This is a genomic window from Geomonas limicola, from assembly GCF_014193675.1.
Taxonomy (GTDB): Bacteria; Desulfobacterota; Desulfuromonadia; order Geobacterales; family Geobacteraceae; genus Geomonas; species Geomonas limicola.
The window spans coordinates 171,162-632,534 of record NZ_BLXZ01000002.1; the positions used below are offsets into that span (position 1 = coordinate 171,162).

386 protein-coding genes, 5 tRNA genes, 1 other RNA gene and 1 pseudogene (1 of these 393 cut by a window edge) are annotated in these 461,373 nt (G+C 62.0%); 192 read left to right on the forward strand and 201 right to left on the reverse strand.

Features of this window, described 5'->3' with window-relative positions; genetic code table 11:
- Window positions 1-106: 106 nt before the first annotated feature.
- The gene (locus H7688_RS04580; RefSeq protein ID WP_183359889.1) at window positions 107-604 is read right to left on the reverse strand and encodes a chemotaxis protein CheX; all 498 of its coding nucleotides are present in this window, start codon (window positions 602-604) and stop codon (window positions 107-109) included.
- A 14-nt stretch (window positions 605-618) separates the two neighbouring features.
- Window positions 619-1,317: a PilZ domain-containing protein gene (locus tag H7688_RS04585; protein ID WP_246329735.1), complete on the reverse strand. Its 699-nt coding sequence runs from the start codon at window positions 1,315-1,317 to the stop codon at window positions 619-621.
- 158 nt (window positions 1,318-1,475) lie between these two features.
- On the opposite strand from H7688_RS04585, the gene H7688_RS04590 reads away from it, so the two are divergent.
- Both H7688_RS04590 and H7688_RS04595 read left to right on the forward strand, forming a co-directional pair.
- On the forward strand, window positions 1,476-1,661 hold the full coding sequence (locus H7688_RS04590) for a hypothetical protein (protein ID WP_183359891.1): 186 nt from the start codon (window positions 1,476-1,478) through the stop codon (window positions 1,659-1,661).
- A 5-nt stretch (window positions 1,662-1,666) separates the two neighbouring features.
- The gene (locus tag H7688_RS04595; protein ID WP_183359892.1) at window positions 1,667-2,416 is read left to right on the forward strand and encodes a DUF3108 domain-containing protein; all 750 of its coding nucleotides are present in this window, start codon (window positions 1,667-1,669) and stop codon (window positions 2,414-2,416) included.
- Between the two features lie 167 nt (window positions 2,417-2,583).
- On the opposite strand, the gene H7688_RS04600 is transcribed toward H7688_RS04595, so the two are convergent.
- From H7688_RS04600 to H7688_RS04615, 4 genes are all read right to left on the reverse strand, one after another.
- Window positions 2,584-3,174: a beta-class carbonic anhydrase gene (locus H7688_RS04600; RefSeq protein ID WP_183359893.1), complete on the reverse strand. Its 591-nt coding sequence runs from the start codon at window positions 3,172-3,174 to the stop codon at window positions 2,584-2,586.
- 56 nt (window positions 3,175-3,230) lie between these two features.
- Window positions 3,231-3,857, reverse strand: a complete 627-nt coding sequence (locus H7688_RS04605; protein WP_183359894.1) for a LysE family translocator — start codon at window positions 3,855-3,857, stop codon at window positions 3,231-3,233.
- Between the two features lie 157 nt (window positions 3,858-4,014).
- A complete protein-coding gene (locus H7688_RS04610) occupies window positions 4,015-4,572 on the reverse strand; it encodes a DUF1003 domain-containing protein (protein ID WP_183359895.1) in 558 nt (185 codons plus the stop codon).
- Between the two features lie 23 nt (window positions 4,573-4,595).
- Window positions 4,596-5,765, reverse strand: a complete 1,170-nt coding sequence (locus H7688_RS04615; protein WP_183359896.1) for a hypothetical protein — start codon at window positions 5,763-5,765, stop codon at window positions 4,596-4,598.
- A gap of 303 nt (window positions 5,766-6,068) precedes the next feature.
- Here H7688_RS04615 and H7688_RS04620 point away from each other — a divergent pair, with 303 nt between their 5' ends.
- Window positions 6,069-7,091 carry a DUF3187 family protein gene (locus tag H7688_RS04620; RefSeq protein ID WP_183359897.1) on the forward strand — a complete coding sequence of 341 codons (1,023 nt, stop codon included), beginning with the start codon at window positions 6,069-6,071 and terminating at the stop codon, window positions 7,089-7,091.
- A gap of 178 nt (window positions 7,092-7,269) precedes the next feature.
- On the forward strand, window positions 7,270-7,674 hold the full coding sequence (locus H7688_RS04625; protein ID WP_183359898.1) for a bacteriohemerythrin: 405 nt from the start codon (window positions 7,270-7,272) through the stop codon (window positions 7,672-7,674).
- Between the two features lie 75 nt (window positions 7,675-7,749).
- Here H7688_RS04625 and H7688_RS04630 read toward each other — a convergent pair whose 3' ends face one another.
- The 5 genes from H7688_RS04630 to H7688_RS04650 form a co-directional block, all read right to left on the reverse strand.
- The gene (locus H7688_RS04630) at window positions 7,750-9,648 is read right to left on the reverse strand and encodes a methyl-accepting chemotaxis protein (protein WP_183359899.1); all 1,899 of its coding nucleotides are present in this window, start codon (window positions 9,646-9,648) and stop codon (window positions 7,750-7,752) included.
- A 320-nt stretch (window positions 9,649-9,968) separates the two neighbouring features.
- The gene (locus H7688_RS04635) at window positions 9,969-10,544 is read right to left on the reverse strand and encodes an SH3 domain-containing protein (RefSeq protein WP_183359900.1); all 576 of its coding nucleotides are present in this window, start codon (window positions 10,542-10,544) and stop codon (window positions 9,969-9,971) included.
- A 108-nt stretch (window positions 10,545-10,652) separates the two neighbouring features.
- Window positions 10,653-10,955 (reverse strand): hypothetical protein, encoded by a 303-nt coding sequence (locus H7688_RS04640; protein WP_183359901.1) that lies wholly within the window; start codon window positions 10,953-10,955, stop codon window positions 10,653-10,655.
- Window positions 10,956-11,344: 389 nt separating this feature from the next.
- On the reverse strand, window positions 11,345-12,004 hold the full coding sequence (locus tag H7688_RS04645) for a hypothetical protein (RefSeq protein WP_183359902.1): 660 nt from the start codon (window positions 12,002-12,004) through the stop codon (window positions 11,345-11,347).
- 321 nt (window positions 12,005-12,325) lie between these two features.
- Window positions 12,326-12,586, reverse strand: coding sequence for a hypothetical protein (locus H7688_RS04650; protein ID WP_183359903.1), 261 nt, complete (start codon window positions 12,584-12,586; stop codon window positions 12,326-12,328).
- A 325-nt stretch (window positions 12,587-12,911) separates the two neighbouring features.
- Here H7688_RS04650 and H7688_RS04655 point away from each other — a divergent pair, with 325 nt between their 5' ends.
- The 4 genes from H7688_RS04655 to H7688_RS04670 all read left to right on the forward strand — a co-directional run bounded on the left by H7688_RS04655 (window position 12,912) and on the right by H7688_RS04670 (window position 17,774).
- A complete protein-coding gene (locus H7688_RS04655) occupies window positions 12,912-15,179 on the forward strand; it encodes a protease pro-enzyme activation domain-containing protein (protein ID WP_183359904.1) in 2,268 nt (755 codons plus the stop codon).
- 261 nt (window positions 15,180-15,440) lie between these two features.
- Entirely contained in the window at window positions 15,441-16,541 is a 1,101-nt protein-coding gene (locus tag H7688_RS04660; protein WP_183359905.1) for an AAA family ATPase, read from the forward strand.
- A gap of 34 nt (window positions 16,542-16,575) precedes the next feature.
- Window positions 16,576-17,040, forward strand: a complete 465-nt coding sequence (locus H7688_RS04665; protein ID WP_183359906.1) for an NUDIX hydrolase — start codon at window positions 16,576-16,578, stop codon at window positions 17,038-17,040.
- A gap of 200 nt (window positions 17,041-17,240) precedes the next feature.
- A complete protein-coding gene (locus H7688_RS04670; RefSeq protein WP_183359907.1) occupies window positions 17,241-17,774 on the forward strand; it encodes a superoxide dismutase family protein in 534 nt (177 codons plus the stop codon).
- Window positions 17,775-17,853: 79 nt separating this feature from the next.
- Here H7688_RS04670 and H7688_RS04675 read toward each other — a convergent pair whose 3' ends face one another.
- Window positions 17,854-18,258, reverse strand: a complete 405-nt coding sequence (locus tag H7688_RS04675) for a DUF3135 domain-containing protein (RefSeq protein WP_246329709.1) — start codon at window positions 18,256-18,258, stop codon at window positions 17,854-17,856.
- Window positions 18,259-18,746: 488 nt separating this feature from the next.
- On the opposite strand from H7688_RS04675, the gene H7688_RS04680 reads away from it, so the two are divergent.
- Entirely contained in the window at window positions 18,747-19,157 is a 411-nt protein-coding gene (locus H7688_RS04680; protein WP_183359908.1) for a hypothetical protein, read from the forward strand.
- A gap of 81 nt (window positions 19,158-19,238) precedes the next feature.
- Here H7688_RS04680 and H7688_RS04685 read toward each other — a convergent pair whose 3' ends face one another.
- Window positions 19,239-20,246 (reverse strand): queuosine salvage family protein, encoded by a 1,008-nt coding sequence (locus H7688_RS04685; RefSeq protein WP_183359909.1) that lies wholly within the window; start codon window positions 20,244-20,246, stop codon window positions 19,239-19,241.
- Window positions 20,247-20,535: 289 nt separating this feature from the next.
- Here H7688_RS04685 and H7688_RS04690 point away from each other — a divergent pair, with 289 nt between their 5' ends.
- From H7688_RS04690 to H7688_RS04700, 3 genes are read left to right on the forward strand one after another with little or no spacing between them, the layout of a single operon-like run.
- Window positions 20,536-21,225, forward strand: a complete 690-nt coding sequence (locus tag H7688_RS04690) for a hypothetical protein (protein ID WP_183359910.1) — start codon at window positions 20,536-20,538, stop codon at window positions 21,223-21,225.
- Between the two features lie 34 nt (window positions 21,226-21,259).
- Window positions 21,260-22,102, forward strand: coding sequence for a L,D-transpeptidase (locus tag H7688_RS04695; protein ID WP_183359911.1), 843 nt, complete (start codon window positions 21,260-21,262; stop codon window positions 22,100-22,102).
- A gap of 32 nt (window positions 22,103-22,134) precedes the next feature.
- Window positions 22,135-22,695, forward strand: a complete 561-nt coding sequence (locus H7688_RS04700) for a YcbK family protein (protein ID WP_183359912.1) — start codon at window positions 22,135-22,137, stop codon at window positions 22,693-22,695.
- Between the two features lie 89 nt (window positions 22,696-22,784).
- Here H7688_RS04700 and H7688_RS04705 read toward each other — a convergent pair whose 3' ends face one another.
- The 4 genes from H7688_RS04705 to H7688_RS04720 all read right to left on the reverse strand — a co-directional run bounded on the left by H7688_RS04705 (window position 22,785) and on the right by H7688_RS04720 (window position 25,236).
- A complete protein-coding gene (locus H7688_RS04705) occupies window positions 22,785-23,117 on the reverse strand; it encodes a TfoX/Sxy family protein (protein WP_183359913.1) in 333 nt (110 codons plus the stop codon).
- A 97-nt stretch (window positions 23,118-23,214) separates the two neighbouring features.
- On the reverse strand, window positions 23,215-23,769 hold the full coding sequence (locus H7688_RS04710; protein WP_183359914.1) for an NADPH-dependent FMN reductase: 555 nt from the start codon (window positions 23,767-23,769) through the stop codon (window positions 23,215-23,217).
- Window positions 23,770-23,902: 133 nt separating this feature from the next.
- Window positions 23,903-24,772: a hypothetical protein gene (locus H7688_RS04715; RefSeq protein WP_183359915.1), complete on the reverse strand. Its 870-nt coding sequence runs from the start codon at window positions 24,770-24,772 to the stop codon at window positions 23,903-23,905.
- Window positions 24,773-24,864: 92 nt separating this feature from the next.
- Window positions 24,865-25,236, reverse strand: a complete 372-nt coding sequence (locus H7688_RS04720; RefSeq protein ID WP_183359916.1) for a glutaredoxin family protein — start codon at window positions 25,234-25,236, stop codon at window positions 24,865-24,867.
- A gap of 487 nt (window positions 25,237-25,723) precedes the next feature.
- Between H7688_RS04720 and H7688_RS04725 the strand changes: the two genes are divergently transcribed.
- The 4 genes from H7688_RS04725 (at window position 25,724) to H7688_RS04740 (ending at window position 28,743) form a co-directional block, all read left to right on the forward strand.
- On the forward strand, window positions 25,724-25,900 hold the full coding sequence (locus H7688_RS04725) for a hypothetical protein (RefSeq protein WP_183359917.1): 177 nt from the start codon (window positions 25,724-25,726) through the stop codon (window positions 25,898-25,900).
- A 217-nt stretch (window positions 25,901-26,117) separates the two neighbouring features.
- Window positions 26,118-26,321, forward strand: coding sequence for a hypothetical protein (locus H7688_RS04730; RefSeq protein WP_183359918.1), 204 nt, complete (start codon window positions 26,118-26,120; stop codon window positions 26,319-26,321).
- Window positions 26,322-26,575: 254 nt separating this feature from the next.
- Window positions 26,576-27,523: a GGDEF domain-containing response regulator gene (locus tag H7688_RS04735; RefSeq protein WP_183359919.1), complete on the forward strand. Its 948-nt coding sequence runs from the start codon at window positions 26,576-26,578 to the stop codon at window positions 27,521-27,523.
- Window positions 27,524-27,663: 140 nt separating this feature from the next.
- Window positions 27,664-28,743: a sensor histidine kinase gene (locus H7688_RS04740; protein WP_183359920.1), complete on the forward strand. Its 1,080-nt coding sequence runs from the start codon at window positions 27,664-27,666 to the stop codon at window positions 28,741-28,743.
- A gap of 18 nt (window positions 28,744-28,761) precedes the next feature.
- On the opposite strand, the gene H7688_RS04745 is transcribed toward H7688_RS04740, so the two are convergent.
- Window positions 28,762-30,879 carry a methyl-accepting chemotaxis protein gene (locus H7688_RS04745; RefSeq protein ID WP_183359921.1) on the reverse strand — a complete coding sequence of 706 codons (2,118 nt, stop codon included), beginning with the start codon at window positions 30,877-30,879 and terminating at the stop codon, window positions 28,762-28,764.
- Between the two features lie 501 nt (window positions 30,880-31,380).
- On the opposite strand from H7688_RS04745, the gene H7688_RS04750 reads away from it, so the two are divergent.
- Window positions 31,381-31,743, forward strand: coding sequence for a response regulator (locus H7688_RS04750; protein WP_183359922.1), 363 nt, complete (start codon window positions 31,381-31,383; stop codon window positions 31,741-31,743).
- Between the two features lie 27 nt (window positions 31,744-31,770).
- Here H7688_RS04750 and H7688_RS04755 read toward each other — a convergent pair whose 3' ends face one another.
- Together H7688_RS04755 and H7688_RS04760 are read right to left on the reverse strand one after the other, a co-directional pair.
- Complete coding sequence (locus H7688_RS04755) at window positions 31,771-33,498, reverse strand: MASE3 domain-containing protein (RefSeq protein ID WP_183359923.1); 1,728 nt, start codon at window positions 33,496-33,498, stop codon at window positions 31,771-31,773.
- A gap of 332 nt (window positions 33,499-33,830) precedes the next feature.
- Window positions 33,831-35,480: a methyl-accepting chemotaxis protein gene (locus H7688_RS04760; RefSeq protein WP_246329710.1), complete on the reverse strand. Its 1,650-nt coding sequence runs from the start codon at window positions 35,478-35,480 to the stop codon at window positions 33,831-33,833.
- Window positions 35,481-35,829: 349 nt separating this feature from the next.
- On the opposite strand from H7688_RS04760, the gene H7688_RS04765 reads away from it, so the two are divergent.
- The 3 genes from H7688_RS04765 (at window position 35,830) to H7688_RS04775 (ending at window position 41,360) form a co-directional block, all read left to right on the forward strand.
- Window positions 35,830-36,258, forward strand: a complete 429-nt coding sequence (locus tag H7688_RS04765) for a DUF3015 family protein (protein ID WP_183359924.1) — start codon at window positions 35,830-35,832, stop codon at window positions 36,256-36,258.
- A 54-nt stretch (window positions 36,259-36,312) separates the two neighbouring features.
- The gene (locus H7688_RS04770; RefSeq protein ID WP_183359925.1) at window positions 36,313-38,301 is read left to right on the forward strand and encodes an Lnb N-terminal periplasmic domain-containing protein; all 1,989 of its coding nucleotides are present in this window, start codon (window positions 36,313-36,315) and stop codon (window positions 38,299-38,301) included.
- Between the two features lie 317 nt (window positions 38,302-38,618).
- A complete protein-coding gene (locus H7688_RS04775) occupies window positions 38,619-41,360 on the forward strand; it encodes a methyl-accepting chemotaxis protein (protein WP_183359926.1) in 2,742 nt (913 codons plus the stop codon).
- A 188-nt stretch (window positions 41,361-41,548) separates the two neighbouring features.
- Here H7688_RS04775 and H7688_RS04780 read toward each other — a convergent pair whose 3' ends face one another.
- Window positions 41,549-41,911, reverse strand: coding sequence for a bacteriohemerythrin (locus tag H7688_RS04780; RefSeq protein WP_183359927.1), 363 nt, complete (start codon window positions 41,909-41,911; stop codon window positions 41,549-41,551).
- Between the two features lie 237 nt (window positions 41,912-42,148).
- Between H7688_RS04780 and H7688_RS04785 the strand changes: the two genes are divergently transcribed.
- The gene (locus H7688_RS04785; protein ID WP_183359928.1) at window positions 42,149-44,134 is read left to right on the forward strand and encodes a PAS domain S-box protein; all 1,986 of its coding nucleotides are present in this window, start codon (window positions 42,149-42,151) and stop codon (window positions 44,132-44,134) included.
- Window positions 44,135-44,229: 95 nt separating this feature from the next.
- On the opposite strand, the gene H7688_RS04790 is transcribed toward H7688_RS04785, so the two are convergent.
- Window positions 44,230-46,278 (reverse strand): methyl-accepting chemotaxis protein, encoded by a 2,049-nt coding sequence (locus tag H7688_RS04790; protein ID WP_183359929.1) that lies wholly within the window; start codon window positions 46,276-46,278, stop codon window positions 44,230-44,232.
- A 519-nt stretch (window positions 46,279-46,797) separates the two neighbouring features.
- On the opposite strand from H7688_RS04790, the gene H7688_RS04795 reads away from it, so the two are divergent.
- Entirely contained in the window at window positions 46,798-48,423 is a 1,626-nt protein-coding gene (locus H7688_RS04795; protein WP_246329711.1) for a HAMP domain-containing methyl-accepting chemotaxis protein, read from the forward strand.
- Between the two features lie 195 nt (window positions 48,424-48,618).
- Here H7688_RS04795 and H7688_RS04800 read toward each other — a convergent pair whose 3' ends face one another.
- Window positions 48,619-50,616: a TIGR03118 family protein gene (locus tag H7688_RS04800; protein ID WP_198424454.1), complete on the reverse strand. Its 1,998-nt coding sequence runs from the start codon at window positions 50,614-50,616 to the stop codon at window positions 48,619-48,621.
- A 556-nt stretch (window positions 50,617-51,172) separates the two neighbouring features.
- Between H7688_RS04800 and H7688_RS04805 the strand changes: the two genes are divergently transcribed.
- The 7 genes from H7688_RS04805 (at window position 51,173) to H7688_RS04835 (ending at window position 60,288) form a co-directional block, all read left to right on the forward strand.
- On the forward strand, window positions 51,173-52,216 hold the full coding sequence (locus tag H7688_RS04805; RefSeq protein WP_183359930.1) for an SGNH/GDSL hydrolase family protein: 1,044 nt from the start codon (window positions 51,173-51,175) through the stop codon (window positions 52,214-52,216).
- A 30-nt stretch (window positions 52,217-52,246) separates the two neighbouring features.
- Window positions 52,247-53,875 carry an AMP-binding protein gene (locus H7688_RS04810; protein WP_246329712.1) on the forward strand — a complete coding sequence of 543 codons (1,629 nt, stop codon included), beginning with the start codon at window positions 52,247-52,249 and terminating at the stop codon, window positions 53,873-53,875.
- Between the two features lie 2 nt (window positions 53,876-53,877).
- On the forward strand, window positions 53,878-54,117 hold the full coding sequence (locus H7688_RS04815) for an acyl carrier protein (protein WP_198424455.1): 240 nt from the start codon (window positions 53,878-53,880) through the stop codon (window positions 54,115-54,117).
- A gap of 49 nt (window positions 54,118-54,166) precedes the next feature.
- Entirely contained in the window at window positions 54,167-55,636 is a 1,470-nt protein-coding gene (locus H7688_RS04820; RefSeq protein WP_183359932.1) for an MBOAT family O-acyltransferase, read from the forward strand.
- A gap of 372 nt (window positions 55,637-56,008) precedes the next feature.
- Entirely contained in the window at window positions 56,009-58,759 is a 2,751-nt protein-coding gene (locus H7688_RS04825) for an ATP-binding protein (protein ID WP_183359933.1), read from the forward strand.
- Window positions 58,746-59,159 (forward strand): response regulator transcription factor, encoded by a 414-nt coding sequence (locus H7688_RS04830; protein WP_183359934.1) that lies wholly within the window; start codon window positions 58,746-58,748, stop codon window positions 59,157-59,159. Before H7688_RS04825 ends, H7688_RS04830 begins: the two co-directional genes overlap by 14 nt.
- Window positions 59,160-59,418: 259 nt before the next feature.
- Complete coding sequence (locus tag H7688_RS04835) at window positions 59,419-60,288, forward strand: hypothetical protein (protein ID WP_183359935.1); 870 nt, start codon at window positions 59,419-59,421, stop codon at window positions 60,286-60,288.
- A gap of 226 nt (window positions 60,289-60,514) precedes the next feature.
- Here the strand turns inward: H7688_RS04835 and H7688_RS04840 are convergent, their stop codons facing one another.
- The 22 genes from H7688_RS04840 to H7688_RS04945 form a co-directional block, all read right to left on the reverse strand.
- A complete protein-coding gene (locus H7688_RS04840; RefSeq protein WP_183359936.1) occupies window positions 60,515-60,739 on the reverse strand; it encodes a sulfurtransferase TusA family protein in 225 nt (74 codons plus the stop codon).
- 21 nt (window positions 60,740-60,760) lie between these two features.
- The gene (locus H7688_RS04845; RefSeq protein ID WP_183359937.1) at window positions 60,761-61,198 is read right to left on the reverse strand and encodes a hydrogenase iron-sulfur subunit; all 438 of its coding nucleotides are present in this window, start codon (window positions 61,196-61,198) and stop codon (window positions 60,761-60,763) included.
- Window positions 61,195-63,132 (reverse strand): 4Fe-4S dicluster domain-containing protein, encoded by a 1,938-nt coding sequence (locus H7688_RS04850; protein ID WP_183359938.1) that lies wholly within the window; start codon window positions 63,130-63,132, stop codon window positions 61,195-61,197. Before H7688_RS04850 ends, H7688_RS04845 begins: the two co-directional genes overlap by 4 nt.
- Window positions 63,129-63,605 carry a hydrogenase maturation protease gene (locus H7688_RS04855; RefSeq protein WP_183359939.1) on the reverse strand — a complete coding sequence of 159 codons (477 nt, stop codon included), beginning with the start codon at window positions 63,603-63,605 and terminating at the stop codon, window positions 63,129-63,131. Before H7688_RS04855 ends, H7688_RS04850 begins: the two co-directional genes overlap by 4 nt.
- Before the next feature lies 1 nt (window position 63,606).
- A complete protein-coding gene (locus H7688_RS04860; protein WP_183359940.1) occupies window positions 63,607-65,094 on the reverse strand; it encodes a Ni/Fe hydrogenase subunit alpha in 1,488 nt (495 codons plus the stop codon).
- A complete protein-coding gene (locus tag H7688_RS04865; RefSeq protein ID WP_183359941.1) occupies window positions 65,091-66,098 on the reverse strand; it encodes an NADH-quinone oxidoreductase subunit B family protein in 1,008 nt (335 codons plus the stop codon). The genes H7688_RS04860 and H7688_RS04865 overlap by 4 nt, the downstream gene beginning before the upstream one ends.
- An 11-nt stretch (window positions 66,099-66,109) precedes the next feature.
- Window positions 66,110-67,306 (reverse strand): methyl-accepting chemotaxis protein, encoded by a 1,197-nt coding sequence (locus H7688_RS04870; protein ID WP_183359942.1) that lies wholly within the window; start codon window positions 67,304-67,306, stop codon window positions 66,110-66,112.
- Between the two features lie 551 nt (window positions 67,307-67,857).
- Entirely contained in the window at window positions 67,858-68,124 is a 267-nt protein-coding gene (locus H7688_RS04875) for a hypothetical protein (protein ID WP_183359943.1), read from the reverse strand.
- Between the two features lie 224 nt (window positions 68,125-68,348).
- On the reverse strand, window positions 68,349-69,803 hold the full coding sequence (locus tag H7688_RS04880; protein WP_183359944.1) for an NADH-quinone oxidoreductase subunit N: 1,455 nt from the start codon (window positions 69,801-69,803) through the stop codon (window positions 68,349-68,351).
- A gap of 44 nt (window positions 69,804-69,847) precedes the next feature.
- Window positions 69,848-71,506 (reverse strand): NADH-quinone oxidoreductase subunit M, encoded by a 1,659-nt coding sequence (locus tag H7688_RS04885; protein WP_183359945.1) that lies wholly within the window; start codon window positions 71,504-71,506, stop codon window positions 69,848-69,850.
- A 221-nt stretch (window positions 71,507-71,727) separates the two neighbouring features.
- Window positions 71,728-73,734 (reverse strand): NADH-quinone oxidoreductase subunit L, encoded by a 2,007-nt coding sequence (gene nuoL, locus H7688_RS04890; protein ID WP_183359946.1) that lies wholly within the window; start codon window positions 73,732-73,734, stop codon window positions 71,728-71,730.
- A gap of 57 nt (window positions 73,735-73,791) precedes the next feature.
- The gene (gene nuoK / locus H7688_RS04895) at window positions 73,792-74,094 is read right to left on the reverse strand and encodes an NADH-quinone oxidoreductase subunit NuoK (RefSeq protein ID WP_183359947.1); all 303 of its coding nucleotides are present in this window, start codon (window positions 74,092-74,094) and stop codon (window positions 73,792-73,794) included.
- 25 nt (window positions 74,095-74,119) lie between these two features.
- Window positions 74,120-74,623 (reverse strand): NADH-quinone oxidoreductase subunit J family protein, encoded by a 504-nt coding sequence (locus H7688_RS04900; protein ID WP_183353527.1) that lies wholly within the window; start codon window positions 74,621-74,623, stop codon window positions 74,120-74,122.
- 10 nt (window positions 74,624-74,633) lie between these two features.
- The gene (nuoI, locus tag H7688_RS04905) at window positions 74,634-75,032 is read right to left on the reverse strand and encodes an NADH-quinone oxidoreductase subunit NuoI (RefSeq protein ID WP_183359948.1); all 399 of its coding nucleotides are present in this window, start codon (window positions 75,030-75,032) and stop codon (window positions 74,634-74,636) included.
- Window positions 75,033-75,080: 48 nt separating this feature from the next.
- Complete coding sequence (gene nuoH / locus H7688_RS04910; protein WP_183353529.1) at window positions 75,081-76,130, reverse strand: NADH-quinone oxidoreductase subunit NuoH; 1,050 nt, start codon at window positions 76,128-76,130, stop codon at window positions 75,081-75,083.
- An 89-nt stretch (window positions 76,131-76,219) separates the two neighbouring features.
- On the reverse strand, window positions 76,220-78,694 hold the full coding sequence (locus tag H7688_RS04915; protein ID WP_183359949.1) for a molybdopterin-dependent oxidoreductase: 2,475 nt from the start codon (window positions 78,692-78,694) through the stop codon (window positions 76,220-76,222).
- A gap of 59 nt (window positions 78,695-78,753) precedes the next feature.
- Complete coding sequence (gene nuoF / locus H7688_RS04920) at window positions 78,754-80,538, reverse strand: NADH-quinone oxidoreductase subunit NuoF (RefSeq protein ID WP_183359950.1); 1,785 nt, start codon at window positions 80,536-80,538, stop codon at window positions 78,754-78,756.
- Window positions 80,539-80,569: 31 nt separating this feature from the next.
- Window positions 80,570-81,082: an NADH-quinone oxidoreductase subunit NuoE family protein gene (locus H7688_RS04925; RefSeq protein WP_183353532.1), complete on the reverse strand. Its 513-nt coding sequence runs from the start codon at window positions 81,080-81,082 to the stop codon at window positions 80,570-80,572.
- A gap of 31 nt (window positions 81,083-81,113) precedes the next feature.
- Window positions 81,114-82,286: an NADH dehydrogenase (quinone) subunit D gene (gene nuoD / locus H7688_RS04930; protein WP_183359951.1), complete on the reverse strand. Its 1,173-nt coding sequence runs from the start codon at window positions 82,284-82,286 to the stop codon at window positions 81,114-81,116.
- A gap of 46 nt (window positions 82,287-82,332) precedes the next feature.
- A complete protein-coding gene (locus H7688_RS04935) occupies window positions 82,333-82,818 on the reverse strand; it encodes an NADH-quinone oxidoreductase subunit C (RefSeq protein ID WP_183353534.1) in 486 nt (161 codons plus the stop codon).
- A gap of 33 nt (window positions 82,819-82,851) precedes the next feature.
- Entirely contained in the window at window positions 82,852-83,364 is a 513-nt protein-coding gene (locus tag H7688_RS04940) for an NADH-quinone oxidoreductase subunit B (RefSeq protein ID WP_183353535.1), read from the reverse strand.
- Complete coding sequence (locus H7688_RS04945; RefSeq protein WP_183353536.1) at window positions 83,355-83,711, reverse strand: NADH-quinone oxidoreductase subunit A; 357 nt, start codon at window positions 83,709-83,711, stop codon at window positions 83,355-83,357. The genes H7688_RS04940 and H7688_RS04945 overlap by 10 nt, the downstream gene beginning before the upstream one ends.
- A 545-nt stretch (window positions 83,712-84,256) precedes the next feature.
- On the opposite strand from H7688_RS04945, the gene hemL reads away from it, so the two are divergent.
- Window positions 84,257-85,540: a glutamate-1-semialdehyde 2,1-aminomutase gene (gene hemL, locus H7688_RS04950; RefSeq protein WP_183359952.1), complete on the forward strand. Its 1,284-nt coding sequence runs from the start codon at window positions 84,257-84,259 to the stop codon at window positions 85,538-85,540.
- A 324-nt stretch (window positions 85,541-85,864) separates the two neighbouring features.
- Here the strand turns inward: hemL and H7688_RS04955 are convergent, their stop codons facing one another.
- The gene (locus tag H7688_RS04955) at window positions 85,865-87,040 is read right to left on the reverse strand and encodes a GspE/PulE/PilB domain-containing protein (RefSeq protein ID WP_183359953.1); all 1,176 of its coding nucleotides are present in this window, start codon (window positions 87,038-87,040) and stop codon (window positions 85,865-85,867) included.
- 408 nt (window positions 87,041-87,448) lie between these two features.
- Here H7688_RS04955 and H7688_RS04960 point away from each other — a divergent pair, with 408 nt between their 5' ends.
- The 4 genes from H7688_RS04960 (at window position 87,449) to atpE (ending at window position 89,137) form a co-directional block, all read left to right on the forward strand.
- The gene (locus H7688_RS04960) at window positions 87,449-87,727 is read left to right on the forward strand and encodes an AtpZ/AtpI family protein (protein ID WP_183359954.1); all 279 of its coding nucleotides are present in this window, start codon (window positions 87,449-87,451) and stop codon (window positions 87,725-87,727) included.
- Window positions 87,696-88,085 (forward strand): ATP synthase subunit I, encoded by a 390-nt coding sequence (locus H7688_RS04965; RefSeq protein WP_183359955.1) that lies wholly within the window; start codon window positions 87,696-87,698, stop codon window positions 88,083-88,085. Before H7688_RS04960 ends, H7688_RS04965 begins: the two co-directional genes overlap by 32 nt.
- Window positions 88,086-88,090: 5 nt before the next feature.
- Window positions 88,091-88,780 (forward strand): F0F1 ATP synthase subunit A, encoded by a 690-nt coding sequence (gene atpB, locus H7688_RS04970; protein WP_183359956.1) that lies wholly within the window; start codon window positions 88,091-88,093, stop codon window positions 88,778-88,780.
- A gap of 81 nt (window positions 88,781-88,861) precedes the next feature.
- On the forward strand, window positions 88,862-89,137 hold the full coding sequence (atpE, locus tag H7688_RS04975; RefSeq protein ID WP_183353542.1) for an ATP synthase F0 subunit C: 276 nt from the start codon (window positions 88,862-88,864) through the stop codon (window positions 89,135-89,137).
- A 113-nt stretch (window positions 89,138-89,250) separates the two neighbouring features.
- Here atpE and H7688_RS04980 read toward each other — a convergent pair whose 3' ends face one another.
- Window positions 89,251-89,994 carry a substrate-binding periplasmic protein gene (locus H7688_RS04980; RefSeq protein WP_183359957.1) on the reverse strand — a complete coding sequence of 248 codons (744 nt, stop codon included), beginning with the start codon at window positions 89,992-89,994 and terminating at the stop codon, window positions 89,251-89,253.
- A gap of 261 nt (window positions 89,995-90,255) precedes the next feature.
- On the opposite strand from H7688_RS04980, the gene H7688_RS04985 reads away from it, so the two are divergent.
- Window positions 90,256-90,972 carry a PHP domain-containing protein gene (locus H7688_RS04985; RefSeq protein WP_183359958.1) on the forward strand — a complete coding sequence of 239 codons (717 nt, stop codon included), beginning with the start codon at window positions 90,256-90,258 and terminating at the stop codon, window positions 90,970-90,972.
- A 116-nt stretch (window positions 90,973-91,088) separates the two neighbouring features.
- Here H7688_RS04985 and H7688_RS04990 read toward each other — a convergent pair whose 3' ends face one another.
- Both H7688_RS04990 and H7688_RS04995 read right to left on the reverse strand, forming a co-directional pair.
- The gene (locus H7688_RS04990; RefSeq protein WP_246329714.1) at window positions 91,089-92,000 is read right to left on the reverse strand and encodes a DMT family transporter; all 912 of its coding nucleotides are present in this window, start codon (window positions 91,998-92,000) and stop codon (window positions 91,089-91,091) included.
- Entirely contained in the window at window positions 91,987-93,567 is a 1,581-nt protein-coding gene (locus H7688_RS04995; RefSeq protein WP_183359959.1) for a peptide chain release factor 3, read from the reverse strand. Before H7688_RS04995 ends, H7688_RS04990 begins: the two co-directional genes overlap by 14 nt.
- Window positions 93,568-93,697: 130 nt before the next feature.
- Between H7688_RS04995 and H7688_RS05000 the strand changes: the two genes are divergently transcribed.
- From H7688_RS05000 to H7688_RS05010, 3 genes are all read left to right on the forward strand, one after another.
- On the forward strand, window positions 93,698-94,405 hold the full coding sequence (locus H7688_RS05000) for a PilZ domain-containing protein (protein ID WP_183359960.1): 708 nt from the start codon (window positions 93,698-93,700) through the stop codon (window positions 94,403-94,405).
- Between the two features lie 4 nt (window positions 94,406-94,409).
- On the forward strand, window positions 94,410-95,183 hold the full coding sequence (locus H7688_RS05005) for a TatD family hydrolase (RefSeq protein WP_183359961.1): 774 nt from the start codon (window positions 94,410-94,412) through the stop codon (window positions 95,181-95,183).
- Between the two features lie 371 nt (window positions 95,184-95,554).
- Entirely contained in the window at window positions 95,555-96,052 is a 498-nt protein-coding gene (locus tag H7688_RS05010) for a ferritin-like domain-containing protein (RefSeq protein WP_183359962.1), read from the forward strand.
- Window positions 96,053-96,277: 225 nt separating this feature from the next.
- Here H7688_RS05010 and H7688_RS22580 read toward each other — a convergent pair whose 3' ends face one another.
- Both H7688_RS22580 and H7688_RS05020 read right to left on the reverse strand, forming a co-directional pair.
- On the reverse strand, window positions 96,278-97,060 hold the full coding sequence (locus H7688_RS22580) for a lytic transglycosylase domain-containing protein (RefSeq protein WP_246329715.1): 783 nt from the start codon (window positions 97,058-97,060) through the stop codon (window positions 96,278-96,280).
- A gap of 14 nt (window positions 97,061-97,074) precedes the next feature.
- Window positions 97,075-98,472 carry a sigma-54-dependent transcriptional regulator gene (locus H7688_RS05020; protein WP_183359963.1) on the reverse strand — a complete coding sequence of 466 codons (1,398 nt, stop codon included), beginning with the start codon at window positions 98,470-98,472 and terminating at the stop codon, window positions 97,075-97,077.
- 325 nt (window positions 98,473-98,797) lie between these two features.
- Here H7688_RS05020 and H7688_RS05025 point away from each other — a divergent pair, with 325 nt between their 5' ends.
- The 5 genes from H7688_RS05025 to H7688_RS05045 are packed head-to-tail and all read left to right on the forward strand — an operon-like array spanning window position 98,798 to window position 104,017.
- Window positions 98,798-99,295: a chemotaxis protein CheW gene (locus tag H7688_RS05025; protein ID WP_183359964.1), complete on the forward strand. Its 498-nt coding sequence runs from the start codon at window positions 98,798-98,800 to the stop codon at window positions 99,293-99,295.
- A 52-nt stretch (window positions 99,296-99,347) separates the two neighbouring features.
- Window positions 99,348-101,144 carry a chemotaxis protein CheA gene (locus H7688_RS05030; protein ID WP_183359965.1) on the forward strand — a complete coding sequence of 599 codons (1,797 nt, stop codon included), beginning with the start codon at window positions 99,348-99,350 and terminating at the stop codon, window positions 101,142-101,144.
- Window positions 101,145-101,154: 10 nt separating this feature from the next.
- Window positions 101,155-102,030: a CheR family methyltransferase gene (locus tag H7688_RS05035; protein WP_183359966.1), complete on the forward strand. Its 876-nt coding sequence runs from the start codon at window positions 101,155-101,157 to the stop codon at window positions 102,028-102,030.
- An 8-nt stretch (window positions 102,031-102,038) separates the two neighbouring features.
- Window positions 102,039-102,938, forward strand: coding sequence for an HDOD domain-containing protein (locus tag H7688_RS05040; protein ID WP_183359967.1), 900 nt, complete (start codon window positions 102,039-102,041; stop codon window positions 102,936-102,938).
- Window positions 102,939-102,946: 8 nt separating this feature from the next.
- Window positions 102,947-104,017 (forward strand): protein-glutamate methylesterase/protein-glutamine glutaminase, encoded by a 1,071-nt coding sequence (locus tag H7688_RS05045; protein WP_183359968.1) that lies wholly within the window; start codon window positions 102,947-102,949, stop codon window positions 104,015-104,017.
- 3 nt (window positions 104,018-104,020) lie between these two features.
- Here H7688_RS05045 and H7688_RS05050 read toward each other — a convergent pair whose 3' ends face one another.
- The 16 genes from H7688_RS05050 to H7688_RS05125 all read right to left on the reverse strand — a co-directional run bounded on the left by H7688_RS05050 (window position 104,021) and on the right by H7688_RS05125 (window position 118,569).
- A complete protein-coding gene (locus tag H7688_RS05050; protein WP_183359969.1) occupies window positions 104,021-104,338 on the reverse strand; it encodes a hypothetical protein in 318 nt (105 codons plus the stop codon).
- A 9-nt stretch (window positions 104,339-104,347) separates the two neighbouring features.
- The gene (locus tag H7688_RS05055) at window positions 104,348-105,295 is read right to left on the reverse strand and encodes a DMT family transporter (RefSeq protein ID WP_183359970.1); all 948 of its coding nucleotides are present in this window, start codon (window positions 105,293-105,295) and stop codon (window positions 104,348-104,350) included.
- 92 nt (window positions 105,296-105,387) lie between these two features.
- On the reverse strand, window positions 105,388-106,419 hold the full coding sequence (locus H7688_RS05060) for a retropepsin-like aspartic protease (protein ID WP_246329716.1): 1,032 nt from the start codon (window positions 106,417-106,419) through the stop codon (window positions 105,388-105,390).
- A gap of 59 nt (window positions 106,420-106,478) precedes the next feature.
- Window positions 106,479-107,870 (reverse strand): MATE family efflux transporter, encoded by a 1,392-nt coding sequence (locus H7688_RS05065; RefSeq protein WP_183359971.1) that lies wholly within the window; start codon window positions 107,868-107,870, stop codon window positions 106,479-106,481.
- A 94-nt stretch (window positions 107,871-107,964) separates the two neighbouring features.
- On the reverse strand, window positions 107,965-108,693 hold the full coding sequence (locus tag H7688_RS05070; RefSeq protein ID WP_183359972.1) for an amino acid ABC transporter ATP-binding protein: 729 nt from the start codon (window positions 108,691-108,693) through the stop codon (window positions 107,965-107,967).
- Window positions 108,683-109,483 carry an amino acid ABC transporter permease gene (locus H7688_RS05075; protein ID WP_183359973.1) on the reverse strand — a complete coding sequence of 267 codons (801 nt, stop codon included), beginning with the start codon at window positions 109,481-109,483 and terminating at the stop codon, window positions 108,683-108,685. Before H7688_RS05075 ends, H7688_RS05070 begins: the two co-directional genes overlap by 11 nt.
- A 98-nt stretch (window positions 109,484-109,581) precedes the next feature.
- Window positions 109,582-110,379: a transporter substrate-binding domain-containing protein gene (locus tag H7688_RS05080; protein WP_198424456.1), complete on the reverse strand. Its 798-nt coding sequence runs from the start codon at window positions 110,377-110,379 to the stop codon at window positions 109,582-109,584.
- Window positions 110,380-110,687: 308 nt separating this feature from the next.
- Entirely contained in the window at window positions 110,688-111,101 is a 414-nt protein-coding gene (locus H7688_RS05085; RefSeq protein ID WP_183353562.1) for a F0F1 ATP synthase subunit epsilon, read from the reverse strand.
- Between the two features lie 117 nt (window positions 111,102-111,218).
- Window positions 111,219-112,631 carry a F0F1 ATP synthase subunit beta gene (gene atpD, locus H7688_RS05090; RefSeq protein WP_183359974.1) on the reverse strand — a complete coding sequence of 471 codons (1,413 nt, stop codon included), beginning with the start codon at window positions 112,629-112,631 and terminating at the stop codon, window positions 111,219-111,221.
- A gap of 49 nt (window positions 112,632-112,680) precedes the next feature.
- Window positions 112,681-113,544: an ATP synthase F1 subunit gamma gene (gene atpG, locus H7688_RS05095; RefSeq protein WP_183359975.1), complete on the reverse strand. Its 864-nt coding sequence runs from the start codon at window positions 113,542-113,544 to the stop codon at window positions 112,681-112,683.
- Window positions 113,545-113,563: 19 nt separating this feature from the next.
- Window positions 113,564-115,072 (reverse strand): F0F1 ATP synthase subunit alpha, encoded by a 1,509-nt coding sequence (atpA, locus tag H7688_RS05100; protein WP_183359976.1) that lies wholly within the window; start codon window positions 115,070-115,072, stop codon window positions 113,564-113,566.
- Between the two features lie 9 nt (window positions 115,073-115,081).
- On the reverse strand, window positions 115,082-115,624 hold the full coding sequence (atpH, locus tag H7688_RS05105) for an ATP synthase F1 subunit delta (protein ID WP_183359977.1): 543 nt from the start codon (window positions 115,622-115,624) through the stop codon (window positions 115,082-115,084).
- Entirely contained in the window at window positions 115,621-116,238 is a 618-nt protein-coding gene (locus H7688_RS05110) for a F0F1 ATP synthase subunit B (RefSeq protein WP_183359978.1), read from the reverse strand. The genes atpH and H7688_RS05110 overlap by 4 nt, the downstream gene beginning before the upstream one ends.
- A 2-nt stretch (window positions 116,239-116,240) precedes the next feature.
- Window positions 116,241-116,666, reverse strand: a complete 426-nt coding sequence (locus H7688_RS05115; RefSeq protein ID WP_183353568.1) for a F0F1 ATP synthase subunit B family protein — start codon at window positions 116,664-116,666, stop codon at window positions 116,241-116,243.
- A 285-nt stretch (window positions 116,667-116,951) separates the two neighbouring features.
- Window positions 116,952-117,803, reverse strand: coding sequence for a ParB/RepB/Spo0J family partition protein (locus H7688_RS05120; protein WP_183353569.1), 852 nt, complete (start codon window positions 117,801-117,803; stop codon window positions 116,952-116,954).
- On the reverse strand, window positions 117,796-118,569 hold the full coding sequence (locus H7688_RS05125) for a ParA family protein (RefSeq protein ID WP_183359979.1): 774 nt from the start codon (window positions 118,567-118,569) through the stop codon (window positions 117,796-117,798). Before H7688_RS05125 ends, H7688_RS05120 begins: the two co-directional genes overlap by 8 nt.
- 246 nt (window positions 118,570-118,815) lie before the next feature.
- Between H7688_RS05125 and H7688_RS05130 the strand changes: the two genes are divergently transcribed.
- The 5 genes from H7688_RS05130 to uvrC all read left to right on the forward strand — a co-directional run bounded on the left by H7688_RS05130 (window position 118,816) and on the right by uvrC (window position 124,363).
- Window positions 118,816-119,064, forward strand: a complete 249-nt coding sequence (locus tag H7688_RS05130) for a cytochrome c3 family protein (RefSeq protein WP_183359980.1) — start codon at window positions 118,816-118,818, stop codon at window positions 119,062-119,064.
- 363 nt (window positions 119,065-119,427) lie between these two features.
- Entirely contained in the window at window positions 119,428-120,633 is a 1,206-nt protein-coding gene (locus tag H7688_RS05135; RefSeq protein WP_183359981.1) for a c-type heme family protein, read from the forward strand.
- A gap of 31 nt (window positions 120,634-120,664) precedes the next feature.
- Entirely contained in the window at window positions 120,665-121,624 is a 960-nt protein-coding gene (locus tag H7688_RS05140) for a hypothetical protein (protein WP_183359982.1), read from the forward strand.
- A 73-nt stretch (window positions 121,625-121,697) separates the two neighbouring features.
- Entirely contained in the window at window positions 121,698-122,216 is a 519-nt protein-coding gene (locus H7688_RS22780; protein WP_183359983.1) for an RNA recognition motif domain-containing protein, read from the forward strand.
- Between the two features lie 320 nt (window positions 122,217-122,536).
- Entirely contained in the window at window positions 122,537-124,363 is a 1,827-nt protein-coding gene (uvrC, locus tag H7688_RS05150; RefSeq protein WP_183359984.1) for an excinuclease ABC subunit UvrC, read from the forward strand.
- A gap of 169 nt (window positions 124,364-124,532) precedes the next feature.
- On the opposite strand, the gene H7688_RS05155 is transcribed toward uvrC, so the two are convergent.
- The 3 genes from H7688_RS05155 to H7688_RS05165 all read right to left on the reverse strand — a co-directional run bounded on the left by H7688_RS05155 (window position 124,533) and on the right by H7688_RS05165 (window position 127,257).
- Window positions 124,533-125,120 carry a GTP-binding protein gene (locus H7688_RS05155; protein ID WP_183359985.1) on the reverse strand — a complete coding sequence of 196 codons (588 nt, stop codon included), beginning with the start codon at window positions 125,118-125,120 and terminating at the stop codon, window positions 124,533-124,535.
- Between the two features lie 20 nt (window positions 125,121-125,140).
- Window positions 125,141-125,632 carry a roadblock/LC7 domain-containing protein gene (locus H7688_RS05160; RefSeq protein WP_183359986.1) on the reverse strand — a complete coding sequence of 164 codons (492 nt, stop codon included), beginning with the start codon at window positions 125,630-125,632 and terminating at the stop codon, window positions 125,141-125,143.
- Between the two features lie 215 nt (window positions 125,633-125,847).
- Window positions 125,848-127,257, reverse strand: coding sequence for a phosphoglucomutase/phosphomannomutase family protein (locus tag H7688_RS05165; RefSeq protein ID WP_183359987.1), 1,410 nt, complete (start codon window positions 127,255-127,257; stop codon window positions 125,848-125,850).
- A 163-nt stretch (window positions 127,258-127,420) separates the two neighbouring features.
- On the opposite strand from H7688_RS05165, the gene H7688_RS05170 reads away from it, so the two are divergent.
- Entirely contained in the window at window positions 127,421-127,990 is a 570-nt protein-coding gene (locus H7688_RS05170; protein ID WP_183359988.1) for a peptidylprolyl isomerase, read from the forward strand.
- Between the two features lie 60 nt (window positions 127,991-128,050).
- Here the strand turns inward: H7688_RS05170 and H7688_RS05175 are convergent, their stop codons facing one another.
- The 10 genes from H7688_RS05175 to H7688_RS05220 all read right to left on the reverse strand — a co-directional run bounded on the left by H7688_RS05175 (window position 128,051) and on the right by H7688_RS05220 (window position 136,932).
- The gene (locus H7688_RS05175) at window positions 128,051-128,734 is read right to left on the reverse strand and encodes a cytochrome C biogenesis protein ResB (protein ID WP_183359989.1); all 684 of its coding nucleotides are present in this window, start codon (window positions 128,732-128,734) and stop codon (window positions 128,051-128,053) included.
- Between the two features lie 68 nt (window positions 128,735-128,802).
- The gene (locus H7688_RS05180) at window positions 128,803-129,195 is read right to left on the reverse strand and encodes a GxxExxY protein (protein ID WP_183359990.1); all 393 of its coding nucleotides are present in this window, start codon (window positions 129,193-129,195) and stop codon (window positions 128,803-128,805) included.
- 122 nt (window positions 129,196-129,317) lie between these two features.
- Complete coding sequence (locus tag H7688_RS05185; RefSeq protein ID WP_183359991.1) at window positions 129,318-130,037, reverse strand: cytochrome c biogenesis protein; 720 nt, start codon at window positions 130,035-130,037, stop codon at window positions 129,318-129,320.
- A 149-nt stretch (window positions 130,038-130,186) separates the two neighbouring features.
- Entirely contained in the window at window positions 130,187-130,693 is a 507-nt protein-coding gene (def, locus tag H7688_RS05190; protein ID WP_183359992.1) for a peptide deformylase, read from the reverse strand.
- Between the two features lie 3 nt (window positions 130,694-130,696).
- Window positions 130,697-131,263 (reverse strand): glycine cleavage system transcriptional repressor, encoded by a 567-nt coding sequence (locus tag H7688_RS05195; RefSeq protein ID WP_183359993.1) that lies wholly within the window; start codon window positions 131,261-131,263, stop codon window positions 130,697-130,699.
- 154 nt (window positions 131,264-131,417) lie between these two features.
- Window positions 131,418-133,751, reverse strand: coding sequence for a DNA translocase FtsK (locus H7688_RS05200; protein ID WP_183359994.1), 2,334 nt, complete (start codon window positions 133,749-133,751; stop codon window positions 131,418-131,420).
- 52 nt (window positions 133,752-133,803) lie between these two features.
- Window positions 133,804-135,480 (reverse strand): ribonuclease J, encoded by a 1,677-nt coding sequence (locus tag H7688_RS05205; RefSeq protein ID WP_183359996.1) that lies wholly within the window; start codon window positions 135,478-135,480, stop codon window positions 133,804-133,806.
- A 132-nt stretch (window positions 135,481-135,612) separates the two neighbouring features.
- The gene (locus H7688_RS05210; RefSeq protein WP_183359998.1) at window positions 135,613-136,020 is read right to left on the reverse strand and encodes a tetratricopeptide repeat protein; all 408 of its coding nucleotides are present in this window, start codon (window positions 136,018-136,020) and stop codon (window positions 135,613-135,615) included.
- Window positions 136,021-136,053: 33 nt separating this feature from the next.
- Complete coding sequence (locus tag H7688_RS05215) at window positions 136,054-136,236, reverse strand: hypothetical protein (RefSeq protein WP_183360000.1); 183 nt, start codon at window positions 136,234-136,236, stop codon at window positions 136,054-136,056.
- Complete coding sequence (locus H7688_RS05220) at window positions 136,237-136,932, reverse strand: lysophospholipid acyltransferase family protein (RefSeq protein WP_183360002.1); 696 nt, start codon at window positions 136,930-136,932, stop codon at window positions 136,237-136,239. It abuts the gene before it with no gap.
- Window positions 136,933-137,347: 415 nt separating this feature from the next.
- Between H7688_RS05220 and H7688_RS05225 the strand changes: the two genes are divergently transcribed.
- The gene (locus tag H7688_RS05225; RefSeq protein ID WP_281379400.1) at window positions 137,348-137,704 is read left to right on the forward strand and encodes a relaxase domain-containing protein; all 357 of its coding nucleotides are present in this window, start codon (window positions 137,348-137,350) and stop codon (window positions 137,702-137,704) included.
- Here the strand turns inward: H7688_RS05225 and H7688_RS22595 are convergent.
- The 5 genes and pseudogenes from H7688_RS22595 to H7688_RS05245 all read right to left on the reverse strand — a co-directional run bounded on the left by H7688_RS22595 (window position 137,701) and on the right by H7688_RS05245 (window position 144,130).
- Entirely contained in the window at window positions 137,701-138,720 is a 1,020-nt protein-coding gene (locus tag H7688_RS22595) for a TnsD family Tn7-like transposition protein (RefSeq protein WP_246329717.1), read from the reverse strand. The genes H7688_RS05225 and H7688_RS22595 overlap by 4 nt on opposite strands.
- 420 nt (window positions 138,721-139,140) lie before the next feature.
- Window positions 139,141-139,677: pseudogene (locus tag H7688_RS22875) on the reverse strand (TniQ family protein); the annotation flags it as partial.
- Window positions 139,638-141,098, reverse strand: a complete 1,461-nt coding sequence (locus H7688_RS05235) for an AAA family ATPase (protein ID WP_183360007.1) — start codon at window positions 141,096-141,098, stop codon at window positions 139,638-139,640. The gene H7688_RS05235 and the pseudogene H7688_RS22875, both read right to left, overlap by 40 nt.
- Window positions 141,095-143,314 (reverse strand): TnsB C-terminal domain-containing protein, encoded by a 2,220-nt coding sequence (locus tag H7688_RS05240; RefSeq protein ID WP_183360008.1) that lies wholly within the window; start codon window positions 143,312-143,314, stop codon window positions 141,095-141,097. Before H7688_RS05240 ends, H7688_RS05235 begins: the two co-directional genes overlap by 4 nt.
- 9 nt (window positions 143,315-143,323) lie before the next feature.
- The gene (locus H7688_RS05245) at window positions 143,324-144,130 is read right to left on the reverse strand and encodes a TnsA endonuclease N-terminal domain-containing protein (protein WP_183360009.1); all 807 of its coding nucleotides are present in this window, start codon (window positions 144,128-144,130) and stop codon (window positions 143,324-143,326) included.
- Window positions 144,131-144,967: 837 nt separating this feature from the next.
- Here H7688_RS05245 and H7688_RS05250 point away from each other — a divergent pair.
- The 3 genes from H7688_RS05250 to H7688_RS05260 all read left to right on the forward strand — a co-directional run bounded on the left by H7688_RS05250 (window position 144,968) and on the right by H7688_RS05260 (window position 147,757).
- Window positions 144,968-145,585: a helix-turn-helix transcriptional regulator gene (locus H7688_RS05250; RefSeq protein ID WP_183360010.1), complete on the forward strand. Its 618-nt coding sequence runs from the start codon at window positions 144,968-144,970 to the stop codon at window positions 145,583-145,585.
- A 106-nt stretch (window positions 145,586-145,691) separates the two neighbouring features.
- Window positions 145,692-146,411, forward strand: a complete 720-nt coding sequence (locus tag H7688_RS05255; protein WP_183360011.1) for a metallophosphoesterase family protein — start codon at window positions 145,692-145,694, stop codon at window positions 146,409-146,411.
- 719 nt (window positions 146,412-147,130) lie between these two features.
- Window positions 147,131-147,757 (forward strand): HEAT repeat domain-containing protein, encoded by a 627-nt coding sequence (locus tag H7688_RS05260; protein WP_183360012.1) that lies wholly within the window; start codon window positions 147,131-147,133, stop codon window positions 147,755-147,757.
- A gap of 23 nt (window positions 147,758-147,780) precedes the next feature.
- On the opposite strand, the gene H7688_RS05265 is transcribed toward H7688_RS05260, so the two are convergent.
- The 8 genes from H7688_RS05265 to H7688_RS05300 form a co-directional block, all read right to left on the reverse strand.
- Window positions 147,781-149,091 (reverse strand): hypothetical protein, encoded by a 1,311-nt coding sequence (locus H7688_RS05265; RefSeq protein ID WP_183360013.1) that lies wholly within the window; start codon window positions 149,089-149,091, stop codon window positions 147,781-147,783.
- Entirely contained in the window at window positions 149,088-150,647 is a 1,560-nt protein-coding gene (locus H7688_RS05270) for a hypothetical protein (protein ID WP_183360014.1), read from the reverse strand. The genes H7688_RS05265 and H7688_RS05270 overlap by 4 nt, the downstream gene beginning before the upstream one ends.
- A gap of 151 nt (window positions 150,648-150,798) precedes the next feature.
- The gene (locus H7688_RS22880) at window positions 150,799-151,032 is read right to left on the reverse strand and encodes a DUF4236 domain-containing protein (protein ID WP_183360015.1); all 234 of its coding nucleotides are present in this window, start codon (window positions 151,030-151,032) and stop codon (window positions 150,799-150,801) included.
- Window positions 151,004-152,050: an ATP-binding protein gene (locus H7688_RS05280; protein ID WP_183360016.1), complete on the reverse strand. Its 1,047-nt coding sequence runs from the start codon at window positions 152,048-152,050 to the stop codon at window positions 151,004-151,006. Before H7688_RS05280 ends, H7688_RS22880 begins: the two co-directional genes overlap by 29 nt.
- A gap of 16 nt (window positions 152,051-152,066) precedes the next feature.
- Window positions 152,067-152,384 (reverse strand): hypothetical protein, encoded by a 318-nt coding sequence (locus tag H7688_RS05285; RefSeq protein ID WP_183360017.1) that lies wholly within the window; start codon window positions 152,382-152,384, stop codon window positions 152,067-152,069.
- A gap of 26 nt (window positions 152,385-152,410) precedes the next feature.
- Complete coding sequence (locus H7688_RS05290; RefSeq protein WP_183360018.1) at window positions 152,411-152,740, reverse strand: hypothetical protein; 330 nt, start codon at window positions 152,738-152,740, stop codon at window positions 152,411-152,413.
- A 13-nt stretch (window positions 152,741-152,753) separates the two neighbouring features.
- On the reverse strand, window positions 152,754-153,128 hold the full coding sequence (locus tag H7688_RS05295) for a hypothetical protein (protein ID WP_183360019.1): 375 nt from the start codon (window positions 153,126-153,128) through the stop codon (window positions 152,754-152,756).
- Between the two features lie 47 nt (window positions 153,129-153,175).
- The gene (locus H7688_RS05300) at window positions 153,176-153,544 is read right to left on the reverse strand and encodes a DUF4258 domain-containing protein (protein WP_183360020.1); all 369 of its coding nucleotides are present in this window, start codon (window positions 153,542-153,544) and stop codon (window positions 153,176-153,178) included.
- 394 nt (window positions 153,545-153,938) lie between these two features.
- Between H7688_RS05300 and H7688_RS05305 the strand changes: the two genes are divergently transcribed.
- From H7688_RS05305 to H7688_RS05375, 15 genes are all read left to right on the forward strand, one after another.
- Window positions 153,939-154,367 (forward strand): hypothetical protein, encoded by a 429-nt coding sequence (locus H7688_RS05305; protein WP_183360021.1) that lies wholly within the window; start codon window positions 153,939-153,941, stop codon window positions 154,365-154,367.
- Window positions 154,364-155,434, forward strand: a complete 1,071-nt coding sequence (locus tag H7688_RS05310) for a sigma-70 family RNA polymerase sigma factor (protein WP_183360022.1) — start codon at window positions 154,364-154,366, stop codon at window positions 155,432-155,434. The genes H7688_RS05305 and H7688_RS05310 overlap by 4 nt, the downstream gene beginning before the upstream one ends.
- On the forward strand, window positions 155,431-156,633 hold the full coding sequence (locus tag H7688_RS05315) for a hypothetical protein (RefSeq protein WP_183360023.1): 1,203 nt from the start codon (window positions 155,431-155,433) through the stop codon (window positions 156,631-156,633). The genes H7688_RS05310 and H7688_RS05315 overlap by 4 nt, the downstream gene beginning before the upstream one ends.
- Entirely contained in the window at window positions 156,626-158,785 is a 2,160-nt protein-coding gene (locus tag H7688_RS05320; protein WP_183360024.1) for a hypothetical protein, read from the forward strand. Before H7688_RS05315 ends, H7688_RS05320 begins: the two co-directional genes overlap by 8 nt.
- Before the next feature lie 35 nt (window positions 158,786-158,820).
- Window positions 158,821-160,131 carry a hypothetical protein gene (locus H7688_RS05325; RefSeq protein ID WP_183360025.1) on the forward strand — a complete coding sequence of 437 codons (1,311 nt, stop codon included), beginning with the start codon at window positions 158,821-158,823 and terminating at the stop codon, window positions 160,129-160,131.
- A 303-nt stretch (window positions 160,132-160,434) separates the two neighbouring features.
- Entirely contained in the window at window positions 160,435-166,842 is a 6,408-nt protein-coding gene (locus H7688_RS05330; protein WP_183360026.1) for a hypothetical protein, read from the forward strand.
- Between the two features lie 32 nt (window positions 166,843-166,874).
- Window positions 166,875-172,124 carry a DEAD/DEAH box helicase family protein gene (locus H7688_RS05335; RefSeq protein WP_183360027.1) on the forward strand — a complete coding sequence of 1,750 codons (5,250 nt, stop codon included), beginning with the start codon at window positions 166,875-166,877 and terminating at the stop codon, window positions 172,122-172,124.
- A gap of 130 nt (window positions 172,125-172,254) precedes the next feature.
- Window positions 172,255-172,953, forward strand: coding sequence for a hypothetical protein (locus H7688_RS05340; RefSeq protein WP_183360028.1), 699 nt, complete (start codon window positions 172,255-172,257; stop codon window positions 172,951-172,953).
- Between the two features lie 142 nt (window positions 172,954-173,095).
- On the forward strand, window positions 173,096-175,426 hold the full coding sequence (locus H7688_RS05345; RefSeq protein WP_183360029.1) for an AAA family ATPase: 2,331 nt from the start codon (window positions 173,096-173,098) through the stop codon (window positions 175,424-175,426).
- 80 nt (window positions 175,427-175,506) lie between these two features.
- On the forward strand, window positions 175,507-176,724 hold the full coding sequence (locus H7688_RS05350) for an McrC family protein (protein ID WP_183360030.1): 1,218 nt from the start codon (window positions 175,507-175,509) through the stop codon (window positions 176,722-176,724).
- A gap of 414 nt (window positions 176,725-177,138) precedes the next feature.
- Window positions 177,139-179,118: a Qat anti-phage system ATPase QatA gene (qatA, locus tag H7688_RS05355; RefSeq protein ID WP_183360031.1), complete on the forward strand. Its 1,980-nt coding sequence runs from the start codon at window positions 177,139-177,141 to the stop codon at window positions 179,116-179,118.
- A gap of 290 nt (window positions 179,119-179,408) precedes the next feature.
- Window positions 179,409-180,017, forward strand: a complete 609-nt coding sequence (gene qatB / locus H7688_RS22470; protein WP_308470301.1) for a Qat anti-phage system associated protein QatB — start codon at window positions 179,409-179,411, stop codon at window positions 180,015-180,017.
- Window positions 180,014-181,384, forward strand: a complete 1,371-nt coding sequence (gene qatC, locus H7688_RS05365) for a Qat anti-phage system QueC-like protein QatC (RefSeq protein ID WP_183360033.1) — start codon at window positions 180,014-180,016, stop codon at window positions 181,382-181,384. Before qatB ends, qatC begins: the two co-directional genes overlap by 4 nt.
- Window positions 181,381-182,136 carry a Qat anti-phage system TatD family nuclease QatD gene (qatD, locus tag H7688_RS05370; RefSeq protein WP_183360034.1) on the forward strand — a complete coding sequence of 252 codons (756 nt, stop codon included), beginning with the start codon at window positions 181,381-181,383 and terminating at the stop codon, window positions 182,134-182,136. Before qatC ends, qatD begins: the two co-directional genes overlap by 4 nt.
- Before the next feature lie 155 nt (window positions 182,137-182,291).
- On the forward strand, window positions 182,292-183,206 hold the full coding sequence (locus H7688_RS05375) for a PGN_0703 family putative restriction endonuclease (RefSeq protein ID WP_183360035.1): 915 nt from the start codon (window positions 182,292-182,294) through the stop codon (window positions 183,204-183,206).
- Between the two features lie 488 nt (window positions 183,207-183,694).
- Here H7688_RS05375 and H7688_RS05380 read toward each other — a convergent pair whose 3' ends face one another.
- Window positions 183,695-183,940, reverse strand: coding sequence for an HU family DNA-binding protein (locus H7688_RS05380; RefSeq protein WP_183360355.1), 246 nt, complete (start codon window positions 183,938-183,940; stop codon window positions 183,695-183,697).
- 556 nt (window positions 183,941-184,496) lie between these two features.
- Here H7688_RS05380 and H7688_RS05385 point away from each other — a divergent pair.
- The 9 genes from H7688_RS05385 (at window position 184,497) to H7688_RS05425 (ending at window position 195,129) form a co-directional block, all read left to right on the forward strand.
- On the forward strand, window positions 184,497-184,946 hold the full coding sequence (locus tag H7688_RS05385) for a single-stranded DNA-binding protein (RefSeq protein ID WP_183360036.1): 450 nt from the start codon (window positions 184,497-184,499) through the stop codon (window positions 184,944-184,946).
- Between the two features lie 156 nt (window positions 184,947-185,102).
- Complete coding sequence (locus H7688_RS05390; protein ID WP_183360037.1) at window positions 185,103-186,434, forward strand: site-specific integrase; 1,332 nt, start codon at window positions 185,103-185,105, stop codon at window positions 186,432-186,434.
- On the forward strand, window positions 186,431-188,029 hold the full coding sequence (locus H7688_RS05395; protein ID WP_183360038.1) for a site-specific integrase: 1,599 nt from the start codon (window positions 186,431-186,433) through the stop codon (window positions 188,027-188,029). Before H7688_RS05390 ends, H7688_RS05395 begins: the two co-directional genes overlap by 4 nt.
- The gene (locus H7688_RS05400) at window positions 188,022-190,130 is read left to right on the forward strand and encodes a hypothetical protein (RefSeq protein WP_183360039.1); all 2,109 of its coding nucleotides are present in this window, start codon (window positions 188,022-188,024) and stop codon (window positions 190,128-190,130) included. The genes H7688_RS05395 and H7688_RS05400 overlap by 8 nt, the downstream gene beginning before the upstream one ends.
- Window positions 190,123-190,572: a hypothetical protein gene (locus H7688_RS05405; protein WP_183360040.1), complete on the forward strand. Its 450-nt coding sequence runs from the start codon at window positions 190,123-190,125 to the stop codon at window positions 190,570-190,572. Before H7688_RS05400 ends, H7688_RS05405 begins: the two co-directional genes overlap by 8 nt.
- On the forward strand, window positions 190,553-190,975 hold the full coding sequence (locus H7688_RS05410; protein ID WP_183360041.1) for a VPA1267 family protein: 423 nt from the start codon (window positions 190,553-190,555) through the stop codon (window positions 190,973-190,975). Before H7688_RS05405 ends, H7688_RS05410 begins: the two co-directional genes overlap by 20 nt.
- Entirely contained in the window at window positions 190,972-193,221 is a 2,250-nt protein-coding gene (locus tag H7688_RS05415) for an AAA family ATPase (RefSeq protein ID WP_183360042.1), read from the forward strand. The genes H7688_RS05410 and H7688_RS05415 overlap by 4 nt, the downstream gene beginning before the upstream one ends.
- Window positions 193,222-193,650: 429 nt before the next feature.
- A complete protein-coding gene (locus tag H7688_RS05420; protein ID WP_183360043.1) occupies window positions 193,651-194,298 on the forward strand; it encodes a hypothetical protein in 648 nt (215 codons plus the stop codon).
- 15 nt (window positions 194,299-194,313) lie between these two features.
- Window positions 194,314-195,129 carry a tetratricopeptide repeat protein gene (locus tag H7688_RS05425; RefSeq protein WP_183360044.1) on the forward strand — a complete coding sequence of 272 codons (816 nt, stop codon included), beginning with the start codon at window positions 194,314-194,316 and terminating at the stop codon, window positions 195,127-195,129.
- 804 nt (window positions 195,130-195,933) lie between these two features.
- Here the strand turns inward: H7688_RS05425 and H7688_RS05430 are convergent.
- A complete protein-coding gene (locus H7688_RS05430; RefSeq protein ID WP_183360045.1) occupies window positions 195,934-199,113 on the reverse strand; it encodes a PAS domain S-box protein in 3,180 nt (1,059 codons plus the stop codon).
- 383 nt (window positions 199,114-199,496) lie between these two features.
- Here H7688_RS05430 and H7688_RS05435 point away from each other — a divergent pair, with 383 nt between their 5' ends.
- The 4 genes from H7688_RS05435 to H7688_RS05445 all read left to right on the forward strand — a co-directional run bounded on the left by H7688_RS05435 (window position 199,497) and on the right by H7688_RS05445 (window position 202,757).
- Complete coding sequence (locus H7688_RS05435) at window positions 199,497-199,850, forward strand: hypothetical protein (protein WP_183360046.1); 354 nt, start codon at window positions 199,497-199,499, stop codon at window positions 199,848-199,850.
- Window positions 199,851-200,021: 171 nt separating this feature from the next.
- Window positions 200,022-200,273, forward strand: coding sequence for a GSU3128 family (seleno)protein (locus H7688_RS22785; RefSeq protein ID WP_281379401.1), 252 nt, complete (start codon window positions 200,022-200,024; stop codon window positions 200,271-200,273).
- A 96-nt stretch (window positions 200,274-200,369) separates the two neighbouring features.
- Complete coding sequence (locus H7688_RS05440; protein ID WP_183360047.1) at window positions 200,370-201,707, forward strand: MATE family efflux transporter; 1,338 nt, start codon at window positions 200,370-200,372, stop codon at window positions 201,705-201,707.
- A gap of 3 nt (window positions 201,708-201,710) precedes the next feature.
- Window positions 201,711-202,757 (forward strand): class I SAM-dependent methyltransferase, encoded by a 1,047-nt coding sequence (locus tag H7688_RS05445; protein WP_183360048.1) that lies wholly within the window; start codon window positions 201,711-201,713, stop codon window positions 202,755-202,757.
- A gap of 4 nt (window positions 202,758-202,761) precedes the next feature.
- Here H7688_RS05445 and H7688_RS05450 read toward each other — a convergent pair whose 3' ends face one another.
- On the reverse strand, window positions 202,762-203,070 hold the full coding sequence (locus H7688_RS05450; protein ID WP_183360049.1) for a hypothetical protein: 309 nt from the start codon (window positions 203,068-203,070) through the stop codon (window positions 202,762-202,764).
- 82 nt (window positions 203,071-203,152) lie between these two features.
- On the opposite strand from H7688_RS05450, the gene H7688_RS05455 reads away from it, so the two are divergent.
- Window positions 203,153-203,728, forward strand: coding sequence for a HEAT repeat domain-containing protein (locus H7688_RS05455; RefSeq protein ID WP_183360050.1), 576 nt, complete (start codon window positions 203,153-203,155; stop codon window positions 203,726-203,728).
- Between the two features lies 1 nt (window position 203,729).
- Here H7688_RS05455 and H7688_RS05460 read toward each other — a convergent pair whose 3' ends face one another.
- Window positions 203,730-204,659, reverse strand: a complete 930-nt coding sequence (locus tag H7688_RS05460; protein ID WP_183360051.1) for an HD-GYP domain-containing protein — start codon at window positions 204,657-204,659, stop codon at window positions 203,730-203,732.
- A 217-nt stretch (window positions 204,660-204,876) separates the two neighbouring features.
- Between H7688_RS05460 and radA the strand changes: the two genes are divergently transcribed.
- The 3 genes from radA to H7688_RS05475 all read left to right on the forward strand — a co-directional run bounded on the left by radA (window position 204,877) and on the right by H7688_RS05475 (window position 209,101).
- Window positions 204,877-206,229 carry a DNA repair protein RadA gene (gene radA / locus H7688_RS05465; RefSeq protein ID WP_183360052.1) on the forward strand — a complete coding sequence of 451 codons (1,353 nt, stop codon included), beginning with the start codon at window positions 204,877-204,879 and terminating at the stop codon, window positions 206,227-206,229.
- Window positions 206,230-206,379: 150 nt separating this feature from the next.
- Complete coding sequence (gene dksA, locus H7688_RS05470) at window positions 206,380-206,736, forward strand: RNA polymerase-binding protein DksA (RefSeq protein WP_183360053.1); 357 nt, start codon at window positions 206,380-206,382, stop codon at window positions 206,734-206,736.
- Between the two features lie 43 nt (window positions 206,737-206,779).
- A complete protein-coding gene (locus H7688_RS05475) occupies window positions 206,780-209,101 on the forward strand; it encodes an ATP-binding protein (RefSeq protein WP_183360054.1) in 2,322 nt (773 codons plus the stop codon).
- 184 nt (window positions 209,102-209,285) lie between these two features.
- On the opposite strand, the gene H7688_RS05480 is transcribed toward H7688_RS05475, so the two are convergent.
- Window positions 209,286-209,924 carry a hypothetical protein gene (locus tag H7688_RS05480; RefSeq protein ID WP_183360055.1) on the reverse strand — a complete coding sequence of 213 codons (639 nt, stop codon included), beginning with the start codon at window positions 209,922-209,924 and terminating at the stop codon, window positions 209,286-209,288.
- A gap of 703 nt (window positions 209,925-210,627) precedes the next feature.
- On the opposite strand from H7688_RS05480, the gene H7688_RS05485 reads away from it, so the two are divergent.
- From H7688_RS05485 to H7688_RS05500, 4 genes are all read left to right on the forward strand, one after another.
- Window positions 210,628-211,773, forward strand: a complete 1,146-nt coding sequence (locus tag H7688_RS05485) for a hypothetical protein (protein ID WP_183360056.1) — start codon at window positions 210,628-210,630, stop codon at window positions 211,771-211,773.
- Window positions 211,774-211,872: 99 nt separating this feature from the next.
- On the forward strand, window positions 211,873-213,174 hold the full coding sequence (locus H7688_RS05490; RefSeq protein ID WP_183360057.1) for a cytochrome ubiquinol oxidase subunit I: 1,302 nt from the start codon (window positions 211,873-211,875) through the stop codon (window positions 213,172-213,174).
- Window positions 213,167-214,189: a cytochrome d ubiquinol oxidase subunit II gene (locus H7688_RS05495; RefSeq protein ID WP_183360058.1), complete on the forward strand. Its 1,023-nt coding sequence runs from the start codon at window positions 213,167-213,169 to the stop codon at window positions 214,187-214,189. The genes H7688_RS05490 and H7688_RS05495 overlap by 8 nt, the downstream gene beginning before the upstream one ends.
- Before the next feature lie 211 nt (window positions 214,190-214,400).
- Window positions 214,401-216,359 carry a response regulator gene (locus H7688_RS05500; RefSeq protein WP_183360059.1) on the forward strand — a complete coding sequence of 653 codons (1,959 nt, stop codon included), beginning with the start codon at window positions 214,401-214,403 and terminating at the stop codon, window positions 216,357-216,359.
- A gap of 157 nt (window positions 216,360-216,516) precedes the next feature.
- On the opposite strand, the gene H7688_RS05505 is transcribed toward H7688_RS05500, so the two are convergent.
- The 14 genes from H7688_RS05505 to H7688_RS05570 form a co-directional block, all read right to left on the reverse strand.
- Entirely contained in the window at window positions 216,517-217,182 is a 666-nt protein-coding gene (locus H7688_RS05505; protein WP_183360060.1) for a Crp/Fnr family transcriptional regulator, read from the reverse strand.
- 142 nt (window positions 217,183-217,324) lie between these two features.
- Entirely contained in the window at window positions 217,325-218,194 is an 870-nt protein-coding gene (locus H7688_RS05510; RefSeq protein ID WP_246329718.1) for an ATP-binding protein, read from the reverse strand.
- A 52-nt stretch (window positions 218,195-218,246) separates the two neighbouring features.
- The gene (cooS, locus tag H7688_RS05515) at window positions 218,247-220,154 is read right to left on the reverse strand and encodes an anaerobic carbon-monoxide dehydrogenase catalytic subunit (protein ID WP_183360061.1); all 1,908 of its coding nucleotides are present in this window, start codon (window positions 220,152-220,154) and stop codon (window positions 218,247-218,249) included.
- On the reverse strand, window positions 220,151-220,720 hold the full coding sequence (locus H7688_RS05520; protein WP_183360062.1) for a 4Fe-4S dicluster domain-containing protein: 570 nt from the start codon (window positions 220,718-220,720) through the stop codon (window positions 220,151-220,153). Before H7688_RS05520 ends, cooS begins: the two co-directional genes overlap by 4 nt.
- A 335-nt stretch (window positions 220,721-221,055) precedes the next feature.
- The gene (locus H7688_RS05525) at window positions 221,056-222,138 is read right to left on the reverse strand and encodes a hydrogenase large subunit (RefSeq protein ID WP_183360063.1); all 1,083 of its coding nucleotides are present in this window, start codon (window positions 222,136-222,138) and stop codon (window positions 221,056-221,058) included.
- On the reverse strand, window positions 222,135-222,668 hold the full coding sequence (locus H7688_RS05530) for an NADH-quinone oxidoreductase subunit C (RefSeq protein ID WP_183360064.1): 534 nt from the start codon (window positions 222,666-222,668) through the stop codon (window positions 222,135-222,137). Before H7688_RS05530 ends, H7688_RS05525 begins: the two co-directional genes overlap by 4 nt.
- On the reverse strand, window positions 222,656-223,543 hold the full coding sequence (locus H7688_RS22975) for an NADH-quinone oxidoreductase subunit B family protein (RefSeq protein WP_183360065.1): 888 nt from the start codon (window positions 223,541-223,543) through the stop codon (window positions 222,656-222,658). Before H7688_RS22975 ends, H7688_RS05530 begins: the two co-directional genes overlap by 13 nt.
- Before the next feature lie 489 nt (window positions 223,544-224,032).
- Window positions 224,033-225,469, reverse strand: coding sequence for an AdeC/AdeK/OprM family multidrug efflux complex outer membrane factor (adeC, locus tag H7688_RS05540; protein WP_308470302.1), 1,437 nt, complete (start codon window positions 225,467-225,469; stop codon window positions 224,033-224,035).
- On the reverse strand, window positions 225,466-228,627 hold the full coding sequence (locus H7688_RS05545) for an efflux RND transporter permease subunit (RefSeq protein ID WP_183360066.1): 3,162 nt from the start codon (window positions 228,625-228,627) through the stop codon (window positions 225,466-225,468). The genes adeC and H7688_RS05545 overlap by 4 nt, the downstream gene beginning before the upstream one ends.
- Window positions 228,628-228,639: 12 nt before the next feature.
- On the reverse strand, window positions 228,640-229,875 hold the full coding sequence (locus H7688_RS05550) for an efflux RND transporter periplasmic adaptor subunit (RefSeq protein WP_183360067.1): 1,236 nt from the start codon (window positions 229,873-229,875) through the stop codon (window positions 228,640-228,642).
- 69 nt (window positions 229,876-229,944) lie between these two features.
- Window positions 229,945-230,523 (reverse strand): TetR/AcrR family transcriptional regulator, encoded by a 579-nt coding sequence (locus H7688_RS05555; protein ID WP_183360068.1) that lies wholly within the window; start codon window positions 230,521-230,523, stop codon window positions 229,945-229,947.
- 406 nt (window positions 230,524-230,929) lie between these two features.
- Entirely contained in the window at window positions 230,930-232,840 is a 1,911-nt protein-coding gene (gene selB / locus H7688_RS05560) for a selenocysteine-specific translation elongation factor (RefSeq protein WP_183360069.1), read from the reverse strand.
- 170 nt (window positions 232,841-233,010) lie between these two features.
- Entirely contained in the window at window positions 233,011-234,816 is a 1,806-nt protein-coding gene (locus tag H7688_RS05565) for an ABC transporter ATP-binding protein (protein WP_183360070.1), read from the reverse strand.
- A 46-nt stretch (window positions 234,817-234,862) separates the two neighbouring features.
- Complete coding sequence (locus H7688_RS05570) at window positions 234,863-236,572, reverse strand: ABC transporter ATP-binding protein (protein ID WP_183360071.1); 1,710 nt, start codon at window positions 236,570-236,572, stop codon at window positions 234,863-234,865.
- Window positions 236,573-237,237: 665 nt separating this feature from the next.
- On the opposite strand from H7688_RS05570, the gene H7688_RS05575 reads away from it, so the two are divergent.
- From H7688_RS05575 to gltA, 10 genes are all read left to right on the forward strand, one after another.
- On the forward strand, window positions 237,238-237,822 hold the full coding sequence (locus H7688_RS05575) for a 4Fe-4S dicluster domain-containing protein (RefSeq protein ID WP_183360072.1): 585 nt from the start codon (window positions 237,238-237,240) through the stop codon (window positions 237,820-237,822).
- Entirely contained in the window at window positions 237,819-238,775 is a 957-nt protein-coding gene (locus H7688_RS05580; protein ID WP_183360073.1) for a CoB--CoM heterodisulfide reductase iron-sulfur subunit B family protein, read from the forward strand. The genes H7688_RS05575 and H7688_RS05580 overlap by 4 nt, the downstream gene beginning before the upstream one ends.
- 134 nt (window positions 238,776-238,909) lie before the next feature.
- Window positions 238,910-240,907: a CoB--CoM heterodisulfide reductase iron-sulfur subunit A family protein gene (locus tag H7688_RS05585; protein ID WP_183360074.1), complete on the forward strand. Its 1,998-nt coding sequence runs from the start codon at window positions 238,910-238,912 to the stop codon at window positions 240,905-240,907.
- A gap of 84 nt (window positions 240,908-240,991) precedes the next feature.
- On the forward strand, window positions 240,992-241,495 hold the full coding sequence (locus H7688_RS05590) for a hydrogenase iron-sulfur subunit (RefSeq protein WP_183360075.1): 504 nt from the start codon (window positions 240,992-240,994) through the stop codon (window positions 241,493-241,495).
- Window positions 241,496-241,561: 66 nt separating this feature from the next.
- Window positions 241,562-242,506 (forward strand): 4Fe-4S dicluster domain-containing protein, encoded by a 945-nt coding sequence (locus H7688_RS05595; protein WP_183360076.1) that lies wholly within the window; start codon window positions 241,562-241,564, stop codon window positions 242,504-242,506.
- Between the two features lie 17 nt (window positions 242,507-242,523).
- Window positions 242,524-243,540 carry a 4Fe-4S dicluster domain-containing protein gene (locus tag H7688_RS05600; protein WP_183360077.1) on the forward strand — a complete coding sequence of 339 codons (1,017 nt, stop codon included), beginning with the start codon at window positions 242,524-242,526 and terminating at the stop codon, window positions 243,538-243,540.
- 144 nt (window positions 243,541-243,684) lie between these two features.
- Window positions 243,685-244,527, forward strand: a complete 843-nt coding sequence (locus H7688_RS05605) for an FAD/NAD(P)-binding protein (RefSeq protein WP_183360078.1) — start codon at window positions 243,685-243,687, stop codon at window positions 244,525-244,527.
- A gap of 202 nt (window positions 244,528-244,729) precedes the next feature.
- A complete protein-coding gene (locus H7688_RS05610; protein WP_183360079.1) occupies window positions 244,730-245,611 on the forward strand; it encodes a DMT family transporter in 882 nt (293 codons plus the stop codon).
- 313 nt (window positions 245,612-245,924) lie between these two features.
- Window positions 245,925-246,767 carry a sulfide/dihydroorotate dehydrogenase-like FAD/NAD-binding protein gene (locus tag H7688_RS05615; protein WP_183360080.1) on the forward strand — a complete coding sequence of 281 codons (843 nt, stop codon included), beginning with the start codon at window positions 245,925-245,927 and terminating at the stop codon, window positions 246,765-246,767.
- Window positions 246,767-248,179 carry an NADPH-dependent glutamate synthase gene (gene gltA / locus H7688_RS05620; RefSeq protein WP_183360081.1) on the forward strand — a complete coding sequence of 471 codons (1,413 nt, stop codon included), beginning with the start codon at window positions 246,767-246,769 and terminating at the stop codon, window positions 248,177-248,179. Before H7688_RS05615 ends, gltA begins: the two co-directional genes overlap by 1 nt.
- A gap of 185 nt (window positions 248,180-248,364) precedes the next feature.
- Here the strand turns inward: gltA and H7688_RS05625 are convergent, their stop codons facing one another.
- Window positions 248,365-249,267, reverse strand: a complete 903-nt coding sequence (locus H7688_RS05625) for a LysR substrate-binding domain-containing protein (RefSeq protein WP_183360082.1) — start codon at window positions 249,265-249,267, stop codon at window positions 248,365-248,367.
- A 108-nt stretch (window positions 249,268-249,375) separates the two neighbouring features.
- Here H7688_RS05625 and H7688_RS05630 point away from each other — a divergent pair, with 108 nt between their 5' ends.
- The gene (locus tag H7688_RS05630; protein ID WP_183360083.1) at window positions 249,376-250,305 is read left to right on the forward strand and encodes a YeiH family protein; all 930 of its coding nucleotides are present in this window, start codon (window positions 249,376-249,378) and stop codon (window positions 250,303-250,305) included.
- Here the strand turns inward: H7688_RS05630 and H7688_RS05635 are convergent.
- The 16 genes from H7688_RS05635 to dnaA form a co-directional block, all read right to left on the reverse strand.
- Window positions 250,274-250,612, reverse strand: a complete 339-nt coding sequence (locus H7688_RS05635) for a GIY-YIG nuclease family protein (RefSeq protein ID WP_183360084.1) — start codon at window positions 250,610-250,612, stop codon at window positions 250,274-250,276. The genes H7688_RS05630 and H7688_RS05635 overlap by 32 nt on opposite strands.
- A gap of 166 nt (window positions 250,613-250,778) precedes the next feature.
- On the reverse strand, window positions 250,779-251,798 hold the full coding sequence (hemE, locus tag H7688_RS05640) for a uroporphyrinogen decarboxylase (protein WP_183360085.1): 1,020 nt from the start codon (window positions 251,796-251,798) through the stop codon (window positions 250,779-250,781).
- A gap of 136 nt (window positions 251,799-251,934) precedes the next feature.
- Window positions 251,935-253,014, reverse strand: a complete 1,080-nt coding sequence (locus tag H7688_RS05645) for a radical SAM/SPASM domain-containing protein (RefSeq protein WP_183360086.1) — start codon at window positions 253,012-253,014, stop codon at window positions 251,935-251,937.
- Between the two features lie 224 nt (window positions 253,015-253,238).
- Window positions 253,239-253,994, reverse strand: coding sequence for an ABC transporter permease (locus tag H7688_RS05650; protein ID WP_183360087.1), 756 nt, complete (start codon window positions 253,992-253,994; stop codon window positions 253,239-253,241).
- A 76-nt stretch (window positions 253,995-254,070) separates the two neighbouring features.
- Window positions 254,071-254,997: an ABC transporter ATP-binding protein gene (locus tag H7688_RS05655; protein ID WP_183360088.1), complete on the reverse strand. Its 927-nt coding sequence runs from the start codon at window positions 254,995-254,997 to the stop codon at window positions 254,071-254,073.
- Window positions 254,998-255,199: 202 nt separating this feature from the next.
- Window positions 255,200-257,359 (reverse strand): ATP-binding protein, encoded by a 2,160-nt coding sequence (locus H7688_RS05660; RefSeq protein WP_183360089.1) that lies wholly within the window; start codon window positions 257,357-257,359, stop codon window positions 255,200-255,202.
- A gap of 27 nt (window positions 257,360-257,386) precedes the next feature.
- Window positions 257,387-258,439 carry a sensor histidine kinase gene (locus H7688_RS05665; RefSeq protein WP_183360090.1) on the reverse strand — a complete coding sequence of 351 codons (1,053 nt, stop codon included), beginning with the start codon at window positions 258,437-258,439 and terminating at the stop codon, window positions 257,387-257,389.
- A 336-nt stretch (window positions 258,440-258,775) separates the two neighbouring features.
- Window positions 258,776-260,299 (reverse strand): ATP-binding response regulator, encoded by a 1,524-nt coding sequence (locus tag H7688_RS05670; RefSeq protein ID WP_183360091.1) that lies wholly within the window; start codon window positions 260,297-260,299, stop codon window positions 258,776-258,778.
- On the reverse strand, window positions 260,286-262,553 hold the full coding sequence (locus H7688_RS05675; RefSeq protein ID WP_183360092.1) for an ATP-binding protein: 2,268 nt from the start codon (window positions 262,551-262,553) through the stop codon (window positions 260,286-260,288). The genes H7688_RS05670 and H7688_RS05675 overlap by 14 nt, the downstream gene beginning before the upstream one ends.
- A 121-nt stretch (window positions 262,554-262,674) precedes the next feature.
- Window positions 262,675-263,682 carry an NAD(P)H-dependent glycerol-3-phosphate dehydrogenase gene (locus tag H7688_RS05680; protein WP_183360093.1) on the reverse strand — a complete coding sequence of 336 codons (1,008 nt, stop codon included), beginning with the start codon at window positions 263,680-263,682 and terminating at the stop codon, window positions 262,675-262,677.
- Window positions 263,683-263,733: 51 nt separating this feature from the next.
- Window positions 263,734-265,248, reverse strand: coding sequence for a HEAT repeat domain-containing protein (locus tag H7688_RS05685; RefSeq protein ID WP_183360094.1), 1,515 nt, complete (start codon window positions 265,246-265,248; stop codon window positions 263,734-263,736).
- 275 nt (window positions 265,249-265,523) lie between these two features.
- Entirely contained in the window at window positions 265,524-268,055 is a 2,532-nt protein-coding gene (gene gyrA, locus H7688_RS05690; RefSeq protein ID WP_183360095.1) for a DNA gyrase subunit A, read from the reverse strand.
- 73 nt (window positions 268,056-268,128) lie between these two features.
- Window positions 268,129-270,516: a DNA topoisomerase (ATP-hydrolyzing) subunit B gene (gene gyrB / locus H7688_RS05695; RefSeq protein WP_183360096.1), complete on the reverse strand. Its 2,388-nt coding sequence runs from the start codon at window positions 270,514-270,516 to the stop codon at window positions 268,129-268,131.
- Between the two features lie 8 nt (window positions 270,517-270,524).
- A complete protein-coding gene (gene recF, locus H7688_RS05700) occupies window positions 270,525-271,619 on the reverse strand; it encodes a DNA replication/repair protein RecF (RefSeq protein ID WP_183360097.1) in 1,095 nt (364 codons plus the stop codon).
- Between the two features lie 239 nt (window positions 271,620-271,858).
- Window positions 271,859-272,977 carry a DNA polymerase III subunit beta gene (gene dnaN / locus H7688_RS05705; RefSeq protein WP_183360098.1) on the reverse strand — a complete coding sequence of 373 codons (1,119 nt, stop codon included), beginning with the start codon at window positions 272,975-272,977 and terminating at the stop codon, window positions 271,859-271,861.
- Between the two features lie 222 nt (window positions 272,978-273,199).
- Complete coding sequence (dnaA, locus tag H7688_RS05710) at window positions 273,200-274,543, reverse strand: chromosomal replication initiator protein DnaA (protein ID WP_183360099.1); 1,344 nt, start codon at window positions 274,541-274,543, stop codon at window positions 273,200-273,202.
- A 273-nt stretch (window positions 274,544-274,816) separates the two neighbouring features.
- Between dnaA and rpmH the strand changes: the two genes are divergently transcribed.
- The 11 genes from rpmH to H7688_RS05765 all read left to right on the forward strand — a co-directional run bounded on the left by rpmH (window position 274,817) and on the right by H7688_RS05765 (window position 286,295).
- Entirely contained in the window at window positions 274,817-274,966 is a 150-nt protein-coding gene (rpmH, locus tag H7688_RS05715; protein WP_183360100.1) for a 50S ribosomal protein L34, read from the forward strand.
- Window positions 274,967-274,974: 8 nt separating this feature from the next.
- Window positions 274,975-275,328 (forward strand): ribonuclease P protein component, encoded by a 354-nt coding sequence (gene rnpA, locus H7688_RS05720; protein ID WP_183360101.1) that lies wholly within the window; start codon window positions 274,975-274,977, stop codon window positions 275,326-275,328.
- Window positions 275,318-275,530: a membrane protein insertion efficiency factor YidD gene (gene yidD / locus H7688_RS05725; RefSeq protein ID WP_183360102.1), complete on the forward strand. Its 213-nt coding sequence runs from the start codon at window positions 275,318-275,320 to the stop codon at window positions 275,528-275,530. Before rnpA ends, yidD begins: the two co-directional genes overlap by 11 nt.
- A gap of 17 nt (window positions 275,531-275,547) precedes the next feature.
- Window positions 275,548-277,167 (forward strand): membrane protein insertase YidC, encoded by a 1,620-nt coding sequence (yidC, locus tag H7688_RS05730; protein WP_183360104.1) that lies wholly within the window; start codon window positions 275,548-275,550, stop codon window positions 277,165-277,167.
- Between the two features lie 18 nt (window positions 277,168-277,185).
- Entirely contained in the window at window positions 277,186-278,553 is a 1,368-nt protein-coding gene (gene mnmE, locus H7688_RS05735; RefSeq protein WP_183360105.1) for a tRNA uridine-5-carboxymethylaminomethyl(34) synthesis GTPase MnmE, read from the forward strand.
- A gap of 308 nt (window positions 278,554-278,861) precedes the next feature.
- Window positions 278,862-280,748 carry a tRNA uridine-5-carboxymethylaminomethyl(34) synthesis enzyme MnmG gene (mnmG, locus tag H7688_RS05740; protein WP_183360106.1) on the forward strand — a complete coding sequence of 629 codons (1,887 nt, stop codon included), beginning with the start codon at window positions 278,862-278,864 and terminating at the stop codon, window positions 280,746-280,748.
- Window positions 280,745-281,401: a 16S rRNA (guanine(527)-N(7))-methyltransferase RsmG gene (rsmG, locus tag H7688_RS05745; RefSeq protein WP_183360107.1), complete on the forward strand. Its 657-nt coding sequence runs from the start codon at window positions 280,745-280,747 to the stop codon at window positions 281,399-281,401. The genes mnmG and rsmG overlap by 4 nt, the downstream gene beginning before the upstream one ends.
- A gap of 543 nt (window positions 281,402-281,944) precedes the next feature.
- Window positions 281,945-283,198: a diaminopimelate decarboxylase gene (gene lysA, locus H7688_RS05750; RefSeq protein ID WP_183360108.1), complete on the forward strand. Its 1,254-nt coding sequence runs from the start codon at window positions 281,945-281,947 to the stop codon at window positions 283,196-283,198.
- Between the two features lie 80 nt (window positions 283,199-283,278).
- Window positions 283,279-284,151 carry a 4-hydroxy-tetrahydrodipicolinate synthase gene (dapA, locus tag H7688_RS05755; RefSeq protein ID WP_183360109.1) on the forward strand — a complete coding sequence of 291 codons (873 nt, stop codon included), beginning with the start codon at window positions 283,279-283,281 and terminating at the stop codon, window positions 284,149-284,151.
- A 9-nt stretch (window positions 284,152-284,160) separates the two neighbouring features.
- On the forward strand, window positions 284,161-284,964 hold the full coding sequence (gene dapB / locus H7688_RS05760) for a 4-hydroxy-tetrahydrodipicolinate reductase (RefSeq protein WP_183360110.1): 804 nt from the start codon (window positions 284,161-284,163) through the stop codon (window positions 284,962-284,964).
- Between the two features lie 98 nt (window positions 284,965-285,062).
- The gene (locus H7688_RS05765; RefSeq protein WP_183360111.1) at window positions 285,063-286,295 is read left to right on the forward strand and encodes an LL-diaminopimelate aminotransferase; all 1,233 of its coding nucleotides are present in this window, start codon (window positions 285,063-285,065) and stop codon (window positions 286,293-286,295) included.
- 106 nt (window positions 286,296-286,401) lie between these two features.
- Here H7688_RS05765 and H7688_RS05770 read toward each other — a convergent pair whose 3' ends face one another.
- Together H7688_RS05770 and H7688_RS05775 are read right to left on the reverse strand one after the other, a co-directional pair.
- Window positions 286,402-286,905, reverse strand: a complete 504-nt coding sequence (locus H7688_RS05770; RefSeq protein ID WP_183360112.1) for a type 1 glutamine amidotransferase domain-containing protein — start codon at window positions 286,903-286,905, stop codon at window positions 286,402-286,404.
- A 287-nt stretch (window positions 286,906-287,192) separates the two neighbouring features.
- Window positions 287,193-288,110 carry a helix-turn-helix domain-containing protein gene (locus H7688_RS05775; RefSeq protein ID WP_183360113.1) on the reverse strand — a complete coding sequence of 306 codons (918 nt, stop codon included), beginning with the start codon at window positions 288,108-288,110 and terminating at the stop codon, window positions 287,193-287,195.
- A 179-nt stretch (window positions 288,111-288,289) separates the two neighbouring features.
- On the opposite strand from H7688_RS05775, the gene H7688_RS05780 reads away from it, so the two are divergent.
- Window positions 288,290-288,562, forward strand: coding sequence for a cytochrome c7 (locus H7688_RS05780; RefSeq protein WP_183360114.1), 273 nt, complete (start codon window positions 288,290-288,292; stop codon window positions 288,560-288,562).
- A 131-nt stretch (window positions 288,563-288,693) separates the two neighbouring features.
- Here H7688_RS05780 and H7688_RS05785 read toward each other — a convergent pair whose 3' ends face one another.
- Window positions 288,694-289,788, reverse strand: coding sequence for a phosphotransacetylase family protein (locus tag H7688_RS05785; RefSeq protein ID WP_183360115.1), 1,095 nt, complete (start codon window positions 289,786-289,788; stop codon window positions 288,694-288,696).
- A gap of 183 nt (window positions 289,789-289,971) precedes the next feature.
- On the opposite strand from H7688_RS05785, the gene trhA reads away from it, so the two are divergent.
- Entirely contained in the window at window positions 289,972-290,637 is a 666-nt protein-coding gene (trhA, locus tag H7688_RS05790; protein WP_183360116.1) for a PAQR family membrane homeostasis protein TrhA, read from the forward strand.
- A gap of 366 nt (window positions 290,638-291,003) precedes the next feature.
- Window positions 291,004-292,950, forward strand: a complete 1,947-nt coding sequence (locus H7688_RS05795; RefSeq protein ID WP_183360117.1) for a sensor histidine kinase — start codon at window positions 291,004-291,006, stop codon at window positions 292,948-292,950.
- Between the two features lie 145 nt (window positions 292,951-293,095).
- Here the strand turns inward: H7688_RS05795 and H7688_RS05800 are convergent, their stop codons facing one another.
- Window positions 293,096-293,377 (reverse strand): cytochrome c7, encoded by a 282-nt coding sequence (locus tag H7688_RS05800; protein ID WP_183360118.1) that lies wholly within the window; start codon window positions 293,375-293,377, stop codon window positions 293,096-293,098.
- A 246-nt stretch (window positions 293,378-293,623) separates the two neighbouring features.
- Here H7688_RS05800 and H7688_RS05805 point away from each other — a divergent pair, with 246 nt between their 5' ends.
- The 3 genes from H7688_RS05805 (at window position 293,624) to H7688_RS05815 (ending at window position 299,055) form a co-directional block, all read left to right on the forward strand.
- Window positions 293,624-296,089 carry an ATP-dependent DNA helicase gene (locus tag H7688_RS05805; RefSeq protein WP_246329719.1) on the forward strand — a complete coding sequence of 822 codons (2,466 nt, stop codon included), beginning with the start codon at window positions 293,624-293,626 and terminating at the stop codon, window positions 296,087-296,089.
- Window positions 296,090-296,285: 196 nt separating this feature from the next.
- Window positions 296,286-298,175 (forward strand): GspE/PulE family protein, encoded by a 1,890-nt coding sequence (locus H7688_RS05810; RefSeq protein WP_183360119.1) that lies wholly within the window; start codon window positions 296,286-296,288, stop codon window positions 298,173-298,175.
- Window positions 298,176-298,212: 37 nt separating this feature from the next.
- On the forward strand, window positions 298,213-299,055 hold the full coding sequence (locus H7688_RS05815; protein WP_183360120.1) for an HDOD domain-containing protein: 843 nt from the start codon (window positions 298,213-298,215) through the stop codon (window positions 299,053-299,055).
- A gap of 75 nt (window positions 299,056-299,130) precedes the next feature.
- Here H7688_RS05815 and H7688_RS05820 read toward each other — a convergent pair whose 3' ends face one another.
- Window positions 299,131-299,595, reverse strand: a complete 465-nt coding sequence (locus H7688_RS05820) for a CYTH domain-containing protein (protein WP_183360121.1) — start codon at window positions 299,593-299,595, stop codon at window positions 299,131-299,133.
- A 393-nt stretch (window positions 299,596-299,988) separates the two neighbouring features.
- On the opposite strand from H7688_RS05820, the gene H7688_RS05825 reads away from it, so the two are divergent.
- A complete protein-coding gene (locus tag H7688_RS05825; RefSeq protein ID WP_183360122.1) occupies window positions 299,989-300,741 on the forward strand; it encodes an SDR family NAD(P)-dependent oxidoreductase in 753 nt (250 codons plus the stop codon).
- A 108-nt stretch (window positions 300,742-300,849) separates the two neighbouring features.
- Here H7688_RS05825 and H7688_RS05830 read toward each other — a convergent pair whose 3' ends face one another.
- Genes H7688_RS05830 through hemH form a run of 5 tightly spaced genes read right to left on the reverse strand, consistent with a single transcriptional unit; the run spans window position 300,850 to window position 305,728 of the window.
- Window positions 300,850-301,755, reverse strand: a complete 906-nt coding sequence (locus tag H7688_RS05830) for a M28 family peptidase (RefSeq protein ID WP_183360123.1) — start codon at window positions 301,753-301,755, stop codon at window positions 300,850-300,852.
- Between the two features lie 39 nt (window positions 301,756-301,794).
- Window positions 301,795-303,747: a TraB/GumN family protein gene (locus H7688_RS05835; protein ID WP_183360124.1), complete on the reverse strand. Its 1,953-nt coding sequence runs from the start codon at window positions 303,745-303,747 to the stop codon at window positions 301,795-301,797.
- Between the two features lie 13 nt (window positions 303,748-303,760).
- Complete coding sequence (locus tag H7688_RS05840; protein ID WP_183360125.1) at window positions 303,761-304,579, reverse strand: AAA family ATPase; 819 nt, start codon at window positions 304,577-304,579, stop codon at window positions 303,761-303,763.
- 13 nt (window positions 304,580-304,592) lie between these two features.
- On the reverse strand, window positions 304,593-304,772 hold the full coding sequence (locus tag H7688_RS05845; RefSeq protein WP_183360126.1) for a hypothetical protein: 180 nt from the start codon (window positions 304,770-304,772) through the stop codon (window positions 304,593-304,595).
- A complete protein-coding gene (gene hemH, locus H7688_RS05850) occupies window positions 304,769-305,728 on the reverse strand; it encodes a ferrochelatase (protein WP_183360127.1) in 960 nt (319 codons plus the stop codon). The genes H7688_RS05845 and hemH overlap by 4 nt, the downstream gene beginning before the upstream one ends.
- A gap of 198 nt (window positions 305,729-305,926) precedes the next feature.
- Between hemH and H7688_RS05855 the strand changes: the two genes are divergently transcribed.
- On the forward strand, window positions 305,927-306,730 hold the full coding sequence (locus H7688_RS05855) for a C1 family peptidase (protein WP_183360128.1): 804 nt from the start codon (window positions 305,927-305,929) through the stop codon (window positions 306,728-306,730).
- A gap of 207 nt (window positions 306,731-306,937) precedes the next feature.
- Here the strand turns inward: H7688_RS05855 and H7688_RS05860 are convergent, their stop codons facing one another.
- From H7688_RS05860 to H7688_RS05870, 3 genes are all read right to left on the reverse strand, one after another.
- Complete coding sequence (locus H7688_RS05860) at window positions 306,938-307,153, reverse strand: hypothetical protein (RefSeq protein WP_183360129.1); 216 nt, start codon at window positions 307,151-307,153, stop codon at window positions 306,938-306,940.
- Between the two features lie 203 nt (window positions 307,154-307,356).
- Window positions 307,357-309,819 (reverse strand): methyl-accepting chemotaxis protein, encoded by a 2,463-nt coding sequence (locus H7688_RS05865; protein ID WP_183360130.1) that lies wholly within the window; start codon window positions 309,817-309,819, stop codon window positions 307,357-307,359.
- A gap of 104 nt (window positions 309,820-309,923) precedes the next feature.
- Window positions 309,924-310,370 (reverse strand): cache domain-containing protein, encoded by a 447-nt coding sequence (locus tag H7688_RS05870; RefSeq protein ID WP_183360131.1) that lies wholly within the window; start codon window positions 310,368-310,370, stop codon window positions 309,924-309,926.
- 491 nt (window positions 310,371-310,861) lie between these two features.
- Here H7688_RS05870 and H7688_RS05875 point away from each other — a divergent pair, with 491 nt between their 5' ends.
- The 7 genes from H7688_RS05875 to H7688_RS05905 all read left to right on the forward strand — a co-directional run bounded on the left by H7688_RS05875 (window position 310,862) and on the right by H7688_RS05905 (window position 316,642).
- Window positions 310,862-311,716, forward strand: a complete 855-nt coding sequence (locus H7688_RS05875) for an SCO family protein (RefSeq protein ID WP_246329720.1) — start codon at window positions 310,862-310,864, stop codon at window positions 311,714-311,716.
- Complete coding sequence (ctaD, locus tag H7688_RS05880; protein ID WP_183360132.1) at window positions 311,713-313,338, forward strand: cytochrome c oxidase subunit I; 1,626 nt, start codon at window positions 311,713-311,715, stop codon at window positions 313,336-313,338. The genes H7688_RS05875 and ctaD overlap by 4 nt, the downstream gene beginning before the upstream one ends.
- A complete protein-coding gene (locus tag H7688_RS05885) occupies window positions 313,335-313,934 on the forward strand; it encodes a cytochrome c oxidase subunit 3 family protein (protein ID WP_183360133.1) in 600 nt (199 codons plus the stop codon). Before ctaD ends, H7688_RS05885 begins: the two co-directional genes overlap by 4 nt.
- Window positions 313,935-314,030: 96 nt before the next feature.
- The gene (locus tag H7688_RS05890; protein WP_183360134.1) at window positions 314,031-314,327 is read left to right on the forward strand and encodes a cytochrome C oxidase subunit IV family protein; all 297 of its coding nucleotides are present in this window, start codon (window positions 314,031-314,033) and stop codon (window positions 314,325-314,327) included.
- 25 nt (window positions 314,328-314,352) lie between these two features.
- Window positions 314,353-315,552, forward strand: coding sequence for a cytochrome c oxidase subunit II (gene coxB / locus H7688_RS05895; RefSeq protein ID WP_183360135.1), 1,200 nt, complete (start codon window positions 314,353-314,355; stop codon window positions 315,550-315,552).
- Entirely contained in the window at window positions 315,549-316,370 is an 822-nt protein-coding gene (locus H7688_RS05900) for a protoheme IX farnesyltransferase (RefSeq protein WP_183360136.1), read from the forward strand. The genes coxB and H7688_RS05900 overlap by 4 nt, the downstream gene beginning before the upstream one ends.
- 92 nt (window positions 316,371-316,462) lie before the next feature.
- Entirely contained in the window at window positions 316,463-316,642 is a 180-nt protein-coding gene (locus tag H7688_RS05905) for a hypothetical protein (protein WP_183360137.1), read from the forward strand.
- Window positions 316,643-316,931: 289 nt separating this feature from the next.
- Here the strand turns inward: H7688_RS05905 and H7688_RS05910 are convergent, their stop codons facing one another.
- Together H7688_RS05910 and tdh are read right to left on the reverse strand one after the other, a co-directional pair.
- A complete protein-coding gene (locus H7688_RS05910; protein ID WP_183360138.1) occupies window positions 316,932-318,122 on the reverse strand; it encodes a glycine C-acetyltransferase in 1,191 nt (396 codons plus the stop codon).
- 252 nt (window positions 318,123-318,374) lie between these two features.
- A complete protein-coding gene (tdh, locus tag H7688_RS05915) occupies window positions 318,375-319,412 on the reverse strand; it encodes an L-threonine 3-dehydrogenase (RefSeq protein WP_183360139.1) in 1,038 nt (345 codons plus the stop codon).
- A 465-nt stretch (window positions 319,413-319,877) separates the two neighbouring features.
- On the opposite strand from tdh, the gene H7688_RS05920 reads away from it, so the two are divergent.
- The 3 genes from H7688_RS05920 (at window position 319,878) to H7688_RS05930 (ending at window position 323,557) form a co-directional block, all read left to right on the forward strand.
- Window positions 319,878-320,057: a hypothetical protein gene (locus tag H7688_RS05920; protein WP_183360140.1), complete on the forward strand. Its 180-nt coding sequence runs from the start codon at window positions 319,878-319,880 to the stop codon at window positions 320,055-320,057.
- Between the two features lie 243 nt (window positions 320,058-320,300).
- Entirely contained in the window at window positions 320,301-322,406 is a 2,106-nt protein-coding gene (gene ovoA / locus H7688_RS05925) for a 5-histidylcysteine sulfoxide synthase (protein ID WP_183360141.1), read from the forward strand.
- A complete protein-coding gene (locus H7688_RS05930; RefSeq protein WP_246329721.1) occupies window positions 322,391-323,557 on the forward strand; it encodes a MalY/PatB family protein in 1,167 nt (388 codons plus the stop codon). Before ovoA ends, H7688_RS05930 begins: the two co-directional genes overlap by 16 nt.
- Here the strand turns inward: H7688_RS05930 and H7688_RS05935 are convergent.
- Window positions 323,554-323,763, reverse strand: coding sequence for a hypothetical protein (locus H7688_RS05935; protein WP_183360142.1), 210 nt, complete (start codon window positions 323,761-323,763; stop codon window positions 323,554-323,556). The genes H7688_RS05930 and H7688_RS05935 overlap by 4 nt on opposite strands.
- Window positions 323,764-323,944: 181 nt before the next feature.
- On the opposite strand from H7688_RS05935, the gene H7688_RS05940 reads away from it, so the two are divergent.
- From H7688_RS05940 to H7688_RS05960, 5 genes are all read left to right on the forward strand, one after another.
- Window positions 323,945-325,261 (forward strand): putative sensor domain DACNV-containing protein, encoded by a 1,317-nt coding sequence (locus H7688_RS05940; protein ID WP_183360143.1) that lies wholly within the window; start codon window positions 323,945-323,947, stop codon window positions 325,259-325,261.
- A gap of 38 nt (window positions 325,262-325,299) precedes the next feature.
- Entirely contained in the window at window positions 325,300-325,509 is a 210-nt protein-coding gene (locus H7688_RS05945) for a hypothetical protein (protein WP_183360144.1), read from the forward strand.
- 183 nt (window positions 325,510-325,692) lie between these two features.
- The gene (locus H7688_RS05950) at window positions 325,693-326,226 is read left to right on the forward strand and encodes a PaaI family thioesterase (protein WP_183360145.1); all 534 of its coding nucleotides are present in this window, start codon (window positions 325,693-325,695) and stop codon (window positions 326,224-326,226) included.
- 37 nt (window positions 326,227-326,263) lie between these two features.
- A complete protein-coding gene (locus H7688_RS05955; RefSeq protein WP_183360146.1) occupies window positions 326,264-327,913 on the forward strand; it encodes a fatty acid--CoA ligase in 1,650 nt (549 codons plus the stop codon).
- 203 nt (window positions 327,914-328,116) lie between these two features.
- Window positions 328,117-329,088 carry a GDP-L-fucose synthase family protein gene (locus tag H7688_RS05960; RefSeq protein ID WP_183360147.1) on the forward strand — a complete coding sequence of 324 codons (972 nt, stop codon included), beginning with the start codon at window positions 328,117-328,119 and terminating at the stop codon, window positions 329,086-329,088.
- Between the two features lie 104 nt (window positions 329,089-329,192).
- Here the strand turns inward: H7688_RS05960 and H7688_RS05965 are convergent, their stop codons facing one another.
- Entirely contained in the window at window positions 329,193-330,230 is a 1,038-nt protein-coding gene (locus H7688_RS05965; protein ID WP_183360148.1) for a GMP reductase, read from the reverse strand.
- A 161-nt stretch (window positions 330,231-330,391) separates the two neighbouring features.
- Here H7688_RS05965 and H7688_RS05970 point away from each other — a divergent pair, with 161 nt between their 5' ends.
- Window positions 330,392-331,636, forward strand: coding sequence for an MFS transporter (locus H7688_RS05970; protein ID WP_183360149.1), 1,245 nt, complete (start codon window positions 330,392-330,394; stop codon window positions 331,634-331,636).
- Window positions 331,637-331,660: 24 nt separating this feature from the next.
- On the opposite strand, the gene H7688_RS05975 is transcribed toward H7688_RS05970, so the two are convergent.
- Window positions 331,661-332,671: a tRNA dihydrouridine synthase gene (locus H7688_RS05975; RefSeq protein WP_183360150.1), complete on the reverse strand. Its 1,011-nt coding sequence runs from the start codon at window positions 332,669-332,671 to the stop codon at window positions 331,661-331,663.
- 91 nt (window positions 332,672-332,762) lie between these two features.
- Window positions 332,763-333,266 (reverse strand): FKBP-type peptidyl-prolyl cis-trans isomerase, encoded by a 504-nt coding sequence (locus H7688_RS05980; protein ID WP_183360151.1) that lies wholly within the window; start codon window positions 333,264-333,266, stop codon window positions 332,763-332,765.
- Window positions 333,267-333,494: 228 nt separating this feature from the next.
- On the opposite strand from H7688_RS05980, the gene H7688_RS05985 reads away from it, so the two are divergent.
- On the forward strand, window positions 333,495-333,686 hold the full coding sequence (locus H7688_RS05985; protein WP_183360152.1) for a MerR family transcriptional regulator: 192 nt from the start codon (window positions 333,495-333,497) through the stop codon (window positions 333,684-333,686).
- 75 nt (window positions 333,687-333,761) lie between these two features.
- Here H7688_RS05985 and H7688_RS05990 read toward each other — a convergent pair whose 3' ends face one another.
- Window positions 333,762-334,223 (reverse strand): hypothetical protein, encoded by a 462-nt coding sequence (locus H7688_RS05990; RefSeq protein ID WP_183360153.1) that lies wholly within the window; start codon window positions 334,221-334,223, stop codon window positions 333,762-333,764.
- Between the two features lie 287 nt (window positions 334,224-334,510).
- Between H7688_RS05990 and H7688_RS05995 the strand changes: the two genes are divergently transcribed.
- The 7 genes from H7688_RS05995 (at window position 334,511) to H7688_RS06025 (ending at window position 339,645) form a co-directional block, all read left to right on the forward strand.
- On the forward strand, window positions 334,511-335,368 hold the full coding sequence (locus H7688_RS05995) for a DMT family transporter (RefSeq protein ID WP_183360154.1): 858 nt from the start codon (window positions 334,511-334,513) through the stop codon (window positions 335,366-335,368).
- 126 nt (window positions 335,369-335,494) lie between these two features.
- The gene (locus H7688_RS06000) at window positions 335,495-336,121 is read left to right on the forward strand and encodes a LysE family translocator (RefSeq protein ID WP_183360155.1); all 627 of its coding nucleotides are present in this window, start codon (window positions 335,495-335,497) and stop codon (window positions 336,119-336,121) included.
- 88 nt (window positions 336,122-336,209) lie between these two features.
- The gene (locus H7688_RS06005; RefSeq protein WP_183360156.1) at window positions 336,210-336,863 is read left to right on the forward strand and encodes a YceH family protein; all 654 of its coding nucleotides are present in this window, start codon (window positions 336,210-336,212) and stop codon (window positions 336,861-336,863) included.
- A 21-nt stretch (window positions 336,864-336,884) separates the two neighbouring features.
- Complete coding sequence (locus tag H7688_RS06010) at window positions 336,885-337,196, forward strand: DUF2288 domain-containing protein (protein WP_183360157.1); 312 nt, start codon at window positions 336,885-336,887, stop codon at window positions 337,194-337,196.
- A 13-nt stretch (window positions 337,197-337,209) separates the two neighbouring features.
- Window positions 337,210-337,929, forward strand: a complete 720-nt coding sequence (locus H7688_RS06015) for a DUF1847 domain-containing protein (protein WP_183360158.1) — start codon at window positions 337,210-337,212, stop codon at window positions 337,927-337,929.
- A 232-nt stretch (window positions 337,930-338,161) separates the two neighbouring features.
- Complete coding sequence (locus tag H7688_RS06020) at window positions 338,162-338,335, forward strand: hypothetical protein (protein WP_183360159.1); 174 nt, start codon at window positions 338,162-338,164, stop codon at window positions 338,333-338,335.
- 491 nt (window positions 338,336-338,826) lie between these two features.
- Window positions 338,827-339,645, forward strand: a complete 819-nt coding sequence (locus H7688_RS06025) for a flagellin N-terminal helical domain-containing protein (protein WP_183360160.1) — start codon at window positions 338,827-338,829, stop codon at window positions 339,643-339,645.
- A gap of 132 nt (window positions 339,646-339,777) precedes the next feature.
- Here the strand turns inward: H7688_RS06025 and thpR are convergent, their stop codons facing one another.
- Window positions 339,778-340,323 (reverse strand): RNA 2',3'-cyclic phosphodiesterase, encoded by a 546-nt coding sequence (gene thpR, locus H7688_RS06030; RefSeq protein WP_183360161.1) that lies wholly within the window; start codon window positions 340,321-340,323, stop codon window positions 339,778-339,780.
- A 127-nt stretch (window positions 340,324-340,450) separates the two neighbouring features.
- Here thpR and serS point away from each other — a divergent pair, with 127 nt between their 5' ends.
- The 8 genes from serS to H7688_RS22895 all read left to right on the forward strand — a co-directional run bounded on the left by serS (window position 340,451) and on the right by H7688_RS22895 (window position 344,532).
- Window positions 340,451-341,719, forward strand: coding sequence for a serine--tRNA ligase (serS, locus tag H7688_RS06035; protein WP_183360162.1), 1,269 nt, complete (start codon window positions 340,451-340,453; stop codon window positions 341,717-341,719).
- A gap of 5 nt (window positions 341,720-341,724) precedes the next feature.
- A tRNA-Ser gene (locus H7688_RS06040) sits at window positions 341,725-341,810 on the forward strand.
- Window positions 341,811-341,857: 47 nt separating this feature from the next.
- Window positions 341,858-341,952: transfer RNA gene (locus tag H7688_RS06045), tRNA-Ser, on the forward strand.
- A gap of 179 nt (window positions 341,953-342,131) precedes the next feature.
- Window positions 342,132-342,482: a DUF2155 domain-containing protein gene (locus H7688_RS06050; protein ID WP_246329722.1), complete on the forward strand. Its 351-nt coding sequence runs from the start codon at window positions 342,132-342,134 to the stop codon at window positions 342,480-342,482.
- Window positions 342,483-342,490: 8 nt separating this feature from the next.
- A tRNA-Arg gene (locus H7688_RS06055) sits at window positions 342,491-342,567 on the forward strand.
- 58 nt (window positions 342,568-342,625) lie between these two features.
- Window positions 342,626-342,702: transfer RNA gene (locus H7688_RS06060), tRNA-Arg, on the forward strand.
- A 754-nt stretch (window positions 342,703-343,456) separates the two neighbouring features.
- Window positions 343,457-344,338: a replication initiation factor domain-containing protein gene (locus H7688_RS06065; RefSeq protein WP_183360164.1), complete on the forward strand. Its 882-nt coding sequence runs from the start codon at window positions 343,457-343,459 to the stop codon at window positions 344,336-344,338.
- Window positions 344,339-344,352: 14 nt separating this feature from the next.
- Window positions 344,353-344,532, forward strand: coding sequence for a helix-turn-helix transcriptional regulator (locus H7688_RS22895; protein WP_371873162.1), 180 nt, complete (start codon window positions 344,353-344,355; stop codon window positions 344,530-344,532).
- A gap of 65 nt (window positions 344,533-344,597) precedes the next feature.
- Here H7688_RS22895 and H7688_RS06075 read toward each other — a convergent pair whose 3' ends face one another.
- The 4 genes from H7688_RS06075 to H7688_RS22610 all read right to left on the reverse strand — a co-directional run bounded on the left by H7688_RS06075 (window position 344,598) and on the right by H7688_RS22610 (window position 348,952).
- On the reverse strand, window positions 344,598-345,254 hold the full coding sequence (locus tag H7688_RS06075) for a DUF4276 family protein (RefSeq protein WP_183360165.1): 657 nt from the start codon (window positions 345,252-345,254) through the stop codon (window positions 344,598-344,600).
- On the reverse strand, window positions 345,254-346,345 hold the full coding sequence (locus H7688_RS06080) for an AAA family ATPase (protein WP_183360166.1): 1,092 nt from the start codon (window positions 346,343-346,345) through the stop codon (window positions 345,254-345,256). Before H7688_RS06080 ends, H7688_RS06075 begins: the two co-directional genes overlap by 1 nt.
- A gap of 159 nt (window positions 346,346-346,504) precedes the next feature.
- Window positions 346,505-347,683 (reverse strand): tyrosine-type recombinase/integrase, encoded by a 1,179-nt coding sequence (locus H7688_RS06085; protein ID WP_183360167.1) that lies wholly within the window; start codon window positions 347,681-347,683, stop codon window positions 346,505-346,507.
- Between the two features lie 414 nt (window positions 347,684-348,097).
- Window positions 348,098-348,952, reverse strand: coding sequence for a PEP-CTERM sorting domain-containing protein (locus H7688_RS22610; RefSeq protein ID WP_246329723.1), 855 nt, complete (start codon window positions 348,950-348,952; stop codon window positions 348,098-348,100).
- A 588-nt stretch (window positions 348,953-349,540) separates the two neighbouring features.
- Between H7688_RS22610 and H7688_RS06095 the strand changes: the two genes are divergently transcribed.
- Entirely contained in the window at window positions 349,541-350,038 is a 498-nt protein-coding gene (locus tag H7688_RS06095) for a DsrE family protein (protein ID WP_183360168.1), read from the forward strand.
- Window positions 350,039-350,392: 354 nt separating this feature from the next.
- A complete protein-coding gene (locus H7688_RS06100; protein WP_183360169.1) occupies window positions 350,393-350,842 on the forward strand; it encodes a heme-binding domain-containing protein in 450 nt (149 codons plus the stop codon).
- Window positions 350,843-350,868: 26 nt separating this feature from the next.
- Here the strand turns inward: H7688_RS06100 and H7688_RS06105 are convergent, their stop codons facing one another.
- From H7688_RS06105 to H7688_RS06170, 14 genes are all read right to left on the reverse strand, one after another.
- Window positions 350,869-351,393, reverse strand: coding sequence for a DUF3750 domain-containing protein (locus tag H7688_RS06105; protein WP_246329724.1), 525 nt, complete (start codon window positions 351,391-351,393; stop codon window positions 350,869-350,871).
- A gap of 63 nt (window positions 351,394-351,456) precedes the next feature.
- Window positions 351,457-353,589, reverse strand: coding sequence for a heavy metal translocating P-type ATPase (locus H7688_RS06110; RefSeq protein WP_183360170.1), 2,133 nt, complete (start codon window positions 353,587-353,589; stop codon window positions 351,457-351,459).
- Window positions 353,573-354,328: a sulfite exporter TauE/SafE family protein gene (locus tag H7688_RS06115; protein ID WP_183360171.1), complete on the reverse strand. Its 756-nt coding sequence runs from the start codon at window positions 354,326-354,328 to the stop codon at window positions 353,573-353,575. The genes H7688_RS06110 and H7688_RS06115 overlap by 17 nt, the downstream gene beginning before the upstream one ends.
- The gene (locus H7688_RS06120) at window positions 354,325-354,816 is read right to left on the reverse strand and encodes a c-type cytochrome (protein ID WP_183360172.1); all 492 of its coding nucleotides are present in this window, start codon (window positions 354,814-354,816) and stop codon (window positions 354,325-354,327) included. The genes H7688_RS06115 and H7688_RS06120 overlap by 4 nt, the downstream gene beginning before the upstream one ends.
- Entirely contained in the window at window positions 354,813-355,109 is a 297-nt protein-coding gene (locus tag H7688_RS06125) for a hypothetical protein (RefSeq protein ID WP_183360173.1), read from the reverse strand. Before H7688_RS06125 ends, H7688_RS06120 begins: the two co-directional genes overlap by 4 nt.
- A 9-nt stretch (window positions 355,110-355,118) precedes the next feature.
- Complete coding sequence (locus H7688_RS06130) at window positions 355,119-355,397, reverse strand: hypothetical protein (protein WP_183360174.1); 279 nt, start codon at window positions 355,395-355,397, stop codon at window positions 355,119-355,121.
- Window positions 355,394-355,606, reverse strand: a complete 213-nt coding sequence (gene ccoS, locus H7688_RS06135) for a cbb3-type cytochrome oxidase assembly protein CcoS (RefSeq protein ID WP_183360175.1) — start codon at window positions 355,604-355,606, stop codon at window positions 355,394-355,396. Before ccoS ends, H7688_RS06130 begins: the two co-directional genes overlap by 4 nt.
- 229 nt (window positions 355,607-355,835) lie before the next feature.
- A complete protein-coding gene (locus H7688_RS06140) occupies window positions 355,836-356,834 on the reverse strand; it encodes a cbb3-type cytochrome c oxidase subunit II (protein ID WP_183360176.1) in 999 nt (332 codons plus the stop codon).
- Window positions 356,831-358,222 (reverse strand): cbb3-type cytochrome c oxidase subunit I, encoded by a 1,392-nt coding sequence (locus H7688_RS06145; protein WP_183360177.1) that lies wholly within the window; start codon window positions 358,220-358,222, stop codon window positions 356,831-356,833. Before H7688_RS06145 ends, H7688_RS06140 begins: the two co-directional genes overlap by 4 nt.
- 60 nt (window positions 358,223-358,282) lie before the next feature.
- Entirely contained in the window at window positions 358,283-358,531 is a 249-nt protein-coding gene (locus H7688_RS06150) for a hypothetical protein (RefSeq protein WP_183360178.1), read from the reverse strand.
- 133 nt (window positions 358,532-358,664) lie between these two features.
- The gene (locus tag H7688_RS06155; RefSeq protein ID WP_183360179.1) at window positions 358,665-359,222 is read right to left on the reverse strand and encodes a cytochrome c3 family protein; all 558 of its coding nucleotides are present in this window, start codon (window positions 359,220-359,222) and stop codon (window positions 358,665-358,667) included.
- Window positions 359,219-360,292 (reverse strand): hypothetical protein, encoded by a 1,074-nt coding sequence (locus H7688_RS06160; protein ID WP_183360180.1) that lies wholly within the window; start codon window positions 360,290-360,292, stop codon window positions 359,219-359,221. The genes H7688_RS06155 and H7688_RS06160 overlap by 4 nt, the downstream gene beginning before the upstream one ends.
- Window positions 360,279-362,153: a quinol:electron acceptor oxidoreductase subunit ActD gene (locus H7688_RS06165; RefSeq protein ID WP_183360181.1), complete on the reverse strand. Its 1,875-nt coding sequence runs from the start codon at window positions 362,151-362,153 to the stop codon at window positions 360,279-360,281. Before H7688_RS06165 ends, H7688_RS06160 begins: the two co-directional genes overlap by 14 nt.
- 163 nt (window positions 362,154-362,316) lie before the next feature.
- Window positions 362,317-365,223 carry a molybdopterin dinucleotide binding domain-containing protein gene (locus H7688_RS06170; RefSeq protein WP_183360182.1) on the reverse strand — a complete coding sequence of 969 codons (2,907 nt, stop codon included), beginning with the start codon at window positions 365,221-365,223 and terminating at the stop codon, window positions 362,317-362,319.
- Between the two features lie 361 nt (window positions 365,224-365,584).
- On the opposite strand from H7688_RS06170, the gene H7688_RS06175 reads away from it, so the two are divergent.
- Window positions 365,585-366,463, forward strand: coding sequence for an ADP-polyphosphate phosphotransferase (locus H7688_RS06175; protein ID WP_183360183.1), 879 nt, complete (start codon window positions 365,585-365,587; stop codon window positions 366,461-366,463).
- A gap of 90 nt (window positions 366,464-366,553) precedes the next feature.
- Here H7688_RS06175 and H7688_RS06180 read toward each other — a convergent pair whose 3' ends face one another.
- The 3 genes from H7688_RS06180 to ligD all read right to left on the reverse strand — a co-directional run bounded on the left by H7688_RS06180 (window position 366,554) and on the right by ligD (window position 369,678).
- On the reverse strand, window positions 366,554-366,730 hold the full coding sequence (locus H7688_RS06180; protein ID WP_183360184.1) for a DUF1328 domain-containing protein: 177 nt from the start codon (window positions 366,728-366,730) through the stop codon (window positions 366,554-366,556).
- Between the two features lie 87 nt (window positions 366,731-366,817).
- The gene (locus H7688_RS06185) at window positions 366,818-366,979 is read right to left on the reverse strand and encodes a hypothetical protein (protein ID WP_183360185.1); all 162 of its coding nucleotides are present in this window, start codon (window positions 366,977-366,979) and stop codon (window positions 366,818-366,820) included.
- Window positions 366,980-367,101: 122 nt separating this feature from the next.
- Window positions 367,102-369,678: a DNA ligase D gene (gene ligD, locus H7688_RS06190; RefSeq protein ID WP_183360186.1), complete on the reverse strand. Its 2,577-nt coding sequence runs from the start codon at window positions 369,676-369,678 to the stop codon at window positions 367,102-367,104.
- Window positions 369,679-369,905: 227 nt separating this feature from the next.
- Here ligD and H7688_RS06195 point away from each other — a divergent pair, with 227 nt between their 5' ends.
- A complete protein-coding gene (locus H7688_RS06195; RefSeq protein WP_183360187.1) occupies window positions 369,906-370,085 on the forward strand; it encodes an SAP domain-containing protein in 180 nt (59 codons plus the stop codon).
- A 27-nt stretch (window positions 370,086-370,112) separates the two neighbouring features.
- Here the strand turns inward: H7688_RS06195 and H7688_RS06200 are convergent, their stop codons facing one another.
- Window positions 370,113-371,051, reverse strand: coding sequence for a cation diffusion facilitator family transporter (locus tag H7688_RS06200; RefSeq protein ID WP_183360189.1), 939 nt, complete (start codon window positions 371,049-371,051; stop codon window positions 370,113-370,115).
- Window positions 371,052-371,336: 285 nt separating this feature from the next.
- On the opposite strand from H7688_RS06200, the gene treZ reads away from it, so the two are divergent.
- The 6 genes from treZ to H7688_RS06230 all read left to right on the forward strand — a co-directional run bounded on the left by treZ (window position 371,337) and on the right by H7688_RS06230 (window position 384,572).
- Window positions 371,337-373,205: a malto-oligosyltrehalose trehalohydrolase gene (gene treZ / locus H7688_RS06205; protein ID WP_246329725.1), complete on the forward strand. Its 1,869-nt coding sequence runs from the start codon at window positions 371,337-371,339 to the stop codon at window positions 373,203-373,205.
- Between the two features lie 11 nt (window positions 373,206-373,216).
- Window positions 373,217-375,661, forward strand: coding sequence for a DUF3536 domain-containing protein (locus tag H7688_RS06210; RefSeq protein WP_183360190.1), 2,445 nt, complete (start codon window positions 373,217-373,219; stop codon window positions 375,659-375,661).
- 10 nt (window positions 375,662-375,671) lie between these two features.
- Window positions 375,672-378,596 (forward strand): malto-oligosyltrehalose synthase, encoded by a 2,925-nt coding sequence (gene treY / locus H7688_RS06215; RefSeq protein WP_183360191.1) that lies wholly within the window; start codon window positions 375,672-375,674, stop codon window positions 378,594-378,596.
- A gap of 109 nt (window positions 378,597-378,705) precedes the next feature.
- Window positions 378,706-380,682, forward strand: a complete 1,977-nt coding sequence (locus tag H7688_RS06220; protein ID WP_183360192.1) for a maltotransferase domain-containing protein — start codon at window positions 378,706-378,708, stop codon at window positions 380,680-380,682.
- 14 nt (window positions 380,683-380,696) lie between these two features.
- A complete protein-coding gene (gene treS, locus H7688_RS06225) occupies window positions 380,697-384,080 on the forward strand; it encodes a maltose alpha-D-glucosyltransferase (RefSeq protein ID WP_183360193.1) in 3,384 nt (1,127 codons plus the stop codon).
- 27 nt (window positions 384,081-384,107) lie between these two features.
- Entirely contained in the window at window positions 384,108-384,572 is a 465-nt protein-coding gene (locus tag H7688_RS06230) for a CHRD domain-containing protein (RefSeq protein ID WP_183360194.1), read from the forward strand.
- A gap of 164 nt (window positions 384,573-384,736) precedes the next feature.
- On the opposite strand, the gene H7688_RS06235 is transcribed toward H7688_RS06230, so the two are convergent.
- Together H7688_RS06235 and ku are read right to left on the reverse strand one after the other, a co-directional pair.
- Window positions 384,737-385,702, reverse strand: a complete 966-nt coding sequence (locus H7688_RS06235; protein WP_183360195.1) for a YihY/virulence factor BrkB family protein — start codon at window positions 385,700-385,702, stop codon at window positions 384,737-384,739.
- 64 nt (window positions 385,703-385,766) lie between these two features.
- Window positions 385,767-386,546 (reverse strand): non-homologous end joining protein Ku, encoded by a 780-nt coding sequence (gene ku, locus H7688_RS06240; RefSeq protein WP_183360196.1) that lies wholly within the window; start codon window positions 386,544-386,546, stop codon window positions 385,767-385,769.
- Between the two features lie 262 nt (window positions 386,547-386,808).
- On the opposite strand from ku, the gene H7688_RS06245 reads away from it, so the two are divergent.
- The 6 genes from H7688_RS06245 (at window position 386,809) to H7688_RS06270 (ending at window position 390,470) form a co-directional block, all read left to right on the forward strand.
- Window positions 386,809-388,470 (forward strand): DUF748 domain-containing protein, encoded by a 1,662-nt coding sequence (locus tag H7688_RS06245; protein WP_183360197.1) that lies wholly within the window; start codon window positions 386,809-386,811, stop codon window positions 388,468-388,470.
- Between the two features lie 151 nt (window positions 388,471-388,621).
- Window positions 388,622-388,774, forward strand: a complete 153-nt coding sequence (locus tag H7688_RS06250; protein ID WP_183360198.1) for a DUF3309 family protein — start codon at window positions 388,622-388,624, stop codon at window positions 388,772-388,774.
- A 35-nt stretch (window positions 388,775-388,809) separates the two neighbouring features.
- Window positions 388,810-388,992 (forward strand): DUF6496 domain-containing protein, encoded by a 183-nt coding sequence (locus H7688_RS06255; RefSeq protein ID WP_183360199.1) that lies wholly within the window; start codon window positions 388,810-388,812, stop codon window positions 388,990-388,992.
- 33 nt (window positions 388,993-389,025) lie between these two features.
- Window positions 389,026-389,589, forward strand: a complete 564-nt coding sequence (locus tag H7688_RS06260) for a quinol:electron acceptor oxidoreductase subunit ActD (RefSeq protein WP_183360200.1) — start codon at window positions 389,026-389,028, stop codon at window positions 389,587-389,589.
- 97 nt (window positions 389,590-389,686) lie between these two features.
- The gene (locus tag H7688_RS06265; protein WP_183360201.1) at window positions 389,687-390,202 is read left to right on the forward strand and encodes a hemerythrin domain-containing protein; all 516 of its coding nucleotides are present in this window, start codon (window positions 389,687-389,689) and stop codon (window positions 390,200-390,202) included.
- Between the two features lie 85 nt (window positions 390,203-390,287).
- Complete coding sequence (locus tag H7688_RS06270; protein WP_183360202.1) at window positions 390,288-390,470, forward strand: hypothetical protein; 183 nt, start codon at window positions 390,288-390,290, stop codon at window positions 390,468-390,470.
- A gap of 224 nt (window positions 390,471-390,694) precedes the next feature.
- On the opposite strand, the gene H7688_RS06275 is transcribed toward H7688_RS06270, so the two are convergent.
- From H7688_RS06275 to H7688_RS06290, 4 genes are all read right to left on the reverse strand, one after another.
- The gene (locus H7688_RS06275) at window positions 390,695-392,611 is read right to left on the reverse strand and encodes an Lnb N-terminal periplasmic domain-containing protein (protein ID WP_183360203.1); all 1,917 of its coding nucleotides are present in this window, start codon (window positions 392,609-392,611) and stop codon (window positions 390,695-390,697) included.
- 80 nt (window positions 392,612-392,691) lie between these two features.
- A complete protein-coding gene (locus H7688_RS06280; protein WP_183360204.1) occupies window positions 392,692-393,162 on the reverse strand; it encodes a DUF3015 family protein in 471 nt (156 codons plus the stop codon).
- A gap of 46 nt (window positions 393,163-393,208) precedes the next feature.
- Complete coding sequence (locus tag H7688_RS06285) at window positions 393,209-393,739, reverse strand: DUF3332 family protein (protein ID WP_183360205.1); 531 nt, start codon at window positions 393,737-393,739, stop codon at window positions 393,209-393,211.
- Between the two features lie 268 nt (window positions 393,740-394,007).
- Entirely contained in the window at window positions 394,008-394,199 is a 192-nt protein-coding gene (locus H7688_RS06290; RefSeq protein WP_183360206.1) for a twin-arginine translocase TatA/TatE family subunit, read from the reverse strand.
- A gap of 179 nt (window positions 394,200-394,378) precedes the next feature.
- Between H7688_RS06290 and H7688_RS06295 the strand changes: the two genes are divergently transcribed.
- Together H7688_RS06295 and uvrB are read left to right on the forward strand one after the other, a co-directional pair.
- Window positions 394,379-394,828 carry a response regulator gene (locus H7688_RS06295; protein WP_183360207.1) on the forward strand — a complete coding sequence of 150 codons (450 nt, stop codon included), beginning with the start codon at window positions 394,379-394,381 and terminating at the stop codon, window positions 394,826-394,828.
- Between the two features lie 45 nt (window positions 394,829-394,873).
- Window positions 394,874-396,862, forward strand: a complete 1,989-nt coding sequence (gene uvrB, locus H7688_RS06300) for an excinuclease ABC subunit UvrB (protein WP_183360208.1) — start codon at window positions 394,874-394,876, stop codon at window positions 396,860-396,862.
- A 142-nt stretch (window positions 396,863-397,004) separates the two neighbouring features.
- Here the strand turns inward: uvrB and H7688_RS06305 are convergent, their stop codons facing one another.
- Entirely contained in the window at window positions 397,005-398,471 is a 1,467-nt protein-coding gene (locus H7688_RS06305) for a tRNA nucleotidyltransferase/poly(A) polymerase-related protein (RefSeq protein WP_183360209.1), read from the reverse strand.
- 212 nt (window positions 398,472-398,683) lie between these two features.
- Between H7688_RS06305 and H7688_RS06310 the strand changes: the two genes are divergently transcribed.
- The 7 genes from H7688_RS06310 (at window position 398,684) to H7688_RS06340 (ending at window position 404,440) form a co-directional block, all read left to right on the forward strand.
- Window positions 398,684-399,973: a magnesium and cobalt transport protein CorA gene (locus H7688_RS06310; RefSeq protein WP_183360210.1), complete on the forward strand. Its 1,290-nt coding sequence runs from the start codon at window positions 398,684-398,686 to the stop codon at window positions 399,971-399,973.
- 237 nt (window positions 399,974-400,210) lie between these two features.
- Complete coding sequence (locus tag H7688_RS06315) at window positions 400,211-401,389, forward strand: methyl-accepting chemotaxis protein (protein WP_183360211.1); 1,179 nt, start codon at window positions 400,211-400,213, stop codon at window positions 401,387-401,389.
- 111 nt (window positions 401,390-401,500) lie between these two features.
- Window positions 401,501-401,824, forward strand: coding sequence for a nitrous oxide-stimulated promoter family protein (locus H7688_RS06320; RefSeq protein ID WP_183360212.1), 324 nt, complete (start codon window positions 401,501-401,503; stop codon window positions 401,822-401,824).
- 84 nt (window positions 401,825-401,908) lie between these two features.
- Complete coding sequence (locus H7688_RS06325) at window positions 401,909-402,667, forward strand: ATP-binding protein (RefSeq protein ID WP_183360364.1); 759 nt, start codon at window positions 401,909-401,911, stop codon at window positions 402,665-402,667.
- A gap of 117 nt (window positions 402,668-402,784) precedes the next feature.
- Window positions 402,785-403,384: a peroxiredoxin gene (locus H7688_RS06330; protein ID WP_183360213.1), complete on the forward strand. Its 600-nt coding sequence runs from the start codon at window positions 402,785-402,787 to the stop codon at window positions 403,382-403,384.
- A gap of 263 nt (window positions 403,385-403,647) precedes the next feature.
- Window positions 403,648-404,058, forward strand: coding sequence for an exosortase system-associated protein, TIGR04073 family (locus tag H7688_RS06335; protein ID WP_183360214.1), 411 nt, complete (start codon window positions 403,648-403,650; stop codon window positions 404,056-404,058).
- Window position 404,059: 1 nt separating this feature from the next.
- Complete coding sequence (locus tag H7688_RS06340; RefSeq protein ID WP_183360215.1) at window positions 404,060-404,440, forward strand: exosortase system-associated protein, TIGR04073 family; 381 nt, start codon at window positions 404,060-404,062, stop codon at window positions 404,438-404,440.
- A gap of 129 nt (window positions 404,441-404,569) precedes the next feature.
- On the opposite strand, the gene H7688_RS06345 is transcribed toward H7688_RS06340, so the two are convergent.
- Window positions 404,570-404,803, reverse strand: a complete 234-nt coding sequence (locus H7688_RS06345) for a hypothetical protein (protein ID WP_183360216.1) — start codon at window positions 404,801-404,803, stop codon at window positions 404,570-404,572.
- A 284-nt stretch (window positions 404,804-405,087) separates the two neighbouring features.
- Between H7688_RS06345 and H7688_RS06350 the strand changes: the two genes are divergently transcribed.
- The 7 genes from H7688_RS06350 (at window position 405,088) to obgE (ending at window position 412,682) form a co-directional block, all read left to right on the forward strand.
- Window positions 405,088-407,595, forward strand: a complete 2,508-nt coding sequence (locus H7688_RS06350; RefSeq protein ID WP_183360217.1) for a TIGR03960 family B12-binding radical SAM protein — start codon at window positions 405,088-405,090, stop codon at window positions 407,593-407,595.
- A 77-nt stretch (window positions 407,596-407,672) separates the two neighbouring features.
- Window positions 407,673-409,163, forward strand: coding sequence for a ribonuclease G (gene rng / locus H7688_RS06355; protein ID WP_183360218.1), 1,491 nt, complete (start codon window positions 407,673-407,675; stop codon window positions 409,161-409,163).
- A gap of 65 nt (window positions 409,164-409,228) precedes the next feature.
- Window positions 409,229-410,410: a formate-dependent phosphoribosylglycinamide formyltransferase gene (gene purT, locus H7688_RS06360; protein WP_183360219.1), complete on the forward strand. Its 1,182-nt coding sequence runs from the start codon at window positions 409,229-409,231 to the stop codon at window positions 410,408-410,410.
- 105 nt (window positions 410,411-410,515) lie between these two features.
- Window positions 410,516-410,818 (forward strand): Rieske (2Fe-2S) protein, encoded by a 303-nt coding sequence (locus tag H7688_RS06365; RefSeq protein ID WP_183360220.1) that lies wholly within the window; start codon window positions 410,516-410,518, stop codon window positions 410,816-410,818.
- A 125-nt stretch (window positions 410,819-410,943) separates the two neighbouring features.
- Window positions 410,944-411,252, forward strand: coding sequence for a 50S ribosomal protein L21 (rplU, locus tag H7688_RS06370; RefSeq protein WP_183353799.1), 309 nt, complete (start codon window positions 410,944-410,946; stop codon window positions 411,250-411,252).
- 76 nt (window positions 411,253-411,328) lie between these two features.
- Entirely contained in the window at window positions 411,329-411,586 is a 258-nt protein-coding gene (rpmA, locus tag H7688_RS06375; RefSeq protein WP_183360221.1) for a 50S ribosomal protein L27, read from the forward strand.
- A 79-nt stretch (window positions 411,587-411,665) separates the two neighbouring features.
- Window positions 411,666-412,682 carry a GTPase ObgE gene (gene obgE / locus H7688_RS06380; protein ID WP_183360222.1) on the forward strand — a complete coding sequence of 339 codons (1,017 nt, stop codon included), beginning with the start codon at window positions 411,666-411,668 and terminating at the stop codon, window positions 412,680-412,682.
- Window positions 412,683-412,755: 73 nt separating this feature from the next.
- On the opposite strand, the gene H7688_RS06385 is transcribed toward obgE, so the two are convergent.
- The 15 genes from H7688_RS06385 to H7688_RS06455 form a co-directional block, all read right to left on the reverse strand.
- A complete protein-coding gene (locus H7688_RS06385) occupies window positions 412,756-414,156 on the reverse strand; it encodes an NADH-quinone oxidoreductase subunit N (RefSeq protein WP_183360223.1) in 1,401 nt (466 codons plus the stop codon).
- A gap of 39 nt (window positions 414,157-414,195) precedes the next feature.
- On the reverse strand, window positions 414,196-415,668 hold the full coding sequence (locus tag H7688_RS06390; protein WP_183360224.1) for a complex I subunit 4 family protein: 1,473 nt from the start codon (window positions 415,666-415,668) through the stop codon (window positions 414,196-414,198).
- Window positions 415,669-415,709: 41 nt separating this feature from the next.
- Window positions 415,710-417,596, reverse strand: a complete 1,887-nt coding sequence (nuoL, locus tag H7688_RS06395) for an NADH-quinone oxidoreductase subunit L (protein WP_183360225.1) — start codon at window positions 417,594-417,596, stop codon at window positions 415,710-415,712.
- A gap of 60 nt (window positions 417,597-417,656) precedes the next feature.
- Window positions 417,657-417,965 carry an NADH-quinone oxidoreductase subunit NuoK gene (nuoK, locus tag H7688_RS06400; RefSeq protein ID WP_183360226.1) on the reverse strand — a complete coding sequence of 103 codons (309 nt, stop codon included), beginning with the start codon at window positions 417,963-417,965 and terminating at the stop codon, window positions 417,657-417,659.
- The gene (locus H7688_RS06405; protein WP_183360227.1) at window positions 417,962-418,447 is read right to left on the reverse strand and encodes an NADH-quinone oxidoreductase subunit J family protein; all 486 of its coding nucleotides are present in this window, start codon (window positions 418,445-418,447) and stop codon (window positions 417,962-417,964) included. Before H7688_RS06405 ends, nuoK (H7688_RS06400) begins: the two co-directional genes overlap by 4 nt.
- A 20-nt stretch (window positions 418,448-418,467) precedes the next feature.
- Entirely contained in the window at window positions 418,468-419,019 is a 552-nt protein-coding gene (gene nuoI / locus H7688_RS06410) for an NADH-quinone oxidoreductase subunit NuoI (protein ID WP_183360228.1), read from the reverse strand.
- Between the two features lie 142 nt (window positions 419,020-419,161).
- On the reverse strand, window positions 419,162-419,611 hold the full coding sequence (locus H7688_RS06415) for an ankyrin repeat domain-containing protein (RefSeq protein ID WP_183360229.1): 450 nt from the start codon (window positions 419,609-419,611) through the stop codon (window positions 419,162-419,164).
- Between the two features lie 43 nt (window positions 419,612-419,654).
- Window positions 419,655-420,644 carry an NADH-quinone oxidoreductase subunit NuoH gene (gene nuoH, locus H7688_RS06420; RefSeq protein WP_183360230.1) on the reverse strand — a complete coding sequence of 330 codons (990 nt, stop codon included), beginning with the start codon at window positions 420,642-420,644 and terminating at the stop codon, window positions 419,655-419,657.
- The gene (locus H7688_RS06425) at window positions 420,641-422,623 is read right to left on the reverse strand and encodes a 2Fe-2S iron-sulfur cluster-binding protein (RefSeq protein ID WP_183360231.1); all 1,983 of its coding nucleotides are present in this window, start codon (window positions 422,621-422,623) and stop codon (window positions 420,641-420,643) included. The genes nuoH (H7688_RS06420) and H7688_RS06425 overlap by 4 nt, the downstream gene beginning before the upstream one ends.
- Before the next feature lie 16 nt (window positions 422,624-422,639).
- A complete protein-coding gene (gene nuoF, locus H7688_RS06430; RefSeq protein WP_183360232.1) occupies window positions 422,640-423,902 on the reverse strand; it encodes an NADH-quinone oxidoreductase subunit NuoF in 1,263 nt (420 codons plus the stop codon).
- A 9-nt stretch (window positions 423,903-423,911) separates the two neighbouring features.
- Complete coding sequence (gene nuoE, locus H7688_RS06435; RefSeq protein ID WP_183360233.1) at window positions 423,912-424,415, reverse strand: NADH-quinone oxidoreductase subunit NuoE; 504 nt, start codon at window positions 424,413-424,415, stop codon at window positions 423,912-423,914.
- A 29-nt stretch (window positions 424,416-424,444) separates the two neighbouring features.
- Complete coding sequence (locus tag H7688_RS06440) at window positions 424,445-426,829, reverse strand: NADH-quinone oxidoreductase subunit B/C/D (RefSeq protein WP_183360234.1); 2,385 nt, start codon at window positions 426,827-426,829, stop codon at window positions 424,445-424,447.
- A 90-nt stretch (window positions 426,830-426,919) separates the two neighbouring features.
- Window positions 426,920-427,336, reverse strand: a complete 417-nt coding sequence (locus tag H7688_RS06445; protein ID WP_183360235.1) for an NADH-quinone oxidoreductase subunit A — start codon at window positions 427,334-427,336, stop codon at window positions 426,920-426,922.
- Window positions 427,337-427,475: 139 nt separating this feature from the next.
- Window positions 427,476-428,666 (reverse strand): GspE/PulE/PilB domain-containing protein, encoded by a 1,191-nt coding sequence (locus H7688_RS06450; RefSeq protein ID WP_183360236.1) that lies wholly within the window; start codon window positions 428,664-428,666, stop codon window positions 427,476-427,478.
- A gap of 199 nt (window positions 428,667-428,865) precedes the next feature.
- Complete coding sequence (locus tag H7688_RS06455; RefSeq protein ID WP_183360237.1) at window positions 428,866-429,438, reverse strand: GreA/GreB family elongation factor; 573 nt, start codon at window positions 429,436-429,438, stop codon at window positions 428,866-428,868.
- A gap of 171 nt (window positions 429,439-429,609) precedes the next feature.
- Between H7688_RS06455 and H7688_RS06460 the strand changes: the two genes are divergently transcribed.
- Complete coding sequence (locus H7688_RS06460) at window positions 429,610-429,981, forward strand: hypothetical protein (protein ID WP_183360238.1); 372 nt, start codon at window positions 429,610-429,612, stop codon at window positions 429,979-429,981.
- A gap of 173 nt (window positions 429,982-430,154) precedes the next feature.
- On the opposite strand, the gene H7688_RS06465 is transcribed toward H7688_RS06460, so the two are convergent.
- Complete coding sequence (locus H7688_RS06465) at window positions 430,155-430,634, reverse strand: peroxiredoxin (RefSeq protein ID WP_183360239.1); 480 nt, start codon at window positions 430,632-430,634, stop codon at window positions 430,155-430,157.
- A gap of 529 nt (window positions 430,635-431,163) precedes the next feature.
- On the opposite strand from H7688_RS06465, the gene H7688_RS06470 reads away from it, so the two are divergent.
- The 3 genes from H7688_RS06470 (at window position 431,164) to H7688_RS06480 (ending at window position 450,022) form a co-directional block, all read left to right on the forward strand.
- Window positions 431,164-431,700: a hypothetical protein gene (locus H7688_RS06470; RefSeq protein WP_246329726.1), complete on the forward strand. Its 537-nt coding sequence runs from the start codon at window positions 431,164-431,166 to the stop codon at window positions 431,698-431,700.
- A gap of 386 nt (window positions 431,701-432,086) precedes the next feature.
- Window positions 432,087-449,477, forward strand: a complete 17,391-nt coding sequence (locus H7688_RS06475) for a fibronectin type III domain-containing protein (protein ID WP_183360240.1) — start codon at window positions 432,087-432,089, stop codon at window positions 449,475-449,477.
- Window positions 449,478-449,500: 23 nt separating this feature from the next.
- The gene (locus H7688_RS06480; RefSeq protein WP_183360241.1) at window positions 449,501-450,022 is read left to right on the forward strand and encodes a hypothetical protein; all 522 of its coding nucleotides are present in this window, start codon (window positions 449,501-449,503) and stop codon (window positions 450,020-450,022) included.
- A 168-nt stretch (window positions 450,023-450,190) separates the two neighbouring features.
- Here H7688_RS06480 and H7688_RS06485 read toward each other — a convergent pair whose 3' ends face one another.
- Together H7688_RS06485 and H7688_RS06490 are read right to left on the reverse strand one after the other, a co-directional pair.
- Window positions 450,191-451,810, reverse strand: coding sequence for a methyl-accepting chemotaxis protein (locus H7688_RS06485; RefSeq protein ID WP_183360242.1), 1,620 nt, complete (start codon window positions 451,808-451,810; stop codon window positions 450,191-450,193).
- 404 nt (window positions 451,811-452,214) lie between these two features.
- Window positions 452,215-453,414 (reverse strand): protoporphyrinogen/coproporphyrinogen oxidase, encoded by a 1,200-nt coding sequence (locus H7688_RS06490; RefSeq protein WP_183360243.1) that lies wholly within the window; start codon window positions 453,412-453,414, stop codon window positions 452,215-452,217.
- A 153-nt stretch (window positions 453,415-453,567) separates the two neighbouring features.
- On the opposite strand from H7688_RS06490, the gene H7688_RS06495 reads away from it, so the two are divergent.
- Window positions 453,568-454,497, forward strand: a complete 930-nt coding sequence (locus tag H7688_RS06495) for a DnaJ C-terminal domain-containing protein (protein WP_183360244.1) — start codon at window positions 453,568-453,570, stop codon at window positions 454,495-454,497.
- A gap of 172 nt (window positions 454,498-454,669) precedes the next feature.
- Here the strand turns inward: H7688_RS06495 and H7688_RS06500 are convergent, their stop codons facing one another.
- From H7688_RS06500 to mfd, 3 genes are all read right to left on the reverse strand, one after another.
- On the reverse strand, window positions 454,670-455,623 hold the full coding sequence (locus H7688_RS06500) for a peptidylprolyl isomerase (protein WP_183360245.1): 954 nt from the start codon (window positions 455,621-455,623) through the stop codon (window positions 454,670-454,672).
- Window positions 455,624-455,707: 84 nt separating this feature from the next.
- Window positions 455,708-456,658 carry a peptidylprolyl isomerase gene (locus H7688_RS06505; RefSeq protein ID WP_183360246.1) on the reverse strand — a complete coding sequence of 317 codons (951 nt, stop codon included), beginning with the start codon at window positions 456,656-456,658 and terminating at the stop codon, window positions 455,708-455,710.
- 54 nt (window positions 456,659-456,712) lie between these two features.
- Window positions 456,713-460,180, reverse strand: a complete 3,468-nt coding sequence (gene mfd / locus H7688_RS06510) for a transcription-repair coupling factor (RefSeq protein WP_183360247.1) — start codon at window positions 460,178-460,180, stop codon at window positions 456,713-456,715.
- Between the two features lie 222 nt (window positions 460,181-460,402).
- On the opposite strand from mfd, the gene H7688_RS06515 reads away from it, so the two are divergent.
- The 4 genes from H7688_RS06515 to dnaX form a co-directional block, all read left to right on the forward strand.
- On the forward strand, window positions 460,403-460,744 hold the full coding sequence (locus tag H7688_RS06515) for a hypothetical protein (RefSeq protein WP_183360248.1): 342 nt from the start codon (window positions 460,403-460,405) through the stop codon (window positions 460,742-460,744).
- 120 nt (window positions 460,745-460,864) lie between these two features.
- A tRNA-Ser gene (locus H7688_RS06520) sits at window positions 460,865-460,955 on the forward strand.
- Window positions 460,956-460,988: 33 nt separating this feature from the next.
- Window positions 460,989-461,087: signal recognition particle sRNA small type (gene ffs, locus H7688_RS06525), an RNA gene on the forward strand.
- Between the two features lie 79 nt (window positions 461,088-461,166).
- Window positions 461,167-461,373, forward strand: partial view of a DNA polymerase III subunit gamma/tau gene (dnaX, locus tag H7688_RS06530; protein ID WP_183360249.1) — the start only. The gene runs 1,524 nt beyond the window's last position; only the first 207 of its 1,731 coding nucleotides appear in the window; the start codon lies at window positions 461,167-461,169; its stop codon lies beyond the right edge, outside the window.

Below are 461,373 nucleotides of genomic sequence, written 5' to 3' on the forward strand. Positions count from 1 at the left end.
AAAAAAATAAAAGCCCGCACCTCGAAGCGTTGCTCGGAATGCGGGCCTTAAGGCGTCTGACGCCTTTTCACTCTGTGTAGACCGGCCACAGAAGCCGGGGGAGCAATTAATCGGTTTCCAGGTAGAGGCTCACCGTGAAGGACTCTTCTTCGGTCTCGAACTGCAGGGTCAGGGTGTCCGGCAGCGAGCAGACCGTCATCTCGTACTCGCCGCCGCTGATCACCGACGGGGTCGAGAGTTTCACCTCGTGGCCGTCCTTCACGAAGTGGTGCTTGAACGAACCGCCGATCATGTTGGCGATCTCGCCCAGCGCGTCGGCCATCTCCTCTTCGCACTCGTCCACTTCCATCCCCAGCATCTGGGCTGCGAAACGGAGGGCCTGCTTGCGCGAAGCGTTGATGGCGATCATGCCGTTATACCCGCCGGCGAAGCCGACCATGGCACTGACGCTGTCGTTGAAGTGGGTCTCGGTCTCCGCCTTTTTCGAGGAGAGCACCCCTCCGCCAACCATGGTGCTGAAGATCTCCAGCACATCGTTGTTGAGGTGACCGATGAGATCCTCTTCCGTGGTGTTCAGCTGTTTGAGTATTTTTTCACCGAGCATAATCTTGTTCTCCCCTATGTGATCTGCCTGTCGTGATCCGATTCTCTGCTAATGTTCAACAGTTCACGCAGGTTCATCTCCAGCTCCTGTGTTACTGTCACAAACTCAACCCCGACTCCCGGGGGCCGGTGCTCGCCCCAGCACTGGATGCGCCGCACCACGACGTCTACCTGCATCCCGAAATCCGGCAGGGTCACCTTGAGAAGGTCCCCCACCTGGTAGCGCTCCGGGTTCATGTCCGCTATGAAGGCGCCACCCCAGGAGATGTTGAGGGTGAAGCCCCGACGCTCGCCGATCGAGGTCGGCACACAGATGGGGCGACGCTTGTAGCGGCGCAGCCTGCGGGCCGGGGCACGGTCGCAGACATTGGTGACAAATGCCTTGAGGCTCTTTTCCTGCTGTGCCTCGCCGGGCATCGACATGGGGACCAGCAGCGGTCCCATGGCCCGCACCCTCAGTGCCGGAAAAAAGGCGGCCAGGGTGTAGGCGACGATCTTCTCTTCGGATTTCGCCTTGATCATCGCGGTGAGGTCCACCACCACCCCACGGCAGGGTTCCTCGAGGGCGATGGCCTCGGCCTGGCAGAAGCTGGCACACGGTTCGACGCGCGCCACGATTGCCGCCAGATTTTTTACCAGGACCGCACGGACATTGTCGTCGTACGAGATTGCCAGCAGCGGATGGTCCTGTACCGTGTCGTTCAGCGAATGCATCAGTCTCACGCTCATCCTTCAGCGGGTTCCGCCTGGCAGCGCCGCACTGCACGGCATGACCCAGGATAAGATCCCACAACTGAAGCATTCCTCGCTCGTTTTGCGAAACACCACCCTCGAAGCGGACCCCGCTCAGGTGAGGCAGTGCGAACTATCCCATGGATAACGGTATCGGCAGCTGTTTTGAAATCTTGACTTTTTTCACAAAAACATCGTCCCTGCCGCCACCGACCGCCGCACCACACCGGGAAACGGTGTCACCCGACGCCAGGAACCTGCTGAAATTTAATATTTTCACTCTGAAAAAATTGCCTCGCGAAAAAAAGGAGGGACGGGCACACTAGGGGGTATGAAAACGATAACGCTCGTATCCCTGTCCCTTTTTTGGTCGTTGGTTCTCGGCATCCCCGCCTGGGCCGCCCTGCCCCTCCCGGTTCCGGAGAAGCTCGTCTACGAGGTGCACTGGAGCGGCATCAAGGCCGGCTCAGCAGTCCAGGAGGTCACCCCGCACGACGGTGAACTGCACCTGGTCTACACGGTGCGCTCCTCGGGAATGGTCAACACCTTCTTCCCCATCGACGACCGCTCCGAATCCATCCTCACCCGCGGCAGCGGCGACGAGCAGTTTGGCATGCCGCGCCTTTTCAAGGAACGCATCAACGAGGGGAAGACCCACACCAACAAGGAGGCGCTCTTCGACGCCCAGCAGCTCAAGGTGGAGACCAAGGACTTCCTGAAGCACACCGAGAAGACCGACAGCATCACCCCCAAGACCTTCGACACCCTCTCCTGCATCTACTTCATCCGAAGCGCCGAGTTGGTGCCGGGCAAGCCCGTGCATATGGAGGTCTACGACCTGAAGCGGCTCTGGAACGCGGAGGTGCGCGTAATCAGGCATGAGGAACTGCGCACCCCGGTGGGAAAATTCAAGACCATCATGGTGCGCCCCATCCTCACTGCGGAAGGGCAGCAGCCGCGCACCGACTACATGACCGTCTGGCTCAGCGACGACAGCCGCCGCATCCCGGTGAAGCTCGTGGTGAAACTGAAGGTCGGCGAGTTCCGGGCCACCCTGACCGGCGGTAGTTACTGGCCCTGAAGGACTCCCCCTGAAACGACACAAGCGACCAGGAGCGCCCGCAGAAACCTGCATGATGAGCGCACCCGGCCGCCTGTAAAGCGCACCGCTGCCCGGCGGGACTCAGCGTCCACCAGGCTTTTTCCTGTCTTTGGGGTTATCGTCCTCCCCCCTCGGAAGGTTCCCGGTTATTCCCGGATGCTCCCCTCCTTTTCCCCGGTGTACCCTTCGGCCTGGTAGCCGTTCACCATGACGTCCAGGTGCCCGTCGTTGGGGCAGAAGATCAGGCCGTGGATCGGCACGTCGGGGGGGATCAGCGGGTTCGCGCGGATCTTGTTCACCACCTCGGTCACGTTTTCGGCGGGGCAGGCGAAGGCTCCGAGCCACTGGGCCAGGTCCGGCACCAGGGTCTCGATCGCGTCACGGGAGACGCCGCGGGCGATCATGTCACGCTTCAGCTGGTCCGGGTCGACGCCCGCCATGCCGCAGTCCTCGTGGCCGATCACGAAGATCTCTTCGACACCCAGCATGAAGATGGCGGCGACCAGGCTGCGGATCACCCCGCCGTGCAGCGGATCGATCAGGATGTTGCCGGCATTCTTGATCACCTTGGCGTCGCCGCGCTTGATCCCCATGGAGCGTTCCAGGAAGTCGACCAACCGGGTGTCCATGCAGGTGAAGATGGCGAGCTGTTTCTTGGGGTTCTTGGGGAGCGGCGGAAAGGCGCCGGGGTGGACGAAGGCGCGGTTTGCGGAAAGTACCGATTCGAGCAGACTCATGACGATTCCTTATGTCAGGTGGTGACCGGTGCCCCACAAGGCGGCACCGGAAAATTTCAGGCGCGGTGCTTGGCCCACAGGGCCCACACCCCGGCAGCCGAGAGCAGCGAGCCGCCGGTAAGGTTGAAAACGCGCTGCGAACCCTGGGAGGCGAGCAGGCGGCGCGCGGAGACGGCAAAGACGGTGTAGCAGGTCGCGTTCACGATGGCCAGGCCGACGAAGGTGAGCGCCAGGATCCAGAGCTGCTCCCCCGCCGCGGCGCCCGGATCGACGAACTGCGGCAGGAAGGCCACGAAGAACACGATCCCCTTGGGGTTGAGGGCCGTCACCAGGTAGGTGTTCAGGAACATCCGCCAGCGGGACTCGGAGGGGCGGGCAGCGCCGATCTCGGAGGCGCTGCAGCCGGCACGCAGCAGCTTGAATCCCAGGAAGAGCAGGTAGAGGCTACCCACTGTCTTGAGCACCGTGAACCAGAAGGCGGAGGTCGCCAGGAGTGCGCCCAGCCCGAGGATCGAGACGCACAGCGAGGTGGCGTCGCCAAGCGCAACCGCTGCGGTGAGCGGGAGCCGGGCGCTGCGCCCGTGGGCCAGTGCATAGCTCACCAGGGTGAGCACGGTAGGCCCCGGGATCACCAGCAAAATGGCGCTGGTGGCGACAAAGGCGAGCCAGACCTGGAAAGACATGGTGGCCTCCAGACGGTGGAGTAACCCTGCCGCGCAAACGGCCGGGGGTTCCACCTGATAGCACAGATTGTCTTTGTTGGGAACAGTTTTGGGGCGGATGGGGGGAACGGCTGGTGCTGCGGGCACGGGCGAGGCCGGCGTCCCGGGGTGCGGAACGCTACTTGGGGAGAACCGTTTTTTCTTCCACTTCGCTCATCCTGTCCAGCACCTTCTCGGGCTTCACGTCCTTGACGAGTTCCTGCAATTCCGGGTTGCGGGACTGCTCCAGGTTCATCCGCTCGGCGATGGCGGTCACCAGTTCGATCAGGCGGGTCACCTCGTGTTCGGCCAAGAGGCTCACGTGCAGGCCCAGTTCCGCCCGCCGGTCCGCGATCGCCTGCATCCGGTTCTGGCTGATGAGGATGAAGGTGGAGAGGAAGATCGCCTCGACCGAGGCCGCCATGGCCAGCACCACGAAACTCGGATCGAAACGCGGCACCCCGGGAAGCCACCCCAGGTTGATCACGATCCAGAGGCCGAACAACACGGCGTGTAGGTAGACGAAGGTCATGCTGCCGGTGAAGCCGGTGATGGCATCGGCGAGCCGCTCCTGCCACCCCTTGGCCCGTTCTTCCGCCTTCTTGCGGGCGAGCAGTGCCGCGATGTTGCGGTCCACCACGCTCGCCATCTCGGATTCACCTGCCGTTTTTGCCGTGCGGCTCTCCTCGGCGTCCATGGCTCTCTCCTGCTCAAGCGGTGCTAATGCGGCATGCCGACGCTGTGGATTTCCAGCACCAGGTCCTCGATGTGGCTGAAGGTTTCGGAGGTCGCACCCATCGGCTTGAAGATCTCCAGGGACCAGAGACCTCCCTGGGTGGAGCGGCCGATGGGGCTCGCGCCGAGCAACAGCGAGCTGCCGCAGAGGTCCGGGGTGCGCCCGGTGCGCCGGTTCTCCAGCCGCCCGACGAGGCAGGCGGGGCGCCCGGACTGGTCCGCCTCGATGCTGTGACCGCCGCGCTCGTAGACCGCCTCCTCGGGGACCCTGACCGTGAGCGACCAGGGGACGGTGCCCGCCTCGCCGACCAGGTAGGCGGAGATGCCGCTGATCCGGCAGTTGTCGTGCTCCCGGAACAGGTCGACCGGTACCTGCAGCTTGATGGCGTAGCTGTCCCGGGCGTGGCGCAACAGGGCCCAGGCGTTGCGGTTCAAAAGCGAGCGCACCGAAACCACCCGGACGAAACTCTCCTCGCGCAGCCGGCACATGGCCAGAACGTGCCGGGCCTCGCGGATCCAGAGCGCCAGGCTGGTCATGGAGGTCCCCAGGGACTCTGCTTCGGTGGGCAGGGGGCGGGACTTGGGCTCGTGGCCGTAGAAGAGCTTCAGCCCCAATTCGGCCACCACGCAGCGGTCGACCGCGGCCTCGTAGTCGTGGCAAAGGCGCCTGAGCACCAGGTCGCGCTGTTCGTTGAGCGCGAAGGGGCCGCCGGGTTCCGCGAGCTTCTTCTTGCGCTGCACCGCCTCGACCCGTACGTCGAGGCTGCTCTGGGGTGCCTGCTCGGCAGCGGGTTCTTCGAAATGCGCCGCCACCTCGCCCCCTTCCGCAGGCGGGGCGGCCTCGGGCTCTTCCGCGTCACCCGACGCCGCCTCGGCATGGGCCGCCTCGCGAGGTTCGACCGGCTCCCGCTCGAGGACCTCCTCGGCCGCACTGCGCTGGTACATGCCGAGTTTTTTCTCCTGGACCTCGAGATCGCTTTCCAGCTCGTGCCAGGCGTAGTCCAGCCTCGAGAAACGGGCCAGGTCGGCGAGCCCGCGCTCGATCAGCTGGTCTGCCTGTTCGAGCAGGGCCTCAACCTGCCAGGTGGGGAAGGTCCGGGCGAGCTTCTCCGCGTCGGGCCGGTAAAGGACGATGTTGCATGCCAGTTCGCTCACGGTGCCACCTCCTGTCGACGTCGGCTGGGCTGAATCAGCGGTTGCCCTTTTCCAGCGGCAGCCCGGCTCTTCGAGCCCCGGTTTCGAGCCACTGATAAGGGTAGCAAGCTCTGGGCAATCAACAAGAAACCGGGGGCAACAAATAACCTGAAGCTGGGGATATTCATTCGGTGTATTCCTTACCAGTCCCCAATCCCCAGCCTCTCATCCCCGCCTTTTCCTTTGACATTGGCGGCCGTCATGCTAGAAGAGGAAGGCCTGATTGTTCCATGTTAATCACTGTTCCCGGGGGACCTGAGACACATGCACCGACTGAGCACCTTGTTGATCCTCGCGCTTCTCTACCTGGTCAGCACCGGCGCGCCGTACTGCCTTGCGGCAAGCCCTGCAGCCACACCCTTTTACACCTTCAACCAGAGCCCGCTGGTGCAGATCTTCGGGCTCCCCGCCGCTGAGAGTGCCACCATCCAGAAACCGGGCAAGTTCTGGGGCCTTCTCAGCAGCGACGTCGCCAACAACTACACCTTTGCCGACGACGGTCGCGAGCGGATCCTGCTCGACGGCGAGAGCTACCGGACCACCTTTGCCGTGCGCTACGGTATCGCCGACCGGTTCGAGGTGGGCGCCGACCTCCCCCTGGTGGGCTACAGCGGCGGGGTCCTCGATGGCCTGATCGAAGGGTGGCACGACGTCTTCGGGCTGCCGCAGGGTGGCAGGAAGCAGGCCCCGCGCGACCGGCTCCTCTTCGACTACCAGCGCGACGGCCGGGACCGGCTGCACCTGGCGACGAGCAACTTCGGCCTGGGCGACCTGCGCTTAAGCGGTGCCTGGCAGCTCTACCAGGATACCGGTGCCACCTCCGGCCGCGCCGTCGCGCTCAGGACGAGCCTCAAGCTCCCCACCGGGAGCAGCGAGCGGCTGCGCGGCAGCGGCAGCACCGACCTCGCCCTCTGGCTCACCGGCTGCGACGATTACCTGGTCGGCCAGGGGCGCATGCACCTCGCGCTTTTCGGTGCCGCGGGGCTGCTCGCCCTCACTGACGCTGATGTGCTCCCCGACCGGCAGAACCACCTGGTCGGCTTCGGGTCCTTCGGCGCCGGCTGGTCGCCGCGGGACTGGATCGCCTTCAAGCTCCAGCTCTCCAGCCATTCTCCCTTCTACCGCAGCGAGCTGCGCGAGATGGGGTGGACCGCGCTGCAGTTCCTCTTCGGCGGGACACTCTCCTTCACCCCCCAGACCGCGCTCGACATCGGCTTCTCCGAGGACGTGCGGGTGAGCACCTCCCCGGACCTCGGGCTGCACCTGGGGCTGAGCCACCAGTTCTAGCGCCTGTCTCGCGGCTCCTGTGGGTCTTCTCAGGGGGAACTGCGATAAAACGACCTCAAGCTTTCGCGAGCGGCGCCGATGGGAAAATCGGGAGCGGCACGGCATGGTGCCGTTGCCGCGAACTACCCCATCAACCGGAGCCCCCCGAGCTCCGAGAGCGTCGAGGTGAAAGCAGGACATGGCCATTCTTTTGTGGGAGAAACGGTTTGAGCAAGGTATCCCGGAGTTCGACGGACACCACCGGCACCTGGTGGAGCTCCTGAACGAGGTGTACCGCAGTGCGATCGAGGCAGCCGGCCCGGAGACCCTGAAACGGGTGACCCAGGAACTCAGGGAGTACACCGAGTACCATTTTTCGGCCGAGGAGCGGGCCATGGTAGCCAGCGGCTATCCGGGGCTCGCGGAGCATCGCGAGGAACACCGCAAGTTCGAGGAGATGGCCACGGCCTTCTGGCACGAACTTGCCGCAGGCGGCGACATCTCGGTCGACCTGTTGTCCTTTCTCGGCAACTGGCTCTTCGACCACATCCTGATGGTCGATGCCGAGTTCTGCAGCACACTCCCCAAGGGGGAACAGAGCTGACAGCTGCGCGTAGTTGAGACAAAAAAAGGGGCTCCCGGTGGGGAGCCCCTTTTGCGTTTGCGCTGGCAGCTAGCGCTACAGCTTGAACTTGCCCACGATCTGGTGCAAGCCCCCCGCCAGCGTGGAGAGCCGGATCGCCGCCTGGGCGGATTCCTGCGCCCCCGCCGCCGTTTCCTGCACCACGGAAGTCACCTGCTGGATGTTTGCCGTGATCTCGCCGGTAGTCGCAGTCTGTTCCTCGGCTGCGGTGGCGATCTGGTTCACCTGCATGGTCACCTGGTTCACCTGTTCGAGTACGCTCGCCAGGGCCCCCTCCAGTTCGGCCGCCTCCTCGACGCCCCGCTCGGTGCCGCGCACCCCCTCCTCCATCGAGGTGATGGCGGACTGGGTCTCCTGCTGGATGGCCCGGATCATGTCGCCGATCTCGCGGGTCGCCTTGGTGGTGCGCTCGGCCAGGGCCCGTACCTCGTCGGCAACTACCGCGAAGCCGCGCCCCTGCTCGCCGGCCCGCGCCGCCTCGATGGCCGCGTTGAGTGCCAGGAGGTTCGTCTGGTCGGCGATGTCCTCGATGGTGGCGACGATGGCGCCGATCTGCTCGGAGCGCTCGCCCAGGGACGAGATGCCGCGGGCGTTGTTCTTGGTCAGTTCACCGCGTTCGCGAATGCCGTTCACGGTGCGTGTTACCACGCTGAAGCACTGCTGGGTGGTATCGGCGGCCACCTGGGCGCTGTCGGCCGCGTGGTGACAGCTGCGGGCGATGTCCGAGGCGGTGGCGGCCATCTCCTCGCTGGCGGTCGCGACGTTGGCGGTCTGTCCGGCCACCGCTTCGGCGCCCACCGAGATCCCGGTGGAGGTGGCGGTAAGCTGGCTCGCCTCGCCGGTCAAGGTGCGGGAGGCGCCGACGATCTGGGAGACGATCCCCTGCATGCTGCCGATGAACTTGTTGAGCTCGCGGGCCAGCTGGCCGATCTCGTCATTCCGCTCGCCTACCTCGATGCGCCGGGTCAGATCCCCCTCCCCTTCGGCAAGGTCGGTGATCCGCTCGCTTAAAAGCCCCAGCGGCTGGAGCAGGGTCCTGACGAAGAGGACCAGGATCACCACGCCGATCACCAGGGCGACGACGCCCAGGGTGGCCAGGGTCGCGGTCTGGGTGGCGACCGGGGCGAAGATCTCGGCCTTGGGAACGGCGACGCAGAGGTACCAGCCGGTCGCGGGAATCAGCGCGTAGGAGGTCACCTTCTTGTCGTTACCGACCTGGTACTCGAAGCTCCCCGAGGGGGCCGAGGCGAGCTTGCCGGGGAGGTCGGTCACACCGGTTGCCAGGTCCTGGAACTTCTTCTTGAGCACCAGGTTCTTGTCCGGGTGGATCAGGATCTTGCCGTCCTTGTCGATGATGTAGGCGTATCCCGATTCCCCCACCTTGACGTCGAGCACCTTCTTCACCACCTCGTCGAGCATGATGTCCGAACTCAAGACGCCGGCGAACTTACCCTGGTCGGTAATGGGAGCTATGAAGGAGATGATCGGCTTGCCGGTCTGGGCGTCGATGTACGGCTCGGTCTGGGAGACCTTCTGCTCCGCCTTGGCCTTCTCGTACCAGGGGCGCTTGCGGTGGTCCCAGTCCGCTGCCGGCACCCAGCCGTCCGACGAGATGAACAGGCCGTTCTCGTAGCCGGGGTACACCGTGGCGAAGCCGCCGGCCTCAGCCAGGATCTTTATCTCGTTGGTGATGTAGTCCCGGGGCTGGTCGGGGTACTTCGAGAGGTCCTTGGCACCTGCCTGGATGAGCCCCTGCTTGGCCAGCATCCAGGCGTTGACGCCGGCGGCGTTGTCCTTGGCCAGGGCGATCTGGGTGTCGTTCAGGATTTTCCCCATGATTTTGCGGGAGCTGGTGGCGGCGGTGACGATGAGGGCGGCGATAACCACCGCGAATACCAGGACAACTGTCAGATTTACCTTGGTTCTCAGTTTCATACGGCTCCTCGGGCTGTAGTAGATTGTTGCGGCACGGGCACATGACCGCGTCCAGGGACGGTTCAAAGATGCTATTTCGGCAAGGACACGAGAAACTTAAGAGCATACCTCGTCTCCTCAGGCGACGCTGTCACACCGCGTGCTCCGGTATGCCTCAGGAGCGCTTGGCCAGCTTCAGAGAGCGGGCGCCCGACGCGGAAGGATCGTCGTGCCGGCACCCACATCGTGAGTCCGGAAACGACAAAAGGCCCCCACGAACAGAGGGGACCTTTTGAGATCGGTGCGGCACGCGCAACGGGCGTCGCGCCTTAAGAATCGGCCTAGCGCTTGGCCATGAGCTTGCGCGCCTTCTTGGAGTGGGCGACCTTCTTGCTGCCGCCGCTTTTGCGCAGCGAGGTTTTGATCTTCTGGATGTCCTTGTTCATCTTGTCCATGTCACGCTCGATGCCCAGGACGTTCAGGCGCAACTCGGTGATCTGGATGGCCAGTTTCTCGTTGGTCGGCACCTCCTTGACCACCGGTGTCGGTTTGACCGGCTCGGGCTTAACGGGAGCCGGAGCGGCGACCGGAGGCGGAGCCGGGGTAGCCGCCACGACTACCGGAGCCGCAGCCCCGGTGACCTTGGGGGCCTCGGCGCTCAGCGCCCACCCACCGACGTAGCCGGCCAGATGGCCGTCGGGGGAAGAGACCTTGACCCAGCCACCGCCACAGGTTTCCGCGTTGACCCGGGCGTCCTTCTTGAGCACCGCGATGACCCGGGCCTTTTTGCTGGGGCTCTTGCGCAAACGGATCTCCGGCGCTTTCACCACGCACAGGGAGGTGTCGGCCAGAACGGGTACGGCAAGCGCGATCAGGGAAATTGCGGCCAGTAGTGTTGCGATGCTCCTTTTGCTCATGACATCTCCTTGTGCTTGAAGGTAAGAGACCTGGGGGTCCCAGTTGAAGGCAGCTCGAAGCCCCGGCAAGGGGCAGTTTCTCTACGTCGTCAGGCTCTCCGTTGCCAGCTAGTGCAAACGCCGGTAGGCCGACGCGGACATCCGGGCCGCCACCTTCAGCACCCGCTGTTGCTGCCTGAGTTCCTGGCGGTAGCGCTCCGCCTCGAAGCGCTGCATGATCTTGTTGTATTCCCCGAGGGTGAGCCGTTCGTGCTTGAGGTCTTCCGCCATCCCGTCGGCGACCTCCGAATACCGGCTGGCAACCGTGTGGAGCTTGGCGTACTCGACTCCTGAGATCTCGCGCAGCTCACCCGCATCTCCGTGCCTGGTACCCAGGTTGAAAACGATCAGGCTGATTGCAGCGACGACCATGGCAATAAGGCACGATTTCCTGTCCATCCCGAAAAACCCGTTGTTCCTGGTAAATGCGGACCCGCCTGCCGCGCGTCCGGTTCACGCCAATGTTTTGACAAACCAACGTCAAAAAAATCCTTGCATTTCCTGTCACTCGCAACCTTGGGCAGTCTGTTGTTACCGCACTGCCAAGTCACACAGTCAGCAAAATCCTTACACAAACTCAGGCGTTCAACCGAATAGTGCCTATGTCAGGAGCAATTCGGGGTCTGTGACAGTAAAGGGCAAAACTTCCTGGCCCTTTGCCAGAAAGACCGGACGCTGTGAGGTAAAGGCAATATGCATGCCACTAATTAAGGGCCGGCACATAGAGTGCTGCGTTCCCGCCTCAGTGCTGCCAGCCGCAGCTACTTCGCCTCCTTGGGCTGCACCTCGTTGAGCCACTTGCGCATGACGCTTTCCGGAGTCGCCGTTTTGCCACGGAACTCGTTGCGGGTATGCTCCATGATCACCCCGACCCGGTCCTCGAAGCGGGCCCAGTGCTGACGGATCTCCTCATTGTCCTGCTTGCGCTCGTCGGTGTCCCGGCCGTTGGCTTTCCAGCGGGTCTCGAAGACCTTGATCAGGCTCTCCTGTTCAGCCAGGAAGCCGTCCATGAGCGCCTTGTAGTCGTCCGAGAAGTGCAGGGATTGCTTGCGCAGGTGCTCCCCGAAAGAGCGCGAGGCCTCCTCGAAGGTGCGCAGGGCCTTCTCGGTGCGAAACGGTTCACCCTTGCCGGTGCTCTTCACGAACTCCTTGCCGTCGCGCACCAGGTCGATCAGCATCGCGTAGAGCTTTGCGAGTGTGTCGGACTTGCGCTCCTGCACCGCCATCTGCTCGCAGATACTCGCCCGGAAGCCGGCCAGCGCCTTGGCGGTCTCCTGGGCAAGCCGCTCCTGGAAACGCACCAGGGCCCGCTCGGTCAGCTGCCTGATGATGGTGTTGACCGAGTAGTTCACCACCACCGCCAGGAACAGCACGATGACGCAGCCGGCGATGCCGTAGTAGATGAGATCGGTTCCGTTCATTGCTTAGCTCCCTGAGCCCTTCCATTTCATTAAAAGACGACCTGCTAGTGATCGCCTATCGGAACCAAGCGGTGCTAACTTTAGTTTTCCTGCGAAAAACCGGGGTTTGTGCGAGTTGCTCTGTCAGGGGAATTCGCGAAGGGGGTGAGGTAGCGGAGTGTTACGTCGGGGTCATCATGGGAGGCAACGGAAAGCAGCGACAAAGCTCGGTCGGGACTCCGGGGACAACTCTCCCTCCCTTGACGGGAGGGGGCCGGGGGGTGGGTGAGGCTGCCATCGGCGATTACCTGGCAGCTCCCCCTTTCTGTGGTCCGTGCGCCCCTACTTGCTGGCCGGAGCGGGAGCGGTCGAGCTGCTCCCCTGGTCCGAGGGCGTCGGTTGCGCAGGCTTCTTCATCGACTTCTTGGACTTCTTGTGGTGTTTCGGCTTCTTGGCAGGAGCCTGGACCGGCTTGCTCGGGTCGTGCCCGGTCTCCATCTCGGAAACGGCTGCCGGCATGTCGCCGGCCGGCACGGCACCAGCGGTTGCCGCGAAGTTCAGTCCCACCAGAAGCGTCGCCATGCTCAAAAGTAATCGTTTCATATCCTCTTCCTCGTCAGGTGCCTGGTGCACTCTTGTCCAGCATAGCCCCGGAGCTTTTACCAAGTCCAGAAGATCACGACGAAATTCCCCCCATGAGAGCACGCCCCGCCCGATCCTGATGGGACGCTTTTCACCTGGCGGCCTGTGCAGATTTTGATCAGCTTGGTGCCTACGCTGCACAGACCTTCCGGCAGCCTGCCTCGACCTGCCAACGATTCGGCCAAGTTACCTTGGCACACCAATCGCACTTCAGCGCAGGCGCCCATCCGGGCAGCTGTTGCGCAACCGTCGGGAGTCTCCCGACCTTCCCCCCTTGGAGGAGATCATGAAGTTTATCCCCCACCTTAGGCGCCTGGCCGGTGCACTGCTCGTGGCCACCCTTGCCGCTACTCCCGTCCTGGCCAGCCAGGGATCGATGCACCGCCTGCATGATCACGTGCCGAGCAACGCACTCGCAAAGGCCAGGTGGCTCTCGAGGATGCCTGCTGCGAGCGAGGTTTCGCTGGTTTTCTCGCTCCCCTTGCGCAACCAGCAGGAGCTGGACCAGCTCCTCAAACATCTCTACGACCCCAACGACCCGCAGCACGGCAAGTACCTGACGCCCCAGGAGTTCACCGAGCGGTTTGCCCCCACCCAGGCCGACTACGACGCGGTCGCCGAGTATGCCCGCAGCATCGGGCTGCGCGTTACCGCCAGCCATGCGAACCGGCTCCTCCTGGATGTGGCAGGGCCTGCGGAAAAGGTGGAGGGGGGCTTCGGGCTGCAGCTGCACCACTACCAGGGTGCCGACGGCCGGAAGTTCTACGCCCCCGACCAGGACCCGGCGGTTCCCGAGGGGATTGCCGCGCGGGTGAACGGGGTGGTCGGGCTGGACAGCGCCACCTCCTGGCACGCCCACAGCAACTACCACGCGGCCGGCACCACCGCCATGGCCACCCCCTACCAGATCGGTAGCGGCCCGGGCGGCGGTCTCACCCCGAGCAACATCCGCAGCGCCTACAACCTCGCCAACGTCGCCGCCACCGGGAGCGGGCAGGTACTGGCCCTGTTCGAGCTGGACGGCTACAACCCCAGCGACGTCGCCTACTACGCGAAGTACTTCGGCCTCCCTGCAGTCCCGCTGCAAAACGTGCTGGTGGACGGTTTCTCCGGCGCACCAGGGACCGGGGCGTCTGAGGTTACGCTCGATATCGAGCTGCAGCTGGCCCTGGCTCCCGGGGTCAGCAAGATCCTGGTCTACGAGGGGCCCAACTCCAACAAGGGGGTGCTCGACACCTACAACCGGATCGCCACCGACAACCTCGCCAAGCAGATCAGCACCTCATGGGGTCTCAGCGAAGGGCAGAGCAGCCAGAGCGTGATCGCCAGCGAAAACGCCATTTTCCAGCAGATGGCAGCCCAGGGGCAGACCCTCTACGCCGCGGCCGGCGACAGCGGCGCCTACGACAACGGCAGCACCCTGAGTGTCGACGATCCCGCCTCGCAACCGTACGTGGTGGGGGTGGGGGGAACCCGGCTCGCCGTGGCCAGCGGCCAGAGCTACCTGCGCGAATCGGCCTGGAACACCAACAACACCGTGGCGGGCGGCGCGGGGGGCGGCGGCGTGAGCGCGCTCTGGAGCATCCCCTCCTGGCAGCAGGGGGTCCGCAACCTGGCCTCCTCGGTGATGCGCAACGTTCCGGATGTCGCGCTCAACGCGGACCAGGGGACCGGGTACTCCATCTACTTCCAGGGTGGCTGGTACATCTTCGGCGGCACGAGCTGCGCCTCGCCCTTGTGGGCCGCCTTCACGGCGCGGGTGAACCAGTTGCGCAGCGCCGCCGGTCAGGGCCCCCTGGGGTTCGCGAACCCGGTGCTCTACCAGTTGGCGGCCGGTTCGGGGTACCAGGGAAGCTTCCACGACGTCGCCGACAGCACCACCAACCTCTACTACCCCGCCATCACCGGCTACGACAACGCGACTGGCTGGGGCTCCTTCAACGGCGCTAACCTGTTGGCGGCGCTCGCCCCCACCACGACCGTCCCCAGCGCCCCGGCCCCCCCCGCCGCCCCGAGCGGCCTGAGCGCCGTCGCTGGCAATGCCACGGTCACCCTCGCCTGGGGCGCGGTCTCGGGAGCGACCAGCTACAGTGTCTACCGCGGCAGCGCGCCTGGCGCCGAGGGTACCACCCCGATCGCGACAGGACTGGGCATCACCGGCTACAGCGATACCAGGGTGAGCAACGGGACCAGGTACTACTACAAGGTCTCCGCCACTAACGGCGGCGGGACGTCCCCGCTCTCCAGCGAGGTTTCGGCAACGCCGAGCACCCCGGTTGTCCCTGCCCTTTCCATCACCTCGGGACCGACGGCAAGCACCGCCCCCAACACCGTGCTGATCCAGTGGAGCACCAACCTCGCCTCGAACGCGGTGCTGCGCATCGGCACCTCGGCGACCAACCTCAGCAACACCTTCTCGGCGAGTACCCTCAGCACGACCCACGCCTTCAAGCTCTCCGGGGTCGCCCGGCGCACCACCTACTACTACCAGGTCTCCTCGACCGCCGCGGGAGCTACGGTGAGCTCGCAGGTGAAATCGTTCGTCGGACAGTAAGGGCGCGACCGAGGGGCAAGCGGCCCGAGAAGCTTCTGCACCGTGAAGCAGAGAAGAACACAAAGGGGGGACCGGTCTCGGTCCCCCCTTTGCGCGTCGTCATTCCGAGGCCGGCCCGGAACTCCCACCTGACGCCCTGCACCAAACCCCTCCACCTGAGCACTACGGGAGAGCGCCCGCCCCCCTTTACAAACGAAGCCACTTCGGCCCACCATGAAGAAAAAACCAGCACTGTTCCGGTTAGCAGACGGGGGAAAGGAGATGGCAAGAAGACTATTTATCGCAGCCATAGAGAAGAACTCGGGCAAGACCACCACGAGCATCGGGCTCATGCACCTTGCCCTGAAGAAATACCGGCGCGTCGGCTACCTGAAGCCGTTCGGCGGGCAGACCGTCGAGTTTCACGGGCGGACCATCGACAAGGACGTGGCACTCATGGCCCAGGAGTTCGACCTGAGCTTCGACCTGAAGACCATGTCGCCGGTGGTGCTCAGTCACGAGATCACCCACCAGGTGGTGGACGGGGTAGTCGATCCCGAGGCATTAACGGAGCGCATCGTGAAGGCCCTGGCGCAGCTGGAGGAGCGCTGCGAGCTGGTGTTCATCGAGGGGTCCGGGCACCCGGGCGTCGGCTCCATCCTCAAGATCTCCAACGCGCGCATCGCGCACCTGCTCGAGGCGCCGGTGCTCCTGGTGACCGGTGGGGGCCTGGGCGACGTGGTGGACCGGCTCGCCCTGATCCAGGCCTTCTTCGACAAGGAAGCGGTCGACCTCAAGGCCATCCTGGTCAACAAGCTCTTTGCCGACAAGCGGGAGCGGACCCTGGACTACCTGCGCCGCGCGCTCGCGGGAGAGAGCTACCGGGTTCTGGGTGGCTTCGACTACCAGCGGATCCTGGCCAACCCGACCCTGCGCCGCATCTCCACCCTGCTCAACCTGCCGGTTCAGGGGAATTCCAACGAGCTGGACCGGATCATCTACCGCGTCCTGGTGGGTGCCGCCTCGACCCAGCGCTTCCTGGAACTCCTCACCGAGCCCTCGCTCATCATCGTCAACAGTAGCCGCAACGAACTCCTGGTCACCCTGGCGCACCTCTACCAGATCCCGGAGTACCACCGGCTCATCGTGGGGCTGGTGATCTCCGGCAGTGCCGAGGTGAACAGCATCAGCCGGCAGATCCTGGAACAGAGCCGGATCCCCTTCCTGCGCGCCCGTGGGGGCGTCTCGGCCGACCTGTACCAGACCATCAACAAGGACGTCAGCAAGACGGTTGCCGAGGACCGGGAAAAAATCGATCTGATCCGCTCCCTTGCCGATAAGACGCTGGATTTCGCTGCCATCGAGCAGCTCTTTTCGGTATAATGCCGGCGCCGAAACCTCGGCAGAAAGGAACCACATGTCAGAGCACAGTCCGCGCCACACGGCGGTGGTAGGGTGCCTGGTGCGCAACGCGGCGAACCAGGTGCTGTTGATCAAGCACTGCAAGAGAGGCTGGGAGATCCCGCAGGGGCGCGTGGAGGAAGGCGAGAACCTCATCGAGGCCTTGCGCCGCGAGGTGCTGGAGGAGGCCGGGGTGGAGATCGAGCCCGGAGCACTGGCCGCCGTCTGGTCCATGCTCTCCCCCCCCGCCGCGCTCATCTTCACCTTCCTGGGGCGCCACCTGTCGGGAGAGCTGAGCTGCAGCGACGACAGCGTGGATGCTGGGTGGTTTTCCGAGGAGCAGGCGCTCGACCAGGTGACCGGCGAGGTCATGCACGACCGGCTCAGGGTGCTCCTCGACTACCGCGACACCACGGTCTACCGGGCCTACACCACCCGCCCCTACCAGGTCCAGCTGGAAACCTCCCTGGCCCCCCGCTGACCCCTTGGTATGCCCCGGCCGGGCGGGTCTGTCACCCTGCCCGGCCGGCTGCCCCACTCATTGAGGCACCCGCCACTGAAAGCAGCGTCCCCCCGCGTTGACTTGCCCGAATCAGCATCTATAGTTTTGACCGAGTGCCGCAGACTGTGTGATCTCTCAGCGCCAGCCTGCCGGACCAGATCAATCAAGCGGAGGTCGCAATGACAATGAAAAATATCCTGATAGGGTGCTCGCTCGTCGCTCTGAGTAGCGCCAGCGCCTGGGCCGAGGGTTCCAGCCAGCGGGCCTGGGCCGAGATAAAGGATGCCTCGGGAAAAACCGTCGGCGCCGCGGTGCTGACCGAACAGCACGACGGCGTGCTGATCAACCTGAAGGTCTCCGGACTCAAACCCGGCGCGCACGCCTTCCACGTGCATGAAACCGGCGAGTGCACTGGTCCCGACTTCAAGTCGGCCGGGGGGCACTTCAACCCCTTCCACAAGCACCACGGCACGAAGAACCCGGAAGGGAAACACGCCGGCGACATGCCCAACCTCGAGGTGCAGCCCGACGGCAGCGCCAAGGCGTCCGTAGTGGCCGAGGGGACCACGCTGGCTCCGGGAGCAGCCTCGCTGCTCAAGCCGGGTGGCACCGCCCTGATCATCCACGCAAGCCCCGACGACAACGTAAGCGACCCGGCCGGCAACGCCGGCGCCCGGGTGGCCTGCGGTGTCATCCGCGCCAAGGCCGAATAGTCTGAAAAGACACCCCTGCCTCAAAAGAAAAGGGCCCGGAAATTCCGGGCCCTTTTCTCGTCTGTCATAACACTCGCTCTTATCTTTTCACCAGCTGCAAGACCGGCCGTTTTACCACAACCGGCTCTCTGCGCGTTACCGGCTCAGCGGTAGGCGGACCGTCCGTGCCAGTGGCCACCCGCACCAGTTCAGTGCACTCCTGCATCAGGTGGGCAAGTTCTCCGTTCTCGCCGAAGACCCTGGTGTAAAAGATGTTCTCCATGACATGCATCCTGCCCAGCGGTGTCTTGGCCCTGCGCAGTTGTGCATCGATATTCCACTGCATCTGCTGGAACTTGAGTGTCTGCTCCGGATTTCTGCCAATACAGGCATCTTGCAAAGCTTGCTCTGCCAGTTCCTCGAATCGCTGCGGATCTTTCTTGTACAGTTCACTCATCTCTTCGGGCGTATATGAACTCAATCCCGACTTGGAATCTGCTTTCACGGGGCACCTCCCGACCGTGATTCGCACCTATCTGGCGAATCGGTACAGCTTGTTATGAGGGGAGTATAACATTCGCCACATTTAAATAACAACCATTGTTTTGTTAGAGAGCTTCTCGTGAGCTTTTGTAAGTTGACTCACTCAGAAAATCCTGTTCGGCCTCGGTCCAATGAGAGAAACCGGTTTTGACTGCAGATCATCAGGCGGCACTCCGTGGCCAACCGCTGCACGATCTGCCGGTGCAGGGATCAAACAACCCGCGGGAGTGATTCCATCCGCCTTTTCCACTCTAGTTGGATCTATGAGTTTCCTGATCATATTAGTTTAATGACATTATTGGCGACGGATCCACTGTTATAATGAGCATTCCCCATCGTTGGTACTGGATATACTGCATAATTGTCTACCTGGAATAGATTGCTTGTTACGATACAAACTCCTATACTATGTGGGTAGCCAAGCTGTTATGGCGATTGGAGGTATCAACCATGAGGAACATCAAGAGGATGTTGTTAAGAACTCTTGCAATAGCTGCGTTTTCCGGTCTGACCATGGGTGGCAGCACTGCGCTGGCAACCATGGACACCGGGGCGGGCGGCCACGGCCACCCCGGTGTGACCGATGATTCGCGCGGTTCCGGAGGTGGGAGCATCAACCCCGGATCCGACAGCAACAACGACAACCCGAGCTCTCCGAGCTCGGACTACTACCAGGGAAACACCGCCCAGCCGGATTATTACCAGGGAAGCACCGACCAGTCCGGCTCCGGCTCGGCCACGGGCGGTTCCGTCGAAGACCAGGTGATCACCCACGACCGTGGCACCACGGTGAACGGGACCTTCTGGCCCGACTATTCCCACGAGGTTGGCCCGGGAGGTGCCGGCTACTGGTCGAAATAGCCCCGGCAGACTCGTCGAAACAAGTTGGGCGCCCGGTGGGCGCCCTTTCTTTTTGTCCGCTTTTGGGATTCCCCACCCTGGCTAGAAGAACCAGGTATCCGGAACAACCGGTACCGGGTAGAGCCTCGCCGACTCCGGCGCCTCTGGGTCGAGCCCGTTCAAGACCAGGAGAAAAGCGTCACGTGCCGAACTGCCTGCCAGCCGCCGGTCCAAGTCGATGGCAATCCCGCACAGCAGTTCCGGGTCGAGCGGCGCCGGGTAGCGCAGGCATTCCCGGCCGTAGGCCCACAAGAGGTCGTCGAACTGGTCCACCGGCAGCCCGGAGAGCTGCGCCACCAAGTCGTAGCCCGCGAGCGCGGCGGAGCGCAACTCCAAGAGGGCGGCCTCGGACAACAGGGCACCCGAGAGGATCGCGCCTTGGGTTGCAGCATCGGCGCCAACCAGGCCGCTACGCAGCGCCATGGTGTAGAGGACGTGGTCCAGCGGCACCTTCATCTGCTCCGGGTCGCGCACGGTGAGGAGCCCCCTTCTCCTCAGCAACTTCACCAGGAGAAAACTCTTCTTCTCCAGCGGGTCGGCATAGGCCTTAATCTCCGCGAGCCTGGCCAGGATCCCGCCCCCTGCGCTGCGCCTGAGACACCCCCCGGCCTCGCGGAACAGGTTGTCCAGGTCTCCCCCGTAGCGCTCGAGCAGCAGACCCGCGGCATCGCGCACCAGGTCCGCGCGCCGCGCCATCCCCACCGGCAACCATCCCTCAGCATTCCTGAAGATCGAGGCGAGTTCCTGCTCCGCTACCCCCACCAGGTACTGCGGGGTGAAGAGATCCGGAGCGCGCTTGGCAGCCTCTTTGGCCAGCGCGTACATGAGATCCGAGCCGTGCAGGAAGGTCCCGTGCAGTTCGGCCTGGTACCTCTCGGCACCATGGGTGTTGTGGTCGATGGCGGCCAGGAAGAAGATGAAGTGCCGCTCGCGGAAGGGGTCCTCCGGAAACGGGGTGAGCCCTGCGAAGTCGTCCGGCCGGTAGGTAAGCCTCGCGAGGGACGCGGCGACCGACCGGGCCCGACGCTCGTTTACCGTGAACTGTGCCATGTGATGCCCCCGTACTGGAGCGTGCTTCGGCGTTTCCGGCGCGACGCTCCATCGCCGCCAAGCTTGCCACACCACGACGCCTTGGCAACAGTTCGTGGTGCGGGTGCCTCAGTTTCAGCAGCGGCAGCCAGCTGAAAATGAGTTTCCCAGGCATTGTCCTACTCATGCTATCATTGTTTCAGCGGAGCGCTGCACAGTCACTGCTCCGATTGCTCATACTTGTCACGACAGCTGCCGCAGCACTCCGTTACTCAACGCTGCCGGGTCGATACAGGAACGAGGGTCAGCCATGCCAACCGGAAGGCCCCGACAAAGCTTCACGCAGCGCAGCATTGCTGCCCAATGGCACGAACTCCACCATCACTATCCCCGTAGCGCCAGCCTGCTTACTGTAGCCATCGTCCTGGCCCTCCTCGCCGACCTGTGCATCATCTTCCAGCAGTACCGGCTCAGTCACCAAGAAGCACAGCTCACCGTGGCCGCCGCCCGCGCCGAAGAGCAGCGCAGTGCCCTCGATGGGCAACGCGACACCGACCTGGCACAGGCCCGAGCTTTATTGCCGCGCCGGGACGCCATCGTGGCCAAGGAGCTGCACCTGAGCGTTGATCGTCGGCAGGGGGTCATGTACCTGATGCGCGACCGGGCCATCTTGCGCGAGATGCCGGTGTACCTTGGCCCGGAGCTGGCCGCGCGCCCCGACGACCCGGCTCCTGCGCTGAAGACCCGGCGGGTACAGCGCCTGATCGATACTTCCGGGCCGGTCGGCGTCGACTCCGCGCCACCGGCAACCGGCGCACCTGACGCGACCGGCGTCGAGCCGCTGGCCTTCCAGCTGAGTGGAGGGGTACTGCTGTACAGCCTGCCGGATACCGGCTTTTCCCAGGACACCCTCCCGCCCAGGGGGGTGCGCCTCGACCCCGGCGACCTGGCGTCAATGAAGGAGGCGTTACACCCCGGCCTGCGGGTGTACTTCTACTGACATGGAAGGATACGCACTGCGACAGCACCAGGTATTGACTTCACGCCCTGCGAGCTTTTGGCGTCTGGGGGGCGGCTGGTACCTCGCGCTCTTGCTGATCCTCGCCTGCTTCGGGGCCGCACTGTTCCTGGACACTGCCACCCTGGAGATCCGTCGCGACCTGGCACGCCTCGCACTCGGTGACCGGCTTGCCGAACTGGACGGAGCCCGGCGCGAGGCGGTGGTCGCGCGGCAGCTGCTGCGCGACGCGAACGTGCAACCCAACCAGGGTGCCTACCTGGTAGTCAGCATCACCGACCGGCGCATTTGGTACAAGGAGAGGGGGAGCGTCCTTTTCACGACCGGCATCGCCACCGGTTCCGGCAAGACCCTGGTCAAGGAGGAGGGTGACCGCTTCTGGAAGTTCGACACGCCGCGCGGCCGGCTCAGCGTCACCAGCAAGGAGCTGGATCCCTGGTGGGTCCCGCCCGACTGGTTCTACCTGGAGCATGCCCGCACGAAGCGCCTGGCGCTTTTGCACCTGTCACGCAGGAAACCCCTGGCGTTGGCTGATGGGTCGCTGTTGAAGGTGGAGGGTGCGGACGTGGTCCGCCGGTATCCGGATGGGGAGCGGGTGGTACTTCAGGCCTCGGAGGAGAAGGACATCGTGGTGAACGGCAAGCTGCTGGTTCCGCCCCTGGGCACCAACCAGCGGCGCTTCGACAAGGTACTGGGGAGCCATCGGCTGAACCTGGAGAGCGGCTACGCGCTGCACGGCACCAACCGCCCCGAGACGATCGGGCAGGCGGTGAGCCACGGCTGCGTGCGGCTCACCAACGAGGACATCGCCAAACTGTACCAGATGGTCCCGGTCGGCACGCCGGTTTTTCTCTACTAGAGCAGCCAACCGAGCCCGGGGAGGAACCAGTCATGTTCCGACTGACCTGCCGCAGGGGATTTCTGAAATCGTCGTTGTACTTCGCTTCCACGCTGTTCTGCGTCAAGCCGGCGCTCGCCAGGGTGTTCGACGGGCGCCCCAAGGCCCCGGAGGGGAAGCTGTCGCTGCACAACCTGCACAGCGACGAGCGGCTCACGGTCACCTTCCGCAACGAGCAGGGGATCTACGACTCGGAGGCGCTCAAGGCCCTGAACTGGGCGCTGCGCTGCCCGATCAGCAACGAGACCACCGAGATGGACCTCAGGGTCATCGAGTACCTGCACCGGCTGGACCTGGCCCTGGGGGGCGGCCGCGAGATCCAGATCATCTCCGGGTACCGCTCCCCCAGCTACAACCGCCAGCTGCGCAGCGCCTCGCACGGCGTGGCCCGCCACAGCTTCCATATGAAAGGTAAGGCGATCGATTTCGCGGTCGCCGGCATCGGACTGGACCTGCTCAAGCGCACCGCCCGCGCCAACGCCCCGGGTGGCGTCGGCTACTACCCCAAGGCCGGATTCGTGCACATCGATTCGGGTCCCTTCCGCAGCTGGTGAGCGCCCACCGTTACAGCTGCTTGCCTGCCGCGCCGCGTCCCTCGGAGGGGGCCTGCCGGTTGCAGAGCGCAGCGCGGTTCGGAAAAGCCTCACCCCTTGTCGGGGAGGCTATCGGCGAACGACCTGCCAACCGCCAGCCAATCGCCCAGGTTCGTTTCCACCTCCAGCGCCTCGCGTCCCACCATCACCCACCCCTTCATCTGCTTCCCGGTCACCTCGAAGGGACGGACCTCCCCCTGGACCAACTTTTGGTTGGCCAGCTCCGGTCCGGTACGCACGATCAGGTACTCCTGCCAGATGCCGAAGCACATCGTGCCGCGGGTCAGGTAGCAGAGCGCGCCGAACATCTCCCTTTTCTCTATGTCCGTCCAGGACTGGATCAGTCCGTCGATGCTGGTTTCCACCTCTTTGCTGTAGGTCATCGCCAACCTCCTTGTGCAGCTGCGCCGTCGGAACACAAAGGGCCGCCCATCAGCCTAAGATGGGCGGCCCGGGAAGGTCTGCTGCGTCTGGCGGGGCTCACCCCGCGATCTTCTTGACCCAGGCCGTATAACGGTCCATCCAGTCCTGGAGGAACTTCCGGGTCCCGTCGCTGGCGATGTTGCCCGAGGCGTCAAAGAACCCTTCTTTCACGAACAGGTACACCTCGGGCTGCCCCAGGGTCGGGACGTCGAGGTAGGCAAGGATGCTGCGCAGGTGCGTCTGGGCGACCGCGGTACCGATGGTGCCGATGGAGGCGCCGACGATGCCGGCGGGCTTGCCAGCCCAGGCGTTTTGTCCGTAGGGGCGCGAGGCGTTGTCCAGGGCGTTCTTCAGTACCCCCGGGATCGAGCGGTTGTACTCCGGGGTCGCGAAGAGCAGGGACTGCGCGGCCGCGAGCTCCGCCTTGAACCTCGTTACCTGCTCCGGCGGGTTGGGGTCGTTGTCCTGGTTGTAGAGGGGAAGATCACCGATCTCCAGGTACCTGAAGGTGAACTCCTTGGGGGCGAGTTGCTCGAGAGCACGGGCCAGCTTGCGGTTGATCGAGTCCTGGCGCAAGCTCCCCACTACTACGGCGACGGTATATTGAGTCATGGCAGATTCCTTTCTGGAAGTAATGGCTTAAATGATCTTTAAGCTGTACAACTTTACCCCCCCGGTCAAGTCCGGTCAAATGTCATAAGGGAAGTTTTTCCACCAGAAGAGGACTGCGCTCTACAAGTCGAGATCACTTTCTCAGTGCGGTGCGCCAGTGGTACAGTTTGCCTCGCAGCTCAGCCGCCAGATCCACCCAATGGCACGGTAACAGCTCGGTCAGGTGCTTGTGCATCCTCAGGCGCACGGCAAGTTTCCCCTTCAGATTCAAGGGGACGTAGTAGCGCGGCAGGGTCACCGGGACGAAGGCGTGGTTTCTCTTGAATTCGCCCAGTCCCCGGCGCCCCCAGGTACTGTAGGTCAGGTAGGGGACCTGTCGCTCCGAGCAGAGCTCCACCACCTTGGCGAGGAGCGCGTTGGAGGGGGCCTTATCCTTGTGACCCAGCCGGGCGATCAGCTTGACGATGTGGGACACCCCCTGGTCGTGCACCACCTTGGCAAAGCCGATCAGCTCCTCGCGGTGGAAGGCGCCGATAAAGTCGCTACGTTCCAGGAACCGGGCATGCTCCTGCCAGAGCGTATCCAGGCTCTGCCCGTGGTAGCTGAGCGGCTGCCCCTGGCGCAGGGGGTGCTCGTCGTAGAGCTCCTTGATCTGCCCCATGAGCGTACGGTCGAAGGGAACCAGGCGGAGTTCGACCTCGCACTTTTGGGCCTTGCGGATCCGGTTGCGCTCCTGGGTCTTGATCCGGTTCTCCCACCAGTCCCGGTAGCTGGTGAGCTGCAAAAGCGCCAGGGCCTCAGGCTCGTAGGGAAAGTCGAACCTGGGGGCGGTGTCGGTCACCCCCTTCTGGAGAAAACTGAAGAGATCCGCCACGATCCCCTGCAGCCTGAACTCCTCGAGAACCGGGTAGGGGTCTTCCACCCATTCGGGAAATTCCAGCCGGGCGATCCGGGGGAAGTGTCCGGTCACCCAAAGATGCCAATCGCTCAGGTGTGCGGTCATCGCGACTCCTCTTTCCGCGCTTACCGGGAGTGCCAGGCTCTTCCGGGAAACCATCCCGCCGGGGGCGGCGCCGGTCTCCCTCCCGGCCGGGGTCACTTGACGCGGAAGCCCTGCTCCTTCAGCAAGACAGCCAGGCGGTTCTCGTCGTAGCCGTCCATCCGCTTGTCGCCGACGATGAAGATCGGCACCCCTACCCCCTTGAGCGTCTGGAAATCCCGTTTCCCCTTCTCCGTCTTGAAGATGTCGTACTCCACGAAGGGTACCTGGTGCGCGGTCAGGTACTTTCTGGCCTGCGCACAGTAAGGACAGCCGGTCCTGGTATAGACCACGACCCTGCCGGGGCCCTCGTCTCGCTTGACCTGCGCCCCTCCCGAACAGCCATAGATGAAAAGTGCCGTCACCAGGATCAAGAACAGCCTGACATAGCCACGGCCATACCATCTTGCAGGGTTGCGATCTGCCATGAGTTCCCTCCCGTTACTGCTGTCCACGCTGCCCCAGTAGTGCCGCTCCTCCAACCACTGCCTGTCGCCGGCGCCCGGCTGAGCAAAGCCCCCCCATTTATGAGCCAGGCATAATGTTGCCACAGCAATCGAAGATGGCAAATGGCTCTATTCTCGGCGTGGCGAGGGGCTCCGGCAGGTGCTCGCCGGCAGGGGGCAACGACCTCCCACCTTCTCGCTCGGGACAGCCAGTGTCCGGGTAGCCAAGGCCAATGGCACGGTACGGCTTCTTGCCGGAAACGATATCTACCCGTAGTTGTTACCTTTTGAGACGCAGTCGTTGTTTCACAAGGACACAGCACGGGACAAAATGACCCATTGCAGAACGGGTCGTTTCCGGGCGCCCCTTGAAACCATTGGAGAAAATGAGCGGGGGATCATTGGCACCGATTATGCTGCCACAGCTGCACCGGCAGGTATCGGCAATCGTACACAGGAGGTGACCGCGATGATCAATTGTCAGGTGTTTCATCCCGAAACGGCACGTGGCGAAGAGCAGGTTTCCCTTAACTTCTGGGGCAACAAGCCCGCGGTACCACCGCTTACTACCGAAGCGGTAGTGTCGGTGGTCTACCTGGTGGACGACGAGGCGGTCTACCTGGGCGGCGCGAAGCTACCCAATTAACCGACTCCTCTCTCTGCTTGCTCGAGGCCAGCCCTGACGTCCGCAACGTCTTGGCTGGCCTTTTTTCGTCCTCAAGGTGGCAAAGTTGTCAAGCTGGCAATTGCGGCAAAGCTGACCCTATAATAAAGAAGCGCAAGCACGCTAACGGGAATCGGCGGGAGGGCTGAGCCGTCCGCCCGGCGGTTGTTCGACGGCCGCCACCCGGGGGAGGCAGAGTATGGCAAGAGAAGTCCTGAAAAACAAAGAGTTCGACCTGGTCAGCGTGATCTACAACGCATCGCAGGCCGTAGAAACCTGCAGCCAATACCTGCAGGACACCGAGGGCGACCAGGAGCTGGAACGCTTCTTCAACCAGGTCATCAACATCAACTCGGAACTGGTGCAGCAGGGCAGGCAACTTTTGAAAAAATGCATCGAGTGACCGAGCGGTCGCCGTGAGGACAACCTGAGACTGGCCATGAAAGGGCAGGCTGCTAACCCGGAAAGCAGACTGCCTTTTTTGCGTCCCGGGCGACGCGGTTGCCGCAGGGACCCGGCGGAAAAACCCGCGTCACTTTGAGATTTTTCTATCAAGAGGTGCCCGAGCTGCCGATAAGAGGACAAGGGAACCCGGTTCCCTGCGGCGTTCATCCCGTCCGGTGCGCCGCCACGACCTCATCAACCAGGAGAACATCCTTGGAAACGACGCAAACCTATTCAGTGCTGGTGGCCGACGACAACGTCCTCATCCGCAACATCGTCACCGACATGCTGCGCGGCATGGGGTTCGAGGTGCACGAGGCCGAAGACGGCCAGCAGGCCTTCGATCTCTACCGCTGCAACCACTTCCACATCGTGGTCACCGACTGGGTGATGCCCAACATGACCGGCCTGGAGCTGTGCAAGGCGATCCGCGGTGACAGCAGCAGCCGCGCCCACGCAGGCTATACCTATATCCTCATGCTCACCTCGCAGGACAGCAAGAACGACACCATCGCCGCCCTCGATGCGGGTGCCGACGAGTACCTGATCAAACCGGTGCACAAGCCGGAACTGCAGGCGCGCATCCGCACCGCCATGCGCATCATCCAGCTGGAGGCGATCCGGCAGTCCCACTTCGAGCAGGTCCAGAAGGCCTCGCTGGTGGACGTCTTGACCGGCGTGCACAACCGCAAATTCATGGAGGAGCGCCTCCCCCTCGAGGTCAAGCGGACCAACCGCTACCAGCGTCCCCTCTCCATCATGCTGATCGCCTTCAGGGACATCGACCGCTTCAGGAAGGAGAGCGGGATCTTCGTTACCGAGAAGATGCTGCAGGCGGTGGCGGCCATGCTGAGGGAATCGATCCGCGAGGAGGTCGACTGGGTGGCGCGTTGGAACGAGTACCAGTTCCTGGTGCTTTTGCCGGAGACCGACGTGAACAGCGCCGCCACCGTCGCCAAGCGGCTCAAGATCCGGATGAACCAGCTCACCGTTGAGGTCAACGAGGCGAGCTACAAGACGACCGCACTCTACGGGATCGTCGGTTTCACCGGCGACCAGGGGAAAAAGGAGCTCACCGTCGACCGGCTCATCGAGTTCGCCCAGCAGGCCCTCGAGAAGGCCGACCCGGAGACCCTGATCGGCGGGCTCAAGCTCGGCTGACCCCGCATCCACTCGAAATTCATAACTTTCCTGACGTTTACCCCTGTCGGTACGCTGCCCTATCGCGCTATAATAGATGCTGGCAGCAGGCTTGAGCCCTGCCAGCGTCACGGCTGCTCCGATCCAGGCACGAAAGACCGATGGAACGTAATCGCCCCACCTTAAAGACACTGCTCCTGTTTCTCGTTACCGGCTCCATCTGCGGTATTGCCTACCTCGACTACACCCTCGGCTTCGGCTTCAACCTGTTCCCGCTCTACCTGGTGCCCCTGGCGCTCATCGCCTGGTACCGGGGCCTGACCACGACACTCGTCACGGCAGCCTTGGCGGGATCGTTCATCATCTTCAAGTTCTTCTTCACCAAGGAACTCTACGCCCACCGTTTCTTCTGGTTCTGGGACGCCCTGGTTAAGTTCTCCCTGCTGTTCCTCTTCAGCTACGGTTTGTGGCGCCTGCGGCAGCTACTTATCCTGCAGCGTGAACAAAACGCCCAGCAGGTCACAGAGCTGAACCGCTCGCTTCAGCACCAGGTCGAGCAACTCACCGCAGCGAACCGCGAACTTGCCGAGGTGAGCTACACCATATCCCACGACCTGCGGGCTCCGCTGCGCCACATCGCCGGATTCGTCGAGCTGCTCAAGACGCACCACCCGGAGAACCTGGACCGGCAGGCGCAGCACTACCTGGAGGTGATCGGCGACGCCGCCCGGACCATGGGGAACCTGGTCGACGACCTCTTGGCCTTCACCCGCCTGGGAAGCAGCGAACTGGCCCGCAAAAACGTCGACCTGGCCCACCTGCTCCGCTCGGTGCTGCGCGAACTCGCGGAAACGACCCGGGAGCGGGAGATCGAATGGCAGATCGCTCACCTGCCGGTGGTGGTGGGGGATCCTGGGATGCTGCACCAGGTGCTCTACAACCTGGTCCACAACGCCCTCAAGTTCACCAGGCCGCGCAGGCCGGCACGGATCGAGATAGGGTGCCAGGAGCTTCCGGGGGAAAAGGTGATCTTCGTGCGGGACAACGGGGTGGGGTTCGACATGAGGTACCGGAACAAGCTGTTCGGCAGGTTCCAGCGACTGCACCCGGGGAGCGCGTTCGAAGGGACCGGGATGGGGCTCGCCAACGTGCAGCGCATCGTCGCCCGCCACGGCGGGCGGGTCTGGGCGGAAGGGGAACCGGACCAGGGCGCCACCTTCTGGTTCACGCTCCCCGGGTGACGGCGCCCGTTGGCTCCTTTAGGTGGGGGTCTGCTGCAGGCGGAAGGCGCCGGTTCCCTGCTGCAGGCGCTCCACCTGTTCGCTCAGCTCGTGGGCGCCGTTTTCCAGGAGGGTCGCGGCCTTCAGGCTGCGCTCGGCATCGCTGCTGATCTCGGCAACCGCCGCGGCGATGTAGCGGCTCCCCAGCGCCTGCTCCGCGCAGGCCCGCTCGATGCGCTGGGACATCGCGGTCACGTCGGTCATGGCCTGGGTGATGCAGTTTTCCACCTTGCTCTGCTCGCTGGTCGCCGACTGGAAGTGCGAGGCCAGGTCCTTCATGTCTTGGGCCGCCGCCATGATCGCCTCTTCGGCTGCCGCCTGCTCGCGAATGGATACCTCGATCCGCTCGGTCATCTCGGTGACCTGTTCCATGGCCTCCCTGATCTGCCCGGTCCCCTTGGCCTGTTCCTCGGTGGCGCTGGCGATCCCCCTCACGTGGCTGCGCGCGGTCACCACCCCCGCAACGATCTTCTCCAGCGCGGCGCTGGAACGCTGGGCCAAATCCTCCCCCGTCGCGATCTTGCCGTCAGCCTCCCGGATCGCCAGCACCGCACGCTCGGTCTCCTTCTGCACGTTCTTGATGAGCTCCGCGATCTCGTTGGTCGAGCTTGCCGTCTTGGCGGCCAGGGTCTTGATCTCTCCGGCAACCACCGCGAAGCCGCGACCGTGCACGCCGGCCTGCGAGGCTATGATGGCGGCGTTCAGGGCCAAGAGCGCGGTGCGCGAGGCGATGTCGTCGATGACCGAGGAGATCGCCCCGATCTCCCGGGTCCGGGCGGTGAGCGTCCCCACCACCTCGTTGGTGACCTGGGAGGACTCCTTGATCTCGTGCATCCCCTGGCGCATGGCGGACATCGCCTCGACCCCCTTCTGGGCGTCCTCCTCGACCTGGCCCGAGATCACCGCCGTCTGCAGTGCGTTCTCCTTCACGTTGCGGATGCTCGCCTCCATCTCCATGACCGACGAGGCGGTCGACAGGGAGGTGGTCACCAGGGCGCGGGTGTGATCGCCGATCTCGCGTGCGGCGGACGCGGTCTGCATGATGGAAGCGGTCACCTCCCCGATGAGCCCGGTGAGCCGCTCCGCGTTGGCCGCGATCTCCTCGCTGCTCGCCGTCATCTCGAGGAGCGCGGAGGAAGACTCCGAGGCCGAACGGGCCAGGTTTTCCGTTTCCGAGCCGACCTCCTTCGCCTTGGCGGCGATCTGCTCCACGTACGCCGAGGTCTCCTCCACCTTCCCCTGCTGGTGCTTGGCCACCGCCACCACGTGGACCGCTTCTTCGGACAGGCGCAGCGACATCCGCTGCAACTCCCCGGCGGTCCGGGTGACCCGGCTCACCATGCCGCACAGCCCGTCCACCATGACCTGGAGTGAGTTGAGGAGTTTCCCCGCCTCGTTCGACGCCCCGCTGGGGATCGCGACGCTCAGGTCGCCGCGGGCCACCGCCTGTGTCACGGAGACCGCGCTGCCGATAGGGGCCAACAGGCGCCGGGTCACCAGCACGGCACAGGCACAGGCAACCAGGGTGAGGGCGATGGCCAGCCCGATCGCCACCAGGCGGGTCCGCTCGAAGGAGCGCAGGAACTCCTCGGTCTTCACCCCGACGTAGATCGCGCCGATCACCTTGCCGCTGGCATCGCGCAGCGGATCGTAGGCGGTGAAGTAGGGAACGTTGAGAATGGGGGCGATACCGCGGTAGGAAGTCCCCTTGCCGAACACGGCGTCGTAGGCCGGGCCCTGCAGCCTGGTCCCCAGCGCCCGGCTGCCGTCGGCCTTGACCACGTTGGTGGCGACGCGCACGTCGTGCAGGAAGATGGTGGCGGTGCCGCCGCAGAGCTCGGCGACCTTGTCGGGGAGCTCGTTGTTGTCGTTGAGCGGGTAGTTGCCGGCTATCAGCCGGTTATCCACGATCCTGAGCTCCCCCTTTTGCTGCAGCAGTTCCCGGAACATGTTGATCCGGCTCTCCTGGGAGAGGGTCGCCACCCGCACCATCTCCTGGCGCATCTTCGCCATGCAGATGTAGGTGGTGACCGAGACGGCCGCCACGACGACGCCCACGGTAAGGAATGCTATTTTCTTGACGATGCTGGTTCCCACGGTTAATCCTCTTCTGAACTACGATAACTACCACATGGTGATCTTTAAGAAATCGTCGTGACTTTACTGAATAACATTAGATATTCTTTTGCAGTAACCCGGAAAAAGGCGTAAACATACAGTATATCAGGCGGTTATTATCATAATGCTTCAGAAAGAACAAGAAAAACATATATTGCGTATACGCAATAAAGAGAACCGGCAACCTGACGATACATGAAGAAACGCCAGACTCCCCCCGTTACCACGCTCGGCACGCTCGGCACGCGAGGAACAGCAGACCGGCCCCGCTGTTTTTCCCGGCGCTGCCGCCCCGAAGACCCGGCCGTACCGCACACCGCGAACCGGGCTTGCCGCCTCCTCCAAGGTGCTGATTGTTAATTAAAAACATGAAGCATAGAATCAATGGATACGGGGAGTTGGGGTGATCAAGCGGCAGTTCGGCCTCCCCTAACCCGCGCACCGGTACCGACCCAGGGCCGCTGCGGCAGGAGTGAACCGATGAAAACGATCCTTGCGGTAGAAGATTCGGACCTGGTCCTCAAGATGCTTTCTTCGCTGTTGAAGGCCAAGGGGTTCCAGGTGATCGAGGCGCACAACGCCCTCGAGGCCCTGAAGTCGCTGGATACCGGGCCGGTCGACCTGGTGATCACCGACCTGATCATGCCGGGGATGAGCGGCCTTGAGTTGACCAAGGAAATCAGGAAGCGCACGCCGCACGATATCCCGGTGCTGGTGCAGACGACGCTGTCCGACGCCAGGGTGAAACGGGCGGGACTCGAGGCGGGGGTTTCGGGGTGGATCCAGAAGCCGTTTCAGGCCGAGGAACTGGCGGCAGAGATCAGGCGCTTGATCGAGCCCTGAAGGGGGGCCGACCGGTGCGGCGTGTCGTCACAGCTCGATACGGAATTCGGCCCCCTCGCCCCGGTTGGCGACGCTGAGCCTCCCTCCCATGTTCTTTTCGATGATGGTCTTGCACATGAAGAGCCCGACGCCGGTACCCTTCTCCCCCTTGGTGGTGAAGTAGGGGGTGAAGATCTTGTCCAGGGCCTCTGCGGGGATTCCCCCCGCGTTATCGGTGACCGTGACCAGCGCCCGCCCGTCCTGCTCTGCCACGCGGACCACGATGCGCGGATCGGGCACCTGACGCTCGACCAGGACGTCGCGGGCGTTCGTCAGGATGTTGATCATCGCCTGGCAGAACTCGTTGGGGTAGCCCAAGACCTGCGGGGCTCCCTCCTCGACCACCTCGATGTGCACCGCCTTACCCTGCAGACTCCCCTCCATGAGCGACAGCGTCTTGCCGACCTCCTCGCGCACCTGGAAGAAGACCTTCTCCTTGTTGGGCCTGAAGAAGTTCCGGAAATCCTCGATGGTCTGCGACATGTGGCGGATCAGCGCCATCGCCTTGTCACTGTTCTGCCGCAGCTCGGCGGCCGCTTCGCCCTCGGCGGCGGCGATAAAGGGGACCGTCTGCACCAGTAACCCCAGGGCGTTCAGGGGCTGGCGCCACTGGTGCGCGATGTTGTTGATCATCTCCCCCATGGCGGCGAGCCGGCTCTGCTGGATCAGCAGGTGGTCTTTTTCCCTCAGCTCCCGGGTCCTCTCGGTCACCCTCCGGTCCAGTTCGACGTTTAGCTTCTGCAGCGCCTCCTGCGAGCGCCGCGACTCCTCCCAGGCGCGCGCCAGTTCCTCGTTTTGCGCCGCCAGCTCCTCGCGCTGGTCGCTCACCTCCCGGTAGGAAGCCTGCAGCTTCTCCTCGTTCTGCTTCAGCGCGAGCTCGGTCCGCCTGCGCAGTTCGACCTCCTCCTCGAGATTCCGGTTCGCCTGGCGCAGCTCCTTGAAAATGAGCAGGTAGGGGTCTTCGATCCCGTCGCGGATGATCGCACGGTAGATCATGAGGAACGAGAAGAGCTTGAAGTAGTGTCCGACCAGGTTCGAAATCCCGTAGTTGTCGATGTAGAAGGTGAAGGCGAGTTCGGAGACGATGGTACAGATGATGGATAAGCGCAAGAGCCGGTACACGGAGGTCGTGAAGCGCTGCCGGTTCTTGATCAACAGGACGAGGCTCGCCGCGAGCACCAGGCAGATGAGGTACTCGCTGTAGATCTTGAAGGGGGTGAGACCGACCCCCTCGACGAAGCAGACCGGGAAGATCTTCCAGTAGAAGATCGTGGCCAGCAGCAACGAGGTGACTACGGCATTGCCCAGGAAAAGGGTAGCCGTGGAGACCCGGCGCCCCTTGAGCAAGAGGGTGAAGCCGGCCAGCAGGGTGACGCTCTCCAGCAAGCGGGCGGCAATCCAGAGTTGGTTTGCGTAGTAGTCGTAATCGGTGAAGACCGGCATCCCCTTGTAGCTGATGGTGTGCATCAGGTCGAGGATACCGATGAACAGGTAGGAGATGCCGACCACCAGCAGGTAGGGGTTACTGATGTACCGCGCCGAGTTCCAGGTGAGGGTGAACACGCAGGCGGCGATCACCACGCTGAAAAGTTCGATGAGGGTATGGAAGAGGAGGTAGTTGACCTGGGAGGTGGCATACAGTCCCGCCACGATGAGCACCAGGATGGGCCAGTTAACGAAGCTGCCTGCAGTGTGACGATACGCGTCCTGGCTCACCTGGGGTGTGGTCTCCGGATAGATGCTGCGGCACGGATGCCGGTAGAGCGCTCACGGTGAGCAGACGCCGCAGCCTCGGGTTCCCCCGGCGCCGCTTGCCATACGGGTCCATCGAGTGCCGTGGTCTTGGACAGTATCTTCTTTTGAAGGGGCGATTACAACAATATTTTTAACAGGTTAAGGTCTACAGGCGGACGTGTACGAGCTTTTCCGACAGGGGACGCGTGCCCCCTGAGCGGGGCACGGCACCTCGAGGTGTGGGGAGGGGTACGCCCCGCCGGCTTTGGCGGCAAAGCGAGGCGGGTCTCTTTCCGGGTCGGCAGCGAGGCGGCCTACACCCTGAACTGGGCTACCAGTTGCTGCAGATGCTGGGCTTCCTGGGCCAGGGTCGAGGAAGCGGCGGCCGTCTCGGCGGCCCCCTGGGCCGTGGCAGCCACCACGTCGGTGATCTGGGACATGTTGGTACTGATCTCGCTGGTGGTCGCCGACTGTTCCTCGGCCGCGGTGGCGATCTGGTGAATCTGCTGGGTCACATCCGCTATCTGATCCAACATATTTACGAGCGCCTCTCCGGAACGCGACGAGGAGAGGGTCCCCTGCTCGACCTGGGCCACCCCCTGCGCCATGGCGGCCACCGCCCCGCGGGTCTCCAGCTGGATCGCCTTGATCATCTCGCCGATCTCGCGGGTCGCCTTGGTGGTCCGCTCGGCAAGTGCGCGCACCTCGTCGGCCACCACCGCGAAGCCCCGTCCCTGCTCTCCGGCCCGGGCCGCTTCGATGGCCGCGTTCAAGGCCAAGAGGTTGGTCTGGTCGGCGATGTCCTCGATGGTCCCCACGATGTTGCCGATCTGGTCCGAACGGGTTCCCAACTCCTCCACGGTCCGGGCCGCCGACTTCACCTGCTCGGAGATCGCCTGCATCCCGTAGATGGTTTCCTGGACCACCTCGGCCCCGGCCTGGGCCGACTCCTTGGCCCGGCCGGCCCTCTCGGCCGCGGTTTGGCAGCTGTTGGCGATGTCGCTGGAGGTCGCGAACATCTCCTCACCGGCGGTCGCCACGGTGCCGGTCTGCGAGGCAACCTCTTCCGCGCCGGTCGCGATCTGCACCGCGGTGGACTGCAACTGGTTCGACGAGGCGGCCACCTGCAGTGCGGTGTTGGTCACCTCGCTCATGATGCCGCGCAGCTTCACCATGGTGGCCTTGAGAGCGGTCATCAGCTGGCCCAACTCGTCGCTGGTGGTCACTTCCACCTCGGCCGTCAGGTCCCCCGAGGCGAAAGAGTTCACCGTGGCAACCAGCCTGCGCAGGGGGTTGGTGATGGAGCGCACGATGGTGAAGGCCATCAGGTAGGTGAGGCCGAGCGCGAAGACCGCGAGCAACATGTCGTAGAAGAGCACGTTGTTGCTCCCCGTCACCGAATCGCGCACCATCCCCTCCATCTCGTGGTTCATCTTGGCGGAGAACTCGGTAACCAGGGTTTCGGACTTGTGTGTCGCCTCCTTGTACTCGCCGATGGCCCGGTTGGCGTCCTGGGGGGTCGTGATCCGCCCTGCCTGGATCTCCTGGTAGACCTTGCCGAACCCCGCGGCATAGCCGTCGATCTGCCCGCTCACCGTCTTGAGCATTTCGAGGTGGCTGCGCGCGGCGGGATCGCTTGATGCGGAGAGGAGCTTGAGCGACCCTTCGTTGACCCGGCGCAGCTGCTCCAGGGATTCCTCCCATTTCTTCTTGTAGGACTCCACCTTCGCGGCGTCGCCGATGTTCAGGTAGAGGTCCTTTTCGTAGCGGCGCATCATGTTGATGCTGGCCCGTGCCACCTGCCCGTTCTCCGCGAGCGTCCCGTGGTTGTAGGCCAGGTCCTGGATGTAGAAGCGCAGCCTCGTGAACCCGTAGTAGTTCGCGCTGCAGATGGTGACGATGAAGAGCAACACCACGCTGAAGCCGATGGTGAGGCGCGTGCTGATTTTGATCTTGGAAAGCATGGATCCCCCTGGAGCTGCTGCCGCAGTAGTGGGCCGGAAAACATCCCGGACTTAGATACTTATCGGTTCCTCCCGCCGGGAGCTTGAGAGGCAAACGGGCACGGCATCAAAAAACCGGTCCCGCCTCGAACGCGGGTCGCAGCACCGGGGAAACGGGCGCCGGTCCGCTCCTGCCGCCCGTTTCCTGGCGGCCCGCATCCCGGCCACCTCGAGATTCGCCCGGGCGCAGATGCTCCCTGTTCCCCCCTCTTTTGTTTTGAATTTTCAAACCCTGTATAATAGGCACAGCGTGAGACCGCTACCCGCAGCTCTTCGGTTCCCGCAGACGGGAGCGGCAAGGAGGAAAACCATGTTGCACGTAAATCCCGCGGCAATCAGACTGTTACTCATCGGCAGCTTCATCGGTGTCGTCTCGGGGTGCGCCGTTACCACGAGGTCCACGGACGGGACCTCCGAGACGCTCCAGAACACCACCGACGCCTCGTCGGATTTCACCTCGAGCACCAGCCCGCGCGACGAGGCGCGTCACTCGGACCAGAAGGCGAAACAGTTCGCGAGCGCCAACCTGGACCGGATCAGGGAGGACGCAGCTCGGGGCGGTGGCGAGCACCTCGCGGCGTTCGCCTACCTTTTAGGGGTCAAGGAGGAGCGGCAGCCGGAATTCTTCCAGACCACCCGCCAGAACTTCTCTACCCTGTTCGCCTCGGAAAGGACGACGGATGACCTGGTGGCACAGCTCTCGGAGGAGGTTGCCAACCACCCGACCTGGCGCAGGTAACCGCGCTCACAGAGAAACCTGACCAATAACCCACACCGCGGCCGGTTGCTCACTATGTCCTCTCTCTTCTCGATCCTCATGCACGTTCCGGTCGCCTTCCCGGGCTGTCGACCGGCAGCCCGGCTGGCCCGCCGGCTCACCCGCTTTCTTTTCCCCCTGCTGCTGGCAGCCGGACTTGCCGCGCCCCCACCCTCTCAAGCCGCTGCCGACTACCTCGATCACCTGCTGGACGTGGCGGGAAAGCGCCGGCTGGCCGAGAGCCCCGAGTGGTGGGCCCTTCTGCACTACCAGCCGCGCCGGCTCGCCGGCGGGCTGCACAGCGAGATCGACGACCCCGCCTTCTTTCTCTCGGCCGACGGCAAGTTCGACCCGCGGGCCGAACTCGCCGCCACCCTCCGGGCCTTGTTCCAGGCCGACCCGCAGCACCCCGGGCTCGAGGCAGCCTGCCGCTACCCGGCGCGCTACCACTGGCTCAGCCGCGAACTCCAGTTCGACGCCGAAAAGCTCCCGCCGGCGGACTGCCGCCAGCTTAAGAACTGGCTTGGCGAACTCAACCCCGGAGGGCTCACCCTGGTCTTTCCCGCCGCCTACCTCAACAACCCGGCCTCCATGTTCGGCCACACCCTCTTGCGTATCGATCCCCCCGCCCGGATACTGAACGAGCCGCCGCTCCTTGCCTACACCATCAACTACGCCGCGGAGACCCGGGAGCAGCACGGCTTTGCCTACGCCGCCAAGGGGCTCTTCGGCGGGTACCGGGGGCGCTTCTCCATCGCCCCCTACTATGCCGTGGTGAAGGCGTATGGCGACATCGAGAACCGGGACATCTGGGAGTACCGACTCACCCTCAGCCCCGAGGAGCTCGCCCAGCTGCTCAGGCACGTCTGGGAGCTGCGCACAGCCTGGTTCGACTACTACTTCCTCGACGAGAACTGCTCGTACCAGCTCCTCTCGCTCATCGAGGTGGCCCGCCCCACGCTGCGGCTTACCGGGCGCTTCCACGGCTATACCATCCCTTCCGAGACGGTCCGGGTCCTCGCGCAGGAGGGGCTTGTCGGGGACATCCGCTTCCGGCCGGCGCGCAGCACGCAGCTTGCCGAGCGGCTGCACCTCCTCGCACCAGCCGACCAGGAACTCGCCCGCCGCCTGTCGCTGGGAGAGCTCCCCCCCGAGACGCCGGAGCTGGCAAAACTTCCCCCGCAGCAGCGGGCCCGGGTCGAGGAACTCGCCCTCGATTACGCCGCCTACCGCCAGTCGCACCGTTTCGGGGGGCGCGAGCCGGCAGCCGGCAACACCTCGCAGCTACTCCTGGCGCGCAGCCGCCTCGAGGTGCCCGACCAGACCCCCGTGGTCCGGCAACCGGAGATCTGGCCGGGGAGCGGCCATCCGCCGGCGCGGGTCCGGGTCGGCTACGGCAGCGAGGCCGGCGAGCGGTTCCTGGAGCTCGCCGGCGCTCCCGCCTATCACGACATCCTCGATCCGGAAGGTGGCTACACCCGCGGTGCCGCGGTGAACCTGCTTCAGGGGGCGCTGCGCTACTATCCGGAAAGAAGCGCCCTGGAGCTGGAGCGGTTCACGCTCATCGAGGTGAGATCGCTGTGCTCCTGGAACCGCTTTGTGCACCCGATCTCCTGGAACGCGGCACTGGGGGTCGAGCGCAGGCTGACGGCGTCCCGGCAGGGCGAACTCGTAGGGAACTTCCAGGCCGGCGTCGGCCTGAGCCACGAATTCGTTACCGGGACCACGCTCTACGGCTTTGCCGAGGCGAGCCTCGAGGCTGCCGACCGCTTTCGCGCCTGGCTCGCCCCCGGCATCGGGCCGCGCCTGGGCCTTTTGCAGGATGTCTCGGAACGCTGGCGCGCGGGGCTCTCTTTCAAGGAGAGCTTCTTTGCGCTGAACCAGGCGCGCAACGACTACCGGCTGGCCCTGGAAAACCGCCTCGCCCTGGGCCTCCAGGACGTACTCGCCCTGGAGCTTGCCGTGAAGCGCGAGTTCGGCTACCGCTTCGAGCTGCTGCAGCTCTCCTGGCAACACTACTTCTAGCCTGCTCCAGGCTGCACGTTCAGCCCCTGCCGCTTCCCGCCCCGCGCCCCTCCCGAAGGGGAGATCTCCCCTTAACCCTCGACGACCGCTCGGTCAGTCCCGCACCGATTCCCCTACGCCACCAGGGATCAGGTTCCTGACATTTCCTCACCAATGCTCTTACTTTTTTATTAACGTTCGGCCAGTATCCATCCGAAGAGGTAGCTGGTTGTAACAGATCTGTAACAAAAGGCGCTGCCCTTGGGAACTTCGCTGGGTCCACCGCCTTGTCTACCCGGATTGTCATGCGGATACCATCACAGCAAAGGGAGGGAGCAATGTTTGGGAACATGAAGATCGCGACGCGGGTGAGCCTGGCGTTCGGCGTACTGCTGGTGCTCTTGGCCGCGGTTGCAGCGACCGGATTCTTCGGGATGAGGAGCATCAACCAGGAGATCAGCCACGACCTGGACAGCGACGGGGTGATCGCCCAGCACGCCGGCCGGGCCCGCGCCAACATCCTGGGGCTCAGGCGCTACGAGAAGGACATCATCCTCAACATCGGCGCGCCGGACAAGCAAAAGGAGTACTTCGAGAAGTGGCAACAGGAGGAGCAGCACATCCAGGAACGCCTGAAGACCCTTGAAAAGGTCGCCGTCGATGCCAAGGACCGGGACCGGGTCAAGGCGCTCAAGGCCGAACTCGACATCTACCGCGCCGGCTTCCCCAAGGTGTACCAGGCGACCGTCGAGGGGAAGCTTAAATCTCCGGCCGATGCCAACAAGGCGATGGGGCAGTACAAGGAAGCGACCCACAAGATGGAAGCCCAGGCGGCGGACTTCGCGACCGACGGCTATGCCCGGCTCGACGCGGTGAAAGGGGTCGTCGACCATACCTTCAAGCGCGCCTCCTGGTTCATGGCGGGGCTGGTCGCCCTCATCCTGTGCATCGCCATCGGCACCGCCGTCTACCTCTCCCGCAAGATCGCCGGGATCCTCAGGTCGCTCATCCAGGAGGTCGAGCGGCTCACCGAGGCCGCAGTGGCCGGCCGGCTCGCCACCCGCGGCGCCGTCGACCAGATCGATCCCGAGTTCCGGGGGATCATCGTGGGGATGAACAGCACCTTGGACGCCATCATCGGCCCGCTCAACATGGCCGCCGAGTACGTGGACCGGATCTCCAAGGGCGACATCCCGCAGAAGATCACCGACAGCTACCAGGGGGACTTCAACGAGATGAAGACCAACCTGAACAGCGCCATCGACAACATAAACGCGCTCATCGAAGATGCCGACCTGCTGGTCGCCGCAGCCCTGGCAGGGAAGCTCGCCACCCGCGCCGACACCGGCCGGCACCAGGGGGACTACCGCAAGATCATCGCCGGGGTGAACGCCACGCTGGACGCGGTGATCGGCCCCCTGAACGTCGCCGCCGAGTACGTGGACCGCATCGCCAAGGGGGACGTCCCGCCCAAGATCACCGACAGCTACCAGGGTGACTTCAACGAGATCAAGCTGAACCTCAACAACGCCATCGACAACATAAACGCCCTCGTCGAGGACGCAAACCAGCTGGTGGACGCCGCACTCGCCGGGCGCCTCGCCACCCGCGCCGACGAAAACCGGCACCAGGGTGACTTCCGCAAGATCATCTCCGGGGTGAACCGGACCCTCGACGCGGTGACCGGCCCCCTGAACGTCGCCGCCGGCTACGTGGACCGCATCGCCAAGGGGGACATCCCCCCCAAGATCACCGAGGACTACCAGGGTGACTTCAACGAGATCAAGCTGAACCTCAACAACGCCATCGACAACATAAACGCCCTCATCGAGGACGCGAACCTCCTGGCCCAAGCCGCCCAGGAAGGGAGGCTCGAGGCCCGTGCCGACGCCCAGCGCCACCAGGGGGACTACCGCAGGATCGTCAGCGGGGTGAACCAGACGCTCGACGCGGTGATCGGCCCCTTGAACGTGGCGGCCGACTACGTGGCGCGCATCTCCAAGGGGGACCTGCCGGAGCCGATCCGCGAGGAGTACCGCGGCGACTTCAACGCCATCAAGAACAACCTGAACCTCCTGATCGAGTCGACCAACGCCATCGCCGATGCCGCCTGCCTGGTTGCCGAGGGTAACCTCTCGGTGAAGCTCGAGGCGCGCTCTTCGGGCGACCGGCTCATGCAGTCCCTCTCCGCCATGGTGCTCAAGCTGGGCGAGGTGGTAAACCAGGTGAAACTGGCGGCGGACAACGTGGCGGCGGGGAGCGAGCAGATGTCGGCAAGCGCCGGCGCCATGTCGCAGGGGGCCACCGAGCAGGCCGCCGCGGCCGAGGAGGCCTCCTCGTCCATGGAAGAGATGGCGGCCAACATCCGGCAGAGCGCCGACAACGCGCTGCAGACCGAGAAGATCGCCGTAAAGTCCGCCTCGGACGCCCAGGCCGGCGGCAAGGCGGTGGCCCAGACGGTCGGAGCCATGAAGGAGATCGCCGGCAAGATCTCGATCATCGAGGAGATCGCCCGGCAGACCAACCTCCTGGCGCTCAACGCGGCCATCGAGGCGGCCCGCGCCGGCGAGCACGGCAAGGGGTTCGCGGTGGTGGCAAGCGAGGTGAGAAAGCTCGCCGAGCGCTCCCAGAAGGCGGCCGCGGAGATCTCCCAGCTCTCCTCCTCGAGCGTCGAGGTGGCCGAGAAGGCAGGAGAGATGCTCTGCGCCATGCTCCCCGACATCCAGCGCACCGCCGAACTGGTGCAGGAGATCTCGGCGGCGACCAGGGAGCAGGACTGCGGTTCGGACCAGATCAACAAGGCGATCCAGCAGCTCGACCAGGTGATCCAGCAAAACGCCTCGGCAGCCGAACAGATGTCGGCGACCGCGGAGGAGCTCGCCTCGCAGTCCGAGCAGCTCCAGGCGACCATCAGCTTCTTCAACCTGAACGAGTCGGCGGCGCCCCCGGTTAAGCGCCACGCCCCTCCGACGACTCCCCGCGCAGCGAAGCCTGTGCCGCGCAGCGCGGCGAAGCTGACCAAGAACCACGGGGCGCGGCTGGAACTCAACGACTCCGACGAGGCATTCGAGAAGTTCTAGCCGGAAGCGGCCGGCCTCGTGCCGGCCGCCACCGGGTATCCCGCATAGCGCTACGAACGCACAAGGGCCAGCTCTTCCCCCCTGATCACCTGATCTGGAGGCAAGGGCTGGCCCTTTTAGTTCCTCTGTCGTTACCGTGCGCGGTACGCGCGCCACCATGCGCGCCGGCGGTTCACCGGCAATCCTTCCTACCCCTTCAGGTGGTTGGCCAGCCAGCGGGTCATGAAGGAGAGGATCTTTTCGGTACGGTCCTGGCCCCCTTTGAAGTAGTGATTCTGGATGCGCAGGATCTGCCGCTTCAGGTGTTCCGCCCCCCTGCGCTGGGCGGCCGGGACCTCGTAGCCGTTGCGGTCGAGCCAGCTCGCCTCGTAGCCGAGGTGAAAAGCGGCGAAGTCGATGAGCTCCAGAAGACTCAGGTTACTCTCGGGAGCCGCCGCATCTTCCTCATTTAGCCGATACGCCTCCTGTAACAGCTCGACCAGGCGCCGGTGCTGATTGTCGAGCTGGCTCATCGCCAGCAGGTACTCCTCTTTCCACTCAACGTGCTGCATGTTCCCTCCCCGCCTGGCCAGGTCCGGAGCCTGTCCCGCCAGTCGTTACCGCGGTTGACAATGCTGACGCTTACCTCATCGGCTGGAAGAAGCCGCTCATGCAGTTCTTTTTTTCCGGGTGCGGAGATCGCTCTGGCAGAGAGCCTCGATCCGTGGCACATCTCTCTCACAGCGTATTTCTCTTACAGAGTTTTGCTTGCCTTGCGTAAAATGCTACAATGTCGCGCAGGAGCCGCCATGAGCCTTAGATTGAGAACGTCCTTGTACTATGCCATCACCGTTGCCCTGGTTGCGTTCAGCTATTCTGCCTACCGATACCTGAGCTGGGTCTCTCATAGCGAACTCCCCACCTTCATCACCTTCTACCCCTGCGTGACCCTCGTTGCGGTCTTTTTCGGCATGGGGCCCGGCATCCTCGCTACCTGCCTCTCGGTAGCCATCACCGCCTTTTCCATCTACGCCCCCCCCGACTCCTTTGCAGTGAGCTCGCTACGCGAGGTGCTGTCCCTGGCGCTTTTTTCGGTGATCGGCCTGTGCATCAGCGGGCTCGCCGAGAGCCGCAGGCGCTTTGAAACGAGGCTTTTGAAACAGCAGGAGGAACTCGAGTCCCTGGTGGCGAGCCGTACCGGCGAACTGGCCCATAAAAATACCGAGCTGGAAGACGAAATCGCCCGGCATCGCAGCACCGAGGAGGAGCTCGTCCGCCTGAACGAGCATCTCGAGCAGCGGGTCCTGGAGCGGACAACGGAACTCGCCAGACACGTGGCGCGTCTCAGGGAGGAGGCCGAGGAGCGCCGGCTCGCCGAACTGGCGCTGCTTGCGAGCGAGGAGCGTTACCGGACCGTCGTGGAGGACCAGACCGAGCTGATCGCCCGCGCCTGTCCCGATGGCCGCCTCACCTTCGTCAACGAGGTGTACTGCCGTTTCTTCGGTTTGAGCGAGGCGGAAGTCCTCGGGACGCCGTGGCAGCCCCAGGTGTTCCCGGAAGACCTCCCCCAGCTCGAAGAGCGCCTGAAGCTCCTGTCAGCCGACAACCCGGTGGTCGTGGTGGAGAACCGGGTGTTCTCCGGTCGCGGAGAACTGCACTGGCTGCAGGCAGTGAACCGCGGGACCTTCGACACCCAGGGAAACCTGGTGGAGATCCAGGTGGTGGCACGCGACATCTGCGACCGAAAACAGGCCGAGGAGTCCCTGAGAAAGAGCGAGGAGCAGTTCCGGCAGATGGCGGAGACGGTCGAAGAGGTGTTCTGGCTCACCTCCCCCCGGGGCGAGCTCATCTACGTGAGCCCGGCCTTCGAGCGTATCTGGGGGCGCAGCAGCGTGGAGGTCTTCCAGGATCCCTTCCTGTGCCTGACCGCAACCCATGCCGATGACGTCCGCCAGCTCACCCGCTACCATGACGCGTTGCGCGCCGGGAAAGCCGCCACCCTCAAGTACCGCATCCTGCGCCCGGACGGCACGCTGCGCTGGATCAGCGACCGGGGTTACCCCAGAAAAGACCGGCGCGGGGAGGTCCAGTACATAGCCGGCGTCGCCTTCGACATCACCGCGCAAAAGGAATCCGAGGACCGGCTCAAGCGCTACGCACAGCGCCTGATCACCCTGGAAGAGCAGCTGCGCAAGGAGATCGCCGCCGAACTGCACGACGACGTGGGGCAGGAACTGACGGTGTTGAGCCTCAACCTGGGGCACATCGGCAAGCACCTCGCCGGGAGCACCGGGAAACGGCTGCAGCCGACGGTCGAAGAGTCCCGCAAACTGGTGCGCGCCATCCACGGCACGGTGCGCAATCTGATGGTCAACCTGCGCCCGGTACGGCTCGACGAGGACGGCCTGGTGCCGGTGCTCGGTGCCTATACCGAGCAGTACCGCAAGCGCACCGGCATCGAGGTCTCCTTCCAGGCAACCCCGGACTTCCCGCGCCTGGGGGCGGCGCGGGAGATCTCCCTGTTCCGGATCGCCCAGGAGGCGCTGCACAACGTGCTGAAACACGCCGGCGCCTCCCGGGTCAGCGTCCTCCTGGAATGCACGGATGGCACCGCCCGCCTCAGCATCAGCGACGACGGCAGGGGGATGGTGCTGTCAGGTACAGCTCCAGAAACCGCCGATTCCGGCTGGGGCCTCACCATCATGAGGGAGCGAGCCGAGCTGATCGGCGGCAGTTTCCGGATCCATTCCGAGCCCGGCGCCACCTCCCTCAGCGTGGAATTGGGCGGACTCTGAAGGATCCCTCCCCAGGCCCCGCAGTCGGCACCAACGACAACGGCCACCGGTTTCCCGGTGGCCGTTTTTCGTTCGGCTCAGCGTGCTGCGTCCAGCTAGCTCGCCAGCCGGAACTGCCCTACCAGCCGTTGCAGCTCCTCCGAGAGCCCGGCCAGGTGAGAGGCGGAGGTCACCGACTCCTGGGCCCCTTGGGAGGTCGTGCGGATCACTTCGGTGATCTGCTGCATGTTGCCGCTGATCTCGTTGGTGGTGGCCGTCTGTTCCTCGGCGGCGGTGGCGATCTGGCTGATCTGCAGCGTCACCGCGTTGATCTGGTCCAGGATGCTTTCCAGTGCCTCTCCGGAACGGGTGGCTTCGCCGGTACCGGACTCCACCTCGGCCACCCCTTCCTCCATGGCGGCAACCGCCTGCCGGGTATCGCTCTGGATCCCCTTGATCATGGTGTCGATCTCGCGGGTGGCCTTGGTGGTGCGTTCGGCCAGGGCCCGCACCTCGTCGGCGACGACCGCGAAGCCGCGCCCCTGTTCGCCGGCCCGGGCCGCCTCGATGGCCGCATTCAGGGCAAGCAGGTTGGTCTGGTCCGCGATCTCCTCGATGGTGCTGATGATGGTCCCGATCTGCTCGGACCGGGTCCCCAGGCTCGCCACCGTGTCGGAGGAGGCCCTCACGCGTTCCGCGATCCGCCCCATCACCTCCACGGTACTCTGCACCACCCGCGCCCCCTCCTGGGCCTTCAGGGAAGTCTCCCGGGCCCCCTCTGCCGCTCGCATGCAGCTGTGCGCGATGTCGCCCGAGGTCGCCGCCATCTCCTCGCCGGCGGTCGCCACGGTCATGGTCTGGGCCGCCGCTTCTTCCGCGCCGGTTGCCATCTGTTCCGCGGTGACCCGCATCTGGCGCGCCGCTGCCGCTACCTGCCCCGCGTTGTCCGCCGTAGAGCGCAGCGTCTCGTTGAGCCGGTTCACCATGTTCTGGCAGGCCCGCTGCATGACCCCGATCTCGTCCTCGCCGGTCACCGTCGGCCGCACGGTCAGGTCACCGCCGGCGATGGACTCGAGGATCTGTGCCGTCTCCCGAAGGGGTGCCAGGAACTTGCGGATCGCGGTTACGATGATCACCCCCAGCAGCACCGCGAAGATGAGCGAAGCTACCAGGATGAAGCGCTGGATGGTGTCGGCCGTGGCGTAGAGTTCGTCGTTGTAACCGCTGCAGGCAATCAGCCAGTCCCAGACGGGAATGGTCATGTAGATGGCGAACTTCTCCCGTTCCTTGTTGTCGCCGCTGTTTTTCCACCAGTAGGTGATGTAACCGTTCTTGGTGCGGGCCATCTCCTTGAAGAATTCCCGCCCTCGGGAGTCCTTGTAGTCGATCACGTTCTTGCCGACGTTGGACTTGTCGGGGTGCATCACGAACTCACCGTGTGCCTTCTGGTTGCCGACGTCCAGGACATAGGCGTAACCGGACTTGCCGACCTTGATGGAGGAGACCGTGCTTCTCAGCCTGTCGATGATGTCGTCGATGCTGGTGCCGATGAAGAGCACCCCGATCACGCTCCCACTCTGGTCGCGGACTGGCTGGTACTTGGTCATGTAGTAGCGCCCGAACAGCTTCGCCTTCCCGGTGAAGACCTCGCCCGCCCTGAGCTTCTCGTAGGCAGGATGTGCCTTGCCGAGGGCCGTCCCGATCGCGCGGCTGCCATCCTCCTTCTTGAGCGAGGTGGCGATCCGGATGAAGTCGTCACCCTGGCGCACGAAGACGGTGGCCACCGAGTTTTCGTTCTGCTCGCTGAACTGGTCCACCCGGGCGTTGTCCAGGTTCACCTGCACGCCGTTGAAACTCAAAAGCGGGGCGTCCAGGCTGCCGACCCGCACGCTGTGCCCCGGATCGACGGTAAAGGTACCCCGGTAATGCTGCAGCAGGTTGTTCATCTTGGCGTCGGCATCTCGCACGATCGACTTGTTGGCGATGGTCACCATCTCGGACAGCGAAGTCACCGTCCCGCTCAGTTGCCGAATGGTCTCCTCTTTCACATTGGCCCGGACCTTGTGGTTGGTGATCTGCCCCAGGAGCAGGAAACTGAACACCAGTATGGGCAGGATGATGATCAAAAGCTTGTTGCTGATGGAAAGAGAATGGAAAAACCGCATGCTGTGCCCCCCGAAGATTGTATACACTCAGGTTCCTGAGTATCTCATCGGCAGCTTCAGTGAGAACTTAACCCGGTGGTAGGACAAAATGCCATCTTCTTGCGTGACAACGGTTTTTTTCTAATAGTGTCCGTTCCTTGAAGCTGGCTCCAGCCTCGGAGCGCGTCCCTGCCGCGGCACCGCCAATCCCACCCTTGCCGCCGCGAAGATGAACGGCGGCACATACTACCGTCGAGCAGGCTGGTGGTTGTAGAGTAGGGGAGGAGGCACCCCTTTTCGTTAGCGCAGGTGATTCTGGGGCCTTTTGTCAGGTCAAACAGAGACTGGAGGCGGCGCTGCACGATCTCGGATTCAACTTCTGATTCTGCCGCTGCAGGACAGGGGATTGGAGCGTCGCCCGATCAGTCTCACGCGGCCGTCGGACTTCCTTACAAGTATTTGTTCTTCAGTCAAAGAGAGCCTTGACCGATATCAGAGAAAGCACCTCACGTCACTGTGGGATAACCAGGAGGGCTTTCCATGAAAATTACGACCAAGATGTTGCTGAGTCTGGCAGTCACCATCACGGGGCTGCTCGTCCTCTTCGCACTGTCAATGGCGACCATCGACAAGGTCAAGGTCAACGGTGCACTCTACCGGAACATCGCCAACGGCAAGGATCTGGCCGCCGATATCCTGCCGCCGCCCGAATATATCCTCGAGTCTTACCTCACCCTGCACCTCGTTTTCGACAGCAGCGACCCGGCGGAGCGGCAGAAGTTCCTCGACGACTTCAAGAAGCTCAAGAAGGATTTCGACGACTCGCACGAGCACTGGAAAAAGGACCTTGCCGAAGGGGAGATCAAGAAGGTCCTGATGCAGGACGTCTATACCCCCGCGGTCACCTTCTACGACATCGCGCTCAACCAGTACTTCCCGGCCCTGCTGGCCGGCGACAAGGCCAAGGCCGAGGGCCTCCTGGGCGGCCCCCTCAAAGAACACTATCTGAAGCACCGCCAGCAGGTCGACCGGCTGGTCCAGCTGGTGGACGCTTCCGGCAAGAAATCAGAGGCCGAGGCAGCCGCCACCCTGCACACGGCCAATGTCCTCATGTACCTGGTCACCTTCGCGATCCTCGTCATCGCCACGCTCTTGAGCCTCGCCATCTCCCGCGGCGTCACCCGTCCGCTGGCGCGCTGCGTGGGAATCGCCGACCGGCTCGCTACCGGCGACCTGACCGAAGAGATTACCGTGACCGGCAAGGACGAGACCGGACAGCTCTTGGGCGCCATGAAGAACATGATCGAGAACCTGCGTCACCTGGTGCACGGAACGGTCAATATCTCAACCGGCATCGCATCCGCCTCGGTCCAGCTCAACGCCACCGCCGAGCAGATCGCCACGGCCGCGGTCCAGGTGGCTGCCCAGACCGGCAACGTGGCGACTGCCAGTGAAGAGATGGCCGCAACGAGCGAGGACATCGCCCGCAACTGCGTCCGGGCTGCAGAGGCCTCCCGAACCGCGAGCACCATGGCGAGTGAGGGGGCCGAGGTCGTGCAGCAGACGGCTACCGGCATGACACTCATCTCCGAGCGGGTCAAGCGTACCGCCGAAGTGGTCGGCACCCTCGGGAGCCGCTCCGACCAGATCGGTGCCATCATCGGCACCATCGAGGACATCGCGGACCAGACCAACCTGCTCGCGCTCAACGCGGCAATCGAGGCCGCGCGCGCCGGCGAGCAGGGGCGCGGTTTTGCCGTGGTGGCCGACGAAGTACGGGCGCTCGCCGAGCGGACCACCCGGGCGACCCGGGAGATCGGGGAGATGATCCAGGCCATCCAGCGCGAAACGAAGGACGCGGTGCGTGCCATGGAGGAGGGGGTTCTGGAAGCCGAACGGGGCGCCGAAACCTCCCTGCGCTCCGGGGAAGCACTGGAGAAGATCCTCGCCCAGATCAACAACGTGACCGAGCAGATCAACCAGATCGCCACGGCCGCCGAAGAGCAGACCGCCACTACCGGCGAGATCACCTCGAACGTCCAGCAGGTTTCCGAGGTGGTGCAGGGGACCGCACGGGGCGCCCAGGAGACCTCGGTCGCGGCGCGCCAGCTCTCCCGGGAATCGAGCGAGCTCCAGGAACTGGTGGCCTCCTTCCGGCTCAGCTAGACGGCGACAGGTGGAGAGGCCGCCTCCGGCAGGCACCCTCTCCCCGCACCTTCCTTAGTACTTTTCCTTCGCTTCCGGCTTTGCGGCCGCAGCTCAAAAAAAGGAGTTACGACATCTGCCGTAACTCCTTTTTTCTGCTTTTTTGCCGGATCTGGAACGGTGCACCGATACCAGCCAGCTGCCCTTTTTCCTCGCCTACCTCAGCGAGAGACTCGTCGGGACGAGCGCCCCGAAGAGGCCGTCCTGTTCCGCGCCGGGGCCTGCCGCGAAGTAGAGGGTGTTGCTGGGGCCCGCGCTACCACCGTTGCCGAAACCGATCCCCCACAGGCCGTCGATGACGATCGGTTCGTCGTACTGGTCCCTCAAGAAGCCCCTGAACGTACCGGTCAGCGGATCGAACGCGGCAATCTTCCCGCTGCCGAAGTTCCCGACCAGCACGAGCCCACTGAAAGTGCCGAAATCGGCCGGAGCCTGGGCCACGCCCCAGGGGGAGTCGAGCCAGGTACCGTTTTGCAGGCTCATCACGAAGCTGCCGTCCGGATTGAAGACCTCGACAAACCCGTGCCCCTGTCCGGGGACGTCGTCCAGCCTGGTGGTCTGGTTCCTCAATGCGTAGCATACGTACAGCTTCCCGGCGACGTTGGTCACGTTGAACGGAGCGTAACCGGTCGGCGGTACGTTCTGGGTGGTGGGCACCGTAAAGGGGGCTCCGGTCGAGGTGGCGGGGAGCGTCACCGGTGCGAAGTTCGAATCGAAGACGTCGATCTTGCCGCCGCGGAAATCCGCCGCATAGAGCAGGTTGCGACCGGCAGTGCTCGCCAGGGCAAGCCCCTTGTAGACGGCACCGGCTCCGCTTACGAAGTTGTTCACCTTGAGGGTCGCGCTGGTCCCGGTGTCCCAGGCCGCGATGGTGCCATCCTCGGTCGCGAAGAGGAACTTGGCCGAGGTGGTGCTCACCCCCTGGGTGACGTTGAATCCCGAATAGTTGTTGAAGACGATCCCGGTAACCGGCGCCGGCGTGGTGCCGCCGCTCGCCGCGGGGACCGTCACTACGGTCTGGGCACCGCTGGGGAACTTCTTCCCGGCACCGTCGTACACCGTGGAGAGACCGGTGCCGTTGTCGTTCACCCACCACGGTCCGGTCGGCGAATGGGCGATCCCCCAGGCGTTCACCAGGTTGGTGTCGGTGTTCGGCGCCAGCCCCGGGATGTTGCTCGCCAGGTTGACCTGCTGGAAGAGCGCGTTACTCGCCTTGACGCTGCTGGCCAGCAGGACCCCGTTCCCCGAGGTGCCGATTACCGTCACCTTGGTACCGTTGGCTATGCCGGTGAGCGGCAGGAGCCCTGCATCGACCGGGGTCCCCTCGACCGTGAAGGTCCGCCCGGAGAGCCCCGTCACGTACCCTTCCAGCTGGAAGTTGTCGCCGGTCGGCGCCAGGTTCAAAAGCGCGGGGACCGATTGCACCAGCGTCGCCGAGAGGGTCGTGCTGGTCAGGGTCGGGATGGTGCCGGTCACCTTGACCACGCTGCCGGTCGTGGTACCCGGGGGGAGTGTCGCACCCGCGTAGTTCACCGTCAGGGCACCGATGGTGAAGGTGTTCGAGGCCGGGGCGCTGGTCAGGGTGCCGACGATGATAACCGGAGTCGTCGGTGTCCAGTTGGACTGCATGCGCTCCAGGTAGCTTGCGTGGACAGCTCCCCTGTTGTCGGTAAGCCCGCTGACCCGGACCATCTGGCCCGTCGCAAGATGGCCCGTGGTGCTGGTGGTGCCACCCGAGAAGTTGTTGAACACGGAGCTTGCCGGGTCGAGACGCACCTTCTGCCCCAGGATGGTGATGGAACTGGAGAGGTTGTTGAAGGCGCTGATGGGCCCCTTCAGATTGTTGGTCATGCGGATCTGGGTGGCCCTGCCGCGGATCGGGTCGCTGAGGGTCCCGACCACGGTCACCACCATGCCGGGCCTCAGTGTTGCGGGATCCGAGCTATCCTCCATGGTCACCGTCGCGCCGGTTGTGGAGAACTCGACGCCGTTTACGGTAATGGTGTTGCTGCTGACGCTGGTGATGACCCCCTTGCTGACGGGGTCCACCGTCGAGGCAGCGGCGGGGGGATTCGAGCTGCTGCTGCCACCACACCCTGCCAGCGAAAAAGTCAGCCCACATGCTGCGATCAACCAATAGAGTTTCAAGCGCATACCACACCTCCTTACTGTCAAGTTGCTTGTTAGTTGCCGAAGGCCAAACTGCCGCCGATCCTTTCACCTCCTCCCCGTTGCCGGCCTTTTTTCTCACTCCGCATGACGAGCCCTCCGCCTTCAAACTATTAAAAATTTCCAACCAAAACTCTACCATCAGGCGTCCGGGTGTCCACAACCGGGGTACGTCTTTCGTCGACCGGCTTGTCCCTTCAGGCGGGAACTCGTCCGGTGACCGGACGTGCTGCAGCGACACGCAGCTCGACGCGGAGGGGGGAAATAGGGAACGTTTGGAATTGAGGAGGGTGCTCCAGGAAGAGCAGAAGGGAGGGCATTGTTCGAAAGGATTGCCCCGAGTCTCAGGCCGCCTGCCGGACAACTCGCGTCCTCTTATTCGGGCAGCCGACAATGTCTGAGACCCCGTAACAATTACAGGGACCTTATTTACAATTGTATGGACCTTTTAGGAGCATTATGGCAAAGTTCACCACTTAGAATATTTAAACGATGTTACAAGGCTCTCGCCTGAACCCGCAGACATCGTGCGGAGTCTCTTATGTCTTCCCGTCGCGCCTATAAACGGTTTTTCCTGTCGGCTCTTGCCATTCTCTCCCTGCTGGCACTCGTCGTTGGCTCCTTCAACTATTTCATCGATCCCATGTGGTGCTTTAAACATGCGCATCGTCTCAACAGCGTCCAGATCGAGATCAACGATCGCCAGCAGAAGAGTAACTACTTCAAATTCAGGGGTGGGACCTACGACACCTTGATGATCGGCAACAGCAGGGTGCGGATGATCGGCCACCAGGAATTCGGTCCCCGCACCTTCAACTACGCCCTCTCCGGCATGATCGCCAAGGAGTACCTCCCCTACATCCGATACGCCAAAAAACTGAACGGCCAGGATTTTCGTCAGCTGGTCCTGGGACTCAGCTTCGAGGCGGCCAACGCCAAAATTCCCTACTACAGCGGCGAGCCCCCCTCCTACTACATCGAGTCCGTCGAAGACCCCTACTATCTCCCCAGCATGCTGTTCAACGGCGGCGTCTTCAAACGGGCGGTGGGAAACGTGAGGCACTCGCTGCGGCATGACCTGACCATGTACTTCGACCGGGACAACGTGCAGCGGGTGAACCGCAACCGCGTGCACTTCGACGAGCAGCTCAAGGTCGACCTGAACAACAAGTTCATGCACGAGGGGTTCCAGTATCTCGGGGAGTACCGCTCCATCCTCGAGTCTATCCGCAAGGAGAACCCCGCGACGAAGATCCTCGTGTTCACCCCGCCGGTCAGCAAGCAGCTCTTCTGCTCCATGGTGCAGCGCGGGCAACTTCCCGATTACGAGAAGTGGCTGAGGGACGTCGTCGAGGTCTTCGGAGAGGTGCAGCACTTCGACTACCTGAACAGCGTCACCCTCGACCCGCGCCGCTACTTCCTCGACGGGCAGCACATGTATCCGGAGACCGGAACCCTGGTTGCCCACAAGATCCTGGGCATCCCCGACCCTGCGCTCCCTCAGGACTTCGGGATACTGGTCACCAAGTCGAACCTGGACGCCACGCTGAAAACGATCGAAGCCACGGCTCAACTGTGCCGCTAGAGAGCTCGAGCTCGTGAACCAGCAAGGAGCATGATGGAAAACCTCATCGTCGACAATCAGTACAACATCGGTTTTCTCTGTACCGGGCGGCAGTGCCAGCTGGGACGGGGAGACCGGGTGGCTATGCGCTGGCTCTCGCCGTCTCTGGAGCGGCGCGATTACAGCTTTGCGGAGCTCGACCGGCTCACCTCCCGTTTCGCCAACGTGCTCCAGGGGCTGGGGGTCTCGGCGCAGGACGTCTTTTTCACCTACCTGCCCAAGATGCCGGAGCAGTTCGTCGCCTTCCTAGGCGCCCTGAAAGTGCAGGCGATCGCGGGAACCCTCTTCTCCAATTTCGGGGACGACGCTCTCCTGGACCGCCTGGGGGATTCCTGCGCGAAGGGGATCATCACCAAGAAAAGCTCCCTGAAGAAGCTCGCACGGATCAGGGACCGCCTGCCTCACCTGCGCTTCATCATCCTCGTCGACGTCGAGGAACACCTGAGCGCGGACACCCTGAGCTATTCCCGTCTCATGGCGGAGGGCTCGGAGCTCTTCACGGTGCCTGCGACCCCTCCGGAGACGCCATCGGTGCTGCACTACACCTCGGGCTCGACCGGAAAACCGAAGGGGGTCCTGCACGCGCACCGAAGCGTAGCCCTGCAGTCGCTCACCACCCAGAACGTGCTCGGGGTCACCCGCGACGACATCTTCTGGTGCACCGCCGACCAGGGGTGGGTTACCGGCACCTCCTACGGGATTATCGGGCCGTGGTGTCTGGGAATAACCCAGGTGCATTTCGGGGGAGGTTACGATCCCGGGACCTGGTTCGGCATCCTGCAGGAGCAGGGGGTCACCGTGTGGTACACCGCTCCCACCGCGCTGCGCATGCTGATGCGGGAGACCGACGATTTTTACGCGGGGTTCGATCTAGGGCGCCTGCGCCACATCTGCTCCGTTGGAGAGCCGCTCAATCCGGAGGCGATCCAGTGGGCGCGTCGAGCCCTGGGCAAGGAGGTCTACGACACCTGGTTCCAGACCGAAACCGGCGCCATCATGATCGCCAACCGGCCCGGCCTTGAGGTACGCCCCGGCTCCATGGGTGTTCCGGTTTCCGGCATCGGGGTCGCCATCCTCGCCGAGGACGGCAGTCCGCTTCCCGACGGTGCGGCGGGTAACCTCTGCCTCAGGGAGGGGTGGCCCTCCATGTTCAGCACCTACTTGAACAACAACGCCGCCTACGCCAGCAGGTTCCGCAACGGTTTCTACTATACCGGCGACACCGCCTACCGGGACCCCGACGGCTACTACTGGTTCTGCGGTCGCAACGACGACATCATCAACACCTCGGGGCACCTGATCAGCCCCTTCGAGATCGAGAGCTCGCTCCTCGAGGTCGCGGAGGTGGCCGAAGCCGGGGTGATCGGGGTGCCGGACGAGCTGGCCTACGAAAAGATCGTGGCGTTCGTCTCGTTGCACCGCCAGGCAAGCTATGACCCCCAACTGGAGCTGAAGATCCGGCTGTACGTAAGCAACCGGCTCTCGACCGTGGCCACCCCCGCAGAGATCATCTGCATCGACGCGATTCCCAAGAACAAGAGCGGCAAGATCATGCGGCGGGTCCTGAAGGCCCGCTACCTCGGCCTCGACGCCGGCGACCTTTCTACCGTGGAGGAATGACTATGGAAATACTTGCAGAACTCACCGAAATTTTTCGCGAGGTTTTCGACGACGACAGCATCGAACTTACCCGGCAAACCACCGCCAACGACATCGACGCCTGGGACTCGCTTTCCCACATGAACATGGTCATGGCGGTCGAGTTGCGCTTCAAGGTCCGCTTCGCCCTGGGAGAGCTCCCCGCGCTGCGTAACGTCGGCGACCTTGCCGACCTGGTAGCCAAGAAGCTGGCGCGCAAGTAAAGCCGACAGCACCCACGCTTTCACACAACCCGTAGGAGATGCCGCGGAGATGCTCTTCAATTCGTATCAGTTCTTGTTGCTGTTTTTACCGGTTACCCTGGTCGTCTATTTCTTTCTGAACCACAAGCGCCTGACCGCCGCGTCCAACGCCTGGCTGCTCTTTGCCTCGCTGGTTTTCTACAGCTGGTGGAACCCCGCCTACCTCTCCATCATCCTGGTCTCCATCCTGTTCAACTACACCATCGGGTACCTGCTCGCGGAACACGACTCGTTGAAGAAGCACCCCGTCTCGAAGAAGAGCATCTTTCTCTGCGGCCTCGCCGGCAATCTCGCCTTTCTCTGCTACTTCAAGTACATGGACTTTTTCCTGGGGAGCCTGAACGGCTTCTTCGGTACCGATCTGCCGCTTATGCATGTCGTGCTTCCCCTGGGAATCAGCTTTTTCACCATTACCCAGATCGCGTTCCTGGTCGACTGCTACGAGGGGCTGGTCGAAGACCGGAAGCTTTTGAGTTACTCCCTGTTCGTCACCTTTTTCCCCCACCTGCTCGCCGGCCCGATCCTGCACCACAAGGAGATGATGCCCCAGTTCGAGGCGACCCGGAACAAGGTGGTCAACTACCGGAACCTTTCGCATGGGCTCTTCCTGTTCCTCGTCGGCCTGTTCAAGAAGGTCATCATCGCCGATTCGCTGGTGAAGACGGTGAGCGCCGGCTTCGATGCGAGTAGCAGTCTCACCATGGTGGAAGCCTGGGTGGTAAGCCTCTCCTACATGCTGCAGCTCTATTTCGACTTCTCCGGGTATTCCGACATGGCACTGGGGGTCGGGCTCATGTTCAACATCGTGCTCCCGGTGAACTTCAACAGCCCCTACAAGGCCTGCAACATCATCGATTTCTGGCAGCGCTGGCACATGTCTCTCACCAGTTTCATCACCACCTACCTCTACGCCCCGATACTGCGCTCCTCTCGCAAGATCACCTTCGGGAAGTCGATGCTGGCGACCTTCGTCGCCATGTTCATTGCGGGGATCTGGCACGGTGCCGGCTGGACCTTCGTCATCTGGGGGGCCTGCCACGGCGCCGCGCTGGTCGTCAACCACCTCTTCAAACGCAAGAAGGTGAAACTCCCCAACCTGCTCGGCTGGTTTTTCACCTTCTGCTTTCTCAACGTAACCTTCGTGCTATTCAGGGCGAAAAACCTGGGGGATGCCTGGAAGGTGCTGAAGGGGATGGCAGGGTTAAACGGAGCCGTCCCCGCCGCCTTGACCAGCTTTTCCTTCTCGGATCTCGGCAGGGGGGCTTTCTGGAAGGCGCTTCTCTCGGGAGTTAACGGCAACGATGCCACCTTGTATATGCCACTCCTTTTCCTGGTGCTGGTCCTTGGCGCCAGGAACTCCGTGCAACTGGAGCGCGAGTTGAAGCCGACCGGCACGGCCCTGGCGTTCCTGACCGCCGTCGGCTTTTACGCCCTTATCAATCAGAACAAGGTGAGCGAGTTCCTGTATTTCCAGTTCTAGCCCCCGCACTGACCGTGGATCTCCCTGAGCGCAGCCCGGTTACCCGGTGCGTTCAAGGACTCACCGGGTCATTGATCTCGAGAACTAGCTCGCCATCACCCAGCTGGGTACGTCTCGCGTCACGCTGCCTAAATTCTTACAACAACTCATATTCCCAGCACTTGACTATGAGAGATGACCACGGTAATTTCTGCGTGGACACGCTTCACGTCAGGCAGCAGGCGCCCTCGGTAGTCCAGTGACTTCAGGCCCCGCGCGTGCGCCAGGTGTCGATGAACTGCGGCCTCACAAAACGAATCCTACCTGACGAGTTGTCGGTCGCATCGCGTTCTGCTGGACGTCGCTGCCAAGCCCACCACCGCGAGGGAATCTATGGCTTCAGACGACCGATTTGCTCCGCCGGACTTCCGGCTGCTTTTCGAAGGCTCCCCGCACCCTTATATGGTGCTCCTCCCCGACTCCCTTTTTACCATCGCCGCTGTCAACGACCGCTATCTCGAGGTGACCGGTACCCGGCGCGCTGCCATGGTTGGCCGCGGCCTGTTCCAGGTATTTCCGGATAACCCCGACGATCCCTCGGCCAATGGAGTCAGCGACCTGCGCAGCTCACTGGAGCGGGTGCTGCGCGACGGCGTGCAGGACACCATGGGGATCCAGAGGTACGATGTCCCTTGCGCCGAGGCCGAGGGGGGCTTCCGGGTGAAATACTGGAGCCCGGTCAACACGCCGATCCCCGGTCCGGACGGGACCACCGCCTATGTCCTGCACTACGCCGAGGACGTGACCGAGTTCATTCTGTCCCAGCAGCAAAAGTCCGGCGAGGCTCACCGACAACCGGGACAACCCGTGGTCGCCGAGGCCCCCACCGCCCGGATCGAGGCCGATATCCTGCTGCGCGCCAGCGAGGTCAAGGAGTCCAATCGGCGGCTCAAACTGGCGCTGGAGGAACTGGAACAGAAAAAGGCCGAACTCACTCGTTTGAACCAGAAACTCTACGAACTCGACCACAACAAAACCGTCTTCTTCGGCAACGTAAGCCACGAACTGCGCACCCCGCTCACCCTCACCCTGGGCCCCCTGGAAGAGACCCTTTCCCGCTGCCAAGACCGGCTCCCCCCGTCCGATTACCAGAACCTGACCATCGCCCACCGTAACGCCCTGCGGCTTCTCAAGCTGGTCAACACGCTGCTTGATTTTTCCCGCATCGAGGCCGGGCGCTTCGAGGCGACCTACCGCCCCTGCGATCTGGCCACCCTGACCCTTGAGCTGACCGGCGTCTTCCGTTCCGCCATCGAAAAGGGAGGACTCGAGCTGATCGTGGACTGTCAACCGCTCCCCGAGCCGGTCTATGTAGACCTGGGGATGTGGGAAAAGATCGTCTTGAACCTCTTGTCCAATGCCTTCAAGTTCACCCTGAAAGGGCAGATCTCGGTAACGCTCGTTTCTCGGGGCGCTGGTGCCGAGCTCACCGTCGCCGATACCGGGTGCGGCATTCCTCAAAAAGAGCTCGGCAATATCTTCAAACGCTTTCACCGCGTCGAGCAGACTAGTGGGCGTGCCCACGAGGGTACCGGCATCGGACTCGCGCTCGTCGACGAACTGGTGCGCCTGCAGGGCGGCGACATATCGGTTCAGAGCGAGGTCGGCCAGGGAACCAGCTTCACCGTCTCGCTTCCCTTTGGCACCCAGCACCTCCCCGCTGACCGCCTCGGGGCCGCGGCTGCCGGTCTCTCCAGTTCCCAGAGCGCCGATCCCTTTCTGGAAGAGGCTCTGCGCTGGTTACCGGAGCCAGAACAGGGGCTTGCGGAAGTCACCTCGGCACCCGCTGCCGGCCCCAAGCCGCACCTGCTGCTGGCCGACGACAACGCCGACATGCGCGATTATATTCGCAGGCTCTTGGGCACCTGGTGCGAGATACGCGCAGTGGCCGACGGCGAGGCCGCCTGGGAGGCGATCTGCCAGCAGCGCCCCGACCTCCTGCTGACCGACGTGATGATGCCCCGCCTGGACGGCTTCGGGCTCCTGGCCCGGCTACGCAGCGACCCGGCCACCAGCTTCATACCGGTCATCATGCTCTCGGCCCGTGCCGGCGAGGAATCCTGTGCCGAGGGGATAGAGGCTGGTGCGGACGACTACCTGGTCAAGCCATTCAGCGCCCGCGAGTTGGTCGCCCGGGTACGCACCAATCTTGAGATGGCCCGTTTGCGCGAGGTGTCGGCACGTGCGGCCGAGCACCTTCAGGCCAAGGAGCAGGCCAACGCCCGACTGGAGCAGTTGGTAGCCGAGCGGACCGACGAGTTGGAGGAACACCGGGCTGAACTGGAAATGCAGAACGAGGAGTTGCTCCAGACCTACTACGACCTGGAGTTGGAGACAGCCCAGCGGATTCAGGCTGTGGAACTGCTGCGGGAAAAGGAGAGGCTTTTATTGCAGCAAAGCAGGATGGCAGCCATGGGGGACATGCTTTTCAACATCGCCCACCAGTGGCGCCAGCCCCTCAACGTCCTGGGCCTGAACGTCCAGCAACTCGGCCTGCTCTACGAGGTCGGCGACCTGAACGAGGAGACGCTCCACCAGACCATCAAAAGGTGCCTGGAAATCCTCGGGCACCTCTCCCAAACGATTACCGACTTCACCTGTTTCTCCAAACCGGACAAGGACAAGAGCGTCTTCACCGTTGCCGATGCCGTCGCCAAGACGTTGTCCCTGGTCCGGGACAGCTTCGAAGAGCAGCGCATCGCCTTAACGGTCGAGATTTCCGGCGAGCCCACGATCCACGGCTACCCCAACGAGTTCTCCCAGGTGCTCTTGAACATCCTGATGAACGCCCTGGATGCCCTGCTGGATCGTGGCATCCGGGACGGCCGGGTACGTCTGCAGGCATCAAGCGCAGGCGGCAAAACCGTGTTGACCATCTCCGATAACGCCGGGTGGATCGAGCCCGAGATCCTGCCCAGGGTTTTCGATCCCTTTTTTACCACCAAGGCACAGGGCAAAGGGACCGGTATCGGCCTGTTCCTGGCCAAATCGGTCGTCGAGAAGAGCATGGGCGGCTGGCTTAGCGTGCGCAACACAGCAGAGGGTGCCGAATTTACCATCGAGGTGAGCAATGGAAACGAGTAACCGTGAATCAGGCTCCTTGAGCCTTCTCCTGGTAGAAGACGACGCCGAGGCGTGCACCCTGGTGGCAAGGGCGCTCTCCATGAAGTTCAGGCAGATCAGGCTCCTTACCGCAGAAAACGGCGCCCTTGGGCTCGAGCTGTACCAGGAGCATCGTCCCGACATCGTGCTGACCGACATCAAGATGCCCGTGATGGACGGCATCACTATGGCCGGCAAGATTCGGGAGTTGCACGACCATGCGGTAATCTGCGTGCTGTCGGCCTATTGCGACGCGCAGGAGTACCGTAAGCAGGCCGAGGGGCTCGACGTCTGCCATTTCCTGCCGAAACCTGTCGATTACTCAACCCTCTTCGCAGCCATCGATGACTGCATTGCAACGGTTGCCAAAAGGTGGTCCTAGCCGGCCCGGGCTAGCTTTTGATCACCTCCCGTTTCCGCTCCCACCCCTCCTCCTTTTGCAGGACCACGTTCCTGACGTCTCCCCGTCCCGGCTGATCGATCATTTCCCAAAGAAGACCTTCGTTTCCAGTTGCGCAGCACCTTTGGCCGCCTAAAATTAGTATCGGCCAATCCGGAGGCGCCTTTTGGTCAGCGGTCTGTCCCTTACCAGGGATGGTACCTCGAAGCTACCGGTGGCAACTCATCACGTGGAGGTCGCTATGGATCAGGAAGATAAAGAGGTCTGCGTCCTTAAGGAGTTGGAGATCTGCATGGAAGAACTTATGCGGGCACACCTACGCCACGAGAAGGAAGGCAACGAAGAGCGCTCCAGGATGGCCCTGGCCCAGATTTTTCTCTGCAACGAGATTCTCCAGCTCTACCAGCAAAACACGGACTGGGAGGACTTCACCGAACGCCTCGAAGACTATGCCTACACCGAAATGGACCGCTACCAGACAGCCCGCAGCAACGGCCAGAGGGGTTCAGCCCGGGTGATGCTGGCCCGGGTACGTTGCACCCGGCGACTTTTGACCCGGCTCAACAACCCTTCCCGGCAGGAAATCCACGCCAAAATGGGGTTCTTTCCATCCCGGTCTCTCTGCGAGACGGTGCTGAGCCAGGCGGATCTTCCCGACAAGTTCAAGGAAGCACATCAAAAGACGCAGCTTTACGAACATGTCGAAAAATTCCAGCAGGGTGAGGATATTCGCAGCATCAACCGTGAGCAAAAGCGCCTGGAGTACGAAGCGAGGCGGCTGCAACAGGAGGTTACCGAGAAGTCCCGCAACCTCCCTCCGGGAAACCAGGCCTACGAGCGCTTCGTCGAGGCTCAAGGCCACCTTTTCCCGGCCATCGAGCAGAACATCGCCGAACCGAAGTTGTGGCACAAATTTCGGGAATTTCTCTGTGAACTCATCGAGCGGAGCGAACTGCGCTACCGTGTGGCTCGAGAGCTCGACGACTACGAGGAGGCACTACAGGAGCTTGGTCGGATGCGCAGCGCGGGGTGGCTCTTGAGGCGGATCCGCGAACCTCTCCACCGGCGGGAGATCAACCGGCAGATAGGCCTGGCGCTGACAATTCATTGAGAAGCGTGGGAATCACTCGCTGACGCGATATGACACAAGGAAGGCCCTAAACCACGGGGATCTTTGGCTCTCCGGTGGCAACTTCCGAAAATCAAAGGCCCCAGGTGTTGCACCAGGGGCCTTTGTATTTTGCCAATGCCGTCGGGTACCAGTTCAGCGACGAAGCCGCGAACCAGGCCAGGGCCAGGCTCCAGTCTCGTCGACCAAAGCACATTCGGGCAGCTGACTAGAACTTTATCTGCACCCTTTTCTTCCCTCCCCCCTCGTCCTTGCACCAGAGCAGGGTCTTCTTGGCGCGCTGGCACCAGGCCTTCACGTCGTCTTCGAAGGTGGAGCAATCGGCCACCACCTCCAGGATGTCGCCGGGTTTCATCTTGCTGCTCATAACGGTGACCTTGAGCGTGGGTTGTGGGCATTTCATCCCGACACAGTCGAGTACTTGGGTTGCCATGGGCATCCTCCTTGTTCGGTCTTAGCCGATCGGTGGTAGTTGGCGCAGTCGCGCCGCAAATTCGCAGGTGATCCGGGAGAACTTCTCCCCCTCGGCTGCGGAGACGTAATCGAAGCAGAAGCGCACCGGATCGACGCCAAGCTGTACGACCAGCCGCTCCAGCAGCTCGGCACGGCACAGGGCCCGGAAGTTCCCCTCCTTGTAGTGGCAGTCGCCGGGATGGCAGGCCAGCACCATGACACCGTCGGCTCCCTGGCGCAGGGTCTCCAGCACCAGGGTCGGCTCGACCCGGCCGGAGCACATGACCCGCACCACCGAGAGCTCCGGCGGCACGGGGAGCGCGCTCCCTCCCGCTTTGTCGGCCCCGGCGTAGGAGCACCAGTTGCACAAAAACGCCACGATCTTCAGCTCGGCAGGTTCCCGGCAGCAGGAATCCCGCTGGACGGCGCATTCGCTCATGACAACACCCCCTTTATTTCGGCCCGCAGCATGTCACGGGTGAAGCCCAGACCGTCGATCGCCGCGCTGGGACAGCCGGCCACGCAGGTGCCGCAGCCCCGGCAGAGCAGGTCGTTCACGCGAGCCATGCGCGCCGCATCGTCCCACTCGATGGCGCGGTACGGGCAGAGTTTCAGACAGGTGCGGCAGCCGGCGCACGCCTCGGGCCGCACCGTGGCGACCTCGGGCTCGATGACCAGGTCGCGCCCGGGTACCAGTGCCGACAGGGCGAGACCGGCTGCAGCGGTGCCGGTGGCGAAGGCCTCGCGGACGTCACCTGGTCCCCGGCAGCTGCCGGCCAGGTAGACCCCGCGCAGCGGCGCTGCGCAGGATTCCGCAAGGGTGTGCAACTGCCCCAGGAAACCCGCACCGTCCCTGGGAAGCTCCAGTAGCTCCGCCACCTGCGCGGTCCCCGCGCCCGGAAGCACCGGGTTCAGGAAGACCACCATGTCGGCCGGCACCTCCGTCCCCTCCCCTGTCTTCAAGACCCGCCCCGCGGGACCCTCCTCCAGGCTCAGCGCGTCGAAGCGGCCGTAACGCACCACGGCGGCGTGATCGTTGTGGAGCTGGCGACCGGCCTCCAGTCCGGGGACCGACTGTTCCTTGATCAGGCGGGTCACCGTAAGCCCCTCGACCTTGGCGGCCGCCAGGTGGGCGAGCTTCAGAGCCTCGCGGCAGCAGACCCCGCTGCAGTACGGGGTGTGGCCTGCATCCAGCGAACCCGCGCACTGCACCAGGACCAGGGACACCGGGGCGCTGCCGTCCGCCTTGACCAGGTCCCCTCCGGTGGCCCCGTTAGTGGCGATGAGCCGCTCGAAGCTGTAGGCGCTCATAAGATCGCGCCCGGCAAACCCCGCGGGGAGCGTCGGGCGCTCCTCGGCACCGGTCGCGAGCACGATGGCCCCCACCTCGAGCTCCAGCTCGCGCTCCTGCGCCTCGAAATCGAGCGCACCTTCGACCGGGCATTCGGCGCTGCAGATCTCGCACGGCTCGCCCCGGAACTTGCGGCAGCTCGCGGTGTCCAGATGGGGCAGGTTGGGGAGCGCACCGGCAAAGGGGACCCCGATGGCGGCCAACTCTCCGGCCCGGTTCCAGCCGTTTTGCCGTCGCTCCGGACAGACCTCCTGGCAGATCATGCAGCCGATGCAGGCCTCGACATCGACGAAGCGTGGCTTTTGGCGCACCGAGAGGATCCAGTTGCCAAAGCTCCCCTTCACCGCGGTCACCTCGGAGAGGGTGAGCAGCGTCACCTGTTCGCTCTCCGGCCCGTGCAAAAGCTCGCCCATCACCGGCTCGAGCAGGCAGGGACCGCACTCGAGGTTCGGGAAGAGTTCGTCATAGCGCACCGGCAGCCCGCCGATCATCGGTTCCTTCTCGATGAGCACCACCTCGCGGCCGGCGCGGGCCAGGGTGAGCGCCGCCTGCATGCCGGCCGGTCCCGCTCCCACCACGGCGACCCTGGTGTGCACCGGAATGCTGCGCGCCGCCAGGGGACGGTGCCGGTTCACGCGCTCCAGGGCCCCCCGGATCAGGCGGGTCGCCTTCAGGGTCGCGGCTGCCGCGTCCTCGGTGACCCAGGCCCCCTGCTCGCGCACGTTCACCAGCTGCAAAAACCATGGGTTGATGCCGGCCCGCGACAGCAGTCCCCGGAAGGTGGCCTGGTGCTCGCGCGGCGAGCAGGCCGCCACCACCACGCGTTCCGCCTTAACTTCCTGAAGCCACCGGCATAGCCCGTCGAGCTCGTCGGAGCCGCAGGCCAGCTGGTCCTGGCGGAACAGGGGCCGACTGGGGTGGTCTGCCAAAAGGGTCTCAACCCGCGTCCAGTCGATCTTTTCGGAGATGATGCCGCTGCAGGCGCAGAGGATCACCGCGGTTCTCGGGTATCGCATCGTCATGCTCCCTCCAGAGTCCCCAGGGTCAGCCCCGGGTCAAGACAGTTCTCCACCAGTGCGCAGGCAGCCGGCAGCGCCGCGGCAACCTCGGGCGTCAGCTCTTCCCCGAAGCTCGCCACGTCGGCCGCCACCACCCCGAGCACCCGGATGGCGTCGTCCCCGGGAAGCTCCAGCCCCAGGGCTCTCCCCAGGGCGAGCGCTTCGGCCAGGGTGCAGTCGTGACTGCATGCCGCGTTGTGCGTCGCCTCCGCGATCCCGGAGAAGACCAGCTCGCCGGGGCGCCTGGCCCGGTCGATGAGCGCGTCCACGATCACCGCCTGCCGCTCGCCGGTCAGTTCCTCGAGGAGCAAAAGCCCTCCGGCGTGGGACTCGACGAGGCGCGCCCCGGTCCTGCCGCGCCGGGCCAGCTCGCGCACCACCCGCGGCCCCACCGCGTCGTCTTTCAAAAACGGCGATCCCAGTCCGATGACCACCATGTCAGTCCCTCACCAAATGGTCCAGCACCGCACCGTCGTCCAGTCGGCGCACCAGCAGCTCGAGCGGCGCCTTGCCGAGGGCATGGGTGGAGCAGGAGCAGCACGGGTCGTAGAGCCTAAAGGCCATCTCAACCCGGTTCAGGATCCCCTCGCTTACCTTCCCGCCGTGGATCAGTCCGCGGGCTGCCTTCATGATGGAAAGCGACATCGCGGCGTTGTTGTTGGTGGTCCCCACGATCATGTTCACCTTGGTAAGCAGGCCGCGCTCGTCGATATGGTAGTGGTGGGTGAGCGTGCCGCGCGGAGCCTCCACCGACCCGACCCCCGAGCCGGCCCGCGGCTCGACCGCCTGGCGTACCGCGGTGTCCAGGATGTCGGGGTGATCGAGGAGCTCCACCATCCGCTCCGAGGCGTACAGGAGCTCGATGAGGCGGGCCCAGTGCGTGGCCAGACGCTGGTGCACCGGCCGGTTGCGTCCGGCGGTACCGGCGCCCCGGGCGCCGAAGGCGTCGTAAAACCGCTCGAACTCGGCCTGTGCCAATGGGGTCGCGATGCGGTCGCAGGCGTTCAAGCGCGACAGCGGCGAGGAAAGGTAGACTCCCGAATCCTGGCCGTCGCGGAAGCCCTGCCACCCCGGGCGTTTCAGGTAGGGGAACTTGAGGTAGCTCCAGGGCTCGACCCGCTCCTCGAGGTGCTCCAGGTAATCCCCGGGTTGGTAGCGCACCAGCTCGGCACCCGTTGTGTCGACCACCCGGATTTCGCCGTCGTAGAGCTCGAGGGCGTTGCCCGGTCCGACGGTGCCCATGCTGTGGGTGGTGTGCAGGTAGAGGTCTCCCAGCACCAGGTCGCGGTAGGCGGGGTCGTTCATGACGAGCGTGTCGAAGAGCCCCAACGAAAGCTTCGCGAAGGCGACGTTGGCCCGGGCCCAGGTGCGGTAATCGGCCAGGCGCTCCGGGGGAACCGGCATGGCCCACCCTCCCGGCAGTCCGCCGCACAGGTGCACCCCTCTCCCCCCCAGCTCCTTGATGAGTTCGTGGTTGCGCTTGCGCGCGCCGATCACCTGGGCGCCCACATCGGTCCCGAACTTCCTGAGCACGCCGAGGATGTTGCGCTCGGCGGCCGGGGCGTCCGGGCCGATCAGGAAGTCGGGTCCCCCCAGGCAGTAGAAGTGGGTGGTGTGGTCCGCCACGAAGAAGGCGTGGTAGACCAGCTCGCGGATGCGCCGTGCCGCGGGGAGGCAGCTGACCCCGTAGGCGGCCTCGACTGCCTTGACCGCCGCCATGTGGTGCGCCTCGGGGCAGACCCCGCAGATGCGGTTGGTTATGTTGGGCATCTCCTCGGCCTGGCGGCCGACGCAGAAGGACTCGAAGCCGCGCAACTCGGGCACCTGGAAATAGGCGTTGGCTACCTCGCCGGCCTCGTCGAGGAAGATCTCGATCTTGCCGTGCCCTTCCAGGCGGGTGATGGGGTCGATACTGATCCTGGTCACTTGACCACCTCCTGGTCTCTTTCCCCGATCAGGCAATCCGACAGGGTGTAGCGGTAGAAGGTCCCGAGCGGGTCGGCAACCGCGGCTACCGTGGCCCGGCTGCGGGCCACCAGTTGGGCCTCTCCGGCGCCGTGGTCCACCGGAGCTGCGACCGCTCCCGAGAGGGCCGCAATTCCCGCGCCTCCCGCGTCGCCGTCCGGGTCCAGGGGACCGTAGCATCCCGAGCAGGGCATCTGTACTGCCGGGCAGAGCGCCCCGCATCCCCCCTTGGTCGCCATGCCGAGGCAGGGCACCCCCTGCTCGACCAGGCACCAGCCAGGTTCGGGGAGCGCCTCCGAGCTACGCACCAGGGCGGGGGCTGCCTGGTCGCGCTTTTCCCTCGTGCACTCGTCGCAGACCGCCCGGGTGGCCGAGCAACCCAGGACGGTGCCAGGGTCAGGCAGTGCCTCGCCCGAAGCCACCAGCCTCAAGACGGCCAGGATCCGTTCCGGTTCCGGCGGGCAGCCGGGCATCAGGTACTCCACCGGAACCGCGTCTTTCAGGGAAGGGATGCGGTCCAGGAATTCCGGGAGGGTAAGCTCCCCCTCAGGCACCTGGGAGAGGACCCGGGGGAACAGCCGGTCCGGGTTAACGGTACCGGGAGCTTCGAGGTACACGCGGGAAAGCAGCTCATCCCGGCTGCGCTGGTTGGCCAGTGCCGGTACCCCTCCGCTCACCGCGCAGGAGCCGAAGGCAACAAGGAGCTGGGACTTTTTGCGCAGCAGTCGCGCCATCTCCAGGTTCTCCTCGGTACGCAGGGAGCCGTTGAACAGCGTGAGCCGGATGGAGCCGTCCGGCATGGCCTCCAGGTCCTTTTTCTTGGTATCGAGGAAGCAGGGGCAGAAGACGAAGTCGAAATCGCGGTCCAGCTCGAGAATCGCTTCGTGCATGTTGGCCAGACTGATCTCACAGCCGCCACAGGCAGCGGCCCAGTACATGGCCAGTTTGGGTTTGTCGGTTGCCATGGTGGTGTCCCTCACTGGTGGAAGCGGGCCGCGAACTCGCGCAGCTCCTGGGCGGTGCGCAGCAACTCTTGCGCGGCGTCGGTTGTTTCGGTCGCTCCCCGCACCGTCTGCTGCACCATCTCGGTAATTCGGTGGATGCTGCCGTTGATCTCGCAGGTGGTGGCGCTCTGTTCTCCGGCCATGGTAGCGATCTGGTCCACCTGCCCTCCCAGCTCGCTTACCTTCATGAGTACCTCTTCGAGCGCCTTGCCAGACTGCAGCGAGAGCTCGGATCCGTGCTCGATCTCTTGAACCCCCTTTTCCATGACCGTCATCGCCTGGCGGGTACCGTTCTGGATCGCGGCGATCATGCCGCCGATCTCCCTGGTGGCCTGGGTGGTGCGGTCCGCCAGGGCGCGTACCTCGTCAGCGACCACCGCGAAGCCTCGCCCCTGGTCACCCGCCCGAGCCGCTTCGATTGCGGCGTTGAGCGCCAGCAGGTTCGTCTGGTCGGCGATATCCTCGATGGTCCCGAGGATGGCACCGATCTGTTCCGAGTTGTTCCCGAGCTGGTCCAGGGTGGCCGCGGCCCCCCGCACGCTCTCCCCGACCTGGTCCATCCCCGCGAGGCTCTGCAGCACCAGCTCGGTCCCTTCACAGGCGGTGAGGTTGGCATCTTCCGAGTTCGCCGCGGCTTGCTGGCAGTTCTCGGCTATGCTCTGCGAGGTGGCGGACATTTCCTCGCTGGCCGTCGCCACCGTGGCCACTTGCAAGGCGCAGCTCTCCGCGCATCCCGCGATCCGGATGGCCGTGGAGTGTAGTTGTTCTGCGGCTGCCGAAACAGCGTGGGCCGAGCCGCCTACCCTTTCCAGGAGCGTTCCCAGCGTTTGTGCCATCCTTCCCAGGCTCCGGGTAAGTGCGGCTAGTTCCCCCCCTGACCCCTCCGGGCTCGAGGGCAGTTCTAGACCGGCAAATTCGCCGTTGGCGAGTCCGTCGGCAAACTCCTGGATCAGCCGCAGGGGCTTATTGATCCAGATGTCCAGGAGCGAAGCCTGCACGCCCAGGATTACCAGCACCCCGAGAACGCTGGCACCCCAGAGCAATTTGCTCAACAGGGGGTAACCCTGGCAGATAATCGCCAGCGAAAATCCGACCGTCAACAACATGAGGAATACTGCCTGCACCAGAAGGATTCTTCCTCCTAAGGAAATGGTCCGAGAATGTGCCATGCAACCCTCCGAAAATGCATACTGTATACAATTATCCTTGGAGCGCTAAACGCCCTAGGAGTGCGATTTATAACGGAAACCTTGGCAGTCCTACACGCGGGGGGGGCCAAATTCCAGTGTAATGTCGCTACTTTGGAGAATCATCGTCCCGGAAAGGAGAAACTTTAGCAGGAATTTTTCATGGAACCCTGCGGAGTGCCACGGGAGGAATGTTGCGTAGAATTAAGCGCCAGGTGCAGAGAAGGTGGAGGGGAAAGAGCACCCATTTTATGGCGAGGGGATTACTTTTTCCGGAGCCGGCCAGGCTCTTGGTCCGCGCCAGCTAACACGGACTGGGAAAACTTAACCGAACGTCTCGAACTATGTTTATGCGGAATTGGACCGTTACCAGGAAGCCAGTAGCAACGGCGGAAAGGGGACAGCGCCTGGCAATGAGTCCTTCCCAGGGCCGTTGGGGCGAAATAATAGTCCGAACTGAGGGTGAGAGGGGGGAAACAAAAAGGCCCGCCGGCAACAGCCGGTGGGCCTTTTCTGATCCAACTTGGGCGCGCTTATTTGCCAGACGGCTTGTAGGTCTGGGCGAGGTAATCGACCAGGGATTTCTTTTCTTCCGGGTTCAGCTTGGCGCCGCGCTTCATCATGTTGGTAACGATGGCGTCCCACTGGGCCGGGGTACGCTTCAGGACTTTCACCTTGGAGGAAGGGTGGCAGACGGCGCACTTCGCCTCCAGGAGGGTGGGGCCGTTGCTGAACATGCCGGCAGAGGCGGTGGCTGCGCTGAGGGTTACGGCAAGAATGGTGACGGTGGTTTTAATCATGGTTGTTCCTCTTGGATGATGCGAGTAGTCGTAAGGTTGCACAAAGCGAATCCCCCCTGCCCCCCCTTTTCCAAAAGGGGGAACCTGAGCTCATCTGCAGCGGTTATCTGAATTTATGTTCGTTTTCCCGACGTCTACGTGCTCCGTGTCTGTGTGCGAATAGCAAAAGGCCCCTGTGCTTGCGCCAGGGGCCTTTCCTTGTCTCTATGCGCTCAGCTAAAGGCTTAGAACTGAACTGCCTTCTGTGCCAGTTCGAGGATGGTGCCCGGGACCACACCCATGACCAGGGTGGCGACCACGGTCACCAGCAGGCAGAGGGCGATCGGGGCGGTGACACCGGCCCACTCGAAGTCCTCCTGGGCGTCTTTCATGTACATGAAGACCATGACGCGCAGGTAGTAGTACACGGAGGCGGCAGAGTTCAGGACGCCGATGATGGCGAGCCCGGTGTAGCCACTCTTGATTGCTGCGGAGAAGAGGTAGAACTTCCCGATGAATCCCGCGGTCGGCGGCATGCCGGCCAGGGAGAACAGGAAGACGCTGAAGAGGACCGCAAGGACCGGCTTCTTGTAGCCCAGGCCGGCGAAGTCCTGCACGGTGCCGTTCTTCTCACCCTTCTTGCCGACCAGGACGATCACGGCGAAGGCGCCGATGTTCATGAAGGCGTAGGAAAGCATGTAGAAGAGGATGCCGGCGATGCCTTCGCGGTTGAGAGCGGTGAAACCTACCAGGGCGTAACCCGCATGGGCGATGGAGGAGTACGCCAGCATGCGCTTGATGTTGTCCTGGGAGAGGGCGATGATGTTGCCCACGGTCATGGTCAGCACCGCGAGGATCCAGAGGAGCTCGGTCAGGTTGTGACCCAGCATCGGGAAGGCGAAGATCATAACCCTGAGGAAGGCGGCGAAGCCTGCCGCTTTCGGACCGGCCGACATGAAGGCGGTCATCGGGGTCGGGGCGCCTTCGTAGACGTCCGGGGTCCACATGTGGAAGGGAGCCGCCGCGATCTTGAAGGAGAAACCGACAGCGATCAGGAGCATGCCGACCACGAAGATCGGGTTGGCGGCGATGGCGGGGGTCGCCATCACGTGGTTCTGGATCCCGGCCAGCTTGGTGGTGCCGGTGGCGCCGTAGGTGAGCGCCATGCCGTAGAGCAGGAAGCCGGTCGAGAAGGCGCCGAGCAGGAAGTACTTGAGACCCGCCTCGTTGCTCTTGATGTTTTCCCGGTTCCAGCCGGCCAGCACGTAGAGGCTGACCGAGAGGACCTCGAGGCCGAGGAAGATGACCATCAGGTCGGTGCCCGAGGCCATGAGCATCATCCCCACGGTGGAGAAGAGGATCAGGGGGTAGAGTTCACCCTGGTTGCAGTCCTCCTGGACCATGTAGCGGTCCGAGATCAGGATGGCGAGGCCAGCCGAGATCAGGAAGATCACCTTGAAGAAGATAGCGAAGTTGTCCTGCATCACCGCGCCGCCGAAACCCATCTGCGGAGCGCCCCAGCCACTGACCACGCTGGCGGCGGTCACGGCGAGACCGACGATGCTCAGCCACCCAAGGTAACCCTTGTCCTTGCCGGGGACAAATACGTTTACCAGCAGGAGCACCATGGCGACCACCGAGAGTATGCACTCGGGCATGATCGACGCTATGTTTACGGCCGGCATTGCAATTGTTTCCATCTATAATCCTCCGATCAGGCTAGTTCTAAACGGTTCGCTTTTGGCTACTTTGCTTCGGTTGCCGGTGCTGCGGGAATGGGCGGATGACCTGCCGGCAGACCCTGTGCCGGAGCGGCTTCAGCCGGTGCTGCAGGAGCGGCCTCCGGTGCTGCCGGGGCGGCAACCGGGGCTGCAGCCGGGGCGGCCACGGTGTTCTGGGCCACCATTTTCTTGCCGCTTGCCAGGACGATCATCTTGTCAAGCGAAGGAGCCATGGTGTCGATGAAGGGGCGCGGGTAGACACCCATGAAGAAGATCAGGAAGACCAGCGGCAGCATGATGGCGATCTCGCGGGCATTCAGGTCTTTCAGGTTCTGGTTCTTCGGGTTCTTCAATTCGCCGAACATCACCCTCTGGAACATCCAGAGCATGTAGACCGCGGAGAGGATGACGCCCGAGGTGGCGATGATGGCATAGACTTTCAGCGGGCCGTTGAAGGCGCCCAAGAGGACCAGGAACTCACCCACGAAGCCGTTGGTACCCGGCAGACCGATGGAGGAGAAGGTCACAATCATGAAGATGGTGGCGAAGATCGGCATCTGCTTCGCGAGACCGCCGAAGTCGGAGATCTGGCGGGTGTGACGCCGCTCGTAGATGAAGCCAACGATAAGGAACAATGCGCCGGTGGAAACGCCGTGGTTCAGCATCTGCAGCATGCCACCGGAGAGTCCCTGCTGGTTCAGGGCGAAGACGCCCAGCATGACGAAGCCCAGGTGGGCTACCGAGGAGTAGGCGACCAGTTTCTTGACGTCCTGCTGCACCATGGCGACCAGCGAGGCGTAGATGATGCCGATCACGGACAGGGTCGCGATGAGCGGGGTGAACTGGGCGGTGGCATCCGGGAAGAGCGGCATCGCGAAGCGGACGAAACCGTAGGTACCCATTTTCAGCAGGACGGCTGCCAGGATGACGGAGCCGGCGGTCGGTGCCTCGGTGTGGGCATCCGGCAACCAGGTGTGCAACGGGAACATCGGGACCTTGATGGCGAAGGCCAGTGCGAAGGCCAGGAACATCCAGGTCTGGGTTGCCGGGTCGAGGTGCAGATCCCAGAAGCGCAGGATCGAGAAGTCGCCCTGGCCCCCCTTGAAGTAGAGGGCGATGAGCGCGATCAGCATGAGCAGCGAGCCGACCATGGTGTAGATGAAGAACTTGACCGCCGCGTAGATGCGGTTCTTGCCGCCGAAGATACCGATCATGAAGTACATCGGGATCAGCATCACTTCCCAGTAGATGTAGAAGAGGAAGAGGTCGAGGGCCACGAAGGCGCCGATCATACCGACTTCGAGGAGCAGGAGCAGGATCATGTACTCCTTCACCTTCTCTTCAACCGCAGTCCAGGTGGAGAGGATGGCGATCGGCATGATGAAGGTGGTCAGGATCACGAGCCAGAGGCTGATACCGTCGATCCCCACGTGGTAGCTCATCTGGAACGGACCAGCGGCGATCCAGGGCACCTTCTCGAGGAACTGGAACCCGCCCACGTCAGTGCCTGCGGCGTTGTAGCCGGAGATCAGGGGCAGCGAGGCGAGGAAGTTCACCACCGACACCGCCAAGGCAACGGTACGGAGCACGCCGTGGCTGTTCTTGTTCACAAAGAGGAGGACGAGCGCCCCAATCAGCGGTGTGAAGGTTAATATGCTCAGTAACGGTAGCGTCTGGCTCATTTACTCTGCTCCTTTTACTTCAGGTCAAAATTGACTTTTATCTCTTTACCGTGCCGCTTCGGATGGTATCCCTGCCTGTACCCACTTCTTCAGCGCTGCCAGCCGGGGCTGAATCCCCCCCCCTGCCCCCCCTTTTCCAAAGTGGGGGAGCCGGCAGGAGTTTTTCGTTGTTGGGTTTAGGTTTTCCCTAGCCCCTCGTCCCCAGTCCCTAACCCCTGCTTTTAGCTGAACAGGTAGGCGGCCACGATCACCACCACGCCGAGGGTCATGGAGAAGGCGTAGTTGTGAACGAAGCCGGTCTGCACGTAGCGCAAGACGCCGGAGAAGCCCTTCACGACTGCGGCCACACCGTTCACGCACCCGTCGACCACGACCACGTCGAACCCTTTCCAGAGGAAGTTGCCCAGGGCCTTGCAGGGATTCACGAAGGCGAAGTCGTAGATCTCGTCCATGTACCACTTGTTGTAGACCGCGCGGTGCAGTGCCGGGAAGGCGTTGGTGAAGGCGGCCGGAATGGTCGGCTTCACGATGTAGAGTGCGGCAGCCAGGCCGATGCCTGCGAAGGCGATGACCACGGAGACGCCCATGAGGCCCCACTCCATGGCGACGCTGTGTGCTTCGCCGTGGCCACCGGCGTGCTTCATGTACTCGGTGGAGTAGGCAAAGACCGGCTCAAGGTAGTGCTCCCACATGTTGGGGATGCCGCCCAGGGTTTCGCCGATGACTTTGGGGATCCCGACATAGCCACCCACGATGGAGAGGCAGGCGAGGACGACCAGCGGCAGGGTGATGACCCAGGGAGACTCGTGCAGGTGGTGGAAGGCTTTCTCGGAGAGCCTGGTCTCGCCGAAGAAGGTCATGAAGACCAGGCGGAACATGTAGAAGGCGGTCAGGAACGCGGCGCAGGCGCCGAAGCCCCACAGGATGATGTTCATTTCACCGTGGTGCGGGTTAGAGAAGGCCTGCCAGAGGATCTCGTCCTTGGAGAAGAAGCCGGCCAGACCGGGGACACCGGCGATGGCCAGGGTCGCGATCAGGAAGGTCGCGAAGGTGATGGGCATCTTGGCCTTGAGGCCCCCCATGTTGCGCATGTCCTGCGGGTCCGCGTCGGAGTGCTCGTGGTGCAGGGCGTGGTGCATGGCGTGGATGACCGAGCCGGAACCAAGGAACAGGCAGGCCTTGAAGAAGGCGTGGGTCATCAGGTGGAAGATACCGGCGCCGAAGGCCCCGACACCCATGGCCAGGAACATGTACCCCAGCTGGGAGACCGTCGAGTACGCGAGGACGCGCTTGATGTCGTTCTGGGCGGTACCGATGGTCGCGGCGAAGAGCGCGGTGGCGGCGCCGACGCAGGCGACGACCAGGAGCGCGGTCGGCGATTTGATGAACATGAAGTTCATGCGGCCGATCATGTAGACACCGGCGGTGACCATGGTGGCCGCGTGGATGAGGGCGGAAACCGGGGTCGGACCTTCCATCGCGTCCGGGAGCCAGGTGTACAGCGGGATCTGGGCAGATTTACCGGTAGCGCCCAGGAAGAAGCAGAGGCAGATGACGGTGGTCACCCCGCCAACCGGCATCAGCTCGGCGTGGGAGGCGAGTTCCCGGAAGTTGATGGTCCAGATGTTGTGGGTGCCGCCCAGGTACCAGAACATGGTGAAGAGCCCCAGGAGGAAGCCGAAGTCCCCCACCCTGTTCATCACGAACGCCTTCTTGCCGGCATCGCCCGCGCTCTTCTTGTGGAAGTAGTAGCCGATCAGCAGGTAGGAGCAGAGGCCCACGCCTTCCCAGCCGACGAACATGAGGAGCAGGTTGTTGCCCGACACCAGGCAGAGCATCGAGAAGGTAAAGAGGTTCAGGTAGCAGAAGTAGCGGTAGAACCCTTCCTCACCGTGCATGTAGCCGATGGAGTAGAGATGGATGAGGAAACCAACCCCGGTGACCACCATGAGCATCACGCAGGAGAGCGGATCGATCAAGAAGCCGATGTCGGCCTTGAACTGTCCGGACTGGATCCAGGTGAAGATGGTCTTCTCGAAGTGCCGCTCTTCGCCCGGCAGGCTCAGCAGCTGCATCAGGATGCCACAGGCCACGAAGAACGAGCAGAGAACCGAGCCGGCTGCGATACCACCGATGACCGTTTCGTTCTTGATCTTCTTCCCGAACAGGCCGTTGATGACTGAACCGATGAGAGGGCACAGTGGGATCAACCATACTAAATCAAACATCCCTGACTCCTTTATTCTGAAGTTCTGATCTGAAAATGCGTAGGGTTCGAGCGACTCTTACAGCTTCATCATGTTGATGTCTTCGACGTCGATGGACTCGCGGTTCTTGTAGAAGGCGATCATCAGCGCAAGACCCACGGCCGCCTCGGCAGCCGCCACCGTCATGATGAAGAAGACGAAGACCTGGCCGTCGATGTTGCCCAGGTAGCGCGAGAAGGCCACCAGGGTCAGGTTGACCGCGTTCAGCATCATCTCGACGCACATGAAGATGACGATGGCGTTTCTCCGGGTCAGCACGCCGATGGTGCCGATGGAGAAGAGAATTGCCGAAAGTACCAGGTAGTTTTCTAAGGCTAGCATGTCAACACCCCTTCAAATGCGGTAGTTAGATTCTCTTTTTGGCCAGGATGACGGCACCGATGATCGCCACCAACAGCAGGATCGAGGTCACCTCGAAGGGCAAGAGGAAGTCGGTGAAGAGCGCCTTGCCGATGATCTCGATGTGCCCGGTCTTGGCGATCGACTGCGGGCTCATGCTCCCGGTGGCACCGGTCAGCGAACCCTTCAGGAGGAACCAGACGGTCAGGAACATGGAGAAGATCCCGATTGCCGAACCGGCCAGCACCGCGTGGGTGTTGGGCTTCACCGTCTCCGCCTTCACGTTCAAGAGCATGATGACGAAGATGATGAGGACCATGATGGCGCCGGCGTAGACGATCACCTGGGTCACCGCCATGAAGGGGGCATCCAGCATGACGTAGAAGGTCGCCAGGCAGAAGAAGGTCATCACCAGCGACAGGGCGCTGTTGATCGGGTTCTTGCAGGTGATCACCAGGAGACTGCAAATTACGGCTACCGCAGCCACGACGAAGAAGAAGATCGATTCCATTGCTGCTCCTTTATTTCTTTTCTAAGAGTCGCTCTTTGGTAAAGGTGAAGTCGCCCCTGGTGTAGTTGGCCAGTTCGAAGGTCTCGCTCATGCGGATTGCATCGACCGGGCAGGCCTCGACGCAGTAGCCGCAGAAGATGCAGCGCAGCATGTCGATCTCGTACTTGGCCGCGAACTTGTCGTGCTTGGCGTCCTCGCCCGCCTCGACCGTGATGCACTTGGCAGGGCAGACGGTGGGGCAGAGGTAGCAGGCCACGCACTTGGCGCGGTCGTGCGACACGTTCAGGACGTGCAGGCCGCGGAAGTTGGGCTTGATGGCCGGCCGCTCGGTCGGGTACTGCAGCGTGACCGGCTTTTTGAACATGTGGCTGAAAGTTATCTGAAGACCTTTTAAGAGCGGCATTATCATTGTGCGGTACCTCGCCTTAAAGTAAGTAGTGCGCTTATGAAGCTTCTTCTAGAACTGCGTGACTGCGATCCAGATGCCGGTTCCCACGATGTTCAGGAGGGTGATCGGCAGGAACACCTTCCAGCCCAGGTGCATGAGCTGGTCGTAGCGGTAACGCGGGTAGGTGGCGCGGATCCACATGCAGACGAAGATCAGGAAGTAGACCTTGGCCACGAACCAGAACCAGCCGGGGAGGAATGCCGGGCCGTGCCAGCCACCCAGGAACAGGGTGGTGGTGACCGCGCAGACCGTTACCATGTTGGCGTATTCAGCCATGAAGAACATCGCGTACTTCATGGAGGAGTACTCGGTGATGAAGCCGGAAACCAGCTCCGTCTCGGCCTCAGGAAGGTCGAACGGGGTACGGTTGATCTCGGCCAGGGAGCAGATGAAGAAGATCACGAAGGCGATCGGCTGCTTGAAGACGTACCAGGCGCCGTCGGCCTGGGCCGCCACGATCTGGTGCAGCGAGAGGGAACCTGAGAGCATGAAGACCGCGATGATCGCGAGGCCCGCGGAGAGCTCGTAGGAGATCATCTGTGCCGCGGAGCGCAAACCGCCCAAGAGCGAGTACTTGGAGTTGGAAGACCACCCCGCCAGGACCACCCCGTAGACACCCAGGGATGCCATGGCCAGGATGTAGAGGACGCCGACGTTGATGTCGAAGACCTGGGCGCCGGCCTGGTCGTAGTAGGCCGCGATCTGCAGCGGCACCTTGTAGCCGAACACCTCGATCGTGCCGCCGAAGGGGATGACGGCGAAGGAGATGAAGGCCGGGATGAGCGCCACCAGGGGGGCTAACAGGAAGGCGAACTTGCTCGCCTGGTCCGGAATGATCTCTTCCTTAAAGAAGAGCTTCACCCCGTCGGCGATCGGCTGCAGCAGGCCATGCCAGCCCGTCCGCATGGGTCCCAGGCGTACCTGCATGTGACCGATGATCTTCCTCTCCGCGTAAGTGGCGTAGGCCACGGTCAGCAGGACAAAGACAAAGGCTACGAGCACCTTGGCAACCATGGCTATATAGTACGCGACCGGCAGTCCTAAGATTAGCGTATCCATCTGATAGTCTTCCCCTCTAGTGTGAAATTAACGAACCAGGTTAAGGGTGGGGTTGAGGCCTGTCGAGCTCCTCAACCCTCCCGTTATTTCTATTTCCCCACGGTAACCCAGGTTACCGGCTTGCCGTCGGTGACCGCGTTGATGCTCCCCTCGCCGAAGTGGTAGGGGGCGAACACCACCCCCTGCGGCATCCGGTAGCCGACCTTGGCGGTGACACTCACCGACCCGGTCTCGCTCTTCACGGTGATGGCGTCGCCGTCCTCGATCTTCAGGACCTTGGCGTCGGCCGCGGAGAGCTCGGCGTAGGCGTTGGGGCAGACCAGCATCGGGCCCTCGCCGAAGCGGGACATGGTACCGGAGTGGTAGAGAGCGCTGCCGGTGACCAGTGCCAGCTTGCCGGCAACCGGTGCGCTGGCCGGTGCGGCGACCGGGACCAGTTTGGCGGAGGGAGCCACCGGGAGGAGTTTCCCTTCGTCGCCGAGCGCTGTCTGGGAAAGCCCTGCGTAGGCCGGGACGCTCGCCGCGATCTCGGCGAAGAGTTCGTTCTGGTTGGCGTACGTCTGGCCGCCCAGCGAGGCGTTCAGGGTGTTCAGGATGTCGAAGTCGCTCTTGGCGAGACCGACCGGCTTCACGGCCTGCTTCACCTGCTGGACTTTTCTCCCCACGCTGGTGAAGGTACCGGACTTCTCGGCGAAGGAGACCGCCGGGAGTACCACGTCGGCAAGCTGCGCCGTCTCGGTGAGGAAGAGGTCGGCCACTACCAGGAACTCCACCGCGTCGAGCGCCTTTTCGACCTTGGCGCGGTTCGGGTAGGAGACCACCGGGTTCTCGCCGGCCACGAACAGGGTCTTTACCTGGCCGCTCACGCAGGCGTCGATGATGGCGCTGCCGTTGAGGCCGCTCCCCTTCGGGTGGATCCCGAGGTCGGCAGCCCCTTGGCTGTTGTTCTTCTCACCCATGACCAGGAGGCCGGAGCCTTCCTTGCCGTACTTGCCGGTCAGGATGGCGAGGTTCGCGCAGGCTTGGGCAAGTGCCGCGTTGTGGCCGGGGTAACCCAGACCGATCGGGAGCAGGATGAGCGCCTTCTCGGCGGCAGCGTAATCCTTGGCGAGCTTGGTGATCTCGTCGGCGGAGACGCCGGTTGCTGCGGCCGCCTTCTCGACGCTCACCTCGGCGAGTGCCGCCTTCAGTTCAGCAAGCCCCGGAGCTGCGGCATCGGCCAGACCCGCGTCGACAATCACCTTGGCGAGCGCGTTCAGCAGCAGGATCTCGCTCCCCGGGGTGTGCACGGTAGTCTGGGCGCCCGGCAGTTTGCCGAGCTTGCCGCGCTTGTCGGAGACGATCCGGAGATCCACCCCTTTGCGCTTCACGCCCAGGTTGATCTCGAAGCCGATGACCGGGTGGGTCTCGTAGGCGTCGGTCTTGATCACCAGGAGGAGGTTGGTCTTCTGGACGTCCAGGATCTCGGAGGGGGAGGCCACGGTGCCGAAGGAGGCCTTGAGCCCTTCGGTAAGCGCCGCGTGGGCGAAGCCGGCCGAGTGGTCGATGTTGTCGCTTCCCAGGGTGCCGCGGAAGAGTTTCTCGAACAGGAAGAGCTCTTCGTTGGTCAGGTGGGCGGTGGAGAGCGCGGCGAGGGAAGCCGGGGCGGCCTTGGCGGCGGCGAGCCGCTCGGTCACCAGGGCAAGTGCCTCGTCCCAGCTCGACTCGACCAGCTTCCCGTTTTTACGGATGAGCGGGGTGGTGAGCCGCTTGTCAGAGTTGACGAACTGGTAGGCGAAGCGGCCGCGGTGGCAGAGCTGGCCGTTGTGGAACCCCTGGTCCTCGTCGTAGACGGTGGTTAAGACCTTGTTGTCCTTGCACCCCAGGGTGAGCTGGCAGCCGGTCCCGCAGTAGGAGCAGACCGTCTTCACCTTGGAGAGTGCCCACCAGCGCGCCTGGAACTTGAAGGGGCGCGAGATGAGTGCGCCGACCGGGCAGACCGAGACGCAGGAGCCGCAGAACTCGCAGTTCAGGGGGCCGTCGAACTCGGTGCCGATCTTCGCCTCGAGGCCGCGGTTGATGACCGAGTAGGCGCCGTAGCTTACGATTTCGTCGCAGATGCGCGCACACTTGCCGCAGAGGATGCAGCGGTTCATGTCGCGCTCGATGATCGGGTTGACGTAGTCGATCTCGTGGTTGAACTTCTCGTCCACGAACTGGTTGCAGTTGACCTTGTACTCGTAGGTGAGGTTCTGCAGGTCGCAGTCGCCCGCCGCATCGCACACCGGGCAGTCGATCGGGTGCTTGAGGAGCAGAAGTTCCAGCACCAGCTTCCTCGCCTTGATGATCTCGTCGTTGGAGGTCCGGACGATCATCCCCTCGGTGACCGGGGTGGTGCAGGCCGGGATCAGCCTCCCCTTCATCTGCTCCACCTCGACCAGGCACATGCGGCAGCCGCCGAACGGGTGCAGTTTCTTGTCATGGCACAGGATGGGGATCTTGATCCCCGCCGACTTGGCGGCGTCGTAAATGGTCGCGTCCTTGGGTACCGTTACCTGCTTGTTGTCTACTGTAAGATTTACCATCTCGACCTCAGTCTCCGTGGGAATCAGGAACCAGTTTTAACTTCTAAGTTCTCCGGCTGTTATTCAATGGCCATGAAGCGGCAGGCGTCGTAGCAGGACTTGCACTTGGTGCACTTCTCCTGCACCAGGGTCGCCACTTGCCCCTTCTCCCAGACGATGGCGTCGGACGGGCAGGCCTTGAGGCAGGCTCCGCACTTGACGCACTTCTCGGGGACCACTCTCCAGAGCAGGAGTTCCTTGCAGGAGTTGGAGGGGCAGCGCTTGTCGGTGATGTGCGCCTCATACTCGTGACGGAAGTACTTGACGGTGGAGAGAATCGGGTTGGGAGCCGTCTGTCCGAGGCCGCACAAGGAGGCCTTCTTGATGGTGGCACCCATGTCGAGCAGGGTGTCGATGTCCTTCATCTCGCCTCTCCCCTCGGTGATGCGCTCGAGGATGTCCAGCATGGCCTTCAGGCCCACACGGCAGGGGACGCACTTGCCGCAGGATTCCATACGGGTGAAGGTGAGGAAGAAGCGGGCCACGTCGACCATGCAGGTGGTCTCGTCCATGACGACCAGACCGCCCGACCCCATCATGGCGCCTGCCTTGATGAGCGAGTCGTAGTCGACCGGGGTGTCGAGCACCTCGGCCGGGATGCAGCCGCCGGAAGGACCACCGGCCTGGACCGCCTTGAACTTGCGGTTGTTGGCGATGCCGCCGCAGACCTGGTAGATAACGTCACGCACCGTCATACCGGCCGGAACCTCGACGAGACCGGTGTGCTTCACCTTGCCGGTGACCGCGAAGATCTTGGTCCCCTTGGTCGTCTCGGTGCCCAGCGATGCGTACCACTCGGACCCCTTGTTGATGATGTGGCGGACGTTTGCGAAGGTCTCAACGTTGTTGATGTTGGTCGGATGACCCCAGAGGCCCTTGACCGCCGGGAACGGCGGACGGGGACGCGGCATGCCGCGCTCGCCCTCGATGGAGGCCATGAGTGCCGTTTCCTCGCCGCAGACGAAGGCGCCGGCGCCCTTCTTGATCCTCATGTCGAAGTCGAAACCCCAACCCCTGATGTTCTTCCCCAGGTACCCCTTCTCGTAGCAGGTGTCGAGCGCCCTCTGGAGACGCTCGATGGCCAGCGGGTACTCGGCGCGTACGTAAACGTAACCGTGGGTGCAGCCGATGGCGTAGGCCGCGATCATCATCCCCTCGATGACGCAGTACGGGTCGCCTTCCAGGATGGAGCGGTCCATGAACGCGCCCGGGTCGCCCTCGTCGGCGTTGCAGATCAGGTACTTGTGGTGACCGGGAGAGGCCGCGCAGAAGCTCCACTTCATGCCGGTCGGGAAGCCCCCGCCCCCACGGCCACGCAGACCCGATTTCTTCACCTCGTCGATGACCTGCGCCGGGTTCATCTCCTTGACGCACTTCTCGATGGCCTTGAAGCCGTCCTCTTCGAGGAAGGCGTCAATCTTTTCGGGGTCGATCTGGCCACAACCGGTCATGACCACGCGCATCTGCTGATCGACGAAGGTGTTGTAGTAGGCCTTGGCCTTCTTCTTCTCGATCGGGGCCTGGGCGACGATGTGCTCCTTGAGGATGTTCTCCACATCCTCGGGCTGCACGAAGTCGTAGGTGATCCGGCCGAGTTCCGGGGTGATGATGTCGACCAGAACATCGTTGGCGCACAGGCCGCGGCAGCCGGTCTTGATCACGTCGCAGCGCTTGCCCACCTGGGCGTTGATGCCCAGCTCGGCGATCAGCTTGGTGAACTGGTTTTCCACCTGCTTCGCGCCGGCCGAGATGCCGCCGGTCCCCTGACAGATAAGAATCTTGATTTGGTCGCTTGCTTCACTCATGAAAGGTTCCCCTGCTGGTGAATTATCCGGTCTACTTCATCGGCCGCGCGTTGTAGGTGTTGATGATCTCATCGACCTTCTGTACGGTCATCTTCCCGAAGGTGTCGTCGTTGACCATGGCGAGCGGCGCCATGCCGCAGGCGCCCAGGCAGGCAACCTTCTCGAAGGTGTAGCGCAGGTCGGCAGTGGTCTCGGCGTGGCCGATCTTCAGCCTGTCGAAGAAGGTTTCCGTGATGCGCTCGGCACCCTGGACGTGGCAGGCGGTACCCACGCAGACCCTGATGATGAACCGGCCGCGCGGCTTCAGGTGGAACTGCGCGTAGAAGGTCAACACGCCATAGATCTGGGCCGGATAGGCGTTCAGCCTCTCGGCGACCAGGGCGATGGCCGGTTTGGGGACGTAGCCGTAGGCCTCCTGGATCCCCTGGAGGACCGGCATCAGGTTGCCGGGCAGCGTCAGGTATTTATCGATGACCTCGTTGGCTTCGGTGAGGTCGATTTCTTCTTCGGTCTGAAGCTCTTCTGCGGCTGGAGCGTTGGACATGTACCCCATCTCCTTTGATTCTTAGTGTCAGTTACCGGTCGATTTCACCAAGCACGATGTCGAGGGTTCCGATGATGGCCACCAGGTCCGGCAGCATGCTCCCCTTGGCCATCTTCTCGATGGCGCCCAGGTTCACGAATGAGGGGGGACGGATCCTCATGCGGCGCGGCTTGGTGCCGCCGTCGGAGACGATGTAGAAGCCGAGTTCGCCCTTGGGGGCCTCGACACCCTGGTACACCTCGCCCTCGGGGACGGGGAAGCCTTCCGAGGCGATCTTGAAGTGGTGGATCAGCCCTTCGATGGAGTTGTAGACGCTCTCCTTGGGCGGGTAGCAGACCTGCGGCGCGTCGGCCAGGATCGGGCCGGGCTTCAGCTTCTTCAGGGCCTGGGCGATGATCTTCACCGATTCGCGCATCTCGATAAGGCGCACCTTGTAGCGGTCGAAGGTGTCGCAGTTCTCGCCGACCGGCACCTTGAAGTCGTAGTTCTCGTAGCCGCAGTAGGGCTGGTCGCGACGCAGGTCGATGTCGACGCCGGAGCCCCTGAGGGCCGGGCCGGAGATGCCGTAGTCGATGGCGTCCTCGGCGGAGATCACGCCGTTACCCACGGTACGCTGCACCCAGATGGTGTTCTTGGTCAAAAGCCCTTCGTAGGTGTCGAAGTGACCCGGGAAGGTGTCCACGATCTCCTGGCACTTCGCCTCGAAGTCCTCGGGGAGGTCGCGGGACAGGCCGCCCACCCGGAAGAAGTTGGAGGTCATGCGGGCGCCCGAGATGTTCTCGTAGAGCTCCATGACCTTCTCTCGCTCGCGGAAGGCGTAGATGAAGACGGTCATGGCACCGATGTCCAGCGCGTGGCAGGCGATCCAGACCAGGTGGCTTTTGAGACGGGTCATCTCGTTCATGATGACGCGGGCGACCTGGGCGCGCTCCGGAACCTCGAGGGCCAGGAGCTTCTCGACGGCCAGGATGTAGCCCAGGTTGTTGCTCATCGGGGCCAGGTAGTCCAGGCGGTCGGTGAGCGGGATGGTCTGGTGGTAGGTCCTGTGCTCGGAGAGCTTCTCCACACCGCGGTGCAGGTAGCCGATGTGCGGGGTAATCTTCTGGATCACCTCGCCGTCCAGCTCGACGATGAGCCGCAAAACGCCGTGGGTACTGGGGTGCTGGGGCCCCATGTTCAGTGTCATTATCTCGGTGCTAGCCATTGATCGCCTCTATAAGTTCGGAGTTTGAAATCCTTGGGTTCACGAGTTAGGACAGGCGGCCCTTGTAGGGCTCGCGGTCCGGTCCCTGGAGGGGGTAGTCCTTCCTGAGCGGGTGCCCGACCCAGTCGTCGGTCATCAGGATGCGCACCATGTTGGGGTGGTTGTTGAACCGGATCCCCATCAGGTCGTAGACCTCGCGCTCGAGCCAGTCTGCGGTTTTCCAGAGTGCGCAGGCGCTGTCGATGGTGCAGTCGGACTCAGTGACCGGTGCCTTGATCCTGATCCGCTCCTTGTTGGGGATGGAGTAGAGGTGGTAGACCACCATGAAGCGGGGTTCCTGGCCCAGGTAGTCGACCGCGGTCACGTCGGTGAGGAAGTTGTAGCCCAGGTCCTGTTTCAGGCACTTGAGGACTTCCAGGATCTTTTCCTTTTTCACGACCACCGTCGTCTCGCCACGGAATTCCTTCGACTCGAGGACGGAGTCCGCGAAACGCTCTTGGAGCTTCACTACAGCGCGATTGTTTTCTGCCATATCAGCCATACCTTTCCCTTTGGTCGTAGTGGATTACGCAGCCGGCTCGAGTCTTTCACCCATACCGATGGAGGAACCGAAGGAGTTCTTCTCCTTCATGATCTTGTCCTGCAGCTTCATCAGGCCGTAGAGCAGCGCCTCGGGGCGCGGCGGGCAGCCCGGGATGTAGACGTCGACCGGGAGGGCCTCGTCGATCCCCTGTACTACCGAGTAGGTATCGAAGATGCCGCCGGAGCAGGCGCAGGCGCCCATGGCGACCACCCACTTCGGTTCGGGCATCTGCTCGTACACGGTCTGGATCACCGGAAGCATCTTCTTGGTGACCGTGCCGGCGATGATGATGCAGTCGGCCTGGCGCGGGGAGGCGCGGAAGATGATGCCGAAGCGGTCCAGGTCGTGCTTGGCGGCACCGGTCGCCATCATCTCGATGGCGCAGCAGGCCAGACCGAAGGTCATGGGCCAGATGGAGGACTTCCGGGCCCAGTTAACCAGACTGTCCAGGGAAGTCGTGATGATGTTATCGCCGAGCGGATTATCTACTCCCATTCCAGTGCTCCTTTTTTCCAAACGTATACGTAGCCTACGAAGAGGATGACGATGAAGATGCCCATCTCGATGAGGCCGAAGACGCCGAGCTTCTTGAAGAGCACGGCCCACGGATACATGAAGACGGCCTCGATGTCGAACAGGATGAAGAGCATCGCAATCAGGTAGAACTTCACGGAGAAGCGCTCGCGGGCGCTGCCCACCGGATCGCAGCCGCACTCGTACGGTTGGAGTTTGACCTTAGACGGTTTTTTCTGCCCGATGAGCGATGAGAAGATCACCGACCCCAGGCCGAACAAGACCGCTATGACTACCAGCACCAAGATTGGCAGATACGCACCAAGCATCCCTATCCTCCCGTACTCCTGCAGTGTTTTTTATTGCAACCGTTTCTAAATAGCGTATACTGCGTCGATTCTTGCCCTGCGTTTCCTCATTTTCCCGCCGATTTATCACCGACGAAAGCCCGACGCAAGTATACTGTATACAAAAAGCGCTTAAAAATTATTTCATTCCTCCCTCTTTGTCAAGCAGAAAATATTTCAGTTCTTTTGCGAACTTCTGCCGCTGTTGACCCCCAAAAATCGCAAAACGGCGTTACCATTTGCGCCAACTGTATACAGCTTTCCAAGCCGTTGTTTTTCGGTTCTGTTTTCAAGATCGTCGTTATCTCCGCCAGTTGTATCATGAATCGGACCTAATCGGCCTTATTGCGGCTTACACCGAGGTAGCGTGCATGAGGCGCTCGGAACGGCACGATCGGGACCGGTGCGGAGCGGTTCTCGACGGGTTTTCAGCACCGGCGCGCATATTCCTTGACATAAAGTGCGCTGCTATGCTACCAAAGCTACTGATAAACCAAACATAATTAGCGAGTTAGGAGTGTTCCCCCATGAAAAACAGCCGCTCGACCCAGCTTTTCCAGGAAGCCCTGAAGACTATCCCCGGTGGCGTGAACAGCCCGGTACGCGCCTTCAGATCCGTTGGTTCCGATCCGCTCTTCATCAAGAAGGCCGCGGGTTGCAAGATTTACGACGAGGACGGCAACGAGTTCATCGACTATGTAGGCTCCTGGGGTCCGGCGATCCTGGGGCACTGCCACCCGACCGTGGTGGCCGCGGTGAAGGCCGCCGTAGATAACGGCTGCAGCTTCGGCGCCCCGACCGAACTGGAGATCACCCTGGCCGAGATGGTCACCAAGGCGTACCCCTCCATCGAGATGGTGCGCATGGTGAGCTCCGGCACCGAGGCGACCATGAGCGCCATCCGGCTGGCCCGCGGCTACACCGGCCGCGACAAGATCCTCAAGTTCTCCGGCTGCTACCACGGTCACTCCGACTCCTTGCTGGTCAAGGCAGGCTCCGGCCTCGCCACCTTCGGCGTACCCGACTCCCCGGGCGTCCCCGCCGACTTCGCCAAGCACACCCTGACCGCCGTATATAACAGTGTGGAATCGGTACGTGAGCTGGTGACCGCCAACAAGGACCAGGTTGCCTGCGTCATCGTCGAGCCGATCGCCGGCAACATGGGAACCGTCCCCCCCAACCCCGGCTTCCTCGAGGGACTGCGCGAGCTGTGCACCCAGGAAGGGATCGTGCTGATCTTCGACGAGGTGATGTGCGGTTTCCGCGTGGCTTACGGCGGGGCGCAGGAGGTCTACGGCGTGAAGGCGGACCTGACCACCCTGGGCAAGATCATCGGCGGCGGCCTGCCGGTAGGGGCCTTCGGCGGCAAGAAGGAAATTATGAAGCACCTCTCCCCGGCAGGCGGCGTGTACCAGGCCGGCACCCTGTCCGGCAACCCCCTGGCCATGACCGCCGGCATCGAGACCCTGAAACTTCTGCAGGCTCCCGGCTTCTACCAGGATCTCGAAGAGAAGGCCAAGTTCGTGGCCGAAGGGATCGCCAAGGCCGCCAAGGACGCCGGTTACCCGATCTACTCCACCCGGGTGGGCTCCATGTTCTGCGCCTTCTTCTCGAAAGAGCCCGTCTACGACTGGGACAGCGCAGCGAAGTGCGACACCAAGGCCTTTGCCACCTACTTCCGCGGCATGCTCGAGGAAGGGATCTACCTCGCCTGCTCGCAGTTCGAAACTGCCTTCGTGGGCGCGGCCCACAGCCAGGCCGACCTGGAGAAGACCATCGCCGCAGCGGCAAAGTGCTTCAAGGCGCTGTAGGGGAACGGCAGGAACTAGGGATCAGGGACTAGGGATCAGGGACTAGGGATCAGGGGCTAAATTCCGGATACCATAAAGAACTGATCTGGTGACCTGACTAGGTATTGCGAAACAAAAGAAGGCGGAACTTCCTCGTGGAAGTTCCGCCTTCTTTGTAATACGTCCGTTAACTCCGGAAAGACTCCAATAGGGTCTCTCCCCTTGCGGGAGAGGGCTGGGGTGGGGGGGGGGGAAGGCGCCACCTCATCGCCGAGGGCAGCTTCACCCACCCCCGGGAATCCGCCTGACCGTCACTTCGCGCCCAGCACCGACGCGCGAGACCATCTAGACAATACAGATCCTCTTTTTGAGCCCAAGCATCTCGAAGGCAAGCTCCGCCTTGGCGACCACCCGCCGCAGGTCGAAAAGACCCGGCGCCAGGCGCCCCTTTTCGTCCTCCACCATCAAAAACGCGATACTGGTACCCTCCACCACCAAGGGCAGCAGCAATACCGGGCAGCCGGGCCGACCACCGATCTTCGCCTGGATCCGCTCTTCGGGGGCACGCTCGGACAGCATCCCCAGGTAGGGTTCCTTTTCGAACAGCACCTGCTTGATCAGGTCGGCCCGGTCGAGGTTCGCAAGCCACCCGCCGAACTGGCTTACGTTGGCCCCTTCCGCTACGGCCTGCACCCATTGCGCCGCGCCGCACTTGAGGCTGAAAAACCCGGCACGATCGAACTCTTCAGCGAGGTAGGACATGAGCACGGTGACCACCTCGACCTCGCCGGTTGCCGCGACGAACCTTCGGGAAAGCGCTTCCATTACCGCCTCGATCCCGTGCCGGCGCGCGCTCGCGGTTCCCCCGTCGATGACGGTCGGCCGCACAGAAAATCCCGCTCCCGCGCCGGAGCGCTCATCGTCACCCTCGACTTCAGCGGCATGAGCCCCCGTCCCACCGGCAAGCGATGCTGAGTTCCCACCCGCGGCGGTTGCCGAAGGCGAACCGGCGCAACCGGCCAGTGACGCGAGGGCTTTTCGGGCGGCCACCGTCCTGGCCCCCTCCGGCATGGGGATATAGCGCAGCGCACGTTTGATACCGTAGTAGTGTTCGAGGGCGACCGACAGGCGCAACTCCGGACAAACGCGGGGAACGATGACCAAACCGGTGGCAAAGCCCAGTTCTTCCACGGCGTGAAAATCAGCGGGGTCCGCCATGGCCACCATGAGTCTTCTCCCCTCCAGGGCCACCGGTACCACGCGAAAACGTTGCGCGAGTTCCGGAGAGAGGGCCTCAATTACCGCAGGGGGCACCGACTCGAGGCTCGACGCAGTGACGCACGGCACCCCGAGCTTCTGGTTCAAAAGGCGCCCCAGGTCCTCCTCGCTCACCAGCCCCATCTCCACCAGATTGGTACCGATCCGGCCGCCGTAGATCGACTGGGCGCTCAACGCCTCCTCGAGCTGAGTCGTGGTCAGGGCACCTTCCTGGAGCAACATTTCACCCAACCTTTCTGCCATGGGAACCTCCCCTTGCCGTTGCTGCGGCCCCTCATGTGAATCCCCGTTACCTGTTCCTCCCTCCTGCCGCTCCAGTACCGGATGTTCAGGCTTCGCCCCAAAAGCTGATGCCGATACACCGACCATTTAATTATCACCGCCTCATATTGTACTGGCCGTTGCGGGAGCCGCAATGAAACTTTGCAAAGAATTGCAACCATTGCCGTCAAGCTGCAGCAAGGCGCACAATGGTGGAGGGAACCCGCTCCATAACAGACTCACAGGGAGGCGGCAGAACCCGAGCCTTCGCCCCAGCGGTATACACTTTTTGCTCTAATGGTCGGAAATTGATTGACATTCGCACTGTTACCGTGCTATTTAGCCTAAGTTTCTGCCGTTGGGCGTATACAAGAAGAGCGAGGAGGTCTGATGGACGAGGAGAAGAAGAGCCTCCTGAAGACCCTCGGCATGGTCTCGACCATGGGGATCTCGTTCGCGGTGGCCATCGCGATCGGGGTCTGGATCGGGACCGAGTTGGACGCCTGGTTTTTGGGGAAACAGTGGCCGGGAGTGACCTGGCTGGCGAGTAAGCACGGGTTTTTCTTCATCTTTCTCTTTTTCGGCATTGCGGCCGGCTTCCGCAACATCTTCATCCTTGCGGGAAAAGAATTGCGCGATGACGGATCGGACCAAGATAAACGAGACTAACCTCTTCCCGAAGCTGGTCACGGGAAGTCTGCTCATGAGCGCTGTGTTAGCTGTACTCACGGCACTCTTGGTCTCGCTGAAGTTCGGCCTGTCGCTTCTGGCGGGCGGTCTCCTGGCAACGGCGAACTTCATCTGGCTGAGACGGGGATTGGAATCGGTCCTGGCGCTGACGCCGAGCCTGGCACCCAAGCTTGCCACGCTGCGCTTCATTTTGAGACTCGCCATCATGGCGGGCTTTTTGTACCTTTTGATCGTGGTCCTGGGCGCCGATATCTTCGGCATCCTCATCGGGCTCTCGATCCTGGTGATCAACATAATCCTATTTTCGATATACCTGTCGACCCGTAAAGGAGGCTAGCTGCAATGGTTCATCCCTATCTGTTCCTTCAGTTTTTCCGCGAGATTCTTCACCCGCTCGGTATTTCCGAAGGTGGTGCGGATGCCATCGTCTACACCTGGCTGATCATGCTCGGCCTGGTGCTGCTCTCCATCGTGGCCACCAAGCGCCTGCAGGCTGTTCCGACCGGCACCCAGAACTTCATGGAAGTCGTGGTGGGCGGCATCGAGAACATGCTGGTCGAGACCATGGGCGAGCACGGCAAACCGTTCTTCCCGCTGATCGCGACCCTGGCGCTGTTCATCCTGGTGTCCAACCTGATCGGTCTGGTCCCGGGCTTCTTCCCGCCGACCGCCAACATCAACACCACCGCGGCCTGCGCGGTCGTGGTCTTCGTGGCCACCCACGTCGTGGGTGTCAAGGAGCACGGCGCCGGTTACATCAAGCACTTCCTGGGACCCATCGCCTGGCTGGCTCCGATGATGTTCTTCATCGAGGTGATCGGCCACTTCAGCCGCGTCATTTCGCTCACCCTGCGTCTCTTCGGTAACATGAACGGCCACGAGCTGGTTCTGATCATCTTCTTCGGCCTGGCCCCGTTCCTGGTACCGCTGCCGATGATGCTGATGGGCGTCCTGGTCTCCTTCATCCAGGCCTTCGTCTTCATGCTGCTCGCGATGATCTACATCCAGGGCTCGCTGGAGCACGCGCACTAAGAGACCAGACTTAAAACTGTTTCCATTTTTTCATTCCTATACTATTTAGGAAATAAACCCCGCAGAAAAGGAGAAGTAAAGATGAGCTTTTTCACTATGTGCGTACTCGCAGCAGGCATCGGCATGGCACTCGGCACCGTGGGTACTGGCATCGGCCAGGGTCTGGCAGTTAAGAGCGCCGTTGAAGGCGTTTCCCGTAACCCGGGCGCTTCCGGCAAAATCCTGACCACCATGATGATCGGTCTGGCCATGATCGAGTCCCTCGCGATCTACGCCCTGGTTATCTGCCTGATCATCCTCTTCGCCAACCCCTACAAGGATCTGGCAGTGGAACTGGCAAAAACCGTTGCAAAGTAATTAGCAGCGCCTGTCGTCGAAAAAGGGGTGTGCCGCAAGGCACACCCCTTTTTTTGTTGCAGACGATCACCACGTTTTGCCACCCCCCTGCCGGGTGACCTTGCCGATACGAATCACTCTTGCAGATGATAGCGCCTGATGATCCTTTTCCGTTCAGTATTAATTGCGGTAAGCGCACCCTGAAATTCCGCCACGATTTCGTCATCGGTCCCTTTGTTGAAGGCGTAGTAAACGTTGGTCTCGCCTACGAAGGCAACAGGTGTGTATTTACCGACGAGAGAACCATCTCGCGCAATCTTGCTTTTAATCGAGGTCTCGGTGGTACACATCATGTCGATATGGTCCGCCTTGAGCATCCGCAGCAACTGCTCTAACGTGTTGACCTTGAAAACCGTGCGTTCAGTGAACCCCGCTTCCTTCAGCATCGTCTCGCAGATGTCCTTTCTCAGCACGCCGACTCTGAAATGCCTGGCTTCCTCGAGACTTTCTACCTTGAGACGCTTCTCGCTCAGAGAGAATAGATTGATCTTCGCGTAGTAGATCGGCCCGACCCATTTGAATAGCCCGAGACGCTCGGGTGTCTTCGCCATGGCGAACAACATATGGTTTGGTCGCTCCTGCACCATCAAGTATCCCCGCGCCCAGGGGAGCACCTGTATCGGTTGTTCGGAATACCCCATCTCCTTCCAGACCGCCCGCAGGATATCGACGGCGTACCCCTTCAACCGGCCGTTCTCAAGGTAATTTTCTGGCGGATAATCCTCGGTCATGTACACAATGTCCGTCGGCTGGACCGCATGGACTTGTAGTGGCACTAACGGGACTGCCAACGCGAGTATCAGGAACAGATAACGCATACTGCCTCCCTCCCCGTCAGTTTGTCAGTCGACGGATACAAAGAACTGGACCAGTACGTTCCCAAGGAGCGTTACGACAGCTCCCACGGTGGACCGGGATTGCTTCGGCCACATCACCGTGACACGCTCTGGCTCGTGTTTTGTATGCTATCCAGAAGCCTTACTAGGTCAATGTAAGTCTTTTCCCGTCAACATGATTATCGTACGTCAACGCAGCCCCCTTCCTTGACATTTACCAGGTGCTATGAAATAGTCCGGAATATGAACCTCTACGCAGATCTCCATACTCATACCATCGCCTCCGGCCACGCCTATTCGACCATCAACGAACTGGCCGCCGCAGCCGCTAAAAAAGGGCTCAAGGCGATCGCACTCACCGACCACGGCCCGGCACTCCCCGGGGGACCGCACGAGTACCATTTCCGGGCCATGCGTTTCGTGCCCCGGCACATAGACGGGGTGCGCATCCTGCGCGGGGTCGAGGCGAACATTCTCAACGAACGAGGGGACCTGGACCTGGCGGAAGAGGTGCTCGCCGAACTCGACTTCGTCATGGCCGGAATCCACGATGCCGTCGGCTTCTGCGGCCGCAGCCCGAAAGTCTACACCCGAGCTCTCCTTGCAGTCATGGAAAACCCGCTGGTTAAGTGCATCTCGCACCCCGGCAACCCTGAGTTCCCTTCACAGTATGAAGAAGTGGTACAGGCCGCGGTACGCACCGGCACCGCTCTGGAGATCAACAACTCGTCGGTGGGAGGGGTGAGCCGCAAGGGGAGCTGCCGGAACTGCCTGGAAGTGGCGAGACTCTGCGCCAGGTACGGCGCGCGGGTGCTGATCGGCTCGGACGCCCACATCGCCCAGGGGGTCGGCGTCTTCGACGATGCGATCAAGCTGGTGACGGAGGCGGGAATCCCGGAGGAACAGGTGCTGAACGCTTCGTGGGAGAGGTTGCTGGCGTTTTTGGGGGACGAGGGGTAAAAATCTAAAAGCCTCACCACAGCGGTGCCCAGAGTCACCCAGAGGAGAATCGAAACCATATCGGGTTTGGCTTTTCCTCTGTATGACTCTGCGTCCTCTGTGGTGAGGCTTTTTTGTCAGTTCTTCTTGCCGCCCAATGACCCCGCCAGCACGGCCAAGCCGGCAAACAGTAGCGGGATGCCACACAGGGCCAGCGGGCTCAGCCGCTCACCCAGGACGACGATACCCAGGAGGGCTGCGGTGAGCGGTTCGGCAAGGGAGAGGGTCACTGCGGTTGCGACGGGGACGCTGCGCAGGCCGCGGGCGAAGAGCCAATAGGAGAGCGCGGTAACGATCACGCCGAGGTAGAGCACCATGGCGATGCCACGCGGTGCCGCCATCCAGGCAAGGTCCGCGGTGAAAAGCAGCGGCGAGAGGATCAGCGCCCCGATGCAGAAGACCACCGCCATGACGGCGTCGGGTGTGCGTCCGGGCAGGAGCCCCTTGATCGCCATGGTGTAGCTCGCGTAACTCGTCCCGGCGCCGAGCGCCAGCAGCACACCGACCGGATCGATCGACAGTTTGCCACCACCACCCACCAGCAGTCCACACCCCGCCAGGGCGAAACAGGTCGCGACTACCCAACGACGCCCGGGGCGCTCACCCCGGAAGACAAATCCAAGCACCCCGGCGATCACCGGCGAACTGCCGATCCCCACCAGGGTCCCTACCGCGACACCGGTCCGCTGCACGGCCCAGAAGAAGCAGAGCTGGTAGGAGGCGACGCAGGCTCCGGCGAGCAGGGTGCCGAATACCGGCCAGCGCCCGGTGCCGAAACCGCCGCGCAGAAGAGTCAGGAGCAACAGCGCGCCGCCGCCCACCACCAGCCGCAGCGTACCGATGCTGGTCGGCGTGACACCGGCGGGCGCGAGCGCCTGGGTGGTCCCGGTCGTCCCCCAGAGGACCCCGGCGGCAACCACCAAGAGCGCACCCGCCGTCATGCTCGGTTCGGCAGGTTCCTTGGCTCTGTCGTTCTCAGCTGTGCTCACGGGTCGCGTGGAAGACCAGGTCCTTCCAATTCTCCATGGTATTGTCCAGACGCCACTGGCTCCCGGCCAGGTAGGCAAGGTTCCCTTCGCCGTCGGTGTAGAGGCTCATCGCCTCTTTCCTCTGGAACTCCTCCAACCGCTTCTTGTCGCCGGTTACCCAGCGGGCGGTGACGTAGGAGACCGGCTCGTACACCGACTGCACGCCGTACTCGTGCTCGAGGCGGTGCATGACCACGTCGAACTGCAGCATCCCGACGGCACCCACGATCCAGTCGGCTCCCATGAGCGGCCGGAAGACCTGGGTGGTCCCCTCCTCGGCGAGCTGCACCAGCCCTTTCTCCAGCGCCTTCGACTTCATCGGGTTCAGGATGCGTACCTTGCGGAAGTGCTCCGGCGCGAAATTCGGAATGCCGGTGTACTTCAGATCCTCACCCTGGGTGAAGGTATCGCCGATCTTGATGGTGCCGTGGTTGTGGATGCCGATGATGTCGCCGGCGTAGGCCTCGTCCACGTTGGTGCGGTCCTGAGCCATGAAAATGGTGGCGTTGGCTATCTGCACTTCGCGCCCCAGCCTCAGGTGCCTCACCTTCATACCGCGCACGAACTTGCCGGAGCAGATCCGGAAGAAGGCGATGCGGTCGCGGTGCGCCGGGTCCATGTTCGCCTGGATCTTGAAGGCGAAGCCGGTAAAGGCCTCCTCGTAGGGAGAAACGGTACGGGAGACCGTTTCCCGCGGCATGGGACCCGGGGCGTGCTGAACGAAGGAGTCCAGAAGCTGCTGCACACCGAAGGTGTTGATGGCGGAGCCGAAGAAGACCGGGGTCTGGCGCCCGGCCAGGTACTCCTCGAGATCGAAGGGATGGGCGGCACCCTCCAGAAGTTCCACGTCGTTGCGCAGCTCGCCAACCTGGCTCCCCAAGAGCTCGTCCAGGCGCGGGTCGTCGAGCCCCTTTACGGTGACCACCTCACCTACCCCGTGATCCGCTTCCGGATCGTAGAAGGTGATCTCCTTGGTGTAGAGGTGGTAGGTGCCACGGAAGCGTTTGCCCATGCCGATCGGCCAGGTCATGGGGGCGCACTGGATTTTCAGCGTGCTTTCGATATCATCCAACAGGTCGAGCGGCTCGCGCCCTTCCCGGTCCAGCTTGTTGATGAAGGTCATGATCGGCGTGTGGCGCAGCCGGCAGACTTCGAGGAGCTTCTTGGTCTGGCTTTCGACACCCTTTACCGAGTCGATCACCATGAGCACGGAGTCGACGGCGGTGAGGGTTCGGTAGGTGTCTTCGGAGAAGTCGTTATGGCCCGGGGTGTCGAGCAGGTTGACCTCGTAATCCCGGTAAGAGAACTTCATCACCGAGGAGGTTACCGAGATGCCACGCTGCTTTTCCATCTCCATCCAGTCACTGGTGGCATGACGGGCCGACTTGCGGGCCCGGACCTCGCCGGCCTGCTGGATCGCCCCACCGAAGAGGAGCAGTTTCTCGGTTATAGTGGTTTTACCGGCGTCCGGGTGGCTGATGATGGCAAAGGTGCGCCGCTTGGCGATTTCCTGCTCGTTGTACAACATGGACTGAAAACTCCTTAACAAAACGCTGGACAAAATAAAGGCGAAGAGGGTATCTTCGCCGGGTTGGCAAGTAAGTTGCTATATTTGCATGGATAAGTGTAAAAGGGCAATAAGTTTTTTTGGGTGACCAATGAATGATACCTACCAGAAAATCGAGTTAGCCAGCCCCGAGGCGGACGAGCAAGAGATCCTCTCCTGCCTGGCGGAAATTCGATCGGGGCGGCTGGCCAACGACCTGAAACTGGTCAACTACTACCGGGAAATCCCGGTCAGTTATTCCGCCGACGTGCTGACCGTGGAGGAGACCTCGGTAGAGTTCCTGGTGCACCAGATCCAGGCGGTAGTGATCTCGCTGGAGAAAGTGACTGTCCTGAAAAGCGACCACTTCAAGCGCCCGGTGATCGCGACGGTCAACTACGTCAATGTCGAGAAGTCGCGCATCGTGCTCTCCGGCTTCTCCTACGCCATGGTGCGGGCCGATCGCAGGATGTCGGTCCGGGTGGCGCTTACCGAGCTGATCCGGGTTACCTTCCGAACCGAGGAGAGCAGCGCCAGTGGCCGGCTGCTGGATATGTCGTTGACCGGCGTCTCCATCGGAGTTGACGGCGACCCCGGCCTCGAGCTCAGCGAACGCGGCGAGATCACCGTAGGCCTCCCCTCCGGAAGCATCTCCTTCCCCGCATCCCTGCTCAAGGTCGTCCCGATGACCAGCGGCACCCGGCTGGTGTTCGAGGTCGAACTCGATCGCGCCAGCGAGGTCGGCATCTCGCAGTTCATCTTCAAGCGCCAGGTCGAAATCATCAAGGAGCTCAAGGAGCACCCCGGGCTCAACCTCTAGCACCATGTTTTTCGACACCCACTGCCATCTCGATGACCCGAGCCTCTCCGCCGACCTTTCCGGCATCCTTGCCGGTGCCCGCGCAGCAGGCGTCACGGGTTTCCTGGTTCCGGGCGTACATCCTGCCAACTGGGCCAGGATCGCCGAACTCTCGAAACTCTCCTCCGCTATCCATCCCGCATTTGGCGTACATCCGATGCATGCCGACCTGGTGACCAGCGAAACCCTCGACGCCCTCGCTGCCTTTACCCCTCACGCCCGCGCCATCGGCGAAATCGGGCTCGATTACCAGCTTTCCTCTCCCTCCCGCGACTGTCAGCGTGAGGCATTCCGCGCCCAGGTGCGAGTTGCCGTTCAGGCAAAACTCCCGTTGCTGCTGCACTGCCGCAAGGCCTTCGGAGATCTGCTGGAGATTGCCCGGGAGGAGGGGATTGCCGAGGTTGGGGGCGTGATGCACGCCTTTTCCGGCAGCCCTGAGCTGGTTCGCGATTGTCTGCGGCTCAACCTGTACATCTCCCTCGCCGGCACGGTGACCTACCAGAACGCCGTGCGCCCGCCCGCGGTTGCACTGGCGGTACCGCTGGAGCACCTGCTCCTGGAAACGGACGCCCCGGACTTGGCGCCGGAACCGCACCGCGGTACGGTGAACCGGCCGGAATACCTCCTGGAGACCGCCCGGCGCGTGGCGGAACTGCGGGAAGTGTCTCTGGAAGAGCTGGCAGTGGCGACCAGCAACAATGCCCGGAAGCTCCTCCGGCTTTCCCACCCGTCCCCGTAGACCGCCCTGCCCCCCTCGTTCCTGAGTCATCCCCATCCAACTCCACCGTGCGGTGGTCCGCCTCCGGCTCCCCTGTTCCCTCTTCCCCTGTTCCCCGGTTCTGACCGCCATCCCAGCCCAGTCGGAGGCACCTTTTTTTACCTTCATGAGCTAAGTACTGCACCGGAGGCCAGCAGGTCAGGGGCCCTCTTCTCCACTAGCCGTACAGAATTACGGGCTTTTTCTCATAAACTGTTGACGTTTCAGCACCGCGAATTTTCCGTTAATACCCAGCCTTACCTATCTTAATTATTTGTGGTCGATTGACCGACGGGGGGCATTAGGTATAATTCACGCGAATGTCAGTTCAGCCAGCCGACGGAGGTGCAATCATGGTAAAGGAATACACCCTGCAGGAGGCGTTGAAGCTCGCGATCAAGACGGAAAAGGAGAGTATGGATTTCTACCGCAGGGCCGGCTCGATAACCAAGGACGAACGGTCCAAGAAGGTCTTCGATCTGCTGGCCAATGAGGAGGTCGCCCATCTCAAGGCCTTCTTCGAGCACTACCGGGGCAAGGATCTGGGTGACCTACCCACCCTGCTCAGCGGACCGATGGACAAGCTGTCGGCGACACATCAGGCGCTTGAGAAGGCGATCGCGGAGGACACCCACGAACAGAAGGCCTTGGAAATCGCCCTGCAGGAGGAGAAGGCCTGCGTGGAGCTCTACACTCTCATGCTGAAGGACATTGTGGATCCGCTGGTGCGTCGGGTCTTTGAAGCGGTTATCAAGGAGACCCAGGGGCACTACGACATGATCGAGGACGAGTACATGCGGGTTATGACCATGGTGGACCGCTCGGATCAGGACATCTACGTCAGGGAATAACGGCGGAGATGGTTTGTAAAATGAATATGGCCGGGGGCATAAGCGCCTCCGGCCATGTGTGTTTTTGGGTCTGCTGTCAGCTGGTCTATGTCCTACGTTGAAATCTAACCGGTGCCGTGGTCCCGGCCCTAACCTGAACCGCTGCTGTTTAATCCCTAGTCCCTGATCCCTAGCCCCTGATCCCTACTAGCCCCTTGTCCCTAGCCCCTGCCTCTCGCCCTGCCTCTACCCGACGTACTGAGAGTAGTACCCCTTCACCTTGGCAAGGTAGTCCCGCGTTTCGCGGGGGAGCGAGCTGAGGCCGCGCCGGTCCACGTTGCCCGGGCCCCAGTTGTAGGCGGCGAGTGCCTCGTCGACGTTGCCGTAGCGTTGCAGCATGTCCTTCAAGAACCTGGTGCCGGCCATCACGTTCTGCTCGGGATCGAAGGAATCGGTGACGCCGAGGCCCCGGGCGGTGGAGGGCATGAGCTGCATGAGCCCCTGGGCACCCGCGGAGGAGACGGCGCGCGGGTTGAAGTTGCTCTCCTGCTTGATGACGGCGCGGATCAACCCCGCATCGACGCCGTAGCGGCGCGAGGCCTTGTCGATGATCGCGGCAATGGAGGGGTTCGGACCGAGATCGGCGCTTTGCTGCGTCGATTCGCTGGAAAGCGGAGCGATGGCGTCGCCGTAGTCGCCGAAAACGTTGCCGGTGGCGCTGGCGCTACTGCCGGTGCCGTTCTCGCCTTTGGGAAGTTGTTCGAGGAATTTGTTGAGGAGCCCCTGGACTGCCTGGGACTGGGTGCTGGGAGGAGCGGCCTGTTCGCCGCCCAGGTTGAGCGCGGCGCTCAGCATCTTGAGGCGGAGGACTTCGGCCGCGGTGTTCGGAGTTACGGTTTCCTCTCCGGAGGGATTGCTCCGACCGGAGAGGATTTCTGCAAAGTTGGTTTGGGCGTTCGTGCTACCCGGCTCGCTCGTTTTCTTGGGAACTTCTGACCACTGCCCTGTCGCAACCGGATTAACCGACATAGCGCCCTACCTCGTCACGGGGAAAATTGTTCTCCATACACCAGCTTTTTCTTCTTCAACTTCTCGATCAGGGTGGTCCGCTTCAGGTTCAGGAGTTCTGCGGCCTCCTTCTTGTTGCCGCCGCTCTTCTCCAGAGCCTGTAGGATCAGCCTGTTCTCAAACTCTTCAACCGCACTGTTGAGGCAGAAGCCGTCCTCGGGGAGGGTCACCTGCTCGGTGCGAACCGGGCTCGACTTGCCGCCACGGTACTTCTCGGGAAGATCCGAGAGGGTCAGGGTCCCGGAACCCTTGATGATCACCAGGCGCTCGACCAGGTTCTCCAGCTCGCGGACGTTACCCGGCCACTCGTAGTTGGTCAGGATGTCCATCACCTGCTTGTCGAACCCCTGAACCTTGCGCTGCTTGGAGCGGTTGAACTTCTCCAGGAAACTGTTCAGCAAAAGGGCGATGTCGGCCTCGCGCTCGCGCAAGGGGGGAAGCACGATCGGGATTACCGAAAGCCGGTAGTAGAGGTCCTCGCGGAACTGCTTGGAGACCACCATCTGGTCCAGGTTCTGGTTGGTCGCCGCGATGATGCGCACGTCGACTTTTTTGCTGCGGGTAGCACCCACCGGCTCCAGCTCGCGGTTTTGCAGTACGCGCAAGAGCTTCACCTGCAGGTTCGCCTTCATGTCCCCGATCTCGTCCAGGAACAGGGTCCCCTTGTCTGCCATCTCGAAACGGCCGATACGGGTCGCCACGGCGCCGGTGAAGGAGCCCTTCACGTGACCGAAGAGCTCGCTCTCCAAGAGCTCGTCCGGGATGGCGGCACAGTTCACCGCCACGAAGTTCTTGCTGTTACGGTTGGAAAGGTCGTGGATGGCGCGGGCCACCAGTTCCTTGCCGGTCCCCGATTCCCCCTGGATCAGCACGGTGGAGTCGGAACTGGCCACTTTCTCGATCAACTCGAAGAGCGAGAGCATCTTTTCGCTCTCCCCGATGATGTTGTTCAAGAGGGCACGGTTCTTTATGCACGGTTTAGACCGAAAACTCTTGCTCTGCAGAACCTGGTGTTCGAGCCCGCGCTTTACGTGGGTTTCCAGTTCCTCGAGGTTGAAGGGTTTTTCCAGATAAAAAAACGCCCCTGCCTTCAGGAGATTGGCTGTCATCTCGTGGTTGGCAAAGGCGCTGTAGGCTATGGTCACGATCTCAGGACGGATCGACTTCAGCTGTTTGATGAACTCAAGGCCGTTGACCCGGGGCATCATGATGTCGGTGATCACCATCTGCACGTCGCTCAACTCGACCTTCTGCAGGGCATCCTGGCCGTCGAAGGCCTGGAAGACCTGGTACCCCTTGTAACTCAAAAAAGCCGCCACGAAGTCGCGGGTCTTTTTGTCGTCATCTGCAATAAGAATTCTCGGTGTTTCCATTGTTTCCCCGATTTCCGTTAAAGTTGCCCGGCATGAAACCGATACAAAACTGCAGCGCCCGCAAACTATAGCGGCTTCTTTCGGCAATGTCAATAAAATGACTTGCCCTCGGCACGGTTTATGTCAATTTTTTGCACTGCCGCGTGAATCACTCCCGTGAGGGTCGCCACCCGGCACCCGGAGGGGCTAACCCGGCGTTCCTGCGCGCGAAGCCTCCGCTAAAAAATTTTCTTCATATTTGCCAGTGGCATCCGAATAGGTAAGAACAGAGGGGACGCGGACGGCGATTCGCCCGACCCCCAGATCAGGAGCATACGGAGGGTCCATGCAAACGACCGCACTGAAGGTGAAAAGCGAAGAGTACGCAGGGGAACTGATCCAGCTGGTCAGCTTCAACCTGGAAAACGAGGAGTACGGGATCAACGTACTGATGGTGCGTGAGATCATCCGGATGCTCAACATAACCCGCGTACCCAATACCCCGCACTACGTGGAAGGGGTCATCAACCTGCGCGGCAAGGTGATCCCGATCATCTCGCTGCGGCGCAAGTTCGACCTCCCCGAGGCCGACTACGACAAGCGCACCCGCATCATGGTCATGGAGGTGGTCGGCGAGATGATGGGCTTCATCGTCGACGAGGTCTCCGAGGTGATCAGGATCTCGGAGAAGGAGATCCAGCCTCCCCCGCCGGTGGTCTCCAGCGGCATCGATCAGGAATGCATGGCCGGGGTGATCAACCAGGCCGAGCGCCTGTTGGTGCTTTTGGACCTGGAGCGCATGTTCACCGCAGACGAAAGAAGGATGTTCAGCAGCGTAGCGTAATTAGAGTTAGAGCCCACAACGGGGCCGCGACTTCCCCGACTTGGAGCAGACCATGCCGATAGATTGCGAAGATCAGGAACTTTTGGAAGGTTTTCTCGCCGAGACGACCGAGCTTCTCGAAAAACTTGACGACGACCTGGTGAGCCTGGAGAAGAGCCCGGAAGATGCCGAGCTCATGAACCGGATCTTCCGTTCCATCCACACCGTGAAGGGTGCCTCGAGCTTCCTCGGGTTCGACCTGTTGGTCAAGGTGACCCACAAGACCGAGGACGTCCTGAACCGCCTGAGAAAGGGCGAACTGGTGGTGACCCCGGAGATCATGGACGTGATCCTCGAGGCGGTCGACCTGGTAAAGACGCTGGTCGCCGACATCAAGGCCGGGGAGATCGTGGAGCGCGACATCGAGTCGACCATCGCGAAGCTGGTCCCGTTCCTGTCCATGAATGCGACGGAAGCCACCGTGCTCTCGGCCGCCCCGAAGGCCGAGGAGTCGGCTCCTGCCGCGTCTGCCCAGCCCGCAGCGGCGGCCCCGGCAGCCGCCCAGTCGGCGGTGCCCCAGGTTGCCCCCGCGGCCGCGAAGCTCAAGGAGCCCGTACCCCAGAAGGCGGCCCCGGCGGCCAAGGGGGAAGAGCTCGCCGACAACTCGACGGTGCGCGTCGACGTGAAGCGCCTGGACGACCTGATGAACCAGGTGGGCGAGCTGGTCCTGGAGCGCAACCGGATGATCCAGCTGCACTCCGACTACCAGAGCGGCCTCGACCCCAACGGTTTCTCCGACGACTTCGGCAAGCTCTCCAAGCGCCTCAACTTCGTCACCTCCGAATTGCAGATGCAGGTCCTCAAGATGAGGATGCTGCCGGTGGAGAAGGTCTTCAAGAAGTTCCCGCGCATCGTCCGGAACCTGGCGCGCGACCTCGGCAAGGAAGTCGACCTGCAGATCTTCGGCGAGGAGACCGAACTGGACCGCTCGGTCGTCGACGAGATCGGCGATCCGCTCATCCACCTGATCCGTAACGCCCTGGACCACGGGCTGGAGACCCCCGACGAGCGCGTCGCCGCCGGCAAACCGCGCATGGGTACCGTCATGCTCTCCGCGGCGCACGAGGGGAACCAGATCGTCATCAGCATCAAGGACAACGGCCGCGGCATCAACCCCGACAAGATCGCCCAAAAGGCGATGGACAAGGGGCTCATTACCGAGGAGCAGTTGGCCACCATGGGGAGCCGGGAGATCCTGGAGCTGATCTTCCTCCCCGGTTTCTCCACCAAGGAGCAGACCACCGACCTCTCCGGCCGCGGCGTCGGGATGGACGTGGTGCGCACCAACATCAGGAAACTAAACGGCATCATCGAGATCAAAAACGAACTGGGACACGGCAGCGAGTTCATCCTGAAGCTGCCGCTCACCCTTGCCATCATACAGTCGCTTCTGGTCGAGGTGGAGCGCGAGGTCTACTCCATCCCGCTCGCCTCGGTCATCGAGACCATGCGGGTCGACCAGAAGGAATTCCACATGATCGGCGGGCAGGAAGTGCTCAAGCTGCGCGACTCCGTGCTGCCGCTTTTGCGCCTGGGCCGGGTTTTCTCCTGTGCCGATGCCGGTAACGACCGTAGCACCTGCTACGTCGTCATCGTGGGCGTGGCCGAAAAGCGGGTGGGCCTCGTGGTCACCCGCCTCTTAGGACAGCAGGAAGTCGCTATCAAGTCGCTGGGCAAATTCCTCGCCAACCTCCCGGGTATCGGTGGTTCGACCATCATGGGTGACGGCAGGGTGGCACTCATCGTCGACCCGATGGGTCTCATCGGTGGAGGCGAAGGGACAGGAGTCAGGAAATCCGCAGCTGCCTGAGGGGACGATAATGGCATTTGAGAGCAAACCACTGGAAATAAAACCTGGATCTCAAAAGATTTCCGACAAGGACTTCGAGCAGCTCCGGGATTACATCTACAACGTCTGCGGCATCTATTTCCACAGCTCTAAAAAGTACTTCCTGGAAAGCCGTCTGGCGCGCCGGATGGAAGCGACCGGCAGCAAGACGCACATGGATTACTACCAGTACGTCCGCGGCGCGGCAACCGGCAGCGCCGAACTGAAGAAACTTTTGGACGAAATCACCACCAACGAAACCTGCTTCTTCCGTAACCTCCCCCAGCTCACCGCGCTGGAGAACAAGTTCCTCCCCGAGATCGTCGCGGTCAAGTCCAAGATCGGCTTCAAGAAGCTGCGCATCTGGAGCGCCGGTTCCTCCTCGGGGGAAGAGGCCTACACCATGGCCATGATCCTCCTGGAGAAGCGGGCCACGCTGTTAAAGGACTGGATCATCGAGATCGTGGGGACCGACATCAACGAGACGGTGATCGGCCAGGCCAAGGAAGGGATCTACAACAGCTACTCGGTGCGCAACACCCCGGACTTCTACCTGAAGAAGTACTTCAAGGAGGAGTCGCCCGGCCGCTTCGTGCTCTCCCCGGAGGTGAAGAAGCTGGCCAGCTTCAACCATTTGAACCTCTACGACGACAACAAGATGTTGTTCATGAAGAGCTTCGACTTCATCTTTTGCGCCAACGTGCTCATCTACTTCGACGCGGCCTCCAAGAGCAAGGTGGTGCAGCACTTCTACAACAATCTGCAGCCCTACGGCTACTTCTTCGTGGGCCAGTCCGAATCGCTGCACGGCGTCAACGACAAGTTCAAGACCGTACACTTTCCGGGCGGATTTTCTTACAACAAGTGAGGATGGGTATGGAAAAACAAGCCATGATGCAAGCGGCTCAGGAGATGGTGGAGAGCTTCGTCGATCTCCCCACCATACCGCAGGTGGCTACCAGGGTGATCGAGCTGTTGGACAAGCCGGGCGTCGAGCTGGACGAGGTCGCCGACATGATCCTGGCCGACCAGGTACTGGCGGCCCGCGTCATCAAAATGGTGAACTCCCCGCTTTACAAGCCCGCGCACGAAATCAAGTCGGTGAAACGCGCCCTGATCTACCTGGGCTTCCGCCACATCCGCGAACTCGCCTTCACCTGTTCCTTCGTGGACGTCTTCGAGGGACGCGACGGCATCCTCGACATCAAGAGCTTCTGGGAGCACTCCTTCGGCGTGGGTGTGGTGTCCAAGATCATCGCCCAGAGGGTGCGCTATCCGGACACCGAGAAGGCCTACCTGGTCGGGATCGTGCACGACATCGGCGAGGTGTTCCTGAGCTTCTACCGCCAGGAGACGTTCCGGCAGCTGCTCGATTCGGTGCAGGGCAAACCGTTCCGCCTGGTTCAAAAAGAGATCGAATTCCTGGGGACCTCGCACAACGAGGTGGGGCTCTGCATCGCCCGCAAGTGGAACTTCCCGGCCGACTACTGCGAGGTGATCGCGCTGCACCACGCCCCCGAGGAAGCTACGCTGGACCCGACGCTGTGCGCCATCGTCAACATCGCGGACCTGTTCTGCTCGGTCTGCCAGTTGGATTACGGCGGGCAGGCCTGGGTCTCCTTCAACCTGGCCGAGGAAAAGGCATGGTCCATCCTCAAGGCCTACGCACCCAACCTGGTCGACCTGGACGTGGAGCGCTTCTGCTATGAACTCGAGGACCGGGTCCCCGAGATCCAGGACATGGTCAAGTCGATCTTCCAGGGCATAGGAGGCTGACCGGTACCATGTTTACCAGCTCGCAGGGATCAAAACTGAGGGTACTCATCGTCGACGACTCCTCTTTCATGCGCATGGCGATCCGCGGGATCCTTTCCCGGGCGCCCGGCATCGAGGTAGTGGGGATCGCTTCGGACGGCATGGAGGGGGTGGAAAAGGCGCTCGCCCTGAAGCCCGACCTGATCACCATGGACGTCGAGATGCCGCGCATGGACGGCATCGCGGCCTTGAAGCAGATCATGGCCAAGCAGCCGACCCGGGTACTCATGGTCTCCACGCTGACCTGCGAGGGGGCCAGGGCAACCTTCGAGGCCCTCGATGCCGGCGCGATCGACTACGTCCCCAAGAACGTCACCGACTCGAAAGACGCCCAGCGCGCCTTCCAGGAGGCGCTGCTTTCCAAGGTGACCGAGGCCTCCAACTCGCGGGTGAAGCGGGTGCTGGGCATGCCGCGCCCCCCCATGGCACGCCCCCCCGAGGTGCGCCCCTCGCGCTTTTCCCGCAAGGTGAGCTGCGTCGGGATCGGCGCATCCACCGGCGGTCCGGTGGCGCTCCAGGAGGTGCTCTCCAGGGTGCCGGTCAACTTCCCGCACGGCATCGTGGTGGCGATCCACATGCCCAAGGCCTTCACCGGCCCGTATGCCGAGAGGCTCAACGCCAAGTGCTCGCTTTCCATCAAGGAAGGGGTCAACGGGGATATCGTGAAACCGGGACAGGTGCTGATCGCACCGGGGGGGCAGCACACCTCGCTGGTGAAGCAGGGGGCGAACATCGTGATGCGCGTCTCGCCCACCACCGATTACCCGCAGTACATCTACATCCCTTCGGTGGACCTGATGCTCACCTCGCTGGCCGATGCCTGCGGCGGTTCGATGCTGGGGGTTATCCTGACCGGGATGGGAAACGATGGTTTCAAGGGGATGCAGCACCTGAAGTCGAAGGGTGGGGTGACCCTGGTGCAGGACCAGGAGACCTCGACGATCTACGGGATGCCGCGGGCCTGCATCGATGGGAGGGTCGCCGATGTGGTGCTCCCCCTGGACCAGATCGGCTACGAGATCGGCAAGATCGGACACTAGCCGCTAGCGCCGCCCCTGGACCAGGAGCCCGCCGTCGCGGATGGTGACGGTGCAGGCGGAAAAACCTTCGCGTTTCAGTCGGAACAGTACGGCCGTAGCGGCCAGTGCATAGCAGCCGGGGATGAAGAGCTTGAGCTCTCCCCGGCTGTTTGTCATTGGGCCGATGCCGCCCCCCAGGGCCCTCGGCTCGACCTCGAGCAGCCCCTGGGCGTCGTAGCTTTCCCGCGCCGCCGCTTCCGCCCCGTAAGGTGGCTGGGCCCCAAGCTTCCTGGGGCGCAGCGCGAAGTAGATGAGCTCGACGGTACGCAACACGCGGTTCATAGCACCTCCTCAGTTCGTCCCGGCACCGCTCGCCTCGTGCGAGGGGCGCGGCTGACGGCTCCCCCAGTATACCCCGATCACCACCAGGCAGCCCCCCCAGATCTGGGCGGCTATGAGCCGCTCGTTCAATAACAGCGCCGCCAGCAGGGTCCCGAAGACCGGCACCAGGTTCACGAAGGCGGCGGCACGTGCCGTCCCGATCAGTTGCACCCCCTGGTACCACCAGACAAAGCCGACCACCGTCCCCAGAAGCGCCAGTTGCAGGATGGCGACCCACCCCATCAAGCTGAACTGGGGCAGCGGTCCACCAAGGGTCGCGTGCTCCACGAAGGCCGCAGGCACCAGGAGGACCGCGCCGAAAAAGGCCGCGTACGCGGTGGCCGCAAGCGGCGTGAATTTGGCGAGTACCATTTTGCCAAGTATCGAGTAGAGCGCCCAGCAAAGCGGTGCCCCCAGCATGATCAGGTCGCCGCGGTTGAAGGAGTGCTGCAGGATGACGTCCAGCGAGCCCCGGGCGATGACCAGGGTAACCCCGACCAGCGAGAGTAACAGCCCGGCCGCCTGGGTAGGGCGCACCTTCTCGCGCAGCCACAGGGCCGAGAGGACCGCGGTCAAGAGAGGGTTGATCGCCACGATGAGCGCGCCGTTACTGGCGGTGGTGAGCTTGAGGCCGGTGAAGAACACCGCGTTGTAGAGAAAAACGCCGGTAAGCCCCAGGCTGAAAAGCCCCAGGAATTGGCGCAGCGAGCGCGGCAGGGGGAAGCTCGTCCCGGCGCTGCGGGCCTGCCAGGCAGCCATCGGCACGAGCAGCAGGGCCGCGATAAGGAAACGTGAGCTGGCGGCAAAAAAAGGTGGCGCCTCCTTGACCGCAAAGCGTGCGGCGACGAAGGTGCCACCCCAGAAAAACGTGGTGAGCCAGAGCTTGAGATAGACGCGGTTGATACGAACCTCCTTCAATGCAGCTGTTTCAGTACTCAGTCAACGGTGAGCGACCTACCGCTTCCCGTTGTCAGTTGTCCATCGTCAATCGTCAATTAAATTACCTGCCTTCAGTTCCACCGAATCAGCTCCCGCTCCATATCCACCTGGTAGGGGTGTTTCGCCAGGAAGTCCATGCCGAGCAGGCCGTCGTGCAGCCCCTGGCTGCCACGGTAGGGAAGGACGTCCAGTTCGGGACCCGTCATGGTGAAAGGCCCCACGCTCAGTGAGTCGACGGGTGCCGCCCAGGCATGGACGAGCCTGCCGTCGGCGACCTCCGCCTGCGTCGCGCGCGCCGACTTCAGGTCGATCTTCAGTTTCCCCGCCACCCCTTCGTGGATCGAGCTGCGGGTCGCACCGGTATCGAGAACCAGTTCCACCCGGATGCTCTCGGCCCCGTGGCGAATGAGAACCGGCACCAGGATCTGGTTGTTGATGACCTGCACCCTGGTGAACTGGGCGTCTCCCCGCACCTGGCCGTGTTCTCCAAGCGAACCGGGTGCGGCTTCAGCCGGCGGTTTGGTCAATTTCAGGGTGATCGAAGGTGCCCCCCCTGTGCTAGTCGGCGGGAGCGGCGCCTGCGCCTGCGCCGGTGCAGGCAGGGCAGCGGGTCGAGGTACCGCGAGGGCCTCACGCCGCTCCGGCACATTCGGCAGCTCACCGGAACGGATCACCAAGCCCGCCAGCAGGGCCACCAGAAGAAAGCTCCCCACGGCAGCAACGCGACCCACCCGGAAGCTGCTCCGCTCGCTGGGGCGGCTGCACGCTGCCAGGAGCTGCTGGGCATAGACCTTCAGCTTCTTCTTGAGCAGCGGGTCTGGGCACCCTTCGGCTATCTCGGTCAGTACCGCCACGCCGCGGGTGTCCCTGGAGGCGCTTCTGATCATGGGGATGGCGATGAAACTCACCAGTTCCAGGACCGCAGCCTGCTTTTCTGCATACTCCGTGGTGTGCAGCGGCGGGCCGAGCTCGGTAAGGACCGTCCGGCTCATCTCGTAAAGCCCCGCCAGCAGGAGCTCCCCGCGCTCCTGCTCTCGGGGTACCTCGGACAGCTCGGCGGCCAGCTTCGCCTTCAGTACAGCACAACGTGCTTTCAGTTCCATCCCCACCTCCTCGCCCGGCTGCCGCGAAAGCAGCGGGCCCCGGAAAAGATGGGGAAAGTTTAACGCACAATGTTTCCGGCGTCGGGTTCCCTCACCAGCTTCTTCTCCTCATGTGTCATCCGCGATACCGTGCGCAGGACGTAGAGCATCGCTACCAGCGCGGCACCCCAGGTAACCACCAGGATCCCGCACCAGATGCCGTAGAGCCCCCAGCCGAGGAGGACGGCCAAGAGGTAGAAAACCGGCACCGGCAGGACAATCTGTCTCATGAGCCCGAGGATCAGCGGGAAAACCGGGCGTTTCAGCCCCTGGAGCACCGAGACGCTGGTGTAGAGGATCACGTAGGCAATGAAGACGAACACCTCGATGTGCAGGTAGTTGACGCCGATCTGCACCACCGCCGGATCCTTGGTGAAGAGTCGCATCAGGGGCCCGGCCCAGAGGAACACGCCTGCGGTCCCGAACGCCATCAGCACCACACCGGCTTTCAGTGCGGTCTGCACCGTTTCCAGCACCCGCTCCAGCCGGCGGGCGCCGAAGTTCTGCGCGACCAGGGCGAGGGTGGCGACGTTCATCCCCATGATCGGCATCAGGGCGATCTGCTCGATGCGGGTAGCGATGCCGTAGGCTGCCACCGCGTCGCGGCCGTAGCGCCCCACGAACCAGGTGATCACGAAGATCCCCAGTCCCACGGTGAGCATGTTGAGGCTGGAGGGGAAGCCCTGCTTGAAGAGCTCTAGGTAGGCGCGCCGCTCCGGCAGCAGCCCGTGCAGCGATCCCGTTAACAGGCCGGTACGCTTGGTGCGGCCGATGAGGTAGACATTGCCGAGGGCCTGGATCACCACGGTCGCCCAGGCGACCCCCGCCACGCCGAGTGCCGGCATGCCGAAGCCGCCGTAGAGAAACCACGGGTCGAGGACCAGGTTCAACAGGCACCCGGCCACCAGGAAATTGCGGAAACTCTTGGTATCTCCCGTTGCGTTGAGGATCGAGTTCAACACGAAGTTGACCAGGAAGAAAAGGCTCCCCATGAAGATGGCGTTGATGTAGCTCAGCGCCAGGTCGTGCACCTTCCCGGTGGCTCCCAACAGGGTGAAGAGCCAGGGGGCGAGCAAGAGCCCGGCCGCGGTCACCAGGGCGCCGTTGGCCAGTCCGAAGGAGATGGTCTGCACGGCGAGGTGGCCCGCCTCTTTCCGGTTATCGGCTCCCAGGGCATGGCCGATCAGGGCGGTGGCCCCGGTGGAGATCCCGGCACCCACGGCGATGATCAGGAAGAAGACCGGAAAGGACATGGAAAGCGCGGCGAGCGCCTCGGTCGAGACCTTCCCCCCATAGTAGGTATCCACCACGTTGAACATGGTGTTGAAGAAGTAGCCGATGCTGGTGGGAACCGCTATCTTGCGGATCAGCTTCGGAATGGGCTGGTTCAGGAGGTCGAACTGTTGGCTCATAGGTCGTGTGATTCTCGAGAGTGCTGGATGGACACCGGATTGGCGAAGGGAGGATGTTACCCCGGTTTGTCGGGCGGGGCAAGCCGGATTTGCCTCAGTACTTAAGGACCCTGCTCAGGAAGCTGGTCAACTCCGCGGTCTTTGGCTGGTTGAAGAGTTCGTCCGCGTGGCCGGTTTCCAGGATCCTGCCGCCGGAGAGGAACAGGCAGTGATCCGCCACCCGGCGCGCGAACCCCATGTTGTGGGTCACCAGGATGAGCTCGCGCCCCTCCGCTTTCAGCTCGGCGATCAGGTCGAGGACCTCGGCAGTCATTTCCGGATCGAGGGCCGAGGTGGGTTCGTCCAGCAGCAGGAAGCGCGGCTTGATGGCGATGGCACGCACGATGGCCACCCGCTGCTGCTGACCACCGGAGAGTTCCATGGGCATCTTGTGGGCATGCGCCTCCAGGTGGAAGCGCCGCAAAAGCTCGAGCGCATACGCGGTCGCCTCTGCCCGCGGCTGGCCGTGCGCCTGCACGAGCGGCAGGGTCACGTTCTCCAGCGCCGTCAGGTGGGGGAAGAGGTTGTAGGCCTGGAACACGGTCCCTATGCGGCGCCGGTAGCGGATCAGGTGCTCCTCGTGGCTGGGGAGCGGGTCGCCGTCGATGAGGACGCTCCCCTGGTCCAGGAGCTCAAGCCCGGCGAGCACGCGCAAGAGAGTCGACTTCCCCCCTCCGGAGGGGCCGATCAGCACCAGGGAGCGCGCCTCGGCCTCGAGCGTTATGCCATCCAGCGCCGTCTGGCCCTGGAAGCGCTTTACCAGGTTGGTCAGCTTAAGTTGCATAGCGGAACCTTCCCTCCAGGTAGCGGCTCAACAGCGATATCGGCAAGGTCAGTATCAGGTAACCGACGGCAAGCGGCAGGTAGCTCTCCATGGTGGAATAGGTGAAGGCGTTCACCTCCTGGGCGTTCAGAGTGAGTTCGCTCACCGCGATGATGGAAAGCAGCGAGGAGTCCTTGATGAGCGAGGCGAACTGGCCGGCCAAGGGGGGCAGGATCCGGCGCATCACCTGGGGGAAGATCACGAAGCGGTAGGTCTGGCCGCGGGTCAGGCCGATGGCGCGGGCCGATTCGAGCTGGGTATCGCCGACGCTTTCGATCCCCGCCCTGATGATCTCGCTGATGTAGGCGCCGGCGAAGAGCGCCAGGGTCAGCACCCCGACTGCATAGCGGTTACCGATACCGAAGGCGTCAGCAACTACGTAGAAAAAGACCAGGATCTGAACCAGGAGCGGCGTGCCGCGGATCAGCTCGACGTAGATCTTGCCGAGGTAGCGCACGACGAGCAAGGAGGAACGCTGGGCGAGCGCCGTGCAGAGACCGAAGAAGATGCTGGTGATGAGCGAGGCCGCGGAAATGGCCAGGGTCACCAGCCAACCGGTGAGGAATTTCTGCCGGTAACCATAGATGGCGCCCCAGTTCCAGCCGTACTGGAGGCGGTAGAAGGCGTAGCTGAAGATGGCGGCGAGGATGAGGACTGCCAGCAGCACGCCGATGATTCTTCCGTGCAGGGTAATCTCTTCCTTGTTGCCCCTGCGGCGTACGAAGAAGGCGGCTGTCCAGCGTGATTTCATGAAACCTCGGGTGGTCGCTTAGAACAGGGAGTGGAGCCGGTAGTGGCCTCGGCGACCTCCCCTTCCCCCGCAGGGTCAGGGGAGCAACAGCCTTGCACCTATAAGAAGAACGGGAACCCCAGCTGCTGGAAGGCGTCCTTCTCCTCCTTCAGGTAGCGGTCGCCGAGCTTGCCGAAACCGCCGCTCTTCCTGAACTCGAAAAGAAACCGGTTGACCTTTGCCTTAAGCTCGTCGTTCCCTTTACGGATGCCGACGGCCCAGGATTCGGTCTGGAAGGGCTTGAGTATCGGGCGGGTGGTATCCCGGTTTCTCTGAAAATTCTGGTAGGTCGACATCTGGTCGTAGATGAAGGCATCGGCCTTCCCTTGCACCACCTCGAGCACCGCGGCCGCTTCCTTGTCCAGTACCAGGACCTTTGCTTTCTTCAGGTTGTTACTTGCGTAGAGGTGACCGGTGGTCCCTTTCTTGACGGCGATGGTACGCCCCGGCTGATCGAAGTCGACGATGGTGCTGCCCCGGACATTTTTGCCGGCCAACAGACAGAGGCCCGTGGTGAGGTAGGGATCCGAGAAGTCGATGGATTTGGCGCGCTCAGGCGTCGCCGTCATCGAAGAGATGATCAGGTCGATCTTCCCCGTCTTCAGTGCAGGGATCAGCCCATCGAAGGCCATGTTCCTGATTTCCACCGGCCGCCCCAGCGCCTTGCCCAGCTCGTAGGCCAACTGTACGCTGACCCCGTCGGGCTTCCCCTTGGCATCGGTCATCTCGAATGGCGGGTACGCCAACTCCATACCCACCACCAGCGGTTTTCCAGCGGCGTGCACCGGTATCGAAACGGCTAACTGCAGGACCAGGACTAGAGTTAACAGGCCAATACACTTGATCCCTTTGAACAAGGTGCACCTCCACTGATAAAAGTTGCTGATACCTAATACACCCTGGGTCGGTTACTGTCAATGAAGGGACGCTTACTTGTGCTTGCGTGGTGCCACTGAGTCTGGAGCAGGCGGGAACAGTGTGGACAAGTAATCTTCTCGTACTGGATGAGTTCCATCGTGTGAGTGAATTTCCCCTCGCCCTCCGGGAGAGGGATGCGCACCCGCGCAATAGTATTCGGAGGGGCCACTGCCGGTTCGGCCACCCACAAACAAAAAAAGAGCGGCCTCAAGCCGCTCTTTTTCGTTCTTTATGCAAAATGTATCGGTTACAGCTTCGCCTTGCCGGCAACCTGAACCCTGATCAGGGCGCGCTCGAGAGCGGCCTCGTAGATGCGGAAGTTCTTGTCCTCCGGGGTGAGCCCTTTAAGCTCGGCCTCGGCGCGGCCCAGAGCGGCCTTGGCGCGCTCCAGATCGATTTCGTCCGCCTTCTCGGCGGTCTCGACCAGGACGGTAACCGTGTCGTTCTCTACTTCGAAGTAGCCCCAGTTGACCGCCATGTGGTACAGCGCACCGTCCTTTTTATAGGTCAGCTCGCCGATCTTCAGGGAGGTAAGGAAGGGAGCATGGCCCGGAAGCACGCCGAACTCGCCGAGTGCACCGTTTGCGGTGATCTCGTCGACTTCTTCCGAGAGGACCTTCTTGTAGGGAGTTACCAGTTCTACTTTCAGTTTTTCAGCCATATATAACCCTTCTTAGAGTCCTGCGCCGTCCCATGCGGGCCGGTCTTTACCGCAGAACCAATGGGATTGTGAAGGTCGAGGCAGGGCGAGCTGTCACTCGCCCCACCTATCGTTTGATTAGACAGCCAGCTTCTTGGCTTTATCGATGGCTTCCTCGATGGTGCCGACCATGTAGAAGGCCTGCTCGGGGAGGTCGTCGTGCTTGCCGGCGATGATTTCCTGGAAGCCCTTGATGGTGTCTTTCAGCTCGACGTACTTGCCCGGGGAGCCGGTGAAGGCCTCTGCCACGTGGAACGGCTGGGAGAGGAACTTCTGGATCTTACGGGCGCGGGCCACGACCAGCTTGTCTTCCTCGGAGAGCTCGTCCATACCGAGGATGGCGATGATGTCCTGGAGATCCTTGTACTTCTGGAGAACGTACTGGACCTGACGGGCCACACCGTAGTGCTCGTCGCCGATAACCTGCGGGTCGAGAATACGGGAGGTGGAGTCCAAGGGGTCCACTGCCGGGTAGATGCCGAGCTCGGCGATCTGACGGGAGAGAACGGTGGTGGCGTCCAAGTGGGCGAAGGCGGTAGCCGGAGCCGGGTCGGTCAAGTCGTCGGCCGGTACGTAGATCGCCTGGACCGAGGTGATGGAACCTTTCTTGGTCGAGGTGATGCGCTCCTGCAGCTCGCCCATCTCGGTTGCCAGGGTCGGCTGGTAACCTACCGCGGAAGGGATACGGCCCAGAAGTGCGGACACCTCGGAACCTGCCTGGGTGAAGCGGAAGATGTTGTCAACGAAGAGGAGCACGTCCTGGCCTTCCTCGTCACGGAAGTACTCGGCGATGGAGAGCGCGGAGAGTGCGACGCGGGCACGTGCCCCCGGCGGCTCGTTCATCTGGCCGTACACGAGAGCGGCCTTGTCGAGAACGCCCGACTCTTTCATCTCCATCCAGAGGTCGTTCCCTTCGCGGGTACGCTCACCCACGCCGGCGAAGACCGAGAAACCGCCGTGCTGCTTGGCGATGTTGTTGATGAGTTCCATGATGAGAACGGTCTTGCCTACGCCGGCGCCGCCGAACAGGCCGATCTTGCCGCCCCTGGCGTACGGTGCCAAGAGGTCGACGACCTTGATGCCGGTGGTGAACGCCTCGACCTTGGTGGACTGGTCCACGAAGAGCGGTGCGTCGCGGTGGATGCCGTACTCTTTCTCGGCGCCAACCGGACCCATCTCGTCAACCGGCTCGCCGATGACGTTCAGGATGCGGCCCAGGGTCTTCTTGCCGACCGGGACGGAGATCTGCTTGCCGGTATCGACGGCTTCCTGGCCGCGAACCAGACCATCGGTGGAGTCCATTGCGATGGTACGGACAGCGTTCTCGCCCAGGTGCTGGGCAACTTCCAGAACCAGGTTCAGCGGCTGATCGTCAATGGCCGGGTTGGTAACCCGGAGTGCCTGGTAGATCGGCGGGAGCTTGCCCGGCTCGAATTCGACGTCGATAACCGCGCCGATGACCTGCGAAATTTTTCCGATGTTCTGGCTCATGTAACCTCTTCCTCCTGCGGCCCTCGCGGACCACTATTTGTTATAAGTTTTAACCTTTAATGGATTCCGCACCGGAGATGATTTCCATCAGCTCCGTGGTGATGGCCGCCTGACGTGCCCGGTTGTAGATCAGGGTAAGTTTCCCGATCATCTCGGTCGCGTTCTTGGAGGCGGCGTCCATCGCCGTCATACGTGCGCCGTGCTCGGAGGCAACCGACTCGAGGAGCGCCTTGAACACCTGGACTTCGATGTGCTTGGGCAACAACTCGTCCAGAAGGGCCGCCTTGGAAGGCTCGTAGATGTACTCGACCCCCTGCTCCTCGTCGTCCTGGTTCTTCGGGGCGATGGGGAGGAGCTGCTCCAGGGTGATGTCCTGGGTCATGACGCTCTTGAAGGCGTTGTAGATGACGTAGACTTCGTCGTACTCCTCGGCCAGGTACCCCTCGATCAGTTCCTGGGCCACCAGGGCCGCGGTCTGGTAGGAGAGGGTCGAGAAGATGTTGCCGTGGTGCTTCCTGACCGTGTGACGGCTTCTCAGGAACTCGTACCCTTTGCGGCCGATGGTCATCAGCGAAAGCTCGCTGAACTCGCCCTTGCGCTCACGGATGAAGCGCTCGGCTGCCTTGGAGAGGTTGGCGTTGAAGCCGCCACAGAGACCGCGGTCCGAGGTGACCACCACCAGGAGGGCCCGCCGGCTCTCGCGCTGCACCATGAGGGGATTGGCATCCGCCTCCTGGCTTGCTGCCAGGCGCTCCAGCACCTCGGCCAGCTTCCCGGCGTACGGCCGCGCCGCTACTACGTTCTCCTGGGCGCGCCGCAGCTTGGCCGCCGAGACCATCTTCATGGCCTTGGTGATCTGGCGGGTATTTTTTACGGATACGATCCGTTTTTTAATGCTCTTAAGGTTCGCCATTTAGCTGTCCGTCCTTGGATTAGGCAGTAAATTCCTTCTTGAACTCCTCGAGGCCGGCGACGATCTGGGCTTTCAGGTCGTCGTCGATGGCCTTCTTGTCGCGCAGGGTGGCCAGAACGTCAGCCTTGCGGGAGTCGAAGAACGCGTAGAGTTCGGTCTCGTAACGGCCCAGGGACGCGACCGGGTAGTCGTCAACGTAGCCGTTGTTGGCTGCGAAGATGACCAGAACCTGCTTCTCGTTGGAGAGCGGACGGTACTGCGGCTGCTTCAGGATCTCAACCAGGCGTGCACCGCGGGCGAGCTGCATCTGGGTCGCCTTGTCCAGGTCGGAACCGAACTGGGCGAAGGCTGCCATCTCGCGGTACTGGGCGAGGGCCAGACGCAGGGTACCGGCAACCTGCTTCATCGACTTCATCTGGGCCGAGCCGCCGACGCGGGAAACCGAGAGGCCGACGTTGATGGCCGGGCGTACGCCGGAGTAGAACAGGTCGCTCTCCAGGTAGATCTGGCCGTCGGTGATGGAGATAACGTTGGTCGGGATGTAGGCCGACACGTCGCCCGCCTGGGTCTCAATGACCGGCAGAGCGGTGAGCGAACCGGCGCCGCACTCGTCGGACACCTTGCAGGCACGCTCCAGGAGACGGCTGTGCAGGTAGAAGACGTCGCCCGGGTAAGCTTCGCGCCCCGGCGGACGGCGGAGCAGCAGGGAGAGCTGGCGGTATGCGACGGCCTGCTTGGAGAGGTCATCGTAGATGATCAGGGCGTGCTGGCCCTTGTCGCGGAAGTACTCGCCCATGGTGACGCCGGTGTAGGGGGCGATGAACTGCAGCGGAGCCGGCTCGGAAGCCGTAGCCGCGACGACGATGGTGTAATCCATGGCGCCGTGCTCTTTCAGCTTGGAGACGACCTGGGCAACCGTGGAGCGCTTCTGGCCGATTGCGACGTAGATGCAGATCACGTCGCCGCCCTTCTGGTTGATGATGGTGTCGATGGCGACGGCGGTCTTGCCGGTCTGACGGTCGCCGATGATCAGCTCGCGCTGACCGCGCCCGATCGGAACCATGGAGTCGATCGCCTTCAGGCCGGTCTGCATCGGCTGGTGCACCGACTTACGCTTGACGATGCCGGGGGCCTTCACTTCGACCTTGCCGAAGGTGGAGGTATTGATGGCGCCCAGGCCGTCGATCGGCTCGCCGATCGCGTTGACCACGCGGCCCACCAGGGCGTCACCTACCGGGACCTCGACGATCCTGCCGGTCAGCTTGACCTGGTCGCCTTCCTTGATCTCGGAGAAGTCACCGAGGATCGCGGCACCGACGTTGTCTTCTTCCAGGTTGAGGACCATGCCGGTGATACCGCCCGGGAACTCGAGCAGCTCGCCTGCCATCGCCTTGTCAAGACCATGGATACGGGCAATACCGTCACCGATGGAGATAATGGTGCCGGTTTCGGCTACCTCTACCTCTTTGCCGTACCCCTTGATCTGCTTCTTGATAATCTCGCTGATTTCTTCCGCTTTGATTTCCATAGAACCGTCTCACCCCTTCTGTAATGTATCTTGAATTCTTGCTAACTGTGTCCTTACGCTTCCGTCAAAGACTTTGCCGCCGATCTTGGTGATAACACCGCCGATGAGCGAGGGATCCACTTCAACCTTGAGTTCCACCTTCTTGCCGGTCGACTTCGCGAGCGTCGCCTTGATCTCCTCGATCTGGGCGGCGTCCAGCGGCAGGCCGGAGGTGAGCGTCGGGCGGATCACGCCGGACAGCTCGTCGGCCATGGCGCCGTAGCTCTCTGCGATGAGCGGCAGCGCAACGAGGCGGCCGCGCTCCAAAAGGAGCATCAGCAGGTTGGATACGATCGGGGAGACCTGGGAGCGGCTAACCAGCTCCTTCATGATCTCGGTCTTGGACTCGATGCCGTAGGCGGGGTTGCTGAACACTTGGGCGAGTTCGCGGTTCTCGGTAAGAAGCGCGCTGAACCGGCCCAGGTCGGCGTTGTACTGGTCGACGGCCCCGGACTCGGAACCTATCTGCACCAGCGCCTTGGCGTAACGTTTGGCAATCGCGTTAATGCTCAATGTAGAGTCACCACCTTGGAGATATATTCGCCCACCAGCTTGTCCTGGTCGCCTTTTGCAATGTTCTTCACGATCTTCTGCTCGGCCAGCTCGACGGCCAGCTTGGCGGCCTCGGCGCGGAGCTCGTTTTTCGCCTTGAGCACTTCCTGCTCGGCGGCCACTTCGGCCTGGGCCACGATGCGGGCAGCTGCTGCGTTCGCCTCGGCGACGATGCGCTCCTTCTCCAGCTCACCCTCGCGCTTCATGTTGGCCGAGATCTGCTCGATCTCCTGGTTGGCGGCCTCGAGGCGGCCGTTGTACTCCTGGAACTTCTTTTCGGCGGCTTCCTTGGCGGCGACCGCTTCTTCCAGGGTGCGCTTGATGCCGGCGGAACGGGCGGCCAGGGTCCCTTTCAGGTCGGCCTTCTTGATGGCCCAGACAGCGAGGACCACCAGGGCGCCGAAGTCGACACAGCGCCAGATGAAGTCCTTCATCTGAGCGGCGCCATGCCCGCCTTCGTGTCCGCCAGCGGCGTGCTGGGCCTCTTCGGCGAAACCGAAGGCGGCCAGGCCGAGGACGATGCCGCAGACGCAGAGAGCGGTCAGGGCGGTGCGGGAGATACGAGTAATATGCATGCTTACAGACTCCTTCCGAGTACTTTTTCGCAGATATCGGCGGACAGGGCCTCGGCGCTCGCCTTCAGGGCAGCGCGGGCTTCCTCGGCTTCCTTGGCGACCTTGGCCTTGATGGAAGCGAGCTTCTCGGTCGACTCCTGACGGGCCTTCTCGAGGATGGCGGCCTCCTGAGCCTGCGCTTCCTTCTTAAGGACAGCGCGCTCGTCGGCGGCACCGGAGCGGATCTCGCGCAGGCGGGCCTCGTAGCTGGCCATTTTCTCCTGCACCTCGCGATCAACGGCAGCGCTCTTCTCTTTGGCGCCGGCGATCAGCGCGGCCCGGTCGGCAAGATGCTTCCTGATCGGCTTGTACAGGAAGACGTTCAGCAGCAGCACCAGGACCAGGAAGTTCACCAGCTGGAATACAAATGCGATGTCTAAATTGATCACCAATCCACCTCTTGTTGAACATTTTTAAAGCGCTTGCTTACCCGCACCAAATCTGCGGTGCGCAAAACAGGTGGTAACTACCACATAAATCCCTCAACTGTCAAGCGATTTATCCCTTTTGAAAGTAAAATTGTATACACGTATACCTTTCACGTGGTTAGCGGGCACTGATTAGCGGAAAGCAGATCAGCTGATTTCCTTGCCGGAAAGAGGGGAGGAAGGGGAAGGAAAAAGGGGCGCCGGAGCCCGTCGCTGCAGGCTCCGGCCTTGGGTGTGGCAAACCGTTTAGAGGTCGAGGATTTCGATGATGCGGGCCAGGTCCTTCTGGTCCGAGAAGCTGATCTCCAGCTTGCCGCCGCGTCCGGAGCGGCGCAGGGCGACCTTGGCGGCGAAGTGGCGCTGGATGCGGTCCAGAAGGTCGCGGTGGTCGGCGTCCTCGGCCTTGCGCGCCTTGGGGACGATCTTCGCCTTCTTCTTCTTGACCAGCGCCTCCGCCTCGCGCACCGAGAGGTGTTTCGAGACGATCTCGTCGCGGGCCGCCTTCTGCTCCTCGTGGTCCTCGAGGGTCAAGAGCGCCCGGGCATGTCCCATGGAGAGCCGGTCCTCGGCGATGTCCCGCTTTATCTCGGGGGGGAGCTTCAAAAGCCTCAAGGCGTTGGCGATGGTGGAGCGTTCCTTGCCAACCCTCTTGGCGAGCTCCTCCTGGGAGAGGTCGAAGCGCTCCAGAAGCGCGTGGTAGGCCTCGGCCTCCTCGACCGCGTTCAGGTCCTCGCGCTGGATGTTCTCGATGAGCGCCATCTCGAGCGCGGTGTCCTCGGAGACGTCCTGGATCACCACCGGGACCTCTCTCAGCCCCGCCTTTTGCGCTGCACGCCAGCGGCGCTCGCCGGCGATGATCTCGTAGTGGTCCTCGCGCCTTAACACGACGATCGGCTGGATGATCCCCTTCTCGCGGATCGAGGCGGCGAGTTCCTCCAGCTTCTCGTTCACGAAGGTCTTGCGCGGCTGCTCCTTGTTGGGCTTGATCTCCTCGATCGGGCAGGAGAAAAACTTCTTGCCAGCCTTGTCCTCCACCACCGGAAGCGGTGGCGGGATCAGTGCACCGATCCCCTTGCCCAGTCCCATCTTCTTAACCATGTGCCGCCTCCCGCGTAATCAGTTCCTTGGCCAGGTCCAGGTAGCTCGTGGCCCCCTTCGAGGTGATGTCGTAGAGGATGATCGGCTTGCCGTGCGAAGGCGCCTCGGAGAGCCGGACGTTCCTCGGGATCACCGTCTCGAAGGTCTCTTTCGGGAAGTGGGTGCGGATCTCCTCGCTCACCTGGTGCGAGAGGTTATTGCGGGCGTCGAACATGGTGAGCAGGATCCCCTCGATCTTCAGCGCGCTGTTGAGCCCCTGCTGGATGAGGCCGATGGTCTTGAGGATCTGGGAGAGCCCTTCCATGGCGTAGAACTCGCACTGCATCGGGATGAGGACCGAGTTGGCCGCAGTCATGGCGTTGATGGTCAAAAGGCTCAGAGAGGGCGGACAGTCGATGAAGATGTAATCGTAGGAGCCGTTCAACTTGCCCAGGATCTGCTTGAGCCGTTGCTCGCGCCCCTGCACGTCGGCCAGTTCCAGCTCGGCGCCCGCCAGGTCCGAGGTGGCCGGCAACAGGTGCAGGAACGGGATCTCCGTCTGCAACACGATCTTGTCAGGTGCCGTGTCCTCGATCAGCGCGTCGTAGATGCTCTCGGTTAGTGCCGACTTGTCGGTGCCGACGCCGGACCCCGCGTTCCCCTGCGGGTCCATGTCCACCAAGAGTACCCGGCGTTCCGCGACCGCCAGCGAAGCGGCGAGGTTCACCGCCGTCGTGGTCTTGCCGACGCCGCCTTTCTGGTTCGCCACACAGATGATTTTTGCCATATCTCTTCCCGCCCGAAATGGTTGGTGTCTTGGTTCAGATAAAAAAGGTTCCTGAAAAAGACATGAAAATTACCACAGCGACGCCGCTATGCAAAGCGTTTTTCTCGCCGCGAGCTGTAAGCTCCTTGACTTAGGTCAAGGCTTCCCGGCGCCGGCCGCGTTAGGGTGTAAGCTGTCCTGCGCTCGTCACCTGCCGATGCAGCACCAGAGCGCCGCAGACCAGAACCCGCAGTCCAAGGAGTCCGCATGAAAATCGTCGTAGCCAGCCTCGTTTTGCTCCTCGCCGCCCAGAGCGCCTTCGCCTTCCAGTGCAACGAATGCCACAGCAAGAACCCCGCAATGGTCAATATGCACCAGGCGCTACAGGGGCGCGACTGTTTTGCCTGCCATCGCATCGGTGAAAAGCTGATGGGGAAAGCCGTCCCCAAGGACAAGGCCGCCCAGATGCAGCGCCGGGTGACCGAAGCCATCTGCCTGGAGTGCCACAAGAAATAGAATTTCGCTGAAAGGCGATCTTTTGCTGGCACACGACCTCTCAACGCTCCCCCCTTTGGAATAGGGGGGCAAGAGGGGATTCGCTTTGCCGCCCGCGGCGTTCCGCATCTCTGCACGTTCGCTGCCCTTCCCGCCCCCCCTCCCCTTGCGGGAGGGGGCACGGGGGTGGGGGTGGCTGCCACAACGAGAAGCCGTCAGTACTGCCGAGCGCCGACCTCCCCCATTAAGAGCATCACCCTCCCCTTCCAACCAACCAAGCGCCTCCCGCCGCGCCCCCCTATCCCCTTAACTTCCCGTACTCCTTGCGCATCCCGACGCCTCCGGTATACTTGCCCTGGCTAATTAACCGCTGTTGGAGGGCGCATGACCAGCTTTGCCGATCTGCCGATTCGTCGGAAATTCAACATCCTGCTCTCCCTGTTGCTGCTGGTCCTCTTTCTCGCCTCCGCCCTCTTCACCTACCAGCGCCAAAAGAGCTTCGTGCTCCGTTTTGCCGTCGACAACGCCCGCAATTTCGCCCGCCAGCTCATCGAAACCCGCGATTACATGTCCTCGGTGGTCCGGGGCGAGCCGGAGCAGAACTACAACCTGGTGCCGCAGGTGGTGGCTACGCAGGTCGCCAAGCGGGTGACCCAGAACACCAAGTACTACCTGCGCCAGGTGTCGCTGCGCTACCGCAACCCGCTGAACAGGCCCGACGCCTACGAAGCGGAGCAGCTGAAAAATTTCTCAGGGCAGGCACGCCCTCGCGAGGTGTACGGGGTGCTCGACTCCGGCGGCAAAGAGGTCTTCCGCTACCTGCAGCCGATGATCGCGACCCAGTCCTGCCTGGAGTGCCACGGCACCTACGAGTCGGCGCCTCGTTTCGTGCAGCAACGCTTCCCGCCGGGGCACTACTCCTACAACTACAAGGTGGGCGAGCTGATCGGCGCCGTTTCGGTCACCATCCCCATGCAGGACCTCTACGCCGGACTCGGCGTCAATTTCCAGCTCGACCTGGCCACTCGCGGGGCGGTCTTCTTCCTGATCATCCTGATTACCGGGATGGTGCTGCGCCGCCAGATCGTCGACCCGGTCAAACAGCTCTCCGAGGAGATCACCACGGTCACCAGGACCGGCGACTTCCAGCACAAGCTCCCCCGACACGCCAACGACGAGATCGGCCAGACCTTCAGCGCCTACAATGACCTGATGGACGAGTTGGCACGCCGCACCCTGCAGTCCCGCGAGGCGGACGAGCGCTACCGGCTCTTCATCGAACTCTCCAACTCGGCGGTGGTCACCTTCATGCCAGACGGCAAGATCGTCATCGCCAACCAGAAGGCTGAAGCCCTCTTCGAGCGCTCGCGCCAGTCTCTTCTGGGTGAGCCCCTGTTCGCCTTTCTGGAAGACGACGCACAGTTCCGCAGGCTCCTGATGCCCGGGATGAAGGAGAAGGAGGAGGATGTGCCGGTCACCGTGCGCGGCAGCAAGGGTAAGCTCACCGAGGTGCTGGTTTCCGTGACCGCCTCGCGCACCGACCGGGAGCCCCTGTTCACCGCCATTTTGCGCGAGAAGGAGACCACGTGATCCCCGCTCCACTAGCACCGTCGAGGCTGTGATGCCGGCCGTACTGGTTCTCTCCAGCGGCGAGCGCCTGCTGCGCCTGGTTCGCCCCCTGGCGCAGCACAACCAACTGCGGCTCCATACTGCCGCGACCTTGGCCGAGGCACGCGAGGTAGTGGCGGATCAGCACCCGGAGTGGGTTGTAGCCGAAGTTACCAACCTGCCCGGCTACGGTGCTGCCGAGATCAGTGCCGCACTGTCCAGTCCGGCGAGTACCGTTGTCCTGTTTGTTTCAGGCCAGGAACTCGGCACGACGCCCCCCCCCCGCCACGGAGAGCTGCTGCTCGACCTCGCACGTTCCGATGCGGAACTGGTCAACGCCCTCACCTCGCTCATCTGTTCCGGATCGCCCCCCGAGCAACCGCAGACCACACCACCTCCCCCCTTGGCCCAGGCGCGGGCGCTCCTGTTCACGACCTCTGACCAGAAGGAGGAGCGCCCTCGACTCTGGGCGGCCCTTGCCATCGGAGGGGTCGTCGGGGTCGCCCTGCTGACGTGGACGCTCACGGGGAGGCGGGTACCTGAAGCCGTCCCACCTCGTCCCGTTCCCGTAGCGCAACCGGCTGCACCTCCCACTCCTTCTCCCGCGCCGACCCCGGCACCGCCTCCCGCACCACGACGCACACCGACTCCGGCACGGGCGCCGCGCCCAGCAGCATCCCACCCGCAGGTGAGCACTACCGAGCCGCGCGCCTCCTCAGCACCTGATGGTGCTGCTCCCCGGGTCATTGTCGTGAGGCCTCACGAAACGGTGCTGAGGATTCTCAAGCGGGATTTCGGGCTCGGCTACCACGAGGCCCTGGCGGTTTTGCCCGCGCTGCGGCGCCTCAACAAGGGGAAGGACCTGGACCGCCTGCAGCCCGGGCAGCGGCTGGAACTGCCGCTGGAACTGCCGCCGGGACTGCTTTCCGGAACAGCCCCCGAGGCACCTGCCCCGGCCGGCGGATCAGAATGACTTTGCTGCGGAAGATCCGGTGTGCTAGAGTGGTCCCCGAGAAACCAGAGATTGATCTAAGGGAGAAGAAGTAATGAGTAAAGAGCTGTACGTGGGACATCTGTCCTATGACGCGACAGAATGGGAGCTGGAGAGGCTGTTCTCCGTGTCGGGGCGGGTTACCTCGATTCACCTGATCACCGATCCGGTCACCGGCCAGTTTAAGGGGTGCGGCTACGTGAGGATGTCCACCGAGGCCGAGGCCAAAGACGCCATCCTCTCGTTGGACGGTGCGCGCTTTTTGGATAGTACCATCACCGTTTCCGAGGCTCGTCCCCAGAAGCAGGTGAACGCGGGTGGCTACAAAGGGAAATCACCCCGTCCGCCCCAGGCCGCCGGCGGCAGAGGCGGCGCGCCCAAGAGCAGTGCAGCGAAGCCCGGCGGTTTCAAGTCGGCCGGTGCCAAACCCGCAGTGAGCAAGCCGGCAGGTAGCAAGCCCGCAGGTGCCAAACCGGCAGGTGCCAAGCCCGCAGGAGCAAAGCCTGCAGGAAGTAAGACCGGCGGGTTCAAGACTCCCTCCACCACCGGCAATCCGCGCAGCGGGAAACGCTAAGAAGTCAAACTGCACACCGGCACATTTTGCCGTGTCGCAGCCAGCAGACCCCACACCCCTTCCCCTCTCCCAGAGGGCGAGGGGTTTTTTGTGCCCGTACCCCTCTTATCCTCCTAATGCCAGCTCTCCCTCGCCCCCCGGGAGAGGGCCGGGGTGAGGGGGCCGCCATCTCCGCCGCAGCCCCCCTCCACGCGTTGCCTGCACAATGCCGCGCCAGTCCCCAGTCCCCAGTCCCCAGTCCCTGCCTCACCCCCTCCTGCCTCACCCCCTCCTGCCTTTCCCCCTTCCCCCTTTCTAAGAACGCCGCTATACTACCCCTCATGATAACGCCCGAGATGATTGCCAATTTCCCCAAGACCCCCGGGGTCTACCTGATGCGCTCCGCGGACCAGACCGTGCTCTACGTCGGCAAGGCGCGCAACCTGAGGAGCCGCGTGCGCGCCTATGTGGGCCCCGACGACTCCCGGATCCACATCCGCTTCATGGTGCAGCAGGTGGTCTCGATCGAGTTCATCGTCACCGACACCGAGAAAGAGGCGCTGATCCTCGAGAACACGCTGATCAAGCAGCACCGCCCGAAGTACAACATCAACCTGCGTGACGACAAGACCTACTTCTCCCTGCGCATGGACATGAAGGAGTCCTTCCCCAAGCTCTCCATCGTGCGCAAGGTCCCCGCCGACGGCGCCCGCTACTTCGGCCCCTACGCCTCGGCAACCTCGGCGCGAGAAGTCCTGAAGCAGCTCTACAAGCTCTTCCCGCTTAGGCACTACCCGCTGGCGACCTGCATGGCCCGCAAACGCCCCTGCCTCTACTACCAGATCAAGCAGTGCTCCGCGCCGTGCTGCGGCAAGATCAGCGTCGAGGATTACGCGGCGCTCGCCGAAGGGGCGGCCCTCTTCCTGGAAGGGAAGAACAACGAGGTTGCCAGGATCTACAAGGCGCGCATGAACCAGGCCTCCGAGGAGATGCGCTACGAGGATGCGGCGCGCTACCGCGACCTCGTGAAGGCAATCGAGGTGACGGTCGAGCGTCAGAAGGTGGTGGCACGGGGCGCGGACAGCGACGTCTTCGGCATCCACCGGACCGGGGACGAACTGCAGGTCGTGCTCTTGCACATCCGCGGCGGCGCGCTCACCGGCAGCCGCAGCTTCTGCTTCGAGTGGGAACTGGAGACCGAGGAGGGACTCGCCTCCTTCCTCAACGAGTACTACGGGCAGGAGAATCCGATTCCGCCCCAGATCCTGCTCCCCCTCCCCATCCCCGAGCCGCAGGCCCTCGAAGAACTGCTCTCCGAGAAACTGGGCAAGAAGGTTGCCATTACCGCCCCGCAGCGCGGCGCCAAGCTCGAGATCGTCATGCTGGCCCAGAAAAACGCCCTGACCGCTGCACAGGAGCGGATCAAGAAGGCGGAGTCCGCCGAGGACCTCCTGGACGAACTCGCCGAGAGGTTGCACCTGGGGTGCCCGCCCAAGCGCATCGAGTGCTACGACATCTCCAACATCCAGGGGGAGATGGCGGTGGGGAGCCGGGTGGTCTTTGTGGATGGCAAGGCCGACAAGTCGCTGTACCGACGCTACCGGATCCGAGGCGTGTTGCAGTCCGACGACTTCGCCATGATGCGCGAGATGCTGTCGCGGCGCTTCAAGGCGGAAAGCACCGAGGACCGCCCCGACCTCATCGTGGTGGACGGCGGCATCGGCCAGTTGAACGTGTTGAGCGCGGTGCTGGAGGAGTTGGGGGTCGAGGGGGTCGAGGCGGCGGGTCTTGCCAAGAGCCGGGTGGAGCGGAGCATGGAGAGTGCTGAACTGCGGCGCAGCGACGAGCGCGTGTTCAGGCCCGGACGCAAAAACCCGATTGTCCTGAGGCAGAACTCCGCGCCGCTTCTGCTCTTGGCGCGCATCCGTGACGAGGCGCACCGTTTCGCGGTCACCTACCACAAGACCGTGCGCAGCAAGGTGTTCACCAGCTCCGAACTGGACCAGGCGCCCGGCATCGGGGCCAAGCGCAAGAAGGCGCTCTTAAGCCACTTCGGGAGCCTGAAGAAGGTGAAGGAAGCTTCGGTCGCTCAGCTTGCCGCCGTGCAGGGGATGACCGAGACGGCAGCACAGAAAGTCTGGGAGCATCTGCATCAAGCAAAGACCTGAACCCTGGCACGCGGAAGAGGCCGGAAACCAGACAAAAAAACCGGATAAACTACGGCACACAAAGCTCTAGGAAAGGAAAAGGCGATAAAACTCACCCGACATTCGGGTTGGTTTATCGCCTTATCTGCTTTTTTGCCTGGGTTTCCGGCAGTTTCCGCGTCCCGATTTGCTACTTCCCCTTCTTCAGGTCGAACAGGATCTGCTTGGCAATCGCCTTCAGGGTCTCGAAGACCCCCTCGCCGGTGGTGGCGCAGGCCTCGAAGTCGGGGACGTTGGTGGGGTTCAACTCGCGCCGCAACTCCTCGACGCTCACCACGTTGGGGAGGTCGCGCTTGTTGTACTGCACCACGTAGGGGATCTTGTCCAGATCGTACCCCTGCTCGGCCAGGTTGATGCGCAGGTTCTCGACGCTCTCGATGTTGGCGTCCATGCGCTCTTCCTGGGAATCGGCCACGAACACCACGCCGTCCACACCCTTCAGGATCAGCTTCCGGGAGGCATCGTAGAAGACCTGGCCCGGCACGGTGTAGAGATGGAAGCGGGTCTTGAAGCCGCGGATCTCGCCCAGGGCCAGCGGCAGGAAGTCGAAGAACAGGGTGCGCTCGGTTTCGGTCGCCAGGCTGATCATCTTCCCCTTCGCCTCGGGGGCAGTCTTCTGGTACACGAACTGCAGGTTGGTCGTCTTGCCGCACAGCCCCGGACCGTAGTAGACGATCTTGCAGTTGATCTCGCGGGAGGCGTAGTTGATGAAAGACATGCGACAGTACCTCTTAAAAGTTAGCTGAACAGGTTATCAATATCGTCGTCGGTGATCTCGGCAAACGGGAACTCGCTGTCGCCGCTCTTCTCCTTCTCCTCGCTCTTCTGCAGCAGCCTGCCGAAGATGGCGCTCAACTCCTCGGAGGCCTTCTTGACCCGCAGGCGCACCAGGCCCAACGAGGAACGGGTATCGAAGAGCACCACCAGGATCACCCTTCCGGCGACGATCGAGATGTGCAGATTGTCCTTCTCCCCCTCGTGGAACAGGATCGAGAACTCCTTCTCCCCGATCAACTTTGCCAGGCCGCCGGTCGCCGCGATGTTGCCAGCGGTGAGCGAGGCGAGCGAGGTGGTGTCGAAGCGCTCGGTTTCACCGCAACCGGTGATCAACTGACCGTTCTTGTCCACCAGGAAGATAACCTTCGCGTTTGCTTCCCTAAGGAGCTTCTCGATTACCGCATTTATCTGCTTGAATTCCTCGTCATACATAATCAACTGAGGATTCGACATGGATAACTCCTTAAGAGCGATGCTGAAATTTGACGCGAGCCCTATTCTATAACAGAACCACTACGGCTTTTCAACAACAGGTTTAAAGGGGCTGGTTAAGGTTCCGGCTGAGGTTGAGGAATCCCGAACCCTGCCCCAAGGGCGCCTGCCCCTGAAAACAAGATTGAGGTTAGGAAGCTGCTTCCTAACCTCAACCGGGACCTCAACCTGGTTTTCTAGACCCCCGCAATCCCCCGCGCCGCCTCGAGGAGCGCAGTCACCTTGGCCGGGTCGTTGGCCTCGGAGTAGAGCCTCAATACCGGTTCGGTGCCGGAGGGGCGGATTAGCAGCCAGGAACCGTCACCGAAGATGAACTTGAAACCGTCGCTGAAGTTGGTACTGGTGACCTGGTGGCCGGCGATGCTCTCGATGCCGCCGGCCGCCAGCGATTGCACCAGCTGCTGCTTGGCCTGGTTCTCGATAGGGAGGTCGATGCGCGAATAGTGGAAGTGGCCGATCTCGTCCATGGTCTCCTCCAACAGCGCCCGCAGCCCCTTGCCGCTCATCGCCATCGCCTCGAGGAGCAAAAGCCCCATGAGGATACCGTCGCGCTCCGGGATGTGCCCCTTCACCCCCAGGCCGCCGGACTCCTCGCCCCCCATCAGGATGTCGTGCTCGAGCATGAGCTCGCAGATGTGCTTGAAGCCGATCGGTGTCTCGAAGATCGGCAGGTCGAACTTGGTCGCCAGAAGGTCGATCATCCGGGTGGTGGAGACGGTCTTCACCACGCCGCCGCGCACCCCCTTGCGCTCATAGAGGTGCCTCAAGAGGACGGTGAAGATCCGGTGCGAGGAGAAGAACTCGCCGGTCTCGTCGACAGCGCCGATGCGGTCGGCGTCCCCGTCCAGCGCGAGCCCCACCTGGAACTTTCCGCCGGCCAGCAGGTCGCACAGCTCTCCCAGGTGCTCGGCGATCGGCTCGGGCGGGTGGCCGCCGAACGAAGGATTCTCGTGCCCGTGAATCTCGGCAATACCCGGAATCAGCAGGGGAAGAAACCCGCATCCCGCGCCGTACATGGGATCCACCACCGCCTTGATCCCCGCGTTACGGATCAGTTCCAGGTCGACGTAGCGGCCCAACTGGTCCAGGTAGGGCCTGGCCATGTCGAGGTACTGCACCATCCCGGACTGCACCCCTTCGGCGAGGCTGACCGCCTGCACCGGGCGCCCGGCGCCCTGGTTCTTGGCAACCAGCGCCTCCAGAGTCTTGGTGGTCACCGGGCGCGCCGAGCCGCCGAAGGACTCCTTCACCTTGAAGCCGTTGTAGCGCGGAGGATTGTGGCTTGCGGTGATCATGACACCCAGGCCCGCGCCACGCTCGAACACCGCCCAGGAAACGGCCGGGGTAGGTGCGTACCCATCGGAAAGCCAGACCCGGATGCCGTTGCCGGCGGCGATGCCGGCGACCTGCTCGGCAAACTCGCGGGAGAGGAAGCGACGGTCGTAGCCGATCACCAGCCCCAGATCGGCCAACTCTTCCTGGTGCATATAGTCCATGGTGGCCTGTGCCACCAACGAGAGGTTTTCAAAGGTAAAGGCATCGGCGATCACGCCGCGCCAGCCATCGGTACCGAATTGGATCTGCAACGCAAGCCTCCTGTGAGTTCGTTAATGGTGCGCCATTTTCCATGGCGTCGCTTGTTCTGTCAAATCTTTTGTTGGTCTCTCACTGTCCCGAGGGTTGACCGGGAATCTTACTTGGCATATACAATGAGAGTGTGCAAAACCACTTAGACAGGAGGATTTTAACATGCTGAAACGAGTTGTCTGCCTGCTGGTTCTGGGGCTCTGCCTGGCGGGAACTGCCTTTGCCGGTGAGAAGAATCCCGTACTGGTAATAGAGACCAGCCTGGGCAACATGAAGATCGAACTGTTCCAGAAGGAGGCCCCGATCTCGACGCAGAACTTCCTGGACTATGCAACGAGCGGTTTCTACAACGGCACGGTCTTCCACCGTGTCATCCCCGGCTTCATGATCCAGGGTGGCGGCCTGACGGCCAACATGATGCCCAAGGGCGCCAACAAGCCGCCGATCAAGAACGAGGCCGGTAACGGGCTGAAAAACGACCGGGGTACCCTTGCCATGGCACGCACCGGCGCTCCGGATTCCGCCACCTCGCAGTTCTTCATCAACGTGGTGAACAACAACGGCTTGAACCGCCCCAGCCCGGACGGCTTCGGCTACGCGGTCTTTGGCAAGGTGCTCGAGGGGATGGACGTGGCGGACAAGATCGTCAACACCCCGTCCGGCGTGAAGAACGGCTTCCCGAACGCGCCGCTCACCCCGGTAGTTATCAAGTCGGTCAAGCTGCTGAAGTAGCCGCTGTCAGGCCGGTACGGCAGGAAAACAGGGGGCGCTCCGCACGGGGCGCCTTTTTTATTACTGGGGCTTGCCGCGACGCTGCATCAGCAGCATCAGGTTCCCCAGGGTGAAGAAGAGCGCCCCCGCGAGTGCGGCCCAGGCGCCCGGTTCACGGTGCACCTCGATGAGCGCCACCGGCACCGGAACCAGTTCCACCTGCTTTAAGTAGATGCCGTACCCCTTGTGGAACAGGGGATGGTTCGGTTCCACGCCACTGGCGGCGCCGTTGCCGATGCGCATCCGGGCCTGGTAGGAGCTCAGCATCCCCATGGGACCGGCAACTCCGGAGATGTTCTCAACCAGGAGCCGCTCGCCGTCCGGAAAGCCGAGGGAGCCCCCTTCCGGGAGCTGGAACTGTTGCTTGAATCCACCGTAGGCCGAGAGGAGGTGCGCCAGGACGATGAACAGAAAGCCCAGGTGCATGAGCTGCGGGGCGAGGCTGCGCCCCTTGCGCAAGGCCTCGATGCTGCAGAGGATGGCGTTCAGGGTCAAGGGCGCCAGGAGCGCAAGGGCGATCCAGAGCCACCAGGAGAAGCCGACCGGGGCGCCCAGGAGCCAGGCGAAGAGCGGCATCTCGTTGAGCCCGCCCCCCTCGGCCGCCCCCTGCGAGAAAGAGCCCGCCGCAAGCGCAAGCATCACTCCGGTAATGAGCCAGAGTCCCAGGTTAAGGGAAATCAGCCGGAGATACAGTGTCTTTAGCACATACACCTCAAGTCAAAAGCGGGCACGCGGATGACGCGGAAACCACGGCAAAAAATCAGGATACGACATTAAACCCTGGATAGGGACGATTTGACTTCGTTGGTAAAAATCATCCTCTTGAATTCTGGTTTCTTGCCAAAGTTCAAGACGAAACCAAGCTCTTTTTCTGTCGCCTTCAGATAGTTGGTCAGCTGGGCAAGATGCTCGTTGCGAATACCCTCAGCTGCCTTGAGCTCCAGTATTATCGAATTTTCTACCAGTATGTCTGCTACGTAGTCGCCTACGATAATGCCCTCGTAGTACACAGGAATGCCGGTCTGCTGGTTCACTCGGAGCCCTTGCTTAGCCAGTTCATGACAGAGGGCATTCTCGTAGACTTTCTCCAGAAAACCGAATCCCAGGTTGTTGTACACACGGTAGAAGCACTTGAGGATTTGCTCGGTGACTTTTTCGTGTAGCATGGCAACCTCCCCCGACAGGAACGTTGCAACGATTCTACCCCGACTTTACCCGAAGATTTAGTCTTGGCCCGATCTGGCTTTTTTGCTTGGGTTTCCGTGTGATCCGCGTGCCCAGGTTCTAGCTAGAAACTATGCGAACTCCGCATGAAGATGCTTACCCCCAAATAGGTGAACAGCGTCACCACAAACCCGACGATCCCCAGCCAGGCGAAGCCCTTGTCCCAGCTGCTCCCCTTGGCCCGCAGGTGCAGAAAGAGCGAGTAGAAGAGCCAGAGGATCGAGGTCCAGAGTTCCTTGGGGGTCCAAAGCCAGTAGGTGCCCCAGGCGTAGTAGCCCCAGATGCCGCCGGAGACCATGGAGAGCGAGAAGAAACTGTACCCGGTGAGTGCGGCGCGGTACTGGAGGTCGAGCAGGCTGCGGCGCCCCTTCAGGAGGAAGGCTCCCCCCAAAAGCGCACCGACGCCGAAGAGTGCGTAGGCGAAAAAGGCGAGCGCCACGTGCAGCTCGAACCAGTAGGTGTCGAGCACCGGCGGCAAAGGCATGTTGAGGGTGGGAAAGGGGAGCGCCAATCCGGCGAAGAACGCGGCCAATGCGCCGCAGCTCCAGCGCAGGCCTTCCTCTTCGGCAAGTTCCCTGGTGAAGAGGAAGGGGAGAGCCATGAGCCCGATCGAGCAGGAAAAGAAGGCGAGGGTGTCCTGCGGCCCGATGAGAGGCAGGCGTCCCAGGCCGATGCCGCGGCTGGCCAGGTAGACCAGTTCAACCAGCACGGCAAGGGCGAAGATCGGTCGTTTGAAGGAACCGAACAGGTAGACCGGGATGGAGGCGATCAGGAGCCACTTCATGAACTGCCCTCAAAAACGAAAAGGCGGGCACACGGATATAACGGAAACCAGGGCAACGTACCAGGATAACAAACTGCTTTTTCTTTACGCCCTACCTGCCGTTCTGCCCGTGTTTCCGCCCTATTCCGTGTGCCGCTGTTGATGTCGCACTACTTGTAGCTCTTGCGCCGGAACAGGCCGGTTTTCAGCGAGCTGATCCGGTCCAGGAAGAGCAGGCCGTCCAGATGATCCATCTCGTGCTGGATGGCAACCGCCTCGAAGCCGCTGGCCAAGAACTCGCGCTGCGTCCCGTCGGGCTCGCTGAAGCGCACGGTGATCTCGGTGGCGCGTTCCACGTCGCCGGTGTAGTCCGGGACGCTCATGCACCCCTCGCGCATCACCGCGAGCCCGCTACGCTCCACGATCTCCGGGTTGATCATCAACAGGCGGCCGTGGTTGTTGTCCTTGCCGTGGCGGTTGTTGGAGACATCCACCACGCAGACCCGAAGGCAGACGCCGACCTGCGGCGCGGCAACGCCGACCGAGCCGGGCCCCGCCTCCATGGTGTCCACCAGGTCTTCCACCAGTTGCAGGATCTCGGCGTCGATCCGCTCCACGGTACGGCTCATCCGTTTCAGGATGGGATTGGGATAGAGAAGTATGCGTTGTACGGCCATAACTTAAAGCGAGACCGGTGTGATGAGGCGCACCGAGATCTCTACGCTCAGCTCCTTCTTCAGATTTTCCAGCAGCTGCGAGGCCTGCTCGACGCTCAGGTCCTGCGGCAGCGCCGCTTCCAGCATCAGCACGTAGACCGGCTCGGCGGGGCTGCCGATCAGCTTGGTGTTCAGGTCGGTGATGTTGACGCCGCGATCGGCAAGCTCGCGGGTGATGCGGTAGACGATGCCCGGCTTGTCGCTGCCGTACACCGAGACCAGGCAGAGCTCGCCGGTCGGTTCCTGGTAGCAGACCTCGTCGTCCTTCAGAGAGCGGACGAAGGCGGAGAGTCCCCCGCCGGCGGTCTTGGCCGCGAACTCCGCCTCCAGCTGCTTCTTGGAGAACGGCTTCTCGTGCGAGATGATGAGGATCATGGCGAACTCGCCCCCCAGCATGGTGCAGCTGGAATCCTCCACGTTGCAGCCGAGTTTGAAGAGCACCTCGGCGGTGTCGGCCACGATACCCGGGCGGTCCTTGCCAATGATGGTCACCGCGAAATGCGCAAGACCGGCTTTGCGACAAGCGTTCATGTTACCCCCTAAAAAAGAAAAACGTGTGGACGCGGATGACGCGGGAACCAGGGCAAAAAGACCGGATACGGCAAAAGCTTGTAGGGGTTACCCCCAGCCTGATTCCGGTCGTTTTGCCTGGGTTTCCGGCTTTTTCCGCGTGCCCGGTTTTGATCTAGATCTTGTTGATAAAGACTTCCCGCGGCTTGCTGGTGCCATCCGAGGGACCCACCACCCCTTCCTGCTCCATCTTCTCGATGATGCGGGCGGCGCGGTTGTAGCCGATTCTCAGCCGGCGCTGGATCATGGAAATCGAGGCCTGCTTGGTCTCGGCCACCAGGGCCAGCGCGTCGTCGTAGCGCTCGTCGACCTCTTCGTCGACCTCGCCCCCCTTCTCGTCGTTCGCCTTCATCTCCAGGATCGACTTCTCGTAGACCGGTTTCCCCTGCTTCTTCAGGAATTCGACCACGCGCCCCACCTCGGTATCCGAGACGAAGGCGCCGTGGGAGCGCAGCATCTTCGAGGTCCCCGGCGGCAGGAAGAGCATGTCGCCGGCACCCAACAGCGACTCGGCGCCGTTGCCGTCCAAAATGGTACGGGAGTCGATCTTCGAGGAGACCTGGAAGGAGATCCTGGCCGGGAAGTTCGCCTTGATGAGACCGGTGATGACGTCGACCGAGGGGCGCTGGGTGGCCAGGATCAGGTGGATCCCCGCGGCACGCGCCATCTGGGCCAGACGGGCGATCGATTCCTCGATCTCGCGACCGGCTACCATCATGAGGTCGGCCAGCTCGTCCACGATGACCACGATGTAGGGGAGATGGCCGTGCTCCAGTTCTTCTTCCTTGGCGAGGTAGGCCTGGATGGCCGCCTCGCGTGCCTCCATATCGTCCTCGGCCTCGCCGGCCTCCTCCACATCCTCGAGCTCGACGATCTCCTCGACCACCGCGACGCCGCGCGCCTTGTTCTCGGCAGCTTCCTTCTCGCGGCGCTCCAGCTCACGGTTGTAGGAGTCGATGTTCCTGACCCCCAGGTCGCTCATCATCCGGTAGCGGCGCCCCATCTCCTCGACGGCCCACTTAAGCGCAAGCGACGCCTTCTTGGGATCGGTCACCACGGGGAGCAGGAGGTGCGGGATCCCCTCGTACACCGAAAGCTCCAGCATCTTCGGGTCCACCATGATGATGCGCACGTCGGTGGGGGTCGAGGTGTACAAGAGCGACAGGATCATGGTGTTGATGGCGACCGACTTGCCCGAACCGGTGGCGCCGGCGACCAGGAGGTGCGGCATGCGCGCCAGGTCGGTGACCAGCGGGTTCCCGGCGATGTCCTTGCCAAGCGCCATGGGGAGCTTCATCTTCCCCTTGTGGAACTCCTCGGAGTTGAAGATCTCCTTCAGGGAGACCATCTCGCGCTCGCGGTTGGGAAGCTCGATACCCACCACCCCCTTGCCGGGGATCGGCGCCACGATGCGGATCGAGTGGGCCTGCAGCGCCATGGAGAGGTCGTCGGAGAGGTTCGCGATGCGGCTTACCTTGATGCCGGGGCCCGGCGAGAACTCGTACATGGTGATGACCGGCCCGGGGCAGATCTCCACCACCTCACCCTCGACCCCGAAGTCCTTGAGCTTCTTCTCCATGAGCCGCGCGTTCATGGTCAGGACCTCGCGGTCCTGCTTCTTGGCCTGCTCGGGAACCGGGTCCAGGAGTGACAAGGGAGGAGTGCGGTAGTTGCCGTCGGCCTTCAGGAACTCGAAGGCCTCCTGTACCGGAGCCGCCTTCTTCTCGTCCTTCTTCTTCTCTTTCTTGGCGACCGGTGCGGCCACCGGCGGCGGCACCGCGGCCGGGCGGATGATCGGGGGGGCCGAAGCCGGCTTCGGTTTCTCGACCGTGGGGTCCTTCTTCTCCAAAAGCTCGCGGTTCAATTCACGACGCTGCAGGTAGAGGCTCACCCGCTCCTTCACCGTGGTGATCCACCAGTTGGCGAACAGGATGAAGGAGAACCGGGAGAGCAGCATGGCGCTTGCCGCCAGCATGGGGAGCAGGATGAGCAGCGCGCCCACCTTGCCGAAGGCCCGCTGGAGCAACTCGGCGCTCTGGCGGCCCACAAAGCCGCCAGTCGGCACCTTCTGGCTCGCCAACTCGGTGAACTCGATGTTGAAGGCGAAAAGGCCGGCGAGGGACAGGAGCAGGAGTCCGAAACCTACCAGCTTGTAGGGGCGCCAGCGTACCGCGTCCTGGCTGATGGCCCGGTAGGCGAGGTAGATCAGGGTAGACGGCACCAGGTACGAGGCGAGGCCGAAGAGCTGCAGGAAGAAGTCGGCCAGCTGCGCCCCGAAGCGCCCCCCCAGGTTGTGGGTAGCCGCGGCAGTCGAGAAGCTGTTGAAGGAGAGGTCCTCGCCGTTGTACGAGATGAGGGCGACCGCGAGGAAGATGCCGGCAGCAGCCAGCGCCATCCCCTTCATCTCCTTGGTTACCTTCTCTTTTTTTTCTAGTTTCTCGTCTGTCATGGGTTCACGCTGTTGATCCGACCGGTCTGTCGGATCGGACTGATCGGTCCGATCACATCTCCAAAATAAGCGGCAGTATCACCGGCCGCCGTTCTATGGTCTTGTTGAAAAAGCGCCTGAGCACCCGGCGTACCTCGAGCTTCACCTCGTTCCAGTCGGCGAGCACCTCGGTGTTCACCAGCGCCAGGGTGTCCAGCACCACCTTTTTCGCCTCTTCCAGGTACTGCTGGCTCTCGTCTTCGAAGACGAAGCCGCGCGAGACGATGTCCGGGCCGTAGATGATGGCCCCGGTCACCTGGTTGATGCCGATGATGACCACCACCATGCCGTCTTCGGAGAGGTGCTTTCTGTCCTTCAACACCACGTTGCCGACGTCACCCACACCCTTGCCGTCCACGAAGACCCGGCCGGTCTCGACCTGGTCCACGATGGCCGCCTCGCCGTCCGAAAAGAGCACCACGTCGCCGTTTACCGCCAAAAGACAGCGCTCCTTGGGAAGCCCCACCTTCTGGGCCAGCTGGCTGTGCTTCACCAGGTGGCGGTACTCGCCGTGCACCGGCACGAAGTACCTGGGCCTGACCAGGTTGTGCAAAAGCTTCAGCTCTTCCTGGCTTGCGTGCCCGGAGACGTGCACCTCGGAGACCTTCTCGTGGATCACCTCGGCGCCACGCCGGTACAGGTGGTTCATCAGGTCCGAGATGGTCTTCTCGTTCCCCGGAATGAAGCGCGAGGAGAGGATCACGGTGTCCCCCTCCTCGAGCTTGATCTGCTTGTGGTCGTCCATCGCGATCCGGGTCAGCGAGCTCATCGGCTCCCCCTGGCTCCCGGTGGTGATCATGCAGACCTCTTCCTTGGGAAGCCGGGGGAGCTCCTTAAGATCGATCAGCAGATCCTCGGGGATGGTCAGGTAGCCGAGCTCCCGGGCGATCTGCACGTTGCCGATCATGGAGCGACCGTTTAAAAGCACCTTGCGGCCGCTCTTCTTGGCCGCCTCGACCACCTGCTGCACCCTTTGGATGTTGCTGGAGAAGGCCGCCACGATGATGCGCCCCGCGCAGCGCGGGAAGATCTCGTCGAAGGCGTCCCCCACGAGGCGCTCGGAGAGGGTGTACCCCTCGCGCTCCACGTTGGTGGAGTCGGCCATGAGCGCCAGGACCCCCTGTTCGCCGTAGCGCGAGAAGGTGGCCAGGTCGGTGAGTTCGCCGTCGACCGGGGTCTGGTCCAGCTTGAAGTCGCCGGTGTGGATCACCACCCCCTCGGGGGTGGTAAGCGCCAGCGCGCAGCCGTCCACGATGGAGTGCGAAACCCGGATGAACTCGACCTCGAAGGCGCCGATCTCGACCTTCTGGCGCGGCTTCACCACGCGCAGCTCGACCTTCTGGTCCAGTTCGTACTCCTTGAGCTTTTCCTTCAGGAAACCGAGGGTGAGCGCGGTACCGTAGATGGGGGGGGAGAGCTCGCGGAGCACGTAGGGAAGCGCTCCGATGTGGTCCTCGTGGCCGTGGGTCAAGAGGATGGCGCGCACCTTGTCGGCGCGCTCGGTGAGGTAGCTTATGTCCGGGATCACCACGTCGATGCCGAGCATGTACGGCTCGGGGAACATCAGGCCGCAGTCGACGATGACGATATCCTCGCCGTACTCGAAGACCGCCATGTTGAGCCCGATCTCGCCCAAGCCCCCCAGCGCTATGAACTTAAGGCCGGTGCTCTCGCTACTGACTGGTTCCACAGGGTATCCTTGTCGCTGTCATAACATTCCCTCAAAGGGAGGGGAAACCTGCGCCGATCCGGCCACCGAGCTGCTGCGGGCGCGAAAACGAGGCGAGTGCGGTGCTGCGGTGGTTCTTGCCGGGGCCGGCCGCTAGCGGGCGCCCGTCGGCTGCCCCTGCTTGACGAGCTGGGCGATCCGGGCGTCGCACTTCTTGATCCACTCCTCGCCCGGCTGGTAGAACCCGGAGAGCGCATAAAAGGAGCTCCGCAGCGAGCGGTAGGCGAGCAGTGCCCGGGTGGTGTCCCCGCGCCGCACGCAGGACTCGCCAAGATCCCAAAGCCGCTGCGCCGACTGGTCCACCGTCGGGCTGAACGGGGTGTACATGTGGATCGCCGACTCCCAGCCTGCCAGGGCGCCCACGAAATCGCCGGCGGCCATCGCCCGTTCTCCCTTGGAGAACTGGACATGCTGCCGGTAGAGCGTGTTCCCCCAGATGAGGACGATCGAGACCAGCGCGATGAACGCGGCATTGACCGCTATACTCTTGATCTTTTCCATGTATCCGTTTGCCTCGGCGTGCGGGAAAGCCCTCTAGCCTTTGAAAAAGTTCGGGACGCAGATGAGGAGCGCACCCACCAGGGCCGAAATAACGCCTGCCAGGACCGCGAGCGACGCCACGCTGTCCCAGGGGCTCTTCAGCCGATGTGCCGCCGGCAGTCCCCAGACGACCAGGACAAGTCCCGCCAGCACCATAGCTCCATACGCCACAACCATCTAGTGAACCTCCAGCTTGGCCGCAATCGCCTCGCGCACCCGCTCCATCAGCTCGCTCTCGGGAACCCCCTTGCTCTCGAGCGGCGCCGAGAAGCTCACGCTGATGGTACCCGGGTAGAGCTCCAGGCGGTTACGGGGGTTGCGCTCCCTGCTGCCGTTAATGGTAAAGGGGACGATGGGAACCCCGGCCTTGGCGGCCAGGAGGAAGGCGCCGCGCTTGAACGGCAGCAGCGAGCCGTCCATGGTGCGGGTCCCTTCCGGGAAGATCACCACGCTGGTACCCGAGGCGATGCGCTGGGCGGCCTGCGCCATGCTCTTCAGTGCCTTCCTGCCGTCGCTTCTGTCCAGCGCTATGTAACCGGCCCGACGCATGGCGGCTCCGAAGAGCGGCACCCTGAAGAGCTCTTCCTTGGCGATCCAGGAGAACATGCGCGGGATCGCCACGGTGAGCGAGTTGATATCGAAATTCCCCTGGTGATTCCCCATGTAGATCACCGGTCCGTCGGTCGGCACCAGTTCCTGTCCCGAGACCGCCACCTTGATCCCGGCGACCTTGAGGCTCCAGACCGACCAGAATTTGGCGCAGGCGTGGCCCGCCTTGCCGGTGGCGTCGAAGAGTCCTCCGATCACGGCAGCCAGAGAGCAGGAGAGCGTGAGGGGAATCCAGAAAAGGAGGTAGATCCGTGCACGCAACATCAGGCACTCCTTGCAGATAATCCCCGGTACGTTACTTTTTTTTACCGATGGAGTCAAACCAATTATCGCTTGCCAGGTTCCCGCGAATTCTATACACTTCGACAACCTCAACGAGCAAAAAATGTGAAATGCCAATTAAGTTTGTCACTGCCTGCTACGCAATTTCAGGCATTTACTGAGCCCCCGTTTGCCAAATAAGTTTGTCACTCTGCGCTACCCAGCAGGAGAGTGACAAACTTATTTGGCAACGACGTGCGGTGACAGACTTATTTGGCAAAACCTAACAATGATGGCAGAAGAAAGCCCCTCTGAGGTCTCGGTATCTCAGAGGGGCTTTTTATTATTTTTCACTACCACGTGATCAGGCGGCCCACTAATTCGAAACCCAGTGAAGTGGCTGTGATTTCATTCGCATGTGTTCGTGCTGAACGTGGTAAGGACGGAGGACGGCGACTGGAAGGCGAACGACCCCCTGACCATATATCAATACCAGAAGTCGCTGGGGCTTCTGTACCGTCAGGAGCTGGCGTACGAGCTCGGCCGGCGCAGCTTCGAGGTGAAAATACTTGACCGGTCCCTGATGTTTATCGAGTTAAAGGGGGTGTCGGCGGAGCTCCTCGAGTACTTCAGCCCCCGCCGGGCGGCTATCGAGGCACAGGTGGCAATCTGGAAGGAGGAGGGGAAGTTTGTCCTCGGTGCCCCACGCCCGGCTATATCCTGCTTTGCGGCCTCTATTTGGCGCTCTCTCATGGCTGCGCGTCCGGTTGTTTAGGCAAAAAAGGATCTCCCGTTGATGGCGGCGTTCATTTCACGAGAGACTTTAATCACCATATCCTTGCGATCTCTTAAGAGCTGTGCAGGTACTCCCGCAACCCGACGAAGCTTGTTGATGGAAATGGGCTCGCCTGCAGAGGCCATCTGCTTTACCGCCCAGGCGACCTGTCGCTGTAGAAATTGCTCGTACAATTCAGAACGCTTCTTCAAGACCTTATTCACTAGCGGGAACTTTTTCGGATTATTCCTGTACCTTGTCCACAAACCCGCCTTCTTAAGAACTGCGGTTTCCGTCGCCTGGACTGGTTTCACCCCCGGAGCCAACATGCGATCAAAGATACTTGAAACCTCTGCTGCTTTTTGTCGGTCAGTCCCCGCCCAGTCGACTCTCTCTTTGCGGGTCTTAATAGCAGCCACCCTCTTATCGGGAATTTGCCTGTAAAACCATTCCTTGTCTTTGGTGATTAAGGCATCATATACACCGGGAAGGGCTTTCATAACGTCGGACCGTGTCGCAGTTGGGCGAATAGCGAGATACTGCTCCAGCCGAGTACGGTTTCCCTGTTGCGTGCTCTGCTTACCGGCCTTTCGATAGCAGGCGTTAAGCCCCGGCTCATCTAGTTCGATCAGAGTCAGCGCCCATTCACTACAGCAGTATCTCTGCATGATGGCAGTCTTTTTAACCCCGCTCCGCAAGTCCTCCTTGATAGCGGCAATTTTTTCATCCCCAATCTTCTTCCTCGTCTGTGGGGAAAGCAAAACGCGCCAGTGATGGCGTCGGACTTCGTCAATTACCTTGTATACGGGAACGCCGATGCGTTTTGCTATTCCAGGTAGACCGCAGGTTCCTGCTTCCAATAACCGGAAAAGCTCTTCACTCCACGGTGGTCGTGGCAACTCCTCTGAAGTCGAGGGTAGCCGTAGCCCGACAGGAATATTAGCTGAGTTTTCCGTGGCCTCTTCAAATTCCTCCAGCGAGTCGTAGAGTGCTCCCAACACCAACAGGAACAGCACCGGCGAACTGCGTCGGTGGGCTTCAGATCCTTTCCGTAAGAGTCGGCGGACCCACGCCGCCGGTCGCCCCTCTGTCCAAACCGGTGCTCCCAGCCACTCAAGCACCTCACGTCCAAACCTATTTTCCATACCATTTGCGAGGCGGGTGGGATCAACTAAAGAACCCCGTCCCCAGCTCCGCTCCAGTGCAGCCTCCCTTAGAGCTTTCCTGATGTTATCGCAGGAGGTGCCAGAAGAGTTAACCATGAAGGCGGCCTGGCGTGCGAGCCATACGAGAGGCTCAGTCCTGACAGGCTGGTTCGTGGTACATGGAAGCGGGGAGGCCCCTTGAGAGCAGCAACACTTGCCGGGCATTCCCAACGCCATACCTTTTATGGGGTAGGAGCCACACTGGCTGCAGCCCAGTGCAAGGGTCGTTTCGTGTATCCAGCAGGCCGTTACGCCAGGTAACTGATGTTCCCGCTTAAACCACGCGAATCCCTCCATCTCCCTGTCTTCCTTTATACATGTAGGGCAGTACCGAGGATGAGGTGTCGATGCCTGGCAAGGACTCCGAGAAAGCCCCAACGACAACGAGAAGGGATGGGAGGTCATGGCATCCGCCAGTTTCCTCACCCATGCTTCACGCTCGCTCTGACGGTCAAAATAAGTGAAATACGGCAAGGGGGTATGGTCCCGCACTATGATTGTCGTGTCGCGCCAGGGGTGCCCCTGCGGTACCCTTGCTGCGATTTTTGGTAGATATCCTGGAAGCGCCGCCAGCAAAGGTGCGCAGCGACGCTGGCCTGTCAGTTCCTCCAATAAATGGCTCTCGTGGAGGGCTGTTCGTGCGCTACAGCGGCAAAGGACGGAGTAAACCGTCTCCCCCTTTGCTGGTTGCGGGAAAAATGGAAAGGGAACGCCATTGCCATCGCCTCTCATGCCTCTTGGCCTCCAAAAAATGGGGCAGGATTGCATGCATTTTGCAGCACGTCATGCAGTGTTTCGTCCGAAAGCTTCTTACCTTTACGAGACCTCCCCGTTTTCGAAACGCTCTTGCCAGGCCCCGGAAGACTCCCTGATAATTCCTCCTGCTTGCGGCATAGCTCAGCCTTAACACGGGCCAACGGGGTTAGCATCGGATCCTTCTTGAACTTAGCCATCGCGTCAAAATAAAGATCGTCATATAGCGAAAGCTCTTCCTCGTCTTTCCTACTGAGTATGTCAATGATCGGGTGCAACGGGCGGAAGCGGCTCTGATAAACCTCTTCAATCATGGCAGGGGTGATCGTCTCTTTCCCCTCCTCGAGGGCGGACGTCTGGGCAGTGACAAAGAGGTTCAACATTATGCCCGTTATCCCCTGGCTGCACTTGTACAGGACCTCTATTACATCGGAGGTCAGTTCCTGCGGTTTTCGCACCCACTGATGCCACCAGATGATCTCACAGAGGGACTGCCAGTCCTTATCTTCCGGACCTCCCGGCCGCTTCAACTCATGGAAGCCACCCTCTACAAGCCGGCGGGCAATGCTAGCTTCCTCCTTCAAGACAGCTGCCGCACGATAGGTCCCGACAAGAACTATCGGAATCCCGAGTTCTTCACGTAGGTTGAGAATGAGTGCCAGAAACTCATTTTTCCCGCCGGACAGCGCCAGTGAGATGTTCTGGAATTCATCGATGACGAGAGCGCCGACATGATGGTTGGCGACGATCTTCCTCAGCGCAGAGACGTAGTGGGTTCTGGTCATCGACTTGTCTTCGAACAGCCTCGCATACAACCTCATACCAAGCAACTCGTCGGTGCGATCACCGAAGCTCTTGCATACCGCCTTAGCACTGCATTGGTCCGGGACGTTTCTCATCATGTATAGGATCTGCGTTTCGTTGAAAGGAGTTCCGTTATAACATGAGTGCCTGATCACCGGACTTCCCATGGAACGCATGATCGCCCGGATCAGCGTGGACTTACCCATGCCGGAAAGTCCTGTCAAGAAGGAAATAGTCGCAGGCACCTGCGCAAGCTGCGTCTGGTGGCGGGGACTGACAATGTCAACTTCGTCTTGGGATGGCCTCTCACCGTGAAGAAGTTGCTGACCGTGAACGGTCGCTGGGTTGCGCCACCGATACCCGCTCAACACCTGCCCATAGATCCGGCGCTGTAGCTGAGTATGCTGATCGGTTGGGAACATAAAGTTCAATAAACGCGCTGGTAGCAGAGCCCTGTAATACGAGGGAAGATCGCGCTCGCTCTCATCGAATTCGGGTATCCGACCGAGGCTATGGATTGCTTCTACCACGGACGCGGCGGGAGGCGACAACGCCTCTACCAGCGGATTGCCCTGAAAATCCGTGATAGGAATCTCGTGATATACCGGATTGTTGTTGACTAGGCATGTCATTTTCCCCTCCTCCACATCTGTAGCGCAAGCTGACCTGTAGTTAGTTGCGACTTCCTTTCCTCTTCGGAGGTTTGAATCTGCTGGCCCAAGGCCGGCACCGTTGGTTGGGCCGGCACTTTCGCGCCAGGGGCCACAGTATGATCCCCTTTAGCGTCTGTTTCCTCAGGCCCTTTAACTGTCTTTTCGGGAACAGCCGTCGTGGCCCCAGCAGCAATCATCTTCCCCGCTTCAATTTCGAGCTGAGTGTTGCTCCTCATGTTGTTCTTGCGGCTTGCCCTCGAATGTCCTTTCCGATCCTCCTTTGCCTCCTCTTCGGCCTGCTTCACTATTGCCCTGATTTTGTGGTCTCTTTCACTGTTACGGTGCAGGCTTTCATCCTTCGCCTCCCGGCGAAGTCGTTTCACCTCATCTCGTAAGACTTCCAGTTCGTAGAAGCCAGTTTTTTTTCGTCTGACGGCCTCATTGTTATTGACCGCCTGAACCCATTCTTTTGACTTGGTATCAAAGAACCAGATGCAGTCAGCGGCGTGCTCGTCAAAGCGAACGTCAACGAGCAACCGCTTTTTTCCTGACTTAGGTTTGTATTTCCTCGCGTTCACCAATAGGGGAGAAAGGTACGTCTGCGTCTTGAAAAATAGTCCTTTGGGCGTCAGGGTCGCCACTCCCTTCGTCATCAGGTTTGCGTATACATCCTTCTCCTGAATCTTGCGGGTGAACCCGCAGTAATGTTCGAGCCCCCAGCGGTACAGACCGATATGAGTGATATCTGTCTCCCCCTCTTCGATCATCTCAGGCGGAACGTGGTCGACAGGGACAGGCTCGTGGTTCAGCCCCATGATGATGTCTACAATAATCCGCTCGAGCTCATCGATGGTTAAGGCGGCAGAATCCGTACCATCGCTCTCGCGCCGCTCGCGCACCTTTGGATGTCGTCCAGGGAGGCGGTGCAAATGGCCATGCTTAACATTTTTGATGGTGGACTCCACCTTCCCCTTTCTTTCGGGACACATCGGGGGCATGATTTCCACTACGATACCGATGTCCGGAACAAGCCCAGCTTTGTCACTAACGAATTCACCGCGGTCGGCTCCGAGGCGGCAACAAAGGTGGTGGCAGGGCCAGTCGGAGCTGGTATAATCCAGCCCCAACCGATCAAATACCTCCTGTTTGTCGGTAAAGCAGTTTTTGAGCGACTTGGCGGCAAGTGCCCAACTTGCATTCTGGAGAGAAAGGGCGTATCCAACGATTGCCCCCGACCAGATGTCGACGATGACATACAGGGTGGCGTTCTTTAGCACCTTGGAACGATTGTATCGAGAGACCAACCTGACCTGAAGCTTCGTCGCGTCAATCTCAAAGCGATGCCCAGGTCCCAAGACTTCATCGCGGCTCGATCCTCGAAACTCCCAGTCAGGACGCTTTTGCCGGATTCTGCGCGGGATTTTCGCCACGATCCCAAGTTTCGTTTTAACTTCTTCACATATAGTACGAAATTGGCGAAGAGTCGGTAACTTTTCAGGTGGAAGGAGGTTCTCCTTGATGGTCTTGCCTCGTTCGATGGTTGCTCCTCTCTTAAAAAATGCCTTCTTGGTTTCCATAAAGGCTTCTTCAAGCGTGCGGCTTCCCGGGATGAAGAACATCTTGGCGCCTTTTTCAAGCTGTTCCCGTACCTCCGGCAAAGAAACATGGCTGGCAGCCGTTGGGTTTCTCGGTACCCGCCCCCTCCTCTTTGAACCTGCCGTCTGCTTTTGTTTTCCGCAATTGGCATACTGCGGTGCGAGAGCAAGATCACTTTTGCCTCCCCAGAGATACTGGTAGAAGAGCCGACGTATCATCCGCGGCGAGACGCCACACTCCGTCGCTCGTTCCTTGAACATCCGCCCCCTACATTCCGAGTCGAAGAGGGCGTCGTCGGTCTCGAACAATGGCGCGATCATGTTCACAGCTTTTTCCTTGCTGTCTTTATCATCGTCGCTCAGCTCATCGGACGTTTGTGCTATTTTTAGCTCAAACTCCAGACCGCGAATGATTTCACCGGCTTCGATCGCGGCTGTTAGTTCAGAGAATGAGACAGAGAAAGGCGCGGTCAGCGGGTGATTGTCCAGTCGCATCAGATATGCATTTCCGTACGGATCGGCTCCAAGATACCGAACGATCCCCTGTATAGACGTGGATACGCCTGGTGCTGCTGCTAAAATCTCGTTTATGTCGAGCATCTCGCCTCTCTATACATTTCCTCGTTGAACCGGCAAATCGTGGTGCAGGACGTGAGAATTCAAGTTCACGTTCAACAGGCGCAACCATACAGCCCTTCCAAAAAGACAAAAGCAGTCATCTGTAGAGAGTCTGGTTCTTTTAGAGACACCCCTCAGTACACACAGGAGAGAGAGGTCACCTCGCCAAATGAGGTTGAATTCCATGAGGAAATTCTCCATCTTTGCATTCAAATGATCTTTTTCTGCAGCGGCTATGTGCATGCGAAGGTTGTTCAGGTTCTTGGCTCGCACTAAAGGGATTTCCCGCTCGGTGACGAGGCTCCATTGAATGTTCCGACGTTGCCAGTACACCTTTTCAATAAAGAGTTTTTCGTTCGTCCGTCGATTTTTCGGATTGGCCTGGTCGACTTTTGAAAAGGGCTTCACGCTAATCACTGACAAGCCCTCCTTTTTTTGCGTCACCACCAGATCGGATGTCATGACAATTGGTGTTTTGGTTCCTGGATACCTTGGGTGGCGAAGGCCAAAAGCCTCTGCTATTTCCTGCGTTTCCTCCCAGGGAAGCAAGGCGAATTGCTCACGGATGTCCTTAACGCCCCGCTCGTATTCCACCAAGACATGACAAGCGGACTCAAGATCTGAGAGATAATGGTGGGTTCTTCCGGTTATTAGCCCATTAAACATTGAAGAGCGGCCACGTGAGGGTACGTCCCTGACATAGAAAAACGGACGATAGAGCCTACCCGCACCCTGGCCGTATCCCTGACGCAACCAACGCAGAACGTCCTTTTCGGTCACATCCCTTCGCTTTTTCATGCTTTATCCCTTCCACTTGGTAAACCTACTGTTGACCTCTTGCTGAGCCAGCGGGCAGGTGGAGTTGCTTTACGCTCGCCCAAGGCCTGTCACTGACTCAGGGCCTGTCTTTAGACCTTCTGCTGTTCTTGGGACTTCGTACTCCGTCACGAGCAGCAAACGTAGCCATACCGCTTGAGCACAAGTTTCCCCCCGAGGGTGCTTGTTTGACCAGGGCTGAAATTGCATCTGTCGCGAGATTCGCCAATTGATGGAGCGCGCCGCTATTTCTCGTGCCAAAGTTCCAGAGGCGTGCGCGACCTGAGCCCCCTCGGGATCTGATGATATCTGTCGCAGATCCAGGTGTGGAGCAACTCACCTAGGAATCCATCGTTATCCCTGAGGCTGGGCCGACGTCTCCGCCACCTGTATTTCCCGTCAGAGACGCGCGGCGACCGATGATATTCCTGATGGTGTTGAAGGCCCGCTCTAAACCAGCCGCCTGCCACGGCGGCCCTACGGGGTGGTGACGCACGCCAATCTGTAACGTACGGGCAAATGTCACGAGGTTTTTGCTTCCGAGTCGTCTGTCAATGATGATCTCTTGCGGGATGCCGCTAGACGCTGGGTTTGAACAATGTGAGTTGGTCACTTGTGGAATCCGGCACACACCGTAGCCTGTACCGCTCATGATTAATAGGCTCAAAAAATTTGCAATCCAATCCGCAGAAATATTATCTTTCAATCAGATTGATTGTCAAATAATATTTTTGAACGGCTTTATTATTTTCCAATGGCGTTGCGTAATTAATAGTGGTACATTTGCAATGACTATCTGTCTAGGGGGGGGAGGGGAATATGTCTGCAGAAATAGGTTTAAGAATCAAGGTGCTTAGGGAGGCTTTGGGGATTAGTCAGCGTGGCCTAGCTGGAAAACTCGGAATTGCTCAGCCTACGCTCTCTCTTATGGAAGCGGGGAAGGGTTCTGTTGCTTTCTATATTCTGGCTGCTATTTCTTGCATTTTTGAGGTCAGGCTTGAGTGGCTTCAATTTGGTGATGGGGAAATCTTCAAATCTAAACAAACTATTGGAGTACCATTTTTTCCCACTATTCATTCTGCGGTACCACAATGTTATATAATGGTACCAGATTTTACCGAAATAAAACTGGATAATCTTAAAGCTTTTAAGTATGAAGTTGCTCCTATCAGCAGTATTGATACAATAGTGACCCCTATGTTTCCAGGAGATTACTTTTGTATCAGGCCATTTAACCATAATGAACCTAAGCAAGGGTTGCTTATGTGTGGACATTTTTGTGATTCTGACACATTACACCTTGGCACCTTTTTGAAGTCAGATGAAATAAGTCTCTATAATATTGAAGAAACTAGTCCTTTAGCTCCTCCTTATGACGGATTTGAGGTCCTTGGAAAGGTTATTTACATAATAAAGTGTGTGAGAAATTTTGGATAGCAGTCCATTGAAGCTGCACCATTTGGGGCATAACCTCCCTTAACGAAGGCCCGGGAGGACCAATCATAGGCACTTCTTAATTTAGGTTCAGATCGAGAGGAGAACAGTGGCAATAATAGTAGGTGATATACACGGAAATGTTGAGAAGGCGCAGGCGTTCCTTGATTATCGTCCTGAAGAGGAGCATATCGCCTTGGGCGATTATCTTGACTCCCCGCTGGAGCCGCTGGAACGTCAAGTGCAGGCCCTGCGACTCCTTATGGAAAGCCGTGCGGTGCTTTTGTGGGGGAACCACGATCTCCATTATTTGGTACCCCCACCGTTTCGCTGCAGTGGGTTTCAGTATAGGGAAACGGTGCTACAGGAGATTATTGATGCAAACTACAAGCGGTTCATAGCGGCCTACCCGGTTGATGGTTGGCTCTGTACCCATGCCGGATGCAGTGTAAAGCTGGCGAAAGGGCAATCGGTGACAACTATTGCGGCAAGGATTAATGACGAAATGGCCGCCTGGCTCCAACGTGGAGAGAGAAGCAACATATTCGACATCGGGATTGCCAGAGAGGGGGCGGCATCTCTTGGTGGGTGCTTTTGGTTCGATCTGAGAGAGGAACGGCTCTGGTTGGACTCTGGGACCAAGCAGATTTTCGGTCACACATCGCTTGATGCACCAGAAATGACGGAAACCCACGTCGCCCTGAACACCGAATGCAATCAGGAATCTGTTTTTTTATTCGACACTCAGGCGTGTGAAATCATCACTTTGCCGCTACCTGAGGGCCGTCGCAAATCACTGGAAGATGGCTGGAAGGTAAGGAGGGAATAATGTGCTGAAATTCCACAAAAAGTTTAATTTTCTGGACACTGTCAATCAAATTTGCCTGACAAAAGGCAAAAGGCCGCTCCCAGATCTGGGAGCGGCCTTTTGGTTTCAGCCGTGATTCAGCACGGAAGCCAAGTGTGAGGCACGACAAGTTGAACGTCCCGGCCCTCCCGAACACGCTTGAAGAATTGGACCGCGAGAAATCAGTGCTGCATGGTCAGGGACCGAAAGCAAGTAATCGCGTGAACACCCTAGGCGCTACCCCCTCACCCAGACAAGAAGTCCCTCAGAACTCAATCCTCAGGAGGTCGGGGCGGGGTTAAATTGAGATCGTAATGGGAAATAAGAGTCCCGTCCGTTGACACGCGAAAAGGATTGGCAGCACCTAAATAAGATTTATTGCTTCCGTCTTTTTTCGGTTTCTTTGCTTCTCTTCTCAATCTGTTCCCGCCAACCGTCCAACATCATAATGTCGGCCCACAACTCATCTGGCTCGGGTACGGCCACGCCTCCCGATTACCGCTGGGAGCGCGACATCCCGATCGACACCCGAGCCCTTGCTCCGGAGTGGAGAAAGGCGGTCTGCGCCGCCGAGGCACTTTCCGTGGTGACCAGCCAGCTGCCTCAGGTTGTATCCTACGTACTCCTCCATCACCAATCCCAACAAAAGGTTGGTATCCTCCGGGAAACTGTCGTAAAGACTGCTCGAATACGTCTTCCGGTTGCCGGAATCTGCCAGCTACATCCTGGCAGCGCTTCAGGACGACTCCGACATGGTTTTCTTCTCAGGTGCCCAAGCGGCTGCAGCCATGAATCTGACGGAGGTTCTTGATATCTACTTGAAGATGTTCCAAGGGGATTTGCCGGATGACTACAACAGTCGGTTATCAGCCGCCATAAACTGTCTGGGGAAGCTTGGTGATAAAAGGGCGGTTACCTTTTTGCAGCGATGTGCGGATTCTGCTTACTGGGGAACGAAAGTTGAGGCAGCCCAAGCGCTTCTTGCTCTTGGTGATGCCAGCGGGTGGGATCTCCTGGAGCAGGCGCTGGGTGACAGAGACCGCGATTGGGTCTATTACTGCAGGGCTGGCATCGCAAGGGCCGTCGCCGAGTCAGGGGATCCCAGGGCGGTAGACCTTTTGCTTAAAGTATTGGAAACTATAGATGTAGATTACGAATGTGATGCGCAACTTCTTGAGGCGTTGATCGAATGCCTAGCCGAGATCGGTGACCCTCGTTCCGAAGAGCCGATCAGGAAATGGCAGCACTACGAGTTTGAGGATCGCGATGGCCTGGTAGAAGAGGCGCTCACGAAGCTGGAAGGTAGAGATGTAGTACCGTCCCGGTGAGGCTAGTTCTGGCAACCATCGCATCAGATTCTGTATTTACGTCGGTTCTGCTGCAACTCCCGCAGCAGAATTTCTAAGCGTTTGAAACTATCCTGTAGGAAATGGGGGTGTATTCCGCTTCGTCTTGCCAGAACTACCAGCTTTTCCCAGAGCTTTTGGGCATCACCGGAAACGTTACCGTTGGCGATGGCCTCCAATTCAGTCATCTTGTTCTCGAGGTAGGAGATGTCCTGAATCATCTTCCGGTCAAGGAACGTACCTGTTGCCACGCTGACTGGATAGCGTGTCGAGAAAGCTTCCTGCAAATGTGCCTGCTTCTCGCGCCAGGCGAAAACCTTGCGCCTCATGGCGTCCACTGAGGTAGCAGCGCAGTCTCTCGCTGCGTTGCGTACCTGTATCGCGAGATCTCCGACCAGCAGTGAGCGCACAGAACCTGCCGCCTTGCGGCCCCAGTAAGCACCTACCACAGCTCCTGCACCTGAGAACACCACGCTGCCTGCCGGTCCGAACAGCAGAAGTCCTAACATGCCGCTCGTTACACTACCAACCTTTCCGACTGCAATACGTCCAGCAGTGTTTGAGAGAGCGTTGATAACTGCGCCGTTCAGGTCCGTGTGGTGGTTGACCAAGTCGCGCAACGAGGCAGCCGATGAGACTGCGAGCGAAATCCACGGGATTTCAAAATCTGCCAGTTCCCGAGCAGAGTGAAGCGACTGCTCTGTCAAATCCAGCACCTGGTCATGCTGGAGCATGGGGTCGACATAAACGTTGTTGAGGTGTCCTACCTGACCCGCCAGATCGGCATTTACTATAACCGGAATGTCATGGAATCGTTGCAGGTGTTCGTGGACACCGGCGGCAGTAGCTAGGTTCTTGATTTGGAAAGGAGCCCCGTCGACCAGTACATCCCACCCCTCTTGATTGGAGACCGAAGGGAAAACTACGTCATGCCCCTGCGCCTCCAGGTGGTGGGCAACTAGCCGCTCGGCCACGTAGCCCTGCATCTGGCTCACACTGCCGACTAACCGCTCGCTGGACAGATCGTCCAGGCGTTTTGCGAACAGGCTGAAATTAAATATGGAGTGTAGATCTTCAGATCGTGAAAAATCAACTCCTTCGACGACCGTGGGGTCAATCCTGACATAGTCGTATAGGAAGTCTCCGAAAGTGAGGCCTCCATACAAAACACCTTCCAGGCGCTCACCCTCATCACGTGCGAAATATGATCTCAAAGAGCCGCCTGAAGGTACCCTCAGACTGGCCCTCATGGCCTCATCAACATTCCCGGCAGTGAGGTACCCAGTGACTGCGGGGTTGGAGACGATATGTTTCATTGCAAGGCACCCATTCCCCATTGCAGCCGCTCCGCTTCGAAACATTTACCTGACGCTACTTCGAGTTCTTTCGTGCACTGCTTCAGCACGGCTCTTTGTTGTGAGGCAATCTCTTCCTGTGTCTTGGCCTCGTTTTTTAGCTGAACCAAGTCTTCGGTCGCTTCTTGTAGCTGACAGGCAATGTAATGAACGTCGGGATCGGCGGGCATGAATCCCTCTTCCCACAGGCTAGCTGCTTTCAATGCGATCTGCTTGCTGCTGTCCTTAATGCCGAGGGACGTTTCAAAACCATCCCATTTGTTGTTGATGGCACCGGCGATCTTTCCGAAAAAGGAGCTGCTTTGAGGCCTCGACTTGATCTCGACCTGTTCCTTAAGCAGAGTTAGAAGCTTTTCTCCCTGTGCCGAAAGCTCCATTCCCCATTTGCCGTCTCGAATTTTGTCCACTACCTCGGGAACCATTGCTCTGATTTTTTTAACCGTCTTCTCCCGATCGGTTGCCAGAGTGCTTTGCTTTTTCAAATTCTCATTGATGAGTGCCACGGTTGAGTCATAGGCTGACTGGGCGTTATCTACAGCCACCCTGGCGGCATTGCGAACCGCACGTTGTTCAAGCACTGTACTCCAGTCCCTAGCCCACGCCGCAACGGCCTTCTCTGTGCAGTCGTTATGCTTGTCTATCTCAGAGGTATGGAGCGAGGAGACTACCGATTGGGTGAGGACGAGGGGGACCAATCGCTCACGCATTTTCCTGTTCTCTTTGGAGATAAGCCAGAATGCGCCTCCCCCGATAAAAGCGATGAGAAAAAGAGGGTTAGACAGTACGGCAATTAAGGAACTCATCGAGGTATATGCCGCGAAAGGCAGAGAAAAACCGAGCAGATGCGTGATGCCCGCAAGTAGGGACGATGCTCCCATGTAGAAGGAAAATCCGCCGATGCCCACGGTGGCGGCGAAGGCGGTACCGAGGGCACCGCTTGTCAGGAGAGTTCGGAGTTTTTCGTCGCTCACCTCATGCAGGTTGAGTTCCTTCTGTAACGCCGCGCGCTGTCCGGCCGGAAGCTCGCTGATGAAGTCCCGGATCTTGGCCAGGAATTCCTCTTGTTTGTCGTGTGGCAGATCCGGGAACTTCTCCTGCATGATACCGAACATTTTCCCGGTTTGGAACACGACCAAATCGTGCAGGGAAGTGCCCTGGAAAGAAAGGTCGTGTTTCCGCATCAGAGCTAGGCCTGCTGTTATGATATCCTCGCAGTTGTCGCAGAAATCCCTCGGCGCCGTGTAATGGCGAGGGGGAATTTCACAAATCTGGTTGATTTGCGCGTACAGATTGAGACACAGTTGGTGTTGCTGCAGGGTTTCAAGCTGGGCTACCCGGCTTTCGAGCTTTCTCGCAAACTCACTGCCGGCTGCCTTTTTGTCCAGCCAGTCCGACATTCGCCCTTCCATTACAGCACCGACGGTAGCCTCTTCCAAAAGGGCAAGGATCGAGGACAGCGCTTGCGGTGTCATGGTCGCGAAGGCCTGGGCGAGATCTCCAGGTTCAGAAGACGACATAGGTCCTCACTTTCGATTTGATCTCTAAAATTAGGGGGCATTTAATACCTAAACAATAAGCAAAGCAACCGTTAATTGGCGGCAACGGGTGATAAACAGACAGGATCACAGATCATGATGATATGGCTGCTTTCACTTAGGGCTTCTTCGATTATCTGACCTTTCTGAAATAGTGCCGATAGTAGATTCCTGTGCCAGGAATCCCAAAGGCCAGGTAGTGCTTGCCGTTGGAGGAGATACCATACCGACAGCCAGGTATGCCGATGCTCCACCCCATGCCACTTCCGGTCCAGGTGGTACGCATCGGTCCGGTGCTAAAGATTTTCCGGAACAGTAATCCCTTCACATTCCCTCCTCTACGGCTGGTGCCGGTGTGTCGGCGCATCGGCCGGTGCAATTTCCGTTGCGGTGACCTGCGCGGAACGAAGGCGCCTGACTGCCGCGGTAAAGTCCTCCTGACTAAAACGCGTCCTCCCGCTCTTTCCAACGGCGAAGGCCGCATCGATGACGGCGTTTTTTATCTCGCGTCCGCAGAAGCCGGTGCATTCCTGTGACAAAGCGGCCAAGTCCACGTCGTCTGCGAGGGGTAACCTTGACGGCAGGTGCCGGCGCCAGATTTCCTGGCGGGCGTCCGCATCGGGGAGCCGGAAGCGAATGTGCCGCACACGGGTCTCAAAAGCAGGGTCGTAGTTTTCCACCAGGTTAGTGGCGAAGATCACTACCCCGCGGAATCGTTCCAGGCAGATCAGGATCTGGCTCCGCATGGAGTTGATCGCCTGTTCCGATCCTTGGGTGACGTTGGTGAGCCGGCGGGAAAGGAGGGAGTCGGCCTCGTCGATAAAGAGGACTGAGCCATCGCGCTGGGCTGCGTGAAAAAGCGCCTCCACGTTCTTCGGTCCGTCGCCGTGGTATTTGCTTTCGATCTGGGCATAACTTGCCACGATGATTCCCTTGCCCAGCGCAGCCGCGACGGCGTGGGCCGAAAGGGTTTTTCCGGTGCCGGGAGGGCCGTGAAAGTTTAGGGCGGAGCGCGGAAACGGTTCGATCTCCCTGAGCCCCCATGCGTCGAAAATGAGCGGCTCCAGCTCGATCAGGCGCACCGCGTTCTCAAGTTCTTCAAGTAACGGCTGGGGTGCAACCAACTGGTCCATACGCCATAGGGGAGCCACGCTCAGGTATCGCGCGGCTTTCTCCTCCAGGCTATCCTCATCGACGCCCTCATCTTGGGGCTCGGGATTTTCCCCCTCGGGAGAGTGGGGCCGTGAGCTGATCCTGAGGGATAGCTCCCGGTCGCCACTCGCCTGTCTCAGGTCGTTGCAGGCCCTTATGATGCGGCTGTTGAAGATCGCCGTTTCGGCGCGGTCCACCGACTCCGGAACTCCGTACACGAACAGATCGTTCATTTTCCCTCCTTTCGAATTAAAATTGCACCCTGATCCGGTCTTTGCCGGAGAAACGTCGCGTCAGTTCGCTGTCCAAGGTGCCGCACTCCCAGGCGGTTTTCTCGCGCAATTCCCCGCTTTGGCTGAATAGTCCCGTTACGACCCGGTAGTTGCCGTTTGCCAAGCGGGTCTGTACCAGGCTCCCAACATCCACTGAATCTACGCGCTTGGCAGCCAGCCAGTCCCTGACCGTTTCCCAGGCAAGCCGGGAAGTCGTGACGACGGTGTCGACCACCGAGTCCCAGTTTTCGCAGATCTTTCCCAATAGCCTGACTCCAAAGTAAATCGCTGCCATGGTAAATGGCTCCATGCTCCCCCCTGTCAGTTTGGAAACAACACCAGGTTCGTCCCCCTGTGGACCTCGGCCACCGTATCATCGATCCGGCCGGACGAAACGGTCTCGGTGTCGAGCACCTGGTGCGTCTTTTTGTTGAAGATTCCATAGACCGTTCTGTAGTCGCCGCTGGCGAGCCGCTCCTGAAGACTAAAGCCGACATTGTCGATGTCTCGCGCCTTGAGGCTGATCCGCGCCTGGAACCACCGACAGATCCGGTCCCAGTTGAGGCATACCAGCGAGATCACGCTTCCCGCAACGGCTCCGGTAAGCGCAGCCTTCAGCAGGCCAAATAGAAAATATTCGAAACCAGTCATAGCCGCACCTCCATCACGCAAAGTGGATCATGTCGTTATCGCCGAACAGCTCGTCCAGTTCCTCATCGAGACGGGAGATGAGCAGCTTCTTGCCGACCAATTGACCATCGGCTCCAAGAACGGGTTTACAGTCGGCGTCCAGGTAGAGCCAGATGAACAGGAAGCCGGTCGGGTCGGGTCTCTTTACCAGAACCCCCCGGGCATTTTCCACCGCCTGCGGCAAGTGGTGGAGGGCAATGCGTACAGCCTCCGGATAGGTCAACAGATCTATCCGGGGCACGTGCAGTTGTGTGTCAAGCTTTCTCAGAATCCTTCCGATGAGCGCCGGTTTTGCCGCAGCGAGGCAATGCCTGCCGGCACCCACCAAAAATGCCCGTAACAGTCTCATTCCCATGCTCCTTTCAATCTCTTAGTCATTTGTCAACGGTCACGTTTCTAGACTCGGGCCCGGATAAGCCAGCGCGATCCGGAGTCGGCGTAAAGATCCTCCTTCCGGTACACGGTCATCACCCGGCCATCCAGGGCGCAAACGACGTGTACTCCAGTGCATTCTGAGAGATCAACACCCCTTGACCGGTAGAAGGCGACTTCTCTTTGCCATACCACACGGGTCCTGGCATCGGGGGATTTCAGTATCCGTCCGTATTTCAGGACCAGCTCCGCCTGTTCCGGGCTGATACCGCGTGTTTTGAGACGCGCCCACGCGTGCCAGCTGAATCGGTGTTTCCCCCCATCGTTTTGAATATCTGCGGTCTGGGTGCTTGCGTAGGCGTTTGCGTAGGCGTTTGCGTAGGCGTTTGCCATGTTCCTTCCCCCTATTACTGTCGTGAGCTGCAGGCTCATTCATTGGCCAGATATAGAAGAAGACGGCGCCCCTCCGGATATTTTCAAAGCCAGCCCCAAAATTTTTTTACCGCTACCGCTTGGGGGTGGGCTTAAGTACCGAAAGCCAGGCTGTGGGGACGATGCAGCCGCAAGCGGACTCGCTGTAATCAACCACGGCACCCAACAGAGATTTTTCAGAAAATACGCATTTGGAGATGCAAATCCTTTGGGCCAGGTTGGTAATCGTGGTATAAACCCTGACGGTTTCCTATGGCAGAGGTGGATGATCCGGTGATCCGAGGCGGGTACGTCTTCAGCCATGTTCGTCTGCTCTATGCGTTGTGACGTATCTGTGATGTGGGGGGGGACTGGTATGAGCAGAAGCATCCGCAGGCTGCGCCTGGAGGAGATTGACCATTTCGACCCCTGCCAGTGGGGGGAGAGGTATCTGTTCCATGGCATGAAAAACGGGCAGATCCGCATCTTGACGGGCGGACAGTTTGCCGGAGGCGATCCTGAGGGCACCCATCCGGTTTTCATCCTGCACAAGATCGAGCACGACTGTTTCAAATTCTGTCCTTGCTCCAGCAAAAACTACAATTCCGGCATCGCAAGCTATATCCGCAGGAATTCGGTGACCCCTCCCTGTAAGCCTCCTACCGACCGGGACAGCTACCTCCTTCATTTCTACTCATTCAACATCTACCTATCCGACCGTGTCGTCGACCGCCTGCAACTGCGCGGGGTTGTTTCCGAAGAGGACATCGTCGGTACCCATCACAAGCGAGGAGGCTCCCTTTGAACTCCGGATTTGAAACGTGGGTTTCCAGCGCCGCGTGCCGGGAGCCACTGCGCCAGTGTGCGAAACAGGTGATTCGGCGAGCCAACGACCTTGCCCTTCAGCTCGACGATTCCAGCGACAACTCTGACGACTACCTGGAGAGCGTAACCGCGCTCCTTTGGCAGTTCGTCAAGGAGCACGCGGATTCGGTTGCTGAAAAGGCGGCAGCATTGCTCGCGGGGGGCGACGAGTCGTCCTTCATGGCCTACCTGACCCGGGCCTTTCTTTCAGATTGCGTGGACAAACGGCGCACCGACAGCCCCTTCCATGCCTATTACCGGCACATGCGGGCCGTCATCTCGCGGGAGGAACGTTTCCGTTACCTGCCGTGCGGTTTTGAGGGGTCGTACTACGCCTGCTCGACTGAGGAGAGCCTAGACCGCCTTCCTGAGCGTTGGTGCCAGGGCGATTTCTCCGGTTGGTCCAGGTCCTCCGTACCTTACCGCGACATCCACGGCAACTCGGGCATGCTCGCCTTGGCCCGGCACTTCTGGGACGAATCGCTGCGGCAGATCCTTGCCGAGTACCTGCTCCCGATCCGGGAACTGGTGCGGTTTGTCACCTTTTCCTACCCGATGCTGGTGACGGCCGTCGTCGATCACGGTGCCGATACTGAACGCAGCGAGGGAGCAACCTACGGAGTGGCGGATCACCTGCTGCCCCCGGAGCTGGTTGCCGAGGCGTGGAGTCGTCAATCTCGTGCCTTGGAGTTCGATGTGGTGGACACCCAGCTTGAATCCCTGGCTCGGGAGTGCGTCGCGGCATTGACCGGACGGCAGAAACTGGTTCTCGATCTGTATGACCAGGAGTTGACCCTCGAGGAGATCGCTCGCCGGCTGGACGAAAAGGGACCCAGCAATATTCACTATCACCTGAAGGCGGCCCGATCTGTGCTGAAACAGCGGTGGGGGCTTTGGGGACCGCCGGTCCTAAGGGAGTTCGCGGAGGTGGATGAGGAGGAGTTCTTCCTTTTTTACGAAACGGTAATTTCTTTTTGTAAAAGGGAATCGGAGGGCCGTAGCAAGTGAAAAGGACACTGACCATGAACCTCGACGATCTGAAGCTAAAACTTGCCTGGCAGGCAGCCTTCGAGCTCCGTACCTGCCCGGATCTGGCCCTGCTCCGCGTAGCGCAGGCGGACCGGCATCTGGAGCGGCATCTCGCCGTCTGTCCCTCCTGCAGGGAGACACGGGCCCTCCCCGAAGCTGAACTCGCGGCGTGGGGGGTGGTGCGGGAGCAGTTTCTTTCCCTTGCCGGAAAGGGTGCGGTCCCGGAAAAAACCGCCGGCCAGGTGTGGCTGCTCGACTCCTCCCTTGCGGGATGGACCGAGGATCATAGCTTCCTCAGGCCTCCCGCTGTGCTGCTGCTAGAGCGGACCCCGGTCGGCTCCGGCTGGCGGGTGGCGCAGATCTACTCCGACAGAGCCTTGATGTGGCACGGGGACGTGGCACTTTCCGAGCGCTTCGGCTTCGCACAAGCCTGGAACTGCTACACCATCAAGGAGAGCTTGCTGTCGAATTGCCTCGGAGTGGCCACGGAAGGGGAGTTGCGGGCGGTAGAAGCGGCGGCCGCGGTGGATCATGAACCTGCGCAACGGGATTCACCGATCGCCTTTTTCCGGCAGCTTGAGGTACAGGTCGGGGCGCAGATTTCCCTGCCAGCGGTTCTGGACTTGGCGGCGGAGTATGAAAGGCTTGCCCCACCGTCCCATTCCGAAATCTGCCAACGCATCTTCGGTTCGGTAGGTTTGGCTGTGCAGGCGCTCAAAGGGTGGGGGTGGAGCGTCCCGGAGGTGAGCCGACTCAAGGGCTTTGCCCCTTTCCACACACCAGAAGAGTCACTGGTCGAATCTCTTTTCGGTTTACTCGCTGCCGCCTCCCCACCCTCAGGGCAGGCTCCCATGTCCGCCGCGGGCACGGCGCACACTCTCCCCGTCAACCATGTGCGCAGCGCCCGGGAGCGGGCACTCGGCGTCGAGCCGCTCCTGGCCCGGATCAACCTGGAGCAGTGGCAGGGGGACGGCTACCTCGTCTCGGGCGACCTGGCCTCTCCTTTCGACCACGCCGTCCAGGTTCTCGCCTCGCTCCGGCGGGAGGACGGCACGCAGTTGGAGACCCGCTACCTGCTCAAGCCGGGAGCAGCGAACTTCCTGCTTTTCTTTGAGGGTGCTGAGGAGGGGGAAAGCTCCCTGGAGCGGGTGCAGATGCTACTGGTGAGCCATGAATAACTGGTCCCTTGCCGCGGTGGCCGAGTTCGTAACCGACGCCAACCTGGACCGGTACACCAGCGCCTGCCTTCCTGTTCCACACCCTGGCATCTGGCCAGAGGAGGGGCGATTTCCACAACTGGCGGAGTCCATCGAGCGGGCCCTTCCCGACCCCCGCAAGCGGACCTTCTACCAGACCCTTCTGGCCAGCTTCCTGATGGCTCCCGGCTCCTCGCCTGGGTGCCTGCTGGAATGGCTGAGTCAACGGATATCGATCGGCGAGCTGGCGGGGATTCCCTGTGGCGCACGGGAACTGGTCTCCTGGACGTGGCGCCGGGTCCCCATCGTGCTGGCAGGCTCCGTCCAAAATGATGTCGACCGCGTGAAGTATCTGCTGGTCGGCTGCTACGGTGGCGCAGCCCATCAGCTCTGTCCCGGATGGGCAGAGCGCATGCTCGACACGGACGCCCGCAAAGCACTTCAGGCAGCGGGGGCTCTGGCACGGAGCAGGAATCCGGGAAAGAACTTTTTTTTCTGGCCGCTGATCGATCCAATGAGTACGGCAACCATTCAAGGGCCGTCGCTGGGTTTGGCTGCCTATCTCGGAGCATTTTCGGCAGCCTGCGACCTCGAGGTTCCCAGCCTCCTGGTGACCGGCGCGCTGCATGAGGATGGCAGCATCGCCGAGGTAGATTCCCTGCAGCAAAAGTATGCCGCGGCCAAGAACTACCGCGGTTTTATCTACCCGGCCCTCACCGCCCTCGATGCTCTGGCTGCTTCCGGATGCGATGTGGTGGAAACGCTGCCGGTGAGCCGCCTGGTGGAAGCGGAGAGCCTCTGGGTATCTTATTCGCCAGGAAGTGGTAGAAAGATTGCCGATTTCGCGCTGCTCAGGGAGGATCCGATCAAGCTCTTGGCTGCCCTGCCCCATATCGATCCGGAACTGGTCTACAGCATCCAACGGGACGCCGAGGCACTCTCCCGCACCTTGGGCCGGAGTGCTGGGTCGGCCACTCAGGAGGAACTCGAGGCGCTGCTGCGCTTCCTGCGCGACATGGAATGCATCCTGGACCGGCCCAACTATGACAGGAGAAGAGCCGCTGCGGTCCTTGGTCTTTTCGACGTGGACATGGTGGAGCAGATGATCCCACATGCGCCGGGCGCAGCGTTCGAAATTGCGCTGCTCAAGACCAGACTCGCCAACCACCTGGGGGAGACAGGCACGCAAAGGCAGTGGCAGGATATCGCCGAGAGGTGCAGCCAGAGGATGCCTCTGCGCCACCGGCGCGAACGAAAGCTCCTTTATTTGGTAAACAGGCTCAACGGCGCGATGCACAACACCTTTTCCTTTGCAGACCCTATTCCCGCAGCGACCGCGGCGGAATTTGACGGGATCGTGGGGTTCTTTGAAACCCAGTTTCGAGATGAGCTGGCCCTTGAGGGGAAGGCTTTTGACTTCAACCTGGGGTGCTACTACGGGACGATGATGCAGCATTGGGCGTTTCGCGGCCCAGAAAACCTGCCGACGGTGGAGTCCTTCTCGACGAAAGCACGTGAAGCGTTCGGGAACGGATTCTTCCCGGAATACAGGGATCACTACCTGCGGCAGTACTGTTATCTGGCATACGCCTACCTCGATGCAGGGAAAGTGACAGAGGCGGAGGGTGCCCTTAATCGTTATCTTGAAACCGAAGACCTTTCCGACTTCCGGTTTGAAGAGGAAGGGAATCCCTACAAGCACGCCGTGCTGGGTCGCTTTCTAGCAGAGACTGGCCGAAATCTGCCGGCATATGTTGCGTGGGCACTGGAGAACCCGCACCTGAAGAGTCAGCACCCCTGGCAACTGTGGCTCTACAACATGGGGCATGTTGCGGATGATCCGCTGCACAAGGAGCATTATTGGAGGCGGTCGCTGGAAACCTGTCTCGAGCCGGCTGCGGGGGAAGTCATCAGGGCCATGGGCCTACTGCCGCTTGCGGCTCTGTGCGGCAACCGTTGCAGGGACAGGCGTTTCGTCGAGAGCGCTTCAGGAGCAGTACTGCAGGCGGTTGAGGGATTTCCCGCGCTGCGGAACCAATTGCGCAAGGTGTCGCACGATTGCCCGAGCCTTTTTGAGATGCTGGCACAGCTAAGCGGGAACCTGCCGGTCATGTTCCCCTTTTCGTACCGATAGTCCAGTCAGGACTTTTTATTATTATAGGAGGGACTATGGCAGGATACCAAGGCTTTGTCGCCACGACGTACCAACTGATCCGCAGCAAGTGGAGGGTTTTTCTTACCTCGTTTGTCTTATCCGCACTTCTTTCGACCGTCATTTTCATAAAAGTGAACTACGAGCCCTATTACCTGACCAAGGGGATTGAGTACGAACATGAAGCGAAGCAGCTCTGTAAGGTGGTACAAATCCTCTCGAAGTCTCTTGCCGGCCCAGGAGACCATGTTGCGGTCCTTAATGGGATAAATGGTGTTATCTCGCTCACCCATTCCTACGTCCAGATAGCCTTTGGGGATGACCTCAGCTTCGACAACGGAAAAAAACGCTCCGTGGATGCCGAGAGATCCATCGTCGCTTACAACCACTCTTTCAAGAGTGGTTTCGGAACGGTCAAGATCTCGACCCTCAGAAGCAACAAGCCCAAGCTCAAAGACCACCTCTACAGAGCATGGACTTGGTCGGCCGTGGAATTCGTGAAAGACCGGCAAGGGTACCTGCAGCACAAGTCCTATTTGAGGTCCACTTTCCTGTACATAACTCTGGCCGTCGTATGGACATTTGCGATCTTCATGCTCTCGCTCCTTAGATCGAAGTACGAGGAGAACATCTTTCTCAATTCACAGCTCGTCAAGGAAGGGTACTACCTGCGCAAGGAATACGACACCCTCAGCGAAGAGATCGAAGAACTCGTGGCGGGAGGGGTCGCAGGCGACAGCGACCTGATAGCGGACAAGCGGCAAAAACTGAAGGACCTCGAGGCGGAGCTCGGCAACATCCACGCCAAGACAAACATAAACATGATGAACGCCAAGATGGAGTATTTCGAGCCCAATTACGCCTACACCATCGAGGAAATCAGGGAAAAGCTCTGTATAAGCACCATCACGAATAACAGCGACATCAGTGTCATAAGCTACTCGGACCGGTATTTCCAGAGAGAGAGCCATGTGCGCTTCTTCATTGAGCTGCTGGGGCTGAAAAGGCTGAGGGCCGATCTCCTGAAATCCGTGAACATCTCCGTGCCGATCCTGAAGGGCCAGGACCGTGAGAAGAAGGAGGAGGAGATCAGAAGCAGGTTCGCGAAATACCTGCCGACCGTGTTGTTCGAAAAGCTTAAGATCGACGTCCATAACATCCACGATAAGGAATACCTCCATATGAGGGTCATGGACATCATCGGTGGCAGCGAGAAGTTGACCCTGACGCTCGACAAAGGGATGGATTCCCTTGAGCCGCACAAGGCTGACAATGACAAGTATGCAACGGCTACCAGAACCTACGCGGTGGTAGCGTACGGTAGTTAGAATCGATTTTATCCCGCAAACGGAGAAGAGACTTGCTTCAACACTGCATCGTCAAAACTAGCATCGCTTGTTATCTGGCCTTTGCCCTCATTTGTGCCGCTACTCTAGGGATAGCGGGGAATGGAAAGCTGATTGATGTTTACAGGAAGAAGTTTGAGGAGCAGAGAACGATTTCGGAGAGCTACTAATAAGGGTCTACGAGGAGCAGGTCGGCTGGAAATCTCCTGGGCACGAAGGACCCGGCAGGGGAGCGAAGTAGTGAGATGGAGCAAGGTGAAATCGGTTTTACGCTTGGAGATTTAGATGCATAGGCCCACCCACAGCACGAGCAGCCAGATACTGGCTGCCATAGGAAAGGGGAAGGAAAAGCTCCCTCTTGAATCTCCTGCTGCCAGGCGGCTTTTGAGTGACTGCAATGTGGCGCCCGGCCAGGTGCAGCGCATGAAAGACGGCACTCCGCTCATCAACTCATGGGTGACTGTTGTCGAGGGGAAGGCGGTCGCGTATTGCCATTCGGTGAAAACAAACGATGACAAGACTTATGTTCGTGACTTCCGAGGGGAAATCACAACTCTAAGCGGTGGAAGGGATGAGTTCATCGGTAATCTCCTGCAGCTATTTCTAGCGCAGGAGAGACGGCTGGGAGAGGACGCAGCTTTTTCCGGAACGGCATCGGTGCCTTCACCTTTTCAATCTTCGACTAGTGTATCTTCTGGCGCCGAGATGAGCCTCTTGGACAGGGTCATACAGATCCTCGCCGAACTCCCCAACACAAGGGCCGTCGACATTGCTAGCGAGCTGAGCCGGCGCAGCAACCATCATTACGACAAGACGACTGTCAACAAGCTTCTGTACGGTTCGTTAGGCCCCAAAGTCATTAAAGACAGCGACTTTCGCTGGAGACTGAGGGACGGTGTGACGGCCCCATCTGTCATGGCCAGGAAGGTCTCGATTTCACCACTTGGGGGCGCGGCGGCCAATGAAGTGGGAGACATAAGCTTTGATCAGCTGATGCGCTCCGATACGCCCTATAAGTTGGTGACCGATGAACTGTGGGATCGTTGGGTGGCCCTGCTCAAGTCGAGCGAGGTGAGGCTAAACGGAATGAGAGCGACAGCCGACAGGCTCGACCTGTACTGGCCCTCGTTCTTGGGCAAAAAGACCATTGCTGACTATCTCGATTTTACCCTTTATGACATTTGCGAAACCAAGGACCCGCGCCTCGGCAAGGTCATCTTCCTCTGCATCGCTGGCAAGGCCCTCGATCTCATTCTTAACTCAAGTTCGCGTTCACGGACGGATTCCCTGCCCATGAAACCCGGGTATATTTCGGACCTTTCCGAAAAAATTGCAGCAAGAAACTCCCAGCTTTCTGCTGACCGCACCTTTGGCGACCCAATAGACCGAACGACTGGTGCGGAAAATCCTGATGTGAGCTTCTACCGCTTGATGGAAGCGGAAACGCCGCATTGCATGGTGAGCGACGAGCAGTGGAATGCCTGGGTCGCCACTTTGGAAAAGAGCCCCGCTCGGCTGCAAAGGGTGAGGGTCGTCGCCGACAAACTCGATCTCTATTGGCCTCCCTTCTTTGCCACAAAGGTCATCTCGGATTATCTTCATTTCAAACTTGCGGATATCGCAGATATTAAAGAGCCACGCATCCAGAGGGTAGTGTTTCTGTGCCTCTGCAGGGAAGCGCTGGACCTTAACGGGCAGCAAGGCGCAAATGACATACAGGTAGAGGTAGGCTTAGAGGGCACTACAGCCGGAGATGAGGGCTGTGACACTGTGGCAGAATGTGAGCCGCTGGTGGAGGATCTTTCCCTTAATGCATTTCAGCCGAAATCGGCTCCTGCAGAGTTACTACCCCCGTCGACAGCACATGCGGCCAGCACTACTTCGGAAGCTTCAGAAGGACCAAGTGCTGCTGCGGTCGGTTGCGAAATAGAGGGACATCAGCCTTCCGTTTCTTTCGAAGACTGCGCCGTGGTGAACGATACCGGCAAATGTGCCACTCCTGTAGAGGGAGAGTCTCCAGTCGGGCTAGATCTAGCTGTCGTGGATCTTTTCGACGGGAACGAAAAACTCAGCACCCAAGAGAGCGCAAAATTGTTCGGCGATGGCGAAGAGGTGACTTCTAGCGACGCGACTTGGATACCGGCTAGTGGGAACGAACCGTCCGGCAAAAGCACTCCACCGGTGGCCCCCTCTGACATCAGGTCTTGGGAAGCGACGCCGTTGACGGAAGTTGAGGGCGGTGCTGCCGTGGTCATCGGCGAGGGAGCCGAGGACGGTGACGAAGATGTATCAGATGGCGCTGCCGGGGCCGTTGCCGCCCTCACTGTTCAAGGGTTCGATGAAGAGAGTGGAACCGGAAAAGATACTCCTTTCGACCAGATAAAGGCTGGCAGAGCGGGGGAGGAATCGGAGCGTGGTGAAACTTCAGCAGCCTCTGAGGAGAGTGTCGCCCTCGGCGTACCAGAAAGCGGTAAAGAAGGTACCCGGGAGGAGCCTGCTGACGTCAGCGATCTTGTAGCATCGAAACCATTCGACGGGCGTCAGTTCGCAGAGGCAGGGCTTCTCTTTCTGGAGCCAGATCCCCATCCAGGTGTTGCTGGCATCTCATGGCACCTGATTCCCTACCACAGCATATTGGAGCGCACCCCTCTAGAGTTGTTCAAAATTTCGGGGGAGAAAGAGCTGCAAGTGACTGCTTGGTTGGAAAAGTTACCGGCAGAAATGATCCCTAACATGTCTGGGCCAGCGCGGCTTCTGCTGGCGGGGCTCGATCTCCTTACGGTTGCATCATGCACCATCTCCTGGCTGCTGGCGCATTGCGGAGCCACGACCACCGAGGCCGCATTACAGGAGATATCACGCATAGTCGTAGAATGCGCCGGAGTGGAGGGACCTGGCGACGCCTTCTGGTCCGGCCCTTTTATCGATGAACAAGCACTTTTTTACCTCCTGGAAACTATGCCTGAGGGAGTGGTTGCCCTCTTCGATGAATTGAAATCACAATCACAAGTAACTGAAAACGCCATTATAACCATCTCCGAAAGTGCCATTCTTGACGGCGATTTCTCGGCAGGCTCACTTACAAGAGTTGCACGTTTTTATTCCTTGTCCTCGAAGTATCTTCTGGAGGCGCCCTCCTTTTTACGACATTCCCTGCACCCGGGGAATTTTCTTTCCTTGTCGGATCTTCTTCGGGCTTGGTCGGAAACGGTCCTCACCGAGGGGGAGGCGCTGGCAGAGACGCTGCGGTCAGGATGGGCCGATGCCGTTGCACCGATGAGGGGCGCCGATATTGCGCGCACTCTTGGGCTTAGCACACAAGGGGTTTCTCTCCGTTTGCAAAGATCAGTGGAGAAACTGTCCCGAAAAAGCTCTCTCGCGTTATTGCAGGAACTCTTCTTCGGGATGTTCAGTGAAACATGCAGACATGATGGAATCTGCACCGCCAATGAGTTGTTGCAAGGCCTTTCCTCTCGTTTTGGATGGACCGACCCTCCCCAAGAAAAGATCCTCTGTGATCTTTATAAACGTTTTGGAGGTAAAACCATTATTTTCGAAAATGGCTGGTCAGCGTTGCGGGATCGGTCGTTCTCTACGGGAAACCCTTGCATTGCTGAGCGGTGGCGGCAATTTGATGCGGACATACCATCCAATTCGAACGGGAAATTGCAACCTGAAGTAGAAGGTCCCGCCGAACTTCACGCCGAGGTCTTAGCATCACCTTCAGGTTCTAATGTCCCAGAGGATGCTCAATTTGCCCACGAGACTGAGACTGGAGTGCTGGAACCAGAGCGGGAGCTTGAGGAGCACACGGACGGTCTTTGTATCCACCCTAGTCATGCATTGTCTGCCTGGCATCTCGCGGAAGCGTTGCTCGCGCGTTGCGCTGAGCTTGGGTTGCGCGCCTCGAAGCATTCCTGGTCGATTGCGGAGCTCTGCCTTAACGATGCAGATTATCGGAGGCTTCGGGAATGGGGAGATTCAGCGGTTTTTTCGACCAGGCTCCTCCAGGAGCGGAAAAGGGTAGGGCTACTGACCTGCTCGGGACGAGAAGCAATCGCTCTCGTGTTCATCGCTTTCGCTGCGGAGGTCGCCAGAAGGGAAGCCTCGGAGGGGGAGATCTGGCCCGCCATATACAGGAGCCTTGGGGGCGGGGCCAGGGATTTTCTGATGATTCTTCAAGGCCTCAACAACCCATCTCCCCGGCCCTGGCTGAAAACGGAGCTGGAGCGAGTATTCCGCAGTTACGACCTGCGTCACGGCTTCGATAGTGCCGGGACCCATGCCTATGTGCGCAGCATCGCCCTGCAGTACGGCTTCACCCAAAAGAATCTGATGCGGATACCTTGGTGGCTTTGCGGACAACAGGTGCCAGTCGCGGTGGAGGAACTGACCGGTAAAGGACCGAACCGGTGCACCTCATTTGTCGAGCTGTGGAACGCCTTCAAGGAACTCCGTTGGAAGGGGATTTCCCGGCAAGAGTTTGCCTCTGCCGTGACAGGAAATCCCTGGTTGCCACCTGTCGGTCTTGAGACGGTGATACGGGCGGTGACTTCTCGGGCCCATTTGCTACGGCAGGGGGAAGACATGCTCCCCGGCGCTGCGCTGTCTGCGTCGTTGCTGGCTCCTCCCCGGCTTGCCATCGTGGACGGTCGGCCCTCTTACGAGGTGCACCTGGAAGAGGTGTGGCCTGAATCGTACCTGGAGCCCTCCTTTGTCCTAGCTTTCGGTTCGGACTACCGGATTGCCGCAACTCGACAACCGGACGGAGGCTATGCCCTTGCCGGCGGCCCCCTCCTCATCGATCCGGTTCGCCCAACCATCGATGTATCGGTCCTTTCAGGCGGAAATCCGGTGCTGGAGGAGCCCATACGGTATCCGCTGTGGAACGAAGAGGAGGAGTTCACCTTCTACGGCGCGAACGGCTATGCCATAGCCGAGGGGAAGATACAGGCGGAGAGGGGAGCACTGTTCCTGCTTTGTGCCGCAGACATAGAGCTCTCTGCACCGGCCGACCGACTGTATGCCCTTTTTGGCGGCAAGGCACACCTCCATCAGTTCCGAAAAGGGCTTCCCGCCGGCTTCTCCCTGAGCCTCGGCGGAGAACCATTCTGGTCGGTCCCGGAGGGTCAGGAAAACAAGCGGCGCGGTGGTGGGGCAGTCGTTGATAAGGTCCAGGGGGTTTCTCTCCCGGTCAATGCCGCCTGGGGTACCAAGGCGCGCATCCGTCTCAACAGGGTTCCCCAGGGGATGGAACCGAGACGCCTGCTCATTGGGGAGATGAGGCTCTTGGTGAGAGGTTCCGGAACGAGCATCGAGACGGAGCCCTTCCCGGTGCCTCCTGGTATCAAGGCTCTCCCTGCCCGCGGCGTACTGTTCGCCTTGGAGGGTGGCGAATTGCGGCGTATCACAGTCGAGATCGTCAGCACGTTTTCGGGAGTTGCACTGGAAACGGCGGGGGGGTGGATCACTCCGGATCCGCGCAGGATCCTCGACAAGGCAGATCTTCAGGCTCGACGCTTGCTCGCGATACCACACGAGTCGGAGGTCAAAGAGTGGGCCTATACGGAGGGGGAGCGTTTTCTCGGGCGTCCTTCCTCGGTGGGGGACCAGATCGGGCAAGAACTGGTGGGGCTCGGCGCTCCGCTTTGCCTCCGCAAGGGCCCCTATAATGCGACGGAGAAGCCGATCGAGATCTCGCGGGCAGTCATTGACAGCGGTGTGCTCGGCCCTGCCAGACGAATCGAGAGAGGGTGGTCGATAGCGCTACGTCAGGATTTGGATCTGTCGGATGATTTCCAGCTCCATGCCTGGTATCCGGAAGATTCACTGCCGGTTGTGATTGGGAGGCAGCACTGGACGCACGACCCGGAGACCAGATCTCTGCTGCTAAGAGCGACAGAAACGGTGAGCCCTGACGATCCGTGCTCCATTTCCCTTTCCTTCTTGGGAACCAGTGTCGGACGAACCTGGTGCGGCCACTTGGCCTTTCACGACTTGGCGAGGATCGTTTCCACGACTTCGAACTGGAGGGAAACGGCAGCCTGGCTTGCTTGGTGGCAGGCGCCGGTCCTGGCAGACGAGATCCGGGAGGCGGTGGGTGGCCGCGTCCGGACCAGGACGGCGGACACTCTGGCCGCCTGGGTGGGGCTCGTACCCAACCCGGAGATGCCTCATTGGATGAAGGACGTGACGCTCAAGATGAAGGTGGCCATTCGCCACTTCCTGCACGACGATCTCCCGGAGACGCACACCTGCGCCGAGACTCTGCTCGCCTTGGGGCTTCTCTCCGGTGATTGGTATGAGGACGACGACGAGGCCTGGGAGCGTCACGAGAACCTTCTTGAGATAAGCCCGGTACTCATGGCCCACTTGGTTAAAGTTGGCACGCACGACCTGTACGGCGCACGACCGGAGCGGGTAGCTGCTCTGCTGCAGAGGCTGCGCTGCAGGATCGCCGGCATCCCGGAGACCGACTCTGCGACAGCGACTGCTGACCTTGCCGAGGTCGAGAGGGGGCTTCTGCAAACTGGGGCGCGTGTGATGGGGGTTGACGATCAGTTCCTGACCCGTGCCGTCCTGGAGGAGTCCCGCAGAATACTAAGGGCGCAGGAGTGCCCGGTGCGCAACCTCAACTATTGTCTCGATATTCAACCGGTACGTGACTGGATCGCCCTGAGACTGCTGGCGTAATCGATGCGATCGCAGCATAAAGGACAAGGTAAATGACGACGGAATCGTTTCAGCTTGATGCACTGCAGACTGAAAGGGAACTCAGGAGAAGGCTGGTGGACCTCACCGAATCCAGCTGCTTTTTAAGGGACGAGCAGCTCATGGCGGCCTGCCGGAGACTCTGGTCTGGCGCCGAGAACGACGGTGGCTTGGTGGGGCAACTGTGGATCGAGGGGATCTTCCCGGCAAGCTCCTCCGGAAAGGCGGTCGGTGACCTAGCCGCCGAGGGGATCGTTTCCGGGGAACTGGTGCAGCAGCTGGCAGACTCCGGCGCCTTCCCGGTTGAGCGCCCGTTATATGCGCACCAATCCGAAAGTATCATGGCGGCAGCACCGGCGGCCGGGGCACGTCCAGGGGTGGTTGTGACCGCGGGTACAGGGGCTGGCAAGACGGAGGCCTTCCTGCTGCCGCTGCTCAATGACTTGTACCGCAATCCCGATCCCCGTAAAAGAGGGACCAAGGCGATCATCCTGTACCCGATGAACGCGCTGGTGAACGATCAGGTTGAGAGGTTGTACAGCTGGATGAAAGGGCAGAAGAAGATCACCCTCTTCCATCTTACCAGCGAGACACCGGAGAACCCCCGCCACGCGGACGAGATGGGGTACCCAAAGTACGAGGCCTGTCGCATCCGCACCCGCGAGGAGGCGAGAGCGAACCCGCCGGACATCCTGGTCACGAACTACTCGATGCTGGAGTACATGCTATGTCGCCCCCAGGACGCCCCCTTCTTCTCCCGGGAGCTCAGGACCTTCGTGCTAGATGAGGCACACCTCTACTCCGGCACGCTGGCCGCGGACATTGCGCTATTGCTGAGGAGGGTCTTTCTGCGCTGCGGGAAAAAAGCGGAGGAGGTGCTGACCCTGGCGACCTCGGCGACCCTGGGGGAGGGGGTGAAGCAGTTCGCAGCCGCCATCTTCTCCAAGGATCCGGAAACCATCGTACATATTGATGGCGCCGTCGATCGTCGCGATTTCCCCGAACTCGCGCCGGCTTCGGTTGGTGCACCGGTGACCGCCGCGGCCCTCGCTCCCTTGGCCGGCCGAAGTTTCACCGCCCAGACCGGGCTCGTCAAGGAGCCGGAGCTGGTGGATGAACTGTCCCGGGTGCTCGAAGGACTGGTATCCGGAGCCATCCTGAAAAGCTATGCCACGATTCCGGAGCCGGCGGTCTTTCTGTTCAAGGCTCTTGCCCATGCTCCCCTGGTCCAGAAATTGGAAGAACTGCTCTTCGCCAGCCGTAGCCATGGTGTTATCTCTCTGGCTGACTTGGCATCGAAGCTTTTCGGCGACCCGAGCGCATCCTCCCGGTCATCCCTCATCGCGCTGCTGCAACTATGCGCTAGGGCGCGGGAGGACATCCACTCCTTGCCGCTGATACCCCACAAAGTGCATCTCCTGTCCAGGGCCTCCGGGACTTTGAGCGCCTGCCTGAACAGCTCCTGTCCCTGTGGCGACGACTTGCGCCTTCCGGGCGGGGGAAGACTCGTTGCGGAGGTTGCCACCGTCTGTCCCGATTGCGGGTCAAGGATGCTTACCCTGGTCCGCTGCGACAACTGCGGCGAGTGGCACTTCGCGGGCATCTACAGCAGCAAAGACAATAGCTTCACTCCTCGATCGAGCTGGCGTCTTGCTGCGATGCCGGCAAACCTGTCGTACCGCTTTGCCGTACCCGCCCGGCGCTCAGAAACCGGTGCAGAGTTCCACTTCGACATCGTAACGGGGCGCTGCGAGGAGACCCCGGGTGCGGTCCGGCTGCGCACGGTCGATTCCTGCATCACATGCCGCGAACCGGCAAGCAGCCTACAGCCGATGGGCACGGGGGATGGCCTCGCCTTGCCGGTCTCGGTGGAGGCCGTGTTCGCGGAAATGCCGGTGTATCCCGAGGACAAGAGACACTGGCTTCCGGCACGGGGGCGCCGTCTCCTTATCTTCAGCGACAGCAGGAAAGAGGCTGCCCGCCTGGGTCCCCTTTTGACCGACCAGCACGAGCTGCAGATGATGCGCGCCGTCATCATGGAGACCTTGCAGTCGAGCGTGTCGGACGAGAGGTCGCGGCAGAGGCTCGATCGCGACATCGGAAGGCTTCTGGAGGATCTCAGTGACCCGGCCCTGAGCGATCTGGAGCGAGGGGACGTGCACCGGGAACTGGAAGAGAAGATCCGTCGGCGTGAGGCGCTTTTTTCCGGCGGTTCGCTCACGGACTGGATCCATCAGGTGAAGAGACATCAGGTCCTTATGGAGTACTTCTGCCGCCCCGGTGGTGTGAAACATCGCGCCGACACCTGGAGCCAGAAGGAGTGGGAGGCGAACCATGCCGAGGCGCTCAAGAGTGTGGACCGGACCCTGGTGCGGGAATTCGTCTCTCCGGGGTGGAATGGGATGACTCTGGAGGCGCTTGGCCTCGCGGAGGTGGTCTATCCCAACCTCGGTGGTATAAAGCCCCCCCCGGAATTGCTGGCACTCCTCCCCAGCTTCGCGCGTGAGCCTCTCGCCGCAGCCTGGCCCGATCTTCTTGCCACCCTGTGCGATACCATCCGCGCCGACGGCGCCATCACGGTTGACGACGGCGAAAAGGACTGGGAATGGCCCTACTTCCCTATTGGCCGGTGGATGAGCCAGTCCCAGCGCTTCGGGCGGGGCTATCTCCTTTCCTTTCGGGGGGTAGAGCGGGAGATCCGGGAAGCAAGGCGCAACCGGTACTGTCGGAACGTCCTGCGCGCAGCCGGGTGCTCGGCTGAGCAGGCCGCCGCGCTGCTGGATCTCTTTCTGGATGCACTCTTCCGCCAGTTGATGGAGCTGGCCGCAGACGAACGGGTCGAATGGCTCGAAAAGGCCCCCCGGCAGCAAAAGGACGGCGTGGTGGTGGATGCGGTACGGGTAAAATTTTTCCCCCTTGCGCTGCGCATTCCCCTGCAGCTTTATCGCTGCGCCTTGACCGGTGCGGTCTTCCCGAGGGCTGTTCTGGGATGTTGCATCCTCGCCGACACCCCCGGAACCCTTGTCGCCATCTCGCAGGAGGAATTGAAAAGCGATCCCTACTATGGCAGGGCATGGCGCATGTACTTGCAGGAAAAGGCCTTCCGGATGGGGCTGTGGGCTGAGGAGCACTCGGCCCAGCTAGACCATGCGGAGACAAGGCGACTTCAGGACCTTTTCAGCACAGGAGCACGCAATGTGCTGAGCGCCACGACGACCTTGGAGGTCGGCATCGATATCGGTGGGCTTTCCGGGGTGGTGCTTGCCAATGTTCCGCCCGGCAGGGCGAACTATCAGCAGCGCGGGGGGCGTGCCGGGAGGCGTTCCGACGGATCTTCCCTGGTCATGACCTACTGCAGGTCGACTGCCTATGACCAAAGCGTCTTCCACGATTTTTCCCACTTCTTCACTAAGACGCTCAGAAGGCCTACGGTACTCCTCCAGAGGGATCGTTTTGCCAAGCGACACCTGCACGCCTATCTTTTGGGCGAGTTTTACCGGCGCATCCAGCCGAAAGGACTTCAGGTGGGGGCGATGCAGGCGTTCGGAAAGATAGGGGAATTTTGTTCTGCTGCGATCATTCCCTACATCGAGCAAAAGGGGGTCCGGCGTAGCTATGAAATCGTAAAGGCCCTCCCTTACGCAGACAAGTTGATATGTGTCCATCCCTGGTGGCGCGAAGATGCCCGGCACCTCGCCGACCAGTTCGTCGCCTTCCTCAGGTACCTTGCCAAGGAGCCTGCGGAGGTCTATACGGAGGTGGCGACCCTTCTCGAAGCGACGCCGGGGCACAGGTGGCTGCAGTCGTGGCAGGAGACCATAGAGTCGGTTGTAAAGGATTTCCGCAGTGCCGTCGATCCTTGGATTGAAGATTATGAGAGTCTCCTTGCTGCTTGGAAGGAGGAGTCGGTACGTGATAACGGAGAGGTCCGTGCGCTTAACGCCATGTTCTTCCAGGCTAAGGCGCTACGCAACTCCACCGTCATCGAGGAGTTGGGCGGCCACCGCTTTCTGCCGAGGTACGGTTTCCCCATCGGGTTACAGTCTCTCACTCTTCCTGCAGGTAGAGGTCAGAAGGAGGCTATCTCGCTCCAGCGAGACGGGATCGTGGCGATAAGCGAATACGTCCCGGGATCCTCCCTGCTGGTCGGGGGACGAACCTACACCTCGCGCGGGATTCAGAAGTCATGGGCGCATCAGGAGTCGACGGTGGGCCGCCGGGGGTGGATGTATCAGTGCACCAGCGGACACGTGTTTCATCGCCCCTTGCTCGACCTCAAGATCTCCGGCTGTGCGGTCCCTGGATGTGCGGCGCCGCTTAACGGCCCGCCCCTGGAATTGCTGATTCCTCGTTTTGGCTATTCAACCGCATTATGGGACCCGCCGAGATGGAAATCCGATCCGGAGCGGATCGGAGCTACCGCTTTTTCGACGACGTCGTTCGCCCACTCCACGTCTGAAAACAAAAGCGACCCTGGATTTGGTGGGATTCCGGGAGCCTTCGCCGAGTTGTGCGAGGGAGGGGAGTTACTGGCCTACAACAGCGGGGAATACGGGCATGGCTTCGCCATTTGCACGCGTTGCGGGTACAGCGAGAGTGAGCGCAACGGTTCCGGGGAGGGAAGGGACAAGCTACCCAAACATTTCGCTACTCATTCTCCTTTGAGCGCCCAGAACCCTTCAGTTCAATGTTGGCGCGGAGTTGACGGTGCGCCGATCCTTAGGCACCAGCATCTTGCCGCCACGCACGGGACCGACCTTGTGCAGATCGATTTCGCACAGGTACCTCACGAGCGGTTGCGCAACACAAAAGCTGTTGTCAACACCATCGGTCATGCCCTGCGCCTGGCCGGAGCCGACTTGTTGGAGTCAGATCATCGGGAACTTGGGATGATCTGTGTTCCTGTTGGCCCCTCTGCCTACAGCGGGCTACAGATTTTTGACAATGCCGCCGGCGGGGCTGGGCATGTCGTTGAATTGATGAACGACTCCAAGGCATGGGTGGCTCGCGCGATGGAGGTGCTTTACCGCGACGAGGCGCACCATAAAAGTTGCGAAAAAGGGTGCTTGCGCTGCATCCTTACCGCATCGAGTCAATACGACTGGGAAACGGGGAATCTGGTCCGCCGTGAAGCATATGAGGTGCTCGAACAGTTGCTGAGCGGGAAGGTGATGGTCTCCTCCCCAGTTGTAGAAGTAGCCCCACTGGCAGGGGTCCCGCCACTCGAGTCGCGGCTGGCTCGGCTCCGGAAGAAAGGCACGTGAGGGCGGTGGCGGATTTTTAAGGCCAGAAGTTAGAATATCGAGGCGGTACTAACGATCGGTCAGATCATTGCAGGATGATTGATAATAAGGCCCCGTTTTTTGTCCTTGAAATACCTTTGAAGGGTCGTTTATGGCAAAATTGCAAACCGAAGTATCAAACGCTGAGCTTTTCATCGAGTTGGTCCGAAGGGCCTTGCCCAATGAATCCGCTCATGCGGCGCTCTGCAAAGTATGGGAGCAAACCTCCAGGGAGATGCTCAACGAGCTGACACTTGAATTATACGCCCGCCTAGTTTCCTCGTTCCACGTCAGCTACCGCCCTTCTTCCGCAGCCACTGTGACGCCCCTTAGGTCTGCCGATCCGGATACCTCGCCTCGAGCCGAGGCAATTCTCGAATGGATGCGGCTGGACAGCGAGCGCCAAAAAGCACACCACGATCTGCATGGGAGCAAGTACAGCTGGTTTCAATCATCCTGGCTTCTGGCCGACTTCCTGGAAGTGGCCTTCCCGCATGACCTTAACCCCGGAAAGGTGATCGCTGACTATCTCGATGACATTTTCCCCGATGCCCCTCTGGAGGAGCACCAGCATCTGGTGGGGGCAAATAAGCCGGGTGCCACCATCTATCACGGATCGCAGGTTCATGACCTGATCAGGGAGATAGGCAGAGCCGCACTCGGAAATGCCGCCCTTGAGTCCCGGCAGAAACAATGCCTCGCGGCAGTTATTGAGGGATTCCTCGACCCTCGCAGCCAGCTACTGCTGGAGGAGGGAATCTTTCTGGAGGAGGTTGTCGTTGCTGGCGTGCAGGCACCGGCAGGTGAATGACGTGGCAGCTTCCTGATAACGAAATTGTTGTGTTTTGACACTGCTATAGCAGAAGGGAAGAAGGTTCTCTGTTGTGCTATAGCAGTGTTGCTGCGACGTGTACTTTCGCGTTGGCTGAGGGGTATGAAGGGGGAGGAAGTAGATGAGCAGTCTCGATCCGCGTATTGAACAGGAAATGCGGCAGACACATGACAGACTTGTGAACGAGGGCGAGATGCTCTCAAAGGATATCCGGCAGGCGAGCTTTAATGCGTTCCGATCGAAGTTTGGTCCCGACCGTCTTCGTTCCCTGGATGGCAGGGAGCTTCTTCAGACCATGCACACCCATGGCAACAAAGACAGCTTGGTCTACTGGCTGGAATACAAAGATGATGAGGAGTTCGCTGGCCTGCATTTCGGAGGGATTTCCGGCGGTAGTGCTCATGCCTACGGTATCTTCCGTCGCCGTGGCACCGATCAATGGGTTAAGGGAAGTCCACGGAGCGAAGAGAATATATCTGAGGAAGATGCCATAGCAATCGCAAGAAAGCACCGTGATCAACTTGTGGCTGGATCGGAGTTGCTTTTGGCGCTGCCACATCTAGCGGGCGATGCGGAATACGTGGCACTTCAGAAGGCGATGGAGGAAAGGGCTCCGGACCTTGCGCGGCGGGCATGGGTCCACAAGTATTTCTTCGTGTTGTTCCCCGACAAGCTCGATGATTTCCATAACGAGGACTGGCAACGCTACTATTTGATGAAACTGCTGCAGGAACCACCACAGCAAGAAGGGCTTTATGTCACAGGGGGCCGATACGCGCGCCTCGCTGCAGAGCTAGGGTGGCCTGTCGATGAATTTTCCACCACTCTTAAGGGTGTCCACGGCAAACCAAAGCAGTGCTGGCGTGTCGGTACTCGTGTAGACGGAGAGTCTGCTTGGGAGGATATGAAAGCTGGCAATTACGTGGCAGTAGGCTGGAGCATGCTCGGCGATCTCTCCGAGTTCGCAAACAACGGGGACAAAAAGGAAAAGAAAAGCTCCCTAATCGGTATGTTGGAGTCGAACTATCCAGCTGATCCACGCAGGGTTTCGCGGGACGCGGGAGAACTCCTCAACTTCGTATCGGCGATATCGGAAGGTGACCTTGTGGTGGCTGGAGAAGGGGAAACGGTCCTTGCCATAGGTCGGATTGCCGGTGCGTACATATATGACAATAGTCCGCCAGTTAGGGCGCCTCATCGCCGTCCAGTGGAGTGGTTCTCTTTCGACCATTGGAAGTTGTTGGAAAAGGACGGGCCTCGAACTACCGTCTGGCTCTTAAGAAAGGCGCCAAACCTATTCGAGATTGAAAAAAAGAGCCAAGGACTACAGGTAACCATGCCTTCGTCCAAAGAGGCCGGTGTATCACTGGCGAAACTCCCGGGGGGATTCAAACACCGCTTAGATGAAATTTCGGGCCGTGTTCAAGGGATTCTTGAGCGGAAAGGGCAAGTCATACTTTACGGTCCACCCGGTACTGGCAAGACATATTGGGCACGACGGACCGCCCTGGATCTTGCCGCCATCGAATCCTTTGGTCAACTTTTCCAGAATCTTTCGGCTAAGGAAAAGGTGGTGGTGGCAGGGGACGAGACGGGACTTGGCTTGGTGAGATGTTGTACCTTCCATCCCGCCTACGGATACGAGGACTTTCTGGAGGGATATCGTCCGCAGTTGGGGGCATCCGGGCAGTTGGCGTTCCAGTTGCGGGATGGCATCTTCAAAAGAATTTGCGACGATGCGCGTAAGTCTCCAGAGAGAAAGTTTATTCTTCTCATCGACGAGATCAACCGTGGTGACATCCCGCGCATTTTCGGGGAACTGCTGACGCTTCTGGAATTGGACAAAAGGGGGATGTCGGTGATTCTGCCATCATCGGGAACTAGCTTCCACGTCCCGAAGAACGTCTACGTCCTTGGCACCATGAATACTGCTGACCGTTCGATCGCATTGTTGGATACTGCCCTTCGCCGCCGCTTCGGCTTCGTCGAACTGATGCCGGATTACAAGGTTTTGGACGGCGCCGTGGTGGGGGGCGCCACCCCGCTCCCAATCGGTCTCTGGCTAAGCGCTCTGAATGAGCGGATCCGGAACCATCTGGGACGTGATGCACGAAACCTCCAGGTAGGCCATGCCTATTTTCTCAGCAGTGACGGCAAACCTGTTACCGAATTATCCAAATTGGTTCGGATACTAGCTGACGATATCGTTCCTCTGTTGGAAGAGTATTGCTATGAGGATTATTCTGCATTAACGCAAATTCTTGGTGACAAGCTTGTGGATCCACAGCGTCAGCGTATCCGAGAGGAACTGTTTAAGCCGGAGCGGCTGGACGAGCTGGTAAAAGTGCTACTTGGCGAAGCTCCCGATATTGCCACTGCACCCGAAGCCACCTTGCCAGGGGAAACGTCGGAAGAGGTCGAAGATGAAGAAAGTGAGGATGGTGTATCTTGACTCGACCGTCTGTCACTCTTAGGGAATGGCAGACCCTGGGACCGGAGCAGGAAAGGGTTTTGGCTGGGCCCGTTTTCGGGGTGGAGGACAAGGACCGTGCGGTTGCCAGGCGACTGACGGAGTCCGGCAAGTTAGAAGTCCTCGAACTGGCACGAGGACTGGAACTGCGGGCGACGTCCTTCGTCGGCCGTTTCCGCCTGGGTACTATCGATGTCACCATTAACCCCAAATTGACCGGGGCTCCGCTTCTTCGTCTGCTGCGCTACGCCTACGGGCTGCGCCATCTTGATCTTTACGAGCCGGTGGGCTACACAGCAGAACAGTGGAATTTCCAGGATCTTATCATTCGCCAGTTGGCGACCGAGGTTGCCGAGATATTGGCCCGTGGTATTCATCGTGATTATATACCAGTGGCGGGTCATCTCGTTAGCCCACGCGGCCAAATAGACTTCAATCGTCACGTTCGCGATTTTCCGTGGACCACGGCAACACTGCCGTGCCGTTATCACCCCCGGATCGAAGACTGCGTGCTAAACCAGGCATTACTTGCTGGTCTTCAATACGCGGCCTCGCTTACCGCAGATACTGAATTACGTGGACAATTGAACCGTCTGAGGAAGGCGATCAGCTCCGATGTAACCGAGAAGCGTCTGGATCGCCAGCTCCTGGCCGGAGGAATGCGAGCCCTTGATCGGCGGACAACAGCGTATAAGTCGATCCTTCGTATCCTGAAGTTGCTGCTGGACTCTAATGGCATTGCCCTGGATGACGAAGAGGAACCGCTCACTCTGCCGGGATTCCTGTTCGACATGAACCGCTTCTTTCAGGCGCTACTGTCCCGTTTCCTTAGGGAGCATCTCCTGGATGGAGTGCTGCATGACGAGTATGCCCTCAGGACACTTTACAGCTATGCCCCCGAGAGTCCGCGTGGGAGAGGAGTACCCACGCCGCGGCCGGATTTTGTGGTCATGCGGGGGGGCATGATGACGGCGGTACTGGATGCCAAGTACCGGGACATTTGGCACCAAGGGCTGCCGCGCGAGATGCTATACCAGCTTTCCATTTATGCGCTCGGACGTACCGGTACTGATCGCACGTCTGTTATCCTGTATCCCTCTTTGGATGCTTGCCCGAAGGAGCAAGTTTTGTGCATCAATGACCTCATGCGAGGGGCCGTCCAGGGAAAGGTAGTGCTTCGCCCGGTGAATCTCCTGATGATGGAAAACTTAATCAGGCAGGGTAGGAGTGGGATGAAAGACCGGCTGGCTGTGGCCGAGTGGCTCGTTTATGGAGCCTAATCTCACTGTCATAACAGAAAGCACGAATAGGACAGTGCCTCTGTTTCGTTATGCTATAGAAGTGTAGATCTGACGAATCGGAAAGGAGAGCCGCACCAGTTTGGCGATCTGCCTCAACCGCCATTGGGGAACACCTTTTGCGGTTTTACTCCAGCTTACTCCTGGAGCGGCAGCCATCCGGCATCTGTGACCTTAGCTTTTTCTGACCTGCCGTTATCTCACCATTTCGCCCCTTCCCTACCTACTCACCTGCAAAATAGAAGGCTGCAACGCCTTTGGCATATGTCTCCGATCGAAAATTAACTTGAACAGAAAATGCTTTTAATTTAGGCTGCCCTAACTGAATTTTTCTTATTTCATTTCGCGCCTTGATCCACCCACATCGCAGGCTTACCCAAACGTGTGAGGCGACTGATGATCCTGACTGATAACGAGACAAAAGTCGATCTTCTCAACAATGAAGCTATAGCTGCGACGATCGTTAAACTCCTGCGAGATCGGCCGGATCAGCCAGTGACTGTCGGTGTCCATGGAGATTGGGGCGCTGGCAAATCGAGTGTCCTGGAGATGATCGAGGCCGGCTTCGAACCAGAAGAGAAGGTCCTGTGCCTAAAATTCAATGGCTGGCGCTTCCAGGGATTTGAAGACGCCAAGATCGCGCTCATCGAGGGTATCGTTACCGGCCTTATCGAAAAGCGTCCGATACTCACTAAAGCCGGTGAAGCTGTCAAGGATGTGTTTAGCAGGATCGACTGGCTCAAAGTGGCCAAGAAGGCTGGCGGACTTGCCTTCGCTGCCTTCACCGGGATCCCGACGCCAGGGCAGATTGAGACAGTCCTAGGTGCCTTAGATGGGTTTCTGGCGAATCCGGATAAGTTGGCCACCAAGGACAATGTCGAAGCAGCCATCAAAGGTGTCAAAGACCTGTTGAAGCCGAAGGGCGAAGGTGACTCAGTCAACGTCCCGGAAGAAATCAACGCCTTCCGAAAGGCGTTCGATGACCTCTTGGAAAAGGCTGGCATCGAGCAGCTTGTCGTTCTCATCGATGACCTTGATCGCTGCCTCCCTGACACCGCCATAGAGACTCTCGAAGCCGTGCGTCTTTTCGTTTTTACTTCCCGGACTGCTTTTGTTGTAGCTGCCGACGAGGCCATGATTGAATACGCAGTTCGCAAGCACTTCCCCGATCTGCCAGACACCACAGGGCCACAAACGTACGCGCGAAATTATCTCGAAAAGCTCATCCAGGTGCCCTTCCGCATCCCTGCTCTGGGGGATACCGAAACACGTATCTATGTCACTCTCCTTCTAGTGGGGGCCGAACTCGGCGAAAGAGATGAGGCCTTTAATGCCTTGATCGGTGTCGCCCGCGAACGCTTGAAACGACCCTGGACATCCGGTGCTCTTGATGCTGCGACCGTTAAAACTGCACTTCGTGGCAAGGCTCAGTACGCTAACAATGCTTTAACGCTTAGTGACCAGATTGGACCGATCTTAGCTAGCGGCACTAAAGGGAACCCCCGTCAGATCAAGCGCTTTCTCAACACCCTGGTCTTGCGGCAGGAAATGGCGGTCGCGCGCGGGTTCGGAGACGATGTCAAACTGCCGGTTCTCGCTAAGCTCATGCTAGCTGAGCGGTTCCTACCTCGCCTCTTCGACCAAATCGCCGCAGCTGCCGCCGTCGCACCGGATGGGAAATGTCCGGATGTGGCCGCACTCGAAGCGGCAGTTACCACAAAAGAAGAGGTGAAAGGCGAGGCCAATCCGGAAAAAGTCACTGACAAGGGCGCGGACACGGCAAAGAACAGGCCAAAAGCGGAGGCTGTTAAAACGGCTGATAGCATGCTTCTCACCGAGTGGCTTTCTTCGCCCACCATTAAGGCCTGGGCCGCCGTACCGACTGTGCTTGGCAATGCAGACCTTCGCCCATATCTCTTTGTTGCCAAGGATCGGAAAGATTACTTCGGTGCTGCCTCGGTGCTGGGACACTTGGCTGCCGTCGTCGAACAGCTATTCGGCGGTAAATTTGCGGTACAGGGGCTTGACGCCGATCTCAAACGCCTGGCTCCGCCGGAAGCTGCACAAGTCTTCGAAGCCGTGCGCGGCCGCATTGTTGGCGGGGGGAGCTTCGATACTGAGCCGTCTGGTGTGGCTGGTTTGGTGGTTCTGGTCAAAGCTCATCCGACATTGCAAGGCGATCTCGTCGACTTTCTTGAAACTCTACCATGCGATCGACTAGGCCCGTGGGCCTGCAAAGGATGGGAAGGTGTTCTTAAGGATGTCGATGCGTCTCAACGATTCGACCACCTTCTCGAGGTTTGGGGTAAGGAAGGCGGCACAATGCTGAAGACTGCGGCCGTAGGTGCACTTCACACGCGCCGGGGTGGCCGCTGATGGGTACCTCCAGCGCGTTCGGTGGTCAGGGCGGCAGAACCCCTCTCATTCCTAGTTGGCTTGGTGATGCTGGTGCGCCCCCGGTGGCACCGGATGGGGCACCCAATGGTGGTGACGAAATACCAAACGGCCCAGCGCAGGAACCTCCCGCGCCCGTCACACCTCCTGTACCGCCGACGCGACCGCCTATACCTCTCCTCGCCGATCCCGCCCGTTTCTCCGCGGCTCGCAACAATTTCTCGCGTTTTGCTGCTTCTGGCGGCAGGGACCGCAGAAACCTTGGTCGGGCAATGTCGCATTACGTCGGCTCCTCTTCGGGCGGAGCACGTGCGGCAGCTGTGCGGATGGGCTCGGCGCGTGGCGCAGGTAGCCGCCTCCTCGGTTTTCTGTCAGACGCGGTTGCACGTGGCGCCACCGAAGCCCTACGCTCACTCAATCTTGGGGCTCTTGCCGGCCGGCCTATCGAAGAGATCTTTCTTGGTATGTCGGACTATGTCTGCCCTGATGGCGGTTCTATAGATGAAGGGATCGCGCGTGAAGCGTTCATCGAAACGATCGCCGACCTTGCGGCCGCTGGCATAACAGAACTCGACGGGCTCTCTGCAGATCAAGTGCAAACCGTTTTTGAACTTTATGCGACCAATGCCATTGAGGCACGACTCTGTAATGACATTGGTATGAAGATAATTATCCTGCCGGCAGACAGCCGCGAAGCCGCAGGTGTGCAGGCGCAACTGAAAGATTTCATACTACGCGCAGTCTCTGATGCGCTTACCACTACCAGCACTGCAGTAGCCGCGCTCACACCCGATCGGGTGCTCCAATTCGTTGGAGGTGTCTATGAGCAGGCATTTGAAATATTGCGCACTATGGGAGAGGGAGAGGCGGAGGGCGAATGAGGCGACACGTCATCATAGGTCGATACGGTCCTGGCGACCGTAGCCGATTTCCACTTGGAGAGGGTGAGGCTGAAACCGGACTTGATCTTGTCGGCGGTGAGCGGTCCCTTGCTCATGGGGTAGGCCGTGCGCTGGATGATTTGGCGCGGTCTGGCGTCCATCCCTCTGAGGTTGGCGTCGATATCCTTGTCTTGGCCGCACATGTACACGCAGCCGACACCCGTATTTCGAGGGCCAGCGAATCCCAAGACGGGTGGACACGCGAAATCCGACTGATCGTCCCTGTTTCCGATCCAGAACGCTGGACAGCGGTCTCGCCGACCTTTGTTAGGATGCTAGATTTCCTCACTGGTGACCGCTGGACGCTCGCGTTTCGTGCTCGACCACGTCGCTTCGCCAGGATCACGCCGGCACGTCCAGCACGGCTCTTTGGTCCTCGTTTTGATTACCTCTCGCTTTTCTCCGGAGGCCTGGATAGTCTCGTTGGAATAATCGACGCCCTTGAAGGGGGCCGCACGCCTCTTCTAATCAGCCACGCTGGCGAAGGCGCAACTAGCGAGGCGCAATCCGCAATCTTTGACGCGTTGCGGACGCATTATCGGCGCCGTAGCTTCGAGCGCTTGCGCCTCTGGATGGCATTTCCGGATGGCTTTGTCCGAGGTTCGGCCGGAGAGAATACCACGCGTGGCAGATCTTTTCTTTTTTTCGCTTTAGGGGTTTTCGCCGGGAGTGGTCTCGGCACGCCGTTCACTCTGAACGTGCCTGAGAATGGTTTGATCGCCGTCAATGTTCCGCTTGATCCACTGCGCCTCGGCGCGCTGAGCACGCGTACGACCCACCCCTTCTACATCGCCCGCTGGAATGACGCGCTCGAAGGACTGGGCCTGAATGGCCACATCGAGAATCCCTATTGGGACAAGACCAAGGGCGAAATGGTGGCAGCATGCATCAACGGTACGCTGCTCCGCCGGCTCATTCCTTCCTCGCTTTCCTGCGCCTCTCCGACCAAAGGACGCTGGCAAGGCCTTGGCACTCAGCATTGTGGCTATTGCTTGCCGTGTATCATCAGGCGAGCGGCGATCCTTAACGGGCTTCGCCCCGACCCAGACCCTACCGTCTACACAGTAGATGATTTGACCGCACGTGTTCTAGACACGCGCCAAGCGGAGGGTGTTCAGATTCGGTCATTCCAGCTTGCGATTGATCGGCTGCACAGAAGACCAGGATTGGCGCCAATCCTCATCCACAAGCCGGGTCCTCTCTTTGATGAATCACCGGCTCGCCAGGCGGCGATTGCCGGCGTCTATCAACGTGGCCTTGAAGAGGTCGGCATGTTGTTGGCTGGCGTGAGGACGAGGCCAACGTGACTGACAGCGTTAAACCGATTGGAGTGGATTTTCACTGTCATCTTGATCTCTATCCCGATCATGAGGCTGCGGTCGCAAGGGCTGAAGCTGCGCGCGTTTACACGCTTTCCGTCACCACGACGCCGAAAGCATGGCCTCGCAATCATGAACTCACGCGCGGCACCCGTTATGTTCGCGCCGCGCTTGGGATGCATCCGCAGCTCGTCGCCGAGCGCATCGACGAGCTGCCGCTATGGGAACGTCATCTGCCTGAGACCCGCTATGTCGGTGAGGTTGGCCTTGATGCAGGTCCACGCTTTTATGAATCGATCGAGCTTCAGAAGCATGTCTTTCGTACGATTCTTGAAAGATGTAGCGAGGCTGGCGGGAAAATTCTCTCCATCCACAGCCTAAGGAGTGTTCCCGTAGTGCTCGATATGATTGAGCGGTATCTCCCGCGGAACCGTGGTGCCGTAGTGCTTCACTGGTTCACTGGAAGCAAAAGTGAAGCACGGCGAGCTGCCGCGCTGGGTTGTTATTTTTCACTCAATGCCGAAATGATTCGTTCAGACCGCGGCCGTGCTCTTATCGAGAGCCTGCCATTGGACCATATCCTCACTGAAACGGATGGCCCCTTTACTCATATCGACGAGCGACCTGCTGAACCACTTGACATACGGGTGACAACTGAAACACTCGCAAAAGTTCGGAATGTAACCGTTGATGAAATCGCTAAAGCTATTCTTGCCAACCTTCAAGCCCTGCTGCGCTGATGCTGGCGTCTGGATCGGGTCGATTCTCGGCTCTTGCCTGTAAAAACAGGTAACCCATCCGGAAATTTTGCAGCAAAGCTGAGCGTAGACAAGAAGCCTCGATACTCGCGCCAAGTGGTGTCAGACCAAGTGTCTGCAGTGATTGGAGAAAGAGTATGTCTCTTACCGAGCAGGAAAGGCTTGCGATAAAGGAAAATCTGTTTCCCGTGGCAGCGCTGTCGGTGCTCGACGATCCGCGATTCCCATGGCACCGGATCCACGGGGAAGCCACCGCCAAGGTACCACACTCCTCACAAGCACTCGCGGTCGATTTTTTCGGCACCGTCAAACAGCTCACAGAACCAGACAGGATATGGGACGCTATGGCCTCGCGCTGGGGGCTACCGTCAAAGGGGGGCTGGCAATTGTCTCTCGAGCGGTGCGTGCCCTTGGCAGCGCTAGGCGAGCCAACTCCTACCCAGGTTGACGCCACCGTAGAGAGCGAGACCGCCTTTATCGCGTTCGAGTGTAAATTTACTGAGCCAGATGGTGGTGGCTGCTCGCAAATCAAGCCGCTCAGTTCCCGATCCCCCAACCGGGGTAAGGTCCAGTGCTCCGGAAATTACAGCCTCCAAGAAAACCCTGTCAACGGCATCTGCTCACCCTGTGCGCTCACTGGCAAAGGGATCCGATATTGGGAAGTTGTTCCCCGCATCTTATCCATAGGTAGCGACGTGGATCACAGCCCCTGCCCCTTCAAGGGAGGATGGTTTCAATGGATGCGCAACCTGGCTGCTTGCAGCGCCATGACGGAATCCTCAAAGAAGCGCGGAGCCTTTGTGGTTCTTTATATGGATGGGCCGTTTCCTATGGCAAAGAGGATTAGGTCCTCAGAATGGCAAAAACTGATTTCGTTGACCGAAGGGCGGACTGTTCCTCTTATTACAGTCTCTTACCAGGAGATGCTCGTCATCGCCATGGAGGCAGCTGCGCCGTACGACACTCCTGTCCTTAAGCGCTTGGAGGACTGGATGCAACAGAAGGCGTTGAAAGTAAGCGCACAGAAGGGTGCGTCCTCTGCAACATGTTAGAGTAATGGCGGGAACGCTCCGACCTGTGTGAAGCGATCCGTCTACCTTGATTCTCCTTTTCTACTCGGCTTGGTGCCGTTGGTTGAGGGCGGAGTGGGGTGGCATGGTGTGGAGCGATGGTACTCTGCGGCGGCTAGCGCCTCCCGAAGATATTCCTTCACCCCAGTCTCGAAATCGCCGATAAACCCCGCCTATTGCAATGCGTCCACGGACCTGCTGTTCAATGGTCACTTGGCGGCCGTCGATCTCGGACAACCTCTCACATATCCGACGGCACTCAGCCTCGATATTCTCGTCACCCACTTTCGTCCCCTTCGGTAAGATGTATTCAAAGACTGCGATGGTAAAATACTTCATGACGCAACTTTGAAGAACCTCAGCCCTACCCTTGGGGGGCTCACCTATCACTGGGGCCCGGCACAAAATGGAAATGGAAAAGCGGTACCGACTTAACAGTCAGCACCGCTTTTATGTTTGACTAGCTGATGTTACGCCACGGCGTCTTTCAATGCCTTGCCAGCCTTGAATTTCGGGGCTTTGCTCGCTTTGAGTTGCATCGTCTCCCCAGTCTGGGGATTGCGACCTTGTCGCGCAGCGCGTTCAGTGACCTCAAAAGTGCCGAAGCCGGCAAAGGAGACCCTGTCGCCTGATTTCAGTGCTTCCGTAACCACTTCGAGAAAAGCATTAACCCCCTTTTCCGCATCGGTTTTCGTGCCCCCCGTCTGCTCTGCAATTCGTGCAACAAATTAGTTTTCGTCATCCTCTTCCTCCAGTTGATTGTTGATTGCCAGCGACAATTTAAAAGGCAAGTATGGTGCCAAGTTGACACTATCATAGCAAAAAGGAAGACAAGATTTTTTATGCTATAGCAGTGTCTACCTCAGGACGAGTGCCTCGTTTGTCTAATAGCTTGTGCTATGGGTCAAAGTTCGACGCCGATTCACAACTCTGTGGTGAGCGTAAAGGGAGGTGGCCTCCGAATTGCTTGAAGGAAGGCTCCTTGAATGATCGCTGGACGAAAGAGTAGGTGGCCTAAGAAATCGAGCAGGCAGAATACGTAGCACGACGAAATCGTTCACATTAACCCCATTTGTATTGCGTGGTGTGGTTCTTCATGTTATTTTCGCACGGCATTTCTACCCTTTTAGGCTTTGAGGCATGGTGGGCCCGCCAACTTTTTGCAGCGGTGACAAACTCTTTTGGGTAGTGACAAACTCTTTTGTCAAGTGACAAACTTAATTTGCTAGTGACAAACATATTTGACAATTCATAAAAAGGAGAACAACCAAGATGGCCAGTCTCAACAAGGTGATGCTGATCGGAAACCTGGGCAAAGACCCGGAGGTGCGCTACACCGCGGGAGGCACCGCCGTCGCCTCCTTCTCCCTCGCCACCTCCGAGAGAATGAAGAACAAAAACGGCGAGTGGGAAGAGAAGACCGAATGGCACAACATCACCCTCTGGTCGCGGCTTGCTGAAATAGCCGGCGAGTACCTCTCCAAGGGGAAAACCGTGTACATCGAGGGTCGCCTGCAGACCCGCAAGTGGCAGGACAAGGACGGCAAGGACCGCTACACCACCGAGATCGTCGGCGAGAAGATGCAGATGCTCTCCGGCCGCGGCGAGGGTGGTGCACCGGCGGGTGGCGGTCGTCCCCAGCGCCCCGCGTCCAACCAGTACGACCAGGGGTCGAGCTACGAAGAGCCGGTCTTCAACCCGGACGACGAGATCCCGTTCTAGCTACCCCCTTTTGGTTTTCGTCTATAAAAAACTCAAAACGGCCCTTTAAGCCCCGGTTTCCGGGGCTTTTTTTGTTTTTTACGACAGTATATTTAAGACTTGATAAACCTTTCAATTTATGGTACCCAGAAAAACGTATATTTAGGGGGGCCTTTTGTGAAGATCACGCATATCATAATGGAAACCGGTGAACGCCTGCCGATGCTGCTCCTTGACGATGGGGTGCCTGACTTTTGGGCGACTTTATTCGTTGGCAAGCGGCTCAGGAACCAAGCGCAAAACTCAATTGAGCGTGGCCTTAATGCTGTGAGGCACCTTCGAGGATGGGAGGAGTACCACGAACGTGATTTGTCTCAAGAGTTCAGAGACGGAAATTTTCTGTCGGAAATTGACGTCCTGTCTATAACCGAACATTGCGCGTACGAGGCTGAGGACTTTCAAAAATGGGCAGCCAAAAAGAAACAAGAGAGTAATAGGCCGCGTACCGCGTCAGTGGCCGGCTTATTGGCACTGAAAATCGAAAAGCCACTCAAAACCGTCCAATTTGACACGCAGTACAATCGGATCTCGACCATTGCTAAGTACCTAAAGTTTTTGGCGGAAACCGCTTCTCGCGTTCGACCTGACAAACGCGAGTCGAAAAATGAGATCGAGCGTATGTACAAGGATCTCTTGAGCAAACGTCCCAAGCCTAACAGTAGTAGAAATAGCCGTGGGAGGTATGCCCACATCCCTGCTACCGCGTACCGCCGTTTCAAAGAATTAGCGAGCCCTGATCACGTAGACAATCCGTTTCGCAAAGGAAAATCCGCAGAAAGAGGAGAGGCCAGAACAGCAGGAGAAGTAAGGAAACGGAACCATTTGCTGGTCGAGATTGCCTACGAACTGGGCCTGCGTGGAGGTGAAATCTTGGGGCTATGGGTGGAAGATATCCAATTCGGCCCTAAGCCTACCCTCTCTGTCGTGCGTCGTCATAACCATCCCTTGGACCCGCGTAAGAAACAGGCTGTGGCCAAGACTCAGGAGCGGACCTTACGCCTATCGCGGGAATTAGCATCAGCGCTTAATCACTACATCCTTAACGAGCGTGCCAAGCATCCTTTTGCCAATCGACATCCAATTTTGTTTGTGGTGGCACAGGCGCCGTGGAACGGGCGCCCCTTATCCGTTAAGAGCTTCGGTGAAGTTTTCGAATCGATAGCTCAGGTTGACCCCGATAACCTTGGAGATATTTCCCCTCATGGCCTTCGTCATGACCGTGCTTGCCGATTTGTGGATGACCTGCGTCTATTCAACCAAACTGCTAAGAAAAAGGATCGGATACCCGAAGAGGAGTTTGGGCAACTTCTTAAGGATTACTTCGGTTGGAAAGACCTGAAGTCTGCGGCTGTTTATCTTAAACGGCGAACCAAGGAGCGGCTCGATGAAGGGTTCAGGCAGTTTCAACGTGGCGCATTTGATCAGGGCGATCAAGGGGATGAGGAATGATTCAAACAGGTGAAATTCTGAATAATTTGAAGGGTAAAGCAAGTCCCAAACGCGAGATCCGTACTTCTAAATTAGGTTATCAGTTCCTGTTAGAAGATCCTAAATGGCAGTTGAACAACGGGACTGTAATCACTTGGTCGAACGTCCCTCAGATCCCAGGAAGCGAGAAACTCATTGCCGGTTATAGGAATACCCTCGCAAACTACGGTGAGCAGGTTTCCCCCAATCACACAAAAAATATGTTCGAAATGATGAACCGATTGATGCCTTTCTGCAACGCGGGAGCAGTTACGGTAAAAGCACTCAACGAGTGGCGCGATTCATTAGGGCATGAACGGTTATGGTACCTTGGGAACCTTCGCGGTTTTTTACTCCAATGGGCGGACTGGGGCTTTATCGGCATTGACCCCAAGGTTCCTGATTTTTTGGACTCACTGACTCTTCCCGGCAACGAAAAAGGGCGTGCCGTCAGAATCAGTTGCCCTCACACCGGCCCCTTTGTCCGGCAGGAATACCAGGCTCTCGGTCGGTGGCTTCAGTCTGCCTGGCGAAATGGAGAAATCTCCCTTCAGGACTGCTCACTTCTCCGCCTATTTATGGAAACCGGCCGTCGTCCAGCTGAGGTGGCGGCATTGCGAATTGGAGACTTGAGGGTAAAGAGCTTGGCATCTGGTGAATACGTCCCCTCAAAAGATAGTCATAGACTGGTTGTTACTCGTGCTAAAAGACGCGGCTATCACGCCTGGCGTGACTTGAGTACCGCGGATGAACTCCCCATTTCTGATGACCTCTTTGACCTCCTGCATAATTTAGGACAGGAGGTCATCCGAGCTGTTGAAGCCTGGTGGGGAGTGACGCTCCCGCCCGCCACGGCAAAAGAATTGCCGTTGTTTTGCGTAACAGTGAATCGGCTCAAAGAAATCGGCGGTCCAGAGGAGTTCCATGCTCTGGAGGCTCGAACACCCGATTGGTTCCACGAGCCAACCGGGAACCTGTATAGCCGAGTACACGCGATTGGCAAAGCCTGTAAAGCGGTCTCGGAGCGTACAAACGATTACATGCTCTTGTCCGCTTATCGCTTCCGTCGAACCCTTGGAACGGTCTTGGCCAAGCATGGTTATAACGCCTACGAGATCGCAGCCGCTCTGGGGCATGATGACACTCAGAACGTGCAGGTCTATACCGAAAATTCAGCGGAGGCCTTTGATCGCTATGAAGAGATTATGGAACCCGCATTCGAGCCACTCCTGAAGGCCTTCACCGGTGAAATCATTAGACCGAACCAGCCGGGTTCCGAACGCCAGCCGTTTGTGCATGTTTTGCCTGGTTACGATGCGAGGATCGAGTCAGGCAAGTGCGGGTCTCTCGCTCACTGCCATCGCAATTGGTACACCTGTTATACCTGCGTCAAGTTCAGGGCCTTCGTTGATGCTGACCATGGGCGTGCCTTGAAAGAGGTTGAGGCGGAGTATGAGCGTACAAAGGTTCAAGGATACGAGGACAGCATGCTTACGGGCCTGGAAGCCACTATGGAGGCAATCAAAGAAGTGATCAGGCTGTGCAAGAAGATGCGTCAGGAAGGTGCCCATGCCTAACGTAATCAACTTCACTGCCAAGGGGCACGAAAACCCGGACAAGAACCTTGCAGACTTTATCCACCACGCGATAACGGAACTCACCCTTTACGACTGGCACAAGGATAAGTGGACTACAACGAAAGGTGCGAAAGATGGCACTTTGGTCTTCGCAAAACTTGGTGCCACGGCCTACAAATGGGAACGATTCGACCAGCCGTTCATGGACTTCGCAAAGGCTTATATTCGTGAAGTTGAGACCTTAAACCAGGTTACGTCACGCGCACTTGACGTGATGGCTCTTCGGTATCTCTTTTACTCTCTTGAACAGGTAACTGGGACCTGCGATGTCACTCGTGTATCCGGTGAGGTGATCATCGAAGCGGCAAACCATATCGACATCCGCGAAGACAATAAAACCCGGCAATACCAAATCGGCGGTAAACTCGAAAAGATCTTTGACTTCCTGCGATCCACGGCCTTTATTTGTCCTGATCTCCCAGGCTTCGTCGCGAAGGAGCGCTGGAAAAAACAGGCTGACAAGGCCCAACGCACCGATGAAGAGGGCAAAAAGCACCGTGAGGAACGCCTGCCTTCTGATCACGTAATGAAGCAGTTCATCTATGCCTTCCGCCTTGCTGAAACTCCCATGGACCGGTACTGGGCAAGTGTCGGCATGCTACTCCTGTTCGCACCTAACCGCGGAGGGGAGTTCCATTTCCTCTCAATTAACTCCCTTGGCTGGGAGGAATATCAGGACGAAGACGGCGTAATAAAGAAGAAAATGTATCTTCGTTGGTTCAGCGAAAAGGGAGCTGACCACAACAAGAAATGGGTGTTCAGTTGGTTTGAAGAAGCTGTTCAACAGGCATTTGACATTTTGGTAGAGATCTCGGCACCAGCCCGTGACGCTGCCAGGTTTGCGTTCAACTACCCTGGCAAATACATGATCCACGAAGGTTGTGTCACCCCTGTTAATCACCCTCAGAATGTACCTCTTACAGATGTGGAATTAGCTAATGCAATCCACGCGACTTCACTCCTTAACCGTCGTGGATATACGATCAATGCGAGCGACCGAAAAACCTTCCCAGCCTATCTAAAGCCCTTTTTGGATTCAAACCCAAGCTACTCTCAATTGGCTGAGGCAACTCTTCCCCAGTACAAGTCTCGGGACTGGCCGAAGTTCCGCCATCAATGCAGTTTCCCGGTATGGGAAAATCTCCTACTTATGCGCGAAAATGAATTTCATGCTAATTTCCCGCCTAAACCGTTTAGTTGGAGGCTGCCTGATACTAACGAGATAAACCGACAGCTTGGCGGAAAGCAGTACGATACCAGAACCTACGCCCCAACTTTGTTTGAGCGCCTCAATCTCACTGACGAACACGGCGGGAAAATCGAGATTGAATCCCACGACCTGCGCCGTTGGCATAACACCCGGGCTATGCAAGAAGGAGCGACAGAACTACAGATCGCTTGGCACTCCGGGCGTAAAGATATGTCCCAAAACAGGGCATATGATTTGCGCACCCCAGAACAGATCGCGGAACGGTTATACGAAGTTACTGTCAGGCCCAAGCTCCAGATGGTAACCCGCGATGACATCCCGCTGCATGAACGGATCCAGATGAACCTCCCTGTTCACCGCAGTGACTTAATCAAAGAGGAGGTCGGGCACCAGACAGTCCACATCGGTGCGATGGGCGGGTGCGTTAAACACGTAACCGAACCGGATTGCCTAAAGGGTCGGCAGTGCCACGGTTGTAGTAAGCACATCATTGTCAAGGGAGTTCCTGGATGCCTCGACTACTTCATCGAGGAGGAGCGGCGTTTGCAGTTCCAGTGGGACGCGCTCCAGGACCACCGTGACGATCCGTACATGCAGCGTACAGTGATGAATGTCGGTATGGACCTTGGCTTTGTCCGCGGCAGACGTAGGATCCTCGAGAGCTCAAATGTGCCAGACGGAACTCCTATCCAAATTCCACGAGACTTTGATCCGAGTGAAATTCGCCTCGGACTCATGGAGCAGGGACTACAGCAGGCCTCCAAGCCTGAACCCGACGTAATGACCCTAGATATCGCTCTTTTGCTGCCAGGAGTGTTCAAAGATGCCTAAAAAAGTCATAACTACAGACACGCTGCCGGTGCTCCTGCATGCCCTCGATACCTGGATTGGCAAACTCACGTGGGAACTGTATACCAAGCGGATGATCACGCGGCTTGACGAGGAGTCTATTTCGGTTGTGACACTGAAAAGCCACCGACAGATAAGCGAAGCTTTTCGTCAGGCCAAAGAACGCCTGAAGGTTGAAAAGCACCAGGATATCAAACAGCACGGTGCCACCGCAGAAGTCCTCAAAAAGGAGAATGCAGCGCTCACGGCCAAGCTGGAACGCCTCGAAAAAATAAATGAACGGCTACAGCTTACCTTCAATAACCTGGTCAACAACCTCTACATGATCGGTAACCTGGATATGGAAGCGGTTGAGAAGGCTATGAGAACGCCTTTGGTTGACAGGTCAAACAAGGGGACGATCCATGGCAAAAAAAGGCAGTAATGGCATCCAAGAAGCTGAGGCTAATTATGAGTTAGTGAAAGGTTGGGTCAGCGAGCGCAATGCCCGCCGTGATTGGGACGAGTACGCTTACGCCGGCCGCATCAACAGAAGTGCTTTAGCTTCTGAGCTGGACATCGCAAAAAGCGTTATGACTCAGAATCCTAAGGTGAGAACACTCTTGGAAGGCCAGGACAAACTTTGGTTCGGATCAGATGCGTTGAGCCGTGACGCCGCTCAGGAGAGGGCCGAAAAGCGCTCTCAGGAGGTTTTTACCAATAACAACCAACTGATCAAGCGGATCGCCGAACTGGAGGTGGAGGTACGTGAGCTTCGCAAGGAAGTGGCGAAGCACCAGAGCCTTGAAGCTCTTGTCCTGGGTGGATTCCCGGGGCACCGTTTATGAACCAGGTCGCTCACCTCTTTACCATTGTCCAGATCGATTCCGTGAGGCGCTTTGGCTATGCCTTGGTCAGTGTCCTGAAACGAGACGGCAGCAGAGCCAAACGCGCAGCCCCCCTGGTCGTACGGTTCCCAGAAGAGGTGCGTGAACTGGCCGTGAAAGGATCTGTTTGGAGGGTGGCAGGTGATGAGCGCGTGGCCTCATTTACCATTGGAACCTACACCCGCTACGAAACTGTTATAGATGCGAAAGTGGCAGAGTTTGTGCGACCCTCAGGCCTTCTCTTGGCTCGATGGATCAATGCCAACGTACAGGGTATTGGCCCAGTTATCGCTAACCGCCTACTGCGCCAACGCAAGCTCGAAAAATGGGTTACTGAAGGAGACGTAAAATCTCTGTTGACGGTTGCCGGCATGACAGAGGAACGAGTTGATCGCCTCATCGAGTGTTGGCCGCAGCCCGGACTTTTTGAAACGATCGAATGGCTTCAAAAACTGAATCTTCCCGCGGGCCTAGCTGAGAAGTTAATCCGCATTTTCGGCGAGAAGACCATCCAGACCCTCGAAGATAACCCTTTTCTCCTCTTGTCTGTCGGAATTGGCTTCGAGCGAGTCATGAAACTGGCTGAACACCTTGGGATCCTTCGCAATGACGAGCGTGTACTCGGCGGGGCGGCAGTTCATGTCGGAGTGAGCTACTCGAATAGGACCGGTTCAACGGTGATCGAACCTGATCGCCTCAAAACCGAGGTGGAAAAGCTGGTTGGCTTTACCACCAAGATCCACCCTGGCGATCTGGCCATCCAGCAGGGATTTATGGCTAAGACACCAGATGGCTATCAGGTGTGGGGAACAGGCTTGATGGAAGCTTCAGTGGCTAAATTCATAGCAGATGCCCTCCATCGAGGGCCCGGGCAAGGTTCATTTCAGGCTGCCTGGGAGCGAACTGTCACACTTGAAGCCGCCTCGAAAGCCCTCTGTGAATATGAGGGCACGCTGCCATTCAAGCTGACGGAAGAGCAGAAACGGGCAGTTATCGGCGCTGTATGCGCCCCTGTTGCCGGCATATCTGGTGGGGCAGGTACTGGCAAGACCACCATCCTAAGGGCTATCATAGGGGTCTACAAGCGTCTTTCTTCCGGGTTGGCGTATTACCCCATCGCTCTCTCCGGCCGTGCAGCCCAGAGGATGACCAAAAGCATCAAGACGCCGGCCCAGACCATTGCGAAGCTGACTTATGACCATCTGGGCCCGGGGCGCCCTGATTTGCCCAACCATGTGCTCATCATCATAGACGAAGCCTCCATGGTGGACCTGCTCTCGTTCTATCGTTTGATTGGGCTACTGCCTGTAGCGACTCGAATTCTTTTCGTGGGCGATACCGGGCAATTGCCACCTGTCGGCCCGGGGTTGATCTTCCATTCTCTCGTTTCCTCAGGTGTCCCGTTCTTCGAATTGTCGCAGGTGAAGCGTCAATCGGAGGATAGCGGAATACACGCGTTTGCCTCGGCGGCAAGGGAATTTCGATGTAAGATGCCTGCCACCGCTAAACCAACGCTGGCTGCCTCGGCGGATTGCTGTTTCATGAATACCCCTCCGCTTGCCCAGCTTACCGAGTTTTGGAAGCAGGCAGGAGGAATCAGTTCCAGCATTATCCTGACCCCGGTTCGAAAGGGTGCCTGGGGGGTGGACGTCCTCAACCAGCACTTCCAAACGGTGTCTGGCAACGGCCGACTGGCGGTTCACTATGCAGATGCTGAGCGTGGTTGGATACCTTGGATAACCGCGTCGCAAAACAAGCTTCGAGTCGGTGATCCAGTCCTTGTCACCCGGAATCTCTATGATGAGCGAACAGACGTTCGTAACGGGGATCTGGGTGTAATCACGAAAGTTTATGACGCGCTCGGCTCTGACGATTCATTGGGAGTGGTTTTAGTTAACGACGTAGAGCTACCCCTTACCTTTGAGTTACTGTGCTGCCTGGAACTTGGTTACGCCATCACCATTCACAAGGCCCAAGGGTCTCAATGGCCGACCGTGTTTGCGGTGGTGCCAGAATATGCCGATCAAATGCTGGATGCCACTCTCATTTACACTGCGGCCACCCGTCCTACTGAGCGTTTGATCCTTGTGGGTAACCCTGTCACCCTGGCTAAAGGCATAAGGCGTGGAAACTCAGCTACGAAACGACTGGTTGGCGTTGAGCATCGCATTAGGTATGCGACGCAACTTGCTCAAAGGTCAATCTAAGAAAATCCGGTGATTGGAAGAAAGCTGTTGGAGGCCGTAGGGTTTGCACAGGGCGCAAACCGAGCGCGCCAAACTGGAGCGCACGGCGAGGCGAACCGCCCTGTGTAAAGCCTGGTTCCGGGCCATTGTGGAAGCTATCTTGACCTGGTGGGCTATTAGCCGCCTCCACAATCTCAACGATAAGATCTCTGATCTGCAAAAAACCGCCTTCATTGTCTTCCCGAGGATTTTACCGTTGTCCGGCCCTCCACTTTTGTGATAAATTACGGTCTGCATTGTTTTTAATTAAAAAACAGACAAAGGAAATAAACTGTGGCCCGACGTAACTGTTGGAGGGAGCTTGTGAAGTCGAGCACAGCAATAACCTTTTTAATCGTGTGCAATGTCACGTTGGGTTGCGCTGGATTTCCTACTAAGCAATTTGTACCTATGCCGGATGCTGATAATGACCCAAACAAAGCAGTTATTATAATAAACAGACCATATGCCGTTATGGCCGCATGGAGCAATCCAACTGTATTTGACAACGACAAGCCTATCGGCGAAATTAGCAATGGCGGTATGTTGAAGTGGAGCAGGTCGGAAGGTACTGTTAAGTTAGATATATGGCACGAGACAAGAGGCTCACACACATTTCCTAACTCTGAAATTCATGCAAAATTTGATGTTAAAAATAATTCTGTTTACAAGTTTAGTTATGGGTTTGGTGGGATTTTACAGCCATCGTCGTTGAAGCTCGAAGGGGACCAATCGAGCAAGCTTTATCTCACGTCAGTCCCTCCCGGAGCGGCAGTGTATGCGGGAACTGATTTAAACAATTTGAAGCTTACGGAAATAATTACACCCCACACTATTGAGTTTCAAGACCGGGTCACTATGTGGGCTCCTGAATGCTATAAGATGACTCTTCAAGGTTATAACGATTCACCAGTTGTTTGTAAGAGCAACTCGTTTGGAAATAGAGTAGTTTATCATAATTTTACTTGCCCAACCTGCCCTGAACCTCCTTTGTCAGAGCTACCGATTAGACAAAAAAATTCACCCAACGTACTAATTCCTCCAGCAATTCCCGAATAAGTATTAGAGGAAAGCATGTACAGATTGGCCAAAATAAATCTTTTTATATTAAGCGCTCTAGTTTTATTCATTGGCGGTTGTACAAATTATAGCATAAAACAAGGTGCAGCAGCGTATGCCCGCGGCGACTACGATGAAGCACGAAGCCAATGGATACCTCATGCAAAAGCGGGAAATCCCTATGCCCAATTCAACATTGGGATCATGTGGGAACAAGGCTTGGGAACAACACCACTAAATACAGAGCAGGCCATGCAATGGTATTTGTTGTCAGCCCGCCAAGGATATGCACCCGCAATGGTACGACTTGCTAATCTTCAACATGCACGTGGATACAATGATGCTGCATTATCTTGGTATGCTCTGGCAGCAAGATGGGGTAACCCTGATGCCTCTGCCAGCCTTAAATCCCTAGGGAAAGAAGTCCCCCCAGCAGATCTACTAGCCCAAAAACAATACCAAAAGGCAATTTCCGATCAAAACATTATTGATGCTGTAATTTTATCACTTGCCTATATAGTTGATACTTCACTCTACTATCAATATGCTCACGACTATCACCAACCCATTGCTATAAGCTACAAACCTACTGCTAAGGTTGACATTGGGTGTTCGTCTGATTTTGCTTGTGGAACTGGATACTCTTGCGTTAAGGAACCATTTAAAAGTTCTGGTGTTTGTATGAAATCAGTTAGCCCCCAGGGCCTACCCGCCTATAACACCCCCAGACCAGAGAGTATTTTTATCCCAACTCAAGGTCAATGCCGCTTCAATACGGATTGTCCAATTGGCTTCAGGTGTGATGATAAATACAAAACCTGTGTTAAATAAATCAAAGCACACCTATAACAATCCACCTTGGAGTTAATGTGAGACCCAATAAAGATGAAGAAACCAAACTTTCAGAGCGTCTGGCTCGGGAACTGCCACATGGCGTTAAATTTTTATGGGATTCACACACAGGAAGTCTGACCTTCAAAACATTCTGTGATGACAAACTCATTTTAACCATAGGATATGGGTATCCGGCATATCCTTTGAGCGAAGACGCAGAATTCCTCGTAAGGCGAGTGAAAACAATTCTCAAGGTTTAGAGGGTTAGAATATCTTCCAGATCAGGAACTAAACAAGATGCTGAAGGACAGTCGGCGGCAAAGGAATGCGGAGGCACCCAAAACCGACAGACAGGTGCAAAACAGCATTTCCATTTAGCATCCTCTCCCTCCGAAATTGACTTAAGCTTCTTTACCTTATGCAAGGTATTCGCTAAAATGCCGATTCTGGTATAAATGTAATTAGCCTTCTGGGAGCTGTTCAATCTGGGGTGCTGAAGGGACTTCAGTAGGATGGTTTCAGGCTCAAAAGTATATTTAAAACGCCAATTATGGCCCTGATCAATGTCTTTCCATATCTTTTTATGGCAAACGAATATAAAAATAATCCAAATAGCTTTCAAACTGCTTATTTTACTGCCAATTTAATTCATTCATTCACCCACCTTGAGCGATACTGGATAACAACCCTTCTAGTCCCCCCCCCTTACACGACCACGAAAACGGCGCAAACCTTTTAACAGGTCTGCGCCGTTTTATTTTACGCTCCACGCTCTCGGACCGGCGCCTGCAGGCACCCCCCTCAGCTCTCCGCCTCCAGGGCCCTTTTGAGCGCCGCCCGCAGCTGGTCGGTGTTGTAGGGCTTGCTGATCATCCCGGCGATATCCCCCGGGCCGAGGCGGGTTGCCACCTCGGCGTCCCCGAAGCCGCTGGCTATCAATACCGGCACCCTCGACCCGGCCCGCTTGAGCTCGAAGACCAGGTCCTCGCCGTCCATCTCGGGCATCCCCAGGTCGGAGAGCACCAGCCGGACCTCCCCGGCATGCTCCTGGTACAGCTCGAGCGCCGCCTTGCCGTGTTCCGCCTCCAGCACCCTGAACCCGATCTTCTCCAGAAGCGCCCTGGCGACATGCCGCACCTGGGACTCGTCCTCCACGAGGAGCACGGTGCCGCTCCCCTGCCAGTGGGGTTCCAGGCCTCCCTGGGCCGCCGGCCGCCCGCAGGCCTCGTCCGCCACCGGCAAAAAGATCCGGAAACTGGTGCCCCCCCCCATGGCGCTCTCCAGCTGCAGGGCCCCCTGGTGCGAGGTGATGATCCCGAGAACCGCGGACATCCCCAGGCCGCGCCCGGTGAACTTGGTGGTGTAGAAGGGCTCGAAGAGGCGGATCATGGTTTCCTCGTCCATCCCGCAGCCGGTGTCGGCGACCTCCAGGCGCAGGTACGCGCCGGGTGGAATGGCGCGCCCCAGGTGATCCTGCTCGCTCAGTCCCTCCCCGAATGCCACCCGGTCCAGCCGCACCCTGATCTCCCCCTGCTCGCCGCCGATCGCCTCGGAGGCGTTGATCAAGAGGTTCATGGCGATCTGGCGCAACTGGCTCGGGTCCCCCTGCACGATGGGGAGCTCGGGCGCCAGCTCCTGGCGGATCAGGATCTTGCGGCTGATGGTCTGGGTCAGCATCTGCACCATGTCGCGAACGAGCGCCGCGAAGTCGACCTCCTCGCAGACGAACTGGGACTTCCCGGCGTAGGCCAGCATCTGGCGGCAGAGCTCCGCCGCTCGCTCCGCGGCCCGCTCGATCTCGGCGATGCTCCGCTCGGTGCTGTGCGAACCAAGCCTGGCCAAGGAACAGTGCCCGATGATGATGGCGAGGATGTTGTTGAAGTCGTGGGCGATGCCGCCGGTCAGGACCCCCAGGCTCTCAAGGCGCTGCACGTGCTGCATCTGCTGCTCCCGGGTGCGCGTCTCCTCCTCGGCCCTCTTGCGCTCGGTGATGTCGGTGTGGGTGCCGCTCATGCGCAGCGGGGCGCCGTCTGCAGCGCGCTTCACGATGCGCGCCCGGTCCAGGATCCACTTGTAGCTGCCGTCCTTGGCAAGCATCCGGTACTCCACCTCGTAGCGCGGGATCCTGCCGGTCAGATGCGCGTCGATGGTGGTCCAGGCGCGCCCCTCGTCATCGGGGTGGATCAGGGTGGTCCACTGGTCCACGGTGAACTGAACCTCCTCGAGCGTGTAGCCGAGCATCTCGGCCCAGCGCTCGTTGCGCGCCACCTCCCCGGTCTCCATGTTCCAGTCCCAGAATCCCAGCTGGCTGCCGTCCAGGACGAAGCGCAGCTGCTCGTTGCTCTGGCGCAGCTGTTCCTCCATCTGCTTGCGCTCGGTGATGTCCTGGGTCGACCCGAAGAGCTTGACGACCCTGCCGTCGGCCCACTCGGCCTCCCCCTGCACCCGACCCCAGATACGCCTCCCCCTTGCCGTGACGATGGGGATCTCCAGGTCGAAGGGGGTTCCGCTGCCTATCAGTTCGAACGCCGCCGCTTCCACGACAGGCCGTGCTTCCGGGGCACAGAAGTTGAGGGAACTTTCCGGAGTCACCGGGGCGTCGGGAGCCAGGTCGTGGATCTGGCGCAGCATCTCGGACCAGTACAGGGCCCCCGTTGTCAGGTCCAGCTCCCAGCCGCCTACCAGGGCCATTTCCCCGGTGCGCTTCAAGAGCTGGCTGTAGCGGTGCACCTCCAGCTCCGCCTGTTTCAGATCGGTGATGTCGCGGGAGATCCCGAAGATGCCGGAAACCTTACCGTCCTTGTCGTAGATCGGCCCCTTGGTCGCCAGGTAGACCCGAGAGCGCCCCAGGGTGGTGATCTGCTCCACGGTGGTGGCCACCCGGTGCCCCTGCATGAACTCGATGTCGTTGGCCCGTAAGAGCTGCGCCTCCTCGGGGGGGAAGAAGCTGGCGTCGTCGTGCCCCAGTATCTCTCCGCGCTGCAGGTTGAAAAGCCGCACCACCTCGTCGTTGACCACGATGTAGCGTCCCTCGACGTCCTTGATGAACACCGCATCGGTCGTCCCGTTGATGATGGAGCGCATCAGGCTCCCCTGCTCGTCCAGTTCCCGGGTCTTGGCCCGGACCTGCCTGCGAAGCACGACGATGAAGACGATGCAGACCACCAGGCCGCCCGAGATACCGGAAAGGATCCAGATCGCCTCCCGGGAGAGCCCCCCCTCGGGCTTTCCGAACAGGTGCCCCAGTTCGTGGTTGTAGAGCGAGCCGGGATCGTTTTTCATGAGCTCGATGTCCCGGTTCAGGGCCTCGATGAGATCCGCGTTCTCCCCTTTGCCGACTGCAAATCCCAGCTTCACCGGGGAGAAGATGATCGGCGTCCGCTCCACCAGGTGGGCGTCCTCGTTGAGGATACCGGGGATGTTTGAGGTGACTCCGGCGTCGGCCCGTCCCGACTCCACCGCCTTGAACACCTCGCTCACCTGGTTCACTTCCAAAAGCTTCACCTTCAGCTGGAACTGGCGTGCCAGGTCGAGGAACCCTGCGGTATAGACGCTCCCCTTCAGGCCGCACACCGTCTTGCCTTCCAGATCCATGATGGTGTTGATGCGCGAGGCCTTGGACCGGTAGACGGCACCCCAGTCCAGGATCAGGAACTCCTTCGGGAAGTCGAGGAAGGAGGCGCGCTCCGGGGTGTAGCCGACGCAGATCAAGAGGTCGATCTCCTGGTGCCGCAGGCGGTCCAGCCCCTCCTGCCAGGTCCCCGGCAGGTACTGCATCTGCCACCCCTCCTGCTCGGCGATGCGGTCGAGCATCTTGACGAAGAAGCCCTGCGCTGAGCCGTCGGGCGCCGAGTAGATGAGCGGTTTGTAGTTGTAGACTGCAGCACGCACCAGCCGTTTGGCCTCGGCGTGCTGCGGGACGAACAGGGCCAGGCTCAGGACCAGCAGCACCAGGTAGCGCACGATTCGTTGTGAGATCAAAGCGATTCTCCTTACATCTTCTTGCAACAGCACACTGTACGGTAACACCACCCCGTTGCACAGCAAAATCTGCACAACATCGGCACCTTGTCTACTTTCCTGAGGGATCTGCCAGCCTGAGGTTATTAAGATTCGGCAACACCCCTTCCGCCTGAGGGCTTCCGGGGGAGCTCTCCCTTCCGGGGTTATCGGCAAAACCATCCGATTTCTGTAGCTTTTCCTGCTCGCCGAAGGCTGTTCCGGTGATAGAACGCCACTATCGGTTTGGCGATTTACAATCCCGGGGGAAATCTCCTAAGATAATAATGAATTACCGTGTTTCTGGCGCCCGGCAGGTGCGTCCTGCGGGGACGCGCAGCGGTGGCGCAAACGAGGATCAGCAGATGGCAAAAATACTCGAGTTCAAGAAGATAACCGCTCACCTGAAGGCCGAACTCCAGCATTTCCGGGAGAGCCGCCCGGAAACCGACGACGAGATCAGCCGCATCGTCAACGACCCCTCCTTGACTCCGGCACAGCGCCGCTGGTTGCTGGAAAACCTCCTGATGGACCTCGACGAAAAGCTCGAGGCGTACAAGCACGAGCTGGAACTTGCGGAAAAGCGGCTGGAGCGTGTCGTGAAGGCTTCAGAACGGCAGATCGAGGCGGCCTACGCCGAATACCTGGGCCGGATCGCCCGGCTTACCGAACAGGTGCACGACCTCACCAGGGAAAAGGGGCACAAGCGCGGGCGCTGAGGCGGGAGAGTGGGGGCGGCGTCCTCTCCATTTCCCGCGTGACCGAACCTGCCCCGCTGTGCTTTTTTTAAGTTTCACGCGCACTTCCTGTTTGCAGCACCGGACAATTGTGCTAGTAAAAGCCTGGGACTCTTCCCTTTGTGCCTGTCATGCTGTACCTAGGAGGCAGAGATGAAGACGCGCAAGAAGATCCTCGACTACGAGTACGAGGAAGTACTGGAGACCAAGTACCGCGAGCTGATCCGCGTCGGGTGTGCCGTGGCGGTCGGGTGCCCCACCTGACTCAAGAAGCACTTCGCGGTCGCGAAGGAAGCTGGAGCCAGCGAGGCGGAACTCAGGGAGGCGATCGCCTACGGCATCATCGCCCCCTCCGGCAGGGCCAAGAACTTCGCCCTGGGGATGCAGGAAGAGCTGGGTTGGTAAGGCAGGATTATCATACTTAGAGGATCTCGGGCTGCGCGGCGGGGTGAAGCTCGTCGGGACGCACCTCGTTTTTGAGAAAGGTTCTGTCACGTGAGAATGGGAATTCGGCCTGCGCGGATCAAGCGGGTCTCGATCCGGCGCAACGTCGCCGCCTTGTCGCTCCCCGTCCTGCTCTCCTCGCTGTTTCAGCGGCTGGTCTCCATTGTGGACATCTTCATGGTGGGGGGGCTCGGAGCCGCGGCGATCGCCGCTACCGGGCTGGGACAACTTCTCATCTTCGTGGTGATGACGGTGTTCTGGGGGCTCGCCACCGGAGCCACGGTGGTCATCGCCCACCTCTGGGGTGCCGGCCGGCGCAGCGAGGCGCGCCGCGCCGCCTTCGCATCGTGTCTTTTATGCGCCCTCCTCGCGGTGGCGGCGAGCCTCGCCGGGTACCACTACGGTGCCGACCTCGCGCGCTTTCTCGGGGCAAGTGACGAGGTGCGCGCCCACGCCAGCCGCTACATCGAGCTGGTCTTTCTCTACTTCGGCTGCACCGCAGGCCTCAACATCCTCTCGGCGATCATGCAGGGTACCGGCAACACCAGGACACCGATGCAGGGTGTCATCCTGGTCAACGTGCTGCACGTGGTGATCGCCTGGCCGCTCATCTACGGCCACCTGGGGCTCCCCAGGCTCGGCGTGGTGGGTGCCGCCTACGCCATCAACCTCTCCGAGGCCGCCGGCTTTCTCTACCTGCTCTTCGAGGCACTGCGCCGCAACTACCTGAGAATCGGCCCTCCCGACCTCGCCTTGTTGCGCAAGGTCTGGGACATCGGCTACCCGGTGGCGCTGGAGCGCATCGCCCAGCAGTCCGGCCAGCTCTTCTACTCCAAGTTCATCATCGGCTTCGGCACTACCGCCTACGCCGCGCACCAGATCGGACTCTCCATCGAGTCGCTCTCCTTCATGCCGGGGGCGGGGATGGGGATCGCCGCGGCTACCCTCATGGGGCAGGCCTTAGGGGCCCGCAAGATCCGGCGCGCCCGGATCAGCCACGTCGAGGCGCTGCGCCTGGCCCTCATGGTCATGGCCAGCATGGCGCTCGTCTTTCTCTTTTTCCCCCACCAGTTGATCGCACTCTTCACCAGCGACCCCGAGGTAATCGAGAAGGGGAGCGTGTTTCTGCGCCTGGTTGCCTTCGCCCAGGTGCCGCTCGCACTCTCCTTCGTCTACGCCGGCAGCCTGCGCGGCACCGGGGATACCCACTTCGTCTTCCTGGTGACCCTCTGTTCCATGTGGGGGATCCGGGTGCTCTTCTCCTGGATCGCCGCCTACCCCCTGAAACTCTCCCTCTACCTGGTCTGGAGCGTCTTCGTCCTGGACTGGTTCGTGCGGGCCGCCGCCTTCGCCTGGCGCTACCACCGGCGCGACCTGCACGGCGTGGTGCTCTGAAACATGGACCTGGTCTTTACCCCCAGCCTCGATTGCCGCGAGACCCGGCGCCGCCTGGAGCGTCTCCTGGTGCCGGGGCCACTCACCGACCCCGCGCTCCTGCGGCGCGTCGAGCGGTTGGCGGAACGCTTCGCGAGCTTTGCCGCCAGCTATCCGCTCCCCCTGTGGGCCCCCGGCCTGCAGATTACCGAGGAGATGCGCAGCTTGAGCGAGGCGCTCTTCCCGCTGGGCGAGGTGCGCCCGGTCACAGCCGCACTCTGCCGGGCCGGCTGCCGGTTCCCCCCGCTGTTCGAGGCAAGCTACCTGTACAGCTCGGCGAGCTGGTGCGATTTCCTGCACCGGTTCCAGCCCGGATGTACCTGCGCCGATCCCTCGCTCCTCCTGAGCCGGCTGGCCCGCGACGACCAGGCGAGGCTCGAGTTTCTCTTCGCCCTGTTCCTGCCGCGGCACTTCGGCGCGACCTTCGACCGCTATCCCGGCCAGGCCCGCTTCCTGACGCGCTGGCTTCGTGCCCAGCGTACCCGGCTTAGCGGACGCATCAGGGCCCTGGACAGCGCCTGCGGCAGCGGCGAGGGGACCTACGACCTGGCGCACTGCATCGTGGAGGCGGGCTACCCGAAGGCCCTCGTGCACGGCTCGACCCTCGAGCACCTGGAGCTCTTCGCCGCGGCACACGCCTGGTTCCCGCACGACGCCGAGCGCGGCGCCGCCTACCGGGAGCGGATCGCCCCCCTGGTCGCACCGACCAGTCCGGTTCGTTTCAGCTTTTACCGGGAGGAGGTGGGCTCTGCGGGGCGCGAGCGTTTCGATGTCGTCCTGTGCAACGGTCTTCTGGGGGGACCGCTCCTGCACGACGCCGGCGGGCTCGCCGCGGCCGTGGCCGCGCTTGCCGCACGCCTTACCCCGGGAGGGATCCTGCTGGCGGCGGACCGCTTCCATGCCGGCTGGCGGCTTCGGGTGCCGCCGGCAAGGCTTGAGGACCTTCTACGGGATCAGGGTCTTAAGGTACGGGAGATCGAGGAGGGGGTGGCGGGGGAGAAACCGCTTTGATGGGTCAGGGCTCTTTGTCCAGCACCGCGTCGACGACGGCATAACACCAGAGCACCATGAACCCCATGAGGACCCAGCGGGCGTAGGGGGCATCGACCTGGATCGCCGCGATCACCTTCTCCGCGTCGAGGCCGGTCCTCCCTGCCAGGAGGAATTTTCCGGCACTGCGCAGGGCGATGAAGAGCCCAGCCAGGATGAAGAGGTTGTCCAGCAACAGGAGCACCCCTCCCTTGACGCGGCGCCCGCGGTAGAGCTGTCCCAACCCGGGAAGTACCAGGGCCGACAGCGCGATACTCTTGATTCTCTGGTTCATCTGATACGCTCCTTCGGGCGGGAGAGGGAAATCTTGCCGTTTTGCTTGCCCAAGCCCCCGATTTTTGTTAGGTTATCACTCCATGGAACCGACATCTCGCATCAAGCGCCGCGAGGCGATCATCCCGCTGTTGAAGGACGCCAGCGTCGAGGTGCGCCAGACGGCCGCGCAGGCGCTGGAAACCCTGGAAGCGGCCCAGAGCCTCGACGAGCTCTTGACCCGCCTGAAGCAGGGGGACCGCGGCACCAAGATCGGCGCGATTTACGCCCTGGGACGCCTCGGGGGAGAGAAGGTGCTCCCCATCCTGCTCTACTGCGCCGCGCGCCCCGAGCAGGACATCACCTGTGCCGCCGTCAAGGTGCTCGGCGAGCTCGCCTACCCGCAGGCCCTGCCCCAGCTCGTGGAAAAGCTCCAGGACCCGGTGGTTGCGGTACGCGCGGCGGCCATCGAGGCGCTTTCGCACTACCGCGAGCCTGCGCTGGTCCCCAAGCTGCTCCCCTTCCTGGAGGAGCGCGACGGCCTTTTGGACGCCGAGGCGGCCCTCGCCCTCGGGCGCCTGGGTGACGCGCGCCTCGAGGAGCCGCTCTTGAAACTCCTCGCCTCCCCGCACGAGCGGACCCGCTGTGCCGCGGCCACCGCCCTCTCCCTGCTCCCCTGACCTAGAAACAGTCCGAGACGTCGATACCCTGCTGCAGGGGGTCGACCAGGTCCACGATCCGCGTGCCGCTATCCACGAGGCTCACCAGCTGCGGCTCGGCAAGCGGAGTCCCCGCACCGTCCCTGACCACCTTCACCACGGCCGCGCCCGCTGGATGGCTGCTCGGCGTGAAAACCACCGCGATCTCGTTTCCCTCCAGGCGTACCAGGCTCCCGACCGGGTAGCGGCCGACCAGGGCCAGGAAACGCTCCACGATCTCCCGGTCCAGGGCGCTCCCCGCCTGGCGCCGGATCTCCTGGACCGCCTGCATCGGCTGCAGCTGTTCCTGGTAGAGCCGCATGGTCGTGGCGGCATCGTAGCAGTCGGCGACCGCGACGATGCTGCTGATGAGACCGTACTCGCGCCCGCGCACCCAGTCGGGGTAGCCCGTGCGGTCGAACCGGACGTGGTGCGCGAGGACCGCCTCGGCTACCCGTTCAGGCACCCCCGGAAGCTCGGCGCTGATCATCGCGCCGTACTCCGGGTGACGCTGCATCTCCCGGTACTCCTCCCGGGTCAGCTTCCCCGGTTTCACCACGATATTGCGGTCGATGCGGGTTTTACCGATGTCGTGCAGGAAACCCGCGAGACCGATCTCCTCCACCTCGTCCTGGGGGAGCCCCATGCTCGCGGCGAGCGCCATGGCGAGCACGGCGACGTTCACGCTGTGGTGAAAGCTGTAGCTGTCGTAATCCTTGCTGAGCGAAAGCCCCAAGAGGGCGACCGGGTCGCGCCGGGCCGCAGCCGCCAGGTCGCGCGCGGACTCGAGCATCGCCCCGGTCTCCGGGATGCGCCCCGCCTCGGTCTCCAGGAAGATGACGCGGATTGCCGCGATCGCCTGGCTGTAGCGCTGGGCGAGACGATACCCCGTTGGCAATCCGATCTTATCCATCCCGATAGTCCCCCTCCGCAGCACAAAGCAGCGGCGCCCGCTCGCGCCGCACAGCCCCCGCGGCTAAGCCCACGTACCATGCAGAATTTTTCGCGCTGGCAAGTTTAGCGTAGGTCAGGAAAGCTTGTCAAACCCCAACTGCCGGGAGTTGACAGCACCTGGCAAAGAGCATACTATTCCGGTTTGCATAAACCGCTATTTGGCGGATCGGGGGCGCATGGCGAAGACAAAGGTGAAAACGGGCTACGTATGTGCCGACTGCGGCGCCAACTACCCGAAATGGCAGGGACACTGCACCGCCTGCGGCGCCTGGAACACGGTGAAGGAGGTCCGGCTGGGAGCCCCGACCCGGCGCGAGGGGTTTGCCGGCGCGAGCTCCACGGTGACGCTCCTGGCCGAGGTGGAACTCACCGAGCAGGCGCGTTTTACCAGCGGCTCTGAGGAGTTCGACCGCGTCCTTGGGGGCGGCTTCGTCCCGGGCTCGGTAATCCTGATCGGCGGCGACCCCGGTGCCGGCAAGAGCACCATCCTGCTGCAGACCATGTGTCACGCCGCCCGCTCCCGCGAGGTGCTCTACGTCTCGGGCGAGGAGTCGCTGCAGCAGATCGCGAGCCGCGCCCGGCGCCTCATGCTCCCCACCGACCGGGTGAAGATGCTCGCGGAAAGCTCGGTGGAGCGGGTGCTGGAGGCGGCCCAGGCCGAGCGCCCCGAGGTGGTGGTCATCGACTCGATCCAGGTGATGCAGTCGGCGGGGCTCGACGCCGCCCCGGGAGGGGTCTCCCAGGTGCGCGAGAGCGCAGCCACCCTCACCTGCTTTGCCAAGACCTCCGGGGTGGTGCTCATCATGGTGGGGCACGTCACCAAGGACCAGGCGCTTGCCGGCCCGATGACGCTGTCGCACATGGTGGACACCCAGATCATGCTCTCCTCCACCGAGGATGCCCGCTACCGGTTGATGCGCACCACCAAGAACCGCTTCGGCCCGGTGAACGAACTCGGGGTCTTCGCCATGACCGAGCGGGGACTCAAAGAGGTCAAGAACCCCTCGGCCATCTTCCTGTCGCGCACCGACACGGCCGCCCCGGGGAGCCTCATAAGCGTCCTGTGGGAAGGGACCCGGCCGCTGTTGGTGGAGATCCAGTCCCTGGTGGTCTCGGCGCAGTACGGCAGCCCGCGCCGTCTCGGGATCGGCCTTGACCAAAACCGCATCGCCATGATCCTCGCGGTCCTCACCAAGCACGGCGGGCTGGTGCTCGCCGACCAGGACGTCTTCGTGAACGTGGTGGGAGGGATTCGGGTGCTGGAGACCAGCGCCGACCTGGCAGTGGCGCTCGCGGTGGTCTCCAGCCTGCGCAACCAGGTGCTGCCGCAGGACCTCCTGGTCTTCGGCGAGATCGGGCTCTCCGGCGAGATCAGGCCGGTGTCCAACGGCGAGGCGCGGCTCAAGGAAGGGGTGAAGCACGGTTTCACCCGGGCCATCGTCCCCAAGGGTAACGCCCCCCGGCAGGGGGTGGCCGGGCTGGAGGTCGTCGGAGTCGCCGACCTCAACGAGGCCCTGGACGCCATCTAACGCAGGATACCTATCGACCGCCTTTTTGAGCAAACCGGGTCGACGTCAGACGATTTCCGTCAATCACCCTGAGGAAACCGCATATTTTACTTTACTAATGCGGAAAAATCCTCTTTAATAGCGAATTGATTCGAAAAAGGGACAGGTGTCATGACTCCGGAAAAACTCGAATATTTCAGAGGTATCCTGCAGGAAGAAAAACGGGCGCTTCTCGAAGAGGCCGGCAGAACCGTCTCCGAGATGACGTCCGACACCACCAACTTCCCCGATCCGACCGACCGGGCCACCCAGGAATCGGACCGCACCTTCGAACTGCGGATCCGGGATCGCGAGCGCAAGCTGATCAACAAGATCCAGGAGGCCCTGGGGCGCATCGAGTCCGGGACCTTCGGCGTCTGCGACGTATGCGAGGAAGACATAAGCGAGGCGCGCCTGAAGGCCCGCCCGGTCACCACCCTCTGCATCAACTGCAAGATGGAGCAGGAAAAAAGAGAGCGGATGCGTTAAGCACCCCCTCCCCTCGTTCCAACCATCTCCCCCTGGAGTAGGTATGGCCGTGCGACACGGACAAAACCTCCTGGAGGAAGCGTTGCGCGTTGCCCTGGCGACCAAGCGCTCCCATCCCGCACGGCTCACCTGCCTGCTCCGCCTGGTTGCCCAAACCTGCGGCCTCACCTCGGCCAGCCTTTTTCTCCCCGACTCCCAAAAAACTAACCTCACCCGGCGCTTTAGTTCCGACCTCGGACTCGACGGCACCTCGTGTCTGATCCCCTTTGGTTCCGGCCTGGCCGGTGCTGCCGCGCTCGGGCCCAGCCAGCAAAGCGCGTCGTACCAGGAGCTGCATCCCGAGGAGCGCGCCCTGGAGGGTGCCGAACTCCACCTGGCGCTTCCCGTAGTAAACGGCAGACAGCTGGCCGCGGTACTCACCCTCTCCGGTACGGCTCAGGCCCTCTCCCCCGAGCTTCCCGGCCGGCTGCGCCCCCTGTTGCCGCTTTTTTGCGGGGTGGTCGGCTCGCTCGAGGAGGCGGCGGCTGCCGAACGCGACCGGCGCAACCTGGCCCTGGTAAGCACGGTCGGCAAGTTGCACGGCTCTCCGCACTCCCCCGGCCAACTGCTCACCCGCTTCCTGCGACTGGTGACCGCGGCGGATCTCGCGGTCTGTGCGGTGGCCCGCCTGAACGCCGACGACCGGGGCAAGCCGCGCCTGTTCCGGGTCTGCCGCAGCGAGGCGCGCCTGTCGGTAGATGTGCTCCTGAACTGGGAACAGTCGCTCGCGCTACGGGTCCTCTCCAGCGAGGCCTCCTGCTCGGAAGAGCCCTCGCCGGGCGATGCGTTTGAACTCCACGCCTTCGCCACCCCGCTGGGCTCCAACGGCAAGACACTCGGGACCCTGTCCCTGTTCGGCCCGCGCGAGCTTTTGGCACCGGAGCAGACCGAGTTCCTGGAGACCCTGGCGCGCCTGGTGGCGAGCGCGCTGGCCGAGGCGGTCAGTTCCGAGCGGATCACGAGTTTCCTCAGGGAGAACGAGAAGAAGCTCAAGGAGCTCGCGCTGCTCTACCGGATGAGCAACACCATGCTCTCCACCATAAAGCTCAACAAGCTGATCCACCTGACCCTTACCGCGCTCACCGCCGCCCCCACCTCCCTTTTCGATCGGGCCATGCTCTTTTTGACCAACGAGCGCTCCGGGGTCCTGCAGGGGATGCTCGGGGTAACCAGCGAGTCCGCTCCGGCTCTCGCCTCGCCCCGCAACGGCGGCAACGACCTGATCTCCAGCCGTTGGGACATCTCCGAGGAAGCCATGGCCGCCCAGCGGGACTCGGAATTCAACCGCCAGGTCATGGGGAAGAGGCTCGAACTCGACGCCACCCGCAACATCGCCTCCCAGGCGGTGCTGGAGAGGCGTCTCATCTACGTACCCGGCGAGATCGACGGGGAGAACGACGAGCTGCACCCGGGCCACGGCACCGCCTACGCCGCCTCGCCGCTCATCGCCCACGGACAGGCCGTCGGTGCCGTCCTGGTGGACAACGCGCTGACCCGGGCCCCGATCACCCAGGAAGACCTCCGTTTTCTGCAGCTCTTCGCCAACCAGGCCGGCATGGCCATCGAGAATTCCATCCTCTACAACAAGGTCGAGGACGCCAACCGGCAGATCAGCGAGGCCCAGGAGAGCCTTCTGCAGAAGGAGCGCCTGGCTGCCATCGGCGAGATGGCCGCCGGCATCGCCCACGAACTCAAGGGGCCGCTGGTTTCCATCGGCGGGTTCGCCGCGCGCCTTACCCGCAAACTCGCACCCGAATCGAGCGAGTGGAGCTGCGCCGACCTCATCGTGCGCGAGGTGCTCCGGCTCGAGTCGGTGCTCTCCGAGATCCTGCACTACTCCAAGCGCCCCACCATCTGCTACACCTGCTGCAGCCTGGCCGATATCGTCAGGGAGTCCCTTGCCGTGGTGGCCCCCCAGATGGAGGAGAAGCAGATCGAGGTGACCACCCGTTTCTCGCGCAAAAAGCTCGCTTTGCAGGGGGACTGCCAGCAGCTGAAGCAGGTCTTCATAAACCTCTTGATCAACTCCCTCGACGCCATGGGGACCGGCGGCAAACTGGCCGTCGCGGTGGCCCCCGACCAGTTCGAGGGGAGAGAGGCCGTCGCGATACGCATCGCCGATACCGGCGGCGGCATCCCCGTCGAGGCCTTGGGAAACATCTTCACCCCCTTTTACACCACGAAGGAGAACGGGACCGGGTTGGGGCTTCCCATCGCGAACCGGATCATCACCAACCACGGCGGCAAGATCCAGCTCTTCAACAAGCCAGGTGTCGGCGCCGAGTTCAAGATCGTGATCCCGCTGGACGGGCATGCCTCGCCTTGAACCTCCCACAGCCTGCGGCAGGCACACTTCGGGTTGTGTCATTGCCGATGAGGTAGCTCCGTTACGAAGCGATCGCGACGTACCGGTCGACGGCTCGATCCTGATCTTCTCCACCCACACAAAAAGGGGTTAGCCTTTCGGGCTACCCCCTTTTCAAGTCCAGAATGAAACCTTACCGTTCAGGCTAGATGGCGATGACGAAGACGTAGGCGGACCAGGGGCCCGGGCCGTTGGGGCCGATGCAGCGGGCCCGCACCCCGTACCTGGTTCCCGGGGTTTTGCCGGTGAGCTCGAACTGGACACTGAGATGGATGCCGTCGCGCTGCCAGTTCTCCTCGACGCTGGGATCGCCGCTGGTGGTCTCCACCTCGGTCGCCCCGTTTCGGCACGGCTTGACCACCTTGCACACCAACCGCCCCCCGGTGAGTTGGGTAACGCTAAGGGCGGTCTCCCCGGTCGGGACACGTACTGCACTTTTCTTCTTGGGGACCCGAATCCGCAGACCCAGGCGCTGCAGGGCCTCCAGGTTACCCTTGGCAGCGAGCTCGCAGTGCCCGAGGACCGAGGCCAGGTCGTTTTTCACCACCCCGTGCAGCTGGTTTTTCTTCGCGATCATCAGGATGTCCCGATTCTGCGCCGCATGCGTGGTGGTCTCCAGCTCACTGGTGTTCTCCTCCAGTTGAGCCAGTGCTGTCACGTAGGACGGGAACGGCTCGGGGAAGTCCGGGTTTCCCTTCAATTTCGCGCATATCATCCGCGAGAGGTCAATGGTTTCAACTGCAGACAGGCGCCCCAGATTGATTTGAAGTTTCGATTGTACCATGCGCACCTCCTCGTAGTTGATTTCGGCTTACCAGCCTAGCATTCCCAACATGGCTGTCGAGGCGCCCAGATTGGTTTTTCTTTATCATTAAAGCTAATGGTCTCCAGATCCACCTCAGGCGGGAGCTTTGCTGACATTATTTTCCCTCTAGATCTTGTTTCATGTGCCCCAACATCTGCGAAAGCCACGCAGACCCCAGCAAGACGGCACCTGCTACCATGACCGCAAGAGCCTTGAAACGACGCACCTGGCTTGCGCCTCTTCGTGGTGTCTCTGCAGTGTTGCGAACGACCTCGCCGGGTTCTCCTCGTCGATTACCCGGCGTCCGGGGAGACCTGCTGCCGATCCGGCGGCGCCTGATTGCAGTCGCACGCCCGCATTGACGACGCTCCCCTGTTGCCAGGTCGCTGATTTCGTAGACATCCAGGCCGATACCCTTTTTGTTGCAGATCCTGCGGGCACTGCTTGCGATCAGAAGTGGTGCGATGCGCGAGCGGGGAGCCTTCTGCCGGAGAACCAGCAAAATTAGCATTTCGCCATCCCTTTGGTACGTGGTATACACGGGAAAACTCAAATCCGGGGTCCCCGGAAACTCGTCACGCCGTCTATAGCGGGTGATTTTGTACGCTCAACTGCACGACGACCAGGGATGAAGCGCACCACGGCCGGATCACTGCGGCACAAATTCAGGCATCGAGGTTTTATGACGCGAGATCAGGTTGCCACTCCCGCTACTGCGGAAACCCCGGCCCTGAGGGCCAGGAAGATAGCGCTGTCGGTTTTTGCCGCGACCTTCGTGGTGCAGAGCGTCAAGTTTCTCTTGTACCTAGCCGACGGTGAAATCTGGGGCCACCAGCTCCTTAACCTGCTGGGCTGGAAGCCCGGACTCCTCGACTTCGATGGCGCCTACGGACACCCCGGCACGACGCTGCTCGAGCTGGCCGCGCTGTTCCACTTTTTGGGTCTGCCCGACTACCCTTCCTTCGCCCTGGGCACCGCCCTCCTGGTCGCCGCTCTCACTGCAGCCTGTTCCGCCCTCTGTTTCCTGCTGCAGCCCAGGTCCTGGTGGTGGCTTGCCACCGCCTTCCTGCTCACCTTCAGCAGGTTCTACATCGATGCCACCCCGCCGGTAGCGGTTGTCATGCCCGGCGTAACACTCATGGCGCTGCTCTCCTGCTGGCTGTGGCTGCAGGAGAAAGCAGTTGCCCGATCGTTCGCGGCGCTACTCGGGACCCTGATCGGCATCCTTGCGGCAACCCGGCTCGATGTCTCGCTCTTCGTGGGAGGCCCGCTCTTCGTCCTCTTCTGCTACCGAGCCGGGAGAGGTGCCCTGCTTCCCGGACTGGCGGGGGGAGTGGCGGCCTTTTTTGCCGGCAACCCCTTCCTCTGGTTCATGCCGGTTCAACACCTCAAGGATCTCTACTGGAAATTCTCCTACCACTACGCCCACTACAAGGGAAGCGTCAGCCTGAGCGCCTTGGAGTGGAGCTTCGTCATGCCCCTTGCCGCCCTCGGGATGCTCTGGTTCCTCGTGCAGCTGCGCTCTCCCCGCAAGGAGGAGCCCCTGCCCCGCCCGGTCCTCCTCGGCTATCTCGCCCTGACGCTCCTCGCCGTAAGCCTCTTGGTCTCCTCCAAGTACCAGGCAGTGCGCTACCTCTACCCTTTCGTCACCTTTTGGGAGGTGCTGCTCGCCCGATTTGTCCTGGAGCTCACCCCCGATACCTGCACCTTCCCTCTTTCCGCAGCGCGCTTCGACAAGAAAACCGCATTGGCCCTGCTCGGCTTCATCATTCCCACCCAGGTGCTGGGCTATCTCTGGGTGTTCAAGTGGTTTGGCCCACGCCCCTGATACCCGCAGCATGACGATTACCACCCTACCGTAACGGTCCGCTTGACAATCCGGCGCGCCTCCCCACAATGAGTAGGTTCGCACCGCACCGGAGCGCCCATGGACCAGTTGCTGGCGGCCCGCGCCCTGATGGGCGTGTCGCTTGCCTTTCACATCGTCTACGCCACCATCGGTATCGGCCTGCCGCTTTTGCTCATGCTCGCCGAGGGGCTCGCACTCAGGACCCGTGACGACTCCTGGCACGACCTGGCCAGGCGCTGGATCCGCCCCGCCGGGGTACTCTTCGCCATCGGCGCGGTCTCCGGGACCATCCTCTCCTTCGAGCTGGGGCTTTTGTGGCCGCAGTTCATGGCCTTTTCCGGCCCGCTCATCGGCATCGCCTTTTCCATGGAAGGGTTCGCCTTCTTCACCGAGGCGATCTTCCTGGCGCTCTACATCTACGGCGAGCGCCGGCTCTCGCGCCGCGCCCTTTTCCTCTGCACCATACCCCTCACCCTGGCCTCGGCCATCTCGGCCGCCTTCGTCATCAGTGCGAACAGCTGGATGAACACGCCGACCGGCTTCACCTTGGTCGGCGGGGTGGTGCGGGACATCTCGCCGCTCGACGCCTTTTTCAACCCGGCCTGGCGCCACGAGGCGGTGCACGGCACGCTGGCCGCCTACGTCGCCACCGGTTTTGCGGTCGCCGGCCTCTACGCCGCGGCCCGACTCAGGGGCCCGGGGTTTGCCCACAGCGGGAAGGCGCTGCGCCTCTCCCTGGGGCTCAGCGCCTGCGTGCTGCCGCTCATGCTGCTCTCCGGGGACTGGGCGGCGAGCGCCGTAGCACAGCACCAGGAACCGAAATTGGCCGCGATGGAAGCCCACTTCCGGACCCAGGCCGCGGCACCGCTCGTGGTCGGGGGCTGGCCCGATCCGGCAACCGGCACGGTCTCCTGGGGCATCGCCATCCCGAACCTTTTGAGCATCCTGGCAAAAGACGACCCCAACGCGGTGGTAAAGGGGCTGGATGCCTTCCCTGCCGACCAGGTGCCCGACCCGCGCCTGGTGCACCCCTTCTTCGACCTGATGGTCGGCTCGTTCTTCATCCTGGCGCTCGCCCTGGCGCGGTTTTGGTGGCTTCACTGGCGCCGCCGGGGCGAGCCGCCAGGGCGTGGCACCCTCCTTTTCATCTCCCTCGCCGCCCCTTTTGGTCTCATCGCCCTGGAGAGCGGTTGGATGGTGACCGAGTTCGGGCGCCAGCCCTGGGTGGTCCAGGGGTACCTGCGCACCTCGCAGGGGATCACCCCGAACACCGGGCTCTTCCTGGTGTTTGTCACCTTTCTCCTGGTCTACCTAGCCCTCACCCTGGGGATTCTGCGGCTCCTGGTTCAGCCGCAGGGGAAGGAGAAGCGCCATGACTGAGCCCAGGCTTTGGTGCGAACTGGTGCTGGCCCTCGGTTTCGTCCTGTATGCCCTGTTCGGCGGGGCCGACTTCGGCGGCGGTATCTGGACCCTCTTCGCCTTCGGTCCGCGGGCCGAGGAACAGCGGGACGCCCTTTTCGACGCCATCGGGCCGGTCTGGGAGACCAACCATGTCTGGCTCATCTTCGTGGTGGTCACCCTGTTCACCGCCTTTCCGGGCGGCTTCGCGGAGATCTTCACGGCCCTCATGCCCCCGCTGGTGCTCGCCCTCATCGGTATCAACTTCCGCGGGGCGGCCTTCGCCTTCCGCCACTTCGGGCGCCAGACCCGGCGCGAACTGCCTCTGAGCGCCCAAGTCTTCGAGGTCGCCAGCGTCCTCACCCCCTTCACACTGGGGACGGCGGTCGCCGCGCTTGCCTCGGGGAGGATCACCCTGGTTAAGGGGAAGCCGGTGGTCGATCTCGCCGCCTGGCTCAACCCTTTCACCGTCGCTGGGGGGCTCACCGGGCTCGCCATCTGCGCCTACCTGGCCCCGGTTTACCTCGCCGTGCGGGTGTCCGGCCCCCTCAGGGAAGACTTCCGGAAGGCCGCTCTGTGGGCCGGCCTCGCCCTGGGAGCGCTCACCACCCTGGGCATTCCGGTCGCCTGGTACCAGGCACCGCTCTTCGCGCACCGGCTCCTTACCTCCTGGCCGATGGCCCTGGTGGCGCTTGCCGTGGCAAGCGGCGTCGGCACCCAGGTGCTGGTCTGGTACCGTCGTTACGGACCGGCCCAGGTTACCGCCGGCCTCACCGTGGCGGGCACCCTGGGTGGCTTCGCCGCGGCGCTCAGCCCGGATCTGCTCATCGGGCAGTTGAGCTTAACGGCGGCCGCCGCCCCCCGTGCCACGCTGGTCGCCTTCCTCGCCGTGCTCCCGGTTGGCGCACTCATCCTGGTCCCCTCGCTGGGCTACCTGTACTGGACCTTCCGGGGCGAGCCAAACCCTGAGATCCCGCCTGCCGGTAGCGAACCGTGATCTCCGCCTCGTCCTGTCAGACACATTATCGCTTTCTATTTTCCCTTGTACTCACAGGATTAAAATGGTAAATCTCTGTCTAAACCTTGCACACCATCTAGAACCTGCATTTCGGCCGCTGTCTCAGGGCCTCTCCCTGTGTCAATGCCAAGCCTCAGCACTCTCTTAACTTCTCTGCTCTGACGAAAGCTCCTTGAGGCTGGAGGGATTTATGGCATCGACTGTCCCGGAAACCACTCCCCATTCCCTGTTGCTTGTCGAAGACGACCCGGGAGAACAGCGCCTGCTTGCCACGGCACTCGCCTCCCGGTTTCCCGAGCTGAACCTGCACCTCGCCTCCGACGGGGCGGCAGCGCTGGAACTGTTCCGCAGTTTCCGGCCGGAGCTCGCCGTCATCGACATCAGCATGCCGCTTATGGACGGCATCGCCCTGTCCAAGGCGATCCTCTCCGACCGTCCCGGCACCAGCATCGTCATCGTGACCGGCAACAGCGCACCCGGCTATCTGCAGGAGTCGATCAGGCTCGGCATCAGACAGTACCTGCTGAAACCGCTCGTGCTGGACGCCCTGTTCGAGGCGGTAGCGGAGTGCCTGAAAAGGATCGAACTGGAGCGACAGGTCGAGAAGCAGCGGGAGTACCTGCGCAAGTTTTCCCGTGCCATCGACCAGGGACCCGCCATCGTGCTCTTCACCGACCTGGACGGCACCATCGAGTGCATCAACTCCCGCTACATGGAGCTCACCGGTTTTTCCGAGGAGGAGATCCTGGGGAAGCCGCTTGCGGTGATCGGCCTCGAGCACCCGGAGGAGCTGGCCGCGCTCTGGAAGGAGCTGGTCGGCGCGGGTGCCGACCTAGCCGCCGCCGGACCCGCATGCTGTACCGACCTCGAATGCCGCCTCCTGTGCAAGGACGGCCGCAGCATCCCCTGCCTGGTCTCGGCAGCCCCGGTGCGCGACGGGCGAGGTTGCTTCCAGGGTGCCAGCATCGTCCTGACCGACATCAGCACCCGGAAGTTGATCCAGGACCAGACCCTGCGGAGCCAGAAGCTCGAGTCCCTGGGGGTGCTGGCAGGAGGTATCGCCCACGACTTCAACAACGTGTTGACCGGTGTCCTGGGGAACATCAGCTTTGCCCAGACCCTGGCTCCGGCGGACCACCCGGTGCTGACCCCGCTCAAAGACGCCGAGGAGGCCTCGCTGCGCGCCGCAGAGCTGGCCCGCCAGTTGCTCACCTTCGCCAGGGGCGGCAAGCCTATCAAGAAGCGGGTGCTGGTGCGCCAGCTCCTGGAGGATTCGGTTGCGCTTGCCTTGAGCGGTTCGCGGGTGGTGGCGGCCGTAAGGCTCACCGAAGAGGTGGACGCCCTGGAAGCGGACCAGGGGCTCTTGACCCAGGCCTTCAGCAACATCCTGATCAATGCGGCCCAGGCCATGCCGGAGGGTGGAACGGTCGGTGTGGAAGGGCGCCGGTTGCGCCTGGGGCGCCGCAACACCCTCGGGGTCCCGGCAGGGAACTACCTGCGGATCAGCTTCAAGGATGAAGGGGTCGGCATCCCGGAGGCCCAGCAGCGCCGGATCTTCGACCCGTACTTCAGCACCAAGCCGGGCGCTTCGGGGCTGGGGCTCGCCTCGGCCTACACCATCATCGTCAACCACGGCGGGCACATCGACGTCCGTTCGCGCGCCGGAAAGGGCTCCACCATCATCTGCCATCTCCCCGCGAGCGATCCCCCCGCACCGGTTCTCAGGCCGCAGCCGGTCCCCGCCCCGGCACGCCCCAACCGCGGTGCGGTGCTCATCATGGACGACGAGCACATCGTCCGCAAGGTCGCCACCAAGATGCTGGAATCGCTGGGCTACCAGGTCACCGCCTGCTCGAGCGGCGAGCAGGCGATCCTGCGCTACCAGGAGGCACTAAAGGCCGGAGTCCCCTATCTCGCGGTACTGATGGACCTCACCATCCCGGCCGGGATGGGTGGCAAGGAGGCGGCGCGCGAAATTTTGAGCCTGGATCCCCAAGCGCGCCTGGTGGTCTCCAGTGGCTACTTCGACGATCCGGTAATGGCCGATTTCCCCTCCTTCGGGTTCTGCGCCGTGATGCCCAAGCCCTACAAACTGGCCGAGCTGGCCGCGCTGATGGGGCGGCTCACGACACAGACACCGGGTCCCTGACCCGGCTCGCGAAAAAGGGGGAGCTCATCTCGGAGCTCCCCCCTTTTTCGTGGTTCGTCGGGGCATTTCAGGAAAGCAGTCCAACTGGGTCCCCTCTCCCCCTGCGGGAGAGGGAGAGGGTGGCGTGGTGAGCGCTGGGGCGAACTCTGCCTTCGGGCTAAAGGCTGGCAGCCCAGTTCTTTAGGGCGTCCAGGTCCTTGATGAGCAGGGTGCGGCGGCTCACCTTTTCCAGGATGTCGCTCTTGATGAAGTCATTGATGATCTGGGAGATGGTCTGGCGGGTGGTCCCCACCAGGAGGGCCAGGTCTTCGGTGCTGACGCCGAGCTCCACGACAGAGCCGGCGGGGGTGCGGCGGCCGCGGTCCGCCTCAACTCCGACCAGGTACTCGACCAGGCGCCGGCGCACGTCCTTGAAGGCAAGGCTCTCGATGGTGGAGATGGAGTTCTTCAGGAGCTCTCCCAGGACCCGGACCGTGACCAGGGAGACCTCGGGGACGGCGAGAAGCTGCTGCTGCAGCCGGGTGGTGTTACAGATCAGGATCTCCGCCCCTTCCAGGGCCTGCACGAAGGCGCGGGTGTGGGTAGAGAAGAGGTCTCCCGCCTCCAGGAGCGCCAGGGTGAACTCCTTTTCCTCGTAGGCCAGGTAGACCCTGAGCCGCCCGCTCTTCACCACGAAGACCAGGTTGCGCTCCTCAAACGGGGAGTAGATGAGGGTCTTCTTCGGAAAACGCTTCAGGGTGAAGTCGCGGGGGAGGCTTCCCTCCCCCTCCGGGTCGAAGAGGCGCTGCAGGTCCTGCTCGGTTACTTTGATCTTTCCCGGCACTATCACTCCCTTGGTCACGGGCGTGAGGGCCCGGCCACTCTCAACAGAAACTGGCCGTCATTGTTGCAGTTGTCCCCCCGGCACGTCAACACCGTAAACGGATGGGCACGGCGTCGGGAAGGCGGGGATTCCCTCCGCCTGTTCAGTGGCCAAGCCGTTCGGCGAGGCGGTCCTTGAGCAGGCGCACCTCGTCGAGGGAAGTAGCCGCGGTGCTGCCGGGGGCGAGGTTCTCCCGGTCGGCGCGCCTGATCTCCTCGCTGAAGGAGAGATGCCCCAACAGGCGCCCCTCGCTGAAGGCGTCCTCGATGAGCCTGCGGTCGCCGGCGTCGCGCACCTTGCTCCCCACCACGAATACCTGCGCGATCCCCAGGTCGGCGGCCAGTTCCATGATCTGGTAGGCCGTCTGGATGCTGCGCTGGCCCGGTTCCACCACGACCACCAGGGCGTGCACCGACTCGGCGGTACGCCGTCCCAGGTGCTCGATCCCCGCCTCCATGTCCAGGATCACCACCTCGTCCTTTTCCAGCAGCAGCTGCCCCATCAGGCGTTTCACCAGGGTGCTCTCCGGACAGGCGCAACCGCTCCCCCCCTTTTCCAGGGTGCCCATCCAGAGGAAGCGGACCCCGTCGTGCTCCAGGCAGAACTTGGCGGGAAGGTCTGCCACTTTCGGGTTCAGCTTGAAGAGGGTCCCGTAGCCGCCGCTTGCCCCGGTGCGCTCCTCGGCAAGTTCCTTCATGCGCGCGATGGGCAGAAGCCCCAGGGACCTTTCCGGCGGGATCCCCAGCGAGGCAGCCAGGTTCGCATCGGGATCCGCGTCGACGGCGAGCACCCGGTTGCCATCCTCGGTGAAGACCCGCGCCAGGAGGCTCGCGAGGGTGGTCTTTCCCACCCCTCCCTTGCCGGTGATGGCCAGCTTCAGCCCCCTGCAAGGGTCGCTGTGCCGGTGGTCGTGGTGATGATGATGGTGCTCCCCGTCGTGGTCGTGCTGGTGATGATCATGGTTGTCGCACATGCTGTTCTCCTTGAAACGGGGGAGCAGGGTGTACCTCTCCCCCCTTGGTCGCCTAGATACCCAGCGCCCTGCGGCGCTCGTCGATGACCGCCAAAAGCTTGTCCGCCGCAGCCTCCGGGTTGGGCTCCACCAGGAAGTACCCTCCCAGGAGATCCTTCGCGGTCTCGGTAATCAGGCCGGTCACCGCCCGGGAGCCGGTGACCTGGGGCATGATCCCCAGGTGGGTCGGGATTCCCAGGGCAATGCTCCAGGTGCCGATGGCAACCGCCTTCTCGGACATCGCCTCGGGTGCGCTCGCCACGAGCGGGAGGGCATCGAGGTCGACGCCGATCTTGTTGGCCAGTGCCACCGCCACCTGCACGGCGCGGCTGTTGTCCACGCAGGATCCCATGTGCAATACCAGGGGGAGCGGTCCTCCCAACCCGGCAGCCTCGCCGATGGCAGTAAGTACCCCCTTCAGGGTGTCGCCGGCGTAGGAGAGCGTCGCCTCCTGGTTCATCAGGCCGTGCTTCGCGAAGGCGCCCGCGCCGCAGCCGGTGGCCAGGAGGAGCACGTTCTCGCTCGCGAGCTTTTTGGCCATGGTGACGAAGCTCGAGTCCTGCTTGGCGTTGGTCGAGTTGCAGCCGGCAAAAAGGGCGATGCCGCGGATGTTGCCGTTCACGATGTTGTCGAGAAGCGGCTTCAAGGGGTCCTCGGCATCGAGGAGCGCGAGCGCCTCCAGGATCGCCTCGGCGCCAAAGCCGACGATCGAGGTCTCCTTGAAGTCCGGTATCAGGACCCGCTGCGGGTTGCGCCGCTTGAAGGCCTCGATGGCAAGGGTGACGATCTGGCGGGCGTTCTCGGCACCGGTTTCCTCCTTGAAGCTCACGTGGCGGGTGCCGGCGATCTTGCAGTCGTCCATGGTGGTGACGATCTCGGTGTGGAAGCAGGAGCCTATCTCGGCTATCGAGGGCATGATGCACTGGACGTCCACCACCATGGCGTCCACCGCCCCGGTCAGAAGGGCCAGTTCCTGGGAGAGGTAGTTGGCGGCGAGCGGTATGCCGTGGCGTACCAGGACTTCGTTGCCGGTGCAGCAGACCCCGACCAGGTTGATGCCGGCCACCGCCCCGGCGCGGCGCGCCTCGTCCTCCATGGTGTGGGCGATCTCGCAGACCAGGTCGCTTAAAAGCGGGTTGTGCCCGTGTAGCGCGATGTTGACCGCGTCTTCCTTGAGCACCCCCAGGTTCGCGGCGGTGATCACCGGGCGCGGGGTGCCGAAGAGGACGTCGGAGAGCTCGGTGGCGAGCGCCATGCCGTTGAAGTCGGCGAGCGCCCCCTTCACACCGCCCAGGATCAGGTTCACCGGGTCGGCGTCGCAGCCGACGTTGGTACGGGCCATGATGCCCGTGACTACCGCATCGATGTTGTGCGGCAGCACCTCAAGCCCGGCCAGCTTGTCGAGCCGCTTCTCGGTGAGGCTCGCCTTGAGCCAGGTGCAGGGCTCGTGGTGGTCCTGGTTCTGGAAGTCGAAGAGGGTGGCAAGCGCCACGTCCCGGGCCACCTCGCGGGGTTCGCGACCTGCCTCCGGAATCCCGAGCCGGCCGGCGATGCGACGCAACTTCGCCTCGTCGCGGATCTGGTAGTCTTCGAGCTTTCCTTCGGCGACCCCGAGAAGGGCCAGGGCAACGTGGCGGCCGTGCTCGGAGTGCGCGGCGGCACCGGCGGCCATCATGCGGATCACGTTCCTGGCCACGATCACGTCGGCGGTGGCGCCGCAGATGCCGAGTTTGGGGCCGTCCCCGAAGGGGTCGATGCGGCAGGGGCCCTTCCAGCAGACGCGGCAGCAGATACCCAGCTGGCCGAAGCCGCACTGCGGCTGCATGGCCTTGTGGCGGTCCCAGACGGTGTCGATCTTTTCCTTCTTGGCGACCGGCAACAGGACGGAGGCGGACGGGTCAAGCGAGAGGTTCTGGTTCATGGTTTCACCTTCCTTAGGGCGAGATGTTTGTGGGTCTGGGCGAGTTCCGCGGCACGCGCTTCCATGAGCGACTGGCGCAACTCCTCGAGGTCGACGAGGCTCACCGCCTTGGTGGGGCAGGCCTCGACGCAGGCGGGGAGGTCGCGCCCGGTGTCGGCACACAGGTCGCACTTGCGCGCCACCCCGCCGTTACTGCGGCCGTCCGGGACCGTGTCGGCTTCGGCCTTTACCGTGATGGCGCCGAATGGGCAGACCATGATGCAGACCTTGCACCCGACGCAGTTCTTCTCGCGGATCACCACCCGCCCCGCCTCCTGGGCGATGGCTCCGGAAGGGCAGGCAAAGGCGCAGGGGGCGTCCTCGCACTGGCGGCACTGCACCGGCATGGTAACTCCGGCCGCGGCCACCACCCGGTTCCGGGGACGCAGGGTGAGCCCGGCGAGCGCCGCCTGGTGCAGCCCCTGGCCGCCATGGGCCAGGGCGCAGGCGAGCTCGCAACTGTGGCATCCCAGGCACCTTTCCGCGTCGGAAAATACGATGGCATTTTCACGCTGCAACTTGTTCATGACATGCTCCTTGTGAATCGTTAGTACTGCGAAACTGCTTTGTATTTTTATGACGCCCGGCAACGGCGCCGCGACCTGTAGGCGGCCGGTGTCAATTTCAGGAAGACCTGATCCCCCCTCCCTTGACGGGAGGGGCAGGGGGTGGGTGAAGCTGCCATATGCAATGATGTGGCGCCTTCCCCCTCACCCTGGCCCTCTCCCGCATGGGGAGAGGGGAAGTGGACGCCTTCCCTGAAAATCCCGGAAGCACCTTAGCAAAGGGGGGGACGCGAGTCCGCCAGCCGCGCTTCTTCAATAATGTCCTTGCCGGCCACCCCGATGCGGGCCCCCTCCCCCTAACGGTCCGTGCAGGAGATGCAGGGGTCGATCGAGTTCACGATGAGCGGGATCCTACTTACCGGCTCCCCCTTGAGCATCTCCCCCAGCGCAGCCCAGTTGGGATAGCTGGGAACCCGCCACTTAAGCCGCACCGGCAGGTCCGTCCCGTCCGTCTTCAGGTAGTAGATCAACTCGCCGCGCGGCGCCTCGGACTTGGCGATCACCTCGCCCGCCGGTACCTCCGGGAAGCTCGCGAGCGCCACCGGTCCGTTCGGGAGCTGGTCCAGGCACTGCTCGATGAGCGACACGGCCTGGCGCGCTTCGGCAAGTCGCACCAGGGCACGGGCGCGTACATCGCCGGCACCCTCAATGGCAACCTGGAAGCTCAGCCGGTCGTAGGCGCCGTAGGGGCTCTTTTTCCGGACGTCGTAGTCAATGCCGGCCGCACGGGCCACGGGACCTACCACGCCAAACTCATTCGCCTGTTCCCGGGTAAGCACCCCGACCCCTTCGGTGGCGGCACGCAGGACGGCTGCGTCCTCGAAGACCCGGTAGAGCTCCTCCAGGGGACTCTTGAGACGCTCCAGCTGGTTCTTCAGGTAGTCAATCGCACCGGCGTCGGGGTCGTAGCGCACCCCGCCGATGCAGTTGGCCGCCAGGTCCATCCGGTTACCGTAGATCGTCTCCTTGCTCTGCTGCACGATCTCGCGCAACTCCATCACCCGGCGAAAGAGCGTGTGCTCGCCGACGATATGGGCGACCACCGCACAGTTGAAGAGGTGCGAGGCGATGCGCTTGATCTCGTCGGCCACCGCCCGCAGGTACTCGGCCCGGGGGGGGATGACCATCCCCGCCAACTCCTCCAGCGCGGTGCAGAAGGTGCTCGGGTGGCTGTTGGAACAGAGCGAGCAGAGGCGCTCCAAGAGCGTGATGTTTTGGTAGAAGTTGCGCTTGAGCGTCAGGTGCTCCATGCCCCGGTGTACCTGGCCGGCCAGCACCTCGAGCCCGCAGACCCGGTCTCCCTCGGTCTGCACCCTGAAGTACATGGGTTCCTCGAGCCCCAGCTGCCGCGGACCGAGCGTAATGACGGTGCGGCTCATGAGGGATTCTCCTGCTGTGCTGCCTGCACCTGGCGCCAGAGCTTTTCGCCGCTGGCGCCGTTTATGAAGGTGGAGTACGGGATCAACCGCTCGAAGAGCGCGGGCTCGAGGGAGCGGTCCACGAAGAGCCGGCCCGGGTTGGGATGCCCGAGCACCTCGATGTCGTAGAGCTCGCGAAACTCGCGCTCCTGCCAGTCCGCGTTGCGGTAGACCGGGGTGAGCGACGGCACCCGGGCTCCCTGGAGGGGGAGCTCCAGGGTGAGCGTCAGGGTGGTGCCGTCCAGGTCGAAGTGGTAGGCGACCTCCCTGCCGGTCGCGTTCGGTGCGGCGGGGACCAGGGAGGCGCTCACCATGCTCAGGCGCGCCCCGAGCCCCGCCAGAGCCCGGGCCGCCGGGAGGACCTGCTCCGGCTCGCCGAGCCGGCACCAGCCGCTCGCCACCCCCTTGACATCCCGCCGCCAGGCGACCACCTGCCTTGCGCCGAGCGCGCCTGCCAGCACCAGTTCGACCCTTGCCTCTACTTCGTGCATCGCTGTAACCCTCCGATACTTCTCACCTGGCGGCACTCGCTGCACAGGGTCTGCAGCTGGGCGGTCTCCCTCGTCAGCGCCCGGTAGCCTTTCCTCATCAATTCCGGCACCACCGGGAGCATCGGGACGCCGCAGCAGCTGCAAGAGATACGTGGCACCACCCCCTGCTCCACCATCTGGTACTTCTGCGCCTGCGGGTGGGCTAGGTTCCACTCCCCGGTGGGGGTAAGTGCGCCGGTCGGGCAGTAGTGGCTGCACATGCCGCAGAAGAGACAGCTGTTGTGCCAGAGGGTGAAGGAAACGCCTGCCTCCTGTTCCTCGAACCGGATGGCGCCTCCCGCGCAGACGTGCTGGCACATGCGGCACCCCACGCAGGCCTCGGCACGGTAGCTCATCCTGCCACGCAGGTTCGCCGGCGCCGGGAAGCCTGCCGGCGCCAACTGCGGCCCCTCGCCCCCGCGCCAGAGGCGAGCCGCCTCGGCGATGCCGGCCACGATGGCCTCAGGCCGCGGCGGACAGCCGGGAATGTTGACGTCGGCCGCCAGGAACTCGTCGAGCGGGCCCAGCACCGCGTAGCTGTCGCGGAAGGCCCCGCCCGAGATGGGGCAGACCCCGATCAGCACCGTGATCTTCGGGTCGGGGACCTGGGCGTACTCGGCGAGGACCTTCCCCTTGCTGCGCACGGTAAGCGGTCCGGTGATCAGCACCAGGTCCGCCTGGGTGGGGTCCGCGGTGAAACTCAGCCCCAGGCGCTCCAGCCCAAAACGGGTGAGGGCCTCGGTGGCGGCGAGTTCCACGTCGCAGCCGTTGCAGGAGCCGGTATTGATCCGGTACAGGCGCAGCTTCGGGGCAGGTGGTACCTTGCAGGTGTGCATGGTTTAAGTCCGTCCTCATGGCGAGGCCTTCCAAAGAGGCGCCGCCGGTTTTTCTAGCTGGTTCGGACTATAGGGGAAAGGAAAAGGAAGTTCTGTCGGCTGGCCGACAGTTGGGCGTTTTTTGGGGAAGGAGCGCTGTGGGGTGGCATTTCCCTGTGGCACCCCCCTCACCCCGCCCATCTCCCGAGGGGAGAGGGAGGGTTGGTGGTAGTCCGCGTGTGGGGAAATGCCCGGGGTGAGCGTTGCCTCTGGCGCTGCAGCGTGTTGCAAAAAAAGAGGCCGCACCTGAATAGGTGCGGCCTCTGGTTCGATCTACGGTTGTAGGTCTCGTGCTACTTTCGGTGCCCTCGGAAGATGGCGACCAGGGCGACAACGGCCCAGATCACCGCGAAGGTCGTGATAAAGGTAGCATAGAGCATGGTTCCCTCCAGCTGGTTCTGCCAGGTTATTTCAGGTCGTGCATCATGAGTACGTGGATGGTCCGGGATCTTACGGGTTGGCCCCGCCCCCTACCACCTTGTAAAAACCCACCATGTTGTTCAGGCGCGCCAGCTCCACGCTGACCAGGCTCTGCTGCGAGTCGTAGAGCGAGCGCTGCGAGACCAGCACGTTCAGGTAGTTGTCGATCCCCCGATCGTAACGCGCCCGGGAAAGCCTGAGGCTCTCGCTGTTCGCGTTGGTGAGGGCGCGCTGCGCCGCCACCTGGTCCTCGATGGTGCCACGCTGCGCGAGCGCATCGGCCACCTCGCGGAAGGCGGTCTGGATCGCCTTCTCGTATTGGGCGACCACGATGTCGCGCTCCACCTCGCTCGCCTTCAGGTTCGCCTTGTTGAACCCGCCGTCGAAAATGGGGAGCGAGATCTGCGGGGCGAATTGCCAGGCCAGGGCTCCACCCTTGAAGAGACCGGAGAGGCTGTTGGAGCCGATCCCCACCGAGGTGGTGAGGGCGATGCGTGGGAAGAAGGCAGCCCGGGCGGCACCGATATTGGCGTTCGCCCCTTTGAGCTGTGCCTCGGCCTGCAGGATGTCGGGACGGTTCAAGAGGACGTCAGAGGGGAGCCCCGGGGTGAGGTCCTTGAGCCCCGTCATGGTCGCTGCCAGCTGCTGCGGCTTGAGCTCGTCCGGAACACTGGAGCCGACCACCAGGTTGAGCGCGTTCTCGTCCTGGGCGATCAGCGTGGTGTAGCGGGCGATGTCCACCCGCGCGGCCTCCACGCTGGTCTGGGCCTGGCTCAGGTCCAGCGCCGAGGCGACCCCGACGGCGAAGCGGCTTTTGGTGAGATCGTAGGATGACTGCTGGTTCGCCAGGGTCTCCCGGGCGATCCTCAGGCGCTCCCGGTCGGCGGCCAGGGTCAGGTAGCTGGTAGCCACCTGGGAGACCAGGCTGATCTGCACGGCGCGTCGTGCCTGCTGGGTTGCCAGGAACTCCTCCAGCGCCTGGTCCTTGAGGCTCCTGACCCGTCCGAACAGGTCGAGTTCATAGGAGGCGGCACCAAGCCCCGCCGTGTACTGGTGGCTGGTGCGGTGGCTGCCGGTGCTGGAGAAGTCCTTCGGGATCCCCTGGTAGTTCGCCTCGGCCGAGGCGTCGATCTGCGGGAACAGGTCGGCGCGCTGGATCTGGTACAGGGCCCGGGTCCGCTCGATGTTGAGGACGGCCACCCTCAGGTCGCGGTTGTTAGTGAGGGCGAGCTCGATTACCTTCCGTAACTGGGGGTCGACGAAGAACTCCTGCCAGGGGACCTCTGCCAACGGCCGTTGCTCCTTGGCGGCCGGCGGGTTCTGGTAGGCGGCCCCGGTCGGCCAGGCGGCCGGCACCGGCGCCTCGGGCCTACTGTATTTCGGGGCCATGGTCGAGCAGCCGCCCAGCACCAGGAGCGCCCCCACGGGGAGGACCAGGCCTCCCAGGATCTTTTTCATGACATTCATATGGTTTCCTCTCCAACAGTTTCAGGTACGGCTGCCGGCGCGTGCTTCTTCTTGGCGAACATGCGGGACACCAGCACGAAGAAGAACGGGATGAAAAGCAGGTCGATGAAGGTCGCCGACAACAGGCCGCCGGTCACCGCGGTGCCGATGGCGTTCTGGGCGCCGGCGCCGGCCCCCTTGGTGAGCGCGAGCGGCAGTGTGCCGAAGAAGAAGGCGAGCGAGGTCATGATGACCGGGCGGAGCCGGATCTTCACCGCCTGCCGGGTCGCCTCCATGAGCTCCAGCCCGTGGTGCAGCTGGTCCTTGATGAACTGGATGATCAGGATGGCGTTCTTGGTGGACAGGCCCACGGTGGTCAACAGGCCGATCTGCAGGTAGACGTCGTTGGGCAGCATCCTCAGTTTCACGGCGGTGACTGCACCCACCAGACCCAAGGGGAGCATCAAGAGGTTCACGAACGGGATGGTCCAGCTCTCGTAGAGGGCGGCCACGCTCAGGAACACCACCAAAAGCGAGATGGCGTAGAGGGCCGGGGCCTGGGCGCCGGCGTTGCGCTCCTCGTAGGAGAGGCCGGTCCACTCGTAGCCTATCCCTGCCGGCAGCTGGGCGGCCATCCTCTCCATCTCGGCCATGGCCTCGCCGGTACTCACCCCCGGTGCCGCGGCTCCCATCACCTCGACCGACGGGATGCCGTTGTAGCGCTCCAGGCGCGGCGAACCGTACTGCCAGCGCGCGGTGGCGAAGGCCGAGAAGGGGACCATCTCGCCGGACTTGTTGCGCACGTACCAGGAGTTGATGTCCTCGGGGAGCATGCGGAACTGGGCATCCCCCTGGATGTAGACCTTCTTGATGCGGCCGTTCTGGATGAAGTCGGTAACGTAGGTGGAGCCCCAGGCAGTGGAGAGAATGCTGTTCACGTCGTCCAGCGACACCCCCAGGGCGCCGGCGCGCACGTCATCCACGTCCAGCTTGAACTGCGGGGAGTCGTCCTGGCCGTTGGGGCGCACCGCCACCAGTTTCGGGTTCTTCATGGCCGCCCCCAAAAGCTGGTTCCTCGCTTCCATCAGTTTCGCATGCCCCAGCCCCCCGCGGTCCTGCAGCTGGAAGTCGAAGCCGTTCGCCTGGCCGAGTTCCACGACCGCAGGAGGTGCTATGGCAAAGGCCAGTCCGTCGCGGATCTTGGAGAACCCTTTCTGGGCGCGCGCCACGATCGCCTTGGCGCGCATGTCCGGGGTGGGCCTAAGCTTCCAGTCTTTCAGCTTCACGAAGCAAAAGCCCATGTTCTGGCCGCGCCCGGCGAAGCTGAAGCCTGAAATGGTAACCACCGATTCGACGGTGTTCTTCTCGTTCTTGTCGAAGTAGTCCTGGATCTGGCGCATCACCGCCATGGTCCGCTCCTGGCTCGCGCCGGCGGGGAGCTGCACCTGGCAGTAGAGGATCCCCTGGTCCTCGTCCGGGAGGAACGAGGTGGGGAGGTGCACGAAGAAGAAGGCCATCACGCCGACGATGGCGGCGTACACCGCGAGATAGCGACCGATCTGCCCGAAGGACTTGCCGACGATGTGCTCGTAGCGCTCGCGGCAAAAGTCAAAGACGCGGTTGAAGTAGCGGAAGAACCAGGCAAACCAGCCGTGTTCGCCGGGAAGGTGCCCTTTCTCGACCGGCTTCAAGAGCGTGGCGCACAGGGCCGGGGTGAGCGTCATCGCAACCAGCACCGAGAGGATCATCGCCGAGACGATGGTGATGGAGAACTGGCGGTAGATGACGCCGGTGGAGCCGCTGAAGAAGGCCATCGGCACGAAGACCGCGGTGAGCACGGTCACGATCCCCCAGAGCGCCCCGGTGATCTGCCCCATCGACTTGATGGTCGCCTCTCGGGGTGGCAGCCCCTCCTCGGTCATGATGCGTTCCACGTTTTCCACGACGACGATGGCATCGTCGACCAACAGGCCGATGACGATGACCAGGGCGAACATGGTGAGCGTATTGATCGAGAAGCCCGCCGCCGCCAGGACCCCGAAGGTCCCGAGGAGGACGACCGGCACCGCGATGGTCGGGATCAGGGTGGCACGGATGTTCTGCAGGAACACGAACATGATGATGAAGACCAGGACCACCGCCTCGAACAGGGTCTTCACCACCTCCTCGATGGAGATCTTGACGAACGGGGTGGTGTCGTAGGGGTAAACCACGCGCACGCCGTTCGGGAAGTATTTGGAGAGCTCGGCCATCTTGGCCTTGATGCGGTCCGCGGTCTGCAGGGCGTTGGCCCCCGAGGCGAGGCGGATCGCCATGCCGCCGATCGGCTTACCCTGGTAGAAGGACTGGATGTCGTAGTTCTCGGTCCCGACCTTCGAGGTCGCCACGTCCCTGAGCTTCACCGTCGAACCGTCCGGGTTGGTGCGCAGGATGATGTTGTCGAACTGCTCGGTGGTCTGCAACAGGGTGCGCGCCGTGATGGTGGCGTTCAGCTGCTGGCCCGGAAGGGCGGGGTTGCCGCCGAACTGCCCCGCCGAGACCTGGGCGTTCTGCGCCTGCAGGGCCGCGGTCACGTCGGCGGTGGAGAGGTGGTAGTTGTTCATCTTGGTCGGGTTGAGCCAGATGCGCATGGCGTTCTGGGAACCGAAGACCTGCAGCTCACCCACCCCCTCGAGCCGGCTCACGATGTCCTGGACGTTGGAGACCAGGTAGTCGGTAAGGGCGTTTCGGTCCATGGAGCCGTCGTCGGAGACCAGGCCGACGAAGATCAGGTAGTTACGGGTGGACTTCACCACCTGGACCCCCTGCTTCTGCACGATCTGCGGCAGAAGGGGCGTGGCGAGCTGCAGCTTGTTCTGCACCTGCACCTGGGCGATGTTCGGGTCGGTACCGGCCTTGAAGGTCAGGTTGATGGAGACCGCGCCCGCGGAGTCCGAGGTGGAGGACATGTAGATCAGGTTATCGATGCCGTTTAACTTCTGCTCGATGACCTGGGTGACGGTGTCCTGCACCGTCTGGGCGCTCGCACCCGGGTAGGTCGCGTTGATGGTGATCTGCGGCGGCGCGATGGCCGGGTACTGCGAGACCGGCAGCGACTTGATGGCCAAGAGGCCCACCAGCATGATCATGATCGCGATCACCCAGGCGAAGATCGGTCGATTTATGAAAAAACGGGGCATCGAGATTCTCCTTTATTTCTTTGCTGCTGCGGGCTGGGTGGCCGGTGCCGCGGCTGCGGCGGGTTGGGCCGCCCCGGCGGCGGGGGTGGCGGCTGCCGCGCTGAAGGGGACAGCCTTCACCGGGGTGCCCGGCTTGGCCTTCTGCAGCCCGTCCAGGATCACGCGGTCGCCTGCCTTGAGTCCCTCGCTCACCAGCCAGTTGTCCCCCACGGTCCGCACCACCTTGACGACGCGCGGCTCCACCTTCTCGCCGGCACCCACCGTCATCACGACGGCCTCGCCCTTGGGATTACGGTTCACGCCGCGCTGCGGCACCAGGATGGCGGCATCGTTCACCCCTTCCTCGATCTGGGCGCGCACGAACATCCCCGGCAGGAGGGCCTGCTTCGGGTTGGGGAACACGGCGCGCAGGGTGACCGACCCCGTGCTCTGGTCCACGGTCACCTCGGAGAACTTGAGGGTGCCGGTGAGCGGATAGGGGGTACCGTCTTCCAGGAGCAGCTTCACCCTGGCCTGGCCCGCCCCGTCCTTCTTCAGGATGCCGTTGGCCAGGTTCTGGCGCAGCCTCAAAAGGTCCGAGGTGGACTGGGTCACGTCCACGTACATCGAGCTGAGTCCCTGGATGATGGCGAGCGGTGTTGCCTGGCTCGCCGTCACCAGGGCGCCGTCGGTCACCGCCGAGCGCCCGATGCGCCCGGAGATCGGGGCGGTCACCTTGGTGTAGCCCAGGTTGATGCGGGCGACCTCCACGGCGGCCTTGGCGGCGGCGACATCGGCCTCGCTCTGCTTCAGCGAGGCGTGCACGTCGTCGTAATCCTGCTGGCTTACCGCCTTGATCTTCACCAGGTCGCGGTAGCGCTCCTCCTTCAGCTTCAGGGTACCCAGGGTCGCCTCGGCGCGGGCCTGCGAGGCCCGGGCGCTGTCGTAGGCGGCCTGGTAGGTGGCCGGGTCGATCTGGTAGAGCACCTGGCCGGCGGTTACGTCGGTCCCTTCGGTGAAGACACGCTTCTTGATGATGCCGTTGACCTGCGGGCGCACCTCGGCGCTCAGCTGCGGTGCGGTACGGCCGGAGAGTTCACTGGTGAGCGCCACGCGCTGCGGCTTGATCTCGAGCACTCCCACCTCGGGCGGGCCGGCGGGGCCGGGAGCTGCCGCAGTAGCCGGTTTCTTTTCACAACCCGTGACCAGCAAGCTGCCAGCGATGAGTCCCACAGTGCCAATGAGTTTTAAGCTCGTCCTTACTTGCATGCAACACCTCGTACTTCGTTGATTGAGGGGGCTCCGCGAGCGGTACCCCACGATTGAATGGTGTGAATCCTATCTCCTGATGCCGTCCCAGCACGCCGCCATGAGCTTGTCGATAAGCTCGTCCTCCAGAGCGACGAATCCCAGGATGTGGTCCCGCACCACGACCTTCAAGGGGCCGAAGGCCAGGGCGAACAGAATGGGCATCGGGAGGTCCTTGATGACCTGTTGGGCCACCCCCTCTTCCAAAAGGTCGCGGTAGATGTGGCAGTCCCCCGTTTTCCGCTGCAGGATGTCCCTCTTGAACTCGACCCCGTAGGGGGAGTTGTGGAACTGCTCGATGTAGCGGAAATGCAGCGGGTGCTTCACGAAATAGCGCGCGAGGGTGGTGAAGATATGGTGGAAGCGCTCCCTCAAAGGCTTGGCTTGCTGGTAGTCCTGCATGATCACAGCACCGATCTTGTCGTCGATCTCGTGGAACAGGTCAACGATGAGCGCGTCCTTGTTCTCGAAATAGCGGTAGATGGTCCCCGCGGCCACCCCGGCCCGCTCGGCGATCATCGCCATGGGCGCGCCGTGAAACCCCTGCTCCGCAATCAACTCGAGCGCGGCGCGGAAGATCTCCTCACGCTTGTCACAGCAGTTAGACATGTTTGCAGTACCCCCTTATACCCTTGAGTGAATGAACACTCGTTCAGTAGATTTTCAGCACTACGCCGTTTTCACTCCTTTGTCAACCCTGATATTCTTAGGAAAACTTGCAGGAGGGGGCAACGAGAGGCGTGTTGTCGGAAGAAAGAGCAGGCCCGAGAGCGAATGATCGTTCACTCCGATTGTGGGGCAGCGGTGCTATCGTGTTCGTCGATAGGGGAGGCAGGATTGCAGGGGAGACGGAAGCGGGCCGGGGGGTGTCGTCATGTTACGGGAAGATTCGTCAGTAGATGGCACAGCCCTCACCCCTACCCTCTCCCGGAGGGCGAGGGAGAGTTGGTCCCTCTTGATAGCTGGGAGGGTTCCCACGCCGGAGCGTGGGAATCAGGGTCGCAAAGAGGGGCTGTTAGCCCCTTCTGAGCACGCGCTTGTCGCCCATGCGGATGGTGAGCTTTTCCTGGTCGAAGAATTCCAAAAGCGGAATCATGAACTTGCGGGACAGGCCGGTAATATCCCGGAACTCGGGCGGGGTGATCTCCCCCTTTTCCTTGAGGTAGGCGGTGAGTTTTTCGCGCAGCTCCTGGAGGGCCCCGGGGGCATAGAAGATATCGCTCTTGATCTTGGCCGCCCTCCCCTCGCGCACCAGGAGGTTAGCGTGGTCGAGGAGCTGCTTTTCGGTGCAGCCGAGCTGATCGCAGAGCTCCTTCAGGGTCGGCGGCTCCAGCCAGGCCTTTTTGAGGAGCTCCTCGAGTTTCGCCTGGACACCGGCCTGGTCCACGGTGACGCCGATTTTGCGCCCGGGGAGCTTCACGATGTCGCGGTCGGACTGGGCTGAACCGTCCTTCTCCATGCTGGCCAGGAGCGGGCCGAAGAAGCGCGCGTCGCTTCTCTTGGGGATCCGGGATTTGAGCTCCTCCTTGCCGATCCCCTCCTGCATCGGGTTGTCATTGAGGTAGCTCGCCAGCTCGTCGGAGAGCTTCTGTTTCAGGGCGGCAAAGGCCTCTCTCCCCAGGAAGATGCGCGGTTCCTTCACCACCTGGAGCACCGCCCCGGAAGAGAGCAGCGGCCCGAGGGCGGCGTCGATCTTCTTGGCGGACATACCGGAGCGGTTCAGCAGTTCCTCGAGGGAGAGACCCGAGAAGAGCGAGGACTCCACCATGAGGCGGATTTTCTCCTGGTCGCTCCCCTCTTCGGCAGCCGTCAGGAGTTCGAGCGCCTCGGAGCTGCGCCTTCTGCGCCGCGGCGGCCCCGGGTCGAGCACCGTGCCGCCGCCCAGGGTGGCCTGGGGGGAGTAGGTGCGCACCACGAAGGGGTCGCCGGGCAACAGGAGCACCGGGTGGGCGAGCCTGAGCTGGGCGTAGCAGCTCTCGCCGGGCTTCAACAGGTCGCGGTCGAAGAGGATCACCTGCGCCGGCACCTCGTAGGTCGCCGAGTGCAGGCGCAGGGTGGCACGGTGCTTCAGGTCCTTGGGCGCCGAGGCGAGGTAGTCGAGACGGACGTCCACCGCCCTGGTCGGCCGGTAGAGCCCCTTCGGGACCACCACGTCGCCGCGCTGCACCTCGGTGTGATCCACCCCCTGCAGGTTCACCGCGAGCCGCTCGCCCGCGCCTCCGCGCTCCACCTTGGCGCCGAAGGACTGCACCCCGCGCACGCGGCACCCCTTTCCCGCCGGCAGCACCTCGACCTCGTCCCCCACGGCAATCGAGCCCGCGAGGAGGGTTCCCGTAACTACCGTGCCGAAGCCGGTCACGGTGAAGACCCGGTCCACCGGGAGGCGGAAGGGGGCATCCACCCGTTTCTGCTCGATGAGTCCCGCCTGCCGGGCAAGTTCTTCTTTGAGAGCCGGGATGCCGTCGCCGGTCCTCGAGGAGACCGCGACAATGGGGGCTTGTGCGAGAAAGCTTTCGGCGAGGTAGTCGCGCACCTCCTCGGTCACCAGGTCGAGCCAGTCCGGGTCTACCATGTCCTTCTTGGTCAGCACCACGATGCCGCGCTTAACGCCCAGGAGCGAACAGATCTCCAGGTGCTCGCGGGTCTGGGGCATGATCCCCTCGTCCGCCGCGATCACCAGGAGCACCAGGTCCATGCCCCCCACCCCGGCCACCATGGTGCGCACGAAGCGCTCGTGGCCGGGGACGTCGACGATGCCGAAGCGCAGGTCGCCGGAGAGTTCCAGGTGGGCGAAGCCGAGTTCAATGGTGATGCCGCGCGCCTTCTCTTCCTTGAGACGGTCGGTGTCGATGCCGGTAAGGACCTTGACCAGCGAGGTCTTGCCGTGGTCGATGTGGCCGGCGGTGCCGAGGATGAGGTGTTTCATGTAGTGGGGCTCCTAAAACTGGGTGGTACAAGGGACTTTATAGACGAAAAGGACACAAGGGACGAAAGGGCACCCCGGTTATATCCAAAAAACCGCATACAAGGCAACCCGTAATGTTCGCCCCCCTCTTCGAGGGCGCGGCAAGGGTTGCCGTAGCCAGGTGCTGGAGGTCATTCTTTGAACTGCAGCTGGTAAAGCCGGTAGTAGAGGCCTTTGGCGGCCATGAGTTCGGCGTGGGTCCCTTCTTCGGCTTTCTCACCCCGGTGAATCACCACGATCCGGTCCGCGTCGCGGATGGTGGAGAGCCGGTGCGCCACCACGAGCGTGGTACGCCCCTCCATGAGCCCCTCGAGCCCCTGCTGGATCAGCCGCTCGCTGGCCGGGTCGACGCTGGCCGTAGCCTCGTCCAGGACCAGGATCTCGGGGTCGAAGGCGACGGCCCGGGCAAAGGAGATCAGCTGACGCTCCCCTGCGGAGAAGTTCCCGCCCCGTTCGCGCACCTCCTCGTCGAACCCCTTGGGGAGCAGTTTGATGAAGCGGTCCGCCCCCACCACCGCAGCCGCGCGCTCCACGCGCTTGGCGGCCTCCGGATCTCCCAGGGAGATGTTGTAGGCGATAGTGCCGGTGAAGAGGTAGGGGTCCTGGAGCACCACGCCGATTCGGGAGCGCAGCGCCTGCAGGCTCATCTCCCGGATGTCGGTACCGTCGATACTGATGGAGCCGCAGTTGATCTCGTAGAGCCGCGACAAAAGCCGGGTGACGGTGGTTTTGCCGCCCCCCGTCTCGCCGACCAGGGCGACCTTCTCGCCGCTTTTCACCTCCAGCGAGAACCCCTTGAGCACGTAGTCCTCGTTGTGGTAGGCGAACCAGAGTTCCCTGAAGGAGATGCTCCCCGGGGTGCGCCTGCCGCTTGCCGCGGCAACCGGTGCCATTTGCGGGGGTGGGTCAAGCAACTGCGCCGGCTCCTGCTCCTCTTCCTTCTTGTCCAGAAGGCCGAAGATGCGCTCGAGCGACGCCATCGCCCCCTGCATCACCGAATACTTGGCGGAGAGGTCCCGGATCGGCGAGAAGAAACGCTCGATGTACTGTATGAAGGCGACCAGCGCGCCGAAGGAGAGGGTCCCCTTGACGATCTCGCCACCGCCGTACCAGATGATGAGCGCCACCGCAACCGAGGAGAGCGTTTCCACCACGGCGTAGAGTGCGGCGTCCCAGGTGATTACCGGTAGGTTGGCGTCGCGGTAGGACTCGTTCAAGCGCCGGAACTCGCGGGCCTCGTCGCGCTCCCGGTTGAAGAGCTGCACCACCATCATCCCCCCCAGGCTCTCGGCGAGAAAGGCGCTCAGGTTCCCCAGACGGGCCCTGACCTGCCGGAAGGCGACGCGCATCCAGTTGCGGAAGGTGAAGGCGACCCAGATCAGAAGCGGCAGCACCGAGAAGGTGACCAGGGAGAGCTTGACGTTCATCCAGAGCATGATCCCCACGATCCCGGCGAGGACCATGACGTCCCCCACGATGGTGACGATGCCCGCGGCGAACATCTCGCCCAGGACCTCGATATCGCTGGTGAGCCGCGAGACCAGGCTTCCCACCGGCGTCTGGTCGAAGAAGCGGGCCGACAGGCGCTGGATGTGGGAGAAGAGCTCGATGCGGATGTCGTACATCACCTTCTGCCCGACGTACTGCAGCAGGTAGACCTCGACGAAGGTGACCGCCGACTCGGCGAAGATGAGCCCCAGGAAACCGGCGGCCAAAAGGGGGAGTCCCTCGAGTTTCCCGGTGACGATGTGGTTGTCGATGGCGGTTTTCAGGAGCCAGGGCTGGGCGAGCTTGGTCACCGCCATGATCGGCAGCATGACCAGCACCACGCCAATCAGGCGCCGGTAGGGCGCGATGTACCGGACGAAGCGCCGCATAAGCTTCCGGTCGTACATCTTGCCGACTACTTCATCTTCGTAAATGCCGCCAAAGTGCATGGGTGTCCCGTTGGTCTTGCTGCCGAGCGCATCGCGCTCGGATCTATTACAGCTTCTCGATCTCCGCCTTCAGCTGCTCTTCGCGGTGGATGGCCGCGTAGCGGCCGCCCAGCGCCAGGAGCTCTTCGTGACTCCCCTGCTCCGCAATGGCACCTGCCTCCAGCACCAGGATCCGGTCACAGCCACGCAGCGGGGAGAGCCGGTGCGAGACGATGAGGACGCTACGCTCACCATAGTAGGCGGAAAGGGCACTGAGGATCTCTTCCTCGGTGTCGGCGTCGACGGCGGAGAGCGGATCGTCCAGTATCAGGATCCTGGGCTCCTTGATGAGGGCCCGGGCAATCGCCACACGCTGCTTCTGACCACCGGAAAGCGCCACGCCGCGCTCACCGACCAGGGTGTCGTAGCCGTCCGGGAACCGGGCGATGTCCCCGGCAAGGCCGGCGATCTGCGCCGCGCGCTCCACCTCCTGGCGGGTGGCATCGGGCTTTCCGTAGGCGATGTTGTCGCCGATGCTGCGGGAAAACAGAAAGCTCTCCTGGGGCACGAAACCGATCGCGGCACGCAGGGTAGCCAGCGGAATCCGGTTCAGCTCCACCCCGTCCAGGAAGATGTGCCCGTCGGGCACCGGGAACAGCCGCGGGATGAGCCGCACCAGGGTAGACTTGCCGCTCCCCACCACCCCCACGATACCGATCCGGGCCCCCTTGGGGATCTTCAGGTCGATGCCGCGCAGCATGGGAAGCTCGCCATAGGAAAACTCCAGGCTGCGGAACTCGATCTCACCCTCGATGACGGCATCCGCAGCCGGCTCCGCCGGGTCGGTCACTACCGGGTGAGCGTTGAGAATCTCCCCGAGCCGCGCCATGGAAGCCGCACCGCGCTGCAGCATGTTCAGGATCCAGCCGAACATGATGGTCGGCCAGACCAGCATGGCGAGGTAGCCGTTGAAGGCCACGAAACCGCCCAGGGTGAGCTCCCGGTGCACCACCATGTTGCCCCCGACGAAGAGGACCACCAGGGTACCCAGGGCTCCGGTCGCCGCCATGACCGGTAGCATCCAGCCGCGCAGCTTGGCGACGCCCATGCTGGCGTCCAGGTAGCTCCCGCAGACCTCGCGGAAGCTCGCCACCTCACCCTCTTCCCGACAGTAGGCCTTGACCACGGCTGCCGCGGAGACGTTTTCTTCGACGCTGCTGGTGAGCCGCGACAGGGCCTCCTGCATCTTCTTGGAGCGGCGGAACATGGAGGCGCTCATCTGCTTCACGATGTAGACCATGACCGGGAAGGGGGCGATGGCGCAGAGGGTGAGAAACGGCGAGATACGGGTCATCAGGAAGACGGCCGCGCTGTAGACGATGACGGTATTGAAGAGGCTTAAGACCCCGAAACCCAGGAGCATCCTCACGTTGGTGAGGTCGTTGGCCAGCCGGGAAAGGATGTCGCCGGTGCGCCAGGCGGAGAAGTAGGGACGATCCAGCGTCAAAAGCTGGTGGTAGAGGTCCTCGCGCAAGAGAAACTCGATGCGGCGCCCGGCGTTCAGCATGGTGGTGCGGGAGTAGACGCGCACCACCCCCTGGACGAGCGCGGCGGCCGCGATCAGGGCACCGTACTGCGCCGGGGTGAGCGAGCTGGGGGTGGCGTGCTGCAGCCCCTCGATGGCAAGCTTCATGAGCCAGGGGATGGCGAGCCCGCAGGCATTGGTGCCGACCAGGAGCAAAACGCCCAGGCAGTAGGCACCCCAGCAGGTCCGCATGTATGTGGAAAGACGGCTAAGTTGTGTGATAGCACGCACCTCGAGGGGGATTGGACCACCGTTACATGTATGCTATTTCGTCAGGCCTGTCAAAGCTTTTGCCAGTTCCGGCCAAGCCTCCTTTTTGTTTTAAAATGGCGTAAACCGGGCCTCAAGCACCCACCCGGCCAGCCCCCTTCCCGTCCACCCCGGCAACCTGTCATTCGAGCACAAATCATTCAAGATCAGCCACTTTGAAGGTAATGCTCTTCGAGGGGCGCTTTGTTTTAAAAAATCGAGGATTATCGGCATTTTTCGAACACTCGGAGAGCACCTGAAGGCCCTCATTTTGGCTGCAGGCGGCAAAAAACATTAACTTTCAGCTACTTCCCATGAAAAGTTATGCTTGCTTTTTTGTTTTAAAATGGCTTATATTCTGCCCGAAACCACCCCGTGCTCCCGAGCACCCTGCGCGAACCGGCAAACTAGAGCCAAAATAAAACGTCGTTCTCATCAAAGCGAGTTGTGTGCCAAGGATCTGTTGCTTTTTTGTTTTCAATGAGCGTATGATTTAGCCGCTTCATTATAGCTTTTGTACTCTAGCGCAGGCACCGGCGCCTGACCTCCCCTCCGCAAGCGCCAGCCTTTCGCCCTCAACGATTAACTCCCAATCGCGAGGTCTGCCCGTGAAAAACAAGTTGATGCACCTCTCCAACGAGACCATGAACGTCGGTTTCGTGAAGAAGGTGGAGGCCCTCTCCGGCACGTCGGTGCGCCGCTGCTTCCAGTGCGGCAAGTGCTCTGCGGGTTGCCCCATGACCGCATTTATGGAGCACCCGCCCAACCGCGTGGTTCGGCTCCTGCAACTGGGACAGGGCGCACGCGTTCTCGCCGGCCGCTCCATCTGGTACTGCGCCTCCTGCGAGACCTGCACCACCCGCTGCCCCAACAAGGTGAATCTCGCCGCCATCATGGATGCCTTGCGGAAACTCTCCTGGGACGCCGACGGTCCCTCCAAGGAGAGCTACGTGCAGCTCGCCAACCGCCTGTTCATCGAGAACATCCGCACCTACGGCCGCCAGTACGAGCTGAGGCTGGGCGCCGCCTTCAACATGAAGAGCGGCCAGTTCTTGAAGGACCTGATGCTGGGCCCCAAGCTTTTGTCGCGCGGCAAGATGAAACTCTTCCACCAAAAGAACAAGAACCTCCCCGAGATCGAGGCGATCTTCAACCGGATCGAGGAGATGCGTAAAAAAGGAGAGGCGCTGTGACCCCTGGCAAGAAGAACTTCCTGAATTACTCCTATTATCCCGGCTGCTCGCTGCACGCCTCCGGCCGGGAGTACGACATCTCCACCCAGGCGCTCTTCAAGGCGCTCAACCTGGGGCTCAAGGAGGTCCCGGACTGGTTTTGCTGCGGCGCGACCCCGGCCCACAACGTCGACGAACTCCTCTCGCTCTCCCTGTGCGCCAAGAACCTCTCCCTGGCAGACCAGGTGGAGGGTGACCTGGCGGTTGCCTGCGCGGCCTGCTTCTCGCGGCTGAAAACGACCCAGCACCACCTGAAAGAAGACGATACCAAGCGCCAGCAGGTGGAGACCGCCATTGCCGGCCCGGCGAGCCTCGGCAAGCCCGTGAAGCACATCCTGGAGATCCTGGCCCGCGACTTCGGCCTGGCCCGCCTCGAGGAGAGCGTGAAGAAGCCGCTGCTGGGGCTCAAGGTTGCCGCCTACTACGGCTGCCTGTTGACCCGGCCGCCCGAGGTCCCCGAACTGGACGACTGCGAGGATCCCAGCATCATGGAGGACATCCTGCGCGCCCTGGGGGCCGAACCGGTCAAGTGGAGCCACCGCATGGAGTGTTGCGGCGCGAACTTCACCCTGTCGCGCCCCGGCGTGGTGCTGAAGCTCTCCAATGCCATCCTGAAATCCGCCCAGGAAGCCGGTGCCGACTGCATCATGGTCGCCTGCCCCTTGTGCCACGGCAACCTGGACATCCGCCAGGAAAGCATCAACAAGTACGGCACCCCCGAGGGGTCGCTGATGGGGAACATCTTCGGCTCGGACTACATCCCCGGTTCCGAGGATGGCCCACGCCGCGAGATGCCGATCTTCTACGTGACCCAACTGGCCGCGCTGGCCATGGGGGTCCCCACCGACAAGCTCGGCCTGGAGAGTGTGATAGTCGACCCGCGGCCGCTTTTGAACGAGAAAGACCTTCTCTAACAAGGTCAAAGGCTTGGGACGCGGAACCATCCGGAAACAACGGCAAAAAAGCATGGTGAAACAAAGGGTTAACCTGTCTTTTATCGCTTTGGTTTCCGTGAGTATCCGCGGCCAAGGGTTTTAAGAGGAAACCTATGTCCAGAATCGGTGTTTTTGTGTGCCACTGCGGGGAGAACATCTCGCGCACGGTGGATGTGGAGCGGGTCGCCAAGGAAGCGGGCGATATCCCGGGGGTCGCGTTCTCCTGCGACTACAAGTACATGTGCTCCGACCCGGGTCAGAATCTGCTCAAGAAAGCGGTGGCCGACAATAACCTGGACGGCGTCCTGGTGGCGGCCTGCAGCCCGCGCATGCACGAGAAGACCTTCCGCAAGGCGGCCTCTGCCGCGGGGCTCAACCCCTACCTGTGCGAGATGGGGAACATCCGCGAGCACTGTTCCTGGGTGCACGAGGACCGCGAAGAAGCGACGGCCAAGGCCTCGGACATCGTGAAACTCATGGTGGAGCGGGTCAAGAAGGGGAAATCGCTCGCCCCGATCACCGTCCCGGTCACCAAGAAGGCGCTGGTCATCGGCGGCGGCATCGCCGGCATCCAGGCGGCGCTCGACATCGCCGACGCCGGACACCAGGTGGTCATGGTGGAGCGCGAGCCCTCGATCGGCGGGCACATGGCCCAGCTCTCCGAAACCTTCCCGACCCTGGACTGCTCGCAGTGCATCATGACCCCCAAGATGGTGGACGTCGCCAACCACCCGAACATCACCCTGTACACCTTTGCCGAGATCGAGAAGGTGGAGGGGTACATCGGCAACTTCCAGGTGACGGTGCGCAAGAAGGCGCGCTCGGTGGACGAGTCGAAGTGCACCGGCTGCGGCGTCTGCATGACCAAGTGCCCCAAGAAGAAGATCCCCAACGAGTTCGACCAGGGGCACGGGATGCGCACCGCGATCTACGTCCCCTTCCCCCAGGCGGTTCCCAACACCCCGGTCATTGACCGCCAGAACTGCACCATGTTTCAGTCCGGCAAGTGCGGGGTCTGCCAGAAGGTCTGCGGCCCGGGCGCGGTGGACTTCGAGCAGCAGGATACCCTGATCGTGGAGCCGGTGGGCGCCATCGTGGTCGCCACCGGGTTCAAGCTCTACTCCATCGAGCGCCAGCCCGAAGACAGCCCCATCCAGGGGTACGGCGAGTTCGGCTACGGCACCATACCCGACATCATCGACGGCATGACCTTCGAGCGGCTCGCCTCGGCCTCCGGACCGACCGGCGGCAAGATCCTGCGCCCCTCCGACGGCAAGGAGCCCAAGCAGGTGGTCTTCATCCAGTGCGTGGGGAGCCGCGCCCGCGAGAAGGGGATCTCCTACTGCTCCAAGGTCTGCTGCATGTACACCGCGAAGCACACCATGCTCTACCACCACAAGGTGCACGACGGCCAGGCCTACGTCTTCTACATGGACGCGCGCACCCCGGGCAAGGGGTACGACGAGTTCTGGCGCCGGGCCGTGGAGGAGGAAGAGGCGGTCTACATCAGGGGGATGGTCTCGCGCATGTACCAGCGCGGCGACAAGATCGTGGTGATGGGGAGCGACACCCTGGTCGGCGTGCAGGTCGAGATCGAGGCCGACCTGGTGGTCATGGCGACCGCGGTGCAGGCGCAGGACGGCGCCGACCTCCTGGCCCAGAAACTGGGGATCTCCTACGACAAGTACAACTTCTACTCCGAGGCGCACGCCAAGCTGAAACCGGTCGAGTGCGCCACCGCGGGGATCTACCTGGCCGGCGCCTGCCAGGGCCCCAAGGATATCCCGGATACCGTCTCGCAGGCCTCCGCCGCCGCGGCCAAGGTGATGACGCTTTTCGCCAAGGACCAGCTGGAGCGCGACCCGGTAGTGGCCAAGGTGAACGAGAAGTACTGCGTCGGTTGCCTGGCCTGCAAGAAGGTCTGCCCCTACGGCGCCGTTGAAGAGCGGGAAATCAGGGACCGCCAGGGGAACCTGGTGAAAGTGGTGGCAAGCGTGAACCCTGGGGTCTGCGGCGGCTGCGGCACCTGCCAGGCCACCTGCCCGTCGAAGTCGGTCGAGCTGGACGGCTACACCGACGAGCAGATCATGGCGATGATCGAGGCGTTATAAATCGACGGCGCGTGTCTGATCGGACCGATCGGTCGGATCAGTCGGATTTTTCCGACGGGACGCGCCGCACACTGAGGATTTCCAATGCACGCTGAAAAGCTCCAGCACGACTTTGAACCCAAGATAGTCGCCTTCGTCTGCACCTGGTGCACCTACGCCGGGGCGGACCTGGCCGGCACCAGCCGCATGCAGTACCCTGCCAACGTGAGGGTGCTGAAGTTCCCCTGCACCGGGCGCATCGACCCGGTCTTCATCCTGCGCGCCTTCCAGAAGGGGGCTGACGGGGTGCTGGTCTCGGGGTGCCACCCCGGCGACTGCCACTACATGGCCGGCAACTTCCACGCCCGGCGCCGCTTCGCCGCGTTCCGCGCGCTCCTGGGCTTCGTGGGGGTCGACCTGGAGCGGCTGCAGTTCTCCTGGGTCTCGGCGGCCGAAGGGGGGAAGTGGGTCGAGGTGGTCACCGAACTGACCGAAAAGGTGCGCGCCATGGGGCCCATGAAGGAGTTCAAGGCCCTGGAGGACGAAGAGCAGTGGTCGGGCGCGCTCAACACCCCCGAGCTGCGCGAGGCCTTCGAGAGCATCACCTGACGCTGTGCGAGATGAAATTTCCCGCGTTGTACGCCTTGTGGGCTGCGACGCCGAGGGTGCCGAGATATGAACGCTAAAGCTGAAAAGATCCGGGTCGCCAGCATCGACCCCTCCTACTACCAGGCGGTCACCGACGCGATACGCACCGAGGCGGTGAAACTGCTCTCCGAGGAGGCCGTGGTCGCCGTGGTCGGCTACCTGCCCGGGCGCCGTATCGGGACTGCCGTTCCCGGACTGGTGACCACCCCGGAACAGGCGCAGCAGCTCATCTTCTCGCCCGCCTGCGTCAACAACCTCTCGCTCTACCTCACCAAGGCGAAGAAGGGGGTTTTGAAAAAGGGGAAGGTGGCGATCATCGCCAAGGGGTGCGACCTGCGCGCGCTGGCAGGCCTCATGGGCGAATCGCAGGTGAAGAAGGAAGACATCTACACCATCGGCATCGCCTGCGCCGGTGTTTTCGGGGCCAACAGCGACAGGAAGGGGGGCCTCACCGAAGCGAGCATCGCCCGCAAGTGCCGCGAGTGCACCGTGCACCAGCCCGAGGGTGTTGACCTTTTGGTGGGAACGCTTCCGGAACTTCCCCAGCTGACGGCGCTGGAGGCCCAGGAGCTGGCGCGCCTCGAGGCGCTGACCCCGGAAGAGCGCTGGGCCTACTGGAAGGAGCAGTTCTCCAAGTGCATCCGCTGCCTGGCCTGCCGCCAGGTTTGCCCGTTTTGCTACTGCGAGCAGTGCCTGTGCGACAAGAACCGGCCCCAGGCGCTGGAGAGCTCGCCGCGGCCGGCCGGCAACACCGCCTGGCACATCGTACGCGCCATGCACCTCGCCGGTCGCTGCGGCGGCTGTGCCGAATGCGAGCGGGTCTGCCCGATGGATATCCCGCTCAACCTTTTGAACCGCCGCATGGCGATGGAACTCAAGGAGCTCTACGACTACGAGGCGAGCATGGTCCCCCAGGAAAAAGGGCCGCTCACCAGGTACCAGGAGGACGACGACCAGTCGTTCATCAAGTAAAAGGACACGAGACTGCCATGTCGCTACTGATTACCGAAACGAATCTGCGCTCGCTCGTCGACGCCCTGGTCAAGGGCGCCACGCTGGTGGTGGGGCCCAAGCACTCCGGCTCGGTCGTGCTCTACCAGCCGCTCGCCGCGGGGAGCGACCTGACGCTGGACGAGCTGCCCCGTCGCTCTGCCAAGGAGCTCTACTTCCCGGTTTGCGAGGACATCCTGACCTTCAAGCGGGAAAACGGCAAGCTGGAGGTCCGCGACATTGACCGTTCCCGCTTCCCCGAGACCGTGCTGATCGGCGCGCCCCCCTGCGATGCCGGATCCCCCTCGATCCTGGATGCGGTGTTCTCCTGGGACTACAACGACGAGTTCTTCCTGGAGCGGCGCAGAAAAAGCACCATCGTGGGGATCGCCTGCACCAAGGGTGATGACGCCTGTTTCTGTACCGCGGTAGGGCTCGCCCCGGACGCCAAGGCAGGGAGCGACCTGTTCCTGACCCCGCTGCTGGGAGGCTCCTTCCGCTGCGAACCGGTGACCGAAAAAGGCCAGGCGCTGATCGACAAGCACGCCGGGCTCTTCAGCGAGGGTGCCGCGGGCGAGCCGGTTGCTTTCGCCGACCAGTCGACGGGTAAGCTGGACCTGCCGAAGATCAAAGAGTGGTTGAACGGGCACTTCGAGGATCCGCTCTGGGAGAGCATTGCGGATATCTGTGTCGGGTGTGCCGCCTGCGCCTTCATCTGCCCGGCCTGCCACTGCTTCGACATCAACGACGAAGGGAACCCGGACAACGGCACCCGGCGCAAGCACTGGGACGCCTGCGGTTTCAGCAAGTTCACCAACCACGCCTCGGGCCACAACCCGCGCGACATCCAGAACAAGCGCTACCGCAACCGGATCATGCACAAGTTCAAGTACTACGACGACAAGTTCGGGAAAACCCTGTGCACCGGCTGCGGCAGATGCATCCGCGCCTGCCCGGTGGGGATCGACATCGCCGAGATTCTGGACACCATCAACAAGAAGGCCCAACAGGGATAAAACTAGCACCTGAACTAACAGGGATGAATGGGATTAACGGGATACCCCCAAACCTTGGGAGTTTGTCTTCATCCCCTTTATCCCATTCATCCCTGTTCTAAGAGCATTGTCTTTTCCCACTCATCCCTGTTAAAGGTTTATGCCATGTGCCAATCGAACAACATCTACCTGCCGCACCTTGCCACCATCGAAGCCATCGTCGACGAGACGCCGGACGTCCGCACGCTGCGCCTGGTTTTCCAGGACGAGGCGGTCCGCGAGAACTTCGCCTTCCGCGCCGGCCAGTTCGCTGAGTACTCGGCTTTCGGATCGGGCGAGTCGACTTTCTGCATCGCCTCGGCTCCGACCCGCAAGGGGTACATCGAGTGCTGCTTCCGCAGCGTGGGGCGGGTCACCGAGGCGCTGAGACGTCTCGAGGTCGGCGACACCATGGGGGTGCGCGGCCCCTACGGCAACTCGTTCCCCATCGAGCAGTTCTACGGGAAGAACCTGGTCTTCATCGCCGGGGGCATCGCGCTCCCCCCCTTGCGCACCGTGATCTGGAACTGCCTGGACCTGCGCGACAAGTTCGGCGACATCACCATCGTCTACGGGGCGCGCTCGGAGGCGGACCTGGTCTACAAGCGTGAACTGGCCGAGTGGCAGGAGCGCTCGGACGTGCGGCTGGTGAAGTGCGTGGATCCCGGCGGCAACGGCCCCGACTTCGACGGGAAGGTAGGCTTCGTCCCCACGGTCCTCGAAGAGGCGGCACCGTGCGCGGAGAACACCATCGCCCTGGTCTGCGGGCCCCCGATCATGATCAAGTTCACCCTGCCGGTGCTGGAACGCCTCGGCTTCGCCGACGACGCCATCTACACCACACTGGAAAACCGCATGAAGTGCGGCGTCGGCAAGTGTGGCCGCTGCAACGTGGGGAACGTGTACGTCTGCAAGGACGGCCCGGTTTTCACCGCGCGCGAAGTAAAGGCGATGTCACAGGAGTTCTAGGGGTCCCTGGTCAGCGACCAATAAAAAAAGCCACGCGAAAGCGTGGCTTTTTTTATTGCAGCGTCGGAAAGTCTATTTCCCATTACTACAACCTTCCGGGATCCCTCCCACTTTAACCTTGACACCTGCCCGACTTTGCGCGAACGTGCCTCCCTGTCCGCGGGAGAAACCTCCAGCCCATCATCTGTCCAGAGAGTCCCCGATGCCGTACCTGCTGCTCACCCTAAGCGCCTTTATCTGGTCCGGCAACTTCGTCCTGAGCCGGGCGATGAATGCCACCATTCCGCCCGCCGGGTTCGTCTTCTGGCGCTGGCTGGTGGCCATCTGCGTGCTCTGCCCCATCGTCCTCCCCCGCCTACGCAAGGAATGGCCGCTGGTACGGGCCAACCTGAAACTCGTCTGCATCTGCGGTTTCTTCGGCGTCACCCTCTTCAACTTCCTGATCTATACCGCGATGCACAGCACCACCGCGATCAACGCGGCGCTGGTGAACTCGGCCATCCCGGTCTTCATCCTCATGTTCGCCCGGCTGATCTTCGGCCAGACCGTGTCGCTGCGCCAGCACGCGGGCATCGCGCTCTCGCTCGCCGGGGTCGCCACCATCATCCTGCAGGGGGACCTGGCCCGGATCCGCACGCTGAGCTTCAATCGCGGGGATCTTTTGGTACTTTTGGCGGCGGTGGCCTGGGCGCTCTACTCGGTGGCACTGCGCCGCTATCCGCAGGGGCTCAACCCGTTCGTCTTCCTGTTCTCCATCTCGATAAGCGGGCTCCTTTTCCTGGTCCCGTTCTACGCCTTCGAGATCCACAGCGGCGCCCTGATGAGCACCAACACCCCTACCCTTTTAAGCATCGCCTACGTGGGGATCCTCGCCTCGGTCGTCGCCTTCACCACCTGGAATATCGGGCTGCGACGGGTGGGTGCCCACGTCGGCGGTCAGTTCATCCACCTGATGCCCGCCTTCAGCACCATGCTGGCCGTGGCCTTCCTGGGTGAGACCTTGCACCTCTTCCACATCGTGGGGATCGCACTCATCCTGACCGGCATCGTCTGCGCCACCTTCCGTGTCGCCAAGACCGCCTGATTTTCCAAAACACCCCTCCCACCTGCATTATCTTTTGCCAATTCTGCACCTCGTTTCAGCCGGTTAGCGTGCGCCTTCCGTTCGAGGATGCCGTATACTCTATTGCCGCGTTTTTTCGAGACTGGTATCCTATCGGCTGGTAACAGGAAGCATCGTCAAATCCTTCCCGGTCAACGCTGACCTTCGACAGTGCGGCTCCCGCAAGATCCCCCGCAACAGCGTCCTGAATGGAAACGGCCCAAGGATGCGCCTACCCCAGTTGGTTTATCACGAAGTGACCTCGATCCGAATACGACCCAGAGGAAGGTGACCCATGTTCGAAGTCTTGAGTAACGAAGTTCTCGCCGAGAACCTCCACAAGATGGTGGTGTCGGCACCACGCATAGCCAAGGCCCGCAAGGCCGGACAGTTCGTGATCGTCCGCCTGGCGCAGGGCGAGGAGCGCATCCCGCTCACCATCGGTGACGCCGATGCCGCCGCCGGGACCATCACGCTGTTCATCCAGGCCATCGGCGCCTCGACCCGCCGCATCGTGCAGACCCAGCCCGGCGGCTTCATTCGCGACGTCGCGGGCCCCTTGGGCAAGGAAACCCACATCACCAACTGGGGCCGGGTGGCCTGCATCGGCGGCGGCGTGGGGACTGCAGTACTCTTCCCGCTGGTGAAGGCGCTTCACGAGGCCGGTAACCAGATCACCACCATTATCGGCGGCCGCTCGGAGCGCTACATCATCCTGGAAAACGAGCTGACCCCGCTCTCCGAAGAGTTCCTGGTCACCACCGAAGACGGCAGCCGCGGCTTCAAGGGGTTCGTGACCGGTCCCCTCTCCGAGCTTTTGGCTGACCCGGAAAAGGCTCCCAAGGCTGTTTTCGCGGTAGGCCCGGTCCCCATGATGAAGGCGGTTGCCAATCTGACCCGTGAGAAGGGGATCGAGACCATCGTCAGCCTGAACCCGATCATGATCGACGGCACCGGCATGTGCGGCGGCTGCCGGGTGCAGATCGGCAACGAAACCAAGTTCGCCTGCGTGGACGGCCCGGAATTCGACGCGCACCTGGTCGATTTCGACGGTCTGAGCGACCGGCTCACCAGCTACCGCAAGGAAGAGGCCACCTGCCTCGCAGCGGAGTGCAAACTGGGCAGGGAGGAAGCCTAATGAGCAACAAGTTGACACCGAAAGAACGGTTGGCCATCGAGCGGGTCCACATGCCCGAGCTGCCGGCCGATGAACGGAGCAGGAATTTTGAGGAAGTGAACCTGGGGCTGAGCGGCGACCAGGCGATGGACGAGGCCAAGCGCTGCCTGCAGTGCAAGCATCGCCCCTGCGTGGCGGGGTGCCCGGTGGGTGTTTCGATCCCCGAGTTCCTGGATGCCCTGGCCAGCGACGATCTCCCCCGCTCGGTGCAGATCCTGCGCGGCGACAACGCGTTGCCGGCGGTCTGCGGCCGGGTCTGCCCGCAGGAGACCCAGTGCGAGGCGCTCTGCGTGCGCGGCATGAAGGGGGAGTCGGTGGGGATCGGCTACCTGGAGCGTTACGTGGCAGACTGGGCCATGAACCACCCGGACCGGCTGCTGGTTGACCAGCGCGCCCCTAAGACCGGCAAGAGCGTGGCCGTGGTCGGCTGCGGCCCGGCAGGGCTCACCGCTGCCGGCGAATTGGCCCAGAAAGGGCACGCAGTCACCATCTTCGAGGCACTGCACGACACCGGCGGGGTGCTGCGCTACGGGATTCCCGAGTTCCGGCTGCCCAAGGACATCATCGACCGCGAGGTGGCCCACCTCATCGACCTGGGCGTCAGCATCGAATGCAACGTGATCATCGGCAAAACGCTCACCATCGACGAGCTGCGCGAGGATTTCGACGCCGTCTTCGTGGCCAACGGTGCGGGGCTCCCGACCATGCTGGGGATTCCCGGCGAAAACCTGAAAGGTGTCTATGCCGCCAATGAATTCCTGACCCGCGTGAACCTCATGGAGGCCGGCAGGAAAGAGGATGCCGCGACGCCGATCATCAAGCGCAGCGAAGTCGCCGTAATCGGCGGCGGCAACACCGCCATGGACTGCGTGAGGACCGCCCGACGGCTCGGGGCGAAGCGCGCCATGATCGTGTACCGGCGCAGCGAAGCAGAGATGCCGGCCCGCGTCGAGGAGATCAAGCACGCCAAAGAGGAAGGGGTCGAATTCGTCATGCTGACCGCTCCGCTGGAGATCCTGGCGTCGGAGGACGGCTGGGTGCGTGCGCTCAAGTGCCAGAAGATGGAACTGGGACCCGCGGATGCCTCCGGGCGCCGCCGTCCGCAGCCCATCGAGGGTTCCGAGTTCGAGCTCTCCGCCGGCGTGGTCATCAATGCCGTCGGCACCAACGCCAACCCGCTGTTGACCGCCACCGCTCCGGACCTGGAGCTGAACAAGTGGGGGAATATCGTGGCGAAGGAGAACGGCGAGACCAGCATCCCCGGCGTCTTCGCCGGCGGCGACATCGTCAGGGGCGGCGCTACGGTCATCCTCGCCATGGGCGACGGGAAGAAGGCTGCTGCCGCTATTGATGAGTATTTGAAGACGAAGTAGGCTGGTTTTTCGGTTAAAGCATGAGAGGCCTGGGCTAACTGCCCAGGCCTCTTTTTTTGGCTTTTGCTTACCAGCGAAAAGCAAATCCCCCCTGTCCCCCCCTTTTTCAAAGTGGGGGACGTGATGGCAGCGTCAGTGCGTTGTGGCAACAGCAGCGCAGCTTTCCATTTTCTCGGCGTTTCTTGCTACTCCCGGGCTGCAGGCAGCGACTCTTCCGGGTCCAGCCAGTCGAGGAATGCCTGCAGGAGTTTGGTCGGCTTCGCTTGGCGGGTGAGCAGTCGCAGGCTGCGTTTGAGAGCGAGCGGTGACTCGATGCCTACCAGCCAGCCGTGCTCCAGCTCGCGCTGCACCGCGATCCGTGACAGGCACCCTACCCCTAACCCTTCCTCGGCCGCCTTCTTGATCGCCTCGGTGTGGCCCAGCTCCATGGCGATGGAAAAGCTGAGACCCCGCCTCGCCATGGCGGCCTCGAATATCTCACGAGTACCTGAACCTTTCTCCCGCATCAGCCAGTCCGCCTGCTCCAGTTGTTCCTGCGTGGCCTTCCCCGCCAGCGCCCACGGGTGGTTTCTCCCCACCACCACGACAAGTTCGTCCTGCCTCCAGGTGCAAGAGTTGAGCGAATCGTCATGCCCCGGCCCCTCGATGAGCCCCAGGTCGTACTCGCCGCTGACCACGGCGCTCTCTACCTGCTGGGCGTTTGCCACCTGGAGCAATACCTTGGCTCGCGGGTAGCGGGCGGCGAAACCGCCCACGACTGCGGGGAGCAGGTAGTTGCCGATGGTGGTGCTGGCCCCGACGCTCAACACGCCGACCGGCTCGCCCAGAGAGTCGTTGAGGAATTGATCGATCTGCTGGACCCGCTGGATGACGTCGCGCGCCTGGGGGAGGATCGCCCTACCCCGGTCGTTCAGGATCAAGCGCCTCCCCTGGCGCTCGAAAAGCGGCGCTCCCGCCAGGCGTTCCAACTCGGCAATGGCCATGCTCACCGCCGACTGGGTCAGCAACAGCTCGCTGCTCGCCTGGGTTACATGCCCGTAGCTCGCCACTTTCTCGAAGATCTCCAACTGTCTCAGGGTAAGGGTCACCGCCGCTCCTCATAAACAATGCTTATGTTATCCATGAATATTTCCAATTTTTATTTATATAGAAGCAGCTGTATTATGCAATCAGTTTCTTGAGTCGTGGAGGGGAAAATGCAACGACAGATAGCAAAGATCGCATTGTTGGCAGGATTGGCGGTGAGTGCAGTTCCGGGAACGAGCACTACGCTCGCCTTGGTCATGGGGGCAGCGGTAGGACTGGTGCTGGGAAATCCCTGGCCCCAGCGTTCCTCGCTGTGGAGCCGGAACCTGCTGCAGCTTTCGGTGGTCGGTCTCGGATTCGGCATGAGCATCAAAGAAGTGGTGCAGACCGGGCAGTCCTCGCTGGTTTTCAGCGTGGTCGGGATCAGCTTTACCCTGCTGACGGGCTTCCTGCTGGGTCACGTTCTCAAGGTTGGACCCAATACCTCGGCCCTTATTTCTGCGGGAACCGCCATCTGCGGCGGCAGCGCCATTGCAGCTCTTGCTCCGTCCCTGAAGGCGAAGGACGAAGAGACCGCCGTTGCGCTGGCCACCGTTTTCACCTTGAACTCGGTGGCGCTGCTGCTTTTCCCGATGATCGGCCACCTGTTGCAGCTGAACCAGGCGACCTTCGGGACCTGGGCCGGGCTTGCCATCCACGATACCAGCAGTGTAGTCGGGGCTGCTGCGGCCTTCGGCAGCCAGGCGCTCGCCACCGGGACCACGGTGAAACTGACCCGGGCCATCTGGATCACCCCGGTGGTACTGGCGGTCGCTGCGTTCAATGGAGCGGATCGGAAGCTGCACGTACCGCTGTTCATCATCGGGTTCGTACTGGCCGCGGCCCTGCGGACGCTGGTGCCCCAGTACGGGGAACTCTGGGCGGGACTGGCGGCAACCGCGCGGCAATGCCTGGTGGTGACGCTTTTCCTGGTCGGAGCTGGTTTGAGCAGGGAGGTGCTGGGAAAGGTTGGCGTGCGGCCCTTGGTGCAGGGTATCGTGCTCTGGGGGGTGGTGAGCGCGGCTACGCTTACGGCGCTGTTGCGGCTGGGTCTTGCCTGATTGGGTCCTCGCTCCGGAGCGGTGACCAGGAGAGCGCGAAATCGGGCCGGGAGAGCAAGTTGGGGGCCGAGGCGGGGAGCAGATCCTTTTCCGTCCGCTTCAGCCGTTTAATGGCTATTTCTCGCCTGCTCGCGCTACTTCGGTCGTGTCCTTCCTCCAGGTAGAGGAGTTCGACCGGCTCGCGGCCGCGAAAGTACTTGGCCCCCTTCCCCGTCGCATGCTCGCGCAACCGCCGCTCGATGTCGGTGGTGATGCCGGTGTAAAGGGTGCCGTCGCTGCACCGTATGAGGTAAACCAGCCAGTTCATTGAGCACTCAGAAGTTTGGTAATGAATTAAAGCTGCCTTCAACCGTGAAGTGGCGCATTCCCCCACCCTGACCCTCTCCCGCAAGGGGAGAGGGAACCTGGGACACTCAGGAAATGAAAAAAAAGGGCGGCCCTGGGGCCGCCCTTTTGGGCTTCATGCTTTGCGACTACTTCTGGCTGAGGCGGTGTACGCACTCGACCATGTAGATGGCGTTCTCGGGCGGGACGGTCGGCAGGATGCCGTGACCCAGGTTGAAGATGAGCCCCGGACGTCCGGCGTTCTCGTCGAGGACGCGCTTCACTTCACGCTCGATGATCTCTTTCGGAGCGAAGAGCACGGTCGGGTCGAGGTTCCCCTGGACGGCCATGTCGCCCAGGATGTCGCGGGCCTTGCCGAGGTTGATGTGCCAGTCGAGGCCCATCACGTCGCCGCCGGCCTCTTTGACGATGTCCAGCATGGTGCCGGCGCCCTTCACGAAGTGGATGACCGGAACGTTGGTGCGGTTCAGGCCGTTGATCAGGCGCTGGGTGTACGGCAGCACGTAACGCTCGTAGTCAGCCGGGGAGAGCATGCCGCCCCAGGTGTCGAAGATCTGGATCGCCTGCGCGCCGGCTGCGATCTGGGCGTTCAGGTACTCCATATCCATGGTGGTGATCTTCTCCATGAGGGCAGCGTAGATCTCCGGCTCGGCGTACATCATCTTCTTCAGTGCGGCGAAGTCCTTGGAACCTTTACCCTCGACCATGTAGCAGGCCAGGGTGAAGGGGGCGCCGCCGAAGCCGATGAGGGGCACCTTGGTGGCGAGCGCCTTGCGGAGCATCTTCACGGCGTCCAGCACGTAGGGGACGTCGGTCTCCATCTTCGGGATCTTGAGCGCCTCGACGTCGGCCATGGTGCGGATCGGCTTTTCGAAGACCGGCCCCGGGACGAAGTCGAGTTTCATGCCCATCGGCTCGATGGGGGTGAGGATGTCGGAGAAGAGGATCGCCGCGTCGACGCCCAGGATGTCCACCGGCTGTACGGTTACTTCGGTGGCCAGTTCCGGGGTCTTGCAGAGTTCGAGGAAGGTGCATTTGGAACGAACCCGCATGTAATCGGGGAGATAACGCCCTGCCTGACGCATCAGCCAGACCGGTACCACGTCAACCGGTTTCCCCCAACAGGCGTCCAAGAATCTTGTGTTCATCGAATATCCTCCTCACTGAGTGATTAATAAGACATGCGACCGATCATACCGATGTGACAGAGCGGACCGATCGGGTGATTCCAAACTTCAGCTCGCGGTTGGGCTTTTAACGAACCGCAACCTCAACATCAACCCGCTACTTGTTCCCCTCTTCGCGCTGGATGCGGATGGGGACGTAGTTGCAGAACGGTTCTTCTTCCATATAGTCGCCGTGCACCGCATCGGCACGGGCCCGGCAGCCGCCGCAGACGTTCAGGTACTCGCACTGGCCGCACTTCCCTTTGTAGCTCTTGAAGTCGCGCAGGTTCTGGAAGATCTCGGAGTTCTCCCAGAGCTCGCGGAACGGGGTCTGCTTCACGTTGCCGGCGGTGCGGTGGAAGTAGGAGCAGGGCTTCAGGTTCCCGTAGCAGTCGATGAGGCAGATGGTCTGGGCCGCGATGCACCCCTTGCCGCCTCCGGTGGAGAAGGTGAGCGAACGGCGCTCGAACTTGGTCCCCTCGGCCTTGGCCTTCTGCGGCACGATCCGGTAGTAGTGCGGCGCGCAGGTGGGACGCATCAGGATGTCGTCCTCCATCTTCTCCTGCTGGTAGTGCCAGTCGAGGATCTCCTCGTAGTCTTCCTTGGAGATCAGCTCGTTCATGATCTCCTCGCCACGGCCGGTCGGGACGATCATGAACATGTACCAGGCGGTGGCACCAAGCCCCTTCGCTACCTTGAAGGTGTTGGCGATGTCGTGCTGGTTACGCTTGGTGAAGGAGGAGTTGACCAGGAACTTCTGGCCGTGCTTCCTGAAGAGACCGGCGGCACGCACCACGCCCTCGAAGGAGCCCGGGCACTGCCGGAAGTTGTCGTGCACCTCGGCGGTCGAGCCGTCCAGGGAGAGCGACACCATCTTGATGTCGGCCTTCTTCATGTTCTCGCAGACTTCGTCGGTGACCAGCGCACCGTTGGTCGCCATGCACATCCTGAGGCCGAGCGAGGTGCCGTAGGCGGCCAGCTCGAAGATGTCGGGGCGCATGAGCGGCTCTCCGCCGGAGAGAACCACGACCGGCTTGGAGAACTCGGAGATCTCCTTCAGCAGGTTCTTCCCTTCTTCCGTGGTGAAATCACCCTCGGAGGAGGTCAGCTCGGACGAGCAGCGGCAGTGCACGCATTTGAGGTTGCAGCGCTGGGTGGTCTCCCAGGCGATCCATTTGGGTACGAACTCTTCAGCCATGATGTCTCCAATCTGACCTGGAAAGCGTTATGTGCGGTGGGAGGTTCATCGGCTTCGGGGGGGAACGGATATTCTCACCAAAAGTGACGTAAGCTCAGAAGCGACAGAACGCTTGGGTTACCGGGATCCCCTATGACGGCACTCCACGGTATCCAGGAGGAAAAAGGTTTGGGGAAACAGCCAAACTTTACTATGAAAGGGAAGTTAAACTCAAGAACAATCGCCTACTCTGCCATCTTGCGGTTAAAGGTATACACAGCAAGGATGAAGCAGATGCCGGCAGTGAGTACCAGGTTGATCAGATAGAGTGGCGGAACGGCTCCAAAAAGCAGGGCGCCCCGGGCTCCTTCGAAGACGGCAGTGGTGGGCAGCAGCCGGACTACGGGGAGGACGGCAGCGGGATAGGAGGTAAGCGGAAAGAAGATCCCGGCCATGAAGATGAGCGGTACGATGACCACCGACTGCACCCGTCCGATGTTCTCGGGCTTGTCGATGACGGTGCCGCAGATGGTTCCCAGGCAGGAGAAGGTCATGGAGGCGAGCGCCAGGCAGAGCAGGTAGGCCGGCAGGTGGCTGAAGTCGATGCGAAACGGCGTGAGCAGAAGGATCACCAGGAAGACGACGGATCCCTTGATGGCACCCTGGCTGAAACCGGAGAAGATCTTGCCGATGACGATGTCGTAGACCGTGACCGGCGTGACCCGGTACTCCTCGATGGTGCGCTGCACCCGGCGGTGGAACCACATGCTCCAGGAGCTCTCGTCAAAGGCGGCGTTTACCGCGGTCATGGAGATGAGGCCGGGAGCTATGAAGAGCGGGTACGGGATGCCGTCCACGTTGGAGATGTACCCCTTGAGCCCGAAGCCGAAGGCCAGGTACAGGGTGAGCGGGTAGGCGACCACCGAAACGAGCTCGGAGATGATGCCGCGCCTGAGCACCAGCATGTCCCTGCCCCAGATTGAGAAGGCTCCGCGCAGCATACACTCCCCGAAAAACAACTAACGTTCCAGGTTCTACGGCATTCCCCCTCCCCTTGCGGGCGGGGGAGAAACTCAATCACTCCCGCACCTTCTCGCCGGTGAGTGCGATGAAGACGTCCTCGAGGCTCGGCTCGAGGAGGCATATCTTGCGAATCTGGCGGCCCACCGGCGAGTCGATCAAGGGCTTCAAGGCGTCCTCGCCGGAGAGGGTGAGCCGGAAGGTCGCACCTTCCTGTTCGACCGAGCGCACGAAGGGGAGTTCCTCCAGGATTTCCCGGAAGCCGCTTGCGTCGCCGCGAAAGTCGACCTCGTAGGTGTGGGCGCGCGAGAAGGCGTCCTTCAACTGGGCCGCGCTGCCGTCGGCCAGGCTCTCGCCGTGGTCCATGATCATGATCCGGTCGCACAGGGCGTCGGCCTCGTCCATGTAGTGGGTGGTGAGAAAGACGGTCATGGTGTGGCGCAGGCGGCGGATGTGCTCCCAAAGGGCCCGGCGGGACTGCGGGTCGAGCCCGGTGGTCGGCTCGTCCAGGAAGAGGACCCGCGGCTCGTGCACCAGGGCGCGCGCCACCACCAGGCGCCGCTGCATGCCGCCCGAGAAGGTGTCGGGGAAGTCGTGCTGGCGCCCGGCGAGCCCCGTCATCTCGAGGAGTTCGTCGATGCGCGGGTTGTACTCGGCGGGCTTCATGCCGTGCAGCCGGCCGTGCAGGATCAGGTTCTCACGGGCGGTCAAGTAGCGGTCCAGGTTGTTTTCCTGGGGGACCACGCCGATGCGCCGCCTGACCTCCTTGCCGGCGCTGAGCACGCTGAACCCCTCGACTGTGGCGTCACCGGAACTGGGGCGCATCAGGGTGGTGAGGATCTTGATGAGGGTGGTTTTGCCGGCACCGTTGGGACCCAGGAGCCCGAACACCGTGCCGCGCTCGACCTCGAGCGAGAAACGGTCCACGGCCGTGAAACTGCCGTAGCTCTTGGTGATCTGGCTGAGGGTGACGGCTGAGGGCATGGGAAGCCTCTTTAAAGGCAGGGACTAGGGGCTAGGGACTGGGGACTTAAAGGCAGGGACTGGGGCTTAAAGGCAGGGACTAGGGACTAGGGCTTTAGACGAAGGAGCGAAAAGGGCCTCTTTGAGACTTCAGCTTCTTTCCCTGCTCCTGATCCCTACGCCCTAACCCCTGTTCTTCCCTAGTCCCTGATCCCTGATTCTCTCACTCCATCGGGAAGAGCAGCGAGAAGGTGCTCCCCTGCCCTTCCTTGCTCTCCACCCAGACCATGCCCTTGTGCACGTCCATGATGCCGTGCACGATGGAGAGCCCCAGGCCGGATCCCTTGGACATGAAGGCGGTGGCGCCGGAGCTGTGGTGACCGATGTCCCCTACCCCGTAAAACTTGTCGAAGATCCGCACCAGCTCCTCGTGCGGGATGCCGATACCGGAATCCTTCACCTGCAGGAGGTACCAGTGGCCGACCTGCTGCAGGTTCTTGGGGAAACCGTGGTAGAAGTGGCGCACCTTCTTGGCCAGCCCCCCCAGATCTTCCTGCCTGAGCGCCTTGCCGCTGAGCATGACGTCCCCGCCGTCGGGGGTGAACTTGATGGCGTTTTCCAGCAGGTTCTTCACCGCCAGGAGCGCAAACCCCTCGTCAACCGGCACCTCGGCCTCGTCCCCGGTGATGCGCACCGAGATGCGCCGCTCGGAAAGCGGCAAGGCAAAGAGGTCGTGAGCCTCCCGGCAGAGCCTGATCAGGCTCGCCGGCTTTTTCACCGGCAGGGTCCCCAGGGTCTCCAGGCGGGAAATCGAGAGGAGGTCCTCCACCAGCTTGCGCAGCTGCACCGTCCCCTCGTAGACCGAAACGAAGATGTTGTGCTGCTCGGGGGTCATCTGGATCCCGGAATACTTGAGCAGGAACTCGACCCCGCCCATGATCGAGGTGATCGGGGTCTTCAGCTCGTGCGAGGCGATCCCGATGAAGTTGTTCTTCACCGTGTTGAGCCGACCCAACTCCTCGTTGGCCCGCTTCACCTGCTGCAGGTTCTCCCGCAACTCCTCCTTGCTGCGGAAGAGTTCCTCCGCCTTTTCCTTCATCCGGTCGTAGAGGTTGTAGTTCTCGATGAGAACGGCGAGCTGGCCGGCGATGGAGCTCAACAGGAAGACGTCGCGCTCGCTGAAGGTGCGCTCCGAGCAGGTGCCGACGGTCATCACCCCCATGACCTCCGGACCGATCTTCAGCGGCACCGCGCACCAGGAGTGCACCCCCATGCCGACGGCTGCGGCTCTGGCCTTGGGCGGGAAGCGGTCGTCCGGCCGCTCGCCCCGGAAGGGCCGCCCGGTCTGCACCAGCTGGTTCCAGTTGGCGGCCTTGGGGATGACTTCGATCGCCTTTTCGAAGGCGGGTGAGATCCCGAGCGAGGCGCGGATCCTGAGCCGGGGCCCCTCGCAGAAGTGGATGCAGGAAAATTCCATCTGCAGCATGTTGTGCAGCTGGAACAGGAGATCGCCCATCACCTTGTCGAGCCCCTGGCCGTACTGGAGCCGGAAGGCGACGGCGTAGAGGGTGAGCAGCTCGCGGTCGCTGGTCCGTTTCTCCTCCTCGACCTGGCGGCGCTTGGTGATGTCCTTGATGATGAAGACGATACCGGCGCGGTCCACCCCTTCCGCGCCCTCGAAGCGCATCGGGTAGCTCGCCACGTTGAACCACCCCTTGAGGTTGGGGAAGGTGATGTCCTCGTCCACCTCGCTCTGCATGCTGTGCACGAAGCGGAAGACCTGCCCCTCGGGCTGGGCGTCTCCGAAGAAGACCTCGTCGATGCGCCGGCCGATGATCGCCTCGTAGCCGCCGGGGAAGTAGTTTTTCACCCGGCCGTTGCAGCGCGAGACGATGCCGTCGGCGTCGGTGATGACGATGAGGTCCGATACGGCGTCGAAGACCGCTTCCCACTCCGCCTTGCCCCGGCGCACCGCCTCCTGGGTCACCTTGTGGTGCCGGCGCACCTCGGCTTCGCGCAGCTCGCGCTCGACGGCGGGGATCAGGCGCGCCAGGTTCCCCTTCATCAGGTAGTCGTTGGCACCGGACTTCATGGCGGCGACCGCGAGGTCTTCGCCGATCTTTCCGGAGACGATGATGAACGGGATGTCCTGCCCCGACTGGTGCAAGACCTCCAGTGCGCCCGGGGCATCGAAGGAGGGCATCCGGTAGTCGGAGAGGATGATGTCCCACTTCTCATCCTGGAGTGCCTGGCGCAGGTCGACGGCGGTTTCTACCCGCTGCTTTCTGGCCAGCTGATAACCACCCCGGGCCAGCTCGCGCTCCAAGAGCAGGCTGTCCTCCAGGGAATCCTCCACCAGCAAGACTTTGAGTTCTTTCTTCATGTACTTCCTGTGGTTAGACGCTACGCCCTACAGCGTGAAATAGAAGGTGGCACCCTGCCCCGGTGCGCTCTCGGCCCAGATACGCCCCTCGTGGCGCCGCACGATGCGCTGGGCAATGGCGAGCCCCACCCCGCTCCCCTCGAACTCATCGACGCGGTGCAGACGGTGGAAAACAGAGAACAGCTTGTCGGCATAGGCCATGTCGAAACCGACGCCGTTGTCCTTGACGAAGTAGACGGTCTCCCCCTCATGGTCCTGGACGCCGAAGGCGATGCGGCTTTGGCGCTCCTTGGACGAGAACTTCCAGGCGTTGCCGATCAGGATCTCGAAGAGTTGCCGGGTCAGGCGCGGGTCTGCCTCGGCGCTCACCCCTTCGGCCACCTGGTACTCGATCTTGCGCCCGGGGTTGGCGACCTTGAACTCCAGCAGTATCACCTGGGCCAGGGTGCTCAGGTTCACCGGTTGGCGGGTGAGCTCCGCTCGCGAAACCCGGGAGAGCTGCTGCAGCGCGTCGATGAGCTGGGACATCTTCCCCACCGCCTGGCAGATCCGGGAGAGGTACTCGATCCCCTGCTCGTCTAGCTTTTCCTCGTAGTCGTCCAAAAGCGCCTTGCTGAAACCGTCGATGTGTCGCAGCGGCGCCCTCAGGTCGTGGGAGACTGAGTAGCTGAAGGTCTCCAGCTCGCGCTGCGCCGCCTCGAGTTGGGAAGCCAGCTGGCTCACCCGGTGCTCCAAAAGGGCGATGTGCCCCTGTTCCGCCGACTCGAAACCGAGCACCAGGAAGGCCCGCTCGCCCCGGAACACCACCGGGTGCCACAGGAGCTTCAGCTCGACGGGAGAGCCGTCCTTGCGAAGGTGCCGTGCCAGCGACATGCCGTCCGGGTTGGCGGCGGGGGTGGAGCGCTCCGGGTCGAGCGCCGGCAGCGACAGCTCCAGGAACTCGTCCCGCTGGTAGCCGAAGAGTTCAAGCGCAGCCTCGTTGGCAGCCAGGAGCTTCAGGCTCTCCCGATGGCAGACCCACATCGGCAGGGGGTTCGTCTCGAACATCGCGCGATAGCTCGCTTCTCCCTCTGGTGCCATGCCCCCTCCTTTGCCCTGCTTCATTCGAGGTTTTCGCGTGGGTGCAGCTGTCATGTTCCACCCTCATCGCCAGCTTCGGCCAAACCGCCTTGGCTGCCGCGCTGAACCTCTCCCGCCAGGCGCCTCACCGGGCCCTCGACTCTTCGCTGCCGTTGCCTGCTCCTTCGCCCCTCGCTCTGGACCCAAACGGTTCCCGCCGCCTTTGCGGCGACAACCTATGATCCCGTTCATGAGCCCCAGATACTGTAACCTAAAGCTCGCCGGTTGCAAATCCGGTAAGTTACGATTTTTTCGCGAAATGTTTCTGACTGTCACATTAAAATGCGACCGTACCAGCTACTCCTCGTCCTCGGGCAGGGCCGGCAGGAGAAGCGTGAAGAGGCTCCCCTCCCCCGCTTTGCTCTGGGCCCAGATGTAGCCGCCGTGGGCGTCCACCGCCTTGCGGCAGAAGGCGAGCCCGAGGCCGGTGCCGCGGGTCTTGCCCAGGCGCCGGTTCTTGGCCTGCACGAACCGGTCGAAGATGGTCCCGAGCGAGTCCTCCGGGATCCCCACCCCGGTGTCGCGCACCCGGATCCGCACGAAGCTCCCCTCTCCCGGCAGGTCCTTCCGGGCATAGGTCTGCTCCGGGATACCGGCGACCAGCGCAGCTACCTCCGGGACCAGGTCAGCGGCGACCTCGATCTCGCCCCCTTCCGGGGTGAACTTCACCGCGTTGGAGAGCAGGTTCCCCATGATGCGGGCAAAGGAGTTGCGGTCCAGGGAGACCTTGGGGAGCCCCTCGGCCAGGGTGCCGAAGAGCCGGATGCCGCCGCGCTGGGCCTGGGTCTGGAACTTGGAGGCCGCGCGGGTAACCAGGAGCGCCGGGTCCTCGTCCTTGAAGTTGAGCCGCATCTTGCCCGCCTCGAACTTGTGGATCCCCAGGAGGGTGTCGATCATCTCCACCATCTCCTCGCAGCTCTCCACCGCGGCGTCCAGGTACTCGCACTGCTCCTCGTTCACCGGGCCGAGCTTCGCCTCGCGCACCAGGTCGATGGAGCCGACCACGGCGGTGATCGGCGACTTGAGGTCGTGGGAGAGCATGGAGACGAAGTCCTCTTTTTCCTGCTCCAGCTCTTTTAATTTGGAGATGTCGCGGATGATCTCCACGCTCCCCACCAGCTCGCCGGCGGCGTTTCTCAGGGGGGCTGCGCTGGAGAGGACCGGGATGTCACGGGAGCCGGCCAGCATGGTGTAGGCGACGTCGAGGGAGGCCTCGCCGGTACGCAGCACCGTGCGGCTCGGGAGCTCCCCCGCGGGGACCTCGGCCTTCAGCACCTCTTCCGGGGTCTTGCCCAGCAGCTCCTCCCCCAGGATGGACTGCGCCTTGCGGTTCACCGTGATGATCTCGCCCCTGGTGTCCACCGCGAGCAGGAGATCGGCCATCCCCTGGAGCACGGCCTCCATCTTGCGGCGCTCCTCGTCCAGCTGTTGTGCCAGGCGCACCCGCTCCTTGCGGTCGCGGTCCTGCTGGATGGCGCGCTTCACCTTCTGCAGCATGTCGTCGGTGGAGAAGGGCTTGGAGATGTAGTCGAGGGCACCCTTGTGCAGCGTGTTGACCGCAATGTCCTCGCTGCCGTGCGCGGTCATCATCACCACCGGTGTCTGCTCGCCGCCGATCTTGCTCAGGACCTGCAGGCCGTCCATGCGGGGCATCTTGATGTCCAGCATGATGAGCGAGAAGCGCTCCTTGTCCAGCGCCTCGAGCGCTTCCACGCCGTCGCGCGCCCGCACCGTCTCGTACCCCGCGTCCTCGAGCTGCAGCTTGAGGATCAGCGCGATATCGGGCTCGTCGTCCACGATGAGAATCTTATCCTTTGCCATCTTCCTCTCCTATGACCGGTACGGTGAAACTGAAGGTATTGCCCTGCTCCTTGGCCGCGGTGTAGAAGATCCGCCCGTGGTGGCGCTCGACGATCTCCTTGCAGATGGCGAGGCCAAGCCCCGTCCCTTGCGACCTGCCGCGCTCGATACTCTCGATCTGCTGGAACTTCTTGAACAGCTTGTCGCGTTCCGAGGGGTGGATCGGGGTGCCCCGGTCCGCCACCGAGACTACTAGGTAATTGCCGTCCTGCTCCGCGCTCACCGTGACCACCCTCCCTTCGGGGGAGAACTTGACGGCGTTGGACAACAGGTTGGTGAGCACCTGGATCAACCGGTCGCTGTCGCCGTAGACCTGGGGCAGGTGCTCGCCGATGGTGTTCACGATGCTGATGTCCCGCCCCATGGCGTAGGACTTGATCTCCTCGATGGCGTAGACACTCACCTCGCCGATGGAGACCGGGCGGAAGTTGAAGATCATGCCGCCGGACTCGATGCCGGAGATGTCCAGGATCTCGCCGATCAGCCGGATCAGGCGCTGCGTGTTGCGGAAGCAGACCGTGAGGAGCTGGCGCTCGGTATCGGTAAGCCATTTCCCCCGGGTCAAAAGCAGCTGCAGGGACCCCTTCATCGAGGTGAGCGGGGTCTTCAGCTCGTGGGAGACCGTCGAGATGAACTCGGTCTTCATCCGGTCCACCTCCTGCTCCACCGTGACGTCGCGCACCGAGATGACGATGCCGGCGTAGTCCCCGGCCTCGTCGGTGAGCGTGCAGAGGTAGCAGGTCAGCCGCTTCCCCTCGACCTCGAGGTCCTCCTTGCTGCCGCTTGATCCGGTCTCCCGGTTCAGCTCGTGGATGCGCGGGACGAGGCTCTCGAACCCCCCCATGGTGCAGACCTGCTCGATGGTCTGCCCCACCACCTGGAAGGGGACCAGCTCGAAGAGGCGCTGGGCGGCCGGGTTGAAGAGGACCACCCGGTTGCTGCGGTCGGTCACCACCACCCCTTCCACCATGCTGGTCAGCACCGCCTCCAGGCGCCGCATCTCGGTTGCGAGGGCACCGGTGCGCTCCACCACCTTCTTCTCGAGCTGCTCGTTCAACTCCTGGAGGTCCTCGGTCTTCGCGTTGATGATGCGGTCGCGTTCCCTGAGCGCGTCGGCCATCGAGTTGAAGCAGCCGGCCAGGATGCCGACCTCGTCGTTGTACTTCCCCTCCACACGCTGTTCCAGGTCCCCGTCGGTGACGCGGCGCACCCCGGCGGCGAGCTGGCGCAGCGGCCCGGCGAGGGTCCGCGAGGCCATGAAGGCGAGCGCAAAGGAGAGGAGTATCCCCAGAAATGCCGAGGCGAGGATGTTCTGCAGGCTCTCGCGCCGGATCCGCTTGAAGCTCTCCTTGGAGACCGCTACCGACAGCGAACCGACAAACTCCCCCTTGCTGTTCAAAAGCGGCTCGATGGCCGTTTCGAATACCCGGTTGCCGATCTCGGCCTCGCCGCGGTACCCCTCGCCGCGCTGCAATAGGTCGATGATGCGTGGATCCAGCGCATTCTTCGTGGCGCTGTCGCGCGGCAGGCTGCTGGCGATCCGTTCCCCCTCCTGGGTGATGCTCACCTCGACGTCGCTGCCGAAGACCTGGCGCATCGGGGAGGGGAGACTGGGCTGCCGGTTCAGGATGTCGGCGGTGAAGATGCAGCCGAGGACGTCGCCGTGCGCCCCGAGGACCGGTACGGCCACCGCGACCGCGAGGGCCTCGCGTCCCTTTTCGGAGCAGTAGTCGCGGGCCCCGAACTGGCAGAGCAGGTCGGGGCTCAGGATCTCGGTAGCCACCACCGGGTGGCCGCTCGAGAGTGCCTGATCCACCAGCGCCGGCAGCCGCCCCAGGTCCCCCTGCACGGGACTGTTCAGCCGGGCCAGTACCCGCTTTTCCGGGTCCAGCACCACCATGTTTTCCAGGAAGGGGAGCACGCCGTGCCAGCGCTCCAGCCGCTCGGCCAGCCAGGCCGTGTCCCTTTCCCGCATCTTCCGCTGCAGGGTGTGGGAGACCGTCGACTGCATAAGCGAATACTTGACGATCTCGGAACGGTCGAAGTACTGGCTGCGGGCGAATTTCAGGTTCGCCTCGAGGCTCTTGTCGATTTCGCTGCGCACCGAGGCACTCAGCGTCTTCATGGTTGAGTAGAGCAGGGTGGAGTAGGAGACCAGCAGTATGGCTAGGATGGATAGGAGCAGCTTGGTCCGTATGCCGAAGCGTGGTTGCATGTACGTCCCTTTCAGGGACAGGTCGAGGGTGAGGGGGAGGGTGAGAAACACCCGCGAAGCGCCGGCACATCCCGGGGGCTTCGGGTTTTCCTTAACCTCAACCTCAACCTTTGACCTGCTTTTAGACCCCTTCGGCTTTCAGGTTCCGGGTCATCAGTTCCAGCACCGCCTGGCGGGCGGGCTTGTCCTGGTAGAGCATCTGGTACATCTGGTTGATGATGGGCATCTCCACCCCCATCTTCTGGGCCAGGTTATAGGCGGATTCGGTGGTCTTCACCCCTTCGGCGACCATGCGCATCTCGCCCAGGATCTCGGTGAGCTGGCGTCCCTGGCCGATCTGGATCCCGACGCTGCGGTTACGGGAGAGGTCGCCGGTGCAGGTGAGCACCAGGTCTCCCATGCCGGCGAGCCCCGCAAAGGTGCTGGCCTGCGCACCCATGGCGAGCCCCAGCCGGGTCATTTCGGCGAGCCCCCGGGTGATGAGGGCGGCGCGGGTGTTGTGGCCGAACCCAAGGCCGTCGGAGATCCCGGCCGCGATGGCGATCACGTTCTTGATGGCACCCCCAAGCTCCACACCGACCACGTCGTCGTTGCGGTAGACGCGGAAGAAGCTCGAGTTGAAGGCCTGCTGCACCCGGTGCGCCACCTCGAGAGAGGCCGCCGCGACGGTGACGGCGGTCGGCATCTCCTGGGCCACTTCGCGTGCGAAGCTCGGCCCCGAGAGGGCGGCAAAGCGGGCGAAGAGCTCGGGGGGGAGGATTTCGCGGTAGATCTCGGAGACCGTGCAGAGGGTATCGAGCTCGATCCCCTTGGAGGCGCTCACCAGGACGGCGTCGGGCGGCAGGTAGGGGAGGGAGCTCCCCATCACCCGGCGCACCAGCTGGGAGGGGACCACGCAGAGCACCATGGTGCAGCCGGTGTAGGCCTCCTCCAGGTCGTTGGTGAAGCGGAGGTTATCGGCGAGCCTGATCCCCGGCAGGTAGAGGTTGTTCTCGCGGTTTACCCGCATCTCCTGCACGAGCTCCGGTTCGTAGGCCCACAGCGTTACCGCGTGCCCTTTCTTGGCAAGAAGATCGGCCAGGGTGGTTCCCCAGCTCCCGGCACCTATGACGGCGATGATTTCTGACATGAATGCTCTCTTTTCCGACTGCGCTGGCGCAGGTGTCTGGTGTTGGTGTGGTCAGCCGCGTTCCGCGGCCATGAGGCTCCCGGAGTCGGCGCCGTCCAACGACTGGCCGGCGATCTCCATGCTCTCGAGGGCGAACCCGCGCAAAAAGGGGTGCAGGTGGTGCGGTAGCCGGTAATCCTCCAGGCTCTGGGCCAGGGCCACCACCTGGGAAACCAGGCTGTGCTCCCGTCCGCAACGGCGCATCAGGTCCGCACTTGCCAGGAGCCGCTCGCGGATCAGCTCGAGGTGAGGGGTGATGAGCTCGGTACAGAAGCGGGAGAGGATCTCGTCGTGATCCCCGCCCTGGCGGAGTTCCCCGGCATAGGAGCAGACCCGCTCCCCCTCGATGAACCAGCCGGCGAAGAAGGGATCGGCGAACAGTGTCAGGACGATCTCTTCCCCCTGGCGATAGCTCAGCCGCGGCTGGGGAGGGAAGGCGGGCCGGTAGGGGAGGGGGGTCAGGTCGACGCCGGCGAACATGCTGCGGCGCAGGTAGAAGTCGGCCGGGAGGTAGCAGAGATCGCCGCTGTGGTAGAGGGCGTCGCGCAACAGGTCGATGACGTGTTCCGGCGTGACCCGGTGCAGGTCGTCCTGGGCACCGAAGGCGTCAAGCTCGGCGTCGAACTGCTCTTCGGTGAGGCTGCCGCCCCCCCAGGCGGCCAAAAGGCCGCGCCGCTCGTGGACCTGCAGGTACAGGGCAGCCAGCCGCCCTTCGCCCACCCAACGCGCGATCATCAGCGAACGGTAGCCGTCTCCGTCGGGAGGCGTGGCGTAGCCGGCATGAAACGGGAGAAGGGGAGCGGGAGGCGGCTCGGCAATCCCCAGGAAACGGAGCCGGCGCAGCGAGCGCTCGGCAACCGGGAAGTTCTCCGGTTTTCCCTCCGTGAGGTAGAGGGAGAGCACCGCGGCCGCCATGGGGTCGCGCATCCCCCCCAGGGCCGCCAAGGCGGCGAGAACCATGGAGCGGTCCTCATGCCAGAGCATCGCCTCGAGCATGCGGGCCGCGCGCGGGTCCCCACCTTCGGCCAGCTCGCGTATCACCACCTGCTGGATCTCGGCGGGGCAGCCGAGAAACTCGTCGAGGAAGGTGACGATGCCGTCTTCACCCAGTTGCAGCGCTCCCTGGGTCACCCGTTGCAGGGGGCTCCCCCCGGAGGCGCCGAAGACCCTCTGGAACACCGGCGCCGTCAGGTCGACACCGTAGCCTTCCAGGATGATCTGCAGGGCGGCCTTGCCGTCGGCACCCAGATCGCGACGCTTCAGGGCGATCTGGATCAGCTGGTCCAGCCAGCTTTCCGTTTCGAAAAAGTCGAGGATATATGCGTATTTGGAGATGAGGTCGCCGGAGTTTTCGCGCCAGAGTTCGCGCACCAGGGGGCGCAGGGCGCGGCGGCCTGCCTTCTGGAACTTGCGGCCGATCTCCTCCATCTCGTGGATGGAGAGCCCCTCGTGGCGCACCCGCCCGATGAGGGCCAGGATGTCCCGGCGCTCCTGGAGCGAGGTATCTATCTCCGCACTTCGATGCATAGCAACCCTTTCACAGAAGGGATTCAAGTACCGCCGTCGGCGGCTGCTGCAGAGGGGGGTAGGGCAGGGTGGTTTACCTGCCCTGGCTTTCAGATTGCGTCCCCCTCCCTTGACGGGAGAGGGTAGGGGGGGCGAAGTCGGCTATGGCTTACCGTTGCCAAGCAGAGCTGTCACCTTCCCCCGCACCCCGACCCTCTCCCGGAAGGGGAGAGGGGGAGTGTGGTTAGCTTGCCGGAGAGGGGAGGGCGGGCTGGCGCCGTCCCCAAGAGCCGGAACTACTCGTCCGAACCCTCGTCGTCGCCGGTGTCGATGGCGTCTTCACCGAGCACGTCGATCTCGGCGACCAGGGAATCCTCGTCCTGATCGTCGTTTTCTTCCTTCTCGGCCAGGCGGGCCACGGCGACCACGCGCTCGTTCTCTTCCTTCACCATGAGGCGCACGCCCTGGGTGTTGCGGCCGATGATGGAGAAGCCGGCCACCGGGACCCTGAGGATCTTGCCCTGGTCGGTGATCAGCATCAGGTCGTTCTCGTCGGAGACGTGCTTGATGTCGACCACGCAGCCGTTACGCTCGGTGGTCTTTATGGTGATGACACCCTTGCCGCCGCGCGACTGGCAGCGGTACTCGCCGATCTCGGTCCTCTTGCCGTAGCCGTTCTCGGTCACGGTGAAGAGGGTGGAGTCGGACAGGTTGTCGTTCAGGATCGCCATGCCGATCACCAGGTCGTCGTCCTCGAGCGTCATGCCGCGCACGCCGCGCGAAACGCGACCCACGGTGCGGACGTCGTCTTCCTTGAAGCGGATCGACTTGCCGTTCTTGGTGGCCAAGAGGACGTCCTGGCGGCCGTCGGTGATGGCCACCGAGATGAGCTTGTCGCCGTCGTCCAGGTTCAGTGCGATGATGCCGCCCACCCTCGGGTGCGAGTACTCCATGATGTTGGTCTTTTTCACCACGCCGTTTCTGGTCGCCATCATGATGAACTTGTCCTCGACGAACTCCTTCACCGGGAGGATGGTGGTGATCTTCTCGCCGCTCGCCAGGTTCAGGAGGTTCACGATCGCCTTGCCGCGCGCAGCGCGGCCCGCCTCCGGAATCTCGTAGACCTTGAGCCAGTAGCACTTGCCGGCATCGGTGAAGAACATCAGGTAGTCCTTCGTGGAGGCGATGAACAGCTGTTCCACGAAATCCTCTTCCTTGGTCTTCATCCCGGTCTTCCCTTTGCCGCCGCGACGCTGGGCGCGGTACAGGGTGACGGCGTTACGCTTGATGTAGCCGGTGTGCGAGATGGTGACCACCATGTCTTCCTCGACGATGGTGTCCTCGAGCGAGATGTCGGCGGTCTGCATGACGATCTCGCTCCTGCGCTTGTCGCCGAAGCGGTCCTTCAGTTCGATGAGTTCGCCCACGATGATCTTCAGGATCTCGGCCTCGGAGGCGAGGATCTCCTTCAGGCGGGCGATGTACTTCATGATCTCGCGCAGTTCGTCGAGGATCTTCTCGCGCTCCAGACCGGTCAGGCGGTGCAGGCGCATGTCGAGGATGGCCTGGGCCTGGATCTCGGAGAGCCCGAAGCGCTCCATGAGCCCCAGTTTCGCCTCGGCCGGGGAGGCGCTCGCCTTGATGAGCGCGATCACCTCGTCCAGGTTGTCCAGGGCGATCTTCAGGCCTTCCAGGATGTGGGCCCTTTCCTCGGCCTTTCTCAGGTCGAAGATGGTCCTCTTGGTGATGATCTCTTTTCGGTGCTCGAGGAAGAGGTCGATGGTCTCCCTCAAGGTCAGGATGCGCGGCCGGTTGTTCACGATGGCCAGCATGATGATGCCGAAGGAGGACTGCATCTGGGTCTGCTTGTAGAGGTGGTTCAGGATGACGCCGGGGTTCTCGTCCTTTTTCAGCTCGATGACGACGCGCATCCCCTCGCGGTCCGACTCGTCCCTCAGGTCAGAGATCCCCTCGATCTTCTTCTCTTTGACGAGCTCGGCGATCTTCTCGACCAGCCTCGCCTTGTTGACCTGGTAGGGGATCTCGGTAACGACGATCGCCTGGCGCTCGGTCTTCTTGTGGGTCTCGATCTGCACCTTGGCGCGCATCTGCACGATGCCGCGGCCGGTCTTGTAGGCGCTCATGATCCCTTCGCGGCCGTAGATGTAGCCGCCGGTCGGGAAGTCCGGGCCCGGGATCAGCTCCACCAGCTCCTCGAAGGTGAGCTGCGGGTTCTCGACGATGGCGATGATGCCGTCGATCACCTCGGTGAGGTTGTGCGGCGGGATGTTGGTCGCCATGCCGACCGCGATACCTGCCGAGCCGTTCACCAGGAGGTTCGGGAACTTGGACGGGAGCACCAGCGGCTCTTTCAAGGAGTCGTCGTAGTTCGGTCCGAACGGGACGGTTTCCTTGTCGATGTCCGCCAAGAGCTCGTGGGCCAGGCGTTCCATCCTGATCTCGGTGTAACGCATGGCCGCCGGGGAGTCGCCGTCGATGGAGCCGAAGTTGCCCTGGCCGTCGACCAGCGGGTAGCGCAGCGAGAAGTCCTGGGCCATACGCACCAGGGTGTCGTAGACCGCGGTATCGCCGTGCGGGTGGTACTTACCGATGACGTCGCCGACCACGCGGGCCGATTTCTTGTACGGCTTGTTCCAGTCGTTGGACATGTCGTACATGGCGAACAGGCAGCGCCGGTGCACCGGTTTGAGGCCGTCGCGCACATCCGGGAGTGCGCGCCCCACGATGACCGACATCGCGTAGTCCATGTAGGACCGCTTCATCTCGTCTTCGATGTTGACCGAAACCTTGTTGAGCTGGTTTAGCATGTAAAACCCTCTTCGTCTTTATCGATCCCACGCGCAAGCGTGGGTCGCGAAATTTTTTCAGCAGCAGCCTTGGCTAGACGTCCAGATTCGTGACGTTCAGTGCGTTCTGCTCGATGAAGTTCCTGCGCGGCTCTACCTGGTCGCCCATGAGCACCGTGAAGATCTCCTCGGCGGCGACCGCGTCCTCGATCTTCACCTGCAGAAGCACCCGGTTATCCTGGTGCATGGTGGTCTCCCAGAGCTGCTCCGGGTTCATCTCCCCCAGACCTTTGTAGCGCTGGATGTAGAGGCCCTTCTTCGCGGTCTCCATGAAGAAGGAGAGCACCTCTTCCTGACGGTCGGTCTCCAAAAGGAGCTTGTCTTCGCTCTGCACCGAGGCCATACCGTCGCCGAATACCGAGCGGACCCGCTTGTAGCTCTCGAAGAGCATCCCGTAGTCGTAGGAACCGAGGATGCCGCAGATGCCGTGGTCCACGCGGACCCGGATGTTGCCGAAGCTGAACAGGATGCTCCCTTCCTGGACGTCGTAGTCGATATCCGGGAAGGTGGTCTTGAGCTTGGGAAGCTGCACCACCAGGTCCGAGAGCTCCTCGAAACCGTTCTTGATCCCGCACTTAAGCAGCATGCCGAGGAGCTGCTCGTGGATCCCCTTTTTCACCACCTTGTCGTAGAGCTCGTTGTGGTCGATGAGCTGGTTCAGGATCGGGATGATCTGCTTGCCGCGGTAGGAGCGCTCGTCGGAACCGGAGCCGAGTTTCAGGAGCATGTCCTCGGTACCTTCCTCGAGGAGGTAGGCCTGCAGGGCGGCTTCGTTTTTCAGGTACTGCTCCTTCTTGCCGCGCTTGATCTTGTACAACGGCGGCTGGGCGATGTACAGGTAGCCGCGCTCGATCAGTTCCATCATCTGGCGGAAGAAGAAGGTCAAAAGCAGGGTGAGGATGTGCGAGCCGTCGACGTCGGCGTCGGTCATCACGATGATGCGGTGGTAGCGCAGCTTCGCGATGTCGAAGTCATCCTTGCCGATCGAGGTGCCCAGAGCCGCGATGAGGGTGCGGATCTCCTGGGAGGCCAGCATCTTGTCGAAGCGCGCCTTCTCGACGTTGAGGATCTTACCCTTCAGGGGGAGGATCGCCTGGTACTTGCGGTCGCGCCCCTGCTTGGCGGAACCGCCTGCGGAGTCACCCTCGACCAGGAACAGTTCGCAGAGCGCCGGGTCCTTCTCCTGGCAGTCGGCGAGCTTGCCGGGGAGGGTACCCACCTCGAGCGCTCCCTTGCGGCGGGTCAGGTCGCGGGCCCTGCGGGCGGCCTCGCGGGCGCGGGCCGCGTCGATGGACTTCTCGAGGATCCGCTTGGCCATGCCCGGGTTTTCTTCCAGGTAGGTGGCCAGCTTCTCGTTCATCAGGGTCTCGACGTACCCCTTCACCTCCGAGTTACCCAGCTTGGTCTTGGTCTGCCCCTCGAACTGCGGCTGGGAGATCTTGACCGAGATGACCGCGGTGAGCCCTTCCCTCAGGTCGTCGCCCGATATCGCGACCTTCACGTTCTTCAACAGGTTGTTGTTGTTCGCGTAGTTGTTCATGGTGCGGGTGAGCGCAGCCTTGAAGCCGACCAGGTGGGTACCGCCTTCGTGGGTGTTGATGTTGTTGGCGAAGGAGAAGATCTTCTCGTCGTAGGAGTCGTTGTACTGCATGGCCACTTCGATGTCGCAGCCGCTCTTCTCGCCGCGGAAGTAGATGGGCTCCGGGTTTACCGCGTTGCGGTTGCGGTTCAGGTACTCGACGAAGGAACGAATCCCCCCCTCGTAGAAGAAGTCGTGCTCCTTCTCGGAGCGCTCGTCGTGGATCTTGATGCGCACGCCGGCGTTCAGGAAGGCGAGCTCGCGCAGACGCTGCGAGAGGACGTCGAAGGAGAACTCGGTGGTCTCGAAGATCTCGCCGTCGGGGAGGAAGGTGATCTTGGTGCCGCGGCTCTTGGTCTCGCCCACCACCTCGAGCGGTGCCGCCGGAACGCCCCGATCGTAGTGCTGCTTGTGGATCTTGCCGTCGCGACGGATCTCCAGGTCGAGCGTGACCGAAAGGGCGTTCACGACCGAGGAACCCACGCCGTGCAGACCGCCGGAGACCTTGTAGGCCGCGTTGTCGAACTTGCCGCCGGCATGGAGGACGGTAAGAACGACCTCCGCCGCCGATCTCCCTTCGCCGGGCATGATGTCAGTCGGGATGCCGCGGCCGTTGTCCTTTACGGTAACCGACCCGTCGAGGTGGATGGTGACTTCCACCAGGTCGCAGTGGCCGGCCAGCGCTTCGTCAATGGCGTTGTCCACCAGCTCGTAGACCAGGTGGTGCAGGCCTGCGGAGGCGGTGGAACCGATGTACATGGCGGGGCGCTTGCGCACCGCCTCAAGACCCTCGAGGATCTTGATCTTGTCTGCACCGTAATCGCTGCTTTCTTCTACGCTCATCTCTACCCCTAGTTGGTAATCTTTCCTGCACTGATTCTGAAGGCTGAGACCTGGTCGGTCGCACCCAGCGCCACGTTGTCCAGGGCAGTCGTGGTAATGAACACCTGCATCTGGCGTTTCTTCAAAAATTCCATGAGGTTCTCGTTGCGCTCCCGGTCGAGCTCGCTGGTCATGTCGTCCAGCAAAAGTACCGGCGGCGCCTCGAAGCACCTGGCGATGTACTCGATTTCGGCCATCTTGAGGGCCAACACGTAGCTTCTCTGCTGTCCCTGCGAGGCGAAGTGCCGGGCAGCGCGGCCGTTCAGGCCGAAGTGGAGATCGTCACGGTGCGGGCCGACCACCGTGGTGCAGCGCCGCCGCTCCTCGGCCTCGTGCGCCTTGAGGGCGTCCAGCAGGGCCTGACGGGGATCCTTCTCCCAGTTCTTCTGGTCCACCGCGTGCTGACGGTACTCGATCTGCACCGTTTCGTCGTTGCCCGAGATCTCCGAGTAGAAACGCTGCAGCAGCTTCTCGATCTCCCCGATCCAGGCGGAGCGCCGCTCCACTACCTGAACCGCCGCCTGGGCAAGTTGTTCGGTCCAGGTGTCGAGGCCGAAGGCCTCGCCGCTTTTCAGGAGCGCGTTGCGCTGTTTCAAAATCTTCACGTACGCGTGATACGCGGTCAGGTACCCGATATCGCAGGTAAAAACGGCACGGTCCAGGTAGCGTCGCCTGAGCTCCGGGCCCCCGCGTACCATGGCGATCTCCTCCGGGGTGAAGAGCACCACGTTCAGGTTTCCGAAGAAGTCGTCCACCCGGGTGGCCAGCTTGTCGTCTATCTTGGCCTTTTTCCCCTGTTTCTCGAGAAGCAGCGAGATCTCGCGCCGTACCCGGTCGCGCTCTACCGCACCTTTCACCAGGGCGAACTCGGAGCCGAAGGTGATCAGCTCGGAGTTCTTCGCCTGCTTGAAGGACTTCATCGTCGCCAGGAGGTAGATCGATTCCAGGAGGTTGGTTTTGCCCTGGCCGTTGTTGCCATAGAAAACGTTGAACTTGTCGCCGGGCGTCAGTTCGAGGTTCTTCAGGTTACGGAAGGACGCGAGTTTTAGCTTTATCAGTCTCATGAGGCAAACGGGCCAACGAAAAAGCCTCTCATAAGGAGCGGTTGTTTTTCAAGCCCTGTTTTGCTGCCCTCCCGTATACAGATCCCAAAAATCGCCTGGAAAGGGTGACGGTCCAGCGAGGTAACGCCTTGGCTACCCGGATTTTTTCCACCCTTTTTATGCAGCTTTAGCCGCGTCGTTTTTTGCGTCGCGGCTAAAAGTTTTTTGCAGCACCCAAGCTTTGGCTCCCCGGCCGGAGTCTACAGGCGCATCGGCATGATGACCGCCATGAAGTCGTTGTCCGCAAGCGGCTTCATGATAACCGGCGAGAGCTCGTCCTTGAACTTGAGCTCCACCTCCCGGTCCGCCATCACCGAGAGCACGTCGATCAGGTACTTGGCATTGAAGCGGGTGGAGATGTTGTTCCCCTCGTACTGCACCTCGATCTCCTCGCGCGCCTCGCCCAGTTCCGGGTTCGAGGAGGAGATCACGATGATCTCCGGGTTCACGTCGATCTTGATCCCCTTGAACTTCTCGGACGAGAGGATGGCCATCCTTTTCAGCGAGTGCAGGAACTTGTCGCGGCTTATCTGCACGTTGCGCTCGTTGTTCACCGGGATGACCTTGGTGTAGTCCGGAAATTCGCCGTCGATGAGGCGCATCACCACCACGCTGTTCCCTTTTTTGATCACCGCGGAGTTGTCCATGAAGCCGAGCATGATCTCGGCAGACTCCTCCTCGGCCATCTTTTTCAGTTCGAAGATCCCTTTCTTGGGGAAGATGACCCCTTTGGAGAGTTCGGCGGAGATGCTCCCCTCGATCACTTCCTGGGCGACCGAGAGCCGGTGACCATCGGTTGCCACCATGCGCAGCACGTTGGTGTCGTTCTCTTCGAAGGCTTTGATGAACACGCCGTTCAGGTTGTACTTGGTCTCGTCGTAACAGATGGCGTACGAGGTCTTCTCGATCATGTTGGCGAGGATCTCGTTTTTGAAGACGATGAAGCTCTCATCCTTGACCTTCGGGAAGTAGGGGAACTCCTCCGAGGAAAGGCCGACGATGTTGAAGCGCGCCTTGCCGCAGACGATCTCGACCCAGTCGTTCTCCTTGGTGGCGACGTGGATCTCCTCGTCCGGCATCTCCTTGACGATCTCGTAGAGCTTCTTGGCGGACACCGTGATCTTCCCTTCCTTGATCACCTTGGTGGGATAGGAACTCTTCATGCCGACCTCGAGGTCCGTCGCGGTGACGTAGAGAAGGTCGTTGTGCACTTCCAGCAGAGCATTGGAGAGGATGGGCATGGTGTTTCGTTTTTCCACGATCCCCTGGATTCTCTGGAGGGCCTTCAAAAATATCTCTTTGCTAATTTTGAATTCCATGGTCTCTCCCTGGAGGTTTTCTTCTTTTACTTATATTTTTTTATCTCTTCAGTAGTAGTAGATAGTTGCCTGTTGATAAGTTGATAAGAGGTCTTAGCCCCCGTTTTCCTGCAGCTTTTGGTCAGGAGAACCATGCGCACCTTGGGGGGTGCTTTGGTGGAGTTGTACACAGGCACACGCTCAATCCCCATTTCGGGGCAAGTTATGCACAGGTTTCCACGGCTACATGAACAACTTTTTCTTGATGTCTTCCACAGTCGCCTTCAGGTCCGGATCGCTGGCGAGCTGCTTCTCGATCTTGCGCACGGAATGGATGATCGTGGAGTGATCTTTCCCTCCGAACTTCTCGCCGATCTCGGGGAACGAGGACTTGGTGAGCTCGCGGCAGATGTAAATGGCGATCTGGCGCGGCACCACCAGGGTCTTGATCCGCTTGTCCGATTTAAGTTCCGACACCTTGATGCGGAAGTGCTCGGCCACCTGCTTCTGGATCATCTCGACCGAAATCTCCTTGGTCTTCTCGACGATGATGTCCTTCATCACCTCGCGGGCCATGGAGAGGGTGATCTCGTTGCCGGTCAGGCTCGCGAACGCTTCCAGGCGGATCAGCATCCCTTCCAGTTCGCGGATGTTCGAGGTAGCCCCTTCGGCGAGGAAGAGGGCGACGTCGTCCGGGAGGTTCACCTGGTGCTGGTCGGACTTCTTCTTGAGGATGGCGACCTTGGTCTCCACGTTGGGCGGCTGGATGTCTGCGATGAGACCCCACTCGAAGCGCGATCTCAGGCGCTCCTCGAGCCCCGGGATGTCCTTGGGGAACTTGTCCGAGGTGACCACGATCTGCTTGTGGGACTCGTAGAGGGCGTTGAAGGTGTGGAAAAACTCTTCCTGGGTCGCTTCTTTTCCGGCCATGAACTGGATGTCGTCGATGAGCAGGAGGTCCATCTTGCGGAACTTGTTGCGGAACTCGTCCATCTTCTTGTAGCGCAGCGAGTTGATCATCTCGTTCATGAACTTCTCTGACGAGTAGTAGCAGATCTTCGCCTTGGGGTTTTTGGCCAGGATCTGGTTTCCGATGGCGTTCACCAGGTGGGTCTTGCCCAGACCCACGCCGCCGTAGATGAAGAGCGGGTTGTAGTTGGTGGCCGGCTTGTTGGCGACCGCCTGGCTTGCCGCGTAGGCGAACTGGTTGCTCGCGCCGCAGACAAAAGACTCGAAGGTGTACTTGGGATTGAGGTTCGGGATGAACTCGGACTTCTTGTCCTTTTCCTTCTCTTTCTTCTCTTCCTTGGCCGGCTTCATTTCCGGCTCGGCAGCCGGCTCCGGTTTGGGCTCGACGATCTGGAACTCGATCTGGTAGGTTTTCGGGCTGACCGCAGAGATCGCCTCCCTGATCATGCCGAGGTACTTCTCGATGACGTACTTTTGGAAGAAAGAGCTGGGAACTTCGAGGATTATCGCTTCATCGGTGTTGCCGAGGAACTTGAGGGGTTCGATCCAGGTGCTGAAGGTTTGTCCCGTGAGTACTTTTTTCAGATTTGCCTGGGCTTCCAGCCAAATATTTTCCATGGAGAGAGGCCTTTTTGAGGGACGATTTTTGCACAGCTTTATCAACAAGTCATCGTGCTGATTTAGGCCGGAAAATTCAAGGGGTTACAAGGTTATGAACAAAATAAGTTGACACTAATTTTTTCGCAGCAGAAGACTAACAGAGCTACCCCTTTTTTGCAAGGCAAAAGTTGGCCGCGGAAAAACCTCTTGACACCCAAATTTCTTTATGTTTAAGTTCCATGCTTCCCTTTATATCTAAAGTCGCTAAAACCGCGCAAGGAGCAGATAAAGATGAAAAGAACCTTTCAGCCCAGCAACACCTCCCGTAAAAGAACCCACGGCTTTCTCGTCCGTATGTCCACCAAGAACGGCCGTCTCGTCATCAAGCGCAGAAGGGCTAAAGGCCGCAAGCGGTTGGCTGTCGGCATCGCAACCAAGTAGCACATAGTTTGTCCGGCTCAGCTTTTCCCAAGGCTGAAAGACTGCGCAGGCGCCCGGAGTTTACCCAGTTCAACTCGGGCGCCCACAAACTGCACACCCCGCATTTCCTCTTGCTGTTGAGGGACACTGCTCCGGCCGGTCCCCGCATCGGTTTCACGGTAAGCAAGAAGGTGGGCAACGCCGTGGTCAGAAACAGCATCAAGCGAAGGCTGCGCGAGTATTACCGGCAGAACAAGCAGCTCTTCCCACTGGCAGATATTAATATCGTCGCCAAAAAAGGGGCGGAAGTACTTGACTTTCACCACCTCTCATCCGAGCTCGCAGCCGCCTTCGGGCGGCTGCGCAACAGATATGCTAAATAGATTCCTGCGGGGCCTGGTTGTCTGTTATCAACGGTTCATCTCTCCGTTAAAGGCTCCCTCCTGCCGGTTTTACCCCACCTGTTCCCATTATTCCTTACAAGCTTTGGAAAAGTACGGCCCTGTCAAAGGTGTCTGGCTGACGGTTGCGCGCATCGCGCGTTGTCATCCCTGGCATCCGGGCGGATACGATCCGGTTAAATAGCGTCTTTCGGAGATACCATGGAAAAAAGAACCATCATAGCTATCGTGCTTTCTATTGGGGTGCTCTACGCCTACTCCTACCTGTTTCCCCCGGCAAAGCCGGCGCTGGCCCCCGGTACCTCCGCTAAACAGGCGCAGCTGAGCTCGGCAAAATCCGTTACCCCGGTCGTCAGCGCTCCGGCAGTCGCCACTGCAACGCCGGTTGCAACACCGGCCCCGGTGGCCGGGCAGCCTGCAGCTGCTCCGCGCGACATCACCGTCGATACCGACCTGTACAGCGCCGTGTTCTCCACCCAGGGTGCCGGCCTCAAGAAGCTGGTGCTGAAAAAGTACAAGGAGACCGCCGGTCCGCAGGGGAAGGACATCGTGCTCATCGACGAGAGCAATCCTACCCGCTTTGCGCTGCTCACCGACTCCCGCGAGCTTGGGATTGCTTCCAACGCCGTGTACCAGGTAACCGGTGAAAACCTGAAACTGACTGACGGGAACAAGGGAAGCGTCGAGTTCAGTACCGTAACTCCGCAGGGTGTTGAGCTGAAGAAGCGTTTCAGCTTCTCCGGTAACGCCTACCATATCGGACTTACCGAAGAGGTGAGGAACGTTGGCGCAGGCCGTGTTGACGGCAAGCTGCACATCCTTGAAAACGATCGGGTGGTTCCGCACAAGAGCGAGGGGCGCTACGAAGTCTACGGGCCGACGACCCTTACCGAAGGGAAAGTCGTCTCCGAAAAGCTTGATAACCTGCTGAAGGCTCCGGTTCAGCATGCCACCAATGTGACCTGGTCTGCCTTCGCCGACAAGTATTTCATGGGTGCCATCATTGCCGACAAGGGGAGTATCGCCACGGTGTCCCTGTCCCGTCCCGCAACCGACGTGGTGGTCCGCGACATCACCGCCCCTGCCGTCTCCCTGCAGCCCGGCCAGAGCGCCGCACTCAACTACTCGGTCTACTATGGACCGAAGGATCTCGATATCCTGAAAGCCCAGGGGAACCGGCTCGAGGACGTCATCGACTACGGCTGGTTCGGTCCGGTTGCCAAGCCGCTGGTCTACTCCCTCAAGTACCTTTACAGGTACACCGGCAACTACGGCATCGCCATTATCATCATCACCTTCATCCTGAAACTCATCTTCTTCCCGCTCACTCACAAGAGCTACAAGTCGATGAAAGAGATGCAGAAACTGCAGCCTAAGATGACGGAGTTGAAGGAGAAGTTTAAGAACGACCGCGATGCCCTCAACAAGGCGGTGATGGAGCTCTACAAGACCCACAAGGTTAACCCGATGGGCGGCTGCCTGCCGATGGTGGTGCAGATCCCGGTCTTCTTCGGTCTCTACCGCGCCCTCATGTACTCCATCGAGCTGCGTCATGCACCGTTCATGCTCTGGATCACCGACCTCTCTGCCAAGGATCCGTACTACGTGACCCCGATCATCATGGGCGCCACCATGTTCATCCAGCAGAAGATGACCCCGAGCAACATGGACCCGGTCCAGGCCAAGATGATGCTGATGCTCCCCATCGTCTTCACCTTCATGTTCCTGAACTTCCCGTCCGGCCTGGTTGTCTACTGGTTGGTGAACAACGTGCTCACCATCGCCCAGCAGATGTACATCAACAAGACGGTCCAGGATTAAGCACCGACAGGAATTACCATGTACGTTCGCGATACCATAGCGGCAATAAGCACTCCGGTAGGAGAGGGGGGGATCGGGATCATCAGGGTCAGCGGCCCCGCCTCCCAGCAGATTGCCCAGAACATCTTCAGAGCAAAAGGGAACGGTGGCCTAAAAAGCCACCGTTTTTCTTATGGCACGGTTGTCCATCCTGCGACAGGTGACGTCCTTGACGAGACCATGCTGGTCTACATGAAGGCGCCCAACTCCTATACCCGGGAGGATGTGGTCGAGATCCAGTGCCACGGCGGCACACTGGTGGTTTCCCGGATTCTTTCCCTGGTCATCGAGGCCGGTGCCCGGTTGGCCCAGCCGGGCGAGTTCACCAAGCGTGCCTTCCTGAACGGCAGGATCGACCTGGTCCAGGCAGAAGCCATCATGGACGTGATCTCCAGCCGTACCGAGGCCTCGCTCTCCCTGGCCCAGCATCAGCGCGAGGGACTCTTGTCCCAGCGGATCTCCGCCATCCGGGAGGCGATGCTCTACGCCCTGGCCTATGTCGAGGCACTCATCGACTTCCCCGAAGAGGATATCGACGTTGCTGTTGAGCGCGATGTGCAGGGGAGGGTGGCGCCAGCTCTCGCCGAGCTTCAGGGGTTGATCGACGGATTCGAGGAAGGGAAGGTGCTGCGCGATGGCGTCTCCGTCGTCCTTGCCGGTCGCCCCAACGTCGGGAAGTCGAGCCTGCTCAACACCCTTCTCAAAGAGAAGCGGGCCATCGTCACCGCGGTTCCCGGCACCACCCGTGATGTCATTGAGGAAGTGGTCAACCTCAACGGGCTGCCGGTGAAACTCCTCGATACTGCCGGGATCCGCCATTCGGAGGATCAGGTGGAACAGGAAGGGGTGCGTCTCTCTCTGGAGCGGATTCCCAGGGCCGATCTGGTTCTCTTTGTGGTTGATTCTTCTGCTCCCTTCACCGATGATGATCGGGTCATCCTTGATGCCATCGGCAGCAAGAGCTGCATCGTGGTGCGCAACAAGTCGGACCTTACCTCGCACTGCGAGCTCCCCGAAGGTGTTACGTCTCCCGTTGTTGCCATTTCGACCCTGACTGGTGAGGGCGTTCCCGAACTTCGTGCAGCCATTCACCGTACCTTTGTTCATGGTAAGGCCGTCGACAGCCGCGAGTATGTTGCCGTCTCCCATGCCCGACATCGCGATGCCCTGATCAAAGCCCAGCGCTCGCTGCAACGCTTCGTCGAAAACCTGGCGGCTGGTGTGAACATGGAACTGCTTCCCATCGATCTGAGGGACGCGCTCGATGCAGTAGGTGAGGTCACCGGTGCGACCACCGCTGACGATGTCCTCGACAGGATCTTTTCCAGCTTCTGTATTGGGAAGTGATTTTGTTTCACGTGAAACATTTTTGATTTCCTGCGTCTTTAAAGCAGCTTAGGTAGGCTAGGCAAGTTCCCTCTCCCTTCGGGAGGGGGGCAGTGTGCGTGCGGAGCTACAGAGTGAAAATGCCGACGCTGCCAGCACCCTCACCCCCGGGCCTCTCCCAGAGGGAGCGAGGTTACTTCAATCCCGGAAACGGCAGATAATTTGTTCCACGTGGAACAAATCCAAAAAAACCCGTAGTAGTGCCAGGTTAACAAGGCACGTGCAAATAAGCCGTTCGAGACCCGGACGGCAGCACCAATCAGACGTACATGGAGCATGGCTTGATAGTCTATGAAAAGAAATACGATGTGATCGTGGTAGGGGCGGGGCATGCCGGTTGCGAGGCGGCCTTGGCAGCTGCACGTATCGGGGTGTCGACCCTGCTGCTTACCATCAACCTCGACGCCATCGCCTTGATGTCCTGCAACCCGGCCATCGGCGGCCTGGCCAAGGGGCACCTGGTCAAGGAGATCGACGCCCTCGGCGGCGAGATGGGGCGTAACATCGATGCGACCGGTATCCAGTTCAGGGTGCTCAATACCCGTAAAGGTCCCGCGGTGCGCGCCTCGCGTGCCCAGGCTGACAAGCAGCAGTACCGCCTCCGGATGAAGACCGTCCTGGAACAGCAGGATAACCTTGATCTCAAACAGGTCGAAGTTACCGCGCTGCACCTGGATGGTGGCGCGGTTGTGGGCGTCGATACCCGTGGTGGCGTCCGCTTCCTGGGCAAAACCGTTATCCTCACCACCGGCACTTTCATGCGCGGCTTGATCCACATCGGTCTGGTGCATTACCCGGGCGGCAGGGCAGGGGACCTTCCTTCGGTCGGGCTCTCCGAGCGCCTGGTGGATTACGGTTTCGACGTAGGGAGACTGAAAACCGGCACTCCGGCACGCCTGGATGGCAGGACTATCGACTTCAACAAGCTGGAGCCGCAGTACGGTGACGAGCGCCCGGTGCCGTTTTCCTTCTCCACAGAAAAGATCGAGCAGCCGCAGGTTCCCTGTCACATTGCCTACACCAACGAAAAGAGCCACGAGATCATCCGCAGCGGTCTGGACCGCTCGCCGCTCTACGCCGGGATCATCGAAGGGATCGGCCCGCGCTACTGCCCGTCCATCGAAGACAAGGTGGTGCGCTTCCCGGACAAGGAGCGCCACCAGACCTTTATCGAGCCGGAAGGGCGCGACACGGTCGAGGTCTATCCGAGCGGCATGTCCACCTCGCTCCCCATCGATATCCAGTGGGCCTTTTACCGGTCGATCGAGGGGCTGGAGCGCGTTGAGATCATGCGTCCGGCCTACGCCATCGAGTACGACTACGTGAATCCGATCCAGCTGCACGCCTCGCTGGAGACCAAGCTGGTGCCCAACCTCTACCACGCCGGCCAGATCAACGGCACCTCGGGGTACGAGGAGGCTGCAGCGCAGGGGCTCATGGCGGGCATCAACGCTGCCCTGCGGGTGCAGGGGAAGGATCCGCTGGTGCTCGGGCGCCACGAGGCCTACATCGGCGTCATGATCGACGACCTGGTCACCCTGGGGACCAAGGAGCCGTACCGCATGTTCACCTCGCGCGCCGAGTACCGCCTGCTGTTGCGGGAAGATAATGCGGATCTGCGCCTGCGCGAGAAGGGGCACGAAGTCGGCCTGGTACCGGAGGAGACCTACAAAGGCTTCCTGGTCAAGAAGGAGTGCATCGAGAACGAACTGGTCAGGCTCTCCAAAGAGCGCCTGACCCCTTCCGCTGCCGGTGAAGAGCTGCTTGCGGAGTGGGACCTGGTGGGGATGCAGAACGCCATCAGCTACGAGCATTTGCTGCGCCGCCCGGATTTCACCTGTGAAGACCTCTCCAGGATCTACCCGGAGATCATGGAGCTCCCCGAGGCGGTGCGGGAACAGCTGGAAATCCAGATCAAGTACCAGGGCTACATCAACCGGCAGCTCGAGCAGGTCGAGCGCGCGGTCAAACTGGAGCATGCGAAAATCCCGGCGGACATGGATTACCTGTCGATTCCCGGGCTTTCGACCGAGGTGCGCGAGAAGCTGGACCGGTTCCGCCCGGATACCTTGGGCCAGGCGTCCCGCATCCCGGGTATCACCCCGGCAGGGATCACCATACTCTCCATCGCTCTGAAGGCGAGGGGGGCACGATGAACCAGCGCGCCAAAGATTTGCTGGTTTCCGGGGCCCGCGAGCTGGGGATCGAGCTTAACAAGGAGCAGCTGCAGCGCCTGGATCTCTTTGCGGAAGAGTTGAAAAAGTGGAACAAGAAGATCAACCTCACCGCCATAACTGATGACGACGGCATTGCCCAGAAGCATTTGGTCGATTCGCTGAGCCTTTTGAAGGTGGTTCGCGGTCCGGGCAAGTTGCTCGATATTGGTTCGGGCGGCGGTTTCCCCGGTATTCCGGTCCAGGTGGTGGCTCCGGATCTGGAGGTGGTGTCTGTCGATGCGGTGGTGAAAAAGATCAGCTTCCAGAAGCAGGCGGTGCGTCTGCTCAAGCTGACCAACTTCACCGCACTCCACGTGCGCGCCGAGACCCTTGCCGAGAGTTATCCGAAAACCTTTCATTGGATTGTCTCGCGCGCTTTTTCCGATCTTTCCTCATTTGTTTCAATGGCCATGCCTCTCATGAGAGATGACGGGCGCATCGTGGCCATGAAGGGGCGTAACGCCGCCGAAGAAATCGCCGAGGCGGAAACAGACCTCCAGGCCCTTGGTGTTGCCGTAGATAAAGTAGAACATTTTAATCTGCCGGGTACGGAAGAGGCGCGTGCGCTCATCGTGCTGCGAAAAGTGTTGTAAAGAAATTTAATGTGGGCTGAAACGAGCAAAATTACCCCTTACTGCGACTTTTACCTCTCATGAAGGTCGTGGGTTGTCTTGGTCGGGGAAGATAGGTTTAATTGGCAAAAACGGCAGCCTAATTTTTAGGCAAAACGCATCAGGATGTCCCCTGGGAAGGGGTGCGGATGGCCGGGTCGGTCTGACTTTCATTTCCTACCTGACCAATGAATATTTAGATTATTGGATACTTGATGTGAACCGGGAAATGTGAGTTCGTTCATCACGTAAGGGAGAGTTCCGGAATTTATCAGTCTACTTGTTTAGTAGTCTTTTCGGGCTGAGCGAGTAACCACGAGCATCCTCATTTTGGTTGACGCAGGAGGCGAGGGGAGGGCGGAATGACTCCGAAGACTACCTTCTCAAACTTCAGTTTCACGGTCGCAAACCTGAGAACTGGCGGAGCATTAATTTTGACTTTTGCCTCGGTTGTATGTTAGAAGTAAAAACTTTTTTTGTTTACGGTTGCTTTTTCACATAGATTCACAAGGGGGAAAAAGGGTCATGCATCATTTCCAGTACAAAAGTGACGAGCTGTTTGCGGAAGACGTTGCGATAAAGGACATCGTGGCGAAAGTTGGTAGTCCGGTCTACATCTACTCCCAGGCTACGCTGGAGCGTCACTTCAAGGCGATGGACAACGCGTTCGCCGCCACGCCGCACACCATCTGCTACTCGGTGAAGGCGAACTCGAACCTGGCCGTGCTGAAGACCTTCATCAACCTGGGCGGCGGCGTGGACATCGTCTCCGGTGGCGAGCTCTACCGCGCGCTGCAGGCCGGTGTCGATCCCAAGAAGGTGGTCTACTCCGGCGTGGGCAAGCGTGACGACGAGATCGCCTACGCGCTGGAGACCGGGATCCTCATGTTCAACGTGGAGTCCGAGATGGAACTGGACCGCCTGAATGAGGTTGCCGGGCGTCTGGGGAAAAAAGCCGGCATCGCCATCCGCGTTAACCCGGACGTTGACCCGGAAACCCACCCGTACATCACCACCGGCCTTAAAAAGGCCAAATTCGGTATTAATATCGAACGCGCCCTCGATCAGTACGGTCGCGCCAAGAATATGGCCAACATCGAGATCCTGGGGATCGACTGCCACATCGGCAGTCAGCTCACCAAGGTCTCGCCGTTTGTCGATGCAATCAAGAAGCTCAAGCGCCTCCTGACGGGGATGCAGGACATGGGTATCCAGGCGAAATATCTCGACCTGGGCGGTGGCTTGGGCATCCAGTACAACGATGAAGCTCCGCCGCTGCCGGCAGATTACGGCACCTCTATCCTCGCGGAGACCAAAGATCTCGGACTGCACCTGTTGTTCGAGCCGGGGAGGAACCTGGTGGGAAATGCCGGCATTCTGGTCGGTACCTGCCTCTACACTAAAAAGGGCGAGGAAAAGAATTTCGTCATCGTCGATGCCGGCATGAACGACCTGGCCCGCCCGGCCCTCTACGGCTCCTTCCACGGTGTCGCCCCGGTCAAAAAAGACCAGGACGGCAGCATCGTGGGCGATATCGTCGGTCCGATCTGCGAGTCCGGCGACTTCCTCGTGAAAGACCGCGAGTTCCCGAACTTCAAGCAGGGCGACCAGATCGCCTTCCTGTCCGCAGGCGCCTACGGCTTCACCATGAGCAGCAACTACAACAGCCGCCCCCGCGTGGCCGAGGTAATGGTGAAAGGCGACAAGTTCGAGGTGGTCCGCGAGCGCGAAAAGGTCGAGGACCTGGTGCGCGGCGAGCAGATCCCGAGCTTTCTGTAGAGGCTGAGGGGAGCCGACATCGGCAGCTGCCCAAACGTATTACCTACTGATACACAAGAGGCACCACAAGGAGGTAGCCCATGTTCCAAGGAAGCATCGTAGCCATCGTCACCCCGTTCATCAACGGCGCGGTGGACGAGGAAAAACTGCGGGAACTGGTGGAATTCCAGATCGAAAACGGGACGGACGCCATCGTGCCCTGCGGCACCACCGGCGAGTCCTCAACCCTTGATTACGAAGAGCACGACCGGGTCATCAAGATCGTGGTCGAGCAGGTTAACAAGCGCGTTCCAGTCATCGCCGGCACCGGCTCCAATTCGACCCGCGAGGCCATCGAGATCACCCAGCACGCCAAGGAGTTGGGAGCCGACGGTGCGCTCCTGGTCACCCCGTACTACAACAAGCCGTCGCAGGAAGGGCTCTACCAGCACTACATGGCGGTGGCCGACGCCGTCGCCCTGCCGCAGGTGCTCTACAACGTCCCGGGGCGCACCGGCGTGAACCTCCTGCCGGAAACCGTGGCGCGTCTCTCCAAGCACGCCAACATCGTTGCCATCAAAGAGGCCACCGGCTCGCTGCAGCAGGCCTCCGAGGTGCTCGCCCTGTGCGGCGACAACCTGACCGTGCTGTCGGGCGACGACTTCATCACGCTCCCCATGATGGCCTGTGGCGCCAAGGGGGTCATCTCGGTGACCGCCAACATCATGCCCAAGGAAGTGGCCGCACTGGTGGACGCCTTCAACGCGGGTAACCTGGCGGAGGCCAAGCGCCTGCACCTGTACCTCTTGAAGATCTCCAACGCCATGTTCATCGAGACCAACCCGGTCCCGGTGAAGACCGCGGTATCGCTCTTGGGCAAGTGCCGCGACGAGGTCCGCCTGCCGCTGGCTCCGCTGGTCGACGCCAACCGCGCCAAGCTGACCGCCATCATGAAGGAATACGGTCTCATCTAAGGAGTCGATATGATTAAGATAGCAGTTTGCGGCGCGGCCGGCCGCATGGGCGGGCGCATCATCGCCGCCATCAAGGAGACCGAGGGCGTGGAACTTTCCGGCGCCCTGGATCGCCCCGGCCACCCCATGGTGGGACAGGATGCCGGCTACAACGCCGGACTGGGAGCCATCGGCGTCCCCATCAGCGACGATCTGAACGCCGTCGTTGCCGGCTGCGACGTGCTCATCGACTTCACCACCCCGAAGGTATCGCTCAAAAACCTGGAAGTCTGCGCGCTGCACAAGAAATCCATCGTGATCGGCTCCACCGGGTTCACCCCCGAGGAGCGCGCCCTTGCAGCCGAACTCGCCCGCGAGATTCCGGCCGTGATCGCTCCCAACATGTCGGTGGGGGTCAACGTCTGCTTCAAGGTACTGGCCGACGTGGCCAAGATCCTGGGCGAGGACTTCGACGTGGAGATCGTCGAGGCGCACCACAAGATGAAGAAGGACTCCCCTTCCGGCACCGCCGTCCGCATGGGCGAGGTGGTGGCGAACGCGCTGGGACGCGACTACAACAAGGTCGCCAACTTCCACCGCGAGGGGATCTGCGGCGAGCGCACCCACGAAGAGATTGGCATGCAGACCATCCGCGGTGGCGACATCGTGGGCGAGCACACCGTGTACTTCATCGGCATGGGCGAGCGCGTCGAGCTCACCCACCGCGCCCACACCCGCGACATGTTCTCCCGCGGCAGCGTGCGCGCCGCCAAGTGGGTGGTAACCGCGAAACCCGGCGTCTGGGACATGCAGGACGTCCTGGGCCTCAAATAGTTGCCGACGGATCCTGAGACGCGTGGCGTCTGAGGGGATCCACGATTCCTCCGCAAACCTGAAATCGAATACTGTATTGATGTTAAAGGAGTGGCCACATGGCAAAAATTAACGATAACTACTTGAAATTGAAGGCCGGCTACCTGTTCCCGGAAATCGGGCGCCGGGTGCGCGGCTTCGCGGCGGCCCATCCGGAAGCCAAGGTGATCCGCCTGGGGATCGGCGACGTGACCCAGCCGCTCACCCCGACCATCCTGAAGGCGTTCCACGACGCCGTGGACGACCTGGCCCAGGCCAGCAGCTTCATGGGCTACGGCCCGGAGCAGGGCTACGATTTCCTCATCGAGGCGATCATCGAGAAGTCCTATAAGCCGCTGGGCGTTGAGCTGAAGAACACCGAGATGTTCATCTCCGACGGCTCCAAGTGCGACTGCGCCAACATCCTTGACATCTTCGCGCTGGACAATACCGTCGCCATCGGCGACCCGGTCTACCCGGTCTACAACGACACCAACGTGATGATCGGGCGCACCGGCGAGGCCGACGAGAAGGGGTACTACCAGGGACTCGTGTACCTCCCCTGCACCGAAGAGAACGGCTTCATGCCGGCATTCCCGAAGGAGCGGGTGGACATGATCTACCTCTGCTTCCCGAACAACCCGACGGGTGCTGTGGCCACCAAGGAGCAGCTCAAGGGGTGGGTGGACTACGCCCTCGCCAATGACTCGGTGATCCTCTTCGATGCGGCCTACGAGGCGTTCATCACCGATCCTTCGATTCCGCACTCCATTTACGAAATCGAAGGGGCCAAGAAGTGCGCCATCGAGTTCCGTTCCTTCTCCAAGACCGCCGGCTTCACCGGCGTGCGCTGCGGCCTGGTCGTGGTGCCCGAGGAGCTGGAAGGGACCACCTCCACCGGCGGGAAGTACAGCTTCAACAAGCTCTGGCTGCGTCGTCAGACCACCAAGTTCAACGGCGCCTCCTACCCGGTGCAGAAGGCCGCGGCTGCCGTCTACTCCGAAGCGGGGTGGAAGGAGACCAAGGAGAACATCGACTACTACATGGAGAACGCCCGCATCATCCGCGAAGGGCTCTCCGAAGCTGGTCTTACCGTGTACGGCGGCGTGAACGGCCCCTACATCTGGCTCAAGACCCCGGCCGGGCTTACCTCCTGGGACTTCTTCGACAAGCTGTTGAACGAGTGCAACGTGGTGGGCACCCCGGGAAGCGGCTTCGGCCCCTCCGGCGAAGGCTACTTCCGTCTCTCCGCCTTCGGTAACCGCGACAACGTCATCGAGGCAGTGGAGCGCATCAAGAAGAACCTGAAATAGGAACTGCGTAGGCAGTGAGGCACAAGGAAAGGGCGTCCCCAAGGGGGGCGCCCTTTTTGTTTGGTGCGGTTGTTAGGGTCAGCGGCGATCTGGAAACATCCGAATCCTAGCGTGCTATGAGCCGCATTATCTCGCGGTTGAAGGCCGGGAGGTCGTCAGGCTGCCGCGAGGTAACCAGTTGGCCATCGACCACCACCTCGCTGTCCTCGTACTGCGCTCCGGCCTCCTTGAGTTCCGGGGTGACAGACTGGTAGCAGGTGGCGCGCCTGCCGCGGATGAGCCCCGCCGATACCAGGATCTGTGGCCCGTGGCAGATGGCGGCTACCGGCTTGTTGTCGGCGAAGAAGGACCGGGCAATCTCCTGTACCGTCCGGTCGTCCCGGATGGCAGCCGGCGCCTTGCCGCCCGGGAGCAAGAGCATCCCGTATTCGCCGGGGACTACATCCTTGAACACCTTGTCCACCGGGACCTCGTAGCCATGTTTTCCCTTGATGGCCCCCGTGCTCAGGGAAGCAACTTCCACGGTAAAGCCAGCCTCCCGTAGACGGTACAGGGGAACCAGCAGTTCACTGTCTTCGAAATCGTTCGCGCTTAAGATAAGTACTTTCATGTGACCTCCATCTGGTGCAACGTGGTGCACCTGCCTTAAGGAGTAGCCAGCCGGCCCCCGTTAGACCAGCTGCCAATTCTTATCGTACCATACGACATTGCGTAGAGGTCTCTAGTCTTCTCCGAGCTCGGCCTGCACCCTGGTCAATATAGGGACCGGGTAGCTGGGTCCCGGCCGAAAATAAGGGTACCGGGGGCGCCTCGCATTTCCCTCGCAAAGCCGGGCAGTAAAAAAGCCGCCTCCTGTACCAGGGGCGGCTTTTTCGTCGCAAATCTTTGAAGTTTCAGCTACTTCAACACCTGAAATCCACCCTTGGCATCCCACCGGTAGCCTTTGCCGCTCCAGATCGCCTCGATGGTCTTCCAGTCCAGCCCGATCCCCTTCATGTCTTCGCAGAGATAGTAGGCCGGCATGATCTCGTCGTCGTCGATCCTGCCATCCCCGTTACTGTCGGCCCAGTGGTAGGCGCCGACCTGGATGCCGGTACTGCCGGCCACCGGCTCGGTACGGTTGGTTTCCCCTTCGTGGAGGACTACCTCGCCGCGCAACGTCCCGGATTTGCCGGACGGCAGGTTTGCGGGAAGCTGCACGGTGTACGAGACGGTCACCGGCCCCTGCCCGGCGGGCACCAGCCACTTCACAATGGAGCCGTCGTGGTCGACGGCGGCGTTCCCGGGCTGGGCGCTGACCAGGTGCCACCCCGACGGCAGGTGTTCCTTAAGGATGAAGCCGTTACTCTCCTCGGCGGTCCTGGTGATCTTGATCTGAACTGGAACCACCTCGCCGGGGGCGGCAAAATGCGGCGCCCAGCGCAGCGCCTTGGGAGCCCCGACCAAGAGCCGGCTGGCAACGAAGATCAGCAGCGCCAGAACGGGAATGAGGGCCAACAGCAAAAGGGTCCAACGCCGCGGTTTCGAGGTGTCGGGGCCCTCGGCGACCTCCGGGTCGGGCTCAGGTTCATCCTGGCGGAGAATCTCCTCGAGAGTCACCTCGAGAGCCCCCGCAAGCTTCTCGGCGTTGTCCCGCTTGATGCTCGGGTAGCGGTTGTTTTCCCAGCGCGAAATGGTGTCGGTGGTGACGCCGACCACGTTGGCTACGTAGAGCTGGGTCAGTTTCTTCCCCTCGCGCACCGTCCGGATGCGAGCGCCGTCGATGGCGACACTGGGAAGAGCACTTTTATCGATCTTTGGGGTGTCCTGCATCATGGAAGACCTTTCTTCCTGAAACTTCGGATGGTTATCGGGTGCCAGGCCAGGAATTCCGGGTACCCGGGTACCCGACATCGGGTCGCATTGCTATAGATGTCGATACCGGCCCGGGGTGCACCATGCTAATTTTTAACACAACTTCGGACCAAAAATCCAAACGCAAAGGAGAAGCACCCATGAAAAGAGCAATTGCAGCCGTAGCACTTACCCTGATGACCGCAACCATGGCACTGGCCGCCGACGTGATCACCCTGCCCGCCAAAAACGGCGACATCACCTTCAACCACAAGAAGCACCAGGAGAAGGTTGCCAACTGCAAAGCCTGCCACGAGAAGGCACCGGGCAAGATCGAGGGCTTCGGCAAGGACTGGGCGCACAAGACCTGCAAAGGGTGCCACGCCGACAAGGGCGCTGGCCCGACCAAGTGCTCCGAGTGCCACAAGAAGTAACGCCTGTCGCCTCCCGGCGTGTACAGGAAAAAGGCGGTCCCCTTTGGGGCCGCCTTTTGTCGTTGTCGAGAAGCTGAGAGGCTCTCCAGGAGGAGAAGTACCACAGGCCCATACCGAGACCAGGGGGAGGGTCAGAAAAGGGCTACAAGCCGGTCAAAATCGAGCCGCTCCTCCGCAAGTCTGCGCACCAGGTCGAGCTTTTCGGTGTCCTCGGGGGTGATCTTGGAGATATCCTCGGTGATGATCCGGTACAACTCGGCCGTCGAGTGCCGCTGGGTGCGCAGGTAGGGTATGTTGCTGCGGTCGAGGATCAGCTGGGTGATGGTGCTCACCGGTGCTATTCCCGGAATCACCAGCCCGCAGAGTTGGGAGCGGTACTCGGGCATCTGGTACAGGTTTGCCAGGGTGACCAGGAGCTCGTCCCGGCTGCTGGTCACCACGAGCAGGCTCGAGTCGCGCAGCATCTCGGTCACCCGCTGCGTCGAGGCGGCACCGATCTGCACGTGCTGGATGATCCGGCTTACCTCGCGGCGGTTGCCGTGCAGCGGCAGGTCGAGGAGGCGAGAGACCCGGCGCAGGGTAGGGTTGGCGAGTACCGGCTGGTAGTCGAATCCGCCGAAGACGCTGAAGGGCTGGTCGGCTAGGGCACGGGTCAGGTAGTCGAGGGTCGAGGCGCGCTTCTCGGCAAAGAGCTTGTTGGTCAACACGGCACGCACCTGGGCCCCTTCCAGCTGGAACAGCGCGATGTTCATGAAGATGGTGTCGATCACGTTCCCGACACCGCCGCCTGTCACCATGAGCACCGGCGCATCGAGCAGGCGGGCGATCCGCGCGTTGGAGAGCTTGAGCACCGAGCCGACCCCCGGGTGGCCGGATCCCTCGATGATGATGAAGTCGCACTTCTTCTCCAGCTCGGCGTAACTGGTAAGTATGCGCTCCTCGAGTTCCGCGCAGGATATCTCTCCATCGATCACCTTGCGGGTGGTGTCGGGATAGACCACCACCGGCGACATGTGGCGCAGGTCCTTGGTGAGGTCGAAGACCTGCGCGATGAGGGCGGCATCCTTGTCCATCGCGTGCCCGCGCAGGGTGGTCGGCTTGGGGCCGAGCGGCTTCATGAAGCCGACGCGGCCATACTTTTTCTGCGCCAGGTGCAAAAGGGAGACGCTCACCGTGGTCTTGCCGATGTTCTGTCCTGATGCCGCGACGAAGATTTTCTTGGCCATGGGCGGTGGTCCTCGGACACCCGTTACGCCAGGCGCACCGGGGATTGGGGTGTGTATACAAAATCCTGCTCATAATCGTACGGCGGCAGGCAGAAGTCAAGCGGGTTCGCGGGAGGGGAGAGCACCGTATCGGAAAAGGGGCTCCTCTTGTTTCAGTGCCCCCTTCTGCGGTACCATTACCTCATGAAACCGGAAAATATCCATGAACGCCTGGTCTACTATACCGAGGCGGAAGAACTGCTGAATCGCTGCACACACGGGCTGGGGGTGATCCTGAGCATCTTCGGGGTGAGCGCCCTGATCTCGCTTGCCGTGCAGGCCAACGACAGCTACCGCCTGGTGAGCAGCTGCATCTACGGTGGAGCATTGCTCACCTTCTACAGCATGTCCACCGCCTACCACAGCGTGCGCAAACCCTACCTGCGCTACATCTTCCGGATCCTGGACCATGCGAGCATCTATCTCATGATAGCAGGGAGTTATACCCCTTTCACCCTGGTCACCCTGCGCGGCCCCTGGGGGTGGTCCCTCTTCGGGGTGGTCTGGGGGCTCGGCACCGTGGGAGCCATCATGAAGATCTTCACCACCCACCGCATGCGCATCGTCGGGCCGCTGCTCTACATCGCCCTGGGGTGGAGCGTCCTCGTCGCCTTGAAACCACTTTCGGCCGCCATCGCGGCGAACGGGCTTATCCTGCTCTTCGCGGGTGGCGCCGCCTACACCGTTGGAGTCCTCTTCTACCTCTGGGAGCGGCTCCCCTACAACCACGCCATCTGGCACGTCTTCGTGCTGATCGGCAGTGCCTGCCATTTCGGAGCCATCTTCTACTACGTGACGCCGCGCAGTTGAGCTTGGTAATTCCGGCCACCTCACCGTAATCCCTCCCTCACGGAAAGAGTTCCTACAACCTCTGAGCACCGGGTGACAGTAAGACTACGACCTAGGCAAAGAAAAAAATTAAAATAAAAATTTTGCTAATCAAAAACTTCAAATTGTGCTATAGCTGTCTCTGCTGGGTTATCCTCGCCACAGTTTTTCCCTGATAGGGGGCCGTGGTGCGAGTTTGACAGTCCTCACCTTGATCATCCCACGTCCTTTACTGCGATTGCTTCTGGACCCAGTTCATAACGCGTAATTTTAAGAGAGATTGCAGGGGTGCCTACACCCGGGAGAATCAGCTTCGTCAGCGGCTCCGGGGACGAGAGGGAGAGCGCCATGGTTTGGGAAGCACGAGAGAAGAGTCCAAAGCTGGTTTTGCTGTTGACCCCGCTGCTGCCGGCGGGGGCGGCGCTGAGCCGCGTCATGTGCCACGGAGCCCTCGGTGCGATCAGTCCTTTTCTCACCTTCTATCCTGCGGTAGTGCTGGCGGCGCTCTTGGCAGGATTTCCCGGCGGCCTGATGGCGACCGCCCTCTCGGCGTGCCTTGCCTCCTACCAGTGGAGCGTTCCCCTGGGAGCCTCCTTCTCCGTGACCAGTGTGGACCGCCTGGAAACCGTGGTCTTTCTCGTCAGCGGCATCTTTCTCTCGGTACTGGTCGAGGTCATGCTGAGGGCGCGCGTGCGCGCGGAAAAGGCCGAGGTGCGTGCGCGGTGCGCGGCCGAGCGCGAGCAGGCGGCCCTGACCATCCAGCGCGAGCGCAACTTCCTGCGCCAGGTCATCGATGCCGCGCCGGGGAACATCTTCGTCCTGGACGCCTCGGGGCAGCTTTGTCTGGTGAACGAGGCCATGGCACGCTTCTACGGCACCTCGGTGAAGGAGATGGAAGGAAAATCGATCCACGAGTACCTCCAGGGGCCCAAGGAGGTGACGGACCGGTTGCAGGAAGAGAACCGCGCGGTGATAGCCGGCAGGATCCTCGGTTCGGAATTGAGCATTCCTGACGCCGGCGGCAGGGTGCACCACTTTGAGTCGGTGAAATCGCCGGTGTACGAGGACGACGGCAGCTGCGACAAACTCCTCGTGGTATCCAACGATGTGACCGAACGGCGCCAGGCCGAGCAGGCGCTGAAGCAGAACCAGGAGCTCCTCAATTCCATCATCTCCGGCACTCCGGATGCGATCTACGTAAAGGACACCGCCGGAAAGTACTTGCTGCTCAACGACGCCGCAGAGCGGATCATCGGCAAGAAGGCCGGACAGTTCCTGGGGCGCAGCGATCGCGAGCTGTTCCCGCGCCAGGAGGTGCCGGCGATCCTCAGGGAGAATCGGATCGGTCACGACCCGGCCGAGGTGGAACTCTTCGAGGACACCATGACCGACGCCCAAGGGAAACGGCGCACCTTCCTCACCACCCGGGGGCCCCTGTACGACCTGCAGGGGAACCTCACCGGAAGCTTCGGCATCGCCCGCGACATAACGGAGCAAAAACTGGCGGAAGAGGAATTCCACAAGTTAAACGAGGAACTGGACAATCGGGTGGCCGAGCGCACGGAGCAGCTCGAGCTGGCCGTGAAGGAGCAGGAGGCGTTCAGCTACTCGGTGTCCCACGACCTGAGAAGTCCGCTGCGTCATATCAACAGCTATGCGGCGATCCTCAGGGAAGAGCAGAGCGCCCAGATAAGCGACGAGGGGCGCGAGCTTCTGGACCGCATCTGCAAGGCGAGCAGCAAGATGGGAAACCTCATCGACGATCTTCTGGAACTCGCCCGTACCAGCCGTGCTCCGCTCAACGAGGAGCCGATCGACCTCTCGCGCATAGCCACCATCTCGAGCCTCATGCTGCGTCAGACCGACAAGGGGCGCCGGGTAGAGTTTCTCATCGCCGAAGGGATCCAGGTCCTGGGCGACAAGACGCTGATGCGCATCGTCATGGACAACCTGCTCAGTAACGCCTGGAAATACACGGTGCAGGAGAAGATCGCCCTCATCGAGGTGGGGATGGAGCTCATGGACGGCCAGGAGGTTTTTTACGTCAGCGACAACGGCACCGGATTCGACATGCAGTACAAGGACAAGCTGTTCGGGCCGTTCCAGCGCCTGCACGGCGCCGAATTCGAAGGAAACGGGATCGGCCTGGCTACGGTGAAGCGGGCCATCGAGCGCCACGGCGGGACCATCTGGGCGGAAGGGGAGGTGGGAAACGGCGCCACCTTCTACTTCACGCTGGGGAAGGAAGCGCTCTCCTACCCGCCGCAGCTCAGGCAGAACAGCGCGTTCAGTTAGGCTCCCCGGGCGTTCCGGGGGGTAATCATTCGCCCCTACAGGTCAAAAACGCCCAGACCGCTGTTCGGGTGAATCCCGCGGGTGTACAAAAAAAGGCGAAAGCTGAGAGCTTTCGCCTTTTTGCGTGTGCCGAAGGAGGGAGAGTCTACTTCACGTGGCACTCGCTGCACTTGGTGGGACCCTTGTTCTTGTCGGCGTGGCAACCCTTGCAGGTCTTGTGGGCCCAGTCCTTGCCCAACGCGGGAATCTTGCCCCCCTTCTCGTTTTCGTGGCAGGTGGTACAGGCCATCAAATCCTGGTGCTTTTTGTGCGGAAAGGTGACGTTGCCGTTTTTTGCAGGGAGCGTGACGACAGTGTTGTCGGCACCGAGGGCCAGACCGGATGAGAAGATGGACAGGGCGCAGGCCGCGAGAAGCCACTTTTTCATGATCGTTCTCCTTTATGAAATTGTATTAGAAAAGACCCAGACAATAGTACCGTGTTATTGCGGAAATGCAACGCCGTAAGAGGGAAATTCGACGCTCTTTCGTTGATTTGCCCCCCCGTGCGCAGGTGTTTCCCCCGTTGACGAGCGGCGCAATCCGCTTGACAAGTTGGCCGGATATAGCGGAAAGTAGCCCTGAACTCACCCCTCCGGAAACTGCACAACTGCACCTGCGAGACACGCTGCCACGTGAAACCTTCCCTGGAACTTTTCGACTCACCGCTCATCACCCTCTCCTTGGGCGAGTTCGCCATGCCGGTCCCCCGACGCGGCCACCTGGAGAACCTGGCCGGCTCCGGAGCCGCCTCCGAAGGGCTGGAGATCCACCAGCGTGTGCAGCGCCGGCGGGCCAAGGCCGACCCCGGCTACCGCTGCGAGGTCGCGGTGAGCCGGGAATTCACCGCTCAGCAGTACCGGTTCCTGGTCAAGGGGCGCCTGGACGGCATCTTCCCGGGCAATCCCCCGCACATCGAAGAGATCAAGACAACCTTCAACATCCACGAACTCGCACGTCGTCTCAACGCCGACCCCGAACACCCCTACTGCCTGCAGCTTAAAAGTTACGGCTATTTCCACTGGCTGGAACACGGCGTCATTCCCGAACTCTCCTTCCACCTGGTTTCCACCCGAAACGGCAAGAGCCAGGAGGTACGGGTCGAGCTGGACCTGGCAGCCTACGAACACTGGCTGGAGCGGCGCCTGGAGTCCCTGGTGCTGGAGGCGGTGCAGGCTGAGCGCTGCCTGGCCCGGCGCCGGAAACTAGCTGCTACCCTGGTGTTCCCGTTTGCCGCGGCGCGTCCCGGCCAGCGTGAGCTGATCGACTGCGTGGAGCAGGGGTTGGCCCAGAAAATGCCGCAACTGCTCCAGGCACCTACCGGGCTCGGCAAGACGGTCGGGGTGCTCTACCTGGTACTCAAGGAAGCGCTGGGGCGCGGACAGCAGGCCATCTACGTGACCCCGAAAAACAGCCAACACGGGGTTGCCGAGGATGCCGTGGAGCGCTTCCGGGGCGCCGGCGCTGCGCTTAAGTCCCTCACCATCACCGCCAAACACAAGATCTGTTTCAAGGACGAGCCGCTTTGTCACCCGGAACTCTGCGAGTTTGCCCGGGATTACTACGAAAAGCTGGAACGTGCGGGGCTCGTCGCCATCCTGGCCCGGAAGAAAAAACTCAAGTCCCGCCACTTCAGGGCGCTCGGCGAGGAGCACCAGGTCTGCCCCTTCGAATTGCAGCTCGCGGCACTCCCGGAGGCGGACCTGGTTATCTGCGACTACAACTACGTCTTCGCCCCGCGTTCCGCCTTGGGCCGGGTCACCGCGTTGAACGTCGGGCAGCGCGGCAAGCCGAGCCTGATCATCGACGAGGCGCACAACCTGCCGTCCCGGGCGATGGATTACTATTCCCCGCAGCTCTCGGCACAGCTCCTGGAGTCCTGGCGTGAAGGACTCGGTGCGCTGCCGCGCCCCTTCGGGAACAGGGGCGTGGAGCTTCTGGAAGGGTGCCTGGAGACCATCGCGCAATGCCGGGCAGGGGAGGGGAGCCGCGCGCGGGCGATCCAGCCGCCGGTGCGCGCCTTTGCCGACCAGGAGGCGCGCATCGCACAGGTGCTGTCGCGCTACCTGGAGTCCACCCTGGAGATCGGCCAGGGGGATCCGCTCCTGGCCCTGGCCCGCTCCTGGTCCGAGTTCACCGGGACCCTCGAACTGGTGCGGGACGCAGCCAACCAGGAATTCTCTACCACCTTTCATCCGGGCGCAGGGGGCATCCTCAAGATCACCTGCTGTGACGCGGGAGAGCTGTTGGCCGGCTGCTATGCCGGGTTCGAGCAGGTCATCGGGTTCTCCGCGACCCTGAAACCGTTCGACTACTACGCCCGCCTCTCCGGTCTCGACCCCGGAAAGGTGCTGACCGAGGAGTTCCAGAGCCCCTTTCCCCCGGAGCGGCGCAAGCTCTTGATCATCCCGCAGGTCTCCACCCGCTACAGCGAGCGCGAGCGCAACTACGGGAAGATCACCGATGCCCTCGAGCGGATGGTTGCCCTTAAACGGGGGAACTACTTCGCCTTTTTCCCGAGCTTCAGCTTCCTGGAGCGGGTTGCCCAACTGTTCCGGGCCCCGCAGGGGTTCCAGGTGCGCTCCCAGGAACGCAAGATGAGCGCTGCTCGCGTGGAGGCGCTTCTCGAGGAGCTGCGCGACCCCGGGGCCGCCACCGTGGTCTTCGCGGTTCAGGGGGGCTCCTTTTCGGAAGGGATCGACTACCAGGGGGACATGGCGATCGGCGCCTTCGTAGTCGGCCCTCCCTTACCCAACTACGACCTGGAGCGCGAGTTGATGCGGGAGTACTACCAGCGCCGCTTCGGCTTGGGCTTTGAGTATGCCTACGCCATTCCCGCCATGGCCAAGGCGGTGCAGGCCGCGGGACGGGTGATCCGCTCGGAGACGGACCGCGGCATTATCGTCCTGATGGACGGCCGCTTCCTGGAGCCCGGGTTCAGCTCGGCGATGCCGGTTGACTGGTATGAGGACCAGGCCAGCGAACTCGTTTCCGCAGGCATCCTCAAAGACATTGCCGACTTCTGGGACGGCTGCGCAGAAACAGGTGTCGTACCCGCAGGTCCCGAGCTGTCAGCCGTCTCTGAGGGCACCCCGCCCTAGTGCCGTTTCCCCCGGACCCCGCCGGCCTTACCACGTCACCCATCGAGGCAACCCGCCACGCCTCTCCGCCGCTCCAACATCCTGTCATGAATTAAAAATAATCCAATGATTGCTACAGCTTTTGCGAGTTTTGGCCGATAGCCCGAAGAGGATATTTCAAGGTATTAATTTATCGATCGGCAATTCCGAGACCGTCATGACCAAACTACCAAAGGACCCCGGACCCGTTCAGGGTGGCGGGGCCATCGCCCAGCTGCTGGTCCAGGAAGGGGTGATCGGCGAAGATCAACTGGGCTATGCGCTGCGGGTACGCTCGAAGCTGGTCTCCAACAAGACCCTGCTGGACGTGCTGCAGGAGCTGGGCTACGTGACGCCGGAGCAGGTGGCGGCCACCCTGCGCAGGAACAGCATCTCCATCAGGATCGGCGATTTCCTCATCGAGCTCGGGCATATTCGGGAGAGTGACCTGACCGCCGCGCTCAACCTCCAGAAGGAGGGGGTCGAGCGCAAGATGCTGGGGGACATCTTCGTCGAAAACGGCTTTATCGACGAGCGCAAGTTCATCGAGGTGCTCTCCTTCCAGCTCGGGTTTCCCGTCGAGGAGCTGGAGTTCCGCAAGCTGGACCGCAAGCTGCTCGCCAAGGCCCCGTTTTCCACCTACCGCGAGCTGCAGTTCCTGCCGATTGCCGTCGAAGAGGGCGCGGTCACCGTGGTGTTCGCCAACCCACTGGAGCAGGGCTCACGCAGTGCAGCAGAGGGGCTCTTCGGCCGCAACCTCAAGCCTGCCATCTCCAGCCGGAAGTCGCTTTTGGCGGCCATCGCCAACGCCGAGCGCAGTGCCGGGAACGAGGAGGTGGGGGCCGACGAGAGCACCGTGGTCGGGATGATCAACAAGCTCTTCGACGATGCCATCACCGAGGAGGTGAGCGACATCCACATCGAGCCGCTCAAGGACCGGCTCCGGATCCGTTTCCGCCACGACGGCATCATGATCCCGCATATCGAGCTGCCGCTCGAGATCGCTCCGCAGCTCACCTCGCGCATCAAGGTGATGGCGCAGGCCGACATCGCCGAGAGGCGCCGCCACCAGGACGGCCGCATCCTCTACGACAGCCGCCAGCACGGCTTCACGCTTGATCTCAGGGTCTCCTTCTTCATCACCATCTTCGGCGAGAAGATCGTCTTGCGGCTCTTGAGCAAGAAAAAGGCGATCCTGGAGATCGGCCAGATCGGCATGGCGCCCAACATGCTGGACCGCTTCATCGGCGAGGCGCTGGACACCCCGAGCGGGGTCATGATCATCACCGGGCCGACCGGCAGCGGCAAGACCTCGACGCTCTACGGCTGCCTGGGCTACCTGAACAACGTGAACACCAGCATCATCACGGCCGAGGAGCCGGTCGAGTACGTCATCGAAGGGGTCTCCCAGTGCTCGATCAACTCGAAGATCGGGGTGACCTTCGAGGAGACGCTGCGCCACATCGTGCGCCAGGACCCCGACATCATCGTCCTGGGGGAGATCCGCGACTCCTTTTCGGCGGAGACCGCCATCCAGGCGGCGCTCACCGGCCACAAGGTGCTCACCACCTTCCACACCGAGGACTCCATCGGGGGGCTCTTGCGCCTGATGAACATGCAGATCGAGGCGTTCTTGATCTCCTCCACGGTGGTCTCGGTGGTCGCCCAGCGTCTGTTGCGCCTGGTCTGCAACGACTGCGCGGAGCCCTACCTGCCGACCCCCATCGAGTACACCAAGCTGGGCTACACGGCAAAGGACCTGGGGAACGCGCGTTTCAGGATGGGCAGGGGGTGTAAGAAGTGCCGTTTTACCGGCTACCGGGGCAGGGTGGCGATTTTCGAGGTGCTGATCATGAACGAGGAGGTAAAGGAGGCCATCATGCAGCGCCGCTCCTCTTCCGAGATCCGGCGCCTGAGTATCGAGACCTCCGGGATGGTGTCGCTGTTCGAGGACGGGCTGGTGAAAGCGGCCAACGGCCTGGTTTCCATCCAGGAGGTGCTGCGCGATCTGCCGCGTATCGGCCGCCCCCGCCCGCTGGCTGAGTTGAAGAGGATTCTCGGGAGTTAGGCCGGTCGAGAGCCGGTTTTGAAGGATACCCACCCCAATGGCTGAAGAACGCTCCATAGTCGAACACATCAAGGACCAGCTCTCCAGCGGGATCACCAGTGTACCGGTGTTCCACGCGGTAGCTCTCAAGCTTCAGCAGGTGCTGGGGCGCCCCAATTTCCGCCTCGAAGAGGTGAACCGGCTGATCAGTGCCGATCCCGGGTTGGTGAGCCAGGTGCTGCGGGTCGCGAACTCCTCCTACTACGCGGGCCTCAGCAAGGTCGGCACCATGCACGAGGCGATCGTCCGGCTGGGCTCCCGGGAGGTGGCCAGCATCGCCATGCTGGCCACCCAGCAGGACCAGTACCGCTCCGACGACCCGCGCTTCAACGCCATGATGCAGATCCTCTGGAAGCACGCCTTTTGCTGTGCGGTGGGGAGCAAGTGGCTGGCGCAGCGTACCGGGTACGACATGCTGGTCCAGGAGGCCTTTCTCGCCGGCCTTTTGCACGACATCGGCAACCTGTTCCTGTTGAAGCTGATGGAGCAGATCGGCAAGGCGCAGCAGCTGCCGGGGGGGCTGAACCAGTCCATCATCAGCGAGGTGCTGGCCAGTATGCACGTCGAGCAGGGGTACCAGCTTTTGATGGCCTGGCACCTGCCGGAAGCGTACTGCACCGTGGTGGCAGGACACGAGGCGGAGCAGTGGGACCAGGGAAACCCCCTGCTGGCGATGGTCCGCCTGGCGGATCAAAGCTGCAAAAAACTGGGTATCGGCATGCACCGGGACCCGTCGCTGCACCTTTTCGGCAGTGCCGAGGCGCAGGTGCTGGGATTAAAGGAGATCGCCCTGGCCGAGCTGGAGATCGTGCTGGAGGACGCGCTGAAAAACCCGGTGTAGCGGGGAAGCTCAGGTTGCCGCGGGAGACGCGGGCATATTGGGCTCCACGCGACCTCAGGATGGAAAAAACCGTTACTACCAGTTCCGGTAGGGGGAGCTGACCAGGCTGGCGTTCGAGTAGCGCCCATCGTCGCTCACCTCGGGGCCGGCCCAGGAAGGGAGTTCCACCTGCTGGTCCTCGGAGTCGAGCTCGACCTCGGCCAGGACCAGCCCCTCGTTCTCACCGGAGAAGACATCGATCTCCCAGGTGAGCCCCGCGTGGGGCACCTCGTAGCGCACCTTCTCGATCAGGGGACGCAGGCAGAGCTTGAAGAGCTTCTCGGCGTCGGCGAGCGGGATCGGGTACTCGAATTCCGGCGCCGAAATCCCCTGCCGCTCACCTTTGATGGTGAGCACCCCCTGGGTCCCTTTCACGCGGACCCGGACCACGCGACCCCGCTCGGTGCTCAGGTACCCCTGCCGGTACGCGGTCCCCTGGTCTGCGGCGGCCCGCCAGGAATCGTCCTTTACCAGGAACTTCCGCTCGATCTCTTGTGCCATCTGGCACCTCCTATCCTGCACTGGTGATCAGCTAACTGTCTGTGATAAGATGTAAATGTAACAGGTGGCGTCAAATAGGACCTGCTTTATCTTTTTTGCTTGACGAGCAGCACCGGAAAAGGTAAAGTCCATCCAACGCCACCTTACGAAAGGAGATTACGCCGATGTGGACCGCTAGATTCCGTATTCGTCCTGTTTCGCACTGCAAGGAAGGTTGCAGTCTGTAGCCCGTCAAGTCACATTGACGGGCGGCGCAAGTGAACCCGAAGCCCCCGTACCACACGGGGGCTTTTTGCGTTTGGGGCACACGGGTTTTGACGCCGACGGAAGCGTTGGTATAGTAACGGGCGCCCCGGCGCTTAAGCCGGCGAGCCCGCCCTCAAGGAGGAGCACATGAAGATAGCACTGATAACCGGCGGCAGCCGCGGCCTGGGCCGCAACATCGCCCTGCATCTCGCCCAAAAGGGGGTCGACGTCATCCTCACCTACCACAGCCGGGAGGCCGAGGCGCAGGACACGGTGCGACAGATCGAGGGGGTCGGGTGCAAGGCGGTGGCCCTGCAGCTCGACGTGGCACAGCACGCGCTCTACCCCGCTTTCGCCGGGCAGGTCAAAAAAGTCCTGGCGGAGACCTGGCAGCGGGATGATTTCGACTACCTGGTCAACAACGCCGGTTTCGGCGTCTGGTCGCGGTTCATGGAGACCAGCGAGGAGCAGTTCGACCAGTTGGTGAACGTGCACCTGAAGGCCGCCTTTTTCCTCTCCCAGAAATTGCTGCCCATCATGAAAAACGGCGGCAGCATCGTGAACATCTCCTCGGGGCTGGCCCGCTTCTCACTCCCCGGCTACTCGGCTTACGGCTCTTTGAAGGCGGCCATGGACGCCCTGAGCCGCTACATGGCCGTGGAACTGGGCGAGCGGCAGATCACAGTGAACTCGCTTGCCCCCGGCGCCATCGAGACCGATTTCGGCGGTGGCGTGGTGCGTGACAACCCGGAAGTGAACGCCGGCATCGCGGCGCAGACCGCGCTGGGGAGGGTGGGGCTCCCGGACGACATCGGCGCGGCGGTTGCGGCCCTCTTGTCCGACGACTGCCGGTGGATCAACGGCCAGCGCATCGAGGCCTCGGGCGGCATCCATCTCTAGGCCCTAAGCAGCGTCGCAGAAACGTTCAGCCTTCCCCTCCACCTGGGATGTCTTTTGGTGGAAAGGAAGGCTGAACTGTTGGTACCGCGCAAGGCTTCCCGCGTTGCGCTAGGGCCTCAGCCGGGCCAGGTCCAGCACGGCGCCGGTTGCGGCGCGACAGACCTGCGCCGCGAAATCGAGGTTCAGGGTCTCCAGCGTGTCGCTCGGCTCGTGGTAGTGGGGACTGCGGAAATTGGTGGTATCGGTGAGCATGAGGGCCGGGTAGCCGCGATCCCAGAAGGGGGAATGGTCGGAGCGCCGGGTATCCGGGAACGGCTCTCCGTTGCCGGGGACCACCATCAACAGGTAGGGGAGCTCGATTCCGGGTGCCTGTGCCGCGGCAACGTAGGTCTCGGCGAGTTCACGCGAGCGCTCGTTGGCCACCACCGCGATGAAATCCCCCACCTCGGAGACCTGGACCGGCAATCCCGGGGGCGCCTGCTGCACCAGGCCGGGGCCCGCATAGCCGATCGATTCCAGCACCAGCACCCCCGCTATCTGCCACGCTTCGCCCACGGCCAGCTCGGCCAGCGCCTTACTCCCCATGAGCCCGGTTTCGCGGTTGCCGGTGATCTGGTTCTCCTCGAGGCAGACCGCGACGAACTGCAGGGTACGCTCAAAGCTCGCTCCGGCCAGCCGGCGGGCGATCTCCAGCAGGCCGGCCGTCCCCGAGGCGTTGTCGTCGGCACCGGGGGAGTTCGCCACGGTGTCGTAGTGCGCCACCACGAGGACCCGCTCCTCGGGACACCCGATCCCCGGCAAGGTAGCAACGATGTTGCGGAACATCCGGTCGTGGGCCGGGAAGAGCTGCTCGCTCACCTGGTACCCCAGGGCGGTAAGTTCACGGGCCGCGTAGTCGGCCGCCCGCTCCAGGGCCTCCGGTGCCGCCAACGGATGGCGCACCCCCTCGAGCGCCACGATGTGCCTGCCAATCCGCTCGCTCCACCCTTCGGGCGCGAGAATCCCCTGCGTCATGTACTCCCTCCTCGATACGCCCGAAATCGGGCCAGTAAATTACCAGATATAGTCCTTGGCGAGCTCCCGCTTGTCCTTGCCGAACAGCACGTGGAACACGCGCAGCTTCTTGAGCCGCACCGGGGAGAGGCTCCCCAGCGGCAGGTAGACGATCCGCTTGCCGATCCGCCCGGCGTACTGCTTCAGGTAGCTCCTGGGCGGGTGCGCCGCGACGTAGACCACGTCCTTTTCCAGCGAGTAGTCAAGCGCCGCCAGGAGGAGCACCTCGGCCTTGGTGAAGTCGCCCCGGTAGTCGGGATCGCTCCAGACGTCGTACAGGCGGCGCGGCGGGTAGCTGAGCAGGAATCCGCCGTACTCGCAGCGCGAGATCCCCGGGCCGACGATGTGGTCCGTCGGGGGGGTGGCGAAAAACGCCATGTCCGATTCCTGCTGGTGCTCGCCGAGCCAGGTCATGCAGTAGGGGAAGCGCTCGCCGCCGGCGTCCTCGTCGAAGACCACCACGATGCAGCCGATCCCGCCGCGCAGGCGCCGGTTCTCCCGGACGTAGATCTTCCCCTCGTGCAGGTTCCTGAGCGTCTCGCGCATGTCGATGCCGTCCAGCATCGAGGTGGAGAACGGCTCGCTGCGCCCCTGCTCTTCGCTTAACTGGACGACCCCCCTGCGCTTCAGGTCGCGCCCGTACTCCTCGATCGCCAGGTCTTCCGGGGGATAGGAGCAGATCGAGGGATCGTCGAACCCCTCCAGCCATTCGCCGGGGGCACGCTCCTTTTTCCTGTTCAGCATCTTCACCAGGGAGCGTCCCTTGGTGCGTTGCGGCTCCCTGGGGCGGAAGCGGATACGCCGGGTGGCGGACCAGAGGTCGGCGGCGGAGAGCCTCAGCGTCGGGAGGTCGCTCGACTCACGCTGCCAGGGGTAGTGCGCGGCCAACCGGAAGAAGGCATAGGCGAAGTTGTCGTCCAGGCAGCTGCGGGCCGCGGCAAGCATCTGGAACAGGTCGGGGAGCAGCCGGCGCGTCACCAGTGCGTAGTTGCGGGCAAAGCGGAAGAAGGCGCGCTTCTGCCAGTGCTGCACCCGGTCGCCGGTCTCCTGGCGGTAGTGGCGCGCGGACTCCAGGAAGAGCCGCAGCATGATCTTCTGCCGGTCGGGCAACTCCCCCTCGGGCCCCAGGCGCCGCGCGCTGCGCTGGACCGATTCGGCGAGCACCGTCTCCTCGCGGATCTTACGCTTGCCGCCGCTGAGGAGCTCGAAGGCGTGGAAGCTCTTGCGCAGCGAGGGGCCGCCCTGCGCCGGCTCCGGTGGCAGGGGGGTACGCCGCGTCTCGTAGAGCGCGCTCAGGAAGGGGTACTCGGCGAGCACCTCCTGGCAGCATTCCGGGTGCAGGTTGGCGACCTCCACCCCGGCGCGCCGGGCCCGCACCAGGGGCTGGGCCAGGGGGCTTGCGTAGAATCCGCGGATCCGCTCCAGGTGGGCCATACCGCAGATGAAGAGGATCCGGGAGTGCTCCCGGGAGAGCTGCTGGAGCCGGTAGGCCATGGCCTTTTCCCGGCGCAGGTCCTCAGCCGCCGGGGGGATCACCCGGTAGCTTGCGGCCACCTCGCGGTAGAAGGGCTCCAGCCCGATGCGCTGGACGGCGTAGGGGTCGGGGAGCGGCTCGTCGTGGGCCGGGTAGGCGTCCAGGTCCGCGTCGACCAGGAAGAGGGGGATGTTAAGCTCGAGCGCCAGGCGTGCCCCCTCCACCAGCGGATCGGCAGGCTCGACGATCAGGTAGACGCTCTGCTCCTGGGTGGGGTAGGAGAGTACCGAGATCTCGGGGAGGCGCCGCACGGCGCGCTGAAAGGGAGCCTCCAGGGTGCTGGGGAGTTCCAGGGCGATGCAGTCGGGCTTAAGCGCCTGAACCGCCTCGCGCACCAGGTGGGCGAACTCCATGCGGTAGTGCAGGACGGGGAGGGCGTGGACCGGCCCGAAGGTTTCCAGGTACAAGAGCTCGGGCATCACGCGCTCCGGATCACTTGAGATAGCGGAGCGCCTCGTCGCCCAGTATGCGGGAGACCGCCAGCGGCAGGAGTTCGCGCGGGTCCTTGAGGGTCGCAGTCATCATCTTCAATGCGTAGCGGGCGATGTTGATCCCGTCGCGCACCGAGTAGGGCTCGTCGGCGGCGTGGCCGCGCTGCAGGAACTCCACCACGTAGGAAAGGATCGCGCTGCTCGCGAAGGGGAGGTTCTCCTTCAGGATGGCGAGCTCCTCGTCGGCCTGCGGGAAGTCGATGTAGAGCTGGGGCTGCAGCCGGGAGTGGATGTACTCGGGGACCTCGAAGGTGGAGGAGTCCTCGTTCATGGTGACCACGATGCGGAAGTCGGGGTGCGCCTTCACCCGCAGGCCGGTGATGATCGATTCCACGTAGCGCCTGTCGTCGAGAAGCGGCGCGAGGGAGGCCCAGGCCTTCTCGCTCATCCGGTTCCCCTCGTCGAGGATGAGCACACCCCCCTGGAGCATGGCGGAGACCAGTGAGGAGGCGGCGTACTGGATGGCGCCGGTCGGGCCGATCACGGGGGTGATGATCAGGTCTTCGGGGCGGGTGTCCATGGTGGCCTGGAAGAGGTAGACCGGGCGCCCGAGTCGCTTTGCGGCCGCGTAGCCCAGGGTCGTCTTGCCGACCCCCGGTTTGCCGATCAGGCGCGGGTTGAAGGGGAGGTCGCGCTCGTCGATCACCATCCAGGCCGCCAGAAGCTGCCTGAGGATCTCCTCGTCGCCCACCCAGTTAAGCGGCAGCTCGATGGGGTTCGCCAGGGTGAGCGCGATGCCGTCTAAGGTGATGGTCTGCATAAAAGGTTCGCCTCTAGGTATTGAACTCGTGGTTGTACATCATGGAGAGCCGGGCCCGGTTCTCCAGGCAGCTCTGGCAGAGCTCTCCGGCGTCCTTCCAGAGCTCCTCGGCGAGCCACTCCCCCGCCTCGCCGTAGAGCGAGCGCGGTGCGTTCTCGTCGAATTCCGCCTTGCAGATGCTGCAGGTTTTCATGACGCGGCGTGGCGGCGCACCAGGTCGGCCAGGCATTCGAGGAACAAGGGCGAGGAGTTGAGCGACGGCGAGCGCACGAAGCGCTCGATCCCCAGGCTCTTGGCCTCCTCGGCGTACTGGATGTCGATCTCGTGCAGGGTCTCGATGTGGTCGGAGACGAAGGAGAGCGGCACCATGAGGATTTCTTTCTTCCCCTCGCCGGCCAGGCGCTTCAGGGTCGCCTCGGTGGAGGGCTCCAGCCACTTCACCGGGCTCGCCTTGGACTGGAAGCAGAGGTGGTGCGGGCTCGCGTCGCCCAGCTGTTCCATGACCAGGCGCACCGTGGTCTGGATGTGCTCCAGGTAGGGGTCCCCCTCGTCGATGAAGGACTGCGGCAGGGAGTGCGCCGAGAAAAGGATCTGGGCCTTGGCCGGATCCGGGAACTGGGCGAGCCCCTCGCGGACCTTCTCGGTGAGCGCCTGGATGTAGATGGGATGGTCGTAGAAGCGGTCGATAAAACTCACCTCGAAGCGGTGCCCCGCCTGCTTGAGCACCCGGTTCAGCTCGTTCAGACTCGAGCCGGTGGTGGCCTTCGAGTAGTGCGGGTAGAGCGACACCGCTACGATCTTCTGGATCCCCTCCTTCCTGATGGCGGCCAGTGCCTCCAGGGTCGAAGGGCGCGAGTAGCGCATCGCCACGAAGTAGCGGTAGTCGTCGCCCAAAAGCGCCTGGAGCCCCTGCCCCTGGGCGTCGGTCAGCTCGCGAATCGGGGACTTGCCGCCGATCTCGCGGTAGTGTTCCGCCACCTTGGGCGCGCGCTTCTTCACGATGCGCCGCGCGATGAAGGGCTGCAGGAAGGAGGGCCCGATTTTAATGATATCGCGGTCGGTGAACAGGTTCATAAGAAACGGTTCCACGGCGGCGATGGAGTCGGGGCCACCCATCTGCAGCAAAAGGAGTGCGGTTTTCTCGGACATGCGTACCTCGCGGGAAGTGGTATCGTCCGAATGTAGCAGAAAAATGCTGTGAGGAGAACAGGTTATTGAGGTGGTGCCGGCCGGCTGGTTCGCTGCGCTTGCAGGGAACCTGAGGATTGCGCGCGTTGCAATGTCTGCGCTCGCCGGTATCATTGGCAATCGTTAATACATTAATCGCTACCAGGAAAGGAGAAACCCATGGCCATCCCGACACCCCAGCAGCAAGCAACCCCAGCCGTACGCAAGCTGTCGCGCTACGGCTGGGTTCCGGACCTCCCCGACTTCCGGGACAAGATGTATGGCGCCGTACGCCCGATACCTGCCTCACTTCCCGGTTTCGTGGACCTCAGACCCCACCTATCCCCCATCGAGGACCAGGGGCAATTGGGGAGCTGCACCGCGAATGCCCTGGTGGGGGCGCTGGAATACCTGGAGCTGAAGGACAAGGTGCAACGCTTCGTGAACCTGAGCCGGCTCTTCGTCTACTACAACGAGCGGGTCATCGAGGGGAGCGTGAATTCCGATTCGGGGGCCATGCTGCGCGACGGGATCAAGACGCTCGCCAAGCAAGGGGTCTGCTCGGAGACCAACTGGCCCTACAGCATCGCCAACTTCACCAAGAAGCCCCCCAAGGGGTGCTACCAGGAGGCGCTCAACTACCAGATCCTCTCCTACGCCCGCCTCAACACCATCGACGAGATGCGCGCCACCCTGGCCGAAGGGTTCCCTTTCGTTTTCGGCTTCGCGGTGTACGAGAGTTTCGAATCACCGCAGGTAGCCAAGACCGGTGTGGTCAATCTCCCCGAGAAAGGCGAAAAGCAGCTGGGTGGCCACGCGGTACTGGCGGTCGGCTACGACGACGCCAACAAACGCTTTACCATCAGGAACTCCTGGGGTACCGGCTGGGGGATGAAGGGGTACTTCACGATCCCCTACGCCTACCTGCAGGACCGCAACCTGGCCGACGACTTCTGGACCATCCGGCGCGGCGAGCAGCTCTAACCGGACACCATCGCGCCCCCCACCCGAAAAAAAGTTCATCCCAGCTAAGGCGTGGGGTATTTCAGACATGGTAGGGGCGAATAATCATTCGCCCCTAGGTACCTTCCCCAAAAGTTTCCAAATAGGCAGCGAAAAGCCCCCCCTGCTTCGTGAGAAGGCAGGGGGGGCTTTTTTGTGTTGCAGCGCAGCTTGGGCAAGGGTGCCGCGTCAGGGGGCCTCGAGCCGCGCGGCCAGTTCCCGGGCCAAGGTGTGCTCGGGACGGGCCCCCTGTACGCTTGGGTACAGTTCCTGACGTTTGGCAGCCAGCTTGCCGGAGCCGGTGCGCTTCGCCTTGTGCTCGCCAGCGGAAGGGTCGGTGTGGGCAAAAAATCCGCAGGAGAGAATGATCGCAGCCATCACCACTTTTTCAGGCAGGTGTTTCATAGCAGTCCTCCACGCTTTACGCATTGACCGGATATCTTCGCAGGTTAGTTATGAGAAAACTTATTTGCGCATTCTAATTTATTTGTTGAAGAAGTCAAGACCGCAGCGAAAGATTTTGTACGTCACCTCGGGGAGACAGAAAAAAAAAGAGGGCCACCCCCAAGAGGAGGTGGCCCTCGCTGCTGCCGTACTGGCTTAAGAGGTCAGCTCAGCCTGAACTGGCGCACCAGTGCCTGCAGATCCTCGGCATAGCGGGCCAGGTTCGTGGCTGCAGCCGCCGAGTCCTGGGCACCGTTGGCGGTGGTGTGGATCACCTCGGTGATCTGCTGCATCTTCCCGTTGATTTCGCGCGTGGTGGCGGTCTGCTGCTCGGCGGCGGTGGCGATCTGGTTCACCTGCTGGAATACCGCGCTGATCTGGTCCTGGATCGCATCCAGGGCGTTCCCGGATCGGGCTGCCTGCTGGGTTCCCTGCTCAACCTCGCGCACCCCCTGTTCCATGGTGGCGACGGCCCGGCTGGTCTCCTCCTGGATCCCCTTGATGAGTGCGCTGATCTCCTGGGTGGCCTCGGAAGTCCGCTCGGCCAGCGAGCGTACCTCGTCCGCCACGACCGCGAAGCCGCGTCCGGTCTCGCCGGCCCGGGCCGCCTCGATGGCCGCGTTCAGGGCCAGGAGGTTCGTCTGGTCGGCGATCTCCTTGATGGTCCCCACGATGGTGCCGATCTGCTCGCCGCGGCTCCCCAGGCTGTCCACCGTGAGCGCCGAGGCCTTCACCTGCTCGCTGATGCGCCCCATCACGGTGACCGTCTCGAGGACCGCCTGGGCGCCGCAGCCGGCCACCTCGTTGGCCGACTGGGCGCTCGTCGAGGCCTGCTGGCAGCTCGTGGCGATCGCTTCGGAGGTGGCGGCCATCTGCTCGCTGGCGACGGCGACGGTCTCGGCCTGTCCTGCGGCGCTGCGCGAGCCGCCCGCCATCTCCTGCGAGGTGGCGGAGAGCTGCAGCGTTGCCGTGGCGACCTGGGCCGAGTTGTGTGCCACCTGCTGGATGATCTTGTTCAGCTTCCCCAGGAACAGGTTGAACCAGCGCGCCGCCTCGCCGAACTCGTCGCGTGCCGAGTCGTCCAGGCGTTTGGTGAGGTCACCTTCGCCCTGCGCGATGTCTTCGAGCATCCGGTTCATGGTGCGCATCGAGACGCTGACCCGGCGGATGGTGAGCCAGGAACTGACCAGCGAGATCAGGGCGACCGCGAGCGAGATCACCAGTATGAGCGAGGACAGGTAGCCAACCCGGGTGTTGATGTCGCTCACCATGCTCTCCTGGCGCGAGGCAGTCTCCTTCACCCGGCTTTCTCCGGACTGCACCTCCTTGAGCGTCACCGTTTTCACCGTCTGCACCGTCTTGGCGACCCGGTCGTTGTTCTCCAGGATCCGTTTCTGGGTCTCGATGATCCGCTCGATGGCGGTGCCTGCCTCGCCCAGGGCGCCAGCGGCGCTCCTGAGTTCCTGGCCGAGCCGGGGTTGCTGCAGGGAGCCTATGTCACGCTGCACAACGGAAAGGGAGCGGTTCAGCCGGGTGAGCACCCCCCTGATTTCGGCGACCGTCTTCTGGTAGCTCGGCACCGAATCCGAGAGCATCAGCACGCGTACCTTGCTGTCCAGCGACTTCATGTCGATGGTGATGCTGTTGGCGGCGGCGCTGATGCCGCCAACCCTCCCTTGGGTCCCCAGGGCGCTTTCCACCTCGCCTCTGTTCTTGTTGACCCGGTTTTCCATGGTGCTGATGATGGTGCTCAACTTGAAGTGGAGCTCGGTCAGGGTGTTGAGGATGGGGCGCTTTAACTCGTGAAACCGGGTATCGCTCCCCTTGCCGGAGAGGAGCTCCATCTTGAGCGCCACCAGGCCGTCGCCCGCCCGCACGAACTTGTCGTAGATCCCCGCAACGCTCCCCTTAACCTCGCGCACCCCGGGTTCATCGACCGGAAACCCCTGCATGGCCTGGTTCAGGTTCTTGATCTTCTGCTTGAGGGCGATCACCTCGGTCTTGGTCTTGGCGAGCTCCAGGTCGTCGACGGTGATCTGGATCTCGCGCAGGTTGAGCATCATCTCCTTCACGGTGTTGCTGGCAGCGAAGAGCTGGGAAGAGGATTTGACCGCGCCGGTCACCTTGCCGCGCCCCTGGCTGGTGAGCCCCTCCATCTCGCGTCGCATCCTCTCCAGGGACTGCTCGACTTGGCTGAGGGCCCCGTCCACCCGCCCGGTCTCCTGTTTGAAGAGGGCAATTCCGGCCAGGCGCCCCTCGACCGCCTTGAGCACCGTCTCGTGCAGTTCCTTGAAGCTGGCCAGGTCGACCCTGCCGCTGCCGGCATCGAGCCGGACGATCTCCTGGCTGGTCCGCTCGATGGCATCCCGCTGCTGGTCGATGGCGGTGGAGAGCCGCTTGACTTCCTGGGCATCGGCGGCAACGCCGAGTTGCAGCAGGTTGCCCGACAGCCCTTCGATCGCCTTCTGCAATTCGGTGGTCCGGATCTGCAGCGGGGTCGATTTTGCGGTAAGCGAGGCGATCCCGCTGCGGATGCTGCCGATCGCGTAGATGCTGAGGGCAACCACCAGCACGAGGCCGGCAATGGTGATGGCGGAGCTGACGACAAGCTTGGTTTTGATGGTCATTGCGTCACCGTGGTAAGCAGGCGCCGAAAGCGCCTGCCGGATAAGAGAGCGGCCTGGACTCGCCTGAGCCCCGGCCGGGGTTCGCGTCCGTGAGACGGCTTTGCCTACTTGAAGATCCCGCAGCAGATGATGATGTCCTCGACCTTCTCCACGTAGGTAGTCTTCTGCTCCATCTGCTTGGTCTTCGGGTTCTGGTACTTGTAGTCGACCCAGCCGCTCCCCTTGGTCATCGCCACCGTGACAAACTCCTTGCGGAACAGTTTGCCATTGGCATCAGGCACATCGGTCAGGTTTTGACCGATCAGGGCGGGGTTGGGGTGAGCCAGCATGGTGCCTGTCAGGTCGTAGGCGAAGATGTAGACCTCGCCCTCCTTGAACTGCCCCTTCGGGTTGCTGAACTCTTCGAGCGCCTTTTCCAGCCCCTGCTCCTTGTAGAATGCGGCCGCTTTCTTAACCAGGCGTATGGCTTGGTCAGGTGAGTCGGCGAGGCAGGGGGAGACACATGTCAGGGTGATCAAAGAGACCAGTACTGCAGCAATCAGCTTTCTCATAGGTGTTCTCCTTAGCGATGGTTGCCCCCTACTGTCAAAACAGCTGAGAGGCTGTGGTTATCGACGCCAGCCGGAACTTAGATGACGGGGAGGTAAGAGGCTGGAGAGGTTGGTGAAGGAAAATAAACTACAATGAAACCCGTTAGTGTATTCACTCCACGACAGCTCCTATCGGCAGTGCTAAACGACTGCTTTAGTTGAAACAGTGGACTGATCGCCAGGAAGGAAATATGTGCTCACGTTAAGGAGCTGGTAACGAAAAGAGCAGGGCCTGGTAGCGGAGCCGCCAGTTCGCGGGGTTGCGGGGGAACGGGGCGGGAAAAGTGCGGTGGCAGACCAAGATGCACTGAAAAAGGACTCAAGATGCCGGCGGGAACTCCGATAGCTAATGATAGAAATTCCTTGGGGCCTGTTGGTAGGGAAAAAGGTGTTCAAATGATGGACAGTTGCGAGCTTTCTATTATAATGAGTGACTTGTGCGAGTTCCTCTCATGACAATTCCAACCTCACGACACCGGCTGAAACGTATGGTGCGGCGCACCGGCCTCTTCCTGGTGCTGGCCGCCTGCTGGGCATCCCTGTGTGCCGCGGCACCGGCCACTTCCCAGCCCAGTCCCGACGGCGGCGAGACGGCGACCAAGGTGGGGCTCGACGAGCGCCTGGGTGCCCGGCTCCCTCTCGACCTGGTGTTCCGGGACGAAACGGGCAAAGAGGTCCGGCTGCGCGAGCTGATCACCGGGCCGACCATCGTCCTGCCGGTCTACTACGGCTGTTCCAACGTCTGCAACTACCTGCAGGGGGGGCTGGCGCGTGCGCTCCCCGAAGTGAAGCGCGAGCCGGGCAAGGAGTACCGGGTCATCTCGGTGAGTATCGACGAGACCGAGACCCCGGAGCTCGCCGCCCGCTACCAGCGTATGTACTTAAGCGCCCTCAGGGTCAACTTCCCGCCGGGGGGGTGGAAGTTTCTCACCGGCGACGCGCAGAACATCAAGAGATTCGCCGACGCGGCCGGGTACCGCTTCCAGCGTAAGGGACGGGACTTCCTGCACCCGGTGGCGAGCTTCGTGGTGGCAGGCGACGGCATGATCGTGCGCTACCTCTACGGCACGAATTTTCTCTCCAAGGACCTGACCCTCGCACTTTTAGAGGCGCGGGAAGGGAAGGTGGGGACCACCATCCGCAAGGTGGTGGACTACTGCTTCAGCTTCGATCCCAACAGTAAAAGCTACGAGTTCAACCTGCTGCGGGTGAGCGCCACGGTGGTGATCCTGTGCTGCGGCGGGTTCTTTTTATTCCTGGTGCTCACGGGCAGAAAAGGCAAACAACATCCTTTGGGGGACAAATGAGTTCGGCAGAAAGTAGGCAACCCATCGCGGCAGGGTTCTGGGGCGACACCGGCAAAACCGGCATAGGCTCCTGGATCTTCTCCACCGACCACAAGAGGATCGGACTGCTCTACCTCTACTCGGTGACCGGCTTCTTCCTGGTCGGCGTCATCCTGGGGCTGCTGATCCGGCTCGAGCTGATGGCGCCCGGCAAGACCATCGTGGACGCGCCGACCTACAACGCGCTCTTCACGGTGCACGGCGTGGTGATGATCTTCTTGTTCATCATCCCGGGGATCCCGGCCTCCTTCGGTAACCTGGTGATGCCGATCCAGATCGGCGCCCGCGACGTCGCCTTCCCGAGGCTCAACCTCTTCTCCTGGTGGCTCTACGCGATCGGGGCGGTGGTGGTGCTCACCTCGCTCTTCACCGGCGGCGGGGCCCCGGACACCGGCTGGACCTTCTACGTCCCCTTCTCGGCCAGAACCGGCACCAACGTGTCCCTCGCGGTCTTCGGGGTCTTCATCCTGGGCTTCTCCTCCATCCTCACCGGGGTGAACTTCGTGACCACCATCCACCGGCTGCGCGCCGAGGGGATGAGCTGGGGGCGGCTGCCGCTCTTCACCTGGTCGCTCTACGCGACGGCCTGGGTGCAGATCCTGGCCACCCCGATCATCGCCATCACGCTCGTCCTGGTGATCGCCGAGCGCGTCCTGGGCGCGGGGCTCTTCGATCCGGGGCGCGGCGGCGACCCCATCATGTTCCAGCACCTCTTCTGGATCTACTCGCACCCGGCGGTCTACATCATGATCCTCCCCGCCATGGGGGTCATCTCGGACATCATCCCGGTTTTCTCCCGAAAGCCGATCTTCGGCTACAAGATGATCGCCGCCTCCAGTATCGGCATCGCGGCGGCAGGCTCCCTGGTCTGGGGGCACCACATGTACACCTCCGGGATGAGCGACACCGCCATCATGGTCTTCTCGTTTCTCACCTTCATCGTGGCGATCCCGTCGGCCATCAAGGTCTTCAACTGGGTTTCCACGCTGTACAAGGGGTCCATCTCGCTCGAGGCGCCCATGCTCTTCGCGCTCTCCTTCGTGCTGCTCTTCTCCATCGGCGGGCTTTCCGGGCTGATCCTGGGCGCTGCGGCCACCGACATCCACGTGCACGACACCCATTTCGTGGTGGGGCACTTCCACTACGTGATGTTCGGCGGCACCGGTTTTGCCTTCTTCGCCGCCGCCCATTACTGGCTCCCCAAGTTCTTCGGGCGCCGCTACAAGGAAAAACCGGCCATCGTAGGGTGGGCGCTCATGTTCGTGGGCTTCAACATCCTCTACTGGACCATGCAGGTGCTGGGGATGCACGGGATGCCCCGGCGTTACTACGATTACCTCCCCGAGTTCGCGCCGTTGAACTTCGTGGCCACTGTCGGGAGCTGGATCCTGGCCGTGGGGCTCATCGTCATGCTGGTGAACCTGGTCAAGGGACTCAAAAGCGGCGAGCCGATCGGCGAAAACCCCTGGGGCGGGGCCACCCTGGAGTGGCAGATCGCCACCCCGCCCCCCACCGAGAACTTCGAGGAGGACCCGGTGGTGACGCGCGGACCTTATGACTTCAAGGGGGTCGTCAAGCCATGAGCCATGAGCACAAGGACAACGTCGGCGCCAAGCTGGGGATGTGGCTCTTCCTCTTCACGGAACTGCTCCTCTTCGGCGGGCTCTTCATCCTCTACTCGGTTTACCTGAGCCGCTACCCGCACGAATTCACCCTGGCCGGCAAGGAGTTGAACGTGGTGTTCGGCGCCACCAACACCGTGGTGCTCTTGACCTCGAGCCTCTTCGCCGCCATGGCGGTCACTTCGATCAAGCGCGGCGAGAAGAAGACCACCCTGTCGCTTCTGGTGGCGACGCTCGCCTGCGCCGCCACCTTCATGGTGATCAAGTACTTCGAGTGGACCGCCAAGTTCCACCACGGCATCTACCCGGGCTCGCCGAAACTGACCGCGGGCCCTCCGGGGGAGTCGGTCTTCTTCAGCCTGTACTACATCACCACAGGTCTGCACGGCATCCACGTGCTGATCGGCGGCGCGCTCTTGGCCTGGATCGGCAGCAAGGTGCAAAGCGGCCGGATCCACGCAGGCGACAACGTCACCCTGGAGAACGGCACCCTGTACTGGCACCTGGTTGACCTGGTCTGGATCTTCATCTTCCCGCTCTACTACCTGATTCTCTAGAAAGAGCTGCCGGCAAGAAACCGTGCGCCGAAAAAGCGGTACCAGTGCACGACGAGCACAACGAGAAACCTCAGGCAGTGGTCAAGGAGCATCCCTATGAGTCATGAAAGCGCAGAACACGCGGAACATATCGTAAGCTACAAAACCCTGGTGAGTGTCTGGGCCGCCCTGCTGGTCCTCACGGTGATTACCGTGGCCATCACCCGGGCGGAACTCGGGGCGCTTAAAGTCTGGGCGGCGCTGGCGGTCGCCTCGGTCAAGTCGGCGCTGGTGATCGCCGTCTTCATGCATATGAAGTACGAGGCGCGCCTGTTCCGCATCATCCTGCTCGTGGCATTGGTTACCCTGGCGATATTCATCGGGTTTACCTTCTTCGACGTACTCTACCGCTAAAGGGGCCACCGTGGAAAAGCATCTGATGACGACAACTGAAGCGATCGACCCGGTCTTCATGTTCATCCTGGGCTCCTGCCTGGTGCTGCTCATCGGCATCACCGTGGCGATGGTGGTCTTCGTGGTACGCTACCACCGAAGCCGTGCCCCGGAGCCGACCTCCCAGGTGGACGGCAGCCTCTGGCTCGAGGTGATCTGGACCGCCTTCCCGACCCTTTTGGTGCTGGCCATGTTCTACTACGGCTGGGCGAGCTACCTGACCCTGCGCAACGTGCCGCCCGGCGCCCTGCAGGTGACGGCGGTCGGGCGCATGTGGTCCTGGAACTTCCTGTACCAAAACGGCAAAAACAGCCCGAAACTCTACGTCCCGGTGGGGAAACCGGTCCAGGTGGCGCTCGAGTCCAAGGACGTGCTGCACGGCTTCTACGTGCCCGCCTTCCGCGTCAAGCGCGACGTGGTGCCGGGCATGAAGAACCACGTCTGGTTCGTGGCCTCGAAGCCCGGCTCCTACGACATCTTCTGCTCGCAGTACTGCGGCACGAGCCACGCTGCGATGATCGCCACCATCGAGGCGGTTCCTCCCGAACAGTTCGAGGCCTGGCTCAAGGAGACCAAGTCGACCGGCGCACAGCACCCGGCTTTGGCGCTTCTGGAGAAGCACGGCTGCCTGGGGTGCCACTCGCTGGACGGCTCGCAGAAGGTGGGACCGACCTTCCAGGGGATCTGGGGCAGGAAGACCGAGGTGAAGACCGCCGGCAAGGAGCACGAGATCATCGCCGACGAGGCCTACCTGAAGCGCTCCATCGTGGAGCCCAACGCCGACGTGGTGGAAAAGTACCCGCCGGTGATGCCGGCTTTCGCCGGAGTGCTCACCGAGGAGGAGATCAGGCTCATCATCGACTACTTCAAGACCGGCGGCCAAGCCGGCGCTGCCAAACTGGACGGCGCCAAGCTCGCCAAGGACAAGGGGTGCCTCGCCTGCCACTCGCTCGATGGCTCCAAGGGGGTCGGTCCCAGCTTCAGGGCGATCTTCGGCACCAAGGTGAAGGTGGTGCGTAACGGCAAGCCGGAGATGGTGACCATCGATGAGCCCTACCTGAAGGAGTCGATCCTGAAGCCTGCCGCTGCGGTGGTGGACGGCTACCAGCCGATCATGCCGGTGGAGGACGATCTCTCGCCGGACGAGGTGTCGGCGCTGGTGCAGTTCATCAAGGAGCTCAAGTGATAGGGACCCTGAGCCGACTGTTGCGGCTGCGGCTCGCCCTGATGAACGGGGTAGCCGCAGTGGGCGGCTCGCTGCTCTTTCCGGGGAGCGCGGAAACCGGGGAGCTCGTTGCCCTGGGGGGCGGCGTGGCGCTCTTGGCCGGTGCCGGGTCGGCGCTGAACCAGCTCCTGGAGCGCGACCTCGACGCGCTGATGCAGCGCACCCGGCTGCGGCCGCTCCCCACGGGCGAGCTCACGCCGCTTCTGGTCCTGCTCATGGGGCTTTGGTGCCTGGTGGCCGGCTCGCTCCTCCTTTTCGCGGCGGGCGGCGCGCTCGCAGCCCTTTTGGGGTGGGGGACGCTCGCCTGGTACCTGGCCGTCTACACCCCGCTCAAGCGACGTACCCCCTTCGCCCTCATGCTCGGCGCCCTGTGCGGCGCCGTCACTCCGGTTATCGGCTGGAGCGCTGCCGGCGGCAGCCTCAGCGATTTCCGGATCATCCTGCTTGCCGGTGTGCTCTACCTGTGGCAAATACCCCACTTCTGGCTCTTGCAGCGCCGCCACGCCGACGATTACCGGCGCGCCGGCTTCCCGCTCTTTGCCCCCCCGGCCAAAGCGAGCGGGGCGGCGCCCTTTTTCCAGCTCTGGGTGGTGGCCATGATCGCCAGTGCGCTGATGCTCCCCGCCTTCGGGGTGATCAGCCGTGCCGCAGCTCCCTGGTGTCTCGTCTTCTTTGCGCCGCTGCTGCTCGCAGGGTTCAGAAAGCTCGAGCCGGTGCTCTTTGCCAGCTTAAACCTTTTTCCCTTGGTGGTCACCGCGGCGCTCTACGCCGGCCGGTAAGGTTTTCCCTTCGAAAAATCTCCCGTTGCGGATAGAATGGTCCGACGCAGGTACCGGTAGCCTGCTGAACTACAGTAAAAAAGGAGCCTTGGATGGCCGATAAGGGACACGGCGCAACGCCGGTGAAGCACAAGCTTTGCAAACTGAGTAAGGACGGGAAGTTGGAAGAGGTCGAGGCACTTTCGGTGAAGCCGATCGTGTACTGCAACAAGTGTCGGGCGAAGTCCAACGATCCCGCGAGCCTGTGCAACCCTCGGACGCTCAAGGCTTGAGAGAGATAGCGTAAGAAGGTGAGCTGTAGGAGGCTTCTACAGCGGGAATCCATAGCTTCGACAGCAGCAACGCAAAAAGGCGGCCCCCAAAAGGGCCGCCTTTTCTGCTGGTACGTAGGTGCACTTAGTACCTGCGACTAACGCCGCGTCCCCTCTCCCCCTGCGGGAGAGGGACAGGGTGAGGGGGAAGCTGCCACCTCCTCAGAGCTTCCGGCTTCACCCACCCCCCGACCCTCTCCCGTCAAGGGAGGGGGAGGTCCCAGGGGCGCTTGCGAATGAGGGAGGTCATCTACCTGATCACCCCGAGTTCCTTCCCGACCGTGGTGAACACCTCGAGCCCGGTGTCCAGGTCCTCACGCGAGTGCGCGGCGCTGATCATGACGCGGATGCGCGCCTTTCCCTGCGGCACTGTGGGGAAGCCGATGGGCATCGCAAAAACGCCCGGGGTGGACTCGAAGAGCCGGCGCGAGAACTGCTGGGCGAGCGTGGCGTCTCCCAGCATGATCGGCGTGATCGGCGTGATGCTGGCCCCGGTATCGAAGCCAGCCTGGCGCATCCGCTCCTTGAAGTAGCGGGTGTTTTCCCAGAGCTTGTTGACCAGTTCGGTGCTCTCCTCCAGGATATCGACGGCGGCCAGGCAGGCGGCGGTGTCGGCGGCAGTGACCGCGCTGGAGAACAGGAAGGGGCGTGCCTTCTGGCGGATCCAGTCGACGACCAGCTTGCGACCGGCAATGACCCCTCCCATGACGCCGAAGGCCTTGGAGAGGGTGCCGATCTCGAGGTCGAACTTGCCGTTCAGGCCGAAGTGGTCCACGATGCCGCGCCCGCCGTGCCCCAGGACACCTTCACCGTGGGCGTCGTCCACCATGGTCATGATGCCGTGGCGCTCACAGAGTTCGAATATTTTGTCCAAGGGGGCCACGTCGCCGTCCATCGAGAAGACACCGTCGGTGATCAGGAGTGCGCGGCGGAACTTTCCGATGTTCTCCGTGATCACCCGCTCGGCGTCGGCCACGTCGCAGTGCTCGTAGACCATGATGGTGGCCGAGGAGAGCCGGCAGCCGTCGATGATGCTGGCGTGGTTCAGGCGGTCAGTGAAGATGACGTCGCCCTTGCCGACCATGGCGGGGATGGCGGCCTGGTTGGCGCAGAAGCCAGACTGGACGTAGAGCGCGTCTTCGACCCCCTTGAAGCTGGCCAGGCGCTCCTCCAGTTGGCGGTGCAGTTCCAGGGTCCCGGCGATGGAGCGTACTGCGGCCGGGCCAACACCCCAGACCCCGACCGCCTGTTGGGCCGAGGCCTTGAGGCGCGGGTGATTGGCGAGCCCCAGGTAGTTGTTGGTGCAAAAATTGAGGACCTTCTTGCCGTCCACGACCATCCAGGCTCCGCAGGCGGATCCGATGGTGCGGATGGCTGTGCGCAGCCCCTGCTTCTCGAGGGTCGCGAACTCTTCGGAAATCCAGGAAAATTTGTCAGCCATTGCGGCACTCCTTAAAAAAGCATGTTAGCCACGGAGCCACCAAGAACACGGAGAAATTCAAGTCATGCGCACCTAGCCTTTTCCCTAAAAGAAAAGGAAAACACCGCCATCTGTTCGGCCTGTCACGTTAACGGAAAAGGCCGAACAGAAGAGAGAAACGGTCGTTTTGTTTCAGCGCTGTGGCGTCAGTCTGCGCCATGCAAAAGATTTTCTCCGGGTGCTTGGTGGCTCCGTGCAAACCCGGTGGTTGCTTTAAACCCAGTTCAGGATGACCTTGCCGGAGTTCCCCGACGCCATCGCCTCGAATCCCTTCTCGAACTCCGTGTAGTGCATCCGGTGGGTGATGATCGGGTTCAGGTCCAGGCCGATCTTGATGAGCGACTGCATCAGGTACCAGGTCTCGTACATCTCCCGCCCGTAGATCCCCTTCACGGTCAGCATGTTGAAGATCACCTGGTTCCAGTCGATGGCGAGCTCCTGGTCCGGGATTCCCAGCATGGCGATCTTGCCGCCGTGGCACATGTTGGCCAGCATCTCCTTGAAGGCGGTGCCGTTACCGGACATCTCCAACCCCACGTCGAAGCCTTCCTTCATCCCCAGTTCCTTGCGCACGTCGGCAAGCGAGCGCTCTTTCACGTTGAGCGCCACGGTCGCCCCCATCTTTTTGGCGAGTTCCAGCCGGTAGGGGTTCAGGTCGGTGGTGACGATGTAGCGCGCTCCGGCGTGCCGGGCGATGGCGGTTGCCATGATGCCGATGGGACCGGCGCCGGTGATCAGCACGTCCTCCCCGAGCACGGGAAAGGCGAGGGTGGTGTGGGTCGCATTGCCGAACGGGTCGAAGATGCTCAGGATGTCCATCGGGATGCTGGGATCGGCATGCCAGACGTTGGTGACCGGGATGCAGATGTATTCGGCGAAGGCGCCGGTGCGATTTACGCCGACGCCGGTGGTGTCCTTGCAGAGGTGGCGCCGGCCGGCCAGGCAGTTGCGGCAGCGCCCACAGACGATGTGCCCTTCGCCGGAGACCACGTCGCCGATATTCAGGTCGTAGACGTTGCTGCCGATGGCGGCCACGGTCCCTACGAACTCGTGTCCCACCACCATGGGGACCGGGATGGTTTTCTGGGCCCAGGCGTTCCAGTCCCAGATGTGCAGGTCGGTACCGCAGATGGCGGTCTTGTGCACCTTTATGAGTACGTCGTTGATCCCGACCTCGGGAACCGGGACCTCGTCCAGCCACAATCCCGGTTTGGAATATTTCTTCACCAGTGCGTGCATGGTTTTCTGCATCAGATGGCGCTCCTTTGCGTCAGACAGTGATACTCATTAATATAGCAATCCAGGGGCATATGTAAACCGCGATCCGCGTATACCGGAAACCGTGAACCAACAGGGATGAATGGGATAAAGGGGATACCTCCCCAAAAGCCCGGCTATAATGAGAGGCAAACCGAACCACCGGAGGGGAGGGGGACTGGCCCCGCAGGTGCCTATCCCCCTAGCCGGAGGCTTTTCACCCTCGTGAGCTCGCCTACCTGGCCGAGCAACGACCGTGACCGTTCGTCCTGCTTCACATTAAATGGTGCCTGCCCCCTTTGACCTGTGACCCCTTTGACCTGCCCGTCCGCCCCATCCTCAGGTTTCCTCTGTGTTCCTCCGTGCGCCTCTGCGGTGAAAGCTTTTGGCCTGGCCGCGCAAATCCGCGAAATCTGCTATGATAAGACAGTCCGGATTTCACATGAGAAGGAGAAGGCGATGAGCGAATTGAAAAGCTGCCCGATGCCCGAGGGGCACAAGGCGCATATGTGCCAGTTGAAAGCCGAAGGGCGCATGGAGGAGATCGACCAGCATTCGGCCAAACCCAAGTTCGTCTGCAACAAGTGCGGCTCGAAGGCTGATGAGGAAGGTTACCTCTGCCAGCCCAGGCCACTGTAACGCCCACGACAACCGGGTAACAGGTACGGCACCGACCACACGGGCCGGAGCCCTGAGACCACGCGGGAAGACACCACCCGGAAGAGAAAGGACATGAGGTGATCCGGGTCCCGCACTCGACCTGAAACCTTCGAAATACAAGGGGCGGCCCCCGGGCCGCCCTTTACTGTTTCAAATTAGCCACACTGTCAAAATGTGCTAAACTTGCGGCACCATTACTCTACTAGTCAAGGAGACTTGCTCATGGACCTGCGCAAGACCCATACGACCATACTCAACGAAGGCGATCCGGAAGACAAAAGAGCGGAGATTCTCCAGTACTTCCACGCCACCTTCGACATAGACGAGAAGCTATATGAGACCCTGAAGGAGGATAGCACCTTCTACCTCAGAGCCGACCGGCTGCGCCATCCGCTCATCTTCTACTTCGGCCACACCGCTACCTTCTTCGTCAACAAGCTGATCATCGCCAAGGTGATCCATGAGCGCATCAACCCGCGCTTCGAGGCGATGTTCGCGGTCGGCGTGGACGAGATGTCCTGGGACGACCTGGACGCCACCCACTACGACTGGCCCACCCGTCAGCAGGTGAAGGAGTACCGCGACAAGGTGCGCCAGATGGTCGACGGCCTGATCCGCACCCTGCCGCTTACCCTCCCCATTACCTGGGAGAGCCCCTTCTGGGGGATCATGATGGGGATCGAGCACGAACGGATCCACCTGGAGACCTCCTCGGTGCTGATACGCCAGTTGCCCCTGGACCAGGTGCGCCCCATGGAGCTCTGGTCCATCTGCAAGGACGCCGGCGAGCCGCCCCAAAACGAGCTGGTCTACGTGCCGGGTGGCAAGGTGGTCCTGGGCAAGGACGCCAGCCACCCCCTCTACGGCTGGGACAACGAGTACGGCAGCCACGAAGCCGAGGTCGCCGGCTTTGCCGCCTCCAAGTACCTGGTCTCCAACCGGGAATTCCTCGCCTTCGTCGAGGATGGCGGTTATCGCGAAGAGAAGTGGTGGACCGAGGAGGGGTGGAACTGGCGCACCTTCAAGGGGGCGGAATTTCCGCTTTTCTGGCGGCGCCGGGAGAACGGCTGGGCCTTGCGCACCATGCTCGAGGAGGTCGATCTCCCCTGGAACTGGCCGGTCGAGGTGAACTACCTGGAGGCCAAGGCCTTCTGTAACTGGCTGGCCGCCAAGACCGGGAAGGCGATCCGGCTCCCCACCGAGGACGAGTGGAACCTGCTGCGCGACGCGGCCCACATCCCGGACCCGCCGGCCTGGAATAGCGCGCCGGGCAACCTCAACCTCGAGTACTGGTCCTCCTCCTGTCCGGTGGACCGCTTCGCCGTAGGGAACTTCTACGACGTGCTGGGCAACGTCTGGCAGTGGACCGAGACCGCCATCTACCCGTTTCACGGCTTTCAGGTGCATCCCTGGTACGACGATTTCTCGACGCCGACTTTCGACACCCGGCACAACCTCATCAAGGGTGGCTCCTGGATTTCCACCGGTAACGAGGCGACCCGCGAGGCTCGCTACGCCTTTAGGCGCCACTTCTTCCAGCACGCCGGCCTGCGCTACGTGGAGAGCACGGCAACGGTCGAGGTGCAGCAGGACCCCTACGAGACCGATGCCCTCACCGCTCAGTACTGCGACGCCCATTACGGCTCTGAGCACTTCGGGGTGCGCAACTTCCCGGCAACGCTCGCCAAGATCTGCCTGGAACTCTCCCAGGGGCGTCAGCGCGGCCACGCGCTGGATATCGGCTGCGCCGTGGGGCGCGGCAGCTTCGAATTGGCCCGCGGCTTCGACAAGGTGACGGGGCTCGACTTCTCGGCGCGCTTCTTCCACCTGGCGGCCCGCATGCAGGAGGGTGGCTACCTGCGCTACGCACTCCCCGAGGAGGGGGAGATCCTCTCCTTCCACGAGATCACCCTTGCCGACCTGGGGCTTGCGGAGCTGCGCGAGAAGGTGCAGTTCTTTCAGGCCGACGCCTGCAACCTGCCGGACAAGTTCACCGGCTACGACCTGGTGCTGGCCGCGAACCTGATCGATCGGCTCTACTCGCCGCGCCGCTTCCTCTCCATGATCCACGAGCGGATGAACCCGGGTGCCCTCTTGGTGATCGTCTCCCCCTACACCTGGCTGGAGAGCTTCACCAAGAAGGAGGAGTGGCTGGGCGGCTACCGTGCCGCCGGCGAGCCGGTCTACACCCTGGAAGGCTTGACCGAGGTGCTCGCGCCGCGCTTCTCCATGCTGGGCGAGCCGCGCGACGTGCCGTTCGTGATCCGCGAGACGCGCCGCAAGTTCCAGCACACCGTGGCCGAACTGACCGTATGGGAGCTCAAGTAATGGAGGAAACCTTCGACTTCGACGAGATCATCGACCGGCGCGGCACGTCCTGCGAGAAGTGGGACAAGTACCGGGGGCAGGACATCATCCCGCTCTGGGTGGCGGACATGGATTTCCGCTCTCCGCCGGCGGTCATCGAGGCCCTGCAGGAGCGGGTGAGCCACGGCATCTTCGGTTACACCCACGCGCCGGACAGTCTCTACGAGGCGGTGCTCACCTCGCTCAAGGAGGAGTACGGCTGGGAGGTGAAGCGCGAGTGGATCACCTGGCTCCCCGGTCTGGTCACCGGCCTCAACGTCGCCTGCCGCGCGGTGGGCGAACCCGGCGACGACGTCATCACCTTTACCCCGGTGTATCCGCCGTTTCTTTCGGCGCCGCCGCTCTCGGGCCGGCAGACCGTGAAGGTGCCGCTGGCCTGTCGTGACGGGCGCTGGGTACTCGACCTGGAGGCCCTGGAGGCAGCGCTCACCCCGCGCACCAGGCTAATGTTGCTCTGCAGCCCGCACAACCCGGTCGGCCGGCTCTGGAGCCGCGAGGAGCTGGCGAGCCTCGCCGCGTTTGCCGGGCACCACGATCTGGTCATCTGCAGCGACGAGATCCACGCGGGGCTCGTGCTGGAGGAGTCGCTGCGTCACCTCCCCATTGTGACGCTCGCGCCTGAGATCGACCGGCGCACCATCACGCTGTTGGCGCCCAGCAAGACCTTCAACGTCCCCGGGCTGGGGTGCTCCTTCGCCGTCATCTCCGACGATTCGCTGCGCCGCGCTTTTAGAAAGGCGATGGGGCGCGTGGTGCCGCACGTGAACCTGTTGGGCTTCACCGCCGCCGAGGCTTCTTACCGGCACGGCGAGCCCTGGCGGCGCGAGCTGGTCCGCTACCTGCGCGGCAACCGCGACCTGGTGGCCCGGGAGCTGGAGGCCATGGGGCTTGCCGTGGCACAGGTGGAGGCGACCTACCTCTCCTGGATCGATGTGCGGCATCTGGGGATGGACGACCCGGTGGGGTTTTTCGAGGAGGCGGGGGTTGGGCTTTCCTGCGGGGCAGACTTCGGCCTCCCCGGTTACCTGAGGCTCAACTTCGGCTGTCCCCGTTCGCTCCTGGTCGAGGCGCTCAGGCGGATGCGGGCGGCGCTGAACAGCCGGTCCGTCTAGCCTGGGACGTGGGGAGTTCTGCTGAGTTTCCGCTGCTCCTCCTCCCAGCCGACACACGCCAACTCGACGGTTCGGGGGATGGGGCGTGCTCCGGTGCCGTAGGCGCTGGCGGTACGGATCGTGATGCCGAGTTCACGGCTCACCGCAGCAAGCGAGAGCCCGTTTCGGATGCGCCAGACGGTGAAGCGCTCGGCCGGTCTGGGCACGTTGTTCCAGCAGGTCGGCAAACAGGGTGTCGGCTCCGATTTGAATATCGAAATCCGGCCACTCCGCTTCCCAGCCGAATTCACCCAGTGTTGCCTGGGTGAAGGCATCAGGTTCCCGTAGCGGCGCCAAGCCCGGAAGGGCGAACACCGATTAATATCTTTCGTCCCCGGGAGTTAACGCGTGACCTCCAAAAACAAATCCCCCAGAAATCTCGCCGAATCGGTCTGTGCCGAGCTCAGGAAGCGGCACGTCGCCTTTCCCGACGAGCGGATCATCGTCGACCTGTTTGAGACCACCTACTACTCGAGCCTGAGAACCGAGGAGTCCGAACCGGTCACCTTCCACCTGGTCTTCCTGGACCCGGCCCAGCCGGATCCCAAGCCCCCCAAAAACCCGGTGAAGGACCGCTGGAGCTTTATCCCCTTCGCCGAACCGATCGAGTTCTCCATCCTGAACGTGGTGAAGATCGCCAAGTCCTCCGGGCTCACTACCTCCTCGCTGGTGGTCTGGCCCGGCACCGAGGGGAAGCTCTTCATCTGGGGGCTGGTGGACCAGCAAAACCGCTTCCACAAGTTCCTGAACCGCAGCGCCGAGGTGGAGGCCGAGCGGCCGGGGCTCTTCCAGGTGAGCGTGGAGGGGATCGGCGTCATCGTGGTTTACTTGCGCTACGAGAAGGTCGCCGAACTGAGGGTGAACGAGCTGATCCGCAACTCCCTGGATGTCTTCGGCGAAAGCCCGATCCGCGATTTATTGGCGCCGGGCATTGCGGACCACATCGACTCCCTGCACGATAACCTCCCCGAGGACCTCCCCTGCAGCTGCTACAACGAGGAGATCCACGTGCAGCAGTGGCTCTCGGTGCTCTGCCGGATCCTCCTGCGGGTCCAGAAGCTGAAGCACGGCGGCGCTCTCCTGATCACCCCGGAACTCGCACGGCAGGGGCTGAACGTCAAGTACCGCATCGACTACGAGCGGCTGCAAGGCGCCCTGGCCACCAACGCGGTCCTCAAAAGCCGCTTCGACTGCATGGAGCTGAGTCTGCTCGAGCAGGACGAGTCGAAGGCGAGCGACATCCCCGCGTCGCGCTTTCTCCGGCTCCGGCGCCTGGAAAAGGAGCTCAGGTCCAGCAAGAACGAGATCGACGGCGTCATCTGGTTCATCGCCCTCTTGACCCGGGTGGACGGGCTGGTCCTCATGGACAGGAACCTCGCGGTGCGCGGCTACGGTGTCGAGATCACCACCTCGGCGGAGCCGGAGAACCTTTTCATTGCCGGCGATCGGCTGGGGAGCGAGGCGAAGCTGCGCCCGGCGGGCTACAACCACTTCGGCACCCGCCACCGCTCGATGATGCGCTACTGCTTCGAAAACCCGGGGAGTATCGGTTTCGCCATCTCGCAGGATGGCGAGGTGCGGGTGATCTCCAAGATCGGGGAGCGGCTCATCATGTGGGAAAACATCAAGCTCAAGTACTACAGTTACGTTTCCAAGAAAAAATGATAGGATCGCGTCCGGATTTCTAGTGAGGAGGAAACCTTATGAAGCGAGTGATGCTGACGGCTCTACTGGCACTGGCCGCATCCGGTTGCACTCGGCAGGCCTGGTACGAAGGTTTCAAGTCGCAACAGCGTCTGCAGTGCGAACACCTGACGCAGGACTACGAGCGCCAGCGCTGCCTCGAGCGGGTCAACGGCTTGACCTACGACCAGTATCAGCGGCAGACCGAGGCTCTGAAAGAGCGGCAGTGACTTGTCTGCCAGTCAATCGCGGTCCTCATCTGGTAGCCCACGATATCCCGCAGCCCCCTCCCTTTCCTTACCGTTGGTAACGACGCACTAGCAAATCACTCCAGCTTGTCGTAGAATGCCCGGCGCTGCCGGCCCCGCCCGGCTCGATCCCATCCCGGCCTCCCGCCGGAGAAGGAGACCCACGTGCCCGACGCTCCCCTCACCAAGGACGCTATTGCCACCCTCCCGCCGGTTCTGGGCCGCTGGCCCGGCTCCTGCTTTGTCTGCTCGCCCGGGCACCCGCACGGACTCGGGCTGCGCTTCCACCACACCGAGGATGGCGTGGCCTGCACCACCACGATTTCCACGCACTACTGCGGTTTCGACGGCATGGTGCACGGCGGGATCATCTCGACGCTCATGGACGAAACCGCCGCCTACGCCCTCTTTGCCCGCCACGGCAAGCTCGGGGTGACCCGCGAATTGACCACCCGCTTCCTGAAGCCGGTCCCCACCGCTGCCGAACTCACGGTGGTGGGGAGGGTGGCGAGCTACACGCCGCCGACGGCCGAGGTGACCATGGCGATCTACGACCAGGCGGGCGAGGTTTTGGCCGAGGCCAAGAGCTCCTGGTCCTTCCCGCGCCTGTCGCGCATCGCCGCTCTGGCCGGGGTGCCAGAGGAGGTCCTGCAGCAGTTTCTGGACGACTGCCAGAGGATCGAAGACCGGAAAGCCTAACACCTGCCATTGAATTCACTACCTTGGAGGCTCAACGATGAGTGACCTGCTGATACCGCGTACCCCCTCGGCGTACGACTACCAACTGTTGATCAAGAACCTGCTCTTCTGCCCGGCGGTGGACAACCCGGACCAGGAGATCGTCTACCGCGACCAGTACCGCGGCAGCTATCGCCAGCTGCGCGAAAGGGTGCGGCGCCTGGCGCGCCTGTTGACCGACCTGGGCGTCAAACCGGGGCAGACCGTGGCGGTCATGGACTGGGACAGCCACCGCTACCTCGAACTCTTCTTCGCGGTGCCGATGATCGGCGCGGTGCTGCACACCATCAACGTGCGCCTCTCCCCCGAGCAGATCCTCTACACCATCGACCACGCCGAGGACGACGTGCTCCTGGTGAACAGCGAGTTCCTCCCCATCCTGGACCAGATCCGCGGCAGGATCGACACGGTGCGCACCTACATCCTGATCTCCGACGAGGACGCCAGCGCCAAGAGCAGCATGGTGCCGTTCGTCGGGGAGTACGAGGAACTTCTCGCCAAGGCCGCCCCCGAGTTCGAATTCGCCGACTTCGACGAGAACATCCGCGCCACCACCTTCTACACCACCGGCACCACCGGTCTCCCCAAGGGGGTCTACTTCAGCCACCGCCAGCTGGTGTTGCACACCTTCGGCGTCCTCTCCATGCTGAGCACGGTCTCCGACCACGGCAGCTTCAGGCGCGACGACGTCTACATGCCGATCACCCCAATGTTCCACGTGCACGCCTGGGGGATGCCCTACGTGGCCACCATGCTGGGGGTAAAGCAGGTCTACCCGGGTCGCTACCTCCCGGAGGTCCTCCTGGAGCTCAAGGAGAAGGAGGGGGTGACCTTCTCGCACTGCGTACCGACCATCCTGCACATGATGCTGAAGCACCCGCACGCCGAGCGCATCGACCTCAAGGGGTGGAAGCTGATCATCGGCGGCGCCGCCATGTCGCGCAACCTCTGCGTGGATGCCCTGAAGCGCGGCATCGACGTCTTCACCGGTTACGGCATGTCCGAGACCTGCCCGATCCTCACCTTCTCGCAGCTCACCCCGGAGATGCTGGAACTCCCCCCCGAGGAGCAGGCCGCCATCCGCTGCAAGACCGGCCTCGCCATCCCGCTCGTCGACCTGCGGGTGGTGGATGCCGATCTCAAGGAAGTGCCGCGCGACGGCGTCACCACGGGCGAAGTGGTGGCCCGGGCTCCCTGGCTCACCCAGGGGTACCTGAAGGACCACAAGACTTCCGAGCGGCTCTGGGAAGGGGGCTACCTGCACACCGGGGACGTGGCGGTGCGCGACGAGCGCGGCTACCTGCGCATCACGGACCGCTCGAAGGACGTCATCAAGGTGGCGGGCGAGTGGGTCTCGTCGCTGGAGCTCGAGGACCTGATCGCGCACCACCCGTCGGTTGCCGAGGTGGCGGTGATCGGCCAGCCCGACGAGAAGTGGGGTGAGCGCCCGCTGGCCCTGGTGGTGCTGAAACCGACCGCCGCCGGCAAGTCGAGCGAGAAGGAGATCTCCCACTACATCCGCGAGACCGCGGACCGCGGCACCATCAGCAAGCAGGTGGTGCTCGCCAAGGTGAAGCTGGTGGAGGCGATCGACAAGACCTCGGTCGGCAAGATCAACAAGGTCGCCCTGCGCGAGAAGTACCTGTAGCCGCGCAGAACGTCGGATTCCGACAGTTGCCGGTACCGGACTCGACGCGCTTGAGCCTGGCAGTGCCGGAGAGCACCGGGTGCGCGTCAAGGTTATGCAATGTTTGCGCAATGGCGAGCGGGTTGGTAACATTGTGCCTGTTTCTCGGCAGCACGTAGGCGTACGACACTATCCCATCGAGAGTTACCCATAGGAGAGTACACATGGAAAAAAACGCGAAGATCTTCCTGGCCGGATCCAAGGGCCTGGTCGGCTCGGCGCTCAAGCGCTGCCTCACCCAGAGCGGCTATACCAACCTGATCACCCCGGAGATCGACGAGCTGGACCTTACCAACCAGCAGGCGGTCACCGATTTCTTCGCGGCGGAACGCCCCGAGTACGTGATCCTGGCCGCGGCCAAGGTGGGCGGGATCCACGCCAACAACACGTATCCCGCCGAGTTCATCTACCTCAACCTGGCGATCCAGAACAACGTGGTGCACAACGCCTGGAAGTACGGGGCCAAGCGCCTTTTGTTCCTGGGGTCTTCCTGCATCTACCCGAAACTCGCCCCGCAGCCGATGAAGGAGGAGCACCTGCTCACCGGGCTTCTCGAGCCGACCAACGAGCCCTACGCCCTGGCGAAGATCGCCGGTATCAAGATGTGCGAGTCCTATAACCGCCAGTACGGCACCAAGTTCATCGCCGTGATGCCGACCAACCTCTACGGCCCGGGCGACAACTTCCACCCGGAGAACAGCCACGTACTGCCGGCCCTGATCCGCCGCTTCCACGAGGCGAAGCTCGCCGCGGCCCCCGAGGTGGTGGTCTGGGGGAGCGGCACCCCGCGCCGCGAACTCCTCTACGTCGAGGACATGGCGCGCGGCTGCCTGCACCTCATGGAACTCTCCGACGAGCAGATCGCGCCGGAACTCTTGAGCTACCCCAAGCCCTGCTTCGTGAACCTGGGGACCGGGGAAGACGTCACCATCCGCGAGTTGGCCGAGACCGTGGCCCGGGTGGTGGGGTATCAGGGGAGGTTGGAGTTCGACGCCAGCAAGCCGGACGGCACGCCGCGCAAGCTCGAGGACGTAAGTCGCGCCCACACCCTGGGCTGGCGGCACACGATGAGCCTCGAAGACGGTATCGCGGCCACCTACCGCTGGTACCTGGAGAACCCCGAGTACAAGCGCTGACCATCGCGCTACAAAATATAAAAGCCGGACAAAAAACGAGCCCGGTGGAGAGATCCACCGGGCTCGTCTGCGTCTGGGGCTGTCCGCCCGCGCTGGGGCCGGAGTTACCCGAAGACGCGGTTTTCCTGCTCCTGCACCCGGATGAAGGTGGTGCGCTTGGTGAGCTCCTTGAGCGATGCCGCCCCCACGTAGGTGCAGGCCGAGCGGACGCCGCCCAGGATGTCGCGCACGGTGTCCTCGATCGGTCCGCGGTAGGGTACCTCGACGGTCTTCCCCTCCGAGGCACGGTAGGAGGCGACGCCGCCGGCGTGCTTGTCCATGGCGGTGGTCGAGCTCATCCCGTAGAAGAGCTTGAACTGCTGGCCGTTACGCTCCACGATCTGCCCGCCGCTCTCGTCGTGGCCGGCGAGCATCCCCCCCAGCATGACGAAGTCGGCGCCGCCGCCGAAGGCCTTCGCCACGTCACCGGCGCAGGTGCAGCCCCCGTCCGAGATGATGCGTCCGCCCAGGCCGTGGGCCGCGTCGGCGCACTCGATGACGGCGGAAAGCTGCGGGTAGCCGACCCCTGCCTTGACGCGGGTGGTGCAGACCGAACCCGGGCCGATACCGACCTTAACCGCGTCGGCGCCGGAGAGCAGCAACTCCTCGACCATCTCGCCGGTAACCACGTTCCCCGCGATGATGGTCTTGTCCTCGAAGCTGTCGCGCACCCTGCGCACGAACTCGACGAAGCTCTCGGCATAGCCGTTTGCCACGTCGATGCAGATGAACTTAAGCTTGGGGTGGCTTTTCATGATGGTGGTGAGCTTGTCGAAGTCGGCTTCGGAGGAGCCGGTGCTCACCATGATGTGCGAGTAAATGACCTCGTCCCTCCCTTCCAGGAACTCGGTCCACTGCGCCGGGGTGTAGTGCTTGTGCACCGCGGTCAGCATGGCGTGCTGGGCCAGCACGGCGGCAATCTCGAAGGTGCCGGTGGTGTCCATGTTGGCGGAGATGACCGGTACGCCGGTCCATTCGTGCTTACTGTGCAGGAACTTGAAGGTGCGCATCAGGTCGACCTGGGAGCGGCTCTTCAGGTTGGAACGCTTGGGGCGGATCAAAACGTCGGAGAAACCGAGCTTTACATCGTTGTCTACGAACATGTGTGCATCTCCTTCACGGCAGAGGTAGCGTAACATCCCGTCTCTCGACAGGCGGGATCGGAGATTAACTCCAATCCGGAGGTTGTACAAGGGTTAAATTGTTGAAAAGAGAATCTTTACCGCGTATACGGCCCTGTGCTAGAGTGCCCGCGGAGGTTCCCATGCTCGATAGCCGGACGCGCCGCCAGCGCTGGACCATCTTCGCCGTCCTGGCACTGATCTACATCCTCGTCTATTTCTACCGGGTCTCGCTGGCCGTCGTCGCCCGTGACGTCGCGCGCGAGCTGAACCTCTCCCCGGCCCAGCTCGGCTCGCTCTCCAGCATCCTCTTCTACGTCTACGCCGCCGCGCAGCTCCCCCTGGGGCCGATGATCGACCGCCTGGGCGGGAGGCTGGTGATCAGTGGCTGCGGCGTGCTTACCGCCCTGGGCGGCATACTCTTCGCCGAGGCTGGCAGCATGGGGGAGGCCATGTTGGCCCGCATCCTCCTGGGGCTGGGTACCTCGTGCGTACTCATGGCCACCTTCACCATCTTCAGCCACTGGTTTTCCAAGCGCGAGTTCGGCCGGGTTTCGGGACTGATGATCGCGGTCGGCAACCTGGGCAACCTGGGGGGAACGGCGCCCCTGGCTTTCGCGGTCTCTCTGGTGGGGTGGCGCAGCTCGTTTTTAGCGGTGGGGGTGCTGCAGGGGCTCTTGACGGTGCTGGTCTTTCTCATGGTGCGCGACCGGCCGCCCGAGCCGGTCCACGAGGAGGGGAAGACCGTCGAGCCCATGGGGCTGCTGGAGGCCTGGAAGCAGAGCTTCGGCAACCGCGACTTTCTCTATCTGGGCGCCCTGGCCTTCACCTGGTACGGCAACTATCTGGCCGTGCAGGGGCTTTGGGGCGGTCCCTACCTGATGGAGGTGCTCAAGCTGAGCCGGGACGGGGCCGGCCGCATGCTGATGTGCACCTCGCTCGGGTTCATCTGCGGCAGCCTGGTGATCGACAGCATCGCCCGTAAGCTGCTGCATTCCCACAAGTGGACCATGTGGAGCGGCCAGCTGCTGCTCCTTGTACTGATGACAGGTTTCCAGGGGTGGGCGGATACCCTTCCGGCGCCCCTTTTGGCGGCCCTCTTCTTCGCGCTGGGGCTGGCCGTCTCCAGCGGGACCGCCATCTACCCTATCGTGCGTTCCATGTTCCCGGTGCGCATGGTGGGGACCGCGCTCACCTCGCTCAACTTCTTTGTGCTCCTGGGGGCGGCCTCGACGCAGCAGGTCATGGGGGTGATCCTGAACAGCTTCGGCAAGCACACCCCGGGTGCCGTGGCCCAGGCTTTCCACGCGGCGTTCCTGTTCCCGGTAGCCGCCCAGGCCGTGGCGCTCGCGCTCTTCTTCTTCGCCAGGGACTACTACGAACACTAGTAACGGGAGGCGCTTTTCGGGGCTTTACAGCTCTCCGAGCACGGACTTGAAGTCCCCGAGCGTCTTGGCGCGCTTCAGGCGTTTGAGCTCCTGGTCGAGTTCCGGGTCCTCCACGTTGGAGACCACCCCTTTCACCTTGGCGAGCACCTGGGCGTCGCCGCAGAAAAGCTTGCCGTAGAGCGGCAACAGGCCGTCCAGGTAGCGGCGCAGCATGGTCCGGCGCTCGGCCAGATCCGGCTCCGCGCTCGCCCGGCCGCGCAGCCGCTCGAAGAGCATCGGCTCACCGATGCCGCCGCGCCCCAGCATGAGCCCGGCGGCCCCGGTCTCCTTCAGGATGCGCAGTCCCTGCTGCGCGCGGCGGATGTCGCCGTTGGCGATCACGGGGAGGCAGGTCTGCCGGACCACTTCCGCGGTGATTGCGTGGTCGGCAAAGCCGTTGTAGGCCTGGCGCACGGTGCGCGGGTGCAGCACCAGGAAGTCGACCCCGGAGCGCTCCAGAAGCGGCAAGAGGGAAAAGATCTGGCGCGGGTCGTCGTAGCCGGCGCGCAGCTTCACCGAAAAGGTCCCGGCGATGGTCTCGCGCAGGGCGGGGAGGATCTCCTCCAAAAGCTCGGGGCGCTTCAGCATCCCGCCGCCGGTCAGCCCGCTGGTCATGCGCCCGTAGGGGCACCCCATGTTCAGGTTCAGGTGCACCGCACCGGCGTCCTGGGCGACCTGGGCCGCCGAGACCAGCGCGTCGCGTCCGTGCCCGATCAGCTGCACCACCAGCGGCACGCCACCCTCGGCGGGGGCGATCTCGCGCAGGTCGCCGGGCATCAGGCGCTTTTTCGAGGAGACCGGGTTCACCCTCATGAACTCGGTCCAGACCACGTCGGGGCGCACCCAGGAGACGAAGAGCGAGCGCAGCGCGCGGTTGGTGAGCCCCTGCATCGGCGCCAGCATGAGTGGGGTCTCGCCGGGAGCCCAGGGGAGTCGTTGGCCGCCGGGCGCAGTGCTCCCGGTACGGGGATCGTTGTCGGTAACTGGTTTGGTCATGGTTCTTTAGAAGACGAAGCTGAAGGGGCGTTGAGGTGCGGGGAGGCGTCGGCCGCCTCCCCGGCTTCGTGCGTGGCTGATAGGCTGATGCCTAGAGGATTTCCAGCAGTTCGATTTCGTAGGTGATGTCTTCGCCGGCCAGCGGGTGGTTGGCGTCCACGGTGATGGTCTCTTCGGTCACTTCGACAACCACGACCTCGACCGGTTCGTCGTCATCACCGGTCAGTTCCAGCTCCATGCCGACTTCGGGAACGATGTCGCCGGTGAGCTGGGCGCGGCTGATGGCGAAGACCTCGTCCTCGTCGTACTCGCCGAAGGCGTCTTCGGCAGGGATGACCACGGTTTTCTTCTCGCCGGGAGCCATGCCGACCAGTGCTTCCTCGACCTGGGGGAAGAAGTCCTCGTTGCCGATGGTCAGCTCCATGGGGCCGGTCTCGCAACCGCACCCGTCGTCTTCGCAGGCGTCATCGTGGCAGCCGCAGGCGTCGTCCTCGCAGCAGCCCTCTTCCTTCAGGGTGCTGTCGAATACGGACCCGTCTTCGAGGGTGCCGGTGTAGTTGATGCGTACTTTGTCGCCTTGTTTTGCAGTTGCCATGTCGTCTCGTCCTTCTTAGTGGTGTAGTTATCTTGGTTCTCTTCGCTGAATGTACGTGCGAGCGAGCCGGTTAGTCCAGAAAAATCGTGCTGAGTGCCAAAAAACAGCCTTGGCAGACGCAAAACGCCCCGGAATGCGCCTGGCCTGAGAAATCCAGCATACCAGCTTGTCCTTTACAGTTGTCGCACCGTTGTGAAACAATGTCATGCGGTTAGCAAGGAGGCGGTTATGGAAAAGAAGATCAGCGCGGATGAGTGGACGGCCAGGTTTCGTGCCGTAGGTCTCGACGACGACGCCCAGGGACACTGGCACTCGCTCTTTGAACGCGAAAACCCCAGCGGACACCAGAGCTTCCTGGAGTGGCTGGGGCTCCCCGAAGAACGCATCGTCCAGCTCCGGGACCGTTCCTCGATCCGGTAGCTGCAGGCCTTCCCGGGTTTTCGCGGCGCTACCCGCCTCTGACGGGGGCGGCGCCGGTGTGCATCACCCGGGCGGCTACTGGCGCATCAGCTTCTTCGCCGCGAAGTTGTAGCACTGCAGGTAGCTCAGCACGGTGAGCACGAAGCTGAAGTACAGGACGCTCAGGACGATCGGGATACTGGGCGCCTGCAGGATGAACATCCCGAAAAAGAAGAAGACCGAGACCTTCACGATGTCTCCCATCCGCTTCTTCTTGGTATAGGCCTTGAGCTCCTCGCTGCTCAGGTTGCTGGTACTCATGGCCAGGTCGCGCTCGACCTCCTTGGACGCGAAGCGGTAGATCGGGTAGAAGAGCACCATCTGGATCACAAAGCTCGCTACTACCGCGTTCATGAACCTCCCCGGGATGCCGAGGGCCTGGAATTTGGCCTGGAACTGCACCGCCATGTAGACCAGCATGAGGATGAGGGCGCCCTGGGCCATGGCGAATATCTTGATGGTTTTGGCGATCTTCTGGTATCTTGTGGTGTCCGCCATCCTAGCTCCCTCCGGGTGGTTGTGGTGTGCCTCGTACTGCAGGCGGCGTCACCATAACAAATATAACGTTGGTATACAATAAAAAGACGCTCCGGTTTCGACCGGTTCGCTGCGCGGCGCTGATCTGATCCAAGCTAGCGCGTGTGGGCGAGGTTTCACCAGCCATTGCAAGAGGTTGTGCCTCGATGCTGCTGCGCCGTGGGGCCGCCCGAGCCGGTTTTGCATTGATCGACTGCAGCGAATCAGGTACCTTGATCGGGTTGCCTCGACGAAAGGCGGAATCCGATATGAAACAGACCCGCCTCGCCTACGCCGCGCTGGTCTGCGGCATCCTCTGCATAGGGTGTTCGGCGTTGTTCGTAAAAATTGCCGCGCTTCCCGGCACCGTCTCCGCGTTCTACCGGTTGGCGCTCGCAGCACCTCCGCTCCTGGTAGCCTGGGTGGTGGCCCGCAAGCCGCTGCCGGCGCGCCGGGACCTGGGGCTCATGTCAGCCGGCGGCGCGCTCTTCGCCGCGGACCTGGTCTTCTGGAACTCGGGGTTGCTGCTCACCTCGGCGGCGACCGCGACGCTGTTGGCCAACAACGCGCCGATCTGGGTTGGCCTCGGCGCGCTGTTCTTCTTCCGCGAGCGCCTGGCACCGCGCTTCTGGCTCGGCCTCGCCCTCTCGCTTGCCGGCATGACCCTCATCGTCGGCGCCGCGGGAATCCGGCAGCTGCAGTTCAACCAGGGCGACCTCCTGAGCATCGGCGCCAGCATGTTCTACGCGGCCTACCTGCTGACCACGCAGAAGGCGCGCGTGGCCAACGATACCCTCACCTTCATGACCGTGTCGGTAGTTGCCGGTGCGGCACTGCTGTGGGTGGTGAACCTCGGCCTCGGCCTGCCGCTTACCGGCTTCAGCGCCAGGACCTGGTGGGCCCTCACCGGCCTTGCGCTTCTCTCGCACCTGGTCGGCTGGCTTGCCATCAACTACGCGCTCGGGCACCTGAAGGCCTCGGCGGTCTCGGTCTCGCTGCTGGGCCAGGCCGTGGTGACGGCGCTCCTCTCTATCCCGATTCTGGGGGAGACTCTGGGATGGTCCCAGACAGTGGGTGGCCTCCTGGTGTTAAGCGGCATCTACCTGGTCAACAGCAGAAGGAAGTAAGGTAACGGCAACAAGAAGTACCCTGAACAAGCACCGATGAGCTGACCGCGCTTTTTTGCCTCCCGCGAGACGCTCTAGCCAAGCAGGCGCAACCACGTGAGCGCCTTTTTTTAAGGAACTACTCTAATGGAAGGAATCGTCAATCTCCCGCTGTTTCTGGTTTCCTGCGTGGCGCTCAACGTCATGCCCGGGCCGGATACCATCTATCTCGTAACCCGCAGCATCGCGCAGGGGCGCCGTGCCGGCCTGCTCTCCTCCTGGGGACTGTGCACCGGCGCGCTGGTGCACACCTTCGCGGCGGCGCTGGGGCTCTCCGCCGTCCTTTCCGCCTCGGCTCACGCCTTCAGCGCCGTGAAGTACGCCGGTGCCGGCTACCTCATCTACCTGGGCGTGAAGACCTTCTTTGATAAAAGCGGCCCGCTTTCGACCGAAAATGAGCCGGCGGCGCCAGCCAGCGGTTGCCGGATCTTCTTCCAGGGGATCCTGGTCGACCTGCTGAACCCGAAGGTCGCACTGTTCTTTCTCGCCTTTCTGCCGCAGTTCATCGACCACAAGGCACCCAACAAGTTCCTTACCTTCCTGCTCCTGGGGGTGATCCTGGTGCTCTTCTCGCTGGTCTGGGAGGGGATCCTGGTGCTGGGGAGCTCCCGGCTTTCCGGGTACTTCACCAGGAACGAGAACTCCGGACGCCGGGTGAACCGGGTCGCCGGGTCCATTTTCCTGGGACTCGGGGTGCGGATGGGGCTGATCTGAGGGAGAAGAGGTCGGTGGGGGAGACCGTTCAAGGCCGGTTAGTGCGGGGCCAGGGTCGAATCCAAATTAATGTCAACGGAGGGGCTTCATGGACGTCGTTCTCAACCCCACGGAGGTCCGGGTGCTCGGTTCGCTCATCGAGAAAGAGCTCACCACCCCGGAGTACTATCCACTCTCGCTCAACGCGCTGGTCAATGCCTGCAACCAGAAGTCGAACCGCGACCCGGTGACCGGTTTGTCCGAAGCCGAGGTGGTTCAGGCCCTCGATGCGCTCCGGTTCAAGCAGTACGCGCTCCTCTCCGGGGCCGGCGGCCGGGTGTCGAAATATCGACACGCCCTGGTGGAGAAGTTCCGCCTGTCCCCCGCCGAGCTCGCCATCATCTGCGAGCTCTTGGTGCGCGGGCCGCAGACCGTGGGGGAGCTGAGGACCCGTTGCGAGCGGATGCACCCCTTTGCCGACCTGGCCGAGGTGGAGGCGACCCTGGAAGAGCTCACGAACCGGACCCCCGCCTTCGTGACAAGGTTGCCGCGCCAGCCCGGTCGCAAGGAGTCCCGCTTCTGCCAGCTTTTCGCCGGCGAGCCGGACCTGGCTGCCCTCGAGGCTGCCGCCGAGGCGGGTGCGCGCGGCAAGAGCGCCGACGCAGGACAGCTGGAGAAACTCGAGGAAGAGGTGGCCACACTGCGCCAGGAGGTCGAGGAGCTGCGCCAGTTGCTCACCGAGTTTCGCAAAACCTTTGAATAGCATGAACGCAGGGAGGATGGAGTGAGCGAACACCCAACGTCGCGGCAGGAACTGGCCGCCAAGATCGATGTCACCGACTGGTTCAGCCTGCGCGCGCACCTGGAGCGCGGCGGGGTGATCCTGGTGGATCGCATGCTGGATCTCGCCGAAGTGGCTGTCGCGGTCGCGGGCGACGACGTGAAGCTTCTCGAGCGCTGGATCGCCACCGGCCTGGTGGGGAAACCGAGTGCCGAGCAGATGAAGAGCTGGGATGCCCAAGCGATGAAAATCTTTAACTGCCTGATCGTCTCGCCCTTCGTGCTCGCGCAAGAGGTGCCGGAAGAAAAGGGCTGACCAAGGAGGTCTCATGGGAGAGGAGAACCCCGAAGTTTCCTGTTCGCGCTGCAGTGCCGTGATCCAGAAAAGCGGCACCACCAACTGCTGGAGCGGCGATCCCGCACAGGCGCCCCCCAAGCCCGGCAACTGTCCGAGCACGAGCCACGCAGCCACGGTCGATGAGGCGATGGCGCTCATGAAGGGAGAGGGGGAGGACGCCCGCATCGCCTTCGTGGCTGCCCGCGTGGAAGGGCTCTGCTACCAGCGCATGCCGGGAAGCGACGCGGTGAACGCGCGCTGGACCCGGGTGGAAGACACCATCGCCTTCGCGAAGCTCATGGGGTACCAAAAGATCGGCATCGCGACCTGCATCGGGCTTCTGGACGAGTGCGAGCGGCTGAGTGCCATCCTGCGGGCGCAGGGGTTCACCCCCTTGAGCGTCTGCTGCAAGGCGGGGAGTATCGACAAGCTGGAGCTCGGGCTCAAGGAAGAGGACAAGGTACGTCCGGGGACCTTCGAACCGGCCTGCAACCCGATCGCCCAGGCGGAGATCTGCAACTCGCTTGGGACCGACATGAACGTGATCCTCGGGCTGTGCGTCGGGCACGACATGCTGTTCAACAAGCACTCCAAGGCACCGGTAACCACGCTGGTGGTCAAGGACCGGGTAACCGGCCACAACCCGATCGCGGTGCTCTACGGCCAGAACTTCTATTACAAGCGGCTCCAGAAGCAGCAGGTAGTGGAGTGAGTCTTCGGCCTCCACCGAGGTAACCGCACAGAACATCAGGCGAAAAGCCCGCCATCCACCCGGATGCGCGGGCTTTTTTGTTGCGCGGCGCGGCTGGCACCTGCACAATCGGTCGAGAAAATCACTTCAGAATCGCCGCCGACTGCCGATAGGACTGGTACCGTAGCAGGGCGGGGTACAGCGAGGTTCGGATCGGTCCAGAACAGCCGAGAGGGCAGAAAGGGCGGGCATTATGAAAGCTATCAGCGTGGTATGGAAAACCTTCCGTGGTCTATCGTTACTGGTGGTGCTCGCCGTCGTTTTTGCGGGAGCCGTGGCGGTTTCCTGCCTGTTGCGTCTGGTGCTCGGCAACGGCTTTGCCGATGTGGCCGGCAAGCTGCACCTCGGGTCCAACGGCTGGTCCTGATTCCCGGCGCCCCAGAGCTCTGGCGCCGCAGGAGGGGTGAGTAACCCGGGCTGCGGCGTTTTGACTCCTGGAGCTGCACTCACGTCAAAACTCTGACGTCGGGCCTCCTCGCGTCCGCGAACAACCGGCCCAGAGAGCCTTTCCTCCCACGGCGCAGTCCTCCTTTTCCCCGGAACCGACATTATAATTGTCCAACTGAGACGGGCCGGTAACCCGTCGCTATCCGCCGTGCCTCTGATCCGCCACGAAGCGGGATCTGCAGCGCAAGTCATTGACCTCACGTACTCTTACTGCCATACCCACGTCCCTTGCCATGCCGCCGGGAACTCCCGGACCTCACCCCCCAATCCTCTTTCCTGCAGAAAAAAACCGCTCTTTACCCCAGTTGGCTCCTCCGCGTCCCGATTCGTCGGCATGTGGTGTGCGAAATCCCCTCCGGCCGCCAAACCGACCGGCAAGAATGCCGAACCTTCTTAGAACAGGAGATCAGTATGGGAACCAGTGATATTTCATTGACCGCGGGGATGAGGACCAACCTCCTCAGCCTGCAGAACACCACGAGCCTGCTGAACAGGACCCAGCAGAGGCTCTCCTCGGGGAAGCAGGTGAACAGTGCCCTGGATAACCCGACCAACTATTTTGCCTCGCAGGCCGCGACGCAACGCGCCACGGATTTCGCCAGCCGCAAGGACGGCATGTCCGAGGCCGTGCAAACCGTCTCGGCGACCAACGCGGGCATTACCGCCATCACCGGTCTGATCCAGGCTGCCAAAGGTGTCGCGCAGTCCGCGCTGTCGACCTCGGACACCAACGTCCAGTCGAAACTCGCCGCCCAGTACGACACCATCCGCACCCAGATCGACCAGATGTCTTCCGACGCCAGCTACAAGGGGTTGAATCTCTTGAGTTCCAGCAACACCCTGACGGTGAACTTCAACGAGAACGCCTCGTCCTCGCTGAACGTCATCGGCTTCCTGGGCAACTCCTCGGGCCTGAGCCTCACCTCCGCGAGCGGTAACTGGCAGGCGACCTCGTCCATCACGACCGACGCCGCGAAGATGGACTCGGCGATCACCGCGCTGAGAACCAACAGCCAGACCCTGGCTGCCAACCTGAACATCATCACCACCCGCCAGGGCTTCACCGACAACATGATCAACACCCTGCAGACCGCTGCGGACAACCTGACGCTGGCGGACATGAACCAGGAAGGTGCCAACATGCTGATGCTGCAGACCCGTCAGCAGCTGGGTACCACCTCGCTCTCGATGTCGGCCCAGGCGGCACAGTCGGTCCTCAAACTCTTCTAGCAGTAAAGCTGTCGCCGAGGCGGGGAGTCCGGCCCCGCCGAAGCACTCTCACAGCTGAAGGCCCCACCTCGAGCTGGCGGTTTCCTCCGCGGCTCTTTCCAACGCGAAGGTCCTGGCACAACCGGGAGAAGATCAGGGAGCTGCTGCGGGAACGACAAGTTCCTTGCGATGAATGGCCCCCTGTGGTGTCAGGACGCTGGAAAAGAGGATGACCTGCGCCACCTGGAAGGGCGGGTAGGAGAGTTCGCGGTGCTGCTGCTCGAAGCGCGAGACGGCGCTGCCGTGGGACTCTTTGAGGCGGGCGAGGGTTAGGTGGGCTGAGAAGGGACGCTCTTCGGGGGGTATTCCGGCCTCCTGTACTGCCAGCTCGACGTTTAGTTGCAACTGGAACAGCTGCGGGGTCTCGACGATGCCGACCCAGAGTACCCGGGGTGGGCGCCGACCGGGCGGAAAGTGCCCGACGCCGCGCAGTTCCAGCGGAAAAGGTAGGAAGCTAAGGCTGGCGAGCACCTTCTTCAGCGCGGCGGATACCGGTGGATCGACGTCGCCGATAAAGCGCAGGGTGAGATGGTTCTGATCCGGCGGAACCCAGCGCGCGCCGGGAACTTCCCCCGTCAACTGGCTGAGGTCCTCCTTGATAGCGTGCGGAATGTCGATGGCAATGAAGAGTCTGGGCATGCGCAAGTACCCCACTGGCTGAGATTTTGGGCTGACGCAGCAACTTGCCTCAGAAAAAGGATTGACTAACGAACAAGGGAATGCTAGAAAGTTTAACTTTGGTAAATCGAATGTAAAGGCGCTACCCATGCTTGACGCGAGATACCTACGGGAAAATCTGGAGAGTGTAGAAGCGCGGCTGAAAACCAGGGGCGAAGGGGTCGACATTGCCCTGTTCAAGGAATTGGACGGGCGGCGACGCGAGCTCTTGCTGCAGAGCGAGACCCTCAAAGCACTGCGCAACAAGGTGACTGAGGAAATCGGTCGTCTCAAAGACAAAAGCCAGGGCCAGGAGCGCATGGCCGAGATGCGCGAGGTCTCCCAGAAGATCAAGGGGATCGACGAGTCGCTCAAGGTGGTGGAAGAGGAGCTGCAGACCTTCCTCCTGACCGTCCCCAACATCCCGAACGAGACCACACCGGTCGGTAAGTCGGAAGCAGACAACGTCGTGGTGCGCACCTGGGGCGAGCCGGCAGCGCTTGGCTTCGAGGCCAAACCGCACTGGGAGATCGGCGAGAGCCTGAATATCCTCGATTTCGAGCGCGGCGCGAAGATCACCGGAGCGCGTTTTACCCTGTACCGTGGTGCCGGCGCAAAGCTGGAGCGGGCCCTCATTAACTTCATGCTCGACCTGCACACCGACGAGCACAATTATATTGAAATGCTTCCTCCCTTTATGGTAAACAGGGAAAGCATGACCGGGACCGGTCAGTTGCCGAAGTTCGAGGAAGATCTCTTCCACATGGAGGGGGTCGATTTTTTTCTCATCCCTACGGCTGAAGTACCGGTTACCAACATCCACCGTGGTGAGATACTGAAGGGATCGGACCTGCCGATCAACTACTGTGCCTACACCCCCTGCTTCCGCAAGGAAGCCGGTTCCTACGGCAAGGATACCCGCGGCCTTATCAGGCAGCACCAGTTCAACAAGGTCGAGTTGGTCAAGTTCGCACACCCTGCGGACTCCTACAACCAGCTCCAGCAGCTGCTCGGCAACGCCGAGGAGGTGCTGCGCCGGCTCAAAATCCCCTATCGAGTGGTTGAGCTTTGCACCGGCGACATCGGCTTTTCGGCCGCCAAAACCTTCGATATCGAGGTCTGGTTGCCGGGGCAGCACTGCTATCGCGAGATCTCCTCGTGCAGCAACTTTGAAGACTTCCAGGCCCGTAGAGCGGGAATCCGCTTCAGGCAGGAAGAAAAGGCAAAGCCGGAATTTGTGCACACGCTGAACGGCTCAGGTCTCGCAGTCGGGAGAACCGTGGTGGCGGTGCTGGAGAACTACCAGCAAGCCGATGGTTCGGTGCTCATTCCCGAGGCGCTCAGACCGTATATGGGTGGGCTCGAGAGGATCAGCTGACGATTGGAGGAATGGCCGAGTGGTTGAAGGCGGCGGTCTTGAAAACCGTTGAACGAAAGTTCCGTGGGTTCGAATCCTACTTCCTCCGCCATTTAGAACGTTTTGCAGCACGCAGTACCGCAGTACGGTAGGGAAAACGGAGAGTTGGCCGAGTAGGTCGAAGGCGCTCGCCTGCTAAGCGAGTATACTGGCTAAAACCGGTATCGAGGGTTCGAATCCCTCACTCTCCGCCACTTTTTGCACCAGGAACCATCGGTGCAAGGGCAGGGCAGCTGTGGAGGTCTTTTTGACGCGATTGATGAAACTGCTGGTTTTATCTTTGGTCGCTACGGTTGCTATCGCAGGGTGTAACGAAAAAGAAAAGACGTCGTCAAAGGTAACAACGCAGCAACAGCCGGCACGTGCCTCCTCGGTGGTCGTACCGGACAGCGTGAAGGGGAAGTGGAAGGCGGTCAAGATAGCGGTCGCCGACAAGAACGCCAACCGGCAGAAGGTGTACGAACTGGAGCTGGGCAAGGATTTCAAGCTGCCCGATTCGGACATCACCCTTACCGTGGTCAACTTCCTCCCCAACTTCGTAATGGAAGGCACCACGCTCACCTCTATTTCCAACGAGCTGAAAAATCCGGCTGCCCAGCTGGTGATTAGCGAGGGGAAGAAGGAAATCTTCAAAGGGTGGCTGTTCACGCTGTACCCGACGACCCACGCCTTTCAGCACCCGCAGTTTGGTTTCACGCTGGTCGATTACGAACCGGCAAAATGATACAGCTTGCGCTCGTAGCTCAGCTGGATAGAGCAACGGACTACGAATCCGTAGGTCGGGAGTTCGAATCTCTCCGAGCGCGCCATCAAAAACGAGGGAAGCCTTAAGAGGTCACCTTCGAGGTTTCACGCAGTACAAAGTTTGCGCCCGTAGCTCAGCTGGATAGAGCACAAGACTACGAATCTTGGGGCCGGGCGTTCGAATCGCTCCGGGCGCGCCATAAAAATTAAGGGGTTACGTCATTGACGTAACCCCTTAATTTGTTTCTGGGTAACATATGGGTAACTTTACCGTAGCTTCTACAGGGGTTAAGGATGCCTCCGTCTAGTGATAATGCGTTTTCACATGTTGTATTCAGCGGGTGGGGGCGGGGTCTGAAATGGACCTTCGCCTCCTTCGCCGTAACCCCCATTCCCACCCGCCCGCAGGTCATTTCGAAAGTTATATACCAATAGCAAATGAACTTGGAAGACAAAAAGAGACTGACTCTGCTGAGTGCAGCGTGGGCTGCAAGAGAACCGGTCCATGTCTCCGACTGCAGGCGTCGGATGTCACGGCTTTATGCATTGTCGGCGAGTTAGCATAAATCGTGCCGAATCTGAATTTTTTTCTTGACAAAATCAAAGTTCCGTAGTATGATTCCAGTCAAATTGAGAGTCGCAACGAGGCCGTGGTGGCAACCAGGGCCTTTTTTGCGTCCTCTTCACTCTACAAATCTACCCCGAGGAGGGATCCGCATGGTGTAAGCGTCATGATCTCAACTTTATCGCAACAACAATGCCTTGCCTGACCGTTCTGTAGAATCCGGATTCCAGCAGGGTATTTTTGTATCTGCAGCTAACCTTAGCCTGGCAGAAATGCCAACGACGCCATGGGGGGCGAATATCGAATGAAGACACATACAACCAAGGAGGAACATGCGGCACAGGAGTAGAGGTATTACGGGGGTCAGCACTACAGGACACATCGACTACATGTCGTTCACACTACCAGACGATGCGTATCTGGAGTGTGAGGTCGAGCACCTCTTCGGCATTCCGTTTACGAAGTTTATCGAGGCTTCGTCCGGACGGAGCGGATACCGGAAGCGGTACGAGTACGGCAACATCGACGTTTTGACAGATGGTGGGAGTTCCGGCATGGGGCACAACATTACGCTGAAGGGCGCAGCTTGCCATAGGTACCAGCGGTGTCTCCGTGACATCGTTGAACACGTCTTCGCCATCGACGGGCATTTCACACGGTGCGATCTGGCAATAGACGACTTCCATGGGCTGCTCGACATGGAGGTCATCGGAGAAGCAATCACTGGCGGGTTGGTGACGGCGAACTTCAAGAAGGTCCGGGAATACAATGAGCGGGAGAGAACGACAGGGATGCTGACGGGCAGGGGTGCGTACTTCGGTTCACGGAAGAGTGAGGTCTTCATCCGCATCTATGACAAAGCTCTGGAGCAGAGGGTCGATCAGCACTGGGTTCGGGTCGAACTGGAGCTGAAAGGCAGCAGAGCAAATGCCGCCATGAAGCTGGTGCTGACCAAGGAGATCGGCACCGTAGCCCGTGGCATACTGAATAGCCGTCTGTCCTTCCGCGAAAAGAGCAAAGATGGCAACCGGTCCAGGTGGCCAGTTTCCGGGTGGTGGAAATCGTTCATTGCAAGCGTTGAGAAGTTGCAACTGGTGGCCGACAGCCGTGAAGGCGTCTCGCAAGAGAGTAGACTTGTGTCGTTTTTCCAAAACGCGGCTACGTTTGCCGAGCTGGTGGATAACTGCGGACCATGGGTCATTCTTCTCATGTACGATAACGGAAAGCGGAAGCTGGAGCGGCGGGGAGGCGTGAACCCGTGGGCAGCGTAGTGCCGTTTCGGATGATGAGGCAACGGGATGTTGCCGAAATGTTGGGTATGACGGAGTCGTGGGTGGAGCAAATCCGCCTACGAGGTGGCGGACCGGTCTACCACAAGATAGGCAAAAGCGTAAGGTATCGGATAGAAGATGTCTTGGCCTGGATTGACGGCCAAAAAAGGTGCAGTACTTCGCAATTTGCTTAATTATACAAGAAGCCCGGCCTCTCATAGAGGCCGGGCTTCTTGTATTTCTGCACATGCAACTAGTCTTAGAGGCTCTCTAGCCAGACAAGCCAATCATCGAAATGAGGACAATTTTGGCGCAGGGTATCTAAGCCTATCCTTCTCGTTATCGTAGGGCCATGCAGGGTTTTCTGATATCCGGGCACCAGATTAAGAATGCGTTTCGATGGTGCTGTTGAGGGTGAGTTATTGATCTCCTCCGGATTCTGATAGGCATTGCAAATACCCATGAACGTTGCCAGAATCTTGTGGTCGGCATGCAAGGCTCTGCACAATTCAGAGGGATTGGTGTATAGGAGGGCTTCAAATTCATGCAGCATAATAAATGGTTTAAAACGAGGACAATTTATAAACTGGGCGAGTGCTGTTTCGACATGGCATACCTTTATAAGAGGGGAGCCATTTGGCAGGCTATTCATCCCTGGGAAATCACTAGGCAGGCCGTAATAGTCAATGAAAGTGGTAACGAAAGCGTTTTGATCTTTGATGAGTTGCTTTAAGTCTTTAGCGACATTACTAAAGCCCGTGATTCCCCCCTTGAAATCAGCACCACATTTTACTCGCTTCGTCTTCGCCACTGTTGGAAAGAGAAATAGATTTTTTGAAGCAAAGTAAGGTCCCAGCACGTCTTTAACAAATCTCTCCTCAGTCTGTCCCTCTACAAGAACCAGCACCCTCTTCATTAGGGACGACCTCCCAGAAGGTTCTTTTCCCAAAGTTCGCCAAGGCTGTATTCTTCAATCCACGCCGACATGTTCTGGGATTTAAGGGGCCGGAAAACACTTTGGTTATCTTCCCGATCAACTATCCAAACGTCCTCAGGCTGCAACTGGTTTATGAGAGTTACTGACTGGGTACCAACAATAAGTTGAGTGCGCGTAGAGGCGTGGAGTAGTAGGCTGGAAAGTATCTGAATTGCTGCAGGGTGCAGCCCTAATTCAGGTTCGTCTATGAGAATCAACGATGGCAACGTTGGTTGAAGCAACAGCGTCGCTAAGCACATAAACCGCAACGTCCCATCGGAAAGTGCGGCAGGGCCGAAAACTGCTTCACTGCCGACTTCTTCCCATTCAAGCCGTATCTTTTCTTCGTTTAGGGCGGAGGGAACAAGGTGAAATCGTGAAAAGAAAGGAGCAACCTGTCGGATGGTATCTTCAATATTTTCAAAGTAGTCCGGTTCGCGCTGTTTAAGTTTGAAAAGGAAAGCAGCTAAATTTTCAGCGTTAGGTTTTAATGTGCGGTTATCGGAAACATCACCGTTTTGCTTTACTCCTGCAGAAGGACTTGTATCGTGGAAATGGTAGATACGGTAACTGTCCAATCTCTCCCTGACATATCTTACAACATAACTTTTAGCGTCACCGATTTTAGTTTCATCATGGCCAACCCAAGTGTTGTCAATATATGGACGAAGGTACTTAGAAGTATCCCAGTATAAAGTCTCTTCACGCTTAAATATAAACCTATCTTCATCGGTAGGTATAAGTTCAAATTGATAGATATTGGCGTCTTTGCCATTACGAAAGTCTATCTCTAAGGAAAGTACATCAGTTGTCTTTCTACCAAAATGAAGTATTGAGCTTGCGCCACCAGCTGTACCAGTATAGGTGCGTAAGTTCTTGCGAACCAATTGGTTTAAAAACTGAAATACGCTAATCAGGTTTGATTTCCCAGCTCCGTTTCCACCGATAAAAACATTCAACTGCCCAAATTCAAGGCGCTGGTCACGAATTGATTTGAATCCTTGAATATGAATGCTGTGGAGTGTTGTCATTGGGATGCTCTATGTAGAAAATGGTAGTATTTCAGAGGGTTAACTGCCACCGAACCGCCAGTGTTCGGATGAACAAGAATATATCAGCTAAAAATTTCATTGTACACGTTATTTCCGGAAGTCGTGCTTAGGCGCCAGACAATTTTGTAAAAATTAGGACTATACGGCCGCAGTTGATGGTTCACAAAGAGCAACTATATGATCGGTCACACGCTGCATCAGGGGGCGCAGCTTTTCTAACTGTTTGATAACATATCCTGCCGTGACATCATCGGATTTGACGGAGTGGTTCAGTAAGCGTTTCAACTCGTAGTACCCAACAATGCCATCAATAGCACTTGCATAGGTTCGGCGCATATCATGGACCGTGAACTTGATGCCTGTCAGTTCGGTCACTTTGGACATCTGCCTTCTTGGTTCGATTAGATGGCCAGTTTTTCCCGTGCCAGGGAAAACAAAATCATTCTCCCTAACTTCAGCTCGTTTTCGGAAGATTTCGGCAATATGGTCGCTCATAGGAAGGTAAAGAGGGTTCCCGTTTTTGGTTCTCAGAAGAACAAATTTACGATTCTCCATGTCAACGTCATCCCAGCGAAGGCAGGCGATCTCTCTTCTGCGGGCACCAGTAAACAATAGAAGATGCAGATAGTCACGAATAGTCAGATTCTCAAGTGTTCCTACCGCATAATACCATGCAGCGAGATCGGATTCCTCGACGAGGGTCTGGCGGCGGCTAACCGTAAACCACTGTCGGGTATTGGAAAGCCGCTTGACTGGGTTTACCGGTAGGGAATCATCCATGATCTCGTTGGCATGGTTGTATATGGCGCGAAAGGTTCGCATAGTATTGTTTGCAGCAGCTTCGCCAGAATCCTGCGCAATTTTTAGATGCCGTCGTGCCACCATGTCCTTTGTAATTTCGGCGATAGGAGTCTTCATCCAGTCCGAGAGGTAGAGGCGAAACAGGCGTTTGTAATTTTCAACCGTGCTTGGCTTTAGACTTGTGCGGGCAATGAAGTAGCTATCCAGCACATCAATAACTCGCATGCCGCGATCCCTTGCCTTTGCCTTCTCCTTGGCGATGTCTATTCCGTTGTTCATCTTAGCCAAAGCTTCGATTGCTTGCTTGCGAGCCTGTTCTGGCGTCAGAACCCCGTGCTTGCCGAGAGTCACTCTCAAAAGTTTCCCGCTGACCCGCTTCATCACGAAATAAACTTTCGAGGAGTGACTGACCCTGCAACCAAACCCACTGAGTTCGGAGTCAAAAAAATCTGCACGACCTGAAATAGGTGGAGTGAGTTTGTCTACTGCGGACTTAGTAAGCTTGATCTTGCTCATGTGCTCTCCGTCGTGAGGCGTATGGGTAACATATGGGTAACACATATCAAAAAACAAGTAAAGAGCTGGAGTGGTTTCATAGGCCTAAAAATGTAGTGAAATAAGGTACCATAGGGGATAATTGGGAGGGGTGGGGTAAAGGACTTGAAACTACGAATCTTGGGGCCGGGCGTTCGAATCGCTCCGGGCGCGCCATCAGAAAAAAGGACCTACGATCATTTCGTAGGTCCTTTTTTTATTACCCGAGCTGAACCTAGGCACGGTAGGTCGATCCGGTGCCTGCAGGGCCTTTCTGCCGCTGCGATCGAAACCCTGGGCGCCATCAGAGAGCCCCAAAATAAAAAGCGGCGGGTGCAAGCACCGCCGCTTTTCGATTATCCTGTTTGCCCTGTGCCCGCTGGGCGTGGTGACCCGTTACCGGTTTTTACGCCGTTTGGAGAGGACTGCCAGCCCGGCAAAGCCGCCGCCGAGCAGGAGCAGGGTGCCCGGCTCGGGAACCGGGGTAAAACCATTGGCGGCAGTGGTTTTCGGAGAGAACGGGTCGCCCTGGTACTGGGTAAAGGTATCGGCGTCGTAGATGGTCTTGGTGTCGGCAAGATAGGTGACCCAGTTGCCGTTGATCTTGACTTTGCCGTCCTTTTTCTGGATACCCGCGATGCTGTTGGTATCCATCCAGATGGTGGTGTCTTGCTCCTGAATTCCCTCAAGGCCGTTGTCGTCAGTATAGAAGGACCCGCCCTTCGCCTGCAGACCCGCGACGCCATTGTTGTCGGCTGCGGCGAAAATCCACTGGTTGTCGCCGATGTCACCGGTGTAGTTCACGGTAACGTCCATTGAGTAGAAGCCTCCCGGGTTAAAAGGAGGCGCGGTAAGGGCTGACCAGCCTGCTCCCACCTTGCCAAGATCGAGACCGTAATACGGTGTGGGGGAGTACGAGGCAAAGGTGCCGGTGTCGGCATACTCGAAGATGGAGCCGTTGAAGGTGATGTTGTTCCCCGCCTTAACGTCCGCTGTGGTAAGGACGTAGATGTCGGCGTTGGCATACTGGCTCCAGACATGCAATTGCGAGCCGCTCGCCCCGATGATGAAGCCGTCCTTTACTGTACTGCTGGAGTAGGAAGGTCCCCAGTAGGTCTGATAGGCGTCTTTTGCGTTAACGTAACCCGCATCCGTTCCTACCCCGAGACCCGGGACGGCGTATGCTTCCACCGCTCCCAATGAGCAGGCCAATACGGTAGCCAGAGCAGTTTTCTTAAGTAGACCTTTCATTTGTAACCTCGATTCTAGTGTGCCGGCGTATTGTGACACCATGTGTCATTCTTAAGGAGCAAGAAGAAAGCCAACAGGGTACACTGCGAAACTACTAAATCCCTTACCGTATCCTCTTCTCATACATTCAGGTAGTTAACTGAGACTGGGGCCAAGCAGAGACGGGAGTTTGGGTCGGTTCATTTCTTAGAAATACGCGACCCGGATTGCCGTCCATCTCAAAGTGTCGGCATCTTTTACAGTAACGTTCTCCGGTGTCGGTAAAGTTTACAGTGAACGCCTGGCGAAGATGACTAAGTGGTTTCGATAGAGTGTCCCTCGCTACGGATGATCAGGTAATTAGAGTGCGTTATAGGTAGCTGCCGCTCCGTGTGCGGCGTGTACGATATTCTCCACCTGGGCCCGGGCGACGGTCCGTTCTTTTCATAAGGAAGAGCCTGCGGACGGTAAGCTCCGCATCACTACGAACTAGAATATCGGCAACACCGATACGTGTGACCCTTTATATCAATCTTTTAAATTTGTTTTTCCCAAGGTCATAAGGTACCTTTTCCATTCTTTACTATTCCTTTTTTCAGGAGGGGACACATGGATGACGCGATCGGTAACGACAAGGGGATGAGTCGGCAAGAGTTCTTGAAGGGGATCGGACTGGGGCTTGGAGCCGCGGGGATGGTTTCCATGGCGGGAGGGCAGGCATTTGCAGCGGATGAGAAGGCCGACCGCTATGTCGTCGCCATCACCCACGGCGGCAGCGATCCCAACCGGGCCATCCTGGGCCTGCTCTGCGCCTTGACCGCCCTGGAAAAGGGCTTTGGCTCCGTACATGTCTGGATGACCCTGGACGGCGCCGATCTGGCCAACAAGACCAAGGCTGCCCGCATCGAGTCGCCGATCTTCAAAAAGTTCGGCAATGCCGAGGAATTGCTGAAGAAACTCAAGGAGAAGGGGGCGACCTTCGGCGTCTGTCCTCCTTGCGCGGAATACATGGGTGCCGTCGGGGGCGAAAAGTACGAATTTGTCGAAAAACAGGGCGCAGACTGGCTGATGAAGAACATAAAAGGTGCGGCGGTTGCCTGGATGTAAGGGAGGCCAACCAGCCAGTTGCGCAAAGGAGTCCTCGAATGGGGGCTCCGAGGGTGGCGGCGTGTACCGCCTGGTTCGCAAGATCGGCGATATCAACAAGGGGGTCATCGACAACACGGGATAGTGCCGCTGGCGCCCACTTGGTACAACCCTACCCAACAGTACGGGCCCCGGATCATCGGGGCCTTTTTCGTTGCCTCTTACGGGTATTGATTGGAGGGAAGGTTACTTGCCACAATCGCACACCCTTCTTTGACATCGCAGCAATTGAGTGTATATTAGCTTGGATTTAATTCTAATGAAGTAATGTAGCTTGACTCACTAATCTTCGTGGTTACCAGGGAGGTGGTAGGGATGTCGAAAACGGCCAACAACGTCTTGGTGCTGGTACTGCCAGCTATCGCGCTCCTTTTCCTGATCCAGATGGTCCCCTACGGCAAGAATCTGGTAAATCCGCCGGTGATCAACGAGCCGATCTGGGACAGCGCGGAGACGCGGGCACTTGCCAAGCGGGCCTGCTTCGATTGTCATAGCCACGAGACGGTGCGCCCGCGCTACTCGATGTTCGCACCGATATCCTGGTTGATCCAGTGGGATGTCGATCGGGGGCGCGATGAGTTGAACTTCTCGGATTGGCGAAACGGGGCGCGCGAGGCTGAGCGTGCCGACAAGATCCGTGGGGAGATCACCGGCGGGGAGATGCCGCCGCTCCCTTACCGCATGATACACCCGACTGCGCGGCTGACCGAGAGCGAAAGGCAGCTGCTCATCAAAGGGTTGAACAAAACCACCTCGGGCCGGTAAGCGGTATCTGCCTCACCGGCTCTCTGCTAAGGGCGATAACCGCTGCCTATGGCCGAGAAGGGGAGGGAAAGCTTAAGCTGCGGTACCTGCCTGGCGATGCAGGCGGTAAAGGTATTGCTGTTGGGGCCTGGGAAGGCCTTGTAGGTTTCGGGCCAGGGGTAGGAGCGGGCGGCCTTGTCGACCGCATCAATCATGTCATCCACATCTGCGCCGCGGTGTTCGACCAAAAGCCGCGGCTTCTCGCCAAACCAGTAGCGATCGGGGGCATCCTTCTCGATCCGCACCAGCGAAAGTCCGCTATACAACCTCCAGCCGATCACCTCGTACACCGTATAGTTTGATTCACCGGTATGTTTGGCCGCCACCCAGGTATGGATGGCGAACCAGCCGCGCCAGCCCCAGGTGGGAGCGCCGTACACCTGCAACACCGCCTCGCGGGTTACCTTGGGGTCCGGTGCGATACCGGCGGGCTCCCGACTCGCCGTGCGCCAGTCCTTGGCGGCGCAGCCCGAGATAAAAAGGATCAGAAATCCAAGAGCTAGTGGTCTCACGCGTCGTTCCTCCCAACAGTAGTGACCACTGATTATGCTACCGTTGCGGAAGACGAGTCAACTCTACGAAGCAGGGGATACCAGGGGTTGTGCGGGGGAAACCAGCTGGGGCTGCACCGTGGCGGTCTGGTCCACCCGGTCGGGAAACCGGCTGATCCGCAGCGAGTTGCCGAGTACGGTGAGGCTGGAAAGCACCATGGCGACTGCGGCGAGCAGCGGGTGCAGCGCACCGGCGACGGCGGCAGCGACGGCCAGGGTATTGTACAGGAAGCTCCAGCCAAGGTTTTGCCGAACGATGCGGCCGGTGGCCCGGCTCAGGTGAACCAGCCAGGGTACCTGATCGAGGCGGTCGGAGAGCATGACAACCTTCCCGGCCAGGCGGGCGAGATCGGTCCCCGAGCCGAAGGCGATGCCGACATCCGCGGCCGCCAAGGCAGGTGCGTCGTTGATGCCGTCACCCACCATGGCGACTACCCGCCCGGAAGCCGCTTCCTTAGCGAGCGCGGCGATCTTTTGATGCGGGGTGCAGGGCGCCTCGACGCGGGAAATCCCGAGTTCGGCAGCTGCCGCCGTGGCAGCGGGGGCCCGGTCCCCGGAAAGGAGCGCGACGGGGATGCCGAGGGTTTGCAGGCCGGCCAGGCAGGCGACCGCCTCGGGTCGCAGGGCATCCTGCAAAACCAGGCGTGCCACGAGAAGCGCATCGAAAGCAACGTCGACGACGCTGGCCGCGTCGGGGAGCGAAGCGTCGCCGGCCACTTCGGCACCAGGAACGAGAAAACCGGGACTCCCGACGGTGACCTGCTTCACGATCTGCTGATAGGTGGTGAGACCGCTCAAGCCGCAGCCCGGCACGACCTCGACGAAGCTTGCGACAGCGGGGGGAAGCTGACGCCCCCGCGCCTCCCGCACCAGGGCCCGGGCCAATAGGTGTTCGCTTGCCGTCTCCAACCCCGCTACCCTCGCCAGGATTTCCCCCTCGTCAACCTCTCCGGAAAGGACCCGCACCTCGCGCAGCACCGGCTGGCCGGTCGTCAGCGTCCCCGTTTTGTCGAAGAAAAACAGGTTCACCGCGGCAAGCCGCTCGAGGACCGCCCCGCCGCGCACCACGATGCCGGCTCGCGCGGCGCGGGCCATGGCAAGCGCGGTGGCGAGCGGGGTGGCGATCCCCACGGTGCAGGGGCAGGCGACCACCAGCACCGAAAGGGCACTCAGCAGGCCGCGGGAAGAGTATCCGGCGAGATGCCATCCGAAAAACGTGGCGAAGGCGATACCCAGGATGACGGGGGTGAACCAGCCGGCGCTGCGTTCGGCCAGCCGTTGTGCCCGGCTGGGCTGTGACCAGGCCTCCTGGATCAGGGAGACGATGCCGCGCAGCAAGAGATCGTCGCCGGTCCGCTCCGCCTGTACCAGCAGCGTTCCGATGCCGTTCACCGTGCCGGCGATGACCGAATCGCCGGGGCGGCAGACCCGCGGCAGGAATTCTCCGGTAAAGGCCGCCTCTTCGAGGGTGCTCATCCCTTCCATGATCCTGCCATCGACCGCGACCCGCTCACCCGGCCGGATCCGGATCAGGTCCCCGGGCTGGAGTTCTGCGATGGAGACTTCGCAAACCGAGGAGCAGGAGACCCGCAGGGCGCTGGTGGGAAGCAGGGAAAGCATGCCGGTGAGCAGATCCGAGGCCTTGGCCTTGGCGGTGGATTCCAGGAGCTTGCCCGCGGTCACCAGGACCGGGAGCATGGTGGCGGTGTCGAAGTACACCTCTCCGGAACCCTTAAGGGTAGTGAAGGCGCTCACGCCGTAGGCGCTCAAGGAGCCGAGGGCGATGAGGGCATCGAGGCTCATCCTGTGGCTGGCAAGTTCCCGCTGGGCGCCCGCCAGGAACGGGGGGAGCAGGACCGCAAGCGCCGGCGTAGCCAGGCAGAACAGGATCAGGCGAAAGGTGGGGACCAGGTGCGGCGCCACGCTGTCGGTGTAGAGCAGCAGCGAGACCATCATGACGTTCATTGCCAGAAGCGAGCCGAGGCCCAGGCGCAGCAGGTGCCCGTTCTGCTCCCCGCGCTCGGTGCCGATGATCCGGGCCACCAGCCTGCAGGCCGAACAGCAGTAGAGAGCGGCAGCGCCGCGGGCGAGCCGGGAGGGAACCGGCAGCCCGCAGTGAGCGCAGGTGGCGGTAAGCGTGCTAGTTGTTGGGTGCATGGGTATCCTTCTGGCAGCAGTCCGATACGGAAGCAGCCGGGGTGTGAGCCGTGGGGTGGGCGGTACAGCCGAACAGGTGATGAAAGAGGGCGCTGCCGCGCAGCAGCGTCACGATCCCCAAAAGTACCAAGAGGACCGCGCCGGCCTTGGGGCGCCACAGACGGCGCAGGGCGGGACCCTGGGCGAGGCTTCCCAGCACGACCAGCGGCAGCGAGGTGCCGAGCCCCAGCCCCGCGAAAGTCGCCATCCCGACGGCCACCGAGCCGGAATGCAGGGCATAGGCGAGGAAGGCGAGGACGATGGGGCAGGGGAGCAAGCCGGAACAGACCCCAAGCAGCAGCGCGCCGGTGGGGCCGGGGGTGACCAGAAAGCGCCCGGCGATGCTGCCGAGCACCTCGTACAGCAATCCGCCGCGGGGCTCAGCGCCCGGCTTGAGGCCGAGCAGGTGCAGGCCGGCAGCGAGGAACGCGGCTCCGGTCAGATACCCCAAAAGGCGCTGCAATAGGGAAAGCTCGGGGTGAAAGGCGACCAGGGAAAAGCCGGTGAAGCCGGCGGAGGCACCGAGGAACAGGTAGCTGAAGAGCTTGCCCACCAGCCAGCAGAGTGGTCGATAGTTCCGGTCCTGTTCGCTCCCGGAGAGCCGCAGCAGGAAAGGACCGCACATGCCGAGACAGTGGGCGAAACCGGCCAGGCCGCCGACCAGACCGGTCAGGAGGTGCTGTGACAATGTGCCGGTCATGGTCGGGTCAGGGAGCGTACCAGGAGTGCCAGGTACCAGCGATGTTCGGGCGGGACCACGCGCAGCAGCACGGGCTCGTGGCCGATGCCGGTCAGCATGGCGCGCAGCAGTTCGCCGTCGCGCAACGAGGCGGTGTGGGTGCTGCGCAGGTCTGCGGGGCGGGGGATGTAGCTCTGTCCGACCGGGCCGTCGCCGGTACCGGCATCGCCGTGACAGAAGACGCAGTAGTAGGTGTAGTAAACCCGGGCGCGGGACAGGTTATCCGCGGTTGCCGGCAGCGGGTTCGTGAGGCGTGCCGCCTCCGCAGCGGTGGGGAGCCGGTCTACCGGAAGAGCGGGCTGGGTGCCGGCAGGGATGCTCGGCAGGTTCATCTGGAACTCCCGGATGTGGTGTTGCGAGCGCATGCGGGGGCCCTCGTAGAGCACGAAGAACATGAGCCCGGCGACCAAGAGGGGGGGCACCAGCAGCAGGGGGATAAGCTTTTTCATCGCGCTGCTCCCCCGCCGGATTGCTGCGGATTGTCCGGCAGCGGTTGCGCCTCGGGAAGCCGCGGCAATTGGCGACGCGGGGCTGCCGGAACCCGCGGTTCCTCGGTCGAGAAGATCGATTCGGCAGGCGTATCGGGGAGCTGACCGAAATCCCACCGGCGCTCGACGTCGGGCACGATGCAGTAGACGAGCCAGCCGAAACCCATGATGGAGGCGCTGAACAGCAGGACGACCACCCAACTCCAGGGAGCCGGCATTTCGTGATCTTCGGCGTACCATTTCGATCCGGGCATCGGTTCACCTCACCAGTTGGGGGGCATCAGGGAGCGCAGGACCAGGGACGTGATGGTGTAGGCGGCGCTGGCCAGCGACACCAGGATGATGGTCCAGGGAACTATGGCGATAAAGGCGCGCAGGAAGGAGCCGACACCTTTGACCTGGATTCCCTCGGCCTTTTTCTCCTCTTCCTTCGGACGCCACATCGCGGAGTAGGTGAGGCAGAACAGGAGCATGAGCGCGGTCCCGGTCAGGAGCGTGGCGACGATCCACTGATTCTGCAGCACGTACAGGTTGAAGGTCATGATCCTGATCTCCCGGTTAACGCCTCTTCTTGCGGATCATCCGCAGCGGGGATGCCGCTCATCAGGGGGAGGTAGCGGGCGCGGTCCTGGTCGGTGAACTGGTTGCGGCGGATGGCCCAGAGAAAAAAGCTGGCGATGCAGATGAGCATCAGCACCAGAAAGCCAAGCCACATGAAGAGAAAGGTCGTTCCTTCCCAAGGACTGTCCATACCCGATCCTCCACGAAATCCTCGCAATACCGACACACGTCTCACTACTTTTCAGCTAAAGCGGTGGCTTTTCACCATCATTCCCCGCCTCCCACCAACTCTCCCTCGCCCTCCGGGAGGGGGAGGGGTGAGGGCGCTGCCATTCAGGAAAGGCCAAAGGGACGGGGTTCTCCGTGTTTCTATCACCTGGCGTGCACCGACTAAACCAGACAGTGGCTGGCCTCCCCCCCTACTTCCCCGTCCCCGCCCCTTCCTGTCCCGGTTGCGGGTAGCGGTTTTGCCACGGCTCTTCGTAGGAGGCATCGATGCCGCGCGGGTCGATGTTCGCGTCCGTGTACCCTACGAAGCTCACGCCCAGGTAGTTCGCGAGGTCCCAGATCTTCTCCGATTCCAGGTGTTTCTTGAAGTAGGGCATCCCGGTACCGGTGATGCCGTTCATGATCTGGTAGTAGAAGATCCCGCCGATGTAGCGGTTCTCCACCAGGTGCCGGCGCAGGGTGGTGAAATTGAGCGGCGGCGGGTTCATGTAGCGAAACGCGGGCCCTTTGCCGTCTCCGACCGGCCCGTGGCAGTTGATGCAGAACTCCTGGTAGATCCTTTTGCCGCGTTGCAGTGAGGCCTCGCTTGCCGGGTAGGGGTTGGGCATGCGGCGCCAGACCTCGGGCACCTGGCTGTGCAGCCACTCCACGTTGGCGTCGAGACCGGAGGCATAGGCCGCGGCGGCCGGCGTCTTCCAGTACCGCTGCCGCGCCACGCGTGCGTCGGCCGCCTTGAGCCCCAGGGCCTGGACGTAGGCGGTCAGTTGCCGGATCTCCACCGGGCCCAGGAACTCCCAGGACGGCATGAGCGAAATGGGGCTCGTGAAGCGGGGGTTGACGAAGTGCGCCAGGTGCCAGTCGTCCGGGTGTTCCCCCCCTTCTTGGGAGAGGTCCGGCCCGGTGCGCTCGCTCCCCAAGATGGCCGGTTCCTGACCGACGTAATCGCCGCTCTTGGCGATCCGCTCGGCGCCGATGTCCCAGTCGTTGATCCGGATGTAGAGCGAATGGCAGTAGCTGCAGCCGTTACGCACGTAGAGCCGGTGCCCCGCCTCTTCCTCGGCGGTCAGCGGCCGCCAGATCTCGGAGGGGGTCTCTTTCATGGTGAGCGAAGGGATTCCGACGATGATGAAGGCGGAGGCCCAAAAGACCAGGAGCGCACCGACGATGAGCAGGGCCGGGGTCATCTTCATGAGGCTTCCTCCGCCCGCAGCAGCTCGACCGGCTGCAGCTCACGTCCTTGGCGCAGGGTCAGGTAGAGGTTGTACAGGCCGATGAGCGAGCCGCCCAGGATGAAGATCCCGGAGGCGGCGCGGGAGATCATAAAGGGCGCGATCTCGGGGAGCACCCGGTAGACCGTCTCGCCGTTGTGCCAGGCGCTCCCCTGGATGAGGCCTGCGGTGGTGAGCACCAGGAAAAACGCCGTGAGCCCGAAGGTGATCAGGCCGAACTGCAGGTTGACCAGGCGCTGCGAGTAGATCTCGCGCCCGCTCACCAGCGGCAGGATGTGCCACATGGCCCCCAGCGCGATGTAGCCCCCAAAACCGAGCATGGCGATGTGGGCGTGCCCCACGGTCCAGTTGTTGAAGTGGGTCACCCGCTGCAGGTAGGGGAGCGACTGCAAGGGGCCCTGGATGCAGGTGATCAGGTACCAGACGATCCCTCCCATGACCAACCGCCCCGCCGGATCTCCCCAGACCCGTTGCCCTTCCTGGCGCGCCGTCAGCCAGAGGTTCAAAACCACGATGGAGACCGGGACGACCATGGCGATGGAATCCACCACCGAGACCGTCTTCAGCCAGTTGGGGATCGGGGACTGCAGCACGTGGTGCCCGCCGATGTGGGTGTAGAGGGCGACCAGGAACCAGAAGCCGGCCAGCGACAGGGTATGCGAATTGAGCGGCGTCCTGGTGATGCGCGGAATGACGAAGTAGGCGGCACCGGTCGCCAGGGGGGTGATCAAGAGGCCCGGGAGGTTGTGCCCCCAGAACCAGAGAAAGATCGAGTCGATGAGCCCCGGCATCGCGCCGGTCGAGGGGTGCCAGACCACGTTCGAGATCGGGTAGTTGCCGGCGGTCCAGAGAAAGGCGGCGACGAAGTACCAGACCGAGACGTAGAGCTGCTGCTCGGTGCGCTGCACGATGGTCATGACCAGGTTGTAGATCAGGAGCACCACCGCGAGCATGAGGGAGATGTCGGCGATCCAGATGTACTCGTTGTACTCGCGCCCCTGGGTGTAGGCGAAGGAAAACCCGAGCGGACCGCTGGCCACGGTGAGGTTCCAGAACAGAAAGCTGAGCCACCCCAGCGGCTCGGAGTAGAGCCGGGTGCGCAGGAGGGCCGGGAGGTAGTAGAGCCCGCAACCGGTCAGCATGGTGCCGGTGAAGCCGTAGAGCATGGTGTTGACGTGGATGGGGCGCTCGCGACCGAACACCAGGAAGGGGATGTTGGAGAAGAACTCCGGCGCGACCAGGTGGATCGCGGAAACCATCCCGTAGAGCGCCCCCACCACGAACCAGACGGCTCCGGCGATCAAGAAGGCGAGTGCGGCACTTTGCGGTTTTTTGACGAAGGCGAACATGCGCTCTCCAAAGGTGGGTCCAGGAACCAGGACTCCCGGTGCCGGCGACGCTGCTTCTGGCTACTTGGTGCAGACCACGCCGCGGGACGGGTCGTCGGACGAGCAGCTGTACTTGCTGCTGGGGGTCTCGGCGGTCCAGCTGAGCGAGGTGCCATTGCGGATCACGTCGGACACCTTGATCTGGTTGGGCGCCCAGCCTACGCCGATCGCCTCGGCGGACTGCTTTTGCAGGTTCCGCGTTGCGGCGCTGGTGCAGCCGAAAGCGACCGAAATGCCGAGCAGTGCTGCTGTGAACAGATGTCTTTTCATGTGCGGGCTCCTTCGCGAACCTCTCGTGCGGATCAACATGCGCTGCTTGGTGCGAGCTCGTTCTGCAACCTGTCCGACCGGAACCGACTCTCCCTCTCCCAGAGGGCGAGGGGTTCCGAACGGCGAGGTGTCGTCACCGGTGGCAGGTGAAACAGTCGTGGGTCGCCTTGTTCCTCTTGTGGCAGCCGATGCAGAAACCCATCTCGAACTTGTGCGCCGTCACCACCCGGTCCATCAGTTCTACGTCCCCGTGGCAGATGCTGCAGTCGATGCCGCGCCGGATGTGCATCGAGTGGTTGAAGTAGACGAACTCCGGGACCCAGTTGACCCGCTGCCAGACCACGGGCCGATTTTCCCGGTAGAGCTGGCGCAGCTTTTCGATGTAGGGAAAGGTCCTGATGATGCGCTGGTGACACAAAAGACAGGTCTCAAGCGGCGGAATCCCGGCCCGCGAGGAGCGCGCCACCTCGGTGTGGCACATGAGGCAGCTGATCCTTTTGGTGTGCGCGTGGACCCGGTGGCTGAACGGGATCGGTTGGCGCGGCCCGAGCCCCGCCGGGTAGGGGAGGTTGAAAAGCACCAGAACCGCCACCAGGGAGAGCAGAGCCACGCCGAGCGCCGCCAGGGTGGGCCAGAGGGGGCCGCGCTCCTTCCCTTTGTCCTCCGCACCTGCCTCGTGGCGCGCTTTCATGGTGCCTCTCCCGTCTGCTGCCCGGTCCTGCGGCGGTACTGCTGCATGCCGAGCCCGAGCATCCCCAGGAAACCGGCAGCGAGCGAAAGTTCGCTGATGCCGAGCCTCAGGCCGGCGTCGAAGGTCGGCGCCACGAGCCACCAGCGCTCGATCCACATCCCGATCAGCACCGCCAGGGAAATCCAGCCCAAGGCTGCGCGGCTCCGCTTGGCAGAGATCGTCAAGAGCAGCACCAGCGGCCCGAAGTAGACCAGCCCGACGAGGAAAAAGCTCACCCCCTGCCAGGGGCGGTAGTTCATGCGCGGCACCAGGAAGCGGACCTCGTGCGGCAGGTTCTCGTACCAGTAGGGGAGCAGGTGCGCGAACATGAGGTAGGTAGTCATCATGCTGAAGGCGATGATCAGCTTCCCCAGGTCCTGCAGCTGGTCCGGCGTCGCCTGGGGTTCCCGGGTGGCCAGCAAGGCCCAGCCGGTGATGGCAATGTAGAGCCCGGACATGAAGAAATAGCCGCCGGCCAGGTTACTGACCCAGTGCGGGTCGAGCGCCATGACCAGGTCAAAGCCGATCAGGGAGAAGACCAGGCAGTAGACGAGCAGCAGCACGGGAGCGAGCACGCGGCCCGCGGGGGTGCCGCGCTGGCGCAGGTACCAGAAGGCCAAGAGCCAGAAAAGGAACGTCGCCGCCAGGTCTCGGCCGAAGAGCAGGTTGTTGTCGAGCCAGGCTCCCTGGTGCAGCCGCACACCGTACCACGGTGCCCAGTCCGCGCTACCGACCCAGAGCAGCACCAGGGCTGCCAGGGAGGGGAGTGCGAAGCCGATCGCGGCAAAGGCGCAGCGCTCGAGCGTCAGGTGCCAGGTGCCGTTGCAGGACCTGACCAGCGCCGGCCAGACCACCAGGCCGCCGGAGAGCGAGCTGAAGAAGAGGAAGTTGACCAAAAGGGAGCGCCAGGCCCGGCCATGGTCGCCGGCCTGCAGCACCACGAGCCAGGCGAGCGACCCCCCTACCGCGAGCAGCAGCCAGACCAGGGTCCACCCTGAAAACCGTGCGCTTCCCGCGTTACTGGTGGACATGGATCTCCTCCGCGTCGGTCGGCTGCAAAAGTTCCCTGAGCCGGCTCACCTGCCCCGGCTCGCACCCCACCAGGAGCCCGAACTTGTCCCGGCTGAACCGGGGGTCGTAGTAGGGGAGCGTCGTGCGGCGGTACAGGCGTGCCAGGACGACGAGCCCGAAGAGGTTTGCCAGGCTGCCGAGCAGGATGGTCCCCTCGAAGGCGATCACGCAAAACGGGATGAACGAGATGGGCGGTTTCCCCCCCACGATGAGGTTATTGACGTTGGCGGTCCCTGCGGCGAGCCAGAATCCGCCGAGGAGGCCGGAGACCGCCCCGATGAGCGTGATCAGGCGCACCGGGCTCTTGGGTTGCTTGAGCACCGCGGGAAGTTTCTCCAGCTTCACCGGCGAGAAGGTCTCCATCTGCTGAAAACCGGCATCGCAGGCAACCTTGGCCGCTTCCACCAGTCGCCCCGCATTGGCGAAGACGGCGAGGACGGCCGGTTTGTCGGGATCCACGCTCACTTTCACCCGGGTGGCGCAGCAGCCGGTGGAGGTGATCTCCTCGTCGGCGACCTTCTCCTTCAACTCGCTCAAGGGGACCGTCGGAAGACCCTTGGTGAAACAGAAAAAGAAGAAGAAAAAGAACCCGAAGGAGCCCAGGGTGATGCTCGCCTCGACCCAGGTGGGCCAGTAACTTCCCCAATTATGCGGCAGGAAGTCGTGGGCGAGCGAGGTGAAGATGAGCATCAGGCGCTCGCTCCACATCCCGACGTTCACCAGAATGGAGATGATGAAGAGCGACACGATGGTGCGGCGCATCTTGGGGATGACGAAGAGCGCGGGAACCAGGACGTTGCAGACCACGCAGAGCCAGTAGAGCCAGGCGGCGGGTCCGCCGATGCGCCACTTGAAGAACTGCCATTCGAAGATGTCGCCCGAGTACCAGGAGATGAACGCCTCGACTCCGTAGGAGTAGCCGACGATCGTGCCGGTGAGGATGAGGGTCTTCGCCAGCATCTCGAAGTGGTACATCTTGATGAGCCGCTCCAGGTTCAGGAACTTGCGCATCGGGATGAGCAGCGTGAGCACCATGGCGAGCCCGGAGTGGATGGCGCCGGCCACGAAGTAGGGGGGGAAGATGGCGCTGTGCCAGCCGGGCAAGAGGCTCATGGCGAAGTCCCAGGAAACTACCGAGTGTACCGAGACCACGAGCGGGGTGGCGAGCGCGGCGAAGAAGAGATAGGAGCGTCCGTAGTGGTGCCACTGGCTGCCGGCCCCGGACCAGCCGAGGGAGAGCGCGCGATAGATCCGGGTCTTGACGTGTTCCGGTCCCAGTTCAGATTCGTAGCGGTCGCGGGCCGCCGCCAGGTCCGGGATCATCCCGACGCTCCAGAAGATGAGGCTTACCGTGAAGTAGGTGCCGACGGCGCAGACGTCCCAGACCAGGGGGCTCACGAAGTTGGGCCAGATCTCGCGCTGCGAAGGGTAGGGGATGATGTAGTAGAAGACCCAGAGTCGACCCAGGTGGATGAGCGGAAAGAGACCTGCGGTCATGACGGCGAAGATGGTCATGGCCTCAGCCGAGCGGGAGACCGCATCGCGCCAGTTGGCACGCAAAAGGTAAAGGATTGCCGAGATGAGGGTTCCCGAGTGGGCGATACCGACCCAGAAGACGAAGTTGGTGATGTAGACTGCCCAGCCGACCGGGCGGTTCAGGCCGGTGACCCCCATGCCGAGCTGGGTCTGGTAGGTCCAGCAGAGGGCGGCCCAGCCGATCAGGGCGCCTAAAAAGGCGAGCACGAAGTAGAAGGAGGCACGGGGCCTCCCCATCGCGTTGAGGACGTCGTCGTTGATGGCACGGTAACTGAGGTCGGACACCGCTCCCCCTTGAGAAAACTACAATCTCCTTTAGCTACCCTGCTCGCAGAGCGAGCGAAATCATGCAAGTTGTTGCTCTTTTGTTCATATCCCCTGAGGGGGAGGTTCATCCGACAATTTCGGGGGATCCCCTCCCCAAAAAAATCAGCGTTGCCGGCTCGCGCTACCCTTTGACGTCGTTCTCGATCCGGCGCAGGAAGGTGACCGCCGGCTTGGTGTTCAGGTCCTCCAACAGGTGGTAGCGGCGCGGGTCGAGACGGGTGAGCAGGGTGACCCGGGCATCGGGATCCAGGAGGTCGCCGAAGGTGAACACCCGGGCCGGGCAGGACTGGGCGCAGGCGGGCTGGATCTCGCCGTCCTTGAGCTTTCTCCCTTCGCGCTGCGCCTGGTACTCGGCGAGGCGTATGCGTTGCACGCAGAAGGTGCACTTCTCCATGACGCCGCGGCTGCGCACGGTGACCTCGGGGTTTAGCTGCAGATCGAGCGGGGCTTGCCAGCGGATGTTGACCCAGTTGAAGCGGCGCACCTTGTAGGGGCAGTTGTTCGAGCAGTAGCGGGTTCCGATGCAGCGGTTGTAGATCTGCGCGTTCAGCCCTTCCTCGTTGTGCATGGCGGCAAAAACCGGGCAGACCGGCTCGCAGGGGGCGGCATCGCAGTGCTGGCACAGCAAGGGGAGCCAGCTCACCCGCCCCGGCTGGTCCGACTTGCGGTACGGTGCGACGCGCAGCCAGGCCATCTCGCGCCCGTTGGCCACCCGTTTTCTGCCGACCACCGGGATGTTGTTCTCGGCGTAGCAGGCCACGGAGCAGGCGCCACACCCGATGCAGCGCTGCAGGTCGATCACCATGGCCCAGCGGTGCTGGGAGTACTCCCTTTTGGGGTACATGTCCTTGTCGGGACGGTATCCCTCGGGGAGCGGCATGATGAGCTGCTCCCCCTCGCCGGGCTGCATGGTCATAAGCTTGCTGAGCGGCACCCACTTCAGGATCTCCCGGTGCTCCTGATCCTGGCTGAGGGCGGTGGGAATCAGGGTTTCCGCCGAGGCGGAGGCGACCTTGCGGATCCGGCAGCTCCCGAAGAGCGAACCATCGGTACGCCCGCTGGTGAGGGCGAAGGCGTTGGCTCCGATACCGCGCGCATTGCGCCCCAGTGCCCAATGCCCCTGGCCCATCGCGAGCGCCACGGCAGCTTCGCTCACCTCGCCGGTCACGCGCACCGGCGCGCGCAGCTTTCCGGCCGCGCTGGTCAGTTCCACCAGGTCCCCCTGAGAGATCCCGAGCGCCGCAGCCTTTTTGGGATGCAGATCGATCCAGTTGCCCCAGACGTAGAAGGTAAGCGGGTCCGGCGCCTCCTGGAGCCAGCCGCGGTTGGCGACCCTGCCGTCATAGAGCATGATGGAAGACCACAAAACGAGTTCCGCCTGATCCAAAGCCTGGTTGCGGGGCTGCAGTGGTGCGAGGTTCGGCGCGGTCGTCCGGGCGCTTGGTGAGGCAGCCTGCCTCGGCGTGGCGGCACTCTTCCAGTCGCCGCCGGCCGCCAGGGCTGCGTCCCAGGCCTCCTGGCCAACGAGGGCACTGAAGCGCTCCCTGACCCAGGTGGCGAAGTTGGCGCCGCTGTTTCCCGAGCCTGCCCGGGAAAGGGGCCTCCCGGTGCGGCGGGCGAGCTCGAGGAAGATGTCGCCGGGCGAACGCGTGTCGTAGAGCCGGTTCAGGGTCGGCTGCAGCAGGCTGTGAATCCCGGGGCTCGGCTCGTAGTCGCCCCAGGCTTCCAGCGGGTAGTCGACCGGCAGGTACCAGTGCGCCAGTTCCGCGGTCTCGTCCAGCTGGGTACCGAGGTAGACCACCAGCCCGGCCTTGGCAAGCTGCGTCGACGCGCCGAACCTGCTGTAGGCCGGATTGGTGTCGTAGACGAAGAGTACGTCGTTGCGGTCGAGCGAAGCGAAGAAGGGTTCCAGCTCGGCTTCGCGCGCACTGGCCGAGAGTGCGTGCGGGCGCGCGAGGTCGACGGTCTGACCGATGCGCCCGGCCCCGTAGTTGAGGAGCGCGCCCAAATACGCGGTATCGGTGGCCAACTGCGAGGTGGCGGCCAATGGCCCGGCGAGGGCGACGCTGGCACGGGCGGTACAGAACTCACGGGTCAGGCGAACCAGGGTCTCCTGAGGTATCCAGGGGACCGGTCCCGCTACGGCAACCAAGGCGTCGATGGCCGGCCGGGCCCAGGAGATGTCCTGACGAGTCCACCCCTGGTCCAGCATGATCTTCAGCATGGTGGCCGCTACCACGCGCTCCCAGCCAGGCGGGACCTGCAGGTACTGGTCTGCGTTGGCGGCGGTCATGGACAGGCGCGGCCCCACGTACACCATCCGGCCCAGGCTGGTGCCGCCGCGGTAGGCGCGCCCGTCGGCGAACTCCCGGGCGAAGCAGACCGGCGAGATCCAGCTCTCCAGGAAGTCGGCGGCGAAACTTAGGATGAGGTTGCACTCCCCGAGGTGGTAGGTCGGGACTACCGGCCGGCCGAAGAGTTGCTGGTGGGCTTCCTTCACCGGTTCGTGGTTGAACGCCTCGTAAAAGAGCACCCGGTCGGAACGAAACGCCGCCGCAAAACCGTGCAGCACCTCGGCGAGCGAGCCGGTCTGCAGGCTGGAAAGCACCGAGACCCGGGCTCCTGCTGCGAGACGCGCGGCGATGGCGGCGAACGCGTCGTCCCAGCTGCGCTGCTGCTCCGGATGCCCCTTCTCGCGGTAGAGGACCCGCTGCATGCGGTCCGGGTCGTAGAGCCCCTGGAGCGACGACTGCCCGCGGGGGCAGAGCCCGCCGCGGTTCACCGGATGGTCCGGGTTTCCTTCCGCCTTGGTGACCCTACCGTCGCGATGCCAGACGTGCATCCCGCAGCCGGCCGGACACTCGCGGCAGGTGGTGGCATAGAGCTGCCAGCTGCCGGGGCGGACGTTCTCGAGCGGCGTCACATGCGGGATCAACTTGTTGACCATCTTGCGGGGAGGGTTGGTCGCAATGGCGATGCTGCTCCCCCCGGTAAGCCACAAGAAGGTGCGTCGGGAGATGTCGGGCATTGAGTTCCTCGACGAACTGAGCTGCGTAAATGACTGCAAGGATCATGAGAAAAGACCAATCTTGTTTTACCAAGAGGCACCTCATTGTCAAGGAGCGGGGTATGTTATGTCTCTCGAGCGGTTGACAACGCTGTGCCGTGGCCTAGACTACCAAGTAGATCCTCTGTAACTATTCGAAGATCTTGAATAAATAAGATGTTGCTTTGGCCGTGTCCACCGAGATGCCGCTTTAATTGATACGACCTTTTTTACAACAGCGGTTGAGGTATCCCAGAGCACAGCGTGAGAATCCAATGAAGCGTGGAAGGGTAGGGGACCGCTTGCTGAGAGCACGGTTTGCCAGGCGCAGAGGAGGGGAGTGATGAAGCTCGATGTGGATCAGTTCAGGGTTCGCGAAGGCGATCAGGTGACGCTGAAAAAACAGCCGACCAGGATCAAGCCGGTCTACGATTCGAAGCCGCACTACCAGGAGCTCCTTGAGGAGCACATCCTCAAGATGAGCAAGCTGCAGGGGCTGCTCTACGCCCACAACCGCTACGCCCTGCTCCTGATCTTCCAGGCGATGGACGCCGCCGGCAAGGACAGCGCCATAAAGCACGTGATGTCCGGGATCAACCCCCAGGGGTGCGAGGTGTACAGTTTCAAGCACCCCAGCACCGAGGAACTGGATCACGATTTTCTCTGGCGGACCACGCGCCAGCTGCCGCAGCGCGGGCGGATCGGCATCTTCAACCGCTCCTATTACGAAGAGGTGCTTATCGTCCGGGTACATCCGGAGATCCTCGCGGCAGAGAACCTTCCCGAAGAGGTGGAGGACGGCAAGAACATCTGGAACTATCGTTACCGGTCCATCAACGACTTCGAGCAGCACCTGTACCGAAACGGCACCAGGATCATCAAGTTCTTCCTGCACGTGTCGAAGGAGGAACAGCGCAAACGCTTCCTGGAGCGCATCGACAACCCGGAAAAGAACTGGAAGTTCGGCGAGGACGACATGAAGGAGCGGGCGCTGTGGAAGGAGTACCAGGCCGCCTACGAGAAGTGCCTGAATGCGACCAGCAGCAAACATGCCCCCTGGTACGTGGTGCCGGCCGACGACAAGAAGAACGCCCGCCTGATCATCTCGCAGGTCATCGTGGAGACGCTCAAGGGGCTGGACATGAAGTATCCCGAGGTCCCCGGGGAACAACGTAAAAAACTGCAGGAGATCCGGCAGAAGTTGGAGCAGGAAAAGGACTGAGCTGATACGAAAAAAAGCGGCCTAACGTGGCCGCTTTTCAGTTTTCACTCTATTCAGGTGGCCCTCCGGGGCATTCAACACCTCACATGGCTATCGGGTGATGTTGCGACCGATCGACAGCCCGACGATCAGCATGATCACGGCACAGGCAAGGAACAGGTAAAAGAGGATTTTGGCAATGCCCGCCGCCGCGGAAGCAACACCGGCAAAACCGAAAACTGCCGCAACGACTGAGACGATGAAGAATATCAGAGCCCATCTTAACATCACGACCACCTCCTACTCATTGCCGGAGAGACGCCGGCTCAGCAGCCGGTTTTAGCGGTAAGGCTGTCACTTCGACAGAGTCGCCCCTTAGGAACTCTTTTCTTTCAGTTCCATGGGCTGTTTGCAGCAGGTCGCATCGATTTCGCAGGCCTCGCTGCAGGTTTCCGACACACACTCCTTGGTCACTGTCAGTTCAACCTTGCAATCCTTGGTACCGCACACCAGGACGTCACCCTCATGAACTTTCATATCGAGCACCTCCGCTGCAAAATTAACTTACTGTAATAATTCGAGTATACCCTGTTACTTCGCTTTGAAGCAATAACCGGTGCCCGTGCGAGCTTTGCAGGCGGGCCAAAGCGGCCAGCCGGCTAGCGGTACGGTTTCAAGAGGTTGTCCAGGCAACGTTCCAGATCGATCCCCGGCCCCAGGACCTGCCGGAACAGATCGCCCCGCTCCGCAAGCCGCGCGGGAACAGTTTTAATCGTGAAACTGCCCGGGTTGAGGCCGATGCGCACCTCGTCCCAGGTCAGGGGTGTCGATACGGTAGCCCCCGGTCGGGGACGTACGCTGTAGGGTGCGGCCAAGGTCTGCCCTCCACGGTTTTGCAGATAATCCAGGTAGACCCGCTGTTGCCTCTTGCGCGGGTCACGCACCAGGCTGGTAAAGTCGGGAACCAGCTGGTGCGCAAGGGTCGCCACGACCTGGGCGAATTTGACGGCGGCGTCGTAATCGTAGCGGGCCCCCAGTGGGATGTAGATGTGGATGCCGGTGGCTCCGGAGGTCTTGGGATATCCCGGCGCTCCGGCCCGCTCCAGTACCTGGTGCACCGCCTGTGCGGCTTCTACGACGCGGTCGAAGGAGATGTCCTCCGGGTCGAGATCGATGACGAAGTAGTCGGGAGAGTCAAGCCTGTCGAGACGCGATAGCCAGGGATTGATCTCGATGCAGCCGAGGTTCGCCAGGTAGACCAGGGTGGCTTCCTCCTGACAGATGAAGTACTTGATAGTTTTCTGGTTCGACTCCGAAAAGATCTCCCTGGTCGGCATCCACTCCGGCGGAAGTTCACCCGCCTCCTTCTGAAAGAACCCCTTCTCGGCGATGCCGTTGGGAGTCCGGTACAGCGATTCCGGTCGATCCTTAAGGTACGGGAGCATCACCGGCGCCACCTGCCGGTAGTAGTCGATCAGGTCCCCCTTGGTGTACCCCTCGTCAGGCCAGAATATCTTGTCGAGGTTACTGAGCTTGAGCCGGCGCCCGCCGATGATCACCTCCAGGTTCTTGCCAGTTCCTGCAAGGCGTGGGGGCATGGCCGCGGCCTGGGGATCGGCCGGCCCAGCCGCCTCGGGGGGCGCTGCTGCAGAAACCTCCGTGTTCTCCGCCTCCGCTTCCGCCAGCTGGGTCGGTATCGGGAGCTCGCGCAGCACACTTTCCGGATCCTTGTCCTCCCTCAGCCCCAGGAAGATGGGGTGGCGCATCACTCCCTCGTCGGTCCACTCTGAGAAGGTCACCTCGCAGACCAGCCGGGGCGTTACCCAGGTGATCGGCATTTCCGCTTTCACCTTCCCGGCAAAGGGCGATTCCGGCTGCACCAGCTCTGAGAGCTTTGCGTGGATTTCCCGGAGCATCCGCTCGTCGAACCCGCCGCCGCTGAAGCCGATGTGCACGAGCTCGCCCCCCTGGAAGGCACCGAGCACCAGCGAGCCAAAGTAACCCCTGCCGCCGCGGGGCTGGGTGAACCCGCAGATGATGGCCTCCTGCTCGTGACGGATCTTGATCTTGAGCCAGTCACGGCTCCGTCTGCCACTCTGGTAGCTGCTGTCGGCGCGCTTGGCGACGATCCCCTCCAGGTTGTTCTGGCGGGCCAGCTCGAAGAAGTCCTTTCCGGTTTCTGAAATGTGGTCGCTGAAACGTAACTCAGGCAGGTCGGGGAGCAGGGCGCGCAGCTGTTCTTTGCGGGCCAGCAGGGGAAGCCCCCGCAGGTCGTGGCCGTCCCGATACAACAGGTCGAAGACGAAGTAGCAGAGCGGGCCCTGGCCGGTCCTCAGGTGGTTTTGAAGCAGCTGGAAGGAGGACCTCCCCTGCTCGTCCAGCGCCACGACCTCGCCGTCGAGCACCAGGTTCCCCGGCAGGCTCTCCAGCGCACGAACAATGGCGGTGAAGTTGCGGTTGAAGGAGAGGTTGTTGCGGGAATAGAGTTCGACGCGGCCGCTTTCGATCTGGGCGATGGCGCGATAGCCGTCCTGCTTGATCTCGAAGATCCAGCCAGGGTTGTCGAACGCTTCGTCGACCAGGGTGGCCAGCATCGGCTTGACGTCACGCGGCAGCGGATCCGAAGGAGGTTCAGGGAGAGTAGCCGAAGCGATCAGTACCTCGGCCTTCCCGGCATCGTCCAGGCGCAGGTCGCTCAGCACCGAGCGGTCGTCGAGGGTGACCTCCTCGGTCGTGGCCCAGGTATCCTTCTTCTTGATGAGCAGCCAGGTGTTCTCCTGCTCCGAGTGCATCTTGACCAGCGCAAACTCGCCATTCAGCTTGCGGCCGTGCAGCACGAACTTGAGATCACCCTTGGCAAGCCCTGCCCGCAGGACCCGTTCGCTCTCTTTCAGGTCGTTTACCCCGGGGGCCGCGTAGGTTCCCTCGTCCCAGACGATGACCTCGCCGGCGCCGTAGTTCCCCTTGGGAATGGTTCCTTCAAAACTGCGGTAATCGAAGGGGTGATCCTCGACCATCATGGCGAGGCGTTTCAGGGAGGGATCCAGCGAGGGGCCTTTGGGAACGGCCCAGCTTTTCAAGACGCCATCTAATTCCAGGCGAAGGTCGTAGTGCAGGTGCGAGGCGGCGTGCTTCTGGACGACGAACCTTAATCCTTGACCGGCATTGGGGAGTGAGGCGGCCGGTTCCGGGGTGCTGCTGAAGTCACGTTTTTTCTGATATTCCTCCAGCCCCATGGTGTGTGCTCCTGTGGCCAACCGCCCGGGGAGGATCCGACAAACGGCTGGGGCACTAAGGGCATTGTAGCATGACCATGGTTCCCGAAGACAAGACTCTGAAGAGGACGCCAGGTTGGTGCTTTGTTGACAACGCCGCGTGCTATCCTATGATTGTTAGCCGTTAACAAAGTCTTGCACAGCCAACATTGCCACGGTCGGCGTACTACCAAAAAAGGAGACCTGCTGTGAAAGTTCAAGAGATCAAGGAAATAGCTCAGAGGATGGGAATCACGGTACGCAAAGCCACCAAGACGGAGCTGGTTCGAACCATCCAGGCTCAGGAAGGAAACAGCCAGTGCTTCGATACCGGAATCGCCCGTGACTGCGGGCAGGAAAACTGCCTGTGGAGAGGGGACTGCAAGTAACGCTACAGGCTTTCTTCGGCGCCGGGATCAGGTCCGGGGGGACGACCTCTGCCTGGGCCGGCGCCAGGCTTCCGCCTCGATGAATACCTTTTTCACCTCCGGTACCCTCGCCTTTATTGCCCGCTCCAGCACGACCACCGTCCGTTCGATCTCCCCTGCCGGCACCTCGTCGGCAAAGTCCAGGCTGATGTTTGCCACGATATATTCCGGCCCCATGTGCAGGGTGAGCACTTCGTTCACATGCTCCACGTGCTCTCCGTGCGCCACCGTTTCACGGATCGCCTGCACGACCTCCCGCTGGGCAGCTTCTCCCACCAATAGCCCCTTGGTTTCCGAGGCAATGACGACAGCCGTCCCGCCCAAGATGAGGGCGATCACTACCGAGGCAGTGCCGTCGTAGACCGGGCTGCCGGTCCAACTGGTGAGGGCAATGCCAATGAGGGCCACCGAAAGCCCGAGTAGCGCGGCGGAATCCTCCAGCACCACCAGGAACATGGTGGGATCCTTCCCCTTGCGGATCGCCTTCAAGAACCCGTAGTGCGGCGGCTTCTCCCGGAGAAAAGCTCGCACCGAGATGACCCAGGACACCCCCTCAAAGAGCATCGAGGCCAGGATGATCAGGTAGCTGACCCCGGGGTCCTTGATCGGGTTGGGGTGCAACAGATGGGAAACCCCTTCGAAGAAGGAGAGGCCGGCTCCCAGCGAGAAGACCAGGATGGCGACCACGAAGCTCCAGAAGTAGATCTCCTTGCCGTGTCCGAAAGGAAACTCCTCGTCGGCAGGGAGTGCGGCGCGGTGCTGGCCGTGGAACATCAAGACCTGGTTCCCGGTATCCACCACAGAATGGATCCCCTCCGAGAGCAGTGCCGAACTTCCGGTCCGCCAGGCGGCCAAGAACTTGACGATGGCAATCATCAGGTTCGCAGCGAGCGCGGCCAGGATGATTTTTTTGGCAGAAGCTTTCATGGCGTCGGTACCCCCATGGAGGACCCGGCTGGCCCGGGGCCAGCAACCAGATAACACACACACTTTCCTTGTCAATGAGAATTCCTGGCCTCGTTGGCGGTCCTTCAGCCTGATAATTTAGGTATAACGTGCTGAAAATACGCCATACCATTGGGTGGGGTGTTTTTGTGCTGATCCATGCCAATTAGCTCTTATTAATTGACAAGAAATAATCGTTGAGTATGTTTGATAAGTCTTTTGAGCGGAAGGGCAGCCCGGCATCAGCCGGGTGCGGGGAGGAGCACGATGGAACCAACCACCTGGCAGTTCGACCTGGGAGCGACGGTACTCCCTGACGGTTCAGGAACCAGGTTCAGGGTATGGGCGCCCAAGGTGGACAGCGTGACGGTGCACGTGGTGTCGGGGAAGGCTGCGGGGACCTTCCCCATGCAGAAAGAGGAGCGCGGCTACTACTCGGTAACCATTCCGGGAGTGGGAGATGGCGACCGCTACGTCTTCAAGCCCGGCAACGGCGAACTGCGGCCCGATCCGGTATCGCGCTACCAACCGGCCGGTGTTGACGACGCCTCGCAGGTGGTCGACCCGAAGCTCTTCTGCTGGCAGGACGAAGGGTGGAGCGGCATCCCGCTCGAGCAGTACGTGATCTACGAGCTGCACGTCGGCACCTTCACCAGGGAAGGGACCTTCGCTGCAGTCATTCCGCACCTCGACTATCTGGTCGCCTTGGGAGTTACCGCGATCGAGATCATGCCGGTTTCCCAGTTCGGCGGGGACCGGGGTTGGGGGTACGACGGGGTCGGCCACTATGCGCCCCACAACACCTACGGCGGACCGGACGGGTTGAAACAGCTGATCAACGCCTGCCACCGCAAGGGGCTCGCCTTCATCCTCGACGTGGTCTACAACCACCTGGGCCCCGAGGGAAATCACATCGGCGACTTCGGCTACTACTTCACCGAGCGCTATCATACCCCCTGGGGGCGTGCCCTTAACTTCGACGGGGCGGGGAGCGATGCAGTCCGCGAATACTTCGTGGGCAACGCGCTCTACTGGCTCGACGAGTTCCACGTGGACGCCCTGCGCATGGACGCCGTGGACTGGATCCTGGACAACCGGGCCCAGCACTTTCTGCAGCAGATCGCCGAGGAGGTGCACCGCTACCGCGTCAAGCAGCAGCGCCAGATCTATCTGTTCGCCGAAAACGACACCAACGATATGCGGCTGATAAACCCCGTGCAGTTCGGGGGGTACGGACTCGACGCGCAGTGGTGCGACAACTTCCACCACGCCCTGCGGGCGCTACTCACCGGCGAGACTACCGGATATTACGAGGATTTCGGTCAGTTCTGCCACCTGGTCAAAGCCTACACGGAAGGCTACGTTTACACCGGTGAATACTCGCATTACCGGCAACGCGGTCACGGCGGCCCCGTTGGCGACCGTCCCACGTCGCAGCTCGTAGTGTTCTGCCAGAACCACGACCAGGTGGGCAACCGCAAGTGCGGGGACCGCTTGAGTGCTATCCAGACTCTGGACCGGCTGTTACTGGCTGCGGCGGTGGTGCACCTGTCTCCCTACCTTCCGCTCATCTTCATGGGGGAGGAGTACGCGGAACGGGCCCCCTTTCACTATTTCGTCGGCTTTACCAACGAGGAACTCCTGGCGGCGATCCGGCGCGGCAAGCATGAGGAACACGCCTCTGGTGTCTGCGAGGGGGAAATTCCCGACCCTGCGGCAGATGAGACTTTCCTCGAGAGCAAAATCGACGTGAGTCTGCCACGTGAAGGGGAGCAGGCGCTGGTTGCCGAGTTCTATAGGACCCTCTTGGGATTCCGGAAGAAGTTCAGCGCCTTTCGGGTCTTCGACCGAACCCGCATGGAGATCACCGGCCTCACCCAGCAGAAGATCCTGATCTTCCGGCGCGACGGCGACGCAGACTCTCTGCTCAGCATCTTCAGCTTCAGTAACCTGCAGGAAAAGATCACCCCCCAGGTGCCGCCCGGAACCTGGGACAAGATCCTCGATTCCTCGGCAGCCCACTGGCGTGGCCCCGGCGAAGCGGCCCCCCCGGCCCTCACGGTCACCGAGATCGGAACCACCTCCTCCCTCACGATCAACCCCTTCAGCGTGCTGGTCTACGCCAGCAAACGATAACGGAGGCAGCTATGGCACAGGAGCGCTACATCTGCGTGCATGGACACTTCTATCAACCCCCCCGGGAAAACCCCTGGCTGGAAGCAGTCGAGATCCAGGATTCAGCGGCACCCTACCATGACTGGAACGAGCGGATCACGGCAGAGTGTTACGCCTCGAACTCGGCCTCGCGGGTACTGGACGGCGAGGGGAGGGTGATGGATATCGTCAGTAACTACGCGAAGATGAGCTTCAACTTCGGCCCGACGGTGCTCTCCTGGATGGAGCACGGGGCTCCCGACGTCTACCAGGCGATTCTGGACGCCGACCGCCAGAGTCTCGAATGGCGCTCCGGTCATGGGGCCGCCATCGCCCAGGTCTACAACCACATCATCATGCCGCTTGCCAACCGCCGCGACAAGGTAACCTCGGTCACTTGGGGACTGAAGGATTTCGAATACCGCTTCAAGCGCAAGCCCGAGGCGATGTGGCTTGCCGAGACGGCGGTGGACCTCGAGTCACTGGAGATCATGGCGGAACAGGGGATGAAGTACGCCATCCTGGCCCCGCACCAGGCGGCCCGTTACCGCCGGATCGGTGATCCGGACTGGATCGAGGCTGCGGTCGACCCTTCGCGCCCCTACCGGTGCACGCTCCCCTCCGGGCGCAGCATCGACCTGTTCTTCTACGACGGACCGATCTCTCAGGCCATTGCCTTCCAGAACCTGCTCTCCTCGGGCGACGTGCTGGCAGACCGGCTCATGGGCGGCTTCTCTGACGACCGCGAGGGGCCGCAACTGATGCACATCGCGACCGACGGCGAGACCTACGGCCACCACCAGAAGTTCGGCGACATGGCGCTCGCCTCGGCGCTCGCCAAGATAGAGTCGAACGACATGGCCCGCATCACCAACTACGGCGAATTCCTCGAGCTGCACCCGCCCACCTGGGAGGCCGAGATCCACGAACGGACCTCCTGGAGCTGCGCCCACGGGGTAGAGCGTTGGAACAGCGACTGCGGGTGCAACTCGGGTGGGCACGGCGACTGGAACCAGCAGTGGCGCGCCCCCCTGCGCGCAGCACTCGACTGGCTGCGCGACCGCCTGGCGGTGGGCTTCGAGCAGAAAGGCGCCTCCTTCTTCAAGAACCCCTGGCAGGCCCGTGATGCCTATATCGAGGTGATCCTGGACCGCAGCATGGAAAACGCCGAGCGCTTCCTGGCGGCCCACTCCCTGCGCCCGCTGGACGCCGGTGAGAAGATCGCGGCCCTGAAGCTTTTGGAGATGCAGCGCCACGCTCTGCTCATGTACACGAGTTGCGGCTGGTTCTTCGACGAGCTCTCGGGGCTCGAGACGGTGCAGGTCATCGAGTACGCCTCGCGGGCCATCCAGCTTTCCCAGGGGATCGTCGAGCAGGGGGTGGAGGAGGCCTTCCTGAAGCGGCTGCAGACAGCCAAGTGCAACGTGAAGGAACATGAGGACGGGGCCTGGATCTACCGGAACTTCGTGCTCCCCACCCGCCTCGACCTGGTGAAGGTCGGCGCGCACTACGCCTTCAGTTCGCTCTTCGAGGAGTACGAGGAGCACGCCAACATCTTCTGCTACGCGGTCGGCAAGGAGGACTACCGCAGGATCATCACCGACGACGCCTCCATCGCCATGGGAAGGATCCACATCGCCTCGGAGATTACCGAGGAGTCGCAGACCATGACCTTCTGTGTGGTGCGCATCGGCAGCCACGATTTCAAAGGGGGTGTGTTGCCGGTAGGACAGGACCCGGAGGCCTATAACCGGATGAAAGAGGAGATGAGCACCGCCTTCGACAAGGGGCTCTACACCGAACTGATCCTCCTTATGGACAAACACTTCGGCACCCACAGCTACTCGCTCTCCAATCTGTTCTGGGACGAGCGGCGCAAGATCATCAACCTGATCGTCAAGGAGAACATGGCGCAGAGCCTGGAGAACTACGAGAGCCTCTACGAGCACGGCCGGCCGCTCATGGAGTTCATCCAGGATACCGGCATGCCCATGCCCAAGGTGTTCTTCGTGGCGGCGGAACCCGCCTTGAACGACCTCTTGAAGAACGCCCTCACCCAGGAGGTGGTCGACGAGGACGCGGTGCACAGGATCATCGACCAGATCAGGAAGTGGCAGGTCCAGATCGATGTCACCAACACCGAGTATTTCATCCGCGAGCACATGGAAGAGCTGACCCACACCATGGTGGAAGACCCGCACAACGTCGAGCTCATCGCGAAGATCGACAAGCTGATGGGGCTGATCCGCTCGGTGCCGCTCGATATCGTGCTCTGGAAGGTGCAAAACGACTACTACGTGCTCGCGAAGACCGTGTACCCGGAATACCTGAAACGTGAGCGCGACGGAGAGGCCGGGGCCGCCATCTGGCTCGAGGCCTTCAGGAAGCTGGGAGAAACCTTCCGCTTCAACCTCGGCGCCGTTCTGCCGGCCGAGTAGCGGGGAAGCCATGACACAGCACGCCTTGCCACAACCCCGGATACCATCCGCGACCTACCGGCTGCAGTTCAACGCCCAGTTCACCTTCGACCAGGCACGGGAGATCGTCGGCTACCTGCACGAACTGGGGATCAGCGACCTCTACGCCTCGTCGTATCTGCAGGCCAAGCCCGGGAGCATCCACGGCTACGACGTGGTGAACCAGACGCTTTTGAACCGCGAGGTAGGCGACGAGACGAGCTACCAGGCGCTCATGGACGAGCTCACGCGGCACGGCATGGGGCACATCCTCGATTTTGTCCCCAACCATATGTGCGTCGAGAGCGAAGAGAACCTCTGGTGGATGGACGTACTGGAGAACGGACCCAGTTCCCTTAACGCCCACTTCTTTGACATCGACTGGGCGCCGGTAAAAAAAGAGCTGACCGACAAGGTGCTCCTCCCGTTTCTCGGGGACCAGTACGGCAGGGTGCTGGAGCGTGGCGAGCTGAAACTGAGCTACCGCGAGGGAGCCTTCAGCATCGACTACTACGGGATGCACATTCCCATCGAGCCCAAGTCGACCTTGGAGGTCCTGTCGCTTAACCAGGAGCGCCTCCAGGAGCAGTTCTCCGGCGACGCTCCCCCCCTCTTGGAGTATTTCAGCATCGTCACCTCGCTGCAGCACCTCCCGGTATCGACCGAGCGGGATTTAGATCTCAAGGAGGAGCGCCACCGCGAGAAGGAGATCATCAAGAAGAGGCTGGACCGGCTCTGTCGCGAAGAGCCCAAGGTGGTCCGCCACCTCGAGGAGAGCATCGCCGTTTTCAACGGCACGGTGGGCGACCGGCACAGCTTCGACCTCCTGGACCGGCTGCTGCAGGACCAGTGCTACCGGCTCTCCTTCTGGCGCGTCGCCACCGAGGAGATCAACTACCGGCGCTTCTTCGACATCAACGCGCTGGCCGCCATCAGGATGGAGGATCCCGCGGTGTTCAACCAGACCCACCAGCTCCTGTTCCGGCTGATCCGGGAGGGGAAGGTGACCGGGGTGCGCATCGACCACGTGGACGGGCTTTACGATCCTTTGGGGTACCTGGAAAAACTGCAGGAGAGCTGTTTCAAGGAGCTGGCCGGGGCAGAGGCGGACTACCGGCGTACCGTGGAACTGGACCCGGGTTACCGTCCCTTCTACCTCGCTGTAGAAAAGATCCTGATGAAAGGGGAGCAGCTCCCCAAGGAGTGGCCGGTCTTCGGGAGTACCGGCTACGACTTTTTGAACCAGGTGAACGGCATCTTCGTGGACACCGAGCAGGGGAAGGCCTTCGAACGTCTCTACGACCATTTCCTGGGATACCACTCGGACTTCACCGAGCTCATGTACGAAAAGAAGAAGCTGGTCCTGCAGGTTTCCCTCTCCGGCGAGGCCAACATGCTGGGCCACCGGCTGAACACCATCTCGGAGCGCGACCGGCTCACCCGGGATTTCACGCTGAACAGCCTGGTGCGGGCCATCTCCGAGGTCATTGCCTGTTTCCCGGTGTACCGGACCTACGTGATCCCCGGAACGGTGCGGGAGCGCGACGTACAGTACATCGAGGCGGCGGTCGCCAAGGCGCAGCGCAAGAACCCGGCGATGAACGCCTCGATCTTCGAATTCTTGCGCGACGTCCTGCTGCTCAGGTTCCCGGAAACCGCCGACGAGACCGACCGCACCGCCTGGCTCGACTTCGCCATGCATTTCCAGCAGATCACCGGACCCGTGATGGCCAAGGGGCTCGAGGACACCACCTTCTACGTCTACAACCGGCTCGCCTCGCTGAACGAAGTGGGTGGCATGCCGGGGCGCTTTGGCACCACCCTGGAGGCGTTCCACGGACAGAGCATGGAGCGTCTGAAGAATTCTCCCCACGCCATGATCGCCACCGCGACCCACGATACCAAGCGCGGCGAGGACGTCAGGACGCGCATCGACGCCCTCTCCGAGATCCCGGAGGAATGGGGGGAGGCGCTCAAGCGCTGGAGCCGGTTAAACCGCGACAAGGAGATCCAGGTCGAAGGAATGCGGGTCCCCACCCATCACAAGGAGTACCTGCTCTACCAGACGCTTTTGGGAGCCTGGCCGCTGGGAGAGCTGGACCCGCAGCAGTACGAGACCTTCCTGGGGCGCATCCGCGAGTACATCATCAAGGCCTCCCGTGAGGCCAAGACCAACACGAGCTGGATCAGCCCCAACCAGCCCTACGAGGAGGCGCTCCTGCGCTTCGTGGACGCGATCCTCGCCCGCGGCGGCCCCAACGAGTTCCTGGACGACTTCATCCCGTTTCAGAAGCGGATCGCCCGCTTCGGACTGTTCAACTCGCTCTCCCAGGTCCTCCTGAAGATGGCGTCCCCCGGGTGCCCCGACTTCTACCAGGGGACGGAACTTTGGGACCTGACGCTGGTGGATCCCGACAACCGCCGCCCGGTGGACTACCAGGTGCGGCTCAAGGCCCTGGCCGGGCTGAAGGCGCGCGAGCGCGACCTGGGGCCCCGCGAGCTGGTACGCCAGCTGGTGGAGAGCCGCGAGAACGGCTGGATCAAGCTGTACACCATCTACCGGGTGCTCAACTTCCGCAAGGGCAACCGGGATACCTTCGAGTACGGGGACTATCTGCCGCTGGAGGCCCAGGGTGCCCGGTCCGGCAACGTCTGCGCCTTCCTGCGCCGCAGCGCCTCGAAGACGTTACTGGCAGCGGTCCCCAGGATGCTCGCCTCATTGGCGCCCGAGCCGGGGCAGCTGCCGCTTGGCGAGGTCTGGCTGGACAGCCTGCTGTTGCTTGACGGCGCGGCGGGGCGCTACCGCAACGTGATTACCGACGAGGAGCTGGAAACCGTGGAGCACGCCGGCCGGACTGCGCTCCCGCTGGCGCGCCTCTTCGCCACTGCGCCGGTGGCCTTGCTGGAAAAGAGGTAGGCGAGGAGAACGACGCGGGAAGGGCCGCCGGACCAGAGGCACACTCCCGCAGTGGGAGCGGGCGCTCCCGGCACCGCAATCGACGCTGGAAAACCGACCGAGGTACCCCATGGAAGGCAGAGAACGCGTGGTCATCGAGTCCATCACCCCGCAGATCGACTGCGGGCGTCACCCGGTGAAGCGGGTTGTCGGTGACGAGCTGGTGGTCGAGGCGGACATCTTCAGCGACGGCCACGACGAGGTCGCCGGGGTCCTGCTCTACCGGCACCAGCACGAGAAGGGCTGGCAGGAGGTTCCGCTGAGCCGCCTGGAGAACGACCGCTGGCAGGGGAGTTTCGCCCTCACGGAACTCGGCTCCTACCACTACACGATTTTGGGCTGGGTAGACCACTTCCTGACCTGGCAGAAGGATCTCAAGAAGCGGCACGCCGCAGGGCAGGACATCGCGGTGGACATCCTGATCGGGGTGCAGCACATCGAGAAGGCCGCGGAGCTCGCCTACTCGGAGCTGGCGGAGAAGTTGCGCGAGACGGCTCAAGCGCTGGCCCACGCCCCCAACCGCCAGCGCGCCGTCACCATAGGGCTGGACGCTCAGCTCGCCAGTACCATCAGCGGCTGCTGCGCACGCGACCTGGCCACCCGCTATCCTGATGAACTCTCGGTGACCGTGGACCGGGAGCGGGCGGTCTTCAGCAGCTGGTATGAGCTCTTTCCCCGTTCCTGCGGGAGGGGAGGGCGGCACGGCACCTTCAAGGACGTCCAGGCCCTGCTCCCGGAGCTTGCCGAACTCGGTTTCGACGTCCTCTACCTGCCGCCCATCCACCCCATCGGGATGACCAAGCGCAAGGGGAGGGCGAACGCGGTCAGCGCGGAACCGGGCGATCCCGGGAGCCCCTGGGCCATCGGTTCACCCGAGGGTGGCCACAAGGCGGTACACCCCGAGCTGGGGACCCTGGAGGAGTTCCGGGAGCTGGTGCGCGAGGCAGCGAAACAGGGGCTGGAGATCGCCCTCGATATCGCATTCCAATGCTCGCCGGATCACCCCTACCTGGCGGAGCACCCCGAGTGGTTCCTGTGGCGGCCGGACGGCACGGTGCAGTACGCGGAGAACCCGCCCAAGAAGTACCAGGACATCGTCCCCTTCAATTTCGAAACCGCCTCCTGGCGCGAACTCTGGGAGGAACTGAGAAGCGTGCTCTTCTTCTGGATCGACCAGGGGGTGCGCATCTTCCGGGTGGACAACCCGCACACCAAGCCCTTTCCGCTGTGGGAGTGGCTGATCCGCGAGGCGAAGCAGCGCTCGCCCGAGGTGCTCTTTCTCGCCGAGGCCTTCACCCGGCAAAAACTCATGTTCCGGCTGGCGAGGCTCGGCTTCGACCAGTCCTACACCTACTTCACCTGGCGCAACAGCAAGCAGGAGCTGATCGACTACCTGGAAGAACTCACCCGCGGCGAGGCCCGCGAGTTCCTGCGCCCCAACTTCTGGCCCAACACCCCGGACATCCTGAACCAGTACCTGCAGGTCGGCGGGCGCCCCGCCTTCATCGTCCGGCTGGTGCTCGCCGCCACCCTCTCCTCGAGCTACGGCATCTACGGCCCGGTCTACGAGCTCTGCCTGGCCGCTGCCGAGCCGGCGAGCGAAGAGTACCAGCACGCCGAGAAGTACCAGCTCCAGGAGTGGGACCGCGACGCGGCGGATAACATCAAGCCGGTCATCGCGGCCTTGAACCGGATACGCCGCGAGAACCCCGCCCTGCAACGCACCAACAACGTCACCTTCTACCCGGCCGAGGACGACGGGGTGATCTTCTACGGCAAGAGCACCCCGGACGGCTCCAACACGGTGCTCGGCCTCGTGAACCTGGACCCCTTCCACGCCAAACAGGTGCGCATCCAGGTCCCGCTCGAGGAACTGGGGATAAAGCCGGGGCAGTCCTACCTGGTGCAGGACCTCCTGAGCGGGGACCACTTCATCTGGCAGGGGGCCTGGAACAGCATCCTGCTTGACCCCGCCCAGACCCCGGCGCGCCTCTTCCGGATCCGGAGCTGGCTGCGCCGCGAGCGAGACTTCGACTACTACCTCTAAGAAAGGACGAGGACATGCCGACACGAGGCGAACGCAATCCTCTTTGGTTCAAAGACGCCATCATCTACGAGGTGCACGTCAGGAGCTTCTGCGACAGTAACGGCGACGGGATCGGCGACTTCCGGGGACTTTTGAGCAAGCTCCCCTACCTGCGCGACCTGGGTGTCACCGCGATCTGGGTGCTCCCCTTCTACCCCTCCCCCTTGCGGGACGACGGCTACGACATCGCGGACTACCGGGGCATCCATCCCGACTACGGCACGCTGCGGGACTTCCAGGATTTCCTGCGCGGCGCCCACCAGCTCGGCATGCGCGTCATCACCGAGCTCGTACTGAACCACACCTCGGACCAGCACCCCTGGTTCCAGAAGGCGCGCCACGCCAAACCCGGATCTCCCTGGCGCGACTTCTACGTCTGGAGCGACACCCCCGACAGGTACGCCGATGCCCGGATCATCTTCAAGGACTTCGAGACCTCCAACTGGTCGCGCGACCCGGTGGCCAAGTCCTACTTCTGGCACCGCTTCTACGCGCACCAGCCCGACCTCAACTTCGACAACCCCCGGGTGCACGACGCCCTGTTCCGGGTCATCGATTTCTGGCTCGGAATGGGGGTGGACGGGCTGAGGCTGGATGCGGTCCCCTACCTCTATGAGCGCGAGGGGACCAACTGCGAGAACCTCCCGGAGACCTACCAGTTCCTGAAGAAGCTGCGCGCCTACCTGGACCAGAAGTACCCGGACCGGATGCTTTTGGCTGAGGCGAACCAGTGGCCCGAAGACGCCGCTTCCTACTTCGGAGGCGGCGCGGCCTGTCACATGGCCTTCCACTTCCCGCTCATGCCGCGCATGTTCATGGCGGTCCAGATGGAAGATTCCTTCCCCATCATCAACATCCTGCAGCAGACCCCCACGATCACCCAGGAGTGCCAGTGGGCCCTCTTCCTGCGCAACCACGACGAGCTGACCCTGGAGATGGTTACCGACGAGGAGCGCGACTACATGTACCGGATCTACGCCCGCGACCCCCGCGCCCGGATCAACCTGGGGATCCGGCGCCGGCTCGCGCCGCTCATGGGGGACGACCGGCAGAAGATCGAGCTCATGAACGTGCTCCTCTTCACCTTGCCGGGGACCCCAATCATCTACTACGGCGACGAGATCGGCATGGGGGACAACTACTACCTGGGCGACCGCAACGGGGTGCGCACCCCGATGCAGTGGAGCGCGGACCGCAACGCCGGCTTCTCCCCCTGTAACCCGCAGGGGCTCTACCTGCCGGTGATCATCGACCCGGAGTACCACTACGAGGCGATCAACGTCGAGAACCAGGCCAAGAACCCCTCGTCGCTTCTGTGGTGGATGAAGCGGCTCATCGACCTCAGGAAGCGCTACAAGGCGTTCGGCTGGGGGAGTGTGGAGTTCATCACCCTGGACAACCCGAAGATCCTGGTCATGCTGCGCAAGTTCGAGGAGCAGACCATCCTGGTGCTGGTGAACCTGTCGCGCTCCTCCCAGTACGTCCAGATCAACCACCCGCGCTTCACCGGGATGTACCCGGAAGACATGCTGGGGCGCACCAAGTTTCCGGCCATCAAGGATGCCCCCTACGTGGTCATCGTCGGCCCCTACGGCTACCACTTGATGCTTTTGACCCAAGGGGAGGAGAAGGTCTCGGCGACGCCGCGGGAGTTGGCGGTGCGCGGCAGCTGGGAACAGGTCTTTAGCGGTGCAGCGCGGCGCCAGCTCGAACAGGGGATCCTTTCGGAGTATCTGAAGAAATGCCGCTGGTTCCAGGGGAAAAGCCGCATCATCACCCACGTGGTGATCGCGGAGCAGATCTCCTTCGAGCTGGATGGCTCAACCGCCCAGCTGACCGTCCTGGAGGTGACCTACAGCGAGGGGAGCGCCGAGAACTACCTGCTGCCGCTGCATTTTCTGCCGCTCGAGACAGGTGGCGACGCCCTTGTGGGCGGTTTCCCCTGGGCTGTGGTGACCACCCTGGAGGTCGACGGGAAGCCCGGGGTGCTCTACGACGCGCTCGCCAACGGACAGTTCCGTCAGCAGCTCCTGGCGCTGATAGCTCGGCGCAAGGCGCTGCGCACCGATAGCGGCAGACTCTACGGCCGTCCGTCCCCGGGATTTTCGGCACTCCTTGGAGAGCGGGCCCTGCCGCTCGCCTCGCTCATCGGCAAGGGGGAGCAGAGCAACTCAGCCGTCTTGTACGACGAGACCTTCTTCCTGAAGATCTACCGACGCATGGAAGAGGGGACGCATCCCGAGGTGGAGATCGGCAAGTTTCTGGGAAACCGCACCGACTTCGAACAGCTGGCGCCGATGGCGGGCCAGTTGGAGTACCACCGTGCCGGCAGGGAGCCGGTAACCCTCGCGCTCCTGCAGGGATTCGTGGCGAGCCAGGGGGACGCCTGGACCTTCACCCTCGGAGAGGTGACCCAGTTCCTGGACCGGGTACTGGCCCACCGGGACGAGGTCAAGACCCCGGCGCTGCCGGACGGGACCAACCCCCCGGCGGGCGAGACCGCCGGCCTTGCGCCGGAGCTTTTGGAACTGATGCGCGGCTTCTACGCCGAGATGGTCGGGGTACTCGGCAGGCGGACCGCGGAGTTCCATCTGGCGCTCGCCTCCCGCGGCGACGACCCGTCCTTTGCGCCAGAGCCGTTCGGCCTGCTCTACCAGCGCTCGGTATACCAGTCGATGCGCAGCCGGACCAAGAAGACCCTGGACCTCTTGCGCCGCAACGTGACCCGGCTCGCCAAGGAGCACCGCGCCGACGCCCTGGGCCTGCTCGATCACGAACAGGAGATCCTCGCGGTGTTGCACCGCTTTACCTCGGAAAAGTTCCTTGCCATGAAAACCCGCACCCATGGCGATTACCACCTGGGCCAGGTTCTCTACACCGGAAAGGACTTCGTCATCATTGATTTCGAGGGGGAACCGGTGAAGTCTTTGACGGAGCGCCGTCTCAAGCAGTCTCCGCTGCGCGACGTCGCCGGCATGATGCGCTCCTTCTTCTATGCCCCGTACGCGGTCCTGATGCAGCGCAGCCAGATCCGCGCCGAAGACATCCCGTACCTGATCCCCTGGGCCGAGACCTGGTACCGCTATAACGCCGGGATCTTCCTGGCCTCCTACCTGAAACAGGTGGAGGGGGCGGGACTCATCCCCAAGGACCCCGCGCAGGTCGACGTCATGCTGCAGACCTTCATGCTGGACAAGGCGGTGTACGAACTGGGGTACGAGCTCAACAACCGCCCGGACTGGGTCTCGATCCCGATCCGGGGGATCCTCGGGTTGCTTAATCTGGAAGGGGGCAAGCCCAAGGGGGAAGGCGCCGGAACGGCGGTGAAGGGGGACGGTTCAACGGAAGGGACCATGTGAGGCGGGTCGGCCGCCGGGAGGTAGATCATGAAAAAGCTGCTGCCACTGCTGCTGTTTGCCGCCGTGCTGTTCTCCGCCTTCCCGGCGTCCGCCGAGAAGAACCGCTACGCTACGGTCCTCGATGGACAGCAAGAAGTGCCGCCGGTGAAGACCCAGGCGACCGGGGACCTCAAACTGAACCTGTACGAGGGGGAGCTCAGTTTCGAGCTCACGGTTACCAATCTCACCAGCCCCGTCGCGGCCCACCTGTATCGAGGTAAGCGTGGCGAGAACGGGCCGCCGATAGCCGGACTGTTCGGCGGACCAGCCAAGGTCGGCGGGTTCAGCGGGGTTCTCGCCGAATGGACCATCACCGAGGAGAACCTGTTGGGAGAACTGCAGGGTAAGAAGGTCGCTGACTTGGTGCGTTTGATCCGCGCTGGCAAAACCTACATCAACATCATTACCGGTACCTTCCCCGACGGCGAAATAAGGGGGCAGATCAACAAGTAGGCTTTTCGATGCCACCAGAACATCACGCCGCTTCCGGTTCGGGAGCGGCGTTTTTTTTGCGTGGCGGATACTGTTCAGTGGGCAGTCCTCCCGCTGGTGTGCTGTGAGAACCTAGCGTGGTGCAGTTCTCTCGCGAATTTCAGGTACCGGTGCCACTACGGGGGCTACGGCTTCCCTTTCGATTCCCGCCTGCTTTTCCAAAAGCCCGACCACCAGGGCCGCTCTTTCGGTTGCTGTGTGTTTTCTCCCTCGACCTTCTCGCCCGGCTCCTTCCCCTCGTGGGAACTATGCTCGATGACCGCGTTCACCACGGCGCCGCCCAGTACGATGAAGCCGCTGATGTACATCCAGAGCAACAACACGATAACCGCGCCCAGGCTGCCGTAGGTCTTGTCGTAAGAGCTGAAATTATTGATGTAAAAGGAAAAGCCGAGGGAAATCAGGATCCAGAGCGGGATCACCACGACCGAACCGGGGGATATCCACTTCCAGTTCTGCTCCACGTCGGGGGTGAAGTAGTACACGGTGGCGACGGCCAGCGAGAGCAGAATGAGGATGACCGGTACCAGCAGGATGTCCCAGGCGATGCGGAAGGCCCGCCCGAAGTTGATCAGGTTGGCCACCAGGTCACCGATCTGGGTCCCGAACATGAGCAGGGCCAGCGAGAGCAGGAACAAAAATGACAAGGCAACCACCAGGAAAATGGCGGTGAGGCGCAGCTTCCAAAACGGCCTCCCTTCCTTAACCTCGTAGAGCTTGTTCATCGCGTCCATGATGGCAACCATGGCGTTAGAGGATGCCCACAGCGCCAGGAGCACCCCGATGGAGAGGAGCCCCTGCTTCTTGTTCATAAAAAGCGCACGGATATTGTCCTGGAGCAGGTCGAAGGCCTGGCTGGGGAGCACGCGCGCGGCGCTCTGCAGCACGTAATCGAGCAGGTGGGGGATAGGCAGATAACCTATGACGGTGGTGAGAAAGAGGAAAAAGGGGAAGATCGCAAAGAGGAAGTAGTAGGCCATTGCCGCGGCGTGTGCAGAGCAGTCCGCGTCGTTTATCTTCTGGTAAACGCGCTTGCCTAGTTCCAGATAGCTAGTCGACCCCAGCTTGAAGTACTTGCGAGGCGAGAACATACGTCTCCTCCCAAGGCTGCGGTACGGTGCCGTCGATTCCCTCGGCCCGGCCTAGTCCTTCCGATCAGGCGGCTTCTTTTTTCTTCTGCTTCAGGCTCTCCTTCAGCAGTTCCATCATGTCGATCACCTTGCCCGGCTGTGTCGGAGCGGCCGCCGGCTGCGGCTCCCTCCCCTGGGCCTTCTCTTCGATGACCCGCTTCAGGTCTTCCAGGTACTTGTCCTTGTACTTTGCGGGGTCGAATTTCGTGGTGAGCTGGTCGATGAGCGTGAGGGCGAGCGCCACTTCCTGCTCGCGCAGGTTCTCGGAGCCGGGCAGTTTCAGCTCGGCGGGGCTGCGGATCTCGTTTTGGAAGCGGATGTTGTTGAGCACCAGCAGGTCGTCGAGCGGCTTGATGACCGCGAGGCTTCCCCGGTTGCGCAGCACGAAGCTCGCGATTCCTACCCGCCCGGATCGTTTCAGCGCCTCGCGCAACAGCGCGTACGCCTTGGTCCCTGATTTGTCGGGTTCCAGGTAGTACGGCTTCTCAAAGTAGCGGGTATCGATCTCGCGCTCGTCCACAAAGTCCAGGATGTCGATCAGGTGGGTTTTCTCGACGCTGGCGCTCTCGAAGTCCTTGTCGGTAAGGACGATGTACTCGCCGTCGGTGTACTCGTACCCCTTTACGATTTCCTCGTAGGGGACCTCCTTGTTGTCCAGCTTGCAGACCCGCAGGTACTTGATCGGACACAGGTCGCCCTTGCGCAGCATGTCCAGGTCGAGGGTCCTGCTTTCCGATCCGCTGAACAACTTAACCGGTATGTTCACCAGCCCGAAGCTGATGGAACCGGACCACATGGCTCTCATGGTCGCTCCTCCTTCCCGGGGGCGCCGGCGCCGCGTGCCCCCTTGTTCACAGGATAGTGCTGATTCGGGTCTGCTGGCAACAGCTTCCCTTCCGGTTCCCGACGGCCGGAGAAGTGCCAGGTCCCGGTAGATCGGGAAGGTCACACTTGTCTGAGTTTCCCTTCCCCAAGTAGAGCAGATTCAACGGATTTCCGCATTGACAAACAGGTGCGAGGCCCTAAATTATGAGAGTGCGCCAATGTTTGGTGGTCCCGGAGACAGTATGGCGGAAGACAGAAAACAGGAAGAGAGCACCAGGCAAGAGAGTGGCGGGCCAGTCGGCTCGAAAGGTATCTGGACCAGGTTGCTTCCCGGATCGCGGCCCGTGCGCTGGATACTCGGGATACTGCTCGGTATCGCGCTGCTCCTCTACATCGTGTCGTTCTTCATCGACGAGCCGCTGCGCCGCATGACCGAGCGCAAGATCAACCGCGACCTCAAGGGGTACTCGGTGAAACTGCCCGGGCTGCATCTCGCGCTCATCGGCCTGTCCCTCACCCTCAAGGACCTCACCATCATCCAGCAGGCCCATCCGGATCCCCCCGTCGCCAAATTCCCCGTCCTGAAGGCGAGTGTGCACTGGCGGGAGATCCTCTCCGGGCGCCTGGTCGGCGAGCTGCAGTTGGACCGGCCAAGGCTGCATATCAACCTGCAGCAGCTGCGCAGCGAGGCGACCAGCAAGGTGAAACTGAAAGAGAGGGGCTGGCAGCAGGCCGTCGAGGATATCTACCCCCTCAAGATCAATACGGTCACCATCAACGACGCCAACATCACCTACATCGACCTTGACCCCAAAAGGCCGCTGACGCTCAGCCACCTGAACCTGGAGGCGAGCAATATCCGCAACATCCATCTGCCCGACAAGGTCTACCCGTCGTCCTTTCACCTGGAGACCGACATTTTCGGCACGGGGCATGGCGTCGTCGAGGGCAAAGCGAACTTCCTCGCCGAACCGATCCCCGGGGTCAAGGCTGGTTTCAAGTTGGAAAAGATCCCGATGAGCTACTTCAAGCCGATGCTGGCCCGCAGTAACCTTGCCATCGAGGGTGGTGTCCTGCATGCCTCGGGGGATACCGAGTACGCACCGAAAATCAAGAAGGCGCACCTCAAGGAGCTCACCATCAGCGGCATGAAGCTCGACTACATCCACTCTCCCGCCACGGCAGGAGCGGAAAAACGTCGCGCGGCGGTGGTCGGCAAAGGGGCCAAAGAGGTCAGCAACAAGCCGGGGGTCCTGATCAGCGCAGACGACATCAGCCTGAGCGGCTGCAACCTCGGGATAGTGAACCGGGAACCCGGCAAGACCTACCGGGTCTACCTCGCCGACACCACGTTTCACATCAGCAACTTCTCGAACCAGTTCGCGCAGGGACCGGCCCAGGCCCGGCTGGACGGGAAGTTCATGGGGCACGGGCCGACCCACGTCACCGGTGCCTTCCGAGCGGAGAAGCAGGGGCCCGATCTCGATCTCTACGTCAAGATCGACAACACCCAATTGACCTCGTTGAACGACCTCTTGCGCGCCTACGGCAACTTCGACGTGGCGGCCGGGACCTTCTCGCTGGTAACCGAGCTGCACGTCAGGAACAACGTGATCACCGGGTACCTTAAACCGTTTTTCAAGGACATGAAGGTCTACGACAAGCGCAAGGACAAGGAGAAAAGCCTGTTCCACAAGGTCTACGAGATGTTGATCGGGGGGGTGGCCAAGCTCCTGGAAAACCGGCCGCGCCAGCAGGTAGCCACCAAGGCGACCATCTCGGGGCCGCTGCAAAAACCCCACACCAGCACGTGGCAGATCATCGTCGAGCTGATCCGGAACGCCTTCTTCAAGGCGATACTGCCGCGCTTCGAGCAGGAGTACACCACAGCCGGAAAGCGGTGAGGATTGCCGCTTCGCGCCACAAGCCAACCCCATTGACAAAGTTTTGACAGAGGGAGAATATTAAAATTAGCCAATATGGTGTAGATTGCCTGAACTGACGGTGTGAGCACCGGGCTTACCGAGGGATCAGGCAGCTACCGGGGAGGAAGCCATGAGAACCATCTTGCTGATCATCGTCGTTTTACTACTGGTGGCCGCGCTGCCTACCTGGCCCTACAGCGCGAGCTGGGGGTACTATCCCAGCGGCGGTCTGGGCCTGGTTCTCCTGATCCTGCTCATTCTGGCCCTGATGGGGCGGGTTTAGCGACATGGCGCTAGCTCAGGGCAAGGGAGGGTGAAATGGCCAAATACGGTAAAAAAGCGCAAGAAAACGTGGAAGAGGCGATGCACAAGTTCAAGAAAGGCGAGCTGAAAAGCGGGGGGAGCGGAAAGAAGGTCACCAACCCGAAGCAGGCGGTGGCCATCGGGCTTTCCGAGGCTCGCGAAAAAGGGGCAAAGGTGCCGGAACCTGAGAAGAAGTGAGCATCCGGCCCAGAGCTAAAAAGGAGATAGATCATGGCAAAGAACATCGCAGTCTTCGGAATCTATCGGACCCGTCAGAACGTGGAAGAAGCGGTGCAGGCGCTGCAAAATGCGGATTTCCGCTCGACAGACATATCGGTTCTCTTCTCTGAGAACCTGGGAACCAAGGACTTCGCCCACGAGAAACATACCAAGATGCCTGAAGGCACCTCGGCGGGCGCCGGAACCGGTGCAGTGATCGGGGGAGCGCTCGGCTGGCTTACCGGTATCGGCGCGTTGGCGATTCCGGGCATCGGACCGTTCATCGCGGCCGGGCCGATCGTTTCCCTGTTGGCCGGTATCGGGGCTGGTAGCGTTGTTGGCGGTATCGCGGGGGCGTTGGTAGGTATGGGCATCCCCGAGTACGAAGCCAAGCGCTACGAGGGGAGGATCAAAGAAGGGGGTATCCTGCTCTCGGTCCACTGCGACAACGCAGACTGGAAGAAACGTGCAGTCGAGATCCTGAAACAGACCGGTGCCGGCGATGTGGGTACCGAGGGTGAGGCGAAGTCTGATTTCGCGGCCTCGGACAAACCCGGTCACCGGAATCTCACCTGATAGCACCAGGGACGACCCGCTCGTGGTGAGGAGGTCGTCCCTTCTGTGTGGGCAGACAGCTGGTGAGGCTCGACAGAGCGCCAATCGGAGGACCCTGATGGGGAACAGCCAAGGGAAAGACATAGCTGCACGGGAGCATGTCCCGGGAGAAGGCCTCGATCTGTTGTTGCGTAGCGACCATAGCAGGATCCGCCAGCTCTTCGACGAGATCGAAAAGACCGAACCGGCCGAGCTGGCGGAGCGCAAAGAGCTCTTTTTCACCCTGCAGGAAGAGCTGCTGGCGCACCTGGAAGCCGAGGAGCGTTTCTTCTACACCGCCCTCGAGCACAACGACGTGGCCCGCGCGAGGGTGCTGGTGGGCTACGAGGAACATCAGGTGGTCCGGCAGCTGATCGGTGCCTTCACGAGCCTCGCCGGAGACGATGCCCGCTGGTCGGCAAAGTTGTCGGTGCTCAAAAAGCTGATAACGCGTCACATGGAGGAGGAAGAGGAGGAGCTGTTTGCGCTGGGAAACGAGGTCTTCAGCCAGGAAGAGTTGCGGGGCATTGCCGGAAAGGTACAGGAAGTAAAACTGGCCCCGAAGAAATCGACACTAGCCAAGGAGGCTGGCTGAACAAGGATAGCGGCCCGAAGCGCGGCGGGCCGGCACGCGCGGCACGTGCATAGGTTGGCGCGGCCCTCTTACACAGGAGGTAGCCATGGACAGCAAAGGGAAACAGGGACAGAAAACGGGCCAAAGTGCAGGCCAAGGCAAACAACGCTCCGATTCGGAGCAGACCCGCAGCGGCGTCGGGATGGAACGGCAAAGCGAGCGGCAGCAGCCAAAGACCACTGAACAGCAAAAGCACAAAGAAGGTCAGTCGAAAAGCGGGAAGAAGTAGCTCCGGCGGCTAGCGGAAAGGGCCGCGCCTTTGGACGTGTTGCCGGTGCAGGTTCACCTGGATCGCTACATATGGTGAGAAGTGTCATGGCGGGTTCGGCAAATTGTCGAATCCGCCTTTTGTTGTTAGAGAACAGTGCCTGCAGCTTCCGACTGACCGCGCTGCGCACGGAATATCCGGATCTCATCCAACGTAGCAACTCCTGGCATGAATCTCAGTGCAGCTCAGAAATAGTGGTTCCACAGCAGGCTGACATCCTCGACGTGGTGCCGGTTCACGAACTGCCGCGAGTAGAGCAGGCTCAAGCTGTCGTTCTGGGCCAGCCGCAGGTTTTGATCCAGCGACAGCTTGATCCTGGTGCGTTGGTCCCCGAGCTCGAAGCTGAAGATCGAGGCGCTTAGGTGGAGTTTCCACCAGGGGGTGAGCTGTTCCAGCGCTCCGGCACTGACTCCGAGGCCAAGAGCGGCGTCTCCCCGCAACCCCGTGCCGAGGTTGACATCGACCTCTCCCAAGCCGTACCAGATTCCCCCGAACGGGGAGCCGCCGGCTACGCCCCCGCCGGTGTTGAGCCGGTAGATCAGATGGTCGGTACCATCGCGCAGCAGTTCGGTATCCCACCCCGTACTGACCTTCCAGGAGAGCGGCTTGAAAAAGAGGTCGCGCTCGGTAAGCGACAGGATGTCCACCAGGTGCAGGCTGCGCAGCCGCATCCCGTCGTCGGGGAGTCGGTAGTCGAGCGCGGTATCCAGGAACTTGATCTGTGCTCCCCTGATATACCCCTGGTCCGGGTCCATCAGGGTATGCAGCGCCAGCTGGAAGCCGAGCGCGGCATAGGGCTCACCGCGTCGTAATCCGGCACCCAGCGAAGCCCGGGAGCTCTGGTGACCCGACTCGGGGCGCGCCGGCTCCGGAATCCGGTAGAGCTCCTCGGGTGCGGCTCCCAGGGCGCTGCGCTGCGCCAACAGTTTCAGGTACTTCTGATTGAACTCCTCCTGGGAGAGTTCGCGACGGGCCAGCCGGACCTGGAGAAACTCGATGGCGGCGTCGTGGGCGGCAATCTGCTGCTTCTTGTCGAGCCTGCCGAGTTCGTCGGGGGAGGCTGCTCCATGGGCCAAGCGCCAGGAGGTTTGACGCCCGGCATCGTCCAAAAAGGAGCCGAGATGCCGGATACGGGTCCCTTGGGAGGGGCGGTAGCGGGGAAGCTCGAGAATCCCGCTGTGGAGAGCGATGTCGATGGTCTGGGTGGGGAGTACGAGGAGCCCGGTCCGCTTGGTCAGCTGCAGGCTGGGGCGAGCCGCCTCGATCAGGAAGAGCAGGTTGTACGAGCAGTTTTCGTCCAGAAAATAGTACGAGGAGGTGATGTTCTGCAGCTCCCAGAGGTGGTTCAGCATGGCCTTCACTTCGTCCGGGGAGAGATTGAGCGGGTACTCCCACATGTCCCGATGCTCCAGGTCGTTGTACTCCTTCACCTTCACGTAGTAGGGCATCAGCGAGTAGAGCCCTTTGTAGCCGCCGAAGATCCCCTTCCAGGCGTAGACGAAACCGTTGGTATCGGTGGTGACGGCGGCATAGTTGCCGGCATAGGAGATGAGGCTGCTCTTGCTGCTGCCGTCGATGCGGATCAGGGTGTGCCCGAACATCGAGGCGGGGCTGTTGATGTGACCGACCGGAAAGACCAGCACCGCGCTGCGCCCCTCGACGGCGGCCAGCGCCTTGTCGCGTTCGCTGCAGCGGTACTCGGGGAGCCGCGCAGGGTCAATGCCCAGCCGGGAGGTGAGCCAGGCAAAGCGCGCGGGAAACCGGCAGGCGAGATAGGCGCCGTCCCGGTCCGGGGTCTTAAACATCTGGGCTAAAGTGGCCAGAAGCTCCAGCTGCGGCTCACTGCGTCCTCCCGGGGCGAGGAAGAAGGCGGGGTCGTCGATGCGGCTCTTTATCCCCCCCTTCCAGGGGCGGGTGTAGTGCAGCAGCACCTCCCAGGTGCGCTCCGTGGCCAGCGACTGTTGGACCGCGCGCTGTTGCAGTTCGACGAGGTAGGGGTCCTCAGCCGGTTGAGCAGATGCCGGGACCGGGAAAACAAGGGAGACCAGAAAACCGAGTGTGGCGATGGATGCGAGCAGACGAGCCGGGCGGGAGAGGGTCATGGGTTCCTGGGAAAAGAACACAGCAAAGGCACCCCGGATCGCTCCGCGGTGCCTTTGCCGCTAAAGATGCCGAAAATTTATCAGTTGTTGAGCACGGTCAGCGTGTTGTCGATGACTTCAGCCACGACAACGTGCTCAGAGGTGAAGATGCTGCCGAAGTTGTTCTGCAGCTTCGAGTTGAAAGCGACACTCTGCGCCGGGGCGACACCCAGCAGCTCGCCGTAGGTGTCCAGGGTCTCGCCTTTGCCCATGGCGATGTCCTTGGCAAGGTTGTCCATGTTCGCCTGCACGAAATTGATCAGCTTGTCATTCGAGACGAACTTGCTCGGCTGTTGGCAGTTGGAGGTGCCGGAAGAGATGCCGAAGGTCTGGGACCCGGAGGTGCCGTTGGTGGTCGCCTGGAACGCCTGGAGCAGTATCGAGTTGTCTGCCCTATTTTCCCAGATCAAAGTTCCCAGGCCGCAACCGGTGTTGCGATGGGCATCCGCTGCGGCATAGGCTGCTCCGGAAAGTACGAGGGTCATCGCTACTGCTGATAGAACCTTTTTCATGGTAGTCCTCCCTGGTTGTGGTGGTACTGCATGAGGTACGTTGAGATTATCGGTACTGAGCTACCACAACGGGATGCTGGCTGTTACCGGTCTCCCGTTTGGTGACAATGATACCATCTTTGCTCTTGGCGGCAAAAAAATCGGTGCGTGCACCGTCGCCAGTGAGAACGCCGGTGGAATTGCCGGTCTTAAGGTCCCAATCCAGAGAGAGAGTATTCCGATAGCTGCTCCCTTCGAAGTAGCTGATCTGGTAGTTCACCCGGTCTCCTGACTTCCGGGCGTGCACCTGGTAGCTCCCGTCGCCCGAGGCGAACCGGAAGTCTTTCTCCCCCTGCGCCACCGGGTTTTTGCCACTCCAGAACTCGATGGTGTTGAAGAGCACGAAGTCCACCAGCGCGGAGACACCGTAGACCGGAACGATGATGAAGGCCCAGGTAACCAGGCTGCGCACGAACTTGTCCTGGACGCTACCGTTCAAGGCATAGACCTTCCTGGTGAGTGCCATCTTCCCGTAACACCCTTGCAGTGAAAGTCCTGCTATGGAAATAGCCAGAACCAATGCAGTGATCCTTTTCACAACGCACCTCCTTTTGTTGAAGGACCGTAGTCCTGTGAGTAGGGAGGGCCGGGATTGTGTCAGTGAATGCAGTTACCGGCCCTGACTACTGAGCATACCAGCCATGCATTGACTGGCAAGACCCTGCAAGATACTGACAGTATTGATAGTATTTAAAGAAGGGGCTTGAGGAAGCCGTGGAGAGCTCAATGTGCGGAGGGGAAAGGCCGGGGGGACATAAAAAAAGCCCCTGGACAGGGGCTTTTGTGGGAACCGAAGGTAAACGAGGTTACTCGCTCTTCTTCTCGTCGTCGGGACGGCCGGGCTTGATCTCGATCTCTTCCTTGCCGTTGGAGGCTTTTTTGAAGTTTCTGATGCTCTTGCCCAAGGCGCCGCCGATTTCGGGGAGCCGTCCGGCGCCGAATACCACGAGCACGATTACCAGGACGACGATGAGTTCCGGCATGCCGAATCCAAACATAGGGACTCCTCCGTTACAGGTTAAGTTGGCGTAGTATCGCATCGTACAGGTAAAAAATCAAGCTGTTGGGGGCTTCCTGTAGGATAAAAGCTTAATTATTAAAATCATTGCACTTTATTGGGAAACTTGTTATAGGCCTTTCATGACCAACGAACCAGGCACCCGACGAGGAGGGGCCCATGAACAAGATGATTTTACTGGTTGAGGACAATCCCGACGACGAGGCCCTGACACTGCGGGCGGTGCGCAAGCACATGCCGTACGGTATCGTGGTGGCCCGCGACGGAGCCGAGGCGCTGGATTTCCTGTTCGGTTCCGGACGCTTTGCCGACCGGGATACCTCGGTCTGCCCGCTGCTCGTGCTGCTCGATCTCAAGCTCCCCAAGGTGAACGGCCTCGAGGTGTTGCGCCGGATGCGCGACGATGTCCGGACCCGGATGATCCCCGTGGTGATTTTCACCTCCTCGACCGAGGAGCAGGACATCTCGGACAGCTACAACCTGGGTGCCAACAGCTACATCCGTAAACCCGTGGACTACAACCAGTTCTGTTCGGACATGAAGCAGGTGATGACCTACTGGCTCTCCGTGAACCAACTCCCGCCCCAGAGAAACTGCTGCGCCGACTGATCTCGCCCCTGTTGCAATCTTAAGCGTCGTGCTATTATCGGGCGCATGGAACGATTTGAACTGGTAAGTGACTTCAAGCCCAGGGGCGATCAGCCGCGGGCCATTCAGGAGCTCTCCGAAGGGGTGCTGCGCGGCGACCGGCACCAGGTGCTGCTCGGGGTCACCGGCTCGGGGAAGACCTTCACCACCGCGCAGGTGGTGGCCGCGGTGAACCGCCCGACCCTGGTGCTCGCCCCCAACAAGACCCTGGCCGCGCAGCTCTATGGCGAGTTCAAGGAACTCTTCCCCAACAACGCGGTCGAATACTTCGTCTCCTACTACGACTACTACCAGCCCGAGGCCTACCTCCCCTCCAGCGACACCTTCATCGAGAAGGACTCCTCGATCAACGACGAGATCGACAAGTTCCGTCACTCCGCCACCCGCAGCCTGTTGACCCGGCGCGACGTCATCATCGTCGCCTCGGTCTCCTGCATCTACGGCATCGGCTCGCCCGAGTCCTACCAGGAGATGCAGATCCGGATCCGCGAGGGTGACACCCTGGAGCGCGACGACCTGTTGAAGCACCTGGTGGGGATCCAGTACGAGAGAAACGACGTCGACTTCCACCGCGGCAGCTTCCGGGTGCGCGGCGACGTGGTGGAGATTTTCCCGGCGCACGACGACGAGCGCGCCTTGCGGGTCGAGTTCTTCGGCGACACCATCGACGCCATCAGCCAGATCGATCCCTTGCGGGGTGTGGTACTGGGCAAGCTCCCCCGCTTTTCCATCTTCCCCGCCTCGCACTACGTGGCAAGCCGCGCCACCCTCGAGCGCGCCGTGGAGCAGATCCGGGTGGAGCTCGAGGAACGGATCCGCTACTTCAAGAGCCAGAACCAGCTCATCGAGGCGCAGCGCATCGAGCAGCGCACCTTCTTCGACATCGAGATGATGGAGGAGATGGGCTTTTGCAACGGGATCGAGAACTATTCGCGCCACTTCGACGGCCGCCAGGCCGGTGAGCCACCGTACACCCTCATGGACTACTTCCCGTCCGACTTCCTTTTGGTCATCGACGAGTCGCACATCACGGTCTCCCAGGTGGGGGGGATGTACCGCGGCGACCGCAGCCGGAAGGAGACCCTGGTGAACTACGGCTTCAGGCTCCCCTCGGCGCTGGACAACCGGCCGCTCACCTTCCAGGAATTCTCCGTGAAGCAGCACCAGACCATCTACATCTCGGCGACCCCGGCGGAGTACGAGCTGCAGGCGGCCGGCGGCGTGGTGGTCGAGCAGGTGATCCGCCCGACCGGGCTCACCGACCCCGCTATCGAGGTGCGGCCGGCGGCCGGCCAGGTGGACGACCTGCTGCACGAGGCGCGGCTCACCGCCGAGCGCGGCGAGCGGGTGCTGGTCACCACGCTCACCAAGCGGATGGCCGAGGAACTCACCGATTACTACCGGGAGCTGGGGATCAGGGTGCGCTACCTGCACTCGGACATCGACACCTTCCAACGCATGCAGATCCTGCGCGACCTGCGCCTGGGGGAGTTCGACCTCCTGGTGGGGATCAACCTTTTGAGGGAAGGGCTCGACCTCCCGGAAGTTTCCCTGGTCGCGATCCTCGACGCCGACAAGGAGGGGTTCCTGCGCTCCACCCGCTCGCTGATCCAGACCTGCGGGCGCGCCGCGCGCAACGTGGGGGGGCGGGTCATCATGTACGCCGACAAGGTGACCGGCTCGATGCAGGAGACCATCGGGGAGACCGAGCGCCGGCGCGCCCTGCAGACCGCCTACAACGAAAAGCACGGCATCACCCCGGAGAGCGTGAAGCGAGTGATTACCAATACCCTGCAGGCCCCCGAGGAGCGGGATTGGGTGACGGTTCCAGTGGCCGAGGACGACCTCGAGGGGATCAAGCCCAAGGACCTCCCCAAGGTGATCAAGCGGCTGAAGAAGGAGATGTTGCAGGCCGCCAAGGAACAGGAGTTCGAGCGCGCGGCCCAACTGAGGGACCGGATCAAGAAACTGGAAACCGGGGCGCTCGCGCTGTAAATACCGGGCATTCCAGGGTGAACCAACACAAGTCCCTGAACCGGGAGAGCGGGCTTAGCTCGCGTGGCACAAAAAAACCGCGCTGCCTCGTAACTAAAAACGGGGTGGCGCGGTTTTTTGCGTTGCAGACGCGGGGGGACGGCTATTCGGCGGCGGGGGTGTCAGCCGGCTTTCTGCGCCTGCGCCGCCTGCGCCGTTTTTTCGGTTTTGCCTCGGCAGGCTCGCCGGAAGGGGACGTCGCAGCGGCCGCTTCCGGTGCCGCCTGCTCTTCGGCAAAACGCTGCCACCAGTCGGCCAGCGACCGCTTGGGCGGGTTCAGCTGCTCCAGGAAGCACAGGTAGGCAAGGGCGTCGGGAAAGACGTGGCGCCCCACCACGCCGCGGGCATTACGGCCCGGCGTCTTCTGGAAGCGCAGCTGGCAGGAGAGGATCTCGCGCACCGCGATGAGGACCCGGTTCGGGATGACAACGGTAGCCGAGAGCTCGCCGGCGAACTCCGCCAGTGCCGCATCGGTGGCCTGCTGAGGCGGGAAACCCTCTGCGCGGAAACCGGAGACCTTCTCTTCCAGGTATTCCCCGAACATGAGCGCGATGAGTAGCGGCGCCGAGACCGTGCCGCCCGCGCCGATGCGCTCGTCGATCCAATCCAGGGCCTTGCCGACACGCACGTGCGGGTAGCAGTCCGATTCCCGCGACAACCAGGCGTCGAAGTGCGGGAAGAGCGGCTCGAAGAGCCCGTAATGGCGCAGCATCTGATAGGTCCGCTCGCCGGCGCCCATCATGAGAAGCTTCAGCACCTCCTCGTAGAGGCGCGGCGGCGTCGCCTTGTTGATGGTGCCGCACAGTTCGCACATGGCTGCCTCAGTCTGCGACTCGATGTTGAAGCCGAGCATGGCCGCAAAACGTACCGCGCGGATCATGCGGACCGGGTCCTCGGTGAAGCGTACCAGGGGGTCGCCGATGGTCCTGATCAACCCGTGTTTCAGGTCTTCAATCCCACCCACGTGGTCGATGATCGAGAAGTCGACGATGTTGTAGAACAGGGCGTTCACCGTGAAGTCGCGGCGCACCGCGTCCTCCTCCGGCGTGCCGAAGATGTTGTCCCTGAGCACCATGCCGTCTTCGCTTTTCAGCATCCGGGGGCCGCTCAACAGGTGGCGTCCGTCGCGGCCGTGGCGGGTACCCAGATCGTCCAGGGCGGGATCGAGCGTGGCGTCACTGGGGGCTTCCGGGACGACGGACCGTTCCGGGAGCTCGTTTTCCACGGCGTCGGGAGCCTCCGCCGCGCTGCCGTCCGCGCCGGCCCTGAAGGTCGCCACCTCGATGATCTCGTCCTGGAAGTGCAGGTGCGCCAGCCGGAAGCGCCGGCCGATCAGGCGGCAGTTGCGGAACAGTTTCTTGAGCTGGGTCGGGGTTGCGTCGGTTGCGACGTCGAAGTCCTTGGGCTCGCGCCCCAAAAGCAGGTCGCGCACGCCGCCTCCCACCAGGTAGGCGGTATAACCGTGATCGCGCAGCTTGTAGAGAACCTTGACACCGTTGGGGCTGAGCAGAGAACGGGAAATGCTGTGCTCGGCGCGGGGTATGACCAGTTTGTTCCTTTTAGTGTTCATTCCTCACAAGTTAGCACAGTTCTGTAGCAAAGGCAAAGGTCTGAACCATGCTGCCGACGGGCTCTGTCTCAGAGGCAGGCAGTGCGGTACGTGAAACTGTTCGTGCTGAACGCTGGTGCTTCTAACAGTTGACGGTCATATCGATAACACGGTACAACGGTGCGCGGCAGTGAGAAAGCTGGAGCTGGGCTGTGGAAGAAAGGAGTCACCAGGTGTCGATACAATCCGTGAGAGAGCTGCTGATAAAGCACAAGGCTGCTGAAACGCTGGATGCCGTGCAGAAACAGGGATACCTGCGCCAGGATGCGGAGCACCAGCACAAGCCGCATCTCGACCAGCTGCGCACCATGGTTTCCCAGCTCGGTGCCCCGGAGCTTGCCGGCATTCTCGCGACGCTCTCGCCCGAAGACGCCGCGCTGGTCTGGGGGCTCGTACCGCACAAGATGGCCGATGCCGTGCTCGACGAGGTCGATGACCAGCTTAAGGAGGTGCTCGATCAGCAGCACCGCTCCTACAGCCTGAACGCCTTCGAACTGGCCGATGGCCGGCTCAAGCAGGTGGCGATCGGCTCTTCGCAGGACCTGAACCGGGTCAAGCCGATCTGGGTCGACCTGGTCGATCCCACCAGGACGGACCGGGAATGGATCGGTCACCACTTCGGCCTGGAGATCCCCGATCCGGACGACCTCACCGACCTGGAGGCGAGCGCCCGCTTCTACGTGGAGGAAAACGGTGAGATCCACCTGCACAGCGATTTCCTGCTGGATCGCGACGGGGACTCGCGCAACATACCGGTCGCCTTCATCCTGCACCGGGACATCCTCTTTTCGGTCCGCAGCGAGGAACTCCCGGTATTCCGTCTGCAGCGGCTTCGGGCGCGCACCCAGAAGGGGTACGTCACCGACGGTACGGACATGCTGCTGGACCTCTACGCGGCCGACGCCGAATACTCGGCGGATTCTCTGGAGGACTGTTACACGGCTCTCGGGGAGGTCGGCAAGCAGGTGCTCAACGAGACCATGACCGACGCCGAGGCCGCCCAGGCGCTGGCCGCCATTGCCGAGCAGGAGGACCTCAACGGCCGCATCCGCAGAAACGTCCTGGACACCCGGCGTGCCCTCACCTTCCTGGTGCGCCGCAAGCTCCTCTCGGCGTCGCAGCTCGAGGACGCCCAGCAGATCCTCCGGGACATCGAGTCCCTGGACGGGCATACCGCATTTCTCTTCGACAAGATCAACTTCCTGATGGACGCCGTCGTCGGTTTCGTGAACGTGAACCAGAACCGGGTGATCTACCGGCTCACCGTCCTGAGCGTGATCTTCATGCCGCTCAACGTCCTGGCCGGCATCGGCGGCATGTCCGAGTTTTCCATGATGACCAAGAACATCCCCTGGCCGGTCTCTTACGCCATCTTCACGCTCGCCATGTTCGTGGTCGCCTGGCTCACCTACGTCATTCTGAGGCTGTACGAGCAGCACGCCAGCCGCCGGAAACCGAGCTGAAGCGCTGCTGCGCGCTGTCTTGGCGCCGCCCGCCGTGATTCCTGTTTTCTGCTGCAACCCCTGCTTCCAGCTTATGAATCCTTTCTCAGTGTGTTCTCAGTGTTTCCTGCTCACTATTAGCTAAAGAACGACGAAGTTGTGCCGATGTAGTGACACAGACGGCTTTGCCGTTGACGTCATTCTTGGTGTTCTCTCACAGTCTGGTGATGTGAACCTTCCTTTCACGGGGAAACAACTATGAACTTTCTTCTCGACCTCTACCTGCACCTGCGCGTTCGCACAAGAATCGTGCTGCTTTGCTTTTGTTACAGCTTCTGCATCGTCATGGCGGTGATAGCCGGGCGCTACTTGTCGCTGTCACTGTGTGTGCTGTCGACCACGGTGTTCGTGCTGTTGGGCATCTTCTTCAGCAGTCTCTTGTTCTGGTCGGTGAACGATGCACTGAAGCGGATCATCGGGTCCCTCGAGACCATGATCCGGGGGGATCTCACCCAGCCGATCCAGGCGCTCCGCAACAACGAGATCAGTACCATCATTCGTGCGGTGGGCACCCTGCAGAGCACCATGCGGGATATCATCGGGCAGATCCTGCAGACCGCGGACCACGTCGCCTGTGCTTCGCGGCAGCTGAACCAGAATGCCAGCGAGATCGCGGCCGGTACCGATGACGTCGCCGTGAAGACCTCCACCGCGGCGGTGGCCAGCGAAGAGATGGCGGTTACCTCGGCGGAGATCGCCCGCAACTGCCAGAATGCCGCGGAGAGTTCCAACCGTGCCAGCGGCAGCGCCCGCGCGGGTGCCGACGTGGTGCGCGAGACCACCAGCGGCATGGAGCGGATCGCGACGCGGGTCAAGGACGCGGCGTGCACCGTGGAACAGCTCGGTGCGCGTTCGGACCAGATCGGCCAGATCGTCGGCACCATCGAGGACATCGCCGATCAGACCAACCTGTTGGCCCTGAACGCGGCGATCGAGGCGGCGCGGGCCGGTGAGCAGGGGCGCGGTTTTGCCGTGGTCGCCGACGAAGTGCGCGCCCTGGCGGAACGGACCACCAAGGCCACCCGCGAGATCGGCGAGATGATCCGCGCCATACAGAACGACACCAAGGGAGCGGTCAGCGCCATCGAGGACGGCGTCAGCGAAGTGGAACGGGGCGCGGAGCATTCCGTCGCTTCAGGACAGGCCCTGGAGGAGATCCTCGAGCAGGTCAACGAGGTTACCCGGCAGATAAGCCACATCGCGACCGCTGCCGAGCAGCAGACCTCTACCACCGGAGAGATCTCGGGTAACCTGCAGAGCATCACCCAGGTCTTCCAGCAGACTGCACGCGGCGTCTCGGAAACCGCATCGGCAGCGGGGACGCTGTCGCAGCAATCCGACGAACTCCTCAGGCTGGTCGGGAAGTTCCGGCTGTAAGGGGCTCATTGCCGGTTTGCAGGGGCAGTCGCAGCAGGCGGCTGCCCTTTTTTGGAGGCTGAAAAGATGCTTCCTTGACTTTTGTCATGACGCCCCTTGCCTCCTTTTGCTATGCTCGCCACCATGGACACCGCAAACAAAGCCAAAAAAGAAGCAAACGACATCAAGGTCCTGCAGGCCTTTATCGGAACCTACTGCCGTGGCAAACACGGCTCCGCCAAAGGGGAACTCTGCCCGGATTGCCGGGAGTTTCTGGCCTACGCGGAGCTCAAGCGGCGCAAGTGCCCCCTCGACCCGAAGCCGACCTGCAAGCACTGCCCGATCCACTGCTACTCCAAGGAACGGCGCGCCCTGATCCGCGAGGTGATGGGCTACTCCGGAAGGCGGCTCATGCTGCGCGGGCGCCTGGACCTGGTCTGGCACTACTTCTTCTAAACGAAACAACACGCTGTGCGGCTACCGTGCAGCCCCGGATACTTACTACCAAACGGGTCGCCCGGCGACCGGAAAGAGGACATGATGATTCGTAAAATCGTGCAGATCGACAAGGACAAGTGTGACGGCTGCGGCCTGTGTGTACCCTCCTGCGCCGAGGGCGCCATCAGGATCGTGGACGGCAAGGCGGAGATCGCCGCCGACAACCTGTGCGACGGGCTGGGCGCCTGCCTGGGCGAGTGCCCGCAGGACGCCATCACCATCATCGAGCGCGATGCGGATGACTTCGACGAAGTAGCCGTTGAAAAGCACCTGCAGGCCACCGGCATCGTCCCCAAGGCCCACGGTCATGGGCACGGGCACGGGCACGGGCATGGGCATGCCCATGGCGGTGGCGGCTGCCCTGGGTCGCGGGCGATGAGCTTCGCGCCGACCCCCGAGCAGCAGAACGCCGCCGGCAGCACGGTTTCCCGGCAGAGCCAGCTCGCCCAGTGGCCGGTGCAGCTGCACCTGGTCCCGACCACGGCACCGTACTTCCAGGGCGCGGATCTCCTCATCACTGCCGACTGCGTCCCCTTCGCCTACGCCGACTACCACCGCGACTTCCTGGCCGGCAAGGCCGTGGTGATCGGCTGCCCGAAGCTCGACGACAACAACGCCTACGTCACCAAGCTGACCGAACTGTTCCGGGTCTCCGACATCAAGAGCATCACCGTGCTGAAGATGGAAGTCCCCTGCTGCGGCGGGATCGCCATGGCCGCGCAGCGGGCACTTGCCGACTGCGGCAAGGAGATCCCCTTCAAGGTGGTAACTGTCAGCATTCGCGGGGAGATCGTCGGCTGAACCCGGTAGTGAGGACAAATCGGATGCTTTTTATCTTTTTTGATTGACAAGTGTCATAGCTACTGGTAGAGTTTGCCACGTTAGCTATCTCACACAGTTAAAAAGGAGACCGCACGTATGAGTCTTACTACCTTGGTTACCCAGGAAGCTCCCGATTTCACCGCACAGGCAGTCCTTCCCGACAACTCGTTTGCAGAAATTACTCTGTCGAAATACCGGGGCAAGTATGTCGTGCTGTTTTTCTACCCGCTCGACTTCACCTTTGTCTGCCCCTCTGAGATTCTTGCCTTCAACAAAAGAGTCGCTGAGTTCAAGGAAAAGAACTGCGAAGTCATAGGCATCTCGGTTGACTCGAGGTTCACGCATCTGGCGTGGAAAAATACTCCCGTCGACCAGGGCGGTATCGGCAACGTCCAGTATCCGCTGGTGGAAGACCTCACCAAAGACATCGCACGCTCGTACGGGATTCTGCTCCCGGGCGGCGTGGCGCTGCGCGGCCTGTTCCTGATCGACACCAAGGGGGTCGTGCGGCACACCGTCATCAACGACCTGCCGCTGGGCCGCAGCGTCGGCGAGGCACTGCGCATGCTCGACGCGCTGCAGTTCGTCGAGACCCACGGCGGCGAAGTCTGCCCGGCCAACTGGCAGGAGGGCGCCGAGTCCATGAAGCCGACCAAGGAAGGGGTTTCCCAGTACCTTGCCAAGCACGGCAAGTAGTGACCAGACAGTAAAAGGAGTGACGTAACAGCAGCACCCAGTACGAGCCTTGAGAGCGGCGGATTCTGAACGTGCTTTCTTCTTCTCCTTTTAGCAGGACAAAAAACGGCGCGATCCTCATGGGTTGGCGCCGTTTTTTGTGGGCGTCGCGCCGGTGTGCGAGGAAATCCCCCGCAATTCTGCCTGCTTGCCAAGGTCTGCCAATTATGTTAAAAGAACCAAGGCTCGGCCATCGCCGCCATCACAGGTGCTAAGGAGTAAAAATGCGTACTAAGGTGACTTTGTCGTCCTTGCTGTTGCTCGTGCTTCTTGCCAGTAGCACCTGTTTCGCCCTTGAAGAGGCCCAGCCCGAGGCGGTGACCGAGAAGATGGCCTTCAAGCTGGTGCGCGGGGTCGCGAACGTGACCACCTCGGTGGTGGAGATCCCCAAGCAGTCCTACCTGATGGTGCGCGACCGCGGCAACGTGGGGTACGTGGTGGGGCCGCTCAAGGGGATGGGAATGGCCTTTTACCGCCTCTTTGCCGGCCTTACCGAAACCATCTTCTTTGCCGTTCCGCAGCCCGGGTACTACGACCCGATGATCGCCCCGGAGTTCGTCTGGCAGGGGTGGGAGGAAAAGCGGGTCGAACCGCGCAAGGCAGCTGCGGGTGGGGCAGATAAAAAGGGAGAGTAATATGCGCGTCATACGCCCGGGAGGCCTTGCCGTCCTGATTGTCGCACTGTCCCTCGCGGTTTCCGGTCCGGCCCTGGCAGGAAGCCTCGGCAATACCCTCGACGACGCCTCGCCGCAACAGGTGGTGGACGGAATGGCGAACAAGCTGGTGCGCGGAGTGGCCAACATCGCCACCGGCTGGCTCGAGATCCCCAAGCAGATCTACATCACCTGGAAGGAAGAGGGGCCCGCCAAGGGGCTCACCGTCGGCCCCGTCAAGGGGATCGGCATGAGCTTGGTGCGCACCGGCGCCGGCGTCGGCGAGACGCTCACCTTCCCGGTCGCCTATCCCGGTTTTTACGACCCGTTCTTCGATCCGCCCTACGTCTGGCAAAAGGAGTAACGGCGAATCCCGAAACTGAAAAGGCCGGTCCCCTTGCGGGACCGGCCTTTTTTCGTGGTGCTTGGCGAGCGGACAACAAAAAAGGCCGCATCTTGCGATGCGGCCTTTCTCACTACCTGAAAGGAAGAATTACTTTGCAGCCGGAGCTTCTTCTTTCTTCTCTTCTTTCTTAGCTGCGTCTTTCTTAGCGGCTTTCTTAGCTTTCTTAGCTTTCTTAGCTTTCTTAGCCGGAGCTTTTTCTTCTTTCTTCTCAGCAGCCGGAGCAGCAGCCGGAGCAGCCGGGGTAGCGTCAGCAGCGAAAACAACGCCAGCGAAAGCAACAGCAACGAGAGCAGCAACTACGGAGGACAGAACTTTTTTCATGGTGTAACTCCTTGTAAAGTGATAGATGCCCAGTAATTAGCGAAGAGCGTGCCAGTTTCTCATTGGAAAGCTAAATCGCCTAAAAACGCCAGGATAGCGGTGGAGTCGCCGGAAAAGCCCGGTAAGCAATCGTCAGCTACTGCCCCATATGCTCCAGGGTGTACCGCAAATAAGGTATACGTTGTCGAGGCTCCAGGTCTCGCTGCAAGGATAATACCTTGCCAGTGACGAGGTAGATTTGCTACTATGTCCGGTCACAGCTGAACGGCTATTCTGGGGGATTTTTGCGCAATAACAGTCTTTTGTCGGTAGAAAAACCGGCCCGTTACCTGGGCGGGGAGATGGGAACCACTATCGGCAGGGTAGGTGGGCTCTCGTTCGTGCTCGCCTTTCCTGACGTTTATGAAGTAGGGATGAGCCACCTGGGGCTACAGGTGCTCTACGGTGTTCTGAAGGAAGTTCCCTGGATTGCGCCGGAGCGGGTGTACGCCCCCTGGCCGGACCGGGAGGCGCAGCTGCGCCAGGAGGGGATGGCACTCGCCACCCTGGAAAACGGCACGCCGCTCAAAGAGGCCGACATCCTCGGGTTCACGCTGCAGTACGAGCTCTCCTATACCAACATCCTGAACATGCTGGAGCTCTCCGGCATTCCGCTTGTGGCCGAGGAGCGCCCCGCGGGGTACCCGCTGGTCATCGCCGGTGGCCCCTGTGCCTACAATCCGGAACCGCTCGCCGAGTTCTTCGACGCCTTTTTGATCGGCGACGGCGAGGAGGCGGCTCTCGAGATCGCGGCCTGCGTGAGCGCCTGGAAAGAAGAAGGGCTCGACAAGGGTGCGCTTTTGGAGCGGCTTGCCAAGATCGAGGGGGTCTACGTCCCGAGCTTTTTCCGGGTGGAGTACGACCACGTCGGCCGGGTGAGCGCCATCGTGCCGCTCAAGCCCGAGTACACTTCGGTCAGGCGCCGCTTCGTCGCCGACCTGGAAAAGGCCCATTACCCGACCACCCCGGTGGTCCCCTTCTTGAAAACGGTGCACGACCGGGTCAGCGTCGAGATCTCGCGCGGCTGCACCCGCGGCTGCCGCTTCTGCCAGGCGGGTTACATCTACCGGCCGGTCCGCGAGCGCAGCCCGGAGCGGGTGCTCGAACTGGTCGAGGAGACCTTCCGCAACACGGGCTACGACGAGGTCTCGCTGCTCTCGCTCTCCACCGGCGACTACGGCTGCCTCACCCCGCTCATCAAGGGGCTCATGGACCGCTACGCCGCGCAGAAGAAGGCGGTGTCGCTGCCGTCCATGCGGGTGGGAAGCCTCTCGCCCGAGATGGCTGAAGAGGTGCGCCGGGTAAGAAAGACCGGTTTCACCCTGGCCCCCGAGGCGGGGAGCGAGCGGCTGAGGCGGGTGATCAACAAGGGGATCACCGAGGCGGCGCTGTTGGACAACGCCCGTGCCGTCTTCGGCGCCGGCTGGCGGGTGATCAAGCTCTACTACATGATAGGCCTTCCCACCGAAACCATGGACGACGTCCAGGGGATCGTGGAACTCTCCCGCGAGGTGAAGCGCCAGGGTAAGTTCGCCGGCACCGGCGGCGACGTCAACGTCTCGGTATCGAGCTTCGTTCCCAAGCCGCACACCCCGTTCCAGTGGGAGCCGCAGATTTCCGAAGCGGAGATCGTCGAGAAGCAGCATTTCCTCAAGGACGAGCTCAGGAAGAAGAAGCTGGTCCTCAAGTGGCAGGACGCCTCGCTTTCCATGCTGGAAGGGGTCTTCGCGCGTGGCGACCGCCGGCTCTCGCGACTCCTTGTCGAGGCGCACCGGCTGGGGTGCCGCTTCGACGGCTGGTGGGAGCATTACGACAAGCACAAGTGGAGCGAGGCCTTCCTGAAGGTCGGGATGGATCCGCGCTTCTACCACCGGCGCCGGGAACTGGACGAGGTGCTCCCCTGGGATCACATCGACTGCGGCGTTACCCGCGACTATCTCCTCAAGGAGTGCCAGGCGGCACTCGTCGAGGCGGCCACCCCGGACTGCCGCGGCGCGGCCTGCACCGGCTGCGGCGTCTGCGACTTCAAGGACCTCAAGCTGAGGCTCAATCCGGCGGTACCGTTTGAGACCTTCGCCGTCCAGACCGAGGAAGCTCCGGTCAGCGAGGACGCCAACCGCATCCGGGTGCGCTTCGAGAAGGTGGGGCGCATGCGCTGCCTGAGCCACCTCGAACAGCAGACCCTGTTCATCAGGGCCGTAGGGCGCGCGGGGATTCCGATCCGCTACTCGCAGGGGTTCCATCCCCACCCGAAGTTCTCCTTTGCCACGGCCCTGTCGGTCGGGGTGGAGTCGTACGCCGAGTACATGGACTTCGAGGTCGAGGCCGGCTACCACGCCCAGACCCTCAAGGAGGCGCTGAACGCAACCCTGCCCGAGGGGGTCCGGGTGCTCGAGGCGCAGGATATCCCGCTCCGGTCGCCGTCGCTTTCCGTGATCATGGAGCGGGTGCGCTACCGGGTCACCCTGCCGGCGCACCTGGCCGTCGGGCTCGACGAACTGGTCGAGCGCTTCCTGGCCCTCGAGTCCGCACCGCTTAAGCGCGAGAAGAAGGGCAAAGTGGTCGAATTCGACCTGCGCCACGAACTCTGCGAGTTGAAGGCCGATGGTGCCGCACTCGAGATGGTGGTGGGACGCGGCAAGCCCGCGGAGTACGCCGCCGCCATCCTGGGGGTGCCGGTCGAAGAGCTGCGCGAGGCGCGGCTGGAGAAGCTGGAAGTCCTTTTTGCCGAGGGCGCGGACCAGCTGCAGTAGCGCCCGGCGCCATCGCGGCTCCCCAAAACAGTTCATTTTTTAGCTTTTAAATTTTATATAGATTACGAGGGGTTAGTATGGGCAACGAGCTGGTGATCAACACCACGTCCCACGAGACCCGCATCGCGCTCATCGAGAACGGCACCATTGCGGAGCTGTACGTCGAGCGCAGCCGCGTCAAGGGGATCATCGGGAACATCTACAAGGGGAAGGTGGTGCGCGTGCTGCCGGGGATGCAGGCAGCCTTCGTGGACATCGGGCTGGAGAAGGCCGCCTTCCTGTACGTCGCCGACGTCTTCGACTCGATGGAGGAGTACGACACCTTCATCGACCCGGAGTCCGGCGAGGAGCCGGTGCCGCACCCGTTGCACCCGATCGAGGAGCTGCTCCAGGAGGGGCAGGAGCTCTTGGTGCAGATCTCCAAGGAGCCGATCGGCACCAAGGGGGCCCGCATCACCGCGCACATCTCGCTCCCCGGGCGCCACCTGGTCTACATGCCGACCGTGGACCACGTCGGCATCTCCCGGCGTATCGAGGACGAGGCCGAGCGCGAGCGCCTTAAAGAGATCGTGGACCGCATCAAGCCGGCAGGCGGCGGTTTCATCGTGCGCACCGTTTCCGAAGGGAAGAGCGAGGAGGACCTGATCGCCGACCTCAACTACCTCACCAAGCTCTGGGAAGAGGTGGCCAAGAAGAAGGACAAGGTGGGCGCGCCCAGCCTGATCCACTCCGACCTCGACGTGACCCAGAAGGTGGTGCGCGACATCCTCACCGAGTCCGTGGAGCGCATCGTGGTCGACTCGAAGCCCGAGTACGACAAGATCGTGCAGTTCATCACCACCTTCATGCCCAAGATGAAGTACTCCATCGAGCTCTACGACGAGGAGGAGCCGATCTTCGACCACTTCGGACTCGAGGTGGAGATCAGCCGGGCCCTCGGGCGCAAGGTCTGGCTCAAAAGCGGCGGCTACATCATCATCGAGCAGACCGAGGCGCTCACCGCCATCGACGTCAACACCGGGCGCTACGTTGGCAAGCACAACCTCGAGGACACCATCCTGAAGACCAACCTGGAGGCGGTGAAAGAGATCGCCTACCAGCTGCGGCTTCGGAACCTGGGCGGGATCATCATCATCGACTTCATCGACATGGAGAAGGAGGTGAACCGCGAGAAGGTCTACGGCGCGCTCGAGGAGGCCTTGAAGAGCGACAAGTCGAAGACCAACATCCTGAAGATCTCCGAGTTGGGGCTCGTGGAGATGACCCGGAAACGGGTGCGCGAGAGCCTGGGGCGCATGATGTGCGAGCCCTGTCCCTACTGCGAGGGGAGGGGGTACGTGAAGTCCAAGATCTCGGTCTGTCACGAGATCTTCCGCGAGCTGCGCCGCGAGATGCTCGACATCCGGGGCACCAAGGTGATGCTCACCGTGCACCCGGCGGTTGCCGACCTGCTCTACGACGAGGAGCGCCGCGGGCTTGAGGAGCTGGAGAAGAACTTTAAGAAGCGCATCACGGTGCGCGCCAAGCCGGGCTTTCACCAGGAGCAGTTCGAGGTCGCGGTCAGCTAGCATGTTTTGATCGGACCGATCCGTCCGATCCGACGATTAACAAATAAACGGCACCGGAGAAAAAGATGATTGGCACCCCGTTGAAACAAGGCGCGACGAAGATCATGCTGCTCGGCTCGGGCGAGCTTGGCAAGGAAGTGGTAATTGAGGCCCAGAGGCTGGGGGTCGAGGTGGTGGCGGTGGACCGCTACGCCAACGCACCGGCGATGCAGGTTGCCCACCGCAGCCACGTCATCGACATGCTGAACCGTGAGGAGCTGGACCGTGTCGTGCGCCTGGAGAAGCCGGACTTCCTGGTGCCAGAGATCGAGGCGATCAACACCGAGTTCCTTTTGGAGCTGGAGGCCGACGGCTTCACGGTGATCCCGACCGCCCGGGCCACCAACCTCACCATGAACCGGGAAGGGATCCGCCGGCTGGCTGCCGAGGAGCTGGGGCTCCCCACCGCGGCGTACCGTTTCGCCAGCAGCCTCGACGAGTTCCGCGTGGCAGTGGCCGCCATCGGGCTTCCCTGCGTGGTCAAGCCGATCATGAGCTCGTCGGGCAAGGGGCAGAGTGTCCTGCGCCAGGAGGCCGACCTGGAGCGCTCCTTCAACTACGCCATGGAGGGGGCGCGCGGCGCCTCGGACCGGGTCATCGTCGAGGAGTTCATCCCGTTCGACTACGAGATCACCCTGCTTACCGTGCGCAGCGTCAGCGGAACCAGCTTCTGCCCCCCCATCGGGCACCGCCAGATCGACGGCGACTACCACGAATCCTGGCAGCCGATGGCGATGCTGCCCGCGGTCTTGGACGAGGCGCGCCGCCAGGCCGAGGCGGTAACCAGTGCCCTTGGCGGGCGCGGCATCTTCGGCGTCGAGTTCTTCATCAAGGGGGACAAGGTCTGGTTCTCCGAGGTCTCGCCCCGTCCCCACGACACCGGGATGGTGACCCTCATCTCGCAGAACCTCTCGGAGTTCGAGCTGCACGTGCGGGCCATCCTGGGACTGCCGGTCCCGGAGGCCGAGAACCTGGCGCCGGCCGCTTCCCACGTGATCCTGGCCGAGGAGCCCGCGGCAGAGGTGGCCTTCGAAGGGGCAGCCGCGGCACTCACCGTGCCGGGGACCAAGCTGCGCCTCTTCGGCAAGCCCGATGCCCGGCGTAACCGCCGCATGGGTGTGGTGGTAGCCTTCGGCACCGACACCGACGAAGCGCGCAGCAAGGCGGAGCAGGCGGCGCACCAGGTGAAGATCAACAAGCTGGGGTAGGCGGATTTGGGAACGACCTCTCCCCCTCCCTTGACGGGAGAGGGGACCCGGCGGGCCCGTAGATCTCGGTACGACCTTTATCAATTGTGGTCCCAGGAGGAAATCATGGAATTTGCGGCAAAGCTGTCCGAAGTTCCCGATTGGGGGAAGAAGCTCGTCAAGGTGGCGGGGCAGGATGTCCTGCTGGTGAAAACCAAGGGGGCGGTGTACGCCTGCGAACCGGAGTGCCCGCACCAGTACGCTCCGCTTTCCGGGGCGCTTTTGAAGGAGGCGGGTAAAATTACCTGCCAGCGCCACGGCTACAAATTCGACCTGAAGACCGGCGCCTGCGATCCCTTCCCCGAGTACTCCCTCAAGGTCTACCCGGTGGAAGTCAGGGGCGAGGACATCTACGTCACGGTGGGATAGCCCCACTCTCTCAGGGCACGCTCGAGAGAAAAATTGCCTCTCACTGCAAAAAGCCTTGACTTCGCGATTCTTTCAGGATAACTTTTAGCGCTCTTTGTAAATTCAGGATAAAGGTGGTGAAGTTCATGTACGCAGTAGTTAAAACCGGAGGGAAGCAGTATAAAGTTTCCGAAGGCGACTTTCTGAAAGTCGAAAAACTGGAGGGTGCGGTAGGTGATACCGTCGAGTTCTCCGAAATCCTGATGGTTGGCGGCGATAAGGTTGTTATCGGAACACCTTTAGTGCCCAGCGCCTCTGTGGTCGGCAAGATTGTCGAGCAGGGCAAAGACAAGAAGATCCTCGTCTTCAAGTCCAAGCGCCGGAAGGACTCCAGGAAACTCAATGGGCACCGTCAACTCAGGACCATCCTCAAGATTGAGAAGATCAACGCCTAGGTAATATTAACAGGACGGCGCGGGAGCCCGCAGTTCCTTGCGGGGATAGCGGACTTACCGTCAGAAGGAGCAGAAAATGGCACACAAGAAAGGCGTCGGCAGTTCCAGGAACGGCCGCGACTCCGACGGCCAAAGGCTTGGCTGCAAGAAATTCGGCGGCGAGACGGTGAAAGCCGGCAACATCATCTACCGTCAGCACGGCACCAAGATCCACCCGGGCAACAACGTCGGCCTTGGCAAGGACTACACCCTGTTCGCCCTCATCGAAGGCGTGGTGAAGTTCGAGCGCATGGGCAAAGACCGCAAGAAGGTCTCCGTCTACCCGGCGAACTAAGCCGCTCAAAGCAACAAAAGCGTAAAAGCCCGGAGCCGCCATGGTCCGGGCTTTTGCCGTTTGCATCAGGGAAAAAACAATGAGTTTTATCGATGAAGTAAAGATACATGTGAAGTCCGGTGACGGCGGCGCGGGTTGCGTCTCGTTCCGGCGCGAGAAGTTCATTCCGCTGGGCGGACCCGACGGCGGCGACGGCGGCAAGGGGGGCGACGTGATCGTCAAGGTCTCGCCGCAGCTCTCGACGCTTCTGGACCTGCGTCAGCACCCGCACCAGAAGGCCGGGCGCGGCAGGAACGGCAAGGGGAAGGACCGCCACGGTGCCAACGGTGAGATACTGGAGATCCTGGTACCCCAGGGGACCGTGGTGAAGGACTCCGAGACCGACGAGATCCTCGCCGACCTGACCGAGCCGGATGCCACGGTGGTGCTTCTGAAAGGGGGGCGCGGCGGCCAGGGGAACACCCGGTTCAAGACCGCGACCCACAAGGCCCCCAAGTTCGCCCAGCCCGGGGAGCCCGGCGAGGAGAAGTGGATCCGCCTGGAGCTCAAGCTGATGGCCGATGTCGGCCTCCTGGGGATGCCGAGCGTCGGGAAGTCCTCGCTCATCACCAAGATCTCCGCGGCGCGTCCCAAGATCGCCGAGTACCACTTCACCACCTTGAAGCCGAACCTCGGGGTTGTGCAGTACAAGAACTACCGCAGCTTCGTGATGGCGGATATCCCGGGTCTTATCGAGGGAGCCAGCGAAGGGGCGGGGCTGGGGCACCGCTTCCTGAAGCACCTGGAGCGTACCGGGCAGCTTCTGCACCTGCTCGATCTCTCCTGGATGCCGGAGCGCGACCCGATCGCCGAGTACGAGGCAATCAACCGCGAGCTCGCGCTCTACAACCCGGAGCTTTCCGAAAAGCGCCAGACCGTGGTGATCAACAAGATCGACCTGCCGAACGTCAGGGAGAACCTCGCCCAAGTGCTCCCCTACTTCGAGGAGCGCGGCATCAAGGTCTTCCCGATCTCCGCGGCGACCGGCGAGGGGATCGCGGAGCTGCTGGACGACATCGCCCTGAACCTCTGGGGTGAGCCGGACGAAACCTGGTAACAACCGAATAGGCAGAACGCAAAAAGGGGAGCTGAATTTCAGCTCCCCTTTTTTATTTACGGTCAGACCAGGGTCAACTGTGTGAGAGGGCCGACTCGACGAGCCGCAGGAGCGGGGTCGGGAAGATCCCGATGACCACGATCGCGAGCGAGCTGCAGATGAGGGCGAACGATTCGGCGCGGCTGCAGGGTTTGGGGAGATGGGCCCCGACGGGTCGCATGTAGAGCTGCACCACCACTCTCAGGTAGAAGTAGGCGGAGATGGCGGCGAAAAGGATGCCGATGACGGCGAGGACGATTTCGCCGCCGCGTATGGCGGAGTAGAAAACGAAGAACTTGCCGATGAACCCGGCGGTGGGGGGGATCCCCGCCAGGGAGAGCATGGCGACGGCCAGCACGCCGCCGCGCAGCGGTGCACTGAAGCCGAGGCCGGCGAAATCCGCAATCGAGCTGCGCTCCCCGTTGGCGGAAAGCGAGGAGATCGCACCGAAGGCGGCCAGGTTCATCACGGTGTAGATCGCGCCGTAGAGGAGCACCGCGGAGTAGCCGTCCCGGGTGCCGGTGAGAAGCGCCAGCGTCAGGTACCCCATGTGGGCGATGGAGGAGTAGGCGAGCATCCGCTTCAGGTTGGTCTGGCGCAGCGCCGCCAGGTTGCCGAGCCCCATGGAAAGGAGCGACAACACGTAGAGTGGCAGGTGCAGCTCGGCCCGGGGCGGCGCGAAGGCGAGCAGCATGAGCAGGAAGGCTGCGCCGGCGAATTTAGAGGTGGTGGAGAGCAGGCCCGCCACCGGTGCCGGGGCGCCCTGGTAGACGTCCGGGGTCCAAAGGTGTGCCGGAACCAGGGAAAGCTTGAACGCGATGCCGATGATGACGAAGCCCCAGCCGGCCGCGAGGATCGAGTGGAAACCGGCCGGTGCGGTGAGGGCGCCCAGGGCGAGGGTGCCGGTGCCCGCGTAGATGAGCGCGAGCCCGAAGGCGGTGACCGCGGCGGCCACGGCCCCGACGAGCAGGTACTTGAGGCCGGCTTCGGCGGATTCGGCGCGTCCGAGGTCCATCGCGACCAGGACGTAGAAGGAGAAGGCGACCGCCTCGAGGGCCAGGAACAGGGTCAGCATGTTGGTGGCGCAGGGGAGCACACACAGGGCGAACAGGCAGAAAATGACCGTTGCAGGGTACTCCTCGCCGCGGATCTCGTGGCGCAGGTTGTAGCCGTGGGAGAGCAGCAGGCTGAGCGCAGCCGCCACACAGAATACCGGGATCAGGTAGCGGGCCAGCGGTGTGAAGGCGAGTCCCGGAAGGCCGGCGCTGTTGACCGGAGAGACGGCAGCGGCGCAGAACCCGGCGGCGAGTGCGGCGGCCGCACCTATCACGGTGACCACCCGCACGTGGCAGAACGGTCCCGCGAGGAGCACCAGCAGCGAGGCGACCCCTACGATGATTAACGGCAACAGTGAAATGGCATCGGAATACGTCATCTAGTTACTCCAAAAGCCTGACCGGGAGCGGTCTCGGCTCTAAGCCTTGGTCAAAAGCGCGATCGGCACCTTGATGAGGTCGAGGACTGGTGCGGGGTGCACGCCGAGGTAGACACCAATTACTGCCAGGGAGGCCAGGGTCGCGCTCTCACGCAGGCTGAGGTCGCTCAGGCTCACCGGCTGGCTCGGCGTACCGAACAGGATGTCCTGCACCAGGCGCACGGTGTAGACGAGGGTCAAAACGATCCCCAGGAAGGCCCCCAATGCCGCGCCGGGCGCTACCCGGAAGGTTCCCACCAACACCAGGAATTCCCCGACGAAGTTGTTCAGACCCGGCAGACCGGCCGAGGCCATGTTGAAGAACAGGAAGAAGAAGGCCAATACCGGCACCTTGCCCCACAACCCGCCGTAGTGTAGCGACTCGCGGTCCTCGGTCCGCTCGGCCAGCATCCCGACCATCACGAAAAGGGCACCCGTGGTGATGCCGTGGTTCACCATCTGCAACACGGCGCCGGACAGCGCCACGGGGCTCCAGGCCGCGATCCCCAGCGCGATGAACCCCATGTGGCTTACGCTCGAATACGCCACCAGCCGCTTCATGTCGGTCTGCGCGAAGGCAACCCAGGCACCGTAGACGATGCCGATCACGGCGCAGACGTAGATGACCGGGGTGAAGGCATGGGCGGCCTCGGGGAGCAGCGGGTAGGCGAACCGGATCAGGGCGTAGGCCGCGGTCTTGGCAAGGATCCCGGCGAGGACGACGGTTCCGGCTGACGGGGAATCGCAGTATGCGTCGGGAAGCCAGCCGTGCAGCGGGACCAGCGGGAACTTGACGCCGAGCGCCAAAAGGAACGCAGCGAAGAGCCAGAGCCCGGTGGTATAGGGAACCTGGGTGTGCACCAGTTCGGCAAGCGCGAAGCTGTAGCTGCCGGTCTGGGCGCCGTGCATGAGGTACAGAACGATGATCGCCACCAGCATGAGCAGTGACCCGATGAAGGTGTACAGGAAGAACTTCACCGCCGAGTACAGCTTGCGCCCGTTGCCCCAGATCCCGATCAGGAAGAACATGGGGATCAGCATCGCCTCCCAGAACAGGTAGAAGAGGAAGAGGTCGAGGCTTAAAAACACGCCGAGGATCCCGGTCTCGGTTGCCAGGAGCAGGGCGAAGTAGAGCGCCACCCGCTCCTTGACCTCCTGCCAGAAGAGCAGCATGGCAATCACGGTGATAAAGGCGGTGAGCAGGACCAAAACGAGGCTGATGCCGTCCATCCCCAGGGTATAGCGGATGCCGAAGCGCTCGATCCAGGGGAGATCCTGGTACAGGAAGTAACCGGTCGGTCCGGCGGCAGGGGCACTGCTGCCGAGCCAGGCGCCCAGCGCGAGTTCGGCCAGGCCGACCAGCAGGGCGAAAAACCGTGCGGTTGCCGGATTGCGCCACAAAAGGGCGACCGACAACCCCCCGACCAGCGGGAGGAAGAGCAGCAGTGTCAATATCGGGAAGTCAGGGTTCATGCCGTCTCATCCGGTAAGGCGCCAGGCGCCGGTTGATGCTGTTAGAGTGAACGCCAGGCCAGGTAGCCAAGGAGCAGCGCTCCCCCGGCGGCAAAGCTCAAGAGGTAGACCGCGACCTGACCGGTGGTCCAGCGCCCGAGCCAGCTTCCGGTGCTGCCGACGCCGTCGGCCAATCGGTCGATACCGCCGTTGATGACCCCTTCGTCGACCTGCTGCCAGAGCACCCGGGAGAGCGCCTGGTAGGGGCGGATCAACAGGGCCCGGTAGAGCGCGTCGAAGTACCAGCCGTTGAGCAGGAAGGCCACCAGGGGGGCGGGCTTCAAGAGCGATTCCTGCAGACGGTTGTCCCGTGCTGCGCCCCCGTAACGGACATGCGCTGCAAAGACGCCGGCGAGGGCCAGGGTCGCGGCAACCCCCTGCAGGGCAAGCTCCTCGGTGTGCGAGGCCTCCACGGGGTGCGCGCCGCTTAAGGGACCCAGGAAGGAGCCGAGGAAACCGCCACCCAGGTAACCAGGGAGGTCCAGGACACCGCCGAAGAGCCCGAGCAGGGCAAGCGGGATCAGGACGAGCTCCATGGGGAGCACGTCGCTCTGCTCGTGGTGCCCCTGCTGGTGCGCGTTGCTGCCGAAGAACACCAGGTAGACCATCCTGAAGCTGTAGAAGGCGGTGATGAGCGCGGTCAAAAGTCCCAGGAAGTAGAGGGCCTGGGTAAGCGCGGTCCCCTTCATCCAGAGCGCGGTGAGGATGCTGTCCTTGCTGAAGAAGCCGCCGGTGAGCGGCAGCCCGGCCAGGCAGGCGGCCCCGGCCAGGAAGCACCAGAAGGTGATCGGCAGGGTGCGGCGCAGCCCCCCCATCCTGAAGATGTCCTGCTCGTGGTGCATCGCGGTGATCACGCAGCCGGCCCCCAGGAAGAGCAGGGCCTTGAAGAAGGCGTGCACCAGGAGGTGGAAGGTGGCGGCGGTGATGGCGCCGGCGCCGACGCCGAGCATCATGTAGCCGATCTGGCTGATGGTTGAGAAGGCGAGCACCCGCTTCAGGTCGCGCTGCGCGAGCGCACAGCTCGCCCCGTAGAAGGCGGTAAGCCCCCCAACGATGGCGATGGCCGAGGTGGTCACGGTCGAGCTGCCGATCAGCGGGTACATGCGCGCCAGGAGGTAGACCCCGGCGGTCACCATGGTCGCGGCGTGGATCATGGCGGAGACCGGCGTGGGTCCGGCCATCGCGTCCGGAAGCCAGACCATGAGCGGCAACTGGGCGGACTTGCCGATGGCGCCTGCCAGCATGAGGAGCCCGAGCGCCGTCACGATGCCGGCCGGCAGCAGGAACCCCATGCCGTTTAACTGGGTGATGGACAGGGTGCCGAAGAGCTGGAACAGCCAGGCCAGCGCGACCATGAGGGCGGTATCGCCGATCCGGGTGGTGATGAAGGCCTTGCGACCGGCGTCCGCGTTCTCCTTCTCGGTGTACCAGAAGCCGATCAGGAGATAGGAGCAGAAACCGACCCCTTCCCAGCCGAGATAAAGGAGTACCAGGTTCTCGGCCAGGACCAGGCTGAGCATGGCGAAGACGAACAGGTTCAAGAGCGCGAAGAAGCGGGCGTAGTCGGCCTCGGCCGCCATGTAGAAGACCGAGTAGAGGTGGATCAGCCCGCAGACAAAGCAGATCATCAGGCAGAGCGACAGCGAGAGCGGGTCGAGGTAGAGCGACAGCGGAAGGGCCAGATCGAACGCCTGGAACCACTGGGCCACCACGACCTTTTCCGGCCCGTGGTAGGCAAGGGCCGCCAGCACGGCACAGACGAAGCTCCCCCAGACCGCGGCGCAGGCGAGCGACTCGGCCAGCCGGCGCGGCAGGTTCCTGCCGACCAGGGCGTTCAGCACTCCACCAAAGAGCGGGATGAGCAGCATAAGTGAAAGGTAGGTCGTCATAGCGTTTGGGTCCGATGCTGTCTAATGGGGCGAATCCCCGGGTTCAGTTGGCTGGGTGGGTCACCCTTTCATGCTGGTGAAGTCGTCGGTATCGACCGACTGCTTGCGCCGGTGCAGGTAGACCACCATGGCGAGCGCCAGGGAGACCTCGGAGGAGGTGAGCGCCATCAGCATGAGCGAGAAGATCTGCCCGTCGGCGGAACCCCACTGCGCCGAGCCCCCGACCAGGGTGAGCATCACGGCGTTCAGCATGATCTCGATGCCGATCAGCATCATGATGACGTTGGCGCGCCAGGCGATGGTGCAGGCAAGCCCCATGGCGAAGAGGATACCGGCCAGTATCAGCACGTGAAACAGCGGGATGCTCATCTGCGCCTCCCCAGGTAGATGGCTCCCACCAGTGCGAAGAGGAGCTGCAGGGAGACCAGCTCGACGGCGACCCCGTAGCGCGTAAAGAGGGCCTGGGAGAACTGGCGCACCGAGATGCCGCTGAAGGCGGCCAGAGGCTGCGCGTGGTGTTCCATGGCAAGGACAGCTACCGATGCGGCGGTCACCAGCACCAGCACGAGGGCCGGGATCCAGTCCACGAGCCGGGGCGACTTCATGCGTTCGGGATGTCCCAGGTCGAGCATCATGATGACGAACAGGAAGAGCACCATGATCGCGCCGGCGTAGATGATCACCTCGAAGGCCGCAACAAGCGGCGCACCCAGGAGGTAGAAGATCAGGGCCAGTGCGAAAAACGAGTTGACCAGGTACACGATGGCGCGCACGGCCTGGCGGGCGGTGATGGCAAAGCCGGTCCCGACCAGGGTGACCAACGCCAAAATGTAGAAGAGGGTCGCTTCCATGAGTCTCCTGCGTCAGGCTCCTAGGGGAGCAGGGTTCTAACGTCCACCGGCGGCTTCTCGCCGGGGTTGCCGCCGCGCGGGCTTACCACTCCGATCCCCGCGTGACGGTAGAAATTGTAGTTGGGATCCTTGCCGGTGCCGTCGATCAGCAGATCCTCTTTCTCGTAGACCCAGTCGATAACCTGGCGTTTGGACGGGATCATCTCGGGTGCCATCTGGATGGCCAGCGTCGGGCAGGCCTCGGCGCACAGGCCGCACAGGATGCAGCGCGCGAAGTTGATGCGGAACCAGGCGGCGTAGCGCCGGCCGTTCTCCCCCTCGGCGGCGGCCATGGAGATGCAGTCGACCGGGCAGGCGCCCGAGCAGAGGTAGCAGGCGACGCAGCGCTCGGCGCCGTCGGGGTCGCGGGTCAAGACGATGCTGCCGCGGAAGCGCTCCGGCATGGGGCGCTTCTCCTCCGGGAACTGCACGGTGGCAGGCTTGCGGAAGATGTGACGCAACGTGATCGAGAGACCGGTCAGGATTCCCGTGATGCCGGTCAGTGTTTCCTTTATGTCGCTCAGTATGCTCATCGGTTTCCTGCGCCCCTTGCAGGGCGCCGCGGTGCACAGCACGCGGCTGGTAGTGCTTCCGGAAGAGCCGGGGGATGGGGGGAACCCCATCCCCGCGGTGCGGAGGTCCGGATAAGGAGGTTGTGGCTCAAGAGCCGTCGGATCAGTGAGATTTCAGCGCCTTCACCAGGATCTGCAGCGATTCGGGGTGCTGGTTGTGTTCTGCGTACACCATGGCGGTACTGCCGGAGTTCGACATGGCCAGGGGATCAGCTCCGTGCCAGATGAGGGTCTGGATGGTCTGGTCGCAGCCGTAGTTCGCGGCGAGCATCAAGGGGGTGTGCCCGTCACGGTCGCGGGGATCCACCTCGGCGCCCCGGCTCAACAAAAGGTGCACCACGTCTGCCTTGCCGTTGGCCGCGGCGTAGTGCAGCGGCGTCTTTCCTTTTTCACTCTTGGCGTTCAGGTTCGCGCCACGGTGCAGCAGGTCTTCCACCTCTGCCACGTTTCCATCTCTGGCAGCAACCATGAGGGCAGTATGCCCATGACGGTCCGCCAGATCCACCTGCTGCATGAACCCCTCTCCATCTCCGATTTCAACGGTTGTTTTCATCGACAGATCCTCCTTTGGTGAGATTGCATGAGAACACGGCGCCTTATCGTAAAGCAAGCCACCAGCCGGTGGCGAGAATGTTAAGGAGCGCAAGCGGTGTCAGGATTTTCCAACCCAGGTGCATCAGTTGGTCGTAGCGAAGTCGGGGCAGCGTCCCCCTTACCCAGATGAAGAGGAATGCGATCACGAAAACCTTGAGGAAGAACCAGATGATCGGCGGCAAAAACGGCCCGCGCCACCCTCCTAAAAAGAAGAGCGAGGCGAGGGCGCTCAAGGCGATGATGTTGATGTACTCGCCCACGAAGAAGAGCCCGAAGCGCATGCCGGAGTACTCGGAATGGAACCCGGCGACCAGCTCCCCCTCGGCCTCGGGGAGATCGAACGGGATGCGCCGGCACTCGGCGAAGATACTCACCAGGAAGATCACGAAGGCCAGGGGCTGGTAGACGATGAAGGGCATGTCGGCCTGGGCGTTCACGATGTCGGAGAGCCGGAACGACTTGGCCAGCATCACCACCGGGACCAGCGAAAGCCCCATGGAAAGCTCGTAGGAGATCAGCTGGGAAAGCCCCCTGATGCTCCCCAGGAGCGCGTACTTCGAGTTGGAGGCCCACCCCCCCAGCGCGATGCCGTAGACCGCGATGGCGGAGAGCGCCAGGAAGAAGAGGACCCCCACGTCGAGGTCGGTGATCTGCAGCGTCACCTCGCGTCCGAAGAGGTGCAGCGGCGCCCCCAGCGGCACCACCGAGAAGGTGAGGATGGCCGGGATCGCCGCCATGGCCGGTGCCAGCGAGAAGAGGAGCCGGTCCGCGGCCTTGGGGATCATGTCCTCCTTGGTGAGCATCTTGATGACGTCCGCCAGGGGCTGCATGAGGCCGAAGGGGCCGACCCGGTTAGGGCCGATGCGGTCCTGCATCCAGGCGAGGATGCGTCGCTCCGCCAGCACCAGGTAGGCGGCAAAGGTGAGGATGATGGCGTAGAGCGCCACGATCTTCCCCAGCATGAGTGCTATGTCGACGGCGGTCCAGGTCATAAGGTATCCGGTTCCGAGCTCTTGAACAGGCTGAAGATCCGCTCTCCGCCCGCCTCCGGGTCAATGTCGCGCAGGGGTTGCCAGCTGCCGGTGAGCGGCTCCACGATCAGCTCGCCCCCCAGCTTTTCCAAGAGGCGCGCCATCGCCTTCCAGGCCTCGATCTCCTGACCGCCGGGGATCTCGCCGCGCGGGATGCGGGGGGGCTGGGGGGGCGGCGTCTTTGGTTGTCCGGGGGCCGGCTCGCCGTAGCGGGACTGGGCGTAGTACTTGGCGTCGAGCCCCTTGAGCGGGTACCCGGGGCGGAAGGCGCGCTCGAAGCGCTGGGCGCGTCCTTCGAAGTTGATGCTGGTCCCCGTCGACTCCATCCAGGTGGTGGTCGGGAGGAAGACGCCGGCCTTCTGGGAGAGTTCCGTCGCCTGCCAGTCGGCGCAGCCGAGTACGGTGATCCCCTTGAGGTTTGCCACGGGGAGGTCGCTTTCGAAGGCGACGATGCCGCGCACCTTCCTGGCGGCGAGGAGCTCGTCGAAGGGGCGCGCGCCGTGCTCGCGGGCCACCAGGGCAGCGCCGAAGCCGTTGGGGCCGGGCTGCAGCATCGCGAGGCGTGCCCCCGTGGCGGCAACGTCGCTCAGCTCCTCACGCGGGGTACGGGTGGCGTGGCAGACCACGATGGCCCGGGAGGCTTGTTCCAGTGGCACCTCGGCCAGGGTGGCGGCCTCGATGCAGTCGAAGGGGAGCTGCTGCCCGCTTAAAAGTGCCGGGTCAGCAATCCGGTACACCTTGGTGCCGCCGAGCCAGGCCTTGCGGATGAAAGGGGCGAGCATCGGTCCCTCGTTCATCAGGTCCACCGACAAGAGCACGATGCAGTCGGCGCTTGCCAGATCCGCTGGCGCCGCCACGTTCTCCCCGCTGAGGAGCTCGGTCGCGAGCTGGCTCCCCTTTGCCTCGGCGGGGTCACCATAAAAGCTGAGGCTCGCCGCGTCGAAGTTCGCCACCAGTTCCCCCAGCATGAGGCACCCCTCCAGGGAGAGCCGCGAGGAGCCGACAAAGGCGAGGCTTTCCGGCCCGTGCACCTCGACGAAGTCGTAGATGCGGGCGGCCAGGGCGTCGAGCGCGGCCTCGTAGTCGGTCGCTTCCCCGTCCACCCTGGGGGCGCGGGGCCGGGAGGGGTCGTTGATCCCCTTCTTGTCGAAGCGGGCGCGGTCGCAGATGAACCAGCTGTTCACCTGGTCGTTGCGCCGCCCCACGATCTTGATCACCTCGCGCTGGAAGACCTGCGGCGCCAGGTTGCAGCCGACCGAGCAGTGCTGGCAGACCGAGGGGGCGAACTGGTAGTCCCAGTAGCGCGCCCGGAAGCGCCCGGTCTTGTCGGTGAAGACGCCGGTCGGGCAGATGTCCACCAGGTTCCCCGAGAAGGGGGACTCGAGCGGCCCGTCCTCGAAGCGGCCGAAGTAGACCCGCCCCGCGCTCCCGGTCACGCCGAAGTCGGTCCCGCCGGCGTAGTCCTGGTAGAAGCGGACGCAGCGGTAGCACTGGATGCAGCGGTTCATCTCGTGGTAGATGTGCTCGCCCAGGTACTGGTTGCGGTGGGTGCGCTTGTCACCCTGGTAGCGGCGCCGGCTGTGCCCGCCGGCGATGGTGAAGTCCTGCAGCAGGCACTCGCCCCCCTCGTCGCAGACCGGGCAGTCGTGGGGATGGTTGATCATGAGCCACTCGATGACCAGGGCGCGCATCTTGAGGGCCTCGGGATCGGTGGTGGAGACCACCATGCCGTCCTGCGCCGGGAGCGAGCAGGACATCTGGATCCCCTTCACCGGGCCGTCCAGCATCTTCACGGCGCAGAGCCGGCAGGCGCTCGCCAGCGCCAGGGCGGGGTGGTAGCAGAAGTGCGGGATGGTGATCCCGACGCTGCGGGCCGCCTCGAGTACGGTGGTTCCCGGTGCCACCTCAACCGGTAAATTGTCGATGATCAGCTTCGGCATGTAGTTCCTTGCTTCGTTACTTGAACGGGCACTTGCGCTGGACGATGTGCTCGCGCAGCTCCGCCTCGAAGTGCCGCAACAGCCCGTCCAGCGGGGCCATGGCCCCCGGCGCCAGGGCGCAGAAGGTGTAGTTCAGGTACTTCACGTGCTCGCGCAGGATCTCGATGTCCCGCTCCTCGCCGGCACCCGCCTCGATGCGCGTCAGGACCTCCTTCACGAAGGGGAGCCCCTCGCGGCACGGGGTGCACCAGCCGCAGGATTCCCGGGCGAAGAAGGTGATCAGGTTCAAGGTGGCGGCCACCAGGCAGCACCCCTCCTCGAAGACGATGATGGCGCCGGAGCCCAGGCGCGAGCCGACCTTGGCGACGGTGTCGTAGTCCATCGGCACGTCGAGGTGCTCAGGCGTCAGGAACTGGGTCGAGGCGCCGCCGGGGATGCAGGCCTTGAACTTGGTGCCCGGCTTCATGCCGCCGCAGGGGCCGTCGATGATCTCGCGCAGCGTGGTGCCGGTGGGGAGTTCCACGCAGACGCGGTTCTTCACGGCGCCGCTGACGCAGAAGAGCTTCATGCCGGCCCCTTCCGCGTTGCGGGCGAGCCCCTTGAACCAGCCGGGACCCTTGGCGATGATGGCCGGGACGTTGGCGAGCGTCTCCACGTTGTTCACCACGGTCGGTCCGCCCCAGAGTCCCTTGGTGGCGGGGAAGGGGGGCTTGGAGCGCGGGTTGGGGCGCTTCCCCTCCAGGGCGTTGATGAGTGCGGTCTCCTCGCCGCAGATGTAGCGGCCGGCGGAGAGGTGCAGGTCGATGTCGACCGAGAACTCGCTGGCGAGGATCCGTTTCCCTAGAAGTCCCGCTTCCTTCGCCTCGATGAGCCCCTGGGCCAGGTTGTTGGCCGCCTTCTCGTAGCCGCGCCGGATGAAGATGAAGGCGTGGCGCACCCCCAGGGCGTAGCAGGCAAGGGTTACCCCCTCGATGAGGCTGTAGGGGTTGTGTTCCAGAAGGACCCGGTCCTTGTAGGTCCCCGGTTCCATCTCGTCGCAGTTGCAGATGAGCCAGCGCGGGCCGGGGAGGTCGCGCGGCACGAAGGACCACTTGCGGCCGGTGGAGAACCCGGCGCCGCCGCGGCCGCGCAGCCCGGAGTCGATGACCGCCTGCTGCACCTCGTTCGGCGTCATCTCCGAGATCGCCTTGCGCAGCGCGTTGAAGCCCCCCTCGTCGCAGTACTCCTTGAAGGTGACCACCCGGCCGGGCCGGTTATGTCTGAAAAGTACCTGTTCCATTGAGCCTTTCTATGCCTGTCCCTGGTGCTCCGGAGCCGCACTGCCGCTTAGGCGCTCGAGCTCCAGTGCCTGGTCGACCAGTTCGGGGGTGAGGTTGTCGTAGATGGTGGAACCGATCGAGATCAAGGGGCCGTCGCCGCAGCGCCCCATGCAGCAGCAGGGGACCAGGGTGAACTGGCCGTCGGCGGTGGTGCCCCCCACCTCGACGCCGAGCCGCGCCTTCAGGTGGTCCAGGATCTTCTCGTAGCCCGCGTTCCAGCAGGAGATCGAGTCGCAGATGTGGATCATCTTGTTCCCTACCGGGCGCCGGTAGATCATCTCGTAGAAGGTGGCCAGTTCCTCGACCTGCAGGCGCGACAGCCCGAGGATCTCGGCGGCCTCCCCGACGGCCTCGTCGGTGAGCCAGCCGTAGTGGAACTGCAGGTCCTTCATGACGTCGACCGCAGCCTCGCGCGCGCTGAAGGCGTGGGCGACGCGTGCTTCGAGGGTTTTTTTCAATTGCTCAGGGATCATGCCGTGCTGCACTCCGTTGTCTTCATTGTCTAGCGGTCCAGGTCCGAGAGGACGAAATCCAGCGAACCCAAAATGGCCAGGAAGTCCGCCACCATCCACCCCTTGCTCAACACGGGGAGGCTCTGGATGTGGGCGAAGGTCGGGGTCCTGATGCGCATCCGGTAGGGGATGTGGATCCCGTCGGAAACGGCGAAATAGCCTACCTCCCCCTTGGGCCCCTCGATCGGCGCGTAGCACTCCCCTTTGGGGGGCGACATGCCGCGGGTGGTGTTCACGAAATGGTGGATGAGCGACTCTATGTCGTTCAGGGTGTCGCGCTTTTGCGGCAGCGTGTAGCGGTAGTCCTCGGAGATCCAGCGTCCGGCCGGCATCCCGTCGGCCGCCTGGCGCACGATCCTGAGCGACTGGCGCATCTCCTCCATGCGCACCAGGTAGCGCGAGAAGCAGTCCCCGCCGCTGGCGGTGGCGACCTCGAAGTCGAAGCGCTGGTAGCCGCCGTAGGGCATCACCTTGCGCAGGTCCCAGGCGAGGCCGCAGGCGCGCAGGTTGGGTCCGGTGATCCCCCACTCGATGGCCTGGTCCACGGTGATCGCGGAAACCCCTTCCAGGCGGGCCCGGAAGATCGGGTTGCCGGTCAAGAGCCGCTCGTACTCGTCGATGCGCGGCGGCAGCCAGGCCAGCACGTCGTTCACCTTCTCGAGCCACCCCTCGGGGAGGTCGTCGGCCACGCCGCCGATCCGGAACCAGGCGGGGTGCATGCGCCCGCCGGTCACGCTCTCGATGACGCTGAAGATCTTTTCGCGGTCGGTGAAGGTGTAGAAAACCGGGGTCATGGCGCCGATGTCGGCGGCGAAGGTGCCCAGCCAGACCAGGTGGTTCGCGATGCGGAACAGCTCGCAGAGCATGACCCGGATGTACTGGGCGCGCTCGGGGATCTGGACGCCGCAGAGTTTTTCCACCGAGTTCAGGTAGGCCATGTTGTTCTGCACGCCGCCTAAGTAGTCGACCCGGTCGGTGTACGGGATGTACTGGTGCCAGTTCTGGCGCTCGCCGATCTTCTCGGCGCCCCGGTGGTGGTACCCCATCTCGGTGTGCAGGTCGACGATCTCCTCGCCGGAGAGCTTCAATACGAAGCGGACCACGCCGTGGGTTCCCGGGTGCTGCGGGCCGAGGTTCAAGAGGAGGGTCTCCTCGTCCACCCGCTCGAAGAGGTCGCTCGCCGGAACGACCAGCTGGCGGCGCGCATCCTCGACGGTGTAGGGGGGGAGCTCGGTGGCGCGCGAAGGGTGCTCCTTGCGCAGCGGGTGCCCCTGCCAGTCGGCCGGCATGAGGATGCGGGTCAGGTTCGGGTGGCCTGCAAAGCGCAGCCCGAACATGTCGTAGACCTCGCGCTCGTACCAGTTGGCCACCGGGAAGACCGGCGTGACAGTTGGGAGTTCCGGGTACTCACCCTCGAGCTCGGTCTTGACCCGGACCCTGCCCGGGACGTCGAACGAGGTCAGGTGGTAGTTGACGGTGAAATCCTTGTAGCAGGCGCGGTCGCGGCGGCAGGACTCGTCGACGCAGCCGATGTCCTCCAGGCGGCGGAAGGCCCCCTTGGGACGGTTCTTGAGGTGCGCCAGCAACTCGGGCACCAGCTGCGGCTCGACGCGCAGGGTCTGCATGTCGCGGGCCTCGGGATCGATGCGGACCCGGTCCCCGAAGCGCTCCTGCAGCTCGGCGCCGAGATCGTAGTCGGGGAATTCCAGCCTGGGCTGGGAGGGGCGCCAGATCTCGTCGGAGCGCGGTGCGGCGAAGTTGGGGTGCTGCATCGCGGTGCCGCGGATGGCGACCCCCTCCATCCCCGGTCCGCGGGTGTCGCGCGACTTGGTGAGGGTGTCGATGAGGATCGGGGCGCAGGTCCCCTGGGTCCCCCCTTGCATGCGCAGCACCGGGCGGGCCGGCCGCTCTTCGCTCCTGATCTTCTTCTGCAGGAGCATGAGCCCTTCCAGGAAGGATTCCGGGCGCGGCGGGCACCCCGGGATGTAGACATCCACCGGGAGGATCTGGTTTACCCCCTGGACCACCGAGTAGACGTCGTACATGCCGCCGGAGTTGGCGCAGCTCCCCATCGAGATGACCCACTTGGGCTCGGCCATCTGGTCGTAGAGCCTGAGGATGCTGGGGGCCATCTTCTTGAAGACGGTGCCGGCGATTACCATGAGATCGGCTTCGCGGGGGGTTCCGCGCAGCACCTCCGCGCCGAAGCGGGAGATGTCGTAGCGGGAGGTAAACGAGGTCATCATTTCGACGAAACAGCAGGAGAGGCCGAAGAACATCGGCCAGAGGGAGTTCGCTCTCCCCCAGTTGATCATGTCGTCGAGGGAGGCGAGCAGCACATTATCGGGTATTTTCTCGTCTTCCGTTTGGCTCAAAGCTGCTCCACGGGAAAATCAGGTTGAGGTTGATTGGTTGAGGTTGTGAAAGGGTGGTAACGGGTCGTACAGGTTCCTATCGGCTGGCGTTCACTCAACCTTAACTTTGGCTTCAACCTGTTTCTTCATCGCCGTGGGTCCCCAGTCGAGACCGCCCTTGATCCAGAGCCAGACGAGCCCCAGCAACAGGACCACGATGAAGATGGTGATGTGGATCATCCCCTGGATGCCCAGGAGGTCCCAGGCGGTGGCCCAGGTGTAGATGAAGGCACCCTCGACGTCGAAGACTATGAAGAAAATGGCGATGAGATAGAAGGGGACCTGCGAGGCGTGGCGGGCACTGCCGCTCGGGACGATACCGGATTCGTAGGGGATCCCTTTATCCGGGGAGTCCTTGCCGGAGCCCAGGTAGTAGGCTGCCGCGAGCAGGGCAAAGATGAGGGCCACCGCGATGAAGGTGTAGATGGCAAGCGGGAGAAACTCTACTTGCTGTGCGGTGACTGGCATGGTGAACCTTCCAATGAGAAAGTAGTCCGTCCGATACCCGTATAAATCTAGCGTAGAGGCTGGCGAAGTCAATTCGCGCGAACTGCAGCGGTTGAATTAATTTAACTTATAATGAACCTCGGTGATTTCGCGTAGCTCTTTAGGTCGCGAGAATCTTGTTTTTCAGAATCAGGATCTCGAAGGCGAGCGAGACCTTGCCCAGGAGTTTCAGCAGTTCGTGAGTCTCGCGGTCCAGCGGTTTCGACCCGCCTTCCACGTAGAGGATCGCCACCACCCGCCCCATCATGACCAGCGGGGCCAGGAACTGGTTCAGCGAGGGAGCCACGCCGAGTGCGGTGAGCATCGTGCTGTTGCAGGGGGTGAGCGGGAACGAGCCGAAGTAGTGGGTCTTACTCTCCACAACCGTGCGCAGCACGGAGGGTTCCTGGAGCGCGATGGAGAGCCTCTCGACCTCGGGGAGCGGCTTGCCACCCGCGTGGGCCACCCAGCCGTTCACCCGGTCTCCCTTGACCAGGAAGAGGGCGGCGCGGCTGTACTGGCGCCCCAGGTAGCCGACCACCACTTCGCCGATGCTCTGCCGGTCCGGCGCCTCGGTGAGCCCGCGCAGCAGACCCTCCAGGGAGAAATCCGGTTCCGCGGCGACCGGGGCCTGCCAGGAGGCGACCGCCGGGGTGAACGGCTCGGCACCGAGTCCCTCCAGGTCGGAAAAGGTTTCCACCTCTTCCAGTGGGGCGAGTTCAAAGATATCGATCTCTTCCGGCTCGGCCTGCGCTCGGGGGGCCGCTGCCGGTGCCGGCTGGGGTACCGCGGCGGCTTGGGCGGCAGGCGCTGCGGCCGGACTCGCCTGGGGGGTGAGGCGGTTGCGGGCCCGGCCCCCGCCGGCGACCGAGATGTAGCGCAACTCGCGCCGCACCCGGTAGTACTTCTCCAGGGCGCTCACGATGCGCAGCTCGGGTGCGATGTGCGGCACCACGATGTAGCCGGTGGCAAAGGAGATTTCGTCGATGGCGGCGAAGTCGAAGGGGTCGGCCATGGCCAGGGCGAGCTTGCGGTTGGTGAGGGAAAGCGGGATGACGCGGTACTTCTTGGCGACCTCGTCGGTGATCACCTGGATGACCTGCGGCGGGATCTCGAGGAACTGCTCCGGGCGGGCATAGGGGACGCCGGTCTTGCGCCCGAGGTACATGGCCAGTTCGTTTTCGTCCAGAAGCCCCATTTCGACCAAATTGGTGCCGAAACGGCCGCCGAAGATCGCCTGACCTTTCAGCGTCTCCTCGACATCAGCCGAGCTGAGCTTCCCTTCGCGAACCAGCAATTCTCCGAGCTTCACCGAATGACCTCCTGCGGCAGGTGCCCCGCAACCGGTGCCGGCATGATTACAGTTTCATAACAACGGCGTTAATTTAGAATTCCCTGAGACTGTTGTCAACAGCCAATTGGAGCTCCCACGAATATCTGCAAAACCTGACCCGCGGGGGTGTTTCCCGGGGGGCGTAGAGCGTCACCAAACCGGCGCCTCCCGACGGTTTTCAGCTCACCTCGGTGACCTCGAACTCCTTCAGGTCCCGCCCCTTCCCCAGTTCCACCGTCTCCCCCACGCTCTTGCCGATCAAGTCCCGCCCCAAGGGGGAGTTCGGGGTGATGACCAGCACCTCGCTCCCCTCCAGGTCGAGTTTCATCCCCCCTTCGGCTGGCCCTATGAAGACCGTGCGGGTCTCGCCGTCGTTCGCCTCCAGGGTCACCAGTGCGGTGAGCCGGATGGCGTCCTCCTCGGAGAACTGCTGGAGTGCCAGGTTGCGGTAGGCGTGCAGGGCGGACTTGATCTCCTGCGCCCGGTTCGCCTGCCCCTGTGCGAGGTAGGAAGCCTCCAGGCTCAGCGTGTCGTACTTGTTGTCGGGGATGTTTTCTTCGTGAATGGCCGCCTCGTGTGCGGCCTTGGCGGCTGCCGAGAAGAGCGCCAGGTCCGCGGCGAGACGGCTTATGATGAGACGATGGATCCTCTGCTTGCGTGTTGTTGCGATGGTGCACCTGCCTTGACTGTGTGAGTAATCCGCCCGGCGAGCGAGAGCGGGATAATATACCGATCCCGGCCCGAATGTCATCCTCCAATTCCACCGGTCGAGGCGACTGGGGCAGCTGTGCCTGGCGGCATTACGTAATACTTAGAGACTGCAAAACTTCCTGTAGATTTTCCCGTTGCAGGCATACAATGAGAGATGGGAGAACATCAAGAGAGGGCGCTGTGAGTGACGTTGACCCAAAGGAGGTTGGATATGCAAGGTTACGAATTGGTAAAGGCTATCGAGAACGAGAAGAAAACCCATGCCGACCGGATCTTCATCAAGTGGTGGCGTAACGAGGAGGACTTCATCGACTTCGACCTGGTGAGCCGATTTCTGGACAACCTGAACTATTCCAGCCAGATCTCCGGCTTCGAGCTGATCGACCAGGACGAGATGTGGAAGACGGTGGAGCGCCGCTCCAACGGCAAGGCCAAAAAGGTAGAGCGGGACGGCGAGTACAAGGTGCTCTGGACCCCGCCCAAGCATGGGGAGACCGAGATCACCTGCACCGAGTGCCCCTACACCCCCGATACCCTGCTGAAGATTCTCGACGCGGAGACCAACGACAACTTCATCGACTGATCCCGGCTCCGGGGTGACAGGGAGGGAAGCTTAGGGCAACTACGCTTGCCACACGAAAATGACGCAGACAAGATCGGCCCCTTCGGCATGTGCCAAAGGGGCCGGTTGTGTTTGGGCTCGGGGTGAACCGGGGTGAACCTACAGGCGTGGTAGCCGCACTACGGTGTGAAGGATCAGCGCCCCCGGGCGAGCATCTTGAAGAAGTCGAGCACCTTGTCCGGGTGTTCCGCGGCCTTGGGGATCTTGGGCCAGTGCTTGATGATCTGGCCGTCCGGAGCGATGACCACCGTGGAGCGGATGGTTCCCAGGGTGGTCTTGCCGTACTGGACCTTCTCGCCGTAGGCGCCGTAGGCCTTCATCACCGAGGCGTCCGGGTCGGAGAGGAGCAGCAGGGGGAGGTTGTACTGGCAGATGAACTTTTCGTGCGATTTCAAGCTGTCCTTGCTGACCCCCACCACGGCCCCGCCCAACTGCTCGAAGAGCGGCAGCAGTTTCCCGAAGCCGACCGCCTCGGCGGTGCAGCCGGGGGTGTTGTCCCGGGGATAAAAGTAGAGCACCAGGATCTTCCCGGCGAAATCCTTAAGCGAGTACTTCTTGCCGTCGCTCCCCTCCAGGGTGAAGTCCGGCGCAGCCTGCCCTTCCAAAAATGCCATGTTTCCCTCCAATAGTGATGTGCCTTACGCAATGATGTCGCATGATCGTTCGCTTCCACCCATTAGCATGGGAACGAGAGGTGAATAACCGTCCAAGACTGTGCGTTTAAGACCGGGGCGAATCATCATTCGCCCCTACGGGACCGCAAATCCCCCCAAGAAACTTTACGAAATGAGGGCCTCGCGTTCCCCCCCTTGGAAAAGGGGGGGCAGGGGGGATTCGCCTTTCAGTCCCCAAGTCTGCCGCTCCTTCATCTCATGAAGACAGCCGATGTGCGGGATTAACAATAGCAGACCGGTGGGCAAAGGCAAGCTATTGCCGCGGCTTAGCTTGCCTCGCCGCCCGTTTCGCGCTATGCTGCGCCCGCTTGACGAAGCCTTGTCCATGGATTGTCGGGGAGTGGGTGAGCTGCCAGCTGCGGAAATGGTGGCACCCTCCCCCTCACCCTGTCCCTCTCCCGCAAGGGGAGAGGGGACCGGTGCCGCGCAGTAACGGTGTCCGGGGCAAAGCATGACGTATGGGGGAACTGTGAGCGCAGTACCGGTGCATGAATTTTTGCTGCAGGGAAAACCGTGGTACCACTTCACCGGCGTGCTGCTGGTGATCACGCTTGCAGTCCTGCAGGCGCGGGTGGGGCGGGCGGGTGCCTTCTGGTTGATTCTCTGGGCGCTGCCGGGGACCGTGCTGCACGAACTGGCTCACCTGGTGGTGGCGCTTGTCACCGGTGGCCGTCCCGTCGGCTTCAGCATCGTGCCGCACCGGGAACCGGGGCGCGGCGGCTGGCGCCTGGGCTCGGTCACCATCAGCCGCCCCCACGCCATTTCAGCACTCCCTTCCGCCCTCGCGCCCCTCACCCTGAACCTGGTCGCCTACTACCTCTTTTGCAACTGGGGGCGCTGGTTCACCGCCGACTTCGGCCACACCCTCCTCATGTACGCCGCCATCTACCTGTTCAGCTACAGCTCGATCCCCTCGGGGCAGGACATCAAGGTCGCCCTCTCCAATCCGCTTGGTGTCGGCCTCTATACGATCGTCGCCGGCAGCGTCTGGCTGGTGCTGCGCTGAACCCGGCTTCTCCACCTTTTTTCATCACGCCATGCGGTATTTAAGGGGAGCTCACACCGCAGGTGACCTCACGTTCTCCCCGCATTGTATCTACTCCTCAAACACACTCTCTGCTTCCCAGACCCTCACTCTCAACCCTTCTTGGCACTGTATCTGGTGTCGCAAACTCCCCATTTCCACTACTCGCCACTTAGCCTGATTTAATTCTGTAACACGATTTTATATTTAAGAAACAGTGGCTTGTCTCCGATAGCACAAGCATTGCGTACCCTCCAATCTTGGCGCCACTTCCTGAAAGACATCCAATCCCTGCACAAATTTTCAATTCAATCAGTTTCTATAACGGTTTAGCTATGAACCAGAAGGCTCGTGTGACGGAGGAGTGTATGAAACAAGAAAGCGTGTTGTCCCGACTGTTCCTGGCATTGGTGGTAGTGTCAGTCGTTCTCGCAACGGCGGGGTGGGCCCAGGCCTGGAGCCTGAAAGGCTTCCCCGTAACGAACAACACCGGGAAAACCGGCCGGATGTACCTCTCGGTGCAGGACCAGTGGGGTAATCCCGTAGCCGGCAGGTCCGGCTTCGGTGCCTACAGTTCGGCCGCAAGCACGCCGGCGCTGCGCGGCATCCCCGCCGGTACCGGCTACACGACACGCGCCTTCATCGACACCCGGGGGACCGGCTTCCAGCACGCCAACGACCCGAGTTTCACGTTCGGACCGTATGCCCTGAGCGGGGACCAGGTGCAGCCGATCACCTTCAGCCAGCCGACTCCGGTTCCGGCCCAGGCTCCGGGACGCCCCAAGATCACCCCGCTCAACGGCGCGGCGATCGTCGAGTTCGACGCACCCCGCACTCCGGACAACCTCCCCATCGCCGACTCCTATAACATCTACTGGAGCACCGACGCCAATCCCGGCCCGGGGAACACGGTGGGTGGCGGCGAACTCCTGAACATAACGACCCGCGAGCCGAAGATCGTGGTCTACAACCTGACCAACGGCTCCACCCTCTACTTCGCGGTCAGCGCGGTGAACGGCGCGGGTTCCGCCACCTCCCAGGTCTCCGATGCGGTCGTCATCAACCCGACTCCGGGTCCTGGAGCGAGTACCGTCCAGCTCTCCGTGGACACCAGCAGCATCGCCAAGACTAGCCAGTCTGCGCTGCTCGTGGTGCTCTCCGACGAAGCCCACAAGCAGCTCTACCCGAACTACCTGAAGAACCCGGCAGACCTGCAGAGCGTGCAAATCGCGGGGGTCCCGGCCGGCACCTACAAGATCTACGCGATCCTCGACCTGGACGGCAGCGGGAACCTGGATGCGCCGGCCAACGTCTCCAACATCTCGGAAAACGACCGGCTGCAGCGCGGCATTCCCATCATGGTGGATGGTGTCAGTGCCGCAGTAAACGGCCCGACCCTGAAACTCGCCAGGCGCGGCGCCGGCGTGGCGGTGCGCACCGGCCACTCGCGGCAAAACGGCTACAACACCGCGGGGCTCGTCGACAACTACAACCTATCGTTTAGGGCCTCGCAGGCTGACAGGGCTCTCGCCAACGTAACCCTGAACGGCGGTCCCCAGGTAAACGGCCCGATCGACCTGGCGCTCAGCCCCAACCATGGCAACTCAGGGGATTACGAGCTGCAGCTGCCGGTCCAGGCCCGCCCCCAGGTAGGCGACAGCTACCAGCTGACCCTGTCCTACCTCGACGGGAGTGTCGAACAGCGCTCCGCCGCGGTCACCGGCATCATGGACGCCTTCACCACGCCGCTTTTCCCGGTCAACCAGACCGGCCCGGATAGCGTCGCGCCGCTGTTCGCCTGGAACAACCCGGGTAACCTCGCCGGGTTTTTAACCAGCAGCGTGTACAGCAACGGCTTCAACGCCGAGTTCCTGCAGATGTACTCCCTGACCGCGCCCTCCCAGGGGATCTCCTATCCAACCGGGATGAGCTCCCAGTGGAGCCAGAACCTGCAGGACCTGGACGGCAACTCCTCCTACACCTGGAACAGCTTCACCCCCAACGCGAGCGGTCCCCGCGTCTCCGGGTTCACCCCGCAGAATGGCGCGGCCGGCAGCACCCTGACCATCCTGGGCTCCGGTTTCGATGCCAACCCGGCCAACAACCAGGTCGCCATCGGCGGCATGCCGGCAACGGTGAGCGCGGCGACCACGAGCATGCTCACCGTGGCGGTCCCGGCCTCCAGCGGCATCGTCACGGTCAACGTGAACGGCATCACCGCGGGGAGCAGCACACCCTTTGCGGTCACGGTCCCCTATACCGTCACGCTCACCAACGGCGCAGACGGTACCTCGCCGCTTTCCGGCGCCGCCATGACCCTGCTGCAGAACCCGACCAGCAACACCCTGGCCGATACCAGCGGCAGCGCCACCCTGCAGGTTCCGGCGCGCCCCTACTTCTCACTTGCCTTCAATCTGGACAGCTACCTGCCGACCCACTCGGCGCTCACCAGCGTGACCGGCCCGGTCACTACCAGCTTCAACCTGTTCACCGCGACGGAACTGCAGGCCCGTGCCGTAGCCCCCTCGGCAGGCAAGGGGGTCATCGTCGCCAGGGTCCAGGACCTTTCCAGCAACGCAACCACGCTCCCCAACGTGGCAGGCGCCGTGGTCACCGCGACGAGCGTGCTCCATCCGGACACCAACTACGTCGTCAAGTACACCAACGGCAGCACAAAGGTCGCTCTCGATCCTGCCCTCGCAGCCCAGACCGCCTCGGACGGCCGTTTCTACGTGGTTGACGTCGAGGAAGGTGACATCGTCACGGTGAGCGCGACCAAGAACGGCATGTGGTTCCCCAGCCGTGTCTTCCTGACCCACGCCGGTACCGTGTTCAGCGGCAACCTGAAAGGTGCGCTAACCTCGACCGCCAGCGCGAACCCCAAGGGTGGCAGCTACAGCGTAGCGCAGAGCGTTACCCTGACGGCCACCGACAACGACAATATCTTCTACACCCTGGACGGCAGCGATCCGACCATCTCCGGGATGCTCTACAACGGGCCGATCACGGTGAACCCGAGCACGACGCTTAGGTTCGTGGCACGCAACAAGTACGTAGCCGGTGCCGTGGGGGCGGTGCAGAGCGAGTATTACGGCGCGGCCAGCAGCAACCCGCCGGCAACCGCCACGGGGACCTACAGCTTCGACTCTGCAACCAACACGCTCACCCTGAACTGGACCAGCACCAACTTCCCGTGCAACGGGCCGGTGCTGGGAACCGAGACCGAGACCGTCACCACGCTCACCGACACCACCATGACCTGGGGCGCCAGCAAGCCGATGACCTTCACCCGGAGCGCCGGCACCGGCATCGTCGGGAGCTGGAGCTACACGGACAGCTCCTCGCCCGCCCCGTTCCAGCTGACCCTCTCCGGGGACGGCCTGGTCTCCTATTCGGGCTACCCGGTCTGCAGCACCCCCGGCGGCGACACCCAGCCTCCTACCGTGCCGACCGGCGTGAGCGCGAGCCTCACCAGCACCAACCTGGTGAACCTGTTCTGGAATGCCTCCAGCGACAACGTGGGGGTGGTCCGCTACCAGATCTTCCGCAACGGCACCCTGGTCGGGCAGCCGACCGGCGCAGCCAACACCACCTGGCAGGACGGCGCGGTCACCCCGGGTAGCAACTACAACTACAGCGTCTCGGCCTGCGACGCCGCCAACAACTGCTCCATGTCCTCGCAGCCGGCGTACATCACCGTGCCGGGCACCGGCACCGGCACCGGCCAGTCCGCCAGCGCGAGCGGCAGCTACAGCTACGACTCCGCCAGCCGCGTGCTGAGCCTCACCTGGAACAGCTCCAGCTTCCCCTGCCAGGGGCCGAAGGTCGGGACCGAAACGCAGAACGTCGGCGTACTGAGCGCCACCAGCATGACCTGGAGCAGCCAGAGCTTCTCCTGGTTCCGCACCTCGGGCAGCGACGGCAGTGTCCTGGGCACCTGGGGGGCGAACGACCCGGCTACCGGCAATACCTACAGCGTCACCTTCAACAGCGACGGCACGGTGAGCGCAAACGGCACCATCTACTCCTGCGGCAACGCGACGACCGGCGCCTCGACCCAGGTGGTCAACAACACCGGGAACCCGATCTACCAGGTGCTGGTGGGTAACGTCCTCTTCAACCAGAACATCACCAGCTGCGGCAGCGGCTGTTCGACCCCCTTCTACCCGGTACCGGTGGGGAACAACCCGGTGGTGCTGCAGCAAAGTGCCGCCTCGGCAAACCTGACCCTCGGCAGCCTCGGCTACTTCGACGGCACCAAAAGCTACGCCGTCAACATCGTCAATGCCGCCGCTCCCTGTGCCGAACTGTGGCAGCGCGCCGACGTCGGGCAGACCTTCGCCGGCGACACGGCCAAGGTGAAGCTCGGCTCGACCTGCAGCGGCGGCGGGAGCACCCAGGCTCCGGCCACCCCGACCGGGCTGAATGCCATGCCGGAAGGGACCAGCCAGGTCTACCTGAGCTGGAATTACCCCGCGGACAGCTCGCTTATCGCCAACTACCGCGTCTATCGCTTCGAGCAGCTGGTCGGGCAGCCGAGCGGTGCCGAGAACTGGTGGACCGACACCGGGCTCACCCCGGGCGCCAGCTACAGCTACAGCGTGGCAGCCTGCGATGCCAACAACACCTGCTCGGCACCCTCCCTGCCGGTTCAGGTGACGCTCGCCCCGGCTCCCAAACCGCGGGTGTTCCCCCTGGACGGCGCGGCCTTCGTGACCCTGGACCAGAACAACAACACGGCCGCCAGCGTGGCACCCAGCAGCTACGACATCTACTGGAGCACGACCCCCTATCCGGGACCCAGCAACACCACCGGCGGCGGCCAGCTCCTCGGCATCCCGACCAAGAAACCGAAGGTGGTGGTCTACAACCTGACCAACGGTTCCACCCTGTACTTCGCGGTGGCTCCGAGCAACGCGGGCACCAGCACCGGGAACGCGACGGGATCGGTGGCCTACTCCGACCCGGTTACCATCAACCCGCCGCAGAGCGCGGCGAGCACGGTGCGGGTGACGGTGGACACGACCGGCATCGCCAAGAACGCCCCCTGGACCCCGCTCCTGGTGGCCCTTTCCGACGACAGCAGCAAGGCGATCTACGCGAACTACGTGAAGGTACCGACTGACCTGCAGAGCGTGGAAATCCCGGGGGTCGCTTCCGGGACCTACAAGATCTACACGGTGCTCGACCTGGACGGCAAGGGGAACGTGGACGCCCTGGCGAACCCGTCGAACACGGTGGAGCTCGACCGCAACCAGCGCCCGATCCCCATTACGGTGGACGGCGTGAGCGCGACCGTGAACGGACCGACCCTGAAGCTCGCCGTGAAGAACGCGGCCGTGGCGGTCGGCACGCGCCACGCGCGCCAGAGCGTGAGCGCCACGAGCAACGGCACCACGACGGGCACGGCAGTCCCCGCAAGCGTCCAGGACAGCTACAGCCTGCTCTTCCAGGCGGCCCGGATGAACAAGGAGCTGACCGGCGCGACCGTGGAGAGCGGTCCGCAGCTCGCAGGGGCGATGACGCTCTACCCGAGCTACGATTCCGACTCCCCGGGTCATTTCCAGATGCAGATGCAGGTGAGCCAGAGGCCCAAGGCCGGCGACAGCTACCGCTTCACGCTGAACTACGCCGACGGCTCCAGCGAAACGATGAACGCCGCGGTCACCGGGGTGCTGGACAGCTTCGCCACCCCGCTGTACCCGGTGCAGCAGACCGGACCGGACAGCCTGACCCCGACCTTCTCCTGGGCGAACCCCGGGAACATCGCGAGCTTCCTCAGCTCGGGGGTCTACCTGAACGGCTTCAACGCGGATTTCCTCACCATGTCGACCCTCTCGGTCCCCTACCAGGGGTACCAGTTGTACGGCAGCAGCATGCAGTGGCAGCAGAGCGTGCGCGACCTGGACGGTAACGAAGCCGTGAGCTTCGCCGAGTTCGCCCCCAGTGCGAGCGGCCCGCAGATCAGCGGCTTTTCGCCCAAGGGGGGCCCCGCGGGGACCACGGTCACCATCAGCGGCTCGGGCTTCGACGCGACCCCCGCCAACAACCGGGTCTCCTTCGGCGGCATGACGGCGCAGGTCCTTACCGCAAGCGCCGACACCCTCACGGTGAGCGCACCGGCCTCGAGCGGCATCGTCACGGTCGCCGTTTCCGGGATCAGCGCGGGGAGCAAGGACAACTTTGCGGCAACCGTCCCCTTCACCGCCAACCTGACCGACGGCGCCGACGGCACCACCGTGCTCAACGCCGCTACCTTCGCCCTGGCCGAGAACCCGCAGGTCAGCACCTCGACCGGCACGAGTGGCGCCTACACGCTCGGTGTACCGGCACGCCCCTACTTCTCCATGGTGTTCAGCCAGCAGGGGTACTACCCGACCTACTCGTCGCTCCTCAGCCTCTCCGGCAATAACACGAGCAACTACAGCCTCTACAACCAGGCAAGCCTCACCGCGCGCGGTATCACGCTGGCCGCCGGCAAGGGCGTCATCATGTCGCGGGTCCAGGACGGCAGCTCCAACGCGAGCTCGCCCCCCAACCTGGCCGGCGCGGTGGTCAGCGCCACGAGCCTCTTGCACCCGGACCAGCCGTATGTGGTGAAGTACACCAACGGCAGCACCAACGCGGCGCAGGACCCGGCCGCCTACGGACAGACCGCCTCGGACGGCCGCTACTACGTGGTGGACGTGGACGAGGGCGACTACGTGACGGTCACCGCCCACAAGGCCGGGATGTGGTTCCAGAACCGGGTCTTCGCGACCCACGGCGGCGCGGTGAGCTCCGGCTCCATCAAGGGGTACGCGCTCACCAGCGCCACGGCCACCCCGCCGGGCGGCGTCTACAGCACGGCGCAGAACGTAACCCTGGGTGCCACGGCAAACGACCTCATCTACTACACGACGGACGGCAGCGATCCGCTCCTGAACGGGACGCTCTACACGGTACCCCTCACGGTAACCCCCCCCACGGTCCTCAAGTTCGTGGCGCGCAACAAGTACCAGGGGCTCGCCGCCGGCCCGGTGCAGACCGCGGCCTACAGCACCGGCGCGCAAAGCGGCACGGCGAGCGGCACCTACACCTTCGATCCCGCCTCGGGGCAACTGGTACTGAACTGGACCGCGTCCAGCTTCAGCTGCAGCGGTCCCAAGCTGGGCCAGGAAGTCCAGACGGTGACCTCGCTCAGCGCCAGCACCATGACCTGGCTGGACGGCAGCCTGAGCTTCAGCCGCAGCGCCGGTACCCCGGGGAGCCTCCTGGGGACCTGGAACATCGTCGACCAGTGGACCAACAGCTACACGGCAACCTTCAACAGCGACAACTCGGTGAGCGTCACCGGCACCGTGTATTTCTGTGACGGCGGCAACACCGGCGGCGGCAGCACCGGTCCGGACACCCAGTCTCCTACGATCCCCGGCAACCTGTACGCCGTCCCCTCGGGGAACGGCCAGTTTACCTTCTCCTGGAACCCGGCCTCGGACAACGTCGGGGTCACCAGCTACAACGTGTTCCGTAACGGCAACCCCGCGGCCCAGCTGCCCGCCCCCGGCACCTCCTGGATCGACGCCGGCGTGACGGCGGGAACCGTCTACAGCTACAGCGTCAACGCCTGCGACGCGGCCGGGAACTGCTCCGCCCAGGCACCCGCCATCCAGGTGATCAGCTTCGGCAGCGTCGGCCAGCCCGGCACTGCCAGCGGCCAGTACAGCTACAACCCGACCACCGGCGTCCTCGACTGGACCTGGAGCCAGGTGAACTTCGTCTGCGACGGCCCGAAACCGGGTGCCGAGGTGAAGACCATCAGCTCGCTCACCGCCACCAGCATGGTCTGGGCGAGCGACTCGACCATGAGCTGGACCCGCCCAAGCGGCACGGCGGGCAGCATCCTGGGCACCTGGAACGGGCTGGACAGCTCGACGGGGAACAGCTTCCAGCTCACCTTCAACAGCGACGGGACCATGACCGGTACCGGAACGATCCTCTTCTGCTCGGGGTACAGCGGCGGCACCATCATGCTCCCCCAGAGCGTCACGCTCAGCGCACCGACCCAGGTGCTCTACGGTAGCCAGCCGGTCAGCGTGGCGACCAGCGCCAGTTCCGGGCTGCCGGTTAACCTCACCGTGTTGAGCGGTCCGGCTACGCTGAACGGGCAGCTGTTGAGCTTCACCGGCGCCGGCAGTGTGGTTCTGAAGGCAAGCCAGGCCGGCAACAGCAGCTACCTGGCCGCCCAGACGCAGCAGACCATCACGGTGGCCCCGCGCCCAATAACCGTCACTGCGGATGCCAAGACCAAGGTGTACGGTTCGGCCGATCCCCCCCTTACCTTCCAGGTGACCGCCGGCAGCCTGGTCGGAACCGATGCCTTCAACGGCAGCTTGGTACGCAGCGCCGGCGAGGCGGCAGGAAACTACCCGATCCAGCAGGGGAACCTCTCTGCCGGCCCCAACTACCAGCTCTCCTTCCAGGGGGCGCCCCTGGCGATCACGGCCAAACCGCTCGTCATCACGGCCAACAACGCGAGCCGTCCCTACGGTGCGGCCAACCCGGCGAACCCGGGCTTCACCGCGCCGGCCCTGGTGGCCGGCGACCAGATCGCCTCGCTGACCTACGGCTACGCGGCGAGCGCCACCCCCACCGCTGACGTGGGGACCACCCACGCCATCACCCCGAGTGCCGCGGTGTTCGCCGCCGGCAGCGCCGCCAACTACCAGATCAGCTACCAGGACGGCCTGCTCACCATCGCGGGGAGCGCCGCGCAGAGCGTAACCTTCAGCGCCCCGTCCAAGGCGACCTACGGGGACCTGCCGATCACCCTCGCGGCGAGTGCGAGTTCCGGCCTGCCGGTGAGCTTCACCCTGGTGAGCGGCCCGGCTACCCTGAACGGCTCGCAGTTGAGCTTCACCGGCGCGGGGAACGTGGTCTTGAAGGCGAGCCAGGGCGGCAACGCCAACTTCGCGGCCGCAGCCGACGTGCAGCAGACCGTGGCCGTCGCGGCGCGCCCCCTCCTGGTCAACGCCGATGCCAAGGCCAAGGTGTACGGCTCGCCGGACCCGGCACTCACCTTCCAGGTGACCGGCGGCCTGGTCGGCAGCGACGCCTTCACCGGCGGCCTCACCCGCAGCGCCGGGGAGGCGGTGGGGAGCTACCCGATCCTGCAGGGGAGCCTCTCCGCAGGCCCCAACTACCAGATCACCTACCAGGGCGCCGCCTTTGACGTCACGGCGCGGCCGCTCGTCATCACGGCAAACAACGCGACGAGGCCCTACGGCGCCCCCAACCCGGCGAACCCCGGGTTCAGTGCGCCCGCGCTGGTGGCCGGCGACCAGATCGCCGCGCTGACCTACAACTACGCGGGGAGCGCCACGGCGACCGCGGACGTGGGGACCACCCACGCCATCACCCCGAGCGCCGCCGTCTTTGGCGCCGGCAGCGCCGCCAACTACCAGATCAGCTACCGCAGCGGCACCCTGACCATCGCCGGCAAGGCCGAGCAGAGCATCAGCTTCGCTCCGCCTACCGCGAAGAAGTTCGGGGACGCCCCCTTCACCCTGAGCGCCCAGTCCTCCTCCGGGCTCCCGGTCAGCCTGAGCGTCCTGAACGGGCCGGCGACCCTGAGCGGCAACCTGCTCAGCATCAGCGGCGCGGGGAGCATCAGCCTTGCCGCCAACCAACCGGGCGACCTGAACTACAACCCGGCCCTCCCGGTGAACGCGGTCATCAACGTGGCCAAGGCGGACCAGGTGATCGTGAACCTCGCCCTGCAGCCCGCCTCGCTCAACGTGAGCGGCACCAGCGCCCTGAGTGCGACCGGCGGTCCCTCGGGGAGCCCGGTAACCTTCGTCAGCACGACGCCGGCGGTCTGCTCGGTGCAGGGGAATATGGTTCACGCCCTCGCGGCGGGGACCTGCACCGTGGTGGCCAGCCAGGAAGGGAACCTGAACTACAACGCGGCTCAGCCGTTGAGCCAGAGCCTCAGCGTCGGGGCGGGGGGGCAGCAGATCGGCACCCCGGTCTTCAACCCGACGGTGGTCAAGGTGAACGGCAGCACCCAGGTCGTTGCCCAGGGGGGCGCCTCGGGTAACCCGGTGACCTTCACCAGCGCGACTCCCACGGTCTGCTCGGTCGAGGGGAACACCGTGCACGGCCTGACCGCCGGCAGCTGCACCGTGGTGGCCAACCAGGCCGGCAACGCCGACTACCAGGCGGCCCCGCCGGTCTCGGCCGGCATCCCGGTGGGCAAGGCGACCCAGAGCATCGGCACCTTGAGCCTCGCACCGTCCACCCTCGGGGTAGGGGGGAGCGCCACCCTCACGGCGAGTGCCAGCTCCAGCCTCGCGGTTGGCTTCACCAGCACCACTCCGGGGGTTTGCCAGGTCTCCGGCAGCACCCTTAGCGCACTGGCGGCGGGGAACTGCTCCGTGGTTGCCAGCCAGTCGGGCGACGCCAACTACCTGGCGGCCGCCCCGGTGACCCAGCCCTTCACCATCGGCAAGGGGAGCCAGAGCATCGGCAGCATCAGCCTCGCCGGTACCCTGAAACTGAACGGTACGGCAACCCTCGTGGCGAGCGCGAGCTCCGGGCTGGGGGTCAGCTTCTTAAGCACGACACCCGACGTCTGCCAGGTCTCCGGCAGCACGCTCACGGCACTGGCTTCAGGAAACTGCAGCGTCGCCGCCGACCAGGTGGGAGACGCGAACTTCAACCCGGCGCCCCAGGTGACCCAGAGCTTCACGGTCGCCAAGGCGAGCCAGAACATCGGGACCATCGGCTTTGCCCCGGCGAGCCTCGCGGTGAACGGCACCAGCCAGCTCTTCGCCCAAGGGGGGGCTTCCGGTAACCCGGTCAGCTTCACGTCCCTCACCGGCGGGGTCTGCCAGGTCTCGGGGAGCACGGTTACCGCGCTTGCGGCCGGCAGCTGCACGGTCGCCGCCGATCAGGCCGGCAATGTCAACTACAACGCGGCGACCCAGGTTACCCAGGTGATCCAGGTGGCCCAGGCCGCCCAGGTCATCAACGCCCTCGGTTTCACCCCGAACCAGGTCCAGGTGGGGGGGACCACCCAACTGAGCGCGACCGGCGGCGCCTCCGGCAACCCGGTCAGCTTCAGCTCGCTCACCCCGGCGGTCTGCAGCGTCTCCGGCAGCACCCTGACCGTCGCTGCCGCCGGCAGCTGCACGGTTGCCGCGGACCAGGCAGGAAACGCGAACTACCTGGCCGCCACCCGGGTCACCTCGACCATCGTGGCCGGCAAGGCCGGTCAGAGCATCAGCGTCAGCACTCCGGCGCCGGCCACGGCCCCCTACAACGGGCAGTTCACCGTGGCGGCGACCGCCCCGGGCGGAAGCGTCAGCTACTCCTCGGGGAGCCCGGCCATCTGCAGCAACACCGGGGCCAGCTTCACCATGCTGAGCGGCGCCGGCACCTGCCTCGTGCTCTTCGACCAGGCCGGCGGCAGCGACTTCAACCCGGCACCCCAGGTGGCGGCCAGCGTCCAGGCGGTCAAGGCCGCCCAGACCATCAGCGTGACCACCCCGGCACCGGCCTCTTCCAGCTTCAACGGCCAGTTCACCGTGGCGGCCAGCGCCCCGGGGGGCGCGGTCAGCTACTCCTCGGGAAGCCCGGCGGTCTGCAGCAACACCGGGGCCACCTTCACCATGCTGGCCTCTACCGGCACCTGCCTGGTGCAGTACAGCCAGGCCGGCAGCGCGAACTACGCCGAGGCAAGCCAGGTAGTCTCCTCCACCACGCTCGGCAAGGCGGCTCAGACCATCGGCACGCTTTCCTTCACCCCGGCCACGCTCTCCTTCGGCACCTCGAGCCAGGCGAGCGCCCAGGCGAGCTCCGGCCTCACGGTGAGCTTCAGCTCGCTCACCCCGACGGTCTGCAGCGTCTCGGGTACCCAGGTCACCGGCCTCAAGGCGGGGACCTGCATCGTGGCCGCCGACCAGCCGGGTAACGCAAACTTCCAGCTGGCACCCCAGGCGACCCAGAACATCACCGTGGCGGCCCAGCTCCCCGGTGCGCCCGGGATCGGCAGTGCCCAGGCCGGCAACACCCAGGCCACGGTGAGCTTCCAGTCCCCCGCCTCCAACGGCGGCAGCCCGATCACCGGCTACACGGTGACCGCCCAGCCGGGCGACATCACTGCCCGCGGGGCCGCCAGCCCGCTCACGGTCTACGGTCTCACCAACGGCACGGCGTACAGCTTCACGGTAACCGCCAGCAACGCCGCGGGGACCGGCCCGGCCTCCCCCGCCTCCAACGCGGTCACCCCGGGGACCGTGCCGAATCCGCCCACCGCGGTCCAGGCCAGCGCCGGCAACGCCAGCGCCCAGGTAAGCTTCACCCCGCCGGTCGACAACGGCGGCAACACCATCGTCAAGTACAGCGTGCTCTCCACCCCGGGCGGCTTCACGGCCAGCGGGAGCCAGAGCCCGATCATCGTCACCGGGCTCACCAACGGCACCGCGTACAGCTTCACGGTGAGCGCCACCAACGCCATGGGGAGCAGTGCGCCGTCGGCCCCCTCCACCCCGGTGAAACCGGTCACGGTACCCGGCGCACCGACCGGCGTCGCCGCGACCGGCAACAACGCCAGCGCCACGGTGCGCTTCCTGGCCCCGGCGGACAACGGCGGCACCCCGGTGACCGGTTTCACGGTAACCTCCAACCCCGGTGGTGTGACGGCGAGCGGCACCCAGAGCCCGATCGCCGTCTCGGGCCTCACTAACGGCACCTCCTACAGCTTCACGGTGACCGCCCTGAACCTCGCGGGGAGTGGCTCCGCCTCGGCTCCTTCCAACGCGGTGGCCCCGTCGGCCAACGTACCGGGCCCCCCGGCCATCACCCAGGTGAGCGGCGCCAACGGGAGCGTCACGGTGAGCTTCTCCGTCCCCGTCTCGGACGGCGGCAGCCCGATCAGCGGCTACACGGTCACCTCCGCCCCGGGCAACCTGAGCGCAAGCGGTTCCGCGAGCCCCATCACGGTCACCGGGCTCATGAACGGCACCAGCTACAACTTCACGGTCACCGCCAGCAACGTGGCCGGAACCGGCGTCCCCTCGGCCCCCTCGGCCGCGGTGGTGCCGGCCACCGTCCCCGACCCGGTGACCGCGGTAACCGCAAGCGGCGGCAACGGGAGCGCCACGGTGAGCTTCCAGCCTCCGGCCTTCAGCGGCGGCAGCCCGGTCACCGGGTACCTGGTGACCGCAAGCCCCGGAAATATCACCAGGGAGGGGACCGCGAGCCCCATCGTGGTGACCGGGCTCACTAACGGCACCAGCTACAGCTTCACTGTCATCGCGCGCAACCTGAAGGGCGATGCCCCGGCCTCGCCCGCATCCAACAGCGTGACCCCGGACCTGGCACCCGGCGTGCCCGGCGCGGTGCAGGCCGTGGCCGGCAACGGGAGCGCCACGGTGAGCTTCCAGGCGCCGGTGGCCAACGGCGGCTCGGCCATCGCCGGCTACACGGTGACCTCGACCCCGGGCGGCCTCACGGCAAGCGGGGCCCAGAGCCCGATCACGGTCTCCGGCCTTGCAAACGGCACCGCGTACAGCTTCACGGTGACCGCAAACAACGCGACACGCAGCGGTGCCCCCTCGGCCCCCTCCAACAGCGTGACCCCGGCCACCGTGCCGGGCGCCCCGGTCGACGTGGTCGCCCAGGGGGGGAACGGGAGCGCCACGGTGAGCTTCGCTATCCCGGCAAGTAACGGCGGCTCGGCCATCACCGGCTACACGGTGACCGCGACCCCGGGCGGCGTCACGGCGAGCGGGACCCAGAGCCCGATCGTGGTGACCGGTCTTATAAACGGCACGGCGTACAGCTTCACGGTAACCGCGGCCAACGCCAAGGGGACCGGCAGCGCCTCGGCTCCCTCCAACAGCGTGACCCCGCTCGCCAACGTGCCGGGCGCCCCGGTGATCGGGGTGGCCAGCGCCGGCGCCGGCGAGGCCACGGTCAGCTTCACCCCGCCGGTGAACGACGGCGGGTCCGCGATACTCGACTACACGGTGACCTCCGCGCCGGGGAACCTGACGGCGACCGGCTCCGCGAGCCCGATCACCGTCTCCGGCCTCACCAACGGCGTGCGCTACAGCTTCACGGTGAGCGCCCGCAACGTGAGTGGTCCCGGTGCCGCCTCCGCCGCCAGCAACGGGGTGGTCCCCGACCTGGTGCCGGCAGCTCCGGCCATGGGGAGCGCCAGCGCCGACTACGGCATCGCGACGGTCAGCTTCTCGGCCCCGGCATCCAACGGCGGCACCCCCGTCCTGGGCTACACGGTAACCTCTACCCCGGGCGGCCTCAGCGCGAGCGGGACCCAAAGCCCGATCACGGTACGCGGCCTCACTAACGGCACCACGTACAGCTTCACGGTGCAGGCGGTGAACGCCAAGGGGGCCGGCGCCCCCTCGGCTGCCTCCAACACGGTGACCCCGGCGGACGCCACGGCCCCGGCCGTGTACCTCCTGGGGATCCCGGGGGCCCTCCAGGCCGCCGACAGCGCCAGCACGGTCTCCGTGCCGGTGCTGGCAATCCTCGCCCACGACAACGTGGGGATCACCGGCTACCAGGTGAGCACCAGCTCCGCCAAGCCGGCCGCCGGCGCCGCGGGATGGACCCCGACGGCTCCCGCGAGCCTGGATATCCCGGCCACCCCGGGGATCCACCAGCTCTACGCCTTTGCCAAGGACGCCGCGGGCAACGTCTCCGACGCGGCGGGCGCCCAGGTCATCCTGGTCCCGGTAGACACCACCCCGCCGGTCATCATCTCCGGACCGACGGTCACCCTGATCCGGGACAGCTTCGCGGTCATCGAGTGGCAGACCAGCGAGAGCGCCACCGGCGCCTTGAGCTTCGGCCAGTCCTTCCCGCTGACCGGGACGCAGACCGAGGGGAACTACGGCATCAACCACTCGCTCACGGTAAGCGGGCTCACAGCCGACACCACCTACTTCGCCAGCGTGACCGCCACCGACCTCTCCGGCAACGGCCCGAGCTTAAGCCGCGAGATATCCTTCCGCACCAGCCCGGCACCGGACACCCAGCCCCCCCTGGTGACCGAAGGGCCGGCGCTGATCGGGATCGGGCCGGACAGTGCCACCGTGGTCTGGCGCACCAACGAGCCCGCCCAGGGGAGCGTCTACTACGGCACCGCGACCACCCTCGGGTCCACCCAGCCCGAGTCCGGATTCGTCACCGGGCACAGCCTGAAGCTTTCCGGGCTGGAGCCGCAGACCGTCTACTACCTGAAGGTCTCGGCGAGCGATGTCCTGGGTAACGGCCCGCGCGAGAGCGCCCTGGTCAGCTTCAAGACCACGGCGGCTCCCGACCTGACCGCACCGGTGGTGGTGGAAGGGCCCATGGTGGTGAACATCTCCGACTCCGGCGCCACCGTGATCTGGAAGACCAACGAACCCTCCACCAGCGAGGTGACCACCGACACGGGTGGTACCAACTACGCCCTGGTGGCCGACGACACCCTGACCACCAGCCACACCGTCAACCTGACCGGGCTGGAGGCAACCACCCCGTACAACTACCGGATCGCCTCGAGCGACGGCTTCGGCAACACCATGCGCCAGGGGAACGCGAAGAGCTTCAGCACCCTGGCGGCACCCGACCTGACCCCGCCGGTCATTTTGGAAGGGCCGATGGCGCTCAACATCACCGAGCAGTCGGCGCTGATCAGCTGGGGGACCGACGAGCCCTCCGACGGCGTGGTCGAATACGGCACCTCGGAGGCCCTGGAGCAGGTGGCGAGCCGCACCCAGCTGGTGCGCGGCCACGCCATCGGGCTTACCGGGCTTAACGCCGGCACCCTCTACTACTACCGGGTGAGCTCGACCGACAGCTTCGGCAACGGCCCGACGCAAAGCCGGGTGGGAAGCTTCACCACCAACGCCTTCCCGGTCTTCAAGCAGCCGGTGATCACCAAGGCCCCCAGCGTCATCTACCGGACCGACACGACGCTGACCCTCTACTGGGAGACCGACGAGCCCTGCGACTCGGTGGTCCAGTACGGCGAGAACGACACCCTGACCGAACAGGTGGCGATCCCCGACCTGGTGACCCGCCACCAGGTGACCATCACCAACCTGAAGCTGAACACGGCGTACAAGGTGGTGGTCTCCTCGACCAACGCGAGCGGCCGGACCGTGACCGCGGACTCGGGAGAGCGGCGCGCCTACTACGCCCTGAACCTGGTGGGGATCTTGAGCGACGCGCTGGTTAACGTCTCCTCGAGCGACACCACCACGCTCTCCCAGGCTGACGTCACCGCACCGGCCATCACGGCGGGACCGGCGGTGAGCGGCATCAGCGACACCCAGGCGGTGATCACCTGGACCACGGACGAGATCTCCGACTCCCAGGTGAGCTACGGGGCAAGCGGCGGGGCGCTCGGCTTCTCGACCGGTTCCATCGAGCAGACCAGGAACCACGTGGTCGTGCTCACCAACCTGGCAGCCAACACCGCCTACGACCTCAAGGTGGGGTCCACCGACCCGAGCGGCAACGGACCGACGCTCGCTCCGGCGGGGGGCGGGGTGGTGACCTTCACGACCGCGGCCACCCCGGACCTGACGGCACCGGTGATCTCCAGCATCACCACCCCGGCCTTGACGGCAAGCCAGGTCACCGTGGAGTGGACGACCGACGAACCGGCCACCACCCAGGTGAAATACGGCCTAAGCCCCTCCGCCCTGAACGGCCAGGCGGCGGGGAACGGACTCTCGACCGACCACAGCCTCACGCTCGCCTTGCAGTCCGGCACCACCTACTTCCTCTCCGTGGTGGCGGCCGATGCAGCCGGGAATACCCGGGAGAGCGCGCCGATCAGCTTCACCATGCTCGGCGAGGCGGACACCACCGAACCGAGTACCACCCCCTCCCTCGGCAGCGGCAGCTACCAAGGGGCCCAGGACGTGGCGCTCACGGCGGACAAGCCGGCGAACATCTACTACACCACGGACGGCAGCGACCCCACGGTCGCCTCGCCGATCTACAACAGCCCGATCCGGGTGGCCACCAGCAAGCGGCTCGCCTACTTCGCCATCGACGGGTCGGGGAACCAGGAGGTAGCCAAGACCACCTTGCTGATCATCCAGTACCCGATCAGCACCGCGACCCCGGACGGCAACGGCAGCCTCTCCTGCCCTGCGCTGGCCAACTCCGGGGAGGCCGCGGTCTGCAGCGCCACCCCGAGCACCGGCTACCAGACCGCCTCGGTCACCGGCTGCGGGACCGGCAACCTGGTGGGTGACTCCTACACCACCGGGCTCATCGCCGCCGACTGCACGGTGACTGCGACCTTCGCCCTGAAGTCGTACCTGGTCACTCCGGCGACCGGCACCGGTTGGAACATCGTGCCGGCCACCGGCCAGAGCGTGAACCACGGCTCGAACACCAGCTTCACGGTGACCCCGCAGCCGGGGTACGGGATCCTCGAGGTGACCGGGTGCGGCGGCACCCTGACCGGCACGAGCTACCAGACCGGTGCGGTCACGGCAGCCTGCGCCGTCACCGTGAACGCAGTGAAACACAGCGGCGGTGGCGTGAACGGACAGCCGCCGACCGTTTCGGACGCCTACAAGGCACTGCAGTCGCTCTCCGGGCGGGTGCAGCTCACGGCGCAGGAGCAGATCGAGCTGGACGTGGCGCCGCTTGCCTCGAACGGCACCCCGACCGGTGACGGCAAGGTGGACGGTATCGACGTCATCCACATCCTCAGGCGCAGCATCGGCATCGGCACCTGGTAAGAAACCAACAGGAGGAAGCACACGTGAAGAACAACCTCATCCTCAAGATAGCCCTGGTCCTGGTGCTTCTGGTACTTGCCGCGTGCGGCGGCGGTGGCTCCTCGGCCCCGCCGGCGGGCAAGACCACGGCCACCGTGACCCTGAACCTCACCGGCTCCCTGCCGCAAAACGGCGCCATCGCCGGTGCCACCTGCACCCTGGTCCTGCCGGCCAACGTGACGCCGCAGCTCACCAATGGGCTGCCGACCGGCGTGGTAAGCCTCGCCGGCGTCATGGCCGGGAGCACCATTTCCCCGCTGGTGAGCTACACACCGGCGGGCCAGAACACCCCGGGGAGCCTCGACATCACCATCGCGAGCTCCGCACTCGCCGGGGTGACCCAGGTGGGGAACATCGCCACCGTCACCCTGCAGCTCGCCAACGGCGCCGAGCCGGCGGCGAACGCCTTCTCGGTCACCAACGACCAGGTGGCCGACGCCAACTTAGGCGGCACCGGCGTCATCAACGGCATGGGTGTGGGGATCGCCGGGGTGACCCTGCAGTAGCAGAGCGTAGCGGTAATGAAAAAGGGGAGCTCCCATTCGGGGCTCCCCTTTTTGTGCTTCCCGTGATGAGTCATCACGGTCCGAGTTGGAACCAGCTCAGGCAGATCGCGTGCTCCAGGTTTCCGATCCCCGGTACCACAAGCTCAGCTGAACCCGCTCCCCCACCGCTCATACCGCCAGCTTGAACTGGTGGACGATCCCCTGAAGTGACTCTGCCAACTGGGACAGGTCCGCAGAGGCGGTGGCGGTCTCCTGGGCACCCCTGGTGGTGTCGTCTACCACCGTCGTGATCTGAAGGATGTTGTTGTTGATCTCAGAGGTCGTGGCAGTCTGTTCTTCCACGGCCGTTGCGATCTGATGTATCTGCAGGGCTACTTCTTGTATCTTGGAGAGGATTTCTTCCAGGGCATCTTCGGAGCGTTGAGACGCAGCGGTTCCCTTCTCTACCTCGCCAACCCCCTCCGCCATGGCCGCCACGGCTTCCTTGGTCCCATTTTGTATCGCCTTGATCATGTCACCTGTTTCCCGGGTCGCCCGCGTCGTCCGTTCGGCGAGCGCACGGACCTCGCTTGCCACCACCGCAAAACCGCGCCCCTGGTCACCGGCCCGTGCGGCTTCAATGGCGGCATTGAGAGCCAGGAGGTTGGTCTGGTCGGCGATATCCTCGATCGTTCCGATGATGGTGCCGATCTCGGAGCTTTTTGCCCCGAGCTCTTCCACGGTCCTGGCGGCCTGCTGCACCTTGGTGGCGATTTTAGCCATACCGTCAATGGTTTGCCGGACGACATCGCCGCCGGATTGTGCAGAATCGCTGGCGTGGCTCGCACTCTCGGCGGCCCTTTGACAACTCTGGGTGATGTCTGCTCCGGTCGTGGCCATCTCTTCACTGGCTGTTGCCAAGGTACCCGTTTGGGAAGAGACCTCCTCTGCGCCGGCTGCTATTTGACCTGCGGTACTTTGCAACTGGTTGGCGGCAGTTGCGACTCGTTCGGAGGTGGTGGCTACCTGGGAGATGATGAGGGCGATTTTTTCCAGGAACTGGTTGAACCAGCTGGCCAGCTCCCCGAATTCGTCAGGACGGCTCGCATCGAGTTTCCTGGTAAGGTCTCCCTCTCCGCGGGCCATATCCTGCAACACCTCCATCTGCTTGCGCAGGGGCCCCAACACTGACTGGGTCGTGCTGATCGACAGCGAAATCGAGACCGCCAATCCGAGGAGACCCACCAGGAGACAGGTGATCCTCATGGTGGCCCGGACCTCGTCAAAGGCCTGGTCGGCGTCCTTGGCTTTCTTGTCGATGTACTTGCGGAGCAGGCCCATACTTTCCGCCATCGATTTAACCTGCTTGTCGATCGCGTCGTCGACCTCCCTGATCTCCTTGGTCACTTCCGGCGTCGCCTTTAAAAGCGGTAACATCTTGTTTTCATAGAGGCTCACCACCTCGTCCAGCCCCTTTTTCCCTTCTGCTACCAGCCGGCGTTCTTCCGGGCCTTCAGCGTGCGTTGACATGTTCTCAACGACGCTCTGGTAGGCCTCTTTCTTTGCCTTGGCCCACTCGCTGGCAGAGTTGTTCAAGTCTCGGTTGATTTCAGCGTCCGCAATCACCTGGTACAGCTTTGCTGCCATACCGGCGGCTTCAAGTGCGTCCTCGGCGTGAGCTGCGAGGACCGCTCCCTTGTCCTGCATGTTTCCCAGTTTCCCGGTACCCCAGTAGGCGCTCGCGATCAGTGCCGCCACCACCAGGACCGACGCCAAGGTATTAATCATCATCTTCGTTCTGATAGTCATTTCATTCACCTCGTGTTGAATTTGGAGGTAGAAACGGAGTCAGGTGAGGAGTGCTGCGTGCTCTCTGGACACACCTGCCGATTGCCTGCTTGGTTTGCTGCTGAAACATTTACATGATGTATGCCACCTGGATTATCCTTTTATTTCAAGCTATTACCGTGTGCTCCTCTGGGTCGCTGTGTCCTGGCGGAACAAGGTGTGCCACCAGGGCACAGAGCGCGAAACCGGCAATCAGGTAGTCGAGGCTAAACGAGGGGCGTTACGGGATGGGCGCTGGGGGGGCGGGAAACCGGCAGGGGCGCAGCTGGACAAGGGGGGCTACTGCCAGACGGAAAGTTGTGGACGCAAAAAAAGAGGAGGCCCGTAATGGCCTCCTCTTGGGAACCTGATACTTCTCTGAGACGTCAGCGACCTGCCGTAAGTCGCGCGAATTCCCTCTGGGAGCGGACGATGCAGTCCTCGATGGCCATGCCGGCGAAGTAGTTGCCGGTGACGAAGAGCTTCTGCCCGGCGATGGAGCGGTCCAGATCGGCGGTCAGCTGGTGGTGACCAAGGACGGGGGAGGGGAGGTTGCTCACCCGCTCGAAGGGCTGCTCCAGGTCCTCGACCCGCACCTTGAGCACCTTGGCGATCCGCTTCAGCTTCGCCTCGAGGGAGAGCCGCCCGACTTTGAAGTGGAAGCTGAAACCGCGCAGGGTGGGGTGCGCCACGGTGTCACGGGAAACGGCGGAGTAGAAGTCATCCTCGATGGGGATGATGCCGGCCAGAAGCGGGACGCTGAGTTTGCTCTTCTCGACGGCCACGCCAACCGACTCGATGGTCTCGGACTTGATCTGGGCCAAAAGGTCGGTGAGCTCGGGGGCGAAACCGCCGCACAGACGCGCTCCCTCGGAAGGGGGGAGGGCCAGGACCAGCTTGTCGCACGTAAAGCAGCGGCCGTCGGCAAGTTCCAGGGTGTAGCCGGCGTCGTCCTGGGCGATGCGCCGCACCTGGGCCCCGGTCGCCAGGGTAAGCCCGGACATCTTACCGAGCCTGTCGGTCACGCTGGAGAGGCCGGACTTGAAGGTGTAGCTCTTGATGATGTCTTTCCTGCGCGGCCGCTTGTTGAAGAGCATGTCCGCGGGGAAGTCGTTGGCCCGCTGGGAGAGCACCGCGTTGAAGGCGGGGGCGAACACCTTGCGGTAGTTGCCGCGCCCGACGATGCCGCCGTAGTAGGACTCGACGGACTCGCCCTCCTTCTTGGCGGTGAAGAGGTGCCATCCCGATAGGGCCAGCTCGAAAAAGGAGAGCTGCGAGGGGATCGACTTGATCTCGTCGCCCACCAGCATCTTGAAGCCGACCTTCTCGCGCGGCTGGAGGCTGTCCAGCATCCCGTGGCGCTCCAAAAGCCCGATCAACCCGCCATAGGAGTTGTAGCAGGTGTGGGCGCCCAGCTCCAGCCAGAACCCCTCAGCCGTGCCGGTGAACTGGTGCGAGTGGAAGCAACCCCCCACCCGTTCGCTCTTTTCGATGACGAGCGTCTTGAGACCGGCCTGAACCGCGTAACTGGCGAAGCTTAACCCGCTGATTCCTGCACCTATGACAATTACCTCGAATTGCTCCATGTGGCAGCTCCTGGTCGGCTAAGTATGAGTTAACAACGGGATATATAAGCTGCGACCACTCATGATGTCAAGCTTACAGTGGTTGACAAGGGCCCGGCAGGTGTTTACATTCAGGGGAGCTGAAGGTCACCGTATCCGGAAAGGAAGTAAAGCATGGCACAAAGGGATTACTACGAGGTACTGGGAGTCAAGAAGGGGGCCTCGATCGAGGAGCTGAAGAGGGCCTACCGCAAGCTCGCCGTCAAGTACCATCCCGATAAGAACCCGGGAGACAAGCAGGCCGAGGAGCGCTTCAAGGAGATCAACGAGGCGTACGCGGTACTCTCGGACCCGAAGAAGAAGGAGCAGTACGACCAGTTCGGTTCCACGAACTTCCACGAGCGCTTCTCGCAGGAGGACATCTTCCGCGGCTTCGACGTCGGCGATATGTTCAAGGACCAGGGGTTTGGTTCCGACGACATCTTCTCGCGCCTCTTCGGCGACGCCATGCGGCGCCAGCGCGGCGCCCGGCAGGGCGGCGGTCCCCGCCACGGCGGCATGGGTGGTATGGGCGGCATGGGGGTGAAGGGGGACGACTACAACATGGAGGTCAGCGTCACCTTCCGCGACGCCTACGACGGGGCCGAGAAGCGGATCGCCTACCTGCGCGACGGGGTGCGCGAGGAACTCTCGGTCAAGGTCCCGGCGGGGATCGAGGATGGCGCCAAACTGAGGGTGGCCGGGAAGGGGGGCGCCGGCAGGATGGGGGGTGCCGCAGGCGACATCTACCTCACCGTGAAGGTGGGGGCGGACCCGCACTTCCAGCGCGAGGGGGACGACATCGTGGCCCCTCTGGATGTGAAGTTTTCCGAGGCGGTGTTGGGGGGCGCGGTCGAGGTGCCGACCATGCAGGGGACCAAGCGTATCAAGATCCCGGCAGGCATCCAGTCGGGGACCAAGGTGCGCCTCAAGGGGCTCGGCTTCCACCCGATGGGGAAAAAGGAGCGCGGCGACATGTACGTGAGGATCGGCGTGCAGGTCCCGGAACGTCTCAGCGCCCGGCAGCGTGAACTGATGGAGGAACTGGCTAAAGAGGGGCTGTAGCGAGAGCGTCGCGGGATCCTTGGGTACGCGATAGCTGCGAACGAAAGAAAAAAAGGGGGCGAAGACTTTAAGGTCTTCGCCCCCTTTTGCGTTGTTTTATCTCCCTCTCCCATGGCGGTGGAGGGAGATGGAATCGAGCTCGGAAAGGTTGAAACAGCGCCCCTTCGGCCCCTTACTGCCTGATATCCACAGCCACCGAGGTGCGCAGGTCCTTCAGCCACTGGGTGAAACGCTCGTCGGCCTTCTTCTTGAAGAGGAGCTCCTCGATGTCGTTCTTCACCTCGGCCAGCGGCTTGGCCTGACCGAGCCCCTTCTCCTCCAGCTTGATGATGTGCAGACCGGCCTGGCTCATGACCAGGTTGCTCACCTCGCCGGGCTTCATGGCGGCGACGGTGTCGCCGATCTCGGCGAGCATGTCGGAACGCTTGAAGGTCCCCAGATCGCCACCGTCCTTGGCGGCCGCCGGGTCGTCGGAATACTTCTTGGCGAGCTCGACGAAATTCTTGCCGGCCTGCGCCTCCTTGAGCACCTCGTTGGCGTGGGCTTCAACCTTGGCCAGTTCGGCCGCCCCACCTTTCTTGTCCACCTTGAAGAAGATGTGCCGGGCCCGGAACTGCTCGATGGCGCCGTAGCGCGCCAGGTTCGCGTTGTAGTAGTCCTGGACCTCCTGATCGCCCACCTGGATCTTGGAGCGCACCTCCTGGCTCATCAGCCGCAGCCGCTCCAACTGCTCCCTCAACTGGCGCCGGTACTCGTCGAAGCTGAGCCCCTGGGCCGCCAGGGCCTGGACCAGCTGCTCCTGGGTCATGCGGTTTTGCTTCTTGACGTCCTCGATGGCTGCCTTCACCTCGTCGTCAAGCACCTTGACGTCCAACTCGCGCACCTTCTGGTCGATGAGTTTCTTGTCGATCAGCCGGTTCAGCGCGGCGGTCCTGAGTCCCATCTTCTCTGAGGCCGGGAGCTGTTGCTGTTCTTTCTGCAACTGCTGGTACTCCCGGTCCAGCTCGTGGGTGGTGATCAGCTCATCGTTGACGACGGCAGCGATGCTGTCGATGACCTGCGCGGGGGCCAGGGCGGGGGTGAGCGCCAGGGCGAGGGCGATGATGCCGGTGCGGATCTTTACCATGTCGTTCTCTCGTACTGCGGGTAAAAAGGCGGCCGGACACAGCGGCCCGGCCGCTACTTAAGTCGAAGGGAAGCTGCCGAGGAATTACTTCTTGGCCGGCTGGGCGGCCGGAGCTGCCTCGGTCTTGCCGGCGGCCGGCTCAGCCTTGGCCTCGTCGCCCCCCTTGGCCTTCAGACCTTTCAGGGCGTCTTCCTTGACGTTGATCTTGGCGCCCTTCTTGAGATCTTCCTTGATCTTCTTGAAGCTTGCCTGCTGTTTCTCGGGAGCGAGCGCCGCCTTGAGCTGATCCTTCACCTCGTCGAAGGTGCGGGTCCCTGCCGGGCGCTTGCCGGTCACCTTGATGATGTGGTAGCCGAACTTGGTCTGCACGATGCCGGAGGTGGTCCCTTCCTTGAGCGAGAAGGCGGCCTTCTCGAAGTCCGGCAGCATGGAACCCTTCCCGAACCAGCCCAGATCGCCACCTTTGGCTGCGGCGCCGTCGATGGAGTGCTTCTTGGCCAGCTCCTCGAAGTTACCGCCGGCCTTGAGCTGCTTCTCGATGTCCTTGGCCTCGGCCTCGGTCTTCACCAGGATGTGGCTCGCATGGATCTGCTCGCCGGTCTTGAACTTGTCGAGGTTCTTGTCGTAGAAGGCCTTCAGCTCGGAGTCGGGGATGTTGGCCGAGTCCTCGACCTTCTTCTTCAGGAACGCCTCGACGATGACGCGCTTTTTCAGGTCCTCGAGCTTGGCCGCTACCTCCGGGGACTTGTCGAGCCCTTCCTTCTGGGCCTCCTGCATGATCAGCTCACGCACCACCATGGTGTCGAGCATCTCCTTGCGCCCGTCCGGGGTCTCGGTCATCGGCTTGAGGTAGGGAGGAAGGTTCTCCTGCTCCTTGTAGAACTCCTTGTCGGTGATGGGGGTGCCGTTTACCTCGGCGAGCACCACGCCGCTTTTGTCTTCTTTTTTCGCCTCGCTGGTCGCCTGCTGCTTGCAGCCGGCAGCTGCCACGCTGAGGGCAAGGGCCAGAAAAATGGCTGATTTTTTGAAGTACACAGTGACTCCTTTTTAATAATTTAAGTATCTTCCAATCCTGGTGACGCTAGCATATCAGAATAGGCATTTCAAGAGATTTCTGGCTTCGCGCAGCACCCCGTCGAAGGAGGTGTCGCTGATCCGGGCGTAGAGCCGGTAGTCGGGAGTAAAGCGGAATTTTCCCTTCTCTTTGCGCAAAAGTCCCGTGATGGCGTCCGGCGAGACCGGTGTTCTTTCGTGGAAGGAGAGCACCAGGTCGTTGCCGGCCAGCTCGATCTCCTTGACCAGGAACCCCTTGAGGAGTACCCGCAGGCGCATTACCTCGAGGAGGTAGACGGCCGCCACCGGGAGCTGCCCGAAACGGTCCACCAGCTCGGCGCGGATGTCCTCGATCTCGGCCTCGTCGGCGGGCTGGGTGAGCTTCTTGTAGATGAGCAGGCGCTGGTTGGGGTCCCGGACGTACTCCTCGGGGATGAAGGCCGGCACCTTCAGCTTGATCTCCGGCTCGACCCGCTCGGGGAGCGCCTCCCCCTTCAGGGTGCGCACCGCCTCGTCCAGAAGCTCGGTGTAGAGCTCGAAGCCGACCGCGGCGATGTCGCCGGACTGGCGCGCCCCCAGAAGGTCGCCGGCGCCGCGGATCTCCATGTCGTGGGTGGCGATGCGGAAGCCGGCGCCGAGTTCGGTGATGTCCTGGATGATCTTCAGGCGTTCCCGGGCGTCGGAGGAGATGGCCCCCTCCCCGGGGATCAGCAGGTAGGCGTAGGCGCGGCTCTTGGAGCGCCCGACCCGGCCCCTGAGCTGGTAGAGCTGGGAGAGGCCGAAGGTGTCGGCGCGGTTCACGATGAGGGTGTTCGCGTTGGGGATGTCCAGGCCGCTTTCGATGATGGTGGTGCAGAGAAGCAGGTTCGCCTCGCCGTGCATGAAGGAGAGCATCACCTTCTCGAGCTCCTTCTCGGCCATCTGGCCGTGACCCACCACGATGCGCGCCTCGGGGACGATGCGCCTGAGCTCCTCGGCCATGGCGCCGATGCTCTGCACCCGGTTGTGCACGAAGAAGACCTGGCCACCGCGCCTCAGTTCCCGTAAGACCGCCTCGCGGATCAGCTCGTCCGAGGAGCGCGACACGAAGGTCTTGATGGCGAGCCTATCCACCGGCGGGGTGTCGATGATGGAGAGGTCCCGGATCCCCATGAGCGACATGTAGAGGGTGCGCGGGATCGGGGTCGCGGTGAGGGTGAGGATGTCCACCACGGCGCGGAACTGCTTGAGGCGCTCCTTGTGGGTCACCCCGAAGCGCTGCTCCTCGTCCACGATCAAAAGCCCCAGGTCCTTGAAGACCACGTCCTTTTGCAGCAGGCGATGGGTGCCGATGATGATGTCCACCTCGCCCCTCTTGACCGCCTCGAGGATCTGCTTCTGCTCCTGGGGGGTCCTAAAGCGCGAGATCATCTCCACCCGCACCGGGTAGTCCTTCACGCGGGCCGAAAAGCTCTCGTAGTGCTGCTGGGCGAGCACGGTGGTGGGGACCAGCACGGCCACCTGCTTGTTGTCCAGGGCCGCCTTGAAGGCGGCGCGCATGGCGACCTCGGTCTTGCCGTACCCCACGTCGCCGCAGACCAGCCGGTCCATGGGGCGCGGGCTCTCCATGTCGGCGATCACCTGGTCGATGGCGGCGGCCTGGTCCGGGGTCTCCTCGAAGGCGAAGGCCGCCTCGAACTCGTGGTACATCTCGTCGGCGGGGGAGTAGCGGTACCCCTCCATCACCTCGCGGGCCGCGTGGACCTTCAAAAGCTCCGCGGCCATCTCCTCGATCTCGCTCTTCGCCTTTGCCTTTGCCTTTTCCCAGCCGGCGCCACCCAGCTTGTCCAGGCGCGGCTCGACCCCCTCGGCCCCGACGTAGCGCTGCACCAGGTTGATGCGGTCCACCGGGAGGTAGAGCTTGTCTCCGCCGGCGTACTCGAGGAGCAGGAAGTCCCCCTCGAGACCGGTGAGGCTTAGGTGCTCGAGCCCCCGGTAGATGGCGACCCCGAAGTCGATGTGCACCATGTGGTCGCCGGGTTTCAGTTCGGCGAGCGAGGTGAGAAGCTGCTTCTTGCGGGCCTCGGAGAGGCCGCGGCGCTTGACGCGTTTGCCGAAGATCTCCTCCTCGGCGATGACCACGAGCTTGTCCGCCTCAAGACGGAAGCCGCGCGAGATCTCTCCGACCAGGATCTCCACGCGTCCTGGGGGGATCTGGGCCGCCTGCGGGAAACGGGACTCGGAGATCTCGATGGGGAGCCGGTAGTGGGAGAAGAGCTCGTAGAGACGGCGGGCCTGGCCGGCCTGGTGGCAGGGGACCAGCACGCGGTTCCCGGCGGCGATCCAGTGCACCATCCGGTCGGCCAGGGGTGCCAGTACGCGCTCCCCTTCGCCGCCCAGTTCCAGCTTCAGGTCGGCGTTGTCCTGGAACTCCAGGCGCAGCCGGGTGCCGGGAGCGTCGGAGAGGTCGAGCTGCGGCAGGTTCAGGCGCCGGCCGCCGGCCACCAGCTCCTCGAGCTTTTCCCGGGAAAGGTAGAGCTCGGCCGGGTCGCAGACGATGGCGTCGCGCAGCTCGGCTCGGGTGAAGGCGAGGGCCAGGTCCGCTTCGCAGCGCTCGGTCTCTGCCTCAAGGGCCGCGGGGTCGACCAATACCCGGACGGCGTCGGGTCCCAGGTAGTCGAAGACCGTCTCCAGCCCCGGGTGGAAGAGTGGCTGCAGGAAGTCGATCCCCGGCGGGTAGATGGCGTGTTGCAGCTGTTCCAGAAGCTCGCGGCGCCGGTCCGCCCCGATCCCCAGGTGGTCGCAGCGCCTCTTCAGGCGCGGGGCGAACTCCTTCAGGACCGCCTCGGAGAGGATCACCTCACGCGAGGGGACCAGCACCAGCTCCTCGATCGGTTCCAGCGAGCGCTGGGTCACCGGGTCGAAGCTGCGCATGGTCTCCACCTGGTCGCCGAAGAACTCGATGCGCACCGGGCGGGGGAGGTCGGGGGGGAAGATGTCCAGGATGCCGCCGCGCACCGAGAAGCTGCCGCGGTCCTCGACGATCGGGACGTGGGCGTACCCGAGCTGCACCAGTTTGGCCACCAAGGGCTCGCGCTCGAGCTCGGCCCCCACCACCAGGTACTGGCAGACCTCGCCCAGGACCTCCCGGGGGAGCACGCGCTGCAGGGCGCTCGCCAGCGGCAGGACCAGGACCTTGACCCGGCCGTCCAGAAGGGCGAGGAGCGCCTTCAAGCGCTCGCCGACGATCTCCTGGTGCGGCGAGGCCGCCTCGAAGGGGGTGATGTCCCAGCCCGGGAAGGGGAGGATCTCCTCGGGGCGCGCGGCGAAGTAGCAAAGCTCCTTCGTAAGCTCGTCGGCGGCGTCCTGGTCCGGCGTCAGCACCACGAGCGGCGTAGAGAGCCGGGAGGAAAGCCGCGACACCAGGTAGGCCGGGGCCGAGCCTTTCAGTCCGGTCAGGCTCAGGTTGGCGTCGCCCGGTTCGAGCTGTCGGATTATTTCGTTGAGGTAATCGGAGGTTGGCATGGTCCTGTGCTGGCTGGCTCGGCCCCGCCGGGGGCGGGGGGAAGGGTAAACAACATTGCTGGAGCATAGCAAAAACGGGGCCGATTATCCAGCGCAATGGGGGGTGGATCAGGTCGCCGTGAAAAAATTATTTTTATAAAGTAACCGGGGGGCGTGCCGAATAGATTTCCATACTGTGCAATGGCCTGCGGCTTCGTGCCGCTAAAGGATAGGGTGAGTTTGATGCGCAACGACGATACCATACAATCGGATGTCCTAAGCTACTTCACCTCCGAGTTTCGCGCTCTCGAGGAGCGCCTGAAATCGGGGGGGCTGGACGACTATCGCGAGAGGGTGCTGATGAGCCAGAAGATCAGCGAGGCGGTGCACCTGCTCTCCCCCTACGTGCGGAGCGACCCGCGCGCCCGGCACCTGGTGCGCACCGCCGAGAGCCTGAAGAAAAACCTCCTTTCGGTGCGCGAGATCATCGTGAAGCAGCTCTTGCAGCAAAAGGAGCAGCAGACCCTGCTGCAGGCCATCATCGCCCGCAAGAAGACCACGCGCCAGATGGATGGGCCGTGCTGAACAGCGCCGTCCCCCGGTACGCCAAGCCTTGGGGACGGCTGGTTCCCCCGGCTCATTTCCCCATCTCTTAAGAAATCACTTTACAATTACGACCGGCTATATTATAAACGTCCTTCTCGTGGAGAGATGTCCGAGTGGTTGAAGGAGCACGCCTGGAAAGCGTGTGTACGTTAATAGCGTACCGAGGGTTCGAATCCCTCTCTCTCCGCCATACTTAAATTATTTCCTTGCGGATAGACCTGATAGCTGGGTCCCGCGCAACGGAAGGTTATGAACTCCGTCAGGTCCGGAAGGAAGCAGCGGCAGTAACCGCCCCCGTGTGCCGCGGGGTAGCCCAGCTATCAGCTCTTTCCGCAATCCCCCTTTAGTCGTTCCCTCCCCCCGGCACCTAGTAACCGGCATTTTGCCGCGAGGTAGTCTTCTTGTCCTATCAGGTACTTGCGAGAAAGTGGCGGCCCCAGACCTTCACCGACCTGGTGGGGCAGGAGCACGTCAGCCAAACCCTGAAAAACGCCATCGACGGCGGCCGGGTGGCGCACGCCTTCCTGTTCACCGGGGCCCGCGGCGTCGGCAAGACCAGCTCCGCGCGCATTCTCGCCAAGGCGCTCAACTGCGAGGAGGGACTCTCG

Coding starts and splice junctions, on each gene's coding strand:
- H7688_RS04580 (WP_183359889.1), bottom strand. CDS start 604: ATGCTCGGTGAAAAAATACTCAAACAGCTGAACACCACGGAAGAGGAT.
- H7688_RS04585 (WP_246329735.1), bottom strand. CDS start 1,317: ATGCATTCGCTGAACGACACGGTACAGGACCATCCGCTGCTGGCAATC.
- H7688_RS04590 (WP_183359891.1), top strand. CDS start 1,476: ATGGATAACGGTATCGGCAGCTGTTTTGAAATCTTGACTTTTTTCACA.
- H7688_RS04595 (WP_183359892.1), top strand. CDS start 1,667: ATGAAAACGATAACGCTCGTATCCCTGTCCCTTTTTTGGTCGTTGGTT.
- H7688_RS04600 (WP_183359893.1), bottom strand. CDS start 3,174: ATGAGTCTGCTCGAATCGGTACTTTCCGCAAACCGCGCCTTCGTCCAC.
- H7688_RS04605 (WP_183359894.1), bottom strand. CDS start 3,857: ATGTCTTTCCAGGTCTGGCTCGCCTTTGTCGCCACCAGCGCCATTTTG.
- H7688_RS04610 (WP_183359895.1), bottom strand. CDS start 4,572: ATGGACGCCGAGGAGAGCCGCACGGCAAAAACGGCAGGTGAATCCGAG.
- H7688_RS04620 (WP_183359897.1), top strand. CDS start 6,069: ATGCACCGACTGAGCACCTTGTTGATCCTCGCGCTTCTCTACCTGGTC.
- H7688_RS04625 (WP_183359898.1), top strand. CDS start 7,270: ATGGCCATTCTTTTGTGGGAGAAACGGTTTGAGCAAGGTATCCCGGAG.
- H7688_RS04630 (WP_183359899.1), bottom strand. CDS start 9,648: ATGAAACTGAGAACCAAGGTAAATCTGACAGTTGTCCTGGTATTCGCG.
- H7688_RS04635 (WP_183359900.1), bottom strand. CDS start 10,544: ATGAGCAAAAGGAGCATCGCAACACTACTGGCCGCAATTTCCCTGATC.
- H7688_RS04640 (WP_183359901.1), bottom strand. CDS start 10,955: ATGGTCGTCGCTGCAATCAGCCTGATCGTTTTCAACCTGGGTACCAGG.
- H7688_RS04645 (WP_183359902.1), bottom strand. CDS start 12,004: ATGAACGGAACCGATCTCATCTACTACGGCATCGCCGGCTGCGTCATC.
- H7688_RS04650 (WP_183359903.1), bottom strand. CDS start 12,586: ATGAAACGATTACTTTTGAGCATGGCGACGCTTCTGGTGGGACTGAAC.
- H7688_RS04655 (WP_183359904.1), top strand. CDS start 12,912: ATGAAGTTTATCCCCCACCTTAGGCGCCTGGCCGGTGCACTGCTCGTG.
- H7688_RS04660 (WP_183359905.1), top strand. CDS start 15,441: ATGGCAAGAAGACTATTTATCGCAGCCATAGAGAAGAACTCGGGCAAG.
- H7688_RS04665 (WP_183359906.1), top strand. CDS start 16,576: ATGTCAGAGCACAGTCCGCGCCACACGGCGGTGGTAGGGTGCCTGGTG.
- H7688_RS04670 (WP_183359907.1), top strand. CDS start 17,241: ATGACAATGAAAAATATCCTGATAGGGTGCTCGCTCGTCGCTCTGAGT.
- H7688_RS04680 (WP_183359908.1), top strand. CDS start 18,747: ATGAGGAACATCAAGAGGATGTTGTTAAGAACTCTTGCAATAGCTGCG.
- H7688_RS04685 (WP_183359909.1), bottom strand. CDS start 20,246: ATGGCACAGTTCACGGTAAACGAGCGTCGGGCCCGGTCGGTCGCCGCG.
- H7688_RS04690 (WP_183359910.1), top strand. CDS start 20,536: ATGCCAACCGGAAGGCCCCGACAAAGCTTCACGCAGCGCAGCATTGCT.
- H7688_RS04700 (WP_183359912.1), top strand. CDS start 22,135: ATGTTCCGACTGACCTGCCGCAGGGGATTTCTGAAATCGTCGTTGTAC.
- H7688_RS04705 (WP_183359913.1), bottom strand. CDS start 23,117: ATGACCTACAGCAAAGAGGTGGAAACCAGCATCGACGGACTGATCCAG.
- H7688_RS04710 (WP_183359914.1), bottom strand. CDS start 23,769: ATGACTCAATATACCGTCGCCGTAGTAGTGGGGAGCTTGCGCCAGGAC.
- H7688_RS04715 (WP_183359915.1), bottom strand. CDS start 24,772: ATGACCGCACACCTGAGCGATTGGCATCTTTGGGTGACCGGACACTTC.
- H7688_RS04720 (WP_183359916.1), bottom strand. CDS start 25,236: ATGGCAGATCGCAACCCTGCAAGATGGTATGGCCGTGGCTATGTCAGG.
- H7688_RS04725 (WP_183359917.1), top strand. CDS start 25,724: ATGATCAATTGTCAGGTGTTTCATCCCGAAACGGCACGTGGCGAAGAG.
- H7688_RS04730 (WP_183359918.1), top strand. CDS start 26,118: ATGGCAAGAGAAGTCCTGAAAAACAAAGAGTTCGACCTGGTCAGCGTG.
- H7688_RS04740 (WP_183359920.1), top strand. CDS start 27,664: ATGGAACGTAATCGCCCCACCTTAAAGACACTGCTCCTGTTTCTCGTT.
- H7688_RS04750 (WP_183359922.1), top strand. CDS start 31,381: ATGAAAACGATCCTTGCGGTAGAAGATTCGGACCTGGTCCTCAAGATG.
- H7688_RS04760 (WP_246329710.1), bottom strand. CDS start 35,480: ATGCTTTCCAAGATCAAAATCAGCACGCGCCTCACCATCGGCTTCAGC.
- H7688_RS04765 (WP_183359924.1), top strand. CDS start 35,830: ATGTTGCACGTAAATCCCGCGGCAATCAGACTGTTACTCATCGGCAGC.
- H7688_RS04770 (WP_183359925.1), top strand. CDS start 36,313: ATGTCCTCTCTCTTCTCGATCCTCATGCACGTTCCGGTCGCCTTCCCG.
- H7688_RS04775 (WP_183359926.1), top strand. CDS start 38,619: ATGTTTGGGAACATGAAGATCGCGACGCGGGTGAGCCTGGCGTTCGGC.
- H7688_RS04780 (WP_183359927.1), bottom strand. CDS start 41,911: ATGCAGCACGTTGAGTGGAAAGAGGAGTACCTGCTGGCGATGAGCCAG.
- H7688_RS04785 (WP_183359928.1), top strand. CDS start 42,149: ATGAGCCTTAGATTGAGAACGTCCTTGTACTATGCCATCACCGTTGCC.
- H7688_RS04790 (WP_183359929.1), bottom strand. CDS start 46,278: ATGCGGTTTTTCCATTCTCTTTCCATCAGCAACAAGCTTTTGATCATC.
- H7688_RS04795 (WP_246329711.1), top strand. CDS start 46,798: ATGAAAATTACGACCAAGATGTTGCTGAGTCTGGCAGTCACCATCACG.
- H7688_RS04800 (WP_198424454.1), bottom strand. CDS start 50,616: ATGCGCTTGAAACTCTATTGGTTGATCGCAGCATGTGGGCTGACTTTT.
- H7688_RS04805 (WP_183359930.1), top strand. CDS start 51,173: ATGTCTTCCCGTCGCGCCTATAAACGGTTTTTCCTGTCGGCTCTTGCC.
- H7688_RS04810 (WP_246329712.1), top strand. CDS start 52,247: ATGATGGAAAACCTCATCGTCGACAATCAGTACAACATCGGTTTTCTC.
- H7688_RS04815 (WP_198424455.1), top strand. CDS start 53,878: ATGGAAATACTTGCAGAACTCACCGAAATTTTTCGCGAGGTTTTCGAC.
- H7688_RS04820 (WP_183359932.1), top strand. CDS start 54,167: ATGCTCTTCAATTCGTATCAGTTCTTGTTGCTGTTTTTACCGGTTACC.
- H7688_RS04825 (WP_183359933.1), top strand. CDS start 56,009: ATGGCTTCAGACGACCGATTTGCTCCGCCGGACTTCCGGCTGCTTTTC.
- H7688_RS04830 (WP_183359934.1), top strand. CDS start 58,746: ATGGAAACGAGTAACCGTGAATCAGGCTCCTTGAGCCTTCTCCTGGTA.
- H7688_RS04835 (WP_183359935.1), top strand. CDS start 59,419: ATGGATCAGGAAGATAAAGAGGTCTGCGTCCTTAAGGAGTTGGAGATC.
- H7688_RS04840 (WP_183359936.1), bottom strand. CDS start 60,739: ATGGCAACCCAAGTACTCGACTGTGTCGGGATGAAATGCCCACAACCC.
- H7688_RS04845 (WP_183359937.1), bottom strand. CDS start 61,198: ATGAGCGAATGCGCCGTCCAGCGGGATTCCTGCTGCCGGGAACCTGCC.
- H7688_RS04850 (WP_183359938.1), bottom strand. CDS start 63,132: ATGACGATGCGATACCCGAGAACCGCGGTGATCCTCTGCGCCTGCAGC.
- H7688_RS04855 (WP_183359939.1), bottom strand. CDS start 63,605: ATGGTGGTCATCGGACTGGGATCGCCGTTTTTGAAAGACGACGCGGTG.
- H7688_RS04865 (WP_183359941.1), bottom strand. CDS start 66,098: ATGGCAACCGACAAACCCAAACTGGCCATGTACTGGGCCGCTGCCTGT.
- H7688_RS04870 (WP_183359942.1), bottom strand. CDS start 67,306: ATGGCACATTCTCGGACCATTTCCTTAGGAGGAAGAATCCTTCTGGTG.
- H7688_RS04875 (WP_183359943.1), bottom strand. CDS start 68,124: ATGATTAAAACCACCGTCACCATTCTTGCCGTAACCCTCAGCGCAGCC.
- H7688_RS04880 (WP_183359944.1), bottom strand. CDS start 69,803: ATGGAAACAATTGCAATGCCGGCCGTAAACATAGCGTCGATCATGCCC.
- H7688_RS04885 (WP_183359945.1), bottom strand. CDS start 71,506: ATGAGCCAGACGCTACCGTTACTGAGCATATTAACCTTCACACCGCTG.
- nuoL (WP_183359946.1), bottom strand. CDS start 73,734: ATGTTTGATTTAGTATGGTTGATCCCACTGTGCCCTCTCATCGGTTCA.
- nuoK (WP_183359947.1), bottom strand. CDS start 74,094: ATGCTAGCCTTAGAAAACTACCTGGTACTTTCGGCAATTCTCTTCTCC.
- H7688_RS04900 (WP_183353527.1), bottom strand. CDS start 74,623: ATGGAATCGATCTTCTTCTTCGTCGTGGCTGCGGTAGCCGTAATTTGC.
- nuoI (WP_183359948.1), bottom strand. CDS start 75,032: ATGATAATGCCGCTCTTAAAAGGTCTTCAGATAACTTTCAGCCACATG.
- nuoH (WP_183353529.1), bottom strand. CDS start 76,130: ATGGATACGCTAATCTTAGGACTGCCGGTCGCGTACTATATAGCCATG.
- H7688_RS04915 (WP_183359949.1), bottom strand. CDS start 78,694: ATGGTAAATCTTACAGTAGACAACAAGCAGGTAACGGTACCCAAGGAC.
- nuoF (WP_183359950.1), bottom strand. CDS start 80,538: ATGAGTGAAGCAAGCGACCAAATCAAGATTCTTATCTGTCAGGGGACC.
- H7688_RS04925 (WP_183353532.1), bottom strand. CDS start 81,082: ATGTCCAACGCTCCAGCCGCAGAAGAGCTTCAGACCGAAGAAGAAATC.
- nuoD (WP_183359951.1), bottom strand. CDS start 82,286: ATGGCTAGCACCGAGATAATGACACTGAACATGGGGCCCCAGCACCCC.
- H7688_RS04935 (WP_183353534.1), bottom strand. CDS start 82,818: ATGGCAGAAAACAATCGCGCTGTAGTGAAGCTCCAAGAGCGTTTCGCG.
- H7688_RS04940 (WP_183353535.1), bottom strand. CDS start 83,364: ATGGGAGTAGATAATCCGCTCGGCGATAACATCATCACGACTTCCCTG.
- H7688_RS04945 (WP_183353536.1), bottom strand. CDS start 83,711: ATGCTTGGTGCGTATCTGCCAATCTTGGTGCTGGTAGTCATAGCGGTC.
- hemL (WP_183359952.1), top strand. CDS start 84,257: ATGAAAAACAGCCGCTCGACCCAGCTTTTCCAGGAAGCCCTGAAGACT.
- H7688_RS04955 (WP_183359953.1), bottom strand. CDS start 87,040: ATGGCAGAAAGGTTGGGTGAAATGTTGCTCCAGGAAGGTGCCCTGACC.
- H7688_RS04960 (WP_183359954.1), top strand. CDS start 87,449: ATGGACGAGGAGAAGAAGAGCCTCCTGAAGACCCTCGGCATGGTCTCG.
- H7688_RS04965 (WP_183359955.1), top strand. CDS start 87,696: ATGACGGATCGGACCAAGATAAACGAGACTAACCTCTTCCCGAAGCTG.
- atpB (WP_183359956.1), top strand. CDS start 88,091: ATGGTTCATCCCTATCTGTTCCTTCAGTTTTTCCGCGAGATTCTTCAC.
- atpE (WP_183353542.1), top strand. CDS start 88,862: ATGAGCTTTTTCACTATGTGCGTACTCGCAGCAGGCATCGGCATGGCA.
- H7688_RS04980 (WP_183359957.1), bottom strand. CDS start 89,994: ATGCGTTATCTGTTCCTGATACTCGCGTTGGCAGTCCCGTTAGTGCCA.
- H7688_RS04985 (WP_183359958.1), top strand. CDS start 90,256: ATGAACCTCTACGCAGATCTCCATACTCATACCATCGCCTCCGGCCAC.
- H7688_RS04995 (WP_183359959.1), bottom strand. CDS start 93,567: ATGTTGTACAACGAGCAGGAAATCGCCAAGCGGCGCACCTTTGCCATC.
- H7688_RS05000 (WP_183359960.1), top strand. CDS start 93,698: ATGAATGATACCTACCAGAAAATCGAGTTAGCCAGCCCCGAGGCGGAC.
- H7688_RS05005 (WP_183359961.1), top strand. CDS start 94,410: ATGTTTTTCGACACCCACTGCCATCTCGATGACCCGAGCCTCTCCGCC.
- H7688_RS05010 (WP_183359962.1), top strand. CDS start 95,555: ATGGTAAAGGAATACACCCTGCAGGAGGCGTTGAAGCTCGCGATCAAG.
- H7688_RS22580 (WP_246329715.1), bottom strand. CDS start 97,060: ATGTCGGTTAATCCGGTTGCGACAGGGCAGTGGTCAGAAGTTCCCAAG.
- H7688_RS05020 (WP_183359963.1), bottom strand. CDS start 98,472: ATGGAAACACCGAGAATTCTTATTGCAGATGACGACAAAAAGACCCGC.
- H7688_RS05025 (WP_183359964.1), top strand. CDS start 98,798: ATGCAAACGACCGCACTGAAGGTGAAAAGCGAAGAGTACGCAGGGGAA.
- H7688_RS05030 (WP_183359965.1), top strand. CDS start 99,348: ATGCCGATAGATTGCGAAGATCAGGAACTTTTGGAAGGTTTTCTCGCC.
- H7688_RS05035 (WP_183359966.1), top strand. CDS start 101,155: ATGGCATTTGAGAGCAAACCACTGGAAATAAAACCTGGATCTCAAAAG.
- H7688_RS05040 (WP_183359967.1), top strand. CDS start 102,039: ATGGAAAAACAAGCCATGATGCAAGCGGCTCAGGAGATGGTGGAGAGC.
- H7688_RS05045 (WP_183359968.1), top strand. CDS start 102,947: ATGTTTACCAGCTCGCAGGGATCAAAACTGAGGGTACTCATCGTCGAC.
- H7688_RS05050 (WP_183359969.1), bottom strand. CDS start 104,338: ATGAACCGCGTGTTGCGTACCGTCGAGCTCATCTACTTCGCGCTGCGC.
- H7688_RS05060 (WP_246329716.1), bottom strand. CDS start 106,419: ATGGAACTGAAAGCACGTTGTGCTGTACTGAAGGCGAAGCTGGCCGCC.
- H7688_RS05065 (WP_183359971.1), bottom strand. CDS start 107,870: ATGAGCCAACAGTTCGACCTCCTGAACCAGCCCATTCCGAAGCTGATC.
- H7688_RS05070 (WP_183359972.1), bottom strand. CDS start 108,693: ATGCAACTTAAGCTGACCAACCTGGTAAAGCGCTTCCAGGGCCAGACG.
- H7688_RS05075 (WP_183359973.1), bottom strand. CDS start 109,483: ATGAAATCACGCTGGACAGCCGCCTTCTTCGTACGCCGCAGGGGCAAC.
- H7688_RS05085 (WP_183353562.1), bottom strand. CDS start 111,101: ATGGCTGAAAAACTGAAAGTAGAACTGGTAACTCCCTACAAGAAGGTC.
- atpD (WP_183359974.1), bottom strand. CDS start 112,631: ATGAGCCAGAACATCGGAAAAATTTCGCAGGTCATCGGCGCGGTTATC.
- atpG (WP_183359975.1), bottom strand. CDS start 113,544: ATGGCGAACCTTAAGAGCATTAAAAAACGGATCGTATCCGTAAAAAAT.
- atpA (WP_183359976.1), bottom strand. CDS start 115,072: ATGGAAATCAAAGCGGAAGAAATCAGCGAGATTATCAAGAAGCAGATC.
- H7688_RS05110 (WP_183359978.1), bottom strand. CDS start 116,238: ATGCATATTACTCGTATCTCCCGCACCGCCCTGACCGCTCTCTGCGTC.
- H7688_RS05120 (WP_183353569.1), bottom strand. CDS start 117,803: ATGGTTAAGAAGATGGGACTGGGCAAGGGGATCGGTGCACTGATCCCG.
- H7688_RS05125 (WP_183359979.1), bottom strand. CDS start 118,569: ATGGCAAAAATCATCTGTGTGGCGAACCAGAAAGGCGGCGTCGGCAAG.
- H7688_RS05130 (WP_183359980.1), top strand. CDS start 118,816: ATGAAAATCGTCGTAGCCAGCCTCGTTTTGCTCCTCGCCGCCCAGAGC.
- H7688_RS05135 (WP_183359981.1), top strand. CDS start 119,428: ATGACCAGCTTTGCCGATCTGCCGATTCGTCGGAAATTCAACATCCTG.
- H7688_RS05140 (WP_183359982.1), top strand. CDS start 120,665: ATGCCGGCCGTACTGGTTCTCTCCAGCGGCGAGCGCCTGCTGCGCCTG.
- H7688_RS22780 (WP_183359983.1), top strand. CDS start 121,698: ATGAGTAAAGAGCTGTACGTGGGACATCTGTCCTATGACGCGACAGAA.
- uvrC (WP_183359984.1), top strand. CDS start 122,537: ATGATAACGCCCGAGATGATTGCCAATTTCCCCAAGACCCCCGGGGTC.
- H7688_RS05155 (WP_183359985.1), bottom strand. CDS start 125,120: ATGTCTTTCATCAACTACGCCTCCCGCGAGATCAACTGCAAGATCGTC.
- H7688_RS05160 (WP_183359986.1), bottom strand. CDS start 125,632: ATGTCGAATCCTCAGTTGATTATGTATGACGAGGAATTCAAGCAGATA.
- H7688_RS05170 (WP_183359988.1), top strand. CDS start 127,421: ATGCTGAAACGAGTTGTCTGCCTGCTGGTTCTGGGGCTCTGCCTGGCG.
- H7688_RS05180 (WP_183359990.1), bottom strand. CDS start 129,195: ATGCTACACGAAAAAGTCACCGAGCAAATCCTCAAGTGCTTCTACCGT.
- H7688_RS05185 (WP_183359991.1), bottom strand. CDS start 130,037: ATGAAGTGGCTCCTGATCGCCTCCATCCCGGTCTACCTGTTCGGTTCC.
- def (WP_183359992.1), bottom strand. CDS start 130,693: ATGGCCGTACAACGCATACTTCTCTATCCCAATCCCATCCTGAAACGG.
- H7688_RS05195 (WP_183359993.1), bottom strand. CDS start 131,263: ATGAACGCTTGTCGCAAAGCCGGTCTTGCGCATTTCGCGGTGACCATC.
- H7688_RS05200 (WP_183359994.1), bottom strand. CDS start 133,751: ATGACAGACGAGAAACTAGAAAAAAAAGAGAAGGTAACCAAGGAGATG.
- H7688_RS05210 (WP_183359998.1), bottom strand. CDS start 136,020: ATGGAAAAGATCAAGAGTATAGCGGTCAATGCCGCGTTCATCGCGCTG.
- H7688_RS05215 (WP_183360000.1), bottom strand. CDS start 136,236: ATGGTTGTGGCGTATGGAGCTATGGTGCTGGCGGGACTTGTCCTGGTC.
- H7688_RS05220 (WP_183360002.1), bottom strand. CDS start 136,932: ATGTTGCGTGCACGGATCTACCTCCTTTTCTGGATTCCCCTCACGCTC.
- H7688_RS05235 (WP_183360007.1), bottom strand. CDS start 141,098: ATGACATGCCTAGTCAACAACAATCCGGTATATCACGAGATTCCTATC.
- H7688_RS05240 (WP_183360008.1), bottom strand. CDS start 143,314: ATGCTCGACATAAACGAGATTTTAGCAGCAGCACCAGGCGTATCCACG.
- H7688_RS05245 (WP_183360009.1), bottom strand. CDS start 144,130: ATGAAAAAGCGAAGGGATGTGACCGAAAAGGACGTTCTGCGTTGGTTG.
- H7688_RS05250 (WP_183360010.1), top strand. CDS start 144,968: ATGTCTGCAGAAATAGGTTTAAGAATCAAGGTGCTTAGGGAGGCTTTG.
- H7688_RS05265 (WP_183360013.1), bottom strand. CDS start 149,091: ATGAAACATATCGTCTCCAACCCCGCAGTCACTGGGTACCTCACTGCC.
- H7688_RS05270 (WP_183360014.1), bottom strand. CDS start 150,647: ATGTCGTCTTCTGAACCTGGAGATCTCGCCCAGGCCTTCGCGACCATG.
- H7688_RS22880 (WP_183360015.1), bottom strand. CDS start 151,032: ATGCGCCGACACACCGGCACCAGCCGTAGAGGAGGGAATGTGAAGGGA.
- H7688_RS05280 (WP_183360016.1), bottom strand. CDS start 152,050: ATGAACGATCTGTTCGTGTACGGAGTTCCGGAGTCGGTGGACCGCGCC.
- H7688_RS05285 (WP_183360017.1), bottom strand. CDS start 152,384: ATGGCAGCGATTTACTTTGGAGTCAGGCTATTGGGAAAGATCTGCGAA.
- H7688_RS05290 (WP_183360018.1), bottom strand. CDS start 152,740: ATGACTGGTTTCGAATATTTTCTATTTGGCCTGCTGAAGGCTGCGCTT.
- H7688_RS05295 (WP_183360019.1), bottom strand. CDS start 153,128: ATGAGACTGTTACGGGCATTTTTGGTGGGTGCCGGCAGGCATTGCCTC.
- H7688_RS05300 (WP_183360020.1), bottom strand. CDS start 153,544: ATGGCAAACGCCTACGCAAACGCCTACGCAAACGCCTACGCAAGCACC.
- H7688_RS05305 (WP_183360021.1), top strand. CDS start 153,939: ATGAGCAGAAGCATCCGCAGGCTGCGCCTGGAGGAGATTGACCATTTC.
- H7688_RS05320 (WP_183360024.1), top strand. CDS start 156,626: ATGAATAACTGGTCCCTTGCCGCGGTGGCCGAGTTCGTAACCGACGCC.
- H7688_RS05325 (WP_183360025.1), top strand. CDS start 158,821: ATGGCAGGATACCAAGGCTTTGTCGCCACGACGTACCAACTGATCCGC.
- H7688_RS05330 (WP_183360026.1), top strand. CDS start 160,435: ATGCATAGGCCCACCCACAGCACGAGCAGCCAGATACTGGCTGCCATA.
- H7688_RS05335 (WP_183360027.1), top strand. CDS start 166,875: ATGACGACGGAATCGTTTCAGCTTGATGCACTGCAGACTGAAAGGGAA.
- H7688_RS05340 (WP_183360028.1), top strand. CDS start 172,255: ATGGCAAAATTGCAAACCGAAGTATCAAACGCTGAGCTTTTCATCGAG.
- H7688_RS05345 (WP_183360029.1), top strand. CDS start 173,096: ATGAGCAGTCTCGATCCGCGTATTGAACAGGAAATGCGGCAGACACAT.
- qatA (WP_183360031.1), top strand. CDS start 177,139: ATGATCCTGACTGATAACGAGACAAAAGTCGATCTTCTCAACAATGAA.
- qatB (WP_308470301.1), top strand. CDS start 179,409: ATGTCGCATTACGTCGGCTCCTCTTCGGGCGGAGCACGTGCGGCAGCT.
- qatC (WP_183360033.1), top strand. CDS start 180,014: ATGAGGCGACACGTCATCATAGGTCGATACGGTCCTGGCGACCGTAGC.
- H7688_RS05375 (WP_183360035.1), top strand. CDS start 182,292: ATGTCTCTTACCGAGCAGGAAAGGCTTGCGATAAAGGAAAATCTGTTT.
- H7688_RS05385 (WP_183360036.1), top strand. CDS start 184,497: ATGGCCAGTCTCAACAAGGTGATGCTGATCGGAAACCTGGGCAAAGAC.
- H7688_RS05395 (WP_183360038.1), top strand. CDS start 186,431: ATGATTCAAACAGGTGAAATTCTGAATAATTTGAAGGGTAAAGCAAGT.
- H7688_RS05400 (WP_183360039.1), top strand. CDS start 188,022: ATGCCTAACGTAATCAACTTCACTGCCAAGGGGCACGAAAACCCGGAC.
- H7688_RS05405 (WP_183360040.1), top strand. CDS start 190,123: ATGCCTAAAAAAGTCATAACTACAGACACGCTGCCGGTGCTCCTGCAT.
- H7688_RS05410 (WP_183360041.1), top strand. CDS start 190,553: ATGGCAAAAAAAGGCAGTAATGGCATCCAAGAAGCTGAGGCTAATTAT.
- H7688_RS05415 (WP_183360042.1), top strand. CDS start 190,972: ATGAACCAGGTCGCTCACCTCTTTACCATTGTCCAGATCGATTCCGTG.
- H7688_RS05420 (WP_183360043.1), top strand. CDS start 193,651: ATGCCGGATGCTGATAATGACCCAAACAAAGCAGTTATTATAATAAAC.
- H7688_RS05425 (WP_183360044.1), top strand. CDS start 194,314: ATGTACAGATTGGCCAAAATAAATCTTTTTATATTAAGCGCTCTAGTT.
- H7688_RS05435 (WP_183360046.1), top strand. CDS start 199,497: ATGGCAAAAATACTCGAGTTCAAGAAGATAACCGCTCACCTGAAGGCC.
- H7688_RS05440 (WP_183360047.1), top strand. CDS start 200,370: ATGGGAATTCGGCCTGCGCGGATCAAGCGGGTCTCGATCCGGCGCAAC.
- H7688_RS05445 (WP_183360048.1), top strand. CDS start 201,711: ATGGACCTGGTCTTTACCCCCAGCCTCGATTGCCGCGAGACCCGGCGC.
- H7688_RS05450 (WP_183360049.1), bottom strand. CDS start 203,070: ATGAACCAGAGAATCAAGAGTATCGCGCTGTCGGCCCTGGTACTTCCC.
- H7688_RS05455 (WP_183360050.1), top strand. CDS start 203,153: ATGGAACCGACATCTCGCATCAAGCGCCGCGAGGCGATCATCCCGCTG.
- H7688_RS05460 (WP_183360051.1), bottom strand. CDS start 204,659: ATGGATAAGATCGGATTGCCAACGGGGTATCGTCTCGCCCAGCGCTAC.
- radA (WP_183360052.1), top strand. CDS start 204,877: ATGGCGAAGACAAAGGTGAAAACGGGCTACGTATGTGCCGACTGCGGC.
- dksA (WP_183360053.1), top strand. CDS start 206,380: ATGACTCCGGAAAAACTCGAATATTTCAGAGGTATCCTGCAGGAAGAA.
- H7688_RS05475 (WP_183360054.1), top strand. CDS start 206,780: ATGGCCGTGCGACACGGACAAAACCTCCTGGAGGAAGCGTTGCGCGTT.
- H7688_RS05480 (WP_183360055.1), bottom strand. CDS start 209,924: ATGGTACAATCGAAACTTCAAATCAATCTGGGGCGCCTGTCTGCAGTT.
- H7688_RS05485 (WP_183360056.1), top strand. CDS start 210,628: ATGACGCGAGATCAGGTTGCCACTCCCGCTACTGCGGAAACCCCGGCC.
- H7688_RS05490 (WP_183360057.1), top strand. CDS start 211,873: ATGGACCAGTTGCTGGCGGCCCGCGCCCTGATGGGCGTGTCGCTTGCC.
- H7688_RS05495 (WP_183360058.1), top strand. CDS start 213,167: ATGACTGAGCCCAGGCTTTGGTGCGAACTGGTGCTGGCCCTCGGTTTC.
- H7688_RS05500 (WP_183360059.1), top strand. CDS start 214,401: ATGGCATCGACTGTCCCGGAAACCACTCCCCATTCCCTGTTGCTTGTC.
- H7688_RS05510 (WP_246329718.1), bottom strand. CDS start 218,194: ATGTGCGACAACCATGATCATCACCAGCACGACCACGACGGGGAGCAC.
- cooS (WP_183360061.1), bottom strand. CDS start 220,154: ATGAACCAGAACCTCTCGCTTGACCCGTCCGCCTCCGTCCTGTTGCCG.
- H7688_RS05520 (WP_183360062.1), bottom strand. CDS start 220,720: ATGAACAAGTTGCAGCGTGAAAATGCCATCGTATTTTCCGACGCGGAA.
- H7688_RS05525 (WP_183360063.1), bottom strand. CDS start 222,138: ATGAGCCGCACCGTCATTACGCTCGGTCCGCGGCAGCTGGGGCTCGAG.
- H7688_RS05530 (WP_183360064.1), bottom strand. CDS start 222,668: ATGCACGAAGTAGAGGCAAGGGTCGAACTGGTGCTGGCAGGCGCGCTC.
- H7688_RS22975 (WP_183360065.1), bottom strand. CDS start 223,543: ATGCACACCTGCAAGGTACCACCTGCCCCGAAGCTGCGCCTGTACCGG.
- adeC (WP_308470302.1), bottom strand. CDS start 225,469: ATGAATGTCATGAAAAAGATCCTGGGAGGCCTGGTCCTCCCCGTGGGG.
- H7688_RS05545 (WP_183360066.1), bottom strand. CDS start 228,627: ATGCCCCGTTTTTTCATAAATCGACCGATCTTCGCCTGGGTGATCGCG.
- H7688_RS05550 (WP_183360067.1), bottom strand. CDS start 229,875: ATGCAAGTAAGGACGAGCTTAAAACTCATTGGCACTGTGGGACTCATC.
- H7688_RS05555 (WP_183360068.1), bottom strand. CDS start 230,523: ATGTCTAACTGCTGTGACAAGCGTGAGGAGATCTTCCGCGCCGCGCTC.
- selB (WP_183360069.1), bottom strand. CDS start 232,840: ATGAAACACCTCATCCTCGGCACCGCCGGCCACATCGACCACGGCAAG.
- H7688_RS05565 (WP_183360070.1), bottom strand. CDS start 234,816: ATGCACTTTGGCGGCATTTACGAAGATGAAGTAGTCGGCAAGATGTAC.
- H7688_RS05570 (WP_183360071.1), bottom strand. CDS start 236,572: ATGCGGACCTGCTGGGGTGCCTACTGCCTGGGCGTTTTGCTCCTGGTC.
- H7688_RS05585 (WP_183360074.1), top strand. CDS start 238,910: ATGTCCAGAATCGGTGTTTTTGTGTGCCACTGCGGGGAGAACATCTCG.
- H7688_RS05590 (WP_183360075.1), top strand. CDS start 240,992: ATGCACGCTGAAAAGCTCCAGCACGACTTTGAACCCAAGATAGTCGCC.
- H7688_RS05595 (WP_183360076.1), top strand. CDS start 241,562: ATGAACGCTAAAGCTGAAAAGATCCGGGTCGCCAGCATCGACCCCTCC.
- H7688_RS05600 (WP_183360077.1), top strand. CDS start 242,524: ATGTCGCTACTGATTACCGAAACGAATCTGCGCTCGCTCGTCGACGCC.
- H7688_RS05605 (WP_183360078.1), top strand. CDS start 243,685: ATGTGCCAATCGAACAACATCTACCTGCCGCACCTTGCCACCATCGAA.
- H7688_RS05610 (WP_183360079.1), top strand. CDS start 244,730: ATGCCGTACCTGCTGCTCACCCTAAGCGCCTTTATCTGGTCCGGCAAC.
- H7688_RS05615 (WP_183360080.1), top strand. CDS start 245,925: ATGTTCGAAGTCTTGAGTAACGAAGTTCTCGCCGAGAACCTCCACAAG.
- gltA (WP_183360081.1), top strand. CDS start 246,767: ATGAGCAACAAGTTGACACCGAAAGAACGGTTGGCCATCGAGCGGGTC.
- H7688_RS05630 (WP_183360083.1), top strand. CDS start 249,376: ATGCAACGACAGATAGCAAAGATCGCATTGTTGGCAGGATTGGCGGTG.
- H7688_RS05635 (WP_183360084.1), bottom strand. CDS start 250,612: ATGAACTGGCTGGTTTACCTCATACGGTGCAGCGACGGCACCCTTTAC.
- hemE (WP_183360085.1), bottom strand. CDS start 251,798: ATGAACACAAGATTCTTGGACGCCTGTTGGGGGAAACCGGTTGACGTG.
- H7688_RS05645 (WP_183360086.1), bottom strand. CDS start 253,014: ATGGCTGAAGAGTTCGTACCCAAATGGATCGCCTGGGAGACCACCCAG.
- H7688_RS05650 (WP_183360087.1), bottom strand. CDS start 253,994: ATGCTGCGCGGAGCCTTCTCAATCTGGGGCAGGGACATGCTGGTGCTC.
- H7688_RS05655 (WP_183360088.1), bottom strand. CDS start 254,997: ATGCCCTCAGCCGTCACCCTCAGCCAGATCACCAAGAGCTACGGCAGT.
- H7688_RS05660 (WP_183360089.1), bottom strand. CDS start 257,359: ATGAAGAAAGAACTCAAAGTCTTGCTGGTGGAGGATTCCCTGGAGGAC.
- H7688_RS05665 (WP_183360090.1), bottom strand. CDS start 258,439: ATGGCACCAGAGGGAGAAGCGAGCTATCGCGCGATGTTCGAGACGAAC.
- H7688_RS05670 (WP_183360091.1), bottom strand. CDS start 260,299: ATGGCAAAGGATAAGATTCTCATCGTGGACGACGAGCCCGATATCGCG.
- H7688_RS05675 (WP_183360092.1), bottom strand. CDS start 262,553: ATGCAACCACGCTTCGGCATACGGACCAAGCTGCTCCTATCCATCCTA.
- H7688_RS05680 (WP_183360093.1), bottom strand. CDS start 263,682: ATGTCAGAAATCATCGCCGTCATAGGTGCCGGGAGCTGGGGAACCACC.
- H7688_RS05685 (WP_183360094.1), bottom strand. CDS start 265,248: ATGCATCGAAGTGCGGAGATAGATACCTCGCTCCAGGAGCGCCGGGAC.
- gyrA (WP_183360095.1), bottom strand. CDS start 268,055: ATGCTAAACCAGCTCAACAAGGTTTCGGTCAACATCGAAGACGAGATG.
- gyrB (WP_183360096.1), bottom strand. CDS start 270,516: ATGAGCGTAGAAGAAAGCAGCGATTACGGTGCAGACAAGATCAAGATC.
- recF (WP_183360097.1), bottom strand. CDS start 271,619: ATGAGACTGATAAAGCTAAAACTCGCGTCCTTCCGTAACCTGAAGAAC.
- dnaN (WP_183360098.1), bottom strand. CDS start 272,977: ATGGAATTCAAAATTAGCAAAGAGATATTTTTGAAGGCCCTCCAGAGA.
- dnaA (WP_183360099.1), bottom strand. CDS start 274,543: ATGGAAAATATTTGGCTGGAAGCCCAGGCAAATCTGAAAAAAGTACTC.
- rpmH (WP_183360100.1), top strand. CDS start 274,817: ATGAAAAGAACCTTTCAGCCCAGCAACACCTCCCGTAAAAGAACCCAC.
- yidD (WP_183360102.1), top strand. CDS start 275,318: ATGCTAAATAGATTCCTGCGGGGCCTGGTTGTCTGTTATCAACGGTTC.
- yidC (WP_183360104.1), top strand. CDS start 275,548: ATGGAAAAAAGAACCATCATAGCTATCGTGCTTTCTATTGGGGTGCTC.
- mnmE (WP_183360105.1), top strand. CDS start 277,186: ATGTACGTTCGCGATACCATAGCGGCAATAAGCACTCCGGTAGGAGAG.
- mnmG (WP_183360106.1), top strand. CDS start 278,862: ATGGAGCATGGCTTGATAGTCTATGAAAAGAAATACGATGTGATCGTG.
- rsmG (WP_183360107.1), top strand. CDS start 280,745: ATGAACCAGCGCGCCAAAGATTTGCTGGTTTCCGGGGCCCGCGAGCTG.
- lysA (WP_183360108.1), top strand. CDS start 281,945: ATGCATCATTTCCAGTACAAAAGTGACGAGCTGTTTGCGGAAGACGTT.
- dapA (WP_183360109.1), top strand. CDS start 283,279: ATGTTCCAAGGAAGCATCGTAGCCATCGTCACCCCGTTCATCAACGGC.
- dapB (WP_183360110.1), top strand. CDS start 284,161: ATGATTAAGATAGCAGTTTGCGGCGCGGCCGGCCGCATGGGCGGGCGC.
- H7688_RS05765 (WP_183360111.1), top strand. CDS start 285,063: ATGGCAAAAATTAACGATAACTACTTGAAATTGAAGGCCGGCTACCTG.
- H7688_RS05770 (WP_183360112.1), bottom strand. CDS start 286,905: ATGAAAGTACTTATCTTAAGCGCGAACGATTTCGAAGACAGTGAACTG.
- H7688_RS05775 (WP_183360113.1), bottom strand. CDS start 288,110: ATGATGCAGGACACCCCAAAGATCGATAAAAGTGCTCTTCCCAGTGTC.
- H7688_RS05780 (WP_183360114.1), top strand. CDS start 288,290: ATGAAAAGAGCAATTGCAGCCGTAGCACTTACCCTGATGACCGCAACC.
- H7688_RS05785 (WP_183360115.1), bottom strand. CDS start 289,788: ATGGCCAAGAAAATCTTCGTCGCGGCATCAGGACAGAACATCGGCAAG.
- trhA (WP_183360116.1), top strand. CDS start 289,972: ATGAAACCGGAAAATATCCATGAACGCCTGGTCTACTATACCGAGGCG.
- H7688_RS05795 (WP_183360117.1), top strand. CDS start 291,004: ATGGTTTGGGAAGCACGAGAGAAGAGTCCAAAGCTGGTTTTGCTGTTG.
- H7688_RS05800 (WP_183360118.1), bottom strand. CDS start 293,377: ATGAAAAAGTGGCTTCTCGCGGCCTGCGCCCTGTCCATCTTCTCATCC.
- H7688_RS05810 (WP_183360119.1), top strand. CDS start 296,286: ATGACCAAACTACCAAAGGACCCCGGACCCGTTCAGGGTGGCGGGGCC.
- H7688_RS05815 (WP_183360120.1), top strand. CDS start 298,213: ATGGCTGAAGAACGCTCCATAGTCGAACACATCAAGGACCAGCTCTCC.
- H7688_RS05820 (WP_183360121.1), bottom strand. CDS start 299,595: ATGGCACAAGAGATCGAGCGGAAGTTCCTGGTAAAGGACGATTCCTGG.
- H7688_RS05825 (WP_183360122.1), top strand. CDS start 299,989: ATGAAGATAGCACTGATAACCGGCGGCAGCCGCGGCCTGGGCCGCAAC.
- H7688_RS05830 (WP_183360123.1), bottom strand. CDS start 301,755: ATGACGCAGGGGATTCTCGCGCCCGAAGGGTGGAGCGAGCGGATTGGC.
- H7688_RS05835 (WP_183360124.1), bottom strand. CDS start 303,747: ATGCCCGAGCTCTTGTACCTGGAAACCTTCGGGCCGGTCCACGCCCTC.
- H7688_RS05840 (WP_183360125.1), bottom strand. CDS start 304,579: ATGCAGACCATCACCTTAGACGGCATCGCGCTCACCCTGGCGAACCCC.
- H7688_RS05845 (WP_183360126.1), bottom strand. CDS start 304,772: ATGAAAACCTGCAGCATCTGCAAGGCGGAATTCGACGAGAACGCACCG.
- hemH (WP_183360127.1), bottom strand. CDS start 305,728: ATGTCCGAGAAAACCGCACTCCTTTTGCTGCAGATGGGTGGCCCCGAC.
- H7688_RS05855 (WP_183360128.1), top strand. CDS start 305,927: ATGGCCATCCCGACACCCCAGCAGCAAGCAACCCCAGCCGTACGCAAG.
- H7688_RS05860 (WP_183360129.1), bottom strand. CDS start 307,153: ATGAAACACCTGCCTGAAAAAGTGGTGATGGCTGCGATCATTCTCTCC.
- H7688_RS05865 (WP_183360130.1), bottom strand. CDS start 309,819: ATGACCATCAAAACCAAGCTTGTCGTCAGCTCCGCCATCACCATTGCC.
- H7688_RS05870 (WP_183360131.1), bottom strand. CDS start 310,370: ATGAGAAAGCTGATTGCTGCAGTACTGGTCTCTTTGATCACCCTGACA.
- H7688_RS05875 (WP_246329720.1), top strand. CDS start 310,862: ATGACAATTCCAACCTCACGACACCGGCTGAAACGTATGGTGCGGCGC.
- ctaD (WP_183360132.1), top strand. CDS start 311,713: ATGAGTTCGGCAGAAAGTAGGCAACCCATCGCGGCAGGGTTCTGGGGC.
- H7688_RS05885 (WP_183360133.1), top strand. CDS start 313,335: ATGAGCCATGAGCACAAGGACAACGTCGGCGCCAAGCTGGGGATGTGG.
- H7688_RS05890 (WP_183360134.1), top strand. CDS start 314,031: ATGAGTCATGAAAGCGCAGAACACGCGGAACATATCGTAAGCTACAAA.
- coxB (WP_183360135.1), top strand. CDS start 314,353: ATGACGACAACTGAAGCGATCGACCCGGTCTTCATGTTCATCCTGGGC.
- H7688_RS05905 (WP_183360137.1), top strand. CDS start 316,463: ATGGCCGATAAGGGACACGGCGCAACGCCGGTGAAGCACAAGCTTTGC.
- H7688_RS05910 (WP_183360138.1), bottom strand. CDS start 318,122: ATGGCTGACAAATTTTCCTGGATTTCCGAAGAGTTCGCGACCCTCGAG.
- tdh (WP_183360139.1), bottom strand. CDS start 319,412: ATGCAGAAAACCATGCACGCACTGGTGAAGAAATATTCCAAACCGGGA.
- H7688_RS05920 (WP_183360140.1), top strand. CDS start 319,878: ATGAGCGAATTGAAAAGCTGCCCGATGCCCGAGGGGCACAAGGCGCAT.
- ovoA (WP_183360141.1), top strand. CDS start 320,301: ATGGACCTGCGCAAGACCCATACGACCATACTCAACGAAGGCGATCCG.
- H7688_RS05930 (WP_246329721.1), top strand. CDS start 322,391: ATGGGAGCTCAAGTAATGGAGGAAACCTTCGACTTCGACGAGATCATC.
- H7688_RS05945 (WP_183360144.1), top strand. CDS start 325,300: ATGAAGCGAGTGATGCTGACGGCTCTACTGGCACTGGCCGCATCCGGT.
- H7688_RS05955 (WP_183360146.1), top strand. CDS start 326,264: ATGAGTGACCTGCTGATACCGCGTACCCCCTCGGCGTACGACTACCAA.
- H7688_RS05960 (WP_183360147.1), top strand. CDS start 328,117: ATGGAAAAAAACGCGAAGATCTTCCTGGCCGGATCCAAGGGCCTGGTC.
- H7688_RS05965 (WP_183360148.1), bottom strand. CDS start 330,230: ATGTTCGTAGACAACGATGTAAAGCTCGGTTTCTCCGACGTTTTGATC.
- H7688_RS05970 (WP_183360149.1), top strand. CDS start 330,392: ATGCTCGATAGCCGGACGCGCCGCCAGCGCTGGACCATCTTCGCCGTC.
- H7688_RS05975 (WP_183360150.1), bottom strand. CDS start 332,671: ATGACCAAACCAGTTACCGACAACGATCCCCGTACCGGGAGCACTGCG.
- H7688_RS05980 (WP_183360151.1), bottom strand. CDS start 333,266: ATGGCAACTGCAAAACAAGGCGACAAAGTACGCATCAACTACACCGGC.
- H7688_RS05985 (WP_183360152.1), top strand. CDS start 333,495: ATGGAAAAGAAGATCAGCGCGGATGAGTGGACGGCCAGGTTTCGTGCC.
- H7688_RS05990 (WP_183360153.1), bottom strand. CDS start 334,223: ATGGCGGACACCACAAGATACCAGAAGATCGCCAAAACCATCAAGATA.
- H7688_RS05995 (WP_183360154.1), top strand. CDS start 334,511: ATGAAACAGACCCGCCTCGCCTACGCCGCGCTGGTCTGCGGCATCCTC.
- H7688_RS06000 (WP_183360155.1), top strand. CDS start 335,495: ATGGAAGGAATCGTCAATCTCCCGCTGTTTCTGGTTTCCTGCGTGGCG.
- H7688_RS06005 (WP_183360156.1), top strand. CDS start 336,210: ATGGACGTCGTTCTCAACCCCACGGAGGTCCGGGTGCTCGGTTCGCTC.
- H7688_RS06015 (WP_183360158.1), top strand. CDS start 337,210: ATGGGAGAGGAGAACCCCGAAGTTTCCTGTTCGCGCTGCAGTGCCGTG.
- H7688_RS06020 (WP_183360159.1), top strand. CDS start 338,162: ATGAAAGCTATCAGCGTGGTATGGAAAACCTTCCGTGGTCTATCGTTA.
- H7688_RS06025 (WP_183360160.1), top strand. CDS start 338,827: ATGGGAACCAGTGATATTTCATTGACCGCGGGGATGAGGACCAACCTC.
- thpR (WP_183360161.1), bottom strand. CDS start 340,323: ATGCCCAGACTCTTCATTGCCATCGACATTCCGCACGCTATCAAGGAG.
- serS (WP_183360162.1), top strand. CDS start 340,451: ATGCTTGACGCGAGATACCTACGGGAAAATCTGGAGAGTGTAGAAGCG.
- H7688_RS06065 (WP_183360164.1), top strand. CDS start 343,457: ATGTCGTTCACACTACCAGACGATGCGTATCTGGAGTGTGAGGTCGAG.
- H7688_RS22895 (WP_371873162.1), top strand. CDS start 344,353: ATGAGGCAACGGGATGTTGCCGAAATGTTGGGTATGACGGAGTCGTGG.
- H7688_RS06075 (WP_183360165.1), bottom strand. CDS start 345,254: ATGAAGAGGGTGCTGGTTCTTGTAGAGGGACAGACTGAGGAGAGATTT.
- H7688_RS06080 (WP_183360166.1), bottom strand. CDS start 346,345: ATGACAACACTCCACAGCATTCATATTCAAGGATTCAAATCAATTCGT.
- H7688_RS06085 (WP_183360167.1), bottom strand. CDS start 347,683: ATGAGCAAGATCAAGCTTACTAAGTCCGCAGTAGACAAACTCACTCCA.
- H7688_RS22610 (WP_246329723.1), bottom strand. CDS start 348,952: ATGAAAGGTCTACTTAAGAAAACTGCTCTGGCTACCGTATTGGCCTGC.
- H7688_RS06095 (WP_183360168.1), top strand. CDS start 349,541: ATGGATGACGCGATCGGTAACGACAAGGGGATGAGTCGGCAAGAGTTC.
- H7688_RS06100 (WP_183360169.1), top strand. CDS start 350,393: ATGTCGAAAACGGCCAACAACGTCTTGGTGCTGGTACTGCCAGCTATC.
- H7688_RS06110 (WP_183360170.1), bottom strand. CDS start 353,589: ATGCACCCAACAACTAGCACGCTTACCGCCACCTGCGCTCACTGCGGG.
- H7688_RS06115 (WP_183360171.1), bottom strand. CDS start 354,328: ATGACCGGCACATTGTCACAGCACCTCCTGACCGGTCTGGTCGGCGGC.
- H7688_RS06120 (WP_183360172.1), bottom strand. CDS start 354,816: ATGAAAAAGCTTATCCCCCTGCTGCTGGTGCCCCCCCTCTTGGTCGCC.
- H7688_RS06125 (WP_183360173.1), bottom strand. CDS start 355,109: ATGCCCGGATCGAAATGGTACGCCGAAGATCACGAAATGCCGGCTCCC.
- H7688_RS06130 (WP_183360174.1), bottom strand. CDS start 355,397: ATGACCTTCAACCTGTACGTGCTGCAGAATCAGTGGATCGTCGCCACG.
- ccoS (WP_183360175.1), bottom strand. CDS start 355,606: ATGGACAGTCCTTGGGAAGGAACGACCTTTCTCTTCATGTGGCTTGGC.
- H7688_RS06140 (WP_183360176.1), bottom strand. CDS start 356,834: ATGAAGATGACCCCGGCCCTGCTCATCGTCGGTGCGCTCCTGGTCTTT.
- H7688_RS06145 (WP_183360177.1), bottom strand. CDS start 358,222: ATGTTCGCCTTCGTCAAAAAACCGCAAAGTGCCGCACTCGCCTTCTTG.
- H7688_RS06150 (WP_183360178.1), bottom strand. CDS start 358,531: ATGAAAAGACATCTGTTCACAGCAGCACTGCTCGGCATTTCGGTCGCT.
- H7688_RS06155 (WP_183360179.1), bottom strand. CDS start 359,222: ATGAAAGCGCGCCACGAGGCAGGTGCGGAGGACAAAGGGAAGGAGCGC.
- H7688_RS06160 (WP_183360180.1), bottom strand. CDS start 360,292: ATGTCCACCAGTAACGCGGGAAGCGCACGGTTTTCAGGGTGGACCCTG.
- H7688_RS06170 (WP_183360182.1), bottom strand. CDS start 365,223: ATGCCCGACATCTCCCGACGCACCTTCTTGTGGCTTACCGGGGGGAGC.
- H7688_RS06175 (WP_183360183.1), top strand. CDS start 365,585: ATGAAGCTCGATGTGGATCAGTTCAGGGTTCGCGAAGGCGATCAGGTG.
- H7688_RS06180 (WP_183360184.1), bottom strand. CDS start 366,730: ATGTTAAGATGGGCTCTGATATTCTTCATCGTCTCAGTCGTTGCGGCA.
- H7688_RS06185 (WP_183360185.1), bottom strand. CDS start 366,979: ATGAAAGTTCATGAGGGTGACGTCCTGGTGTGCGGTACCAAGGATTGC.
- ligD (WP_183360186.1), bottom strand. CDS start 369,678: ATGGGGCTGGAGGAATATCAGAAAAAACGTGACTTCAGCAGCACCCCG.
- H7688_RS06200 (WP_183360189.1), bottom strand. CDS start 371,051: ATGAAAGCTTCTGCCAAAAAAATCATCCTGGCCGCGCTCGCTGCGAAC.
- treZ (WP_246329725.1), top strand. CDS start 371,337: ATGGAACCAACCACCTGGCAGTTCGACCTGGGAGCGACGGTACTCCCT.
- H7688_RS06210 (WP_183360190.1), top strand. CDS start 373,217: ATGGCACAGGAGCGCTACATCTGCGTGCATGGACACTTCTATCAACCC.
- treY (WP_183360191.1), top strand. CDS start 375,672: ATGACACAGCACGCCTTGCCACAACCCCGGATACCATCCGCGACCTAC.
- H7688_RS06220 (WP_183360192.1), top strand. CDS start 378,706: ATGGAAGGCAGAGAACGCGTGGTCATCGAGTCCATCACCCCGCAGATC.
- treS (WP_183360193.1), top strand. CDS start 380,697: ATGCCGACACGAGGCGAACGCAATCCTCTTTGGTTCAAAGACGCCATC.
- H7688_RS06230 (WP_183360194.1), top strand. CDS start 384,108: ATGAAAAAGCTGCTGCCACTGCTGCTGTTTGCCGCCGTGCTGTTCTCC.
- H7688_RS06235 (WP_183360195.1), bottom strand. CDS start 385,702: ATGTTCTCGCCTCGCAAGTACTTCAAGCTGGGGTCGACTAGCTATCTG.
- ku (WP_183360196.1), bottom strand. CDS start 386,546: ATGAGAGCCATGTGGTCCGGTTCCATCAGCTTCGGGCTGGTGAACATA.
- H7688_RS06245 (WP_183360197.1), top strand. CDS start 386,809: ATGGCGGAAGACAGAAAACAGGAAGAGAGCACCAGGCAAGAGAGTGGC.
- H7688_RS06250 (WP_183360198.1), top strand. CDS start 388,622: ATGAGAACCATCTTGCTGATCATCGTCGTTTTACTACTGGTGGCCGCG.
- H7688_RS06255 (WP_183360199.1), top strand. CDS start 388,810: ATGGCCAAATACGGTAAAAAAGCGCAAGAAAACGTGGAAGAGGCGATG.
- H7688_RS06260 (WP_183360200.1), top strand. CDS start 389,026: ATGGCAAAGAACATCGCAGTCTTCGGAATCTATCGGACCCGTCAGAAC.
- H7688_RS06265 (WP_183360201.1), top strand. CDS start 389,687: ATGGGGAACAGCCAAGGGAAAGACATAGCTGCACGGGAGCATGTCCCG.
- H7688_RS06270 (WP_183360202.1), top strand. CDS start 390,288: ATGGACAGCAAAGGGAAACAGGGACAGAAAACGGGCCAAAGTGCAGGC.
- H7688_RS06275 (WP_183360203.1), bottom strand. CDS start 392,611: ATGACCCTCTCCCGCCCGGCTCGTCTGCTCGCATCCATCGCCACACTC.
- H7688_RS06280 (WP_183360204.1), bottom strand. CDS start 393,162: ATGAAAAAGGTTCTATCAGCAGTAGCGATGACCCTCGTACTTTCCGGA.
- H7688_RS06290 (WP_183360206.1), bottom strand. CDS start 394,199: ATGTTTGGATTCGGCATGCCGGAACTCATCGTCGTCCTGGTAATCGTG.
- H7688_RS06295 (WP_183360207.1), top strand. CDS start 394,379: ATGAACAAGATGATTTTACTGGTTGAGGACAATCCCGACGACGAGGCC.
- uvrB (WP_183360208.1), top strand. CDS start 394,874: ATGGAACGATTTGAACTGGTAAGTGACTTCAAGCCCAGGGGCGATCAG.
- H7688_RS06305 (WP_183360209.1), bottom strand. CDS start 398,471: ATGAACACTAAAAGGAACAAACTGGTCATACCCCGCGCCGAGCACAGC.
- H7688_RS06315 (WP_183360211.1), top strand. CDS start 400,211: ATGAACTTTCTTCTCGACCTCTACCTGCACCTGCGCGTTCGCACAAGA.
- H7688_RS06320 (WP_183360212.1), top strand. CDS start 401,501: ATGCTCGCCACCATGGACACCGCAAACAAAGCCAAAAAAGAAGCAAAC.
- H7688_RS06325 (WP_183360364.1), top strand. CDS start 401,909: ATGATTCGTAAAATCGTGCAGATCGACAAGGACAAGTGTGACGGCTGC.
- H7688_RS06330 (WP_183360213.1), top strand. CDS start 402,785: ATGAGTCTTACTACCTTGGTTACCCAGGAAGCTCCCGATTTCACCGCA.
- H7688_RS06335 (WP_183360214.1), top strand. CDS start 403,648: ATGCGTACTAAGGTGACTTTGTCGTCCTTGCTGTTGCTCGTGCTTCTT.
- H7688_RS06340 (WP_183360215.1), top strand. CDS start 404,060: ATGCGCGTCATACGCCCGGGAGGCCTTGCCGTCCTGATTGTCGCACTG.
- H7688_RS06345 (WP_183360216.1), bottom strand. CDS start 404,803: ATGAAAAAAGTTCTGTCCTCCGTAGTTGCTGCTCTCGTTGCTGTTGCT.
- rng (WP_183360218.1), top strand. CDS start 407,673: ATGGGCAACGAGCTGGTGATCAACACCACGTCCCACGAGACCCGCATC.
- purT (WP_183360219.1), top strand. CDS start 409,229: ATGATTGGCACCCCGTTGAAACAAGGCGCGACGAAGATCATGCTGCTC.
- H7688_RS06365 (WP_183360220.1), top strand. CDS start 410,516: ATGGAATTTGCGGCAAAGCTGTCCGAAGTTCCCGATTGGGGGAAGAAG.
- rplU (WP_183353799.1), top strand. CDS start 410,944: ATGTACGCAGTAGTTAAAACCGGAGGGAAGCAGTATAAAGTTTCCGAA.
- rpmA (WP_183360221.1), top strand. CDS start 411,329: ATGGCACACAAGAAAGGCGTCGGCAGTTCCAGGAACGGCCGCGACTCC.
- obgE (WP_183360222.1), top strand. CDS start 411,666: ATGAGTTTTATCGATGAAGTAAAGATACATGTGAAGTCCGGTGACGGC.
- H7688_RS06385 (WP_183360223.1), bottom strand. CDS start 414,156: ATGACGTATTCCGATGCCATTTCACTGTTGCCGTTAATCATCGTAGGG.
- H7688_RS06390 (WP_183360224.1), bottom strand. CDS start 415,668: ATGAACCCTGACTTCCCGATATTGACACTGCTGCTCTTCCTCCCGCTG.
- nuoL (WP_183360225.1), bottom strand. CDS start 417,596: ATGACGACCTACCTTTCACTTATGCTGCTCATCCCGCTCTTTGGTGGA.
- nuoK (WP_183360226.1), bottom strand. CDS start 417,965: ATGAGCATCCCGCTGTTTCACGTGCTGATACTGGCCGGTATCCTCTTC.
- H7688_RS06405 (WP_183360227.1), bottom strand. CDS start 418,447: ATGGAAGCGACCCTCTTCTACATTTTGGCGTTGGTCACCCTGGTCGGG.
- nuoI (WP_183360228.1), bottom strand. CDS start 419,019: ATGAGCATACTGAGCGACATAAAGGAAACACTGACCGGCATCACGGGA.
- H7688_RS06415 (WP_183360229.1), bottom strand. CDS start 419,611: ATGAAAACAACCGTTGAAATCGGAGATGGAGAGGGGTTCATGCAGCAG.
- nuoH (WP_183360230.1), bottom strand. CDS start 420,644: ATGACCTGGACCGCCGTCGACATAGCACTCATGCTGGGGAAGATCGTG.
- H7688_RS06425 (WP_183360231.1), bottom strand. CDS start 422,623: ATGCCGAAGCTGATCATCGACAATTTACCGGTTGAGGTGGCACCGGGA.
- nuoF (WP_183360232.1), bottom strand. CDS start 423,902: ATGGAACAGGTACTTTTCAGACATAACCGGCCCGGCCGGGTGGTCACC.
- nuoE (WP_183360233.1), bottom strand. CDS start 424,415: ATGATCCCTGAGCAATTGAAAAAAACCCTCGAAGCACGCGTCGCCCAC.
- H7688_RS06445 (WP_183360235.1), bottom strand. CDS start 427,336: ATGCCAGTCACCGCACAGCAAGTAGAGTTTCTCCCGCTTGCCATCTAC.
- H7688_RS06455 (WP_183360237.1), bottom strand. CDS start 429,438: ATGACATTCGGGCCGGGATCGGTATATTATCCCGCTCTCGCTCGCCGG.
- H7688_RS06460 (WP_183360238.1), top strand. CDS start 429,610: ATGCAAGGTTACGAATTGGTAAAGGCTATCGAGAACGAGAAGAAAACC.
- H7688_RS06465 (WP_183360239.1), bottom strand. CDS start 430,634: ATGGCATTTTTGGAAGGGCAGGCTGCGCCGGACTTCACCCTGGAGGGG.
- H7688_RS06475 (WP_183360240.1), top strand. CDS start 432,087: ATGAAACAAGAAAGCGTGTTGTCCCGACTGTTCCTGGCATTGGTGGTA.
- H7688_RS06485 (WP_183360242.1), bottom strand. CDS start 451,810: ATGACTATCAGAACGAAGATGATGATTAATACCTTGGCGTCGGTCCTG.
- H7688_RS06490 (WP_183360243.1), bottom strand. CDS start 453,414: ATGGAGCAATTCGAGGTAATTGTCATAGGTGCAGGAATCAGCGGGTTA.
- H7688_RS06495 (WP_183360244.1), top strand. CDS start 453,568: ATGGCACAAAGGGATTACTACGAGGTACTGGGAGTCAAGAAGGGGGCC.
- H7688_RS06500 (WP_183360245.1), bottom strand. CDS start 455,623: ATGGTAAAGATCCGCACCGGCATCATCGCCCTCGCCCTGGCGCTCACC.
- mfd (WP_183360247.1), bottom strand. CDS start 460,180: ATGCCAACCTCCGATTACCTCAACGAAATAATCCGACAGCTCGAACCG.
- H7688_RS06515 (WP_183360248.1), top strand. CDS start 460,403: ATGCGCAACGACGATACCATACAATCGGATGTCCTAAGCTACTTCACC.